This window comes from Mycoplasma zalophi (genome assembly GCF_018914005.1).
GTDB classification, from domain to species: Bacteria; Bacillota_I; Bacilli_A; order Mycoplasmatales; family Metamycoplasmataceae; genus Metamycoplasma; species Metamycoplasma zalophi_A.
The window spans coordinates 1-461,373 of record NZ_JAHMHI010000001.1 but is presented as its reverse complement, the minus strand read 5'-3'; the positions used below and the strand labels follow the sequence as shown (position 1 = coordinate 461,373).

At 24.6% G+C, this 461,373-nt stretch carries 362 protein-coding genes, 16 tRNA genes, 3 other RNA genes and 2 pseudogenes (1 of these 383 only partly in view); 205 read left to right on the top strand and 178 right to left on the bottom strand.

Annotation, left to right across the window (positions count from 1 at the left end; genetic code table 4):
- The 8 genes and pseudogenes from KQ877_RS03770 to KQ877_RS04175 form a co-directional block, all read left to right on the top strand.
- Positions 1-1,499 carry the 3' portion of a P68 family surface lipoprotein gene (locus tag KQ877_RS03770; RefSeq protein WP_216535874.1) on the top strand. 601 nt of this gene lie to the left of the window's left edge, so 1,499 of the gene's 2,100 nt are visible here — the last part of the coding sequence; the start codon falls outside the window, past its left edge; its stop codon occupies positions 1,497-1,499.
- A 4-nt stretch (positions 1,500-1,503) separates the two neighbouring features.
- Positions 1,504-2,403: a thermonuclease family protein gene (locus tag KQ877_RS01890; protein WP_216535873.1), complete on the top strand. Its 900-nt coding sequence runs from the start codon at positions 1,504-1,506 to the stop codon at positions 2,401-2,403.
- 10 nt (positions 2,404-2,413) lie between these two features.
- Positions 2,414-2,848 (top strand): annotated as a pseudogene (locus KQ877_RS04320) (ATP-binding cassette domain-containing protein); the annotation flags it as partial.
- Positions 2,849-2,920: 72 nt separating this feature from the next.
- Complete coding sequence (locus KQ877_RS04180) at positions 2,921-4,645, top strand: ABC transporter ATP-binding protein (protein ID WP_373422495.1); 1,725 nt, start codon at positions 2,921-2,923, stop codon at positions 4,643-4,645.
- The gene (locus KQ877_RS01880; protein WP_246529764.1) at positions 4,645-5,724 is read left to right on the top strand and encodes a carbohydrate ABC transporter permease; all 1,080 of its coding nucleotides are present in this window, start codon (positions 4,645-4,647) and stop codon (positions 5,722-5,724) included. Before KQ877_RS04180 ends, KQ877_RS01880 begins: the two co-directional genes overlap by 1 nt.
- Positions 5,666-6,652, top strand: coding sequence for a carbohydrate ABC transporter permease (locus tag KQ877_RS01875; RefSeq protein WP_216488484.1), 987 nt, complete (start codon positions 5,666-5,668; stop codon positions 6,650-6,652). Before KQ877_RS01880 ends, KQ877_RS01875 begins: the two co-directional genes overlap by 59 nt.
- 2 nt (positions 6,653-6,654) lie before the next feature.
- Positions 6,655-6,810, top strand: a complete 156-nt coding sequence (locus tag KQ877_RS01870; RefSeq protein ID WP_216488485.1) for a hypothetical protein — start codon at positions 6,655-6,657, stop codon at positions 6,808-6,810.
- Between the two features lie 724 nt (positions 6,811-7,534).
- Positions 7,535-10,480 carry a DUF885 family protein gene (locus KQ877_RS04175; protein WP_216535872.1) on the top strand — a complete coding sequence of 982 codons (2,946 nt, stop codon included), beginning with the start codon at positions 7,535-7,537 and terminating at the stop codon, positions 10,478-10,480.
- A gap of 261 nt (positions 10,481-10,741) precedes the next feature.
- Here KQ877_RS04175 and KQ877_RS01860 read toward each other — a convergent pair whose 3' ends face one another.
- On the bottom strand, positions 10,742-11,497 hold the full coding sequence (locus KQ877_RS01860) for a hypothetical protein (RefSeq protein ID WP_216535871.1): 756 nt from the start codon (positions 11,495-11,497) through the stop codon (positions 10,742-10,744).
- Between the two features lie 190 nt (positions 11,498-11,687).
- On the opposite strand from KQ877_RS01860, the gene KQ877_RS01855 reads away from it, so the two are divergent.
- Positions 11,688-12,548: an ABC transporter permease subunit gene (locus KQ877_RS01855; RefSeq protein WP_216535870.1), complete on the top strand. Its 861-nt coding sequence runs from the start codon at positions 11,688-11,690 to the stop codon at positions 12,546-12,548.
- Positions 12,535-13,707 (top strand): ABC transporter permease, encoded by a 1,173-nt coding sequence (locus KQ877_RS01850; protein ID WP_216488493.1) that lies wholly within the window; start codon positions 12,535-12,537, stop codon positions 13,705-13,707. Before KQ877_RS01855 ends, KQ877_RS01850 begins: the two co-directional genes overlap by 14 nt.
- Before the next feature lie 23 nt (positions 13,708-13,730).
- On the opposite strand, the gene KQ877_RS01845 is transcribed toward KQ877_RS01850, so the two are convergent.
- The 3 genes from KQ877_RS01845 to tuf form a co-directional block, all read right to left on the bottom strand.
- Entirely contained in the window at positions 13,731-15,719 is a 1,989-nt protein-coding gene (locus KQ877_RS01845; protein ID WP_216535869.1) for a hypothetical protein, read from the bottom strand.
- 95 nt (positions 15,720-15,814) lie between these two features.
- Positions 15,815-15,911: signal recognition particle sRNA small type (gene ffs / locus KQ877_RS01840), an RNA gene on the bottom strand.
- Between the two features lie 68 nt (positions 15,912-15,979).
- On the bottom strand, positions 15,980-17,167 hold the full coding sequence (gene tuf / locus KQ877_RS01835) for an elongation factor Tu (RefSeq protein ID WP_216488496.1): 1,188 nt from the start codon (positions 17,165-17,167) through the stop codon (positions 15,980-15,982).
- A gap of 236 nt (positions 17,168-17,403) precedes the next feature.
- Here tuf and KQ877_RS04170 point away from each other — a divergent pair, with 236 nt between their 5' ends.
- Together KQ877_RS04170 and KQ877_RS01825 are read left to right on the top strand one after the other, a co-directional pair.
- Entirely contained in the window at positions 17,404-18,369 is a 966-nt protein-coding gene (locus KQ877_RS04170; protein WP_216535868.1) for an ABC transporter ATP-binding protein, read from the top strand.
- Positions 18,369-19,229 carry an ABC transporter permease gene (locus KQ877_RS01825; RefSeq protein ID WP_216535867.1) on the top strand — a complete coding sequence of 287 codons (861 nt, stop codon included), beginning with the start codon at positions 18,369-18,371 and terminating at the stop codon, positions 19,227-19,229. The genes KQ877_RS04170 and KQ877_RS01825 overlap by 1 nt, the downstream gene beginning before the upstream one ends.
- 66 nt (positions 19,230-19,295) lie before the next feature.
- On the opposite strand, the gene KQ877_RS01820 is transcribed toward KQ877_RS01825, so the two are convergent.
- From KQ877_RS01820 to KQ877_RS04160, 10 genes are all read right to left on the bottom strand, one after another.
- Positions 19,296-23,591 carry a PolC-type DNA polymerase III gene (locus KQ877_RS01820; RefSeq protein ID WP_246777998.1) on the bottom strand — a complete coding sequence of 1,432 codons (4,296 nt, stop codon included), beginning with the start codon at positions 23,589-23,591 and terminating at the stop codon, positions 19,296-19,298.
- Positions 23,592-23,600: 9 nt separating this feature from the next.
- On the bottom strand, positions 23,601-24,527 hold the full coding sequence (locus tag KQ877_RS01815; RefSeq protein WP_216488502.1) for a phosphatidate cytidylyltransferase: 927 nt from the start codon (positions 24,525-24,527) through the stop codon (positions 23,601-23,603).
- A gap of 1 nt (position 24,528) precedes the next feature.
- The gene (gene frr, locus KQ877_RS01810; protein WP_216488504.1) at positions 24,529-25,080 is read right to left on the bottom strand and encodes a ribosome recycling factor; all 552 of its coding nucleotides are present in this window, start codon (positions 25,078-25,080) and stop codon (positions 24,529-24,531) included.
- Between the two features lie 7 nt (positions 25,081-25,087).
- On the bottom strand, positions 25,088-25,804 hold the full coding sequence (gene pyrH / locus KQ877_RS01805; RefSeq protein ID WP_246529767.1) for a UMP kinase: 717 nt from the start codon (positions 25,802-25,804) through the stop codon (positions 25,088-25,090).
- 72 nt (positions 25,805-25,876) lie between these two features.
- The gene (locus tag KQ877_RS01800; protein ID WP_216488506.1) at positions 25,877-26,104 is read right to left on the bottom strand and encodes a sigma factor-like helix-turn-helix DNA-binding protein; all 228 of its coding nucleotides are present in this window, start codon (positions 26,102-26,104) and stop codon (positions 25,877-25,879) included.
- Positions 26,094-27,101 carry a signal recognition particle-docking protein FtsY gene (gene ftsY, locus KQ877_RS01795; protein WP_216535866.1) on the bottom strand — a complete coding sequence of 336 codons (1,008 nt, stop codon included), beginning with the start codon at positions 27,099-27,101 and terminating at the stop codon, positions 26,094-26,096. The genes KQ877_RS01800 and ftsY overlap by 11 nt, the downstream gene beginning before the upstream one ends.
- A 115-nt stretch (positions 27,102-27,216) precedes the next feature.
- A complete protein-coding gene (locus KQ877_RS01790; RefSeq protein ID WP_216535865.1) occupies positions 27,217-28,776 on the bottom strand; it encodes a hypothetical protein in 1,560 nt (519 codons plus the stop codon).
- A gap of 8 nt (positions 28,777-28,784) precedes the next feature.
- Positions 28,785-30,605: an ABC transporter ATP-binding protein gene (locus tag KQ877_RS04165; RefSeq protein ID WP_216535864.1), complete on the bottom strand. Its 1,821-nt coding sequence runs from the start codon at positions 30,603-30,605 to the stop codon at positions 28,785-28,787.
- Entirely contained in the window at positions 30,605-32,428 is a 1,824-nt protein-coding gene (locus KQ877_RS01780) for an ABC transporter ATP-binding protein (protein ID WP_216535863.1), read from the bottom strand. The genes KQ877_RS04165 and KQ877_RS01780 overlap by 1 nt, the downstream gene beginning before the upstream one ends.
- Position 32,429: 1 nt before the next feature.
- Positions 32,430-35,240 (bottom strand): cation-translocating P-type ATPase, encoded by a 2,811-nt coding sequence (locus tag KQ877_RS04160; RefSeq protein ID WP_308699332.1) that lies wholly within the window; start codon positions 35,238-35,240, stop codon positions 32,430-32,432.
- Between the two features lie 139 nt (positions 35,241-35,379).
- Here KQ877_RS04160 and KQ877_RS01770 point away from each other — a divergent pair, with 139 nt between their 5' ends.
- From KQ877_RS01770 to pepF, 3 genes are all read left to right on the top strand, one after another.
- Positions 35,380-36,225 carry an HAD family hydrolase gene (locus KQ877_RS01770; RefSeq protein WP_216535861.1) on the top strand — a complete coding sequence of 282 codons (846 nt, stop codon included), beginning with the start codon at positions 35,380-35,382 and terminating at the stop codon, positions 36,223-36,225.
- A gap of 92 nt (positions 36,226-36,317) precedes the next feature.
- Positions 36,318-36,842, top strand: coding sequence for an adenine phosphoribosyltransferase (locus KQ877_RS01765; RefSeq protein WP_216535860.1), 525 nt, complete (start codon positions 36,318-36,320; stop codon positions 36,840-36,842).
- Positions 36,842-38,671 carry an oligoendopeptidase F gene (gene pepF, locus KQ877_RS04155; RefSeq protein WP_216535859.1) on the top strand — a complete coding sequence of 610 codons (1,830 nt, stop codon included), beginning with the start codon at positions 36,842-36,844 and terminating at the stop codon, positions 38,669-38,671. The genes KQ877_RS01765 and pepF overlap by 1 nt, the downstream gene beginning before the upstream one ends.
- 85 nt (positions 38,672-38,756) lie before the next feature.
- Here pepF and yidC read toward each other — a convergent pair whose 3' ends face one another.
- From yidC to rpmH, 3 genes are read right to left on the bottom strand one after another with little or no spacing between them, the layout of a single operon-like run.
- The gene (gene yidC / locus KQ877_RS04150) at positions 38,757-40,679 is read right to left on the bottom strand and encodes a membrane protein insertase YidC (RefSeq protein ID WP_216488517.1); all 1,923 of its coding nucleotides are present in this window, start codon (positions 40,677-40,679) and stop codon (positions 38,757-38,759) included.
- A complete protein-coding gene (rnpA, locus tag KQ877_RS01750; RefSeq protein WP_216535858.1) occupies positions 40,663-40,995 on the bottom strand; it encodes a ribonuclease P protein component in 333 nt (110 codons plus the stop codon). The genes yidC and rnpA overlap by 17 nt, the downstream gene beginning before the upstream one ends.
- A 2-nt stretch (positions 40,996-40,997) precedes the next feature.
- Positions 40,998-41,144: a 50S ribosomal protein L34 gene (gene rpmH, locus KQ877_RS01745; protein WP_171113203.1), complete on the bottom strand. Its 147-nt coding sequence runs from the start codon at positions 41,142-41,144 to the stop codon at positions 40,998-41,000.
- A 385-nt stretch (positions 41,145-41,529) separates the two neighbouring features.
- Here rpmH and dnaA point away from each other — a divergent pair, with 385 nt between their 5' ends.
- The 5 genes from dnaA to KQ877_RS04035 all read left to right on the top strand — a co-directional run bounded on the left by dnaA (position 41,530) and on the right by KQ877_RS04035 (position 48,561).
- Complete coding sequence (gene dnaA, locus KQ877_RS01740; protein ID WP_216535857.1) at positions 41,530-42,882, top strand: chromosomal replication initiator protein DnaA; 1,353 nt, start codon at positions 41,530-41,532, stop codon at positions 42,880-42,882.
- 14 nt (positions 42,883-42,896) lie between these two features.
- Positions 42,897-44,024 carry a DNA polymerase III subunit beta gene (gene dnaN / locus KQ877_RS01735; RefSeq protein ID WP_216488522.1) on the top strand — a complete coding sequence of 376 codons (1,128 nt, stop codon included), beginning with the start codon at positions 42,897-42,899 and terminating at the stop codon, positions 44,022-44,024.
- Complete coding sequence (locus tag KQ877_RS01730; protein ID WP_216488524.1) at positions 44,024-44,239, top strand: RNA-binding S4 domain-containing protein; 216 nt, start codon at positions 44,024-44,026, stop codon at positions 44,237-44,239. The genes dnaN and KQ877_RS01730 overlap by 1 nt, the downstream gene beginning before the upstream one ends.
- A gap of 143 nt (positions 44,240-44,382) precedes the next feature.
- On the top strand, positions 44,383-47,961 hold the full coding sequence (locus KQ877_RS01725; protein ID WP_216535856.1) for a hypothetical protein: 3,579 nt from the start codon (positions 44,383-44,385) through the stop codon (positions 47,959-47,961).
- Positions 47,962-48,429: 468 nt separating this feature from the next.
- Positions 48,430-48,561 carry a hypothetical protein gene (locus tag KQ877_RS04035; RefSeq protein WP_281492641.1) on the top strand — a complete coding sequence of 44 codons (132 nt, stop codon included), beginning with the start codon at positions 48,430-48,432 and terminating at the stop codon, positions 48,559-48,561.
- A 143-nt stretch (positions 48,562-48,704) separates the two neighbouring features.
- Here the strand turns inward: KQ877_RS04035 and KQ877_RS01720 are convergent.
- From KQ877_RS01720 to KQ877_RS01710, 3 genes and pseudogenes are all read right to left on the bottom strand, one after another.
- Positions 48,705-48,935 (bottom strand): annotated as a pseudogene (locus KQ877_RS01720) (biotin/lipoyl-containing protein); the annotation flags it as partial.
- Positions 48,936-48,937: 2 nt separating this feature from the next.
- Positions 48,938-49,639 (bottom strand): 2-oxo acid dehydrogenase subunit E2, encoded by a 702-nt coding sequence (locus KQ877_RS01715; RefSeq protein ID WP_216535855.1) that lies wholly within the window; start codon positions 49,637-49,639, stop codon positions 48,938-48,940.
- Positions 49,639-49,884, bottom strand: a complete 246-nt coding sequence (locus KQ877_RS01710; protein ID WP_216488530.1) for a hypothetical protein — start codon at positions 49,882-49,884, stop codon at positions 49,639-49,641. The genes KQ877_RS01715 and KQ877_RS01710 overlap by 1 nt, the downstream gene beginning before the upstream one ends.
- Before the next feature lie 293 nt (positions 49,885-50,177).
- On the opposite strand from KQ877_RS01710, the gene KQ877_RS01705 reads away from it, so the two are divergent.
- The 9 genes from KQ877_RS01705 to KQ877_RS01665 all read left to right on the top strand — a co-directional run bounded on the left by KQ877_RS01705 (position 50,178) and on the right by KQ877_RS01665 (position 58,014).
- On the top strand, positions 50,178-50,603 hold the full coding sequence (locus KQ877_RS01705; protein ID WP_216535854.1) for a hypothetical protein: 426 nt from the start codon (positions 50,178-50,180) through the stop codon (positions 50,601-50,603).
- Positions 50,604-50,615: 12 nt separating this feature from the next.
- Positions 50,616-52,166 carry a transcription termination factor NusA gene (gene nusA / locus KQ877_RS01700; RefSeq protein ID WP_216535853.1) on the top strand — a complete coding sequence of 517 codons (1,551 nt, stop codon included), beginning with the start codon at positions 50,616-50,618 and terminating at the stop codon, positions 52,164-52,166.
- A gap of 3 nt (positions 52,167-52,169) precedes the next feature.
- Complete coding sequence (locus KQ877_RS01695) at positions 52,170-52,457, top strand: YlxR family protein (RefSeq protein WP_216488536.1); 288 nt, start codon at positions 52,170-52,172, stop codon at positions 52,455-52,457.
- Complete coding sequence (infB, locus tag KQ877_RS01690) at positions 52,424-54,238, top strand: translation initiation factor IF-2 (protein ID WP_216535852.1); 1,815 nt, start codon at positions 52,424-52,426, stop codon at positions 54,236-54,238. Before KQ877_RS01695 ends, infB begins: the two co-directional genes overlap by 34 nt.
- Positions 54,231-54,566 (top strand): 30S ribosome-binding factor RbfA, encoded by a 336-nt coding sequence (rbfA, locus tag KQ877_RS01685; protein ID WP_216488540.1) that lies wholly within the window; start codon positions 54,231-54,233, stop codon positions 54,564-54,566. The genes infB and rbfA overlap by 8 nt, the downstream gene beginning before the upstream one ends.
- Positions 54,556-56,385, top strand: a complete 1,830-nt coding sequence (mnmG, locus tag KQ877_RS01680; RefSeq protein ID WP_216535851.1) for a tRNA uridine-5-carboxymethylaminomethyl(34) synthesis enzyme MnmG — start codon at positions 54,556-54,558, stop codon at positions 56,383-56,385. Before rbfA ends, mnmG begins: the two co-directional genes overlap by 11 nt.
- Positions 56,385-56,819 carry a 23S rRNA (pseudouridine(1915)-N(3))-methyltransferase RlmH gene (locus KQ877_RS01675; RefSeq protein ID WP_216488544.1) on the top strand — a complete coding sequence of 145 codons (435 nt, stop codon included), beginning with the start codon at positions 56,385-56,387 and terminating at the stop codon, positions 56,817-56,819. Before mnmG ends, KQ877_RS01675 begins: the two co-directional genes overlap by 1 nt.
- Positions 56,820-56,828: 9 nt before the next feature.
- Positions 56,829-57,926: a redox-regulated ATPase YchF gene (gene ychF / locus KQ877_RS01670; RefSeq protein ID WP_216535850.1), complete on the top strand. Its 1,098-nt coding sequence runs from the start codon at positions 56,829-56,831 to the stop codon at positions 57,924-57,926.
- A 14-nt stretch (positions 57,927-57,940) separates the two neighbouring features.
- Positions 57,941-58,014, top strand: a tRNA-Trp gene (locus KQ877_RS01665).
- 109 nt (positions 58,015-58,123) lie between these two features.
- On the opposite strand, the gene KQ877_RS01660 is transcribed toward KQ877_RS01665, so the two are convergent.
- The 4 genes from KQ877_RS01660 to KQ877_RS01645 all read right to left on the bottom strand — a co-directional run bounded on the left by KQ877_RS01660 (position 58,124) and on the right by KQ877_RS01645 (position 60,068).
- Positions 58,124-58,199: transfer RNA gene (locus tag KQ877_RS01660), tRNA-Lys, on the bottom strand.
- 6 nt (positions 58,200-58,205) lie between these two features.
- Positions 58,206-58,292, bottom strand: a tRNA-Leu gene (locus KQ877_RS01655).
- Positions 58,293-58,421: 129 nt separating this feature from the next.
- Complete coding sequence (locus KQ877_RS01650; RefSeq protein WP_216488555.1) at positions 58,422-59,843, bottom strand: PD-(D/E)XK nuclease family protein; 1,422 nt, start codon at positions 59,841-59,843, stop codon at positions 58,422-58,424.
- Positions 59,844-59,984: 141 nt separating this feature from the next.
- Positions 59,985-60,068, bottom strand: a tRNA-Leu gene (locus KQ877_RS01645).
- A 46-nt stretch (positions 60,069-60,114) separates the two neighbouring features.
- Between KQ877_RS01645 and KQ877_RS01640 the strand changes: the two genes are divergently transcribed.
- From KQ877_RS01640 to KQ877_RS01620, 5 genes are all read left to right on the top strand, one after another.
- Positions 60,115-60,597 carry a dUTP diphosphatase gene (locus KQ877_RS01640; protein WP_216488557.1) on the top strand — a complete coding sequence of 161 codons (483 nt, stop codon included), beginning with the start codon at positions 60,115-60,117 and terminating at the stop codon, positions 60,595-60,597.
- A gap of 142 nt (positions 60,598-60,739) precedes the next feature.
- Positions 60,740-61,177, top strand: coding sequence for a peptide-methionine (R)-S-oxide reductase MsrB (msrB, locus tag KQ877_RS01635; protein WP_216488559.1), 438 nt, complete (start codon positions 60,740-60,742; stop codon positions 61,175-61,177).
- Positions 61,178-61,179: 2 nt separating this feature from the next.
- On the top strand, positions 61,180-63,606 hold the full coding sequence (locus tag KQ877_RS01630; RefSeq protein WP_216535849.1) for a C1 family peptidase: 2,427 nt from the start codon (positions 61,180-61,182) through the stop codon (positions 63,604-63,606).
- A 156-nt stretch (positions 63,607-63,762) separates the two neighbouring features.
- On the top strand, positions 63,763-64,074 hold the full coding sequence (locus KQ877_RS01625; RefSeq protein WP_216535848.1) for a variable surface lipoprotein: 312 nt from the start codon (positions 63,763-63,765) through the stop codon (positions 64,072-64,074).
- Entirely contained in the window at positions 64,067-64,624 is a 558-nt protein-coding gene (locus tag KQ877_RS01620) for a hypothetical protein (protein ID WP_216535847.1), read from the top strand. The genes KQ877_RS01625 and KQ877_RS01620 overlap by 8 nt, the downstream gene beginning before the upstream one ends.
- Before the next feature lie 37 nt (positions 64,625-64,661).
- Here the strand turns inward: KQ877_RS01620 and lpdA are convergent, their stop codons facing one another.
- From lpdA to KQ877_RS01570, 10 genes are all read right to left on the bottom strand, one after another.
- The gene (lpdA, locus tag KQ877_RS01615; protein ID WP_216535846.1) at positions 64,662-66,083 is read right to left on the bottom strand and encodes a dihydrolipoyl dehydrogenase; all 1,422 of its coding nucleotides are present in this window, start codon (positions 66,081-66,083) and stop codon (positions 64,662-64,664) included.
- Between the two features lie 585 nt (positions 66,084-66,668).
- A complete protein-coding gene (locus tag KQ877_RS01610; protein WP_216488569.1) occupies positions 66,669-67,019 on the bottom strand; it encodes a FoF1 ATP synthase subunit delta/epsilon in 351 nt (116 codons plus the stop codon).
- Positions 67,019-68,428, bottom strand: coding sequence for a F0F1 ATP synthase subunit beta (gene atpD, locus KQ877_RS01605; protein WP_216488571.1), 1,410 nt, complete (start codon positions 68,426-68,428; stop codon positions 67,019-67,021). Before atpD ends, KQ877_RS01610 begins: the two co-directional genes overlap by 1 nt.
- 11 nt (positions 68,429-68,439) lie before the next feature.
- On the bottom strand, positions 68,440-69,291 hold the full coding sequence (gene atpG / locus KQ877_RS01600; RefSeq protein WP_216488573.1) for an ATP synthase F1 subunit gamma: 852 nt from the start codon (positions 69,289-69,291) through the stop codon (positions 68,440-68,442).
- Between the two features lie 2 nt (positions 69,292-69,293).
- Entirely contained in the window at positions 69,294-70,862 is a 1,569-nt protein-coding gene (atpA, locus tag KQ877_RS01595; RefSeq protein ID WP_216488575.1) for a F0F1 ATP synthase subunit alpha, read from the bottom strand.
- Between the two features lie 20 nt (positions 70,863-70,882).
- Positions 70,883-71,416 carry a F0F1 ATP synthase subunit delta gene (locus tag KQ877_RS01590; RefSeq protein WP_216535845.1) on the bottom strand — a complete coding sequence of 178 codons (534 nt, stop codon included), beginning with the start codon at positions 71,414-71,416 and terminating at the stop codon, positions 70,883-70,885.
- A 2-nt stretch (positions 71,417-71,418) separates the two neighbouring features.
- A complete protein-coding gene (gene atpF, locus KQ877_RS01585) occupies positions 71,419-71,967 on the bottom strand; it encodes a F0F1 ATP synthase subunit B (protein WP_216535844.1) in 549 nt (182 codons plus the stop codon).
- 4 nt (positions 71,968-71,971) lie between these two features.
- Positions 71,972-72,256: an ATP synthase F0 subunit C gene (atpE, locus tag KQ877_RS01580; protein WP_216488580.1), complete on the bottom strand. Its 285-nt coding sequence runs from the start codon at positions 72,254-72,256 to the stop codon at positions 71,972-71,974.
- A 10-nt stretch (positions 72,257-72,266) separates the two neighbouring features.
- A complete protein-coding gene (locus KQ877_RS01575; RefSeq protein ID WP_216535843.1) occupies positions 72,267-73,055 on the bottom strand; it encodes a F0F1 ATP synthase subunit A in 789 nt (262 codons plus the stop codon).
- Positions 73,048-73,491, bottom strand: a complete 444-nt coding sequence (locus tag KQ877_RS01570; protein ID WP_216488584.1) for a hypothetical protein — start codon at positions 73,489-73,491, stop codon at positions 73,048-73,050. Before KQ877_RS01570 ends, KQ877_RS01575 begins: the two co-directional genes overlap by 8 nt.
- A gap of 205 nt (positions 73,492-73,696) precedes the next feature.
- On the opposite strand from KQ877_RS01570, the gene KQ877_RS01565 reads away from it, so the two are divergent.
- Positions 73,697-75,847, top strand: a complete 2,151-nt coding sequence (locus tag KQ877_RS01565) for an ATP-dependent Clp protease ATP-binding subunit (RefSeq protein ID WP_216488586.1) — start codon at positions 73,697-73,699, stop codon at positions 75,845-75,847.
- A 58-nt stretch (positions 75,848-75,905) separates the two neighbouring features.
- On the opposite strand, the gene KQ877_RS01560 is transcribed toward KQ877_RS01565, so the two are convergent.
- Complete coding sequence (locus KQ877_RS01560) at positions 75,906-76,871, bottom strand: lactate/malate family dehydrogenase (protein ID WP_216488588.1); 966 nt, start codon at positions 76,869-76,871, stop codon at positions 75,906-75,908.
- Between the two features lie 95 nt (positions 76,872-76,966).
- Positions 76,967-78,958 carry an excinuclease ABC subunit UvrB gene (uvrB, locus tag KQ877_RS01555; protein WP_216488589.1) on the bottom strand — a complete coding sequence of 664 codons (1,992 nt, stop codon included), beginning with the start codon at positions 78,956-78,958 and terminating at the stop codon, positions 76,967-76,969.
- A gap of 104 nt (positions 78,959-79,062) precedes the next feature.
- On the opposite strand from uvrB, the gene KQ877_RS01550 reads away from it, so the two are divergent.
- Positions 79,063-79,869: a leucine-rich repeat domain-containing protein gene (locus KQ877_RS01550; RefSeq protein ID WP_216535842.1), complete on the top strand. Its 807-nt coding sequence runs from the start codon at positions 79,063-79,065 to the stop codon at positions 79,867-79,869.
- Positions 79,870-79,909: 40 nt separating this feature from the next.
- On the opposite strand, the gene KQ877_RS01545 is transcribed toward KQ877_RS01550, so the two are convergent.
- From KQ877_RS01545 to dcm_N, 3 genes are read right to left on the bottom strand one after another with little or no spacing between them, the layout of a single operon-like run.
- A complete protein-coding gene (locus KQ877_RS01545) occupies positions 79,910-81,073 on the bottom strand; it encodes an MAG4270 family putative restriction endonuclease (protein WP_216488593.1) in 1,164 nt (387 codons plus the stop codon).
- A gap of 5 nt (positions 81,074-81,078) precedes the next feature.
- Positions 81,079-81,852, bottom strand: a complete 774-nt coding sequence (dcm, locus tag KQ877_RS03705) for a DNA (cytosine-5-)-methyltransferase (RefSeq protein WP_308699335.1) — start codon at positions 81,850-81,852, stop codon at positions 81,079-81,081.
- A 32-nt stretch (positions 81,853-81,884) separates the two neighbouring features.
- Positions 81,885-82,262, bottom strand: a complete 378-nt coding sequence (gene dcm_N / locus KQ877_RS03700; protein WP_246777997.1) for a DNA (cytosine-5-)-methyltransferase N-terminal subunit — start codon at positions 82,260-82,262, stop codon at positions 81,885-81,887.
- 150 nt (positions 82,263-82,412) lie between these two features.
- On the opposite strand from dcm_N, the gene KQ877_RS01535 reads away from it, so the two are divergent.
- The gene (locus KQ877_RS01535; RefSeq protein WP_216535841.1) at positions 82,413-86,621 is read left to right on the top strand and encodes a hypothetical protein; all 4,209 of its coding nucleotides are present in this window, start codon (positions 82,413-82,415) and stop codon (positions 86,619-86,621) included.
- A gap of 237 nt (positions 86,622-86,858) precedes the next feature.
- Positions 86,859-94,373 carry a hypothetical protein gene (locus KQ877_RS01530; RefSeq protein ID WP_216535840.1) on the top strand — a complete coding sequence of 2,505 codons (7,515 nt, stop codon included), beginning with the start codon at positions 86,859-86,861 and terminating at the stop codon, positions 94,371-94,373.
- Between the two features lie 87 nt (positions 94,374-94,460).
- Here KQ877_RS01530 and KQ877_RS01525 read toward each other — a convergent pair whose 3' ends face one another.
- Positions 94,461-94,775 (bottom strand): virulence protein, encoded by a 315-nt coding sequence (locus tag KQ877_RS01525; RefSeq protein WP_216535839.1) that lies wholly within the window; start codon positions 94,773-94,775, stop codon positions 94,461-94,463.
- A gap of 78 nt (positions 94,776-94,853) precedes the next feature.
- Positions 94,854-96,344, bottom strand: a complete 1,491-nt coding sequence (locus tag KQ877_RS01520; RefSeq protein WP_216535838.1) for an MATE family efflux transporter — start codon at positions 96,342-96,344, stop codon at positions 94,854-94,856.
- 87 nt (positions 96,345-96,431) lie between these two features.
- On the opposite strand from KQ877_RS01520, the gene KQ877_RS01515 reads away from it, so the two are divergent.
- The 5 genes from KQ877_RS01515 (at position 96,432) to KQ877_RS01495 (ending at position 102,649) form a co-directional block, all read left to right on the top strand.
- The gene (locus tag KQ877_RS01515; protein WP_216535837.1) at positions 96,432-97,184 is read left to right on the top strand and encodes a DNA-processing protein DprA; all 753 of its coding nucleotides are present in this window, start codon (positions 96,432-96,434) and stop codon (positions 97,182-97,184) included.
- A gap of 69 nt (positions 97,185-97,253) precedes the next feature.
- Complete coding sequence (locus KQ877_RS01510) at positions 97,254-98,606, top strand: BMP family ABC transporter substrate-binding protein (RefSeq protein ID WP_216488605.1); 1,353 nt, start codon at positions 97,254-97,256, stop codon at positions 98,604-98,606.
- Positions 98,607-98,611: 5 nt separating this feature from the next.
- Positions 98,612-100,153: an ABC transporter ATP-binding protein gene (locus tag KQ877_RS01505; protein ID WP_216535836.1), complete on the top strand. Its 1,542-nt coding sequence runs from the start codon at positions 98,612-98,614 to the stop codon at positions 100,151-100,153.
- Positions 100,153-101,730, top strand: a complete 1,578-nt coding sequence (locus KQ877_RS04145) for an ABC transporter permease subunit (RefSeq protein WP_216535835.1) — start codon at positions 100,153-100,155, stop codon at positions 101,728-101,730. Before KQ877_RS01505 ends, KQ877_RS04145 begins: the two co-directional genes overlap by 1 nt.
- A gap of 1 nt (position 101,731) precedes the next feature.
- Positions 101,732-102,649 carry an ABC transporter permease gene (locus KQ877_RS01495; protein WP_216535834.1) on the top strand — a complete coding sequence of 306 codons (918 nt, stop codon included), beginning with the start codon at positions 101,732-101,734 and terminating at the stop codon, positions 102,647-102,649.
- Positions 102,650-102,669: 20 nt separating this feature from the next.
- Here the strand turns inward: KQ877_RS01495 and tsaD are convergent, their stop codons facing one another.
- The 10 genes from tsaD to KQ877_RS01445 all read right to left on the bottom strand — a co-directional run bounded on the left by tsaD (position 102,670) and on the right by KQ877_RS01445 (position 111,194).
- The gene (tsaD, locus tag KQ877_RS01490) at positions 102,670-103,629 is read right to left on the bottom strand and encodes a tRNA (adenosine(37)-N6)-threonylcarbamoyltransferase complex transferase subunit TsaD (protein ID WP_216535833.1); all 960 of its coding nucleotides are present in this window, start codon (positions 103,627-103,629) and stop codon (positions 102,670-102,672) included.
- Positions 103,629-104,174, bottom strand: coding sequence for a hypothetical protein (locus tag KQ877_RS01485; protein WP_216535832.1), 546 nt, complete (start codon positions 104,172-104,174; stop codon positions 103,629-103,631). The genes tsaD and KQ877_RS01485 overlap by 1 nt, the downstream gene beginning before the upstream one ends.
- Entirely contained in the window at positions 104,174-104,554 is a 381-nt protein-coding gene (locus tag KQ877_RS01480) for a tRNA (adenosine(37)-N6)-threonylcarbamoyltransferase complex ATPase subunit type 1 TsaE (RefSeq protein WP_216488618.1), read from the bottom strand. Before KQ877_RS01480 ends, KQ877_RS01485 begins: the two co-directional genes overlap by 1 nt.
- 1 nt (position 104,555) lies before the next feature.
- The gene (msrA, locus tag KQ877_RS04140) at positions 104,556-105,731 is read right to left on the bottom strand and encodes a peptide-methionine (S)-S-oxide reductase MsrA (protein ID WP_308699331.1); all 1,176 of its coding nucleotides are present in this window, start codon (positions 105,729-105,731) and stop codon (positions 104,556-104,558) included.
- A complete protein-coding gene (gene rsgA, locus KQ877_RS01470) occupies positions 105,724-106,575 on the bottom strand; it encodes a ribosome small subunit-dependent GTPase A (RefSeq protein ID WP_216535831.1) in 852 nt (283 codons plus the stop codon). The genes msrA and rsgA overlap by 8 nt, the downstream gene beginning before the upstream one ends.
- Positions 106,575-107,552 carry a serine/threonine-protein kinase gene (locus KQ877_RS01465; protein ID WP_216535830.1) on the bottom strand — a complete coding sequence of 326 codons (978 nt, stop codon included), beginning with the start codon at positions 107,550-107,552 and terminating at the stop codon, positions 106,575-106,577. The genes rsgA and KQ877_RS01465 overlap by 1 nt, the downstream gene beginning before the upstream one ends.
- A complete protein-coding gene (locus KQ877_RS01460; RefSeq protein ID WP_216535829.1) occupies positions 107,552-108,304 on the bottom strand; it encodes a protein phosphatase 2C domain-containing protein in 753 nt (250 codons plus the stop codon). The genes KQ877_RS01465 and KQ877_RS01460 overlap by 1 nt, the downstream gene beginning before the upstream one ends.
- Positions 108,304-108,888: a guanylate kinase gene (gene gmk / locus KQ877_RS01455; RefSeq protein ID WP_216535828.1), complete on the bottom strand. Its 585-nt coding sequence runs from the start codon at positions 108,886-108,888 to the stop codon at positions 108,304-108,306. Before gmk ends, KQ877_RS01460 begins: the two co-directional genes overlap by 1 nt.
- A 141-nt stretch (positions 108,889-109,029) precedes the next feature.
- Complete coding sequence (locus KQ877_RS01450) at positions 109,030-110,217, bottom strand: acetate/propionate family kinase (protein ID WP_216488628.1); 1,188 nt, start codon at positions 110,215-110,217, stop codon at positions 109,030-109,032.
- Positions 110,217-111,194 (bottom strand): phosphate acyltransferase, encoded by a 978-nt coding sequence (locus KQ877_RS01445; RefSeq protein ID WP_216488630.1) that lies wholly within the window; start codon positions 111,192-111,194, stop codon positions 110,217-110,219. The genes KQ877_RS01450 and KQ877_RS01445 overlap by 1 nt, the downstream gene beginning before the upstream one ends.
- 233 nt (positions 111,195-111,427) lie before the next feature.
- Between KQ877_RS01445 and KQ877_RS01440 the strand changes: the two genes are divergently transcribed.
- From KQ877_RS01440 to KQ877_RS01380, 13 genes are all read left to right on the top strand, one after another.
- Positions 111,428-112,519: a thiamine pyrophosphate-dependent enzyme gene (locus KQ877_RS01440; RefSeq protein WP_216535827.1), complete on the top strand. Its 1,092-nt coding sequence runs from the start codon at positions 111,428-111,430 to the stop codon at positions 112,517-112,519.
- Between the two features lie 24 nt (positions 112,520-112,543).
- On the top strand, positions 112,544-113,539 hold the full coding sequence (locus KQ877_RS01435; protein ID WP_216488634.1) for an alpha-ketoacid dehydrogenase subunit beta: 996 nt from the start codon (positions 112,544-112,546) through the stop codon (positions 113,537-113,539).
- A gap of 137 nt (positions 113,540-113,676) precedes the next feature.
- Entirely contained in the window at positions 113,677-115,869 is a 2,193-nt protein-coding gene (locus KQ877_RS04135; protein ID WP_216535826.1) for a P68 family surface lipoprotein, read from the top strand.
- Positions 115,870-116,013: 144 nt separating this feature from the next.
- Positions 116,014-117,669, top strand: coding sequence for a ribonuclease J (locus tag KQ877_RS01425; protein ID WP_216535825.1), 1,656 nt, complete (start codon positions 116,014-116,016; stop codon positions 117,667-117,669).
- Positions 117,659-118,753: a hypothetical protein gene (locus KQ877_RS01420; protein ID WP_216535824.1), complete on the top strand. Its 1,095-nt coding sequence runs from the start codon at positions 117,659-117,661 to the stop codon at positions 118,751-118,753. The genes KQ877_RS01425 and KQ877_RS01420 overlap by 11 nt, the downstream gene beginning before the upstream one ends.
- The gene (locus KQ877_RS01415; RefSeq protein ID WP_216535823.1) at positions 118,743-120,629 is read left to right on the top strand and encodes a hypothetical protein; all 1,887 of its coding nucleotides are present in this window, start codon (positions 118,743-118,745) and stop codon (positions 120,627-120,629) included. The genes KQ877_RS01420 and KQ877_RS01415 overlap by 11 nt, the downstream gene beginning before the upstream one ends.
- Before the next feature lie 32 nt (positions 120,630-120,661).
- Positions 120,662-121,324, top strand: coding sequence for a LemA family protein (locus tag KQ877_RS01410; protein ID WP_216488644.1), 663 nt, complete (start codon positions 120,662-120,664; stop codon positions 121,322-121,324).
- Positions 121,325-121,441: 117 nt separating this feature from the next.
- The gene (gene gyrB / locus KQ877_RS01405) at positions 121,442-123,397 is read left to right on the top strand and encodes a DNA topoisomerase (ATP-hydrolyzing) subunit B (RefSeq protein ID WP_216535822.1); all 1,956 of its coding nucleotides are present in this window, start codon (positions 121,442-121,444) and stop codon (positions 123,395-123,397) included.
- Between the two features lie 48 nt (positions 123,398-123,445).
- On the top strand, positions 123,446-124,189 hold the full coding sequence (locus KQ877_RS01400; protein ID WP_216488647.1) for a phosphotransferase: 744 nt from the start codon (positions 123,446-123,448) through the stop codon (positions 124,187-124,189).
- A gap of 8 nt (positions 124,190-124,197) precedes the next feature.
- Positions 124,198-125,640 carry a phosphotransferase family protein gene (locus tag KQ877_RS01395; RefSeq protein ID WP_216535821.1) on the top strand — a complete coding sequence of 481 codons (1,443 nt, stop codon included), beginning with the start codon at positions 124,198-124,200 and terminating at the stop codon, positions 125,638-125,640.
- A gap of 39 nt (positions 125,641-125,679) precedes the next feature.
- Positions 125,680-126,669 (top strand): hypothetical protein, encoded by a 990-nt coding sequence (locus KQ877_RS01390; protein WP_216535820.1) that lies wholly within the window; start codon positions 125,680-125,682, stop codon positions 126,667-126,669.
- Position 126,670: 1 nt separating this feature from the next.
- Positions 126,671-126,985 (top strand): hypothetical protein, encoded by a 315-nt coding sequence (locus tag KQ877_RS01385; RefSeq protein WP_216488653.1) that lies wholly within the window; start codon positions 126,671-126,673, stop codon positions 126,983-126,985.
- Between the two features lie 53 nt (positions 126,986-127,038).
- Entirely contained in the window at positions 127,039-127,614 is a 576-nt protein-coding gene (locus tag KQ877_RS01380) for a thymidine kinase (RefSeq protein WP_216535819.1), read from the top strand.
- 51 nt (positions 127,615-127,665) lie between these two features.
- On the opposite strand, the gene KQ877_RS01375 is transcribed toward KQ877_RS01380, so the two are convergent.
- The 4 genes from KQ877_RS01375 to KQ877_RS01360 form a co-directional block, all read right to left on the bottom strand.
- A complete protein-coding gene (locus tag KQ877_RS01375; RefSeq protein WP_216488657.1) occupies positions 127,666-128,862 on the bottom strand; it encodes an AEC family transporter in 1,197 nt (398 codons plus the stop codon).
- Between the two features lie 107 nt (positions 128,863-128,969).
- A complete protein-coding gene (locus tag KQ877_RS01370; protein WP_216535818.1) occupies positions 128,970-130,652 on the bottom strand; it encodes an ABC transporter permease subunit in 1,683 nt (560 codons plus the stop codon).
- Positions 130,652-131,797 carry an ABC transporter thiamine pyrophosphate-binding lipoprotein p37/Cypl gene (cypl, locus tag KQ877_RS01365; protein WP_216488661.1) on the bottom strand — a complete coding sequence of 382 codons (1,146 nt, stop codon included), beginning with the start codon at positions 131,795-131,797 and terminating at the stop codon, positions 130,652-130,654. The genes KQ877_RS01370 and cypl overlap by 1 nt, the downstream gene beginning before the upstream one ends.
- 65 nt (positions 131,798-131,862) lie before the next feature.
- Positions 131,863-132,123: a DUF4177 domain-containing protein gene (locus KQ877_RS01360; protein ID WP_216488663.1), complete on the bottom strand. Its 261-nt coding sequence runs from the start codon at positions 132,121-132,123 to the stop codon at positions 131,863-131,865.
- Between the two features lie 112 nt (positions 132,124-132,235).
- On the opposite strand from KQ877_RS01360, the gene KQ877_RS01355 reads away from it, so the two are divergent.
- Genes KQ877_RS01355 through KQ877_RS01345 form a run of 3 tightly spaced genes read left to right on the top strand, consistent with a single transcriptional unit; the run spans position 132,236 to position 134,551 of the window.
- Positions 132,236-132,574: a hypothetical protein gene (locus KQ877_RS01355; RefSeq protein WP_216488665.1), complete on the top strand. Its 339-nt coding sequence runs from the start codon at positions 132,236-132,238 to the stop codon at positions 132,572-132,574.
- Entirely contained in the window at positions 132,564-133,886 is a 1,323-nt protein-coding gene (locus KQ877_RS01350) for a hypothetical protein (RefSeq protein WP_216488667.1), read from the top strand. The genes KQ877_RS01355 and KQ877_RS01350 overlap by 11 nt, the downstream gene beginning before the upstream one ends.
- Entirely contained in the window at positions 133,886-134,551 is a 666-nt protein-coding gene (locus KQ877_RS01345) for a 5'-methylthioadenosine/S-adenosylhomocysteine nucleosidase family protein (RefSeq protein ID WP_216488669.1), read from the top strand. The genes KQ877_RS01350 and KQ877_RS01345 overlap by 1 nt, the downstream gene beginning before the upstream one ends.
- On the opposite strand, the gene rsmD is transcribed toward KQ877_RS01345, so the two are convergent.
- Positions 134,544-135,086, bottom strand: coding sequence for a 16S rRNA (guanine(966)-N(2))-methyltransferase RsmD (gene rsmD / locus KQ877_RS01340; protein WP_216535817.1), 543 nt, complete (start codon positions 135,084-135,086; stop codon positions 134,544-134,546). The two genes, KQ877_RS01345 and rsmD, sit on opposite strands and share 8 nt — an antisense overlap.
- A 64-nt stretch (positions 135,087-135,150) precedes the next feature.
- Between rsmD and def the strand changes: the two genes are divergently transcribed.
- The 10 genes from def (at position 135,151) to KQ877_RS01295 (ending at position 146,366) form a co-directional block, all read left to right on the top strand.
- Positions 135,151-135,702 carry a peptide deformylase gene (gene def / locus KQ877_RS01335; protein ID WP_216535816.1) on the top strand — a complete coding sequence of 184 codons (552 nt, stop codon included), beginning with the start codon at positions 135,151-135,153 and terminating at the stop codon, positions 135,700-135,702.
- Position 135,703: 1 nt separating this feature from the next.
- Positions 135,704-136,741, top strand: coding sequence for a hypothetical protein (locus tag KQ877_RS01330; RefSeq protein ID WP_216488675.1), 1,038 nt, complete (start codon positions 135,704-135,706; stop codon positions 136,739-136,741).
- Positions 136,742-136,904: 163 nt separating this feature from the next.
- Positions 136,905-139,553, top strand: coding sequence for a preprotein translocase subunit SecA (gene secA / locus KQ877_RS01325; protein ID WP_216488677.1), 2,649 nt, complete (start codon positions 136,905-136,907; stop codon positions 139,551-139,553).
- A gap of 807 nt (positions 139,554-140,360) precedes the next feature.
- Positions 140,361-140,591 (top strand): AAA family ATPase, encoded by a 231-nt coding sequence (locus KQ877_RS04315; protein ID WP_216488872.1) that lies wholly within the window; start codon positions 140,361-140,363, stop codon positions 140,589-140,591.
- Entirely contained in the window at positions 140,527-140,733 is a 207-nt protein-coding gene (locus tag KQ877_RS01315; protein ID WP_216535815.1) for a hypothetical protein, read from the top strand. The genes KQ877_RS04315 and KQ877_RS01315 overlap by 65 nt, the downstream gene beginning before the upstream one ends.
- Positions 140,734-140,811: 78 nt before the next feature.
- Positions 140,812-141,048: a hypothetical protein gene (locus tag KQ877_RS01310; protein WP_216488679.1), complete on the top strand. Its 237-nt coding sequence runs from the start codon at positions 140,812-140,814 to the stop codon at positions 141,046-141,048.
- A gap of 601 nt (positions 141,049-141,649) precedes the next feature.
- The gene (locus KQ877_RS01305; RefSeq protein WP_216488680.1) at positions 141,650-141,946 is read left to right on the top strand and encodes a hypothetical protein; all 297 of its coding nucleotides are present in this window, start codon (positions 141,650-141,652) and stop codon (positions 141,944-141,946) included.
- A gap of 227 nt (positions 141,947-142,173) precedes the next feature.
- Positions 142,174-142,296, top strand: a complete 123-nt coding sequence (locus tag KQ877_RS04030) for a hypothetical protein (RefSeq protein WP_281412482.1) — start codon at positions 142,174-142,176, stop codon at positions 142,294-142,296.
- 311 nt (positions 142,297-142,607) lie between these two features.
- Complete coding sequence (locus KQ877_RS01300) at positions 142,608-144,389, top strand: hypothetical protein (protein WP_216535814.1); 1,782 nt, start codon at positions 142,608-142,610, stop codon at positions 144,387-144,389.
- Positions 144,390-144,962: 573 nt separating this feature from the next.
- Positions 144,963-146,366, top strand: a complete 1,404-nt coding sequence (locus KQ877_RS01295) for a hypothetical protein (RefSeq protein WP_216535813.1) — start codon at positions 144,963-144,965, stop codon at positions 146,364-146,366.
- A 110-nt stretch (positions 146,367-146,476) separates the two neighbouring features.
- Here KQ877_RS01295 and KQ877_RS01290 read toward each other — a convergent pair whose 3' ends face one another.
- The 10 genes from KQ877_RS01290 to KQ877_RS01245 all read right to left on the bottom strand — a co-directional run bounded on the left by KQ877_RS01290 (position 146,477) and on the right by KQ877_RS01245 (position 158,499).
- Entirely contained in the window at positions 146,477-147,430 is a 954-nt protein-coding gene (locus KQ877_RS01290) for an aromatic motif membrane protein (RefSeq protein WP_216535812.1), read from the bottom strand.
- Positions 147,430-148,242, bottom strand: a complete 813-nt coding sequence (locus tag KQ877_RS01285) for an aromatic motif membrane protein (RefSeq protein WP_216535811.1) — start codon at positions 148,240-148,242, stop codon at positions 147,430-147,432. The genes KQ877_RS01290 and KQ877_RS01285 overlap by 1 nt, the downstream gene beginning before the upstream one ends.
- Positions 148,229-149,191 carry an aromatic motif membrane protein gene (locus KQ877_RS01280; protein ID WP_216535810.1) on the bottom strand — a complete coding sequence of 321 codons (963 nt, stop codon included), beginning with the start codon at positions 149,189-149,191 and terminating at the stop codon, positions 148,229-148,231. Before KQ877_RS01280 ends, KQ877_RS01285 begins: the two co-directional genes overlap by 14 nt.
- Positions 149,169-149,873, bottom strand: a complete 705-nt coding sequence (locus KQ877_RS01275) for an ABC transporter ATP-binding protein (RefSeq protein ID WP_216535809.1) — start codon at positions 149,871-149,873, stop codon at positions 149,169-149,171. Before KQ877_RS01275 ends, KQ877_RS01280 begins: the two co-directional genes overlap by 23 nt.
- Positions 149,874-149,875: 2 nt before the next feature.
- Positions 149,876-151,672, bottom strand: a complete 1,797-nt coding sequence (locus tag KQ877_RS01270; RefSeq protein ID WP_216488690.1) for an ABC transporter permease — start codon at positions 151,670-151,672, stop codon at positions 149,876-149,878.
- Between the two features lie 265 nt (positions 151,673-151,937).
- Positions 151,938-153,269, bottom strand: coding sequence for a C1 family peptidase (locus KQ877_RS01265; protein ID WP_216535808.1), 1,332 nt, complete (start codon positions 153,267-153,269; stop codon positions 151,938-151,940).
- Positions 153,269-154,588, bottom strand: a complete 1,320-nt coding sequence (locus tag KQ877_RS01260) for a C1 family peptidase (protein WP_216535807.1) — start codon at positions 154,586-154,588, stop codon at positions 153,269-153,271. The genes KQ877_RS01265 and KQ877_RS01260 overlap by 1 nt, the downstream gene beginning before the upstream one ends.
- A gap of 20 nt (positions 154,589-154,608) precedes the next feature.
- Entirely contained in the window at positions 154,609-155,739 is a 1,131-nt protein-coding gene (locus KQ877_RS01255) for a hypothetical protein (protein WP_216488696.1), read from the bottom strand.
- Positions 155,720-156,886: an SLAC1 family transporter gene (locus KQ877_RS01250; RefSeq protein ID WP_216535806.1), complete on the bottom strand. Its 1,167-nt coding sequence runs from the start codon at positions 156,884-156,886 to the stop codon at positions 155,720-155,722. Before KQ877_RS01250 ends, KQ877_RS01255 begins: the two co-directional genes overlap by 20 nt.
- Complete coding sequence (locus tag KQ877_RS01245) at positions 156,886-158,499, bottom strand: ABC-F family ATP-binding cassette domain-containing protein (RefSeq protein WP_216535805.1); 1,614 nt, start codon at positions 158,497-158,499, stop codon at positions 156,886-156,888. Before KQ877_RS01245 ends, KQ877_RS01250 begins: the two co-directional genes overlap by 1 nt.
- Positions 158,500-158,644: 145 nt before the next feature.
- Here KQ877_RS01245 and lysS point away from each other — a divergent pair, with 145 nt between their 5' ends.
- The 13 genes from lysS to KQ877_RS01180 all read left to right on the top strand — a co-directional run bounded on the left by lysS (position 158,645) and on the right by KQ877_RS01180 (position 185,689).
- Complete coding sequence (lysS, locus tag KQ877_RS01240) at positions 158,645-160,114, top strand: lysine--tRNA ligase (RefSeq protein ID WP_216488702.1); 1,470 nt, start codon at positions 158,645-158,647, stop codon at positions 160,112-160,114.
- 143 nt (positions 160,115-160,257) lie between these two features.
- Entirely contained in the window at positions 160,258-162,579 is a 2,322-nt protein-coding gene (locus KQ877_RS01235) for a putative immunoglobulin-blocking virulence protein (protein ID WP_216535804.1), read from the top strand.
- Between the two features lie 10 nt (positions 162,580-162,589).
- Positions 162,590-165,193 carry an Ig-specific serine endopeptidase MIP gene (gene mip / locus KQ877_RS04130; protein WP_216535803.1) on the top strand — a complete coding sequence of 868 codons (2,604 nt, stop codon included), beginning with the start codon at positions 162,590-162,592 and terminating at the stop codon, positions 165,191-165,193.
- Positions 165,194-165,198: 5 nt separating this feature from the next.
- Positions 165,199-166,683 (top strand): MSC_0624 family F1-like ATPase-associated membrane protein, encoded by a 1,485-nt coding sequence (locus KQ877_RS01225; RefSeq protein WP_216535802.1) that lies wholly within the window; start codon positions 165,199-165,201, stop codon positions 166,681-166,683.
- The gene (locus tag KQ877_RS01220) at positions 166,664-167,167 is read left to right on the top strand and encodes a DUF2714 domain-containing protein (RefSeq protein ID WP_216488710.1); all 504 of its coding nucleotides are present in this window, start codon (positions 166,664-166,666) and stop codon (positions 167,165-167,167) included. The genes KQ877_RS01225 and KQ877_RS01220 overlap by 20 nt, the downstream gene beginning before the upstream one ends.
- A 2-nt stretch (positions 167,168-167,169) precedes the next feature.
- Positions 167,170-168,072, top strand: coding sequence for an MSC_0622 family F1-like ATPase gamma subunit (locus KQ877_RS01215; protein ID WP_216488712.1), 903 nt, complete (start codon positions 167,170-167,172; stop codon positions 168,070-168,072).
- Positions 168,072-168,554, top strand: coding sequence for an MSC_0621 family F1-like ATPase epsilon subunit (locus KQ877_RS01210; protein WP_216488714.1), 483 nt, complete (start codon positions 168,072-168,074; stop codon positions 168,552-168,554). Before KQ877_RS01215 ends, KQ877_RS01210 begins: the two co-directional genes overlap by 1 nt.
- Complete coding sequence (locus tag KQ877_RS01205) at positions 168,547-170,646, top strand: MSC_0620 family F1-like ATPase-associated subunit (RefSeq protein ID WP_216535801.1); 2,100 nt, start codon at positions 168,547-168,549, stop codon at positions 170,644-170,646. Before KQ877_RS01210 ends, KQ877_RS01205 begins: the two co-directional genes overlap by 8 nt.
- Before the next feature lie 9 nt (positions 170,647-170,655).
- The gene (locus KQ877_RS01200; RefSeq protein WP_216488718.1) at positions 170,656-172,194 is read left to right on the top strand and encodes an MSC_0619 family F1-like ATPase alpha subunit; all 1,539 of its coding nucleotides are present in this window, start codon (positions 170,656-170,658) and stop codon (positions 172,192-172,194) included.
- A complete protein-coding gene (locus KQ877_RS01195; RefSeq protein ID WP_216488720.1) occupies positions 172,194-173,570 on the top strand; it encodes an MSC_0618 family F1-like ATPase beta subunit in 1,377 nt (458 codons plus the stop codon). The genes KQ877_RS01200 and KQ877_RS01195 overlap by 1 nt, the downstream gene beginning before the upstream one ends.
- Positions 173,571-173,601: 31 nt before the next feature.
- Positions 173,602-175,926 carry a putative immunoglobulin-blocking virulence protein gene (locus tag KQ877_RS01190; protein ID WP_216535800.1) on the top strand — a complete coding sequence of 775 codons (2,325 nt, stop codon included), beginning with the start codon at positions 173,602-173,604 and terminating at the stop codon, positions 175,924-175,926.
- Positions 175,927-175,935: 9 nt separating this feature from the next.
- Entirely contained in the window at positions 175,936-178,557 is a 2,622-nt protein-coding gene (mip, locus tag KQ877_RS04125) for an Ig-specific serine endopeptidase MIP (RefSeq protein WP_216535799.1), read from the top strand.
- A gap of 262 nt (positions 178,558-178,819) precedes the next feature.
- Entirely contained in the window at positions 178,820-185,689 is a 6,870-nt protein-coding gene (locus KQ877_RS01180) for a hypothetical protein (RefSeq protein WP_216535798.1), read from the top strand.
- Between the two features lie 250 nt (positions 185,690-185,939).
- Here KQ877_RS01180 and KQ877_RS01175 read toward each other — a convergent pair whose 3' ends face one another.
- The gene (locus tag KQ877_RS01175; RefSeq protein WP_216535797.1) at positions 185,940-187,121 is read right to left on the bottom strand and encodes a restriction endonuclease subunit S; all 1,182 of its coding nucleotides are present in this window, start codon (positions 187,119-187,121) and stop codon (positions 185,940-185,942) included.
- A gap of 11 nt (positions 187,122-187,132) precedes the next feature.
- A complete protein-coding gene (xerA, locus tag KQ877_RS01170) occupies positions 187,133-188,107 on the bottom strand; it encodes a site-specific tyrosine recombinase/integron integrase (RefSeq protein ID WP_216535796.1) in 975 nt (324 codons plus the stop codon).
- Between the two features lie 104 nt (positions 188,108-188,211).
- Here xerA and KQ877_RS01165 point away from each other — a divergent pair, with 104 nt between their 5' ends.
- Positions 188,212-188,772 (top strand): restriction endonuclease subunit S, encoded by a 561-nt coding sequence (locus KQ877_RS01165; protein WP_246777996.1) that lies wholly within the window; start codon positions 188,212-188,214, stop codon positions 188,770-188,772.
- Here the strand turns inward: KQ877_RS01165 and KQ877_RS01160 are convergent.
- The 4 genes from KQ877_RS01160 to KQ877_RS01145 all read right to left on the bottom strand — a co-directional run bounded on the left by KQ877_RS01160 (position 188,769) and on the right by KQ877_RS01145 (position 195,170).
- Positions 188,769-189,341: a restriction endonuclease subunit S gene (locus tag KQ877_RS01160; protein WP_216535795.1), complete on the bottom strand. Its 573-nt coding sequence runs from the start codon at positions 189,339-189,341 to the stop codon at positions 188,769-188,771. The genes KQ877_RS01165 and KQ877_RS01160 overlap by 4 nt on opposite strands.
- Positions 189,334-190,965 (bottom strand): HsdM family class I SAM-dependent methyltransferase, encoded by a 1,632-nt coding sequence (locus KQ877_RS01155; RefSeq protein ID WP_246777995.1) that lies wholly within the window; start codon positions 190,963-190,965, stop codon positions 189,334-189,336. The genes KQ877_RS01160 and KQ877_RS01155 overlap by 8 nt, the downstream gene beginning before the upstream one ends.
- Positions 190,966-190,986: 21 nt before the next feature.
- On the bottom strand, positions 190,987-194,163 hold the full coding sequence (locus KQ877_RS01150; RefSeq protein ID WP_216535794.1) for a type I restriction endonuclease subunit R: 3,177 nt from the start codon (positions 194,161-194,163) through the stop codon (positions 190,987-190,989).
- Positions 194,164-195,023: 860 nt separating this feature from the next.
- Positions 195,024-195,170, bottom strand: a complete 147-nt coding sequence (locus KQ877_RS01145) for a hypothetical protein (RefSeq protein ID WP_216535793.1) — start codon at positions 195,168-195,170, stop codon at positions 195,024-195,026.
- Positions 195,171-195,726: 556 nt separating this feature from the next.
- Between KQ877_RS01145 and KQ877_RS01140 the strand changes: the two genes are divergently transcribed.
- From KQ877_RS01140 to KQ877_RS01120, 5 genes are all read left to right on the top strand, one after another.
- Complete coding sequence (locus KQ877_RS01140) at positions 195,727-197,592, top strand: hypothetical protein (protein WP_216535792.1); 1,866 nt, start codon at positions 195,727-195,729, stop codon at positions 197,590-197,592.
- A 2-nt stretch (positions 197,593-197,594) separates the two neighbouring features.
- Positions 197,595-199,481 (top strand): AAA family ATPase, encoded by a 1,887-nt coding sequence (locus KQ877_RS01135; RefSeq protein ID WP_216535791.1) that lies wholly within the window; start codon positions 197,595-197,597, stop codon positions 199,479-199,481.
- 9 nt (positions 199,482-199,490) lie between these two features.
- Positions 199,491-201,689 (top strand): S16 family serine protease, encoded by a 2,199-nt coding sequence (locus KQ877_RS04120; RefSeq protein ID WP_216535790.1) that lies wholly within the window; start codon positions 199,491-199,493, stop codon positions 201,687-201,689.
- A gap of 581 nt (positions 201,690-202,270) precedes the next feature.
- Positions 202,271-203,014, top strand: a complete 744-nt coding sequence (locus KQ877_RS01125; RefSeq protein ID WP_216535789.1) for a glycerophosphodiester phosphodiesterase family protein — start codon at positions 202,271-202,273, stop codon at positions 203,012-203,014.
- Positions 203,014-203,859 carry a hypothetical protein gene (locus tag KQ877_RS01120; protein WP_216535788.1) on the top strand — a complete coding sequence of 282 codons (846 nt, stop codon included), beginning with the start codon at positions 203,014-203,016 and terminating at the stop codon, positions 203,857-203,859. Before KQ877_RS01125 ends, KQ877_RS01120 begins: the two co-directional genes overlap by 1 nt.
- 491 nt (positions 203,860-204,350) lie before the next feature.
- Here the strand turns inward: KQ877_RS01120 and KQ877_RS01115 are convergent, their stop codons facing one another.
- Positions 204,351-204,674, bottom strand: a complete 324-nt coding sequence (locus KQ877_RS01115) for a hypothetical protein (protein ID WP_216535787.1) — start codon at positions 204,672-204,674, stop codon at positions 204,351-204,353.
- A gap of 707 nt (positions 204,675-205,381) precedes the next feature.
- Between KQ877_RS01115 and KQ877_RS01110 the strand changes: the two genes are divergently transcribed.
- Positions 205,382-206,002, top strand: coding sequence for an IS3 family transposase (locus KQ877_RS01110; protein WP_216535786.1), 621 nt, complete (start codon positions 205,382-205,384; stop codon positions 206,000-206,002).
- Positions 206,003-206,018: 16 nt separating this feature from the next.
- Here the strand turns inward: KQ877_RS01110 and KQ877_RS01105 are convergent, their stop codons facing one another.
- From KQ877_RS01105 to KQ877_RS01075, 7 genes are all read right to left on the bottom strand, one after another.
- Entirely contained in the window at positions 206,019-206,279 is a 261-nt protein-coding gene (locus tag KQ877_RS01105; RefSeq protein WP_216535785.1) for a hypothetical protein, read from the bottom strand.
- A 145-nt stretch (positions 206,280-206,424) separates the two neighbouring features.
- Complete coding sequence (locus KQ877_RS01100; RefSeq protein ID WP_216535784.1) at positions 206,425-207,102, bottom strand: hypothetical protein; 678 nt, start codon at positions 207,100-207,102, stop codon at positions 206,425-206,427.
- 1,980 nt (positions 207,103-209,082) lie between these two features.
- On the bottom strand, positions 209,083-209,607 hold the full coding sequence (locus KQ877_RS01095; protein ID WP_216535783.1) for a hypothetical protein: 525 nt from the start codon (positions 209,605-209,607) through the stop codon (positions 209,083-209,085).
- 78 nt (positions 209,608-209,685) lie between these two features.
- Positions 209,686-210,126 (bottom strand): restriction endonuclease subunit S, encoded by a 441-nt coding sequence (locus tag KQ877_RS01090; RefSeq protein WP_216535782.1) that lies wholly within the window; start codon positions 210,124-210,126, stop codon positions 209,686-209,688.
- A 47-nt stretch (positions 210,127-210,173) separates the two neighbouring features.
- Positions 210,174-210,692 carry a restriction endonuclease subunit S gene (locus tag KQ877_RS01085; RefSeq protein ID WP_216535781.1) on the bottom strand — a complete coding sequence of 173 codons (519 nt, stop codon included), beginning with the start codon at positions 210,690-210,692 and terminating at the stop codon, positions 210,174-210,176.
- The gene (locus tag KQ877_RS04115; protein ID WP_216535780.1) at positions 210,685-212,424 is read right to left on the bottom strand and encodes an HsdM family class I SAM-dependent methyltransferase; all 1,740 of its coding nucleotides are present in this window, start codon (positions 212,422-212,424) and stop codon (positions 210,685-210,687) included. The genes KQ877_RS01085 and KQ877_RS04115 overlap by 8 nt, the downstream gene beginning before the upstream one ends.
- A 1-nt stretch (position 212,425) precedes the next feature.
- Positions 212,426-212,638 carry a hypothetical protein gene (locus KQ877_RS01075; RefSeq protein WP_216535779.1) on the bottom strand — a complete coding sequence of 71 codons (213 nt, stop codon included), beginning with the start codon at positions 212,636-212,638 and terminating at the stop codon, positions 212,426-212,428.
- A 160-nt stretch (positions 212,639-212,798) separates the two neighbouring features.
- On the opposite strand from KQ877_RS01075, the gene KQ877_RS01070 reads away from it, so the two are divergent.
- The 8 genes from KQ877_RS01070 to KQ877_RS01040 all read left to right on the top strand — a co-directional run bounded on the left by KQ877_RS01070 (position 212,799) and on the right by KQ877_RS01040 (position 226,807).
- A complete protein-coding gene (locus KQ877_RS01070; protein ID WP_216535778.1) occupies positions 212,799-214,142 on the top strand; it encodes a hypothetical protein in 1,344 nt (447 codons plus the stop codon).
- A gap of 301 nt (positions 214,143-214,443) precedes the next feature.
- Positions 214,444-219,201, top strand: a complete 4,758-nt coding sequence (locus tag KQ877_RS04110) for a leucine-rich repeat domain-containing protein (RefSeq protein ID WP_216535777.1) — start codon at positions 214,444-214,446, stop codon at positions 219,199-219,201.
- Positions 219,202-219,474: 273 nt separating this feature from the next.
- Positions 219,475-219,618 carry a hypothetical protein gene (locus KQ877_RS03600; protein WP_246777994.1) on the top strand — a complete coding sequence of 48 codons (144 nt, stop codon included), beginning with the start codon at positions 219,475-219,477 and terminating at the stop codon, positions 219,616-219,618.
- 357 nt (positions 219,619-219,975) lie between these two features.
- A complete protein-coding gene (locus KQ877_RS03595; protein WP_246777993.1) occupies positions 219,976-220,596 on the top strand; it encodes an IS3 family transposase in 621 nt (206 codons plus the stop codon).
- A 372-nt stretch (positions 220,597-220,968) separates the two neighbouring features.
- Positions 220,969-222,015: a hypothetical protein gene (locus tag KQ877_RS01055; RefSeq protein WP_216535776.1), complete on the top strand. Its 1,047-nt coding sequence runs from the start codon at positions 220,969-220,971 to the stop codon at positions 222,013-222,015.
- Positions 222,016-223,503 carry a hypothetical protein gene (locus KQ877_RS01050; protein ID WP_216535775.1) on the top strand — a complete coding sequence of 496 codons (1,488 nt, stop codon included), beginning with the start codon at positions 222,016-222,018 and terminating at the stop codon, positions 223,501-223,503.
- A 27-nt stretch (positions 223,504-223,530) separates the two neighbouring features.
- Complete coding sequence (locus tag KQ877_RS01045; protein WP_216535774.1) at positions 223,531-225,873, top strand: YobI family P-loop NTPase; 2,343 nt, start codon at positions 223,531-223,533, stop codon at positions 225,871-225,873.
- Positions 225,874-226,630: 757 nt separating this feature from the next.
- The gene (locus KQ877_RS01040) at positions 226,631-226,807 is read left to right on the top strand and encodes a hypothetical protein (RefSeq protein ID WP_216535773.1); all 177 of its coding nucleotides are present in this window, start codon (positions 226,631-226,633) and stop codon (positions 226,805-226,807) included.
- A 134-nt stretch (positions 226,808-226,941) separates the two neighbouring features.
- Here the strand turns inward: KQ877_RS01040 and KQ877_RS01035 are convergent, their stop codons facing one another.
- Entirely contained in the window at positions 226,942-227,682 is a 741-nt protein-coding gene (locus KQ877_RS01035; RefSeq protein WP_216488742.1) for a YebC/PmpR family DNA-binding transcriptional regulator, read from the bottom strand.
- 98 nt (positions 227,683-227,780) lie between these two features.
- Between KQ877_RS01035 and nadE the strand changes: the two genes are divergently transcribed.
- Positions 227,781-228,557: an NAD(+) synthase gene (nadE, locus tag KQ877_RS01030; RefSeq protein ID WP_216535772.1), complete on the top strand. Its 777-nt coding sequence runs from the start codon at positions 227,781-227,783 to the stop codon at positions 228,555-228,557.
- Positions 228,557-229,240, top strand: coding sequence for a pseudouridine synthase (locus KQ877_RS01025; protein WP_216535771.1), 684 nt, complete (start codon positions 228,557-228,559; stop codon positions 229,238-229,240). Before nadE ends, KQ877_RS01025 begins: the two co-directional genes overlap by 1 nt.
- 23 nt (positions 229,241-229,263) lie before the next feature.
- On the opposite strand, the gene KQ877_RS01020 is transcribed toward KQ877_RS01025, so the two are convergent.
- Entirely contained in the window at positions 229,264-229,638 is a 375-nt protein-coding gene (locus KQ877_RS01020) for a hypothetical protein (protein WP_216535770.1), read from the bottom strand.
- Positions 229,639-229,831: 193 nt separating this feature from the next.
- On the opposite strand from KQ877_RS01020, the gene rplU reads away from it, so the two are divergent.
- Together rplU and rpmA are read left to right on the top strand one after the other, a co-directional pair.
- On the top strand, positions 229,832-230,131 hold the full coding sequence (gene rplU / locus KQ877_RS01015; RefSeq protein WP_216488750.1) for a 50S ribosomal protein L21: 300 nt from the start codon (positions 229,832-229,834) through the stop codon (positions 230,129-230,131).
- A 3-nt stretch (positions 230,132-230,134) separates the two neighbouring features.
- Entirely contained in the window at positions 230,135-230,398 is a 264-nt protein-coding gene (gene rpmA, locus KQ877_RS01010) for a 50S ribosomal protein L27 (protein WP_216488752.1), read from the top strand.
- A 473-nt stretch (positions 230,399-230,871) separates the two neighbouring features.
- Here rpmA and KQ877_RS01005 read toward each other — a convergent pair whose 3' ends face one another.
- The 3 genes from KQ877_RS01005 to cdd form a co-directional block, all read right to left on the bottom strand.
- Positions 230,872-232,182 (bottom strand): MnuA family membrane nuclease, encoded by a 1,311-nt coding sequence (locus KQ877_RS01005; RefSeq protein WP_216535769.1) that lies wholly within the window; start codon positions 232,180-232,182, stop codon positions 230,872-230,874.
- Positions 232,183-232,431: 249 nt separating this feature from the next.
- Positions 232,432-233,532 carry a hypothetical protein gene (locus KQ877_RS01000; RefSeq protein ID WP_216535768.1) on the bottom strand — a complete coding sequence of 367 codons (1,101 nt, stop codon included), beginning with the start codon at positions 233,530-233,532 and terminating at the stop codon, positions 232,432-232,434.
- Positions 233,522-233,932, bottom strand: coding sequence for a cytidine deaminase (gene cdd, locus KQ877_RS00995; protein WP_373422488.1), 411 nt, complete (start codon positions 233,930-233,932; stop codon positions 233,522-233,524). The genes KQ877_RS01000 and cdd overlap by 11 nt, the downstream gene beginning before the upstream one ends.
- A gap of 106 nt (positions 233,933-234,038) precedes the next feature.
- Between cdd and KQ877_RS00990 the strand changes: the two genes are divergently transcribed.
- The 18 genes from KQ877_RS00990 to tsf all read left to right on the top strand — a co-directional run bounded on the left by KQ877_RS00990 (position 234,039) and on the right by tsf (position 253,773).
- On the top strand, positions 234,039-236,402 hold the full coding sequence (locus tag KQ877_RS00990) for a phosphoketolase family protein (RefSeq protein ID WP_216535767.1): 2,364 nt from the start codon (positions 234,039-234,041) through the stop codon (positions 236,400-236,402).
- Positions 236,403-236,537: 135 nt separating this feature from the next.
- Entirely contained in the window at positions 236,538-237,185 is a 648-nt protein-coding gene (ruvA, locus tag KQ877_RS00985; protein ID WP_216488772.1) for a Holliday junction branch migration protein RuvA, read from the top strand.
- On the top strand, positions 237,172-238,119 hold the full coding sequence (ruvB, locus tag KQ877_RS00980) for a Holliday junction branch migration DNA helicase RuvB (RefSeq protein ID WP_216488774.1): 948 nt from the start codon (positions 237,172-237,174) through the stop codon (positions 238,117-238,119). Before ruvA ends, ruvB begins: the two co-directional genes overlap by 14 nt.
- 46 nt (positions 238,120-238,165) lie before the next feature.
- Complete coding sequence (secDF, locus tag KQ877_RS00975; RefSeq protein ID WP_216535766.1) at positions 238,166-240,757, top strand: protein translocase subunit SecDF; 2,592 nt, start codon at positions 238,166-238,168, stop codon at positions 240,755-240,757.
- Between the two features lie 9 nt (positions 240,758-240,766).
- The gene (gene hisS, locus KQ877_RS00970) at positions 240,767-242,044 is read left to right on the top strand and encodes a histidine--tRNA ligase (RefSeq protein WP_216488778.1); all 1,278 of its coding nucleotides are present in this window, start codon (positions 240,767-240,769) and stop codon (positions 242,042-242,044) included.
- Positions 242,028-243,710 carry an aspartate--tRNA ligase gene (aspS, locus tag KQ877_RS00965; protein ID WP_216535765.1) on the top strand — a complete coding sequence of 561 codons (1,683 nt, stop codon included), beginning with the start codon at positions 242,028-242,030 and terminating at the stop codon, positions 243,708-243,710. The genes hisS and aspS overlap by 17 nt, the downstream gene beginning before the upstream one ends.
- Positions 243,711-243,720: 10 nt before the next feature.
- The gene (gene secG, locus KQ877_RS00960) at positions 243,721-243,957 is read left to right on the top strand and encodes a preprotein translocase subunit SecG (protein WP_216535764.1); all 237 of its coding nucleotides are present in this window, start codon (positions 243,721-243,723) and stop codon (positions 243,955-243,957) included.
- Between the two features lie 3 nt (positions 243,958-243,960).
- Positions 243,961-246,069, top strand: a complete 2,109-nt coding sequence (gene rnr, locus KQ877_RS00955; RefSeq protein ID WP_216535763.1) for a ribonuclease R — start codon at positions 243,961-243,963, stop codon at positions 246,067-246,069.
- Positions 246,070-246,076: 7 nt separating this feature from the next.
- Positions 246,077-246,514: an SsrA-binding protein gene (smpB, locus tag KQ877_RS00950; protein WP_216488782.1), complete on the top strand. Its 438-nt coding sequence runs from the start codon at positions 246,077-246,079 to the stop codon at positions 246,512-246,514.
- 21 nt (positions 246,515-246,535) lie between these two features.
- Positions 246,536-246,911, top strand: a transfer-messenger RNA (tmRNA) gene (ssrA, locus tag KQ877_RS00945).
- A gap of 79 nt (positions 246,912-246,990) precedes the next feature.
- Positions 246,991-247,677 carry a 16S rRNA (uracil(1498)-N(3))-methyltransferase gene (locus KQ877_RS00940; RefSeq protein WP_246529770.1) on the top strand — a complete coding sequence of 229 codons (687 nt, stop codon included), beginning with the start codon at positions 246,991-246,993 and terminating at the stop codon, positions 247,675-247,677.
- A gap of 81 nt (positions 247,678-247,758) precedes the next feature.
- Complete coding sequence (gene rplM, locus KQ877_RS00935) at positions 247,759-248,193, top strand: 50S ribosomal protein L13 (RefSeq protein ID WP_216488783.1); 435 nt, start codon at positions 247,759-247,761, stop codon at positions 248,191-248,193.
- On the top strand, positions 248,193-248,585 hold the full coding sequence (gene rpsI / locus KQ877_RS00930) for a 30S ribosomal protein S9 (RefSeq protein WP_216488785.1): 393 nt from the start codon (positions 248,193-248,195) through the stop codon (positions 248,583-248,585). Before rplM ends, rpsI begins: the two co-directional genes overlap by 1 nt.
- 35 nt (positions 248,586-248,620) lie before the next feature.
- Positions 248,621-248,697 (top strand) — tRNA-Ile (locus tag KQ877_RS00925).
- An 86-nt stretch (positions 248,698-248,783) separates the two neighbouring features.
- The gene (locus KQ877_RS00920) at positions 248,784-250,388 is read left to right on the top strand and encodes a tetratricopeptide repeat protein (protein ID WP_216535762.1); all 1,605 of its coding nucleotides are present in this window, start codon (positions 248,784-248,786) and stop codon (positions 250,386-250,388) included.
- A gap of 14 nt (positions 250,389-250,402) precedes the next feature.
- The gene (locus KQ877_RS00915; RefSeq protein WP_216535761.1) at positions 250,403-251,869 is read left to right on the top strand and encodes a hypothetical protein; all 1,467 of its coding nucleotides are present in this window, start codon (positions 250,403-250,405) and stop codon (positions 251,867-251,869) included.
- A gap of 141 nt (positions 251,870-252,010) precedes the next feature.
- On the top strand, positions 252,011-252,880 hold the full coding sequence (gene rpsB, locus KQ877_RS00910) for a 30S ribosomal protein S2 (protein WP_216535760.1): 870 nt from the start codon (positions 252,011-252,013) through the stop codon (positions 252,878-252,880).
- The gene (tsf, locus tag KQ877_RS00905; RefSeq protein WP_216535759.1) at positions 252,880-253,773 is read left to right on the top strand and encodes a translation elongation factor Ts; all 894 of its coding nucleotides are present in this window, start codon (positions 252,880-252,882) and stop codon (positions 253,771-253,773) included. Before rpsB ends, tsf begins: the two co-directional genes overlap by 1 nt.
- 32 nt (positions 253,774-253,805) lie before the next feature.
- On the opposite strand, the gene KQ877_RS00900 is transcribed toward tsf, so the two are convergent.
- The gene (locus KQ877_RS00900) at positions 253,806-255,512 is read right to left on the bottom strand and encodes an LppA-related lipoprotein (RefSeq protein WP_216535758.1); all 1,707 of its coding nucleotides are present in this window, start codon (positions 255,510-255,512) and stop codon (positions 253,806-253,808) included.
- Positions 255,513-255,705: 193 nt separating this feature from the next.
- Here KQ877_RS00900 and KQ877_RS00895 point away from each other — a divergent pair, with 193 nt between their 5' ends.
- The 10 genes from KQ877_RS00895 (at position 255,706) to KQ877_RS00850 (ending at position 267,094) form a co-directional block, all read left to right on the top strand.
- Positions 255,706-256,497 carry an alpha/beta fold hydrolase gene (locus KQ877_RS00895; protein ID WP_216535757.1) on the top strand — a complete coding sequence of 264 codons (792 nt, stop codon included), beginning with the start codon at positions 255,706-255,708 and terminating at the stop codon, positions 256,495-256,497.
- Positions 256,497-257,663 carry an ABC transporter ATP-binding protein gene (locus KQ877_RS04105; protein WP_216535756.1) on the top strand — a complete coding sequence of 389 codons (1,167 nt, stop codon included), beginning with the start codon at positions 256,497-256,499 and terminating at the stop codon, positions 257,661-257,663. Before KQ877_RS00895 ends, KQ877_RS04105 begins: the two co-directional genes overlap by 1 nt.
- The gene (locus KQ877_RS00885) at positions 257,656-258,633 is read left to right on the top strand and encodes a carbohydrate ABC transporter permease (protein WP_216535755.1); all 978 of its coding nucleotides are present in this window, start codon (positions 257,656-257,658) and stop codon (positions 258,631-258,633) included. Before KQ877_RS04105 ends, KQ877_RS00885 begins: the two co-directional genes overlap by 8 nt.
- The gene (locus KQ877_RS00880) at positions 258,614-259,429 is read left to right on the top strand and encodes a glycerol transporter subunit C (RefSeq protein ID WP_216535754.1); all 816 of its coding nucleotides are present in this window, start codon (positions 258,614-258,616) and stop codon (positions 259,427-259,429) included. The genes KQ877_RS00885 and KQ877_RS00880 overlap by 20 nt, the downstream gene beginning before the upstream one ends.
- Before the next feature lie 126 nt (positions 259,430-259,555).
- Positions 259,556-261,580, top strand: coding sequence for a P68 family surface lipoprotein (locus KQ877_RS00875; RefSeq protein WP_216535753.1), 2,025 nt, complete (start codon positions 259,556-259,558; stop codon positions 261,578-261,580).
- Between the two features lie 91 nt (positions 261,581-261,671).
- A complete protein-coding gene (locus KQ877_RS00870) occupies positions 261,672-262,454 on the top strand; it encodes a tRNA1(Val) (adenine(37)-N6)-methyltransferase (RefSeq protein WP_216535752.1) in 783 nt (260 codons plus the stop codon).
- 1 nt (position 262,455) lies between these two features.
- Complete coding sequence (gene metG, locus KQ877_RS00865; RefSeq protein ID WP_216535751.1) at positions 262,456-264,000, top strand: methionine--tRNA ligase; 1,545 nt, start codon at positions 262,456-262,458, stop codon at positions 263,998-264,000.
- A gap of 92 nt (positions 264,001-264,092) precedes the next feature.
- Entirely contained in the window at positions 264,093-266,021 is a 1,929-nt protein-coding gene (locus tag KQ877_RS00860; protein WP_216535750.1) for a hypothetical protein, read from the top strand.
- Positions 266,014-266,250, top strand: coding sequence for a hypothetical protein (locus KQ877_RS00855; RefSeq protein WP_216535749.1), 237 nt, complete (start codon positions 266,014-266,016; stop codon positions 266,248-266,250). The genes KQ877_RS00860 and KQ877_RS00855 overlap by 8 nt, the downstream gene beginning before the upstream one ends.
- Positions 266,225-267,094 carry an ArdC family protein gene (locus KQ877_RS00850; protein WP_216535748.1) on the top strand — a complete coding sequence of 290 codons (870 nt, stop codon included), beginning with the start codon at positions 266,225-266,227 and terminating at the stop codon, positions 267,092-267,094. Before KQ877_RS00855 ends, KQ877_RS00850 begins: the two co-directional genes overlap by 26 nt.
- 43 nt (positions 267,095-267,137) lie before the next feature.
- On the opposite strand, the gene KQ877_RS04100 is transcribed toward KQ877_RS00850, so the two are convergent.
- The 7 genes from KQ877_RS04100 to KQ877_RS00815 form a co-directional block, all read right to left on the bottom strand.
- On the bottom strand, positions 267,138-269,588 hold the full coding sequence (locus KQ877_RS04100; RefSeq protein WP_216535747.1) for an amino acid permease: 2,451 nt from the start codon (positions 269,586-269,588) through the stop codon (positions 267,138-267,140).
- Between the two features lie 152 nt (positions 269,589-269,740).
- On the bottom strand, positions 269,741-270,046 hold the full coding sequence (locus KQ877_RS00840; protein WP_216488809.1) for an MMB_0454 family protein: 306 nt from the start codon (positions 270,044-270,046) through the stop codon (positions 269,741-269,743).
- A 3-nt stretch (positions 270,047-270,049) separates the two neighbouring features.
- On the bottom strand, positions 270,050-270,613 hold the full coding sequence (gene efp, locus KQ877_RS00835; RefSeq protein WP_216488811.1) for an elongation factor P: 564 nt from the start codon (positions 270,611-270,613) through the stop codon (positions 270,050-270,052).
- Between the two features lie 51 nt (positions 270,614-270,664).
- On the bottom strand, positions 270,665-271,312 hold the full coding sequence (locus tag KQ877_RS00830; RefSeq protein ID WP_216535746.1) for a signal peptidase II: 648 nt from the start codon (positions 271,310-271,312) through the stop codon (positions 270,665-270,667).
- A complete protein-coding gene (ileS, locus tag KQ877_RS00825) occupies positions 271,299-273,959 on the bottom strand; it encodes an isoleucine--tRNA ligase (protein WP_216535745.1) in 2,661 nt (886 codons plus the stop codon). The genes KQ877_RS00830 and ileS overlap by 14 nt, the downstream gene beginning before the upstream one ends.
- Before the next feature lies 1 nt (position 273,960).
- Positions 273,961-275,568 (bottom strand): CTP synthase, encoded by a 1,608-nt coding sequence (locus tag KQ877_RS00820; protein ID WP_216535744.1) that lies wholly within the window; start codon positions 275,566-275,568, stop codon positions 273,961-273,963.
- 174 nt (positions 275,569-275,742) lie between these two features.
- Positions 275,743-276,426, bottom strand: a complete 684-nt coding sequence (locus KQ877_RS00815; protein WP_216488819.1) for a potassium channel family protein — start codon at positions 276,424-276,426, stop codon at positions 275,743-275,745.
- Positions 276,427-276,602: 176 nt separating this feature from the next.
- Between KQ877_RS00815 and KQ877_RS00810 the strand changes: the two genes are divergently transcribed.
- The 3 genes from KQ877_RS00810 (at position 276,603) to KQ877_RS00800 (ending at position 291,225) form a co-directional block, all read left to right on the top strand.
- Entirely contained in the window at positions 276,603-278,177 is a 1,575-nt protein-coding gene (locus tag KQ877_RS00810) for a potassium transporter TrkG (RefSeq protein WP_216488820.1), read from the top strand.
- 11 nt (positions 278,178-278,188) lie between these two features.
- Entirely contained in the window at positions 278,189-289,798 is an 11,610-nt protein-coding gene (locus tag KQ877_RS00805) for a GDSL-type esterase/lipase family protein (protein WP_216535743.1), read from the top strand.
- Positions 289,799-289,974: 176 nt separating this feature from the next.
- Positions 289,975-291,225, top strand: a complete 1,251-nt coding sequence (locus KQ877_RS00800; protein WP_216535742.1) for a hypothetical protein — start codon at positions 289,975-289,977, stop codon at positions 291,223-291,225.
- Positions 291,226-291,297: 72 nt separating this feature from the next.
- On the opposite strand, the gene KQ877_RS00795 is transcribed toward KQ877_RS00800, so the two are convergent.
- The 6 genes from KQ877_RS00795 to KQ877_RS00770 all read right to left on the bottom strand — a co-directional run bounded on the left by KQ877_RS00795 (position 291,298) and on the right by KQ877_RS00770 (position 297,720).
- Positions 291,298-293,469 (bottom strand): phenylalanine--tRNA ligase subunit beta, encoded by a 2,172-nt coding sequence (locus tag KQ877_RS00795; RefSeq protein WP_216535741.1) that lies wholly within the window; start codon positions 293,467-293,469, stop codon positions 291,298-291,300.
- 8 nt (positions 293,470-293,477) lie between these two features.
- Positions 293,478-294,422, bottom strand: coding sequence for a phenylalanine--tRNA ligase subunit alpha (pheS, locus tag KQ877_RS00790; protein ID WP_216535740.1), 945 nt, complete (start codon positions 294,420-294,422; stop codon positions 293,478-293,480).
- A 2-nt stretch (positions 294,423-294,424) separates the two neighbouring features.
- Positions 294,425-295,636, bottom strand: coding sequence for a replication-associated recombination protein A (locus KQ877_RS00785; RefSeq protein WP_216535739.1), 1,212 nt, complete (start codon positions 295,634-295,636; stop codon positions 294,425-294,427).
- A gap of 92 nt (positions 295,637-295,728) precedes the next feature.
- Entirely contained in the window at positions 295,729-296,226 is a 498-nt protein-coding gene (locus KQ877_RS00780) for a hypothetical protein (RefSeq protein WP_216488828.1), read from the bottom strand.
- Between the two features lie 112 nt (positions 296,227-296,338).
- Positions 296,339-297,010, bottom strand: a complete 672-nt coding sequence (locus tag KQ877_RS00775; protein WP_216535738.1) for a nuclease-related domain-containing protein — start codon at positions 297,008-297,010, stop codon at positions 296,339-296,341.
- Positions 296,995-297,720 (bottom strand): M48 family metallopeptidase, encoded by a 726-nt coding sequence (locus KQ877_RS00770; RefSeq protein WP_216535737.1) that lies wholly within the window; start codon positions 297,718-297,720, stop codon positions 296,995-296,997. The genes KQ877_RS00775 and KQ877_RS00770 overlap by 16 nt, the downstream gene beginning before the upstream one ends.
- A 211-nt stretch (positions 297,721-297,931) precedes the next feature.
- Here KQ877_RS00770 and rplJ point away from each other — a divergent pair, with 211 nt between their 5' ends.
- From rplJ to KQ877_RS00715, 11 genes are all read left to right on the top strand, one after another.
- On the top strand, positions 297,932-298,429 hold the full coding sequence (rplJ, locus tag KQ877_RS00765) for a 50S ribosomal protein L10 (protein ID WP_216488834.1): 498 nt from the start codon (positions 297,932-297,934) through the stop codon (positions 298,427-298,429).
- A gap of 25 nt (positions 298,430-298,454) precedes the next feature.
- Positions 298,455-298,826 carry a 50S ribosomal protein L7/L12 gene (rplL, locus tag KQ877_RS00760; protein WP_216535736.1) on the top strand — a complete coding sequence of 124 codons (372 nt, stop codon included), beginning with the start codon at positions 298,455-298,457 and terminating at the stop codon, positions 298,824-298,826.
- 136 nt (positions 298,827-298,962) lie between these two features.
- The gene (gene rpoB, locus KQ877_RS00755) at positions 298,963-302,550 is read left to right on the top strand and encodes a DNA-directed RNA polymerase subunit beta (protein WP_216488838.1); all 3,588 of its coding nucleotides are present in this window, start codon (positions 298,963-298,965) and stop codon (positions 302,548-302,550) included.
- A 1-nt stretch (position 302,551) separates the two neighbouring features.
- Complete coding sequence (gene rpoC / locus KQ877_RS00750) at positions 302,552-306,922, top strand: DNA-directed RNA polymerase subunit beta' (RefSeq protein WP_216535735.1); 4,371 nt, start codon at positions 302,552-302,554, stop codon at positions 306,920-306,922.
- Between the two features lie 160 nt (positions 306,923-307,082).
- Complete coding sequence (locus KQ877_RS00745) at positions 307,083-308,060, top strand: hypothetical protein (RefSeq protein WP_216535734.1); 978 nt, start codon at positions 307,083-307,085, stop codon at positions 308,058-308,060.
- A gap of 60 nt (positions 308,061-308,120) precedes the next feature.
- Entirely contained in the window at positions 308,121-310,652 is a 2,532-nt protein-coding gene (locus KQ877_RS04095) for a lipoprotein 17-related variable surface protein (RefSeq protein ID WP_216535733.1), read from the top strand.
- 170 nt (positions 310,653-310,822) lie between these two features.
- A complete protein-coding gene (gene parE / locus KQ877_RS00735; protein WP_216535732.1) occupies positions 310,823-312,733 on the top strand; it encodes a DNA topoisomerase IV subunit B in 1,911 nt (636 codons plus the stop codon).
- 8 nt (positions 312,734-312,741) lie between these two features.
- Positions 312,742-315,369 carry a DNA topoisomerase IV subunit A gene (parC, locus tag KQ877_RS00730; RefSeq protein ID WP_216535731.1) on the top strand — a complete coding sequence of 876 codons (2,628 nt, stop codon included), beginning with the start codon at positions 312,742-312,744 and terminating at the stop codon, positions 315,367-315,369.
- Positions 315,370-315,653: 284 nt separating this feature from the next.
- Positions 315,654-316,886: a tyrosine--tRNA ligase gene (gene tyrS, locus KQ877_RS00725; RefSeq protein ID WP_216535730.1), complete on the top strand. Its 1,233-nt coding sequence runs from the start codon at positions 315,654-315,656 to the stop codon at positions 316,884-316,886.
- Between the two features lie 444 nt (positions 316,887-317,330).
- Positions 317,331-317,609 (top strand): hypothetical protein, encoded by a 279-nt coding sequence (locus tag KQ877_RS00720; protein WP_216535729.1) that lies wholly within the window; start codon positions 317,331-317,333, stop codon positions 317,607-317,609.
- Between the two features lie 138 nt (positions 317,610-317,747).
- Positions 317,748-317,912, top strand: a complete 165-nt coding sequence (locus KQ877_RS00715) for a hypothetical protein (protein WP_216535728.1) — start codon at positions 317,748-317,750, stop codon at positions 317,910-317,912.
- Between the two features lie 234 nt (positions 317,913-318,146).
- Here the strand turns inward: KQ877_RS00715 and KQ877_RS00710 are convergent, their stop codons facing one another.
- On the bottom strand, positions 318,147-318,734 hold the full coding sequence (locus KQ877_RS00710; RefSeq protein WP_216535727.1) for an MAGa4850 family ICE element protein: 588 nt from the start codon (positions 318,732-318,734) through the stop codon (positions 318,147-318,149).
- A gap of 727 nt (positions 318,735-319,461) precedes the next feature.
- Here KQ877_RS00710 and KQ877_RS00705 point away from each other — a divergent pair.
- Together KQ877_RS00705 and KQ877_RS00700 are read left to right on the top strand one after the other, a co-directional pair.
- Positions 319,462-319,866, top strand: coding sequence for a hypothetical protein (locus KQ877_RS00705; RefSeq protein WP_216535726.1), 405 nt, complete (start codon positions 319,462-319,464; stop codon positions 319,864-319,866).
- Between the two features lie 125 nt (positions 319,867-319,991).
- A complete protein-coding gene (locus tag KQ877_RS00700) occupies positions 319,992-320,378 on the top strand; it encodes a hypothetical protein (protein WP_216535725.1) in 387 nt (128 codons plus the stop codon).
- A gap of 1,203 nt (positions 320,379-321,581) precedes the next feature.
- Here the strand turns inward: KQ877_RS00700 and KQ877_RS00695 are convergent.
- Positions 321,582-322,154 (bottom strand): hypothetical protein, encoded by a 573-nt coding sequence (locus KQ877_RS00695; protein WP_216535724.1) that lies wholly within the window; start codon positions 322,152-322,154, stop codon positions 321,582-321,584.
- A gap of 22 nt (positions 322,155-322,176) precedes the next feature.
- Between KQ877_RS00695 and KQ877_RS00690 the strand changes: the two genes are divergently transcribed.
- Positions 322,177-322,320, top strand: coding sequence for a hypothetical protein (locus tag KQ877_RS00690; protein WP_216535723.1), 144 nt, complete (start codon positions 322,177-322,179; stop codon positions 322,318-322,320).
- Positions 322,321-322,333: 13 nt separating this feature from the next.
- Here KQ877_RS00690 and KQ877_RS00685 read toward each other — a convergent pair whose 3' ends face one another.
- Positions 322,334-322,666 (bottom strand): hypothetical protein, encoded by a 333-nt coding sequence (locus tag KQ877_RS00685; RefSeq protein ID WP_216535722.1) that lies wholly within the window; start codon positions 322,664-322,666, stop codon positions 322,334-322,336.
- Between the two features lie 199 nt (positions 322,667-322,865).
- Here KQ877_RS00685 and KQ877_RS00680 point away from each other — a divergent pair, with 199 nt between their 5' ends.
- Positions 322,866-323,411: a hypothetical protein gene (locus KQ877_RS00680; RefSeq protein ID WP_216535721.1), complete on the top strand. Its 546-nt coding sequence runs from the start codon at positions 322,866-322,868 to the stop codon at positions 323,409-323,411.
- A gap of 1,366 nt (positions 323,412-324,777) precedes the next feature.
- Here the strand turns inward: KQ877_RS00680 and KQ877_RS00670 are convergent.
- Complete coding sequence (locus KQ877_RS00670) at positions 324,778-325,422, bottom strand: hypothetical protein (RefSeq protein ID WP_216535720.1); 645 nt, start codon at positions 325,420-325,422, stop codon at positions 324,778-324,780.
- Between the two features lie 950 nt (positions 325,423-326,372).
- Here KQ877_RS00670 and KQ877_RS00665 point away from each other — a divergent pair.
- Complete coding sequence (locus KQ877_RS00665) at positions 326,373-327,104, top strand: hypothetical protein (RefSeq protein ID WP_216535719.1); 732 nt, start codon at positions 326,373-326,375, stop codon at positions 327,102-327,104.
- A 459-nt stretch (positions 327,105-327,563) separates the two neighbouring features.
- Here KQ877_RS00665 and KQ877_RS00660 read toward each other — a convergent pair whose 3' ends face one another.
- Together KQ877_RS00660 and KQ877_RS00655 are read right to left on the bottom strand one after the other, a co-directional pair.
- The gene (locus KQ877_RS00660) at positions 327,564-328,160 is read right to left on the bottom strand and encodes a hypothetical protein (RefSeq protein ID WP_216535718.1); all 597 of its coding nucleotides are present in this window, start codon (positions 328,158-328,160) and stop codon (positions 327,564-327,566) included.
- 6 nt (positions 328,161-328,166) lie between these two features.
- Entirely contained in the window at positions 328,167-328,613 is a 447-nt protein-coding gene (locus tag KQ877_RS00655) for a hypothetical protein (protein ID WP_216535717.1), read from the bottom strand.
- A 470-nt stretch (positions 328,614-329,083) separates the two neighbouring features.
- Here KQ877_RS00655 and KQ877_RS00650 point away from each other — a divergent pair, with 470 nt between their 5' ends.
- Positions 329,084-329,599, top strand: coding sequence for a hypothetical protein (locus KQ877_RS00650; protein WP_216535716.1), 516 nt, complete (start codon positions 329,084-329,086; stop codon positions 329,597-329,599).
- 87 nt (positions 329,600-329,686) lie between these two features.
- The gene (locus KQ877_RS00645; RefSeq protein ID WP_216535715.1) at positions 329,687-329,857 is read left to right on the top strand and encodes a hypothetical protein; all 171 of its coding nucleotides are present in this window, start codon (positions 329,687-329,689) and stop codon (positions 329,855-329,857) included.
- An 802-nt stretch (positions 329,858-330,659) separates the two neighbouring features.
- On the opposite strand, the gene KQ877_RS00640 is transcribed toward KQ877_RS00645, so the two are convergent.
- A complete protein-coding gene (locus KQ877_RS00640) occupies positions 330,660-331,010 on the bottom strand; it encodes a transposase (protein WP_216535714.1) in 351 nt (116 codons plus the stop codon).
- Between KQ877_RS00640 and KQ877_RS03565 the strand changes: the two genes are divergently transcribed.
- Together KQ877_RS03565 and KQ877_RS04090 are read left to right on the top strand one after the other, a co-directional pair.
- Entirely contained in the window at positions 330,935-331,507 is a 573-nt protein-coding gene (locus KQ877_RS03565; protein ID WP_246777992.1) for an AlbA family DNA-binding domain-containing protein, read from the top strand. The genes KQ877_RS00640 and KQ877_RS03565 overlap by 76 nt on opposite strands.
- 152 nt (positions 331,508-331,659) lie before the next feature.
- Positions 331,660-332,355 carry an ATP-binding protein gene (locus KQ877_RS04090; protein WP_308699330.1) on the top strand — a complete coding sequence of 232 codons (696 nt, stop codon included), beginning with the start codon at positions 331,660-331,662 and terminating at the stop codon, positions 332,353-332,355.
- 1,885 nt (positions 332,356-334,240) lie between these two features.
- On the opposite strand, the gene KQ877_RS00630 is transcribed toward KQ877_RS04090, so the two are convergent.
- The 13 genes from KQ877_RS00630 to KQ877_RS00565 all read right to left on the bottom strand — a co-directional run bounded on the left by KQ877_RS00630 (position 334,241) and on the right by KQ877_RS00565 (position 351,676).
- Positions 334,241-335,293, bottom strand: a complete 1,053-nt coding sequence (locus KQ877_RS00630; RefSeq protein WP_216535713.1) for a leucine-rich repeat domain-containing protein — start codon at positions 335,291-335,293, stop codon at positions 334,241-334,243.
- Between the two features lie 44 nt (positions 335,294-335,337).
- Entirely contained in the window at positions 335,338-337,290 is a 1,953-nt protein-coding gene (locus KQ877_RS04085; protein ID WP_216535712.1) for a leucine-rich repeat domain-containing protein, read from the bottom strand.
- A gap of 604 nt (positions 337,291-337,894) precedes the next feature.
- Positions 337,895-340,774 (bottom strand): GmrSD restriction endonuclease domain-containing protein, encoded by a 2,880-nt coding sequence (locus KQ877_RS04080; RefSeq protein ID WP_216535711.1) that lies wholly within the window; start codon positions 340,772-340,774, stop codon positions 337,895-337,897.
- Between the two features lie 2 nt (positions 340,775-340,776).
- On the bottom strand, positions 340,777-341,994 hold the full coding sequence (gene dcm / locus KQ877_RS00615) for a DNA (cytosine-5-)-methyltransferase (RefSeq protein ID WP_216535710.1): 1,218 nt from the start codon (positions 341,992-341,994) through the stop codon (positions 340,777-340,779).
- Between the two features lie 856 nt (positions 341,995-342,850).
- Complete coding sequence (locus KQ877_RS04075; protein WP_308699329.1) at positions 342,851-343,729, bottom strand: BRO family protein; 879 nt, start codon at positions 343,727-343,729, stop codon at positions 342,851-342,853.
- Between the two features lie 278 nt (positions 343,730-344,007).
- The gene (locus KQ877_RS00600) at positions 344,008-345,195 is read right to left on the bottom strand and encodes an IS3 family transposase (RefSeq protein ID WP_216535708.1); all 1,188 of its coding nucleotides are present in this window, start codon (positions 345,193-345,195) and stop codon (positions 344,008-344,010) included.
- Positions 345,196-345,334: 139 nt separating this feature from the next.
- Positions 345,335-346,423, bottom strand: a complete 1,089-nt coding sequence (locus tag KQ877_RS00595) for a M42 family metallopeptidase (protein ID WP_216535707.1) — start codon at positions 346,421-346,423, stop codon at positions 345,335-345,337.
- A gap of 2 nt (positions 346,424-346,425) precedes the next feature.
- A complete protein-coding gene (locus tag KQ877_RS00590) occupies positions 346,426-346,977 on the bottom strand; it encodes an inorganic diphosphatase (protein WP_216535706.1) in 552 nt (183 codons plus the stop codon).
- A gap of 85 nt (positions 346,978-347,062) precedes the next feature.
- On the bottom strand, positions 347,063-347,329 hold the full coding sequence (gene rpsT / locus KQ877_RS00585; RefSeq protein ID WP_216488887.1) for a 30S ribosomal protein S20: 267 nt from the start codon (positions 347,327-347,329) through the stop codon (positions 347,063-347,065).
- A 102-nt stretch (positions 347,330-347,431) separates the two neighbouring features.
- A complete protein-coding gene (locus KQ877_RS00580; RefSeq protein ID WP_216535705.1) occupies positions 347,432-348,940 on the bottom strand; it encodes an alpha-amylase family glycosyl hydrolase in 1,509 nt (502 codons plus the stop codon).
- Between the two features lies 1 nt (position 348,941).
- On the bottom strand, positions 348,942-349,895 hold the full coding sequence (gene holA / locus KQ877_RS00575; RefSeq protein ID WP_216535704.1) for a DNA polymerase III subunit delta: 954 nt from the start codon (positions 349,893-349,895) through the stop codon (positions 348,942-348,944).
- A 48-nt stretch (positions 349,896-349,943) separates the two neighbouring features.
- The gene (locus KQ877_RS00570; RefSeq protein WP_216535703.1) at positions 349,944-351,032 is read right to left on the bottom strand and encodes an MAG0480 family ComEC-like protein; all 1,089 of its coding nucleotides are present in this window, start codon (positions 351,030-351,032) and stop codon (positions 349,944-349,946) included.
- Positions 351,033-351,187: 155 nt separating this feature from the next.
- On the bottom strand, positions 351,188-351,676 hold the full coding sequence (locus tag KQ877_RS00565) for an MAG0490 family ComEA-like DNA-binding protein (RefSeq protein ID WP_216535702.1): 489 nt from the start codon (positions 351,674-351,676) through the stop codon (positions 351,188-351,190).
- A gap of 55 nt (positions 351,677-351,731) precedes the next feature.
- Here KQ877_RS00565 and rnpB point away from each other — a divergent pair.
- The 3 genes from rnpB (at position 351,732) to pgsA (ending at position 353,295) form a co-directional block, all read left to right on the top strand.
- Positions 351,732-352,030: RNase P RNA component class B (gene rnpB / locus KQ877_RS00560), an RNA gene on the top strand.
- A gap of 79 nt (positions 352,031-352,109) precedes the next feature.
- Positions 352,110-352,676, top strand: a complete 567-nt coding sequence (locus KQ877_RS00555) for an MHJ_0274 family protein (RefSeq protein WP_216535701.1) — start codon at positions 352,110-352,112, stop codon at positions 352,674-352,676.
- Complete coding sequence (gene pgsA, locus KQ877_RS00550; RefSeq protein WP_216535700.1) at positions 352,666-353,295, top strand: CDP-diacylglycerol--glycerol-3-phosphate 3-phosphatidyltransferase; 630 nt, start codon at positions 352,666-352,668, stop codon at positions 353,293-353,295. Before KQ877_RS00555 ends, pgsA begins: the two co-directional genes overlap by 11 nt.
- A gap of 66 nt (positions 353,296-353,361) precedes the next feature.
- On the opposite strand, the gene ligA is transcribed toward pgsA, so the two are convergent.
- The 9 genes from ligA to rpsD all read right to left on the bottom strand — a co-directional run bounded on the left by ligA (position 353,362) and on the right by rpsD (position 365,849).
- A complete protein-coding gene (ligA, locus tag KQ877_RS00545; RefSeq protein ID WP_216535699.1) occupies positions 353,362-355,368 on the bottom strand; it encodes an NAD-dependent DNA ligase LigA in 2,007 nt (668 codons plus the stop codon).
- A gap of 1 nt (position 355,369) precedes the next feature.
- Complete coding sequence (locus tag KQ877_RS00540) at positions 355,370-356,299, bottom strand: energy-coupling factor transporter transmembrane component T family protein (protein ID WP_216535698.1); 930 nt, start codon at positions 356,297-356,299, stop codon at positions 355,370-355,372.
- 1 nt (position 356,300) lies between these two features.
- The gene (locus KQ877_RS00535) at positions 356,301-357,227 is read right to left on the bottom strand and encodes an energy-coupling factor transporter ATPase (protein ID WP_216488906.1); all 927 of its coding nucleotides are present in this window, start codon (positions 357,225-357,227) and stop codon (positions 356,301-356,303) included.
- Positions 357,218-358,015 carry an energy-coupling factor transporter ATPase gene (locus KQ877_RS00530; RefSeq protein ID WP_216488909.1) on the bottom strand — a complete coding sequence of 266 codons (798 nt, stop codon included), beginning with the start codon at positions 358,013-358,015 and terminating at the stop codon, positions 357,218-357,220. The genes KQ877_RS00535 and KQ877_RS00530 overlap by 10 nt, the downstream gene beginning before the upstream one ends.
- A 158-nt stretch (positions 358,016-358,173) precedes the next feature.
- Positions 358,174-359,613, bottom strand: a complete 1,440-nt coding sequence (locus tag KQ877_RS00525; protein ID WP_216535697.1) for a coiled-coil domain-containing protein — start codon at positions 359,611-359,613, stop codon at positions 358,174-358,176.
- Positions 359,614-360,737: 1,124 nt separating this feature from the next.
- Positions 360,738-360,998 carry a leucine-rich repeat protein gene (locus KQ877_RS00520; protein WP_216535696.1) on the bottom strand — a complete coding sequence of 87 codons (261 nt, stop codon included), beginning with the start codon at positions 360,996-360,998 and terminating at the stop codon, positions 360,738-360,740.
- Between the two features lie 302 nt (positions 360,999-361,300).
- Positions 361,301-362,764 carry a leucine-rich repeat protein gene (locus tag KQ877_RS00515; protein ID WP_216535695.1) on the bottom strand — a complete coding sequence of 488 codons (1,464 nt, stop codon included), beginning with the start codon at positions 362,762-362,764 and terminating at the stop codon, positions 361,301-361,303.
- Between the two features lie 141 nt (positions 362,765-362,905).
- A complete protein-coding gene (locus KQ877_RS04070) occupies positions 362,906-365,068 on the bottom strand; it encodes a leucine-rich repeat domain-containing protein (RefSeq protein WP_216535694.1) in 2,163 nt (720 codons plus the stop codon).
- Between the two features lie 181 nt (positions 365,069-365,249).
- Positions 365,250-365,849, bottom strand: a complete 600-nt coding sequence (gene rpsD / locus KQ877_RS00505; protein ID WP_216488916.1) for a 30S ribosomal protein S4 — start codon at positions 365,847-365,849, stop codon at positions 365,250-365,252.
- A gap of 390 nt (positions 365,850-366,239) precedes the next feature.
- On the opposite strand from rpsD, the gene KQ877_RS00500 reads away from it, so the two are divergent.
- The 20 genes from KQ877_RS00500 (at position 366,240) to lon (ending at position 387,713) form a co-directional block, all read left to right on the top strand.
- Positions 366,240-367,799, top strand: coding sequence for a septation ring formation regulator EzrA (locus tag KQ877_RS00500; protein WP_216535693.1), 1,560 nt, complete (start codon positions 366,240-366,242; stop codon positions 367,797-367,799).
- Complete coding sequence (thiI, locus tag KQ877_RS00495; protein ID WP_216535692.1) at positions 367,799-368,938, top strand: tRNA uracil 4-sulfurtransferase ThiI; 1,140 nt, start codon at positions 367,799-367,801, stop codon at positions 368,936-368,938. The genes KQ877_RS00500 and thiI overlap by 1 nt, the downstream gene beginning before the upstream one ends.
- An 11-nt stretch (positions 368,939-368,949) precedes the next feature.
- A complete protein-coding gene (gene dnaE / locus KQ877_RS03515) occupies positions 368,950-371,910 on the top strand; it encodes a DNA polymerase III subunit alpha (protein ID WP_216535691.1) in 2,961 nt (986 codons plus the stop codon).
- A complete protein-coding gene (locus KQ877_RS00485) occupies positions 371,910-372,788 on the top strand; it encodes a 5'-3' exonuclease (RefSeq protein ID WP_216488924.1) in 879 nt (292 codons plus the stop codon). Before dnaE ends, KQ877_RS00485 begins: the two co-directional genes overlap by 1 nt.
- Positions 372,789-373,340: a dephospho-CoA kinase gene (coaE, locus tag KQ877_RS00480; protein WP_216535690.1), complete on the top strand. Its 552-nt coding sequence runs from the start codon at positions 372,789-372,791 to the stop codon at positions 373,338-373,340.
- A gap of 57 nt (positions 373,341-373,397) precedes the next feature.
- Positions 373,398-374,249, top strand: a complete 852-nt coding sequence (locus KQ877_RS00475) for a DnaD domain protein (RefSeq protein WP_216488927.1) — start codon at positions 373,398-373,400, stop codon at positions 374,247-374,249.
- Between the two features lie 14 nt (positions 374,250-374,263).
- The gene (locus KQ877_RS00470) at positions 374,264-375,151 is read left to right on the top strand and encodes a hypothetical protein (protein WP_216535689.1); all 888 of its coding nucleotides are present in this window, start codon (positions 374,264-374,266) and stop codon (positions 375,149-375,151) included.
- A 57-nt stretch (positions 375,152-375,208) separates the two neighbouring features.
- Positions 375,209-376,216 carry a type I glyceraldehyde-3-phosphate dehydrogenase gene (gap, locus tag KQ877_RS00465; protein ID WP_216488931.1) on the top strand — a complete coding sequence of 336 codons (1,008 nt, stop codon included), beginning with the start codon at positions 375,209-375,211 and terminating at the stop codon, positions 376,214-376,216.
- Positions 376,217-376,296: 80 nt separating this feature from the next.
- Positions 376,297-378,477 carry a DNA polymerase III subunit gamma/tau gene (gene dnaX / locus KQ877_RS00460; RefSeq protein WP_216535688.1) on the top strand — a complete coding sequence of 727 codons (2,181 nt, stop codon included), beginning with the start codon at positions 376,297-376,299 and terminating at the stop codon, positions 378,475-378,477.
- 9 nt (positions 378,478-378,486) lie between these two features.
- Positions 378,487-378,780, top strand: a complete 294-nt coding sequence (locus KQ877_RS00455) for a YbaB/EbfC family nucleoid-associated protein (RefSeq protein ID WP_216488935.1) — start codon at positions 378,487-378,489, stop codon at positions 378,778-378,780.
- Positions 378,781-379,365 (top strand): toprim domain-containing protein, encoded by a 585-nt coding sequence (locus KQ877_RS00450; protein WP_216535687.1) that lies wholly within the window; start codon positions 378,781-378,783, stop codon positions 379,363-379,365.
- An 8-nt stretch (positions 379,366-379,373) separates the two neighbouring features.
- Positions 379,374-380,009, top strand: a complete 636-nt coding sequence (gene tmk, locus KQ877_RS00445; RefSeq protein ID WP_281412493.1) for a dTMP kinase — start codon at positions 379,374-379,376, stop codon at positions 380,007-380,009.
- A 2-nt stretch (positions 380,010-380,011) separates the two neighbouring features.
- The gene (locus KQ877_RS00440) at positions 380,012-380,896 is read left to right on the top strand and encodes a hypothetical protein (protein ID WP_216535686.1); all 885 of its coding nucleotides are present in this window, start codon (positions 380,012-380,014) and stop codon (positions 380,894-380,896) included.
- Positions 380,889-381,608 carry a 16S rRNA (cytidine(1402)-2'-O)-methyltransferase gene (rsmI, locus tag KQ877_RS00435; RefSeq protein WP_216535685.1) on the top strand — a complete coding sequence of 240 codons (720 nt, stop codon included), beginning with the start codon at positions 380,889-380,891 and terminating at the stop codon, positions 381,606-381,608. Before KQ877_RS00440 ends, rsmI begins: the two co-directional genes overlap by 8 nt.
- A 45-nt stretch (positions 381,609-381,653) precedes the next feature.
- Positions 381,654-381,729: transfer RNA gene (locus tag KQ877_RS00430), tRNA-His, on the top strand.
- A 112-nt stretch (positions 381,730-381,841) separates the two neighbouring features.
- Positions 381,842-382,555 carry a purine-nucleoside phosphorylase gene (deoD, locus tag KQ877_RS00425; RefSeq protein WP_216488943.1) on the top strand — a complete coding sequence of 238 codons (714 nt, stop codon included), beginning with the start codon at positions 381,842-381,844 and terminating at the stop codon, positions 382,553-382,555.
- Entirely contained in the window at positions 382,555-383,850 is a 1,296-nt protein-coding gene (locus KQ877_RS00420; protein ID WP_216535684.1) for a thymidine phosphorylase, read from the top strand. Before deoD ends, KQ877_RS00420 begins: the two co-directional genes overlap by 1 nt.
- 8 nt (positions 383,851-383,858) lie before the next feature.
- Positions 383,859-384,509, top strand: coding sequence for a deoxyribose-phosphate aldolase (gene deoC, locus KQ877_RS00415; protein ID WP_216535683.1), 651 nt, complete (start codon positions 383,859-383,861; stop codon positions 384,507-384,509).
- Between the two features lie 2 nt (positions 384,510-384,511).
- The gene (upp, locus tag KQ877_RS00410; RefSeq protein ID WP_216488949.1) at positions 384,512-385,135 is read left to right on the top strand and encodes a uracil phosphoribosyltransferase; all 624 of its coding nucleotides are present in this window, start codon (positions 384,512-384,514) and stop codon (positions 385,133-385,135) included.
- Positions 385,136-385,232: 97 nt separating this feature from the next.
- The gene (lon, locus tag KQ877_RS00405) at positions 385,233-387,713 is read left to right on the top strand and encodes an endopeptidase La (RefSeq protein ID WP_216535682.1); all 2,481 of its coding nucleotides are present in this window, start codon (positions 385,233-385,235) and stop codon (positions 387,711-387,713) included.
- Positions 387,714-387,729: 16 nt separating this feature from the next.
- On the opposite strand, the gene KQ877_RS00400 is transcribed toward lon, so the two are convergent.
- Positions 387,730-388,440, bottom strand: coding sequence for a pseudouridine synthase (locus tag KQ877_RS00400; protein ID WP_216488954.1), 711 nt, complete (start codon positions 388,438-388,440; stop codon positions 387,730-387,732).
- 67 nt (positions 388,441-388,507) lie between these two features.
- Between KQ877_RS00400 and KQ877_RS00395 the strand changes: the two genes are divergently transcribed.
- A tRNA-Thr gene (locus KQ877_RS00395) sits at positions 388,508-388,582 on the top strand.
- Positions 388,583-388,780: 198 nt separating this feature from the next.
- The gene (locus tag KQ877_RS00390) at positions 388,781-390,529 is read left to right on the top strand and encodes a hypothetical protein (RefSeq protein WP_216535681.1); all 1,749 of its coding nucleotides are present in this window, start codon (positions 388,781-388,783) and stop codon (positions 390,527-390,529) included.
- Positions 390,530-390,617: 88 nt separating this feature from the next.
- Here the strand turns inward: KQ877_RS00390 and KQ877_RS00385 are convergent.
- From KQ877_RS00385 to KQ877_RS00375, 3 genes are all read right to left on the bottom strand, one after another.
- Positions 390,618-390,692, bottom strand: a tRNA-Trp gene (locus tag KQ877_RS00385).
- A 33-nt stretch (positions 390,693-390,725) separates the two neighbouring features.
- The gene (locus KQ877_RS00380) at positions 390,726-390,947 is read right to left on the bottom strand and encodes an acyl carrier protein (protein ID WP_216488958.1); all 222 of its coding nucleotides are present in this window, start codon (positions 390,945-390,947) and stop codon (positions 390,726-390,728) included.
- 119 nt (positions 390,948-391,066) lie between these two features.
- The gene (locus tag KQ877_RS00375; protein ID WP_216535680.1) at positions 391,067-395,158 is read right to left on the bottom strand and encodes a hypothetical protein; all 4,092 of its coding nucleotides are present in this window, start codon (positions 395,156-395,158) and stop codon (positions 391,067-391,069) included.
- 252 nt (positions 395,159-395,410) lie between these two features.
- On the opposite strand from KQ877_RS00375, the gene KQ877_RS00370 reads away from it, so the two are divergent.
- The 18 genes from KQ877_RS00370 to KQ877_RS00285 all read left to right on the top strand — a co-directional run bounded on the left by KQ877_RS00370 (position 395,411) and on the right by KQ877_RS00285 (position 409,059).
- Positions 395,411-396,295: a bifunctional 5,10-methylenetetrahydrofolate dehydrogenase/5,10-methenyltetrahydrofolate cyclohydrolase gene (locus tag KQ877_RS00370; protein ID WP_216488962.1), complete on the top strand. Its 885-nt coding sequence runs from the start codon at positions 395,411-395,413 to the stop codon at positions 396,293-396,295.
- A gap of 44 nt (positions 396,296-396,339) precedes the next feature.
- On the top strand, positions 396,340-396,525 hold the full coding sequence (locus KQ877_RS00365) for a TM2 domain-containing protein (protein WP_216488964.1): 186 nt from the start codon (positions 396,340-396,342) through the stop codon (positions 396,523-396,525).
- A 155-nt stretch (positions 396,526-396,680) separates the two neighbouring features.
- Positions 396,681-397,313: a translation initiation factor IF-3 gene (gene infC, locus KQ877_RS00360; protein ID WP_373422491.1), complete on the top strand. Its 633-nt coding sequence runs from the start codon at positions 396,681-396,683 to the stop codon at positions 397,311-397,313.
- On the top strand, positions 397,306-397,494 hold the full coding sequence (gene rpmI / locus KQ877_RS00355; RefSeq protein ID WP_216488966.1) for a 50S ribosomal protein L35: 189 nt from the start codon (positions 397,306-397,308) through the stop codon (positions 397,492-397,494). The genes infC and rpmI overlap by 8 nt, the downstream gene beginning before the upstream one ends.
- Before the next feature lie 13 nt (positions 397,495-397,507).
- Entirely contained in the window at positions 397,508-397,861 is a 354-nt protein-coding gene (gene rplT / locus KQ877_RS00350; protein WP_216488969.1) for a 50S ribosomal protein L20, read from the top strand.
- Positions 397,862-397,959: 98 nt separating this feature from the next.
- On the top strand, positions 397,960-399,078 hold the full coding sequence (mnmA, locus tag KQ877_RS00345; protein WP_216535679.1) for a tRNA 2-thiouridine(34) synthase MnmA: 1,119 nt from the start codon (positions 397,960-397,962) through the stop codon (positions 399,076-399,078).
- 2 nt (positions 399,079-399,080) lie between these two features.
- Positions 399,081-401,756, top strand: a complete 2,676-nt coding sequence (alaS, locus tag KQ877_RS00340) for an alanine--tRNA ligase (protein WP_216535678.1) — start codon at positions 399,081-399,083, stop codon at positions 401,754-401,756.
- Positions 401,744-402,169 carry a Holliday junction resolvase RuvX gene (ruvX, locus tag KQ877_RS00335; RefSeq protein WP_216488975.1) on the top strand — a complete coding sequence of 142 codons (426 nt, stop codon included), beginning with the start codon at positions 401,744-401,746 and terminating at the stop codon, positions 402,167-402,169. The genes alaS and ruvX overlap by 13 nt, the downstream gene beginning before the upstream one ends.
- 2 nt (positions 402,170-402,171) lie before the next feature.
- A complete protein-coding gene (locus tag KQ877_RS00330; protein ID WP_216488977.1) occupies positions 402,172-402,429 on the top strand; it encodes a DUF1292 domain-containing protein in 258 nt (85 codons plus the stop codon).
- Positions 402,410-403,129, top strand: a complete 720-nt coding sequence (locus tag KQ877_RS00325; RefSeq protein WP_216535677.1) for a BC85_0335 family putative methyltransferase — start codon at positions 402,410-402,412, stop codon at positions 403,127-403,129. Before KQ877_RS00330 ends, KQ877_RS00325 begins: the two co-directional genes overlap by 20 nt.
- Complete coding sequence (greA, locus tag KQ877_RS00320) at positions 403,122-403,595, top strand: transcription elongation factor GreA (protein ID WP_216488981.1); 474 nt, start codon at positions 403,122-403,124, stop codon at positions 403,593-403,595. The genes KQ877_RS00325 and greA overlap by 8 nt, the downstream gene beginning before the upstream one ends.
- A 123-nt stretch (positions 403,596-403,718) precedes the next feature.
- Positions 403,719-404,375 carry a deoxynucleoside kinase gene (locus tag KQ877_RS00315; RefSeq protein ID WP_216535676.1) on the top strand — a complete coding sequence of 219 codons (657 nt, stop codon included), beginning with the start codon at positions 403,719-403,721 and terminating at the stop codon, positions 404,373-404,375.
- A 9-nt stretch (positions 404,376-404,384) separates the two neighbouring features.
- A complete protein-coding gene (gene hpt / locus KQ877_RS00310; protein ID WP_216535675.1) occupies positions 404,385-404,930 on the top strand; it encodes a hypoxanthine phosphoribosyltransferase in 546 nt (181 codons plus the stop codon).
- A 116-nt stretch (positions 404,931-405,046) separates the two neighbouring features.
- The gene (gene rpsP / locus KQ877_RS04010) at positions 405,047-405,307 is read left to right on the top strand and encodes a 30S ribosomal protein S16 (RefSeq protein WP_216488987.1); all 261 of its coding nucleotides are present in this window, start codon (positions 405,047-405,049) and stop codon (positions 405,305-405,307) included.
- Positions 405,308-405,309: 2 nt separating this feature from the next.
- A complete protein-coding gene (gene trmD / locus KQ877_RS00300) occupies positions 405,310-405,984 on the top strand; it encodes a tRNA (guanosine(37)-N1)-methyltransferase TrmD (protein WP_216535674.1) in 675 nt (224 codons plus the stop codon).
- Positions 405,974-406,330: a 50S ribosomal protein L19 gene (gene rplS, locus KQ877_RS00295; protein ID WP_216488991.1), complete on the top strand. Its 357-nt coding sequence runs from the start codon at positions 405,974-405,976 to the stop codon at positions 406,328-406,330. The genes trmD and rplS overlap by 11 nt, the downstream gene beginning before the upstream one ends.
- A 107-nt stretch (positions 406,331-406,437) precedes the next feature.
- Positions 406,438-408,264 carry a type I DNA topoisomerase gene (topA, locus tag KQ877_RS00290; protein WP_246529859.1) on the top strand — a complete coding sequence of 609 codons (1,827 nt, stop codon included), beginning with the start codon at positions 406,438-406,440 and terminating at the stop codon, positions 408,262-408,264.
- A 3-nt stretch (positions 408,265-408,267) separates the two neighbouring features.
- A complete protein-coding gene (locus KQ877_RS00285) occupies positions 408,268-409,059 on the top strand; it encodes a hypothetical protein (protein ID WP_216488993.1) in 792 nt (263 codons plus the stop codon).
- Positions 409,060-409,093: 34 nt separating this feature from the next.
- Here KQ877_RS00285 and trpB read toward each other — a convergent pair whose 3' ends face one another.
- Entirely contained in the window at positions 409,094-410,341 is a 1,248-nt protein-coding gene (gene trpB, locus KQ877_RS00280; RefSeq protein WP_216535673.1) for a tryptophan synthase subunit beta, read from the bottom strand.
- 197 nt (positions 410,342-410,538) lie between these two features.
- Here trpB and KQ877_RS00275 point away from each other — a divergent pair, with 197 nt between their 5' ends.
- The 4 genes from KQ877_RS00275 (at position 410,539) to KQ877_RS00260 (ending at position 417,385) form a co-directional block, all read left to right on the top strand.
- Positions 410,539-411,120 (top strand): FMN-dependent NADH-azoreductase, encoded by a 582-nt coding sequence (locus KQ877_RS00275; RefSeq protein WP_216535672.1) that lies wholly within the window; start codon positions 410,539-410,541, stop codon positions 411,118-411,120.
- A 242-nt stretch (positions 411,121-411,362) separates the two neighbouring features.
- Positions 411,363-413,306 (top strand): leucine-rich repeat protein, encoded by a 1,944-nt coding sequence (locus tag KQ877_RS04065; RefSeq protein WP_216535671.1) that lies wholly within the window; start codon positions 411,363-411,365, stop codon positions 413,304-413,306.
- Between the two features lie 881 nt (positions 413,307-414,187).
- Positions 414,188-415,363, top strand: coding sequence for a methionine adenosyltransferase (gene metK / locus KQ877_RS00265; RefSeq protein ID WP_216489001.1), 1,176 nt, complete (start codon positions 414,188-414,190; stop codon positions 415,361-415,363).
- Positions 415,364-415,516: 153 nt separating this feature from the next.
- A complete protein-coding gene (locus tag KQ877_RS00260) occupies positions 415,517-417,385 on the top strand; it encodes an MIP family Ig-specific serine endopeptidase (RefSeq protein ID WP_216535670.1) in 1,869 nt (622 codons plus the stop codon).
- A gap of 51 nt (positions 417,386-417,436) precedes the next feature.
- On the opposite strand, the gene KQ877_RS04060 is transcribed toward KQ877_RS00260, so the two are convergent.
- The 11 genes from KQ877_RS04060 to KQ877_RS00205 are packed head-to-tail and all read right to left on the bottom strand — an operon-like array spanning position 417,437 to position 430,774.
- Positions 417,437-422,254, bottom strand: a complete 4,818-nt coding sequence (locus KQ877_RS04060; protein WP_308699328.1) for a valine--tRNA ligase — start codon at positions 422,252-422,254, stop codon at positions 417,437-417,439.
- Positions 422,254-423,258 (bottom strand): ECF transporter S component, encoded by a 1,005-nt coding sequence (locus tag KQ877_RS00250; RefSeq protein ID WP_246777991.1) that lies wholly within the window; start codon positions 423,256-423,258, stop codon positions 422,254-422,256. Before KQ877_RS00250 ends, KQ877_RS04060 begins: the two co-directional genes overlap by 1 nt.
- 59 nt (positions 423,259-423,317) lie before the next feature.
- Positions 423,318-424,355 (bottom strand): YhjD/YihY/BrkB family envelope integrity protein, encoded by a 1,038-nt coding sequence (locus KQ877_RS00245; RefSeq protein WP_216535669.1) that lies wholly within the window; start codon positions 424,353-424,355, stop codon positions 423,318-423,320.
- Between the two features lies 1 nt (position 424,356).
- Positions 424,357-425,787 carry an Asp-tRNA(Asn)/Glu-tRNA(Gln) amidotransferase subunit GatB gene (gene gatB / locus KQ877_RS00240; RefSeq protein ID WP_216489007.1) on the bottom strand — a complete coding sequence of 477 codons (1,431 nt, stop codon included), beginning with the start codon at positions 425,785-425,787 and terminating at the stop codon, positions 424,357-424,359.
- Positions 425,787-427,103, bottom strand: coding sequence for an amidase family protein (locus KQ877_RS00235; RefSeq protein WP_216489009.1), 1,317 nt, complete (start codon positions 427,101-427,103; stop codon positions 425,787-425,789). The genes gatB and KQ877_RS00235 overlap by 1 nt, the downstream gene beginning before the upstream one ends.
- A complete protein-coding gene (locus KQ877_RS00230) occupies positions 427,096-427,389 on the bottom strand; it encodes an Asp-tRNA(Asn)/Glu-tRNA(Gln) amidotransferase subunit GatC (protein WP_216489011.1) in 294 nt (97 codons plus the stop codon). The genes KQ877_RS00235 and KQ877_RS00230 overlap by 8 nt, the downstream gene beginning before the upstream one ends.
- A gap of 9 nt (positions 427,390-427,398) precedes the next feature.
- On the bottom strand, positions 427,399-428,238 hold the full coding sequence (locus tag KQ877_RS04005; RefSeq protein ID WP_216535668.1) for an RluA family pseudouridine synthase: 840 nt from the start codon (positions 428,236-428,238) through the stop codon (positions 427,399-427,401).
- Entirely contained in the window at positions 428,225-428,860 is a 636-nt protein-coding gene (gene scpB, locus KQ877_RS00220; RefSeq protein WP_216489015.1) for an SMC-Scp complex subunit ScpB, read from the bottom strand. The genes KQ877_RS04005 and scpB overlap by 14 nt, the downstream gene beginning before the upstream one ends.
- Positions 428,853-429,602 (bottom strand): segregation/condensation protein A, encoded by a 750-nt coding sequence (locus KQ877_RS00215; protein WP_216535667.1) that lies wholly within the window; start codon positions 429,600-429,602, stop codon positions 428,853-428,855. The genes scpB and KQ877_RS00215 overlap by 8 nt, the downstream gene beginning before the upstream one ends.
- A 3-nt stretch (positions 429,603-429,605) precedes the next feature.
- A complete protein-coding gene (locus KQ877_RS00210) occupies positions 429,606-430,469 on the bottom strand; it encodes a lysophospholipid acyltransferase family protein (protein ID WP_216535666.1) in 864 nt (287 codons plus the stop codon).
- The gene (locus KQ877_RS00205) at positions 430,469-430,774 is read right to left on the bottom strand and encodes a 4'-phosphopantetheinyl transferase superfamily protein (RefSeq protein ID WP_216489021.1); all 306 of its coding nucleotides are present in this window, start codon (positions 430,772-430,774) and stop codon (positions 430,469-430,471) included. The genes KQ877_RS00210 and KQ877_RS00205 overlap by 1 nt, the downstream gene beginning before the upstream one ends.
- A gap of 100 nt (positions 430,775-430,874) precedes the next feature.
- Between KQ877_RS00205 and recU the strand changes: the two genes are divergently transcribed.
- Positions 430,875-431,366 (top strand): Holliday junction resolvase RecU, encoded by a 492-nt coding sequence (gene recU, locus KQ877_RS00200; RefSeq protein WP_216535665.1) that lies wholly within the window; start codon positions 430,875-430,877, stop codon positions 431,364-431,366.
- Here recU and KQ877_RS00195 read toward each other — a convergent pair.
- From KQ877_RS00195 to KQ877_RS00065, 27 genes are all read right to left on the bottom strand, one after another.
- Positions 431,359-431,631, bottom strand: coding sequence for an HU family DNA-binding protein (locus KQ877_RS00195; protein WP_216489026.1), 273 nt, complete (start codon positions 431,629-431,631; stop codon positions 431,359-431,361). The two genes, recU and KQ877_RS00195, sit on opposite strands and share 8 nt — an antisense overlap.
- Before the next feature lies 1 nt (position 431,632).
- The gene (locus tag KQ877_RS00190) at positions 431,633-432,640 is read right to left on the bottom strand and encodes an NAD(P)H-dependent glycerol-3-phosphate dehydrogenase (protein ID WP_216535664.1); all 1,008 of its coding nucleotides are present in this window, start codon (positions 432,638-432,640) and stop codon (positions 431,633-431,635) included.
- Positions 432,624-433,937 carry a ribosome biogenesis GTPase Der gene (der, locus tag KQ877_RS00185; RefSeq protein WP_216535663.1) on the bottom strand — a complete coding sequence of 438 codons (1,314 nt, stop codon included), beginning with the start codon at positions 433,935-433,937 and terminating at the stop codon, positions 432,624-432,626. The genes KQ877_RS00190 and der overlap by 17 nt, the downstream gene beginning before the upstream one ends.
- Positions 433,937-434,617 (bottom strand): (d)CMP kinase, encoded by a 681-nt coding sequence (cmk, locus tag KQ877_RS00180; RefSeq protein ID WP_216489033.1) that lies wholly within the window; start codon positions 434,615-434,617, stop codon positions 433,937-433,939. The genes der and cmk overlap by 1 nt, the downstream gene beginning before the upstream one ends.
- Positions 434,607-435,035: a hypothetical protein gene (locus KQ877_RS00175; RefSeq protein WP_216489035.1), complete on the bottom strand. Its 429-nt coding sequence runs from the start codon at positions 435,033-435,035 to the stop codon at positions 434,607-434,609. Before KQ877_RS00175 ends, cmk begins: the two co-directional genes overlap by 11 nt.
- 59 nt (positions 435,036-435,094) lie before the next feature.
- On the bottom strand, positions 435,095-436,207 hold the full coding sequence (gene dnaJ, locus KQ877_RS00170) for a molecular chaperone DnaJ (protein WP_216535662.1): 1,113 nt from the start codon (positions 436,205-436,207) through the stop codon (positions 435,095-435,097).
- A 40-nt stretch (positions 436,208-436,247) separates the two neighbouring features.
- Positions 436,248-436,940 (bottom strand): peptide chain release factor N(5)-glutamine methyltransferase, encoded by a 693-nt coding sequence (locus KQ877_RS00165; RefSeq protein ID WP_216489039.1) that lies wholly within the window; start codon positions 436,938-436,940, stop codon positions 436,248-436,250.
- Positions 436,930-438,027, bottom strand: a complete 1,098-nt coding sequence (gene prfA, locus KQ877_RS00160; RefSeq protein ID WP_216489041.1) for a peptide chain release factor 1 — start codon at positions 438,025-438,027, stop codon at positions 436,930-436,932. The genes KQ877_RS00165 and prfA overlap by 11 nt, the downstream gene beginning before the upstream one ends.
- A gap of 178 nt (positions 438,028-438,205) precedes the next feature.
- Complete coding sequence (locus KQ877_RS00155; protein ID WP_216535661.1) at positions 438,206-438,598, bottom strand: MHO_1590 family protein; 393 nt, start codon at positions 438,596-438,598, stop codon at positions 438,206-438,208.
- 67 nt (positions 438,599-438,665) lie between these two features.
- A complete protein-coding gene (locus KQ877_RS00150) occupies positions 438,666-439,826 on the bottom strand; it encodes an MHO_1580 family protein (RefSeq protein WP_216535660.1) in 1,161 nt (386 codons plus the stop codon).
- Positions 439,819-440,169: a hypothetical protein gene (locus KQ877_RS00145; RefSeq protein ID WP_216489047.1), complete on the bottom strand. Its 351-nt coding sequence runs from the start codon at positions 440,167-440,169 to the stop codon at positions 439,819-439,821. The genes KQ877_RS00150 and KQ877_RS00145 overlap by 8 nt, the downstream gene beginning before the upstream one ends.
- 198 nt (positions 440,170-440,367) lie before the next feature.
- A tRNA-Phe gene (locus tag KQ877_RS00140) sits at positions 440,368-440,443 on the bottom strand.
- 1 nt (position 440,444) lies between these two features.
- Positions 440,445-440,521, bottom strand: a tRNA-Asp gene (locus tag KQ877_RS00135).
- Between the two features lie 3 nt (positions 440,522-440,524).
- A tRNA-Met gene (locus KQ877_RS00130) sits at positions 440,525-440,600 on the bottom strand.
- A 43-nt stretch (positions 440,601-440,643) separates the two neighbouring features.
- Positions 440,644-440,734, bottom strand: a tRNA-Ser gene (locus KQ877_RS00125).
- 1 nt (position 440,735) lies between these two features.
- Positions 440,736-440,812 (bottom strand) — tRNA-Ile (locus KQ877_RS00120).
- A gap of 14 nt (positions 440,813-440,826) precedes the next feature.
- Positions 440,827-440,903: transfer RNA gene (locus tag KQ877_RS00115), tRNA-Met, on the bottom strand.
- A 1-nt stretch (position 440,904) separates the two neighbouring features.
- Positions 440,905-440,981: transfer RNA gene (locus KQ877_RS00110), tRNA-Ala, on the bottom strand.
- Positions 440,982-440,986: 5 nt separating this feature from the next.
- Positions 440,987-441,063, bottom strand: a tRNA-Pro gene (locus KQ877_RS00105).
- 63 nt (positions 441,064-441,126) lie between these two features.
- Complete coding sequence (gene obgE, locus KQ877_RS00100) at positions 441,127-442,392, bottom strand: GTPase ObgE (RefSeq protein WP_216489049.1); 1,266 nt, start codon at positions 442,390-442,392, stop codon at positions 441,127-441,129.
- Between the two features lie 70 nt (positions 442,393-442,462).
- Positions 442,463-443,503 carry an aminopeptidase P family protein gene (locus tag KQ877_RS00095; protein WP_216535659.1) on the bottom strand — a complete coding sequence of 347 codons (1,041 nt, stop codon included), beginning with the start codon at positions 443,501-443,503 and terminating at the stop codon, positions 442,463-442,465.
- Between the two features lie 12 nt (positions 443,504-443,515).
- Positions 443,516-443,668 (bottom strand): 50S ribosomal protein L33, encoded by a 153-nt coding sequence (rpmG, locus tag KQ877_RS00090; protein WP_216489053.1) that lies wholly within the window; start codon positions 443,666-443,668, stop codon positions 443,516-443,518.
- Between the two features lie 71 nt (positions 443,669-443,739).
- A complete protein-coding gene (locus KQ877_RS00085; RefSeq protein ID WP_216535658.1) occupies positions 443,740-444,567 on the bottom strand; it encodes a deoxyribonuclease IV in 828 nt (275 codons plus the stop codon).
- A 9-nt stretch (positions 444,568-444,576) separates the two neighbouring features.
- On the bottom strand, positions 444,577-445,350 hold the full coding sequence (locus KQ877_RS00080) for a Nif3-like dinuclear metal center hexameric protein (RefSeq protein ID WP_216535657.1): 774 nt from the start codon (positions 445,348-445,350) through the stop codon (positions 444,577-444,579).
- Position 445,351: 1 nt separating this feature from the next.
- On the bottom strand, positions 445,352-446,851 hold the full coding sequence (locus KQ877_RS00075; RefSeq protein ID WP_216489058.1) for an RNA polymerase sigma factor: 1,500 nt from the start codon (positions 446,849-446,851) through the stop codon (positions 445,352-445,354).
- 12 nt (positions 446,852-446,863) lie between these two features.
- Positions 446,864-448,666, bottom strand: a complete 1,803-nt coding sequence (dnaG, locus tag KQ877_RS04055) for a DNA primase (protein WP_216535656.1) — start codon at positions 448,664-448,666, stop codon at positions 446,864-446,866.
- The gene (locus KQ877_RS00065) at positions 448,656-450,032 is read right to left on the bottom strand and encodes a glycine--tRNA ligase (protein ID WP_216489063.1); all 1,377 of its coding nucleotides are present in this window, start codon (positions 450,030-450,032) and stop codon (positions 448,656-448,658) included. Before KQ877_RS00065 ends, dnaG begins: the two co-directional genes overlap by 11 nt.
- 181 nt (positions 450,033-450,213) lie before the next feature.
- Between KQ877_RS00065 and ffh the strand changes: the two genes are divergently transcribed.
- Positions 450,214-451,560, top strand: coding sequence for a signal recognition particle protein (ffh, locus tag KQ877_RS00060; protein ID WP_216535655.1), 1,347 nt, complete (start codon positions 450,214-450,216; stop codon positions 451,558-451,560).
- Between the two features lie 63 nt (positions 451,561-451,623).
- Positions 451,624-452,373, top strand: coding sequence for an MAGa3780 family membrane protein (locus KQ877_RS00055; RefSeq protein WP_216489067.1), 750 nt, complete (start codon positions 451,624-451,626; stop codon positions 452,371-452,373).
- A gap of 27 nt (positions 452,374-452,400) precedes the next feature.
- Here KQ877_RS00055 and KQ877_RS00050 read toward each other — a convergent pair whose 3' ends face one another.
- The 5 genes from KQ877_RS00050 to KQ877_RS00030 are packed head-to-tail and all read right to left on the bottom strand — an operon-like array spanning position 452,401 to position 457,273.
- Positions 452,401-453,546 carry a YbhB/YbcL family Raf kinase inhibitor-like protein gene (locus KQ877_RS00050; protein ID WP_216535654.1) on the bottom strand — a complete coding sequence of 382 codons (1,146 nt, stop codon included), beginning with the start codon at positions 453,544-453,546 and terminating at the stop codon, positions 452,401-452,403.
- Complete coding sequence (locus KQ877_RS00045; protein ID WP_216535653.1) at positions 453,546-455,741, bottom strand: SGNH/GDSL hydrolase family protein; 2,196 nt, start codon at positions 455,739-455,741, stop codon at positions 453,546-453,548. Before KQ877_RS00045 ends, KQ877_RS00050 begins: the two co-directional genes overlap by 1 nt.
- Positions 455,742-455,749: 8 nt before the next feature.
- A complete protein-coding gene (ylqF, locus tag KQ877_RS00040) occupies positions 455,750-456,583 on the bottom strand; it encodes a ribosome biogenesis GTPase YlqF (RefSeq protein ID WP_216535652.1) in 834 nt (277 codons plus the stop codon).
- A 10-nt stretch (positions 456,584-456,593) separates the two neighbouring features.
- A complete protein-coding gene (locus tag KQ877_RS03470) occupies positions 456,594-456,746 on the bottom strand; it encodes a DivIVA domain-containing protein (RefSeq protein WP_216489077.1) in 153 nt (50 codons plus the stop codon).
- On the bottom strand, positions 456,746-457,273 hold the full coding sequence (locus KQ877_RS00030) for a tRNA (cytidine(34)-2'-O)-methyltransferase (RefSeq protein ID WP_216535651.1): 528 nt from the start codon (positions 457,271-457,273) through the stop codon (positions 456,746-456,748). Before KQ877_RS00030 ends, KQ877_RS03470 begins: the two co-directional genes overlap by 1 nt.
- Positions 457,274-457,394: 121 nt before the next feature.
- Here KQ877_RS00030 and KQ877_RS00025 point away from each other — a divergent pair, with 121 nt between their 5' ends.
- Both KQ877_RS00025 and KQ877_RS00020 read left to right on the top strand, forming a co-directional pair.
- Positions 457,395-458,339: a Cof-type HAD-IIB family hydrolase gene (locus tag KQ877_RS00025; RefSeq protein WP_216489081.1), complete on the top strand. Its 945-nt coding sequence runs from the start codon at positions 457,395-457,397 to the stop codon at positions 458,337-458,339.
- Positions 458,329-458,985 carry a ribonuclease HIII gene (locus KQ877_RS00020; RefSeq protein WP_246777990.1) on the top strand — a complete coding sequence of 219 codons (657 nt, stop codon included), beginning with the start codon at positions 458,329-458,331 and terminating at the stop codon, positions 458,983-458,985. Before KQ877_RS00025 ends, KQ877_RS00020 begins: the two co-directional genes overlap by 11 nt.
- 122 nt (positions 458,986-459,107) lie before the next feature.
- Here the strand turns inward: KQ877_RS00020 and KQ877_RS00015 are convergent, their stop codons facing one another.
- Positions 459,108-459,914 carry an LEM-3-like GIY-YIG domain-containing protein gene (locus tag KQ877_RS00015; protein WP_216535650.1) on the bottom strand — a complete coding sequence of 269 codons (807 nt, stop codon included), beginning with the start codon at positions 459,912-459,914 and terminating at the stop codon, positions 459,108-459,110.
- Positions 459,915-460,371: 457 nt separating this feature from the next.
- Between KQ877_RS00015 and KQ877_RS00010 the strand changes: the two genes are divergently transcribed.
- The gene (locus KQ877_RS00010) at positions 460,372-461,112 is read left to right on the top strand and encodes a hypothetical protein (RefSeq protein WP_216535649.1); all 741 of its coding nucleotides are present in this window, start codon (positions 460,372-460,374) and stop codon (positions 461,110-461,112) included.
- A 74-nt stretch (positions 461,113-461,186) separates the two neighbouring features.
- On the opposite strand, the gene KQ877_RS00005 is transcribed toward KQ877_RS00010, so the two are convergent.
- Positions 461,187-461,373 (bottom strand): hypothetical protein (locus tag KQ877_RS00005; RefSeq protein ID WP_373422487.1); only part of this gene is annotated, 187 nt, incomplete at its 5' end.

Genomic DNA, 461,373 nt, shown 5'->3' with positions numbered 1-461,373 from the left:
AATTTATTGATCAATATACAAATGAAAAATTCCAAGCAGAACGTAAATATATTGACTCAGAATGAGAAGGAGGAAAAACAACCGGAAATGACTTAGAGACAGCTAAATCTGCAATAAAAGGTTATGTAATTTCAAAAACAATGCTTGATAACTATGTTGATTTATTAAAATTTGCAACATTAGCAAAAAGTTTATATGCAAATAATAATAACTATGTAGTAGGATTAGATTCATTCCCAAATGCAACATTTGTAATGGCGGCTTCATTAAACAACTCAGCTGACGGATCATTAGTTGTTAAAGATGATAACAATCAAAGAGATGGTGGATTTGACTTCAATGTTTTAACAACACCAGGAACAAAAGAATACCAAAGATTAGAAGAGATATACAATGCTATTAAACAAGCAATTGCTACAAAAGCATTATTTATCGGTGGATCAGGATCATTTGGATCATCAACATTAACAACACATAAAATGGCTATGAGTATCGGTTCAACAGCTGGATATGCATACAACTTCGTTAAAGGTGCAAAAGTAACATTTGATTTCAATAAAGATCTAGGAATTAAAGGTTCAATTCAATATGCTAACTTATTAGGACAAAAAAATGCATCTAAAGCAGATTCAATTTTTACACTTAAAGATGGTTCAGGACACATTAATAATTTATATGCTAGACCATTAACAGCTGCTGATGGTAAATATGATGTTGGAACTGAAGCAGGGGATACAGCAACAGTCGAAAAATTAAATACCTTAACAGAAAATTCAGTTGGTGGAGTTTTAACTTCAGATAATAAACTTAAAGAAGAAAATGGAAAAGTAGTATACAAAGTTTCAAAAGATGAATCAATTATTTTAGAAGGTGCAATCAAAATTGGAAAATTAGGACAAAACGGAAAAAAATTCTATGATTATTTCTTTTTACCAACTTCATTAGTAAATGTAGTTGATTTACCAAAGGAAAAAACATTACAAGAAAATGAAGCAGCATTCTTAAACGCTCCTTCAAAATTCAATAAAGATTCTACAACAAATCAATTTACATTACAAGGACCATCAATTATTGGAGTTCACGCTAATACAGATGAAGATAAAAGTACTACTCAATTTATTAAATGATTATTAACAAACAAAACAGAAACTATTGAAATTCCAGAAAGCAAAACTTCTACAAAAACTTATACAAATCAAACACCTATAGAAGTTTTAGCAGACTTTGGTTCATACATAGTTCCATCAAAAGACTTATTAGCAAAAGATCCGCAAACACTAAAACTAAACACTGCAAATACATTATTATTTAAAAATCTTCAAGCTATTTCTAATGAACCAACTGTAAACAAAATCGTTGAAGACGTTGCAGCTCCTAAATCACAAACATTAAGAAATGCACTTGAATCAGCATCTAGAGCAGCGTTTGATAAAGCTGTTCAAAATCAAGATTTCACCTTTGAACAATTTGTAAGCAAAATTAAAGAAACTTTAAAATAATAAAATGAAACTTAAAAAAATAAAAAATAAACTTATTTTATCAACATTAGCTATTTCAGCTTTTGTTTGTTTTTTAACAACCGCAGTTTCTTGCTCTTATGAAAGTAAAGATAAAGAATCAAGTGATCAGCAATTTAGAGAAGAAATAAAGTTAGATTTTGATGAAAATATTGGTAAAAAGCTAAATGAAACTATTACCGTTGAAGTGTGAGAAGATTTTTTTAAGACAAAAAAAGTAAAAAAACAATTAACATATTGAGAACAATTTAAACCAGTTGAAGGAACTGTTGTTCAAGTATATGATGGTGATACATATTTACTAGAATACAAAGATAAATCTGGTAATGTTGTTAGTCAAAAAATCCGTTCTTGAGGAATTGATACACCAGAAACCAAATCTATTCATACACCTAATGTATCTGATTTAGAACAAGAATATTCTGATAGAGATACCGAACATGCTAAAAGTTTAATTTTAGGAAAAACAGTAAGAACATACCTTTTCCCAAGTGGTTCTACTTATGATAGAAGAACTGGAATTACATTTTTTGGAGATAATTTTGAAAAATGTTTTGAATTCCAAATGTTAAAAGATGGGTTCACATTATCTAGAATGACTCTTGTAGATATCAATAGTTTTAAATCAGAATATTCAAAAAAACAAAAAGATTCAATCCCTGGATTATTTTTAAAAGATTTTGCATATGCTGCAAACCATGCAGTTTTAAATAACAAAGCATTTTATGAAAAATTCAAAACACCATTAGAACTTCAAGAAGCTGTCTATGGTTCTCATGGAGATGTTTTATCAAGGTTTATGTATTTACCCTCACTATTAAATAATAGAGAAGCAGTAAATGAAGAAAATAATCTATTTAAATTTTTAGAAAAGAATAATAAATAAAGGAGAAAAAATGGCTGATTTTATTGAAGAACATCAAGAAAAAATGTTTCAATATGCTCAAGAGCGTTTTGAAAATAAAAAATCAACCCCTGCAATTGAAATCAAAGATTTAGTTATTGATTTTGGTGATGCTATTGCTGTTGATAATGTTTCTTTTTCAATCAATAAAGGTGAATTAGTTACTTTACTAGGTCCTAGTGGTTCAGGTAAATCAACAACTTTAAATGCAATTAGTGGTCTATTAAAACCAACAAGCGGAAAGATTTTCTTTAGTGGAATTGATGTAACTAAATACTCACCACAACAAAGAGAATTAGGTTTAGTATTTCAAAATTATGCATTATATCCTCATATGACTGTTTATGACAATATTGCTTTTCCTCTTGCAAATGATGAACATTGAAAAGCAGAAACAATTGAAAATTCACGTCGTGCACAACACAAAATATATGAGTTAATTTTAAAACACTTTAATGTTTCAGAAGAACAATTATCAGAATTACAAAAACAATTCTTTATGACTATTGATAACCCTAAAGAAGGTTATAAATATTTATTAGAATTAAAAAGTCAAAAAAATGATATTACTGAACACTCAACAAATGAAATTTCAAGACTAGAAGCTAAAAAACTAGCTCAAGGTAATAAATTAACAAAAGAATTAATTCAAAATATAAGCACTTTAAAAACAAATTTAAAAGTTTCTAAGTCATTTATTGATTTTAAAACAGATAAAAGATATTTAAATATTGAAAAAAATATTAATACTTTATTAGCGGAATTTTCAAGTTACTCAGATACCTTTTTAAAAGAAGAAACAAAATTAAGAGACGTTGAATCTAAAGATTTTAAATTAAAATCAAACAAGGAAACTAAAGAACTGGTTCTTGAAAATAAACAAAATTACAATTTAACAAAAGAAACAAAGTGCATTTTAAAATGTTTAAATAAACGTTACTTAAATTACCAAAAATCATTAGTATATAGTGCAAATATAAATAAATTATTTGAAATACAAAATACAAGATTATCTGAATTAAAAACTAAGTTTAAAACATTAAAAGACAATATTGAACAACTATTAGTAAAAGCATTTGCAGATTTTGACAAAATTAATTCAAATGATATTCTAAGTTCTAGAATGTATGGTGTTTATCAAAATACTTTAGAAAATATTTATAAATTAGAATATAGAATAGTTTCACTAAGAAACAAATTAGACCTTAATGCAGCAAAAAAAATGTATCACGCTGACTCACTTTTATCACGTAAACATGAAATTAATTCAAAAATTAAAGAAACACAAAAACGTAATAATTTAATAAAAAAAGATATTAAACAAAAATACAAAACATCTATTATTAACTTATTTAACCCAATTTTTGAAAAAGAAAATATTAAAGCTTTAACATTTAGTTCAAAAATTACTGAATTGCAAACAAAATTGCCTTCTGATTTACAAGTAGAAATAAAAGAACTTGCAAAAGAAATAGTTACTATTCCTGAAGCAATTAACCGTGATGTTTTAGAAGTTGCACGTAGAGTTGATATAACTAAAAACTTAATTAAAAGACCAACACAATTAAGTGGTGGGCAACAACAACGTGTTGCTATAGCTAGAGCAATTGTTAAAAAACCAAAAATTTTACTTTTAGATGAACCCCTAAGTAACTTAGATGCAAAATTACGTATTTCAACAAGAAAATGAATACGCGATTTACAAAGAGAAAGTGGTATTACGACAGTATTTGTTACCCACGACCAAGAAGAAGCTATGTCAATTAGTGATAGAATAATCTGTATGTCAACCGCTTTAGTTCAACAATTAGGAACACCAATGGAATTATATGAAAAACCTAAAAATGAATTTGTTGCAAAATTCCTTGGTATGCCAGAAATGACAATTATTGAAGCTGAAGTAAAAGACAACTGAGTAATGATTAATAAAAACCCAATTTTAGAGCTTAAAAATTATAAAAATGACAAAATTAAAGTTGGATTTAGAGGGGAAACATTAGTTGAAGCTAAAAACGGAATCATTAATGGTACCCTAAAAACTGTAGAATATTTAGGAAAAGAAATTCAATCACAAATTTACTTAGATGATTTAAATGTATTAGCTAATGTTTACTTAACTAAAAAAGATCACTATGAAATTGGTGAAAAAATTTCACTAAACTTAAAAAATGTAGATAAAATACACTTATTCGATATAAAAACCACACAAAGAGTTGAACAATAATGCTTAGTTGAATTAAATTAAGATTTATTAAAAAATACCGTATTAAAAAACATTACAATGCGGCTAGCGTAATAAATCAAAAACAACCTTTTTACAAACCTTTTATATTGATTTTACCGTCATTATTGACAATATTATTATTTACATTAATACCTTTTATATTAGTTATTATGGATGCTTTCTTAATTCAAAGAAATAGCTTTAATGCTGGTAATTTAGAATTAAGTCATGGTAACTTTGTTAAACTATTTGGAGGAACATTTACTTCAGATGGTGTAACACAAACATATGAAGCAGATAAATGATTTGTAGCCGGTATAAGAAACTCAATCATTTATGCAATTGTTGCTTTACCTATATCATTAGTAATTTCACTACTAATATCTTCAGCAATTGCAAACGTTTTAAGAAAAAAATTAAGAGGATTTTTCCAAACCATATTCTTTATTCCTTATGTAACAAGTGGAATAGCAGTATCAGTTACTTTCTATTTCTTATTTGATACTCAAAATGGTTTTATAAATCAACTTATTGATAGAAAAATACCAATTCCATGATTAACCAGTGGAGAAACTTCATCATTTTATGCATTTGTTGTTATATTAATTAGAGGTGTATGAGGTAATTTAGCATTTCAAGTTCTTTTATTAACAACAGCTATGTTATCTGTTAACCCTAGTTTATATAAAGCAGCAAGTATTGATGGATCTCATAAATTACAACAATTTTTCTCAATTACTTTACCATCAATAAAAAGAACAGTATCGTTTTTAATAACGATTGGAATTATTGGTGGAATCAAGATATTCCCATTAGCCTTATTTAATAATAACGCTTTAGAAGGATTCCATAATGGAGGATCAAGTATTATGTTATACATCTTCTACTTTGTGCGTGAAGATGTACACCTAGCAGCAGCTGCGTCACTTGTTTTATTTGTTTTAGGAGTATTTATTTCATTTACACTAAGAAGATTAGTAACAATTACATACAATATCAGTATAAATTTAGGAGTTAAAAATGTTTCGAACAAAATTATGAATAAAAGAAAAGTATCTAAAAAAATCTTTAGCTTCTAAACAAGAAAAAATCTCAAAACAAGTTGAAACAGCAAATTTAATTGGAAACTTACTTGGATTCTTCTTTAAATTTTTTGTGTTCGTATTTTTTGGATTATTAATCCTATTCCCGTTCTATTTTATGATTTCTATGTCACTACTTGACACACAAGTTGTATTGATATCAGATAATTCTAACTTACCTATTTATCCTAAAAAATTTGAAGGAGATGGACTAAGTTTACACTTTGAAAACTTCCAACAAGCTTTTCAATCAGGATATTTTAAATCACTAGTTATGACAGCTGGTGTAACTGCAATAAGTGTTGTCGGAAAAATATTCTTCAGTATAACATTTGGTTATGCATTTAGTTTAAGAAAATGAAAATTTAAAAATGCTTCATGATTGTTATTTTTAAGTTTATTAGTATTACCAGAAGTAGCTTTATTATCTGGACAATATAAAATAGCAGTAACATTAGGATGACAATCTGGACCAATGCAATTAGTTTCACTATCTATGCCATTTGTTGCTTCAGTATTTTCTGGTTTTATGTATAGAAATGCATTTGAAGCAATTCCTGATTCAGTAAGAGAAAGTGCTATGATTGATGGTGCAAGTGAATTTAAATTCTTTGTTAAAGTAGCAATTCCTATGGTTAAAGCAACAACTTGAACAGTTGGAATTCTTACAGCATTTGCAGCATGAAATAGTTTTATTTGACCAAGTTTAATTTTAAGTGGATCAAATAATAATGGTTATAGTGTTTTAAACTTATGACTATTTACAACTGGAAAAAGTACAGAAACTGAAGTTTCACGTGTATTTATAAACATACGTATGGCAGCAGTAATTTTAGTAATTTTACCAATGTTCATAACTTATTTCTTCTTTAGAAAACGTATTATGAATGCTATCTCAAGACAAGGTCAAGCTACAAAAGGATAATTATGACATTTAAAACAAAAGAAAAAATAAAAAAAATAACAAGAACAATATGAAGTAAAAAACGTTTAGTTTTTAGCTTTATTGTAATAGTAGTTGGATTAGCTTTTGTTGTGCTTGCTTTTTATGGATTACTAGCATTACCTTTTAAATGAAACTAACAAGAAACAAAAATTACCCTTTTTAATTGGGTAATTTTTTTATAAAAAAACACAGGATAACAAAAGTTACCCCGCTTTATGCAAATTTAAGAAATAAGAATCACTTATCCCAACTTAACTATCAAATTGTTAAACATTCAGTCATCACCATCCGGTTAGCTATTTCGAATGTATTATGAGGTTTTACCCAAGAAACTTGCCTTTGATTATTGAAAAATCTAAGTTTTCTTTCAGTTTTTCGTTTCTACTTCTATACAGACTCTTTATACGCATATTACTATGTTTCAACTGAAATTACTGTTTGATATCAAGAGATTGCTTTCTCACATTCACAATGTCTTACAGCAACAGAGTTATAGAATACTTTTTAACAACCAACAGCTAATTTTTACTTTTTTCTCAATTGCTATACATTAGCTTCTCTTTTGGAAGGGAATTTCACCCCTGAGAAAAAATGCTTTAACCCCAAGTAAGGTTTATTCAGCCATTAAATTTGCTTGTATATAAATATATCACAAAAAAATTAAATAATTATTTTTTAATAAAAATTTATTTAAATATAAAAAATGTTAATTAATTATTATATATGTATTTTTTATTTTTTAAATGAACATTAGAAATTATTATTTTATTTTAATTGTCTTAGGCATTAAAAAGTAATAAAATTAATAATAGGTACATTTATTAAATGTACTTGTATTTTCAAAAAAAATAGGAGATTAAAATGAAATTCAAAAAACGTTCTTTATACCTATTTTTAGGTACTGCAGCAATGATAGCAACTATTTCACCAGCGGTTGCTGCTTCATGTACACCAAGTAAGGTAGTAGAAGACGAAAAAAATAAACAAGCTATTGAAACACAACTAGCTCGTATTCAAGATATTACAAGACGTGCAAATAATTTTATTAATGACAAGTTACAAGCAGAAGAATTTAAAGATTCAAAAATTCAATTATTAGGAATATTACAATCAATTAATGTTTTAAAAGACATTAAAGATGCTGAAGCTTTAAAGGCAGAAGTAGATAGTTATGAAACAAAATACTTAAGTTTTAAAGAAAATTTAAAGAATCTTGATGAAATACGTAAATCAACATCTAAATATGTAGATGAAATTACTAAAATGTATGAAACATTTTTAACTGAAAGAGAAAATTTACTTGGAGAAACCGCGGGAGCTTTAACAGATGAAACTAAAGAAGTTCTACTAACTTATGAAAAAGCTAAATTAGCAGAATTCCAAGCTTATCTAGCAAAACAAATTTCTACAAGTGAAAGAGTTTGAATAGGATCAATAATAACCAAAATTCAACAAGATATTGCGCTAATAGAATCAGATATTAGATATGTTGGTGGAGATGCATTAATTTTAGCTGATGACTCTATGCTTAAATTTTATTTTGACGGAATAAATGATCAACTATTTTCAATAAGAACTCATAAGTATGGAGAAGAATTAAGACAATTAAACGACAGTTGAACAATATCAATAGTAACATTGGATAGTAATAACGAAACAATTGAAAAATTAAAAGCAGAAAAAGCTAAAGCAAAGACTGATGAAGAAAGACTAGAAAAAGATAAAAAAATTAAAGAATTAGAGAAAGAAAACGAAGTACTTAATGAAAATATATCAAATATAAATCAAAAAATAAATGAAATTAATGATGCAGTTTTCCCTTTCATAGTTCCATATATTAATCAATTAATAGAAAATCTGAAATCAGGAGTTAAAAAAGATATAACAAATTCAAAAGTTTATGTAAAACAAGGTGTATCTTCATTGTTAGTTAACAATTTTGCTGATGCATTAGAAAGATTTTTTAATTCTACAAATGATAAAATAACATTACAAGAGTTTTTGAATAATAGTGAATTATTAGGTGAATTAACACCATTACAAAAGATAGTAAAAATGTTTTTAGAATATTATGGGGTTGAATATTTAACCAAAGCTCATGGTGAAGGTTTAAGTACAATTACATTATCTAAAACAAACTTTTCAGATGATAATAAAGCAGTAGAATTTGAAAAAGAAGACACATATGTTATACCTGATACATTTAACAAAATATATGGATTAGGATATACAAATGGTGATTTAGCAGCTAAAAATGTTGGATTAGGTGGAATGAAAAACAAAGAAGCCGCTAAAAAAATATATGAAGCTTTATTATTTAGTAATTTAACAATCAAAAAAACAGCTCAAGAAATTTATAATTGAGGAGTTGAAAGATCAAGAGGAGATTTAGCAGCATTTGAATTTGTTGCAAATAAAATAGCAACATTAGTTACAGGTTCAGAAACAGCTGATTGAACTCCAACAGTTAAATATAATGCGGTTAAATTAGATGCAACACCTTCAAACCCTGCATCTTCAACCGATGTTAAATTAAATATTCGTGTTGGTGGAAAATTAAACATTAAAGAATGATATAAATGATTAACTCAAGATGATATGTACTATGGTTTAGAAGCTACAATGACACCAGAAAAAGCTGATCAAATAATTAAAGATCCAGCATATGCTGACTATGTTGCATTAGCTGATTCTAGAGGATTTGAAAAATATAAAAATTCAGAAGAAAAATACGACTTCAACCAATCAATCACAAACAAACAAATGTATGCTTCAGGATTAGAAGCTCTAAAACAATATAATATTTGAAGAGAAAAAACACAAGATTTTGCATCTTCATACTTTAACAAAGGTATAGAAAATGTTAAAATTATTCCTGTTAAAGAATTTTCAACTGATTTAGGTTCATATAGTAACAGAGCAGGTGCATTCTTCTTTAACCTAAAACCATACATGGGATTACCAAAATGATCAACAACATCATTTGTTAACCATGAATCAAAAATGGGACACCACAACCAATTATGATACACAAAATCATATGGAGCAAAAGAAGGGGATAAAAAACTAGAAATTTTTGATTCTACTGCTTATGCCGAAGGTTGAGCACTATTTATGGAATGATTTGCTATTGAAACAGGATGATATGGAACACCAGATTATAGTGATGCAAATAACTATGATAAAATTCCTAGAGACTTCTATCATGCAATTGATGGATATTTACCAGCTTTAGCAAATGATGAAAAAGCATCGCCTGAAGAAATAGCATACTTAAAAGAAGTTGCTGGTGGAACATACTGAAATTTAGCGACATCAGTTCAAAAAAATCTAACAGATACTCAAGCAGCTAAACTAGCAATCCAAATTGGTAATTTAATGCAATACTATGGAGCAATTAACGAAGCTACTTTACGTGACAATCGTTTAGCTTTAGATACAGCATTACATGGTATTATCGACTCACCAGATGAATACATTGGATCAGGAATTAGTATAAATGACCAAAGAGAATTCATGAAAAAACACTTACAATTACCTTCAGATATCAATGCATATCCAAAACGTTACTTAGGTTACTTAGGACAAGCTACTTCTTACAACACAGGTAAAGAAGTTATGAAAGATATCTACAAAAAAGTTCAAAAAGCTTCAGGAAAAACAAGAAAAGAATTTGCAGAAGATAAAGAAACATTGAAAAAAATGTTCAACTTATATCTATCATACGGAAATATTCCATTAGAAGTTTTAGAGGAATTAGTTATTTCACAAATGATACCAAACGCAGATGAAAATAACAAATATTAATTTATTTCAATAAGAATTTAAATTTTTAAACAAAAAAATAATATTTTAATTTAAAAACACCACAACATGTTATTGTGGTGTTTTTAATATAGATTTTACTTATTTTTATTACCATTTATTTAAAAAAAGTTTATGGTTTTTGAATAATTTATGAAACAAGATTTTAAAAATTAATGATTTAGAAATTTATTAATAAATATGCAATTTTGTAACTATATTTATCAAATTTTAAGCATCTATTATTTTTTATTTATTTTATTATTAAAAATTTTTAATTTGTTTTCAAGGTATTTCTACAGTAAACAAAGGAGTTAAAGAAACAGTTGGATCATGTCTTTGTTTTCGTAATAGTTTTGTTGCTCTTCTTCTACGATCTAAGTGATTTTTTGCATCATGATAAATTTGAACTGATAATTTTATTAGATTGGGATCATTTGGAACAATGTCAAAAAAGAATCTAATATCAATATAACTTCTATAAAATTTATTTTTAATGGTTGTTAAAGGCGGGTTTAAAACAACAAAATATTTACTTATTTCTCTTGTTTTAAAAATACTAAAATAATCTATTTGATATTCTTTTCAATTATTTAATTTTACTAATTTTCTTTTGGTATTTTCAAATAATTCTACAAAACTTTTGGCACTTATGTCTAATTTATTTGCATTTTGTTTTAAATGAAGTTTTTCTAGAATTGGTTGCGTTTCTGATCTTTTGATGGCAAAATAATTATCTCAATTTCCAGTGGCCTTTATCACTTTATACCCAAATAAATATTTTATAGGTGCCATGGTTTCTTTTTTATTTATAATTGGTTTATTATTTGGAGAAAGTATAACATATGGATTATCACTGTTTGTAAAATCTAAAGAAAATGAGTTACCATTATTGTTGACATTTTCTCAATTTGGTCTATTTTTATCATAAGTTTTGCATGAAATAGCAAAAACAGCAGGAATAAAACTGCAAATTGCTAAAGTATATAAAGTTAAGTATTTTCACTTCTTTTTAGTCATATTATAATTATAAATTTATTTAAATTTAAATACATAAAATACACTAAAAAAAGAAACTTTATTACATAAAAAATGTATAATTTGTTAAAGGATTATAAGAATGAAAAAAAAAATAAGAAATAAATTTTTAATAAATATATTAATTTTTATTGTCAGTTTTACTGTGATTTTTTTTATTATAAATATTTTAATGCAATCAAAAATTAAACAAAATACAAACAATAATTTCGAAGTAAATATATTTTTAAACTTTATAAATTACATAAAAAATATATTTAATGGTTCATTTGGTCAAATTTATTCAGAAACCATTGCAAAAACAAATGTATCAATTCCTTATTTGTTTTTTAGTTATTTTGGACTAAGTTTAATTTTTTGTTTAATAACATTTTTATTTTCATTAATTATCGGTAATGCTTTAGGTATTATAAGTGCTAAATATATAAATAATGTTCCTGATAAATTATTTACAACAATAATTAACATTTTTACTTCAATACCTTTAATTATATTAATGATTATTTTATTAGTTTTTTCTAGTGCTTGAGGTTTTCCTTCTCAATACATAATTAACTCAAAATATACTGAATTTTCAATAATAGTCCCTATATTTATTTGTTTTATAGGTACAGTTAATTTTTTCTTTTTTAAATCAAGAAAAGCATATTTAGATTATGTAAATTCAGAACATTATACTTTTGCAAAAGCTTTGGGATTTAGCTATATAACAATTTTTAAAAAATTTATTTTAAAGCAATTAGTTATTAGCCAAGTTAAATATTTATTTCCTATTTATACAATGCTAATTACAATTTCATTAGTTGTTGAAAGAATATTTAATATTCCGGGTCAAAGTGTTTTAATAAGTTTTGCTTACAATAGAGCAGAGATTGATATATTAATGTTCTTTTTTACTTTTTCTTTAATAATTATGACGGTACTTCAAACATTGTTTGACATTTTAATAAATACTTTAAATCCTCAACAAACATTACAACAAAATACTTTATCAATTTTTTCAGTAAGAAGGTTTAAATATGCAGTCAAATAATTTTAAATTTATTGATAAGTTAACTGACAATAATGACAAAGTACCATTAAAACAAACAGAACAAAGACAATTTTGAAAAAGATTTTTTTCAAAAAAAATAAATTATTTTATTCTTGCACTTTTTATATTAAGTTGTGTATGTTTAATAAGTTTTAGGATTTTTATTCAATATAATCCAGAACAATCAGTCAGTGTTGAAAATGATTTAGTAAATAATTTAAATCCTGCATTAAATCCACTTATAAAAAGAAATTTTGAACGTGGTGATACACTAAATTTTGTTTATAAAATAAGAGATTTAGAAGAAATAAGAGCAAAAAATCTGCTAATTGATCCAGTATTTAAAATCTTATTTGATTCATCTTATTTAGCAGGTGGTGGAAATAAAACAATAAATACAGATATAGTTACTTTGATATATAATCCTTATGATTTATTAAAAGCAATTGAACTAAATGGTCTTTCAAATGAAATACATAATTATAATTTTATTTTAGGAACTAATGCAAATGGAATTGATATTTGATCAAGAGTTTGATATTCAATTTTCAATACAATTGCAATATTGGTAATTGTTACATTTTTAAATGCAATAATAGGGACATTTTTAGGTTCTTATGTTGCCTTAAATGAAAATAAATTTATTTCTAAAGTTGTTGTTATGATTTCTTATGTTATATCTTCTATTCCAGAAATTATTTGAATAATTTTATTGTGTGCTTTATATAACGGTTCACTTTTGAGTATTTTTGTAAGTTTTTTAGTAATTAGTTGAGTACCTTTTTATGAACTCACAAAGCAAGAAGTACAGAGATTAAGAAATCTAGATTTCATTTTAGCGTCTAAAGCTATAGGAAAAAATAATTTTCAAATTATTTTTACTGATATATTTAGCAATATTTTTTCAGTTGTTTCTATTTTCTTTGTTGAAAGAATAGCTTTAGGAATTTTAATTGTAAGTGCAATAAGTTTTTTAGATTTTATTAATAACTCATCATATGCAACAATAGGTGTGGTGTTAAAAGAATCAATTGAATCATTGTCACAAAATCCTTATTTCTTTATAACTATTATTAGCTCATTAACTATAATTATTTTTAGCTTTAAATTTTTTGCAAATTCCTTAGCATTTGCAAATGAAGTTAAAACAACAAAATAACAAGTTTTTTAAAATAAAAACCCCTAACGGGTTTTTTTATTTCTCTTGTGTTGTTTTCTTTTTAAAAAATAAGCTAATAAAACTAAACCAAATGATAATGAAGAAAAAACAGAAATAAAAATTACTAGTTTATTATTTGTGTTGTTTTTGCTTGATGAGTTTTTTATTTTTTCTTTTGTTTCTTTTTTATCATTTTCGGGTGATTTTTGAGTATTTTTTTCAGTGTTTTCTTTGGTTTTATTGGTTTCAGTACCTGTGTTTGTATTGCTCTTTTTATTATCCGATTCTGGAGCTTTAGTTTCTGCAACATTTTCTTTTTGATTATTTGAATTTGCTATATTATCTTCGTTTTTTACATTATCTGTGCTTGAGTTTTGATTATTATCATTCAAAATTTTATTATCATTTTGTACAGATTCTGTTTTTGAATTATCTATTTTTTCTGCAGGATTATTATCGTTTTCAACATCTTTATGTGTTTTTGTATCATCTGAAGTAAATGTGTTTTCTTTGTTGTCTTTTTCAATGTTTTCATTTTTATTTTCGACTTTAGATGGTTCAATATCTTCATTTTCTTTTTCAGTTTCAGTATCTAAATCAGTAACTTTGTAGTTATAAAAATTTAAATCAGGGTTGCTATTTAAATTTGGTTTTACAATTTTTCCAATTTCATTTATTACTTGTTGTAATTTGATTTTTATATTAAAAAATGCTATTTGTGGTAAAGCAACACTTATAGGAGTTGTACTATTTGTTGAATAAATTCCTATGGTATCAATTAATAATCTAAGTTCCTGCCTAGGTTCATTTAGTAGGTTTAAAATTCTTGTTTTATCTTGCTGGGTAATTTTATGTTTTGTAAATAAATTTTCTAACACATTAGATTTTATGTAATCAATTAAAGGAGTTGCTATGTATTTATAAATTAATGAAGCATTTTCATTTAATTTATTTGTAAAATTGATGTTATTATTTCAATTTATATCATTAATATTTAAATTTAAGTTAAATAGATCTTTTATATCTTCTAAATAAAAATTTTTAATCATATCTTTCACATTTTCTTTTGGAATATATTTTGAGTCTAAAATTTCTTCATTTGAAAAAATAATTGCAGGATTTATTCTTCATATTTCAAAAAATGTGTAGTTAATGTTTTTATGAAATCTATAAAATTCATCTTTAAAATATTTAGCATAATAACTTAAAAGATTTCTATATGTTTGTAGATTATTAAGATTTAAACTATTAATTAGTTTTTTAAGTTCTGCATTAGTTTTCATTTTCTTAGATTTTTGGTTATGTTTTAATTTTGGGTCATAATTTAATAAATATAATTTTGGTTTTATTACATGTTCAAAATAAATATTTTGTGATTCATCATCAGTTCTTTCTGTTTTATCGTTAACAAATCAAGAATTATTATTATCTAATTCACTAAAATAAAAACCACTAAAAATTTGTCTAGCTTGATTTGCTCAATATTCATATTTTTTCTTATTTTCTTGTTTTATTGTTCAGGGTGATTTGCTTAAATCTTTATTTAACTCCTCGTAGCTAAAACTATTTTTATTTTCATCAATTCATCTTTGCCCTAGATATTTAAATATATTTTGTATTGTTTTATTTACAATATCTGCATCTGTTAATTTTACTAAGTCGATTTGATTATTTAATTCTTGTTGAATTTGGTTGTTATTAAATGTATTATTATTTTGTTCAAATATTAAATTACCTACTATTGTTTTTAAAAAATCATTAACATATTTATTAATTTGATTATTGATTTGATTTTTAGGTTGTTGTTCGTTAATGTTTTTTATTTCATTTTGTATAGAAATTGAGTCATTTTTAAATGTATTTTCAAAAATATTTATTAACGATTCTTTTAATGTTTTAATTTCTTGTTCTGAATGGTTGGAATTATCATGTTTTAAGTTTTGACTTGTTACAGATATGGGTGCTGCTGTAACAATAGAAAGATTAAGTAATGTTAAAGTTAATGATTTCATAGCTATCCTTTTTGTGAGTTAAATAATAATATTATATACATTGTTTTTATTTTTAAACTAATAAAAAAATAAACTCAAAAAAAGAGTTTATTAAATTAATAAAAAAAACCATAAGACATAACACTTCTCGATATGGCTGCTATGTTTCCATCCTGACCAGGTTACAAGGTTATTATTCTTATGGCATACTTATTTTAACACAAAAATTCACTGAAAATATAAAAAAACAGAGCATTGCTGCTCTGCTTAAATATTTGAAATTATTTAACAATTTCTACAACTGTACCAGCACCAACTGTTCTTCCACCTTCACGGATTGAGAATTTGGTTCCGTTTTCAACAGCGATTGGTGAGATTAAGTCAACGATTAAGTCAACGTTTTCTCCTGGAACAACCATTTCACGTCCATCAGTGAATTTAATTCCACCTGTAACGTCTGTTGTTCTGAAGTAGAATTGTGGTTTATAGTGTGAGAAGAATGGTGTGTGACGTCCCCCTTCTTCTTTTTTAAGTGCATAGATTGTTGCTTTGAATTCTGTGTGAGGAATAATTGTTTTAGGTTTTGCTAAAACTTGTCCACGTTCAACTTCTGAACGGTCAACTCCACGTAGTAATAATCCAGCATTATCTCCAGCCATAGCTTCTTTTAAGTTTTTACGGAACATTTCAATTCCTGTAACAACTGTTTTTTTGGTTGGTTTTAGTCCAACAATTTCAACTTCTTCGTTAATTGTTAATTGTCCACGTTCAACTCTTCCTGTTGCAACTGTTCCACGTCCTGTAATTGTGAAAACATCTTCAACAGCCATTAAGAATGGTTTATCTGTTTCACGAGGAGGTTCATCTATTCATGCATCAACTGCATTCATTAATTCTTCTATTCCAGCTTCATATTTAGCATCACCTTGTAGTGCTTTTAAAGCTGATCCACGAATAATAGGTGTATTATCTCCATCAAATCCGTATGATGATAATAAGTCACGAATATCCATTTCAACTAGGTCGATAATTTCTTCTTCACCTTCTAGCATATCTACTTTATTTAGAAATACTACCATTTTGGGAACTCCAACTTGTTTTGAAAGTAGGATGTGTTCACGTGTTTGAGGCATAGCACCATCTGTTGCAGCTACTACTAGAATAGCTCCATCCATTTGTGCAGCTCCTGTAATCATGTTTTTAACATAGTCAGCGTGACCTGGACAGTCAACGTGTGCATAGTGACGAATTTGTGTATTGTATTCAATGTGAGCTGTATTAATTGTAATTCCACGTTCTTTTTCTTCTGGAGCGTTATCGATTGATGCATAGTCACGAGCTTCTGATAACCCTTTTTTAGCTAAAACTGTAGCAATAGCAGCAGTTAAAGTAGTTTTACCATGGTCAACGTGTCCTATGGTTCCAATGTTAACGTGAGCTTTTGAACGGTCAAAATCTTGTTTTGCCATATTAAATCCTTTCATTTTTATACTTTGTTTTTTAATTTAACGCGTTAAACCACCTAAGTATAGTCTTTCATCTATATCCTGTCCATTTCGCATTTATTCTTAATAATTGTACCAAAAAAAGAAAAATTTTCAATATTTGTAATTTTGGATGTTTATAAATTATACATTATAACCATACGTTATATACATATTAATTTATTAATTAATATTATAATTATAAATGTAGAAGGGTAATTATGAGTAAAGAAAAGAATAATGTAGCTAATACAAACGATGATAATTATGTAATTGTTATCGAAAATTTAAAAAAGAATTTTAAAAAATTTCAAGCTTTAAAAGGAATATCTTTTTCTGTTAAAAAAGGTGAATTATTTGGATTTTTAGGACTTAATGGAGCAGGAAAAACAACAACACTAAATATAATTTTAGGATTATTGAAAAAAGATGGGGGGAATATATATATAAATAATAAATCTATAGATGAAGATATTGTTTCCATTAGAAATGATATTGGTATTGTATTTCAAGAATCTATTTTAGATCCTGGATTAAGTGTTTATCAGAACTTATTAGTAAGAGCTAGTTTATACAAATCTTATTTTAAAGATAAAGATATAAAAGAAGTTGTTGATGAAGTAATTAAAGAGTTTCAATTAAAAGATTTTGTTCATAGAAATTATTCAAAACTAAGTGGAGGGCAAAAAAGAAGAGTTGACATTGCAAGAGCATTAGTTCATAAACCATCAATTTTATTTTTAGATGAACCAACAACTGGTCTTGATCCAAGTACAAGAAAATTAGTTTGAGAAATTCTTGCTAAGATTCAAAAATCAAGAGGATTAACAATACTTTTAACAACACATTATATGGAAGAAGCTGATAATTGTGATCATGCTATTATTATTCAAAAAGGTCAAAAATTAGTTGAAGGTACACCTGCTGAATTAAAAACAAAATACTCAAGTAGCACTGTAAAAATACACAAATGTTCACAAATCTTAAAAGAAAAATTAGATAGAAATTTAGATAATTATTTAAACTGTACAGTGGTAAATGGAAGTTATGTAATTAAATTTGAAAGTTTTGAAAAAGGTTCTCAATGAATTAAAGAAAATATAGAACAAATTTTAGATTATGAATTCTATAAAGGTACAATGGATGAAGTATTTTTAAATGTAACACAACTATTTGGAGGTTTATAATGACAAGTCAATTATGACATTTATACAAAAGGCATTTTTTAATTTTTATCAAAGATAAAAAAAGAATTTTCTTTACATTTATGAGTCCGATGATAGTGTTTTTATGTTTTATTCTGTTTGCTAGAGCAATATATAAGGCACAATTACCTGAAATGGTACCTGATAATATTAAAAATCAATATGCTGATATAAATTTAATGATTGGTCTTTTATCAGTTACTACATTTACTAGTGCAATTAGTTTATCATCGGTTATGATATCTGATGCTGAGAAAAAAATATTAAACGATTTGTATATGACACCAGTAAAAAGCAGTATAGTAAGAGTAAGTTACTTATTATTTAATATATTTTTAAATATAATCATTACCACATTAATGTATTTAGTAAGTATAATATGAATGTTAATAGATAAAACTTTTACAGTAAATGGTATAAAATCTATTGATGTTGAAAAAGGTTTTTATATTTTTATATTCATAATTGTTGGTTGTTTATTAAATAGTTCAATATTTGTGTTTTTATTAAGTTTTTTAAAAAGTAGTTCTGCTTTTAGTCCTATATCAGCTGCATTAAGTGCAATCGCAGGATTTTTAATTGGAGCATTTGTTCCACTACAAACCTTTCCTAGAGGAATAGCTGAAATATCAAGTTTAATACCATCTACTCAAATTAGCAATTTAATTAAGCATTTTGCATTAGAAGGATTAGGAATTTCTGGACAAACAAATACAACTAAAGAATTTATTATTTTATTTGGTCAAGATATTGAATGGTGAGGTTCATTTATTTATGTATCATCCTGAATAATTGTTATAAGTATGCTGAATTTGTTTGTACAAAATTCAAAGAGAAAATAGTTATTTTAAAAGGAAGCTAGGCTTTCTTTTTTAATATAAAAACTAGTGCTACAAAGCACTAGTTAATTAATCAAATAAGCTAATTCTATTATCTTCGGGTAAACCATCTAAAATTCCTAATTCTTGCATTGTTTTTTGAATTCTTGAATTAACTTTTGTTCTTGTCATTAGATCTTCAACACTTAAAATTGGATATTGATTTCTTGCATCTACAATTGTTTGAGCGACAGAGATACCCATTGAATCTATAGTTGTAAATGGTGGTATTAAAGCGTTTTGATCATAATCTATTATTCATTCACTGGTTTGTGATTTTTCAATAGAAACAGGTAATATCTTAAATCCTCTAGCATAAAGTTCTTGAGCTATTTCTAATTCTGGTAAAGCTGCTTGTTCCTTTGATGATAATTTATAAGAATTTTTATTCATTTCAACAATTCTTTTATCCACAACTTCTTTACCCTTGGTCATAGATTCAATTTCGAATGTGCTTGCTCTTGTTGTAAAGTAACTTGCATAATATTCTAATGGATAATATATTTTGTATCAGGCAATTCTTCAAGCCATAATTACATAAGCAGTAGCGTGAGCTTTAGGAAACATATACTCAATTTTTTTCATAGATTCAATATATCATGAAGGAACATTGTGTTCAAGGAGCATTTTTTCTTCTTCATCAGTTATTCCTTTTCCCTTACGGACTTTTTCCATAATTTTAAAACTTGAAAGAGGTTCAACTTTATTTCTTATTAAATAAGCCATAATATCATCACGACAACAAACCAACTGACTTAATTTTAAATGTCTTGTTTTTATTAATTCTTCGGCATTTCCAGTTCAAACGTTTGTTCCATGACTAAGTCCACTTAAACTGATTAAATCAGCAAATGATGTTGCTGTATAAGTTTTTAACATCCCACGAACAAAACGAGTACCAAATTCAGGAATACCTTTTACACCTGTTCTTTCATTTATTTGATCTGCTGTAATATTTAAAGCTTCTGTGGAATTAAATAAAGACAATACTTTGGGATCTGATTTAGGAATACTGTCATATTTAACGTTGGTTAAATTTTCAAGCATTTTTATTGTGGTTGGATCATCTTTTCCTAATAGGTCTAGTTTTAGAACGTTATCGTGTATAGATTTAAAATCAAAGTGGGTTGTTTTTCATTCATTTTGATCATCATTTGCAGGATAAACAACAGGTGTAAAATCTTCAACGTCAAACTCTTTAGGGATTATTATTATTCCCCCTGGGTGTTGTCCTGTAGTCCTTTTTACATTTGTACATTGATTTCCTAAAAAGTCTAAAAATTGATTTGAAAATCTTTCTTGACCTGCATTTACTAATTCATCATATTTTTTAGCAAATCCATATCCTGTTTTTTCCTTAACTTTTAAAACAGTTCCAGCTCTATATGTGTGTTTTTCTCCAAACATTTCCTTAACAGTATTGTGAATTATATTTTGATATTCTCCTGAAAAATTTAAATCAATATCAGGAACTTTATCAGCATTAAAGCCTAAAAATGTTTCAAATGGAATAGAGTGTCCATCTTTAATTAGAGCTTCATTACAGTTTGGACAGTGTTTATCAGGTAAATCTCATCCACATGATAATTCTGCTGTTGTTTCAAACATTTCTAAATATTTACATTTAGGGCATAAATAATGTGGTGGAAGCGGATTAACTTCAGTTATACCACTTAAATTTGCAACAATACTTGACCCAACAGAACCACGACTTCCAACTAATCACCCATCATCGCCAGCTTGTTTTATTAATTTATGGCTTATTCAGTAAATAACGCTGTATCCATATTCAATAATTGGGTTTAATTCTTTTTTAATTCGAGTTTCAATTAGTTCTGGTAAAGGGTTTCCATATCTTTCATAAGCTGTTTTGTAAACAATTTCTTTTAATTTTTCAGGGCTATTATCAAAATTAGGAACATATAATTTGTCTTTAATAACTTGAATTTTTTCAATTTGTGAAGCAATTAAATGTGTATTATTAATAACTAAATCTTCAATTGTTTGTTTATCTTCTAAAAATTTAAATTCATCAAGCATTTGATTTGTTGTCTTAAAATCCAAAGTAGGATAAAAGTTAATATCTTTAGTTTTATAGTTAAATAATCAATGTTTTTTAGCATTTACTTGATCTGCAAAAATATACACTTGATGTGCTAATTTTTGAATTTTATCAATATAACGACAATCACTAACTGCAACAGGAATTTTGTTATATTTTTTAGCTAATTCAATAACTCATTTGTAAGCATCTTTTAGTTGATTTTCTGAAATTTGCCCTTTTTTAATTTGATAATTATAAGTACTTATAGGTGCGAATTCAATGTAATCATATTTTTTTATTAATTCTTCAACATCTTTTGAAGTTCCTGTGAAAACTGTGTTTCAAAAATATGAGTTGTGCGTTGAAGTACCGATAAATAAATCATTTGAAAACTCTAAGTCTTCAATAAAGATTCTTGCCCCTGCGTTGTAATTATCAGTTGAAGCTTTAGAAAATATTTTAAATAACTGTTTTAATCCTGTTTGATTTTTTGCTAAAATACGCACTTCATAAGGTATTTTTTTTGAATAATAAAAACTATCTATACAATTTCTTAATTGACTTGAGTTAGTAATTTTTAAATCTCTTTCTAGTTTTATAATCATTTTTATTCAAACATCACTTAAAACCTTAGCATCTTGGTCTGCTCGGTGAGCTTTGTCATCATCATAAAAAACATCAAACTTTTTAGAAACAGAAGAAAGTCTAAAACGTGTATTTTGAGGAAATAATATTCTTGCTATATTTAATGTATCTAAAGCTAAAACATCTAATTCTTGTAAATTATGTTTCTTAAATAACTCTCTAACATGTCCAATGTCAAAAGAAGCATTATGGGCGACTGCAACACCACTTTGTAAAATACTATGAATTTTAATAGCACCTTCTAATTGACTTATTCCTAAGCTTTCTAGCATATCATTATCAATTTTAGTTAATTCAGTTGTAAATGCTGAAATAGGAGTTGTGGGTTTCATAAAAAATTGAATTTTTTCTAATATTTCTCCGTTTTGGATTATTACTGCTCCAAATTCAATAATTTCATCATAAATAGGACTTAAACCACTTGTTTCTAAGTCAAATACAATGTATTTTTGATTTTTTAAGTCGAAATCTTTTGTACCATAAACAATTTCATTAGATTTACTAATAAGATTTGAAGTTACTCCATAAATAGGTTTTATATTTGCATTTTTTGCTTCCTTTTCTAAATCTGGAAAAGATTGTACTGAATCTGTATCTGTAATAGCAATCGCTTCATGTCCTAATCGTTTTGCTAAATTAATATAATCTTGTGTAGAATTTAAACCATCCTGAGTTGATAAATTACCCCTTATTGCAAGTTCAATTCTTTTTTTAGTTGCAGGGTCTAAAAAATTATTTCATAATGGATTAATTTTTTGAATTGCATGAGCATTCATAAGTTTAATTTTTAAATAATTGTCATAATCCATTGTTCCTGAAACTTCAACGAAATCACCATTTTTTAGATCTTTAATTTCCGGATTTCTTTGTGTAACTATTTTAGCTTCTGTGAAATCACTTATTGTAAATTTTAAAATAGTAAAATTTTCCTTTATGTTTTTATATTCAACATTAAAAATTTGTCCTTTTATTTTTAAATTTACTATAAATTCAGCATCAAGTTCATCAATTTTTACTTCCTTATATTCCTTTTTATTTTTTTTATAAAAACTATTTTCAGGTTTTGAAAAGTTTTGAGATTGATCTTTTTTATTTTCTTCATTTTTTCAAAATTCTTCAATGCTTTTTTTGTAAATGTTGCTTGTGCTAGATTTATTTTGAACTTGATCAAATCTTTGTATCATTATTTTTATTTCAGGATAACCATATTTATGTAAAACGTTTTCAAATTCTTCTTTATATTTATTAAATCTATTTAAGAATGTTTCTGTCTGTCCTTTTATTATTAAAATATTTGGGTCTTTGTGTTCAATATTTATATGTGATAATTCTTTTGTAATCGAAGCTATGCTGGGATTTTCTTTTTCTAATCCAAACTGTAAATAATCAAGCATGGTTTTTGGGTCGTATTGTGGAACTTGAACAGAAATTTCTAAATCTAGTGGAATATTTAATTTCTTAGTAGCTTCTAAGAAACTTTTATATTTATGAATATCAATGTGATAATCAAAAACAATATGTAAATGTAATTTACCTTCTGATTCTGAGTATTCTACATTATCAACAAAGCATTTTTCAAAATCCTCATCAGGTTGAAAATTTATTTCATTACAAAATTTTAAAAGAGTTTTATCCATAATATTCTCCTAAACATAAATAAATAAAATTGTTCAAATAATTGTAACGAAACTCAATGAGTCTAGTCTATCCATAATTCCTCCATGACCAGGAATTAAATTACTATAATCTTTGATTCCGAAATATCTTTTTATTTTTGAAAATAGTCAATCACCAAAAATAGCAAAAGGACTCAATAATAACACAGCTAAAACTATTTGTGGAGTATTTGTAAACATGGTGGCAAAAGAATTGTGAGTTAGATATCCTAAGTAACCCGCTAAAAAAGTTACTATTAAACCAAAAAATAAAGAAAAGAAGGCTCCTTCATAAGTTTTATTAGGACTAGTTTTTGGCATTAAATTTTGTTTTATAAATTTATGACCCAAAAAATAACCTCCAAAATATCCAAAAGTATCTACTGCTGCAACAATAAGTTCTAAAGCAATTAAATAATAAAAATTAGCAATATTAATAACAAACAAAATTTTAAAAAATCATGATATAAAAATTGCAGAAAATGAAGCAATTAAAAAATCTTTTCAAGTAACTTTTCCAAAACTCATAAAGTAAGCAATCGTTAAAAATATAAATGCTAAAATAACATTAAAATACGCGAATTTACCAAAATCAATAGGATACATTACAAAATTCAAACTAATTTTTGTAAATTCAATAGGATAACCTGTTAAATCATTAAAAAATAAATCGCTTGTAAATAAATTAAGCGGAAAAACTCAAATACTTAAAGAAGCTAAAATAATAAAAATTTTTGATATTTCTTTAAAGTTAGTATGTTTTATAACTTCATATGTTGCTCATGTTGAAATAGATAAATAAAAAGAAAAGCCAATAATTTTACCAACAAACTGACCATAATAAGTTATAAAAATTAAAGGTATTAAAATCAGTAGTAATATTAAAACACTTTTCGATCTTTTTATTATATTTTTCATATTATATTGTTAATAAATCTTTTTCTTTTATAGAAGATAAATTGTTTATTTTATCGATATTTGAATCAACATTTTTTTGAATTACATCTAAATAATGTTTTTGAATATCTTCACTTAATTCTTTATCATTTTTAATTGATTTATTAATATCTTGACGAATTTGTCTAATTCCAACTCTTGCTTGTTCTGTTAATTGATTTAATTCTTTAACCATTTCTTTTCTTTTTTCAGTAGTCATTGAAGGGTAGGTTAATCTAATTTGGTTACCTTCATTTGCAATTTGAATTGGTAAATTGTAATCTTTAATTGCTTTTTCAATTTCTTTAGTTGAACCAACATCATAAGGTTTTACTAGTAATTGTAAAGGGGTTGCAATAGCAATAGAAGCCAATTCATCTAAAGTCATTTCTGAACCGTAATAATCTATTTTTATTTTGTTTACTAAATTAGGATTTGCTCTTCCTACGGCGATTTTTTGCATTTGGTTATCGAAATTGTCAATAACTTTTTTTGCTCTTTCTTCTAATTCCATTAAATATAAATCTATTTCCATGTTTCTCCTATTTGTGTACTCTTGTGTGTGTTATTGTTCCGTTTATTGCTTTTAGTAATGAATCTTCTTCATTTATATTGAAAATTAGTAATTCAATATTATTATCTTTAGCCATACTTACAGCAGTTAAATCCATTATTCTTAAATCTTTATCTAAAATTTCAGTGTATGAAATTTCGCTAAATCTTTTTGCATTAGGGTTTATTTTAGGGTCTGAATCATAAACACCTTCAACATTATTTTTACCCATTAATATCGCTTCTGCTTCTATTTCGCTTGCAAAAAGTGTTGACGCTGTATCAGTTGTGAAAAAAGGTCTTCCTGTTCCACCTGCAAATATTACCACTTCTTTATTTGATAAATATTTTTTTGCTTTTTCATTAATATAAACTTCACAAACTTTTGGATCCATTGTTAGTGATGATAATACACGGCACTCAAGCCCATGTTTTTCAAATCCAGATTGTAGTGCAAGTGCGTTCATTGTAGTTGCTAACATACCTATATAATCAGCTCTTACTCTGTTAATTCCATTTTTTTCAGCACTGGTTCCTCTTCAAAAGTTTCCACCACCTACAACTATTGCAACTTCGACACCACTATTTATAATTTTTTTAAGTTGTGATGCAAATTTTTGCACTAATTCATAATCTATTGCTAATGATTTTTGTTTATTTGCTAATCCTTCTCCTGATAATTTAATTAAAACCCGTTTATATTCCATAATCCCCTCTTTTATTTCTTTTATTTTACATTATTAATGCTTATTTTACTTTTAAAAAATGCAATTAAATAATTAATCAGAAATTTTTTTATCAAATTTAAGTAATTTTTGTTTTGCTTTTTTTACAGCATCAAAAGCTGCACTTCTGCTCGTTGCAAGTTCTTTTGCAATCTCACTATAACTTAAATCTTCAAATAAATGTAAATAAAGTGCTTGCTTTTGTGTTTGGGTTAGTAAATTTTGGTATTTTTCAAATGCAATAGAATAAAATTCTCTCTCTTCTATATCATTATTTGTCATTATCATCCTTCATTAAAGCAAAAATAAATGTTTCTAAGTCAAATTCCATTAAATCATCAACTTTTTCACCTAATCCAACAAATTTAACATTTATTCCTATTTCATCTCTAATAGTTAAAATAATTCCACCTTTAGATGTTCCATCCATTTTTGTTAAAATAATTCCTGATAAGTCAGTTATTTCATTAAATAATTTTGCTTGACTAATACCATTTTGTCCTGTTGTTGCATCAACAACTAATAAACTTTCATGTGGTGCATTTTCAACTTTTGAAGAAATAATTCTTTTAATTTTTGCAAGTTCGTTCATTAAATTTACTTTGTTTTGTAATCTACCTGCAGTATCAATTAATAAAACATCATATTTTTTTTCAATAGCTTCTTCACATGATCTAAACACAACAGCAGAAGGATCTTTTTCATTTTCAAGAGGTTTAAATAAATTAAATTTAACTTTATCTGCTCATTGTTCTAATTGTTCAACTGCCGCATCTCTGAATGTATCAGCAGCAACAACAAGAGTTTTTAGACCTTGTTTTTGAAAATTATTTGCTAATTTTGCAACAGAAGTTGTTTTTCCCGCTCCATTTACACCAACTACCAAAATTACATTTAATCTACCTTTTTGAATATCTAAAGCTGTATCTACGGTTGAATTTGCAACATAAAGTGTAAATAATTTATCAGCTATTATTTCTCTTATTAGTTTTGGATCTTCAATATTTTCTATTTTTACTTCTTTTTTTATTTCTTTAATAAGAACATCAACAAGTTTCATAGAAATATCACTCATTATTAATATTTCTTCTAAGTTTTCAAAATATTCTTCATCAATTTTATTGTGTTTATTTTCTATTTCTTTAATTAATTTAGTAAAAGAACTATTAGATTTGGTTAATCCAGAAACATAAGTATTTACTTTTTTAGTTTCTTTGTTTAAATCATCTGTTTTTGAATTATTGAAAATACGTTGTTTAAGTTTTGTTAAAAAACCCATAACTCTCCTTTTCACATTATTACTTTATATTTTAATATAAAATTGTTTGTTTTCCGTAAATAAGTAAAATAAAAAAATCAAACATAAAGAATGATTTTTTAAATTTTAATGTAAATTATTTATTTAAAATGTTTAAATTATCAATAAAGAATTTTTTTATTTCTTTAGGTTTAATTGAATTGTTTGTAAAGTAAAAATAAAACATTAATTTACTTTCTTTTTTATCTAATTTAATAGTTAGCCACTGCTTATTAGGAAAAAAGAATTGAAAAAGAAATAATTCTTTATTGTTATTTAAATGTGTTAAAAGTTTTTTATTTATTATATTTAAATTAGCTATTTCTCCAATTCCCGATAATCATTCAATAATGTTTTTAACAAAATCTTGTTCAATTGCAAGATCAAAATTAGTTACTTTGTGATTTTCTGAGAATTTTTTCAGACTATCTAATTTAGAATTTAAACCATTATTTTGAGTTAATTGATAATTTAATAATTCAGATAAAATTAAAAACAACATAATAGGGTTAAATTTAGTCATATGTTCAATATTGCTAAATAGTTTTGCATCTTCGTTTATGTAGATGTATTTTAAAGGAGATTTAAAATCACCATCATTAATTAATTGATCTATTTTTAGTGAATTTTCAAAGTATTTTTCACTGTATATTTTTAATTTATCAGATATAAAATCAGATAAAATAATTTGTTTTATAAAAACATCATCACTTTCTTTATTTTTATGTAAACCAATGTAATCCAAAATAAGCCCTATAACATCATCTTCTTCAATTTTTTTAAATTGATTCAGTATTTTATGTTTATAAATTGTTAATTTTTCACTATTTTCTGAAAAATCAACAATGTAAAAATTCTGCAATTCTTTTACATATTTAAAAATAAATAACGACTCATTTTTTATAATAAATTCTTTTTCTATAAATTTATATGAAAAATCTAATTGTCCTAAAACTTTAGTTAATATGCTTTTGTTAGAATTTGTAGGAATAATTCCAATTTTCAGCATTTTTTTATCATTAGGTCTTAATCTTAACTTTAAAATATTTTTTACATATTCCTGTAGTAATAATTCAGTATTTAAATATGTTGATTGAGAATCTAAATGTTTAATATTTGTTTTTTTAAATGTGTCAAATCTTATTTTTACATCATCAAAAAAACGATTAGGAATTTTTAATCCATCTCCTTGATAAAATGAAATTGATTTTGTTTGCTTATTTTTTGAATAAAGTCCAAAATGGATTAAAACTGTAAAACTTTTAGTTTGTTTTAATGTAAATAATGCAAAATCTTTTGTAATAGGTTGATTATTGAGTTGTAAGTATGTTTTTATTTTTTGTGATCCTAAAACATTTGCAAAAGATTGAGCACAAGAAGCTAAATTTTGATCAGAACCATCATGAGTTATTAATATTTTAAGTTTTGATAAATCTTGTAATGAATTTAAAACATCACAAAATGCATAAGCTCATTTTGTTGAAACTAATTCATTGATTTTTCATTCTCCTAAACCACAAGGTCCAATAATTTCTGAATCTTTAATAGTTATTTCGTTGAAAAAATTACTATTTGGATTAGCTAATTCTTTTTTTATTGTTGTAATTGATTTTTTATCTTTTTGATAATAATTTAATCAAATTTCTCATTGATCCATAAATAATCCTATTCGTTATCTTCAAAACCTGTATTATACATTTTTGTATAAAAACCATTTAATGCCATAAGTTCTTCATGAGAACCTTTTTCAATAATTTCACCATTATTAATTACTAAAATCGCTGTTGCAGATACTATTGTAGATAAACGGTGAGCTATAACAAAAGAAGTTTTTCCTTCCATTAAATGTAACATTGCTTTTTGAATTTTTTTCTCTGTTTGTGTATCAACATTTGAAGTGGCTTCATCTAAAACTAAAATATTTTTATTTGCTAAAATTGCTCTAGTTATTGCAATTAGTTGTCTTTCACCTTGACTTAGTATTGAACCTGTTTGGTCAATTATTGTGTTGTAATCATGATCTAATTTTAAAATAAAGTCTTCTGCAAATGACATTTTAGCTGCTTGCTTAATTTCTTCATCTGTTGCATTTAAGTTACCATATCTTAAATTTTCTAAAATAGTGCCTTTAAATAAATAAGTGTCTTGCAATACAATTGAGATTTGATCTCTTCATGATTGTTCACTAATTGAAAGAATATTTTTATCATCTAAAAGAATATCTCCTTTTAGTGGTAAGTAGAATTTAGAAAGTAAATTAACAATTGTAGTTTTTCCCGCTCCTGTTGGACCTACTATTGCAATTGTTTGTCCTTTTTTAGCTCAAAATGTTGCATTTTTTAGTTGCAATTTATCAGGGTTATTTGTATATGAAAAATCAACATTTTCGAATTTAACATCCCCTTTAAAATCACTAATATTTTTTAATTTAGTTTGATCTACTTCAGGTCTTAAACTTGCTAATTCTCTTATTCTTGAACTGGAAGCTACAGCAGCTTGTACTGAAGAAACTATATCAACTGATTCTAGTAATTGGTTTGTAAACATTTTTAAATACATTGTAATAACAATTAAATTTCCAAAAGTTAAAACACCATTACCACCATTTTTGTTATTTAATATTAATAATGTACCTACAATAGTAACAATTAATTGTAATAACATACTTGCAAAATTTGAATATGGATAGACAATTTGTGAGAAAATATTTGCTTTTAATGAAGGTTTTACTAATGAATTATTAAATTTATCAAATTCTCTATTTGCTAATTCAACTTTGTTAAATGATCTAATTAAATGTTGACCTTTTATAATCTCTTCAATATGCCCATTTAAATTACTTAATTTATCTTGTCTTGCTCTAAATTGAGGCATTGCTAATTTTAAAAATATAAAAGAAAATGAGTATAAAAATATTATTAATGCAATTGAAAGCAAGGCTAAATATGGACTTAAAATAAATATTAAAGAAATTGATAATATTGTAAAATTTATCAAAATCATAAATTTAGAAATTACCAATAATAGTCCCTGAGCAACCATATCTATATCATTTGTTAAAGTACTCATTAAACTACCTGAATTTTGTTTATCAAAATAGCTTATTGGCATTTTCATTAATCTATTATATGCTTTTAATCTTATTTGAGTTGCAGCTTTTTGGCTAGCTCTTACACTAAAAACATTTGTTGCTAACAACATTGAGTTACTTACAATGTAGCAAGCAGCAATAGCAACTAGAATTAAAATAAAATTATTTGCATCAAATCCGTTGTTTAAGGCATCTACAGAAAAATATTTATCAAATACTCAACCTATTAAGTAATTTGTTGCAATAATTGTTGCAGTTGCAATCAAAGTTACTAAATAAATTAAAAATATTACATATTTTGGAATGTCATATAAACTAATTAAATGTTTAAATTCTTTACGGTAATTTATTGGAATTTGTTGACCGTTAGGGTGTTTTGGTGGTCCAAATCTCATTATTTACCTCCTTGTGATTCAAAAATTTCTTGATATAGTTTATTTGTTTTTAATAAATTATCATGAGAATCAAAACCTGACATTTTACCATCTTCAAGTACAAGAATTTTATCTGCTTCACGAATTGAATTTAATTTTTGACTAATGATAATAGTTGTTAAATTTTTAAAATTCTCTTTTATGTTTTGACGAACTATTTTATCAGTTTTATTATCTAATGCACTGGTGGAGTCATCAAAAATTAAAATTTTTGGATTTTTTAAAAGCGCTTGTGCGATAAATAATCTTTGTCTTTGTCCACCACTTATATTTGTTGAACCTTGAGAAATATTATGATCTAAGTTATCTTCAAAATTGTAAACAAAATCATAGGCATCAGATATTTTTAAAGCTTTATCAATATCTTCTTTTGTTGCATTTTGATTTGCAAGGTGCATATTTTTTAAAATTGTTCCACTAAATAAAAATGGTTTTTGATATACGTATGAAATTTTTGAATTAATATTTTCTTGATTATATTCTTTTACATTTTGATTATCAATTAAAATTTCTCCATTTTCTACATCTCATTCATGAACAAGTAAATTTGCTAATGTAGTTTTTCCTGAACCTGTTGGACCAATTATTCCAATAGTTTGACCTGCTTCAATTTTAAAGTTTAAATTTTCTAATACTCTTTTTTCTGAGTCTTTGAAATATCTAAAGCATACATTTCTAAATTCAATAGTTCCAGAATCTATTTGTTTTGTGTTGTTTTTGTTTGTTATTAGATTATTTTTAATTTCGATAACTGAAAAATATCTTTTTGCAGAAACTTGACTTCTAAATAAGTAAACACTAACAAAAATACTAATTACAAGCCCATGAGTTACAACTTGTAAATAACCCATAAATGCATTAATTGAAACTATAAAGTTTTGATATTCATTTATAACATCTGGAGTAGCATTTTCTAAATTAGGTCTTGAAATTCCTGCAATTGCCAAAATAACTACTGTTGAAATGTTAATTAATATCATCGTGATGATAAATGCAAATATTTGAATTAAGTTACTTTTAATTGATACACCCAATCATAAATTACTAATTTTAGTAAATTTAGATTCTTGATTTTTTTCTAAGTTATATGATTTTATAACTTTTATACCATTAATACTTTCTCTACTTTCTAAATTAATTTGGTCAGTTATTTGTTGTTGTTTTTTAAATAATGGTAATCCTTTTCAAAAAATTATTCCTGTTAGTGTTAAAAGTAGTGGTATTAAAACAGCAAAAGAAATTGAAAGTTTTAAGTTTGTTAAGATAGCGAAAACAAATCCCCCAATAAAAAATATTGGCCCTAAAATACTTCTTCTTAAACTTGAAATTACCCCATCTTCAATTTTTGCAATATCATTTGTTAAATTAGTAATTAATTTTTCTTGTGAAAGTTCATTAATTTTTTCACTATTTAAAGATTGAATATGATAAAACAATTTTTGTCTTAGTGATTTTGAAACGTTAATACCTACGTAATTACTTAAAGCTGTAGCGGTCATTCCAAATGCCACACCTAAAATCATTGTTCCGATAAATAATATTGAAATATGAGTTATTGCTTCTGTTGGTGAATCATAAGGTCCTAAATTTACAATTCCAATAATTTTTATAATAATATTCGCATTTTCTTCATTCCTTGAAGTAAATGTTGCGACTTGACCAATTAATTGTGAAATTAAATTAGGAAATAACAAAAAAATTGAAATCTGTAAAACAGTAAATAAAATACTTAATCCAGCCACTAATTTATATTTAAGCGACATACTTTTTATTATTCTTCACATATTAGTCCTTTCTTTTAAATATTTTTTTGGGTTTTTTAATTATTTCAAAGTGGGTTATTTCATTAATTTTTAAATTTCTTTTTTCAATGAAATTTATTATTAGTTTATAAATTGTGTATACAGGAATAATAATTGCAACTAATCCAAAACTATAAAGTAATAAACTTGAATAAGCACCAAAATCAGTATAAATATTAAATACTTGAGCTATTGGTTTAACAAAAACAACAAGTAAAAGTCATGCAATACTAAAAATAATTGATATATAAACTTTTCAGTAATATAAAGGGTTAGAAACAAATATAGATTTTTTGGTCATTAAATTAAGAGAATTAAATGTTGCTCCAATACCTATTACAAGAAACGCAACAGTGCTTGCAACTTTAACAAAATCTTCATTGTTTATGCTCGGATTATTTAAAGCATAAATTGCCCCTAAATAATAACCGATTAAACTTAAAATACCAATAAATATTCCTTGTCAAAGTGTGTTTCATCCCATATTTCTTGCAAATATACTTTCGAATTTAGAATGAGGTCTAATTGTCATGTATGTTTCTTTGGAATTTTGAATCCCGAGAGCAATTGCAGGAAAACCATGAGTGAATAAATTAATTCACAATAATTGTGTTGCAGAAAGAATAAAGAACTGGAAATTTTCATTTTGAGTCATTATATTTTTTATTTCTTGTAAAAATATTGATCTAAATATTAAAAGACCAAAAAGAACTAAAACAATCTCTGCAATTGATGTAACTAATAAATTTTGAATTACATTTCTTATTCTTTCATATATTTTTCTACCGTTAGAAACTGCTTTTACAACGGTAGAAAAATTATCATCTACTAAAATTAAATCAGATGCTTGTTTAGATACTTCTGTTCCAGTTATACCCATAGCGCAGCCAATATCTGCTGCTTTTAGAGCGGGTGCATCATTTACCCCATCTCCTGTCATTGCAACTACTTGATCTAATTTTTGCCAAGTTTTTACTATTCTAATTTTATCTTTTGGAGCAACTCGAGCATACACAGCATATTTATGAATGTTTTTTTCAAATTCTTCATCACTTAATTTGTCTAATTCAGTACCGGTGATAACTAAATCTTCATTTCCAAGTATTCCTAATTCTTTTGCAATAGAACTAGCTGTTATTAGGTTATCACCGGTAATCATAATAGGCTTCATCCCTGCTTGTTTACATAAGTGAATAGATTCTTTTGAAGTTTCTCGCGGTGGATCGATCATTGCAATTAAACCCTCAAAATGTAAATTATTTTCAATTTCTTTTTCATTTACGTTTGATATATTTTCATTTACGTTGAGTTTTTTTGTTGCAATAGCTAAAACTCTAAAACCTCTTTGTGCTCATTGCTCACTTATATTTTGGTATTCTGAAATGTTTTCATTATTTTCTAAAAGATTAAAAATACTTTCGGGTGCACCTTTTGTAATTAATATATTTTTATTATCTAATTTATAAATAACACTCATTAATTTTCTCTCACTATCAAATGGAAAATTTCTTATTCTTGTATTATTTTGTTTTAAATCATTTACAGATAATTTTGTGTATTTTTCATAAGCATGTAATAGAGCGATTTCAGTTGGGTCTCCAACTTCTTCAATTTCATCATTTTTTTTGAAAATATTTGCTTCGGTACACAGACTAAATAATTTAAGTAATTTATGAAAATCTTTATTATTTTCTAAAAATTTATTATTTATTCAAGCATCTACAACTGTCATTTTATTTTGTGTTAATGTACCTGTTTTATCTGAACAAATAATTGCAGTTGATCCTAATGTTTCAACTGCCATTAAATTTTTTACAATAGCGTTTTCATTTGCCATTTGCTTTACACTAAGACTTAAAATGATAGTTGTAAATGCCACAAGTCCTTCGGGTATTGCAGCCACAGCAAGTGAAATTGAATTAACTAAACTAGAACTTCAAAAACCAGTACTTTTTAAATTTCCAGTATCTGTAACTTGGAAAATGATTTGTGCAATTAAAGAAAAAACAAACAAAATAATTCCTGAATATCCAAAAATCTTTCCTAATTTATTTATTTTTAGTTGTAGAGGTGTTAAATTTGTTTCTTGTTCATTTAATAAGTTAGAAATTTTACCTATTTCAGTATTTTTTCCAACTTCAGTAACAAGAACTAATCCTGTACCATTTGATACACTTGAAGAACTAAAAACCTTAAATTTTTGCTCCGCTATAGGTGAATTAAAATCATGAATTTCGTTTGCATTTTTTTCACTAGGAAGTGATTCTCCTGTTAAAGAACTTTCGATGCAATATAAATTATTACTTTCTACTAAAATACCATCAGCACCTACAACATCACCTGATTCGATAAATAAAATATCACCAACAACAATATCTTCACTTTTAATATTTTGTAATTTGCCATTTCTAATAACTTTAGACATCATTGGACTCATATTTTTTAAAGAATCTACTGCCTTTTGACTTTTTATTTCCTGAACAGTTCCAACTATTGCATTAGTTACAACAACAATTAAAATAATAAATGGTTCAATAAAAGATATGGTTAATTCTGAATTTCAACTTCAATTTTCATAAATACCTTGATAAATTGCTAATCCAAAAGAAATAACAGTTGCAATTAAAAGTAATACAACCATTAAATCTTTAAATTGTTCTAAAAAGAATAGAAAAATAGATTTCTTTTTTTTCTCTTCTAAAATATTTTTTCCATATTTATTTTGATTAATAATTATTTGGTCATCATTTAGACCTAACTTTGGGTTAGTATTTAAATCATTTACATCATTCATAATAACCATCCTCATCTGTTTTATAAGTTACTTAATTAATATTAAATTATATATTATATAAATTAATTTTATTTATCTAATAAAAAACTCTTTTTTATATTAATTATTATTTTTTTAGTTTATATATTACAATTAAAATATGAATTTAACAGAATTAAAAAATTTTATTTTTGATTTGGATGGAACATTATTAGATTCATCTAAAGAAATAAACAAAGATACTTTAGAAACAATAAAAAAATTAAAAAAATTAGGAAAAAGATTTTCAATAAATACAGGAAGAACACCTTTAATAAGTATGAAATTTATGGCACAAATTGAACCAGATTTTCCTTGTTCATTTTGTAATGGTGCTATTATTTATGACTGAAAAAATAAACAAATTATTTCAAAAAAAACTATTCCACATGATAATGCAAAACAAATTATTGATGTTTTATTTTCAGAACAAGCAACAACTTTAATTTATACAACTGAAGCAATTTATTATAAACATTTTGTAAAAGAAAGTGATTGAGTTTCAAAATTATTACATGTTAATAATAAATTAGAAGATGAATTTAAAGTAAATATTCAAGAAATGACAAATGATTTTGATGTAACAAAACATGAAATATTTAAAATAATTTGTATTACTAATGAAGTTAAAGGTAACATGAATCAAATAAGAGAAAAACTATCATCATTAGAAGATATTTATTCATTGCAATCAAATGGAGTTATTTTAGATATTATTCCTAAAGATTCAGATAAAGGAACAGGTCTAAATTATATCTTTGATAATGGTTTTGCAAAAATTGAAGATACATGTGTTTTTGGAGATGAAAAAAATGATTTACCTATGTTTAAAGTAGCTAAATATAGAGCAGTTTTAGGACAAGCAAGAGAAGAAATTAAAACAGAAGCTCAAACAATGGGTCAAACATGAATACTTGATTCTAATGACAACAACGGAATTGGTAAATTTTTAGAAAAAACAATTTAAAACCAGTAATAAATACTCATAAATAACACAATTATTTGATTGATTGTGTTTTTTATTTATACTTGGTAATTATTAATTATAATATTATAGTTATGAACAGACAAGATTTAAAAAAATTAATTAGAACAGTAAAAGATTTTCCAACAGAAGGGATTCTTTTTAAAGATATATCATATTTATTAGCTGATGGAGAGGCTTTAAATTATACAATAAATGAGATGGCAAAATTTACTGAAGATGCTGACATAATTGTAGGTCCTGATGCGCGTGGATTTTTATTTGGAACACCAGTTGCAGCCATAACTAAAAAACCATTTATTATGGTTAGAAAACAAGGAAAACTTCCTGGACCTGTTATTTCATGCGATTATGGTTTAGAATATGGAAGAAATGTTTTAGAAATTCAAGAAGGAATTACTAAAAAGGGTCAAAAAGCAGTTATTATCGATGACGTTTTAGCAACAGGTGGAACATTAGAAGCTATTATTAAACTTTTAAAAAGAGAAGGTGTTGAAGTTTTAAGAATAATAGTTTTAATGGAGCTTGATGGATTTGATAGTCATCAAAGATTAAACGTTCCTATTGAAAGTTTAATTACTATTAAACAAGGGGAATAATGAAAAAAATATACTCGTCTTATAATCAAGTACCAGAAGAATATAAGTGAGATTTAGAAAGTATTTTAAAGAATACAACATTTGAAGAATTAAAAAATCAATACTTTGATATTTTTAATCATATAATTGCAACAAAAGAATCAAAATACGATTCTAAGGAAAATTATCTAGATTATTTAAAAGTTCAAGAAAAATTTCTTGAACTTGAATTTAAAATTAATAATTATTTGCAAAATAAAAGTTCTATTAATGTTGTTGATCCTGAAATTAATAAAGAAATTGCAGATTTTGATAATAAAGTAGCAAATTACTTAAATAAATTAGGTTCTGAAATAAGCAGGATAAAAAAATACAAAGATAAATTATTACTTTGAAAAGATACAAAAGAATTTAGTCACGTCAAAAATAGCATTGAAAGCTCTATTGAATCATTAAAACACACTTTATCAGATGATGTAGAAAATTATTTACAACAATCTTCTAAAGGTGACACTAATTTAGAAGCAGTTTTTGATATTTTAGATAACTCTGAAGTAGATTTTGGATATGCAACATCATCAAAAAACAAAAAGTTTAAAATTACTAATGGAAGTAGAATAAATCTACTTAAAAATAATGACGAATTAATTAGAAAAACAACACACAAAAATTACTTAAAAGGTTATTACAAACATAGACAATCATTTGCACAGCTTTTAATTCAACATTTTAAACAAATTTCAGTAGAAGCTAAAATAAGAAACTACGATTCTGCCGTTGATAGTTTGATTTCATCTGATTATGTTCAAAAACAATTATTAGATGTAATTTATAAAAATGTTAAAGATAATATGTTTGTTTTTAAACAGTTTTATAAATACCAAAAGAAATTTTTTAAAAATAAGTTTAATAAAAAAATGCAACCTTGAGATTATCAATTAGATTTAATAAAAACAAAAACTAATTACACTATTGAAGATGCAAAAAACATTTTTAAAGAAATTATTTCTGTTATGCCAAATAGATATAAAGAAGTTGCAATAAATGCACTTGATAGCGGTTGAATCGACTTTGAAAGTGTTAAAAACAAAGAAGGTGGAGCATACTCAATTGGCCAAAGCTATGGAATTGATAAGAAATATATTTTAATGAATTTTGATAATTCGTTGAGTAGCGTAAATACTTTGTGTCATGAAATGGGACACTCAATGCATTCTTATTTTTCTGATAAAAATCAACACATTTTTAATTCACAATATCCAATCTTTTTAGCTGAAATTGCTTCAATATTTAATGAATTGCTTTTAACTGATTACTTAATTGAAAATGCAAAAAATGATGAGCAAAGATTTAATTATATTAATGAATCTATTCGTGATTTTATAGGAACAGTAATTCAACAAACGATATGAAGTAATTATGAATTTAATTTATATAATGCAATGGATAACGATGAACCTTATGCAAGTTATGAACAATTAGAACAACTTTATGTAGATACAAGAAATGAATATTTTAAAGATATTCACAAAGCAAAAATTTCAAATCATGAAAATATATATTCAGTTATAGTTCCTCATTATTATTATGAATTTTATGTTTATAAATATGCTTTAGGATACATAGTTGCTAATAGTTTTTATAAAAAATATAAAGCTGAAGGAAAACAAGTTCTAGATGATTACATCGATAAGTTTCTAAGCACAGGAAGTTCACAAAAGCCTGCTGATATATTAAAAAACGCCGGAATAGATATTTATGATGAAAATATGTATAAAATGGCGTTTGAAAATATACATGAAAAAATTAAGACATATATTAAATTGGGTAAAAAAATCTTTAATAAATAATGTAAAAAACCAAGTTTAAACTTGGTTTTTTGATTATTTTATAAAACAAGAACCACATAAAACATTATGTGGTTCTTTATTATTTTTATAATCTTGGAACAATTTTTGTTTTATAGAAATCAGTACGTTCAATTTTTCATACAACAAGTGTTTGCATAATTTGTCAAATTCCTGTAATAATTCAGTATATTTGTAACCCAGCTTGAAATATAACTCCAAAACCAACAAAGACCATTGTAATTATATTTTGCATTTTATTTGATTTACGTAAAGCTTCTCGCTCATATACATTAGTACGTAATTTATCTTTTTTACGGCTTAAAAATTTAGGTAACATTTGTGCAACTAATTGAACAAGCACACTAATTAAGATAATAGGTAAGTATTTATATTCACCTGCTAATAAGTTTTGATAACTTGTAGCTGACATTTGAATTCCATATCATACTGAGTGTTTAATCTCTGGTGAACCTTGTACAATCCTAAACATAACAATTAGAATAGGCATTGCAATCAATGAACTTATCATTGCAGTAAATGGATTTGCATGATTTTTTTTGTACATTTCATTAATTTCTTGTTTTTTCTTTTGCTCCATTTGCTTGTCACCTTTATAAGGTGCATATTTAGCTTCTATTTTTGCTTTTTTAGCATTTAATTCTTGCTGTTTTTGAGAAGCAAATATACTCTTATAACTAATTGCAACAACTATTAATTTTGTAACAATAACAGTAATTATTAATCCTATTATTACAGATCATCCACCTAAATAACTTATTCCATTGATTATTCCACCTAGTAGTTGATTAATAGGGTAAACAAATAATCCATAAAATGGCCCAAATTCTCAGTATTCGGCTCATGTTGCAATTGGACGGTGTGGTTCTCCAAATAATGAATTTAATAGAGTTGAGTTATTATTAATATAATTACCTTTATCACTTATATTTTTAAATGTGACAATGTTATAACCTTCATTATTTGTATTGTTTGAAACAAATGATAATCCAGTTAAGTTTCCATATTCAATTGTATTAGAGTGGATAAAACTTTCTACTTTTGTAATTACACTTATTTCACTATCTGTTAATGGTTGATCTTTTTTTTCTGCTAATTTTTTAATAAAACTATTAATTGTTTCTAATGCAGTTGCTGTGTTTGAAATATTAGCGTATTCTAAAATAACATCTCAATAACTTTTTGAATTTTCATCTTGAGAATTTAATTTTGCTTCAATCATTTCATTTTTAAATAATCTAGCAGATTCATCTATTAGTGCTTGGTATGTATCACGACTGAATTTTGATTCAAGTGAAGTATCAAGTATGTAATTTGGTAATACAGAAATTCTTATGTCTTTTATTCTGTCTTTAACCTCAATTTCAACTCCATTATTTTGAACTTTTTTTCTTGTTCATTCTAAATTTTGAATGTTATAAATATTGGTTCAGGTTGTTACATTGTCGTAATTTTTAACGGCTCCATTACCGCTTTCATCACCCTTTGCATAAATTATAAATTTTCCATTTTGGTTATATACATTTCCAGAAATATTTTTACCTTCAGAATTTTGAATTTGAATTCCCAGAGTTTGTGATTTGTATGTATCCATATTACCTTGGTTATTTTTAATTTGTTCTTTAACCAATTTTAATTCTTCAACAGAATCCGCTTTTAAATAAGGGTTATCTTGAATAATTTTTCCATTATTTGATCTGTTAAAGGTTAAGGTGTCTTTATTGTATGCAAAAACCTCAATATTTGGCGAAATATCTTCTTTTTTAAGATATGTTTCGAAACCTGTTCCAACTTTAACCGGAGAACGTAATCCAAATGATTGAGCACAGCCTACAAAACCTGTTCCGATAACAAAAACAATTAATAAAATTTTTATTCATTTTCAGATTTTTTTAATTAATACTTTTGTATCTTTTTTTATATTTTTATCATTTGAATTATGATTCGGATTAAAAAAGTCGTAATGTTTAGATCTAGTTCTTTTGGGCATTACGAATCCTTTCATAAAGTTTTTTAATTTCTTTTTCTTTACTTGAAAAATCAAGTGTAAAAAAAGGTTTTCTTATAATGATTACACTTTGAACTAATATATCTTCAAAGTTATTTTGGCGAATAATTTGCCTTATTTGATTTTTATATTTGTTACGCAAAACTGCGTTAGCAAATGTTTTGGGAATGGAAATACCAACTTTATAAATTTCACTTGGTTGATAATAAATAATCACGTATTTTGAAACAAATTGTTTTTTTTGGTTGATTATATTTCGAAATTCCCAGTTCTTTCTAACAACATTTAACTTAGTCATTTTTATTTTTTGTCTGAAACTGTTAGTTGTTTTCTTCCTTTTGCTCTTCTAGCCTTTAAAACTTTTCTTCCATTTTTAGTTTGCATGCGAGCAAAAAAACCATGAACTTTAATGTGTTTACGTTTTTTTGGTTGATATGTTCTTTTCATAAAAAGCTCCTTTATTTGTTTTTATTTGAAAATAATTTTCAAGCTGATGTTTAAAATTATGTATTATTATTTTATCAAACAAAACAATAATATTAATAATATTATCTTATTTAGTTATGGCTAGCTTCAAATTATTAACAATAAACAATTCTTATTTTAATTTATTTGCTTAAAAAATGCCCAAAAATTTTAAAAATTCTAAAATTTTTGACATCCGTTATTTATTTACATTTTAAAAATGTTATTAAATAAAAAAATATCTTGTATTAAGTATTTTTTTTATTAAAAAATGTAAATAAAAATGTCAATAAAATCAAAATTATTTGCTTTAATGAATAATTATTTACAAAAATAATAATATAAATTTATAATTTAATCTATGACTATGAATTCGACAAGAAAAATTAACCCAAATGCAGATTTAGAAATAAATAATACCTTGCTTCAACAAGAATTCGAATCTACATCAAATGATCCAATTTTATATGATTCATTTTTAACATTAGTTAAAATTATTAAACAAAAAGATAATAAAGTTTTTTTGCATGCGCCTGAAAAAATCAGAGTATTTTTAGAGGCAAATTATAAAGAATATATTTATCGTTGTGTTAATGAAATATATCAAGATGCAAAAGAAATCATTTTTAGTTCTGATAATCTTTTATATAACAATGAGCTCAAAAAAACACAAACAAAAATCAATGTTCAACCAGAATTAACTTTTGAAAATTATACAAAAGGTAAATTTAATGAACAAGCCTTATTAGGTGCTAGAACAGTGATTGAAAATCAACAAGGACAAATTGCATTTAATCCTTTATTTATATATGCATCAAGCGGTTTAGGTAAAACTCACTTATTACATGCAATTGGAAACGAATTAATAAAAAAAGGTAAATCGTGTTTATATATTCAACCTAATATTTTTATAAGACCTATAATTGAACATTTAAAAAATAAAAATCAAGAAGGTATTAACAAAATTATTGATGACTGTTTAAAATATGACTGTTTAATGTTTGATGATGTTCAGGAATTTGGTGGTAAAGAGAACACTTTAAATGTCTTGTTTGCAATTATAAATAATCATATTAGTGAAAATAAACAAATTATTATAAGTGCAGATAAAACACCAAAAGAATTAGGTGGTTTTGAAGAAAGATTTATTACAAGATTCTCAGGTGGAATAACATTTAAAATTAATAATCCAAGTGTAGAAGATATTATTAATATTTTCAAATTTAAAATTGATAAAGAATTAATTGATTCAAATAAATTTGATGATAAAACATATAAATTTTTAGCAAGAAATTTCTCAAACAGCATAAGAAATATTCAAGGAGCCGTTAATAAAATTAAAATTTTTTATATTAATGATAAGAATTTCAGATATGACAGTGAATATATAAAATCAATTTTTAAAGATGTTGGTACAGTAAGTGAATCAGTTACACCTGAAAAAATAGTTGATACAGTATGTAAATATTATGGAATAGAAAGAAAAAAGGTAATTGATAAAAATAGAAGTCAAAACATAGTTAAGGCAAGAAGAGTAAGTATGTGATTAATAAAAGATCTTTTTGATATTCCTTTTAGTGATATTGGAAAAATGTTTAGTGGACAAACCCATAGTTCAGTAATTGCGAGTGTAAATTATATTGATAAACACATAAAAAGTGATTCAACTTTGAGTTTAGCAATTAGTAAAATTAAAGATAATTTAAAGAAAATTTTATAAATTAAGGAGTTATTATGAAATTCAACATTTCTATTCAACAATTAGATAAAGCAATAGATCGTGTATCAAAAGCATTAGATTCTAATCCATATTTGCCTGCCTTAAAAGGCGTTTTAATTGAAGCAACCGATTCAGCTGTGACATTTATTGTGTCAAATACTCAAATCGCAGTAAAACATACAGTTTTAACAACAGGTGCAGATATTGAAACTTTCAATAAAGATGGTTGTGAAATAATTGAATCAGGTACAGCATTAGTTCCTTTAACATTATTTAAAAATATTGTCAAAAAAATTGATGGAATAGTTAAATTAGAAACTGAAAATTCAGTACTAAAAATTAAAACAAATGAAGATAATTTTGAAATAAACTTACTAGATAGTTTTGAGTATCCTGAAACTGAATTTGAACAATATGGAGAAAAAATTGTTTTACCATTTAACACGCTTAAAAGCATTGTAAAAAATGTTTCTTTTGCAGCGGCACAAAACGCAACAAGTGTGATTTTAAACTGTGTTAATATTTCTGCAAAAGATAATGTTTTAGTTGCAATCGCAACTGATGGTTTCCGTTTAGCACGTCAACAAACAGCAATTGAAAATACTGTAGATTTTAATTTTTCTATTCAGTCAAAAACCTTAAAAGATCTTTTAAATTTTGATTTTAAAGGCGACATTAGTATGTTTGTTAGTGAAAATAAAATTCACATTAATTTTGATGGAAGCATTATTCAAACTAAATTAGCAAATTTAGCGTATAAAGACACAGCAAACTCAATTCCAAGACAATTTGAACAAATTTTAACAATTGATAGAAAAAAATTAACAGAATTAATTCAAAAAGCATCACTTTTAAATTCAGATGCTAATTCTAAATTAAGGCTTTCAATTCATAATTCTGTTTTATATGTATCAACAAATCGTGATGAAATAGGAAAGGCAGAAGTTAAGACTACAGAATTTAGTTACAATGATGAATCATTAGATATTTCATTAGTAACTAAAAATTTAACTGAAGCAATTAACGTATTTGACGGTGAAATTAACTTAATGTTTGCAGAAAACAAGCAAAGAATTTTAATAGTTTCAAAAGAAAACAAAAACAACCAACAACTAATAACTCCACAAAGAGGATATTGATAATGATAATAGAAATAACAACAGAAACAATTAAACTTTCACAACTTCTTAAAAAAATAGGTTTAATTGAAACAGGTGGAAGGGCTAAATTTTTTATTGTAGATCATGAAATTATGATTAATGGAAAGCCGGCAGTTTCACGTAATCAACAAATAAATAATGGTGACATTATTTGAATCGATGATGAAGTTTATAAAATAAAAACAATTGCACATTAAAACTAATATTTTGAAACACTGTATTGTATATATGGTGTTTTTAAATTTTATTAGGTCATGATTTGTTAATTTTATGGTAAAATTTTTTTAGATATTTTATTAAATATCATTTTTATAATCGATTATAAAAAATGAGGAGACATATGAAAAAACAAAAGAAAAATCTTTTATTTGTTGGTTCAGCAGCAGCTATTACAGCTGTAGCTGCAACAGCAGCTGCAATTAGTGCATCATGTACTACAGCCGAAAACAACAATGAAGTAAAATTAAGTGTTTCACAAAAAACATTTATGAATTTAAATTCAAGAGTTAATGTTTTAAGAGATACTTTAGAAGATAAGGAAATGTATAAAACAACTTTCGATAATTTAAGAAGACTTATCTATGATGAAAACAAGGCTTACAATAAACTAGATGAAAATCAAACTGATGAAATAAATTCACTTACAGGAAACTATTCATTAAGTTATGATAAATTAGTTGAAGCATTTGCTAAAACATACGAAGAAGTGGAAGTTAAAGAGGCAGAAGAATTAGTAGCAGAATTATCTTCATTACAAAACCAAGAAGTGGCAAATGACTACAAACTAAAAATTCAACAAGCAAAAGAAGCTATTTTTACATATAAAGAATCTACAACAACATTAGATAATAAACCAGCAAGAGTTAGTGCTTTAGTTGAAACAGAAAAGGCTTTATGAAATGCAACAGTTGAAATTAAGAAATTATTAGCTCCTGAAACAGTAGATGCAAAAACAATGTATGAATTTGCACTTGCAACAGCAGAAGCATTAATGAACTACTCAGAAGATAAACAAGGATATGAATCAATTTTTGATGACCTATTCGTAAGAAACTTCTATGCACAAAAAATGGCTCAACCAGGACAAGATTCTGATTACGAAGCAGCATATAACTATTTATGACCTGAAACAAATAATGTACATGGTCCAAAATTCATTCAATTTTACGAAGAAGAAGTTGCTTTCGCAAGAGAACTATTGATTAGAATGAAAACTCCAGAAGATCTTGATGGACGGAAACTAAGAAATGGTTTAGAAATAGCAATTAGAAATTCATCTGATTTATTAGCTGGTGTTAATGTAACACTATTACAAAAAATTAATGGAAAAATTGAATTAGATGACATGTTAAAATATGCACAAGCCTATCAAGACGCAAAAGAAGCAAGAATTCGCGCAGAACTACTTAGAAAAGCAAAAGAAGCTTATGATGCTAAACTTGCTGAAGTTTCACAAATGGAAACTTTACTTGCAGATCCAAAATATGCAACAATTTTAAAAGAATTACAAGATTCAAAAACTGCTGAAACTACACCAGTTTCTGAAAAAGAAGCAAATAACACAATTGAACCAACTGATTACAACAACGCAGTTGCAAAATTAGAAGAAGCTCTTGCAAAAGCAAAACAAGATAAAAAAGCGCAAGATGCTTTAGAAGCAGCTAAAACCGCATATGAAACAAAATTAGCAGAAGTAAAAGATTACAGTACAAATACATTAACTGGAACAGATTATGAAGCTGTTAAAACAACACTTGATGATGAAACAAAAACAGTTGAAGATAGAGTTAATGCAGAAGAAACAAAAACAGTTGAACTATACAATACAGCTGTAACTGATTTAACTACAGCATTAGAAAAAGCAAAAGCTGAAAAAGCAAAAATTGATGCTAAAAAAGCTTATGAAACATTAAAAACTACTGCAAATGAATTACTTACAGAACTTAAAAAAGAACCTAAATATAAAGAAATTTCAGATGCTTTAGAAACAGCAATTGGAAATGCTAAAACAGAAGCAGATAAAAATACAACTGATGATTATGTAAATGCTAAAGACATATTAGATAAAGCAATTACAAAAGCAACAGAAGATAGAGATAATTATGAATTAAATCAAGCTAAAAAAGCTTATGAAGCAAAAGTTGCTGAAGCTAATGGAATTAATTTAGATGGTTATCCAAAAACAAAAGCTAACTTAACAGCTAAATTAGCAGAAATAGATAATGGTTTAGAAAATCCAAGAACTGTAGAATCATATAAGGCAGCAACTAAATTGGTTGAAGATGAAATTGCTAGCTTAGATTTAGCAAAAGCAAAAGAAGCTTATGAAACAAAATTAGCAGAAGTAAATGCATATAAAGAAACAATTACAGGTTCTGATGCTGCTACTCAATTAGAATCAGAAGTTACTACAATTGATAATGAAGTAAAAGCTGAAGATCCAGTTACTGCAGATACATACGATAACGGAAAAGCTAAATTAGAAACAGCGCTAGAAAAAGCAAAAGTACATCACGAATATACAACTACATTAGCAGCTGTTACAACAGATAAAAATACTTTTGAAGACGGTAAACCTAAAACCGATTATGAAAATGCTATTACAGAAAATACAATCGAAGATACAAGCGCTGCAACAACAGACAAATTTACAGACGCAGTAATAAAATTAAAAGATGCTCAATTAAAAGCACATGAAGCAAGATATGAAGCGGCTAAACAAGCATATGAAAATAAATACACAGATAAACAAGTTAATACCGAACAAAAATATGCAGATGCCAAGTCTAATGAACAAACAAAACAAGAGATCATTGGTAGAACAGAAGTTGACAAACGTACAGTAGAATTATATGATTCAGGAACAACAGATTTCAAAAATTTACTTGCATTATTGGATGCTCAATTATCATTCTTAGATAAATTAAACGGCGTAAAAGAAAAAGCCAACAGTGATATTAAAGATGAAGATATTAAACAAGTTGTATTAGCAGAATTTACAAAAATTCAAGAAGCTGCAAATGCAAATAAAACAGTTGATAACTTTAATACACAAGAACCAAAACTTGATGCAGCTTTATTAAAAGCATTTAAAGATGAATATAACAAAGTAAAAGAAGCTAACTCAACTAAAGCAGCAGAATTTACAGATTCTAAATATGCAAGTGCAATTTCACACAATACATCAGAAATTGCAAAACAAGACGCGATAGTAAACGCTGATGATGCAACAGTAGATCAAGTAAAAAATGCAACAGCTAAAGTTAAAGAATTAACAGAGTTATTATCTGAATACGCAAAATACTTAGATAAATTAGCAGAAGTAGGAGCAGATAAAGATACTTTTGAAGACGGTGATGTTAAGACAGAATACAATGCAGATATTGAAACTGCTAACACTAATGCAACTACCGATATAACAAAAGAAAAATTAACACAAGGAATTAAAGATTTAGAAGCAGCTATGTTAAAAGCAAATAAAGCAAGATATGAAAAATCAAAAGCCGATGCAACTACATATAAAACTGAACTTGAAGGTAAAACAGAAGAATACAAAACAATAAAAGACGAATTCAATAGTAATTTTACTAAAATTACAGGTGATACTGAAACAGAACCAACTACATCTGCTAAATATAAAGCAGGTTATAAAGCTCTTGATTCTTTAGTAACTATAACAAAAGAAAAAGTTGCTAAAAGAGAAAAAGAATTAAACTACATCAATTCATTACAAGAATTTATACGTGCACAAGAAAATTATCTAAATCAAATAAAAACACCTTTAGATGACGAAGAACAACAAAATGCTAAATTACAAGAATTATTGACAACAGCAAGAGAAAAATATGACAACTATGTAGAAGCTGCAAAAGCTTACGGTAAAGAACCAATTCAATGAACAATTGAAAACACAAATTAATTTAATATAAATATATTTAATACAAAATAACACCATTTAATAATTGGTGTTATTTTTTAATAACTACAGATTTGGTTATTTAAAAAAAGCTATGAAATAAAAAACAAAGTAAATTTAAATAAATATATAAGCAGATAAAAAATAAAATTGCAAACGTAAATTACATAAAATTGTATTTAAAATTAAGTTGTCTAGCTTTATGTAGACTCAATATAAATATGTACAAAATAAAATAAATAGTGTTCAAATATAAAAAATACCGATAAAATAACAACGTAAGATTAGATTTTAAAACGCAGATTTTAATTATTAATATTATTTTATTTATATATTTTTTTACTTTGAATAGCAAACTAAAATATTAGCAAATAATTAAGTTATTTTTAAAGAAAGTTAAAATTTATAATAAATATATAAATTACTAATATTAATTATATTAATGTACACAAAAAACTATGGAGATTATTTATGAAAGATAAAAGAATACTAGAAATGTTTTCTGAAAAAACATTTAAAAAACAATTAGCAAGAACAAGAAAATATGAACCAGAAAACGAAAAAGCTTTTGAAATAATTTTCAAAAGATTAGCTAAAATGTAATCCATATTTTGTAATAATTATTCATTACAAGAAATGTTAAACTTAATTTGATATTTTTAATGTTGATAGTATTTAATTAAAATATAAAATAAAAAACCAGGGATTAAACCCTGGTTTATATATTATTTTGGATAAGATTAAGCTTCTTCGATTTCAAAAATTTCATCACCAACTGTTAATTCTTTACCTGGTTCAATTAAAATTTTTGCGATTTTTCCTGTCACTGGTGAAGGGATATCTGTTGTCATTTTATCTGTTTCTACTGAGTATAGGTTATCTCCTTCTTTAACTTCTTGTCCTTCAGTTACATAAACTTCAGCAACTGTTCCTTCGTGTAATCCTTCTCCAACATCTGTAAATTGCATTTTAAACATAATTATAACTCTCCTAATTTTTCTGGGTTTTCAATTAATTCTTTAATACGTGCGTTAAAACGCCCTATATCTGCACCGTCTACTCAACGGTGGTCGGCTGCTACTGTTAAGTACATTGATTTTTTATCAACTATTTCACCATTTTCACGAACTAATTCGTTAAATATAGCTCCAGTTGCTAAAATTCCAATTTCTGGGTAGTTCATAATTGGGTTTCCAAATAAAACTCCAACACTTCCTACGTTTGTAATTGTAAAATCTGCACCTTGCATGTCAGCCATAGTAATTTTTCTTGTTCTTGCTAATTCTGCTAAACGAATAATTTCTTTTTGAATTTCTACTATTGAAAGTTTATCAGCATTTTTTATAACTGGAACAAGTAATCCATGTGGTGTATCAACTGCTATACTAATGTTGATTTGTCCTGGGAATTTAATAACTCCTGCTTCTTCATCAACTTTAGCAGCAAACATTGGGAATTCTGTTAAAGCTATAGTTGTTGCTTTAATAATTCATGATAAGAATGTTAATTTTACACCTTGTTCTTGTAAAACTTTATCTTTAACAGCTAATCTGTGGTTTCATAGTGCTGTAGCATCTGCTTTTTGAACTAATGATGTATAAGCAACACGATCCATTGCATTTTTTAAGTTTTTAGCAATGGCTTTACGGATTCCTGATAATTTAACTTCTTTTGCTTCCATTATTCATTTCCTCCATTAGCTTTTTCTGCTTCTTCTTTTCTTTTTCTTTCAAGAATAGCTTTTTGACGTGGTGTTAAATTACCTTCGTCTTCTGCTTTTGCTTCTTGTTTAGATTCAGTTTTTTTAGTTTTGCTAAAAGCTGAAAAATCTAATAAGTCATTTGAAACTTTTAATGTTCCAACAACGGCAGGAGCTCCTTCTTCTTCCGGAGCATTGGCGTTTTTTACATCTTTTGGATCTAGCATAAAATCCTCCTTTATGTTAATTTGTTTAATATTTCTATTTATCTATTTTATACTTTTATATAAAAAATTATAAACAAAAAGCAATTTTTTAATTTAAAAATACTAAAAAAATCGCTTTTTTGATTTTTATTTTTTCTTTTTTATTTTTATTAATTACTTAATTATAATTATATATTTTTTGACACACAAAATATATAAAATACTTTTATAATATACATTTTATTATGATATAATAAAGTTACCTATATCAAGAGGTTACCCCTTGTGGGTAGCCTTTTTCAATGGAGGTAATTATGAACATTATTGAAGAAATTTTAAATAAATTTACTAATCAAGTTAGTCAATGCAAATGACTAAATACTCCAGAGGGAAGATTTTTGAGTATAGAATTAAATACTCATGATCTTAATGAAGTAACTTTAATTACAAAAGAAATAAACAATTTTATTGATGAAATTGATACTGAATCAAACTATTATTTAGATATATTTTCAAAAGGTGTTGATTTGGAAATATCTTTAAATGAAATTAATGATTATGTTGATAAAAAAATTGAAATAACATTAAAAGAACCATATAAAGATAAAAAAGTAATTCAAATTATTTTTAAAGAAGAAAAAGACGATGAATTATTTGGAAGAATCAATAACAAAGGTCAATTTCAAAAAATATTTATAAAAAAAGAGAACATACATAAAATACAAAAAGTAATTTTTTAAATTAGGAGACTTATGTCAAACAAATTTTTTGAAGAAATTTTTAACTTATCACAATTAAAAAATATTCCATATGAAGAAGTTAAAAATATGTTTCAAGAGGCTATTACAAAAAACTTTGAAAAGCTTTATGATCAAGATGCTGAGTTAGAATTTATTTTTGATTCAGAAAACCAAATATTTGAATTAATTAACCATTCAAAAATGGTAGTTGAAGATCCCGAAAATGAAGAACAAAAAGATGATTTTATTCCTTGCATTCAAATTGCTTATTCAGATGCTATTAAAATAAATCCAGATGTAGAAATTGAAGATTTAATGAGTGAAAAAGTAGATTTCGAAAAATTCCCTAAAAAAGTATATTCACAAATTCTTTCAACTTTTAACCAATTAACAAGAGAATATGAAAAGAAAAGAACATTTGACAAATATTCACAACTTCAAGGGCAAATTTTACGTGCAAAATTAATTTCAAAAACTGATAAAGGCGCAGTTGTAAGCTTCGAAGATGAAATCGAAGCATTTATGCCACTTAAAAAAGCAAATCAAAAAATTCTTCCTGAAACAGGAACAATGATTGATGTTGTTGTTAAAGAAGTTTTTGAAGATACTAAATTTTATCAAGTTATTGTTTCAAGTTCAGAAACTATTTTATTAGAAAAACTTATTAAAAATGAAATACCTGAATTTGCAACAAATGATATAGAAATAGCAAAAATAGCAAGACTTATTGGAGATAGAGCAAAAATAGCTGTAAGAGCAAGCAATAATAGTTTAATTGATGCTGTTGGTTCAGTTATTGGCGCAAACGGAGAAAGAATAAAAGCAATAGAATCAAAATTACGTGGTGAAAAATTAGAAATTATTAACTATGACGATGATATCAAAAAATTTATTATAAACTCTCTTGCTCCCGCTAGAGTAATTGATGTAATTTTAAATACAAATTCTGAAGCTGCAAATTCATTTGATGTTATAGTTCCTGATCGTCAACATACACTAGCGATCGGTAAAAAAGGAAATAATGTAGTTTTAGCTGTTGAATTAACATCTGCAAAAATAAACGTTTTAAGTTATTCAGAAGCATTAGCCAAAAATATGGCATTTGGTTGAAATGGAAACATTACTCAACAAGAAGTTGAACTTTTAGAACAAGGTCAAAGATTAAAACATCAACAACCAAAAAAACCAAATCAACGCAAACAAAACAACAATTTTGATTTCAATTCTTTATTTGAACAAGACCTTCAAAAATTCAAATCAGAATTTGAAATAGAGGATGCTAAACTTTTTGAAAGCAGAGTTTTTGATTCACAAAATTCAAATTCTACTTTTAATATAGATAAAGAATTAGAAGAAGCTATTAAACAAACAAAATTTATGGATGAAGAAGCTATTGATGTTTTAGATGATAATGTTGATGCTGATGAACCTTATTCAAAATCATATAAAGAAGATTACGAACAAATAGCTAAAACAAAATTAAGTGATTTCCACGAAGATAAAGACTTAATAAAAGGAATTGAAGACTTAGATTTAGACGATATCAAGTGAGATGAAGAATAATCAATGTCAAAACCAATAAAATACAGAAAAAACTGCGTAAATGGATTAACTTATCATCAAGATAAAATGATTCGTTTTGCAAAAATAAATAAAAATATATATTTTGATCCACAACACAAATTAGGCGGACGTGGTAGCTGATGTCTCAACGATCAAAACAACATTGATATATTTTTTAAAAGACGACTTTTAAATAAAGCTTTTAAAATGAATATTGATGCTGAAACATATAAAAAATTAGAAGAAGAGGTGAGAATATGGCAAAAAAATCAAATAGAAAGTCAAATATAAATGATATTAAAACTCATTTAGAAAAATCAGAAGTTAAATTAGAAGATGGTATTTTCCATTTTACAGGACCTATGACCATTAATGAGTTCAGTAAAAGAATAACAAAAAGTTCAAATGAAGTAATTACATACTTTTTCAAAAAAGGAATTTTGAAAAATATTAATACAACATTAAATGAAGAAGAAATAGCTGAACTATGTTTAGAATTCGGATTAGATTTTGTAAAAAGTGATAACGTTAATGCTCAAAACGTTGTTGATAGTTTAATTATCGATACAGAAAATGAAAAATTAGAAGCAAGACCAGCGATAGTTACAATCATGGGTCATGTTGATCATGGTAAAACAACTTTAATTGACAAAATAAGAAAAAGTGACGTTATTTCAAGTGAATTTGGTGGTATTACTCAACATACAGGAGCTTATCAAGTTAAATATGATAATAAATCTATTACCTTTTTAGATACTCCTGGTCATGAAGCATTTACTGAAATGCGTTCAAGAGGTGCAAAAGTAACTGATATAGTTATTTTAGTTGTTGCAGCAGATGATGGTGTTAAACCACAAACAATTGAAGCAATTGATCATTCAAAGGCAGCTGGTGTACCTATTATTGTTTTTGTTAATAAAATGGACAAACCAAATACAGATGTAGAAAAATTAAAAAGCCAACTTTCTGAAGTTGATGTTATCAGTGAAGAATGAGGTGGGGACGTACAATTTGTTTATGGTTCTGCTTTAACTGGTGATGGTTTAGAACAATTATTTGAAGCTATTTTCTTACAAGCAGAAATGTTAGATTTAAAAGCTGTTTGAAACCGAGAAGCAATTGGTACAATCATTGAATCTAGACTAGATAAAGGAAAAGGTGTTGTAGCAACTTTAATAGTGGAAAATGGAACATTATTACCTCGTGATTTTATTGTTGCAGGTAGTCAATATGGAAAAATTAGAAGTTTAACTGATACTGAAGGTAACGATATTGAATTTGCAACTCCTGGAATGCCTTGTGTTATTACAGGTTTAAATTCAAACCCTCAATCTGGAGATAAATTTGTAGGAATAAGTGACGAAAAATTTGCAAAAAAATTAGCAGAAGAAAAGAAATTCCTTGACAAACAAAAAGAATTAAATGAAAAAAATATTCAATTAACAAATATAAATGAAGAAACCAAAGTTATAAATGTAATTATTAAAACAGACGTACAAGGTACAGCTGAAGCAATAAAAAATACATTGTTAAATTTAACAAATGATGAGGTTTCAATAAAAATTATTAGAGCAACTAATGGAGATGTTACAAAAGCTGACGTTGCTTTAGCAAGTACTTGTCAAGCACTTATTTATGGATTTAATGTTAATATAAATGAATCAGTTAAAAGTTATGCTGATTCAAAAAATATAATGTTCAAAAATTACAATGTTATTTATAAAATTGTTGAAGAATTAACCCAAAAAATGAAAGGGTTTAAAGAACCTGTATATGAAGAAGTTCAAATTGCTGAAGCAGTTGTTTTACAAATTTTCTTCTATTCAAAAGTAGGTCAAATAGCAGGAGCTAAAGTCGTTAGTGGTAAAGTTAAAGCTAATGCTAAAGTTGAAGTTATAAGAAGAAACAAAGTAGTTTATAAAGGTGTGATTGACTCTTTAAAAAGAGAAAAAAATGATGCAAAATCAGTAGATAATGGTTTTGAATTTGGTACACACATTAAAGATTTTGATAATATACAAGTTGATGATATTTTAAGATTTTATGAGGATGTATTAGTAGAAGATGAATAATATAAAACATGAACGTAAAGCAAGTTTATTTACACAATTATTATCAAATGCTTTATACGATTTAAAAGATTTTGATGTTACAAATGTAGCAATAAATGATATTGAATTATCAAATGATGATTCACACGCTAAAGTATATGTAACAATTTTCAAAGATAAGGAAAGATATTTTAATAAATTAGTAAATATGTCGCCTTTTTTAAGAAGTGTTATTTCTAAAAGTTGAAAATACCATAGATTACCTGAAATTCACTTTACAATTGATAAATTGGAAAATCAAGCCCAAAGAATCGAAAATATTCTTAAAAAAATAAAAGATGAAAACTAATGATAAATTTGATGCAATTGTAATTGGTGGTGGACATGCAGGTGTTGAAGCTGTTTATGCTTTAGCAAAAAGAAATTTAAAAGTAGCATTAGTTACTTTAGATAAAACCAAGTTAGCAATGATGCCATGTAATCCATCTATTGGTGGTAGTGCAAAAGGAATAATCACCCGCGAAATAGATGAATTAGGTGGTGTACAAGGATTATTTGCAGATAAAGCAATGATTCAAATAAAAGTTCTTAACACTTCAAAAGGACCAGCAGTTTGAAGTTTAAGAGCACAAATAGATAAAGATGAATATTGTCGATTAATTTTAGAAGATATAGTAAAACAAAAAGACATTACTTTAATTGAAGATCTTGTTTTAGATTTAATTGTAGAAGATAAAACCATAAAAGGTATAAAAACAGAAAACAATGGATTATTATATGCAAATGCTGTTGTAATGACAACTGGTGTATATATGAATTCAAGAATTTTACAAGGTGAAGATGTAAAACAATCAGGTCCTAACGGTCAAAGAACAGATGTAAATTTATCTAAAAATTTAGAAAAATATGGTTTTACATTACAAAGATTAAAAACAGGAACTCCTTGTCGTATTTATACTGATTCAATCGATTTTAGCCAAGTTGAACAAGAAACTTTAGATAAAAATTTACTTTCTTTTTCTTCAAGAAGTGGAATAGTTTTAGATGAACAAACATCTTGTTGATTAACACATACAACAGCTGAAACTAGAGAAATAGTTTTAAAAAATTTAAATCGTTCAAGTATGTATAGTGGACTTATTGTTGGTACAGGTCCAAGATATTGTCCATCTTTTGAAGATAAAATAGTACGTTTTAAAGAAAAAATTTCACACCACATATTTTTTGAACCTGAAACAAAAAAAGGTGATGTGATGTATATAAACGGTTTAAGTACTTCAATGCCTGTAGAGGTTCAAGATCAAATGATAAGAACTATTCCAGGTCTTCAAAATGCAAGAGTACAAAAATATGGTTATGCAATCGAATATGATGCAATAAACCCACTTGATTTAAAAAGAAACTTAGAAACTAAATGAATTAAAGGGTTCTTTAGTGCTGGGCAACCAAATGGTACAAGTGGATATGAAGAAGCTGCTGCACAAGGTATTGTAGCAGGAATTAACGCAGCAAACTACTTACAAAATAAAGAACCTCTATATTTAGATAGAAGTGATTCGTATATTGGTGTGTTAATTGATGATTTAGTTACAAAAGGAACTGCTGAACCTTATCGTATGCTAACAAGTAGAGCTGAATATCGTTTATTATTAAGAAATGATAATGTTGATCAAAGAATCTCAAAATATGCATATGATAATAATATGATTACAGAAGAAGAATATAATAAAATTCAAGAAAAATATAAACAAATTAATGACAAAATTGAAGAATTTAAAAACAAATTTGTTGGTTCAACTAGTGAGCTAGGTAAAAAATATAATGTTGAACACGGAATTAGTTATTTAAAATTATTAGCAAGACCAGATGTAAATCCACGTGATTTAGTTGATGAAGATTTTAAATATTTTGATGAATTAGCAATCAATGTTAGATTATATGGTTATATTGAAAAACAATTAAATCAAGCAGCTAAAATGAAAAGATTAGAAAGTCTAAATATTCCTGAAAACATTGATTATTTTGAAGTTGAAAATTTAGCATACGAAGCTAAAGAAAAATTATCAAAAATTAGACCAACTACAATTGGTCAAGCTTCAAGAATAAGTGGAATTAACCCAGCTGATATTCAAATGTTAATGTTTTATATGGATCAAAGAAAAAAATAATGAAATTAAATTTAATTGCAGTAGGAAGTCTAACAAGTGACTTTCAAAATCTCTTTGATTCTTATTTAAAAAAGTTAAAATTTTTAGCAGATGTTAATGTCATAGAAATAAAAGAAATTAATGAACAAAACATTGAATTAAAAAAACAAAAAGAAACAGAAAATATTTTAAAAAAAATTCCTAAAAATTCATTAGTTTATTATTTTGGATTAAATGGAAAAGAATATTCTTCAGAGCAATTTAGCGAATTAATAACTCACACAGATAACATTACTTTTATAATTGGTGGTTCAAATGGTGTTGTTGAAGAACATTTTAACAATCAAATTAGATTTTCCAAAATGACATTTCCGCATCAGTTATTTAGAGTGATGGCAATTGAACAAATTTACCGAGCACATGCTATAAAAAATAATATTAAGTATCACAAGTAAGGACAAATTATGAAAGCAGGAATTGTTGGATTACCGAATGTAGGAAAAAGTACATTATTTAATGCTTTAACTTTAAATGAAGTAGAAGCTAATAACTATGCATTTACTACAATTGAACCAAATATTGCAAACGTTAAGTTAAACGACATTAGATTAGAAAAATTAGCAAAACTAAATAATACAAAAAAAATAGTACATGCAACTTTTAATTTTGTTGACATTGCAGGACTTGTTAAAGGTGCTTCAAAAGGTGAAGGTTTAGGAAATAAATTTCTTGCAAACATTAGAGAAGTTGACAGTATAATTCATGTAATTAGATGTTTTGAAGATAATAACATTGTTCATGTTAATAATAAAATTGACCCACTTGATGATCTTCAAACTATTAATTTAGAACTAATATTAGCTGATTTACAAACAATCGAAAATGTTATTAATAGAATATCAAAACGCGCAAAAGCAACAAATGATAAAGAACTTTTAAAAGAATTAGAAATTGCAAACAAATTAAAAATAATTTTAGAAAATGAACGTTCAGCTCGAGAAGTAGAATTAAGTGACGAAGAAAAAGATATTGTAAAATCTTGACAATTACTTTCACTTAAACCAATTATTTATGTAGCAAATTTAAAACAAGATGATTTAGAAAATTTAGATAATAATGTTCATTTTCAAAATTTAAAAAATCATTTACAGCAAACAAATGATATTTTAATTCCTATTTGTATTTCTTTAGAATATGAATTATCAAAATTTGAAGCAGAAGAAAAACAAGAGTTTTTAAAAGAATATGGTTTAGAATATAGTGGTTTAGATACTTTAATTCGAAAAAGTTTTTATTTATTAGATCAAAAAACTTATTTTACAGCAGGTGAAATAGAAACCCGTGCATGAGTTTTTAAAAATGGTCAAACTGCTAGTCAATGTGCCGGGATAATTCATACTGATTTTGAAAAGAAATTTGTAAAAGCTGAAGTAATTAGTTACGAAGATTATATTAATTATGGAGGTGAAAAACAAGCTCATGAAGCTGGAAAAATGCGTCTTGAAGGTAAAAATTATATTATGCAAGACGGCGATGTGTGTTACTTTAAAATAGCAAAATAATTTGCTATTATTATAGGAGATTAGTTTAATGGCAAAACTAAGGACTCCAAACCCTTCGTTACAGGTTCGAATCCTGTATCTCCTGCCAAATCTACAATAGACCAAAAAACACCTAATACAGTTTATGTACTAGGTGTTTTTAATATTAAAAAAATAAATAAAAAAGAGCAATGCTCTTTTTTGGACACTAAATGAAATGGTACGCCCTAGAGGATTCGAACCTCTGACCCAATGGTTAAAAGCCATTTGCTCTACCTGCTGAGCTAAGGGCGCACATTATGGTGCCCGGAACTGGACTTGAACCAGCACGATGTTGCCACCGAGGGATTTTAAGTCCCTTGCGTCTACCATTTCCGCCATCCGGGCATTTTTTGTTTGCTTTAATATTATACATAAAAATATTAAAAAATATAAAAAAAAATAAAAAATATAAAATGTTTGTTTTGTTATACAAAAATCTATATTTTTTATGATGCTAAAATATGTAAATTTTTCTTATTTTGTGTTGTTTAAAAACATTCTAGCATATTGATCTTCTTTTGTTTCGTGAGTTAAGTTATTAAAAGCAATAATTATTTGTGGAATTAAATTGTAAAATTCATAAGTTTTATCTAATGTTTGGTTTTTATATTCATTTTCGATAAAATCTGCAATTTCTTTGTAAGAAATTATTTTATAAATATTTTTCATTTTAGGATCTAATTTTTCAATTTCATTTTTAATTTCTAAAATTCTAAAATTTGGTGCAATTATAAAAAATAATGGTTCATATTCGCTATCTACTTTATTTGCTCATTTGTAATAGGTGGATAATTGAGTTATTTTATCTTCAGAATTTATACCATTTAATCCACTACGTATTTTATTTTCAATAATTATATTTTGTTTAGAACCTCTTGCATAAATATCTAATCGTCCATTTTCTACTACATATTCTTTAAATACTTCATAGTCACTATTTTTATCAAATATTTTTTTATCTTGAAAAGTTATACAAAACTTTTTAATTAAATCTTTGAAACTTAAAATACTATAAAACATATTTGTAAAAGCTTGTTCGTTATCTTGAAAAGCAATTAAATCTAAAAATGTTGTTTGCTTTTTTAAGGACCTTATATTATCTTCTTTTACAGTTTTTGGATTAAATTCAATAAGTTTTTTATTTTCAATAGATGTTAAAATTAAGTTGTTTACAAACTCATAATCATTTTTATTTTTATCATCAAATAAATAACCTTTATTTCTTTGAAAATTATATATTAAATTTGAAACTGGAATTTCCTCATTTGCTTTATATATTTTTTTAGCTTTAAATGTAAGATATAAAGAATCATTATCCTTGTAAATTTCATATAAATATTTACCATTATAAACAATTTTTCTTTCTTGCATAAATTGTTTTAATGCTTTTTGAGCGCATTTAAAATTTTCATATCTATGATATTGTTCAGTATTATCGCTTGAGTTATTAGATTTTTTAGATACTGTGTGAAATCTGTGTATTTTTTCTTCTAGTTCAACTACATAAAGAATGTTAAAATTATTATTTTTAAGTCCGCTAGTTAAAACTAAATATTTAGCTAAGTATTTTTCCTTTTTTCATTGTCTTAAATTTTTTGTCCCTTCTACTCAAATGTCATCTGGACAAACACCTCAAGGATTGTTATATACATAATATTCATTATTATCTGTGAGCAAAAAGTCAATTATTTCATGTCCTATGTTTCCTTTTTGGTCTAATCAATCACCTAGAAATAGTTTATTTAGTAAAATAACATTCCCTTCTATTTTTGCATTATTATTTTTACCTTGTTTTAGTCATCCCCTTCGGTTTAAAAAACTCTCGCAATTTTTTTGCTGTTCTTCACTTATGTTTTCAAGTGTATTATTAGTGTTTATTTTACAAGATTTATTCATAAAATTCCTCTTTAAAATTATTATTTATAAATAATATTAAATCACTTTTTTTAAACTTAAATAGGTTTTTGTTGACTGACATTATAAAATTTAATAAAAAAATAAATAAAAAAAGGTAATACTGACGTATAACCTCAAAAATGGTGCCCGTGACTGGACTCGAACCAGCATGAATTTCTTCGGTTGATTTTGAGTCAACTGTGTCTGCCATTTCACCACACGGGCTTGTAAATAATTATAACAAAATATTTTTTTGTTTTATAATTAAGAAATGAATTTACAAAAAGTTTTTGATTTACAAAGAGATCTAGATGAAAGTTTTTCTAAGAACATTAGTCCTAATGAAACTAATCTACAATTAAAAGTTATTATTGCTTTAATAGTTGAAATTAGTGAATTTGCAAATGAAGTTCAAGAATTTAAATATTGAAAGGTACATAAAAACATTAATCAAGCAGCATTGTTAGAAGAGTATGCAGATGGAATTCACTTTTTAAGTAGCATGTGTGTTGCTCATAATGTCGATTCAAATATAGAACCTATAAAGTTATATGATAATTTTAGTCAACAATTAGCAGAAGTTTATAAAGCATCTACTATATTATTTTCTGAACTAAATGCAAAAAATTTAAAATATGCATATAGCTTATATTTAGGACTAGCACTTACCATTGGATTATCAGAAGATGAGATATTAGATAGTTTTTATAAAAAAAATGAAATTAACTTTCAAAGAGCAAAAAACAAATATTAATTTTATAACTCTGCAACTTGCAGAGTTTTTTAATAAATTTTTCAAAATACTCAAAACATACTGGAAAAATACACAATTTTTACTATTAAATTATTTTTTTTGTAAAATTATTAATAATAAAATTAAGTTTTACAGGAGAATTATGTTTGATAAGCAAAAAAGATTAAAAGAATTAACAGAATTGCAATACAAAGTTACTCAAGAATCTTATACGGAAAAACCTTTTGAAAATGAATATGATCATCATTTTGAAAAAGGTATTTATGTAGATATAGTTGATAAAACACCGTTATTCATTTCAACTGATAAGTATGATTCAGGTTGTGGATGACCTGCTTTTAGTAAACCAATTCAAAATGAATTATTAGTTGAATTAAAAGATACTTCACACAGCATGATAAGAACTGAAGTTAGATCAAAAAATGCCAACTCACATTTAGGTCATGTTTTTAATGACGGAATTAAAGAAAATGGAGGTCTAAGATATTGTATTAATTCGGCTGCATTAGATTTTATTCCTTATGATAAATTAGATGAACACGGTTTATCAGAATATAAAAAACTATTTGATAGGAAATAATTATGAAAAAAGCTATGAAAATTTTATTATTATGTGCTTTCATACCTACAACATTAATAAGTACTTTTAGTAGTTTAAGTTTAAGCACTGATCCTAAAACAAACAACAGTGTTGATTTAATTAAACAACAAAAATTTGATTGAAGACAGATAAATCAAGATATTTTGCCGCCGGTAAGATATCAGAGATTAGATATTTGTTGAGCCTATTCAGCAATTGGTGTTTCAGAAATAAATGTTTTAAAAAATGGATTATACGCATCACCTTCAACATTAGATTTATCGGAAAAAGGTATTGCTTTTTTAACAAGAAATCGTAACTTTAATTCTGATCCATTAGAAAATACAAAATTTGACACAATGGAAAATAAGACACATTGAGCTTCTGGTGGATATGCAATAAGTGCTGGTTACATGTTAATGCAATGAAATTCTTTAATGAATGAAACTTCAGACTTTAAAAAAAATAATTTTGATGTTCCATTTCGTCTAGAAGAATTAATAAAAATAAATAGCCATGATAGAGAAGCTATCAAAAAATACGTAGTAGAAAATGGAGCAGTGGGTTTTGGATTTTCAGCAGGGTATGCTGGAACTTATTATAATTCTAATACTTACCAAGGACCAAAATATGGTCATGCAGCAACGATTATAGGTTGAGATGACTCAATACCAAAAGAAAATTTTGGAGCAGGAACAACGCAAAATGGAGGGTGAATAGTTAAAAATAGTTGAGGGGATCATATTTTAGAAAAAGGTTATATGTATATTTCATATGATGCACCAATTGGGGATATATTTTCATTAAATTATGCAAGTAAAAATAAATATGATAATAATTATTATTATGATGGCTATCTTAGAGATAATATAAATTTAAAAGAAACTAAAGCTATATCTTCATTTGAAGCAAAAGCCGAAACATCAGATTATGAAGAATATTTAAAAGCAGTTAATGTTGGTTTTGAAGGTAAAAATGCTGACGTCACTGTAAATGTTTATTTAAATGATGATAAATCAGAAATTAATCCTCGAGAATATTCAAATAACAATGCACAATTAGTTTCTACTGCAACTAAACATTTTGAAGACGGTGGATTGAGGTTGATAGAGTTACCAGAACAAATTAGACTTAAAAAAGGTCAATATTTTTCAATTGAAGCCAGCGTTCAAAATGCAGATAATACCGCAAGATTAATTTTTTCTGATGAGGGAAAATCAACATTGGATTTATCATACGTTAGACAAAATTCAAAATGAGTAAGCAGTCAAAAGAAATTTGGTGGTGTTGCAAGAATTAAAGCTTTTACAAAACAAATTTATAATAATCAAAAAGAAAAAATAAAAGAAAATGATCTTTCTTTTGCAAATATTTCTCTTAATAATGGTATTCATAGATTAGGGACATACAATGACATAAAACCATCTGTATATATTAATGATAATTTATTAGAAGAATCAAAAGATTATGAATTAAAATACACTGAAATTTTAGATACAGATAAAAGATTTTATTCAGATGACGCTAATGTGGGATATGGAATAATAGAAATAAATGGTTTGGGTAAATATAAAAATACTAAAAATAAAGTTTTTTATACTACCATAGTTGGATTATATCCTCCAGTAAATAATCAAGTTTATACTCAACAAAATTATGATACTAAAAACTTTACAATTAAAGTTCGTAGAGATGTTAAGAATACAGATGAAGTTAATTTTGGTAAAGGTTGAGTTGTTAGTAGAAGTCACAATTTAGATAAAAATGAAACTATAGTTCAATTAAATTATCAAGGAGATGACTCAGATTATTATCGTAGAAGTTCAGCATATGTAAAAATTGTAAAAGATGATAATGTTCAACCAGAAGAAAATCAACATCAAAATTTAGAAATTAATACAAATACTAACACAACAGATGAAACAACTGAAGATAAAAGTTCTAATTCAAAAGATAATTTAGTAGATAATCAAAATAGTGGTTCAGAAAAAACTAACACTGAAAATACAAAAGATCAAGACAATATTTCTTTAAACACTGATAATGGAAATAAAAATGAATCTGAAGAAACTAAAAAAGATATTAATAGCTCACCTAGTCAAAGTCAAGATACTAACACAAACAAAAAGACAAAAAATACACAAGAAAACCCAAATGCTAACAGTAGTTCTTCTAATACTACTGAACCAAAAACACAACCAAATTCACCAAACAATATTTCTAAAGAATCACCAAAAAATACTGATACAAATACTAAATCAACAAAACCTATAAACAACAAAAACCAGTCAGTAAATAATAATACACAAAACATAAATACTATTAAAAAAACAAAAGCAAATATGTATTATCTTTTATTATTAATACCAGCAATTTCAGCAATTGCAACAACTGTAGCAATTTACTTTAGAAAAAAAGCTAAAAAATAATGTTTTAAAATGTGACGCTTTTTAGTCACATTTTTTATTTTTTTAACCTATAAGTTAATTTTTTTAAAATTTAATGAACTTTTTGACGCTTTTTACAAAAAAAAAAAAAAAGAATATCATTTTTGTGAAAAATTAATTTTTTCAAGGAGTTTTTAGATGAAATATAAAAAAATGTTAAGCTTTTCACTATTTGCTGTTACTTTAGCTTCAATTCCTTTTGTGGCTATATCATGCAGCACAACAACTTACAAAACCCAGGTAAAAGAAAGAATACAAAAACTTACTGATAAATATAAAGATGATAAATCAAAATCTTCAATATTAAATACTAGTGTAAGCCCTTTGCTTCAAAAAATAAATGAAATCTCAAAATTTAAAGACTTAACCTATGAATCATATAAAAATATAATAGCTATGTTAGATGCTTTGGAAAAAAGTATAGATAGTACCGAGGTTAAGAATGATTAAAGGGCAATTAAAATTCAATACATATATAACTTTATTTTCAATAAATATTGTAATATGCTTTATATTTATAATCATATCTTCAATTATTATAAATAATACAAAATCAATATTAGCACTTTTGGTATCAAGTGAATCATTTAAAGATTTTGTTTCATTTTTATCAGATGCAATGGGTTCAACAGGTAATACAATTAGGGAATTTCTTCTAGTAGTATCAAGTATATTTCTTGTTCTTTGATTATATGGTTTAATTGAATCAATTTATTGAATTGCAACATTATGCACAAATAATATTTTTATAAATATGCATCATGATCATATTGAATTTAAAAGAGGAATTTTTTCATCAATTAAAAATTACAAATTAGATGAAATACAATATATAAGACCACAAAACAGATTAAATCTTGGAATTACAAGCATAAAAATTAAAAACGTATTTTTACCCAAAAAGTTTTGAATTTCCAATTCAGATGAATTTAAACAACAATTCGATATCTTTAAATTAAATAAATATAACAGTGAAAACAATTTAAACAAACAAGATTAACAAAAAAAGTTGCTAACTAGCAACTTTTATTTTATAATTATTTTCCTAATTTGTGAACTGCTTGACGAGCTGTTTCTCAAATAATTTCATTAAATGTTGGGTGTGGGTGAATTGTATCAGCTAAGTCAAATATTGTTAATTCTTTATCCATTAATAAAGCAATTTCAGCAATCATATCTGTTGAGTTAGCACCAACAATTTCAGCACCTAAAATTTTTCCATTTTCTTTATTTATAACTAATTTAGCAAATCCATAGTCTTTATGTGCAGCAATAGCTTTTCCAACAAAACCATAGTTATATTTAGCTGTGATGTATGGTAATTGTAATTCTTTTGCTTTGTTTTCAGTCATTCCTACATTAGCTATTTCAGGGTCTGTATAAATACATGCTGGAACTGTAGTTGGATTATATGTTATAACTCTTTCTGTTTTGTTTTCTTTTCTTAAGATATCATATACAGCAACTATTGCATGTTTGTAAGCAACGTGAGCTAACATGTTTTGAGCTGTAATATCTCCGATTGCATAAACATTTTCAACGTTTGTTTGTAACATATCGTTAACAAGAATTTCACCTCTTGAACCTAGTTCAACTCCTGTTTCTGAAATAAATCCTGTGTTTGGAACACGGCCAACTGAAGCTAAAACAACGTCAGATTTAATTCTAAATTCTTGTCCATCTTTTTCGTAAACAACTTCATCATTTTCGAATGCTTTTATTGTTGTATTAAATACAAATTCAACACCTTTTGATTTTAAATGTTTTTGTAATTCATCTGTTACATCTTTATCTAATTGAGCAACAACACGATCTAAATTTTGTAGAATTGTAACTTTTGTTCCTGCATTTGCAAATACTTGTGCAAATTCAACTCCGATAACTCCACCGCCAATAATTGTTAATGTTTCTGGTTGTGTAGGATAATTAATTAAACTTGTTGATGTAACAACTTTCCCTAATTTATAAGCTTCTTCAAATCCTGGTAGTGTTAATCTTCTTGAGTGTCCACCCATAGCATAGATCATGTATTTTCCTCTATATACTTTATCATTTGCTTTTACAGTGTGGCTATCTAGGAATTCGGCTGTAGCTTGAATAGCTTCAACTTTTGCCCCTTTCATTAACATTTTTACACCGCTAGTTAATTTATTAACAGTTTTTGATTTTTGTTCATTTAATTTAGTTCAATCTAATTTTGCTGATTCTTTATCATAGCTAAATCCTAATGCTTCTAAACTTCCGTTAGCTACTTTATGAAATTCTTCTGATGCATGTAAAAGAGCTTTAGTTGGAATACATCCAACATTTAAACAAACTCCACCTCAGTATACTTTTTCAATAATTAAGCTTTTTAGTCCATGTTTTCCAGCTTCTTCAGCGGCTAAGTATCCACCGGGACCTGCACCTATTACGATTAAGTCATATTCAGCATCAATTGTTCCATTATATTTACTCATCTTTTCTCCTTAAATTTTCATAAATAATATATTATAAATTATAATATCAAATTAAAAATAAGACTAAAAAAACGGGAAATGATGATATTTACTCAAAAAATTCATTTTTTTATATTTTATTAAATGCAAAAAATAAATTAACTTAATATTTTAAAATTGCAAAGTTTTATATTTATTACTAAATTTAATATCACAATGAAATTTACAATTAAAACTAAAAGTAAAAAAATTAACTTCTAAAAAAATTAAAAAAGCTAAAAATAATATAAATAAAATTACATTTAAAATTAATATCAATAAACACTTAAAGTAATAAATTTTTTTGGAGTTGTAAGTATTAAAAGTATTTTTAAAAGACATTTTGCTAACTTAAATATAATAAAAACTAAAATAAGTAAAGTTAAAAAACTTAGAACAAATTTACAATGTGTTAATTTATCAAAAGCATAAAGCATGTTCATTTTCTACATTGTATTTATTTTTGTTGTTAGTGTTTATTTTTATTTTTTCATATAAATTAAAAAAAGCGAATAATAAAAAAATATATAAAAATCCAGAAATTCTGGATTTTTTACTTTAATTCTTCTAAGATTTTACACTTAGCTTTATTTTTAATTCTTCTACAAAGCTAAAGTTTGTAGAATCACTAGGTTTAAATTCAATTTCTTTTAGCGGTTGATCTGAAATATTATTTACTATAATATCAACTCTATTACCTTTTGAATGTACTATTCCGCGGTTAACATAATAAGTTTTTTGATTATTTTGCAAACTATTTACAAAAAGCTTACTTTCAACTATAGCGCCCATAAATTCAATGTGATTTGCTTGTAAACCTATATAACCTTCAGTGGTTTTTAAAGTAATTATATCTGTTTCTTGTTCTAAGAATTTACCATATGGTGTCGTAATTGTTAAAAATACTAAATTAGCCATTACTTATTAGTTTCTATTCTTGCTATAACATCATCAATTGTTCCTGCATATAAAAATGCTTCTTCAGGAACTTCATCATATTTTCCGGCAAGTATATCTTTAAATGAACGAATAGTATCACTTATTTTAATGTATTTACCAGGGTATCCTGAGAATTTTTCAGCAACTGAAAAAGGTTGTGATAAAAAGTTTCTTATTCTTCTTGCTCTAGCAACCACTTTTTTATCTTCTTCTGATAATTCGTCCATACCTAAAATAGCGATAATATCTTGTAATTCTTTAAATCTTTGTAAAATATTTTGTACACCACGAGCAACATTGTAATGTTCAACTCCGATTATTTTTGGATCAAGTAATCTTGAACCCGATGATAATGGGTCAATAGCTGGATAAATCCCTAATGCTGCAATGTTACGGTCTAAAACGGTTTTTGCATCAAGATGAGTAAAGGTTGTTGCAGGAGCTGGGTCGGTTAAGTCATCGGCCGGAATATAAACAGCTTGAACTGATGTAATAGAACCTCTTTTTGTAGATGTTATTCTCTCTTGTAGTATTCCCATTTCAGTTGCTAATGTAGGTTGATAACCAACAGCTGAAGGCATTCTACCTAAAAGAGCTGACACTTCTGAACCTGCTTGTGTAAATCTAAAAATATTGTCAATAAATAATAAAACGTCTTGATTTTCTTTATCTCTAAAATATTCAGCCATAGTTAAAGCAGTAAATGCAATTCTCATTCTAGCTCCAGGTGGCTCATTCATTTGCCCAAATACTAATGCAGTCTTATTTATAACACCACTTTCTTGCATTTCATGGTATAAGTCATTTCCTTCTCTTGTTCTCTCTCCAACTCCAGCAAAAACAGAAATTCCACCATGTTGTGTTGCAATGTTATTGATTAATTCTTGGATTAAAACTGTTTTTCCAACTCCAGCTCCTCCAAATAAACCAATTTTTCCACCTTTTGCATAAGGCATTAACAAGTCAATAACTTTTATACCTGTTTCAAGAATTTCAACTGATGTTTTTTGTTCTTCATAAGAAGGAGCAGGAGCATGAATAGGCATTAATGTTACACTGGTTTTGTCAAATGGTTTATCATCAATAGGATCACCTAAAACATTAAACATTCTAGATAAGATGTCTTTTCCTACTGGAACAACAATTTCTTTACCTGTATCAAGAACTTCCATCCCTCTTTTTAGACCAAAAGTAAGATCCATGCTAATTGCTCTAACAGTGTCATTTCCAATGTGTTGAGCAACTTCAAAAACATATTTTTTTCCTTCATGATACAATTCAAGAGCGTTATTTATAAGAGGTATTTCATTATTTTGGAATCTTATATCAACAACAGGTCCTAATATTTGAACTATTTTACCATAATGTTTTTTATTGTCATTTTCCATAATTATCCTTTCTATGAATTTGATCCACTAATAATTTCAGTAATTTCTTCAGTTATTTTAGCCTGTCTTGAACGATTATAATCTAATTCAAGGTTTCCAATTAATTCTTCTGCATTATTTGTTGCATTTTCCATCGCTGTTCTTCTTGAAGACATTTCAGATAATTTTGCATTAGCAAGTGCAAGATACATACTTGCTTCAAAATAGATAATAAAAGAAGATTCTAAAATTGTTCGAGCACTTGGTTCATAAATACTTAAATCTATTTTATTTGCTTGTTCAATTTCATCAGCTATAATTGGATATATTTGTTTTATTTTTGTTTCTGTTGAAATACTATTTATGTATTCTGTATAAATAATATTAACTTTATCAACATAAACATTTTGAATTGTTTCATAAATTTTTTTAGAAATAACTTGAGCAAGAGCATAATCTAATTCATCACCGATTTTTGCAAAAGAATGAATTATTTGATCTTCATATTTTTTTAAAGAGTTAATTATTTTTGTTCCAAGAGTGATTAAAAGTGAGTCTTTATCAATTATTTCTTTAACCTGTTTAACTAAAAAAGCATTATAAGCACCACATAAACCTAAATCTGAGCCAATAACGATATATAAAGTTTTGGGAATTTCATTAGTTTGTTTGTGTTTTTTATTAATAATATTTTCAATATCCTCAGAGTGTAAAAGTAAGTTATTAAAAACATTTTTTACACTTGAATAATAATTTATTATATTGTCATAGCTATTTTTAGTTCTACCCAACTTGGCAGTTGCAACAAGTTGCATTGCTTTGGTTATTTTTTTTGTTGTAGTAACTGAATTAATTCTTTGTTTAATTTTTAATAAATCAGCCATTACTATTCGTTTCCTTTAATAAAACCAGGATGTGCTTTAGGATCATAGTTTGGAATTTTCTTAATAAATGACATAATAAAGTCTTTTAATAAGATTATTAATTCTTTTTCTATTAATTTATCATATGCATTTTTTTCAGTTAACTTGATTAATAAGTTTATCGCTGTTTTATCTTGTTTGAAAAACGTTTCTAAATCGTCCTTAAAATCTTGAATATATTCTTTAGGTAATGGGTTTGTTAATTTGTGTTTAATACAAAATAACATAATTGATTGAAATATTTGTGAATATGGTGAGTATTGTGGTTGTTTTAAAAATTCATATACTTTTGCACCATGTTCTAAAATTCTCTGTGTGGTTTCATCAAGATCACTACCAAATTGAGCAAAAGCTAACATTTCATTATATTGTGCTAATTCAAGTTTTAATGAACTTGATACTTGTTTCATAGCCTTTATTTGTGCACTACCCCCAACACGACTAACACTAAATCCAACATCAACTGCTGGTCTTTGACCGCTATTAAATAGTGATTCTTTAGTAAAAATTTGTCCATCAGTAATTGAAATAACATTTGTAGGAATATATGCAGATATATCACCTGATTGAGTTTCAATTATTGGCAAGGCAGTAGATGAACCACCACCATATTCTTCATTTAATCTAGCTGAACGTTCTAAAAGTTGTGAGTGTAAGTAAAAAACATCTCCAGGGTATGCCTCACGTCCGGGAGGTCTTCTTAAAAGTAATGAAAGTGTTCTATAAGCAACTGCATGTTTTGATAAATCATCATAAATTATTAAAACATCTTTACCTTTAGACATTCATTCTTCAGCTATGGTAATTCCAGTATAAGGTGCTATATATTGAAGAGGTGCTTTTTCAGAAGCACTTGCATTAATGATTGTTGTATATTCTAATGCATCATTTTCTTTAAGATTTTCAACTATTTGTGAAACTGTTGAATTTTTTTGTCCTATAGCAACATAAATACAGTATATTCCTTTACCTTTTTGGTTTATTATTGTATCTATTGCTATTGCTGTTTTACCAGTTTGTCTATCACCTATAATAAGTTCACGTTGTCCTTTACCGATAGGAACCATTGCATCGATTGCTAAAATTCCTGTTTCAAGTGGCTGGTCAACAGATTTTCTTGTCATTATTCCGGGAGCTACTTTAAATATTTCTGAATATCTTTGTGCGTTAATTTCACCTTTTCCATCAATTGGATTAGCTAAAGCATCTACTACTCTTCCTAAAAGTTCATCTCCAACTGGAGTAGAAATAACATGATTTGTTGTTTTTACAATAGTACCTTCTGAAATGTACTTATCATCCCCCATAATAACAACACCAACTAATTCTTCTTCAAGATTTAAAACCATACCAAAAACATTGTGTCCAAAGTCCACTAATTCACCTAATTTTGCATTATCTAAACCACTAACTAATGCAATACCATCTCCAAGTGTTACCACTTCTCCGACTTCATCAGTTGTAATTTCTTTTGAAAAGTTTTTAATTTGTTTTTTAATGATTAAACTTAAATCGTTTGGTTTTAATGACATATTATTCTCCTTAATTTTTATTAATCATTTAAAATTGATTCTTTTAACTTTTCAATTTGATTTAAAATTGTGTTATCAATTACTATATCATCGATTACAATTTTAATTCCCCCTAAAAGCTTAGGATCAATTCTATTTTTAAGTTTTAAGTTAATTTGATATTTTTGTGAATAAGTTTCTTGTAGTTCATTGATTTGTTCTAAAGAAAGTGTTTCAGTTGAATATACGTACCCTTGTTTTATATTTTTTGAGTTGTAGTATAAAGTTTTATATATATTAATAATGTTTGTAATTTTACTTACAATATGATTTTTGGTAATTACTTTTAAAAAATTCACAATTGTTGGGCTAAAATCAGAAAATGTTTCATCAATTAATTGATATTTTTTTTCAATAGTTAATGAATATAAATTTAGAATTTTAATAAATTCTCGGTTTTCTTGCAAAGATTTGTCTATGTATTTTAATTGACTATAATAATTATCAATTTGATTTTCTTCTTTTGCTAGTTCAAAGATAGCTAATCCATAATTATAAATTAATTCATTATTCATAATTATTTTGCCTCTTCTAATAATTGCTCAATCATTTTTTTGTTTTCGGGATCTTTTATTTCTCTTCCAATGATTTTTTTTGCAATTTCAACTGCATTATCAACAATTATTTTCTTTTGTTGTTGTTCAAATTCTTTTCAACTTTTTGAAATGGAATTATTAGTTTGTTCAATCATTCCATGTGCTTTTTTATTTGCTGTTTTTGTAGCAGAATCAATGATTTTTTCACCATCTGTTTTGGCATCGTGAATCATTTGATCTGCTTTTTTATATGTTTCAACTAAAGCTTCGTTTGCTTTCACTTGTAATTCAAGCGCTTTTTCTTTTGCTTTAACTGAATCATCAATATTTTGTTGAATGTAATTTTGTCTATTATTCAACATTTTTTTAACTGGTTTATAAACTAAAAAAGTTAAAACCAATACTGTTATTAACAAAGAAACAATTGTGAAAATAAAGTAAGGTCACTGTCATGCAAAGTTATTAAAAACTTTATTTAATTCAGAAGTAACGCCTTCACTTTGTTCACTTGCTATAATGATTTTATTCATAAAATTAAACGAAAATAATTAAGAATGAAATAACTAGACAATAAATAGCACAAGTTTCGATAACAGAAAGACCAATAAACATTGTAGTTAATAGCCTTGATCTTACTTCGGGATTTCTTCCAATAGCTTCAACAGTTTTACCTACTGTTATACCTTGACCAATCCCAGCTCCACCAGCGCCAATCATTGCTAGACCAGCACCAACAAGAGCAAGACCATAAGCTAATCCTGTTGATTGATTTGTTACATTACTTGCATTATATGCACTTACAATAATATCTGTATTCATATTTTCTCCTTTAATTAGTAATGATATTTTTCATCTTATTTATTACAATTTCTTTTGATTTTTCTTTTTGTGTTACTTTTGCAGAAAGTGATCAATAACTTAATGATAATATTACAAAAACAAAAGCTTGTAATACACTATCAAAAATATCAAAGTATAAACTTAATCACGGTAATAATAAGATAGAAATAATGTTAATTTGAGCCATAGCTTCAGTTCCGTGAAAACCAAAAATAGCCCTTCATATATAATTTAATAAAGCTTCTAAAAGAATGATTAAAAGAGTTCCACCCGTAACATTTCCAAACATACGGAAACTCAAACTTAAAATGGGTGACAATTTCCCAATTCAGTCCATTGGATTTAATCATTCTTTAATATAACGTCATCTTTGAAATATTATTCCTACAAAAATCGTTCCAATTCAAGTTATTGCTGTTACACTAAAAACAAAAGTTAAACTATTTGCAATTGGTGCAAGACCAAAAATACTTAATGCATTTCCAAAACTTAAAAAAGTAAATAAGCTAAAGAAATAAGGAGCGGTTTTATCTAATTTTCCTTCTGATGAGGTATTTGTTAAATCGTCAATAAACATTATGTATTGCTCAACAACAATAACCACTTTTGGTGGCGCTATATGTGTTTTAGATCTTTTAATAACTATAAATAATGCAATTGCCATTAGAGTAATCATAATTGTTAAAAGAACTAAACTTACCAATGGGTTTTGTGAAAATTCACTATTTCCTCATGCAGATTTATCATTCAATGAAGAATGACCAAACAGTCTATCCATTTATCTCCTTTCTAATTTCTAATTTAGATTTTACTATTGAAGTTCATAATCTAGTAAATGTTGGTGGTATAAAAGCTACACAATAAGTAATTATATTTATTGGATACAATGAACCATCACTTCCTGGAATTTTATGTACTAGAAATAGCTTGTTAAAAAAGAATAAATAACATAAAAAAGCAGCAACTATTAACAATTTTGATAAATGCAATAAAATTATTTTTCCAGTTGATATTTTTTTTTGTGAAAAGATTAATTTTATAATTTTGTGTTGATATAAAGCAAGAATAATAAAATTAATCAATCCTACTAAATATCCCCAAAATAAAGCAATATTCACAATGCAAATTAGTCCAAAAATAATAAATAAAATAGCATGTATAAGTAGTGTTAATAATTTATAATTTGTAAAAATTTCTGCTCTGTTTTTTCTCATATTTATTAAGGTTTATAACCTTCTTATGATTATAGCACTATAAGAAAATTTATTAAATAATAACCTCAAAAACACATTAAATTGCATTTTTTCAAAATTCAAAATATTTTTAATTAGTAATCAAAATTCATAATATATTAAAAATTAGCACTCTTTTAGTTAGACTGCTAAAAAAGTGATACAATTATTATGAAAGGAAATGACTATGGACATAAATTGACAACCAAATGAAGATAATAAAAACCCATTAAAAGAATATGGAAGAAATTTAATTGAACTAGCAAAAGATAACAAATTAGAACCTGTTATAAACCGTGATGACGAAATCAGAAGATTAATAAGAATATTAAGTAGAAAAACAAAAAACAATCCAGTTTTAGTAGGAGAACCTGGAACCGGTAAAACCGCTATTGTAGAAGGATTAGCAAGAAAAATTGTTGAAAAACAAGTTCCAGATGAACTTCTTAACAAACAATTATGAGAAATTGATTTAGCCTCTATGATAGCCGGCGCTATGTATCAAGGTCAATTTGAACAAAGAATTAAAAAATTAATGAAAATTGTTGAAGAAAGTAATGGAAATATTATTTTATTTATAGATGAAATTCACATGTTGGTAGGAACAGGAAAAAATTCAAGTAATTCAACAATGGATGCTGCAAATATGTTTAAACCTTTAATGGCTCGCGGTGCACTTCATTTGATAGGTGCAACTACTTTAGATGAATATCGTCAATACATAGAATCAGATCCAGCCCTTGAAAGAAGAATGCAAAAAGTTAATGTTTTTGAGCCTAGTGTTGAAGATACAATTACTATCTTAAGGGGAATAAAAGAACGTTATGAAACTTTTCACGGCGTAAAAATTACTGATAGTGCTTTAGTATCTGCTGCAAATTTAAGTGCAAGATATATAAGTGATAGATTTTTACCCGATAAGGCAATTGATTTGATTGATGAAGCAGCTGCAACTATTAAAACAGAAATAAATTCACAACCAGAAGAACTTGATAAAATTATGCAAAAAATTGCAAGACTTGAAATGGAAAATGCTGCTTTACAAACAGAAAAACAAACGCAAATAATTCAAGAAAAAGTATTTGAAAATAAAAAGACATTAGAAGTGCTTAAATCAGAATCAGATATTTTAAAAAAACAATGACAAAAAGAAAAAACTTTAATCAATCAAATTTCAAATTATAAAGATCAAATCGATCAATTAAAAAATAAATTAACTATTTTACAAAACGAAGGCAATTATACTGAAGCAGCAAAAGTTTTATACTCAGATATTCCTAATTTAGAAAAAAAATTACAAGAAGCAGAACAAGAAATTAATAACTCAGAAAAACGATTAATTAAAGAAGATATCGATGAAGAAGAAATTGCAACAATTGTTTCAAAATGAACAAATATTCCTGTAAATAAGTTACTTCAAACTCAAAAAACTAAAATATTGAATCTTTCACAAAGCTTAAAAAATAGAATAAAAGGTCAAGAACAAGCAATCGAAGCAGTATCTAAAGTAATTTTACGTTCAAAAGCGGGTGTTTCTGATCCACGACATCCTATTGGAAGTTTTCTATTTTTAGGTTCAACTGGAACAGGAAAAACAGAATTAGCAAGGGCGCTTGCAAATGATTTGTTTGATAATGATGAACATTTAATAAGACTAGATATGTCAGAATTTATGGAAAAACATTCAGTATCAAAATTAATTGGTTCACCTCCAGGTTATGTAGGTTTTGAACAAGGGGGACAATTAACAGAAAAAATTCGCCAAAATCCTTATTCAATTATTTTGTTTGATGAAGCCGAAAAAGCACATCCCGATGTTTTAAATTTATTGTTGCAAATTTTAGATAATGGTAGTTTAACTGATAGCAGAGGAAGAAATATTAATTTCAAAAATACAATAATAATTATGACGACCAATATTGGTTCAAATTTAATAAATAAAGAAACTATAAATGACCAACAAATAAAAACAGAATTGCTAAAATTTTTCAAACCTGAATTTATCAATAGAATTGATGAAATAGTTGCATTTAACCAGTTATCTGAAGAAATTATTAAAGAAATTACAGAATTAGAACTTGAAAAACTACAAATAAGATTACAAAAACAATTAAATCTAAAAATAGATTTTACAAGTAATGTGGTTAATTTAGTATCATCACAAGCTTATAATTCTGAATATGGTGCAAGACCTATTAAAAGATACATACAAAATCAAATCGAAAACTTAATTGCATACGAAATAATGTCTAAAACTTTAGAAGAAGACCAATATATATTAATTGATGCAAATCAATATAAAGTTTTCTTGGAAGTAAAAAATAGTGAAATAAATTAATTATAAAAATAAGCAATATAAAAATTCAACATTGTGTTGAATTTTTATTTATTAACTATTATTCAAAATTTATTGGGTAACCAACTAATTCTAGTGATTCTTTTGTTGCTGTTGCTAGTGTATCTGATGAACTATTGAAAGCTGCTCATTCATCTTTGGTCATACTTAATTTACCTGGTAAGTATTCATAACCATTTTCTCCTACTATTACTGGAATTGATGAATAAATCCCTGATTTGTAGTATCCACGAGGTAATTTAACTCCAACTGTCATAACTTGACGTTTGTTATTTAAAACAGCGTCCATAATTTCATAAATAGCTGTTCCAATTCCAAATTGAGTATTTCCTTTACGGTTGTAAATGTATAGACCTTCAGCTAATGTTTTTTGAAGAATTTCAGACATCTCTTCAGCTGTGAATTTTTTAGCTTTTATTAAGTTTTTAAATGGAACATTTCCAACTTCAACGTTTGATCAAGCGATCATTGCTGTTTTTCCGTGTTCTGCTAATACATAACCATGAACTGAATCTGCTGATACGTTTAGTCTTTGTGCTAAGAATTTTCTGAATCTTCCTGAGTCTAAATATGTACCAGTTGAAATAATTTTTTTGTATGGTAATCCAGTTGTGTAGTGAATGCAAGCTGCCATAACATCACAAGGGTTAGCAGCAACAATAACTGTACCTTTAAAGTTAGCTTCTTTTAATCCTTCACCAAATGATTTCATTAATTTAGTATTTTCTTTTGCAAGTTCTAAACGGTCTACCATGTTTTTCATTGGTATTGATGCTGTAATAACCGCAATATCAGCACCTTTAGCATCTGCTAAAGTTCCACTTCTAAATGTTGAATTATTTCTTGGCATTAAAGAAACCATATCTTCAAAGTCGTGAGCATGTGCTTCTGTTATATCGTTGTTTTTATCAACAAAAACTCATTCTGCTTCTACTCCTCTTGCAATTGAAATATTAACAAATGTATAACCTACATTTCCTAATCCTACTACGATAATTTTTTTCATTATTCTTCCTTTTTCAAATTTTTATTTTTTATACTCAAATTATAACACTATAACAAATCACAAAAAAGCAAAAAAAAGTAAAAAATAAATTTTTGCTATTCTAGTGTGCCACCGAGTTCTAAAATCATATCCCTTAATTGAGCAGCTTTTTCAAAATCCATTTTTTGCGCAGCTTCTTTCATTTCTTTACGTAAAGCATCAAACATTTTCTTTTCTTTTGTTTTTTTAGACACTTTACTATTTTCTACAAAAGTATCTTCAATTTCTTCAAGCAGTTTTTCATTTTCAATTGCCTCTTTAATAGGTTTTATAATAGTTTTAGGAACTATATTATGTTTTTTGTTATATTCTTGTTGTATTTGTCTTTTGATTTTATTATCATCAATTGTTTCTTGCATACTTTTTGAGATTTTATCAGCAAAAAATATTACTCTACCATGGTCATTTCTTGCTGCACGGCCAACTATTTGTATTAAACTAGTTGTATTTCTCATTAATCCATCTTTATCAGCATCTAGTACACAAATTAAAGAAACTTCAGGTAAATCTATCCCTTCACGAATTAAATTAATACCAATTACAACATCATAAATACCTTTTCTTAATTTCCTTAAAATAGTATTTCTTTCAAAAGTATTAAATTCTGAGTGTATATATGCTGTTTTAATTTTTTTAGAAGTTAAATATTTTGAGAGTTCTTCTGCATTTCTTTTAGTGGTTGTAAGAATCAAAGTTCGATCATTTTTTTCTTTTTGTGATTTAAGTTCATCAAATATTTTTTCAATTTGGTTTTGGATTGGATGAATTTCAATAATGGGATCAAGTAAACCGGTTGGACGAATAAATTGTGTAATTAATTCACCATCTGCTTTTTTTATTTCATATTCACCAGGAGTTGCGGAAATAAAAATTTTCTGAAAATTATATTCTTCAAATTCATAAAATTTAAGTGGTCTATTATCTAATGCGCTAGGTAATCTAAATCCATATTCAACAAGTGTTTGTTTTCTTGATCTATCACCATTATACATTCCATTTAATTGTGGTATCATCATATGACTTTCGTCGATAAAAATTACAGCATCTTCAGGTAAATAATCAAGAAGAGTATAAGGTTTTTCTCCTTCCTGTCTATTATCTATATAACGTGAATAATTTTCAATTCCATTAACATAACCAAATTCAGAAAGTGAATCAATATCATTTGTTATTCTCTCTTTTAATCTTTGATATTCCAATAATTTATTTTCTTTTTCAAAAAATTCTAATTGTTTTTCTAATTCAATTTCAATTAAAGAAATAACTCTTTTATTAGTGTCGGGATTAGTTGCATAAGCGCTAGCTGGAAGAATGGTGTAAGTTTTAAAAGTTTGAATAATTTCTTTAGTTATTGGGTGTATTGTGGCTATTTTTTCAATATCTGAATCAAAAAAATCAATTCTAATATTAAAATCTTCAGTTCAAGAAGGTGCTATTTCAAAAATATCGCCTCTTGTCAAAAAATCCCCTCTATCTAAAGACAGTTGATTTCTTTTATAACCAATTTGTATAAGTTTAATCATAAAATCACGACGGTCAAAATTCATATTTAATTCAATTGGTAAAAATGAATCACGATATTCTTGGGGATTAAATGCACCATAAATACTAGCAACAGAACCAACAACAACTGTATCTCTTCTTAAACTTAATGCATTAATGGTTCTTTGACGCATTGCTTCTAATTCTTTGTTGTTTTTAGATGTTTTATCAATAAAAACATCTTTAGCAGGTAAATATGCTTCTGGCCGATAATAATCAAAATAAGAAACAAAATATTCAACTCTATTCTCAGGAAAAAAAGCTTTTAATTCTTGATAGAGTTGGCTTGCTAATGTTTTATTATGACTTAAAACTAGTGAAGGTCTATTTATTTTTGCAATAACATTGGCAATAGTAAATGTTTTTCCACTTCCTGTAACTCCTAAAAGAACTTGCTCTTTTTTGTTGTTATTTAAACCTTGAACAAGTTTTTCTATTGCTTGTGGTTGATCGCCAGTTGGTTTGAATTCACTGTGTAAAATAAATTTTTTTGTTTGAAAATCCATATATAACATTATATTAAATTGCAAAAATATAATTGTGTATTTACAAAATATTGTAGTAGCTTTAATAAAATTAATATATTTTGTTTTATGGTAAAATTTTAAGTATGAATACAAAAAGAACAAAATTATTATTTTCACTTGGTTTATTATCAACTATAACATTACCTATTGCAGTTGTTTCATGTGGTCAACAAACTGAAGCTTCTAATAACGTAGCAAGTATTTATTTTCAAACAAATAAAGACAAACAAAATATTTTTTATAATCCACAAACAAAAGTTTTAGATCTTTCGAGTACAAAATTAAAGGAAATAAAAGCTGCAAGCTTTAGTAGACAAGCATTGAAAAATATTTTTATAAGCGATGAAGAATTTAGACAACAAGTTTTTAACAATGAAGAAAAAAGAATTTTAATTAATAAAATTATTTTTCCTGAAACACTTGAAAAAATTGAAAAAGGAGCATTTTTTGACTTAGGTCTTGAATCTGTAGATTTTTCAAAAGCAACTAAATTACACACCATTGAAGAAAATGCATTTAGAGATAATAAAATACAGGAATTATCATTACCACAATCTGTTACAATTTTAGGTAAAAATGCGTTTTCAAACAACAAAATTTCAAATGTAGCATTACCGGAAAATTTAAAAGCATTAAACAGTTTCGTGTTTTATAATAATAAATTAACAACAATAGATTTATCACATGTAATAACAGTTAATGAATTTGCATTAGGAGCAAACAATATTTCTGAATTAACTTTACCTGAAACATTAACAAGATTTGCGCTAGATGCTTTAGATTATAAAGAAAAGACACAAACTAATAAAACAATATTGGATGTAAAAAACACTGAATTAAGAAATGTTCTTATTACAAATGATGAACACCATTACAGAATAAAACAATAATATAAAAAAACACAGACAGCTTAAAGGTTCTTTGTGTTTTTTATATTTGTAATTCTTTATTTCTTAATTTAAGAAATTTTTTTCTTTGACTATTTAAATGTTGTGAAGGTATTTGCTGTATTTTTTTAAATATCATTTCATATTTTTGAATTTCTTGTTCCATAATTTCGTTATTTACCAATATCATGGTACCTCTGTTTTCATCATATGAAAAGTAGTTTTTATCAAAAAAAGCATGTCATGTTGGGTCTAAATTTAGATAATTATCTTTATCAGATATATTTTTTGAAATTTTTATAATTTCTTTCATTCTTGTTTCATTATCCTTATATCTATTTTCAATTGATTTTTGAATCATCTTATTACGTATAGCATAAACAGGAAAAATGTGACATTTATTACTAGTGGATGAGTTAGAAAATACATCAAACACCTTAATGTTTTCTACCTTTTGTATGTATTGTCGCCTTTCATACAAAACCAGTTTATTGATTTGATCTATATTTACAAACTCTCTTATTTTTTTTACTATTTTTTTACCAAACTCTTTTTCTTTTGTTTTTCCTAACTGAAAGATAAAATTATTTAATTCCTGAAAATCTTCATTATTTAATATTTTTAAAAAGTAATTCTCTTTTGTTATTAATTCTTTAGTAATTAAAGTTTTAAAGTTTATTACATCTCTTTGTTTAAAAGTCTTTTTTAAACAGTAATTTTCAAAGAAAATAGCAAAATTTTTGTTAAAGTTTTTTTCTGGATTACTTAATACAATAGGGGCTGATGCAGGATTTGAAACCTCACCAGTAGGATTATTTCCAGAAAATAATGATTTTAAACCTTTTATAGTAATATTGTGTATATTTTTATCAATAAAATCATTAATTATTTTAATTTCATTTGGGTTGTTTTTTTCTGTAAAACAAACTAGAGAGTGTTGTGAGGAGAGTTCTCTTACATTTTGTTTTATTTTTAGTAAATTAAATAAATTTTGTCTTTTTAAGAAAGTTGAATTTTTTGAAAATCAACTTTTAGTAGTTAAAGTATCGATACAAACAGATTTTATCTTAAAAAAATAATAATAAATTACAAGTGTATTTTTATCAAAAATTATTGTCATTTCTGCAAAAAAATGTGATGATTTTGTGTTTTTTTTGTAATTGCTAGTTTCAATTTCAAATGTTCAATAACTTAGGTTATTTGTCATTTAACTTAAATAATTTTTACAATTTCAGTAAAAATACTTTTTAAAACTTCAATTGAAATTGAATTTCCAGCTAAAAAAATCATTTTACTTTTATTTATTAAATTTGTATTTTTTATTTTGAGAGCATCTTTTTCTGAAAAACCCATATATAGAAATGATTCAATGTCTGTGATTGCTCTTATTTTGTTTTCTTTTTCAAAATAAAATTTTAATCTACTATTAGCACCTGATGCTGTTAAAGTAGCCCCATACCCTTTTGGTAAATATAAATAATTTTCCGAATTAAATTTGGTGTAATTTTTAATTATGCTTTTATTTATTTTGGAATTAGTTTCTTTAAAATTTGTTCTTTCTTTTGTTAGTAAAAAGTCAAATTTTGAAAATTCATCATAACTATGAAATTTAATAATATTATCTAATGTATTTTTATGATTGATTTTCTTAGGTCATTGAAATTCTTTTTTTGAATTTAATATAGAAACCATAAAAACACGTTCTCTATTTTGTGTAGAACCATAATCAACTGAATTTAATATTTTTCATGATGATGTGTATCCTAGAGATTCTAAAAATAATATTCATTTTTCAAAAGCATCTTTAAATTTTTTACTTGCAAGAGCTTTTACATTTTCCATTAATAAAATTTTTGGTAGTCTATTTTTATTATTTTCTAATATCCTCTGTACTTCCAAAAGTAAACCACTTCTTGTACCTTGTAAAATTCCTTTTTGCTTACCTTGTTGTGATAAATCTTGACATGGGAATGAGTAAGTGAATATATCAATATCTTTTGGAATTTCTTTAACTTTGGTTATATCACTTGAAAATTGTTGGGAATCATCCCCCCCCTTATAAACTCATTATTTAATAAACAAGTAAGATAAGGAAAAATATTTCTTAATTTTTCTTCTGATAAATTTTTAAAAAAATTTTTTGTCACAGGCTTTTTGCTATCTGAACTTAATCCTAGTGAAGATAATTTATTTACAATATCTTCTTTTTTTATGTTTTTATCTTTTTGTAAAATTTTTGAATTATTAATAATTTGATAAGCAATTATAGCATCTATATATCATTCTATAAAACCAAGTGATTTAACTTTGAAGTTATTCTCTTTGGAAATTAAATTCAAAGCTTTTATTTGAGAACCTATCCCTGAAAAAACTTCAAATATTTTTATTTCCTTCATAAAATCACCTCCTATAAATTTATAAAAATATTATAGCGAAGTTTTTTTGTTAAAAGGTAACAAAATATGTTTCAACCATCATTAATTTATTTTTATTTATATATAATGTATATTTATAGAATAAACCTTGCTATATAAAAAGGAGAGAATATGAAAAAAACTACTAAAAAATTTTTATTTTTGACAACTACTTTTGCAATAACTTCTTCAATTGGAGTAATTGCTATTTCTTGTCAACAAAATTTAAGTACTTCAGATATTAATAAAAATAATAAAAATAATCAAAATGATTTAAACACATATATACCTAAAAAGCCTGAAAACAATCCAAAAAACACAAACGAAAACACCAGTAATCAAAACACAGACTCAAAAGAAAATACTGATAACAAAAATTCAAATTCAAATGAAAAAATAGAAGATCAAAATAATTCAACAATTCTAATTCCTGAATCCAATAAACCAAATAAAACTGAAGATGAAAACAAAAATAAGTCTACAATTAATTCACAACCAGAAAATCCAAAAAATCCAGAATCAGCTAATGAAAATAATAATCACAATTCACACAATAATGAACCAAAGCAAGATTCTGAAAATAAACAAGATAATGAATCAGAAAATCCAAAAAATCCAGAATCAACTAATGAAAATAATAATAACAACTTAGATAATAATGAACACAAACAAGATTCTAAAAATAAACAAGATAATGAACCAGAAAATCCTAAACAAGATTCTGATACACCTAAAAATAACCCAGACACAAACCCAAGACGTGATGATAATTTAGAATATGGTGAAAATCATAATATTTCGCCAATATGACACTTAGAAACTGAAAGAAATATAAGTGAAATTAACACACTAAATACAAACAAAAATGTTTTTGAATTATATAACAAAGCCTTATCTAAAAGACAATTAACTAGTACAAATGTTACTTTTGATAATAAAAAATATGTAAATTATAGATTGTTAAAATCAATTTTTAATAATAAAAATGTAATAGTTGAAATTGCTTCTAATGCTGAAATAAATAACACTGATACTTATAAATTAAAATATTTAAATGGAGAAAATTCTACTGAACAAGAAATAAGTTTAACTCCATCTTCTACTAATAAATATGTATTAGTTGCGAATATAAATACCGTAACTGATAATTACAAAATCAAGATGTTAAAAGTTATAAGAAATAATTCAGAAGAAGTTCGATTTATGTCTGAGGGTGAATATTTGCTAGGTAAAGAAATATGAAAAGATTCTTCAAAATTTAAAGTAACAAATGAATTCAAATGATCAACTTGAAATTCAGGAAATAATATTCACTCATTCGCAGTTATAATGCAACCTGTTGCTAATAATTATACATTCCCCTCAAAGGCAAGATTGGTATGATTAACCAAAAATAATGAATTACAATCTGGAGAAATGTCAATTGAAAAGAAACTTAGACAATATCCTTATACAGCTAAACTAGATATTACTTTTAATGTTTCTAATATTAAAAAAATAATGGGAATTGAAGTCTTGGGATGAAATGAACATGAATGAAAATGATTGGGCAATATTTCAAATAAAATAACAATAGCCGATCAACCATCAGAGTCTGAAAGTGTACAAAACCTACCATCAATATATCAAGTTGAAAAACAAGATAGTAATTTAAATATTTTAGTATCTAATCCTGGTGATTTTAAAAACGTAAAATTCGAAATAAAATCAATGAATCCATTTATTAACTATAGCAACATTTTTGAAGCAACTAAGAGTGGTAGTTCATACAACGTAAATTTAAGTTCGTTACCAAAAAATGTTGAAGAATTTATTATAACAAGAGGAGTTTTTGATAATGAAATAAAAACATATCCATTTGTTTCTTATGTTACATTTAAAAATTATCAAAATCAAAATAAAAACTACAAAATAACTGAGTTTAATATATATAAAGATGAAACAAATAAAAATCTTTATGGTTCAATTGCCTTTGATTTTGATAGCGAAGATTTTAAACGTTTTGATAATAAATCTGTTGAGTTAGTTTTTACAAGAACACCTCAAGAATTTGAAAAAATTGATACATATTATTGAAATTTATTTTTAAAAGAACAAAAAGTAATTGTTCCTTTTAATAAATGAAATAAATTTAATTTAAATGGATTTTATGAAAAACAGCTTTATACATTAAAAAGTGTAAGAATAGTGGAATCTATAAATCTAAATGAAGTAATTTCACAAGATAAATTTGCAGATAGTATTAACTCATTAAGTAATAAAGAATTTTCTTATACATTTGATTATGGTAAAGCAAAAGATGATTATTTAGCAGGTGAAACACAAGGAGAAACTAAAGATTCATTATTAATAAAAGATAAAAATAACGAACAAAAAACAATAGAATATTCACTTCAAAATCATTATGCAGCAATAAATTATGAAAGAGAGAATTGATACAAAGCTAAAGTTATTGAAAATGACAATAGAGAAAAAAGTCAAAAATTAGCAGAAAATAAATTTACATTAATACATAATGGAAAACAAATTAACACTCATTTTATTTCACCAAGAGAATTAATTAATAATTTAAAATGAAATTTTAATGATAATTTTACAGAAACCACAATTACAAAAGATATTTCTGCATTTAAAAATTTAAATTCACATGAAAATGATGCAATTATAACGTTAGGATTTGAATTTGATCCTAAGCAAAGAGAGATAACTGATTTAGTTGAAGTCGAACCTTTTGTAAGATTTGAAGAGGGGATTCGTTCTGCATATTGACCTGTTAGAAATGTATCTAAATCTTTTGTTTATTTATCAGTTCCTTATAAAAAAATAAAAGATTCTCAAATATTAAATGACTTAAATTTTGAGTATTTAGCAATAAGACACACAGCAAATCAACAACAAAATTTGAAAAATTTAATTACTTCTCGTTACAGATTTTCAGCAGAATTAAAAGGAAATTCACTAACTTTTAAAATTCAATCTAAATCAAACGATACAAAAATTTTTGAACGGATTGGTGATCATTATCTATCATTAAATAATTCAGCATTTTTAGGTAGTTCATCTCTATTTATTTATTATTCAGATATTAATAGCAACACTCCTATTACATATGAAGCAATCAAACCACAAAACATAAAAACAATTGGATTAGATCACTTAAATTTTGAAGATAGTTATAAACATAAAATTCCTAAATTAGATGGCTCTTCTACAAGATTATATAAAGAAGATAAAGAAAAAAATGTTGAAAATGCAAGACAAAGAACATTTAATTTTGATAAAGAAAAAGCAGGTGAAGGAACTTGAGCAATTATTGGTAAAGTAAATCCTGATAATCCTAATGACTATAAGTTTTTTGTTTCAACAAATCAGCATGTTTGAGGAAGATTTAATCCTGTCGAATCAAAAATTTTTGATAATCCAAGATTTGATACTGCCTTGCCCATCAATAGTCCAGAGGGTGGTTGAAGCATCCATAAAGCTGATACAAGAGAAAGATTCTATCCAGGTATTGAATGAAATGATGTAAAAGTAAAAGTCGATTTAATTAATGCATTTGATAATGATTCAAGATTCCCAGATGCTAAAAGAGAATTTAAAAATAATTATGGTGATATTAATTTTGATGAAAAATGAGGAACTTATTCAGCACACACAAACAATTCCCTTTCACATGCAGATATGGTTATAGGAATTGCTGATTTTAAAGATATTTTTAATGTTTTTGAAACAAGAAATGGTGTTGTGTATTATCACAATAAATCAATTGATAATATCTCCGATGATAAAGATAAGAGTATTAGAAGAGTATACGATTTTTTCATGACTGTAAAAAATCTTCAAACATTAAAACCAAGTATTCACAATTTACATCTCTCTTCATTATCTAATTTAACATGAACATTGGCGTCATTTCCTGTTGAGGCACAATATGCTAACCATGATACAAATAATGGAAAACGCTATAGGGAATATTTAATAGGAAATTTAACTACACCTTTATCAAGGTTACAATATGGTGGGGTATCTACTTCGCTTCCTGCAATTCATGTTGATTCTAAGTTGCTAGATTTAAATGGTGGTTCATCAGGAACAATGCTTTTTGATTCTGAAGGAAATGCAACATCTTTATATACAGAAACAGCTACAACATATGGAGCGGCAATGGTAATAGATACTCAAGCAGGAGCGTTTTTAGGTGATGGAAAAACAACACAAAACCCAGGTTCATTCTATGAAAAAATGAGGATATTAAGTCATTTATATCCTGATTTATACGATCATAAACAGTTTAGCGAATTACCAAATTGAGTAAACCAAGAAAATAAAGAACAAAATTAACTAAAACGCGCGTAATTTATAACTATAACAAATTGTTAAATATGCGCATAAAAAATGTAAAAATATCAAAAAGTATTACTATTTTTCATATTTTCTTATTTTTTAGAATTATAATTAAATGCTTATCATTTTTAAAATGTGTTAAGTATTTTTGAATATGTCTTTATAATTATTAAGATAGATTGAAAATTATGTATCCATGAAAACTATTTGTTTTTGGAAAGATAAGGAGACGATATGAAAAGAAGTAAAAAACACCGTTTAGCTACTGCATTTGCGCTTTCTATAAGTGCTGTAACAGTTGCAACAACAAGCTTTATTTTAGAAGAAACAAGATTAAATAATTTAAGAAAAAAACAAGATGAATTGTGAAAAAAACTTAAATCTTTTAAAGATGAAAATTTAAGCAATAATTTGTTTTTAAATACAGTTGTTCAGAATATTTTAGATGATAATCCTGTTTTAAGTCTTTTTGATGATACTTTTTCAAAAGTTCAAACTAAAATTGATAATCTGAAATTTACTTTACAAAAATTTGGTGATATTGTAAATAATCAAAATAAATTAAATTTTGATGAATACAATAGATTGAGTAAAGAAGTTTTAGATTATGTTAATAATAATCTTAAATTTGATGAATATTATGACATAAGAAAAAAACTTGAAGATGTAAAATTTGAAACTGATAAACATGTAAATTTAGAATCAAGTCAAGATGAAATAAACAACCAAGTAAAAATACTTCAAGAAGCTTTTGAAAAAGCGAAAAGAGATAAAGCAATTAAAGATAATGATATTAGACAAATTGCTTTTGCTGATTATGAAAAAGAATTGAGAAAATTAAATGATTTTATTACAAGTCATCTTTTTGCACATAATTTTTATGATTCACTGCATAAAGAAGAAAAACAAAATCGTGATGACATTATTAAAAATATTAATATAGAAACATCTACTGTTGGGGACATTTTGGAAGCAAAACACAAATTAATTCAAGAGCTTCAAGATGCAACTAAAAAAGCTCATAAAATATCTTGACAAGAACTTCAAAAAGTTTACGATGAAGCAATAAAATATGCAAATGAAACATTAACTACTCCAGATGATATAAAAACTAAAGATTTATTATTAGAACATTCAAAGCAACAATATGATGTTGGGATAAATAATGAAGATTTTGAAGTAGTATATGCAAGTATAAATAATATTTTAGATTATGTAAATGCAGCAAAAATTCAAAAACATGTAAATGATGCTTTTAGAAACAATGCAATTAATTATCTTGAATTAGCTAAACAGTTAGCAAATGATTTTATAGATAGTTTTAACGACGGAAAATATTCAGATATTAAAAAATATGTATCTGATATTTTAGCAACTGAAAGTCAAGATACTAAATCAAAAACATTTGATAAAATATACGAATCAGCAAATAAAATAATTGAAGCTTTAGAAGCTAAAAAAGCTGAAGCACAGGCTGGTTATGATGCTCAAAAAGCAAAATTAAACAAAATAAAAGATAAATTAACAGATTCTAAATATGAATCAATTAAACAAGAAATCACTGAATTAATTACCAAAGAAGATAAAGTAAGAAATAATCCAAACTCAACTACCAGACAAATTTTAGATGCAACAGAAGCTTTAAAAAATTACGAAGCCAAAATTGAAAACAAAAAACAAGCAAAAGATGATATTAATGCTTTGTTTAAAGATATAGAAGATTATATCAATGAACATAAACACCCAGAAGATGCAGAGTCAATTCAAAAATTACAAAAAGCTTTAAATGAAACAAAAGAAGCTGTAGCAAATTCAAACGATTCTTCAAACATTCAAGATCAAAAAAATAAATTAGAAAAAGTTTTTGAAGAAGTTAAAAAAGAAGTAAATGCAACTTTTGAAAAACGTGAAGAACAAAAAACTGAATATGATGAAGTTGTTGAAGATGTTAACGATTTACTTAAATTAATTAATGCAAACAGTTCAAAATATCCAGGTTTAGCCAATGAATTAACAACAACAAAAGCAGACACTGATGAAGTTGTTGCTAAAAAAGATACTGAATCAACAAGTGATCAAATAAAAGAAGCAAAAGAAAAATTAAAAGCAAAATTAAATTCAGTGGAAAATCAAAAAGATAAAATTGATTTTGATTGAGAAACAGAAGTATATAAAAGAAAATTAGAAGCTGTTGATGCTTATAAAACAAATGTTTTAACTGATAAATATCCTGTAATTACACAAAAATTAGACAGTGCAATATCTGAGATTGAAGAAGATCTTAAAAAAATTCTTGATGATGATAACAAATCATTAAAAGAGAAAATTGAAGCTACAAAAAAAGCAGCTTCAGGTGTTCAAGAAGCACTTGATAAAACAAAAGAAGAAAAAGAAGAAACAGATAAAAACCGTAAATTTAGAGAATTTGAAACTCTTAAAAATAAAGTTAATGATTATATAGATCAAAATTTAGCAAATAATAACGATTTTGATTTTATTAAAGATCCTTTAAAAAAATCAGTTACAGATGAATCTAATTTAGTTGAAAAAGACCCTAATGCTACTTTACTTGAACCAAAAGACGAAATTGAAGTTGAAGGTATTCAAAAATCAATTGATAGATTAACTGAAATTTTCAACACATCAAAAGCTTTAAAAGAATCAAAAGATAATTATGACAAGCAAGTAAAAGCAGCAAAAGATAAATTAAGTGAAATTCAAAAGCCAGTTTTAAATAAGGATGATGAAGAACTTTATAATACTTTAAAAGATGTATTAAACCAAAGTGAAAAATTTTTTAAAAATAACGATAATAAAACAAAAGACAATTTTGTTGATAAAGCACAAAAATTATCAGATGCAATAACTAAAGCTAATGCAGAATATACTACAAACAAAGAAAAAAGAGCAAAAGCAAGAACCGATTTACAAGCAAAAATTGATTCAATTACAAAATATGTTAAAAATAATTTACAAGAAGAAAAAGATGAAAATTTTGTTACAAAACCTGAACATGAACATACTGTTAATAAGATTTTAAAAGAATTAGCAACAGCACAAGGTATTAATGACAATGCTTCTTCAACAGAACAAAATTTAATTGATGCATTAGATAAATTAAATTTAGATGAAAAAGTTTTAAAAGCATCAGAAATTTTTGATAAAAAAGCTTTAGAAGCTGAAAAATTTGCAACTTCTCTTGAAACAGATAAAGAACTATTATCAAATGATTCACAAAAAGAATTAATTGATATAGCAAAAGAAAATTTAGATTCTGCTATTGAATTACAAAAATCAAATAAAACAAATTCAAAAGCGACTGAAGAATCAATAAATCAGGCAACAAAAGATTTAAATCAAGCATTAGAAGAAGCTAAACAACAACAATTAGACATTTTCCAAAATGCTTATGATAATTTATCTCAAAAAGCAAAATCATTATTAGCTGAATTAAATGAAACTAATGTAGAAGCTGCAAACAAACACCCCGAATATCAAGGAATTTATGACACACTAAAAGCAGTTATAGATTCAGAAGATCCAAAAGCACTTTCAACATCTACACCTAAACCAACAATCGAGATTTTAAAAGAATCACTTCCAAAATTACAAAAAGCATATGATGATGCTGTTTTAGCTAAATCAAAATCAGATTTTGATAAAGTTTATGGCGATATTTTAGATAAATTTAAAGATGATACAAGTCCTGATAAATATTCAGAAATAAAATCTGCTATTATAAATAAATTACAACCACAAAAAGATGTAAGAATTAATGATAAATCAGTAGCATCTGAAATTGATGAAGCTACTGAATTATTAAAAGCAGAAATTCCACAAATTGATTTAATAAAACAAAAATTCGATGAATATTTAATTAAATACAGTGATGTATCGAAATATAATGATGGCTTAGATGAAGATCAAACAGAAGCTAAAAAAATATTAACTGATGCTTTAGATACTTATAAAAAAAGTAATATAGGTGCTGATAATGTTTTAAACCCTAAAAAATATCGAGAATTTAAAGAAGCTTTAGATACAGCTTTTGAACAAGCAAAAGCAGTAGAAACTTCTAAAAAGAATTTCAAAACTGAAAAAGATAACATTGTAGCAGATTCAGAATTTGAAAACTATCCAAAATCATTAGAAAAATATAAAGCTGCAATAGATAAAATAATAGGTAAAGATGGTTCACTTAAAAAAGATTTAACTGCTGCAACAACTCCACAAGAAATTAAAAAAGCATATGAAGATGCAAGAGAAGCATTAAAACAAGCTAAAGCTGATATTGCTTTAAATAAAGCTCAAGAAGATTATGAAAAAGCAGTTAAAAATATAGAAGATTTTATTGCTGATGATTTAGATAAAAATGTTCAAGAAGAACAAGCTATTATAGATGAATTAAAACAAGTAAAAGAATCAACTAGTGATTTCATAGAACCTAAAGAAAATGACTCAACTGTTACTGTGAAAGAATATAACGAAAAACAAAAAGAATTAGAAGTAGCATTAGCAAAAGCAAAATATGAAAAAGCAAAACTAGATGCTCAAAATACTTCTAAAAATGATTTAAAAGATAAATATCCTGAAACTAAAAAATACTACAATGATAAATTAGCAGAAATTCAAAGCGAATTAGATAAAAAACTTCAAGAAGCAGGAGAAGATAAACAAAAACAAAAAGAAGCATATGATGCAGCTAAACAAGCAATTGATGATTTAAATAACACTTTAAATGATAAAAAAGAAAAAGAACTTAAAAAAAATAAAGAAGCATATGAAAAATCATTAGAAAAAGCTAATGAAATAAAAGATGAAATTGAAAATATTCAAGATGAAGCATTTAAAGCAGAATTAAGAAAAATAATGGAAGATGCGCAAGCTGAAGCAAATAATGCACTTACCGATCCTTTAGACGCTACAAAATATCAAAAAGCAAAAGATATCTTAGATAAAGCAAATAGTTTAGTAAAAGCAAAAGAATACGAAAAATTAAGCGATGATGCACAAAAATTTATTGATTCTGTTTCAAAAGATTCAAATTATTCTGATGTAACTTCTAACTTAGAACAAGTAAAATCAGATGAAGATAAAAAATCACTACCAACCGTAACACCACTTCCATCTTCAGATGATATCCAAAAATCAATTGAGGCATTACAAGATGCTTTAGATGAAGCAAAACATAAAAAAGAACAAAAAGATTTTGAAAAGAAAATTAATGAAGATAAAGAAAACTTTATTAATTTAATAAAAGATGTTTATATTGCAAACTCTAACAAAGAATCAATTGAACTTCTTAGTCCAGAAAATATCACTAAACTTGAAGAAAAAATGGCTTCATATATTAATGATGCAAAAAATATTGATAAAAACAATAAAGAAAAATTAAATAAACTTATTGAAGAATATAATACACTAAAAGAAAAATATCAACAAGGTTATGTTGATGCTGTAAATTACAGAGCTGATAAAGCAATAAATGATAAAGCAAAAGAAAATTTTGGTGAAGGTGTAGAAATGACTAGTTTCTATAAGCCACTTGTTGATTTTGTTGAAGGGTTAGATGATTCCTCACACGAAAAATTAGCATCTATAGTTAGAGCTAAACAAGCAGATATGTATGAACAAGAAGATGCACTTAAAACAGAAATTAATAATTTAAAATCACAATTTACAGGAGAAGAATTACAAAATAATCCTTTAACATTGGAACAATTAAATAATAAATTAGCTGTTTTAAATCAAAGTGATAGTGCAATATCAAATACATTTTCAAATATAAAATCAAAATTTGAAGAACTTAAAACTCAATTTATTGCGTCATATAAAAATTTTGTTTCAAATTATTATGACATTGAAAATAGTGATGTATTTACATTTGCAGATTTCGTAGATTCTATTGAAAAAGGTAAAAATAAAACTCAAGAATCTACTAATATAAAAGAAATTTATGATTCATGAATGACAAGTATTAGTAATGAAAATAGCGAAGAAACTTTATTACAGCTATATACAAAAGCAACTCAAACTGTAAAAAATCAAAAACTATTTTTTGATAATTATGTTTCATATGCAAAAGATTATTACTTAAATCAAGTTCAAAATAATAATGAATTGCAAAAAAAATTAGTTGAAAGTTTTAGTCATAATGTATTTTCATATGCTCTTACAATGCACGATAATGTTGGAAATAAAGGAATTACAACATTTGGTACTCGTTACGAAACTGAAAGCGGATATGATCCGAAATTTGAAGAAAGTATTTATTGAGTACCAGCTGAAGAATATTATGACAATACAATAATTGAATTTTTAGTTCAAAAAGCTGAAACAAAATTTTTAATTTCATGACTTGAAAAAAATAAAACTAAATTCTCTGAAACAGAAGAATTCATTTCTGAATTACAAAAAATAACAACAAAAGCAAACACTGAATTTGAAAAATATAGTATACATTCAATAGAAACTGAAACAAAATCACTTAAAAATTCAAATAAAGAATATGTAAATAAGATTACAAATAAAATTGACAAGAAAAAAGCTCGAGCATTATTTAGGAGAGAAATTTCAAAGGAAATAGAAAAACAAAGAAAAGAGATAAAAGATAATTATAATCGAGAAGATTATGTTAAAGATAAAAATATGTTAGCATCTAATGATAAATTTTATTCAGGGCGTCCAAGATATTATGCTGGAGATAATTTTAAATGATCATCGAACTCAGTGCAAAATATGAACGATATTTCCCGCTTAATCAATGGTGTCAATAACCTAGATAAAGTAGAAGCTAAACCTTTAGAATTTGCATATGCATTATATTTATTTGCAAACAATGAACATGGTAATGAAAACACTATCATGCCAACAGATACTAATTACAAAAAATTATTGTCTTCAGATTACTGAATGTATCCAGCAAATACACAAGGAAATGTAAATAGTTATTGAGTTTTAGATTTACTAGGATTTTATAATAAAGAAGAAGGGCGTAGTTCACAAGGCAAATATCTAAAAAATTATGGTTATTATGAAATAGTTACATATTTATTACAAGGTTTAATAAAACATTACGAAGAAGAATATAAAAAGAAAAATAATGTTGATGCTGATGGTTCATATTTAAATGCTGATAATACATTTAAAGACATCACAGGTCAAACTTTATCTGCTCTTCAATTAGCAAAACAAACATTAGATATTTTTGGTATAAATACATTTAAGCGTTGAAATGGATATAAAGGATTTAATTCAGATACGCAAGTTTTTGAATACACAATTAATACTGGTGGGTTCTCAAACAATAATCATGTTCTTCAAAGTGAAATAACTATAAATAAAACAAAACCAAATGATCAATATGTCTCAGAAACTCAAACAAGCACACCATTAGGTGTTGATATTCCAGACTTCACTATTTATGAATATGAAGGTGGTGGAAAAATATCTGAAAACAGTATTGTTCATAAAACTAATAGAACAATTGAAGCAGGTGAAGGAAAACAAGTTAATGCAAAACAATGACTTATAAATTCTGCATTCAATATATTTGATGCTTATAATAAATTATTAGAAGAATTGTATAATTTAAATAAAACTGATACAAATACAAAAACTATCGCAGTTTCAAACAGACAAATTTTTGATGATTCTATCAATGAAGAACATGAAGTTGATATGACAAAATGAGCTGCATATACAGATCCTTCAGTTGAAGATGAATTTATAATTCTTAAGAAAAAATAAAACTATAAACTAAAACAAGAAGACACAAAATCTTCTTGTTTTTTATTGTTTAGTATTTAAAAAAATCAAGCAAATTAATTTGCTTGATTATGACATTAACGGATTTGATGGTGTTCAATCATCTTTAATTAGTTGTGTAAAATCACTCATATCTTGCATTTTAAAAACATTGAAACTAACAAGTGATTTTTTAAATCATTCTTTGGTTTTTAAAATTCTGATCACCCTATAAATATTTGCTAAATTATTGATATTACGTGAATAATAAAAACTGTTTGATAATCAGTGGAAGCCATAATGTCTTAGAATAGCGCGTATTTCTTCATATGCTGCGTGATAATCTTCATTACCGTATGTTTCTTTTAATAAATCTTTTTTTAAATAAAAAACAATTCCATACATAATTTACTTCCTTCATATAAAAGAAGCCCATGTGGGCTACCATTTTTCATATTTCTAACAAAATAATTATATCATGCTTTAAAACTTTTTAGCATACTTATGTCAGGTTTTCTTTATTCATCTTCTTATATAAATTATTGATCTTAAACCTGGATCAACTACTAAAGATAAAAATACAATAGAGAATGCAAAAGATGCAGTTAAAGTAGATTCTCCTTTTTTATATCAAACATCTAAAATAATATGAACAAGTGAAACTTGCACAGCCATCATTGTTATTAGACTAATTAAAATAGGAATTCAAATATCATTTGCACTTCATAAAGCTCTTAATATTGTTAAATTAGCAGTATCAACTATAATTTTTAAAACACTAAAAAACATAATTCAATAACCAATTTTATTAATAGTTAATGTATCAATTTGATATAACTTAAGTAATGGATAAGTTAAAGAAATTAATATAATTCCACTTAAAAGTGAAAAATATAAACCAGTTACAAATAACTGTCATGCTAAATTATAAGCTCTTTTTTTGTCTTCTTTTCCTATCTCAATACCTATTAAAACATTAGTAACAGCACCTAATGCTGTATTAAATGCAGTAGTAATTCCCGTTATCATAATTATTGCACGGTACATTCCAATATATTGATCACCCAATCCTCCTGTGCTTATTGCACTACTAATTAAAAATTGACTAATTGTTCAAACACCATATTCAAGTGAAATTGGTGTACCTAAAACAAGTGTCTTTTTTGCATAATCTCATTTAAATGTATCTTTAATTCTGGTTTTATATTTTTTAAAAATTAAGAAATGACAAAAAATAAAATTTATTAATAATTGAATTAAAGCACCTAAAGTATAATCAAAAGCTGTTAAGTAAATTGGATTGTATTTAGAAAAACCATATAATAAAATATACATTCAAGCAACAGCAAAAAAATTACCAATAATTGCACCTATTACTGCAATATTATTTTTTTTAATTGCTTGTAAACCAGCTGCAAAAACTTGTGCTATTGAATAGAAAAATAATCAAAATAGCATATATCTTAAATATTTAGTAGTAAATATTAATTCATTATCATGCAAAATATTGTGATTTTGATCATATATTTTTATTGTGCTTTTTGAACCCATTGCTTCAAGTAAAAAAGGTGAAGCAAATCACATGGAAATAAAAAATACAAATGCAATAAATAAATTAACATACACTCCAGTTAAAATAATTTTAGGGAGTTCACTGTGACGATTTTGTCCTATTAAATTACTACAAATAATTAAAACACCACTAGATACTAGTGTAGGTATAAAAGATATTAAGTTATAGACTAAAATAACTTTAGCTAGTGCATAAAAATAAGTTCCAACTACCTGTCCTGTTTCATGAGTTACTTTTAAATATCAATTAACACTTAATGAACCTACTATTGTTGCAATTACATTAATTAAAATTTGTAAAAATATAGGAAAAGTTAATTTTAAAATCATTTTTATGTCTTTTGGCATTCAAAAGTCTTTTCAAGAATTTATTTCCAGTTTTTGTTTAAGTTTCAAATTCATAATTATATATTTTATTCTATTGTAAAAAAAATCTAAAAATATTTTTAGTTTGCTATATTTTTTTTACTTATAAAAGTAGGAGAGATAATGAACATATTTTTATTATATTTAACTTTCAAAAATAGAGGCAACTGAAATAAAATTTTAGAAGATTTAAATAATCAAACTAAAATCACTCAAGACAATTTACAAAAAATACAAACTAAAGTACAAGAAACTGAATTTCAAAATTACATAACAATTTTAGATAAAAATTATCCTAACGATTTTAAAAATATTTACAAACCACCTTTTTGTATTTTTTATAGTGGTAATTTAGAACTTTTAGATCATAAAAATAAAATTTGCTTATCTGGTAATTATTTAACAACAAATATTGAAGATTTAATTGAATTCACGACTAAAAAATTATTTGAAAAAAATCCAGATACTGTATTAGTTACTACTGCTAAAAATATTTTGGAAATGAAAATAGTACTGTATTTTTTAAAGAATAACCAAAAAATAATTTTCATTAGTCCTTTTAACATCCAAAGTATTTTTAGTTCATTTCCAGAATTAAGAAATTTTGAAAATAATTTTTTAATTATAAGTGAATATTATGATTCAAAAATGAATCTGTTAAATAAACAAATATCTTCATATAGATTATTAGCAGCAGTGAGTGAAAAATTAATTTTGTATTCTTTATATAAAAGCAAAACATTTTCGAACATAATTGACTTATTTTTGGAACAAGGAAAGGAAATTTTTGCATTTCCTAATGTTGATAATGACCAAAATAATGTTATAAATAACTTAATAGATGAAGGTGCTAAAATAGTGACGTCATTAATTTAAACAATAAACATTAAATTTTTACTATATAATATAGATAACAAATGATAAAACGATAAATAAAGGAAAAATATGAAAAAATCTAAAAAATTACTATTTAGTTTTGCAGCACTTGGTGTTGTGACAACCATGATTGCAGTACCAGCATTAGCTGCTTCATGTACATCAGGAAATACAAATGCAAAAACAACAGACGAAACAAAAAAACAAATAACAATATCTAACATTAAACACTCAACAAATGTTAATATATCAGATGAAGCTAAAGCTAATAAAGCAATAGTTATTACAGATGCAGGACACATTGATGACTTGTCATTTAACCAATCAGCATACGAAGGAATAAAAGCCATTATTGAAGATTTAGGACTTTCAAATGATACTCCTTCAATCGAACCTAATTCAGAAAGTCAATATGAACAAATTTATACAAACATATTAAATACAGGATTTAAATATTGAATTACTGTAGGATTTAAACATGACACAGCAATTAAAAAATTCTATAATGAACATAAAGAAGAAATGCAAAAGAAAGGTATTGTAATAATCGCAGTTGATTATGATGCATCAGCACCAATTATAAACTTTGAAACAGGTGACAAAGTTTATGATGGAATTCCAACAGGATATTCAATTTCATTGCAATACAACACAAAAGAAAGTGGATGAGTAGCTGGATATGCCTCTGCTAAATTCTTATCAACACTTCCAGAAGAAAAAAGATGAGTTGCATCATTTGGTGGAGGAAACTTCCCTGGTGTTACAGATTTTAATGAAGGATTCTTAAAAGGTATTAAAGCTTGAAATGTTGAAAATCCAACTGCTAAAGTAAAACACCAAGAAGATTCACAAGAAAATAAAGTTAATTTAAATACAGGATTTGTTGTCGGAAATAAAATGAATCCAATTGTTCAAAATATTCTAAATGGTGGATCATCTAAAAGGGTTCCAACAATTATCTTACCAGTTGCAGGACCTGCTACAACAGTTGTTGTTGATAACTTAAAAGACGACCAATATGTAATTGGGGTTGACGTTGATCAAACAAACGTTGTTTCAACCAGAAAAGATCATTTCTTTACCTCAATTACTAAAGGAATTGGACAATCAGTATACGATGTTTTAGAAGGATTATACTCAAATAATTCAGCAAAATTACACGGTTTTGTTTTAGGACAATCAAATGGTCATAACGTTGGAAATATTGCACAAAACTGAACTGGTGTTTCAAAAGCTAATCTAGAAACAACTGAAAAAACAACAAAAGCACAAGCTGATTTAGATGCTGCAATGGCAAAATTCCAAGGTTTATCAGAAACTGAAAAAGCTTATGTTAATTCATTAAAAGCTGAAGAAAATGGTGCAGAAATCAATAACGGACAGGAAAGATTAAATAAACTAGTTGAAATAGTTAATGCATAATAAAAATGTACGCTATTGAATTTGAAAATATAACTAAAGAATTTCCAGGTATAATAGCGAATAAAGACATAAGTTTTAGAGTTAAAAAAGGTACTATTCACGCCTTAATAGGTGAAAATGGTGCTGGTAAATCTACACTTATGTCTATTTTATTCGGATTGTATGAACCAACAAAAGGATTAATTAAAATTAACGAAGAATATGTTAATATTAAAAATCCTAATATGGCTAATAATCTTGGGATAGGAATGGTGCACCAACATTTTAAGTTGGTTAAAATCTATTCAAATTTAGAAAATATAATATTAGGCGCTGAATTTCAAAAAGCAGGTGGTTTTATAGATAAAAATAAATCACGTGAAAAAATTGAAATCATCCAGAAAAAATTTAATTTACATTTCAAACTAGATGCCTTAAGTGGTAAATCTTCAATTCCAGTTCAGCAAAAAGTTGAAATCATGAAAATGTTATACCGTGATAATGATATTTTAATCTTCGACGAACCTACAGCTGTTTTAACAGATGATGAAATCGCGGGATTATTGCAAACAATGAAACTTTTTAGAGAACAAGGAAAAACTATAATATTTATTTCACACAAATTAAAAGAAGTTAAAGAAATAGCAGATACTGCAACTGTTATTAGACATGGTCAAGTTGTTTTAAATTGTGATGTAAAAGAAACATCAATTGAACAACTTGCACAAGCTATGGTTGGTGGTAACTTAGAAGAAGTTACAAATACAAATAATGATTTTGACCAAGAAAATACTGTTTTAGAAGTAACAAATGTTAATACAAAAGGTCAAAAACCTCTTAATAACATAAATTTAAAAGTTCACAGAGGAGAAATTCTAGCTATTGCCGGAATTGAAGGTAATGGACAAACACAAATTGAACAATTAATTAGTGGGGCTTTAAAACCTACAACTGGATCTATTAAATTAATTTCTCCTAAAACTAATGAACTAATTGATATTACACATTTAAACACACTAAAAAGGTCAAAATTAAATCTTTCTTATGTTCCTACTGATAGACATGCTCATGGTCTTGTTTTAGATTACAATATTAAAATGAATTTAGTCTTGAGAAGATTATGAGATAAAACATATCAAAAATTTGGTATTTTTAAAAGTAAAAATATTTCAAAAATAACTAATGACATTATTGAAAAATATGATGTACGTGGTACTAGAAATGGTATAAGTCAAGCACGTAGTTTATCTGGTGGTAATCAACAAAAATTTATTGTTGGAAGAGAAATGTCACATGATCATGATTTTATAATTGTTATGCAACCTACTCGTGGACTTGATGTTGGTGCTATTAAAAATATTCATGAAAGACTTTTAAAAGAAAAAGTTGCTGGAAAAGGAATTTTATTAATAAGTTATGAATTAGATGAAATTTTAGCTTTAGCAGATACAATCGCAATTGTAAACAAAGGTTCAATTGTTAAACAAAGCTTAGCAAAAGACATAACAAGACAAGAAATTGGATTATATATGTCAGATTCATTTGAAAAAGAGAGTGAGGTGAATTAATGAAAAATTTTACAAGTAAATTACAAAATTTAGTTCACAATGCTTCTGTTTATATTAGAATGGATCAACAAAAATCATCTTTAAGAAAAATTGCAAGTAGTTTATGAGCAATTATTATGGGAATTTTATTAAGTATGATTTTTATTTCAATGATCGGAAAAAATCCATTACAATTCTTTAATTTAATTTTTACTAATGCCTTTAAATCATGAAATAAAGAATACTTAATGGGATATTTATCAATATTTCTATTAGGTAGTTTAGGAGTTGGTTTAGGGTTTAAATCTGGATATTTTAACATCGGTGTTTCAGGGCAAATGATGTTTGGATCATTGATCAGTTTTTTAATCATATTTAAATTACTAGATCCTTCAAAAACTATTTCAGCTGGATATTTGGTTTTATTAATGTTTATAAGTATAATGACTGGTGCGCTTTTAGCGATGATTGCTGGTTTATTAAAAGCATTTTTCAATGTCCATGAAGTTATTTCAACAATTTTATTAAATTGAATAGTTGTATATCTTTGTATTTATTTTTTCAACTGAACAAATGGAGCAATTTGATCAGATGGAACAATTGCAAAACAGTTTTTATTAGATACTGGAGATGGTACTAGACAATTAAAAATTTTAGCATCTGATAAAAAAGCATTTATTTCTGCTGCACTAGGTTTTGGTGTTATTATTTCTCTTGTTCTGTGATTTGTATTTTCAAAAACCACAGTTGGATATAAAGTAAAAATGGTAGGACTTTCAAAAACTAATGCAAAATATTCAGGAACTAATGAAAAAATTATTGTTGTATCAGTTTTATCAATTTCAGGTGCATTAAGTGGATTTGCTGGATTCATTTATTATGTAATACTTCAAGGTCAAATGGTTGATTTAACAACACCATTGGGACTTGGTTTTGATACCATTGCAATTAGCTTACTAGCATTAAATGCTCCTGTAGGAATCATATTTACTTCACTATTTTATGCATTATTAAAAACCGGTGAACCTAGTTTATTTTTAATGAATTTAAATGGTGAAAGTATGTTTATGGTTACTGGACTAATTATTTTTATGGCAGCATTAAGCATTATGTTTAGTTATTTCAAACCTATTTATTGAATGAAGAAATTTATTTTACTTTACACAAATAAAGAATGGCTAGAACTTAAAAAAGAACATACCAAAAAACTTGCTTCATTGACTAAACAACATAAATTAAGTATAAAAGAAGCAAAAAACGAACACAAAGCGAAAAAACCTCAATTTAAAGAGGTTAAATCATCAACCAATAAAGAAATTCATAAACTTTTATTGCAAAAGACAGATCAGTATACTGAAGAGCAAAAATTAGAGTACTTTAACAAGTTATCATCTTTTAAAATTAATTTACAAAAAACATTAGACGATTTAGGATTTAATAATCTTAAAAACAAAATTAATTTATACAAGAGTTTAAAAACTGCTCAAAAATTAGAATTTAAAAAATCAACAGAAAATATTTACCAAGATCTTTCTAAACAACTTAATAAAAAAATAATTACAAAGTGTCACCTAATAAAAGCTAAAGGAGAAAAATAGTATGCAAATATTTATATATATGTTTGTTTTAACATTTTGTATTTTATCTCTTGCTAGTTTAGGTGGAATGTTTAGTGAAAGAACTGGTACAATTAATATCGGAATCAATGGGATGATGATTATAGGAGCAATATCTTATTTAGTATTTGGATATTATCTAGGAGAAAATGCTTCAATGTGAGATCAATTATTTTTAATACCATTATCAGGTATTTTGGGTGCATTATTTGCTTCTCTTCATGGATTTGCTTCCATAAAACTAAAAGCGGATCAAACCATTAGTGGATTTGCTATAAATATGTTAGCATTTGGTCTTGCTATTATATTATTATATACATATGGTGGTGGTTCAAAATCTGTTCCATTCTTTGTAAAAGAACTAGCATTGAGTTCTGATACTAGTTCATATAAAAATCTTTTATCATTTAGATTAGTTTTAACAATTGTAATTTTAGTAGGATCATTTGTACTTGTTAAATTTACTCCTTGAGGATTAAAATTAAGAAGTATAGGAGAAAATCCACAAGCAGCAGACGTTGCTGGTGTAAATGTTATTTCATACAAATGACAAGGTGTTTTAATTAGTGGATTTTTATCAGGGATTGCAGGAGCATTTTTTGCTCAGTCAGGACCTACACAATTTAAAGGTGAAGTTGATGGATTAGGATATTTAGCCCTTGCAATTATGATTATGGGCCAATGACGTATTCCTTGAATTTCACTTAGTGTTTTAGTATTTAGTTTACTTAGATCACTTAGTGTTACATTACCATTAATGCAACCAGATACATTAGGAAAATACAGTGATTTATTATCTTTAATTCCATTTGTATTAACTTTAATAATAATGGTCGCCACATCTAAAAGATCTGCAGCTCCTGCTGCTTCTGGTATTCCATATGATAAAAGTACAAGATAATAAAATAAAAAATACAGAAATTAATTGTTTTCTGTATTTTTTTTATTTATAGTTTCATGATAAAAAATTTTAGCGGTTTGGGCAATCATAGCAGCATTATCTGTTGCATATTTTAAATCAGGGATTATAGCATTTTCATGTAGAGTTAAAAACATTTTTCTAATTGAAAAATTAGCGCTTACTCCACCTGCTAGAATTATTGATTTTGGTTTATATTCTTCAATTGCTGCTTGCATTTTTGACTTTAAATATTCCACCATTAAATTTTGAAAGTCACATGCGATTTCATTAACTGGTATTTCTTGGTTTCTGTTAATAAAATTATTAATATAGTTAATAAATTGTGTTTTTATACCGCTTAAAGAAAAATCATATTTATTTTCTGTTATAGGTAAATGAAATTTAGAATTTAATTGTTTGGTGTTATTATAAGCTATTTGATCAATTTTAGGACCCGCTGGAAATTCAAGACCCATTTTTCTTCCAACTTTATCATAGGTTTCACCAACTGCATCATCTAAAGTTTGACCAATTATGTTTAAATCAAGGTGATTTTTTGCATATATTATTTGTGTATGTCCACCACTTACTAATAAACAAAGTGCAGGATAAGTAATTTTGTTGTTAATTGAACCACTAAAAAAATGTCCATCTAAGTGATTTATAGGAACAATTGGTTTATTTAAGGCTAAACTTAATCCATGTGCTGCTAAAAAACCTATTTGTAATGCCCCTATTAATCCTGGTGTTGCTGTATAAGCTATTAAATCGACTTTATTTAAATCATAATCTTTTTTGATTTCTTCAATTGCTTTATAAATATTTTCAACGTGTAACCTAGAAGCAATTTCAGGAACAGTTCCACCGTATTGTTTATGTATTTGAGTTTGAGTAAGAGTAACTAATTTAACTACTTTAGAATTTTCTAAAATTGAAATAGAAGTATCATCATGTGAAGTTTCGATTCCTAAAATTGTCATTATTTAGCATCTCCTATTTGTGGTTCATGAAAATAAATAACTTTTAAATCTTCTAAATTTTCGACTTTGTTAAATATGTCTAAATATTTTTTAAAGTTATAAATTAAATCATTATAATTAATTTCATTTACCTCGTGATTTTTTATTAATGTTGTTGAAATAACATTCTTATTTTCATCTAAAACAATTTCATAAGAAGAATATTTTGAACTTTTTAAATGGATTACATTATTTTTTGTTTGTTTATTAATAATTAAATAACTTGTTGTAGTGTAGATATCTGTATTTAAAATTTGTGAAATAGTTCTTAAATAAGTTATAGCAATTCTTGAACCCGTAAAGCTACCAGGACCCGCATTTAAATAAAAACCTTTTATATCTTTAATATTTAAATTATTTTCTTTTAATATATCTTGTGTTAATTTAGGGATAACATCAACTTTTTTATTTAATTTATCTATTTTTTTATAAGAAATTAAATTAAAATGTTGGTCAAATAAAATCACAACTAAATCATCAAGACAAGTATCGTAAAATAAATTCATTATTTTTCCTCCACTATTTCAAATACATGTAAGTCATTTTCTAAATAAACATTAATTTTTGCATAGTGATTAAATGGATGTTCAATATTATTAGATCATTCAATAATAACTAAATTATTTTCAAAATAATCTTCATAAGCTTCTAAATTACCTCTTAATTTATAAGCATCAATATGAACTAAACCATCGTAGACAAAAATGGTATTAAATGTAGGACTGATAATTTTTTGACTAATATTTAATTTTGATGCTATTTGCGCAGTTAAATATGTTTTCCCTGCTCCTAATTCACCATTTAATAAAATAGCTTCAAATTTTTTAGACAATAAATATTGTACTAAATCATCAAGTTGTTCATTTTCTTTATATTTAAAAATCATTTTATAGTTTTATATGGCAATAAGCCCCTGGATTTTTATCTAAATAATCTTGATGATATTCTTCTGCTAAGTAAAAATTCTCTAAGTTTAAAACTTCAGTAACAATTGGTTTTTGGTAGTTTTCTTGTGCTTTTTTAATAGTATTTAAAATTTCTTGTTCAATTAATGTATTTTCTTGTTCTGAAAAATTTTTTTGATTTCAGTAAATTCCATTTCTATATTGAAGACCTATATCATTTGCTTGAAAGTTAAGTGAAGTAGGATCTATTGTTAATAAAAAATTGTATAAAATTTTATCAAGTGAGGTTATTGATGAATCATAAATAAATTCCACAGTTTCTACTGCTTTTGATTTTTTATTAATTAAATCTTGATAAGAAGGTTTTAATGTATCTGAATTTGCATAACCTACTCAAGTTTTAATTGCTCCTCGTTGAAGTTTTAGTCATGCTTGCATACCTCAAAAACATCCACCAGCTAAATAAATTTGTTTTCATTTTAAAGCTTGTGAATTCAATTCCTTTAAGGTTTTTTCATCATCATTTTTTAAAATATATGAACCCATTACAGCAAAATCTACACCAGATAAAAATACTTTGTCAAGCAATTCTTTTTTAATTCCACCATCAACCATTATTTTTGTATCAAGTGAATTTTGTAAAATATATTCTTTAATTTGAGAAATTTTATTTAATATTTCAGGTTGAAAAGCTTGTCCACCTGCTCCTGCTTCAACTGACATAACCAAAATTAATTTAAAGTGACTAATTAAATCTTTAATTTCTTCAAATGAAGTAGAGGGGTTAATAGCTAGTCCTAATTTTAAATCTTTAGTTTGATATTTTTTTACTAATTCAAGAGCTTTTTTAGCTCCTACTGCTTCATAATGAAATGAAATATAATCAACAAAACTGAGTTCTTTTATTCAATTTTCTGGATCTTTAACCATTAAATGAACATCCATTGTATGTATATTAGCATTTTTATAAGCTAATTTTATTTGTTCAAGAGTAAAACTTTTTGAGTTTGTTGCAAACTGCTGATCCATAACATCATAATGAATATTTTTTATACCGTGTTTTATTAGTTTATTAATGAAAATGTGTGCATTTTCTTTGTCTTCAAAATCTAAAAGTGATGAATTTATAAATTTTATTTGTCCATAATTTTTATTCATATTGTTCCTTTTCTATAATTTGTTTTAAGAATGTTAAATAGTTTTTGTATCTAATTTCAGGTATTTGATTATTTTGTACTTGTCTTTTTACTTCACAATTTTCAAGTGTTTCTAGGTTGTGTTTACAGTTTCTGAATTTGCATTGTTTAGAAGCTTCTGAAAATTTTAAAAATGCAGTAGCAACTTGATCAAGTGTAATATCAAAATCAATTGAACTAAAGCCGGGAGTATCTATAATTTCACCACCATTAAATTCTATTAAGGATACTTCTCTTGTTGTGTGTTTACCACGATTTAAAGCTTTGGAAATTTCTTGAGTTTCAAAATTAGTTTTAGCAAGAAAATTAATTAAAGTAGTTTTTCCTACACCAGTTTGTCCTACAAAAAAACTAGTTTTATTTGTAAAGATATCATGCAAATTGTCAAAACCAGTGCTGTTTTTGTAATTTATTTCAAAAACATCATAATTTTGTTGTTTAAAATAATTTAATTTTGAATCTGTTGTTAGATCACTTTTAGTTAATACAATAACTGGTTTAACTCTCTTGTTTTCAATTATCATTAAAAATTTATCAATTAATTCATATGAAAAATCAGGTTCTACTAAGCTCATAACAATAATTGCTTGATCTATATTAACGATTTTAGGTCTAATAAATGTATTTTTTCGATCGTGGATTTTTTGAATCATATTATCTTTACTAAAATCAACATAATCTCCAACAGTAGGTTTAATATCTAGTAATCTTAATTTTCCGCTTCCTCTAGTTCTTACTATTTCTTTGTTTTGAGTTTTTACATCATAAAAACCTGCAATAGAACGTATTATTTTACCTGTTTTCATTAAATTATTCCTTTTGTGAGCAATATTAAACATATAAGAGTAATTAAAAGCAAAATGCTACCAATGATAAGTAATGTTAAGGTAAAATTTTTATTTTCAAACATTTCTACAAGACTTTTTCTTTGCTTTTTGTTAGGATTTATTTTTTTTTCAATCATTTTATCTTGGTCAAGAGCGTGTCTTAAATCATCTAATACATACATCATATTTTGATATCGATTACCAGGACTTTTAGCACAACATTTATTAATTATATTTTGCACTGATTGTGGAATCATAGTATTTAGTCTTGTTAAATTTGGTATTTTACTATTTATGTGGGCGACTAATTTTTCATGTCCTGTAAATGGTACAGTACCTTCTAACATTTCAAAAAGTAAAATTCCAAAACTATACATATCGCTTTGAAATGAAGCGGGTTCTATATTTTGGATTAATTCAGGTGCTAAGTATTCAGCTGTTCCAATTACATTATTTTCTTTTGTTAATCTTTCACTTTCACTACTTAAACTTATTCCAAAATCAATAATTTTTGCATCTCCATTATTAGCAATTATAATATTTGAACTTTTTAAATCTCGATGAATTAAATTCATATTGTGAATATCTGCAAGTGCTTGAGCTATCATCTTAGCATAATCTAAAGCGGTTTCTAAGTCTAGATATTTTTGTTTTAAAATACATTGTTTTAAACTTTCACCTTCGACGTATTCCATGCTTATTCATTGTTCATCTTCGCTAAAATTAGAATCATAGTATTTAACAACATATTTACTATTTATGTTTTTTAAATTCAGTATTTCATTTTGAAAACGATTTTTTTCTACTAAAGTATATTCACTTTTTAAAATTTTAATTGCTGCTTTTTCTTTGGTGATTTTATTTTCACAAAGTCAAACATAACCCATACCACCCTTACCTAAATTTTTATTTATAATATTGTAAAGTGATGTTAATTTGTGCATTTTATGTTCCATTATTTAATCTCCATAATTAAACAAGTAAGGTTATCATTTGATTTTAGTTCAATTGCATTTTTAATTAATTTATCCGCTTTTTTATCGATAGAGGAATTATCATTTAAAATAGTTTCAAATAAAATCTTAGAAACGAAACTATGAATACCATCTGAAGTTAAAATAATATATTTAGGATTGGAATTTTTATGAACAGAAAAAGTGTCCGCCATTCCATTTTTTTTAGGTCCTAAAGCACTTACTAAACGATCTCATCCTTTAATGTTTTTTGCCTTTTCAGGAGCAAGATCTTCTTTTTCAATTAAGTAATTCATAATATTTTGATCTTTTGTAATTTGATGTAAAAAACCGTTGTATAAATATGCTCTAGAATCTCCTAAATTAAAAATATATAATTCTTTTTCTTTTTCAAAAAACAAACAAAGAACTAATGTTGTTCCCATATCTAGATATTGAATATCCATATTTGCTAGTGATTTCATTTTTTTGGTCACTTTTTCTAAACCATCTTGAAATCATTTTTGAATATTTTTAGAATCAAATGCATCAATTTTTTCTATTTGTGAATTTGAAAAAAAATCTATAAATTCTTTAACTGCAATTTTAGAAGCAACAGATCCGTTTTTGTGTCCACCCATTCCGTCACATAAAATCCCCATATAAACATTATTTTTGTTTATAAAACCTGCAAAATCTTGGTTTTCTTTTCTAATAGGTCCTGTTTCTGATTTTATGACAAATTTAATTGGCATTATAAATTAAATTCTTTCTCAATTATATTTTTAATTTCTAAATAAGTGCCTTCAACTGTGTCATTTACAACTGTATGTTTAAATAAATTTGAGTATTTAACTTCATCAAAAGCTTTTTCCATTCGTTTTTTAATTGTTTCAGGTGTTTCTGAGCCTCTTTCAGTAATTCTTCTTTCCAATTCTTTAAATGAAGGTGGCATAACAAAAATTGAAATAATTTTATCTTCAATTTTTTGTTTTTTGTATTTATTTAAGATTTGAATAGCACCATTTGTTTCAATTTCCAAAAATGGAATAAAACCCTCATTACTTATTTTTTGCAAATTGCTATATAAAGTCCCATAATAATTATCGAAATGTTGAGATCATTCTATTAAATCATTATTTTTTATATGCTCTTCAAATTTTTCTTTTGAAATGAAATAATAATGTATCCCTTCAATTTCACCTTTTCTAGGTGCTCGGGTTGTAGCTGAAACAGAAAGTTTTAATTTTAGGGCAATATCATCAAATAATCTTGCTTCAATAGTGCCTTTTCCCACACCACTAGGTCCACAAAATATAATAATCTTCTTATTGAACATAATTCTCCTAACTAAAAATTGTTAATTTTATTTATAAAATTATAAGTTATATTTAACCTTAAAAATAGAAAATTACATAAATTTATTTGAATTTTGGTTCAAATTAAAAAAATACAACAGCATTAGCTGTGTATTAAAATATTATTTACTTAATTCTTTTACGTAACGCGCAATAACTATTTCTTCATTTGTTCTTACTTTGTATACTGGTATTTTAGAAGTTTTTGAAGAAATTAATTTATAGTCATCATATGATTCTAAATTTGCTTTTTGAGATAATTTTACACCAAATGCAACTTGTAATTGGCTTGTAACTTTTTCTCTTATAATTTCATCATTTTCACCAATACCTGCTGTAAATACAATGGCATCAATCGGTTTTTGAATTTTATTAATGTAACTTGCCATGTAATCAACTACTTTTGAAGCAAATAAATCAATTGCAAAAGCTGCATCTTCATTTCCGTTAGCTGCTGCTTCATGTAAATCTCTGATGTCATTTGATAATCCACTTACACCTAATAAACCTGATTTTTTTACCATCATTTCAAATACATCTTGAGGATCGCAACCTTCAACTCTAATTAAGTAATCAGGAATACCTGGATCAATATTTCCAGAACGAGTTCCCATAATTAGTCCATCTAAACTACTGAATCCAACTGAAACATCAATAGATTTTGAGTCCCTAACTGCACAAACACTTGAACCTGACCCTAGGTGAGCAATGACAATATTAACTTTTTGTTTACCTAAAATGTTTTTCATTTTTGAGGTAATATAATCATGACTTAGTCCATGGTAACCAAATTTGAAAATATCATATTTTTTAGCTCATTCTTGGTTAATTGCAAATGTGCTATTAATTTTTGGCATTGTAACATGAAAAGCTGTATCTTGGGCAATTATTTTTGTTATGTTAGGAATATTTTGTTCAAACGCATCAACAGTTGTTAAAGTTGCAGGTGCATGAAGTGGTACAAATTTTGTAGTACGTTCAATTGCTTTTTTAACATCTTCACTATAAACAACTGGACTTAAATATTTTTTACTTGAAAATGGTGTTCTAAATCCGATTGCAACTAGTTCACTTAAATCGTGAATGATGTTATATTTTTTTCATAATTCAATTAATTCATGTACTGCAGTTGTATGATTTGGTAAATTTAAATCATCAATATATTTTTGTCCATTGAATTTGGTAATTATTCTACCATCTAAATTAATTCTTTCACAAAGTCCTGTTGCTATTAAATCTAATTTATCTTTTGAATATAAAGATCATTTTAACGATGAAGAACCGGGATTAACTACTAATATTTTTTTCATTATTTTAAAAAGTCATATCCTTTTAAGATTGTAATTGAAGTAACATCGATAACATCTTGCACTGTTGCTCCACGGCTAAAATCATTAATAGCTGCATTAACACCTTGGATTATTGCTCCAACCGCACCATAGTTTCCTAATCTTTGAGCCATTTTAGCTCCTATATTACAACTTTCTAAGTTAGGGAAAACATAAATACCTAATTCTTCTTGTGGTGCTGAAGGGAACTTGTGTTTTCTTACATCTAAATTGTAAGCAGCATCAAATTGCATTTCACCTTTAATAATATTTAAAGAAGTATCTTCACTTGCTAGTGCAACTGCCTTTCTTACTAAATCGGGATTTTCTCCTTTACCTGAACCATTTGTTGAGTATGTTAAAAATCCTGTTAAATCGTTCATTTTCATTGTTCTTGCAAATTCTGTTGCGTTTTTTGCAATGTCAACTAATTGTTCAGCTGTAGGTTTTTCTACTGTTGAAGGGTCACTAATGATAACTTTTTCATCACCTTTGTGCATTACCATTAAAGATGATATTGTTTTAATACCTGGTTTTGGCCCAATTGATTTAAATGCAGCTCTTAAAATATCTGCTGTTGAATAAATTAATCCACCAACTGCTGAGTCTATATCTTTATTTCTTAACATCATTGCACCAAAGTATGGACGAGTGTCAAGATATTTTCTTACTGTATCGTAATCTTCTTTTCCTTTTCTAATTTCTGCTAATTTTATAGCATATGCATCTTTTTGTGCACTCAATTCTTCCATTATTAGATTTTCAAGACCGTCGTCTACAATTTGATTTTTTGTTTCTAATAACATAATAGGTTTTGCTAAATTATTGTCTTTTAAATATTTAGCTGCTTCACGAGCTCTTTTATCATCTCCATCTATAAATAAAACGCTTAAAATTTTTTCAGATGCTTTTTCTTTAAGCAAATCATTTATATATTTTGAATATTTAGATAATTCCATTTAAATAATCTCCTTCTTTATTTATAATATATTTTGTTTTTCTCGTAATAATTTTAATTTATAAACGATAATAAAAACAAAAAAATTTCAAAAAAACAAAAAATTGTTATTTTTAACATTATTTTTTTGCTTTTCAATATTTTTTTACTTGATTTCTAAAAATTTTTTCGAAAATATAATTTATAATATATATGCATAAAAAATTGCAAAGAAAACGAAAGGAAATATTTTAAATGGATTTCAAATATATTAAACCTGGCCTAGTAATGTCAGATAAAGATGAAATGATTCGTTTAGTAGATGTTAATGGAGATTTAATCGACAAAAACTACAAAACAACAGCTACAGATGAAGAATTATTACAAATGTACAAATATATGATAATGTCACGTCAATGAGACATGTATGCATTACAATTACAAAAAACAGGTCGTTTAGGAACATTTGCACCTAACTTAGGGGAAGAAGCATTTTTAAGTGCTTTAGGTGCAATTTTAAATAAAAAAGATTGATTAGTACCTCACTACCGTGCTTTAGCTACAATGCTTGCACATGGTGTAACAATGAAAAATATGTTTAACTACTGAAGAGGTTCAGAACAAGGTGCACATTTTGCTGCTGATGTTAATTCAACACCTATGCAAGTTGTTATTGGTTCACAATTATCACATGCAGCTGGAGTAGCATATGCATTAAAACAACAAAAAGTTGAAAAACCATTAGTATTAACATTAGTTGGAAATGGTGGAACAAATGAAGGTGAATTCCATGAATCACTAAACATAGCAGCGGTTCGTCACTTACCAGTATTTTATGTTGTTGCTAATAACCAATGAGCTATTTCAGTACCAGAACACAATAGTTATGCAGTTCCAACATTATCACAAAGAGCTATGTCATATAATATTCCAGGACTACGTGTTGATGGAAATGACTTATTAGCTTCATATGAAGTAGCAAAAGAAGTTGCTGAATATATTCGTCAAGGAAATCGACCAGTTCTAGTTGAATTTGTTACATGACGTCAAGGACAACACACCACTTCAGATAACCCTCGTGTATATCGTTCACGTGAATTAGAAGAAGAAAAAGAAAAATGAGAACCAATGCACCGTATTGAAAAATTCTTATTTGAAAAAGGTATTTTAACAGAAGAACTTAAAACTCAAATTTGAGATGAACAATTTGAAGCAGCTAAAGAAGCTTATGCACAATCAACAGAAGATTTAGCAAAAGAAGGATATGAAGACATCTTTAAATATACATATAAAGAACTTACACCTGAATTAAAAGAACAATTTGAAGAAGGGAAAAAATACTTATAACAAAGTATTTTAAGGAAATAAATTATGTCAGATAAAAAAATTACCGTAAATAATATAGGTGCTTTAAACCAAGCTTTAAAATTAATGTTCGCTAAAGATGAAAGATACGTTCTATATGGTGAAGATGCAGGATTTGAAGGTGGAGTTTTCCGTGCAACAGAAGGATTACAACAAGAATTTGGATCAGATAGAGTTTGAGATTCTCCAATTTCAGAATCAGCTATTGCAGGAACAGCAATCGGAGCTGCAGTTGCAGGATTAAGACCAGTTGTTGAATTCCAATTCTCAGGATTCTCATGATACGCATTAGCACAAATTTGTACAAATGCAGCTCGTATGCGTAACCGTACACGTGGAAAATACAGTGTTCCAGCAGTATTTAGAATGCCAGCAGGTGGAGGAGTTAAAGCTTTAGAACACCATTCAGAATCAATTGAAACAATTTATTCACACATTCCAGGACTAACAGTAGTTATGCCTTCAACACCTTACAACACAAAAGGATTAATGATTGCAGCTATGGAAAGTGAAGATCCAGTTATCTTCTTAGAGCACAAACGTGACTACCGTGCTTTCAAACAAGAAATTCCTGAAGGATACTACAAAGTTGAATTAGGTAAAGCCAATGTTATTGTTGAAGGGTCAGACTTAACAGTTGTAACATATGGACACATGGTTCACGAAACATTAGCAGCTCTAAAACAATTAAATGAAGAAGGATTTGAGGGATCAGTTGAAGTTATTGATTTACAAACATTAAAACCAATGGATACAGAAACAATTGTTAACTCAGTTAAAAAAACAGGAAAAGTTATCGCTGTTACTGAAGCTGTTTCAACATTATCAATTGCTTCAGAAATTATTACACGTGTTAATGAACACTGCTTTGATGATTTAAAAGCTGCTCCAGTTCGTTTAGCTGGACCAGACGTAACAATTCCTTTACCAGCATTAGAACCTCTATTCATGGTTGATGCTAAAAAAATTGCTCACGAAATCAAAGAATTATACAAAAAATAATTATTTATATTTTTAATACCGAGATTATTCTTGGTATTTTTTATTTACTTTTTATAAAGTTTTAAATAAAAAAACAAAAAAATAACATTTTTTTCTTGTGTTTTTAAGTTTTTATATATTTCATATATAATTTAGTTATGTTTAAATTTAAAAATATTTTGAAATTATTAGGAGTTTTTACTTTAGTTATTCCCTTCGCAGTAATGGGAGCAAGCTGTCAAAGAGTAACTAAATATGATCAAGATGCATATTTTACAGAAGATAAAAAAAATGGCAAAACTGTAGAAAAAATTAGAATTATTTCTCATTTTGGACCAACAACTGATGCTAAAAGACATGATGCATTGGAAACTATTATCTCAGAATATAACAAATATTTAGATGATAACGAAAATAATCAAGAATTAAAAGATGCATTAAAAGTGGAATCTAATTATAATTTTGGTTTCAGTTATAACGATGTATATAATAATTTGAAGCAAAAAATAGTTGCCAAAGACAAAAAAACCTTAGGTAATTTAGTTTTAAATTATCCTTCTACAGCAGTATTTTTAGGATCACACGATATGATTTTGGATCTCGATGATGTTAATACTGATTTAGTAAACAAATCTACGATTGAATCATATAGAATATTAGGATTAGATAGTTCAAAGAAATGAATTTTACCTTTTGGACAATCTTCTGAAATACTAAGTGTTAATAAATTATTACTAGGATACATTTTAAATGTTTTAAATACTAAATACTCAGAAACACATTCAGATGCATTGATATCTAATGAAAATAATTCAATTTTAAATGAATCCTTAGATTTATTTAAACAACAAAGTCAGGCTTCAAAGGATTATTTAGAAAATTTATGAAAATTAAATGAAGCAAGTCAAATAGATTTTAGTCAATATGAAATTAATAAGTTAGATGATTCTATTATTTCCACATATGATGGAATGTTAAAATTTAGCTATTTTATAGCAAAAATATTAAATAGTATTGGTAATACGAATAAATTATTTACTTTAGGTATGGACAATCCTGTCAATGAATTATTTATGCAAATGTATAATAAAGCAAATAATAACTTTGATAATTACTATTTAAAGCCTTTAAAATCAAAACAATATATTTTAAATTATTATGAAACTATTACCCAAAAAGAAAACAATGAATTCACTTCTTTATTAAGACAGTATGTAGATTTAGCTAATACTGGAAGATTTTATACACAATTTAATACTGCAACTGATTTTAATTCAACAACTTTACAAACTCAACATGTAATGCTATATAGTGTATCTTCATCATTAGCATATAATTACGTAAAATATGTACCCCAATCATATTCATATAAAAATGAAACAATATCATATTTAGGAATAGGTGATTGAGTAAATGGAACAGCAGGAGTTGGTGCAGATACATTTTTATACAATTTAGAACCAGATAATACTCAACAATATACAGAATGAAAAAACAAAAAACCTGCAAAAAGTTCTGCATTTATAACAAATCAAAATATAAATGAAATAAAAGAATTTTCAAATGGTTTATCAGAATTAAAAATTCTTCACAACTCAAGCCCTTCTAAAGATTTATTTTTAAAAAACAAAGAAGATTTTCAAAAAATTTACTTTACAAAAAAAACACCAAGTGAAAACGAAATAAAATTAGTTAATAGAATTTTAACAGAAATTAAGTCAGCAAAAACCGTTGAAGAAATCAATAAACTAGAAAAACAATTGCCAAAAAATTATTATGCATATTGATTATTAAAAAATTTCAATAAAATTGATAATAATTCTAAGCCATCAATGTTAAAAAATGAAGCGCTTATAACCTCTGTTCCTTTAAAAAACAATTCAAATGATAAAAATCGAGGAACATTTATTGTTCAAGGTCCATCAATTATCGGACTTCATGCAAGTGAAAAGGCTGATAAAGCAACAAAAATATTTTTAAAATGACTATATTCAGATTATAAAATACAAATTCCAGTTAATAAGAGTTTAACATTATCATTGACCCCAGTAGAAACATTTGCATTTAAAAGCGGGTACCTATTTCCATCAGATAATTTTGTAAAAGAATATAGAAAAACAGCTCCTAATCCATTCTTAAATACATTTTTAGATAATATAGAAAAATCAGAAAATGAAAATGGTCCTGTTCCTTATCAAGATATTGCAGATTTAAATAGTAATAGTTTTAGAGATGCTGTTAATTCAGCAATTAATCAAGCAATAAAATTAGGACAAACAACTCAAAAAATAACTTTTGATAAAGTTTTAGAAGCTATACTTAATGCTATTCATTCATTTGATAGAGAATAAATACACAATAAAAAATGCAGCCGCATTTTTTATTTATTTAAAAAGACTTAATTTGCATGTTTTAGTTTAAAATATTTAATAATATATATTAAATAATAAATTACTATTATTTTTAATATTTCACATAATAATGAAAGGAATAAAATGGAAAAAGTTAACTTCTTCGCCTTAGGTGGACAAGATGAAAATGGAAAAAACTGTTACATTTTAGAAATAGAATCAAAAATTTATATTATAAATTCGGGAACAAAAGTTCCGATTAATAGTCATAATGGAATAGATACTTTAATCTCTGATTTTGATTACTTAGAAAAACATGAAAAAAATATTGCGGGTGTTTTTATAACTGATATACACAACGAAAGTTTCAGTGCTTTACCTTGATTGTTAATGAGAATTAGAGGTTTAAAAATCTATACATCTAGTTTTAATAAATTTATTATTTTAGAAAGAATTTCGAAATACAATATTGAACATAACGATTTTGAAGTTATTACATTTAATCAAAAAATGAAATTAAATAATGTAGAAATAACCCCAATACCATTAGCAGGTGCTTTACCAGGAATTCAGGGATTAAATTTTAATTACAAAAATGGAAATATTTTATTTTTAACTAATTTTGTGGTTGGTAATTTGGGGCCTTATGGAAATACAGATTTACAAAGAATTAAAAAACAAATTCCAGATGATCCTTTAAAAATTTTAATTATGGATTCTGGACATTCCAATTCACCAGGTAGAACAATTGATAAATTATGAATTACTGGTCAAGTTGAGTATAAATTCATAGAAACTAAAACAAATAATAGAATAATTGTTGGTTTATACGATGAAGATATGATTACAGCACATGAAATTTTATTATTAGCTAAAAAATATAATAGACCAGTTATAACATATGGATTAAACTATTCTAAATTAATATCTTTAGTTAAAAAGATGTCACCTAATTTACAACTCCCTGAATTTCTTGATTATAAAATTGCAAATGAAGTAGATAATGCTGTTATTTTAGTTACTGGAGCAATTGAGAGATTATATACAAGATTTTTAAGAATTGCTTCTTCAAATGATGTTTATTTAAAATTTAAGGAAACTGATGCTGTTATATTTATAGCTCCTCCTGTTAATGGTTTAGAAGTTAAATATGCTTTAACGCTTGATGAAATTGCAAGAACTACATCTAATTTAATAGAATTATCAAGTTTTGAATATTATTCATGTAACCCTGCTAAACAAGATATTGTTGATGTAATAAAAACACTTAAACCAGAATATTTTATTCCTATTCAAGGTTTATACCGTTATTTAACAGTTGCAGTAAACGATGCTGTTTCTGAAGCAAAAATGAACTTAAATAACTGTATTATTTTAAATAATGGAAAAGTAGCGGAATTTGAAAAATACAAATTAATATCTCAAAAACACTCAATAAGACACGTTGGTGATGTTATTATTGATGGATTTGGAGTTGGTGATATTTCATATGAAGTAATTAAAGAAAGAGAAACATTGGCTCGTGATGGTATGATTGGTGTTTCTTGCTTAATAGATTATAAAACTAAACAGCCATTGGGTGAAATTAATGTTATAGGTTATGGAATCATAAGTAAAGAAAACAAAGAACAAATAAATGAAATTGTTTCAAAATGTTTTAATAAAGAATTTGAAGAATTAGATCCAAAAACAGTAAATTTACGTGATATTCAGGAAAAATTAAGAAAAGTTATTAGAAAAAAAATATTTAAAGTTCTTTTTAAAGAACCACTTGTGGTGGTGAATTTATATGAAATTTAATAATATATTTAAAAGAAAGAATACAATAAAAATTAAAAAAATTAAATTTTGAAAAACTCCTACTTTTGTTTTTACAATCGTAGCTTTTATTGTATTTTTCTTTTGAATAATTTCATTTTTTGATATTGTAGTATTAACAACCATTCACTCTTACACTTTAGGTGCTTTATTTGGATTTAACTCATCACTTTTTTATTTTGCTATTATTTTATTTTCGATTATGAAAATTTTTGATTGAGAAGGAAAAATTACTTTAAAACACTTTTTCTTTTCTTTTACAAGATATTTAGTTTTTAGTTTTGTAGTTACAATTTTTGCTGGAATGATTTACAATGTATCTAGTTATGAAAAAATGTCACATGTAGGGAATAACATTCCTAAAGTTTTTAATAGTTGATTTAAAGATTATTCAAATGCAACTTCTTCTGCACTACCCAATAAGTTCACATCAGGAATATTTTCTAGTTTTATATTTGCTATTTTTAGTAGCATAGGTAGCCAATTTTTAGCAATAGTACTTTCAATAATTTTATTTATTTTGTCTATAATCATATTTTTTATACCAACACATAAATTTTATTTATTTTCATTTTCAAGAGCAAAAAGAATGTCTGCAAAACGCAAAAATGATAGTTACAATAAAACAAATTATAAAAATAATGCTATAAAAACAACCAAAAAATATGAAAATATAGAGTCATGAACTGCAAATATTAATTTAGAAGATGATAATTTATTTAATAAATTAGAATCAATAGATGAAAAAACAGCGTCTGATGAAGTAAAACTTGATTATTTAGATGATAATCCTTTTGACACAACAGAATTTGAAATTATTGACTTTGATAAAAAAAATAATAATTCAACTTTTAATGATGTTACTAAAGAACAATCATTTATTGAACAAAACATTATATCAACTCAAGAAAATGAAAATAATAGTACTTTTATAACTGCAAGTGATTTTGAAAATTATACGTTAAATAAATCAGAAAATGAATTTAAAAAACAAAAAAGATTTTCACTTATAAAAGATGAAGAAGATTTAAACTTAGATTCACAGGATGGAAGATATGGAAAATAAAGATACTGATATATCTTATGAAAATATTCATATAAATCCCATTACAAATTTTTATGAAAAAAATGTTCATGAAATAGAAGCTTATATTAATAAATTTATAGATTTAAGATACAAACAAATTAATAATAATGTTGAAGCAAATGTAAATCTTAAACTTAAACAAATTAAAATGCATCGTGAAGATATAGAAAAAAAAGCAAAAAGTTTATCAGTAAAACTTAAAAAGTTTATTAACTTTATAATTTTTGCTTTATTTTTTGTGTTAATTGGGTTTGCATTTTGAAAAATTTTTAAGAAAAATAAAAATGTTATTAATGAATTTAATAATTTCAGAACCAATAAAAACAAAGTTATTGCACAAATTACAAATGAGAAACAAAAACTTTTATATCAAATTTTTAACTCATTTTCATTAAATGATGTAAAGAAATTTATACTAAGTCAAATGGGGATTTTTAAAGTAAATAACAATAATTTTCATGAAGTTTTAGAGAATATTAATGTTACAAATCCAAAGGTACCAATATTTTTTAGAAGTATTGAAAAATATGATATTAGAAATAATTTTTTCTACGACCTAGATTTTTATAATTTAACATATTCAAATATATTATATACTGGTTCAAGATTGGTAAGATACGTAAAAGATGGCAAAACATATACAAAAACAGTTGTTGCTAATTATCAACACCCTGCACCGTTTTTAAATCAAATACATACAACTTTATATTTAACAAATTATTTACCTAATTTAAGGTTTATTTCTACTCAACCTTTAACAGCACAACAAGTTAAGAAAATGACTAAAAGAAATGAACTTATTTTAGAAAATAAAGAAATTTATTCAAGATATAATTTTAAATATAATGATGAGTTAAGTTTTGTAAACTTTTTTCAATTAATAACTCAAGAAAAATATATTGATTGATATGATTATGCAACAAAAAACAATATATTTAATGCTGATTTTGAAAAAACTTCAAATGGATTTATAGTTTACAACAAAAAACATGAAGTCTATAATAAAATTTTGAAAAATAATTCCGATTGATTTTTAAAAATAACTCACACTAAAAATTCTGAGACATTATCGATTGAAGATATAAAATTAGAAGTTAAAAGTTACATAAAAGAATATATAAAAGATATTCTTGCTTCATTGACTTTAATTTTTTCAAATAAATATTTAGCAAGTGAAACATATAATGAAAATAAACAATTTTCATTTGAATATGTAGATAAACAAAACATTCAGAATCACGACACACAAACATACAATAATTTATTTTTTATCAATAAGTTGAATAACAACAAATATTTTTCATTAAAGACTAAAAAACCTGCTAGAGATTTTATTTATGAAAAGTTTCAAAGATCAGTTTTAGGAAATAATGTTCACTTTATTAATTTAGATCAATGAAGTTGATATATTGAAAAGAAAATTAAATATGTTACAGTAAGTGATTTTAATGTTGGTGCTGTTTCTGTTCGTGTAGATTATGATGATTATATTAAATTTTCAGAAAATAAAACAATTATTTTTAGTTCTAACTATAAATTAAAAAATAACCAATTTATAAATTCATTTGTAAATAAAACGGATGATTCAATTTCTGTTTATGATACAGAGGATAAAAGTTTACTTTATACTATTTTAACACACAAATTGTACTGAAATTTTCAGTTAAATATTGATAAAGAACTATTGAATGATTCAATAGAAATTATTAAAAATTTTAATAATCTATTTAAAACATATCGTAATTTCTATTCTTTAGAAATTGATTCAGAAGGAATATATGTATTTATAAACGAACCGAATGAAATACCTAAAAATATAACAATGGAAATGGTATCTTTTATAAATAATATATAATATAAGTATATTTAATTTTAAGGAGTAATTTTATGTTATTTGATTCAAGAAACGAACAACAAAATGTAACAATAAATGTTGATAACACCATTCAACATGCAAAAGCCTCAACTTTACAAAAAGTAATGTTTTATTTACTACTAGTAATTGCTTCGCCTTTTACATTATTTTTTATTTGAATACTGCCAGTAAAATATAAAAATAAATTTAATCAAAAACAAGTGGTAGCCCAAGAAGCTTCTTCTACAATACAAGCTGCGCAAGCTAAACGTCGTGCAACATTAATTAAAATGATGGACTCTGTTAAAGGTTATAAAACTCATGAAAAAGAATTATTGGAACAAATTACTAAATATCGTTCACAGATTCAAGATACTAATTTTAATGATTTAAACAATTTACAAGAAACACAAAATCTTTTAAGTAGTGTAACAAATGGTCTAAAAATTACATTTGAAAAATATCCTGATTTAAAAGCAAGTTCACTATATCAACAATTTTCAAATGAAGTAGTTATGCAAGAAGATGAAATTTATTCAGCAAGAAGAATCTACAATGCAAGAGTTACTGACTTTAATTCTATGCTTTATAAATTCCCTGCAATAGTTGTTGCAAATAATATGAAATTACATAATTTACCTTTCTTTACAGCTACAGAGCTAGAAAGACAAGATGTTGATACGTCATCTTTATAAAAAAATAATTTAAAAAACACTGGTGTGTTTTTTTATTTTTATTTAGTTCTTTTTTAATAAATATATTTATTAAAAAAACAACCTTTTAGAGTAAAATTTATATATAAGTGAGGTTTTATGGAAACAAAAAACAACAATAATACAACAAAAGACCAATATACAGCAAGTAATATTCAAGTTCTTGAAGGACTAGAAGCAGTTAGAACAAGACCGGGTATGTACATTGGTAGTATTGGATTTAAAGGATTACACCATTTAATTTGAGAAATTGTAGATAACTCAGTCGATGAAGCTATGGCTGGTTTTTGTGATCAAATAACAATTAATTTACACCCTAACAATGTTATTGAAGTAATTGACAATGGTCGGGGAATACCTGTAGATAAGCATCCTAAAACAGGAATAAGTACAGTTGAAACTGTGTTTACTGTTTTACATGCAGGGGGAAAATTTGATTCTGAAAGTTATAAAGTTTCTGGTGGATTGCATGGAGTTGGTGCAAGTGTTGTTAATGCTCTAAGTGATGATTTTCAAGTTTGAGTAAAAAAACATGGAAACGTTTATTATCAACACTATTCAAATGGTGGAAAACCAAGTGATGAATTAAAAATAATTGATGAATACAAAGATGAAGAAACAGGAACTAGAGTTATGTTTCACCCAGATTTTAAAATTATGGAAAAAAATAATTTTGATTTTGGATTAATTGCAGATAGGGCAAAACAAACTGCTTATTTAAATAAAGGTTTAAGAATAAATGTCAATGATTTAACTAAACAAGTATTTAAATCATTTTACTTTGAAGGTGGAATAGTTGATTATGTTTCAGAACTTTCTAAAGGTAAAAAACCTATCAACCCAGATATTATTTATGCTGAAGGATCATTTTTAGATTCTCGTATTCAAAATGCAAGTGATGTACTTGTTGAAGTAGCAATGCAATATAATGAAACTTATTCAACTAATGTTGTTTCATATGCAAATAATATATCAACAAATGAAGGTGGAACACATGAACAAGGATTTAATGATGCGCTTGTAAGAATATTTAATAAATGAGCTGAAGAAAATAAATTAATCAAGCAAGACAAAGAAAGACTAACAAAAGATGATGTTAAGGATGGGCTTGTAGCTATTATTTCTATTAAACACACAAATCCAATTTTTGAAGGTCAAACAAAAGGAAAACTTGAAAATAAAGATGCTCGTAGTGCAACAAATAAAGTTTTAAGTGAAACTCTTGAAAGATATTTATTAGAAAATCCACAAATAGCAAAATCTATAATTGAAAAATGTCTTAAAGCTCAACATGCTAGATTAGCTGCAAAAGCAGCATCTGAGGCATCAAGAAAAAGAGATGGTTTAGATTTTGGTAATTTACCAGGTAAGCTAGCTGACTCATCACTTAAGAATGCTGAATTAACTGAATTATTTATAGTCGAAGGTAATTCTGCTGGTGGTAGTGCAAAAATGGGTCGTGATAGATCTATTCAAGCTATATTGCCATTACGTGGAAAAGTCATTAACTCAGAAAAAAACAGTATTCAATCAGTTTTAGAAAACAAAGAAATTGGTACATTAATCCATGCTTTAGGAACTGGTATACGGGATGAATTTAACATTAATAAATTAAGATACCACAAAATAATTATTATGACAGATGCCGATGTTGATGGTGCACACATCACTACACTACTTTTAACATTTTTCTACCGTTATATGCGGCCTCTTATCGAATATGGTTTTGTTTATTTAGCTCAACCTCCATTATATAAAATAACTTATGGAAAAACAGTTAAATATGCTTATAAAGATGAACAAAAAGACGAAATTTTAGCATCAATTGATAAAACAAAAGTAAATATCCAAAGATATAAAGGACTAGGTGAAATGGATCCTGAACAGCTTTGAGAAACAACTATGAATCCTGAAAATAGAAAAATGTTGCAAGTCCAAATTCAAGATCTTGCAGCTGCTGATACTATTTTTACAACATTGATGGGTGAAGAAGTTGAACCTCGTCGTGAATTTGTTCAAGAAAATGCAAGATATGCCTCAAATATTGATTTTTAATAGCAAAATTCACAAATTATTTTGTGAATTTTTATAAGAAAGGAAAATATGAAAAAATATGAAAAGCAAGGATTTACTAATGAAGTGTTTTATGATTCACAAAATAATTATTTTGTAAAGAAAAAAACTTATGAAGGTTTTAATCATGCAGTAAATTATAAAGATTTAAATGTATTTGATTTTTATCCTGGCGCTATTGAAGATAATAAAGATTATTTAATAACTAATTTCATAGATGGTAAAACACCAGAATTAGATGATGAATTTTTAAAAGAAGCTGGTAAATTATTAATTACTTTACATAATTCAAAAATGAAATTACCAGCTAATAATTTAGCAAGAAGATTTAAGGTTTATAGAAAAATAATTCACGATAAAGGTATAAAAATTCCAGTTTTAGATAAATATTACAAAAAAATTAATTTATTTTTAAAAAATGTTGATACATCAGCGCCTTGTCACAATGATGTTATTTTAGCAAATTTTATAAAACAAAATAAAACCAATAAAATTTATTTACTTGATTGAGAATATGCTACTATGGGTGATATTCATTTTGATTTAGCTTACTTTATTGAATCACAAAATTTAAATGATCAACAAGTTGAGGTGTTTTTAGAGGGTTATGGAGATGATTTTAGTCCATATATTTTACAAATACATCGAATTTTGGTAAATTACCTAGTGGTTTTATGAGTTAATAAACAAGATAAAAAACCATTTGATGAAACACATTGCATAAATAAAATTGAACCTTATTTTGAAAAACTTAGTATTATGAAACGAGATTAATTATGCAAATGGAAAAACTATCAAAATTAGAACTTACTAAATTTTTAGATGAAATTACATTAGTATTTGGACCAATAATAACTTCTAAAGTATCTGATGTATATTTTATTTATGAATCTTTTAAAAATAAAACTTATCAAGCTAAATACAAAAATATTATTGTGCAAATAAGAATCCCTAAATTAGAAAATATAAGTGCCACTCAAGAAGAAATTATTGCTAATTCTTTTGATGATTACTTATTTTATAAAGACGGGTACTTAATTAAAAAATGATTTTTTGGAAATGATCTTACATATGTTCATATTGATAAAACAATTACAAAAAATATAATTAAAGAAATTAAAGAATTACAAAAATTAGATATTCAATTAAGTGAATTTAATTGATATTTAAATAAAATAGATGATCCTCAATATGATGAAATTATTAAAAAACATCTAAACGAAGATCTAGTTTTTTGTCACAACAACATAAATAGATCAAATATTTTAGTAAATAAGTCAGGAAAAGTAAAAATTATTGATTTTGGTAATTGTTCATTAAATTCCAAATACGTTGACCCTGTTATGGCGCATATTAATTTAGGGATAGATAGAAATATTTTGATAAGCGAATTTAATTTAGATGATAAAAAATTTGATGAATATATTTATATTGTTAAACAATATTTAAAAACAGGATTTGAACAATTTTATATACATCAAGAAATTCCTATCCCTAAACTTTCAAGAGCATTAGAACCATTTCAAACAAAAAAATATAACTATAACTCTTATTTTATTATTCAAAAAAATAAAAGTAGCTTCAAAAGAAATTTAAATATAAAAGAATTAGATAATTTTTATTTTGTTCCTCCTTATATTTATGAAGATGAAAAAATTATTATTTGAAAATGAATGGAAAGAAATCATATATTAACTTTTAATAATATGAGAATACGAGCATTAGCAAGAGCTATGAAAATATTGCATAGTTCTAAAGTTGATTTTCCTAAATATAATATAGAAGATAGATTAAAAGCATTAATATGCTCAGTGGGTGAGCAAAATATTCGCCAAGATTTTAATTCTAATATGTTAAATAAAATTTATAAATGAATTTTAAGGTTAAAACCAACAAGTAATTGTCATAATAATTTATCAATTAATACAATTTTCTTTTCGAAGAAACAAAGTGTGTTTTTAATAGGTTGGGAAAATGCTTCTAAAAATGATCCTTTTATCGATATTGCCATTTTATTTGAACATATGCAATGAAATAATGACCAAGAAAAATTATTTTGAAAAACTTATCAAATCAAAAAACCTGATAACTTTATTAAGTATAGAATTATAGTCAACTTTGTTGCTTATTTAATTAATAAAGGAAAATTAGATGATGAGTTTTTATCACGAATTAATAAAAAAAGAATTTATGACTTATTTTATATTTTAGACTCAAAAATTTAAAATAATTTTTTTATTTTATAAATATATTATAATAATTTTATGAAAAAAAGAATAGCTTCAAATAAGTCAAAAAAAACTCGATTATTTAAATTTTCTTATTTAATGTTAAGTGGACTATTAAGTTGTTTTATTGGTATTATTTTAGTTCCTATAATTTTAACTAGTACAAAAAAAGATACCCCTTTTAAACCAATAAAAGATGGCGCAATTGATGTGTGTAATTTAGAAAATTTAAAAATAGAATCAGAAATTAAAAATAATATAATAGAGTTTAAATCTCAACCAATTGATTTAATTAACAGTTTTAAAATTTCTAAAGTTAAATCAAGCACAGCAAAAGATTTTGATAATATTTTCAAATACAAATTAACCCCTTATTTTAAAGGTTCAAATATTAATCAAGAATTTAAAAATACAATGTTTAATGAACCAAAAAATAAAATTGAATTTATTCAAAAACTTTTAAAAATTAAATCAATAAATGATAGTCAGTTAAATGAAGAAGTTAATAAAATAGTTTCATCTTTAGAGACTACTAAAAAAAGATATGAAGACTACGACACTAATATTAAAAAATTAGATCAAATTATAAAAAATAACCCAGATAAAGATTTTAAAAATGTAAATGTTTCAGAAAATATTTTAAATCCATTTAAAGGCGTTTATACTAACGTAAATGTTAAAAGTACTCAACAATTTGAAATAGATATAACTGACTTTATATTAAATTATAAAAATGATAATTTAACTAATTTAGAAAAATTTTTAGAATTAATCGACCATTTTACATTTGATGCAATTTATGCTAATATTGACAATAATAATCAGTTAGAATATTATAAATTTGATAACTTAATTCTTAAAAGTTATTTTGATAAAGTTAATCAACTTATATCAATAACACCAAATTTAAATAAATTAAAAATCAAACAATTTAAATTTTTGATTTCAATAGATGTTAAAAATAACATAATACAAAATTTACTTTTTAACCCCAAATTAATTACAGAAAAATATAATGGTGATTAAAATGAATATACCTAAAGAACAAGCAATAAATATTTGAAATAAGTATTTTAGTAATGAAGAACAAACACAACAAGATTTTGCAGGCAGAAACATGCATTTTCATTCATATAATGACAATACATCAAAATATGGATGAACAATTGATTGTTTAGTTAAGGAATCAGAAACTACTTTTATTCCAGTAAATATTTTAACTTTAAATGAACGTTCAGGTGATTATACATTTTGAGCAAATAAAAAACTATTTCAGGTAAAAATAAAAAAAGAGAATCAAAATATCAATTATGAAATAATTTGTGTTATTGATGAAGATTAAACTTAAAAACAACTATTGAGTTGTTTTTATTTAAATAATTAAAGGAGCAAACTATGTACAATAAATTTTCCAATGGAATGATAGAAGTAATAACAGGACCAATGTTTAGCGGTAAAAGTGAAGAGCTTTTAAGACGTATTAGAATTTTAGAATATGCAAAATATAATATATTAGTTATAAAACCCTCATTCGATACCAGATTTAGTATCTCCAAAATAGTATCAAGAGCAGGAACAGAACATAAAACGTTTGTATTAGATGATATTAAAAAAGTTTATGAATTAATAAACGAAGATACAAATGCCATTGTAATTGACGAAGCTCATTTCTTTGGAGATGATATTGTTCAAGTTGTTAATGAACTTGCAAATAAGGGTTTTTTAGTGATTGTAAGTGGATTAGATCAAGATTTTTTAAGAAGACCTTTTTATAATATGTCACAAATATTGTCTTTGGCAGAAAGAGTAACAAAACTTCAAGCTGTTTGCGTCGTGTGTCATAATCTAGCAAGTTGTTCATATAGAAAATCAAATGATGCAGATGTATTGCTTTTAGATAACACATCAAATTATGAGGCTCGCTGTAGAAAATGCCATAACGATGGAATTAAAAATAAAGATAAAAAATAAAAACATAAGGAAAAAACACAGCAACTGCTGTGTTTTTTGTATATATTAATATTAGTTGAATGTTACATAAGCAATAATGATTCATATTGGCATTGCTACTAGACATAGTAATGTTGACAATGATGAAACTTCTGCTGTATATACTGATTTTGAGTGACCTGCGGCAACTGAGAATATAATACATACTGCTGCTGGTGGAGTAGCTCCTAATAGTGTTAATAGAACTCCTGTTGATGCTGAAATTGCACCTGATTTTACTAATACTAATCCAATTAAGAACATAATTAATGGCATTAATATTAATTTTAGTAATGTAGTTACTCAAACACTTTTATCTGCTGCTGCTTTTTTAAGATTTGAAGAAGCTAATGTTCCTCCAATAATCATTCATGCTAATGGTGAAATAATTGCAACTCCTGAATCTAATATTTTACCTAATGCAGGTAAGTTTGCTTTGAATCCAGCTCAGAATTGAGCTCCTTTTTCAACTTTTTGATATGGAATACTGTTTACAATTGCATATTTTGATGGTGCTGCAAATTGTAGAGCTCATAATATTAGTGATAAGTATAAAGCACACATCATTGGGCTAAATACTGCTTTTAAAATAGGTTTAATATTCTTTTTAGAGAATTTTTCTCCTGAGTATGAAAGCATTACATATGAGAATGCTCCAATCATATATGGAATACATCATATTTGTGCTAATGCTAGAGCTGAACCGTTAAATATTGTTCCACTCATTGCAATAACTAATGGGTAAGCAAAGAATTGTAATGAACCATAAGATAGCATTAATACTGTTGTTAGTAATTTTGCTTGGATATCTTTAATAGCTTCATCTTTATATGCTACTGCATCCCCAGTTTGTTTTTCTGCAAAAATTTGTTCTGCTTTTTTAGTAACTAATTTTGGTACTAAGTTTGCTCCAAATTTTACAACTAATGTTGAAATAACTGCTGCTATAACATAAAATGCTATTGAAACACCTATTACAACACCAATTTCTTTTCCTAATGATGCATTAGCTGGTTGCATAAATGCAATAATACATAGGAATGGTAACGCAAAACTAATTAAAAATTTAGATAACTTTCCATTAATTTCTTTTGTAAAGATACCTTTACGTGTTACAACATATCCAATGATAATAAAAGCAAATGTAGCTAAAACACCACCTCACATACCTTGTGCTTGTAATATTTTAACAAGGTTGTCAGTTCAGTGAACTGTTGTTGTTGTTGGCATATTTTTCCTTTATAAAATAAATATATTTACATAATTCTATTATGTTGGTGAAAACACCTAATTTAATTTTATCAAAAAAATGTATAAAAAAAAGTAAATAAGGCTCATTAAATTTGTGAAAATTTTATTTTTTTGTGTTTTAAGTTAATTTTTTTGTTCTTTAAATAATTAAAATAAATATTAGTTATCATTATTAAAAATACAGAAATTCATACATATGGTGTGATATCTCTATATGAAGATCTTTGACTGTATACCATAGCTAAACCGAAATTACTTGCTCCAAATAAACCATAGTTTATAAAATTTCGAATATTTTTTTCTACTTCTAGAATTAAAAAAGTGGATGAATTATTTTTTATATAAGGTAAAATATATGATCTAAAAATTCTTCCTTGTGATCATCCTTGTCTTATTAAATTATTAATATTTTTATCTTCTATTTTAGAAATTGATTCGTTTAATTGTTTTGAAATAACTGTTGATGAGTGGATGGCAAAAGAAATAACAAAAGCAGCCGCTGGTCTTTTGAAAATAATTCCAATAGTAAAGAAAATTACAATCGTAGGAACGATTCTAATAAATGTACTTATGAATCTAAAAATATGCATAGAAAATAAATTATTTGTTTTTTGATTTGTAAGTCTTAGATTAATATAAGTAAGAATAATTACTAGAACAATTGTGATATATATTTCTAAAAATAAGTCTAAAATAATTAAAAATATATTGTCATTTTGAGTTACTATATTCCAATTTGGATTAATTAAATCATTAAAAATACTTTTTAGTGCATTTGGATAAAAATGTATGTTTTTAATGCTAAAAAGCATAAAAATTGTTGAAATAATTAATACAACAAGTATAAATATAATTCCTATAGTTTTATTTTTTTTATTTTTATTAATTTTAAAGAAATTTTCTTGTGTGACTTTTTTGGATTTTGCAATCAATAAATAGTTGTTTGTAATATAACTAAATCATTCTAATATACTAATAAAAATAACAAAAACAAGTAAGGGAATTAATAATTCATGCATTTTATAAATGCTTTCATTTGCATAATTTAAAAGTTGTCCAATACCAACTACTCCTAAGGTACTAAATACAGAAGTTCATCTTAAATTTGATTCAAATGAATATAAGCTAAAAATTATTATCTTATTTTTAATTGAAGGATAAATATATCTAAATAAAATATGGGTTTTTGAATAACCTAATTTAATTAGTCTTTTATAAATGTTAGAAGGCACATTTTCAATAGCTTCTGAAATAAATTTATGTAGTCATATTCAACTAAATCAACTTATTAATAAAACAGATGATATTTCGCCACTTAAACTAGTTGTAAAAAAGTATAAGTATATTAATTCGGGAAAACTTCTAAAAAATAAAATAATAAATCTAATTACATATGATTGAATTTTATTGTTAGTTTTTATATTTCCGATTAATGCAGTAAATAAAGCAAAAACAGTACCTAAAACAGTACCTAAAAATGTAACTTTAAAACTTAATCATAAAAATTTTAAACTTAAAACTCATAAGTTTTTTTCTTGTAAATATGTAGATGTTTGAAACGGTTTAAAAATATTTTTCAGACTTTCAAAAAATAGATTAAAACCACCAGAACTAGCCAAAAAATTAGTTCTTCAAATAGCAACTGAAGCAATTGCTATTAAAAACATAGCAATTAAAATTTTTGTTTGAGGTTTTAATTTATTTTTAATTAATTTGTTGTTTTTATATAGAGAATAAGTAAAAATATTGCGCCTAATCTCTGTGTTCATTATTTTCTAGCCCTATCATAAAAATTTTTAATATATTCTCTATTTGCGTTTTCTTTTGTATATCCACTAATACCTATTCTATAACTGAAATCATCTTTATTTTCTTGTGATGTTTCTAAAATTGCTTGTTGTAAAAAAATAATCTCTTTTTCACTTAATTTATTTGATGCAATAACTACAAAAAATAAAAAAGGATCAGTTAAGGTTAAAATTTCAATTTTTTCGCCCTCTGGTCTTGAAAAGTAATTTTTGTCAGGGTCATTATGGTGAAATGCATATTCATTTTCTTCACCTAAAAAAATATGAAAATCTTTAAAAATACTTTGACCCATATGTGTTGCTGAATTATGAATTGGATAATTGATGTAATTATTTGGATTTGCATTTTCATCATTATTAAATCCAGTAAATTGTTTGTTATATTTGTTGAAGTGTTTTTTAAATAAAAACTCAGGATAAACAAATCTAGTTGCAGAACTTGTGTCTTGATTTTTTACAATTCCAAAACTACTGAATGTTTTTCAATCGCGATTTTTTCAAGCTTCTTTTATTTTTTTTAAGACTTCGTCAGTTCCTGTGATAAAAATTGCTCCTCTTTGGTAATTTATACTTTTATTAATGGGTTCATAAAAGTGTTGATAAATACCATAATTAAAACCATATTCTTTATCATCTCATTGACTATATGGTTTTTTTGAAAAATCATTGTTTTGTTTTTTTACAATTTCATTCATTTTTTCATTGTTATTTGCATCATAAAAAACCATATCTTCATCATATTTAGGAATAAATGTTTTTGCAAGTAGAATAGGATGAACAAGATCAATGTATTTTTGGGTTTCATTAAATTGATTGTTTAAAAAAACACTATTAACAATTGCTATTTGACTTTTATTGGTAATTACAGATTCAACTAACGCTCTGTCATTGCTTAATAAATCAGGATTTAAAGTGATATTTTCAGTATTTTTTGTGTTAATGTCTTGATTTTTTAGTTTATTATACTTTGATTCAATTGATTTAAAAAAATTAATATTTTTAATTTTAAAATCTTTTGCTCATGGTGTTAATGTACTCATTTGCATGGTGGTTTGGTTAGCACAAGAAACAAAAAAATAAGGAATAAAAAGGCAACTTGTGACCATAAATATACTAAATATTTTTTTTAAATATTTTTTAAGCATTTTTTATCCCCCTTATTTTAAACATTTTAATTTTTAATTTTTTCAAAAACTAATATTGCTTGCATTCTATTGACACCAAGTAATCCTGCACTGTGTATTGATGATGTAGTATTTAAGGTGTGCAATCTATATCCTTTTGCTGTTTGTTGATTAATAATATATTCTAAATCAGTTAAATTTTTACTTCCTTTTTCTAATCATTTTTCTTTTAAAATAACTTGTAAAACAACATAATTTGAGTCTTTTTGCTCACTAGCTATTGAAGATACACTCTTTTCTCTAAACATATTACTCCTTAAAATATAATTATTATAATTATAATCTAGTATTTTTAGTTTATATGTTTTTTGATATCTTATAAATTGAATCGATTAATAAAAGTAATATATAATTAAAAATATGAATATAGATATTGTAAATAAGGTAGTTCAAGTAAAAGTAACAAAAATATACAGAAGTTTTGTGCTTTTAGAAAATCAAAACAAACAAACATTTAGATTAAATTTAAAAGATGTAAGTGATTATTATATTGGGGATCTTGAAGATATTTTTAGAATCGGTGAAGAAATTTGTGTGTTTGTAAAAGAATATAACGAAGCTAAAAATAATTACATAATTTCTTTTAAAAACATTCATCCTAAATTTTTACGTAACCCTTTTGAATTTGAATTTAATCGCAAGAGTAGTTTTGAGAAACTCTTAAAATTTACAAAAAGAAAGATAAAAAATGATTGGTAAAATTTCTTTAAAACTAGCAAATGAATTAAATTCAAAATTTACAGAAAAATATCAAAAAATTATTTACGGATTAGCTAATAATATTGCATCAAGAAATATAGATGGACACGAGTTTTTGGATTTTTTAGATTTAGCAAACCCTAAAAATTTAGAAGTTAAAGAAATCAGTGATTTGTCCTTTAAATGAAAAACCGAAGTTAATGTGTTGTTGGTTATTAGTGCTTATTCATTAAGTTTGCATTCAAAATCAGTAATTGATTATATTGGTAACAATCATTTTATAAACCATCGAAATTTATCTAAAAATAAAAAGAATATGGAAATAATTTATTTGGACCATATTTTAAATAGCAAGGAATTAAAAAATCTAGAAAATTATTTAGACGATAAACCTTTTGCAATTCACGTTATTTCTAAAAGTGGAAATGATATTGATGTTTTGGCAAATTTTCAATTTTTTTCCGAAATAATGGAAAGAAAATTAGGACTTAAAAATTCTTCACAATATATTTGTATAACCACAAATCCAAATACTGGAAATTTAAATAAAATTGCTTATTATAAACAATATAAAATTTTTACTTTTTTAGACAAAATACCTGAAGTTTACAGTATTTTTACCAGTGTTGGATTGCTTCCTATGGCTTGTGCTGGAATTGATATTTCAAGAATTTTAAGTGGTGCTGCAAAAGCAAAAATGGACTTTAGTTCAACTAATTTATCACAAAATATTGCGTATCAGTATGCTTTTGCTAGACTTTATCTTAAAAATATGGGATTAGATCATGAAATTTTTGTAAATTTTGACAATGATTTAGCAACGTTTTCAAAATATTGACAATATTTATTTTCACAAACAAATTCAAAAGAAAATAAATCACTTTATTTAGACATTGCTAATTTTAGTAAAGAAATTTCAACAAGATCACAATTTTTTCAGCAAGGTTACAAAAAAACACAGCAAATAGATTCCTTATTTTTAACAATTCTTTCAACTCAGAGATTGTTTGATGAAAAGCATATTGGTAATTACGAAAGAAATAAACCTTATTTTGAATTGCCTTCAACAACTCCCAACCAGTTACTTTTATATTCACAAAATGCATATAATGATCTTTTTCAAAAAGTAGGTCATTATCAAAATATTCAAATCACTTTAGAAGATAATTCAGAAGATACAATAGGACAATTAATCGTCTTTTTACAAAATTCAAGCTTGATGAGTGCTTATTTATTGGGTGTTAATCCTTTTGATGGAAGAAGTTACGATATTTATAATAGATTTTTAAAGGATATTTTAGAAAAAATATAATGAAATTAATAATAGCAGCAGAATTACAAGAGGTAGAATCATTTTTTAAAATTTTGTCAAAAAAAATGATTTTTGAAACAAAAAACATTCAAATTTATGAATGTATTTTTAATAATCAACAATTTATTTTAACAATTAGTGGTGTAGGAAAAGTTAATGCATCAGTAGCATTAAATACGACATTAAATAAGTACAAAAATATTTCAAAAATAGTAAATATAGGTACAGCGGGTTCACTCGATAATGACATTGAAATTGCAAAAGCGTTTTTAATAAATACTTCACAATATTGAGATGTAGATTTAACGGCATTACCAAATTATAAAATTGGCCAATTACCCAATATGCCTCAATTATACTCATCAAGTACTGGATTAAACACTGAATTGTTGCAAAAAATAAATTTAGAATTTGCAAATTCAATTAGTGGAGATAGTTTTATTTCTAAAGAAAATATAAAAAATTATGATTTAAAATCATTTTCATTAGTAGATATGGAATCTACTTCTTTATTACAAAATTGTTATTTATTAAATAAAGATATAAGTTTAATAAAAGTTGTATCTGATCATATTTTTAAAGATAATAATTCAAGTGATTATCAAGAAAATATAAAAAAATGTTCACAAGTTATTTGTAACATTTTAATAAAAATATTTAGCTAGTAATTTTTCAGTAGCTAACAAAAGAAATACCATATTTTTTTTGTTTTATTAATTCAAATTTATCTAAATTTTTAATTTCGAAATTAGACTCTAAAATAATTATGCTATTTTCATTAATAAAGCTATTATTTAGTAAATTTTGAGTGCACAAATCATAATATTCTTTTTTAGTATAAGGTGGATCTATAAAAACAAAATTCCAAATTTTATTTGATTTTTTTTCTAAAAATTTTATTGTATCAACATTAAGAACATTAATTTTTTCGCTTTGAAATTTTTGTTTATTTTGTTTAATAATATTAAAAGCATGTGAATTTTTTTCAAGTATTAATACTTCTAAACAACCTCTACTTATTGCTTCGAATCCAAAAGCTCCACTACCACCAAAACAGTCTAAAAAAGTTTTATTTTCTAAGTCAAATTGAATACTAGAAAAAATAGCTTCTCTTAGTTTTTCACTACTAGCTCTAGTTATTTTTTTATCAGGTTGTTCAATTTTTAAATTTTTATATTTTCCACTTACAATTCTTAGCATAGAATAATTATAAAAAAAATCTTATCATTTCAACTTTTTTATTAGTATTTGATATAATCAAATTATGTTTAAAGTAAAGTTAACAAAATTACCTGCAAAGGTATTAAGACAAAAATCAAAAGATGTTCCTATCCCCTTGACAGAAGAAGATGAATTATTGATTAAAAAAATGATTTATCACATCGATGACTCACAAACTGAAGGAACAAAATTCAGACCAGGTGTTGGAGTTGCTGCTGTTCAATATGGAATATTAAAAAACATATTTTATATTTTTGTGCAAGATGATAACGGAAATGTAATTTTTAAAGATGCATTAATAAATCCAGTTATGAAAGGTCATTCTGAAGCATTACAAGCACTTGCACAAGGCGAAGGGTGTTTAAGTGTTTCTGATGCATGGCCAAACCAAGAAGGTTATGTAAAAAGATACAATCGTGTTATTATTGATGCTTACTCATACAATGAAAGAAAAATGAAACGTTATGACACAACAGGTTATTTAGCAATTGTTATGCAGCATGAATATGATCACCTTCAAGGAAAATTGTTTTTAGATCACATTGATCAAAAAAATCCTTGACAAGCAACAAAAGATTTAAAATTGGTAGGTTAATATGAAAACAATAGAATCATTTTTAAATATTTCTCAACATCAAGGTTTAACCTATATTCCTATTATTGCTTTTTTTGCTTTATTATTAATCGGGTTTGTGTTGGGATTAATGAAAAAAGTTACCGCTTCTACTGTAACTTTTGTAACAGCAATTGTTTCAATATTAATTTCAATATTTACATTTGATATTGCATTTAAACAATTTAATGAAACATTTAAAGAATATACACAAAATAGTGGTTTAAAAGAAGAAGATTTTAAACCATTGTTATATACAATATATGCAATTTCAGTATTTGTATTACTTGAAATAGTTACAGGGTTTGTGTATTTTATAGTGTGATTATTTTTCTTAAGAAAAGTATTTAGAAGACAAAAAGCAACACAATCATTTAAAAAATCATTAGCATTAAGATTAAGTGGTTCACTAATAAGTACGATTGCTATATTCCCACTAGCATTATTTGTTTCAAATGCAACGACATTATTTGTGAATAAAGAAGATAATTTTAATAAAAAATTCTTATCTCCTTCAATAAAAGTTTTATCTAAAAATCAAGCAATAACCTACGCAGGTAAATTAAAATCATTTAATTATTTATTAAGTTTAACCAAATCTAATGGAATTCAAAAAGTTTTTTCAAGTATTGCAATAAACAAAAGCTTTATAGATGGAGAAAAAATTTCTGATGAAGATAAAGCGAAATTCGAATATATTTTAAATGATGATTTTACAAGTAATTTACTTGTTCCAGTATTTGCAAAAGCTGCAGGTGATAATAAACTAGATAGAAACACAATTGAACTTAATGACAGAAATAGAGCTATTATTGAAGAAAATATAAAAAGTAAGAATTTAGTAATGAAACAATTAAATGAAACCGGGAAAAAATCTCTAAAGAATTTTTTAGTAAAATCTTTTATAAATGATGATTTAAAAGAAAAATACGAAAACAAAGATCCAGAAGTAGTTAAATTAGTAGATAATTATGCCAACTTTTTAATTACAGCATTAACTAACAGTTCAAAAGAAAACTAAAATATATAAAAAACTTGTGTATGGCAAGTTTTTTATATATCTTTTTGGAAGTGTTAAATTTTAAAAAAGTTTAGTTTAAAAATAGTAATTACTATAATTTATTAATAAACCATAATAAAATTTAATTTATATAAAATTAATTTTATATAGTAAAATTATATACATGAAAAAACTTGACAAAAAACAAAATAATAATAATGTTTTTAATTCAAAAAATCATTACGATGAAAAAGGTAAATGAATAATTCCAAAAAGAAATGGCAAAAAAGAAAAATGATATAAAATAAATTTTAAAAGTGCTGAAATGCGTATTGCTTACAACACTTTATATGAAATTAATATTCTAGAAGATTATGTTTCAAAATTGACAGATGATGAATTAAAAGCCAAAACTATTGAATTTAAAGAAAGATTAATTAAAGGTGAAACAACTGAAGATATTAGAGTAGAAGCTTTTGCAGTTAGTAGAGAAGCTACTAAACGTGTTCTAGGAAAAAGACCTTTTGATGTGCAAATGTTAGGTGGTGTTATTTTAGATTTAGGTTCTGTAGCCGAAATGAAAACTGGTGAAGGGAAAACAATAACATCAATAGCTCCTGTATATTTAAATGCTTTAACAGGTGAAAATGTTATAGTTTCAACAGTTAATGAGTATTTAGCAGAGCGTGATGCAACAGAAATGGGAGAAGTTTTTAATTGATTAGGTTTAAGTGTTGGTATTAACAAAGCACAAATGTCTACAGAATTAAAACGTCAAGCATACAATTGTGATATTACATACTCAATTCACTCAGAACTTGGATTTGACTATTTAAGAGATAATATGGTTTTATCAAAAGAAGAAAAAGTTCAAAGAGGATTGAACTATATTCTTTTAGATGAAGTAGATAGTATTTTAATTGATGAAGCAAAAACTCCTTTAATTATTAGTGGTGGAGATAATGAAGAAAGTACCTTATACACTGTGGCTGATTTATTTGTACGTACATTATCAGAAGAAGATTATTACATAGATGAAGAAACTAAAAGTGTATATTTAACAGATGAAGGTATCTCAAAAGCTAATACATATTTTAATTTCAGCAACTTATATAACATTGAAAATTCAGAACTAGTTCATAGGATTCAAAATGCTTTAAGAGCACATAAAATTATGAAATTAGATGTTGAATATATTGTAAGAGATGATAAAATCGAATTAGTCGACTCATTTACTGGTCGTATCATGGAAGGTCGTGCTTATTCAGAAGGTCTTCAACAAGCAATTCAAGCAAAAGAAAGAATTGAAATTGAAGCAGAAAATAAAACACAAGCCACAATTACTTACCAAAACTTTTTTAGATTGTTTAAAAAATTGTCAGGAATGACAGGGACTGCAAAAACAGAAGAAAAAGAATTCATTGATATTTATAATATGCGTGTAAATGTAATTCCTACAAATAAACCAATGGTAAGATATGATGATGAAGATGTAATTTATGTTGATATGCATTCAAAATATATGGCTATTGTTGAAGAAGTTAAAAAAGTTTATGAGCGCAAACAGCCAATACTAATAGGAACAGCGCAAGTAGAAGATTCAGAAAGATTACATGAATATTTAGTTAAAGCAAATATTCCTCACACTGTTTTAAATGCAAAACAAAATGCTGAAGAAGCTGCTATTATTTCAGCGGCTGGTCAATTAGGTGCAGTAACTATTGCAACAAATATGGCAGGACGTGGAACCGATATAAAACCTTCACAAGAAGCCCGCGAAGCTGGTGGATTATATGTTTTAGGTACCGATAAAGCAGAAAGTAGAAGAATAGATAACCAATTAAAAGGTCGTTCAGGACGTCAAGGTGATGTTGGGTATACTAAATTTTTCTTAAGTCTTGATGATCAACTTATTTTACGTTTTGGTTTACAAGATAAATGAAAAGAAATGTTTAAAGAATATAAGGATCAACCAATTGAAGGTAAAGCAATTCAAAAAGCATTTCTAAGAGCACAAAAGAAAATCGAAGGATTTAACTACGATAACCGTAAAAGTGTTTTAAATTATGATGATGTTATCAGACAACAACGTGATTTAATTTATCAACAACGTGATTGAATTTTAGAACGTGATGATATGGGGGAAATAATTAATAAAATGATTATTTCTTCAGCAAAACAAATTGTTGATAATGATTATTTTGTTTTAAAAAACAATAGTTTTGATTACCAAAAATTTGCAGAATATCTAAACAAAAATTGAATGAGATATTCTGAATATAAATTTGAAAAATCTGAAATTTCAAAATATGATAAAGTTGATTTATCTGAATTTGTTGCAAAAATATTTATTCAAGAATATGAAAAACTAAGAGAAAACTTTATTGATAAATATGGTATTTCATCTCTTGTGATTTCTGAAAGACAAATAATTTTACGTGTATTTGATAATGCATGACAAAATCATATTAACGTTATGGATAAACTAAGACAATCATCTAATTTAGTTCAATATTCTCAAAAAAATCCTTATCAAATTTATACCGAAGAAGGTTCAAAACGTTTCAACGAATTAACAGATAGAATTGCATTAGAATCAGTGGTTAATTTAATGAACAACCCAGAAGTTGCTAAATCTAATAATTATTCATCAAATGAAGAAACTTTTGAAAACGAATTAAGAGCAAAATTAGAAATGATTGATTCGATTTTAAGACAACATTATCAAGTTTTAAAAAGTCAAAATATCGCTAATGAAGAAATAGAAAATTATATTGAAAATCTAAAACAAACATTAATTAGGGATTTTGGTTTAATAGAAGCCAAGAAATAATAATTTAAAATGACACAATGCAATTTGCATGTGTTATTTTTAAATAAAATAAATATTGATTTATAACAATATTATAGTTAATATATAAATATATATAGTAAAAGTGGTGTAATTTGAAGTGAAATATAGATTTTCATCTACATTAAACAAATTCCAATGATCAGGAAGTAATATAATTAAATTAACTAATGAACAAATGTTAAAAATTCTTCAAGTTAAGCATGTACATATTGCTTCTTTGCAGACCATGGTGATTTATTTTTGGAAAGTTATTATAAAAGACAAAAAATCATTATAAAAAATAAATTAAATATTACATTATTTCCAGGTTGTGAATTAAATTTATCTTCCCAAGAAAATAAAAAAGTCAAATCATTATAGTTTTTGATCCTGAAGAAAATCTAGAAGAGATAAGAAAAATTATTAATAAATGTTATTCAAGAGAAAATATTAATTGATTAAGTTATGGTCAGACGCTTGAAGTATTTAAAAAATATCGATTTATGATTTTTTATTACATTGGAAAAGGCAAGATATTATGAAATTAGAGGATATAGAAAATTATTAAGCGGATGGTTTTGATTCAACTAATCCAAATAATTCAAATTTAAAAAAGTTTTAAAGCATTTTCCCAATGCACCAATTGTTTATTTTAGCGATATTCATGATTGAAAAAAATATCCATTTGGTAATACACGTTACAAAACGAAAATTGAATGCGAAATAAATTTTAATTCCATAAAAACAGTATTAAAAGACAATAAAATTGAGAAAATAGATTATTAGTTAGGAGTAATATGATAAAAAATAACTTTTATAAATGATTTAGGACAAACTATTGAAATTCCTTTTTCAAATGTTAATGTAATTTTCGGAGAAAAAGGATCAGGTAAAAGTACATTGTTAAGAATCATTGCAGAAATTATTGCAAGAAAATTTATTTTTAAAAGTAACGACGATTATTTTGTTATTAGTGAATATAAGCTTAAATTTAAAAAAAGTTTTAGTCGATGTAAAAAACATATACGAAGCAAGTAATTTTTTATCATGATCAGTAAGTTCAAAAACCAAATACAAGAAGCAATTATCTTTATTAAAAAACCAATTTGCAACTTATATTATTCAAAATGATGAAAGAAAAACATCATTGGATCGAGAGAAAATATGTTTGAGATATTAAAACCACTGAAAAAATAAAAATAATAAACGAAATTCTTAAAATTATTTATTATCTAGTGTATTTAATACATTTGATGATTTGAACAAAATAGTTTCTGAAATACAAATTCAAAATAATTCTATTACAAATTATGACCTTATTTTTGATGATTATTTTAGTTTTAATAACACTTTAACTTCGAATATGTGAAACATTAAACTTGACTTTTCAAAAGAATTTCAGGAAATGAAAAGAATTATAGAAAATCATGGTGATTTAATTTTTGAAAAAGAAAAAATGATTCAAAAAATAAATTTAATTTATAGTAGAGATTAAGAAATAGCACAGCAAAATAAATTATTCAATCATTTTTTTAGTGATCAGCAAACAAAAATAACATTAAATAAAGATAAATTAATTGAAAAATTAGAAAAAATATAAAAATAGTTATTCACAAACAAAGCAAAGGGTGAACAAATGTTTACAATTTATAATTATTTTTCTAATGCTCATAAAAAAACAAGAGATTATCAAACTTCCAAATTAAAAAAACAGATCAATTAAAACAATCATATGATAGCTTGTTACATCATTTTAAAACAATTGAACCTTTACTTAAAAATTAAGAGATAGTAAATATAGAATAACTCAAGAACTAAAAGAAAATGAAATTAATTTACGAGTTAAATTAAAACGTGAAGGTGATCGTAATATCATTTACCAAATCTCGAAATTTAAGCTAGAAATCCAAGATGTTGAATTTATTACTAAAATAGCTTTAGGCTCAAAAAATAAAGCAAATCGTGATAATATAGTAGATTTTCTTGTTGATGATTCGTCTAATAAACTTTTTTCTGGACAAACAAAAGAAAAAATAATCAGAAAACTTATTGAAAATAGAATTAAAATATTCGTAAATGATATTCCATATGAAAGTATGTCAAATAGGCAAAGAACTTTATTGGGAGTTAAAAAAACTACTGAAAGTTCTGACATTATAGAATTTGACAATTATCTTTTATTAAACCAAATTGAAGATGATTTAGATAAATTTACAATTTATAATGAAATATTACCTTTGCTAGAAAAAACAAAAAATGATGGAAAACAAATTTTTGTTGTAACACATATTACAAATATTGGAACGTTACTTGAGGGAAATCCGATAGCGATTGAATTAAGAAATGATGAGTTAAAAATAAAATCATATGTTCTAAAAATTACAAGAGAATAGAAAGTGTAGAAAGTCACTATCTTTAAGGTGGCATAAAAACACTTGAAAAAAGATATCAAATAAATATCCAAAAAATGGAGAAGAATAACGCAAGAATTTAATAATACAAATTCAATAATTTGAATAGCATATAAAGGTGAGGATAACAGTGCAGAACCGGGGGACAAATTGTTATTTTAAATAAAAGATTATCGTTATCAAAAAATAATGCAATAATTATTATTTCATTGAATAGACCGGAAGAAACTTGAACAAATAATAATATAAATAAATTTTTAGCAAATTTGTTTCAAGAAGAAGGTGGGTTTGAAGAGTCTTTAAACAATTTATCAATTTATGTTGATAAATAAACACAAGAAAAAACTAAAAATCTACAAGCACTTAAATGTTTAATTATGTTATTTAACGAATTTGTAAATTCTTTTAAAAAATAAAATTTTCATATTAGTAAAAAGAAAATTCTGCTTTTTTATTTTTTTGCATTTTTTAGAAAAAAACTAATGTCATTAAAATTTTTAAAAAAACAAGATTTTAATGGTTGTTTGTGTATTTTTTGTGTATAAAATGAGTAAAAGTTGTATAATAATGTCGTTTATAAAAATTTAAGTAAATTTAGATAAACAGTAAAAATACTATAATTATTTATTAGAAAGCAAAAAATATGAACAAAAATAAAAAAATTTTATTTACTATATTATCATTGGGTTCAATGGTAATTATTCCCTCAATGTTAGCTGTTTCTTGTTATAAAGAGGAATCCAAAAAAATAGATTTTGACAAGTTAAATAAAACTATTCAAATTTCATATAAAGATGCAAAAACAACAAAATTTTCTGAAGTTCCTAGTGTTTTAACAAAAGAACATTTTGGATTTTTGGGGATGGAATTAGGAACTACTGCTAACTTTAAGGAAGCTAAAAAACAAGAAAATGATATTTTGGTTAAATACACTTTATCAAAAGACAAAATGGAATCAAAGATATTTGAAAAAACAATAAATAAAGATCAATTTAAAGTTGAGAATTCTACATCTAAAAATGATTCAAATACTAAACCAACACCAACACCTCCTACAACAGAAAGTGAAAATGGTAAAACTGAAAAACAAAATCAGGAAAATACAAAACCAAAAACTGACTTTAATACTGTTTCAGTTATTATGGTTTATAATAATCCAAAAACAAAAAGATTTAGCAAATTGCAAGCTTCAGATTTAACAGAAAATAATTTTACTGTAACCGTTGCAAAAGAATACACATTTAATTTTGATAAGGCGGTAACTACAGAAACAGGAGTTAAAGTAACATATAAACTTTTAAAAGTTGATACATCAGAAAAATCAGAATTATTATCTAAAGAAATTTCAAAAGATCAATTTGAATCAGAACAAGAATTTTTAGATAAAGAGGCTACAAAAGTAACAGCAACATATGCTGACGCTAGTGAAGTAACATTTTGAGAAGCTACTAAAAATGGTATTGATAATTCTAAAATAGTTCTTTCTTTAGGTAGCGAGGAACAAGAGTATTTACCAAAATTTGAATCTGCTATGAAAACAGATTTAGGGATTAATGTTAATTTCAAATTCAAAAAACAAGATTCAAATAGTGAATCTAAGTCATACACTGTAAGCATTAATAAATCTTCATTTAAACAAAAAGATGATGCAATAGTAGAAGGTGAAGCAGCTGCGATCGATGCTGATATAACGGCGACTCTAGACAAAGCAAAAGTGTCTAGATGAAATCAAATAGATAAAATATCAGCAGAAAATGTAAAATTAGAAGCTGGAAATAGTAAAAACAAAATTATTAGATTATCCTTTGTTAATAAAGAAGAGATAAATGGACAAATATTTGTAAATTATTCATTTGAATACGAAAATAAAACATTTTATAATAAAGTGCTTTTAGCAGTAAAAAATGACTTTAAAAAATATTCTGATAAATTAAAAATAACTGAAATTAAAAATAAAAACAATTATTGGGGAGCTTTACAGTTTGTTGCTGAAATTATTGATGACAATTTAAATTTTGATAGTATAAAATCTACTAAAAAAGTTGAAAGACTTTTTAATACTGAAAAATTACGTGCTAAATTTTATAATGAAGACAATAAATTATCTACTTTAATTTCTGTAAAAGTATACGTGGAAAAAATTAATGAAAATGATAATAAACATTTTTATATTTTTATTCCTACTAATGGTTCACCTAAAGGTCTTCCTTTTATTGAGTTTAGAGGAGAAAAAGAAACATCATTTGCTTTAGATGGAATTTCTGGTGCTCAAGAAGGTAGAGAAGTTAAATATGATGTTGAAAATATTTATGAAATAGATAAAAAAACAGGAAAATATAAATTATTAATTCAAAACAATGATTCAATTACACCTATCGAAAAAAACAAAGCTATTAACTTTGGATCATATGCAATACTGAAATAATATTTATTTTTTATAAATATATTTGTTTTAAAAACTTACCGCAAAAAGCGGTAAGTTTTTAAATTTAAATTTTTATTTAATTCCAGTTATAAAACTAACTTATTGTTTAAATAAAAAAGTCACTATATTTATCATCCTATATATTACTAATGTTTTTTGCAAATGTAATAGAATATGATTCTTTATTTAAAAGTTATTAGAACTATATTTGAAATAATAAAAAATAATTTTTGTGTAAATAAACCATTTCTTTTTTTATTTATTTCATTTGTAATTTTTAAAAAAGCAATATTTATATTAAAATCCATCACTTTTTTCGTTTTTTTATTTTTGCTATAAAAAATAGTTTTTTTATAAATCCATCTTTTCAAAAAAATAAAAATTTTCAGTGTAATTTCAGGAAAAAATGTGTATAATTTTCTCTAAATTACAATTTTAAAGTCACAAAAGGATATTTTAATATGAATAAAAAATATAAAAAATTAGTCGCAATATTATCTCTTAGTTCGATAGTATTACTGCCTTCATTTATAACGATTTCATGTTATAAACAAAATACTAAAACAACTAGTTTTGAAGAATAAAACTGTAGAAGTATCATATGAAAATTCTAAAGCAATAAAATTTTCAGAAATACCCGCTGTAATACATGTAGATAAAATTAGAATTTTAGTTTCTTCTTCTATTTCTTATAAATTTATAAGTGCAAGTAAAACAGAAAGCGGTATTTTAGTAAAATATAAATTATTTATAAATAATGAAACTTCAAAAGTTTTTGAAAAAGTTATAAATAAAGATCAATTCAAAACAGAAGATGTTATTTTGCAACCGAAAAACATAGATAAGAATACTGATTCTACACAACCTAAATTAAATGAAGGTATTACAAAACAGCAAGAAAATAACTCTAAATCTCAAGGGGATAATTCAACTCCTAATAACACAAATCCTAAAACAAATCAAAATAAATCAATATATAAAGAATTTACTGACAACCTTGAGCACGAAATACAACAATCAAATAATTTTACTAATGAGGATAAAAAACAATTAAATGTATTCATAAATGAATTTAAGCAAAACGAAGATTTAACAACAAAACAAATTTTAGAAGAAAAAATAGTGAATTTCATTTTACAAAAATTCAACGAAACTAGACAAATGTTTTTATTAACAAGAATCGCAGTAAATTTTGTAAAAATCACTAATGACCCAGAATTTACAAAACAATTAAAACAAGTAACAAAAAGTCTTAATTCAATACAAGACATAATTTCAATTGTAAAAAATCCTAGAATAACTATAGACCAAGAAAATATAAAAATATTAAATGGATTATATAAAACCATTTTAGACAAAATAAAACTAAATAAATATACATTTGACCAAATTAAAATTAATCAATTAGTATTTAAAAATGATTCTGTTTTTCCGTTGTTTACATTAACAGACCAAGAAATAAAAGATATGCAAGATAGTTTAGTATTTAAATTAGTGGGTAATGAATTAGAGTTAGAAACACATAATATTTCTACACAAAATGATAATACAGCAAAAAATAAAGTTGCATTAAGCATTAATTTAATAGAAGATTTAAAAGCTTCACAAACAATAGAAAACATTTCGCTATATTCTAAATTTGAAAAAGTGAGTGAAAATAGTGGCACAGAAAAAGATCAAAAATGACTTTCTAATGTTTATAATGAAGAATTTTTTAAAATCAAAAAATTAATATATTTAAACATAGATCCAAATATATTAATTTTAGATGGTGAATTAGTTGCAATATATCAAATACCATTTTCTATTAAAGATAATAAAGTAGTTAAAGAAAATAGATATATTTTCAAAAAAAATACAAAAACAGAATTAGATGCAGTAGAATTTCCTCAGTTATTGAGATTATTAAAAGGGATTTACATAGAAATTTCTAAAGAAATAGATACAAGTTCAATAATTCAGGAAAATACAAACTAGTAATAATTATTTCTTAAATACTAAGCTATTCAAAATGTTGAATTTGTAAAAAATAAAAATATCGAGCGTAGGTATTAACTCGATATTTTTATATTAAGATTTTATTTATTTTATTTGTTATTTAAATAAACAAGCGTAAATCTTTTTGGCTTACCTCCATATTTATCATCAAAAAGCATTTTTACTCATCTTGATGATTCACCAATATTTTTAGATAATATTTGTGCACGAACATAAGTTGGCCAATCAAAATTATTAATCGCAGATTTGCTTTGTAATAGTGGTGGATAAATTTCTATAAATGGTGATGCTTCAATTTCAATTATTTCTTCATCGTCTTCATTTGTTATCTGAATTTCAATACTTAAAATAACACCTTGCTTGGTTAATAGATACATTGTGCTTTTTTGTATACTTTCATCAGTGTTATGTTTAAATACTGAAAATCGAGTAACTTCATTTGTATTTAAAGTAATAAATGGAGTATGTTCTAAACTGTCTTGTTGTATATTTGTTTTAATTGAATCAGTACCACCATCAAAGAAGTTAGTATCATCATTATATGCAAAAGTAAATTTATTTAAATTAAAAAGAAATCACAATCAATTTTCTTTATAGAGTTTATCTAATTCTTCTTTATATTCAGAATCTGCCATTACTTTTTTAGTTTTTTTGTTATTGTTACCAAATAATCCTCCACCAAATAAACCACCGCTAAAACCACCTGAAATTGAGTTAGGATGATATTCGATAACTATGTTATTACTATAAAATAAATAATCTTTAATTGAAATTAAATAATCATCAGATATATTTCTTTGACTTTCAATGAATTTTTGTTTATCTTCTTCATTTTTAAAAGCTAAATTCAATAAGGTGTCTACATATTCATATTTTAAAAATACATCTCAATCTTGTTCTTTTATACTCTTTTCACTAACAAAACTTACTTCTTTAGATTCATTTGAAATAGTTTCTACATTTTTACATGATATTGCTGCAACAGGTAATAAAGAAGTTGCTAGTAATGAAGAAAATATTAATATTTTGTTACTTTTTTTCATTATTGTTCGTCGTCCTTTAATAATAATAATCCGATTGCTCCATTACCAAATAATTTTTTTGCAGCTTCTTCAAATGAATTAAATCCATCTTGTTGTTTATGAATTAATGCATTGTGAACTGCATCAGATATTATTTGAATTGAAATATTTTTTGTTTTAGAATTTGGAAATAGAATTATGTGGTTAAAATTTACTGTTTTATCTTCATTTCGTGAAATATAAATTCTTATTATGAAATTATCTTTTTTTAGATAGAAAATATCATCGCTTGATTCAAAAGACTCATCACCTTCTTTAAGTTGATCTCAATTGTTATCATTAAATTTAAAATCATCTGGCTTAGGTAAAGTACTTAAATTGTTTAAAAATTCTTCTGAGTGTTTTGCGTTTTCAAAGTCAGGGAATCTTCATCATTCCGTAAATGTTCACTGTAATTTATTAATATTTTTAATTGTAAATAATCAATTTCTACTATAAAATTGATTTAACTTATTAGCATTTTGTGATGTTTTAAATTCTTGACTTAATTCTTTTAATTCATTAAATAATTTTGTTTCTCGTTCTTGAGATTTTAAAAATTCTGTTTTTTTATAACCATCATCACCAAAAATTTTAACCACAAGATTGTCAATTAATTTATGGGTTTGTACTTCTTTGGGGTTTTCTATATTTGGATAATAATTTAAGCCAATTGGAATATTATTTTTTAATTTTGTACTATCTTCAATAGTAACACATGAAACAAGCGATAAACCACTCAAAATAGCAGTAAATACTGAAGTTGTTAAAAATAATTTACTAATTTTTTTCATCGATATCCCTCATTGTAAATCTAAATATTTTTATTCCATCTTTATTGATTTCATTTAAAGCATTTACAAAATCATTGTTAAATTGGTTTACTGCTTGAAATTCTAAATATTTTTTATCATTTCTTTTCATTAAAAATTCATTTTCATCTTCATCTGAATAATATTTTTTGTAATTATCATAATCTGTTTCAAATTCATTTAAGTGTTGATTGTAAATTTGATCTTCTAATTCTTGTAATTGTTGTTCAATATTATTTGTATCTTTAAACACTAACAGATCAGAAGTAATTCTTAATTTTGGTTGTCCATCTTCTTTATATTTTCAAACCTTTATTGCTTTGTTGTTATCAAAAATTAAATATCATGATTCTTTTTCTAAGTAAGCACTATGTTCTTTTAGTTCTGGTATTTCTTTATAAGGTAATGCTATTAATTTATTAGGTTTAGAATTATTTATTTTTAATGAAACTGAACCTAAAAAGTTTTTTGTTTCATTAAATAACTCTTTTTCATTATCTAGTGGTGTATATTTATCGCCATAAGGGCTAAAAATATAGTGGAAATTTTCTATATTAAAAAGAGTTCAATATCAATCATTTTCTAAAGTATTGCTAATAATTTTTATTGAAGTATTTCTTAAATCTTCAACTTTAGTTTTAACTACTCCACCATCAAAAATAAAAACAGGATCATATACAAATGCAAATTTTAGTTCTGTATTTTTTGAAGTAGATTTATTTATTTGTTGTGATACATAAATTTTCTTTTTATTTTCATCATTATTTGAAAAAAAGTCAAGAAGTTTATTTATACTTTGATTTTTGTCAAAATCACTTTGTTGTTTTTTAGGAAACTCAAAGTTGTCATTAGTTTCTTGAACTACACCACAACTAACCACACTTAATGGTAATAGTACAGGACTTAAACTAATTAGAAATAACTTTTTCATAGAATAATTTTTCTAATGATTCTTGTTTTGAACCAGAATATAAAATTTGACCATTATGAATAAGTGTGATAGTATTTACGTATTTATCAATTTCAGATAAAACGTGAGAACTAATTAAAATAGTAATTTTTTGTTTTTCATTTATTTCTTTTAGTAATGAAAATAATTCAAATCTAGCTGTTGGATCTAAATTGGCAGCTGGTTCATCTAAAATAAGTAATTTAGGGTTATGAAGTAAAGCTTGAATTAATAAAACTTTTTTCTTTTGACCTGTTGAAAAAGTGTGTGGTTTTTCATTTTTTAAATTTTCAATATTAAATAGTTTTAAATATTTATCTATTCTTTCATTGGCTTCTTTTTTGTCTACATTTGACAAAATAAGTAGATTATATAAATAATTAAAAACTGTTAATTCTTTTGGGAAAATTGCAACTTCCGGAACATAACCTATAATGCTTTTTGCTTCTGCTTTTTTTATGTTAATATTGTTTATTAAAATTTCACCTTCATAATTTACAAAAGCACCAATAATAGTTTTTATAGTAGTGGTTTTACCAGCACCATTTTCACCAATAAAAGCGTGAAAATCACCTGATTCAACAGAAAAACTGATATTTTTAATCCCTCTATTTGTTTTTGGAAATACTTTATTTAAATTATTTATTTCTAAAATCTTTTCCATAACTATTTATAATCCTTTCTTCTGTAAATTGTAAATGATGTTCCATATAAAATAACAATTAATATTATTCATAGTGCATAATAAACGTTTTTATTTACTATTTGTTTTTCTCTATTTATTGCAAAAAGTTGATCTTGTGATTGGAATAAGTAATTAGTATCACTTGGTGTTAATTTGTATCTAATAATAACATCTTTATCTTTTTCTACTAAAATAAATCTTGTTTCAAATTTATCATATCCACCTATTAAATATTTAAATCCAGCAACTTGTAATTCAAATTGACTATTTCCAAAAGTATTGTCATTATTTGGATTTTTTATCATTGCTTGATATAGTGTAGTATCTTGGTAATTAAAGTAAATAAAGTTTAATAAAGCAGTTGCAAAATAAATTTTTCTTTCTATTTCAGATTGTAATCTTTTTTCTTGAACTGAATGTTCATTAAATAATACTAAATTAGGGTTTGAGTATGTGTTTATATCTGATTGTTCATCATTGATGAATTTTGAAATTTCTTCTAATAATTCAGTGTGTAATTGACGTAAATCAGTAGATTTTTTATTTTTATTAAATTCTTCTATAAATTTTTTAGCAATAAGATTAAAAGCTTTATCTTCTAAAATTTCGTAAACAAAATTTCAATTTAATTTTCCTACTATATTGTTTTCTGCTGCAAATTGTGAACTATCTTCAGGGAATTTTGCATTTACATCTTCTGCTCCCTCTCTTGCATAAATTATTCCAGTGTTTATACTATTTGGAATTACTGAATTTGATTTTAATAAACCAGGAACTATGTATTTTTTTTCAGTGTTTGAAACAGAATATTTTGTTAAATTAGGGTTTTTATCTAATTTATATTTAAATAAAATACTATCTTGATTATTGTAATAAATATAACCATCTAAATTTGAAAAATTATTTTTAGTAATTGAATCAAAAATATTTTGATTTTTGAAATTAAAAATATCAAGTAATTGATAAGGTACTGATAATCATGAATATACCTGTCATTCTTTTGATGAATTATTTGCTATATTCATAACTTCTTGTAAGTAATTTGTTTGTTTTTGTGTGAATTGTTTATTTTCTAATCCGTTAGGTAATAGTAGTAATTCATCTTTATTATTATTTATAAAAAATGGTTCTACATTTGCTTCATTACCTGAAAAATGATATGGATATTTTTTGTTAACGTAATATGCTGCATTATTTATATTTGTAGTTGCATTTGCAGATAGTAATGAACCCCCAAGAGCAAGTGGTATAAAAAATACTAGTGGTAATGTAATAGATAATTTTTGACTTAATTTATAACTTATTAAAGAAGTTAATAAACTTGCAAGTAAATATGTTACAAAACCAACAAAAAATATCAATAATGAGTATGTAAATAGATTTATGTTGTTATATATTGGATAAGATGATAAAAGCGCAGAAATAAATAGCACAACTGATCATATTAATCCAAAGAAAGTTAAAGTAAATAATTTACCTATAACTATATTGTTTCTTGAAATAGGTTTAGCTAAACTAACTAATTCTATTCCTTCTTGTTCAAAGTCTTTAAAAATATTTAATGATTTTATCGATGCAAATAATACTGTTATTATCAGAATTGCTAATATATAAAGATATGATGACAGTGTTAAATATCTTTCGCTGATTGCGAATTTAAAAATTAAACCCAAAGTTAATGAAAGAATCAAAACTAACACGGGTAATACTATTGAACTCTTCTTTTTAAATACAGTATTAAAAGCAAATTTTGAATACTTAAAAGCTGATGTTTTCATTTTATAACCTTTCTTAAATTTAATAAAATTATTATACAATAAATAAATTAAAATGGAATTTTTTTTGTATTGTATTTTTATTTTTTTTGTACCTTTTAACAAAAAAATGTAAAAAAAAGTAAGGTATAGAGGTATAAAAAAAGTGGAATTATAAAAAGTAATTTATTAAATAACTATTAAAATAGAAGTTATTTTAATTTGTAATTAAATATTTTTTGAAAAAATAAAACCACATTTTACTGTGGTTTAATTAATGATTTGTTTATTAGTGTAAATATGCTAATGGGTCTGTGTAATCTAAAGTAATATATTCTTCATCTAATCCTTTTAGATATTTTTCATCGACATATTTTTTATCAACTACACATTGGTAATTATATTCTTTAAATCATTCATTTGACATACTGAAGATACCTTTAAAAGCAATATCTTCTCCTCATGAATTTTCAACTTTTCACTTAATAACTTCACCATTTTCATCAATATCAACACCAACTATGTTCATTAAGTGAGTAGGCATTGATTGGTGTAAATTTAATCTTTGTTCTCTGTTTAAATCTAAATTTACTAATGTGTTATTGTAATCGTATATGTTTAAGTCCATAATTCCTAATTTTCTATCATGGAATTTAGAAACATCACAAGCAAATGGAACTGATACTCCGTCTATTATTGATTTTTTACTTGCTTCAATTAATTCTTCCATTGGGACATTTAATTGTAAATTATTTGGACTTTCATAAACACTATTAAAGTATTTACTGCTTAAAACCTTTCCATAAGGGTGGTTTTTACGTGGGTCAGAAACTAAATTAACTTTATCATTTAATATATTTTTTATGTATTGTTTATAGAATTCAAGTGGTGTAATGTTTGTAATTTTTTGAATGTTTTTATCTTTATCACGATATTGAAAATCAAATGTTTCTGGTGGTGTACCTAAAGTTTTTGCTACTATATTATAAATTTCTTCAAGTGCATTAACTTTGATTGCTTGTAATTTTTGTTCTGAAGCATTATTTTTGGCTTCTTTGATTATTTTATATGCATATTCTTTTGCTTTTACATTCAAAATTTCAATAAATTCATTTGAAGATTTTGCATCAAAAGTATCTTGCATTAAATATTTAGGTAGAATTCCGTATTTATTAATTAAACCTAAAAATCATTCTCAGAATCCACCATCATCAGCAGGACCATCCATGAAATATTTAAATAATGGATCATTAAAATCTAAATTAGTTCCGTGTTCGATAACATTTTGTAAAAAAGTATTAACTTTTTCAAGTTTATCAAAGAAATATAAATATGATTGACTTAATTCAAGGTCTTCTATGTTTAGGTTTTTCATTGCTTCTAATCTTGCCATATTTAAAGAAGCAAAAATTCAGCATCTTCCTGATGATTGTTGGTTTGTAATTGAACCTTGTTTGATTTCGTGACTAAAAACATTGTTGTGGATTTTTAAAATATCATTGTTAAAAGAAGCGTTTTTTATACCATTTTTTGCAATAGCATTTGCTATTACTTTATTAGATTTATCTTTATTAAAACTTTCTTTTAGTTGTTTTAATAAATTATTATCAATATTTTTCATTATGCTAATGGATCTCAAGCTTCTAATAATATAGATTCTTCTTCTAGCCCTTTTAGATATTTTTCATCAACATATTTTTTATCCACAACACATTCAAAGTTAAAGTCTTCAAATCATTTATCTGACATGCTATAAATTCCTTTTTTTCCAGTTTTATCCCCTCAAGAGTTTTCAACTTTTCATTTAATAGGATTTCCATTATTGTCAAGATCAACACCGATGAAATTCATGGCGTGGTTAGGGACTACAATTCCTAATTGTAATTTTTCTGCTTTTGTTAAAGTATCTTCTGAACCTAAAATATTATTTAAATCATATAATTCAGAATCTAAAATTCCTGTTTGTCTATCAATAAATTGTGAAACATCACAAGCAAATCAAACACTTTTGTTATCTAAAATACTTCTTATTGTTGCTCTTTTTAATTCTTCCATTGGAACATTTAATGTATAGTTTGTTTTACCCTCTATTGAAGTTTTGAAGTATTTTGATTCAATAACCTTACCATAAGGATAAATTTCACGTGGGTCTGTTACTAAAGTTATTTTTTGATCTAATTCATCACCTACAAATTTATTATAGAATTCAATAGGTGTCATGTTGGTTTCACGGTGGAAATTATCATCTTTATCTCTGTATTCAAAATCAAAAGTTCTTGGCGGCATACCTAAAGCTTTTACACAAATATTATAAATGTCATAAAGAGCTTCTTTTTTTAAATCTTGTAAGATATTGTCTTTATTTTGTCTGTGGGCATTTATTATTTTTAATGCATGTTTTTTTGCCACTAAATTTAAACTTTGTTCAAAAATAGCAGTATTTTCTGAGTGAAATGTTTCATTCATTACAGATTTAGGTACTATTCCATATTTTTTATTTAAAGAAATATATCATTCTCAATATCCCCCATCAGATATTGGATTACTCAAGAAAATTTGCATTAATCTATCGTTAAAATCTAAATCTAAACCAAATTGAATAATATTTTCAAAAAATGTATTAGCTTTTTCAATTTTTTCAAAGAAATAAAAATAATTTTCAGAAAATTCCAAGTCTTTTACTTGCATTTTTTCCATTGCGCTAATTCTTGCCATATTTAAAGATGCAAAAATTCAGCAACGACCAGAAGATTTTTGATTAGTAATTTCTCCGGTTTTTATTTCGTTTGAAAATTCTTGATTATGTCTTGATAAAATATCATTATTAAAAGATGAAGCATAAATACCGTTTTTAGCTATTGTATTTTTTATTATATTTGCTTCTTTGTCAGATTTGAAACGTTTTTCAAATTCTTCAAGCATAATATTATCTATTATCATAATTCTCCTTTTTTTAATATTTAAATTATAGCATTTTTTATTATTCGCATATTTGTTATATTTAATCTAATTGTGTCTATAAAAGTAAGTACATACGTAATAAACATTAATCCAGTAATTAAAAAATAAATGAAGTTATTTATATACATTCAATCATTAAATCTTAAGATAAATGCTGATGTAATTGAACCTGGCAAAGTTAGTCAAATATATTTTTTATCTTGTTTATTTTTTAGTAAATATTTTCATTTTAATCCAAAACAACAAGCATATGTAAAAAACGATAAGCTAACTAAAATTCAGATTAGTGTTGAATATAAAATAAAATTATTAAGTAAAGTTAATTTTAAAGATAAATTTTCAATAATAAATAAATTACTATTTATATTATCGATAAAAAATAATCTATTTGGATTAAAACTAATTACAAATCCTAAAAACAATAAATTTATTGGTCGTGTGAAAACTGCGATTGGAACAATATTTTTTTTATTTTTATAATTTAAAAAAATAAATTTATATACCTTAGATAAATACAAATATATTGTTAAAACAAAAGAAATTATCCATATTATTTGAAAAAATCATAATGAAATAAAATCACCTAAGTTAATTGAATATGTAGAACAAAGACTCAAACTACTAAAAATAACAATTAATTCTGAAAAACCATTTTGTTTGTTGTTACTTTTTTGTTTGATTGAAAACATTAAAAAATATTTAAATGAAAATACAGATTGCAAGGCAAATATAAAAATAACAATCATTGATAAAATATTTAAAATTATTTTCTGATTGTTTATAAAGAAATGATTGGTTATTCAAGCAAAAGCATTTATTTGCATAGTAAGTAACAAAAAAAGCATGTAAATTGAAATTGAGTTTTCTTTATTTGTGAAATCAGTTTTTAAAATGTTTATTTTTTTATATTTTAGTAATACTAAACATTCATAAAATAATCCCAAAATTATTGCAAAACTAAATACAATGAGATTAAAATACAATAAAATACGCTTTGTCATTTCAGAAGAATTTAAACTAAATTTTTCAATTATTAATACTAAAAAAGTTATGATACTCATAAATCTTAAAGCTAAATTTAAAGAAGATTTTGGTATATTTTCAAAAAAACTACTTGGTCTTTTTTGCATATGTCTCCATCTTTATTTTCTTCATTAATTTATTTAGTAATAAAATATGTTTTACATTAACTAAAAGTGTTATTAATGATGCAGTTGTAAATATAATAAGCATAAGAATTGTCAACACTATATAAGTATATGAATTTTCAATAAAATAATAATTATTAATCTTAAAAATAGCACTAGCCACAACAATTCCCGGAAATGTTAATGGCGCTCAAAACTGACTATATTTTGTAAGAGTTATAACTTTTAAACCAATTATAAAATATAATATATAACTAAAAGCAGCCATTATTATTAAAAATGGTGAAACAGTATTAAAGAATGATTCGTTATTTAGTGGAGTAACGGTTAAATTTAAAGTATCATAAAACATTAATTTTTCACTTATATTGTGAATTATTGAATTTCTTTTTGGATCAAATGAAGTAAAAAATCCGACAATAAGAATATTCGCAGGACCAGCAATAATCGTCATTGAAGGTATGTCTTGAGCATCCTTATGTCCTAAAAATAAAAACTTATATAGCACTCAGGGAAATACAAAAATAAAAAAAACAAAACTCATCAATCATAATATTTGAAAGAAATATAAGCTAATATGGTCGCCAAAATTATTAGAATAACCAGAACTAATTGTTAAACCAATTAAAACAACAAATCAACTTCCATACGCTTCCTTATATATTGTCTCTTTTTTGAAAATAATATGTTTTAAAAATATAAATACAAAAATAATTTGTAAACAAACAACAATAAGCAATAAAATTGAAGGAAAAATTAGTAAATTAGACCTTAAAGAATAATCGCTTACATAATGATTAATAATTCAAGCTATGGCATTTAAAATTATGCAAATAGATAAAAAAATTATTGCAACAGAACCTGATGTTTTTGGATTTTTAATATCTTTTATAAATTGTTTTTTGTCAATGATGTATTTAGTAATTAATAAAAAGCAGTATAAACTTGCGATAATTATGCATGATGCAACTATAAATAAATTGAAGTGTAGTAAAAAAAACGCAATATTTTGTGTACTTTTTATTGCATAATGTTCAATAAATGAAACTATAAACATCGCAAAACCCATTGTTCCTGCGATTACACCCGATAAAGAAAGTGGGACATTTTTTAAAAATGATTTAATCATTAGTATCCCATTTCTTCTTCGTATTCATCTAATGTTCCATAGTATAGGAAACTTTCATTAGATTTAATTTCTAAAATAACATTAGCTGCAGCTTTAACAAGTCCTCTATTATATGTTGTAAAAATGATACCTGATTGATATTTTTCAAGTGCTTCAATCAATGAATCAATACTTTCTGAGTCAAGGTGATCAGTTGGTTGATCAAATACTAAAAAATTAGATTCTTCTAGCATTAATTTACTAAACATTAATCTTGCTTTTTCTCCACCACTTGTGACTTTTACTTTTTTAAATACAGAATCATTACTAAATAACATTCTTCCTAAGTAAGATCTCATTCTGTGGTCTGAGTTATCTTTTGTTTCTTGTGTAGAATTTTCAAGTGGTCATTGACTAATTCATTCCATGATATTTAAATCATTTTGGAAATATTTTGCGTTGTTATTAGGGAAATAATTTGGTTTTATTGTAATTCCTCAATTAACCTCACCTGAAGTTGGTTTTTCAATACCCATTAAAATTTCTAAAAATTTGGTTTTAGCAATATCATCATCACCAATTAAAGCCATTTTTTCGCCATTTTTTAAGACAAATGAAACATTTTTAAATAAAGTTTCACCCTTATCATTTACATAAGTTAAATTATTAACTTCTAAAATTTGTTTTCCAGGTGCTCTGTTTAGATCAAAGTGAATAAAAGGATATTTTCTACTTGAAGGTTTAATTTCATCAATTACAATTTTTTCTAAAGCCTTTTTTCTACTTGTTGCTTGTTTTGATTTTGAAGCGTTAGCACTGAAACGAGCAATAAATTCTTTTAATTTAGCAGCTTGTTCTTCTTTTTTTAAGTTAGTTTGTTTTTGCATTTCTAAAATTAATTGGCTTGATTGTTTTCAGAAACTATAATTACCTGTAAATAATCTAGCTTCATTGAAGTCAATGTCTACTGTATGAGTACAAATTGAGTCTAAAAAATCACTATCATGGCTAACTACTATAACTATATATTGATATTCAATTAAAAAGTTTTCAAGTCATTTAATTGATTTTAAATCAAGGTGGTTTGTAGGCTCATCCATTATTAAAATATCTGGATTTCCAAATAATGCCTTAGCAATTAATACTTTAACTTTTTCAATAGCTTTTAATTTTGACATTGGAAGATTTCATTTTGATTCATCTATTCCTAAACCTGATAAAAGTATTTGTGCATCATTTTCAGCAGTTCATCCACCCATTTCTCCAAATTTTTCTTCTAAATGACTTGCTCTTTCATAGTCTTCTATACTTGATTCAGGGTTTTCATAAATAGCATTTTTTTCTACTTGTATTTTATATAATTCATCATTACCCATAATAACTACGTCAGTTACGTTAAATTCATCAAAAGCATTTTGATCTTGACTTAGTACTGAAATTCTTGAGCCTTTTGTTTTGATTATTTCCCCGCTACTTGCTTCTTCTTGTCCGCTTATTATTCTTAAAAATGTTGATTTTCCAACCCCATTTGCCCCGATTATTCCGTATGTATTACCCTCTAAAAACTTTAAATTTACATTTTGAAATAACTTTTTATCACTAAAAACTTTACTTAAATTTTGTACTTCTAGCATCGTTTTCTCCTTTTTTAGTCAATATTAATTATTATTTTACATTATTGTAAAATTTTATTACCTATTTTCGGAAAATAATGTTAAATTTTGTGCATTTTGTATTAAAATTAATTTAATTATTTTATTAGTATATATAAGGAGAATCATGACTAGAAAATTATCTGAACAAGAGATTATAAGACGTGAAAAAATACAAAATTTTGAAAAAATTAACAAAAGAGCTTTTGAATTATCAATTCCCGCTACGCATACAACAAATCAAGTTGTTTCAGAATTTAATAATTTTTCGCGCGAAGAATTGGAAAATCAAAATAAAATAATTTCAATAAATGGAAGAATAATAGCAAAAAGAGGACCTTTTCTTGTTCTTCAAGACCGTGATAATACTATACAAATTTATGTTGACAAAAAATCACTTGATGAATTACAACAAGAAGTGCTTAAAAATTTAGATTTAGGAGATATTATTTTCACAGAGGGCGTTGTTTCAAAAACTCACACTGAACAGTTAATGATAAAAGCACAAAAAATTGAATTATTAACCAAATCACTAAAAGTTTTACCTGATAAATTTCATGGATTAGTTGACCAAGAGGAACGTTATAGACATAGATATGTTGACTTAATTGTGAACAAAGAAACAAGAAATACATTTATTTTACGTTCTAAAATTATTTCAGCAGTAAGAAAATTTTTTGATAGTATTGGATATTTAGATGTTGATACACCAGTTTTACAACCTATTTTAGGAGGAGCGGCTGCTAAACCTTTTATTACTCATTATAACGCATTACAAAGTGATTTTTATTTACGTATTGCAACTGAATTACCACTTAAAAAATTATTAGTAGGTGGATTAGAAAGAGTTTATGAAATAGGACGTATTTTTAGAAATGAAGGTGTTGATACAACACATAACCCTGAATTTACATCAATAGAATTTTATGAAGCTTATTCTAATATGGAAGGTATGATGCTTCGTTGTGAACAACTATTTGAATACTTATGTAATGAATTAAATATTGAAAAAGTAACATTTGGTGGAAAAGAAATTTCACTTAAAGGACCATTTAAAAGAATTAATATGGTTGATGCTGTTAGTGAAAAAATAGGTCAAGATTTAAGACAATTAAATGACACTCAAGCACTTGAATTAGCTAAACAACATGGCATTAAAGTTGAAAAATATTTTAAATTAGGACATGTTATTAATGAATTATTTGAACTATATGTAGAAAAAGATTTAATTGAACCTACATTTGTATGAGGTCACCCAATCGAAATCTCACCGTTAGCAACAAAGTTACCAGAAGATCCTCGCTTTACTCTAAGAGCCGAATTATTTATTAACACAAAAGAATTTGCAAATATGTTTACTGAACTAACTGATCCAATAGATCAATTAGAACGTTTTGAAAATCAATTGTCAGAAAAAGAGTCAGGAAATGAAGAAGCAAACGAAATTGACTGAGATTTTGTTGAAGCATTAGAATATGGAATGCCCCCAGCTGGTGGATGTGGTATTGGAATCGATAGATTAGTTATGCTATTAACTGAAAATGATTCAATTAGAGAAGTACTATTATTCCCACAATTAAAAAATTTACAAAAATAAATACTAAAAAACAACATTTTGTGTTGTTTTTTGTTTAAAAACCCCTAAAATTAGCTACTTTTTAGTAAAAAAATTAATTTTATTCAAAAAAAAAAAAAAAAACAGTCTATAATTTTTCAAAATTAATAATTGTGAGGTTAAATATGAAGTTTTTTAAGACAAAAAAACAAAAAATTTTGTTTGTGACTACAGGGTCTGTTTTTATAGCATCAATTGTTGCTTCTTTTTCTATATATTTAACAAATAAAACCCATAAACAAGTATTGTTTTATAACTCTCAAGGTAAAGCAAAAATTAATTTTGTAGATGGAAATAATGTAGACTTAGCAAATACAGTTCCTTCAAATTCAGATTCTAATTTAAAGAAAATTGTTGAAGAAACTCCACCACCAAAACCTGAAATTCCTCCGGTTATTGAAAAAATTCCAGAACCTGAACCAGAGCCAGAGAAACCAAAGCCCATACCAAAACCTGAAGAGCCAAAACCGAAACCCGAACCAATTCCTGAGCCCCCTAAGCCAGAACCACAGCCAGTTCCCGAAGCTCCAAAACCAAAACCCATCCCCAAACCAGAACCACCTAAACCAAAACCTGAAACAAAACCCAAAAAATCACAATCAAATAGTAAAATTGTTGTTGCAGGTGTTGAAGTTGATGCAGATATAACTTTTAAACCTCCAAGAAAACAACAATCATATGATGTGGACAATAACATAGTTAATAGGGTTCCTTATGTTAATGACAGTACAGATAAATTAAATAGTATAACGGTTACTAAGGAATTGCGAACAGCGGCAATAAATAAAGCTATTGGAGTGGGCACAAAAGAAGGTCTTGCATCATTTTGATTTAAAAATATAGTGGCTGATGCTTTAGAGGCATATAATCAAAAACCAGAAGAATTTGATTTATATATTAATAATCATAGAAATGTGTACAGTAAAGCATTTGAAAAATGATCAAGATTATTTGATTCTGATAATGTTGTTAATTTCTTAAAAGAAGAAGTAAAACCTCAATATCAAAGCATGCATTTTAAATCAAAAGATCACAGATATATTTGATTGTATTCAAATTTAGATTGAACTAAATTTACTAAATTATCTTCAAATGCAGAAGCACAGCTTAAAAAAGGTTATGTATTAGATCCAGATAATGCTTACATAAGAGAAGATGGAAGTTTAGATTCATATTCATATGGTCAACCTGATAGATTTAATTCTGTAACTAGTCGTATGTCAAGAGATAATTCAACAAAGAGAGTATTTAGTTACAATTCATACTGATGAAGAAGTCCATATGATGTAGAAAATGGAAATTATCCAGGATGAACAAAAAAAGATGCAAATAATGATCCTATTTTTGAAGGATTAATTCGATCTGGTGATGGAATAAAAACTTTACATATGACAAGAGATGTAAAAACAAATGACCCTGACCAAATAAATGATGGATATGTTGTTGAAATTGATGCTGCAAATGAAGCGGGATATAGCAAAACTCTTGAATTAATTAACAAATTAAAGGCAAAAAATGCAAATATTGTTTCTTATAGAATTAAAAACATGGGTAAAAACTCATCAGCTCAAGCATTTAAACCAATTTTAAGAGCGCTACCTGATAATATTCTTCAAGTTGAACTATTTTTCTCAGCTCAAGCAACAAATACAAGTTCATTAATTGCACTTGAAGATAAACATATCAAAGAATTATCATTATATACATTAGGAAATTCACTTCAAGATGAGTGATCAATTAACCCATTTGCTTTAAGAAATACAGCGTGAGTAAATACAAATGATTACAATGTAAGTTTTGATTATGCTCGTAATAAAGATATTGCAACAAGAATAACATTTAATACCTTAGCATTTGATAAGGAAGATTATTTAGAAAATGATCATGATCATCTAAAACGTATTAATTTAGGTTTAAGAATGGCATATTACACAAGAAATAATGAACCCATTTTCCAAGGTTCATTTGGACCAGGTTTAAACCCTGATAATAATGAAGGAAATAACTCATATGCTACAATGTTAGATTTTAGTAGAGTTCAACAAATAAAAAGTTTAAGTGGTCTTGTGTTTAGAGATGTGTATAAACCATCAAATAAACCAAGAAAAATTACTAAAGTTAGATTCTTTAATGATAAAGATTCATATGAAATTTCAGAAAAAGATCTTTTTGAAGCTGGACTTGAAAATATGATTACACCATCTCGAGCTGGTGTACCAAAAATAGCATTTAGCAATGGATCATTAACTACAAAATTCAAAATAAAAGAAAACGACTTAACTCCACAAGCAATTAGTAATTTAGTTAAATTTAAAAAATATGTTCAAAATGAAAATCCATTATTTTCAGAAATTGTAGTAATAAACCCTGGAAATGAAGCATTAAAATCAAAATTAGAATCAGTTGGATTTGAAGTTGAATTTGAACATGACTATGAAATTTCATAAGGAGGAAAATATGAAAAAAACAAAATTTAAATATTTATTATCAATAATCGCAACTCTATCAACAATAACACCACTTATTGCTATAAGTTGTGCAGAACCAGTTAAAAAAGATAATACTAATTCAAATACATCAGATAAAAACAAAAATAACCCTACAACTGAAAATAACAATTCTGATACAAATAATTCAAACGGAACAAATTCTCAACAAACAGAAGTTCCTCAAGAATTAAAAACAATAGCTAATAAATCATTTGATGAATTATTTACTTTAAATTTTTTAAATAATCGTCAAAAAACTGATATAACACCTGAAACTGCAAGAAATAGAACTCAAGAAGTTTTAGAAATTAAACTTAAACCTGCTTTTGAATCTCAAATTTCTATTAGATTATTAGATGTAGCTTTAGAAAAAGATGCTAATGCAACTGGTAGATTAAGTTTTGTAATAGAAATTCAATCAAAATCTTCAAATAAAAAAACTATCAAAACATATCCACTTACAGGATTTAAAACAACTCCTATGGGTACTTCTGATGATGGAACAATTCAATATAAACCTTCAATTCAAAGTCCAGACGAAATACAAAAATATAATTCACTAAATCAAAAAGAAAGATTTGCAAAAGATAATGAAAAATACATGGAAGGTCTAAAAAGACAATATCAAAATCAAGGTGTTTCAGAGGTTAGAAAAGATTTAAAATATAATGCAGAACAAGCTAAAAAATTCAATGAAATTGCAAAAACAATTGGTTTAGATACATATGAAAACAACGCCTACAAAGGTTTAACATTACCAGTTTATAATGATAATGGAACAGTTGAAGGACTTTCATTTACTGGAAAATCTAATCCAGAAGTATTTTCTGATATTGATTTTTTAGGAAGAAATCCATATCAATCAATTGGATTAGCTAGAATGCTACCAAATGAAACATATAAAGATATTGCTCTACAAACATTTATAGGAACATTTTCATATAAAGATGATTTCAAAGAAGATATTGATAAAGTCGAACGTTCTAAAAAAGAAGTTGAATCTTGAACAGATAATGATCCTAAGTTACAAAATTATAAACAACAATTAATAGATATAGTTGAACAAAATAGAACAATATATAAATATGACTATGAATCAAGAAAAGAAAAAACAACTGAAAAACACGATCTTGAATCACTAGAAGCTGAATATGTAAAAAGAAATAAAGAATTTGATGATGAAATTGCTAAAATAAATGCTTATACAAAACAAACAATTATAAAACAACATGATGATCAAATTGAAAAATATAAGGCAGACGCTAAATTAGACACAAAATTCCGTGGTGGATCAGGAACTTTATCAATACTTGACTATGAAATTCCAGAAAAAGGTAAATATCCAACTAAATGATTTTTTGCAACTAATTCACACGTTGCAAAATTAATGTCAAGTCCAACATTCCAAGGATTTTCACTAACTAGATTAGATTCAAATGTAGGAATTAATACTAAGTTAAAAATATCAGGATTTGAACCACTTCTTAAAACATTTCAATTTAATGGTCAAAATATATCACAGCACGTAACAAAAGTATATGATGCACTTGATTATTTAAATTCTTCACCAAGCGACTTTTTAATAAATGAATTAAAAACTAAATATAACGGTGTTGAAGAAATGGCAGATTTCGCTGTTATTGAAGTTGATTTTAAAACTCTTGTTGAAGATCAAACAATAAGCCAATCAATTTACAAAACTGCTGAGTTTGGTAAAAACATGTCAGAAAATAGAAATGCAAATGAATTAGCAAAAGAAGTAACTAATGATTACTTTAATTTACCAAACGAGAAAAAAACAAGTTTCTTATCTACTTCATACTTAAAAGACTATTCAAAAATTGATTTTCCAATTTTAAAAGATCCAAGTAAAAAAGTAGATGAATTATTTGCATTAGGTTATCCTTCATCTAAAGAAGATTTCTTCTTAAGAAAATATGAAGATTATAAACAATATGAATCAAGAGAATCATATAACAGTTTATGAACAAACTCTGATTATCGTTTCTATTATGCACAAACTAATGGGGAAGATGGACCTTCAAATATTGATGAAGAAAGACTTAAAAAAGGAAACTGATTATCATATCAAATAGGGTTACGTACTTTTACTGATAAACCGGGATTAAATGATGCATTCTTAATTTCACCAATTAGAGGAAATGAATTATACTCAACATATGATGAAAATAAACAATTAAAACAATACATAAATACAGGTCTTCAATATATGTTAAGACATTATGTACCAATTGGTGGGTCATCAGGTTCAAGTGTTAGAAATCAAGATTATAAAATAGTAGGATATCACTCAACAATTATCCCCGTTGCAAAAACTGATTTTGTTGTTGCTCTTAGATCTGAAGGATATGATTATAAAACAGCATTTGGAACTTATAATTTACCACAATACGATTTAATTTATGGTGGTGGAAAAGATCAAAAAACATCATATAGACAAGCATTAGAAAAATTATCTAAACAAAATAAGCTATCTAATACTTGAATATTTAAACATGGTTTTGCTGAAAATAATATCCCAGAAGAATTTCAATTTAAGGACAAACAATAGATATTATGAAACAAAAAAAAATGACATATACAGAAGATAATATTAAAATCAAAAAATCTCTAAAAATGTTAAGTTTTACATTTCAAAAAAATAAAATCTTAAAAAGATTTGTAGAACTTTTTCTATTTGTAGGTGCACTTTTAATATTTATTTATGCAGAAAAAACTATTTTTGCATCTAAAATACTACCTAATAATTCAATTGCTTTCTTTTTTGATTTTAAACACGAATTATTAGCACAAAGCAACTTACTTGTTTTAATTAGATTTTTATTTTTAGCAATATTATTCTTTTATCCACTTATAAAAACCTACTTAGATCTTTCGTTTAATAAACAAAAAATAAAAAAATATTTACCTTGATTTATTTTATATATTTCAGCGTCAATAGCTTCATTTGTATTATTTTTTGTGTTTGAAAAATATACTTTAAACATTCTATATTTAAGTTTTAGTTTAATTGCTCTTTATTTAGTTGACGGAAGTTACGCAATCTATGTTCATTTTGTAAACAAAAAACTTAACCCAGAACAGAATAAAAATATCCGTTGAACTTTAATAAGTTTAATATCTAGATTTCTTTTAGTCGCTTTTGTAATTGTTTCAATGTTGGCATGAAGATTTAGTGCGAATAGTAAACAAACATTCTATCTACTTATAGAAAATAATAGCTTTTATAGTTTTATAACAGATGCATTTACAATAAGAAGTATTCAAAACTTATTTATCGTGGTTGCATTTATATTATTTATTTCATTCTCTTTACTATTTAGTTTTATAAATGTTTTTTGAACATTATTTAATTCAAAACAAGCATACATTGTTTTAAAAAATAATTTAACATTAATTTTTTGATTATTTGTTGCTTTAAATTTCTGAATAATAACAACTTTTTCAAAAATAAAAACACCATCAAGTTATGTTGATTCAAGTGCAATCACACCAAATTATTTATATTTATTACTATTAATAATTCCAGCTGCATTATTCATTTTTTACTTAGTTATTACATTTACCAAAAAAATGAATACAAATAGTAATTTAATAAATTCAGTATATTTTTGAGTATTACAAATTAGTTTTTGAGCAATTTATTGATTAGAAACATTCTTAATTGAAAATAAATTAATTACTAACATTATTCTATTTGCAACTTTAATATTATTAATTATTACTTTTGCAATTAATCACTTTAAAAACTCTCATAATTCAACTAAAAACAACTTAATTATCAATTATGGTTATTTTGTTTTAATTAATATCATAATTTTTATAAATGTAATCAATGTAATTATGCAAAGTTACAATAATAATAATTTTAATTACATTTCAGCTAATATGGCACTAGATGAAATATTTACACTTATTTTACTTGCATTTAGTATTTTAGTTTTAATCTTAAAATCAATTAAATTCTGAATTGAATTCGGAAAAATAGCTAAATATTCACCAAAAAATATGGAGGTATCTCATGAAATTAAAAATAAATAAAAAAGAACCAGTTCAAAATAAAAAAAATATTGACTTATTCAGAGATTATAAAGAAATAATTAAAAGCCAAGAATTTATTTCTTTTGAACAATTATCTGCTGAAATTTTAATAAAAATGGGTTTAGGTTTTGAATCAAATACATATAAAGAATTTGTTCAAAAATACAAAACTGCATTAGAAAATAAATGAGATATGTTATTTAAAAACTTTATTATTTCATTTAATATAAACTTAAAATTTAGCAGTGATGTTTTAAGTCCTTTATTAATTAACGAAGAACAATCAGCACACAGAACAATTAATTTCATGAGTGCTGAAGATGATACATTAAATAATTTCTTAACTTTATTTAATGATGAATTAACAAAATTAATTGAAAAGAATTTTATTGTTGAAATATTTCCAGAATTAGCAATTTTTAAATCAAAAGAAACAAGCAATTTAAAACTTTTATTTAGTGAAAAAGTTGTTGAAAGACTTTAAAAATGTATTTAGAAAAAGAAAAACAACGTAAAAAAAATCTCGAAAGAATTTATAAAGACGTTAACAACAAAAAAAATATTTTGCTAATTGATATTTTAAAATTAAATAAAAAAATGCAATTTTATGTAAGTAAAGCTTTATTTAATAAAGATACATTAATGGCTCTTAAAAATGAATATAATATAAAAAATTCATTTATAACTTCAAAACCATTAATCTTTGCAAATAAAAATAATAAATTGTCAAAAATCTTTAACAAAGAAAAAAAATTATGAATCTATTTAACTGAACCTCAAAAACATGAAACAGATTCATATACAAGATACGAAAAATTAATTTTAAGTAAAATAAAAAATTCTCAAAATGATTTTATTGTAATAGGTGAAAGAGCTAATGAATTTGCCCATGATAATAAATTAAATGTAATAAAAAGTTTTTCTGAAGAAGATAAAAATGATAAATTAGCATTTAAATTAAGTTACATTGTAAAACATTTATATTTAGATAATAAATATTCTTCAGTACAAGTGGTAATAAATACCAATAAAAACAAAAAACAGGAATTTACATTACTTCCTCTTGAAAAATTTGATATTAATAAACTTATAAATAAAGAAAGCATGTTTTTAGAAAGTGATATTAAGAAATTTAAAATTTATCCTGATTTAACAGTTTTTGTTGAAAATGAAGTAAATATCTTTTTAGAAAATGCATTGCAATCACTTATTATTGAATCTAACTTTTTCAATGCTAAAAATAATTTAATTACATCAAATCAAATCATTAATCAACTAGATGAAGAAATTGACAAGATGAATAAACACATAATTAAGGCAAAAAGAGAAAAAGAAATTGAAGATATTGTTATGTATTTTACAAAATCTAAAGAAAGAAGTGATAAATAATGAAAGAAAACATTAAACCATTTGAAATCTCTATTTCTTCACTTTCTACAAACACAATTAATTTTAAAAAAGCAACCTTATTTATAAATTTAAATCAAGAAGATCAATGAAGTTCTCTTGATAATGATGTTCTAGCTAGTTATAAAGATATTTTAATCAAGATTCAAAATCACTTTAACAACAAAATATTTTATGTATTTTTAACAAACAGTGATTTCATTATAAGAAATAATAAAATTGAAATAAGTACATTATCAAACATTAATATTCTAGTTTCTGATAAAAATAACTTTAATTTAAAAGAAAACAAAGCTAATTTAAAAGAACTTTCTCACCAAATAAAATATTATGAAGCTTATAAAAATTTAGGACTAGAGCTTGAAGAATTAATAAAACTAAATTCACTAGAATCAAAACAATATCAATTAAAACTAAAACAACTTTTATATTTAGTAAATTATGAAGGAGATATAAATGAATAAGAAATTAAAATTTTTATTATCATTATCAACTCTTTCTGTAGTAGCGTTACCATTTAGTGCAATTTCTGCAGCAGGGGATTCTAGCACTTCTTCAGATTCTACAAGTAATTCTGATTCACCTAACACACCAGCAGAAACAGAAAAACCTAAAAAAATTAGTGATAATTTTTCAACATTTAAAAAGATGTGAGAAGATGTTCAAACACAAATGTTAGATCAAGCAATTAAAATTGTTCAAGGATTTTTAAAAGACGAACTTTTAAAACTAGAAAGTGATACAGAAACTGAATATAAACAAAAATTATCTAAACAAATTTATTTTGCTAAATTAAATGATTTTTTTGAAAAACATAAAGATGATATTATGACTAATCCAGATAAATATGGATTTTATATCACTTTTCCTCATGTTCTTTCAAGAGAAAAAAATCATGCAGTAGGTTCTGTAACATTAAATGATAAAAAATTCAATAACATTGTATTTGGTTTTGGAGGAGATGAACAAACTAAATATGATCGTGCTTTAGGTAAAGAAGCTTCTGTAAAAGAATCTGAAGAATTAAACTATGTTGAAGATAAAGAATACGAAGAAACAATAAACGGGTATAGCAAAGACTTATTAGAACAAATTAAAGCAATAGTATTTAACAGTGATGATGTTTTATACTTAGATGATAAAATTGCTTTAGAAAATAAGGATATTCAAGCAAATAATGCAACAGTTAATGGTTTCTTTGTTACAAACCCAAAAGATTATGATAGTTGAGATAATTACTTTATTGACAAAATAAAACCAAGATTCTTAGAGTATGATTTACAAAAAAACCAACAATTTAGAGAACAACAAGAACAACAGCAACAACAAAATAAACCGCCTGAATTGCCTACGCCACTAATTCCAGGTGATCCTGTTGAACCTGAATCTGTTGATACTATAATTGAAGCAATCCCTGCATTAAATCCACAAATAAAAGCAGAATTTACAAATCTATCATTTGCACAACTTCAAGCAAAATTACAAGAAAATACTGAAGAAATATTCTTCTTTAATAACCCAATTAATATTCGTTATGAGTATAAAGTAAATTCTATTGCACAAAATAATAATAAAAACATTGCAACAATTTCAATTAAAGATGTAAATAATCCTAGTGTAGAAAGAGTTTATAAACAAACCTTTACGATTGATAATTCACAAACATACAAAAATCACCAAAAATTGTATTTTAATCAAATTGATTCAGTTCAAAAATTAATGACTAAATTTTATAAAGCACTTGATTTAGATAATAAATTACAATATGAAAATTTAGGACAAGAAAACTTAATTTCAAATGTATTTTCTTTAGTTGATGCCTTTACTAAGTTAATACATTCTAATAACTACGTTAACGAACAAGAACATTTTATACAAAATGTAGTAAATAATAATAATTTTGAAAATAATGAATCATCTATTTTAAGTAATTCATCTACATACATTGATTCATTATTTTTAGATATAACATCTGCAATGAAATTTAGTGGGTTTAACCCTTGATATACAATTGCAAAAACCTATGAAAGAGTTTTAGATATTTACCAAACAGAATTTTTTAGATTTAATAAAGAAATTATTTTAAAAAATTATCAAACAGCAAATCAAGACTTTCATATAATCGATAAAATAATGAAAGTGCTTGAAAAAGATATTTTTAGATTAGTAGGTATTTCAAATTCAAAAACAATAAATAAAATTAGTTGATTTGATAATTACACAAATTTAATTGCAAAAATAAATGGTAATTTTAAAAAATTACGTGACATTGTTACAATCAACGAAGTAACAGAAGAAAATAAACAAAAATTTATTGAAGCAATTGAAGTGGCAAAAAATGTAGTACTTGAACAAGAAACAAATTTAGCAACTAAAAAAACAATGATATCAAGCATTATTCTTGCAATTAGTTTTATGGTATTTATAACAAACGCTACATTGATGACAATTTTCAGAAAAACACTTAAAAATAAAAAGATTTTATTAACAAATATTTTATTCTTTGCATTTACAACTATTTTAATTATTACATCTATAGTATTACTAATAATATAAGGAAAAATTATGAAAAACACAGATCAAAACCCAAAAATAACTGCCATTTTTGATTATATAGTTGAAGTATCAGGTGAATTTGAATACAAACAAAAACAAATGTTTAAAGCTACAAATCACCCTGATGTAAATTTAATCTTAATAAATGGTTCTAAAAACAAAGCTCTATTATTGTCAAGTGACAAATCTTCAAGTTTAAAAATTGGTGATGAAATTGAATTAATTGACACAAATTTCAATGTTTATACTGATAAAAATTACTTTGGTAAAATCATTGATATAGCTGGAAACATTATTAATCCAGAATTTAAAATTAAACCAAATTTTGATGAAAAACAAAAATCAAGCCCAATTTTTAAATTAGCACATGACTTAATGAGTGTTAAAACATTAAATGAACAATTATATACAGGAATTAACGTAATTGACTTATTAATTCCGATTGGTAAAGGTCAAAGACAATTAATTATCGGAGATCGTCAAACAGGAAAAACTCACATTGCTTTAAGTGCAATTATTAACCAAGCTAATAAAAACGTTAAATGTATTTATGTTGCAATAGGACAAAAACGTGATAACATTTCAACCGTTTATTCAATTCTAAAACAACACAATGCATTAAAAAATACAATAATAATTGAAGCTGATTCATCTTCAGTATATGACCAATATTTAGCACCATATGTTGGAATGGCTCATGCTGAAAACTTATCAGCTGATAATGATGTTTTAATTGTTTTTGATGATTTAACAAAACATGCAAATATCTTTAGAGAAATTGCTCTACTTTCAGAAAGTCCAGTTGGAAAAGAAGCAATGCCAGGAGATATCTTCTTTGCTCACTCACAACTTTTAGAAAGAGCAGGGAATTTCAATAATTCAAAAACTATTACAGCATTACCTATTTTACAAACAATCGACGGAGATATTACTTCATTAATTTCTTCAAACGTAATATCAATTACAGATGGTCAAATTGTTACAAGTACTGATATGTTTAATGCAGGAAAATTACCAGCAATTAATATAGATTTATCAGTATCAAGAACTGGTTCAAGTGTTCAAAATATTAAAATAACAAAAGTTGCATCTGAAATTAATAAACTATATCGTAAATATCGTCGTCAATTAAAATTAGCATCATTAGATTATGATTTTACTCAAGAAACCTCACAACTTATTTACAGAGGAAAAATGATTGAAAAAATGTTTTTCCAAAGAGGATTTAGTGTTTATTCTGAAAAATTAATTTTATTGACTTCAAAAATTATTACTTGAGGACTATTTAGTGAAATTAAAGATGATGTTAAAGCAATGAAATTCATTGATATATTAATAGAAACCGATGAAGAAGCTAAAAGACTATACAATGCTATTTTAAATAATGAAAAATATGATGATAAATTAACAAAAAATTACTTTGCTTTTGCTCTAAAACAATATTCTGAATTTCTATCATTAGGTTGAAATGTCAAAATTGATAACAAATTTATTGAATTTGATAAAGATTATTTAGAACAAATTGCATCAATATTAGGAGATAAATAATGAATGGACAAATCGTTAAATTTAATTCAGATGTACTAGAAATTAAATTTTCATCTGATAATTTACCAAAAATTAATAATATTTTGACACTTCATGATGGAAAAACTTATTTACTTGTTAAAAGAATTTTAGACTTTGAAACAGTTAGAGCAATTGTAATTTACTCATTTAAACCAATTTCAATTAATGATGAAGTATTTAATACTCAAAAAAGCTTTATGGTTCCAGTTGGTAATAATTCAAAAAATAATATTTATACTTTTGAAGGAAAACCTTTACTAGAAACAAAAAAATCAATTGATTATGTTGAAATGGATTCAACTATTAACCACGAAAAAACTTTAGATAATAAAAAAGAAATCGTTGAAACTGGAATTAAAGCAATTGATTTCTTTATTCCAATTATAAAAGGTTACAAAATTGGAATTTTTGGTGGAGCTGGAGTTGGAAAAACAGTTTTAATGAAAGAATTAATTTTCAACGTTAACTCACAACAAACAAAAACTTCTAATATTTTTATAGGTTCTGGTGAACGTTCAAGAGAAGGAATTGAATTATACCAAGAACTAAAAGAATCAAATTTATTAAAAGATTCAATTATGTTTATTTCAAAAATGAATGAATCTCCTGGAGCTAGAATGTCAATTGTTCCAATTGGAATAACAGCAGCTGAATACCTAAGAGATACACAAAAAGAAAATGTTTTATTGTTTATTGATAATATTTATCGTTTTATACAAGCTGAAAACGAAGTATCTTCAACACTAGGAAAAAAACCATCAGTTGGAGGTTACCAATCTACACTTGAAAGTGATATAGCAAATATTGAAAACAGAATGTATAAAAATGCAAATGGTTCAATAACATCATTCCAAACAATGTTCTTACCAATGGATGATTTAAATGACCCATCAGCAGTTGCTGTGTTTAACCATCTTGACGCTACATTAGTTTTATCAAGAGCACAAACAGCAAAAAATATTTTCCCTGCTTTTGATCCACTAAAAAGTTATTCAAATTCAGTAAATGAAGATATTATTGGTAAAAGACATTTAGAAGCAATTTTAGAAACCAAAAAAATCCTAAAAGCTTATAAAGACCTTGAAGATGTTATTTTAATTTTAGGATTTGATGAATTAGATGAAGAAAACAAAATTATTGTTAAAAAAGCAATGCAACTTGAAAACTTTTTCACACAATACTTTTTCATGACAGAACATTTCACTAAACAACCAGGACAATTTGTAAAAATACAAGATACAGTGGAAAGTGTTTGAAAAATTTTAAATGGTGAATATATAAAACAAAGTCCAGAAATTTTTGCATACATTGGAAGTGCATTAGAAATTCCAACAGATAAAGAACTTGGGTTATAATAAAATAAAGTAATTAACAAAGGAGGTGGCTATGAGATTTTTAAAAACTAAAAAACAAAAAATACTGTTAGTCACTATAAGTTCAATTTTTGCAGCTTCAATGGCTGCTTCTTCTGCAATTTATTTTACAAATAAAAGTCATAAACAAACTTTGTATTATAACGCTCATAATAATGCAAAAAATAATTTTGTTGAAGGAAATAATGTTGATCTTAATAACACAGTTCCTTCTAACTCTGATTCTAATTTAAAGAAAATTCCTGACCCAACACCACCACCAGCACCTGAAATTCCACCTGTTGTAGAAAAAGTTCCTGAGCCCCCTAAACCTGAACCAGAAAAACCTAAGCCAGAAGAACCCAAACCTGAGCCAATTCCTGAACCTAAACCAGAGGAACCTAAGCCCGAACCGGTTCCTCAACCTGAACCCCCTAAACCAGATCCTATTCCTGAACCACCAAAACCGGAACCCAAACCCCAACCTAAGCCAGAAGAGCCTAAACCTGAATTAACAGATAAAGCTATTGTATCTGGTGTAGAGGTGTCTGCTACTATCGAAAGAGCAAAACCAAGAAATATTGCAACATATGATAGAGATAACCAAATTACAAATAGAGTTCCTTATACAAATGACAGTACTGACAAATTAAAAAGTATAGTTGTTACTCAAGAACTAAGGGATAAAGTTGTTAAAGATGTTATAGGTCAAGGTGAAACACTTGGATTAGCTTCAAAATGATATCAAGATATGACTGGTATGGCAAATCAGGTTTTAGCTCAACAACCTGATAAATTAGATTCTTGATTAAACCAAAATAGAGATTTCTGAGTCCGTACTTTTTATAAATTTGAAAGATTATTTGATTCACCAAATGTATCAAATTTCTTAAAAGAAGATGCAAAAGCTAAGTATCCAGATATGAAATTTAATTCAAGAGATCATAGATATATTTGATTATATACAAACTTAGATTGATCTAAATTTACTAAACTATCTTCAAATGCTGAAAAACAACTAAAAGAAGGATATGTTTTAGATCCTCGTAACGCATATATAAATGCAGATGGTAGTTTAGATTCACATTCATATGGTCAACCTGACAGATTTAATTCGGTAACAAGTCGTTTAACAAGGGATAATTCAACTAGAAGAGTATTTAGTTATGATTCTTACTACACAAGAAGCCCTGACGCTATAGCTAATGGAGAATATCCTGGTTGAAAAAAACGTGATGCAAATAACGATGAAATTTTCAATGGATTAATTCAATCTGATGATGGAATTAAAGCATTGCATATGCAAAGAGAAAAACCAACCAATGAACCAGGTCAAATTAATGAAGGTTATGTTATTGAAATTGATGCAGCAAACGAAGCAGGATATAACAAAACAATTCAGTTAATTAAAACATTAAAAACTAAAAAAGCAAATGTAGTTTCTTATAGAATTAAAAATATGGGAAAAAACTCATCAGCTCAAGCATTTAAACCAATTTTAAGAGAACTTCCTGACGACATTTTACAATTAGAATTATTTTTCTCAGCTCAAGCAACAAATACAAGTTCATTAATTGAATTGGAAAACAAACGTATAAAAGAGTTATCTCTATATACTCTTGGAAACTCACTTCAAGATGAATGATCAATTAACCCATTTTCTTTAAGAAATACAGCATGAGTAAATACAAATGACTATAACGTAAGTGCTGATTATGGACGCAATCAAGATATTGCTACAAGAATAACATTTAATACCTTAGCATTTGATCAATCAGATTATTTAGAAAATGATCAAGATCACTGAAAACGTATTAATTTAGGTCTAAGGATGGCATATTTTGCAAGAAATAATGAACCTATTTTCCAAGGTTCATTGGGTCCTGGATTAAGTCCTGACCACAATGAAGGTAATAACTCTTATCCTACTTTATTAGACTTTAGTAGAATTCCAAAAATAAAAACTTTAAAAGGTCTAGAATTTAGAGATATTATAAAACCATCAAATAGACCAAGAAAAGTAAAACAAGTTACTTTCTATAATAATAAACCTGAATTTGAAATTTCTAATTATGACTTAATTGGAGCAGGATTAGAAAATATAGATACAGGTTCACCAATGGAAAAACCAAAAATACTATTTAGTAATGGAAGAACTACAACCAAATTTAGAATAAAAGATAATTATTTAAGTCCAGAAGCAATTAGTAATTTAGTTACATTTAAAAGATATGCTCACAATGGTAATTCTTCGTTTTCAGGAACAGTAGTTTTAGATCCTGGAAATGATGCGCTTAAATCAAAATTACAGTCAGCTGGATTTGATGTTGAATTTGATAATGGTTATGAAATTTCATAGGATGTTAGTATGAAAAAAAATAATTTAAAACATTTTTTAACTATTTTTGCAACTTTAGGACTTTTAAGTCCTCTAGTTGCAATTAGTTGTGCAAACCCACAACAAACTCAGACACAACAAAATCCAAAAGAAACTAATAAAAATAATAAAGATAATAATAACAAACAAGCAGATAAAAATAATCAAAATGAAAATTCAACAAATACAAACACCAGTACAACAAATAACACTATATCAGTTCCACAAGAATTAAGAAAAATAGCCGCTAAATCATTTGATGAACTATTTACTCTTAACTTTACAAGAGGTACAAAAAAAGATTATACCCCCGAAACAATTAGTAGTCAAAAAGATGATCTTTTAAACATTCAATTAAAACCAAATTTTAGTTCAGAAATAGAAACAAAATTATTAGATGTTAAATTAGAAGATAACGCTAATGCTACAGGTAATTTAACATTTGTATTTGAAATTAAATCAAAACAAACTTCAAATATTATTCATAAGAAATACCCATTAACAGGATTTAAAACCACTCAATTTGGAGTTTCTGATGATGGTACTTTACATACAAATATCAAAATAGAGAAAAACGAAATTGAAAAATATCATGCCTTAAATCAAAAAGAAAGATTTGAAAAAGATAATACAGAATATATGAAAGGTCTAAAAGGTCAATTTCAAAATAGTGGTGTTGATGTTGTAAGAAGTGATTTAAAATATAACCAAAATCACGCTAAACAATTTAATGATATAGCAGCTAAAATTGGTTTAGATACATATGAAAACAGTGCATACAAAGGTTTTACCTTACCAGTTTATGATGCTAATGGTAAAGTAGATGGACTTTCATTTGGTCCATCATTATCTCCTGAATTATTTTCAAAAATTGATTTTCTTGAAGATAGAGATCCAAATCGAGCAGTTGGACTTGCAAGGATGTTAACAAATGAAACTTATCGTGATATCGCATTACAAACATTTATAGGTAGTTTTTCATATAAAGAAGAATTTCAAGAACAAATAGCCGCTTATGAACGGGGAATTGAAGAAGTTAAGACTTGAGATCAACATCCAGAAAAATTACAAAATTATAAAGATAACATTATTAAAGATATTAATTTTGAAAAAGAATCAGCAAAATTAGAATATGAATCAACTAAAAAACAAACAAAAGAATCTCATGATTTAGAATCATTAGAAAATCAATATAAAGCTAAAATTGCTAAATTAGATGAAGAAATTCAAAAAGTACAAAGTTATACTCCTGAATTTATTATTTCTGAATATCAAAAGAAAATTGAGCAATTTAAAAAAGATGCTCAAGCAGGAAGAAATTTCCAAAGTGCTACTGGTACTTTATGAATAATTGACTACGAAATTCCAGAAGATAAGTCTTATCCTACAAAATGATTTTTTGCAACTAATTCACACGTTGCAAAATTAATGTCAAGTCCTACATTTCAAGGTTTTGCTTTAACAAGATTAAATAAAGATGTTGGACTTAACTCAAAATTAAGAATTACAGGTTTTGATACCCATTATAAATCATTTTTATTCTCAGGTGAAAACATTAAAAATAATGTAGTTAAAGTTTATGATGCACTTGATTATCTAAAATCTTCTCCTAAAGAATTTTTAGCAAAAGATTTAAAATCTAGATATGACAATGTTGAAGAAATGGCTGATTTTGCTGTTATTGAAGTAGATTTTGAAGGTTTAATAAAAGATAGTAATGTTCAGGGAGTTTATCAAACTGTTAACTTTAAACCAGTAGTATGAACAAATGAAGCACAAGCATTAGCAAGAGATGTTACAAATGATTATTATCATTTAGATGAGAAGAAAAAGTCACACTTTATTTCTGAATCATATTTAAAAAATTACGATAAAATTGACTATCCACTAATAAAATATAAAAATGAATCCCCTAAACAAGTTGATGAATTATTTGCACTAGGGTACCCTGTTTCAAATGAAGATTTTTTCTTAAGAAGATATGAAGATTATCAAGAATTTGAAGCTAAACAATCTTATCATAGTTTATGAACTAATTCAGATTATCGCTTCTATTATGCACAAACCAATGGAGAAGATGCACCTTCAAATATCGAAGAGAACAAATTAAAAAGGGGAAACTGATTATCTTATCAAATAGGACTTCGTTCATTTGCTAATAAACCGGGAATAAATGATGCATTTATTGTTTCACCTATAAGAGGTGGTAAATTATATGAAACATATGATAATGGTCAGTTAAAACAATACTTAAATACAGGTCTTCAATATATGTTAAGGCATTATGTAGCAGCAGGTGGATCATCTGGTTCAAGCGTTAGAAATCAAGATTATAAAATAGTTGGATTACACTCAACTATTATCCCTGCAGCTAAAACAGATTTTGTACTTGCATTAAGATCTGAAGGATTTAATTACCAAGGAGCTTTTGGTGATTATAACCTACCACAATACGATTTAATTTATGGTGGAGGAAAAGATCAAAAAACATCATATCGTCAAGCTTTAAAAGATCTTCATGATGCTAAGAAATTAAATAAAACTTGACTATTTAAGCAAGGATTTGAAGAAAATAATATTCCACAGGAATTTAAATTTATAAACACAAAATAAATTAATGAAAATGGAAAAATTCCATTTTCATTTTTTATTTCTTAAAATTCATATTTTTTACAAAAAAATTAAAAAAAAGTTAAATAAAAGCAAAACAATGTTATTTTTTACAAATTTTTATATTTTTTTAAAATAATATAATAAAAAAGAGTGTATAATTATTAGTCATAAGTATGCAAATTTTATATATATATATATATATATATTCTATGCCATATTTAATATAAAAATGTAATTTATACAAGTAATATTTAGGAGAAATATGAATAGAAAACACAAGCAATTAATGCTTGCATTTTTAGCAGTAGCTACCACAACCTTAGCAGCTACATCTAGTACTTTTATTATTCAAGAACAAAAATTAAGTAATTTAATAAAAGAACAAGATAAATTATGAAAAGAATTAAATGATTTTAAGGTAAATAATTTAAGTCATGATGAATTTTTAACAAGAATCGTTCAAAATATTTTAGACAACAACCCAGTTTTAAATCTTTTTGAAGATAATTTTTCAAAAGTTCAAACAAAAATTAATAATCTTAAATTTGCATTAAACAAATTTAAAGAAATGATAAATAAGCAAAAACAATTAAATTTTGAAAAATATAAAACTTTAAGTCAGGAAGTTGAAACATATATAAGTAAAAATTTAAAATATAAAGAATATGAAGATTTAAAAAAATCACTTGAAAATATAAAATTAAATACTGATAGACATGTTAACTATGAATCAACTCAACAAGAGATTGATGAGCAAGTAAAAATACTTAAAGAAGCTTTTGAAAAGACTAAAAAAGACAAAGCAATTAAAGATAATGATATTAGACAAATTGCTTATGCAGATTACGAAATGGAATTAAGAAAATTAAATGATTTTATTAAAAATCCTCTTGCACAACATGAATTTTATAAAGAATTATATGATAGCGAAATAATTAATCGCGATCAAATTACAAAAGATATTGATTTAAATACTTCTTCTGTAGGTGATATTTTAGAAGCTAAATATAAATTAATTAAAGAACTTGAAGATGCAACTAAAAAAGCACATAAAGTTTCAAAACAAGAGCTTCAAATAACTTATGATAAAGCAATAAAATATGCAAATGGAACATTAATCACTCCTGACGATGAAAATACCAAAAACTTATTATTAAATAACGCAAAAGAAAAATATGATTCAGGAATGGAAACTGATGATTTTAATATTATCTATGAAAATATAAATAGTATTTTAAATTACATAGAAGCTGCAAAAATTGAGAAACAAGTAAATGATACATTTAGAAATAATGCAACTAATTCACTTGAAACAGCAATAAAATTAGCAGAAGATTTTATAGAAAGTTTTAGTGATGGAAAATATCCAGAAATTCAAAAATATGTATTAGATATTTTAGAAACTGAAGCTAAAGATATTAATCCAAAAACATTTGATCAAATATATGAATCAGGAAATAAAATAGTCGATGCTTTAGAAGCTAAAAAAACAGAAGCAATCGCTTCTTATGATGCACAAGTTAAAAAAATAAATGAAATAAAAAACGAGTTAAGTATTCGTAATTATTATTCTATAAGAAATGAAATTTCTCAATTAATTAATGACCAAAAAACGATAAGAAATGATAAAAATTCTACTACAAGACAAATTTTAGATTTAACAGAAGCTTTAAAAAATTACGAAGCAAAAATTAAAAATAAAAAAGAAGCTAAATTAGGTATAGATAAAATTTTAGAAGAAATTGAAGAATATATTAAACAAAATAATCATCCAGAGGACAAGAGTTCAATCGCTAAATTACAAACAAAATTGAATGAAACCAAAAGTGCAATTGAAAATCTAACAAAAGCTTCAGAATTACAAAAATTCTCAAACGAATTGAACACTAAATTTGAAGAAATAAAACAAAAAATAGAACAAACAAAAGAAAAACGTGAGTCAGAAAATAATTCTTACAATCAAGTTGTAAATTTAGTGAATAATTTATTAAAAAAATTAGATAGTAAAAATAATTATTTAGATCTAAAACAACAATTATCAACAACAAAAACAGAAACTGATGGAGTTGTTGCTAAAAAAGACGCAATATCAACAAGTGATCAAATAAAAGAAGCAAAAGATAAATTAGAAACAAAACTAAATGAAATTGATTCCAAAAAAGATCAAATAGACTTAGATGAAGCAACTAAAGAGTACAACAAAAGGGTTGCAGAAACAGAAACATATAAAAATTCTTTAGATGATAAACATTCTGTGATTAAACAAAATTTAGAATCAAAAATTAATAAAATAAAAGCAGATCTTCAAACAATTATTGATAATAACAAAGAAACTAAAAAAGAAAAAATAAAAGCAACACAACAAGCATCTTCTGACATCCAAGAAGCGCTTAATAAAGCAAAAGAAGAAAAAGAAAAAACAAATAAAAACCGTAAATTTAGAGAATTTGAAACTCTTAAAAATGCAATTAATGATTATATTGATATAAATTTAGCAAATAATAACGATTTTGATTTTATTAAAGATCCTTTAACAAAATCAGTTAAAGATGAGTCTAAGTTAGTTGAAAAAGATCCTAATGCTGATTTACTTCAGTTGAAAGACAAAATTGAGGTTGAAGATATTCAAAAATCAATTAACAAATTAAATGAAATTTTCAATACATCAAAAGATTTAAAAAATTCAAAAGACAATTATGACAATCAAGTTAAATCTGCAGAAGATAAATTAAGTGAAATTCAAAAACCTATTTTAAATAAAGATGATAAAGAACTTTATAATACTTTAAAAAATAAAGTAACAGAATTACAAAAGTTTTTTAAAGATGATAATAACAAAACAAAAGAAAATTTTGATTCAAAAGCACAAGAATTGTCAAAAGCAATAACTAAGACTACTGAAGAATATAGCACAAACAAAGCAAAAAGAGATCAAGCAAAAGTTAAGTTAGAAGATAAAATTAAAGAAATTGAAGATTACGTTAAAAATAATTTACAAGAAAATAAAAATGGAACTTTTGTTACAAAACCTGAGCATGAAGATTCAGTTTCTAGAATTTTATTAAAATTACAAATAGCAAAAGGTGTAAAAGAAAGTAGCAGTTCAACTGAACAACAATTAAAAGATGCATTAAATGAATTAATTAAAGAACAAGAAATTTTAAATGAATCAGTTAAATTTGACAATACAGCAAAACAAGCTACTGAATTTTTAATCACTCTTGATAAAGATTTAAATGCTAATATAACTAACTTACAAAGATCATTGATAAGTGATTTAAAAGTAAATTTAGATTCTGCTATTGAATTACAAAAATCAAATAAAACAAAACAAGATGTAACTCAAAAATCAATAAATCAAGCAAAAGAAGATTTAACAAATGCATTAAATGATGCAAAAAATAAAGAATTCAACATTTTCCAAAATGCTTATGATAATTTATCTAAAAAAGCAAGTGAATTATTAAATAAATTAGATGAAACTAATGTAGAAGATATAAACAAACACACTCAATACCCAGAAATTGCAAAAGTATTAAAAGAAATAAAAGATCAAGAAGATGCAAAACCACTTTCAAACTCAAAACCAACAATTGAAATTATAAAAGAATCACTTCCAAAACTACAACAAGCATATGATGCTGCAATTTTAGCTAAATCAAAATCTGATTTTGATAAAGTATATGAAGATATTTTAAATAAATTTATAGATAATAAAAATACTTCAAAATACGAAAAAGTTAAAGAATCAGTAATAAGCAAATTAAAAGCACAAAAAGATATAAGAGATAAAGAAAATCCTGTTTCTACATCTCAAGAAATTGATAATGCAACTGAAATAATAAAATCACAAATCCCACAATTAAATTCAATAAAAGATAAATTTGATGAATATATAAATAAATATAATAAAGTATCAGATTATAAAAAGAAATTATCAGATGATCAAGAGGAAGCTAAAAAAATATTAGCTGATGCTTTAGAAACTTATAAACAAAGCAATATTTCAAATGATGATATTTTAAATCCAGAAAAATATAAAGAATTTAAAGATAAACTTCAAGAAGCAATTAATAATGCTAAAATAGTAGAAACTTCTAAAAATAATTACAAAACTGAAAAAGATAGTATTGTAGCAGATTCAGAATTTAATAATTATCCAAAATCATTACAAAAATACAAAGATGCAATAGATAAAATTACTGATGAAAATGGTTCACTTAAACAAGCTTTAGCTACTGCAAAAACTCCTCAAGAAATTAAACAAGCATATGAAGATGCAAAAGAAGCATTAAAACAAGCTAAAGCTGATATTGATTTAAATAAAGCTGAAGAAAATTATTTAAATATTGTTGATAAAATAGATGAATTTAAAAAACAATTAAATAGCAAAGATACAAATGAAAAAGCAATCATTGATGTATTAGATAAAGCTAAAGAAGTTGCAAAAGATGCTATAAATGCAAAAACAAATACCAACCCATCTTCTATAACAATTGAAGATTACAACACTCAAAAACAACACTTAGAAGGTGTGTTATTAAAAGCACAATTAGATAAATCAAAAAATGATTTTGAAAAAACAAGACAACAAGCACAAGCAACTTCTAATGAACTTGAAGGTAACTATCCTGAAACAAAAGCATACTATGACAATAAACTATCAGAAATTGATAGAGAATTAGCAACTAGTCTTCAAGGAGCGGGAGAAGACAAACAAAAACAAAAAGAAGCATATGATGCAGCTAAAAAAGCAATTGATGCTTTAAATAAAACTTTAAATGATAAAAAACAAGAAGAACTTGATAAAAATAAAGCAGAGTATGAAAAATCATTAACTAAATTTAATGAAATTAATGAGCAAATCAATGATATTAAAGATGATGATTTAAAACAAAAATATACTAAAGAATTTAAAGAAGCTAAATCAGAAGCTGATAAAACATTAGTTGATCCTAAAACACCTGAAAAATATGCAAAAGCTAAAGAAATATTAGATGCTGCTAATGAGTCAATAAAAGAATATAACAAGTATGAAAAACTAAGTAAAGAAGTTGGAGATTATGTTAATCAAACATTAAATAATCCTAATTACAAAGATTTAAATTTAGAATTAGCTATTGCAAAAAACACTCAGGATAATGTGGCATTACCAGAACATAATCCAACAATAAATCAAGTTGAATCTTCATTTGATACTTTAAATGAAAAATATAATGAAGTAAAAACTTCTATACTTAGAAGAAATGTTGTTATTCATCAATTAACAACTGCTAAAACTGTTTTTAATTCAACAAAAACAGAAATAACAAAAATATTTGGTGATCTAAAAACAATTAATAAAGTAATTGAATTTATGGACAGTAATTCACTTACTATTGATAATAAATTATCTGAAGCAATGCAAAATCATTCACATACTAATAAAACCTTAAACGATCAAACATTTATAGAAGCTAGAAATTCTTATAGTAAATTACAAAAAGATTCATATAATGAGTTAAGAAAACAAATAATAGCTGTTATTGATGAAATTCTTAATGAACCTGAAAATGAAAGAATTGATGAAAGTAAAGAAGAATATAAAAATTTAGATTATCTAAAAACAAAAATATCTGCAGTTGATTATGAAAAATCAAATTATCAAACAAATATAAAATCTATTTATAATGATGTACAGCAAAATCTCCAAAAAATTAATGATAATAAAAAAGAATATGAAAAAGAACATGCTTTAGCTTTAGAAAATTTAAATAAACAAAATGAATATAAAAATTCCCTTGTAAATGCAAAAAATACATTAATCGATGCACCAGATACATGAGGTAGAAGTCTAAAATACGTAAATTCTAAAGTAAATAACACTCAGTCAGATAAGTATTTATTAAAAAAAGATAAACAACAATTCGAAGGAAAAATAACTGCAGTAAATAATAAAATCAATTTCTTACAAACACTAATAAACAAAAAATCAATAAAATCTAATCAAACTGCAAAAAATTATTCTTCAAAATCAAATTTAAATCTTGAAGAAAATTTAAATAGTTTAGTAGAAGACGTTAAAAAATTTATTGAAATAACAGAAATGAATAATAATGAAAATGGATATAAAAACAGAACTGATAATCATATTCAAATAAAAGATGTACAAAGAATAGATGAAACAAAAAATCTTTATAATGATTTAGAAGAAAAATTTATTGCAAAATATGAAAAGCAAGATAAACAATCATTAACTGCTTCTGATTATGTAAATTATCGAAACCTATTTTTTAATTCGGTTAAATATTATGAACAAGAAATGGATTTATTAAAAAACAAATTGAAATTATATGTTGGATATAATGAACAAAATAAACCTGGTCTTTATGTTCAAAAATTCAGAAAATTATATGGATATTTACCATTATTAGCATCATATAAAGTTTGAAGTAAAAGATTAGATGGATTTTATTCTCATTTATATAAAGCAGTAAATGCATATATGAATTTTGATGATTTTTCTGTTCCTAAACCTAAAAACGAGCATGAAAATCTTACATTTAGCTATCTTAAAAAATTAATTTGAGATCTTCAAAAATCAGATGATGATTCTTCTTATATAGAACCTTGAGAAAACATCGAACAATTTATAAAAGAAATCAAATCTAAAGCAGGTAATTTAATTTCAAATCAATATAATGGTTGAGATATTGGACATTTTGCACAATATTACTGAAAAAATTATAGATGAAATTACTTAAAATTAAAAGGTACTGGTGATTACTATGTGTTTAATGAATATGTAAGAAAAATGATATTTTCACTTTTTGAAAAATTACCTGAAGACGTTAAAAAAACTTCATTATATAAACAATTAGAAAGTCAAACAAATAATTTGGAACGAGAATATAATCAAATAGCTGATAACGGAAAATACGATGATTTTTGAAGACATCAAAATAAAATTAATAAAGCAATTGAAACTTATTTTGAAGTAATTGACAAATATTATGTATCCTCAAATAATAAAGAATATAAACAATTGTTGCTATGAGATGCAAAAGGAAGTGAAGCTAAAAATACTAATATTGCAACAACTGTAGATTATTATGCAGGTTATAATGATGATACATATGGTTTTAGATTATAAATATAAAAAATATTTTTCAAAAAATAAACAAAAAAGAAAAAACAACAATATTTTTGTTGTTTTTTTATTTCTTAATAACGAAAAGATTTTTAAGTAAATTATTTGTATTTAAATTAATGTGTAAATACGAATTTACCGCATGAATTTGCGAATAATAATATAAGTGTAATAGCAATAGCTTACACTTTTAATAATTTTAAATTTGGTTTTTGTTATTAATGTTTTGTTATATAAACGATAATTTAGCTACTTACTCTATTGTTACTTGACTATTCATAAGTAGTGGTAATAAAAAGTCTCTAATTTCTTGCAGTTTCCTATTTGAGCAAATATTTTCAGTAATTTGTTTATAAATTGGGTTTGCTATTCTATGAAATTTTAGTAAAGTTTCTTTATCCGGAATTAGAATGTTAATAGAATTTAAATCATCATTATTAACAGCTTCTTGTGTAGCTCCATGAGATAAAATATCTTTTCTGATTTCAAAATATGGGCTTGATATGAAAGATGCAATATATTCAAAAGCTAATTCATTACAGTCTAAACCACAAAAACCTGTAGATAAAATACCATCCTTAATCATAAAATTCATATTATCTGTAATAAACAGGTGTTTAACACTATTTTTCATTTTAGCAAACCATACAGAATTTTTAATAGGCTGCATATTAGCTCTGCTTTCTCGATTATCATACGATATCTTGCTTCCTACAGATATATCTTTGTTATTTATATCAGCAGTAGCATAGTAAGTTTTATGGTCAAATTTATCGATACCAGGTTTTATTATCGATGAAATAGAATTATTAGCCAATGTTTCGATAGTCCAATTTTCAGGGATTTCTTTATTTAGAGCTTCACTATAAACAAATTTTTCCGAATTCGTATTGTAAGGCTTTAGGTTATTATCTGGAAATTCAAATTGAATAAACCAATAATTGTATAATGTACTTAATTGATTGAATAAATTATCGTTTATCTGATTGTTAAGCATTATTTTTTTGTCCAACGCACATAGTATTTTTGTTTTTTCTATTTGCTTATTAAATGGTAAATCTTCTATCAAGAATGAATTTAAAATATTCATTGTTAAAAATTTTGTTTGCGAACCTTGAGATAATCTCTTAAAATTACTTAAGTTTATTTTTAAATTATAGAAAATATAATCAATATCATATCCAATTTTAGCAGTTATGATGTATGTCCTTTGGTAAGCATTAAATTTACCTTTATATCTCTGACAGTGAAAATTTCCTTGTGCATTATTCCCAGCAAGCAATATAGCATCCATATCATATGCAAATTCATCAATTCTTAGTGGTTCTGCACCACAAGTGAAATATGGGTATATTCCTTTATCATTAGCAGCATTTGAATCTAATTTCCCGGTAATAATTTCTGCCACTTCAGTTAATTTCTTATATTTTTTCACATTATCACCTCTTATCCTATATATTTTTGATGTGCTATTTTTACATTACTTTGTTTTACCATAGCATATTTAAGTGTTGTATCCACTTTTTCATGTCCTAATAATCTTTGGACTTGTTCTATTGGCATACCTTTATCTATTGCCATAGTAGCAAGAGTTCTTCTAAATTTATGAGGGTGAACTCTTTTTATATTTAACTTTTCTCCGATTTTTTTGAGTCTGCACTCTATACCATTAATACTCATTCTATTATATGGATATTTAAGTGAAATAAAAAGAGCATTGTTGTTATCATTTCTTGAATTAAGATAATTTTTTAAATGTATTTTTGTTCTTGCATCGAAATACACAATTCTTTCTTTATTTCCCTTTCCTAATACTAAACACTCTCTTTCATTAAAATCAACATCTTCAATATTTAATTTTACTAATTCTCCAACTCTCATTCCCGTTGAAGCTAAAATGTCTATTAATGCTAAATCCCTATAATTATTTACATTATCTCTCATAATTTCTAGTTCTTCATCTGAGTAAGTTTCTTTTATTTTTATAGGTGATTTAACTTTTTTTATTCGTCTTACTGGGCTTTTAATAATGTAATTTTCATCTTCTAGTCATGAAAAGAAACTGGATAAAATTCTACGAATATTATCTATTGTTATTTTACTAGAGTTATTTTGTTTTTGATAATTAGATAAATAATTTCTTAAATCATTAGTATCTATTTCGTTTATGTATTTATTAACAAATTTTAACATTAAATTTATAGTTGATATATAGTATTTTATTGTGTTATCTGAACAACCTTCTAATTTTTTAGAATCTATAAATAAGTCTATTAATTCTTTATTTGATTTATCACCCTTATTTTCTTCGAATATTTCTTTAAATTCATAATTTAATGTTTGTTTTAACTGATTCATTTGTTTGTTATTTAAAATGTTTTGCATCTTTTGCATAATATTTTTTATAATTTTTTCTTTCATATGTCGTCCTCCTAAAAAAGAACGACGCTAAGTGCTGTTCTTCAATCTACTTCAGTTTTTGATTGAATATAAATACTCAGATAAACGATAATTTATATGCACAGATGAAGATTATTTATGAAAATATGATGTTTAATATATCTAAAAATAAAATTAAATATAAAAAATCTAATGTAAAATCTATAGCGCATGTAAAAACAGGGAAAAAAGATGCAAATTTTTCAACTAATAATGGAAAATATAAATTTTTTACGTGTTCTAATTCAACACTATTATGTAACGAATTTTCATTTGATAATTCTTCAATTCTTATAGCTGGTAATGGAGATTTTAATGTAAAACACTATACCGGAAAATTTAATGCATATCAAAGAACATATGTGTTAACACCAAAATATAAATATTATACTTTATTATATTTATCTTGTGTTTATAGAATGAATTCATTTAAGTATTCATCAACGGGTTCAATTGTAAAATTTATATCAAAAAACGATATTGATAATATACCTGTTTTTATACCTGAAGATGAAAATATTTTAAATACATTAAACTCTTTTATAAAAGTTATAGAAAAAAACAATATTGAAAATGATGAATTTATAAAACTAAAAGATTTTCTTCTACCGCTTTTAATAAATGGTCAAGTAACTATTGAAGATTAGATAAATAAATTATCGTTTATCTTGTTATTTATTTCTATTTTTTTATCTAAAGTCTTTAAAATATTAACTATTTTATTTTGCTCGTTCATTATCCTTTTTATAATTAATGTGTTTCTTATACTTTGCATTGTTATGTTTTGCTGCATAGAGCCTTGCTTTTCTCTTAAAAGAAATAATTGACCAAGAGGACTTTGAAGATAATATTTTACATATTCAAGGTTGTATGTATCATCTTTTAGTTCTAATTTTGCAACATTACTTCCAAGGTGACAAGTTTCATAATTATCAAAAATACCAACTTCTCCTATACTTCCAACATAAGGAATTAAAATTGCTTTTTTATTAAGGGTGCTTCTTTTTAATGAATCGGAAATATCTTTTCTAATGTATCAGTCATATTCTTTTATAAACAAACCATTTTTTATATTCTTTCCCTGAATTAAAGGTATATCATCTGCATTTTGCTTTTTATTAGTTGTGTAGGGTTGAATATATTTTGAATATTCAAAACCTGCCAATTTAGTAACAAAAAAATGCTTGTCTAATTTTTCAAAATCAAAATTACTCATATTTAATTTTCCTTAATTGCTCCATAATTTCATCATTAAGTTTATCTCCTTCATCAAATAGTTCTTGTAATTCTTTTTTATAATGATTCATTTTTGAAGAAAATTCTTCAGGACTTAATTCAACAAATTCGATTTTAATATCAAAATATTGACCTGCTGCTAATGAATAATTTTTAGCTTTTATTTCATCGTAAGAAACTGCAACTGAAAAAGAATCAACAGCTTCTTTTTTATTGAATGTATTAACAATTAAATCAATGTCAGAGTTTGTTAATCTTTTCTTTTTGTTCTTTCCATCTTGATAATCTTCACCAAGTTTAGAAGCATCTATTAATATAACTTTATCATGGTTTTTAGCATTATCAAAAAATAGAACTGATACATTAGTTCCTGTGTTTGCAAACACATTTGATGGCATACTTACACACCCATATACAAGTTTATCATCTACTATTTTTTTTAAAATTTTATTTTCTATTCCTGATTTAGAAGTAATAAATCCTGTAGGAATAACAATTGCTCCTTTTCCGATTTCAGATTTTAAAGAATTAATTACATGTTGAATAAATAGAGTATAAATTGCCATGCTTTCTTTTTTCTTTGCAGGAATATTTGGAACACCAGCTCAAAATCTCGACGGCATAGCAGCTAATTTTTCTCTTGTTTCTGAAAAATCCATTTTAAAAGGTGGATTTGATACAACAAAATCAAAAGTTTTTAAATCTTTTCCATCATCGCTTTTGTGATATGGTGCAACTAATGTATCACCTTGAATAGCATTATCTAAAGAAGAAACTAATCCATTTAAAATAAGATTCAGTTTAAGCATTTTATTACTGCGTTGAGAGATATCTTGAGCAAATATTGTACAGTTATTTTCTCCGATTTGATGAGATAATGCCATAACAAGAGTTCCTGTTCCAGCTGAAGGGTCATAAATTTCAATACTTTGATAATTTTTATTTTCTCCCACTAATAATCTAGCCATAATTTTTGCAATTGATTGTGGTGTGTAATATTCTGCATATTTACCACCTCCATTTGTATTGTAATCTTTAATTAAATATTCAAATATATTTGCAAAAAAATCATAATGTCCATCAAATACCTCTTCAAATGAAAAGTTTGCTAATTTATCAATTAATGCTCTTGCAAAATTAGAACGTTCATTTTCATCTGTTACATAAATTGTTATTTTCTCAAAAATAGGAATTTTAGTGTTTTGGACAGTTTGAGTAGAAAAAATATCCTCATTTTTGTTAGAAATTTCAACCATTATCTGGTCAAAAATAAGAGCAAAATCATCTCTTTTTTGTTGATTTCATAAGTTATAAATTAAATGTTGAGGATCTAACAATGGTACATCGGCTGATAATTCATCAAGTAAATTAAGTCTTTCTTCTTCGCTCATATTTGCATATGATTCTTCTCAATGTTTAGCAGAGTTTAACTCCTTACTTATTTTTTTTATTTCATAACCGAATTTATCATTAATAAATTTGTATAAAAAAACTTGCGTAATAATTTTGTATTCATTTCCATCATTACCCATTCCATAGACTTGACATGTTGATTTTAATTCATCAATTAATTTGATAGTCTTTTCTTTTACTTGTAAATTCAAAACAATTTCCTTTCTTCATTTTTAATCTTTATATATTTCATTATATTGATTTAAATATTCTGTTTTAATTTTTTCTAAAATAAAAAATTTGTCTTCTCTATTTATATCAATATTTTTTATTTTAAGTGTTGAGGTTATTTTACTCATAATAGTTTGATTAAAGTAAGCTTCTTTTTTTATAATGTGTTTATTATCAAAAACCATTTTATCTATTTCTTTTTTCAGGTTTAAAAATACTTCCATTATTTCAGTATCTTTATCTGAAATAATATAATTAAGAGATTTTTCCTTTCTTTTTATATTTTCTTCGTTAGTTCTTTTATGTAATCTAACAAACTTAACATCTCCATTATATTTTTTACATAAATTATCATTATTTCTTTGTAATTTATCGATTTTTTGTGCGCTTTCATTAAGGTGTTTTGAGATGTCTTCATATTCTTGCATTGTTGATATAGAAAATCCTTTTTCTTTAAATCTTATTCTGAATGCATCATATATTTTTATAAATTCAGGATCGTCTGGATCAATATTTTTTTCTAGTTTTAAAAATATCATCTTTAATTTTTCATTTAATTCATTTAAATCATATTCTGAAGTTATTTTTAATTCCTCTTCTAAATTTTTAGAGAAGTTAAACTCAATTTGTAGTAAAAAATCATTGAATAATAATTTCAAGCCATTATCATTATTAAAAAAACTTTTTTGATTAATAATGCCAATTTTATTAGTAACTATTGATATCATCTGTGGCAAACTATTAATTTGCATTTTGCTAAATTTCAATTTTAATTCATCATCTCCAAATGTTTTTACTCTATTAAAACAATCTCTTGCATCTTTGAGAGCATTTTTTAATTCTAATAACTCTTTTTTATCTTCGGTATTAGTAATTTCTTTTGAAAAATCCTCCAAATTGTCTGTTGTGTAATTAAATAGCAATTCATTAACTTTTTTTACTTTTGCAATTAATTTATCTTCGTTTTCTAAAACTTCATCATATGCATTTGTTTTTGTTATTTCGTTATTATCATTAAATTTTCCTAATTCCTCTAGATAGGCTGCATTAGTTTCTTCAAAATTTTTCTTAATATCTGCAAAATCTATAATAAAACCATATTTACAATCTTTGTATGGTCTGTTTACACGTGTAATAGCTTGCAATAAGTTATGGTCTTTTAGTTTTCGACCAAAATATAATCTTTTTAATCTTGGAGCATCAAATCCAGTAAGAAGCATGTTATAAACAATTAAAATATCTATAGTCATATTTTTTTTGAAATCATTTATAATTTGTTTTCTTGTTTCTTTATCATCAGTATCATGAAGAATTAATCCAGCTTTCAAATTAGTGTCATTTTTATTTATATTTGAAGAACTTTCATTCATTTCTGTTTGTATTTTATCAAACATTTCAAACATTTTTTTAGCTTGTGTGCTCGTTTCACAAATAACCATTCCACCCAATGTTTTATCATCATGAAGAATTCTAAAGTTTTTCATATCATTTATAATATATTTTGTTAATTCTTTAACATATAAATCGTGTTCAACTATGTAAGATTTTTTTACGTCTTTTTTTTGGACTAAAACGTCAAGATTGTCGTAAATTTCTGTCAATTTATCTTTGTATGATGTTTCTATATCTTCTCTTATAATCTTTAATGTATATCCATCTTGTATAGATTTATCATAGTAATATGTATGAATATACTCACCAAATATTTTTCAAGAAGCTTTTTCTTCATTTAATAAAGGTGTTCCTGTTAATGCAATTTTTATTGAATCAGTGTCAGCATTAAATAAATTACTTAAAAAACTACCTTCTGGTTTATAACCTCTATGAGCTTCATCTATAATAAAAATTCTTTGTAATTTGGTTGCGTATTTTGGTAATTCAATTTTTCTTTTATCTTCATAAAAACGTTGTATATTTACAACAGTAATTTCTAATTGACCACTAGTTCCTTGTAATGATTGAGTTGTTCTAAATTGTTCCATTAATTCTTGTTTACTGTTTGCTGTTTTAACAGATAATCCTCTATCTTCGAATTCCTGTTTTGATTGTTCTAACAAATCTAATCTATCTACAATAAAATAAAATTTAGCAACATAATTTTTGCTTGCAAAATAGTCTGTTAGGTATTTTGTAATGTAGTAAGACAACGCTGTTTTTCCACTACCTTGTGTATGTCATATAACACCGGATTTTTTACCTTCTTCAAGTTTTTGTTTAATAGCAAGGCTCGCAAACATTTGTTGATATCTCATTATATGTTTCTGGTTTATAGTAACTATATTCCCATCTTTTTCTCGAGTGGAATTTATATATGCAATTCCATATTTGATTAAAAATAACAGTCTTTCAAAACTACACATTGATGTAATAATTCTATTAGTTGGAGTTGTCTTACTTAAGTTATCTTTATATTCTGGTGTATTGTGTAACTCAGGACAGTTAAAGTCATTGAGAATTTTATTTTCTGTATTGGGATCTATATTTAAATACGGGAAGTTTTCATAGAAATAGTATTTATTATTGTTTACCGGATCTTCTCGAAAATGATTAAAAAAAGATTTATTTTTTGATGTTGTACAATAAAAAGAACCTTCTATTGAATTATTATCATCATCATTTGTAGAATAATCCATATTGTTAGAAAATATCATTAATTGAGTTATGTTCATAAATCTTCTAAACTTTTTATTAGGAAATCTTAAATTGTTCATTCTTTCGCTTTCAGCGATTATGCCACCTTTATTATTCGGTTTTTTAACTTCAATGAAAACAAGCGGTAAACCATTGATAAATAATGTTATATCGGGTCTAAATTCTTCATTACCATTTTTATATGTAAATTCGGCAGTAAAATGAAAAACATTATTATTTATATCATTAAAGTCGATTAATTTTTTTTCTACTGACAGCAACTTTTTATAAAAACTTTGTCCCAAGTCATCATTATTTAATTCTTGTTTAAGTTCTAATAAAATTTGTTTTGGATCACCCTTAAATTGAGGATTTAATTTCTTAAATTGTTTTTCAAAAATTTCAATTAGTATGTTAGTGTCGGGATCGTATAAAATATTAGCATCTGATTCAGAAATTTTGCCAAAATATTTATATCCTAATCTTGTAAGATGAACCAAAGCTGGTATTTGGACTCTTGTATTTTCATTAAATTTAGATTTTCCCATAATATTCACTCTCCATATTTTGCTTATTAAGCGCAACAATATCAAAACATAAATTATAAAATTGGCTATTTTCTACAATAATCGAGATTAGGTGATTAGATTTATCAATTTTGTAAATATTAGATGTTTTGGTGAGTTTGTGTAATCAATTATTTTTTACAGTATTAACAAAATAATATGTAAATTATTAAATCACATAAATTTTGTCATACTCACTATATTAATTTATAAGCATATTTTATCATTTTTTTCATATATTTTATTTATTATAAATAAATTAAATATAGATAATCTTTATATTAGCAATTATTAAATGGTTTCTTGTATATTACATTATTAAAAAAACACCTGCTTTAAAGGGTGTTGTTGTTTACGTATCCTAATAGATATAATTCACCATATAAAAAATTTAAAGAAAAAGTCGATAAGTTAACTAAAGATGATTAATTTTGAGCAAATAATCATTATCATACAGATTATAAACAACATCAAAGCAAAATAAATGACTTAATAAAAGATTATTTTGAAATTATAGATTTATATATCCAAACTAATGAAAATGAATATAAATAGCAATAATGTTAGATGCAAAATGTGGTAATACTAACAACACAAAGTAAATTAAAATCTAGATTATTATAAAAGCTAAGGTTTTAAATTTTAAGCAAAACTTTAACTATAATTAAAAACACCGCAAAAAACGCGGTGTTTTTGTTTTATATTCTATTTAAAATTATTGTATAAATACGCATTTTTATTAAATCTAATTTATAAATCTGTGAAATAAAAAACAAAAGTTCCACTTTTTTTGAACTCAATAAATGAGAACTTTTGTTTTTTATTTTGTGATCTCTCCAAGTTTAAATAAACACCTTTTTTTGCACAAAAGCAATATTTTTATCGAGCTCTGTTGAAATTTTATTGATAAACATTATGGTTTTTGATTCATCTTTTTTAGATAAATTTGCTAAATTTTTGTGTGCTTCTTTTCTATCATTTTTACTCATGCCATATGTCTAACATCCGCGTGTTTTTAGATTTTTGATCATACTAACATAGGTCATATTTTTCTTTGATCTTCAGGTATTTCATACTGATAAAAATATCTACAGTTTAAGTAAAACTAAACATTTATCCTTATATTTCAGTTAAATATAGAGTAATAGTGTTTAATTATTCAATTAATTTGACTAACGCTAATTTTTCTTGAATGCTGATTTTTTAAATTCTTATGCGTAATTATTATTTGACTTTTATTTGTCAGTTGTTTTCTAAGTTTATAAATCGTTTTTGTTGAAATGTTATGCCAGCAACAATGTTCTAGTTGTTGCTTTTGGATTATTTTTTATATATTCCAATTGATATCTTTTGTTAATTTCGTAATTACTTTTTATCATTACGTTAATACTTTATTACAAATTGGAACTTTTGTTTTTTATTTACCCTAGGAACTTTTGTTTTTTATTTCATATACGTTACGTGATAATTATTTTTCATTTAAATGCATAGTAAAAAAAGTATATAATTTTTATAAATTAAAATTTTAAAATTTTAGGAATGCTGATGATAGATAAAAAATTTGAATATGACAGTGAAAAATTTGATAAATATGGATGAATATTTTATTATTCTTTATTGTATGAGTTATGTAGTTTGATAAAAGAAAAACGATGATCAAAATTCATACGAGTTAATAATGATGATATTTTTGCAAACTCCGGAGAACATAAATTATCATATGATGATACAGAATTTTTATATATTCGTGACACACCTCAAATTCTACAAAGTCTTCGACCTTATTGAAATGAATCATTTGTTGATATAAGCGAATCAGAAAATAATAAATTACACAAACTTATTAAAAATCTTAAGTTAAATAAAAAGATTATCATAATTTATGATAGAGGTTATGATATTGAAAATTTTTTGAAAGTTTTAGCTTTAAAGTTAGCTAAAGAAAACTATTTCACTTTTTTATTTAATGGATTCTTTTCAATTTATACATCAGGTATATCGTTAGATTCATGATACGGAGAATTTGAAACTCTTCTAAAAAACACAAATAAGTTTGTGTTACTAGATATTTATAATGAATCATTATATACATTTGGAGATAGCTCTTCTTCAACCATAACCTATGGTAATAAGTTGTTTGAATATAGCAAAGAAAATTACATTATTAGTATTGTTCAAAAACCGTTTGCACAACAATTTACTAGCTACTTTGATTCATATAAAGAAGATTCTTTATATTTTATTTTAAACTTAAATATTTATGAAACACAAGAATATAACACATTATCATTTAAAAAATATTCACGAAATAATAACTATAATTTATCTAACGATAACATAATTAATTTTCAAAAATCATTTATCGCAAATAGAACATTCGAAAATTTAAACAAAACATTTTCTCAATATATAAATTATTTAAAACACAAAAATATAGCAAATTCAAAAATTAGCAACGAACATTTATATAATTTTTGAAATTATTTAAATAATCAAACAGATAAATTTACCACTTACAATGCTTTAAAAAAACAAGTAATATTGCGCTTTGAAAATTATTATAAGAATATCTCATTTATTCCTTTTGAACTAAAAGAACAAATAAAGAAAATAATTTTACAAAAAATTTCCTCAGATCAAATAACAAAAACAAAACCGATTTCTGTTTTATTAGTAAATTCTAATAATTACATAAATGATGTTATTTATGATTGAATTAATTATGCTTTACAAGGTGAAAAATCAAAAAGAATATCCATTAATTTTAGTCAAACAACAACCGTAAATGAAATAGATTTTTTAATAAATAGAAATATTGTAGATAATAAGCACTCATTGTTTTCATTAATATTAACAAATTTTAATAAACCTATTTTAATTAAAAGTATTAATAATTACATTTCTAAGAAATTTTTAAGAATAATAGATGAAGGTATAATTGAAAACAACAAAAAACAATCTATTCATTGTTCATCAAATTTATTACTATTTACAATAAACAACAAAAATTTAGAAAAAATACTAGACTTAAATTCAAATCAAAACACTAATTTAAATGTTTTGCTTTCAAATAATTTTTTACCACCAGAATTTATAACAAGACTAACTGAAATAATAAATTTAACAGTGATGAAAAAAAATATCGATAAATTATCAATTATTCGCTATATCATTTTCAAATACAAAAAACAACTACATAATTCACTACATGTAGATGTGAATTTAGATATTTCTATTGAAAATTATTTACTAACTATTGTGGATAATTTTGATGACTTACAGAATTTTGAAAAATTTGTATTTAGAAAATTTAACAAATCACTTGGTAATTTTATTTTAAATAATCAACTTAAACAAACAATATATTTTGTTTTAATGGATAGAGAAATAATAGTAATTGACAAAGGTTAGAAATGAAAAAAGCAACAAAAACACAAAATAATATAGATAATGATCTTGATTTCTTTATAAATGATGATTTTTCAACTGATTTTGATGAAGAAAGTTTATTTAATACTATTTCCATAAGACCAAAAGAAGAAAAAAAACCACACTGAAGTGATAAAATATCAGGCTTATCCATTAACGAAAGTGATGATATAACAAAACATGATCTTTATAAACAATTCATTAATTTAAAAAGTGTAAAACTACTAGAATATAACAAAAATGAAAATAAAAGCGGGTTATTTGATGACTTGATTAAAAAAATAAAAAATGAAATTTATGATAACAATAATGTGTTGTTTATTAGCGAAAGTAAAGAATCTTTTAATGATATATTAGATGATGTTTTAAAAGCTTCGTTTGAAAAAAAATACAGTGTTATAAGGTTAAATCTTGCAAATGAATTAAGTTGAGGGTCAAATAAATGAGGATATTATAGTATTGCTATGCAGAATCTAAATAATTTTTTTACTTCTGCTTCAATCTGCGCTCCTAATATTAAAGTTATTTTAGTTATAAATGATTTTATAACAAATCTATCCAATATAAATAACCATAACAAAAATTTGTTAAATGATACAGCATTTTTACTGCGTGAAATAGCAAAAAAAGAAAATGTTCAAATAATTAGTTACACTGATGAATTTACTTTGAAGTCATATGGTCATAATTTTTTTATTGATGAAATATTTAAATCAATAATAAATACAAAAAACATAAAAAATTATGAACTAGACTTGATAAATAATGCAATTATAAAAATATGTAATATAAAAAGCAATGTAACTAAAAAAGAAATAATAAATTTTGTTTATGATCATCCAATAAAAGTACAAGATTTTTTAAAAAAAGAGTTTTTATTTAAACAACTTTTACATTCAAATAAGCGAAATTCAAATTCTAAAAGCACCGAAAATATAAAAAATATTTATTCAGATCTTTTTTTACTACCAGCACAACCAACATTAAGTAAAGATGATTTTATTCAAAAGAAAAATAATATTAAAAAAACTTTAATTGGTTTGGATGATAAAGTTGAATTAATATGTAGTTACATCTACCCTTATTTTGCTAATTTTTCTTCAAATGATAAAGTTATTGCCAATTTTTTATTAATAGGATCATCAGGTGTAGGAAAAACAGAAATAGTAAAGCAAGTAGCAAAAGAGTTTTTTGGTGATAAATTAATTACAATAAATATTTCCGGTATTGATTTAAGCAATAAAATGAATGAACTAAGGTTTTTAACCGGAATTGGTCCAGAATTTAGTGATTCTATGGCTCAAAAAATAGTGGAGCTCGATGAAGGTGTTATTTTGTTTGATGAAATTGAAAAAAATCCTGATTTTACTAAACATCCTTTATTTACTGAAATAATTAGTTCTGGAAAACTTACAACAAGTAATAACACAATTATTAATTTAGATAAATTTGTAATTTTTGCAACTTCTAATAAATTTAATGATTTAATTTCAAATAATTCATTTTCTGAAAAACAAACCAGTAAATTATTTGAAAATTTCATAGGTAAAGAAAATTTATACTTTTATGACAAAATACTTGTATTTAGACCATATGATATTCAAAGTGTTGAAAAAATTATTAATTTATTAATAGATAATAAACTTTTAAATTGCAAAAAGAAAATTTATTTTGAAGAAAATAATAAGCAAAAATACATATATTTTCTAATTAAACATTACATGGAAAATAAAGCTGGAATAAGAGGAATAAAAAATTTAATTGAAAAAAAATTAGATTTAGTTATTGAGAAAATAGAAAAAACCAAAGAATTAAATAAAACATTTATAATCTTTTTTGAAGGTGAGAATATATTTTACATAACAAAATAAAGGATAATTATGAAAAAAATAGATTGAAATATTGATTATGACGTATTTGTATTTTCAAAAAACAATATTTTTATTTTTGATAAAAGTAAAAATATTGTTAAAACTTCTTTTTTAGTAAATATAAAAGAAAAATATAATTTGCAAGTAGAACTTGTTAATGTGGAAAACTATAATACATTAAACAAAATAGAGTTAAAGGTTTTAAATTGAGATGAATGAAAACCAGATCTATTAATATGAAATAAAAATATTGCCAAAAACTCATTGAATATCTATAGATCATTTCAAGAAATTGATCAAATTATAAAAATTAACAAACCATTTTTATATGAATCTTCTTTATTTAAAAAAAACAAAGAAGAAATCTTATCTTATGATGTTAACAATGATATAGTTAATGAAATTTTAGCTTGGCATTCAATAATTTTAAAAACAATAACCTCATTTTTAGGTTCTAATATTGAAGATTATTATACAAATTATTTAAAATCTCACAATCTAGAAAAAATGACAGATTATGTTTTTAATAAATTATCTGATATATTAAGTCAATTAAATACAGAAAATAAAGAAAACTACATTCCACAACATATTTTAAATAGATATAAAAACAAATTAATTGATATTATTACCACAGAAGAAAAAGAAGGTAAATCGCCTTCTTTGATAATTGAAAAAGAAAAAAATGAATATCTTTTAAAATTACCTTGAAAAAAAGTTACAAACGATAGACTAAAATCTATTTCTATTCCTGAAAACTTTAAAAATAGTCCATTTGAAAAAATTGTTTCAGCTTATGAAAAGTTTATTTTGTCTTCAAATAATGTTACTCGCGATTTATCAAAAAATTTTATTTTTGAAAACAACGGAAAAATAGTTGTAGAAAAAAATATGTTTAATGAAAAAGAAGAAGAAAATAAAAGATTAGAGGTTACAATTTTTGCTTTAGATGGTCCACCAGGTATAGGAAAAACATATTTTTGTGAGCAAATAGCAAAAGTAATAAATAGAAAATTTGCAAAAATTTCACTAGGAAATGTAAGTAATTATAATTATTTTGATTCATCTGCTAATTCTAATAGTCCGGGAATAATTTTGAAGACTTTAATTGATTTAGGAGTATCTAATCCCTTAATTTTGCTTGATGAAATTGATAAACTACATACAAAAGGTCAAAATGAATTACTAGATATATTGGATCAAAAGCAAAATGATAGATTTTTAGATAAATATTTAGATGTTGAATATGATTTATCTAAAATTATCTTTATTACTTCAAGTAATGATATAAATAATGTTCCTGACTATATAAGAAGTAGACTTAATGTAATATATTTAGGTCCACTTACCTTAGATCAAAAAATTTCAGCATCAAAACAAATAATTAAAGAATTTAATGATATTTATGCAAATAATACTGATCAAAGACTTGTTTTTGAAGATAATGCAATTAAAACTTTAATTGAAAAAATTTCTTTTTTTGAAGATGGTGTTAGATCTTTAAAAGAAAATATTAGAATAGTATTTCAAGATTTATTTACAGATAATAAAAACAAATTAGTAACAGAAGAAATTATCAAAAAGATATTTGCAAATGAAATTGGCAAATATGAACAATATAAAGAAATGACTAACGAAAAATACAAGACGTGATCAGTCGGTAATGTTAATGGTTTAGCTGTTTCTAATTCAATAAATTCAGGAGTGCAAAGAATATACTCTGTAAAACAATATTTTAACATTCCCCCTACCCAACACATTCATTTTCTTTCTAATGTAACTGATACAGTAAAATTTTCTTCTAATCAAGCTTACCATTTTATAAGATCAAAAGTAAAAGAATATGACTTAGAAGATGCTAACATAGATAATTTACAGTTTGTTTTCTCTTTTTCTCATGTCTATATTCCATCAGATGGAGATAGTGCAGGTTTAGCTTTTATAACCTCTTTATTGAGTACAATAAAAAACAAACCTATCTCAAATCAATGAGCTATAACTGGTTCAATTGATCTAAATGGTAATTCCCAAGCTGTTGGTGGTATCAAAGAGAAAATAGAAGGTGCTTATAAAAATCAAGGAATTAAAAAATTTATTATTCCTATTTCCAATAAAAAAGATATAGAAACTATTGATTCAAAAATTGTAGAAGACATAGAAATAGTTTTAGTTTCTCATTATGATGAAGTCTATAAAATTTTATTTTAAAATAGCATCAAAATTTTAGTGTATTTCTAAATTCAAATACCAAGCAAACACTTACTTGCTTGGTATTTTTTTTATAAGTAAGCGGTTTTTTATATTGTTTAAAATGATATTTATGAAAAACTTATTTTATGAAATTTTATAGCATAAATTATTATTATTGTTTTTTACTTTTTATTTAGACTAATTACTATTTAATTGCGTAAATTGGTATATTCTTATATATTTGGTTACTTTTTCTGTTTTATTAAATCATTTTATTGATTACATCAAAATACATTTTAATTAATTGGTCGTTTTTAGTAGATTTAATCTTTTTAACAAGAACTCATTCATTTGTTTTTATTTTAATTTCAAAAGTTTTAATGAATTTAACTAAAAATTTGTATATTTTTGTAATTTGTTATAAGTTGCTTTAACGTAATAAAATTTTTAAACAAATTTATTGTAATTAAATTACAGTCCAAATTATAACTTCAGTATATTTTGTGGTGCTATGTAGTATATTTTTTTGCTTATTAAAATCTTGATATTATAATTAATATAAGTAATATAAATATAAATTTATTAAATTAAGGATGTATATGAAATCAAGAATAACTAGCAATCATTGAGTAATGACTTATAATATTTCACATCGAGGTTTTCATAATGAAAAATATCCAGAAAATTCAATTTCAGCATTTGAAAATGCTATGAAAAATAACTTTGCAATTGAATTAGATATTCACATATTAAAAGATAAAAATATTGTAGTTTTCCACGATGATTCTCTAAAAAGAATGACTTCTTTAGAAAAAAACATAGAAGACTGCACATATGAAGAATTAAATTTGTTAAATTTAAACAATACAACAGAAAAAATACCTTTATTTAAAGATGTATTAAACAAAGTTAATGGTTCTGTTCCATTAATGATTGAATATAAAAAAAGAGATTTAAAAAATTACGATTTAGAAAAAGAAAGTTGAGAGTTACTGAAAAACTATCAAGGGGAGTTTGTAATCCAATCATTTAATCCCTACGTTTTACTATGATTTAAAAATAACCACCCTGAAGTAATAAGGGGTCAATTATCAGGTGGTTTTGTAAACGAAAAGATGAATTTTATAAAAAAATCTTTTTTAAAAAATATGAAAATGAATAAAAAAACTGAACCTGATTTTATAAATTATCAAAAAGAATTTTTAGATTCAAAAGTAATTAAAAAATTACAATCAAAATTACCAATTTTAACCTGGACTATAAGAAATAAAAAAGAGTACCAAGAATTTAAAAACAAATCTTCAAATACAATTTTTGAAAATTTTGACCCCAGAGATTTATAATGAACCCAATTTTATCATTTTTTTTAGAAAATATTATTCCATATTTTATTAGTGTTGTATTTGGATTTTTAATTGGTAATTATGAGGATGCTAGAAATTTTTTTATGCGAATATTTTATTTTATAAAATATATAAACTATAAAAAAATAGTTTTAGTTTGAATGGATGATTCACAAGCAAAATCCAAAATAACAAAAAGACTTTCTGAACAAAACCCAAACATAAAATTTATTTCACTAAACAAAGTTAAAGATTTTTTAAAATTCCCTTTATTAAAAATATTTGGAATTATATTTTTCATTAGTGATGTAACAAAACTAAGTGCTAATGAAAAAAATAATACGAAATACCAAACTAAAATACTTAAATATGTAGAAAAAGGTCGTTTTTTTATTGGTACACATGATATTTTATATAGAAGAACAAATGCAAAAGAAATTAGTGCAAAATTTGATTATGAAGTTAATGAATTTGAAATTATTGACAAAGATGTTAATTATATATTAAATGAAGAATATAAAAATTTAAATTTAGTAAAAAAAATAAAAGAAAATAAACTAGATCATTTTGCATTAAGAGATAATGAAATTGTTTGAGGTGAATTCAATGAAGAAAATAACAACTTTGAAGTTCTTTATTGATCTGATAGACAACAATTAAAAAATAACGTTCAAGTTCCCTTATTAATTCATCAAAAAACCAATAATCAAGGTGATATGTATTGAATAAATAGTGCAGATAAGAGAAGTGAAGGTAAGAAAAATTGTTTAGAAAAAGCAGATTCTAAAATTATTAGATTGATTTCTTTATTAATAAATGATATTGCAGATACAAAAAATAAATAAAATAACATCAAAATTTTAATGTATTTCTAAATTCAAATACCAAGCAAATAGTTACTTGCTTGGTATTTTTATTTTTTATATTGTTTAAAAAGTTTTCTTGAAATTTTATTTTATCTAAATTATGTAAATAGATACACTATTAAATTCAATGTCTAACAATGTCTAATCATTTAGTTAAAATTCATTTTTTATTGAATTTTATACATTAGAAACAGAAATATATGTAAATAAATTACCAAAAATAAACTACATAAATTAATTAAAAAAGATAATAAATAATTTATAGAAAATTATAAAGTAGTGAATTTATAAAAATAAAGTATGAATAGAAATAAAAGAATTGTGCTAAATTAAATATATATTTAATTAAAATTGAACTTTAAATAACTTAAAAATGTTTTTTGGAGTTCAAGGTTTTAAAAAATAAAAAAATGGGTATTTATCCTAATTTTATGAATCTTGTTTTTACTATATATCTTATTTATTTATTATTAAAACTCAAAAATATGTTTATAAAGTATTTCATCATATTCAGTTAAATTTATATTCATAAATTTTTCTTTTGAAGCCTCAAAAGGACATAACTTATTATTTGTAGTGCAAAGATCAATTTCTTTGTGTGAATTTAATAAAAATTGGTAAAAATATTCTTGATCTTGACTGTTAAAATTTCTTATTAAAATGTCATTTCTGTTTACAATTTCAAATTTATTATTATCAATATTATTAACTAAATATAACTTTACATATTTATGCATAGCTTTTTCTCTGTCATTAGAATTTTCTAAATATTCTTTATGTTTATATACTGACATAATTGTCCTTACATGTATATTTTTAATGAAGTTTTAAATAATTTTCATATTAAAAATATTAATATGTTAGTTTTATTATTTTTATTACATTATAGCATTTACTAGTTAATTATTTATTTCAATACTTCAAAATATTATATTTTAAAAATTTATTAAGATACAAAAAAAGACAAAGCATTTAAAAGATTTTTTCATATTATAAAAAGATTATGATAAAAATTTTAAATAGAATTATTAATAAAAAAATCTATTGTAAATATCTTAATTAAAAAAATACAAACCATACTAAAGATGGACAAAAAAATTAACACTTCATGAATGTTAATTTTTTTAAAATGGTTAAAACCTGTATTCTCAAAGGTATGTATAGTAAGGAGAAGAAATGTCAAGACATTTAAATATCGATGAATGGGATTTAGTATTTGATGCTTATCAGTAAAATGGAATGATTGGAGCATTAAGAAAAATGCAAGCAATTTCACCAAAAACTAAATTTACGAAAAGAAAAAAGAAGTTGCAAATCTAAAGATTAAATCAGTTAAATTAGCATTATTTTTTAATCTCAGTAGACAAACTATTTCAAAGAGCAAAATTTCACAAAAAAAGAAAAAGTTATTCCTTATTCTAAAATTATAATTGAAGCATTTAAGGCAAATAAGTCTAGATTTGGAAGAAAAAAACTTAGTATATATATAAATGATCGTACATTGGGAAGATATTTAAAGTATTTAAAACTTCAATGTAAAGTAAGACAAAAGCGAAAGAAACCAGAAAATAAAGATACAAAATGCGCAATCAGTAATATCGTTCAAAGAGATTACAATGACAAATACAGTAGGAATATTTATGCAACTGATGTTTCATACATAAATGCACCCAAAGATGTAAATAGTAGTCATGTTTATATATCAGCAATAATTAGTCATAAAAGCAAAAAAATTATAGGATATAGACTAAATAAATTAAATGATTTAAATTTAGTTTTAGAAAATATTAAAGACATTGAAAAAGACAATTGTAACAATTTTATAATTCATTCAGATCACGGTTTTCAATATACAAATTATGAATATATTTCTGAAATCATTAGACTCAATGGGAAAATATCATTATCAAGAATTGGAAATTCATTAGACAATAGAGAAATAGAATATTGATTTGGAATAATTAAAATTGAATTATTAAACGATTTAGATTATACAAAAATCACGTTTAATGAATTAAATCAAAAAATTAATGATTATGTTTTTTGATACAACAATGATCGAATACAATCAAATTTAGGTTGAAAAACACCACAGCAATATGCTACGGTGTTATCTAATTAAAAAATGTTAATATTTATTATTCATGTTTAATTTTACTTACATATTTTTTATTAAGGTTGATAAGTTCTTCTTCGTCAATTTTAACACGTTTTTTACCTTTGACTAACTCTTTTATTTTTTTAAATAGGTCATCAGATATATTCTCTCGTATATTGGTTTTTGACAATTCACTATAATTTATTGAATCTGTGTAAAAAACTTTATCACAATCTATAATTGTTGAACTTTTAAAAGGATTGCGCTTTGGGTTTGGTTTTTCAATAATATAATCGTTCATTAATCTATCTTGCGATTTAGTTATCTTATAACTTTGACACTTAACAAACTCGTGTTGAATGTTATTTTTTATACAAATATACATATGACTTTCTTTTTTTAACCCTTGACTATAAGGTATTTTCAACCTTATCACATCTTTTATATTAATCAATTACCAAGTCTCCATCTTCATCGATTTCTACATAAACAGGATTATATAATTCAGGGTCTTTAGAAACAGAAGTTAATATATCCCAATGTTCTGGTTTGATCGCTTTTGCGTCTTTATTACTAAAAACAAAATACTTTTCACCTATTTCATAAATAGTTGAATTGTTAATTGTTTCTATAGAAGTTATGGAATTTAGTTTTTCAATTAATTTAAAATCATCATCATTTAAATCTTTTTCATCCAAATCTACATGTTTTCCACCACTCATAATCAACTCTTTTTTAGTTGACCACAAATTCATTTGGTGTGTTAAATCAGACAATTCTTCTTGAGTTAGTGTGGCAACTAAAAAATTTGCTTTTTTTGCTCTTTCTAAATTGACTAAAAAATAATTTTCTTTGAATGATTTTGTAATCTTTTTATTGAAATCTTCTTTGTTGTGAGTGTAATAACCCCACACGTTACTAAAAACAGGCCCATTTTTATATCCTTTTAGATTACTAAAATCGCTTTTATCTCCATCTATTTTTGAAAACAATTCATAAAAAAACAGAAATTTTTGAAATTTTAATGGTGTTTTATATGTATCATAATAGTTTTCTTTTAATCAACCACTTAATGCTAATTTTCTTTTATTTAAAAGTATTTCACTTTGATTTTTTACTCTCATAACTACTCCTTAAAATATTTTTACATCTTATTATAAACATATAATAGCGTCGCAATACATCTTTAATTATAATATCATATATTTTCTTAAAAACATTTTAAGTCTCTAAAAATAAAAAAATGATGGGTTATATAGCTGATAACAACCGCATCCTATATAGTTATTTAGCAACCTTATTTTATTAACGTGCAGCTATGCTAGCAAGTCGGTTATTCCACTTATTACACACATATAAGTATGATATCATATTTTTGAGATTTAAAAAAATTTAAATATATGAAATAAAAAATATGAAATAAAAAACAAAAGATCCAATTTCTAATAAAGTATTAATGTAATGAAAAAATAATTATGAAATTACAAAATATATCAATTGAATATTAGTAAGAGTTAAATTAAAATATGCATCAATAATATTGTTTTAGCACTTGACTTTTAAAAGATAATAAGTTAAATTATTCTCAAAAGATTTGTCTATAAACAAAATATATCAACATAAATATTTTCAAAACCTTTGTATAAATTCATAAAAATAGTAGAATATTTGTATGAATCTCTACAAAGTAGTACATATTATAAGAGAAAATTATGATTAAATACACAAATGTATGAAAATATTGACAGTTATAAGGAAATACGAAAATTTTGAAGAAATAAAAAGATTACTTCGGTTAGCTAACCATCCTTAATTGTTTTTTTGCAATAATGGGTTGGTTTAAAAGAAATTAACCTTGTGAATAATCTCAAATATATAGTGTCAAATAAAAAACAAAAATTCTCATTTATCAAACTTAAAAAAGTGGAACTTTTGTTTTTTATTTCACGTAGTTTTACAAAAAAATAAAAAAGCAACACAGTAAAGTGCGTCTGAAAAATATTTTTTTCTCTGTTTGCTTACTCACCATATAATCCACTTTCAAGTATCAACTGCGGCGATTCAAATATATATTGATAACACTTTATGCATTAAATATTTAGTTTTATAAATAAATTTACTTGAATATTAAAATTCAAAAATAAAAAAATAAAAAAATGATATTATATAGTTACAAGTCGCAAAGACACTGTTACTATATTGGTAGAACAACCATTTAAACGCTATGTGTTAGCGTCAACAATATAGGGGGACTGCTAAGTGCAGTCTTTTATTTTTTCTTTAAAAAGTTTTATAATATAAAAAGGTATATTTATGAACTTAAAAATTTTTTCTGATGAATCTGGGATTTTTGATCTTAAAAATAATAGATATTATATATTATCTGGAATATTAACTTTTAATAAAAAAAGATTTTATGAATGCTATATTAAAATATAGAGATGTGTAAATGGATATTAAAAAAGAATTGAAAATGAACGAGGAAATTGAATTAAAAGCATTTCGCACTCCAATAAAATATAAAAGAAGAATGTTAAATGTAATGAAAAATATTACAAATTTGCAATTATAATAGATTTAGAAAAATATATCCTAACATTATGAGTGATAAACTTCATAAACAAGCTTTTCAAGACTATGCATACTCTTGTAGTGTTAAAATGTTTTTATTTCTTTGGAAAGTAAAAAAAATCATTTCGTTAAAAGACATATAATCTATTAATTTTTATTTAGTTTTATTTCGATGAAAGACCTATTTCATCATCTGGTTGATACGATTTGTAAAAATCATTAACAAAAGAAATAAAGGTCGGAAAATATGATGAATCTTTTTCAAAACTACATCCAGGAATAATACCAGAAGAAAAAAATTTAAAATATGAAAATTCAAAAAAACAATTATCTAATTAGGCAAGTGATTTCTTGCCTAATTATTTATTTTATTTGTGAAATAATAAAGAATCTAATGATGTGAAAAAAATTTTGAAGAAAAAAGATAAGTTATTCACAATAGAATTACCATAAAAAAAATTAAACAAAAAAATCATTATACGATGATTTTTTTGTTTTTAATTTATAACTTATTGAGTAGTTATATTATTTTGTTAATTTTCAATATTTGTAGTTGTAATTATTTTTATATTTTGTTCTTTAAATTTAATATAATATTTCTCTTCGATTTTTCTGTTTATTTGTTTAAGTATTTCTGAGTCATGTGATTTATATTTATTTTCATAAATATAATTTGGTATACTAATCTGAAGAGTGTTTTTTTTCTTTTTTAAACCCACGTATAAGTTCCATCATACAAAGAAACGAGGTGCTGATACTATAAATTTGACTAAAATAGAATGAAATATCCCTATTAAAGATAAAAATATTGAAATAATTAAACCTCAGTTATTTTTAATACCATTATTTGCATTGTATTGAGTATGACCAAATAAATAAATAAGGGGTATCATAAGAAATATTGTCTGTGTTGTAGCTAAAATAATTCCACTTCATCTTGTAACTGAAAAACATCTGTCTTCTATTTTTTTAAAGATAACATCTATAATATTTAGATTATCAAATTCAGAAATAGTTATTTGTGTTTTTCATTTATTATTTTTACTTTTTGGTTTCATATTTGCTCCTATCTTATTTTATTGTTGCAATATGTAATAATCATATTGTATTTATATTTTAATGAATAAAAATTTTTTTTAAATAAATTTTGAATAAGGAAGTGACTTAATATATTCTTCCATAAATTTTCAGTCAGGCTTCCCTACTTTATCTATAGGGAGTTTAATTTTAGTTAATCCTACTAAACCATTTTTAGGTTTTCTCATATAAGCATATCTATAATTCTCTAAATTTAAAATTGAAACTATAAACATAGCAGAATATTTATTCATCTGTCTTGAATAGATTATTTCAGAATCAGTGCTATAACATGCATAATTACTTTGATATTTAGCTGTAAAAGCATTTACACCATTAGTTGTTATAGAAATAACACCCTTTATATTTGTTGGTGTTTCGTCAACGTATTTGACAATTGAATTATTTTCGATAGTAGAAGAAACAAATGGAATATTCCCTTCATTTTCAGGAATTGAACTGTATTTTTTAATTTTTGGAATATCAAAAATATCTTTCACAATAAACCATTTTCACTTACTGATATCAAGCTCAAACTTGTTGTTGATTAATGATTCAGTAAGTTCAGAACTCTCTCTCTCTCTCTCTCTCTTAACTCTTTAATATAATTAGTCATATAATCTCAATCTATACTTCCATCGGCTTTAGCCGGAAGTTTGATTTCAGATTCAGCAAGTTTTGGTGATCTACCTCTCCCGAAAGATCATTTTGGTTTTTCTAAATCTGCAACTGCTACTATAAACAAACCATTATGCTCGTTAAGATTTTTGTTATATCCTAATGTATTTGATGTAGATTGAATTGTTTCAATATCAAAATAATTACAATATCCATTGCTACCTGCACCCTGACATATAAAACAGATACAATTAGCTTCTGATACTAAATCACGTTCATATTCACATCATTGTATCACTCCATTTTCTGTTTTTTTAGCCCCAATATATGGAACATCTTTTCCTTTGGTTAAATCTGGAGCATTTGAACATTTTCCTTTTACTAATTTAGGAAAAATTTCTTTAATTTTGAAAAATTTTCAATTAGTAGTATCGAGTTTATTATTCATTAATATCCCCTCCTTTGACTTTGAAAGCAATAAAATCTCTAATTGACTGAATGAAATTTTCTTCAGTTAATATAGAATAATCAGTTTTCATATAAGCTTCAGCTAATCACTCATCTTCAGCTGTTATACATTTTAATACTGAATAACCAGCTTCTTCTTTCTTATAATCATAAAGTTCTAATCATTTCTTCTTTGTTGAATTTCAATCTCTTTTTTCAATTCTTCCTTTGTTTTTACGTTTGATAAAGCCATCATCTTTGAAATAACCAAAGAAAGTTGGTTTAGTTGAATCATGTGAAATACCTAATTCAAATAACATAATACAAGCATTGACTGAAGCTCCAGGATGAAAAATCTCGTCATTCATACTGAAGACAGCTTTTAATGTGTGGTTCTTCAACATTTTCTTTTTATATGCAGCAACAGCTTTGTCTGTTCCAATAGCACATTGTAAAGGAAGAATTGTTGCTAATTTTCCTTTTCCAACAACCGAAGCGACATATTCGACAAAATAAAAGCCTTTAGTTGCATCCATATCTTTTTTAGAATTAACAGGACAATCTTTAGGCATTTTTTGTCCATTAAATGGAGGGTTCATTAATACAACATTAATATCTTTTGATTTAATTCATTCTCTTCTATCAAAACAAGAATCTCAAACAACATTAGTTTTACCATCTTGATGGATTAACATATTAGTGGTTGCTAAACCAAAAGCTTTTTCTTCTTTTTCAATTCCAAATATTTGATTTTTCTTAATATTAATTTTTGCTTCTTCGTCCCTACCGGCTTTTGCAAGCATTTTAGACATTGCTTGAACTAAAAAAGCACCTGAGCCACAAGTCGGATCTAAAACTCTTGAAGCTTTATTAACTTCAGCAATCTCACACATAAAATCAGTAATATGTGTCGGTGTAAAAGCTTGATTCTTATCTGCTTTACCAACATATTTATTGAATGTAGTAAAGAATAAATTTAGTAAATCTTCTCCTTGTGATGTTGTGCAATCAATATAAGGAATCAAATTTCTATTGATTTTATCAACCAAATGAATCATATCATTTGGTTTCATTTCTCTTATTTCTTGTTGCTTAAGAATATTAATTAATAAGTCAGTTTTGACTTTCTTATTTTCATCATTATCAATTTTAGATTCTAAAATCTCAACGATTCTTGCAATAATTTCTTTAGTTTTAAGTCCATGACTATATTCAAGTCCATTATTTAAAGCTACAAGTAATGAACCTACAAATTGACTTCTAATCTTTTCGGGAATTCCATATTTATGCAAATTATTATTTAATGAGTTTGTAGTTTCGATAACATTATTCTTATCATTTTTACGATTTTCAAATAGATCTACATAATATTGCATTGAATTAATAGTTGTTTCATCTTCTAATTCAATTTCATTTTTTCAAACTTTAATTTTTTCACTATTTGTATCATAAAGAATAGCAATAATATTATTCTTCGGCTTATATTCACGTTCTCATCTAACATAAGATAATAATTGATCTATTTCATTTTGTGAAAAATTTTTCTTTTTTGTTTTTTTAGTTTCAATCAGCAAAGATACATTAGATTTTTCAAATCTTATATCTAACTTTCAATGTGCTTCGTCTTGTTTAGGAGGCCTCTTTAAAGCCTGAACATAGCTAAATTCATCAGTTTCAAGATTAGCAGTCAAAAAATCACTACCTACTTTGTTTATTATGTTGTTTCTTGTCATATTATCTGACCTCCATTTCATAATAATCAGCAATGATGGTATCTACCACTTTAGGAGCTAAGAGATTATACTCTTTAGAATCATTGTTTTTCTTAAATTTTATTAATGTTCTATTGATAACACCATCTGTGTTTAAATGATAACTTGGTGTTATACCTAGTTCTTGATAGAAATCAAAAATTCCTTCAATTTTGCTAATATATTGTTTTTTCATATTAATATCCTTGTTTTTTATTAAATATAATAAGTATAATTATACCAATATCTAAAATATTTTTTTAAATTATATAATATTAAAAATTTATATAATAAATTTTTTCTTTTTATGATATAATGATATTAACTAGATTATCTTACTCATTTGGAGATAAATTATGAAACACGCTAAAAAATATTTATGATTTATACCTACTTTATCATTACTTTCAATTGCTTCTATTTCAGCAAGTTGTGCACCACAAATAGTTAAAAAAGATAAAAAACCTAAAAAATCATTTTTTGAAAGATATAATGTTACCGAAGCTGAAATGAATTTACTATTAAAAAGACATGCAGATTATGTAAATATATACGATGTAGATGATGAATTTTTAAAAAAAGAAATAGATTTATATCGAGAAATTGCTAAAAAAGTAGAAATCTCTAAACAACAAACTGCAGAATTAATAGACGAAATAAATAATTTCTATGAAGATAACTATGCAAAATTAATAAACGAAGATTTAAGAAATTATTATTTATTGTATAAAAATAAAATTATTAAATCTATAAACATAGAGCTTCAAGAATACATAGAAAAACAAAATTCCAAATGAATTAATAATGATTATGCACATATAAGAAGTAGTTTTTCGTCTTTTATTAAGAGTTTTAAAAATGACAAGTGACTTGTATTTTCTCAAAATGATAGTGTTGATGTTTCATCATGAGTTTTAGATGAGGACATAAAAACTTGATATACTGATAGCATAATTAATGATTATAATGTAATAATTGAAACAAAAAAAGTACTATTTGCTGAAAAAGATGCAAAAAGATTTAGTTATGGAGAAGCTACTAACGCTTTGTGACCATATAAAACAGATGGAATTGATGAAGAAATTTTAGAGTTTCGCAAAAAAGTAAAAGATATAGCTAATAAAGAATTTCAAAAAATAATAGCTACAATTAAAAACATAATTCCTACAATAATTTCAAAAAACTGAGATTTAGAACATCAAATTTTAGCATTAGCAAAATATCTAGTGGTTAAAGTTGATTATGTTAAAGGATACGATAATAAATATTTAGATGAATATAAAAGATTCATTCCTATTTATTCTCAACAACACATATTATCCTTAAATAATAAAATAGCTCAATTTAATTGTATGGGATATACTAGTTTTATACAACTAGGTCTTAATGCTTTAGGACATAATAAAGATATTGATATTCGTGCTCAATCCACTTATTATCGTAATTATAGATATAGAAGTACAAGATTACCTCACGTTAATATTGGTATAACATATAAAAATCAAGATTATGTTATTGATGCAACATTTGCAGATGGTTGACATACATCAGATAAAGATAATATTTGAAAATTTTATAATCTTACCCGTAGAATAAAAGAAAATATATTAATACCACTAAAAAAATATTTAAAAGATAACAATTTACATTTAAAAATATATAACAAAGATCACCAAGTGATTGATACTATAAATTATTAAATAATTAAACTAACTAAATGATAGTTTTATATAAAAAAACTATAATATTAACTAATTAAAAATACTTTTTATTATACATGTTTGAATAATGTGGATATGCAAATTAACAAACCTAATGAAATATAATATTATAAAATAACATAACAAAAGATATCAAGCGTGAAAAAAGTGTTTGATGTCTTTTTTGTTAATGCACATTACATTATTATTTAATAAATGCAAATAAAGTATTATTAATATTAAATATTAATATTTTGTAAAATATAATATATAGTCAAATAATAATTTATGGGAATAAACAATGGAAATAGAAAAAGATGAATATAAGAATGGTTATATTGAAGAACTAAAAGAATCAGAAGAATATAGTTTTAATGAAAAAATAATAAAAGTATGACTAGATAATGAAAAAACCATTAATGAATGGACTTTTGCACATTGCCAAAATATCGAAACAGCAACGCTTGAAAATGTAGAAGAAATAAAGCAATATGCTTTTTTTGGTAATAAAAAATTAAAATGAGTTAGAATGCCAAAAGTAAAAAAAATAAAAAATAATGCATTTGAAAATTGTGTTTCTTTAGAGAAAATTTCTCCTGATAATAAATTGGAACATTTAGATGAGTTAGGTGAATGCGCATTTTACAATACTAAAAAATTAAAATCTGTAAATTTTCCTAAATTAAAAAAAATAGGTAAAGAAGCGTTTAAAAAGTGTGAAATTAGCGATGAATTAACTTTTGATGAAGTTGAAAGCATAGCAGAATCTGCGTTTGAAGACGCTAAAATATCAAAATTAATTTTTAAACAAATAAATAATAATTGTATAAAAATTGAAAAAAATGCATTCAAAAATTCGCATATTAAATCTTTAGAAGTAAATGGACAAAATAATAAAATTGAAATTAAAGTAGAAGAAATAGGTGAATCTGCATTTGAAAATACATCTTTAATTTATGAAAATGAAAATAGTGAAGTGAAAATAAGTGAATTAAAAGTTATACCAGAAAATTGTTTTAAGGGAGCTAAGATATATCATCTAAATGCAATTAATGTAACCGAAGTAAAAGAAAATGCATTTGAAAATTGTGAAATAGATAAATTAGATTTGGTAGAAGTAGAAGAAATAGGAAACTATGCATTTAAGGATTCAAAAATAAAAAATTTAAATATAAAAAGAAGTGGAAAGGGATTAAAAAAAATATACCCCCATTCTTTTGATGGTTTGAATTCTGAAATTAAAAAAAGTATTACATTAAACATAGATATAGTCGAAGATATTGATGAATTTTTCAAAAATCCCGAAAATCAAGAATTAATTATTAAAAAACAATTAAAAAATTATAAAGATGTCGAAATGATATTACAAGAAGGTCGTCAAAATGAATCTAATTTAATTAAATTAATAAGTAATGAAAAAACAAAAGACCCTATTATTATAGATAGCATAGATATGGAAGAAACCGAAGAAAATAAAATACTTATTTTGGGTGAATTATTTTGACATAATTGAACTGATGAAGACAAACAAAAGATAAGAATTCAAAAATTAGTAAGTAAAAATATAAAAGAAATTTCTAAAGAAGCATTTAAAGATAATTTCGATATTGAAGAAATTGACTTATCAAGTGTTCAAAAAATAGGTGAAAAAGCTTTTTTAGGTGCTAAATATTTAGAAAAAGTACATTTACCAGAAGTTACTGAAATAGGTGCTGAAGCATTTAAAGATGCTAAATTATTAAAAGAATTTACAGCTGAAAAAGTAAATAAAATTGGACTTGATGCTTTTGAAAATACAGAATATTTAGAATCTATAGAAAAAGAAAATGGTCAAAAGCTTAAAGATGGCATTCTATTTGAATACGACAAAGACGAATTAGTTATTTCAGAAGATATAAAATGTATAAGCCAAAGTGTTCTTGATAAATTAAAAAAAATAACTATACAAAACGAAAATGCAAATCTATATTTTACAAAAGATAGCAAAATAGAAGATATTACTATTGATGTCAATAATTTTACATTATTAAATATTGATTTAACAAATATAGAAATAGAAAAGGATATAGCATTAACATTTTTAAAAAAATATGGTGTTTTAGACGGTATTGATTTATCAAAGTTAAAGAAAAAAATAATTTTAAATAATGTAAAAAAAGTTTTAGGACCTATTAAAGATGAAAGTGGCATAAATAAAGAAATAACTTTACCAGAAGTTACTGAGATAGGTGAAAATGCATTTAAGGAAGTAAAAACACTAAAATCATTAATAGCACCTAAATTAAAAACCATTGAACATAGTGCTTTTGCATTTACATCAATTGAGCAACTAAATTTACCAGAAGTTACTAAAATAGATTCATGAGCATTTAATGAAGTAAAAACACTAAAATCATTAAAAGCAGATAAATTAGAAACAATCGGTAGAGAAGCATTTGTGCATACATCAATTGAGCAACTAAATTTACCAGAAGTTACTAAAATAGAATGATTAGCATTTGGTGAAGTAAAAACACTAAAATCATTAAAAGTAGATAAATTAAAAACCATTGAATTTTTAACATTTTTTAAAACATCAATTGAGCAACTAAATTTACCAGAAGTTACTAAAATAGATCTATGAGCATTTAATGAAGTAAAAACACTAAAATCATTAATAGCACCTAAATTAGAAACCATTGAAGATAGGGCTTTTGAATTTACATCAATTGAGCAACTAAATTTACCAGAAGTTACTAAAATAGATTCATGAGCATTTAATGAAGTAAAAACACTAAAATCATTAACAGTAGATAAATTAAAAACCATTGGTGCTGGTGCTTTTGCATTTACATCAATTGAGCAACTAAATTTACCAGAAGTTACTAAAATAGATTCACAAGCATTTAAGGAAGTAAAAACACTAAAATCTTTAAATAAAGTAGATAAATTAGAAACAATCGGTAGCGAAGCATTTTTACATACATCAATTGAGCAACTAAATTTACCAGTAGTTGATGAGATAGGCGATTGAGCATTTAATGAAGTAAAAACACTAAAATCATTAAAAGCAGATAAATTAACAACCATTGGTGCTGGTGCTTTTGCATTTACATCAATTGAGCAACTAAATTTACCAGAAGTTACTAAAATAGGCGATTGAGCATTCTTATATACATCAATTGAGCAACTAAATTTACCAGTAGTTGATGAGATAGGCGATTGAGCATTTAATGAAGTAAAAACACTAAAATCATTAAAAGCAGATAAATTAAAAACCATTGGTGCTGGTGCTTTTGCATTTACATCAATTGAGCAACTAAATTTACCAGAAGTTACTAAAATAGATTCATGAGCATTTAATGAAGTAAAAACACTAAAATCATTAACGGCAGATAAATTAGAAACAATCGGTAGCGAAGCATTTTTAGGTACATCAATTGAGCAACTAAATTTACCAGAAGTTATTGAAATAAGTTATTGAGCATTTAATGAAGTAAAAACACTAAAATCATTAACAGTAGATAAATTAAAAACCATTGGTGCTGGTGCTTTTGCATTTACATCAATTGAGCAACTAAATTTACCAGAAGTTACTAAAATAGATTCACAAGCATTTAAGGAAGTAAAAACACTAAAATCTTTAAATAAAGTAGATAAATTAGAAACAATCGGTAGCGAAGCATTTTTAGGCACATCAATTGAGCAACTAAATTTACCAGAAGTTACTAAAATAGATCCACAAGCATTTAAGGAAGTAAAAACACTAAAATCTTTAAATAAAGTAGATAAATTAGAAACAATCGGTAGCGAAGCATTTTTACATACATCAATTGAGCAACTAAATTTACCAGTAGTTGATGAGATAGGCGATTGAGCATTTAATGAAGTAAAAACACTAAAATCATTAACGGCAGATAAATTAAAAACCATTGGTGCTGGTGCTTTTGCATTTACATCAATTGAGCAACTAAATTTACCAGAAGTTACTAAAATAGATTCACAAGCATTTAAGGAAGTAAAAACACTAAAATCTTTAAATAAAGTAGATAAATTAGAAACAATCGGTAGCGAAGCATTTTTACATACATCAATTGAGCAACTAAATTTACCAGTAGTTGATGAGATAGGTGATTGAGCATTTAATGAAGTAAAAACACTAAAATCATTAACAGTAGATAAATTAACAACCATTGGTGCTGGTGCTTTTGCATTTACATCAATTGAGCAACTAAATTTACCAGAAGTTACTAAAATAGGCGATTGAGCATTCTTATATACATCAATTGAGCAACTAAATTTACCAGTAGTTGATGAGATAGGCGATTGAGCATTTAATGAAGTAAAAACATTAAAATCATTAACGGCAGATAAATTAAAAACCATTGGTGCTGGTGCTTTTGCATTTACATCAATTGAGCAACTAAATTTACCAGAAGTTACTAAAATAGATTCATGAGCATTTAATGAAGTAAAAACACTAAAATCATTAACGACAGATAAATTAGAAACAATCGGTAGCGAAGCATTTTTAGGTACATCAATTGAGCAACTAAATTTACCAGAAGTTACTAAAATAGATTCACAAGCATTTAAGGAAGTAAAAACACTAAAATCATTAACGACAGATAAATTAGACACAATCGGTAGCGAAGCATTTTTAGGTACATCAATTGAGCAACTAAATTTACCAGAAGTTACTAAAATATATTCACAAGCATTTAAGGAAGTAAAAACACTAAAATCTTTAAATAAAGTAGATAAATTAGAAACAATCGGTAGCGAAGCATTTTTTAAAACATCAATTGAGCAACTAAATTTACCAGAAGTTATTGAGATAGGTGATGGAGCATTTTATCGAGTGAAAACACTAAAATCATTAATAGCAGATAAATTAAAAACCATTGGTGCTAGTGCTTTTGCATTTACATCAATTGAACAATTATATTTACCTAAAATTGAAAAAATTAGAAAATTTGCATTTCAAAATTGTACTAATCTCAAAAAAGTAAGTCTAAAAAAAGGCGCAATCATAGATAAACATGCATTTGATAATGGTGTTACTATAGAATATATTTAACAAGCAAAAGAATCTTAATTTATTATTAAAGTTCTAATCATTTTTAATTTGCTACTTAACAGTGGTGAATTATCTTAATAAAAAAATTTTCAATTAAAATTAACATTTATAATAAAGATGGACAAAAAAATTAACATTTCGCGAATGTTAATTTTTTTACAAACTGTTTAAAATCTGTATTCTCAAAGGTGTGTATAGTAAGGAGACGAAATATCAAGACATTTAAATATTGATGAATGGGATTTATTATTTGATGCTTATCAACAAAATGGAATGATTGGAGCATTAAGAAAAATGCATGTAATTTCACCAAAAACTAAATTTGCGAAAAGAAAAAATTTATCAGCAAGAATTAAAAAAGCAATTAAATATTATAATTTAGGAATGAAAGAAAAATTGTTAACAAAAAAGGTGTAGATAGAAAACCTGGTTCTGGAAGACCAAAAAAGAACCTGATTTTGATTGAGAAATTTTTGATAGAAATGATTGAATTGAAATAGCAAAAAGATATTATGAAATAACAAATCAAAAACCTAAAAAAGACAAGAAAAAAGAAGCTGCAAATCTAAAGATTAAATCAGTTAAATTAGCATTATTTTTTAATCTTAGTGGACAAACTATTTCAAAGAGCAAAAATTTCACAAAAAAAGAAAAAGTTATTCCTTATTCTAAAATTATAATTGAAGCATTTAAGGTAAATAAGGCTAGATTTGGAAGAAAAAACTTAGTATATATATTTATATTAAATATAAAGTATATATAAATGATCGTACATTGGGAAGATATTTAAAGTATTTAAAACTTCAATGTAAAGTAAGACAAAAGCGAAAGAGACCAGAAATTAAAGATACAAAATGTGTAATTGATAATATCGTTCAAAGGGATTACAATTACAAATATAACAGGAATATTTATGCAACTGATGTTTCATACATAAATGCACCCAAAGATGTAAATAGTAGTCATGTTTATCTATCAGCAATAATTAGTCATAAAAGCAAAAAAATTATAGGATATATACTAAATAAATCAAATGATTTAAATTTAGTTTTAGAAAATATTAAAGACATTGGAAAAGACAATTGTAACAATTTTATAATTCATTCAGATCACGGTTTCCAATATACAAATTATGAATATATTTCTGAAATCATTAGACTCGGTGGGAAAATACCGCTATCAAGAATTGGAAATTCATTAGACAATAGAGAAATAGAATATTGATTTGGAATAATAAAAACTGAATTATTAAACGATTTAGATTATACAAAAATCACGTTTAATGAATTAAATCAAAAAATTAATGATTATGTTTTTTGATACAACAATGATCGAATACAATCAAATTTAGGTTGAAAAACACCACAACAATATGCTGTGGTGTTAGTTAATTAAAAATGTTAATATTTATTGTCCGTGTTTATAAAAATGTTATTTTTTTGTATAACAACATAGTTATAGTGACTTATTAAAAAAGTAAAAAAATAATTTAAACAAATAATTAATATTAAAATATACTTAGAAATTAAAGATAAAAAATACAAAAACTAACACTATTAAAGATATTAATAAAAATCTATATATTAAATTTAAACATTGTTTTAAATAAACAAAATTCATTAGATATTAATAAAGATTAAAATCTTAGTTTAAGATAATAATATTAAATTTTGATATGATATACCTTCTATAAAAAACCACATTTTAAAATTTATATATTTACTTATATATTATAATAATATTAATTAATAAAATAAAGTGGTGGTTATGGGTATTGAAACAAATGAAAATCCTTTTTCAGATTATTTAAAAATTCTCAACATTATTTTGGTTTTTTGTAAAATTCATGAGGAAGAAAAAACTAACAATGTATTAAAAAATAATGATGAAGAAAAGTGAAAAACATTTTTTACAAATAACTTTTCATTTACAATATTTGCTAATAATTTTCAAAATGTAAAAGATTTTTTCAATGATGCATATTTTTATAAAAATAATGACAAAAAAATTATTATTTCTCGTCAGTTGTTAGAAAAATTATTTCAAAAAATTTTAGGTTATAAGAAACAAAAAGAAACTAAAAATAATAATTTTTATTCAGTAAATTTTTCATTACAAGAAAAAGACAAATATTACGAAACTTTTGAAAACTTTATAAAATATATATTTTTACCTTTTTATAATTATGAAAAAAAGGAAAATAATGATGAAAATATAATTCAAATTGAAAAAATTGAAACCAAAGAGTTTTTATATATTTTATATAAATTTTTTTCGATAATAAACAAGAAAAATACTAAAATAAATTATCAAAATAATGAATACAATGAAATTTATTTTAATTTTTTAAATGAATTTCAAGATAATTTGTCAAAAGAAAAAATAGATGATAGTCATAAATTAATTTGAACAATTAAACAGGACAACAACCTAGCATCAAATATAGATAATTACTATAATATTTCATTTATTTTGACAATAGATACTAACATTAAATATTTATTTTGATTAGAACCATCAAAACATAATAATTCTGATTTTAATATTAATATTAAAAAAGAGAATTCAGATAGCGAAATAAGTTTAGAAATTTCAGAAATAAGTGATGACTATAAACAAGATTCAAAAACAGGCGATAATAAAGAGAAACATTTGATATTTAGCATAACTCATAAAAAATTTAAAAAAGATACACCAAAACAGTTATTCTCATTTACTTTCAATGAAAATGATGATGAAAATATTTATAAGTTTATAAGATTACTTTTAAATACTTTAGAAAAAGATAATAAAGAAAATAAGGAAAATGAATAAATGGAAAATGAAAATACAATGGAATTTTGCTATAAAAATGTTATATACACTATTAATGTCAATGAAATAATTAATATTCTTTTTGTTATAGCAAACAAACGAAGCAAGGACTTGGTGCTTGATGAAGAAAAATTCAAACAATATTTCAATTTTGACACATATTTTAAAAAAAGGAATAATAATGAAGATAAAGATGAAGATGGTACTGATGTCTTAGAAAAGTATCATTTTACAGCAAATGTATTCTATAAATATAAAGAAGATAAGTCATCAATCCCTGAAGCTAGTTTAATGTTTTTAGTGAATAAAGATGGTAAACAACATAAAGTTACAATTACCTACAGAAAAGAAAATCAGCAACAAAATAGTTTTGTAAAACCTAATAACTGCATTTATAATATTGATGTAGTAGTTATCAATAAACTTGATACAAATAACGATAATATCGATAAAATAAAGTTATCATTGGAACATTTTTTTATAGATAAAAATAATTTTTATTTATTTTCTGTTTTTCCTTCAAATGATTATAATTGACTTAAATTTTATATTAATAAACAAAAATTTAAAAATAATGAAATTGAAATAATAGAATATATTGCTGAAAATTTAAATATTGAATCATTTGAAGGTGAAATCTATATTTTATTTGGAACAAATAAAGATCAAAAAGGTTTTTGTTATTTTAAAGTAATAAACTCTAGTATTGAACAAATAAATTCATGAAAAAATAATAAAATTACATTTATGTATGTTGATTACAACAAACATGAAAATACTGATATAGATTATATTGCAAAGCAAATATTTGAATTTAAAAATAGTAGCAAAAATGATGACTTAGATTTTAAAAAAATACATAATAATAGTTCTTTACAAATAGAAAAATTTCATAATATCATTGAACATAATTTATTAACCGAAAAAGAAAAAGATTATTTTATGTACTTATTTTTCTGAGTTATCATAAAACATTTTAAGGAAGAAAAAAATAATGATAGCATAAACAAGTTTAATGCTTTTCTTATGAAAATTCAAAAAGAAAATCTTGATAAAAACATTTTAGAACTAGATGTTTCTAAAATTTTGAAAGCTAAAGAGTGAAAAACAACTAGAGATGAATTTAAACAATTTTTACTTTTTTTAAAGAAAATAGTAGAAGGTGATGCTTATAACAAAAATAAATTTAATATAAAATTTGAAATTAGAGATGAAATCAACAAAAATGTTTTAAATGATTTTTTGTGTTTGCTATACATGTATTTACCTAAAAATTATTCTATCCTTATAAAATTAATAGACTATAATACTAGTGACAAAAACGAAAATGATAGTCAAAACTACAATTATGATTTAGAAACATTATTTGATATCGCAAGTGAAAACAATCTTGAAGAATTTAAATTCGAAATTAAGAAAGGTGATAATGATCCAGAAGAAAAAATAATAAGATTAAATATATTTTGAGATATAGATTCTCTATTTTAAAAATAATATTCTTAACGGTGGAGAAGTATGGAAAATAAAAAAGAAATATTTGCATTAGATCCTAAACATAGTTTAAAAAATTTACTAGAAGCTTACAAAATATATAAAGATTCAAAAACAGATGATGCAAAAATTAAAAATGACGCGATCAATTATATTAAAGATAATCCTTCAATAACTAATATATTAGTTCAAGGTAATTACGGAACAGGAAAAACAACATTTTTAAAAGCTAACTTATATATATCATATTTACAAAAAAATAAAAAAGATCTTTTTGACAAACTAGAATTTATATATATTTTATTTGAAAAATGAAAAGAAGAAATTAAAAATATAGAAGAGGAAATAGAAGCAATTGATGATTTTATTTTAGATATAAAAAAAAGTGAATATAAAAAATATCAGTACTTAGAATCTGCTTATTATCCTTCTATATTATTTAATTTAATACCAAAAGACATTAGGAGTATTATTGAACAAAAAGATTGGAAGAATACACTTGAGCAGGAGGAAATTGATTGGGATACAATTGGTGAAATTTTCAAAGAAATTAAAAACTATAAAAAACAAATACAAAATATAATAAAGACCAAAAAATTTAATAAAAAAATCGAGTCAGATCAACTATTTATATCTTTATTAGAATTTAACAAAAATGATATATTTGTAAGTGAAAATAACGAAAAAACCACCATAGATGAAGAAAATAATAAAGAAAATCAAGAAGAAAATAATAAACTTTATAAACTTGAAGATGCTATTATTCAAAAACTTGTAATAAATTCAAAAGATAGATACACACAAAAGAGATTTGTTTCTTTTCGTCATAATGAATTAAAATTAATTGTAGCTGCTATATCTTTTGCAATTTTATTTGCCACTTCATTGTGATTTTTTTTCAAACCTATAAGTATTGAAGGTGTTTTATCAAAAACAGCTACACAGTTAATACAAATAAGTTTAATGGTATCATCTGTAATAGTTTTATCATGATATACATATTTAATAGTGAGGTACAAAAAATATAAAAATTTTAAATTTAAAAAAATATTTAAAGTTGAATTTGAAGAAAATTCTCCATTTGATAATAGGATTTCAGAACTTTTGGATATTTTTAAAAAATCAGGATATAAACATTTTGTTTTTGAAGACATTGATAGACAATCAGAATATAGAATTGTTCAAAAATTGGTGGATTTAAATAAAAAAATAAATGATTTTTATGCAAATAAAAAAATAAATGATTTTTTTGCAAATATAAAAAAATTGCTTTTTTTTGTAAATAAAAAAAAATATAATCCCGAAAATGATAAAATTCACTTTTATTTCACATTAAAATATGATTTATTTAATAAAGAAAATACAACTAAATTCTTTGATTATATTTTACGTATTCCATTTAACCCAATGGAAGATACTGATAAAATTATTAGCCGCATAAATAACATAATGAAGCGTGAAGAAAAAGATGAAATTTTTAATCTTTATGAAAAATGAACAGAAAACCTTTTAGATAAAACAAAACTAGTATTAAGAGATATGGGTTATACGACTTTAGGTTTTAATTTTAAATTAAAAAATATAATTGAGTTAATCGAAAATAAACGTGTTTTAAATGATTTTGTAAACTATTTAAGTGAATTGCTATCAAAAAAAGAACACAAAGAGTATGATGAAGCTCAAAAATTAAATTTTTTATTTTTAGCTATTTTATATACTATGTATCCTGATGTTTACTCTAATTTATATCTAAAAAAAGGTTTTATATACAATATATTAGTTAACATTGAAAACACCAAAACAAATATAAAAAGATCTTTATATAAAATATATAAAAAAATAGATGAATCAAATGGTGAAAAAATAATAGAAGATTTTGTTGACAACCATCCCTTGAATTATATATATGCATATTTTTCTCAAATACTAAATAAAAGTTTAGAGAAAACTAAACAAAAAAATAGTAGACAATCAACATCACAACCTAATACTCAAGTTGGATTAAAAAATCAGCAAGATACAACTATAGATGAAAATAAATTAGATATTTTATATTTCAAAACAGTAAAATCTTCAATCTTTAAAATTATATTATTGGGAATTTTAGATGAAGATTATTTAAAAAATGTGCAAATTTTTCTTAAAAAAACTAATATACATAATTTTCATTTTAACTATGATTTAAATAATATAAAATCTGATGATCCAAACATAAATTACTGTAATTTTAGTCACAATTGTCAGAAAATTTTTATAAATTTATTAGGTAAAGAATTTCAAAGTATAGTAGTAGAAATCACTGAACAAATAAAAGAAACATATGGTGAAATTATAGAACAAATGAACGAGCTAACAGATATTAGTTAATACGCGAATAAACATAACATTACCATAGCTACTTGCTGTGGTTTTTTATTGAAATTAACTATATGCTATTGTTTTATCCCAAAACTATCTATTAGCTTTATGGAGTAATCATTTGTTAATTAAATCATTTAAAATTGAATTTTTAACTATTGTAAATCAATATTATATTTCTCTATCATCTAATGAATTTTTCATTTAATAGTGATATTTTATTCTAAATTTAGTGTTTTTTAATATATTAGGTATTTATATATTAAAATTCCAATCCAACTGAATTATAAAATTATTGCTTAAATCAAATTGAAGTCATTTAATAATATGAAATAAAAAACAAAAGTCCCTTCTAATAAAGTATTAACGAAATGAAAAAAAGTAATTATGGAATCAATAAAAGATATCAATTGTAATATATAAAAAATAATCCAAAAGCAACAGTCAGAACATTGTCGCTGGCATTAAATATTTCAACAAAAACAATTTATAAACTTAGAAAACAACAGATAAATGAAAGTCAAATAATAATTACGCATAAGAATTTAAAAAATCAGTATTCAAGAAAAATTAGCGTTAGTCAAATTGATTGAATAATTAAACACTATTACTCTATATTTAACTGAAATATACAAGGATAAATATTTAGATTTTTATTTAAACTTAAGATATTTTTATCAGCATGAAATACCTGAAGATCTTAAGAAAATATAACCTATGCTAGTAGATTAAAAGCCTAAAAGCGTGCGGATTTTACGCATATGGTATGAGTAAAAATGAAAGAAAAGAAGCACGCAAAAATTTAGCAAATTTATCTAAAAAAGATCAATCAAAAACAATCGTGTTTATCAATAAAATTTCAAAAAAACTCGATAAAAATATCGCTTTTGTTTCAAGAAAAAATAAAAGTGCTTATTTAAGCTTTGAAGAGATTTTGAAATAAAAAACAATTCCACTTTTTTTGAATTTAATAAATGAGAACTTTTGTTTTTTATTTCACAAAATTAGCGCGCGTAGAATTAAAAATATAAAAAAGCAGCTTTAAATACTGCTTTTTTACTCAAAATTAATAAAAATTTATTCTTCATCAAAAACTGCATTGTGATAAACTTCTTGAATATCATCATCATCTTCTAAAAGATCTAAGAAGTTTTCAAATTTTTCAATTTTATCACCTGAAATTACAACTTCTGTATTTGGTATATAAGAAATTTCAGCAATTGAAAAATTTTCTATATTAGCTTCAGTTTCAAGTGCTTTTTTTAGTTCAGTAAAGCTTGATGGTTCTGAATAAATTGTGTATTCTTCTTCATCTTCTTTAAAATCAACAGCACCGTTATCCATAGCAATCATTAATACATCATCTCAATCATTTTTTAGATCTTCTTTTTTAATTGCTAATACTCCACGTTCATCAAATGTATATGGAATAGTTCCTTTACCCATTTGACCATTAACTTTATTGAAGTAATATTGAATATTTGAAGCTAAACGATTAAAGTTATCAGTTAAACATGTAACAATAAAATTAGTACCCCCAAAAGCTGTTGCTGTATATAAATATGATTTAAAGTCTGCTCCTTCTTTAGAGGTTCCTGAACCTTTTTGTACAGCTTTTTCAATATTTGCTTTTGGCATAGAACGAGCTTTTGCTTTTGCTATTGCTAGTCTAAGAGCGGGGTTAGCGTCTGGATCAGGTCCACCTAAAGATGCAGCAACCATAATTTCTTTTGAAAATTTTTGAAAAATTTTACTTCTAGCTGCATCCATTGCTGCTTTATGATGTTTTGTTGTCGCTCATTTTGAATGTCCTGACATATTTTCTCCTTAAAATGTTTCAAACTTAATATATAAATTATAATAAAATAACAGTTTTTTGTATGCATTTTTTCAGTATTTATTAAAATTATTAAGATATGAAAATACAAACAAAGAATTTAGAAGAAATAAAAAAAGAATATGATCTTGAAAAATATTACAAATTAATTGAAAATATTCAAAATTGATTACTAAATAAAGTTAAAAAAGCAAAAGCTTCTGGACTTGTTTTAGGAGTAAGTGGCGGAATTGATTCAGCTACATTAGCTTTTATTGCTCATGGTGTATTTAAAGATAATTTACACCTTTATTCAATTTCTATTCAAGATGATGTAAATGATTTAAAGATAAATAAATACGCTCAAGAAGTTTTTGAAAAACTAAATGTAGAATTTAATAATACAAATTTATCTACAACTTTTTTAGAATATAAAAAAGCAACAAATATTTCTAAAACATTTGTTCTTGCAAATTTAAAAGCAAGAATGCGAATGGCTTTTTTATATGCAAGAGCACACGAAACAAACAGTTTAGTTTTAGGTACTGATAATTTAAATGAATTTTATTTAGGTTATTTTACAAAATTTGGTGATGGTGGATGTGATTTATTACCTTTTGCCAATATAAAAAAATCTGATATTTATATTATGGCAAAAATATTAAAAGTGCCTGAATCAATTATCTTAAAAAAACCAAGTGCAGATTTATGAGATAATCAAAGTGATGAAGATGAGTTGGGTTTTAGTTATGATGATTTTGAGTTATATTATGAAGATAAAAGCAGTGTTTCTAAACAAACAAGACAAAAAATTCAGCACCAACATAACAAAAATATTCATAAATTAGTATCAATTCCTAAAGGACCTAAAATTTAATGAGAATAGAAAAATTCATTGCAGATTCTTTAAATATTTCAAGAACAGAAATAAAAAAATTAATTAATCAAAAACGCATTAAAGTAAATAATGAAATAATAAAAAAATCAATTCAAGTTACTGAAAATGACCTCGTTTTTATTGATGATAAACAAATAATTTATGAACAATATTCTTATTATATGTTACATAAACCACAAGGATATGTTTGTGCAAATTATGATAATGAACATAAAACTATTTTTGATTTAATGAATTTAAATAGGGATAAGTTTTTTAGTTATGGTAGGTTAGATAAAGATACTGAAGGTTTATTAATTATTTCAAATGATGGAAATTTATCACATAAACTCCTTAGTTTAAAAAATCATGTACCTAAAAAGTATTTTTTAAAAACAAATATAAAAATACCTGATTTAGTTTTTGAATATAATAAACCAATTATATTAAACGAAAAAGATATTATAAAAGAATATAAATTTATAAAAATAGATGAATATAGTTGTTATTTAACAATTTATAATGGTTTATTTCATCAAGTCAAACGAATGATGAAGTTTTTTGATCTTGAAGTAATATATTTAAAAAGAATTGAATTTGGTTTTTTAAAATTAGACCCTTTATTAGAAATAGGAAAATCAAGAAAATTAACAGATAAGGAAATAAAATTATTAAAGCAATAAAAAAATTGAACACTTGTTCAATTTTAATTTGTAAAAACATTATCTGTTAACAATTTTTTAATTTTTAGATGATAAATAGGACTTACAAATTTTAGTCGTGAAGAATGATATTTAATCGCTTTAACCTCTAGTTTTGTAATGGTATTTTTTCTTGCTGATTTTCTAATTGTTTGCATTGGTGAAATGTAAAATAATAAAATAAAAATCAGTAATGCTAGCGAAGCAATAGCGAATAATAAAAATTCTCATCAAGGTTGTAAAATATTTGTTTCTTTAGTTAAAAGAATAACAATAACAGCAACAAAAGAAACAAGCATTAGAGCTGATAAAACTGCAATAGTTGATGAAATAACTACTGATATAGTTGATCATTTTTTAATTTCTTTTCAATTTTTCATACCTAAATTATAAAATATAATAATTAATTTAAAAAATATTGACAAATTTGAATATTTTTTATTTTTTAAATATCAATTAATTCTTGAAAAAAAGTATTTTTTTTGTATAATAGTAATGTTACTTGTTGTAACCATTCCAAAAAGGTTTTTAAGCATAGCACCTTAAGGGTGAGCCACTAAATAAGGAGGACATATGTTCGCAATTATTGAAACTGGTGGAAAACAACTACTTGTTAAAGCAGGCGACACAATTTTTATTGAAAAAATTGATGGTGAAGCTGGACAAGAAATAACTTTTGATAAAATCGTTGTTTTAGATTCAAAAATAGGAACACCATACGTAAATGGTGCTACTGTAACAGGAGTTATCGAAAAACAAGGTAAAGCAAAAAAAATCGTTGTTTACCGTCATAATCCAAAATCAACACACAAACGTAAATTAGGTCACCGTCAACCTTATACAAGAGTATTAATTAAAGAAATTAAGGGGTAAGAAATGGCACATACGAAAGCTGGGGGTAGTACCCATAACGGACGTGATTCCGCTGGTAGAAGATTAGGTGCTAAATTAGCAGACGGACAATTTACATTAGCTGGAGGAATTATTTATCGTCAAAGAGGAACAAAAATTTTTCCAGGAAAAAATGTTGGTAAAGGATCAGATGATACACTATATGCTTTAGTAGATGGTATCGTTAAATTTGAAAAAAGACGTAATAGAAAATACGCTTCAGTTTACGAAATAAAAGACGAAGAGTAATTTCATAACAAGCATTGCAGCTAACAACTATGCAATGCTTTTTTTATACTGAACCAAAATTTTAAAGAATTCAAATAGAAATATCAAACACAATTAAAAATTAATATTTTTTGGTGGACTAAATAAAGGCTGTATTCTACACGCTATTCTAATAATATAATCATTATTTATAAAATTTAAAGACAAATTTTTGTATAAATTAAAAATTTGGTAATTTAATTTTTAGATTTTTGCTATTTAATAATATCTTTTGTTATTTTGAAACTTTTAATTTATTTTTTATTATTTTTAAATTTTATAAATATCTAAAAATTAATTAAGTAAAACATCAAAACATCAATTGCATTTTACCTAAAATGAAATATTAAACCAATATATGTTGCTTAATATTTAAATAAACAAGTGAAATTATCACAATTGTGACTTTAAAATTGAATAAAAAAAATAATAAAAAACAAGGAAAAAGTCCTTGTTTAATTAAGATGATAATCAACTCATACTAAGGTATGATCTGAGATTTTTTTTGCATATTTTACGTTATTTAAATTAGTGATTTTATCTTTATCGTTAGGATATGATTGTTTATATAATTTAAGATGTTTATTTGCATCTAAATAATTTTCTTTAAAAGCATTAATTAAATCAAATTTTCAGTTAGATCCCGCATAAGTTTTGTCTAAATGTTTAGTTTTTTCTTGATAATCAACAATATTAATATTATCAGCCTCTCTAAACAAAATTTTGTCATAACTATTAACATATTCATTAGAATTACCTAAAGATGTTTCAAAATACTCATATTTAAAATTATCTTTAACCCCTGATTGACCTTGTGGTTTAAAATAGAAATTTTTATATCTATTTTCTAATTCTTTATCAAAAAATAAACCCATATTTTTAGTTTTAATATTGGTGTCAGCTCCAAAAATTAAAGTAGTAGGTTCTGAAACTAAAGATTGAAAATAATCAAATGCTTTATCAATATTTAATGCTTCAAAAACTTCCTGAGTTCCTTGGCCTGAAAATTTAGATCTAGATTCATAATTTTTATTTACATCAGGTGAATCAAAATGTCCAGCAGAAACTATTAATTTTTTATGATTTTTAATATCTTCTAAATAAAGTGCATAAACTGGTCTTTTATAGGTTCTTTTCATTCCATTTTCATCTACTAAATCATTTTGTTTAGCACCAAAACTTGCTCCTATTACTCCATTTTTAAAAACAATAGGTTTGTATTTTAAAGTATTATAAATTACAGCAACTTGTTCTTTTGTGTTTTCTGATGATTTAGGGTTTGCATCATCTTCTGATTGATATGCAAAGTTAAATAAATTTGGTTTTTTATATAAATCATTTAATACTTCAACAATTCTTTTAACCTTATCTGCTTGGTGAAAATTAATCTCAGTTAATGCTACAACATCAATTTTAGTTTGAAATAAAATATCTGCAATACCTTGAACTTTAAAAGATAATTTATTACTATCTTTTGAACCATAGTTTTTAATATTTCAAAAACCTATTCTTGAATAGTTGGTGGGTTTATATCAATTTTCATTAACATTTTCATTTTTGTTTTCGTTAACAGTTGGCTTATCAATAGAACTATTTGAGTCACTAGAATTATTTAGTTTAGAGTTATCATTTGCTTTATTTTGGGATTTAGTATTGTTAATAGTAGTTACTTTATTTACTATAAAATAAGCAGATACACCTATAATAGATAATGATAAGATAGATATAAAACTAAGTAGTTTTTTATGTTTAATTTTCTTTTTCATATTTTTTAATTCTCCTATTTAAATATTGTAATTTTAATGTTTTATCACAAAAATTGACAAAAACGAAGAGAGCTACCAGTGCTCTTATTTTATAAGTTTCATATTTTTGTTTACTAATTTTAAAAATTTTATAAAAAGAAATACTTATTTCATAATTATTTATCTACTTTTATCTATAGATAAATATACAATTAAAAAATGTATTATTTAAGATATTTTGGTAAATTTAAAATAAAAATCTAAATTTTTTTATTCAAATAATAAATCTTTGTTGATGTTTTTAGGAAATTCTAAATAAATTCCTTTTAATGCTCTTAATACTTTATCAAAATTAATTTTTTGAAGGTCTTTTAAATTAAATGAGCTGAAAATATATCTAGCTTTTTTAATAATATGATTGTTTTCAATAGAAAATGGTACTTTATATACTGCAATTAATTGCTCTGAAGTAGTTAATATTGTAGGTTCAATGCTTAAATATACTAAAAATTTATTTGCAAAAAATTCTTTATTGTAAAAATGAGATAGTTGAATATTTTCATTTTTGTTTTCAATAAATTCATCATCTATTGTTTTAAATTCAGAATAAACTAAAATATTATCTTTTATTTTTGAAATTTCTAAGTCACGTTCTAGATTAATGTCTAGTGAAAGTTGATTTTTTATTGTATTATCGCTTTTTGCAACAATTTGTTGTGGTGATACTTCAAAACTTAAATTATTGTTTTCTAAATTAAATATCGCACTTTCTTGTATCTCTTTTATTTCTTTTTCTGTTAAAGCAAATAATGAAAAATTAGGATTTTGTTTAAATACCAATTGACTTATGGTTGAATCATCTAAAATATATTCATTTATTTGGACTTCTTCTAAAACAGTTTTATATAAGTTGTTAAATATTTTTACATCTTCTTTACTAATTTCTAACTTAGGTTGTTTAATGATTGAAATTATACTTTGTAATGAATTAAATTTTTTTGTAACATTTTGAAGACGAACAAAAAATTCTGGATCTTTTTTTATGCTTGCAAATCTTACTAAGATACTTGTAAGTAAAAAGATTTGTCTAGTTTGACTAAAGTTTTGCAAAATAAAGTTAATTGTTTTTTGTTCTAATAATTGTTTTGCATTTTCATCTGGATTGTTTTTATATTCATTTAAAAATTTATTTAATTCTTCTTTTTGTTCTGAAGAAAATTCATTGGAATTTTTAATTGCTGATTCAATTTGTTCAATAAATTCTTTAATTTCTTTTGTGTTGGTCGTATTTGTTGAACATGATATTGTAAGTATTGCTGAAGGTATTAAAATTCCACTTATTAAAAGTGTTTTTAAAAACTTACTTTTCATTTATTTCCAATGTATTTGGTCAAACACCAAATGGATTTAGTTGTTCTAAACTTATTTCTAAGTTCAAATTACCTTCATTATCATAGCAATAAACCATTGACTCAGGTTCCATAAATTCTAGCATAACTTGTCTGCAACCTGAACATGGAAAAATAGTATCTTTACCACTACTTATAATATGTATTTCTTTAAATGTTCCTACTTTTGCACCATGCACAACACTTGAAAATAAAGCTGATCTTTCGGCACATAAACCACTTGGAAAAGCAATATTTTCACAATTTACACCATAGTATTTATTATTATTTTCATCAACTGCTAAAGCTGCAACTTTAAAATTTGAATATGGACTGTATGAATATTTAAGTTTATCTTTTAAATCTTGTATGTTTATTTTCATAAAAATATTTTAACAAATAAAAAAAATAAAAAAATAAACTTATAAATTTAGCTTTTTCATATAAAATTAAAATACAAAATAACAACATAAAAAATAAAGGAGAAATATGAGCAAAGATAACTTTTCAACAAAAGAGTATTTTTTAAAAATGGATGCTTGATTTAGAGCAGCTAATTATTTATCAGTTGGTCAAATTTATTTAAGAAACAATCCATTACTTTTAAAACCATTAACATCAGAAGATATTAAGGTATATCCAATCGGACACTGGGGAACAATACCAGGACAAAATTTTATTTATGCACATTTAAACAGAGTTATTAATAAATATGATTTAGATATGTTTTACATTGAAGGACCAGGACATGGTGGACAAGTAATGATTTCTAATTCATATTTAGATGGATCATATTCAGAAATATACAAAAACGCATCACAAGACATTGAAGGGTTAAAATATTTATTTAAAAACTTTTCATTCCCAGGTGGAACAGCAAGTCACGCAGCACCTGAAACACCAGGATCAATTCATGAAGGTGGAGAACTAGGTTATGCACTAGCACATGCAACAGGAGCAATTTTAGATAATCCTAATTTAATTGCTGCAACAGTTATAGGAGATGGTGAAGCAGAAACAGGACCGTTAGCAGCATCTTGATTTTCTAATTCATTTATAAATCCAGTAAATGATGGGGCAGTTTTACCTATTTTATATTTAAATGGAGGTAAAATTTCTAACCCAACAATTTTAGCTCGTAAAACAGATAAAGAACTAAAAATGTATTTTGAAGGATTAGGTTGAGATCCAATCTTTGTCGAAGGAAATGACTCACTAAAATTACATCCAATTATGGCTAAAAAAATGGATGAAGCAATCGAAAAGATTTTATCAATTCAAAAAGAAGCTCGTAAATATCCAGCTGAACAAGCAAAAAGACCTAAATGACCAGTTTTAATTGCTAGATTACCAAAAGGATGAACAGGTCCTAAAACATATAATAATGAAACATTAGAAGGAAGCTTTAGAAGTCACCAAGTTCCTATTCCTGTTAATGCAAATAATTTAGAAAAATTAGCAGATTTAGAAAAATGATTAAAATCATACAAACCAGAAGAATTATTTACTCAAGACGGAAAATTTAAAGAAGAATTTAAAATTCTTTCACCTGCAAAAGATAAAAAAATGAGTACCCATAAAGTTACAAATGGTGGAATTAATCCTAGATTATTAAACTTACCTGATTGAACAAAATATGCTTTAAATATTGAAAAACCATCAGAATTACAAGCACAAGATATGATTGAATTAGGTAAATATTTTGCAGAAATTATTAAATTAAATCCTGATAATTTCAGAATTTTTGGACCAGATGAAACAAAATCAAACAGATTATGAAAAACTTTTGAAGTAACAAGTCGTCAATGACTTGAAAGAATAGATAAAGATCTTGATGAATTTATGTCACCAGCAGGAAGAATTATTGACAGTCAATTATCAGAACACCAAGCTGAAGGATTTTTAGAGTCTTATGTTTTAACTGGAAGACACGGAATATTTGCAAGCTATGAATCATTTTTAAGAGTCGTTGATTCAATGTTAACACAACATCAAAAATGAATTAAACAAGCTAATAAATTAGAATGAAGAAATGATTATCCTTCTTTAAATGTTATGGCAACTAGTACAGCATTTCAACAAGATCACAATGGATATACTCACCAAGATCCAGGAATATTAGGTCACTTAGCAGATAAAGATGCTCGTTACATAAGAGAATATTTACCAGCTGATACTAACTCATTATTAGCAGTAATGGATAAATCATTTAAAGAAAGAAATGTAATTAACTTAATTGTTGCATCTAAACAACCAAGACAACAATTCTTTAATGTAGAAGAAGCAAAAGAATTAGTAGAAAAAGGTTTAAAAGTTATTGACTGAGCTTCAACTTCAAAAGATAATGATGTAGATTTAGTAATGGTATCAAGTGGAACTGAACCAACAATTGAAGCACTTGCATCAATTACATACTTAAATAAACAATATCCTAACTTAAAAATAAGATACGTAAATGTTGTTGATTTATTAAAATTAAGACATCCAAGCATCGACCCAAGAGGATTAAGTGATGAAGAATTTGATCAAATTTTTACTAAAGACAAACCAGTTGTATTTGCTTTCCATGGTTATGAAGGATTATTAAGAGATATTTTCTTCAGTCGTCACAATCATAATTTATTTGCTCATGGGTATCGTGAAAATGGAGATATAACAACTAGTTTTGATATTAGAGTAATGAGTCAAATGGATAGATTTAATATTTCAAAAACCGCAGCAGCTGCAGTATATGGTAAAAAAGCTGATGATTTTATTGAAGAAATGAACAAAAAATTATCTGAACATAAAGAATTTATCCGTGAAAATGGAACAGATATGGATGAAGTTAAAAACTGAAAATTCCAATTATAATCAATTTTAAGTAGCTTTGGCTACTTTTTTTTGCACTTTTGTTTAATTTTGAAAAAAATTCCTAAAATTGTATTAATTTTTTCCTATTGTTTTCAAAAAGCTCTAAAATGCTTATTTAATATAGGTGGAGGGAATATGAAAATATACATTTATGGAAAAATTGTTCACATTAATAAAAATTATTTAATTTTAGAAAATAACGGTGTAGGTGAAATTATTTATATGCCTAACGTAGAAAAATTTAAAAAAGATGAATTTGCAAAAATTTTTATTCATGAATATAGTTCTGAATATTTTAAAACAACATATGGTTTTGGAAATTTTAGAGAATTAATTGTTTTTGAGGATTTATTATCAGTTCAAGGTATAGGACCAAAAACAGCAATTAATATATTGTCAGTTGGTTGAAGAAATATTATGATTTACATATCAACTGCAAATATTGAAAAATTGTCAGAGATACCTTATTTAAGTACAAAAACAGCAAGACAACTAGTTTTCGAATTTCAATTAAAATATGAAGGAATTTTACAAAAACTAGAAAAAAATACTCAAAATTCAGAAGAAAATACTCAGAATAATGAATTTAATTTCAATAAACATGAAACACCTATTGTTTCAGAAAATCTAAAAAATTTAGAAAAGAGTTTGAAAGTTTTAGGTTTTAAACAAAAGCAAATTAAGTACGCTATTGATAAAATAAATCCTGTTAATGACTTAGAAAAATCAGTTGAAGAAGCAATTAAAATAATTTCACAAGCAAGTCACGATGCAGTCATTTAATATTGAAACTTTTGATGATTTTATTGGACAAAATCATATAAAAAAGACAATAATGGTTATGATAGATGCTGCAAGTAAACAAAAAAGAATTATAGATCACCTTCTTTTTTATGGTCCACCTGGATTAGGTAAAACTTCACTTGCAAAAATAATCGCTAATACCACAAATCAAAAAATAGTTTATGCTCAAGGTCCACTTTTAGAAAAAAAGTCTGATTTAATTACTTTATTTTCTAGTATAGAAGATAATAATATTATTTTTATAGATGAAATACACAGTATTAATAAAAATTTGTTTGAATTGTTATATTCCGCTATGGAAAACCAAAGTATTGACATTGTTTTAGGTGTTGATGGTGACAAAAAAATCATGAGATTAAAATTACCTAAATTTACTTTAATTTCTGCAACAACTAATTTTGACATGCTCTCACAACCACTAAAAGATAGATTTGGTTTTATTGGTAGACTGAATATGTATAAAATTGAAGAAATTGAACAAATTTTGACTAATAATGCTAAAAAATACACAATAAAAATCGATAATATTTCAATTAAAAAAATTGCAAAAAATGCAAGACAAACACCAAGAATTGCAAATAACTTATTAAAAAGAGTTCATGATTTTTGTTTATATGAAAATAAAGAAAAAATTAATTTAGAAATAGTTAATCAAGCTTTTAAATATTTGGGGGTTTACAATTTAGGTTTAAATGATTTACAAATTAATTATTTAAAGATTTTAGCAGATATTTTTGAACAAAAAGCAGTGTCTTTAGACAGTATTTCTAATATTTTAAAAGAAAATAGACAAACAATTATAAACGATGTTGAACCTTATTTGCTTCTTCATAAATTTGTAATAAAAACAGCAAGAGGAAGATTAATTACTGAAAAAGGTGTTAATTATTTAAATGAATACTATTTGAAATAATAAATATTATATATTTAAATCTTGCTTATATTGTATAATTTAAAACATGAAAACAAGCAACAATAAAAAACAACATAATAAATTAAGATGATTCGCTACATTTTTTTCAATGTTTAGCGTTTTCATTTTATTAATCGTCGGTATATTTGTTGGTTTAAAAAATCCAGCTCATTATTCAAATCAATTCGATAACGGAGCAAAAGTTGTTTTAAAAATAGATAATCCTCAAAATAAAAATGGGGAAAATATTTCAACTAAACAAGTCATAAAAAAAACTGAGGATTTTTTGACTTTCTCACGTTCATTACATAACTACGATATTAATTACACACAAAACTTAATATCTGTAACTGATAATAATGTAAAAACTGATGATGAAAAAAATCAATTAATTAATACATTAACAAAAAAACAATTTATAACTTTTACTGATAAAAACGGAGCACCATTATTTTACAAAGGTAAATTTGTTATACCTGGTTCTGATAATAGTGTGAGTTTAGGACAATTATTATCTGATGGTTCATCAGAAAATTTTTCACCTTCTTTTATCACTAATCCTGCGAATTGAAATACAGGATCTGGATCTGGTAGAGTGAGTTTAGAATTTTCTGAACAAGGTAATAAAGAATGAAAAAATTTATTAGATTATTATCTTTATAATTACAATGAAAAAGTTTACATTTGAATTAATTTAGAGGAATTTGTAGACATAGCAAAAACAAAATTTAAAGATGATTGAAATAAAGCAAATCAAAACCCTGTAAATTTTGCATATATAGGAAACTCAGCAAATCCTTCACCAAATGCAAACAATCAAACTCCTGCAGCTGAACCTGTGTTGAAGTTAAATCAAATAAATGCATCTAAGTATTTATTAACTTCAATTACTCCTTTTGCATTATCAAATCCAAAAGCAGGTTCAAAACAAATTTATTTAATAAATAACCATTTAGCATATACTGATAAACAATTAAGTTCTAAAATAAATTTTGCTTATAATCCATTTACTTTAACTTTAGTAAATAGTTATTACGTAAAATCAACAGTTAGTGATTATGTACCTAATGAAGTATCATCAAAAGGAAACTTTATTTTAGCAACTGTTATTGCAGTTACTTTAGCTTTAATTGGTGCATTTTTATCAATTAAATATCGTTTATTAGGTGCAATAATTTTTGTGCTTATTAGTTTATTAACGATTTTATTAATATCAATAATTTTTGCATTTTCAGCTGTTTTAACACCTTCAATAGTGTTTGGAATAGTGCTTTCAATAATTATTTCATTTGTTTTAATCAATTGTACATTATCAAAAATCAAAAGAGAAATAAATAAAGGTTCAACCGTTGTAAAAGCTGCTTCTAAAGGACAAAAAACCACATTTTTAAGTAATTTAGATACTGTTGCAACTTTAGTTGTTTTATCAATATTCTCAATTTATTTAAGTGTTTTACCTGTTATAACATTTTCAAGTATTTTATTTTTAGTTATGGTTCTTACAACTGTAATTACAATTTTATTAGGTAATTTATTTATCTATTTAATAACTAGAATTGAAACATTTGATAAATATAAATGATTAATTTCAGGAAAATCAAAAAATATTTTATTTAAAAATAATAATTCAGATATTTTTAAACATTGAAAATGAAGAATTGTGATGTTTACAGTAGTTTTAGTTGTATTTATTGTTATATTATTTATCCCAAATAGAGATATTTTAAATAATATTAAATTATCAGATTCAATTTCTGATAAAGCAACATATATATTAACAACTAACAATAATTTAGGATTTGATCTTAACACAGCAACACTTATTAATGAAAAATTACAAAATAGTAATTTAAATATTCAATCAACTATTTTAGAAACTCAAAAATTAAATAATTTATTTTTAGTTTCATTTACTACTGATTTTAATTTCACAATAAAACAAATTCTTGATACTTTAGCAACAATTAATGATTTTGATGCTAATTCAGTGTCTGTTGTTTCATATCAATGATCATCATGAGGATTTTTAAATTCATTAGGTTGAAGTTTTATTCCAATTGTTTCATCATTTATATTAATTGCAATTTACTTAACAATAAGACACGATCTAATCAGTGCTTTTATACTATTTATAAAAGAAATTTTTATGTTAGTATTTACAACGTTAGCTTTATTTGCGTTACGTGTTCAAATCGATGAGTATTTAGTGGTGGTGTATTTCATAGTAACAATAATTACAATTATTTCACACTTAAACACTTCATCTGAAATTAATTTATATACTCACAAAGATGCACAATTAAGAAATTACATTTTTTCAAATGAAGAAATAATAAAAATGTTTAACAAAATTTTTACAAAAAGAATTAATGAATTTTATGTAATTATTTTTATTTCAACATTAGCCTCAATTCCATCATTAATTTTATTTGGAGAAAGCAATTTATTAATTCCAGCGGGATTCTTAATTGGTCTTATTGGTTTATTTATTATAGATGTTACATTTACTTCAGTAATTTGAAAATCATTAATTCAAAGAAAATATCATAATAAAGATAGAAGAATAAAAGAATTTTATTGAAATGATTCAAAAATTGAAGAACAAGAATTCTTATCAATTAATGATTTTAATAAGTAAGGAATGCATATGTATCAAAGATTAAAAGGAACAAAAGACATATTTTTAAAAGAGGCTAAAGCTTATGAGTTTATTAAAAATACTTTTTTTGATATAGTAAAAAAATATAATTACAAATATTTAGAAACACCAATAATTGAAGCTACTGATCTTTTTGTTAGAACTAGCGGAGAATTTAGTGATATTGTTAACAAAGAAATGTATGTTTTTAATTCAAAAAGTGGTAAATCAATTGCATTAAGACCTGAAGCAACAGCACCTGCAATAAGAGCTATTATTGAAAATAAATTAACTCAAAACGATGTACACAAAGTATTTTATTATGGAAATATTTATCGTTATGAAAGACCACAAAAAGGTCGTTATCGCGAATTTAGACAAGGTGGGATTGAAAACTTGCTACCAAAAACGCCAGAACTAAACTTTGAAATACTGTTTTTAGCTAATTCATTTTTACAAAAACTACAAATTAAAGATTATATTTTACAAATAAATAATTTAGGAAGTGATTTAACTAGAAAAAAATACAATGAAGAACTAGTTAAGTATTTTAAAAAACACGAAGACAAATTAAGTGAAATAAATAAAAATAGACTACAAAATAATGTTTTACGTATTTTAGATGATAAAGAACAAGCAAATGAAAAATTTATTATTGAAGCACCACAAATAATTGATTTTTTATCAGAACAAGAACAAGCGGATTTTCAAAAATTACAAAATTTATTAAAACAACATAATATTAATTTTGAAATAAACACTTCGCTTGTAAGAGGCCTTGATTATTATAATGATGTTGTTTTTGAATTTGTTTCTACTTCTGAAGCTTTAGGTTCAAAAAGCACCATTTTAGCTGGTGGAAGATATGATGGAATGGTAAAACAATTTTCAGGACCAGATTTAAGCAGTATTGGATTTGCTTTTGGTGTTGAAAGATTAGTTGAAATTATTTTATTTAATCAAGAAAAATATAACTTAGATGATGAATTAGATATCCTTATTTGTTATTTAAATGAAAATGAAAAAGATGAAATTATTAACATTGCACTGGAATTGAGAAAAGAATATTCAGTTGAACTTCACTATGAAAATTTAAATCTTAAAAAAATGTTTAAAAAGTCAGATAGATTAAAACCTAAAATGTTAATATTCAAAGAATTAGGTTCTCAATTTAATGAAATAAAAATTAAATTTTTAACTTTAAATAAAGAATTAGAATTATCATTTACAAATATTGAAAGTTTTAAAACAAAAATAAATGAGGTAATCAATGAAAACAATTTTTAATAATCAAGTTACTTCTCAAATGGAAGGTTCTGAAGTTACACTATATGGATGAATAGCAACAAAAAGAAAATTTAAATCACAATTATTTGTTGATTTACGTGATAGATCTGGAATTATTCAAATCATTTTCCAAAATGTTTCAGATCCTAAATTAACAAAAGAATCAGTGCTAAAAATAACTGGTAAAGTACAAAAAAGACTAGAAGCAAATTTAGAAATTGAAAATGGGAATATTGAAGTTTTAGTTTCTGAATATGAAATTTTAAATTCTTCTGAACAAATTCCATTTGAAGTAACAAAAGAAGAATCTGCTAATGAAGATTTAAGATTACAATATAGATTTTTAGATTTACGAAGTACAAAAATGCAAAAAAATATTGCATTAAGACATAAAATAACCATGGAAACTCGTAAATTTTTTGATCAAGAAGGTTTTTTAGAAATTGAAACACCTATTTTGTCTAAATCTACACCAGAAGGAGCAAGAGATTACCTTGTTCCAACAAGAAAAAAAGGTAAATTTTTTGCTTTACCACAATCACCTCAGCTATATAAACAACTTTTAATGGCTTCTGGTTTTGAAAAATACTTTCAAATAGCAAGAGTATTTAGAGATGAAGATTTAAGAAAAGACAGACAACCCGAATTTACACAAATTGACTTTGAAATGTCATTTGTTGAAAAAGAAGATTTATTTAAACTAGTTGAAAATTACTATAAACATATTTTTAACTCAATTGGTCTTGAATTAAAAATTCCTTTTGAAAGAATGGATTATTTTGAGAGTTTAGATAAATATGGAAATGATAAACCAGATACAAGATATCAATATCTTTTAGAAGATATAAGTGATAATTTTGATGATCAAAATACTTATAAAGCAATTTATTTTGATAAAAAACCTGAATTAAATATAAATAAAGTTTTTGAATTAGCCAAAAAAAATCAAGCAAAAGATTTTATTGTTGTTGAAATTGAAAATACACAAATTAAAACAATTACTAATTTAAATAATTCATTAGCTGATGATAAAATCAATGATATTTTTTCTAAAAATAATTTTGAAAACGGATATTTATTTATTGGTTTTGGAAAATACAATGATGTAGTTAAATCATTAGGTGCAATAAGAACATATTTAAATGATGAATTTAAATTAGCTGATGATAATCAATTTAATTTCCTTTGAATCGTAAATTGACCAATGTTTGAATTTAATGAAGATTTAAACGAATATGAACCAGCACATCATGCATTTACAATGATTGATAAAACAACTTATTCACATTTAGAAAATAAAGAATATGATAAAGTAAGAGCACAAAGTTACGACCTTGTTTTAAATGGTTTTGAATTAGGTTCAGGTAGTGTAAGAATTCATGATTATGAATTACAAAAACTAATGTTTGAACATTTAAAATTAAGTCCAAAAGAAACAGAATCTAAATTTGGATTTTTCTTAAAATCATTTAAATATGGGTTACCTCCACATTGTGGAATGGCTTTTGGACTAGAAAGAATTTTAATGATTCTTACCAAGAGTGAATCAATTAGAGATGTAATAGCATTTCCAAAAAATGCAAAAGGTCTTGATTTACTATCAAATTCACCTTCTGAAGTTACTGATTTTCAGTTAAGTGAATATAGTTTAAAAATAAATAAATAAGGAGAGTGTTATGACTACAGCATTATTAGTTGTTTTAATAATAATTAGTATTTTAATAATAATTGTTTCATTTCTTATGTCACCAGATTCTAATGCATTTAGTGGGGCATTAGTAGGAAGTGGTGATTTAGATTTATTTAAAGTTTCAAAAGAACAAGGGTTTAAAAAGTTTTTAAAATATTTTATGTTAACCCTAGGGAGTTTATTATTAATTTTATCAATTGTATTAAGAGTGGTCTTACCTTAATCAATGTTAACTAAAGTAGAAAACATAAAAGAAAATATTTTAAAATTATTAAAAAACTCATCTAAACCATTAAATTTTATTGAAATTGCCAAAGCTCTTAATATTTCCAAAAAAGATAACAAAGATTTATCAAAAATTATTTTTGAACTAACTGATTTACATAAAATAGAAAAAACCAAAGAAGGTTTTTATTTCTTTTTAGATTTCATTAAAAAAGATATATATAATATTTCAATTTCATCTAAAAGATTAGGTTTTGTTGATTTTGAAGAAGATAAATCTGCATTATTATTACCTTTTCAACTAAATGCAGTTTTAGATGGTGATTTAGTTGAAGTGGAAATATATAGTTATACACAAGAAGAAAAAATATTGTATAGAGCTTATATTGTAAATATTATTGAGCATAAAAAACAAGTTATTGTGGGTAATTTTATTAAAAATCAAAATGATCAAATATTTTTTGATGCAGCTGATGAAAAAGATAATGCAAATTTCTTTATAAATGTACCAACAAAATTTTATTATGACTTAAAACAATTTGTAAAAGTAAAAGTACTACAGCCAAGAAAAAACGCAAGAAAAGTAGATCTTGAATTTTTAGAGTACATTGGAAAAACAGATGATAAAAGAATAATTGAAAAAAAAATTATTGCACAAAACAATGTTGATATTAGTTTTGAACAAGAAGTATTAAATGAATCAAAAAACCTTCCTAAAGAAATAACAATTGAAGATTATAAAGGTAGAAAAAATCTAGAAAATCTTTTTACTGTTACAATTGATGGAAATGATACAAAAGATTTTGATGATGCAATTAGTTGTATAAAAACAAATTCAGGATATAAATTGTGAGTGCATATAGCTGATGTAAGTCATTATGTATGTGAAGATAGTTTTATTGATAAAGAAGCTTTAAAAAGAGGAACAAGTATTTATTTACCTGATAAAGTAATTCCTATGTTACCTTTTGAATTATCTAATGGAATTTGTAGTTTAAATCCTCATGAACTAAGAGCGGCTTTAACTTTAGAAATGGATTTAGATAAAAATGGATTAAATAAAACTTTTGAAATATATCCTTCAATAATCAAATCAGATCATCGACTTACTTACGAAAAAGTAAATGAATTTTATGAAAACAAACATAGTTTTGATAATGAAACTAATGAAATGTTAAACGTTGCAAAAGAAATTTCTCTATTAATAAGAAAACAAAAAATTAGTGAAGGTTATGTGGATTTTGAAATTATTGAACCAAAAATTATTTTAAATAATGAAGGTGATGTAATTGATATTAAATTAAAAGAATCAGGGTTTAGTGAAACAATGATTGAAGATTTCATGGTAAGAGCTAATGAAACCGTTGCTAAAATGATGTTTGATAAAAAAATTCCTTCAATTTATCGAATCCACGATCTTCCATCTGATGAAAAACTTTATAATTTACAACAAGTTTTAAACTTTTTAAATATCGATATTAAAGTACCTTTTTCAGGTGATAGTAAAGAATTTGCAAAAATGGTTTTTAACCTAAAACAAATAAAATTCGATGATTTTATAAAAATGTATTTACTTAGAACTTTACAAAAAGCAAAATATTCTGAACAAAATATTGGGCATTTTGGTTTAGCAAGTAAATTTTACTCACATTTTACAAGTCCAATAAGAAGATATCCTGATTTACTTTTACATAGACTTATTCGTAATTATATTTTTACAAATAAAGAACTACAAGCAGAAGATAAAGACATACTAAGTCAAAAAATCCACCTTATTTCTGAATTAAATAGTGAATCAGAAAATGTTGCTTTAAATGTGGAGAGAAGCGTTGTTGATTTAAAAAAATCAGAATTTTTTGAAAAATTTGTAAACAAAACAATTGAAGCAACGGTTGTTTCAATTGAAAAATTTGGAATATTTTTTGAAAGTCAAGAATACAAAACATCAATTTTAGTTCGTTTTGAAGATATGCAAAATGAAGAAATGGTACAAGTAACTAATTTAGAGGCTAAATCTAAAACAAGAAAAATATTAGCAGGAAATAACTATTTAATTAAAATTACTGAAACAGATCCATTAAAAGGTAATATAAGTGCAATACTAGTTTAGGTGTGTTATGAAAATAATTGCAAAAAATAAGTTTCAAAAATCTGAATATAATGTTTTAGATACGTATGAATGTGGGATTAGCTTAGAAGGTTGAGAAGTAAAAAGCATAAGACAAGGTAATGTGAATTTAAAAAATGCTTTTTGTAGTATTAAAAATTCAGAAATGTGAATTAATAATATGCATATTTCACAATATATGTTAGTTAAAGGTGACTCAGAAAGACCGAGAAAATTACTTTTACATAAAAATGAAATTTATCGCATTATGTCTAAAAAAGATCAACTTTCATTACAAATTATCCCTTCAATGATATATTGAAAAGAAAATCATATTAAAGTTGAAATTTTATTAGTTAAACATTTAAAAATTCATGATAAAAGACAAAAAATAATTAAAAAAGAACAAGAAATGAAAATGAAAAAAATTCTTAACAGTTATAAATAATGTTATAATTATTTTGCTTTTGGGGGTGTAATGGTTTCGACAGATATAGGCTCCTTTAAAATGCAGTGGTTTGGCAGACCATAATGCTTCTAGGCTTTCAATAAACGGAAAGAACGAAAACAAAAACATAGAAGTTTCATCTTTTATGTTAAACAAATCACAAAATCTACTATTTGCTTAATAAATACTAGTCGCTTTACTAATTCTCAGTAGTAAATGTCGTTATATGAGATTAGATTATGCTTTTGTAATAGCGGCATAATTGAAAATAATATTACTTCTAATAAAAAATTTTGTTCTATTTTATATTTATTAGAATATTAAAAATAGACTAAACTGTAGATTTTTAAAGTAAGTTTATGTGTGGACCGGGGTTCAACTCCCCGCATCTCCACCATTTTTTTATTTTTGGTAATTAATTTATGACTTTAAATTATTAATAATAAACACCAAAAAACCTGATAAATAATAGATTTTTGTATAATCTTATTATCATGATGAGATTTATAGTTGATAAAAAATATGATGATAAAAATTTTATATTATCAGATGAAACATTAAACCATATAAAAGTTGCAAGACAAATTAATAAACAATTTATTTGTGTATATGAAGAAAAATTTTATGTTTGTATTTTAGAAAATAAAATGGCTAAAATCATAGATGCACTTGATTTAGATCATGAATTTAAAAATCAAGTAGCGTTAGCAATTCCATTAATAGTCCCAAAAAATTTTGAACTAGTTTTACAAAAAGCAACTGAATTAGGAGTTACTGATATTTATCCATTTGCAAGTGAATTTAGTCAATATAAAATTGAAGATTTTAATAAAAAAAGAGAAAGATATGAGAAGATAATTTTTGAAGCTGCACAACAAAGTTTTAGAAATAAACAACCTTTTTTGCATAATTGCGAAAAATTTGGTAAAATAATATCACTAGAATATAAAAATAAATTTCTAGCTCACGAAAAATCTAGCGCTGCAAGTTTAATATCATATCCGAGTGATAGTTTATTTGTAATTGGTCCCGAAGGTGGCTTTAGTGATTCTGAAGTTAACCTTGCGCTGCAAAACAACTTTAAAATTATAAAACTCACAAAAACAATATTAAGAGCTGAAACAGCTTGTATATATATTTTGAGTAGAGTAAATGAAAATTAAAAAAATTATTAACATATTAAAAAAAATTTGTTATAATAAATAAGCATTATTTTATTATAAAGATATTAAAAGGAAAAGCACATGCGTCAAACTACAATTATAAAACACTTAGAAGTAGAAAAAAAATGATACGTAATTGATGCTAAAGACCAAGTTTTAGGACGTTTAAGCGCAATGGTTGCATCAATTCTAAGAGGTAAAAATAAACCTACATTTACTCCAAATGTTGATATGGGAGATAATGTTATCATTATAAATGCTAAAGAAGTTGTTCTTACAGCAAATAAAGAACAAGATAAAATTTACTACTCACACTCAGGATATCCTGGTGGATTGAAAAAAATCAACGCTAAAGATTTAAGAACAAAAAAACCAGAAGCTTTAATTGAAAATGCAGTTAGAGGAATGTTACCACACACAAAATTAGGAAGAAAACAATTTAAAAATTTATATGTATATACTGGAAGTGAACACAAACACGAGGCACAACAACCAGTTCAAATCGAGGTTAAATAATGGCAGATGTTAGATACTATGGATTAGGTCGTCGTAAAAGTTCAGTAGCTAGAGTATACATTAAACCTGGTACAGGAAAATTCCTAATTAATAAAAAAGAAGCAAATTTATATTTAAATAGCGATATTTTATTAAAAGATGCTAAACAACCATTTGGATTAACTGATACAGTTGACCAATACGATATTGAAGCAAATGTTAATGGTGGTGGTTTAACAGGTCAAGCAGGAGCAATTAGATTAGGTATTGCAAGAGCTTTATTAGAAGTAAATGCAGAATATCGTTCAAATCTTAAAAAAGCTGGAATGTTAACACGTGACGCAAGAGTTAAAGAACGTAAAAAATACGGATTACGTAAAGCGCGTCGTGCAAGACAATTCTCAAAACGTTAATTATTATAATAAGTGGATTATATCCACTTTCACATGCGAGCGTAGCTCAGCTGGTTAGAGCACACGACTGATAATCGTGAGGTCGATGGTTCAAGTCCATTCGTTCGCACCATTTCACAAAAGTGACCAAAAAGCCATTTATAAGTTGGCTTTTTTATTTTTTTTAACTTATAATTTTAATTATTACGAGGTATTAGTATGAATCAACAATTTGATAAAAATAATTTAGAACAAATAAAAAAAACAATTCAGGAATATGAAACAAAAAAACAATTTGACAGACTATTTGCATATTTTGAAACTTTAGAAAAAGAATACAAACACAACTTACAGTTAGTTGTTTTAATGGTTAGAATATGTTTAAACAACAATTATCCAGAAAGAGCAAGAAAATATTCAGAACCACTTGTTAATTTAGTTCCTGAAAACAACAGATCATATAATGAATTAATGTGTGCTGTATACGATAGAAATTATGAATTTTATAATGCTAAATATTTTTTATTACGTTTATTAAAAGATTATCCAGATGATAAATTTTATTTAACACAATTAAGTTTATATAATTCTTTTACAAGTTATTTCAACGTTAGACATAGTTTTATAACTTATATTTATGAAATATCAAAAATTTTATTAAATGAAATAAAAATTTATAAAAAAGAACTTGAAAATAAAAATACCAACCAAAAATATAAACATTTAAATTTTACAATCAATACAATCCCCGACTTAGAGGTTTTACTAATAAACGATAATAATCAAATAATACCTAAAATAACTTTTAATTTTGAAATTGGTGAACTTATTTTGCTTACTTATTTAGCAAAAAGTTTTTTAAGAAATCATCACATTGATATGATAATTTCTACAAATCCTTATGCAATACCAACTATTGTTAATAAACAAACAACCGATGAAATATTAAAAAAAATATTAATTAATATTGACAAAAAAGATTACATAAATGGACATAAGATAATAATTTATCACAGTTTAAATAATGAAGATGAATTAGCATATTTAGAAACTATTTCACTATATTTAAAACTATGTGGAAATTATCAAAGTATTATAAAAATTTATGACGAAAATCTTAAAAAAACTGATAAATTACTAAGTTTACAAAACTTTTTAATTTGAAGTTTTAACGATTCAAAAAACAACCAAATAATTCACGACTGAAAAGATATTTCAATTGAAATTTTAGATTTTAACTACACAAAAAAACACATTTTTTCTAATTTTATAAAAACTTATAAAACAAGTGATCAATATTTTTATTTTGATTTATTGTATAGAAATGGTTTGATTGTTTTAAATTTAGATTTTGAAACAAATGATGTAGAAAAAACTAAAAATAATTTCATAAAATGGGTAAATGAATATTCAAAAGAAACTTACCAAATTTTAGATATCAAAACAGATAAAAATCACCTAAACGCTGAAGTTTTAATGTTTGATGCAAGAAATGATTCATTATCTATGTTAAATAATAGTTTTTGTGCTCAAAATGATGAAATAAATACATTAAAAGTTAATTTATATAATAATTCTTCAAATAAAGAAATTATTTATTCAAAACAATCAGAATTTAAAGATTTAAGCATTTTATTTGATTATCCATTACCTGAAATATGTAACAATCAAACAATTAATACATTTAAAGCAATAGCAGAAGAAAAAGCTAAATATTTAAAAAATAACGTTGATACAAAACTAGCTGATTATTATTTAAAATATAGAATGATGAAGATAGATAGTTGAATTGAATTAAATAAAGATGAAACAGAAGAAAATTAATAAAAAGGAAAACTATGAATCAAAAGAGATATACTCAATTAGATGAACAAACCATTGCAAATATTAAAAAATTAATGAAATCTAAAAACTACGCAGAAGTAGAAGTGATTTTAGATAATATTGAAGAAGAACTTTTAGGAATTTATTTTATTGCTTCTTTTGTGTTTAATATTTATGAAATCATGGAAAAAGATGAAAAAATGTTAAAAGTAATTAACACTTTTGAAAAATACAATAAAAGAAATTTTGAATATTACCATTTATTAACAAAATATAATTTACATTTACATAAATATTATCAAGCTCATAAAAGTTCAAAGTTAATTTTTGAAAATTCAGATAAAAAACCAATTCATTTTTTACCAATGGTAGAAACCATTGCAAAATTTTCATCAGCTCCTGATTTTACTAATTTTAATGAAAATATTAACAATGAATTTTATGACAATGTAATAGAAAAATATGAAAAAGAATTTGACTTAAAACAAGATTTTGTTTTTGAAAATCCTTTTAGTTGAAGCGATAATTTTAAATGAAAAGCAGTATTTAAAACAAAAAATAACTGAGAATTATTAGTTGAATACAATTTTAACATTTATGATTCACTTTTATTAATGCATATAAAATTAGGAATTGAAAATAGTTACAAAAATCTTAAAGTTCATTTAATACCAAGAAAAAATTATCTTCCTAATTATTCTTCTATTGAAGCTAATAAACTTATTGAAGGTTTAAAATTTGATTTAAAATTAAACAAAACAACTAAAAAATATGATCTTAAAGCTTATGTTATTGATAACACAATGGAAACACTTAATTATGCAAATAGTTTAAAAACATTTTTTAAATTGCTTGCTCCATTTGGAAAATACCAAGTTTCATTTAATGATTATCCTGCAGAAGATTTATATAATTTTGAAAATGTAGTTGAATTTTTATCTGAAAATTCTAAACACTATACTTGACCAAAAAAATATGACTATCTAAAAAAAATAAGATTTTCTTATATTGCAATGGAAGATAATTATTTTCTATTTGAATTACAAAATTGATTAAAAAAAGACAACTATGAATACATGGGTTATTTACACGAACAGGGAATTTATTTTCTTGATCTTGAAATAACAACAGAAGATATTCATGCTACCATTAAAAATTATTTATTAAATTTTTATGAAAATAATTTAGATCATATGATTATTTTCAATTTTTCAGCTCAATATAAAACAATTACACTTACTTTGATGATTCTTAATTCATCTTCATCATTTATAGAAAATATTTATAAAGAAATTTCAATAGATAATAATGTTTCATCTATTGTATTACAACCATTGCAAAACCAAACTGACAAAAAATTTACTCTGTATTCAAAAACAAGAATCAACAATGAAAATAATGTAAAAAAATACAATTATAATTTTTTCTATAACAAAAACTTAGCTAATATACTTATAAAAAAACTTAAAGAAAAAAAATAATATGCTAAAATTAAAGAGTACTTATTTATAAGTACTTTTTATATATTAATGAAATTAAACACTGTTGCGGATTTTATTGGGTGTGTCGTATATGATGCCAATATTTAGAAACAGCAGGACGATAAAACAAAGGAAAAAAACATGGAACAAACAACACAAAAACCTGTTGAAAAAACAGAAGTAAAACAACAAGCACAAGACATTATTTCGCGTGCTAAATTATTAGAAGCTGGAACATACTTCGGACGTCGTCCAAGTGTATGAAATCCTAAAATGAAACCATATATTTATGGAAAAAGAAACGGAAATCACATTATTGATGTTTCTAAAACACAAAAATCATTAGAATATGCATTCAAAATGATTCAAAAAGCTTCTTCAAAAGGAGCAAGATTTATTTTTGTAGGAACAAAAAAACAAGCTAAAAACATTATTGAAGAACAAGCTAAAAGAACTAATTCTCCATACGTAAGTGAACGTTGATTAGGTGGAACTTTAACAAACCAACAAACAATTTTCAGAAGCGTTAGAAAATTAGAAGAATTAGAACAAAGACAAGCACAAGGATACCCAGGATGAACCAAAAAAGAAGGTTTAGAAGCTGATAAAAAAATCGCTAAATTACAAAAAAACCTAAACGGTATTCGTTATATGCACCAAACTCCACAAATTATGATAGTAGCAAGTCCATTAGTAGATGATATCGCTATTAAAGAAGCAAGAAAAAAAGGTGTTAAAGTATTTGGAATTTTAAATACAAACGGAAACCCAGATGATGTTGATTTTGGAATCCCTTCAAATGATGCTTCAGTAAAATCATTAACATTAATTTTAACAGTTTTAGCAGATGCTATTGCTTCAGGTAGAGGCGAAAAACAATTATTTGCATACCAATTAGATGAAAATATAGTTTTACCTGAAGATCCTAAAAAAGAAAATTCAGACGAACCAAAAAGATTCGTAAGAAAACCAAGAACTGAAGAAGTTAAAGAAGAAAAAGAGGAAAAATAATGGCAGCAGATTTAAAATTAATTAAAGAATTACGTGAAAGAACAAACTCAGGATTCTTAGACGTTAAAAAAGCTTTAGAAGAAACAAATAATGATATTGAAGCTGCAATTAAATGACTACAAGAACACGGAGTAGCAAAAGCAGCTAAAAAAGCTTCAAGAATTGCTGCAGAAGGTATCGTAAAAGCTTCCCACAACGATAAATATGCAGTTGTATTTGAATTAAATTCAGAAACTGATTTCGTTGCTAAAAATGATTTATTTAAAGAATTAGTAGTTACAATTGAAAAATTACTATTAGAAAATGAATTTACAACTTTAGAAGATGTTTTAAAATTAAAAGTTGATGGTGTAGAATTACAAGAAATGATCACCAATGCAACCGCTAAAATTGGTGAAAAAATTACTTTAAGAAGAGTTGAAAAAGTAACTCCAAATGAAGGTGAAGTTATAGCAACTTATACACACGCAAATGAAAGAATTGCTACAATTATTTTAGCTAAAGGTTCAAACCAAGAATCATTAAGAAATGTTGCAATGCACGTTGCTGCCTTGAATCCTTCTTATGATTTTGAAACACAATTACCAGAAGAATTAGCAACAAAAATTAAAGAAACTGCATTAGCAGAAGTAAAAGAAAATCCTAAATTCGATAAATTACCTGAAAAAGTACAAAATGATATGTTACAAGGTAAATTACGTAAAGCATACAACGAAAATAATGTTTTAGTTTTCCAACCATTTGTAATGGAAGATTCAAAAACAGTTGCTCAATATATGCATGATAATAACTTAGAATTAATTTCATCACTACGTTTTGAAGTTGGTGAAGGTATTGAAGTTAAACATGTTAATTTTGCAGATGAAGTTGCTGAACAAATGGGAAAAAAATAGATATCAAAAAAGTGGCTTAGGCCACTTTTATTTTATAAATTTACATAATTTTCATTTGTTCAAGTAATTTCGTTATTGTTTGTTCCTTGTTCAATTAAATCGTTATATTCATTTGAAACATAACCAAACACTGATAATGTTATATTAATTTTTAATTCAACTAAATTATTTGAATTTTTAACTAAATTAAATTGAATGTCTTTAATGATGTTATTTGAAATTGTTAAATAAAGAGGATAAATTGATGAGTTGTTGTTTTTAAAATTAAAGTTTTTTAAATAATTATCAGTTACAGTTAATTGATAAATTTTTAATGGATCTAAAATACTCAATTTAAGTTTATTGAAAATTGCATTTTTAACAGCTTGTAATTGAATATTTTCTATTTGATTAGTCATATCTAATTGATTTGAAGTGTTTAATTTATCTTTATTTTTATTTGCCAAGTCGATAATGTTGTATTTATTTAAAATAGTTTTTAAATCATCTTGTTGGATATAAAAATCAAATACTTCAGGTTTATTGTTTTTTAATTGTAGTGATCTTAATCCTTTAAATTCAAAAAATTCATATTGAATTTTGTTGTAATCAGTACTATGCTCATCAATATTTGTAATTTTTAATTCAATTCCTAATGTTCCGTTTTGATCATTAGCTTTTACTTTTTCAACTTTAAAATCATATTTTTCTTTGTTTTGATTATTTACTTCAAAAAAATCATTTTTTAGTATTGCAAAATTCAAATTCAAATTATTTTTAAATAAACCTTGTCCTTTTTCACTTGCAAAATATTCTCAATTAAATAAATTACTATTTTGTCTTTCTTGAGTTAATAAAGTTGCACTATTATCATTAAAAACTAACATTGAACCAATAAATGAAGGATATAGTGCTTTTATTTCATCTTTTAGTTCTAATTTTGTAATTAAGTTTGTTTGTGCTTGTTTTTTAGCTGTTTTAAAACCATTAACAGTTATTGTTTTTTTGGTTTGATTTTCTTGTTTTGTAAATATTAAAGAAATATTTTCAATATATCCTTGTTCGTTGCTTGCTTTGGCATTTTTAAAATCAGCTTGGATTTGGTATTTATCAAAAAGTTTAGCACCAATGTTTATATAAGAAAATAAATTTGAAGGATTTTCTTTAAATTTATTAAAAGCAGTTAGTGCATCTTCAGTGTTTTTAGTATCTTTTACTGTAAAAGAACTTGCAAAATTATTTAAATCTTCAAAATTATATTTGGTATGTTGTTTAAATGAAGATTTTAAAAATTCTTTTGTAAATGTTTTTGAAGTTTGATTATTTTTTGTTAATGTTAAGTTTATTATCAATGAATCTTCTGTTTTTGTTCAGCTTGTAATATTTAATTTAACATTTTTGATTTCATTAAATAATAAACTATTTATATCTAGTTTATTAGATACATTTTCAAAGAAAATATCTTGTGCATTTTTGTAACTTAAATTTAGTTCTTGGAAAATGTCTTCAAAATTTATCTTTTCTTGGTTTTGTTGAGGATTTTTGTTTTCAATTTGATTATTTTGCTTATTGCTTTCATTATTTTTTTGTTTTGAGTCAGTGTTTTTTTCTTTGTTATTGCTATCTGTATCTTTTTTTATTTGTAAATCATTTTTAGGTTTATTTGTTTGCTCATTTTTACAAGATGTTAAGATTAATGGGATTGCACTTAAAGTTAAAAAACTCGTGGTAAGTATTAATAATTTTGTTGTTTTTTTCATCTTTTCTCCAATTAATTAAAAAATTATAACAATTTATTTTCGTAATTTTTAAAAAAGTTATAGATTTTTATGTTATAAAAAAGCAAAAAAATGAAAACGTAATTTTTAGCTATTTTTAAGGCATTTTTTTACTTTTTTTAAAAAAAATAATATCATTTTAATATGTAAAATTAAAATAATTGAAAGGAGAAATATGATAAATTATAAATATCCTTATGTGTTTATAGACAATAAAAAACCAGAACAACCCATTATTTTTGTTCATGGTTTTAATTCAAGTTGTGAAAGATTTAATATTTTTGCACAAAATTGAAAAGAAAATGATTATTATGCGATTTCTTTTCCTGGAAATAATAATTTAAAACCTCTTGACAATGATGAAGTAAGTGTTGAATCATTTAGTGATATTTTAATTAAATTCATTGATGATAATAATTTAAAAAATGTTATTCTAGTTGGTCACAGCATGGGTGGAGCAACAATTTCTTTAGCGTATAAAAAACGCCCAGAATTGTTTTCAAAAATGCTTTATATAGCACCTATGAATAAAACATCACTTGCAAAGCAAAAAGATTACTTAGAAAGTTATTTCCCAAAGACATTTGAACAGTATTTAGACTTTTTACAAGCATTATATTATGATATTAGCAAATTTACAAATAATGAAGAATGAATGAACCAAAACAAAAAATGTTTTGACCCCAATGATTTTAATAACGAAATCATTGTTAAATTAGGTTATAGTTTGCCAAATATGCAAATAATGAATAAAATTGAAGCAGGATTAAACGCAATTAATGTACCTACTTTACTTGTTTTAGGCGAAAAAGATGGAGTTATTGATCGTGATACTTGCTTAAAATACTTCCAAGACAATGTAAAAAACATAAAAACAACATATATCCCTAAAACAGGACATATGATGTATGAAGAAAATTTTGAAGAATTTATGAAGATAGTTGCACCATTTCTAAGAGAAAAATAATGAAAAACGAAAATTTAATTGAAATAAAAAACTTAGAATTTAAATATGATAAAAAGTCAATTTTAAATATTGATGAGCTTGAAATTTTAAAAGATAAAATTACAGTATTATTAGGCCCAAGTGGTAGTGGTAAAACTACATTATTGAATTTAATTAGTGGTTATTTAAAACCCACTAAAGGAACAATTGATGTACTAAATAACCCTAAAATATATGAAATTGGATATATCATGCAAGAACAAAATGTATACCCAAACATTTCAGTGTTTTTAAATGTCTATCTTAGTGCAAAAAATACACCAAATTGAGTAAAACAAAAAAGACTTCAAGCTTGCGAAGAAATATTAACTTTTTTAGATCAAAAAAAACAAATTAAATTTAAAAAACTAATAAATTTATTTAATAATTCACAACAAATATTTTCTAAATACATATTTTTTGTGTTGAGATTGTATGCTTTTTGTTTAAATTTTAAACAAATAAAAACATTTTTTAAAATTTTATCTTTAAAAGAAATGTTTAAAAAACAATGAAAAGAAGTAGGTACAAAATTAGAAATATTTGAATATGAAAAGAAAAAAACAGCACAATTAAGTGGTGGACAAAAACAAAGAGTTGCATTTGCAAAAGCAATTATTAAAAATTGCAAAATTATTATTTTAGATGAACCTTTTAGTGCATTAGATGCAAAAATAAAAGAAAACACCATTAAATGAATTTCTTCATTACAAAAAGAATTTAATCTCTCAATGATTATGGTAACTCATGATCAACAAGATGCTATGAAACTAGGGGATAAAATTATTTTAATGAACGAAGGTAAAATAGCACAAAATTCTTCTCCTGAAGATTTATACAACAATCCACAAAATATTTTTGTTGCTAAATTTATAGGTTATCCAGAAATTAATTTAATAAAATCTGATGAAAATTATGATTATTATATTCGCCACAACAAAATTACAATGTCTTTTGATAAAGAAACTAATGCTACAATAATTTCTGCAAAACATTTAGGAGATTCAATAAATTACACTGTTAATTTCAATAATTATGAAATCAATGTTTTATCAAAAAATACAGATTTTAAAATAAATGATCAAATAAAAATTAGCTTTTTAGAAGATGATGTATTTCGCTTTTCAAAAGAAGGTAATCGTGTTTAGTAAAACCAAATCGTGATTAAAAAATCCAGAAAATTGAGTCGGTTGATTTTATTTGATTCCTCTTTTTGTTTTGATTATTATCTTTACCATTTTACCAATTATTCAATCAATGCAAGGTGCTTTTGAAACTCATCCTTATAGAAATAAACTAACAATTACCAAAATAGGTTTAGATAATTTTAAATGAATCTGAAAAGACAACAATTTTTGAGTAGCAATAAAAAATTCAACAATTATTTTATTTGTAGCAACCTTTATTAGCTTTATCATTTCATTTTTTGTAGCTTTTATAATTGAATCTTTTATTTTAAAAGTAGCTCGTTCAGCATTTTTAACAGTATTTTATTCACAGTTTTTTCTATCTAGTTTTGCAGTTGGTATTGCTTTTATTCTTTTATTTGGAGAAAAAAATGTCTTTTTTAAATTATTTGCACAAAATAAATTCAGTTTTATTTCAGGAAAAACTCATATAGTTTGATACTTTATTTTGTTTCAAGTTTGAAGAAGTTTACCTTTTAATATTATTTTATTTGTTGCTGCAATTAATAAAGCTAATTTAAAATATAAAAAATTAATGCAAACAGATAATTTAAAGACTTGATCAAAAATTAAATATGTTTATTTTCAAGAACTAAAAGTGACAATATTTGCAATTACTATTACTAATTTTATATTTGCCTTTTTATTGTATCCTAATGCAATTTTAGAATCTACTTTTAATTACGAAAAACACCAAGCTTTTACTGTAAGTAGTTATATTTTAAGATTTTTAGGAATAGGTGATGGTGAAGGGTTTTATTATAATATTTCAAGAGCTTATGCTTCTAGTATGTTAATATTTGCTTATGCTATTTTATTAATGCTTTTTGTATATTTATTTAGAATTAAAAACCTTAAAAGAATTTATAAATTTTTAAGATATTTTAAAAACAAATTAGTAAGGAAAAAATATGTGAAAATTAATAACTAAAGAAGTAATTAAAGTTTTTATTTTAATATTTTTTGGAATTATCATATTATTTCCACTTTATTATTTATTATTAATGGCTCTTAAAAGTGATATTGATATCCAAAATGATGTTGTTTCTATTACAATTAAAAACCCTACACTAAATAGTTTTCAAAGTGTCTGAAATAAAGAGTTACTAAAAGCATTTACGATAACGATTTCAGCGATTTTTTGTTTATTAATAATAAGAATTGTTGTTTATTCACTTGCAATAGCAGGGCTAATAAAATTAAAGAAAAAATCAATTCAAAACTTTGTTATTTATTTTTTAATTATTGTTAGTGTTATTCCTGAATTTGTTTTATATTCAGCACTTAAATATAATTTAAACACTTGAAAATTAACTGATAAGTATTGGTTAAGTTTAATAAGTAATGGTATATTTAGTTTCTTTATTTTTTCATATACATTTAAAGTGGCTTTAAATGTTAGTCAAACAAAAGGAAGATTAGCAATAAATGATAATTTAAGATGATATGAAAAAATATTTTATATTTATTTTTCTGATTTAAAATTATCATATTTACTTTTAATTATTTTTACAATAATCCAAGTTTGAAATGATTATTTATGACCTATGTATTTATTTAGAAACACAGATAATAAAAACATATCTCAATGATTTTTATCACCAGTTACAACTGAATATAAAAACATATATAATAATATAATTGCAGCTGGTAGTTTTATTGCTTCTGCAATTCCTCTGAGTATTTATTTTATATTTTCTAAATGAATTAATAAATCAACAAGATAATTTAGAAAAATGAAAAAAATGGCTAAAAAATAAGCCATTTTTTAATTTTTAAATTTTAATTAGTATTATAATTTTAAATGTAATTAAAAAATCAACAAACGATTATGAAAATTTTAAGGGAGAAAAATGACAAAATCAAAGAAAATTCTTTTTCTTTTTGCTAGTTTAGGGGCATCTATTTCTTTAATTTCAGTCCCTACTCTTGCTGCTGCGTGTCAAGCAAATAATAACGACACAACAAAAAAAGAAGAAATCAAAAAAAACGATACTAAAAAAGAATCTGAAAATAATTCAAATTCTAAAGAAAATTCAACTAATACTTCAAAAACAAATGAAGATAAAAAATCAGAATCTAAAGATAATAACCAAGCTAAAAAATCAGTAATTTTTTCAGCAGCACAAGGAAAATATTGACCATTAATGACTGCTATTGCGCCAATTATAAATTACTACAATGAATCTAAAAAAAATGAACCAGGATTCTTACCAGTAGTTTTACAAACAGAAAAACAAGTTGGAACAACTTCAGAAACAACATTAGTTCAAAACACAGTTAAAGCTTTTAATGAAAATGATCCAAAAATTAGTAATATTTTATTAGGTAATCAAATAGGTGCATATATTCTAAAATCAAATGACAAACTTTTAGAATTACCAAGTGAATTCAATGTTGAATTTAATGAAAAAATTAAAAATATTCACAGCACTCTTCCAGGTGAAGATGTAAATGATAAATCAAAAATTTATAGCATTCCTTTTGATTTATCAGATACAGATGCTTTAGAATTTAACTTAGACATTATGCATAAATTATTCGAAATAATAATAGGTGCTGGTGGAACAGTTTCAGGTTCAATTTATGATGCTTCAGTTAAAGCTTCAAAAGAAGGAAATTCAATTCCTCAAAGAAGTCCATTTTATGCAATTAAAGCTAAAGAAAATAATTCATTAAAAGACATGAATGTTACAGATGAAACATTTAAAACATTTACTGGTGTAAGAGAATTTATAAACAAAATTTATGAAAATACTGAATTTGATCAAACAAAAATGGCGAATGTTACAAAAAATGCAAGATTATTATCAATTGACTATCAAGGTGATGTATTCTTAAAAGAATTAGTTTCAAAAACTCAAAGTAATGACAAATTATGAAATTTAAAATCTAAAGATGATCCTGTTGAAAAATCAGCAATTAATTATGAAAACTTATTAAATAATAATTCAGAACAAGCCAAAAATTTTGTTTTATTATGAGATGAATATAAAAATTCAATAAAACACAAAGAAATTAAAGAAAAACCAACAGAAACAGGAAGTCCAATTAATTTCCAAACAGTCCAATTTAAAATAAATGATGCTGTTGATTGAGGTGGATTTGATTTAATGCGTTATGAAGCTGCAATGACTTATGGGGCAGCTGTAGGGGATGCAAGAAATAAACAATCTATGATGTCAGTTTTATATTATTTGTCAACAAGTCAAGATGGCAATCCTGCAAAATCAGTTCAAACAGAATATAAATTATGAACAAAAGATGAAGATATGTTATATTTACCTTCTATAGATAAATATTCAACCAATTCAAAACCAGTATTTTGAGAAGGTGGATCAAGTTTATTGGTAGTTAAAACAAATGATCAAGAAACAAATAATGCTGCAATTAAATTTTTAAATTTCTTATTTAATGGAGAATCACCATCAGCAGATGGTACAATGGTTCCAAACTGAATATTTATTGCTGAAAATTCAGGATATATTATTCCAACAAAAGCTATTTTAACTGAAGAAAAATTAGCAGAACTAAAAGAACATCAAAAACAATTAAGAACAAAATTTGAACAAAGAGCTAAAGAATTAGGTGAAAATGGCAAAAACTTCTTAGTAAGAGATGCACAAAGAGATAAATTATCTACAGCTGTATATAATTTAAATCCAGCAATATTATCTCTTGAATCACTTCTAAAATTTGTAACAGACAAAACACATGACACAAACTATGTTGGAGATTCAAAATCTGTTAAATTAATTGCAGAAATATCAAAACAATTATTAGAATTATCACAACTAGATAATAAAAATAATCCATTATCTACTGAAGATGGAGCAACAATTCTTAAAAAACTTCAAGATTTAGAAAATAAAGAATAAAATATTTACCATTAACAATTGTTAATGGTTTTTTATTATTTATTGAGTTTTTAAACCTTTAAAAACCGTTAATTTTTGTTATAATTTACTCATGAAATCTAGTTGAGTTAAAAATAATTTAGGCTATCAAGATGGTTTAGAAATTTATCAAGATAAAGAAATGTTTAGTTATTCAGTTGACACTATTTTACTTGGTAATTTTTGTAGTTTAAATCGTAAAATAAATCATATTTTAGAAGTTGGTACTAATAATGCTGCTTTGAGTATTTTTATTGCTCAAAGAGCAACAAAAATTCACATTGATGCAGTAGAAATTCAAAAAGAAGCATGCGAACTTGCTAATTTCAATGTAAAAATGAATAACCTTGAAGATAAAATTAATATAATTCATGCTGATTTTAATGATTATGCAAAAAACATTTGTCAAAAAATAGGTAATGGAAGTTTTAAAAAATATCAACTCATCGTTGCAAATCCACCTTATTACAATCAATTAAATAACATTAAAAGAAAAAATACAAACAATTTTAAAGAAATTGCAACTCATGAAATCACTTTAAATTTAGAGAAATTAATCAGTGCAAGCAGCAAAATAATAGAACAAAAAGGATATTTGGCTTTAGTGTTACCTATTAGTAGATATGTAGACTGTATAACATTGATGCGAAAATATAATTTTGAACCTAAAAGAATCCAATTAGTATATCCAAGAACTAATGACATTGCAAAATTTTGTTTAGTAGAAGCTAGATTTAACACTGGTTGAGGTACTCATTTTTTAGAAAATATTTATTTACACCCTCAAAATAAAAATAATCACACATACACTCAAAAAGTCAAAAAATTATATAAACCAATTAAGATAAAGGAATAGTATGGCAAAGAAAACATTTTATATTTCAACACCTATATATTATCCAAATGGTAAATTACATATAGGACATTTTTATACAACAACAATTGCAAATACCTTATACAATTTTAAAAAATTAAATAATTATGATTGTTACTTAGTCACAGGTATTGATGAACATGGACAAAAAATTCAAAAAGCAGCAAATTCACAAAATATTGAACCTCAAAAATTTGTTGACTTAGCTACTGAGCAATTTAAAGATCTTTGAAAAAAAGCAGATTTACACTATGATTTTTTCAGTAGAACCACTTCATCAAATCATGTTGTAACTATTCAAAAAATATTTGACAAAATGATTGAAAAAGGTTTTATTTATTTAGGAGAATACTCAGGTTTATACTCAATAAGTGATGAAGAATACTTAACTAAGACACAAGCAATTGAAAAAGATAATAAATACTATCACCCAACAAGTGGACACGAATTGGTTGAAATATCTGAAGAAACTTACTTTTTTAACATGCAAAAATTCAATAAATGAATAAAAGAATTTTATGAAAATAATGATAATTTTATTAGTTCTTCAAAAGTAAAAAATGAACTTTTAAATAATTTTATAAATAAAGGACTTGAAGATTTAAGTATAACAAGAATAAGTTTTGATTGAGGTATTCAAGTTGCTTTTGAATCTAAATTTAAACACGTAATTTATGTATGATTAGATGCTTTATTTAATTATTTAACTGCTTTAAATTATTTACAAGAAGATGATAGTTTATATCAAAAATTTTGAATAAATGGAACTGAAAGAGTTCATGTTGTCGGAAAAGAAATCACTAGATTCCACTGTATTTATTGACCTATTTTTCTAAAAAGTTTAGACATTAATTTACCTACTAAAATATTAAGTCATGGTTGAATTATTACAAATGAAGGTAAAATGTCAAAATCAAAAGGAAATGTAATTGATCCTTATAAATTAATTGATACATACGGAGCTGAACAAACTAAATACTTTTTTATGTCACAACTTTCAATTCATAATGATGGTATTTATGATGAACTTGCTTTTAAAAATTGTTTAAATGCTGATTTAGCAAATAATTTTGGTAATTTAGTTAACAGAACTTCAGCAATGATTAATCAAAGTTTTGATAACGGAACTTTTTATGATCAAAATAATTTAGAAGAAGTTGATTTAGAAGTTTATAAAGATATTGACAAACACTTTCAAAATTATAAAAACTATTTTGATAACTTTGAAATAGATAAAGCTTTAAAAGAAGCAATTAATTTATCAAAATCTCTAAATTTATACATAGATAAAACAACTCCCTGAAAATTAAAAGATAATTTACCAAGACTAAATGTGGTTTTAAATACATTATTAAACGGAATTTATGCCACAACTGTTATGTTGAGCGTTGTATTACCAAATAATATGCAAAAAATTGCTGAGTTTTTAAGTATAAATGAATTAAATTTTGAATTAATAAATATAAAAACAAAGTTTGATAAAAAACCAATTGATGTAAAAGAGATATTATTTAATAGAATAAAATAAAAGATGTAAACAAACAAAATTTATTTTTGTTTAAAAAACATCTTTTTTTATTTTTTTGCAATCTTTTTTACTTTTAATAGTGAAAGGAGAAAATGCAAAATACAAAAGATAAACATTTTGACTTTATCAAAGTTAAAAAAAATAAAAGCAATAGAAATAATAAAAAATTCCTAATACTAGGTTTAATTTTATTAACCTCTGCTGCTATAACTATTCCAAGTTTGATATTAACAAAAATGAATTATGTGAAATCAAACAATATAAAAGACAAAAATTTAATCATTAAAACAAAAATTGATGAAAATAAATTACTTGTAATTGATAATTTAAAAATAAAAGATCAAAATAAAAAATTATTAATTTCTAACAACGCTTATAAAACTGAAAATTTATCACTTAAAAACGATGTAAATTCCAAAATACAAGAAAACATTTATTTAAAGACACAAAACTCTAAAATGACTGATGCCAATACTTTATTAAAAACTGAAATTGATAATAAAAATAAAGCTAATGGTGTGTTAACACTAAAAAATAATGAATTATCAAGTGAAAATGAAAAAATTAATTACGAAAAACAAGCATTGGAATTAAAAAATATTGAATTAAATAAAATCAAAAATAGTTTTATTGATGTTGCTAATAATTATCAAATAAGTATAGATAATTTAAAAGATTTTTATTTAAAAAATGCAAATTATTTAGTAAATGATTCTTTAATGGAATTTAATTATAAAAACGATTCTAGGTATCTTGAATTAAAAGATGCATATACTAATTTTTTAAATTTTATTGATGAAAGTGATAGTTTTGAAAATTTATTAGAAAATGGAAATGTAATAGCAACATTTCATAATGATGTATTAAATTATATTTACAATTTAAATGATCATTTTGAAAATATTTTGACTAAATATTCTGAATTAAATAATGCTAATATAAATAAATTAAATGAATTAAATGTAACTGTTTTAAATTTAAGAAATGAAATGGAATCACTAAAAAAACAAATAGAAATAAATAACACAATTTTAGAAAAAAATCGTGAACAAATTGCGTTACTTGAACAAAATATACAAAATTTAAATGAAATAAATGAAAATTTAAAAAATAATATAAAAGAATTGAAATTAGAATTAGAAAATAAAAATAATGATTATCAAAATCTATTAGTTTTAATAGAAAATAAAAATTCTGATATCTTAAATTTAGAAAATTTAGTTAAAGAATATCAAGAAAATATTAAAGAGCTTGAGTTAGATAAAATTGCAAATATTTCGCAAATTGAAAAATTAAATAGCGAAATTGAAATAAAAAATAATGAAATAAATAAATTAAAATCTGATATTTTGAGTCTAAATGCTCAAAAAATGAATTTAGAAGAAAATATAAATAATTTAAATAATCAAAGAACTTCATTTATTGCAGAAATAGAAAAAAATAAGCAAAATATAACATTTTTAACAAGTAGAGTTTCTTCATTAGAAAAAGAAAATGAAAATCTAGGTGAACAAGTAAAAAAACTAAGCCAAGAAAACGATCTTATTAACAATTTATATTTAAATTCAAAACATTCTTATGCAAAAGAAATAGTAAATGAAAAAATAAAAATAATTCAATTAATTATTGAAAATATTAATCATTTTTCAGATATTTGAAACGATAAAGGGCTATTTTTTACAAATGAAGAAGCTAAATATTTATTTAAAAGCGTATATAACAATATAAATATAAACAACTTATTAAGTAAAACAGATGAAGATTTTGATAATGAAATTCACAACCAAACAGGTTTAGAAAAAGAAAAGCTAAACAATATGTATGAAATATTAAAAAATGTTTATATAACTATAAAAGATTCACCGAATATAAATAGAGGAAAATATTTTAAAGATAAATTAAATGAACACATAAAAGCATACAACATCATTATTCAAGATGCTAATAACAATCTATTCAAACCATTAAAAGAATTTGAAGATACAACTCTTAAGAAAAGACTAGATAGAACAAATGGATAATTTTAAAGAAATGGAATATGATAAAGCAATTGAATTAGAAGGTGGAAGTTTTATTGGTTTTTTAAGTACTATATTGCCACTTGCATTTGGGGCAATCGGAAACATAATAGGAACGGTTAAAGTAGCTTCTTCAAATAATGGTGAACTAAAAACAAAAGACGGTAACACATATAAATGAAATAACGAAACAAAGGAGAGTAATCTTGTACCAGTATATTACTATTTCTAATCTTGAAAATATGAAATTAAATGCAAATTTATTAGAAAGATTAGAATATATAAAAAAACAAAACAATAATTTTTTTGCTTCAACTGAAAATGTCATTGCAAATTTAAAATTACTTAGTAAATTTCTTCCTTATGATGTAGCAAATCAATGACTTTTATTTAAACAAAACAAAGAAGCTAATAAATTTTTAACTTTTAATCAATGAAAAAAACGCGGTGTTCAAATAAAAAAAGGCGAAAAAGCTGCATATATAATAGGATACAAAGAAAAAACTTTTATTGTAAAAGACAATGAAAATCAGCCACTTGAATGAGAAAATGCAGATGATGAAACAAAAGATCAAATTAGAAACGGTATAGGTTCAACTTTTAAAAAGAAAATAGTATCATTGATTCCTGTTTTTGGTGATAATCAATTAACAGAAATTAAAAGAAAAACTCATAAACAATATTCTTATGATAGTTTAGAAAAAACTTTAATAAAATACTTAGAAAAACTTAAATTCAATGTTCAAATAACAAAATCTGATACAAATAATGAAAAAATTAATTATGAAACAAAAGAAATTTTTATAAATTATTATGACAATCTATTATCTCTTAGTTTATTGAAAATATTAATTAGAATTATTCTAAGATATGATGGGTACAAAAAAGTTTTAGAAAATACAACTTTAGAAGAAAATATGATTTCATTTTTAATTTTAGAATCTATTGAATTAAATAATTTTGAATATGATTTTCACTTTGTTCAAAGCATTTTAAAGAAATTAAGTGATTCTGAAAAAGAGTTATTTTTAAAGAATGTTGTTTTAATTGCAAAACAAATTAAAGAAAAATTATAAAAAAACACAGAAATATCTGTGTAATCCTTAGGATTGAACATAACTATCCAATAGTTATGTTTTTGTTTATTTTTGTAAATTTTTCTTTTGTTATGATTGCATCATAAAATTTTAAATTTTCTATAATTTTTAGTAATTTATTAATTTCTTTTTCTATTTCAACAATTATTTCGTTTTCTAATATAAATGCAGCTGATATATTACCATTTTCTTTGTAATCTTTTATTTTTTGTTTGTATAAGTTTTTTGTCTTTAAATAAGAGATAAATTTATTAACAATAGTTTTTTCGTCTAAAATAGTATTTTTAAATTCATTAATTTTTTGTTCAGTATTTTCAATTTGTTTATCTATATCATTAACCTCTTTAGAATTATTTGTATTTTGTAATTTAATTTTTTGATTTTGTAATTTATTTTTTTCTTTATTTAGTGAGTCTATATGTACAGATAATTGATTATTTTGAGTTTGTATATATGCTGCTACTGTATCAATTTGATTTAAAATATCACTAATATACATTCCATCTTTTATCATTTTTATTAATAATTTTTCTGCTTCTTTATCCATTATTAAATTATGTTGTAAAAGAATTTTATTTTTTGCATGTAATGTAATTGCTATTTTTTGATCATTAGTTAAATCATTAATAGAAACTGTGTGAAATATTTTTTGGTATTTTGAATCAAGTATTTCATTTTGAGAAGTTGCAATAATTTTTATATTGGTATGATTTTTTACTCTTTCTAAAATATCTAAAACATCTTGATTTAATAAATTTATATTTTCTATAAATAAAATAAAGTTAGAATTTTTATTTTGATAACTAAAAAACATTTTATAGAAAATATTCATAATTTTTTTATCTTTTGTAAATGCTAATTTTTCTGTATTTAGTTTATAAACAGTATGTAAAGGTAATTCATTTTTTTTGTTATTGAAATTTAAAACAGAAGCAAGTGAACGAATTATTAAATCTCTAAAAGATTCGCTTTGATTAGTTAATAATATAAATCTATTTTGTGTTTTAAATGTATTTATAAACAAGGTTTCAACAACTTTTTTTATTCCGCTTTTTTCTAATTCTTCTAATGAAGTCTTTTTATTTTGTGTGAGTTTTGTATAGTTAGTTGTGTATCTATGTATTGGATTTATTTTTTTAATAAGTACATATACAAATCAAGTTACAAATCCTAAAACCATAAGTGAAATATAACTTAATATCACTAATAATTGTGAAGGTTGGTATGATTCATTAACAATAGGAGGGAAAAGTGTAATTAAAATAATCGCTATTATTAGTGAAGTAGTTATCATGTAAATTATCTTTTCTCAAATAGGTATTTTAAATTCTTTTCTTTTAAATGAAATATGTAAAATAGATACTAAAGTTATTAAGTAAATAACAAAAAATACTAAATTACCAGATAATAAAATAGTTGTAAAAGAATCACTTATATTTAATAATTTAGGTAATATTGTGAAAATTATCATTGCTAAAATACTTATAAGAGTTACAAACTTAATTGCATTTTTATGTTGACCGTTTTTTGCTACTTTTGCAAGTGAAGCTGGTAAAAATCCATCTAATGCTAAAGGAACTACTGTTTTTGCATAATAAACCATAGAAAATATAGATGATGTCATTTGTCTAAATAAAAGACCAATTGCAAAAAGTATTAAACCAGTTGTTCCCAATACATTTTTCATTATTGTTGCAACATAATCACCTTGTCATGTTTGAAATGATGGAATAAATGAAAATAATAAAAAGAAAACTAAGTAAATAAATATCACAAAACCAAAAAGATAAAATAATATCTTTTTAAAATTTTTAGTTTTTACACTTGTTGATAGTCCTGCTAAACCTTCTATTCCACCATAAGCATAAATAAAACTTAGAATAGAGTTAACAATAATAAATGGGGTTATTTTTTGAATTGAACTATTTTTAACAAAAAGATGAGGGGTAGGCTGTGTTGATACTAAATAAATTATTACCCCTAAAATAAGTCCAAAAATAATTCATTTAATAATTGCACTTCCTAAAATAAATTTTTTAGAAACATGCAAACTAAATGATGAAATGATAGTTAATGTAATAAAAAATACTAAAGAAACTATCAATAATAAAAACTGATATTGTTCATTTTCGACAAATAAACTTGCTATTGATGAAAAAAACAAGGGTGAAGTTGCAGAAAATAAAGGTGCTTGCATAAATTGATTTCAACCATTTAAAAATCAAAACCATTTACTTTTAGTAAAAGCTTCTTTTGCATATGCATAAGAACCACCTACTTGATTTCCAAAATATTGAGTTCCACGCGCAAAAGCTAACATAATACCGGCTGCAATAAAAGATGTTATTGCGAAAATTAATAAGCTATAATTACCGGTTTTGATAACACTTTGAATAGTTGCAATAAAACCAAAACCAACAATAAAATTAATTCCATAAAAAACAAAACTTTTTTCGCTAAATTTTTTTGTCATTTCCTCTCCTTTTTTAATTTAATTAATATTTGTATATTTATTTTATAAACTTTTGTAACAAAATAATGAAAAAAACGTTTTTTTCATTATTTTTTTAGTATTTTTTTATTTTTTCAATTTTTTGTATAAAAAAAGCATAGATGTAATCTATGCTAGAACTCTCCACAAAATTTTAATGTAATATTTGTGGGTTTTGTGTTTAATAAACTAAAAATTTTTTGTTCAATTAGAAATAATAAGTTTTTTGTTTCGAAAACAAAATCACTATTTTTTCTTATTTTATATTTTATTAAATAAGAAATGTTATTTTTTGGTTTTTCAATTTGTAAATTAACATCATCAACTAATTGAGTATTTTCTAAAAACAAAAATATTTTTTTTATTGTGTCAACTAAAACATCTTGGTGTATATAGTAAGACATATTCATTTTTGAATTTACTTTGATAAAATTATTCATTTATTATTTATTAGCTCTTCCTACGTATTTACCTGTTTCGGTTGAAACTAAAATAACTTCACCTTCTTTTATAAACATAGGTGTTTCTAAAACAAATCCTGTTTCAGTTGTAACTTTTTTTTGTGGATTATTGGTTGTGTTTCCTTTAACTGCTTCTGGAGCTTCAATAACTTTTAATTCAACGTTTGGAGCAAGTTCAATATCTAAAATTTCTTGTTCATATTTTCTTACTAAAACGTTTGTAGATGGCACTAAAAAGTTCATTTCTCATTCAATTTTATTAATAGCAATTTCAACTTGTTCAAAAGTGTTTTGATCCATTAAAATGATATTTTCTCCATCTGAGTATAAAAAGTTCATTGAAGTTTTTTCAATTCTTGCAGGTTTAACTTTATCTCCACCTGTTCAAGATTTAATTGTTGTTGAACCTGAACGTAAATCTTTAACTTTAGCTTTAACTGTTGCTTGTCCACGCCCTTGTTTTGAGTGTTGTGATTCTAAAACAACATAAATATTTCCATCCATTTCAAAAGTTATACCAGGTTTAAATTCATTAACATTTATCATATATATTCTCCTTAATTAAAATTATCAAAGTTATAATTAAATTTTATATTATTATTCCTTATTTTCTTGATTAAAATCAATATTTTCCTTATTATTTTCAATGCTTGTGATATTTTGTTGTTTTTTGTCATTATAAAAAGTAATTATTGTCATTATTATAATATAAACAATTGTAAATATTGCTCCAAGAGTGATTTGTACATCGGCAAAATTAAATATTCCACCAGGAAGTCAATTTCGACCTCAAGGAATAAAAATTATATCTCTTACACCTAGAAATACCATTCTATCAATCATATTCCCAAAAGTTCCAGCGCTAACAGCCGCTAATGCAAAAACTATTGGAAAATGTTTTTTGTTTTTTATAAATAGACATCCACTAATACTTAAAATAAAAACAACAAAACTAAAAATATGTAAGACTGGATTTGGTAATTTTTGTCCAAATAATGTTGTTCCTTCATGTAAATATGATCCGAAAGCAATAATTTTTCAGTCCACAACTCGTTTATCGCCGTAATTAATATTTTCACCATGAATATAAAATACTTGTTTAATAATTAAATCAAGAGCTAGTAAAATAGCAAAAAATATTACAAAAGTTATGATATTAATAATAATTTTCTTTTTATTTTGTTTAAAATGTGTTTTTATTTTATTTTTAATTTCTTCTTTGTTAATGTTTTTAATTCATTTCATCTAAAACTGCTTTACATCTTAAACAAACATCTTCAAACATTTGCGATTTTTCAAAATGGTTTCAGCATCTTAGACATTTTTGTGAGTCTTGTAATTTCATTACTTTTGTTTTAGGACCAAAATCTATTTTTGCTACCATTAATAACTTTACTAAATCAAGTGATTTTATAAATTCAGAATCAGAATTTATTGTCACAAAAGTTTCATTTTGTCTTTTAATTTCTTGATTTTGAATAGATAATTCAATTTGTTTGTAAACTAAATCTTTTAATTCAAAAAATTCTTTTCAGTTATTTTCTATTGTTTCATCAAAATTTGCTTCTTTGAAAAACTCTTCTAAATGCACTGATTGTTTTTTATTTTTTAATGGGAAGAATTTATAAATCTCTTCACTTGTTGTTGGTAAAATAGGCGCAAGTGCAATCATTAATGTATGTGTTATTTCATATAAGTTAAATTGGATTTGTTTTCTTTCTTTGCTATCTTTTGCATCAGCATATAAAGAGTCTTTTGAAATTGAAATGTAGTAACTACTTAAATCAATTACAAAATTATTTATATCTTTTATTACGTTTATAAAACGATAATTGTTGTAATCTTCAATAATTTTATTTTTTAATTTTGCTAATCTATTAGCTATTAAAAGATGAATTCCTTCTAATTCTACTTTTTCGTATTCAAAATCACTAATAGCACCTAACATAAACTTAAATGTATTTCTTAATTTACGATAAATTTCAATGTTTTGTTGCATGATTTTATCATCAATTGTAACGTCACTTGTGTATTCACTGTTTGCAACTCATAATCTTAAAATATCTGCTCCATATTTTGAAACAATATCTAATGGTTTAACAACATTACCTTTTGATTTCGACATTTTTTGTCCTTTACCATCAAGAACAAAACCGTGACTTAATAAGCTTTTGTATGGACTTGTATTTCTTCAAGCAACTGAATTAATCATTGAAGAATTAAATCATCCTCTGTATTGGTCACTTCCTTCTAAGTATAAATCAAATGGAGCTTCAATTCCACCTGGTTTAAGACCAATTGAAGTTGAACCTGAGTCAAATCAAACGTCCATAATGTCATTTTCTTTTGCATAACCTAAATTACGATATTTTTCAGGTAATAGTTGATCTACTTCAGATTTATATCAAATATCTGTCCCATGTTTTTCAACTAAATCAATTACATAATCTAAAATTTCATCATTTATTACAGGTTCTTTATTTTTATCATAAAAAATTGTAATAGGTACACCTCATGATCTTTGTCTACTAATTGTTCAACTTTGACGTGCTTCAAGCATTAAATGTAATCTTTTCTTAGATCATTCATTAAAAGTTTTTACTTCATCAATAGCTTTTAAAATATCTTCTTTAATAGGTTTTAAACTAACAAATCATTGTGGGGTTGCACGATAAATTATTGGTAAGTGTGTTCTTCAGTCGTGTGGGTATGAGTGTTTTATTTTTTTGAATGCAAGTTGTAGATTTTGTGAAACTAAATATTGTCCAACATGAATATTTGCATCTTCATAAAATAAGTTTTCATATTCACCTGCAAAATGATTTAATTTTCCGTCATCTTCAACGTGCATAATCATTTCTAAATTGTGTTTTTTACCAATTAAAAAGTCATCTTCACCAAATAATGGTGCCATATGAACTAAACCAGTTCCACTTTCTAAAGCAACATGGTGTCCTTCTACTACTGGGGCAATTAATTTATTTATTGGTGATTCATATTGAATATTAATTAATTTTTCACCTTTAAATGTGTTTAATATTTTGTAATCTTCTCATTTAAATAATGTAACAAGATCTTCTAATAATTCTTTTGCAACTACGTAATTTTTGTTGTTATTTGCAACTAACACATAATCGAATTCTGCATTTATTGCAACTCCACTATTTGCAATTAGAGTTCAAGGAGTTGTTGTTCATATTACAATATAATCATCTTTTTTAACAAATTCATTACCATTTACAACTTTAAAAGCAACATACATTGAAGGTGAAATATGATCTGCATATTCTACTTCTGCTTCTGCAAGTGCTGATTGTGATGATGGTGATCAGTAAATTGGTTTAAAGTCTTTGTAAATTAAACCTTTTTTTATCATCTCTTTTAAAAGTCTTAGTTGGTTAGCTTCCATTTTTTTATCTAATGTCACATAGATGTCACTAAAATCTGTTAAAAGTGATAATTTTTTAAATTCTTCTTTTTGTAATTCAACTTGACTTAATGCATAATTAGCACAAGCCTCTCTTAATTCAACAACTTTAAAATCATGTTGGTTTTTCTTTGCGATTTGTAACATTTTGTGTTCAATTGGTAAACCGTGAGTATCTCAACCAGCAACAAACGGAGTATAAAAACCAAGCATTGATTTTTGTCTTATAATGATATCTTTTAAAATTTTGTTTAAAGCATGACCAACATGAATACTTCCGTTTGCATATGGGGGTCCATCATGCAATATAAAACTTTGATTATTTTCATTGTTTTTTAAGATTTGTTTATATAGGTTAATTTCTTGTCAATTTTTGTGATATTCAATTTCTTTATTTGCTAAATCAGCTTTCATTGAAAAGTCAGTATTTGGCATTAATAATGTATTTTTATAATCTATTGTCATTTTATTTTTCCTTTTTAATTGCTTCTATAAAACTGCTAAATAATGGATGTGGATTTAATGGTCTTGCATTAAACTCAGGGTGGTATTGAGTACCGATGTAAAATGGATGAGATTTTAATTCACAAATTTCAGCTAAATGAGTATTAGGTTCTTCACCTGAAAAAATAAAATCTCCATCTTCTAATATGTTGCGATAATCTTCAACTATTTCATAACGATGCCTATGTCTTTCACTAACAATTTCTTTTTGGTAAATACTAAATGCTAATGTGTCTTTTTTAATTTTTGTATCACTAGCACCTAATCTTAAAGTACCACCAATTGCATCGCTTGAATCTTTTCCTCTTATGTAATCTAAAACATAAACTTCATCTTTATTATCTGTTTTAAATTCATAACTTGTTGCATTTTTTATGCCTTTTAATCTTGCTTGATTAATTGACATAATTTGCATACCAAGACAAATCCCTAATGTTGGAATTAAATTTTGTCTTGTATAGTTTGCGATTTTAATTTTTCCTTCAATACCTCTTGAACCAAATCCAGGTAAAATAATTACACCATCAATATTTTCAAGACTTTGTTTTGCATCTTCATCATCTTTAATTTTTTCAGATTCAATTCATTTAAGTGCAATATTTACATTTGAATAAGCACTTGATATTTTTAAAGCTTCAATAATTGATTTGTATGCATCTTCAAATGTTGTGTATTTTCCCACCATTGCTATATTTAATTTTGTTTCATATTTTTTGTCAATCAATGAAACAAAATGTTTTCAATTTTTAAGATCTGGTTTTTTGTTTTTAATATTGAAATACTTTAAAATTATTTGGCTTACCTTGTGTTTTTCTAAATATAAAGGCATTTTATAAACTTGTTTAAAATCAGGAACTGGAATGATGTTCTCTTCATTTAAAAAAGTATATTTTGCAACTTTTTGTACAACATAATCACTTGGAGTTTTGTGGCTTCTTAAAAACACAAGATTAGGATTTATCCCTAATTCTCTTAATAAACTAATTGAATGCTGAGTAGGTTTTGATTTAAAATCTCCACTTGCTTCTAAAAACGGAACATATGATGTATGAACAAAAAATACTCTATCACGCATTTTATATCTTATTTGTGCAAGTGCATAGAAAAATGAATTACTTTCTAAATCACCAACAGTTCCACCAATTTCTATAATTGCAAAGTCAGGATTTTTATTTTTTTCAATATCCAAAATTATTTTTTCAATTTCATCTGTAAAATGAGGTACTATTTGAACTGTTTTTCCTTCAAATTTTCCATCACGTTCTTTGTGAAGTAATTTTTGGAATATTTTTCCACTTGTAACTGATGATAATTTACTTAAATTTTCACCAATAAATCTTTCATAATGTCCTAAATCTAAGTCAGTTTCTCCACCATCTTCAGTTACATAAACTTCTCCATGTTCAAATGGACTTAAAACACCAGGATCAACATTTAAGTATGGGTCTAACTTCATTGAAAATACATTAAATCCACGTGCCTTCAACAATCTTCCTATACTTGCTGCATTTATTCCTTTTCCAATACCACTGATTACACCACCAGTTACAAAAATATAATTTGTTTTCATTTTTCCCCCAACCATCTAATTTAAAATATTAAATTATATTTAATAATTTTATAACAAAACAACACTTAAAATTTAAAAAAATAATTGCTGAATAATTTTTAAATTTTTAAAATGCTTTTAAATACAAAAAATACCCTATTTTGTAAGGATATTTTAATTATTATACAAAAACAATTATTCGTATTCTGAAAATCAGTCAAAAACGCTATTTAAATCTTCAACTTTAGCAATAGCAGTAATTAAATCATCTTTTTGAATTCTAAAATTACCATCTGGTAAAAAACTTGTGTTTTGTCTTTGAATTAAAACGATGTTGGCGTTTCTTTTTCTTAAATCTAAATCTTTAATTTGCTTATCAAAAATTTCTTCGTTTTTAATATAACATGTCCCAATTACAAAATCTTCTCCAATATCTTCTAGATCTTGAGAGTATCTTAAAAAAGATTGATTTGCAACGATTATTGCTGTCTTAATCCCTGCTTCTTGTTCAGGACTAATAATTTGATTTACTCCTATTTGTCTTAAAACTCTAGCATGTCTTTCGCTGTTTGCTCTTCCTATGATATTTTTTACACCAATTTCTTGCAATGAAGCAACTATTTCTACATTATCTCCAGTTGCAACAACAATTGCGTCACTGTCTATTATTCCTAATGATTTAAGAACTTTAGGATCCGCACCATCAGCAACATAAATTTTTGAAACTTCATTTTTATAACTTGCTAGATTTTTTTCATCTTTATCTATTAAAGTTAAACTGATGTCAGCTGATTTTTTTAGCAAATTATTAACAACACTTTGACCGTATCTTCCCATTCCTATGATACAAATTTCAGAAACTTTCTTTTGTTTTTTCATTTTAATTACCTCTTAAAAAACTGTAATATATTAGTATTTTACTATCTTTTTTGCAATAAAGTCGATTAAAAATAATAATTTTAGTGTTTATTTGGCTTGGTTTTAAAAAATGTATAAATTATAAATTTATAAATAAATATCGCAAAAAATTTTATTATTAATGTAAAATTAACACTATGAAAAATACAAGACGCCGTCTAAGAAAATGAAATATAAACGGCAAAAATATATTTTATTATTTTAAACAAACAGGAAAGATAAAATATATCTTCTTAGTTTATTTAATTATTACAATTATTTTATCTTTATTTTTATATTGACCTATTAGCCACAAAAACATGCTTATTGAAAAGCCTGATTTTAATTATGGTGATGCCTTATTTATTGCTGCTAGTGCTTTTAGTGATACAGGATTAAGTAATATAAATATAAGTGAAGGATTCAATGAATTTGGTCAAGCTGTTATTGCAATAGGAATTTTAATTGGGGGTTTTGGTTTTTTTACACTAAAACTTTACATTTTTAGAATATTATTTGGCTGGATGTTTAAAACTAAAACAAGTCATTTTAAGCGTGATTTAATTCAAGTTGAACGCGGCTCTACTGTTGTGGGTGATACACAAAAAGTTATTAAAGTATCTTTAACTACATTATTTGTTGTTTTATTTAGTAGTATTGTTTTTATGACATTTTATTTTTATTTTAGTAATGATGGTTTTTTTGATAATAGCAAAGCAAATATCGGAGATGTAGAAATTTTTAATCCTTACATAAAAGAAAAATATAATCCTCATCATAACATTTTACTTTCATTAAGATATGCTACTTTTGAAAGTATTAGTGCTATTAATAATGCTGGTTTTGATATTATTGGACCAAATTCAATTAGTGCTTATAATCATGCTTATATATTACAAGTTTGAATTATTATTTTAATAATTGTAGGTGGTGTAGGATACCCTACTATATATGATTTTTATAAAAAAATTCAAGCGAGAATAAAAAAACAACGCTACGAATTTACGTTATTTACAAAATTAAATTTAACAACCTATTTTTTAGTTACAACAATTGGAATTTTATTAACTTTTTTATTTGAAATAATTAATAAAAATCCAACAGGATTTTGAAAACAGGCTGAGTATGGAAGCAATTTTAATAAGAGTTTTGCAATTATTTTTAATACCATAAGTACAAGAAGTGCTGGATTTTCTACAATTGATTACTATCATTTTTCAACACAAACAACACTTTTACATGCAATTTTAATGTTTATTGGTTTTGCACCTGTTTCAACAGCGGGAGGGATTAGAAATATTACTGTTGCAATCATTTTCTTAAGTGTTTTTAATACAATTAGAGGTAGAAATACAATTAATAGTTTTCATAGACAAATAGGTAAAGAAACGTTGATTAAAGCTATTAATATTTTAACTATAGGACTTGTTTTAGTTTTAATTGGTACTTTTATTGTTTCATTTAATTTATCAGACATAACACAATTTGCAAGTTTAAATAATCAGAAACAATACACAATAGTTTCAGTGTTTTTTGAAGTCTGTTCTGCTTTCGGTAGTGCTGGATTAAGTACTGGGATAACTGAAAAACTTAATTTAACATCAAAATTATTTTTAATTGTTTATATGTTTATAGGACAATTAGGTATAACCTCAACAATTTTGGTTTGAGGAAATCAAAAATCTTATGTATCTAATTATCACTATATTTATGAAGATGTTCCATTAGGATAAAAGAGGTAATTATGAAAAAATCTGCAAAAATAACATTAGCATTTTTATCAATTGTAGCAGCAACTTCAATTGTTACTCCGTTGTCAATAATTTTAACTAAACCCACACAACAACAAATAAATCCTAAAGTAGAAAAAAATCAAAAAAGTGATGTTTCTACTTTGGAAGGTGATATTCATTATGTTGCTATCGGGGATAGTATAGCAGCTGGATTTAATGCTAAGTTTGGATACGATCAAGGTGGTTACTTAAATGTAGAAACTAATAAAATTGAAGGATTAAGTTATCCATCATATCTTGCTAATGCAATTAAAATGACAAATGACAGAAATACAAAATTAGCAAGTTATACAAATTTTGGTTTAACAGGAACAACTGTTGATGATTGATTATATTTACTTGACCCTTTATCTTATGATAAAAATTCAAGTGATTTTCATGTAATTCAAAATCGTTTAGCATTTGATTTATCAATTGATAAATCACCTAAAAATCCAATTAAGATGTATGCTGAAAACAGATTAGAATATTTATTTAATGATTTTCAAGTTACAAATAATGAAGTTGGTAAATTAGCATCTGAAATAAAAAATGCTAATCTTTTAACTATAAGTCTTGGTGCTAATGATTATCTTTCATATGTTGATTTATTTGATTTAATAAGTGTTTTAAGTATGAATGATTCTGAAATAAGTGATGCAGATATTCAAAATAAATATGATAAATTTATCAAAGAATCTGCAAAATTTAAAGAAGATATTACCAAAAAATATTCAAAACTTCTAACAAAACTTCGTGAAATTAACCCTGAATTAAATATAAATATAATTTCATATCCAATGCCTTTTGTTAGAATCGCAAACATGATTGACAAAAAATACGCAAAAGTTCAAGAGAATTTTTCTGATTTTGTAATAAATTCACTAAATAATGTTTTAAAAGATATTGCTTTAGAAAATAATATAAATTACATAAATTCATTTAATAAAGAATTATGAAAAGCAGAATCAAAAGAATTAGCAAGTAATATTTTTGATATTCATCCTGATATTTTAGGTTATAAGAAAATGGCTCAAGATATCTTTTTAAAAATGTCTTATAATCCAAACCGTGAAAATAACGAACAAAAAGAAATAACTGAATTTGAAAAAAGTGATCAAGATGCACATAAACAAGTTATTAATTTCAAAGATTACACAAACAACGAAATTAAACTTTTAATTTATGGGGTATATGCATTAAATAATAATACTTTTGACGTTTCATATGATTTTGAAAATAATACTATAAATCAAAACATAATGAAATTCATTGCATTAAATCCTAACATTGATATTGAAACCATATTAGAAAATTATTTAGCAAAAGATGATTTAATTTTTAACTCAGATCAAGTTAAAACATATATTAAAAATGCTTTAAGTAATATTGGATTTAAGTTAGAAAATTTCCCTAATTTTGAAAAAATGATTGACAATATCATAAAACAGAATGCAGAAGATGGATTTTTAAAACATGTTGTTATTGAATTTATAAACACAGGAATTTTTGGAAAAATATTTAACCAAATTAAACGTAAAGTAGAAGCTTTAATTGATTCAAAACCATCAGAATATATTGAATCAAGTGAAATAGAAAAAATTATTACTGATACGGTTTTTGACCAGAAAATTATTTATGATTCACTTAGAAAATTTGTTTTAAGTGATTTCTTTAAACAAAATGATAAAAATCAAACCTTAAAACAAATTATTTTGTCATTACTAACTGATTTTGTTAATGAAAAAAACTTTATACCAGCTTTAGGTCAATCTTCTAAAGCTTTTGCAAAAATAATATATAGTAATCAAAATATTGTTTCTGATATAGTTGATAAATTAAAAGAAATTGTTTCAGAAATAGTTGATAATTATCCAAGATATTTTGAAGATTCACCAAATTTAGTTGATTTTTTAGCTAAAGTTTATGAATCAAATAGTCTTAAAATAAATGAAATAGTAAATATAATTATTAACTCAATTACAAACAACACTGAATCAATTAATTTAATTACAAATATATTATTAGATAAAATTGAAGATAGAACCACAAAAAAATTAAGTGATATCGATAGACAAAAAGTTCAATATTTCTTAGAAAAACTAATTAATAATTTCAAAAACAAACCATTTTTTGAAAATGTAATTAGTAAATTTGTTGATTTAGTATTTAAAAATATTAATAAACCAAATATAAATATTGATTCAATTATCACCTTATCTTTAACTTCTACTATTTTAGATTCATATCCAGGAAATGAAAACGGGGAAATTGTAATTTCCTTACTTTCAGATAATTTAGATGATGAAAAATATGTTGAAGGAATGAGAGTTTTAATTCAATCTGTAGCAGATAAAAATTATTTAGAAAATATTAATATTAGTGATTTTGTACAAAGTAATTCAACATTTAACTTTGAAAAATTAAAAACAATATTTTTAAATGTCATAAACAATGACAATATTAATAACAACCAAAAAGTAAAAGATAACTTAAAATTATTTGTTAAATACTTATTAGAATCAAATATACTAAATAATAATTTAATAAATCAATTTATTGCAATTTATTCAGAAGGAAACATAATAAATAGACTTTATGAACAAATTGATTTTTTAAATATAACTGAAAAATTAAATATTGATTTATCAGCTGAAAATGGACTTAAAAATGCTTTAACATTATGATTTAAAAGTTTAGTTAATGATCTTTTTGCTGATGATGAATTAAAAACACAAATTATTTCATCATTTAGTAACATAATAGATAATTTAGATAAATTAAAAGGCAAAGATTTAAATGAAATTTTAATAAATACTATTAAAAATATTAAAATTTTAGAACCTAAAAAATTAGTTAATAAATTTATAAAAGTAATTGTAAAAAACGGTAATTCAAAAGATCTTGCAATTAAAATTCTTACAAGTATTTTAAAAGAATACTCTCAATTACAAATTTCAAATGAACAATTAACTTTATTAAATGAAAATATTTCAAAAGTTTTAGAAAATATTAGTGATTCTAAATTACTAAGTGACCTACTTGATTTATTTGAAAATATAGATTTTTCTAGTGCAAATACTTTTGAATCAATTTACAGTATTTTAGTTGAACAATTAAAAAATTATTTTGATGTTTCACAAATAAATATAATTAATAATATTCTTTCAGTAATAGTTGCAAAAGATTCAAATAATGTAGTTCATGTAGGAATTGATAAATGACTTATTGCGCTAAAACCAATTTTTACAAATGATAATTTCATTAATTTTGTTTTTGAAAAAATAGATTTAAATAAAACCGTTGATCAATTATTTAAAAAGATTGATATTTCTGATAAAAACTGAGATCAAAATACAGTTGATAATTTCAATAATTTCATTTCACAATCAAAAGATATTATTTTAGCAAACTTATCAAATTGATCAAAAACAACTGTTAAATCTATATTTGACACAATTTTTAGTGATCAATCTATTGAAACTTCAAAAAATAGTCCTTCAGAATGATTTAAAGAATATGTAATTAAAAATTTAGTAAGTAAGGTATCTAATTTATCAAAAGTTATTTTAAATGAAATATTTACTAATCAAGAATACAAACATTCTGCTTTAGTTGTTGTTAGTCAAATTATTAAAGAATATTTAAAACCATACATACAAATAACTGATACACAAGCTCAAACATTAACAAACACATTAGAAAAAATATTAAATAATTTAAATAACGAAAAATTTATAAATACAATATCAGAAGAATTAACTAATGCAGTTGCTAAAATTGTTGTTTTATCAGATGATGTTGTTTTAAACATTAACTTTAAAGGCGATTTACAAATTGATAAAATATTTGAATTATTAAAAGAAATAAATATTGAACAATTCGTTGATTTATTAGATGAAGAAGATATAAAGAATTTATTGGAAATAATAAATAATAACAAACAACAAATTTTTGATAAACTAGACAAACAAACCACATCAAATAATCCTCAAGAAAATACAGAAAACACTGAAAATAATACTCAAACTAATACAAATAATTTAAAAGGTATTGATAAAATTATTTACAGAATAGTTCCTAAACTTGTTAAAAAAATTAACAATTCTTCATCAGCTCAAGAAATTTCAAAAAATATTAAAGAAATTCTTGTTTTCATATTAGAAAATAAAAAATCACACAACTTTTTAAAAACAACTTTAAAAAATATTTATCCTGAAACAAAAAATACTTTAAATATATCACAAGATTCATGAAATTCATTTGTTGATTATTTTGTAGATGAGTTATTACAAAATTCAAAAACAACAGAATTTATAAAATCATTAATTGATAGTATTTTTGTTAATAATAAACAAGAAATTTCTGAAGTTAAAAATATTTTTGAACTGTTTAAACAAGTTATTAAACTAAATAAAAATACAGTTTCAGAATACATAAAATGATTATCAAAAGAAGAAAAATTACAAGAATTTTTAGCAGATATTGTATTTATGCAACTTAACAAAATTGATAATTTTACTTCAATTGAAAATAACTTCAAATCTATATTTAAAAATATTATTTCTAACGTAGAAAATTCAGAATTAATTGATGTTGTTTTAAATAAATTTATTGATACACTAAATGCAATTACACTAGATGATCCAACTGATCTATCTTCATTATTTGATAATAATTTCTTAGCTAAATTCAATATAAATGAAATAATTACAACTAAAAATGCAAAATGAATTTTAACTAATATATTTAGTGAACAAAATAAAGAAAATCTTAAAGTAGTTGTTGAAGCATTATTAGATGGAATCTTGAAAAAATCAACTTCAAGCACTGAAAATTCTGAAAATAATGAATCTACTGAAAATAATTCAAAAAATAATAAATTTGATATTTGAACATTTATCAATAAATTTACAAACACATTATCAAAAACAAATGATAGTCAAGTAATTGATAATATTGTTTCAACAATTCAAACGATAGCAAGCAAATTTATTAACAATAAGTTAAATTTAGATAATATTTCATTTTTAAGTGATCAAAACAAATCATTTATCAACCAAATTATTAATAGTTCATTAAAAGATGAAAATGTTACTGAAATTTTAAAAACAATTGCCGAAGAATTTTTAACAACAAATACATATCAAAACACTGAAAATATAGAAACATTTATAAATAATGTTGCAAAAAATAATTTCGACAAAATAGCAAACAATATTAAAAAATTAATAATTAAAGTATTAAAAGAAAATCAAAATCAAAATGATTTATTTGAAATTTTAATAAATCTTTTAAATAGCAAATTAGAAACTAAAGTAGATCAAACAACTAAAACTAATTTAAAAGAAATTTATGTTGCGATATTAAATAATATTGATAACATGCCTATTTTAGATGAATTGATTAAAGAATTAAAATCAATAATTTCTGAAAACGATGTTCTAAAATCAGGACTAATTTTCAATGATAAAATAGTTGAAATTTTAAAATCAACATTTACAAATAAAGATAAACTTATTAGTTTTGCAAATAAACAAAATATCAAACCAATTCTAGTTGCAATTTTTAATGAAGATAGAAGCGATAAAATAGTTGAAATTATAGACTTTTTCATCAAAGCAAAATGAATAAAATCTCAAGACAAAGAAACAAATTCAGTAACTGAAACCAATGAAACAAAATCACCAACAATACCTGATTATGTTTTAGACATTCTAAAAGCATTTAGTAATGTTTTAGATAATCCAGCTGATTCTAACGTTGTTGAAAATATTACAAAAGTTGCAGTTAAATTTGTACAAAGATATCTAAAACAAAGTGTTGATATATCTAAGTTGACAGATATTTTAACAAAACAAAATCAAGATAATGTTAAAGATATTTTAGTTTCAATTTCAAATGATGAAGAATTTTCTAAATTATTAAAAAACATTTTAACTGATTACATGACAACAAATAAATACACAAATGTTTCAAACATTAGTGAATTTATTAATCATATAGTTAAAAACAATGCAGAAACTTCAATTGAAAACATTAATAAAATAATTAAAAATGTATTAACAAATACTGAAAATTCTAACAAATTAACTTCAATTTTAATAAATGTTATTGAAGCAAAATCAAATAATACTCTTGATGACGATGTAAAAGAATCAGCTAAAAAAGTATTTAATAAACTATATGCTTTTGTTTCAAAAGATGAAGTTTTAAATGCACTTAAAACAACAATTTTATCATTTGTTCAAAATAATGACTTATTAGATAAAAATGTTAAATTAAATTCAAATTTAGTCAATGAATTAATTAAATTATTAACCAAACAAGAAACTATAAATAATCTTTTATCAAAAGAAAATATAAAACAATTTTTAGAAACCTTCTTTGATGAAAATATCAATCAAGATATATTAAAAGTTGTTAATTTCTTTGTTTCATTATCACAAAAAGAAACTACTGATTCTTCTTCAAATACAAACGAAGAAAATACAGATAATCAGACTGAAAAAATTAACTTTGAACAATTATTATTAAAAGTTCTACAAAATGCTTCAAACATTTATACTCAAGATAATAAAAAAGATAATGTTATAAATAATGTTTCTGAATTAATAACTTTAATTGCAAAAGATTTAGTAGATAGTAAATTAAATTTAGATAAAATCAAAATTTTAAATGATCAATCAAAACAAAAAACAAAAGAAATTGTTGCAAAAGTTCTAAAATTAAAAGAAACCAAAGATTTACTTGCTAAATTGTTTGAAAATTACTTTACAAACAATCAATATGAAAGTTTAGATTCTATTCCAAAAATAGTTAATGCTCTTGTTAAAAATAATTTACAAACATTTAAAGACGAATTAATAAAAATTTCTAAAGCAGCATTAAAAGATGAAAATATTAAAGCAAATTTAAAAGAAATTGCAATTCAAATTATCGAAAAATCTTTAAATATTGATTTTGATACTCAAACAGAAAATAATTTAAAAGAAATAATTAACTCTATCATTTCATTTGCTACAGAAAGTGATGTTTTAGATAAAGCATTTTCTAACATAAAAGATACTTTAGAAAATAAAGACATTTTATTAGAAGATAAAACCTTAAATCCTGACATAATCAATTCTCTAAAAGAACTATTTACTTCTGAAACAATAATTCAAAAACTATTAACAAAAAATTCATTTAAAGCATTTATTTCAAAACTATTCACAGATGAAAATAAAGAAAAAATAATAAATGTATTGCAAGCAATTATTAATTCAAAATGAACAACAAATTCAAGTGAAACAACAAGTGATACTAACTCAGAAACAACTAATGAAACCAAGGAAAATAATCAAACAAAAATTATTAGTTGAGTATTTAACGTTGCAAAACTTGCTTCTGGTTCTTTAGATCAAACTAATAATCAAAACATAAATAATATAAATGAAGTTGTGTTATTTATTGCTAAAGAATATGTTAAAAAACAATTAAACTTATCAAATATTGATATTTTAAGCAGTAATTCACAAGACATTTTAAAAACTATTATTTTATCTACCTTAAACTTAAATGAATTTAAACAACTTACAAATAAAGTTTTAAGTAATTTCTTCACATCACAAGAATATAATGACTCACAAGATATTTATAAATTAGTTAATAAGTTAGTAAAAAATAATATAAATAATATTTCAGGTGATGCAGAAAAAACAATTTATGAAATTATTAAATTAAATCAACAAGATCATAATTTAAGTGCATTAATTATTAATATTATTGAAACTAAATTAGAAAAAGAAATTCCACAAGAAATTAAATTAGCTTTACAAAATATTATTGAACTTGCTACAAAAGAAATTAATAGAACTACATTTGTAAATAAATTATTTAATATCTTAAAAGAAGTTTTAAGTTCAAATGATATATTTGATACAAATAATCAATTTAATAAAGAAATTTTAAATTCTATTTCTACTAAGTTACAAGATGAAACTAATTTAAAATCTCTATTTTCAAACACAAATATTCAACATATTTTAAATAATTTATTAACTCAAGATAACTTAGATAAAAACATTAAAGAAATTATTAAAGTTTATAAATGATTTAGATTTAATGATTTTTCAAAATTAACTAAGGAAAATTCAGAAGAAAGTACTGAAAGTGACTCAACAAGTACACAAAATTCAGTCAACTTTGATTTAATTACAAAAATTTTAAAATCTGCAAATGGTATTTTAGAGGGAAATAATAATGAAACTCTAAAACAAAATATCAAGAAATTATTAAAAGAAATAGCAAAAGTAGAAATAACTGAAGCAGATTTTTCTAAAGTTGTTAATGGTGATGAAAATGCTGAAAAATTAAAGAATTTATTAACAAAAGTCGTTGATTATACTTCTTTAGATACAATGCTAGATACTATATTAATTAAGTATTTAGATAAAACATATGATTTAAGTTCTGCAAATGATATAAACGAGATAATAAAACAATATCTATCTAATGCTAAAAATGGTATTTTAGATAATATAAAAGAATTTATTAATGAATTAATTAATACTGATAAAGATTTATTAGATGAATTTATAATAAATGCAATAGACAAACAATTAATTAAAAAATTAGCTTCAAAAAACAAACAAACAATAAAAAATATCTCTACAAGAATATTTAAATTTATAAAAGAAAATGAGTCATATAAAGACATTCTAGGTCATTTAATTGATGCTTTAAAAGAAATTAACTTCATTAAAGATGGTCAAATTGATTCAGAATTAATTAAAGATACAATTGCTAAGAAATTTAATTTTGAAACCATTCTTTCTTTAGTAACAAAAGAAAATGCAGCTTCATTATTAAATAATTTATTTAATGAAAATTCTGCTGTAAATGATTTTGTTGAGTTATATAAAGTATTAAGATCAAATATTAATTTCCCTTCAAAAACAACAGATACTGAAGCAAATACTTCAGAAAATTCAAGTAATGAAGAGAATTCTCAACAAACTAGTGAAAATTCATTATTTGATTTTATTACCAAGATTTTAAAAACTTTAAATGGTTCATTAGATAATGAAGATGTTTCTTCAAGAGTTTCACAAACTATTTCAAAAATACTAAAATATGAATTAACAAAATTTGATGCTCAAGAATTTAACATTAATGGAATATTTAAAATTGAAACAATTAATAATGTACTTCATTCAATTGGAAATAGCACTCAATTAGAAGATGCTGTTTCAAAAATAGTTAAACATTATTTACATGTAAGCGATTCAAATATCCAAAATGCGAATAATTTAAATGATGTTATAAAAGCAATTATTAAATCTAATTTAAATGAATTAAAAGCATCATTAATTGAGATATTATCATTTGGAGTTTCTGAAAATAATAACGAAAACTTTATTGCAAAAGATATATTTAATTACTTAAATAAAACATATAACCTTGAATATACTGAAACTAGCGAAGAAGCAATTTCATTTATTTCAGTTGTATCAAAAGCAATTGATACATTAACAAATAAAGATTACTTTAAAACTTTATTTAATAGTATTTTAGATCAAGTAGTTGATTTAGACTTCCTTGTAAATAATAAGTTTAATGCTAATTTACTTCCATCATTATTAGAAAAAATATTAAAGAATACACATTGAAATACTATATTAACAAAAGAATTTGGTAGAGATTTTATTAATATATTAATTGAAGATAAAGATTTGATTTCTGATACTAATGAAATAAACCAACAACAATCTGAAAAAATATTTAACTTATATAAATTTATTAAGAAATTAATTTTAAATATCCAAAACAAAACATCATCAGAAAATTCAAATAATACAGATTCTAGTTCAACAAATACTCCTTCAGATTCACAAAATAATCAAAAATACAGAAATATTGAAGATTTAATTCTAAAAATATTTATGTCATTTAATAATTCATTAGACGGTGCAAAACACGGTGAGCAAAAATTAAAAATTATTCAAAAAGCTGTTCATAAAATAATTAAAGATGTTGTAGTTAATATTGATTTAAGTTCAATTATTACTTCTAATCCAAACATAAATAAAGAAGAAATTCAAAAATTACTTCGTGAATTAGTATCATATAAATCTATTGAAACATTTACAAATAAAATAGCAAATGATGTTCTAAAAACTGATGTAAAAAAATGAAAAGAATACAATGATGGTAAAGATTCAACACTACCTAATTTAATATCATTAATAATTGAACATGAAAAAGATGCAATTATAAAACTTCTAAAAGACACTTTAACTGAATTCTTTAATAAAAAAGAAAATGCTGATAATGTAACTAAATTAATATTTAAGTTCATGAAAGTAGAAAATACAAATGATCAAGATGTCAAACTTTTAAGCGATGTATTGCAAAAATTAGTACCTAAATTATTAAATAACGATTGATTTAATAAAAAAATATTACTTCGTTCATTCTGATGACTATCTAAAAAAGCTTTAGAGTTTAAAATAGAGCAACCAACTAAATGAATTTCAGATGCTTTTGCAAAAGTAATGAGTGCAATTGGAGAAGGTGATATTGGTGTTATTTTAGATTTTGTTGGTGATGATGCTCAACATGCAATTACTTCATTAGAATTTACAAAACTAATTAATTTATTCTTTGAAAAATCTAATTTTGAAAATTCATTACTATACAACGGATTAAGAAATCTAAATACAGATCCAGATAAATCTAAACGAACAAATAAAAAGAATCTTGACGATATGGTCGGAAATTCTGTTTGAGAAGCCATCGGAAAATTAACTGCAATTAAACCAAAAGCTGCTCCAGCACCTTCAGATGAAAATCCTGATTATATGGTTTCATCTAATAAAACAGCATTAGATATTTTAGATAAAGTTTATAAAACAATTTCTAAAGTTTATTGACAACAAAAACTTCCAGAAAATGCAGCAGGTTACAGTAAAAGAAGACAAAACTTTGCATATAAAGCTTTATATAGAGTTTATACAACAGTAAACTATGCTGTGTTCCAAATGTATTTTAGAGAAACAACTGATAGTGAAAGAGAACAAAAATTCATTAGATGATGATTTGGTTCAACAGGTAATCCACCAATTTTATGAATTCTGTTAGAAGATAATGTTTTAGGTCTAAAACGTTTAAACAAAACTTTAAAAGCAAGTTTTGAAAGTCCACGTGATATTTGACCTATACGTAATGAGTTAAATGTTTATGCTCATTATCTAAAAGCAAATGCGTTTGAAAAAGATTATTATGCAAACGAGCAAAATTATAGACCTGATGACATTATTTATATTTTAACTACATCTGAATTCCCTGATAATGATCCAAATAAAAAGAAATATAGCCCTTATGTAAAATTTGGAACAAAAATTAATAATGGTAAGAACTTAACCAAAAAAGAATATGTTCTATGAACTATTCGTGAAGGTAGTTGAGGAAAATTCATGAACGCAGCAGGTGAAACTTCACTAAATGTAATCAGTGGTTTTGCAGAATGAAAAAATAATGGTTCATGATGAAGTCCTAATTGACAAATCGTTCCAAAAATTAAAAAAGGTAAATATTAAAAGAAAGTGCCACTTGGCACTTTTTGTTATAAAAAAATGAAATTATCGCAAAAATACGTATTTTTTACCCTAAAAATTATCTTTATTTAAAAAAAACATGATTTTATAGTATTATTTATAATATTATTATAAAAATTCATTATTTAATTATATTTTGAATATCCTAAGGAAACAATATGAAAACAAAAAAATCTAAAAAAATATTTTTATCATTAGTAACAGTTTTAGCTGCTGCATCATTAGTATCAATACCAGCTATATCAGCATCATGTTCATATAAACAAAATAACCTTAATAAATACAAAGAAACATTTGATGAAGCTGTGGAGTATTCAAATACTTTAAAAGAACCAAATCAACAACAAGCTAAAGAAAAATTAAGAAAAGTATTAGAAGAAGCATCAAGATTAGCTTTAAATGAAACATCAACACAAACTGATGTTGAAAAAGCAATCGAAATGATTTTAAATGGTTTAAAAGAAGCTAAAGATTCATTGAAAGTTAATTCAGATAATTCAAATACTAACGATAATAACAACTCTAATCCAGCAAATCCAATGCATAAAGAAAAAACGTCTGAACAAAAACAAAAAGCGTTAGATGAATTTGTTAATTCAATAAAAGGAAGCATTAAAACAAAAATAGATGCTGCAAGTAAAAGAAATATCAAAGAAGCTATTGATTCAAATAAAAATATTTCATTTGATAAAACAAGTAAAACATTATTAACAGATAATGCAAACCATTCAAATGATATTGAGTTAAACAATGTTAATTGACCAGAAAATATTGAATTAATTTCAACAACCACTGAAGATAACTCTTTATCATTACAAAAAACTGCTGAAGGAAAAGTTGTTTTATCATTTAGATTATTAAAAGCAGGAGAAGATAAAGTTATTTCAATTAATATTTACATAATTGAGTTAGGTAATTACAATGATTTAACAACTACACCTACTACTCCAGAAGTTACTAAAACAAACAAAAAGGGAATTTATTTTAAAAACAAAGCTATTAGTTCAGATAAATTACAATTAACTTATTTAATAAAAGAAGTACAAACACTAGAAAATAATGCTTTACAATTAACACTTGAAGAAAGTTCAATCGTTAAACATATGACAAAAGATGAAGCAAATGCAAAAAATAACACTGATTTATATTCTGCAAATAATGAATCAAAATTATTATTTGAAGCAAATGTAGTAAATGATAAAGATAATTTAAAATCTAACTTCGTTTCTGCTGATGCTCATTTAAAATATGATGCAACAACAAAAAAAGTCTACTGAAATGATAAAGAACTAACAGGTGCAAAATATATAGGTGAATTTACAACAAAGAATAATTTAGGATCTGTAAAATATTACATTATACCTAAAGATTTAATTGAAGTTGTAACAAGCACAGAATCAAATAACTAATATTAATAGTCAAACTTCAGTCTAAACACTGAAGTTTTTGTATATAAAAAAAGTGTTTTTGTAAACACTTTTTTATACATTTATTTGTTTAATTGTTTGTTCAAGTTTTTTAATAGCTCAATCCTCTACTAAAATACTTAGTGTTATGTTTGTTGTGTTTTGGTCTTTTTTAAATGAATCAACCACTTTTATTTCATAAATTCCTTTTAGATTTTTTAATTTATCTAAAATAAATTCAATATCTTGTTGAGGTTTTAAACTAAATGTAAAATCTCTTTGTTTTAGTGGGTCATTTTTGTATTTTTTAAATACTTTACTTGTATCGATATCTTCATTTAATAAAATTTCCACATAATAAGCATCGGAATTTAATGTTGATGGATGTGTTTTTGCTATGTAACCTATTTTTTTATCTTTATGATATATTCAAGCACTTAAATTAGGATGAAATAGTGAATAATCAGATCTTTTGTATGTTAGTTCAATATCTAATAATTCAGTTATATCTTGTTTTATAGCATTAAAATCTTTTATATTTGAAGCAAGTGCCAAAACATTATTTGTTTTATTTATCATTCCAATTTCAAAAATTGAAAGTTTATTGATGTTTCTTTTTGCATTGTAATTTAAAACGTCATATAGTGAGTAAATAAATGAATTTCTAACTTCACTATGATCTAATGATGCAAAAGTTTGTAGTTTAATTACATTATTAAATTCAAAAGGATCAAAAATATTTTTTTCTTTGTTTGTTAGGGTAAATGTTCTAACGTTTTGATATCCCATTTTTGCTAGAATTGTTTCATAATCTTTAAAAATGTTGTTTTTTGTTTTAATTATTGTTGGTTCAATCATTTTAAAGTTTTCATAACCATAAAATCTAAATACTTCTTCACTAAAATCTTGTATAGTTTCAACATCAAAACGATAATCAGGAACAAAAACCGTATTATCTTTAATTTCAAAACCAAGAATTTCTAATTGTTTTAATACTTCTTGATATTTTGAGGTTTTTGTTAATTCAAAGCCAGCAAAGTTATTTAAAAAAGTTTCATCTAATTTAAAATGTGTAGTTTCTATTTTTTCTAAATTAACAATTTGACTAGCTTCATTTAAATGTGTTGCAGCAAAATCATGAGCAAGATGAATTAATCCATTATTTATTTTTTTAGATGCTCTATTAGCTGAAAGGGTTTCTAATTTTACTTGTTTTTTTGAATGTCTAATTTCTTTTGTGCTAAAACTTGCAATTTCAAATAAAACATTTTTTGTTTTATTATCACAACTTGTATTTTCAAGACCGATTGTAGCAGCTACTGAAATTGGTTTATTTTGATCTTTAACAACTAATACATTTTCTAATTCAATTTTGTTTTTCCCTAAAACTTCAACTTCACCTGTGTATTTTTGTACACTAATTGATTTACTTTCAAGTTTATTTAAATCATATGAGTGACTAGGAACTCCTGTGTATAAAAGAATTAAATTACTTAAATTTACAGCATTTGAAAATATTTTTATACCGTGTTTTAATAAAAATACTTCGTCTTGTAATGTTATTTTAATGTTATCTTGAGTTGTTTCAAATAAAGTAAAGTGATCAGTTTCTTGTAAGTTTTCAACTTTAAATTCAGTTTTATAACGTTTTATATCGTTTTTTGGGAAATTAATATTTGTTTTAAAATAAGCCGCTAATTCCCGAGCCATTACATAATAACTGTTTGCATCTGCTCTGTTTGAAAGAATGCTTATATCTATAATGTAATCTTGTAGTTCAAAATAACTAATTGGATCTAAACTTAAATCTACTTTTTCTTGGAAAGTAAAAATTCCATCGTTTCATTTAGCAGGCAAAACATCAATATCAAAACCTATTTCTTCTAATCCAGCTAGCATCCCTTCAGAAACTATACCCTTCATTTCACGCGGTGCAAAAGTTATTTTTTTTGATCTTGAACCTGGTACAAATGCCATTAAATAGTCATTTTCTTTTACGTTTTGGGCATTAGTTTGAATAATTCTTATTTTATCTTCAAAGTCTATTTCACAAACAGTTAATAAATCTGCATTAGGATTTTTGTAGGTTTTTAAAACATGACCAAATTTTAAACCCTCTAAGTCTGTAAAAGGTTTATATTCTTCAACTTCAAAACCAATTGAATTAATTGCACCAACAACTTCTTCAACGGAAATATCATCTGATAAATTAGCTAATTTTTTTAATTTTGTGTATGAAAATAACATTTTTCCTCCTACTTAAATTGTTTTAAAAATCTATTGTCATTTATATATAGTTCTCGTATATCAGTGATTTGATATTTAATCATAGTAATTCTTTCAATTCCTAATCCTGCTGCAAAACCATTCATATCATTTGTATATCCTGCTAATTTTAAAACTTTGTTATGTAGCATTCCTGCTCCAAGAATTTCAATTCAATTACCCTTATAAAAGACATCAACTTCAACACTTGGTTCAGTAAATGGGAAATATGATGGTCTTAGTCTAATTTCTACTTCTTCTTCTAAAACATAACTTAATAAACTTTTTAAAGTTCACATTAAATTACCGAAATTTGTATAACCTACTGAAACAAAATCAAGTTGAGTGAATTGATGACTGTGAGTCATATCTTCTTCATCATTACGATAAACTTTTCCAATTGCATATTGACTAAATGCTTGATTTTTATTTTTTTCTAATGCTCTTGCACTAATTCCTGTGTTATGAGTTCTCATTAGCGTTTCTTCATCGATATATAAAGAATCTTGCATGTCACGAGCAGGGTGGTTCTTTGGAATATTTAGACGTTCAAAATTGTATTCATCATTTTCTATTTCTGTTTCTTTAATTTCAAAATATCCATTTAAATTAAATCAATCTTTCATTCTTTGAATCACTAAATTAGTAGGATGAATTCCACCTTGCTTGTATGTAGGTTCTGAAATATCTACTCATTCATTTTCAAGTGATTTTTGAATTTCTAAATTTTCAATTTTTTGTTTTGCTAATTCAAAAAAATCATTTGCTTGTTCACGAAGTTTTTGAATTTTTTTACCAATTTCTGCTTTTTGTTCACTTGGTACTTCTTTAATTTGTTTTGTTAGTGTCGCTAGTTCGCCATTAGGTGAATTAAATTCTGCTTTAATTTTTTTAAGATCTTCTAGTGTTTGAATTTTTTCTAAATCAAAAATCATTTTTACTCCTTATTTTTTATATGTTGTCAATAAATTTTAATTTTTTCTTCATATCCTTGATTTTTAGGACTATAAAATTTTGTATTGGTAATTTCTTGTGGTAAATATGAAATATCATAATAACTATTTTTAAAATCATGTGGGTATTTATAATCAACACCTCGATTGAGTTTTTTAGCTGATTTATAGTGTGCATCTTTTAAGAAAACAGGGACATCATAAACATTACCATTTTCAATAAAATTTTTAACGTTGTTAAAAGCTAAATAAGTACTATTTGATTTGGGACTTAAAGCAATATTTAAAATCGCAAATGCAATTGGTAAATATCCTTCAGCAAAACCTAATCGTTCAAAACTTTCTATTGCATTAAGTGTTTGAGTTGCAACAATAGGATTTGCTAATCCGATGTCTTCATATGAAGCACACAACATTCTTCTAAAAAGTGCATCATACTGTTGTGCTCTAAACAATAAATAACCATAATATAATGCGGCATCGGCATCACTTCCTCTTAATGATTTATGAAAAGCACTAAGTAAATTATAATGTTCATCACCATCTTTATCAATAATTAAATTTACACTTGGTAGTATTTTTTTAATTTTTTCTAAGTCTATATCTTGATCCGAATACAATTTATTTAACAAATCTAAATTATTTATTGCAATTCGGAAATCAGCAGCTGATGATGCGGCTAAAAAATCATATATTTTTTTATCTTTAATATTTATTAATTTAAATTTATTATTTAGATATTCCAAATAGTTTGACATATTTTCAATTGTTGGTTTTTTGAGTTCAAAAATATTTGTTCTACTTCTGAGTGCGGGATTAATTTTAAAAAATGGATTTTCAGTTGTTGTTGCATAAATTGTAATTAAACCATTTTCAACATAAGGAAGTAAAATATCTTGTTTATCTTTATTTAATCTGTGAATTTCATCGATGATAATGATTTTATTTTTTTCAATTAATTCAATTAACTTATTTTTATTGTCAGTTGCTGCATTAAAATAATCAAAATTACTATTTAAACTTAATTCATTTGCCAAAATAAAAGCTAGTGTAGTTTTTCCAGTACCAGGTGAACCGTAAAAAATCAATGATCTAAAGTCTTTATATTCAATGATTTTATTAAATAATTCTTTAAATTCTTTATCTAATAAGAGATCATCAATTTTTTTTGGTCTAAGTAAAGTTGCTAAATTCATTTATTTCCTTTAAATTTAATAATTAAATTATACTAATTTAATTAAAAAAGGTAAATAAAAAATTAAAACAACCAGTTTTAATTTTTATGTTTTTAGTTGTATAGTTTGTAAATTCCAAATGATGTCAATCCAATGCATACTAGAATTAAAACAACTAATATTCAAATTAATACTCAGAATCATTTTGATCCCTTTTCTTCCACTGATGTAATAATTGTTGGATATGTTTTGGTTTCATTTGTAATTTCTTGTGTATCTTGTTGTTCTGTTTTTTCTTCTTTTTTCGTTGAAGATGATTCAATTAAACTTTTTGAAACTAGATAGTCTGTTGCGCTTTCTGATTCAATTTTTTCTTCGTTTAATAATTCAAGCGCTGTGTGAGCTTTTTCAAAACTCATACTTCCTCTAAATGCTCCATTTTGGTGGAATCAAACTCTTGATGATTCGTCATCTTTAGCTAAATCCATAAATTTTTCTAAACTTTCGTTAAATGAATAAAAAGTTAAGTATTCGTCAATTTTAGCTTCTTTTAATTGTCATATTTTTTTATTTTCATCATCTGTTTTTTCTATTATGTAAAATTTTCTCATATTTCTCCTTAGTTTTCTAATGTCAAATTCCAATCATATGTAATTACTATATCACAATTTTCTTCAAACACATTGCATTTATTGAAAAAATACACAAATTCACACTCAAAATCTAAAATTTATAGCGATAAGATTTAAATTTTACCTTGTCTTTTGTTGAATTTGTTCTAAGTGAAGACAGTGTGTTGTAAACAGTGTTTACTGTGTGTTGGTTGAGTGTCGAATCAGTATTTTGTATAAATTTCATTAAATCACTAGTAAAAATTGTATCTTTTGTAATTAAATTTCACTCAGGATTATTAATAATTTTTATAGTTTTATTAAAATCTTCAAATACTAATATTGAATATAAATTAATTTCTAAATTACTAAAAATTTCTTCAATATGTTTGATATGTCTAACATTTTGAGAAATTACATTCGGAATTTCGTATTTTGTGTTTTTAAATACTTTGTATCATGTTTTATCATTGTAATCTCCTTCAATATTTCCTGTTATACTTTTAGTTTCGATTACAAAAATTCCTTTTTCATTTACTATTATTCCATCTACTTCAAACAGTTTATTGTTGTTTTTATATAAAGAAGGTTCAATGTAAAAGAAATTGTTTTCTTGTGCTCATTTGGCAATATCTAAAGAAAATTCTTGTTCAAATTTTTTACCTCTACCTTTTTTATTTTTTACATTTATTTTATAAACAATCACCTTATAAATGACCGCAACTAAAATAATTAATAATAAAACCATTGAAATTATTAAACCTGTTTTTATTGTTTTTTCCATATTTTTTTTACTCTTTTCTGCTCTAAATATTTTTGACTATTTTTGTAATTTGGATAGATTTTGTTAACTAAATTATAAAATTTTTCTGAATGATTAAAATGTATTAAATGACTTAATTCATGAACAATGACACCTTCAATTGTTTCAAAAGGAAAACAAATTAAATAAAGATTGTAAGTTAAATTACCATCAAATTTGCACTTTCCTCAGTATGAAGTTACTTTTTTAATTGTAAATCCTTTGTATTTATCTTGAACATTAACTAAATCTAAATAATTTTTGTGTAGCATACGAATTGTTTTTGATAATTGCAATTCAAAAAAATTTTCGATAATTTGTTTTATTTCTGCTTTTGTATTTTGTATTAAATCATATTGAAATGTTTCGAATAGTGAATAAATTGTTAACTTATTTTTTTCAACTAAAAACTTTCTTTTAAAACCATAAAGATAAAAAGTACCATTTTCAAAATCGATTTTTGTTCTTTCATACAATAAGTTTGTACTTATATGTCTTAAAATATTTCTTAGACCTTTTTTAATAAAAGTTTCAAGATCTACTATATTATCATCTTTAGCAAGTGATAAAATAATTTCATCATCTTTAATTTTTAAATTACTAAATTTTCCTCTAGCTTTTTTTAATGTTATTAAATATGTAGAATCATCTAAAATTACTTGAATTTTGTCTTTTGAAATATCTTTTTTCATAAATTAATTTTAAATAAAAAAATAAATTTAAATAGATTTTTGTGCTATAAAAAATTTGAGTTTAAAAATAATAATCATTTTCTACATAAAATCACTAAATTTGTGGTAGAATATAAAAGCAATATATGAAGACAGTAACTGCTAAAAGCTTAATTTGTTACCAAGTATAAATCTAAATGTATTGTGTCCAATAAAAATAAAAGGAGAAATAATGAGCGATTTAAGACAAGCTAAAGTTTTAGTAGTTGATGAAATTACTAGAGCAATTGAACAATCTAAATCACTTGTAGTAGCTAAATATCAAGGTTTAACCGTCGAAAACCTACAAGAACTTAGAAAAGAAGCAAAAGCTCATGGTGTAAGTTTAAAAGTTTACAAAAATAGACTTGTTAAACAAGCAACTAGTAAATTAAATTACGAAGCTCTAAACGATTATTTAGTTGGTGCAAATATCTACGTGTTTGGAAATGATGATGATATTAGTGCTGCTAAAGTTATTGCAAATTTTGCTAAAAAATTCCAAGCATTAGAAATTGTTGCTGGAATTTATGAAAATCGTGTTATTGATGCTCAAGAAGTAGCTGTTGTAGCAACACTTCCATCATACGAAGAAGCATTAATGATATTAGGAAACTCATTACTAACACCAATAAGACAATTAGGTCTAGGAATGAAAATGTTAGTTGATGAAAATAAAATTCAAGAATAAAATACAAAATTATAAGGAAATTATTATGGCTAAATTAACAAAAGAAGAATTTGTTTCTGCATTAAAAGAAATGAATATTAAAGAAGTTATGGAACTTGTTGAAGGATTAAAAGAAGAATTTGGAATCGATCCATCAGCAGTTGCAGTTGCAGCAGCACCAGCAGCTGGAGCAGCAGCAGAAGAAAAAACAGAATTTAACGTAACATTAAAATCAGCAGGAGATCAAAAAGTTAACGTTATTAAAGCTGTTAAAGAATTAACAGGTTTAGGACTAATGGATGCTAAAAAACTTGTTGAAAGCGCACCAGCAGTTATTAAAGAAAACGTTAAAAAAGACGAAGCTGAAGACATTAAAGCTAAATTATCTGCTGTTGGAGCAGAAGTTGTTATTGACTAATAACAAATAAATAAGAAATGGCAATTTTGCCATTTTTGTTATTTATATGACAATTAGAATATATTAATATATTCTAATCTTAAAACTGAATATTTTACACACAAAATATTAAATAAAATGCAAAAAAGGGTGACATATGGAACAACTAAAACAAAAATATACTGAACGTTACTTCGGACCAATCACACAAAGACGTGATTATTCTAAATCACCAAAAGTTTTTGAAACACCTGATTTTCTAGATATGCAAAGAAAATCAATTCATGAATTTTTTACAAAAACAATTGAAGAAGAATTACAATCAATTTACCCAATTGAAGCACCTTCAAAAGTCAGAATAGAATACATACCAAATTCAGTTACATTTGAACAACCAAGTAGAACAGAATTTGAAAGTATAAAAATTGCTAAACAAAAAGGATCAAGTTACACAGGTAAATTAAAAGCTAAATTAAGACAGCATAACATTAACACAGGGGAAATTAAAGACTACGAAGTTGTTTTTGGTGAAATTCCTATTATGACAAATGGAGGTACATTTGTTATAAACGGTTCTGAAAAAGTTATTGTTAGTCAATTAATTCGTTCAACTGGGGCATATTATGGATTGGGAGTTAGAAATAAACAAGCTAATGACCTATTCAACAAATTAGAAATTATTCCTCAAATCGGTTCATGAATTGAAATAAGTCATAAAGTAACAGGAACAAGTGTTGATAGTGTAAAAATAAAAATCGATAAAAATAAAGGTGTTTATTTAAGTACATTTTTAAAAGCTTTAGGTATTAGCGAAGAAACTGCAATAGAACTTTTTGGAAACAGTGATGTTTTATTAGAAACTTTCCGTCGCGATAAAGTTAAAGATCCTGATATGGAAATTAATCAAAGACTTGCACGTGAATTAATTTATCGTTTAATTCGTCGTGGGGATCGTTTAACTGAAGAAAGTTGTAGAAACTTACTTCCTAATATACTATTTAATGAAAAACGTTATGATTTAACAAGAACTGGACGTTTTACTTTAAATCGTAAGTTAAATGTTATTGATCGTATTTCAAATACATATTTAGCAGAGGATATTCATTCTGCAGCTAATGAAGATGGAGAAATCGAAGTTCTTTATAAAGCGGGAACATTTATAACTCCACAAATGGCTCTTGATATAAATGAACAATTTAAAAACGGAGAAATTAGTTTAACAAGAATTCCAAATGTTTCTGAATTAGTTTATGCAAATCAATTAGAACTTTCAGGAGCTATGGAATTGGCACAAAGAATGAATGTTGCAATGGTTAGAATTTGACCAACATTAAAAGAAATGGAAAATGGACAAGAACCACTATTAGTAATTGGAAATGATCCAAATGCGACTCAAAAACACTTAATTATTCCAGATTTAGTTGCAGCTGTAAATTACTACTTTAATTTATTACATGGAATTGGAAATGATGATGATCCAGATTCACTAATTAACAAACGTATTGTTACAATAGGTGAATTATTACAAAATCAATTAAGAATTGGTTTATTAAAATTAGAAAAAAATACTAAAGAGAAAATTGCTGGTAAAGATTTAGAAAAAATTACAGCACGTAATGTAACTAATAATAAACCAATTTATAATCAAATGAAAACATTTTTCAATTCATCAAAATTATCACAATTTATGGATCAAGTAAATCCGCTAGGAGAAATTTCAAACAAAAGACGTGTAACAAGTTTAGGACCTAGAGGACTTAACCGTGATACTGCTCAATTCGAAGTTCGTGACGTTCACTCAACTCATTATGGACGTATATGTCCAATTGAAACACCCGAAGGACCAAACATTGGACTTATTTTAAATATGGCATCATATGCCAAAATAGATGATTATGGATTTATCCAAACTCCATATTTCAAAGTAAATGATGGAGTAGTTGATTTTAATGATATTAGATATTTAACAGCTATAGAAGAAATCAATTTTACTTTTGCTCAATCATCAATAAACATTGATGAAGAAACAGGTGAAATATTAGATGAAAGAGTAATGAGTAGAAAAAATAATGAATATATTGAATTAGATAAAAAAGAAATTGATTATATTGGGGTCACAAGTAGACAAATGACATCAATTTCAGCATCTGCAATTCCATTTTTAGAAAACGATGACGCTAACCGTGCTCTTATGGGTTCAAACATGCAACGTCAAGCAGTTCCTTTAATTAAACCAGAAGCACCATTAGTTGCGACTGGAGTTGAAGCTGACATTGCAAGATTTAGTGCTTCAAACGTTAGAGCAACAAAAGATGGAATCGTAACTTATGTAGATGCAAATGAAATTAGAATTCAAAGCGACGACGAAAAGAAACCTTCAATTTATTTCTTAAGAACTTTTGAACGTTCAAATCAAGGAACAGTTATTCATCAAAAACCACTTGTAAAAGTTGGACAAGAAATTAAAGCAGGAGATTTATTAACCGATGGACCAAGTATGGAAAATGGTGAGCTTGCTTTAGGTAAAAACGTATTAGTTGGATTTAGTACATGATTTGGATACAACTATGAAGATGCTGTTATCTTAAATGAAAAACTAGTTAAAGAAGATGTTTATACATCAATTCATATTGAAGAACAAACTATTCAATTCCGTCGTTCAAAAGCAGGAGATGATATTTTAACAAGTGATATCCCTAATGCTTCAAATCGTTCAAAACGTTTCCTTGGTGAAGATGGAATAGTTATTATTGGTTCAGAAGTAGGACCTGGTGATATTTTAGTTGGAAGAATTAGTCCAAAAGCTGAAGAAAACCCATCACCTGAAGAAAAATTAATGGCTGCTATTTTCGGTCAAAAAACTTCAACTCATAAAGATACTTCTTTAAAAGTTAAACATGGGCACGGAGGAACTGTTGTTGCTGTTGACGTTTTAAGAAGAGATACAGATGATACTAATTTAGAAGATGGAATTGAAATGATTGTTAAAGTTTCAATTGCTCAAAAACGTAAAATCAAAGTTGGGGATAAAATGGCTGGGCGTCATGGTAACAAAGGGGTTGTTTCAATCATTTTACCTGAAGAAGATATGCCATATTTAGCAGATGGAACACCATTAGATATTTTATTAAATCCACAAGGGGTACCATCTCGTATGAACATAGGTCAAGTGCTTGAATTGCACCTAGGACTTGCTGCTAGAAAATTAAATTGTAAATTTGTTTCTCCAGTATTTGATGGAATTAGTTATAAACAAATTCAAGAAATTCAAAAAGAAGCAGGAATTGATCCATCAGGAAAAATGACAGTATATAGTGGAAAAACAGGTGAACCATTTGACAATCCAATTTCAGTGGGAGTTATGTATTATCTAAAACTTTACCACATGGTTGATGACAAAATGCATGCACGTAGTGTCGGACCTTATTCACTAATTACTCAACAACCTCTAGGAGGAAAAAGTCAAAACGGGGGACAAAGATTTGGGGAAATGGAAACATGAGCTATTGAATCTTATGGTGCAACAAATGTCCTTCAAGAATTATTAACATATAAATCCGATAATATAATTGGACGTAATATGTTATATAACGCGCTAGCAACTGGAACAAAAATTCCTACACCTGGAATGCCTGAATCATTTAGCGTTCTTGCTTATGAATTAAGAGGATTAGGAATAAAACTAGAAGTTCACGAAAGAACTGAAAAAACACAAAACAATCAAGAAGCAAAAGGAGATAATTAATATGTCTAATACACCTAAAAGCCGTAAATATGCAAATTTAGATGAAAATAAAATTGAAAAAATATCTCTAGCGCTTGCAACTTCAGAAGATATAAGAACTTGAAGTCACGGGGAAGTTACAAAACCTGAAACAATTAACTATAAATCATATAAACCAGAACGTCATGGGTTATTTGATGAGTTAATTTTTGGACCAATGATTGACTATCGTTGTCCAATTTGTGGTCATAAATATAAAAAAGTTAATGAAGTTAATGTTTGTGTTAGAACTGAACTTTGTAGAATTGAAAGACCAGAAATTTTACCTAAAATAGCTCGTCGTAATCACATGGGACATATTCATTTAAATAGCCCTGTTGTTCACTTTTGATACTTTAAAGTTGATCACTCAATTTTAGCTAAATTATTAGGATTAAAAGTTGAAGGAACACAAGAATACGTTAAACGTTCAAATCTTGAAAACTTAATCTATTACAAAAGTCATATTGTTTTAGAAAGTGGTGGATTATCAAGTTTACCTAAAAATAAAATCATTGATATAAATAACGCTGGTCCAATTTATCATGAAGCTCTTAATGAAATTGCCTTAAATTATGAAGAAGGTAGTGAAGAAAGAGAAGAAATTGATGAAGCAATAGCATCTGTTATTGAAAAATCAGAATCAAAAATTGGTCAAGACCATGGAATTGACTTTTATGAATTCAATGATATTATTGAAGAATATTCAGATGCAAAAATTGGAACTGGATCAGAAGCAATTGAATATTTACTTAAAAAAATAGACTTGCACAAGGAACAAAAAGAAGTTTCTGACGCAATTCAAAAAATTAATCAAGAAGAATATGCAAATGGACAAATAACTTCTACCCTTAAAACAAGTCGTGAAAAATTATATAAACGTTTACAAGTTATTAATTCATTTATAGAAAGTGGTCAAGAACCAACTTCTATGTTGATTTATGATTTACCAGTTATACCTGCTGACTTACGTCCACTAATTCAATTAGATGGAGGGCGTCACTCTACATCTGATATTAATGAATTATACCGTCGTGTAATTATTAGAAATAATCGTTTAAAACAATGACAAGAAAAACAAGCTCCAGTTTTATTAATTCAAAACGAATTAAGAATGATTCAAGAAGCTGTTGATGCTTTAATCGATAATGCTCGTCGTAGTCCAAGTCCTGTTTTAAGTAAAGATAACCGTCCATTTAAGAGTATTTCAGATGCACTTACTGGTAAAAAAGGTCGTTTTAGACAAAACTTACTAGGAAAACGTGTTGACTATTCAGGGCGTAGTGTTATAGTTGTTGGCCCAAATTTAAAAATGCACCAATGTGGAATACCACGTGAAATGGCTGCAAAATTATTTGAACCATGAATTATTAACCGTTTAATTGAAAAAGAAGTTGTAAGTACAATTAAGCAAGCTAAAAAATTAATAGAAGATGAAAATTCAATTATTTGACCTCACGTAGCTGAAGCTATTAAGGGAAGATTAGTTTTACTTAATCGTGCTCCAACGCTTCACCGTTTAAGTATTCAAGCTTTTGAACCTGTTTTAGTTAGAGGAAAAGCTATGCGTCTACACCCATTAGTTTGTGCCGCATTTAACGCCGATTTCGATGGGGATCAAATGGCAGTTCACGTACCAGTTTCTGAAGCAGCTCTTTTAGAAGCAAGGGAATTAATGTTAGCAAATAAAAATATTTTAGGACCTAAAGATGGAGAACCTATTATTAACCCATCACAAGATATGATTTTAGGACTATATTATCTAACATTAGAAAAACGTGAAGCAAAAGGTGAAGGAAGATTCTTTAGTAATTTTGAACACATGATGAGAGCATATGAAGAGAAAAAAGTTGATCTTCACGCTCGTGTTGCATTACCAATTGATGCTATTAAAGAAAAATTAGACTTTTATAATCCAGATGATAAATATATAGTAAGTAGTGTTGGTAAATTTATTTTCAATAGCGTTTTCCCTAAATCATTCCCTTTTATTCATAGTGGGGACTTTTCAGACGATCTTGAAGAAATTAAACGTTATTCACGTCAATTTATTTTAAAACCACGTCAAAACATTTATGAATTTATTAAAATGGAAAGCCCTATCCAAAAAGCTTTCACAAAGAAAAATATTGCTAAAATCGTTCGTTTAGCATTTAATCAATATGTAAGTTCAATTACAATCGAAGATATTGCAAAAGTTATTAATAATATAACTGCAGATAATTATCACGAAGTAATGACAGAATTTATTAAAATCGATAATTATCGTGGTGAAAAATTATCATCAATTCATGCTAAATTATTAGCAAGATTCACAAAAGAAGAATTTGAGTTAAATTACAATGCAAATAAAATTGTAAAAGAGGGAGAAAACCCTGTTGTAGTTAATGCAAAAGAAAAAGCTAAAATTTTAGATGGTGTTTGATTTAAATATACAAATATAGTTGCATCTATTCTTGATAGAATTAAGGAACTAGGATTCAAATATTCAACAATTAGTGGAATAAGTATTTCAATTAATGATATTATTGAAACCGATAAAAAACAAGAATATATTCAAGAAGGTGATGAATATATTGAAAAATTAAAAGAATTCTATCAAAGTGGAGAATTAACTGACGATGATAGATATAACTTAACAATCAAAAAATGAACAGAAGTTAAAGAAAATATCCAACAAGAATTAAAACAAGTTATAAAAGATAATGTTGAAAACCCAGTTATCATGATGATTGATTCAGGTGCTAGGGGAACAATTAATAACTATGTTCAATTAGCTGGTATGCGTGGACTTATGGCCAATAATACCAAAACCCTAAAAGCCGATGCTAAAAATGACCGTGTTGTTAGATCTACAGTTGAAGTTCCTGTTAAAAGTTCATTCCTTGAAGGATTAACAGCTTATGAGTTCTATTCATCAACCCATGGGGCTCGTAAAGGTCTAACAGATACCGCGCTTAATACTGCAAAAAGTGGTTACTTAACACGTCGTTTAGTAGATGTTGCTCAAAATATAGTTGTAAAAGAAGAAAATTGTGGTAGTGATTATGGATTCATTATAAGAGATATAATTGATACCAAAACACAACAAACAATTGTTTCATTAGTAGATAGAATTGAAGGTCGTTTTACAAATAAAGATATTTATGATAAACACGGAAATTTAATTATTGCTAAAGATAAATTAATTAGTCAAGAAATTGCTAAGAGAATTAAAAATGAAGGAATAAAAGAAGTTGAAATTCGTTCAATTTTTGGATGTAATACACGTAATGGTGTATGTAAACACTGTTTTGGTAAAGATTTAGCAACAAATAGATTAGTAAATATCGGAGAAGCTGTAGGAATTATTGCAGCTCAAAGTATCGGGGAACCTGGAACACAACTTACAATGCGTACATTCCACTCAGGTGGGGTTGCTGGTGTTGAAGATATTACCGGTGGGTTTACTCGTTTAATCGAATTAATAGATGCTTATGAACAACCATGAGGAACGCCTGCAGTAATTAGTCCTGTAAATGGAAAAGTTATTGAAATTGCTCAAGGTTCAGATGATAGTCATTTTGTAATTAAAATTGAATATCAAAATTCACAAAAACAAACAGCAATTAAAAATGAAGCTGTTTATACTAAGAAAAAACTAAGAGTAGCAGTAGGGGATCAAGTAAGAATAGGACAAAAACTTTCAGAAGGTCCAATTATTTTAAAAGATCTATTACAAATTGCAGATGCTCATGCAGTACAAAATTATTTATTAAAAGAAATTCAAAAAATCTATCGTTCTCAAGGTATAGCTATTAGTGATAAATATATTGAAATAATTGTTCGTCAAATGATGTCAAAAGTTGTTATTTATGATGCGGGAGATAGTAAATTCTTTGCTGGGGCTATTGTTGATATTTTTGATTATCAAGATGAAGCTGGGAAATTACTTTCAGAAGGTAAAAAACCTCCATATGGTAATGTAATCATTAAAGGAGCAAAACAAACCCCATTACTTTCTGATTCATTCTTAGCAGCTGCTTCATATCAAGAAACAACTAAAATATTAGTTCATGCAGCCATTTCTAATCAAGTAGATCCATTAGAAGGTCTAAAAGAAAATATTATAGTCGGTAAAAAAATTCCAGCAGGAACAAACTTTGCACAAGCTGCAAATACAGTAAAATACAATATAAAACCATCAATAAGTTACTTTACGACAAATGAAACTGAAGAAAATCTAAATTTAGATTTCATTAATGAAGCTTCATATCAATTCCAAAATGATTTAGATGAAATTAAAAATCAAATTGAATCTGAAAGCGAAGCAGAAGAAGAAATTTTTGATGAAGAAACTTCCGAAGAAGAATAATTAATAAGAAAATGAAATTTGTTTAAATAACAGATTTCATTTTATTTTTGGGAATTATTTTATGCAAAAATCAATAATATGCGAATATATTAAATCTTTTTATTAAAAAGTAATATAATTTTTCCATTATTTACAAGAATAAAACATTATGGAGAAAAAAATGAAATCAAAAAATAAACCACTAGCAAATATTATTGGAGTTGCAATTAGTCTAGGATTAATTATTGCACCTATTGCTATAACTACTTCACTTATTTCATCTAAAAAAGATGAACCTGAACAAAAAATTACACCTAAAAAAGAAATTAATATTGAATTAAATATTACTAAAAAAACATTACCAGAAGTTAAAGCAGAATTTAATAATAATATTAAAAATGAATGAAAACAATTAAAATCACTAAATGACACAACAAAAAACACAGCTATTAAAAGCAAAGTTGAAACATTATCAAATTCAATTTTGGATAATTTAAACAAAAATATTGAAAAAGTTCAAACTACACTTAAAGATGTAGTTTCTGAAGAACAATTAATCCAAATTACAAATATGTATTCACAAGCTTCAAGTATTTTGAATAAAAAATTAAAAGATATTTTAGATTCACTAATTGTTGCAGTAAATAACGATCAAGAAATTAATGATGGTCTTGCATTTGTTAAAGGAAAATTAAATGTTGAAACACTAAATAATTTAAAATTTTCACTAGTAACAGTATTAGATGGAAACTTAAATAACATAAAGGGAATAGAAAAATCAGTATTTAATTCACTAAAAGAAAATGAAAGTACAAAAAATATTGCTGTACTTGATACTTTTATAGAAAAAATGAACGAATTTTATAACACTGAAATTAAAACATTAATAACAGAAATTCAAAACATAAGTTTTGATAATTTAGCATCTGAAGGAATTGAAGCACAAGTTGCTAAATTTAAAACTGTTTTAGATAAATTTAAAGAAGATTCAAGAGTTAAAGCTCACGAATTACTAACAAACGAAGAAGATTACAACACAATTAAAGGTATTCTTTACCCTAAATTTGAAACATTATTTAATATTGCATTACAAAGTGAAACATTATTAAAAGAGAAAACAAAAGAATTAGTAGAAATTATTAACACTATTATTAAATAATTGTAGATATTAGGAGCAATACCTATATAAGGTTGCTTCTAATTTTTTTAAAGGAAAACTATGAAAAAGAAAAAAATTATTTTATGCACTGCTACAATGAGTATTTTAACTCTTAGTCCGATTGCATTATACTCATGCGCTCAACCAAATATTGTTAATCCAAATGCCCTAAAAGAAAATGAACAAGAAAAGAAAGAATCACCTTTAGATACTTATTTAAAAAGCAAAGATATTTCTTTAAATATTAATAACATAAATGATGTTTTTGCATCTGATATAAACTATACTAACATTACTTTAAAAAACAAAGATAATAATCAAATTATTTTTCAAATTCAAAATATGATTTCAAATGATGAAAATGGTTCATTAACTATTAAATATTATGTAAGACAAAAAGATAATCAAAACATTTGACAAAATTCAAATGTTATAACAAAAACTATTACAGGTTTTAAAACTATATCAAAAGATATTAATCAAGAAATAAATAATCTTTCAATTGATGTAGCAGAAGAATTAAAACAATTTTTACCTTCACAAATTACTACTAATACAACAAATTTTCAAATAAAAAACTACAATAGCGAAAATTATTTACTGGATTTTGTCAATATAGAAGCTAAAGATAATGAAGGCAATATTGATATAACTTTAAAATTAAAAAGTAAATTTAAAGATTCTATTGTTTCAAATGAAAGAAAAGTTACTCTTAATAACTTTTTAACAACGGATAAATATATTCTAAATAACTTAAATTCTGAATTTAGTAAAATTAACAAGTTAGAATTAAAAGATGATATTAATAAACAAGAAACAAAGCCATCAAAAATAAATAAAGAATCAGATTTTAAAGTTATAGATAATGAAAAATATAACGTTATTATCAACTCATTAACAACAAACGATGAAACTGGTGAATTAACTATTAATTTTAAAATTCAATCTAAAGAAAATTCAAATATTCAAACAGAACCCAAAGAACTTATTATCAATAACTTTTTAACAAATAATGAAGATGAAAGACAACAAACATTAAAATATTTAAATTCATTAGGTAAATTGCACACATTAAAAGATGCACAAAATAAAGAAAATACACTTCCAAGTGATGTAAATGATGATCAAATATTAGTTAATAATCTTGCGGAAAATGTAGAAATTATTGCTAAACAAATTACTAAAAATAATGACTTAGGAACAATAAATATTGAATACAAACTACAAAAATTCAATGAGTCATTAAAAGAAAATATTATAACAAAACCTATTACTGAAATTATTTCAGGTTTTTTAACAACACGTCAAAAAGAAATAAATGAAGAAAAACAAAGATTAACTTCAATTTCAGAAGATAAAAATAATTATTTCAAAAATGATGGAACACCACTATCTAAAACATATATAGAAGAATTAAATATAGATGATTTAAAAACTACATATGAAGCAATCAATTTTAAATTAGATAATATAAAAACAGATGAAAATTGAAAAAATGTAGATGCTGGAACAATAACATTTAATGCTGATATTATTAGTTTAAAACCCCAATTTAGTGATTTAGTATTTAATCAAACTATTACCATATCAGGATTACAAAATAAAAATTCATTAAATAATGACAAAAAAGAAATAAAGGCAAAATTTGACAAAGAATTTGAAGAATTTTTTGAAAATAGTAAAGAAGAAATTATAAATACTTTTGATGTAAATCATACAGATACTACTAAAAAAGCAAAATTACAAAAAGCTAAAGAAAAAGTAGAAGCTGGGTTACATAAAGAGTTAGCTTATGAATTGTACAATAAAATGGATGAAATGGCAAGTTCAATTTTACAAGAATATAATAAAATTTATGGATACAACAATGAACTAAAAACTCTATACAATGATTTATTAACATCATTGAAAATTTCAACAAAAACCTATGAAAATGTATTTTTAACTGCAACAAGAAAAAATATAGTTAATCCCGAAGGTGGATTCTTTAAAACATTGTATTCAATATTAAGTCATGATAATTTAAGTAATTTTGGTAAGTTAACAGTGGATTATTTTGAACACATAGGTGAAATATTTACCAAATTAAGAACTGAAAATAAACTTGCTTTAGACGCTTTAAAAAACGATCAAAAGTTTGAATTAGTTAAAAATTTAGATGAAATAATTGAAAAGATTTTGAGTGCAATTGATGATCAAGCAAATAAAGTGATTGATGATTTAAAATATGATGCAACAGATTGAAAAATTATATTTTTTGGTAAAAAACAAAATTTTTCTCTTTTCCAAAATTCTCATTTATCAAAAAATGGAACTAATATAGAAAATAGTGATTTAGGTAGAAGATGATTGCTTTTACGAGGTGGATGAAATATATTATTTTCAACATCAAGACATGAAAAAAACTTAGAATCCAATATTGATGACATATTGAATAACACTAATTTAAATTTAGAACAAAAAAATCAATTAAAAGAATTAACAAAAAATATTTTTAAATTTTATACAGGAATTATAGAAAAAAGTCAAAAATCTATATGATCTATATCTTCTGGTACTCTTGTTGGTTCAGCAAGTGATGCATCTAATTAATATTTATTTACGATATTAATTTAAAAATAATTAACTAAAAAACAAATCTACTCTTATTTATAATTATGGGTGGATTTTTTATTTATTTTGATTTTATAGTCAAATATGTAAAAAATCATCAATAATTGTAAGCTATTTTGATAATTTTAAAATTGCTATATAATTAAAACATGTCAAATTATAATTCAAATGATTTAAAAGTTTTAAAAGGTTTAGAAGCCGTTAGAAAAAGACCTGGAATGTATATTGGTTCAACTGATATAAATGGATTACATCACCTAGTTTGAGAAATTTTAGATAATGCTTTTGATGAAGCATTAGCAGGTTATGCAAAAAATATTAGTATTACATTAGAAAAAGATAATTCTGTTATTATTGAAGACGATGGGCGTGGTATACCTGTTGATATACATCCTGAAACAAAAAAAACTGGTGTTGAGTTAGTTTTTACCGAACTTCATGCAGGTGGAAAATTTGATGGCAATGCATATAAAGTATCTGGTGGTTTACACGGTGTTGGAAGTAGTGTTGTAAATGCTTTAAGTACAAAATTAGTGGCTACTGTTTATAAAAATAATTATGAATATGTTACAGAGTTTTCTCAAGAAACTATTACAAAACACACAACAAAAGTACAAAAAACAACAAAACATGGAACAAAAATACAATTTTGAGCTGATCCATTAATTTTTAAAAAAATAAAATTTTCAAAAGATACAATAATAGAAAAATTGCGTGAAACTAGTTTTTTAATTCCTGAAATAAAAATTCATTTTATTGATAAAATTAGCAATTTTGAAAATACTTATCAAACTCAAAATGGAATAAAAGAATATATTAGTTTTATTAACGAAAATAAAGATATTATTAGTGATGTAATTTCATTTCAAGGTACTTATCAGGGTATTGAAATTGATGTTGCTTTTCAGTACTCTGATACATATTCAGAGTTAATTTTATCATTTGTGAATAACGTTAAAACACATGATGGTGGTACTCATGAAACCGGATTTAAATCAGCATTAACAAAATTAATAAATGAATACGCAAATGAAAAAGGATTTATGAAAAATAAATCTTTTGATGGATCTGATATAAGAGAAGGTTTAAGTGCTATTATTAGTCTTAAAGTGCCTGAAAAAATTCTGGAATTTGTAGGACAAACTAAAGATAAATTAGGTACACCTCAGGCACGTGAAGCATTAGAAGAATTATTATCTAATAAATTTAGACATTTTTTAATTGAAAACAAAAACGAAGCACAAAAAATTTTAAACAAAATTAAAAAATCATATGATGCACGAAACGCAGCAAAAAATGCAAGAAATGAAATAAGAAAAGTTAAAAGTAAATTAGATAATAAAAAATTAATAAGTTCTAAATTAACACCAGCTCAATCTAAAAATGCAAAAGAAAGAGAATTGTTTTTAGTCGAAGGTGATTCAGCGGGTGGTTCAGCAAAACAAGGTCGTAATTCCAAAACTCAAGCAATTTTACCACTTAAAGGTAAAGTTGTTAATGCCGAAAAAGAAAAATTATTAGATATTTTAAAAAATGAAGAATTAGCAACTATTATAAATATTTTAGGTACTGGTTTAGCAGATGATTTTAATATAAAAAATCTTCAATACGACAAAATCATAATTATGACAGATGCTGATACAGATGGAGCTCATATTCAAATTCTTTTATTAACATTTTTCTTTAGATACATGAAACAATTAATTGAAAATGGAAACATTTATATTGCTTTACCTCCCTTATTTAAAGTTTCTGGAACTAAAGCAAGACAAACAAATACAATTGAATACGTTTGATTAGAAGAAGATTTAAAACCTACAGTTGAACAATTTAGTTCATATAATATACAAAGATATAAAGGTTTAGGGGAAATGAATGCGGATCAATTATGAGAAACAACAATGAATCCTCAAACAAGAACATTAATTAAAGTAACAGTTGATGATGCAATAAAAGCAGAAAAAAGAGTTTCAATTTTTATGGGAAAAAATTCAGAACCAAGAAAACAATGAATTGAAAGCAATATTGACTTCAGTATTGAAGATGATTTTAAAATTTAAGGAATAACATGGCTAAAATTAAAAATAATGAAATTATTGAAAAAATAATAAATCAATCCCTAGATACAATTATGTCACAAGGTTTTAGCAGATATTCAAAATATATCATCCAACAAAGAGCAATTCCTGATGCTCGTGATGGTTTAAAACCTGTTCAAAGAAGAATTTTATTTAGTATGTTCCAAATGAATTTAACTCATGATAAACCTTTTAAAAAATCTGCAAGAGTTGTCGGGGAAGTAATTGGTAAGTATCATCCCCATGGTGATAGTAGTATTTATGAAGCACTAATAAGAATGTCACAGGAATGAAAAATGGCTCTTCCTGTTGTTGAAATGCATGGAAACAAAGGATCTATTGACGATGATCCAGCTGCAGCTATGCGTTATACTGAAACAAGATTAGAAAAAATTTCTAGTTTACTTTTAGGAAATATCGATAAAAAAATTGTTTCTTTTGTTCCAAATTTTGATGATTCTGAGTATGAACCCACTGTATTACCTGCATTATTTCCTAATCTGCTTGCAAATGGTGCAAAAGGTATTGCAGAAGGTTATGCAACTGATATTCCACCACATAATTTAAATGAGCTTTTAGATGCAAGTATTGAAATTATTAAAAACCCAGAAATTACCTTACAAAAATTACAAAAAATTATTAAAGGTCCTGATTTTCCTACTGGTGCTACAATAAGTGACATTGATGGTTTTAAAGAAGCTTTTGAAACTGGAAAAGGTAAAATTTCAATTTATTCAAAAATAAATTTTGATACTAATAAAAATAATGGAATAATCGGCCTTGAAGTTAAAGAAATTCCTTATGGTGTTATAAAAATCGAACTAGTTAAACAAATTCAAAATTTAATTATTAATAAAACTATTAATGGTATTAAAGAAGTAAGAGATCAATCTAATCGTGAAGGTATTTGTATTTATATTGAACTAGAAAAAGACACAAATGCAAAAGCTATTTTAGATTTTTTATACCAAAAAACAGATTTAAAAGTTTATTATAACTACAATATGGTTGCTATTTCAGATAATGCACCTAAATTATTAGGAATTAAAGAACTTTTAGAAATTTATATCGAACATTTAAAAAATTGTGAACAATTAAGTCTTCAATATGATTTTGAAAAATTATCAAAAAGATTAGAAATTATTTTGGGATTTATTAAAGTATCTGAAATATCTGATCAAGTTATTGAAGTAATTAAAAATTCAGATAATTCTAAAAAAGGTGTTATTGAAAATTTAATCAAAATTTTTGATTTTACAGAAATTCAAGCGACTGCAATTGCTGAATTACGTTTATATAGATTATCAAAAATGGATCAACAACAATATTTAGAAGAAAAAATTAGATTAGAATCAGAAATTTCTAGAATTTCTAATTTATTAAACAATGAAGAAGACTTTAAAAAATATTTAATTGATCTTTTAGTTAATATAAAACAAACATATGGAATCAAAAGACGCAGTGAAATTTCTGCTGAAAATATTGAAATTAATATAAATGAAAAAGATTTAGTAAAAAGTGAAGATTTTTGATGTTATGTAACAGTTGATGGATACATTAAAAAAATTTCACAGAAAATATATTCAGCTAACGAAATTAGCACATTTGGTATTAAAGAAAATGATGTAATTCAGTATATTTCAAACATTAATTCGCACTCAAAATTACTGTGTTTTACATCACAAGGTAATTATTTTATTTTAGATGCATTTACATTAAAAGATTCAGGTTGAAAAGATTTAGGTTATCATATAAGTGATTATGTAAAATTATCTGATAATGAAAAAATTATAAGTGTATTTAACATTGAAGATTTATCACTTAATTTATTATTTTTAGCAGTTTCTAAACGAGGTGCCGCTAAAAAAGTTAAGTTAGCAGAATTTTCGCAAACAACTGCACGAAAATTCAATTGCATGAAAATAAAATCAAATGATGAAATTATTGATGTTAAAATATCAACAAATGATAAAAAAGTTATTTTTATTTTGAATGATGGTTTATATCATTTTTTTGATGAAACTCAAATACCAATTTATTCTTTAAAAGCAAGCGGAATTACTGCTGTGAAATTATTTGAAAATTCAGTTAACAAAATTGAATTATTAAGTGATGAAGATGAATTAATTCTTGCAAATAATCGTGGACAATTTAAAAGAATTGCTGCTAAAAACATTAAAGAAGTAAAAAGACAAAATGTCGCAAAAGTGTTGTATTGACCTTTAAAAACAGTACCATTTTCAGTAATAGATGCTTTAAAATTCCAAAAAAACTTAGAATTTTATTACTTAGATAATGAAAATAAAATTAATGTTTATAATACAAATAATATTTCAACTTCTAATGTACAAGAAAACTTTAGCAATCCAAAAATAAGTATCAATAATTTAGGTAGATTTATTTATAATAAAAACATAGATTCTAATTCAAAAGATTTTTTATATAATGACACCGAAAATATTCAATTAGAAAAACCAAAAAAAGAAATACCAAAAGAAATAGAAAAACCTGTTCTTTTAGAACAAAAACCAAAACAAAATAGCGAAGAAACAATCAAAAGAGCTGAATGATTAGATGTAGATGAATTAATCAATTCTGCTCTTAAAAAAGCAAAATAATTGCTTTATCATTTATAATATTATTTATAACATTTTAGGAGGCTTAATATGCGTAAAGAAATTAGACTAAGAAATAAAGTTCGTGCAGAAAAAAGAGCTAAAAAATTAGCAAAAGAACAAGCACGTGACTTAAGAAGAGCACAAAAATTAGCATCTTCTAACTAAGATAATTAAACATTTATTAAATAATTTAATATTAACCTTAGAGTTAATATTTTTTTATTTATATTATCTAAATAAAAATGTATAAATTTAATATAAAATTATTATATTAAAGGAGTTTTATGAAAAAAGTTATTGATGATTTAATTGAAAGAAAAATACTAAAAGATATTTCAAATACTGAGAAATTAAACAAAATCAACACAAATCATGCAATTTATACTGGTTTTGATCCTACTGCTAAAAGCTTACATTTAGGTAATTTTATTCATATCATTAATTTAATGAGATTTAAAAAGCAAGGTTATAGAGCAATTGCTTTAGTTGGTGGAATTACTGGAATGATTGGTGATCCAAGTTTTAGAGATAGTGAAAGAAAATTTTTAGATGCCAAGACACTTTTAGATAACAAAAATCATATAATTAAACAACTTGAAAGTTTTGGGCTTGAAGTTATTGATAATTTAGAGTTTTATAAAAATATGCACATAGCTGACTTTTTAAAACTTGTTGGAACAAAAATTAATATAAATTATATGTTAGCAAAAGATTCTGTTAAGCAAAGATTAGCACATGGTATGACATTTACTGAATTTTCCTATCAATTAATTCAAGGTTGAGATTTTAAATATTTATATGAAAATGAAAATGTTTGCATACAAATGGGTGGAAGTGACCAATGAGGAAATATAACAACAGGATTAGAATTTATTAAAAATTTTCATGGAGATGATCATTTAGCATTGGCAATTACTAGTAATCTTTTAACAGATGCTAATGGTAATAAAATAGGAAAAAGTTCTGGTGGTGGTAGTTTATGATTAGATAAAGAATTAACCAGCCCTTATAATGTTTATCAATATTTATTAAATCAAAGTGATAATGATGTTGAAAAATTATTGAATTGACTTACTTTTTTAGAAACTTCTGAAATAAAAAACATCATATATGAACATACTAAAAATCCCAAGTTAAGATTAGCTCAAAAAACTCTTGCTTTTGAAACTACAGCTATTATTCACGGAAAAGAAACAGCTCAAAAATGTGTTGAAATTTCTGATAAATTATTTAAAAATAATATTTTAGATTTAACATTAGAAGATATTAACTTATTACAAGGTTTTTTAAGAACATTTGAATATAAAAATGAATCTATTATTGATTTTATAGTTGAAAATAAAATATTAAGCAGTAGAAGAGAATTTAGAGAATTTTTAAATAATAAAGCTCTAAGCATTGATTCAAACCAAATAGAAGATGAGAATCAAAAAATTACATTTAATAATTTTGATAATAAATATGCTATTTTAAAAAAGGGTAAAAAAGAATTTATTATTATTAAAAATAATATTTAAAATGCACAAGTAAGTTAGGTAAAAAAATTGACACTTCAAAATAAAGAAGTATTATTTTTGTGTCAAAACATTTTACATTTGAACAACAAAAAGTTAAATATTGCAAAATTATTGATCGAACGGATTTTAAAACAGCATTAATACAGTTTTTAATATACAATGAAGAAAAAATAAATATTATTGTTGAGATCTAGATAAAAAACAAAAGAGAAATATAAATCAAATCGTTATGGTAGTATATCACTTTAAAAGTAATATAAACTTTATAATTTAATGAGGTGTAAAATATGAATAGAACTTTTGAAAGTTTTTATTATAGTGGTGATGGTATGATTTATAATTTGTTTGTTATTGAAAATGAATGTAAACACTCGAACAATATTATAAAATATTATGATAAAATTTTTTGCCCCGAATGTAAAGAGGTTAAATTAAGATTTACTCATGAAACTAAAAAAAAGATGAGCTTTTTTATCAAAATATCCACCATCAATTCATGTATATAGTTGCACATTTTTATATAATTATGAATCTCAAAATACAAAAAAATATATTCAAAAATTATTCACAAAAGACCAAATAAGCGATAGACTTCAATCAGTATTAAATTTATTATCAAAACCTATAAAAAAAGAAGAATTGAATGAAATAACAATTACTCATAATAACAATTATACAAATACAAAAAAAATATATACAAACAATTTTGGAACATTATTTTAAAGAAGGTCTATAAATAATCCCCTGAACAAATCAGATGAAAATGAATTATTTATTTTTTACAGAAAAGTAAAATTAAAAAACAAAGAAATCCAAACTCAAAATGGAATTTGTTTTAGTTTACTTATAAAAGTAAAAGCAGTGAATCAATGAAAGGAACAAACAAGTATTTTCAGATATAAAAATAAAGATAAAATTTATGACTTTGTAGTATTAGGTTACATTGAATCTTATAAAAATGTTTTACGAATAAGAACCAATGATTTTTCTTTAGTTGTGTTTAGAGAGGCCACAACAGAAGAATAATACATCTTGCAAAAAATTCATGATTTTTTCAAAAATTCCAAAGTTAAAAGCACCACTAAAGCAAGTAGTTTTTCATTTTTTTTAAAAATATTTAACATTGTTTTTAATTAGAATCATGTTTATACCTTTATATAATTGGAGGACTTATCTGGATTTGAACCAGAATTGCGTTGTAAACAAAGCACGTTTTGCATTAAACTACATGTCCATATACATGACTCATTTTTTACCTAATTAAAATTTCAGAATTAAATATCTTTCACTTTTAAAATTATTCTGTAAAACTATTTTTTGACTTAATTTATGTGAAGAGAATTTTTTACCAAAAAGAGCTTTAGATTTAAATTTTTCAATCGTAAATCATCATGCAGATTTTAATCCTAATAAAAGTAAAATTTTCATTGCATTACCACCCTTGATAACTACATAAATTTCACCCTTTTTTCTAAGATTAATTTTTTTCAATTTTAGAAGATTTTTTTCTTTTAAAAATGCTTCATCTAAGATATTTAAATCTACCATTTTTTTAATCGCTAAATTAACAGTAGATTTCTTAAATCCAAGTTCGCTAATTAAATCATTTTTAGAAAGATTAATATTTGAATTTCTGTAGATTCTAATTGTTATAAAAATTTTTAATAAAACAAGATCTCCAGATAATTTATTTTTTCAACTTTCAGAAATAACAAGTTTTCCACTTTTTATGAATTTTCTAATGTGATCTAAATTTTGCTTGTCATATTTTTTCTGGTTGTATTTATTTTCAAAATTTAAATTGTTATAAAAATCTTTGATGCTCTTATAGTCGCATTCATTCTCCATTATCTTTAATTCACTTCATACACTCATAAATAACCTACATTCAATTTAAAAATCTTTTTTATTTTGTGATCTCTCCAAGTTTAAATAAACACCTTTTTTTTGACACAAAAGCAATATTTTTATCGAGCTCTGTTGAAATTTTATTGATAAACATTATGGTTTTTGATTTATCTTTTTAGATAAATTTGTTAAATTTTTGTGTGCTTCTTTTCTACCATTTTTAACTCATACCATATGTCTAAAATCCGCGTGTTTTTAGGTTTTTGATCATACTAGCATGGGTCATATTTTTTTGATCTTCAGGTATTTCATACTGATAAAAATATCTTCAGTTTAGGCAAAATTAAACATTTATCCTTATATTTCAGCTAAATATAGAGTAATAGTGTTTAATTATTCAATCAATTTGACTAATGCTAATTTTTCTTGAATGCTGATTTTTTAAATTCTTATGCATAATTATTATTTGACTTTCATTTGTCAGTTGTTTTCTAAGTTTATAAATCGTTTTTGTTGAAATATTTAATGCTAGCGACAATGTTCTGGTTGTTGCTTTTCGATTATTTTTTATATATTCCAATTGATATCTTTTGTTGATTTCGTAATTGCTTTTTTCATAACGTTAATGCTTTATTAGAAATTGGAACTTTTGTTTTTTATTTCATAAAAATATTTTTATAAATTATTTGTTATAATTAAGGTAATTAAATATCATTAAGGAGATATTATGTGATTCAAATATTTATTCTGACATTTATTATCATATTTATTCCCACATCTAACTACTTTAGAAAAAATAGTACTTCTAAGTCCAATTATTATCCCTTTATTAATTGCTTTATTGATGATTCTTAAAATGTTTGTTGGTTTTGTTATTGATATCATTAAGGAAAAAAATGATGATTGAAATGATATAACCAAGAATTTGAATAATGAAAAAGAAGTTATATCAAATCAAATTTCAAAAAAATCAATAATTGAATCTAATTTTGAATCTTTAAAAGAAATCGAAAAAAATAGATGATTAAAAAAACACCAAGATTTTAAAAATTATAGAGTTTCTGAACAATATCTTAAAGATATGATTTTAACTAATTATTATTACAATGATATAAGTTTAAATGGTAAATAATTAAATAATAATATATTATGATATTATTCATGTATAAAGTATAAAAATATACAAAAAGTTTATAAATAAAAAGAAGTTATACATTATAAAAAAACTAAAAAATATTTTTATTAACTTCTTTATTAATGGTAAGTTGAGTAAGTATTTTATCATCTGTATCTTGTGCTAAAATTGAAGTTAAAGATGATAATATTAAAACTGAAACAGATAAAACTAAACAAAATGATAATAAAGAAGAAACAAAAAAAGATACAATTAAAAAAGAAAATACAAATCAAAGTTCTGATAATGCAGAATCTAAACCAAAAGTAATTGAAGCTCTTGATTTAGAAAAAGCATCTGTAAAAATAGGGTTTAAATTGCCAGAAGATTTAACTTTTAGTAATTTTGGTAATATTAAATTAGCAGATATTAAAATATTTAATGAAAATGCTAATTTAGAAGTTAATTTATTAAATAAACAAATTATAAGTAAAGAAAATGAAAGTTCAGTATATATGCTAAAACATTAGTTTTAGATTATGAAATTATTCAAAAGATAAAAAAGAAAATAAAATATCTAAACAAATTAATCTAAAAAACCATTTACTAAAAAACAACAAGATTTTTTATTAAAAAGTATTGATCTTTATAATTTTAGTAGAATTTACAAAACTTATAATGATCCAAATGCTATAGAACTAGTTAAATTAAATAATTATCTTTATATTTCACCATATAATTTTGTAAATTATTTAAAACAAAATCCAGTTTTTTTAAAAGATTTATTTAGTTTATTTGATCTTAAATTTACATCTTTAAATGAATCTAAATTTGAAGAACATCAATTAATAAAGAAGATTATAGATATTTAACTATAAAATCAGGAATAATTAATGAATATTTTGATTTAGATGTTGAATGTGCAGTTGTTATTGAAAGTGATGAAGCTGTTCCAAATAGATATAAACAAACAAAATCAACTGCTAAATTATATTTTGATATTTACAATAAATTAACAAAACAAAAATTACATGAAGATGTGTTTTGAAACTCAGAAAATGAAGTTAAAGTAACACTTTTCATAAATTAAAACCAAAATTTTTAAAACTCAATATAATTCAGAATTAAGTCAAAATTCTGCTATAGTTAGAGAAACTGAAAAACCAATTAAAATGGTATTACAAGAAACAATAAGTTGAATTTTAAATAATAACTATTAAATACTTAATTATATTTTTTTCAATTAAGATGTATTGTAATAATATTAGTAACTTTTTTAGGGTTTTTGTTTATTTACAATCCTATTACATATCACTATATTAGTTTTAATTTAAAAAGTAAAGTAATTTATTGAACTTTATTTGGTTTTGATTTACTTTAAATTTTTAGTAATTATTTATAAAATTGGATTCACCAAAAAATTAAAAAACTAACTGAAATTGAACTTAAAAATTCAGAATTAAATGAATAAATCTATGTTAAATATTATTAGTTATAATAACTTAATCTTAATTAAATCTTAGAATCTAAATCTCTAAAAGCACCATATTATTATTTAGATAATAATTTAAATTACTTAGAAAAATCCTTTGAAAATAATAAAACTGTAATGGTTTTGGTAAATTTAAATAATATAAAGAATATTCTTTAATAATTAAATTTTGAGATTTAAATAAAGATAATTTATCATTTGCTATATATTTTATTAAAATCAAAGTCTTCTTAAAGATTTTTTAGTGGATTTTGGATATTTCATCATAATTTAGTTGCTTTTCAATTAAATCTTTTAATAAATTTAAATCTAAAATATAACAGTCAATTTTTTTATCAATATAGAAGTGATCTTTAGGGTGTTTTATATCAAAAACTAGGGTATTAATAGTATTTTTAAAGAGTTTAGGTTGTTTTTTTAATTCAGCTGATGAATTAAATAATGAAATATTAAAAACTAAATCTAAAGTAGGGTGAAGATAATAACTAATTAATTTCAAACAAATTCTAATCAAGTTTTTTTTAGTTATTTCATCTATTTTTTTTAATTGATTGTTGGAATTTATTTTATATCGTTTAATGCTTTTAATTAATCATTTTACTCTTGATTTTTTATATGCATTTTTTAATAGATTTTTATAAAAATCTAAGGTAATATTTTTTTTAATAACTTGTTTTCTGTAAATTGAATCTTCAAAGTGTTTGTCTTTAATGATAATAAAATCAAAATAATTTCTTTTTAACTCCCTAATTCAATTAGAACCGCCACCTTTAAACTGAAAATACATAATTTCATCTTTAGGCTGAAAATACATAATTGCATTTTTTAGTTTAGAAATGATAATATCTTCAATGATTTTTTTTGCATCTGGGAATTTAAAATATATTCTAAAAGGTCTATATAATAAATATCAATTAATTAATTTAGTTATTAAAGTATCTAAAAAAGTTTCAGAATCAATAAATTCTTCAAAATGATAATTTAAACTAAGTTCTAAAAAATATTTTCAATTAAAATAGGTCTTTTTTTAAAAAAATCATAAATATCATTAATTTGATATTGCATATTATCAATATGAGCAATTTCTAAATATTTAAAAATATGTTCTCAAATTACTTCAGAATCATATTTTTTTAATAATTCATTTACTCAAAAAAAGTTATTTTTAATTTCTTCTTGAGTTTCTAATCTAAAAACACTATATTTATTTTGCATATAAATATCAATAGAAGGTATTTTTGCTGAATGTAAATCTAAATGATTTGCTTTTAAAGATGCTATATCATATTTATTTATTAATTTTAATAAGTCATAATCAGTTTTCATAATTTTTCTTTTATTCAATTATACCAATTTTAAAATATCTTTATAAAAAATACCCATTTTTAAGGTTTAATTATACCTTATAATATATTAATTATTAATCAATGGAAACACCAAAAAACTCATGTAGTAATAAAAACTATTAAATTATTTAGAAAATATTTATACTATAAATCACAAAATTAATATTTCAAAACTATTAATGAAAATTAATAATGATGATCTATTATTAAAAGAAATAGGATATGAAAACAAAAAACTTTATTATAAAACTTTATGAAAATATGTTGATTTCATTAAACAAAAACATCTCAAATCAGTATCAAAAACAAATGATGAAGAAATTTTAATTAATATTAATTTCATAAAACAAGAGAGCGCAAAAATTAATTTAGAATTTAGAAACAAACAATTTAAATTTAATTCTTTAGATGATATTATCAAACAATATTTAAAAATAACTTTTAAAAATACAAATATAGAACAAATCAAAGAAAATTATTTTAATAATTTAATTAGTATTAAAATGCTTGATTATTTACTTAAAATGATTTTAGTAGAACTTGAAATAAATACTTGAAATAATTTAAAATTATGAAAACAAAAATTATTAAATTTAGCAAATTGAAAAATATATTTAATTTTAAAACTATGACTATTTATTATTTGTTATTTAAATTCTCAACCACATTATTGAATTGAAATGATAGATTATTTATTGAAATTAACTGATAGTTTTGTAAATTAAATTACAAATTACAAACTAAAATAAAAAACCACTATGTAAACATGGACAATAAATATTAACATTTTTAATTAGCTAACACCACAGCATATTGCTGTGGTGTTTTTCAACCTAAATTTGATTGTATTCAATCATTGTTGTATCAAAAAAACATAATCATTAATTTTTTGATTTAATTCATTAAACGTGATTTTTTTATAATCTAAATCGTTTAATAATTCAGTTTTTATTATTCCAAATCAATATTCTATTTCTCTATTGTCTAATGAATTTCCAATTCTTGATAGTGATACTTTCCCACCAAGTCTAATGATTTCAGAAATATATTCATAATTTGTATATTGAAAACCGTGATCTGAATGAATTATAAAATTGTTACAATTGTCTTTTCCAATGTCTTTAATATTTTCTAAAACTAAGTTAAATCATTTGATTTATTTAGTCTATATCCTATAATTTTTTTGCTTTTATGACTAATTATTGCTGATAGATAAACATGACTACCATTTACATCTTTGGGTGCATTTATGTATGAAACATCAGTTGCATAAATATTCTGCTATATTTGTCATTGTAATCCCCTTGAACGATATTATCAATTACACATTTTGTATCTTTAATTTCTGGTTTTCTTCGCTTTTGTCTTACTTTACATTGAAGTTTTAAATACTTTAAATATCTTCCCAATGTACGATCATTTATATATATTTTATATTTAATATAAATATATATACTAAGTTTTTTTCTTCCAAATCTAGCCTTGTTTGCCTTAAATGCTTCAATTATAATTTTAGAATAAGGAATAACTTTTTCTTTTTTTGTGAAATTTTGCTCTTTGAAATAGTTTGTCTACTGAGATTAAAAAATAATGCTAATTTAACTGATTTAATCTTAAGATTTGCAGCTTCTTTTTTCTTGTCTTTTTTAGGTTTTTGATTTGTTATTTCATAATATCTTTTTGCTATTTCAATTAAATCATTTCTATCAAAAATTTCTTAATCAAAATCAGGTTCTTTTTTTGCTCTTCCAGAACCAGGTTTTCTATCTTCACCTTTTTTGTTAACATTTTTTCTTTCAATTCTAAATTATAATATTTAATTGTTTTTTTTAATTCTTGATGATAAATTTTTTCTTTTCGTAAATTTAGTTTTGGGTTAAATTGCTTGCATTTTTCTTAATTCTCCAATCACTCCATTTTGCCAATAAGCATCAAATACTAAATCCCATTCATCAATATTTAAATTTCTTGACATTTCGCCTCCTTACTATACATACCTTTGAGAATACAGATTTTAAACAGTTTGTAAAAAAATTAACATTTCGCGAATGTTAATTTTTTTGTCCATCTTTAATTTGTTGTGGTTTTTTATTATTCAAAACCAGTATTATTTTCTAGATTATAATTTCTAGTAAATTCAGCAACTTTTGCTTCAAGATCTTTTTTGGAAATATCTGGGTGTTTTAAAGATAAATTTTCAATAAATCTAGTTAATTTATCTTTATAAACAAAACCATTTAATATAGAATCAACTTCATGAAGTTGATATGTGGAATTATGTTTGTTTTCTTTGTTAATTTGTTTAGGGGTTAGTTTTAAACTATCATCTTGAGATATTTTAGCTAAAATTAAATCTTTATTTTGATGGATATATTCTTTTTTATATTTTAAGACATAAACAAGTCCTAATATTGCAATTACAAAAAATACTAACCCTAAACCTAAAAACAGTTTTAAAGTTTGTTTTTGATATTTTTTTAATTTAGAATTATTTATTTTAAATAAAGATAAAATTTGTAAAATATATGCACTAATATATAAAATAGATGAAATTGTTAAAATTGTTATTGAAGCAGGATTTTTAAAGTTATATCCTACAAAAATACAACTTGCAAATAATATTAAAAATATTAAAAATAAAATATATAAAATTAATGATCAGAAACTAAATTTATATAATTTAGTTGATACTTTATATTCTTGATATTGATATATAATGTGGTTTTTTATAGTCATAAGTAGATTCCTTTTTAAATTATTATATCATTAAACTAAAAATACACTTTAGAATAAACATAGACAATAAATATTATATGAAATAAAAAACAAAAGTTCCTAGGGTAAATAAAAAACACAAGTTCTAATTTCTAACAAAGTATTAACATAATGAAAAAAAGTAATTACGAAATCAACAAAAAATATCAATTGGAATATATAAAAAATAATCCAAAAGCAACAGTCAGAACATTGTCGCTGACATAACATTTCAACAAAAACGATTTATAAACTTAGAAAACAACTGACAAATAAAAGTCAAATAATAATTACGCATAAGAATTTAAAAAATCAGCATTCAAGAAAAATTAGCATTAGTCAAATTGATTGAATAATTGAACACTATTACTCTATATTAACTGAAATATACAAGGATAAATATTTAGATTTTTATTTAAACTTAAGATATTTTTATCAGTATGAAATACCTGAAGATCAAAAAAATATGGCTTATGCTAGTGTGATCAAAAACCTAAAAGCACGCGGATTATGAATAAAAATGGAAGAAAAGAAGCGCGCAAAAATTTAGCAAATTTATTCAAAAAAGATGAATCAAAAACCACCATGTCATTAATAAAATTTCAAAGGAACTCGATAAAAATATTGCTTTTGTTTCAAAAAAAAGTGTTTATTTAAACTTGGAGAGATTACAAAATAAAAAACAAAAGTTCTCATTTATTGAATTCAAAAAAGTGGAACTTTTGTTTTTTATTTCATATTAAAATTATTTTAAGATGATAAATTTTTTAAAAATATCAAAAATATGATATCATACTTATATGTGTGATATATTTAGGTGGAACAACCGACCTGCGAGCATTGCCACACACTAATAAAATAAGGTTGCTAAATTTGTTATAGGATGGGGGCTGTTGTTAGCTATATAACCCATCATTTTTTTATAGGATTTTATGAACATCAATAACGAAAAACTTAAATGCATTTTTTTAAATTTGAAAAATATATTAGATAAAATTTTTTATCAGCAAAACAAAGAAAACAAAGAAATTCATTTTGAAAATAAATTAAATATTTTTATGGAAAATATTAAAAATTCAGAAGGCAGAGACTATTTAATACAAATAAAAAATAAAAATATAAAACATATTTTAGGACTTCACTATTGACAAAAGCTAGAAAAAAAGACTAAAACCAATGATTATAAATACATAAAAACCTTTATAAATAAAATAATAAATAATAATGATCCTTTATCTTATTTAGAAAGATTACTAATTAATAATTGAAAAATAATTTCAGAGAAAACTATTAATTCAGAAAAAAAATTAGGAGAAAAAGTTAAACTTAAAGATAAATATTCTCCTAATAATTTTTTTACCTTTTTAATTTCTAGAATTGAGTTTTTTGTTCAATTTATTGAATTAATTTATAATGAAAGTGATAGTTTTTATTTTTGAAGTAATAAAACTAACAATAATAATCAAAAAACATTTTCGTTATCTTGAGAAAACAATACAAATGGTTTTATTCCGATAATGGTATTAAGAGATATAACTTCTGATAATTATCAGTATAATACATATATACCAACTTCAATAATAATTAAATCAAAAAACAATATCAAAGAATATACTATACTCAAAATTAGGAATGTAAAGCCGGTATTAAAAACTTTGTATTAAAAATTAAATAAAAAATACTATTTCATTTTTTAAATTACAAAAACAAACACAAAATTTAAACAGGAGAAAAATTTTGTTCAGACACACTTTGTTATGTCGCTTTTTTATTTTGTTTGTAAAAATTAAGACTTGGGTGTATAATGATGTTGCAGTGATATATTTGTAACGCTAAGGGGATTTTCCGTTTAGATACTTAGAAGTGGAATATATTGAGGACGAAATAATACGTGAAAAAATATGCTTTTCAGACATAACATCATTGTTATGTTGTTTTTTATTTGGTTAATATATTTGATATGATTAATTGGGTTGACTCCTTTTAATTCAGCCCATTATTACAAAAACAATTAAGAATGGTAATTAAATGAAACCATTCTTTTTATTTCTTCGAAAATTTTTTGCATTTCCTTATAAATTTCAATGCTCACTTCGTAAGTGTGTTGCATTAGCGGATTCAAATTATATTTTTTCTTCTAATTTATGTATAACGTTATATAGATTATTTGCAAATATTCTGCTGTTTTTAAAAAGTTTATACATAGGTTTGGAAAAGATCTCAGTTGATGATATTTTGTATTGCAAACAAAATTTTTGAAAATCATTTAATTCATCACCTTTTAGAATTAAAGTACTAAAGATAATGTTGTTGATACTTATTTTGATTTCGCCTTTACTATCTATCATTATTCGTGCATCATCATCAGGTCAGATCTTTAATTTTTGTCCTTTTTCGTTCACTGCAACATAATACTGGTTTTGATACTGAAATGTTGAAGCATAAGCTTTTCTTTTAATTTCCAGATAAACCTTATGTTCATTTTTGGAAGTGTCACATGTTCTGAAAATGTTTTGCTTATGGGCATAAAATTTATTGTTTCATTGATGAAAGTCATTGATTAAAACTTCTTTATTTTTGTTAAAATCTGCCGCTGTTTTAATACCTAAATTTTTAAAATGAATAGGGAAAAATCGTTGAATTGAGTCATTGGTTCTTTCAACTAGAGGTTTAAATATAGCAACACTTGAAGATTCCACTTTTATCTTCTTTTTACTCATGTTCTTCTACAAAGGTGTGTTTTTTGCTTCATTTCCATAAAAAGTTCTTCTTTTATTAGTTCTTATTAAGACTGGAAAACCTCATTTTGAAAATAAATCTTCAAGCAAAATCATGTACCCTTGATTTGTTTCTTCTTTTTCTGCATGTAAAGCTAATATAATTCCTGTCGCTCGGTCAACAGCAACATATATATTAAACTTACTATTGCAATTTCATCAATGTTCGGTTGCATCAATTTCAACTATCTCTCCAAAATTTAAATAAGAACCTTTATTTTTTCTTGAAACAAAAGCAATATTTTTATCGAGTTCTTTTGAAATTTTATTGATAAACATGATTGTTTTTGATTCATCTTTTTTAGATAAATTTGCTAAATTTTTGCGTGCTTCTTTTCTTCCGTTTTTACTCATACCATATGTGTAAAATCCGCGCGCTTTTAGGTTTTTGATCATACTAGCATAAGTCATATTTTTCTTAAGATCTTCAGGTATTTCGTACTGATAAAAATATCTTAAGTTTAAATAAAAATCTAAATATTTATCCTTGTATATTTCAGTTAATATAGAGTAATAGTGTTCAATTATTCAATCAATTTGACTAATGCTAATTTTTTTGAATGCTGATTTTTTAAATTCTTATGCGTAATTATTATTTGACTTTCATTTGTTAATTGTTTTCTAAGTTTATAAATTGTTTTTGTTGAAATGTTATGTCAGCAACAATGTTCTGGCTGTTACTTTTGGATTATTTTTTATATATTCCAATTGATATTTTTTGTTGATTTCGTAATTACTTTTTTTCATTACGTTAATACTTTATTAGAAATTGGAATTTTTGTTTTTTTATTTACCTTAGGAACTTTTGTTTTTTAATTGTTTTTAAAAAAATTTTGTTATATAATGTAGTTTAAAGGATGGTAGATGTGTTTGAAAATAAGAATTTAACTTACCAAGAGTTTGTAAATAAAACTTCTAAAGAATTCATTTTAGAACAATTAAATGAATTGTTTTTAGCATTTAAAACTAATAAAATTAAATGTTCAAAACAATTTAAAGAAGATATTTTTAAAATCATTAATAATTTTTATTTAAAAGATGAAGTTAATTATTTTTATATTAGTTATTTTGATGAAGAATTAATTAACTGAAAAAATGATTTAATTTTTCAATCTAAAAAATTTTTTAAATTAAAAGAGATTGATTTTAAAATTTTAGAAATCAATAATTTACTTAAAAATGATTATTATGATACTTCTTGAAATAAAAATCTTAAAATTAAAATCATAAATAATACTAAATCTAATTTTAAAGCAGAAATTTTAGGGATTTTATTTACAACAATGTCAAGTTTTAAAAAAATGCTAGAAATTTTAAAATACTATCCAATTTCAGAAATAGATGAAACTTTAATTAAAATTTATCAAAATAATTTAATCTAAAACGAAAATACTTTATGCAAATGGAATACAAAATTATTACAAGACTCTAAAGCAAGTATTAAAATTGCTAAAAATGATGAATCAGAAGTGATTTTTAATGACAAAATTGTTTATGAATTAGCAATTAAAATCTTAGAACATGTAATTAAATTTAATCAAATTAATACTTTATTTATAAATGATTTCAAAAATTTAAATACTTATTGAGAAATACATCCATTATTTGAAAATTTTAAAACAAATATTTTAAATAATTAAAAAAAACACTCTTTAATTAACTAACACCATAGCATATTGCCGTGGTGTTTTTCAACCTAAATTTGATTATATTTAATCATTGTTGTATCAAAAAACATAATCATTATTTTTTTTAATTTAATTCATTAAACGTGATTTTTGTATAATATAAATTGTTTAATAGTTCAGTTTTAATTATTCTAAACCAATATTCTATTTATCTATTCTCTAATGAATTTTTTATTCTTGACAGTGATACTTTCCCACTAATCTAATGATTTCAGCAATATATTCATAATTTGTTATCAAAAACCACGATCAGAATGAATTATAAAATTGTTGCAATTGTCTTTTCCAATGTCTTTAATATTTTCTAAAACAAAATTTAATCATTTAATTTATTTAATCTATATCCTATATTTTTTTGCTTTTACGACTAATTATTGTTAATAGATAAGCATTACTATTATTTACACCTAAAACATTAGTTGAATAAATATTTCTGCTATATTTATCATTGTAATCGTTTTGAACGATATTAATTGATTACACATTTTGTATATTAATTTCTGGTTTTTCTCTTTGTCTTACTTTACACTGAAGTTTTAAATACTTTAAATATCTTCCCAGTGTACAATCATTTATGTATCTAATATTTTATATAAATGTATATACTAAGTTTTTTATAAGTCTAGCCTTATTTGCTTTAAACTATTCAATTATAATTTTAAAATTATGAATAACTTTTTCCTATTTATTTTTGCTTTTTGAAATAGTTTGATGCTAGTGCTAAAAAATAATGCTAATTTAACTGATTTAATATTTAGATTTTAGTTTTTTTCTTTTCGGGTTTTTGATTTGTTATTTCATAATATCTTTTTGCTATTTCAATTAAATCATTTCTATCAAAAATTTCTCAATCAAAATCAGGTTCTTTTTTTGGTCTTCCAGAACTAGGTTTTCTATCTACACCTTTTTTTGTTAACAATTTTTCTTTCATTCCTAAATTATAATATTTAATTGCTTTTTTAATTCTTTCTGATAAATTTTCTCTTTTCGCAAATTTAGTTTTTGGTGAAATTACATGCATTTTTCTTAATGCTCCAATCATTCCGTTTTGCTGATAAGCATCAAATACTAAATCCCATTCATCAATATTTAAATGTCTTGACATTTCATCTCCTTACTATACATACCTTTGAGAATACAGATTTTAAACAGTTTATAAAAAAATTAACATTTTCGCAAAATGTTAATTTTTTTTGTCCATCTTTAGAAATAGTATCTTTTTTAAATACAAAAGGTGGAGAAATTCATTTAGGTGTTAATGATGAGGGTATAATTGACAGCAACCTGATACAGAGTAAAAAGCGAGAATGAGAACAAATTTTATCTAATTGGGTAGTGAATGCTTTTAGTGGTGATGTGACAAATCTAATTCATATTTTTCCAAATGAAGAACCTTTTAAAATAAAAATATTAGAAGGAAAAAACAAACCATATTATTATAAAGATGGAGAAGGATTCAACTCTAAAGGTGTTTTCATTAGAGTTGGAAGCACAAAAAGAGTCGCTAGTGATGATGAATTTCAAAGAATGATAAGACAACATAGTTCAAATGATTTTGAATCTATCAAAATTGAAAGAGATGATTTAACTTTGAGTACTTAGAAAAGAGGTTCAGAGATAAAAAAGTTAAATTTGATAAATATGCTTTATCTTTATTAGACAAAGATGGAAAATATAATAATGCAGCTTTACTACTGAGTGATCAAAATCCAACAATTAGTAAATTTGCAGTATTTCAAGGAGTGAATGTTAGCGTGTTTCTTGATAAAAAAGAATTTACAGGCTCAATACTGAAACAATTAGATGAAGTACTGTATTTTTCTAGTTTATCCAATAGAAAAAGAATTACCATTTCAGGAATACCTGAACGAGATGAATTTTTAGATATACCTAAGAGAGCATTAAGAGAAGCTATCGTAAATTGTTATTGTCATCGAGATTATACATTAAGTGGTGATGTAAAAATTGAATTTTATGATGACAAAGTTCAAATTTTCTCCCCAGGTAGTTTGCCAGATGGTTTAACACTTGAAAATATTAAAGTGGGTATGGTGGCTAAAAGGAATAAGATAATTGTTAATACATTAGATAAAATCGATGTTATTGAAAACTATGCGTCAGGTGTAAGAAGAATATTTGAAGACTATACTGATTTTTCAAAACAACCCGAATATTATATTTCTAACAACGGTGTTATTGTAACTCTATTTAATAGAAACTATGAAGCCCAAAATGAAGCCCAAAGTTTGAAATTGAATAATCAAAAACGAATAGAGAAAATTTTAGAACTAATCAAAGAAAATAAAAACATAACAAGAAGTGACCTTCAAGATATTCTGCGTGTATCAAAATCAACAATTGAAAGAGATATTTTAAAGCTAAAAGAAGAAGATAAATTAGAATATATAGGAAGTTCAAAGAATGGTTACTGAAAAATAAAAAATAATTAAACAACTCAAAGACAAATTAACTATATGATTAATAATAATGCGTTAATAATAATGCTACTTTAAACACACAGAACAAATATTAACATCTTTTAATTCGTTAACACCATAGCATATTGCTGTGGTGTTTTTCACTCTAAATTTGTGTCTATTGTAATTCAAATTGTTTCTAATATATTCTCATTCAATTTGTCCTGTAAAATTCAATATTGTAAAGGACAAAAATGAGTACTATTTATCTAAAAAATAAAGATTCAACTTTATATAAAACAAAAAAGTTTTCTAATAATTACATTAATAACAATTTTAAATAAATTAAAAACCATTTAGCAAATAAATTAGAATGTTCAATAGGAACAATAAAAAAAATACGACAAAAAATCATAATTCTTAGTTTAGGAAATGATTTAAAATACAAAATAGATCATAGAAATAAATATAACAAAAATGTACAAAAATATAATGATTAAGATTTTATTGACATTAACAAAGAGTTAATGAAATTTTGAAAACAACAATTCACAAAAAATTATCACTAAAACTCTTTAAAATGAAGATAATACAGATTCGGAAATTTATTTATATTATGCAGTTCAGGCAAGCACCGGTAAATTACTTGCATTATATGTTTCAAAAAAACAAACAAATTTAGGTTACCAAAAATTAAGGGAATTATATTTAAAAATATTGCTTACCTGAAAATATTTATTCAGATAAAAAAAACAACAATACACAATGGATACGGATATGAAACTAGATTTGCAAAAGCTTTATTTGAAAAAAAGATATTAATTTAGCTTGTTCTTTAAATCCAACTCTTAAACCACAGTAAAAGATCTTTTTTAATTGTACAAATAAATTTTCCGCTTTTTTTCTTTAACAATAACATTAAATAAATTGAGGTTATATAAACAATAATATTGATAAAATTACTGAATTTTATAACAATAAATTCAATAAAACTGAAAATAAAAAACTTAATGTATTTAGAAAATATGATGAAACTAAATTAAAAAATAAAATGATTTTAAAAATCAAAAGAAAAATAATAAAAGGTGTTGTTAAGTATCAAAACCAGTTTCTAGCACCATTTGATGAAAAAGGAAACAGAGTTTATGTGCATGATAAATGATAAATAGAACTAGCAGAAGATTCTGATGGAAAACTTTGTTTTGTAACAAACAATAAAATTTATGAAGCAAGAACACCAGTAGGTGAACAATTAACTTCGATTTAAATATGATTAATTATAAAAGGATTTGATCAAACTGATATTAATATACGACATTTAGCATATTTATATTATATAAATGCAAAATTCACTAGTGACAATATTATAAAAATTCAAAAACTTCTAAATAATGAATATAAAAATCCAGCAGAAGTAATTCCGCTAATAGAAAGCATTTTTAGTGAACTTTTACAAATTCACAAGTTATTTTTGCAATTAAATAAGTTTCTTCTAGGAAACAAATTTTAGATTTAAAAATAAGTTCAATAAATGAAAACTTAATACTAAAATGTTGCGTTTATGAATATAAACGTTTTTTATTATGATTTTTTGTCTTGTTAATAAATAATTAATGTATTTTAAAATTAAATTATAAATTAGAAAATAAGGACATTTTGTATGAGAGGTTACAAAAACACTTATTAATATTATATATATAATTTATACCATATTACTTACCATATGGGTATTAAATTTATCGATTTTTCAATTCCAGGTAAATATAATTGTTTTAATGAATGTTGTAGTTCTTATTGTTTTTAATTTATCTACTTTTAATGATGCTAGTGTTTTTACTCAACTAGATACTCCGTTACCTTTTCAGTAACATTTGATAAATTTAGTTTCTTAATTGAAATTAATTTATAACTTCCTGAGCTAAATATATTCTATTGCAACATCTTTATCAAATGCATCTTTTTCTATGATTGCACCTTTTTTTAGACTTACTTTTTTTAGATTACAACAGTTTTTAAATGCAGCTTTACCAATTTTTTCAATTCCAGGTAAATATAATTGTTTAATAGATGTTTTAAAAAATGCTCCTATACCAATGGTTTTTAATTTATCTGCTTTTAATGAAGTTAGTGTTTTTAACCCTTCAAATGCTCAACTACCTATTTCAGTAACTTCTGGTAAATCTAATTTTTCAATTGATGTTCTAGTAAATGCTCATCAATCAATAATTTTTAATTTATCTGCTTTTAATGATTTTAGTGTTTTTACTCAACTAAATGCTCCGAGACCTATTTTAGTAACTTCTGGTAAGTGTAGTTCGTTAATTGATGTGTTAGCAAATGCATCGTTACCAATAATTTCCAACTTATCTGCCTTTAATGATGTTAGTGTTTCTACTTCATAAAATGCTACTTCACCTATTTTAGTAACTTCTGGTAAATTTAAATTCTGAATTGAGGTTCCTTTAAATGCTAGAGCGTCAATGGTTTGTAATTTATCTGCTTTTAATGAAGTTAGTGTTTTTACCCCATTAAATGCTCCGAGACCTATTTTAGTAACTTCTGGTAAAGTTAGTTCCTTAATTGATGTTTCTTCAAACGCAAATCCTTCAATGGTTTTTAATTTATCTGCTTTTAATGAAGTTAGTGTTTTTGCATTACAAAATGCTTCTTTACCTACCCCAGTAACTTTTGGTAAAACTAGTACACTAGGTGTTATTTTTTCTTTGAACATATAAGGTTCAATTTTAGTAATTTTTGTAAAATCTACTTCTTCAAATGACTTGATTTTATTATGTTCTTCGCCATAATCATTATCTTGTGATAATTTGTTTTGAATTTCATTTGTTTTATTTTTAATGTCTAAGCTTTTAGATTTATTGTCACCTTGCTGATCATAGTTTTTATTATCTATGCTTTCAAAATCAATATTATCTTCCTTGATACTTTTATTTATTTTTTCAAATATGTCCATAAATTTCCTCTATTCCTAGATTTTTATATTAATTTATAACTTAATTAAATATATTCCATAGTAACATCTTCATCAAATGCATCTTTATCTATCTTTGCACCTTTTTTTACTTTTGCTATCTTTAGATTAGGACAATTTTTAAATGCATATTTACCAATTTTTTCAATTTCAGGTAAATATAATTGTTTAATAGATGTTTTATAAAACGCCCCATTACCAATGGTTTTTAATTTATCTGCTTTTAATGATTTTAGTGTTTTTACAGCACTAAATGCTCCGTTACCTATCTTAGTAACTTCTGGTAAATTTAAATTCTGAATTGAGGTTCCTTGAAAAGCTCCACTACCAATGTTTTTTAATTTATCTGTTTTTAATGAAGTTAGTGTTTTTACTTCATAAAATGCTCAATTACCTATTTCAGTAACTTCTGGTAAATTTAAATTATGAATTGAGGTTCATTTAAATGCTCCAGCACCAATGGTTTTTAATTTATCTGCTTTTAATGAAGTTAGTGTTTTTACTTCATAAAATGCTCAATCATCCATTTCAGTAACTTCTGGTAAATTTAAATTCTGAATTGAGGTTCATTTAAATGCGCCAGCACCAATGGTTTTTAATTTATCTGCTTTTAATGAAGTTAGTGTTTCTACTTCATCAAACGCTTCAATATCTATCTTAGTAACTTCTGGTAAATTTAAATTCTGAATTGAGGTTCTTTCAAATGCTCATCAATTAATAATTTTTAATTTATCTGCTTTTAATGATTTTAGTGTTTTTACTTCATAAAATGCTCAATTACCTATTTCAGTAACTTCTGGTAAATTTAATTTTTCAATTGATGTTTCTTGAAATGCTCATTCATCAATAATTTTTAATTTATCTGCTTTTAATGATTTTAGTGTTTTTACCCCTTTAAATGCTCAACTACCTATTTCAGTAACTTCTGGTAAATCTAATTTTTCAATTGATGTTTCTTGAAATGCTCATTCATCAATAATTTTTAATTTATCTGCTTTTAGTGATAATAGTGTTTTTACAGCTCTAAATGCTCCATCATATATTTTAGTAACTGCTGGTAAATCTAATTTTTCAATTGATGTTTGATAAAATGCTGCTTTACCAATGGTTTTTAATTTATCTGCTTTTAATGATTTTAGTGTTTTTACTTCATAAAATGCTAAATCACCTATTTCAGTAACTTCTGGTAAATTTAGTTTTTTAATTAATGTATCTGAAAATGCTCCACCACCTATTTTAGTAACTTTTGGTAAATTTAGTTCATTAATTGATGTTTCATCAAATGCTCCATCATATATTTCAGTAACTTCTGGTAAAGTTAATTTCTTAATTGATGTTTCTTTAAATGCCCGTTGACCAATAATTTTTAATTTATCTGCTTTTAATGAAGTTAGTGTTTTTACTTTACAAAATGCTTTAAATCCTATTTCTGTAACTTCTGGTAAATCTAATTTTTCAATCGATGTTGAATAAAATGCCTCAGCATTAATGCTTTTTAATTTATCTGCTTTCAATGATGTTAGTGTTTTTACATTATAAAATGCTTTTTGATCTATTGAAACAACTTTTGGTAAATCCAGTTTCTCAATTGATGTGTACGCAAACGCTTCTTGACCAATAGTTTTTAATTTATCTGCTTTTAATGAAGTTAGTGTTTTTACTTTATTAAATGCTTTTTCATCTATTTCAGTAACTTTTGGTAAAACTAGCGTACTAGGAATTGCTTTTGCTTTAAACATATAAGAGTTAATTTTAGTAATTTTTGTAAAATCTACTTTTTCAAATGACTTGATTTTATTGTGTTTTTTACCATAATCATTGTCTTGTAATAATTTGTTTTGAATTTCATTTGTTTTATTTTTAATGCCTAAACTTTTAGATTTATTTTCACCTTCTTGATCATAGTTTTTATTATCTATGCTTTCAAAATCAATATTATCTTCCTTGATACTTTTATTTAATTTTTCAAATATGTCCATAAATTTCCTCTATTCCTAGATTTTTACATTAATTTATAACTTGCTAAGCCTAAATACATTCTATAGTAACATCTTTATCTATCTTCACAGCATTTTTTACTTTTGCTATCTTTAGATTAAGACAATTTTTAAATGCAGATTTACCATTTTTTTAATTTCAGGTAGATATAATTGTTCAATAGATGTTTTAAAAAATGCTAATCATCCAATAATTTTTAATTCACTCATATTTAAACTATAAAGTTTTTATCACTTTTTAAGTACTATATTTCCACAACGATTTGGTCTTCTATTTCTCTTTTGTTTTTATATAGGTTTCAATAATATTTATATCTTTTTTCATTGTCTATTAAAACTGATTAATGCTATTTTAAAATTAGTTTGAGCCATTATTTTGCAATATTTAACTTTTGGTTAATGTAATTTATAAAAATAACAACCGTTTATTTTACCTAATTTACACAAGTTTTGATGCTTGTGTATTTTAATTAATACTTTATTGATAAACTATTGCTAAATATTTATTTTAATATACTATTTAGTTAATGAAAGTTTATTTTATCAAACAAAAATAGTTTTATATTTTTATTTATTTGTCTATTAATTATTTTGAAGTTTTTATTTCATCAAATATTATATATACATAAGCATCTAATATTTGTTCAGTTCTAACATTAATTTTATTTTTTATATCATCGATATGTTTTTGTATTTCATCATTATCATCGTTAGGAAGTATTTTAATTTCCCAATTAGCTTGGTCAATTTCTAGTGTTTGTTCATCAACTGTAGTCATTGAAATATAGCGACTTGTTTTATTTTCTATACCATTTATCTTATATTCCTTTTTTTCCTTATTTCCCAACACTTTATTATCGTTTAAATTCAATAAAATTCCATTACCAATTTTGTGAACATAAGTTAAATAATTATTTTTATTGTCTTTTCATTCAAAAATTTCTTTTATTTCCTCTTTTGGATTTTTAGGAAGTACATGTTCATATGAATAATTAACAAAATCAATTTCTAGTTCTTTTTGTTCCTGAGAAGCTGGTTTTTCATAGTAAAATGGTTGCTTGGTATTGTTTAGTCCCAAATATACTCTTCCTATTATCAATTTGTATAATTTGTTGTTAATTTCTTTTATTTTTATTCCTTGTTCTCAATCCTTATTAAATACTTGATCAAGTTGTTCGCGATATTGCTCTTTTAAAACATTAGAACAATTTTTTATTTTATCTATTCTTTCATATGAGAATAGAGAAATTAATTTTTCATAAATCATTTCTGAAATATTTTCATTTAATTTATCAACTTTATATAAAGTGCTTTTAACAATATTAATAATTTGCTTACTAAATGATTGACCTTCAAAATAAATATCTCAAATAATTGAAAATTTTTCAATTTTATGTAAAACTTTACTCAATATTTCTAATCTAGTGTCAATATTTTTATCTTCATTTAGTAATTCGCTAATTTCAATTAATTTTCAAATTAATGGAATATAAACAGTTTTACTTCCTCCGTTTGTTATATGAAAGATTTGAAAATTAATAAATGGCAATTTTGTGTGTTTTTTAAATTCGCTAGCATTGTATACTAAATTTTTATATATATCATTTTTTTCGTTATTTTCATAAGCTTTTTCTAGTATTGCTTCAATTTTATTTATAGAACCAGTTTTTGCATATTCGTAGAAAAAAATCTGATTTATTATTTTATAGACTAGTTCTTCTTTTTTTGACTCCGTATCCTGGTTTTTACTTATTATAGAAAGTAAAAAATTAAATTTTTCATAGGTTTTTGTAGTGTCATCATAATATTCACTACTTATTTTATCTAATTCTTCATTTTTTTCTTCTTTAACAAATCAAGAATCAATAAATAATATTAATTCTTTTAAATCTTCGTCATTCTTTTTTGACTTTCTAAAATATTCAAATACTGTGTCATTGAAAAGTTTTACAACAAACTCTTCATCAGTTTCTATTTCATAAATCTTGTTTCTGATTAAATCTAAAACACCTAATCTTTTGCTGTATCTATTTAAATTTTGAAAAATTTTTGTATTTGCATCTGTTCTTTTATCGTTTAATATATTTATGTTTAAAAATACTGATTCAAGGAAGTATTTTACAAAATTATCAATATTAGAAACATTAAAATATTCATCTACTTTTTGAACAATTTCATTATAATTTTTGTAAAATTGCTTACTTAATCCTTTATTTTCAATGCTATATTGTTTTTCATTAAAAAATAAATTATATAAATCACCATAATATTCATTATTACTTTTTTTGAAATCGTCTAAAAAATCTTTTATGGATCAGTTGTATCCATTTAAATTTTTTATCATTTCTAATGAAGCGGTTGCATTAATATATTTTGCTTTTCGTGATAGCGCTAAAAGAATTAATAGCATAGAAATGATTCTTTGTTGTCCATCTACTATATTGAACATATTTCCTTGTTGTATAATTACTAAACTATTTAAAAAAGAAAATTTATTAGTGTTATCAGTATTTTCTGAATCTATTATCATATTATTTAGCAATCCTATTATCATATAAGGATCTCAAGTATAAAATCTTTGGAAAATAGGAATTGTATAGCGAATATCATGTGAAAGTTGAATAAATTGTTTGAAATTTACAATTTCAGTTAATATTTTTATATTTGCTTTACCTAATTTGTTTACAATTTCAAAATCTGCTTTTGAATGTTGATTTTCATTTCTATTCATTAAATCTTGTATATCAAGGAATTTTCATGCAACATTCTTAATACCTAATAAATCACAGATTTTTTTTGTTACGTCAATAAAAATATTTTTTGTTTCAGTGTCATTTGATAAAATTTTTTCAGTTACTTCTAAAAATCACTCATCCGGTTGTTTTTTATTAAGTTCCTTAATAATATAACTATTATTTTCAAGGGAATCGAAATTTAATAAAATAGTAAATCAAAATCTTGTTGATTGATTATAAAAATTTTTTTCCTCTTCAAATGAATTACTATTTGATAAAAATTCTTCTATCGGTTTTAATAAAAATTTATTAAAAAGACTTGTTATTTTTTTTCTTATATAACCATAAACAATAGTTTCATCATCATTGTTTTTTTGTTCTAAAACATGCTTTATAAATTCTTGTGAAACACTATAATAATCGTCTTCATATTCTAAAATACCAAAACTAATAAAGGTGACTACACATTGATTGTATGTTGCAAGTGATAAACCTGCTTTTTTTGTTGAGCTACGATATAAATTAATTGCATTATTGTTTTTATCAAAAACACAGTACTCATCAACACCTAATTTACCTACCAATATTTTGTCATTAGGTGATGCATTTTTAATTATATAAAGTCATTCACAAACACCATTTTTGATGTAAGAAGTGATGTTTGTTCCTATTTTTCATTCTTTTAATCAATTAGAGCTATTTATTAATTCTTTTAATTTTATTTTGTCCATAATTAATCCTTCATTTTTTCAATACTTTCTACAACATTAAAAATTGATGTTATTGCCTCTACCACAATAGAATTACCCGCTTGTCTATATAATGATTCTTTAGTTAAAATTTTTTGCTCATAAAAAGGCAATAATTTATTAAAATCTTCTCTTTCGAACCCCATCAACATAAATGCTTCTCTTGGTGTAATAAATCGATAATTTAATTTGTTTTTATTATTATTTTTAAATTCTATAATTCCAGTGCAAGGTATTCTATCTTGCTTTGTCGTTAATGTATTTATAATAAAGTTATTTGATTTATTTATTATTTTTTGAGAATTTACTAATTTTATTCTTGATGGAGTATTATTTATTAATGCTTCAATATTTTCCTCTGAGTGATTATAAAAATCAAAAATATTGTTAAATTGTGTTTCTCTTTCATGTAATTTTAATTTTTTTCCGTTATTGATTTTTTTTATGTATTCACTAAATTCTAAATCATTGTTAAAAGGCGTTTTTACATTTTTTAATACACTTAAAGCAAAAACACGCTCTCTTTTTTGTATAGACCCAGCATCAAGACCATTTATTATAGTAGTAAATGTCTTATAACCCATGTTATCCAAAACATCTTTTCATTTTTCATACTCTGGTTTAAATTTTTTAGAAAGTAAATTTTTTACATTTTCCATCATTAGATATTTAGGTTTTTTACTTGAATTATTTAAAATTCTATAAATTTGTCATATTAAACTCGAAGTTGACAGTTCATCATTAATACCTTTTGCTTTCCCCATACTAGCAACAGAAAGACCTTGACAAGGGAATGAATAAGTGATTAAATCAATATTTTGATCTTTAATAAGATTAGGGTTTAATTTTGTTATATCAACAGCATTGTTACTTAAAATAACAGAAGCTGCTAAGTATTTTTTAAACACAAGGTCTTTAGATGTTATTCTTGATAAAGTTTTAGAGTTTAATGAAAAATTATATTTTTTTAAAAAATTATCGATTTCTTTTTCAGTTGTTAAATTGTTTTCTTTTAAAACAATTTCTCAATTTTTAATCAAGTTGTGATGAATTGCAGAATAAGAAATATTAGCCCTGGCATCTCAATCAGCGGTTGCTACGATTTCAAAAATTTTTTTGTTTCTTTTATTATTTATATTTGTAACAGCTTTATTTTGAGCTCCAATACCTGAAAATGTTTCTAATATTCTAATTGTTCCCATAATATACATCATTATATATATATATATATATATGAAGTCAAGTAAATGGTGAAAATTGTAGTAATAAATAATGTGGTTTTTATTGAATTTAATGAAGGGTAAAAAAACAATATGTTATAAGTTGGGTTTGTAAACATTCATTTTTGATAATTGAATTATATAAGGATTTTTTAAAAGTCTTAATTAATACTTTTTTATTCTTATGCAAAAAATATTCTCTTTAACAAATGTGAATATTGTCTAGTGTTTTAAATATTTTTGATATTTTTAATTGTTCATCTTTTTTCAGAAATATAATATTCATCGACTTTATTATTGGTAATATTATAGAGTTTATAGTATTTTTAGCAGACGATTGCATTATCCATGAATAGAATCTTTTTTGTTTATAATTTTTGTCTTTTCACTAAGTAATTTAATGTGTTTAAAATTAATTAAAAATTAGAAAATAAGGACATTTTAAGTGAAAAGTTACACAACCCAAATAATTTTTATTTCCTGGATCTTTATTAAAATTACCATTAATTAAATATCCTTGCTTTTCTAGTTTTGCAAATGTTACTTTTACTATTTCAAAACTCATATAATTAAAGTCATTTTCTCTCCAACTTCTAATTGAATTATATGTCTAATATCTTCTCTCAAAAAATTCTTACTAATTTGTTTATTTCTATCTAATAATTTATTTGTTGCAATATTAATAGTCAATTTAAGAAAATCTCTCTAGCAAGTGTTTTAATTACAATTATTGGATGCTCATCAAATAAATATATATTCATTGTTTATCTCCTCTTTACAAAAAAAAGACAAGCAGTTTTTCTTTACTTGTCTTTTGTAATTTATATTTTGTTTTTAATTAATATTTTTTATCTTCATCCGCTAGTTCATCTGTGGACTTAGATACATCTGATATTAATTTTCCTAAATCAATTGCATTTTTAGATGTAATTACAGGTTGATCTGTTTCTTGTTCGATTTCTTTTCTAGCATTCCCTGCAATTGAACCGCCACGCTTTGCAACCTCTTTATTTTCTTCTAATCCTTGAGGGTGAGTGGCATTAGCTATATCCTTTGTTGCAGTTTCTGCAAGCATATTTAAAATAAGCTCTGTTGTAGTCATATTATCTCTTAGATTTTGTTTCTTTAAACCTTTATGATTTTTATATTGTTTTGTTGTCATACCAGATCAAGCTTTCGTAATTTCATTCGTTAGAATGGCGTACTCTTTTCCTTCTTTTACCCCGTGGTCTTGCCAAGTATCTGTTAGTTCTTTTCTAACTTGAATCGCTTGTAATCTTTGGTTAATTCATTCTCTGGTATAACCTTTTTTATGATAAGTTTCTAGAGCTCTATCTATTGTTAGTTCTGGATCAATTATTTCATCTATTCTTTCTTTTCCTACTTCTGCTAGCCACGCCTTAAATGGTTCAGCTTTTGGTGATGGTACGGATTGAATGATACGGAATATACCTTGCATATTAGCAACATCTGTTAGGCGCATTTTTCCATCTGCAGCTTTCATTTTCAAAGCGTTACAATTTGTAACGGTTTCGTTTCCTTCCTCTTTTAATCTCTTTTTTAATACTCTCCAGTATACTTGAGGATTTTCACTTTCTGTAAGTACTCTTACTATATCAACCACCGAAAAATACCATTCTTCTTTTTCATTATCCCAAGCAGAACGTATCTGACTACCTTCAAATAATTTAATCTCGTTATCCACGTATTTCTCCATTCTCATTCTATGTGCTGTTTATAATCATCTAATTATTAGATAATTCTAAACAACACTAGATTTTCATTTTAAGAGTTTTATTTTTTGTAGAAGTCACAATCCTAGGTTTTATTAGACTTTTTACCACGACATAATTATGACATAAAACCCTGCAAAAAAGTCAATAACATGGGTGTTTTTATTAATTATAATGTTTAAAATATTTTAATAATTCAATCGGTTTAAGGTAGTTAAATAATTTTAATAAGCTAAACATCGACAATAAATATTAATATTTTTTAATTAGTCAACATCATAGCATATTGCTGTGGTGTTTTTCAACCTAAATTTGATTGTATTCGATCATTGTTGTATCAAAAAACATAATCATTAATTTTTTGATTTAATTCATTAAATGTGATTTTTGTATAATCTAAATCGTTTAATAATTCAGTTTTTATTATTCCAAATCAATATTCTATTTCTCTATTGTCTAATGAATTTCCAATTCTTGATAGCGATACTTTCCCACCGAGTCTAATAATTTCAGAAATATATTCATAATTTGTATATTGAAAACCATGATCTGAATGAATTATAAAATTGTTACAATTGTCTTTTTCAATGTCTTTAATATTTTCTAAAACTAAATTTAAATCATTTGATTTATTTAGTCTATATCCTATAATTTTTTTGCTTTTATGACTAATTATTGCTGATAGATAAACATGACTACTATTTACATCTTTAGGTGCATTTATGTATGAAACATCAGTTGCATAAATATTCCTGCTATATTTGTCATTGTAATCTCTTTGAATGATATTACTGATTGCGCATTTTGTATCTTTAATTTCTGGTTTCTTTTGCTTTTGTCTTACTTTACATTGAAGTTTTAAATACTTTAAATATCTTCCCAATGTACGATCATTTATATATATTTTATATTTAATATAAATATATATACTAAGTTTTTTTCTTCCAAATCTAGCCTTGTTTGCCTTAAATGCTTCAATTATAATTTTAGAATAAGGAATAACTTTTTCTTTTTTTTGTGAAATTTTGCTCTTTGAAATAGTTTGTCTACTGAGATTAAAAAATAAGGCTAATTTAACTGATTTAATCTTTAGATTTGCAGCTTCTTTTTTCTTGTCTTTTTTAGGTTTTTGATTTGTTATTTCATAATATCTTTTTGCTATTTCAATTAAATCATTTCTATCAAAAATTTCTCAATCAAAATCAGGTTCTTTTTTTGGTCTTCCAGAACCAGGTTTTCTATCTACACCTTTTTTTGTTAACAATTTTTCTTTCATTCCTAAATTATAATATTTAATTGCTTTTTTAATTCTTGCTGATAAATTTTCTCTTTTCGCAAATTTAGTTTTTGGTGAAATTACATGCATTTTTCTTAATGCTCCAATCATTCCGTTTTGCTGATAAGCATCAAATACTAAATCCCATTCATCAATATTTAAATGTCTTGACATTTCATCTCCTTACTATACATACCTTTGAGAATACAGATTTTAAACAGTTTATAAAAAAATTAACATTTTCGCAAAATGTTAATTTTTTTTGTCCATCTTTAAAATTAGTTAATTTTGTTCATGTTTTTTAAATGAATTTTTATTTATGTTTTATATGTTCTTGGTATGTTTTTGGTGAAAGTTCTTTTAAAAATTCAACAATTAAGTTACCACTTGACATCATGTCATGAATAGAAGAAACACCAATTGGTGAGTGTAAATATCTTTGTGGAATACTTATTGTTAGTGTAGATACCCCACCTTTTCCATATTGTAATTCGCCTGCATCGGTTCCACCACCAACTGCAACATATTTATAAAAATCTATGTTGTTTTTAGTTCCTATTTTTGCAATAAAATCAATTAGTTTAGGATCCATCATTGTATCTCTATCAAATATTCTTAGTGCTGCTCCAGCTTTTAATTTAGTATTTCCTGCGACAATACCATAAGTATCATGACTTGTTGTTGTATCTAAAGCAATAGCTATATCGGGTTCTATTATACTTACAGATGTTTTAGCACCTCTAGTTCCTACTTCTTCTTGAACGGTTCCCACTAAATAAACATCGCAAGCTAAGTCTAAATCTTTAATTTGGTTAGCTACATAATCTAGTGTTGTAACTCCTGCTCTATTATCCATTGCTTTTCCACCAACTAAATCTTCATCAGCAAATAAAATAGTTTCACCAGACATATAAACTCTATCTCCAACTTCAACACCGTTTTCGATTGCATCTTTGTCACTTGTAAATCCAAAATCTGCAAATAATTCATTATTTTTTAGAGCATTATTTACTTGAGTTTGTGTCATTACGTGAATTGATGTATGGCCAAATACCCCTATAAATCTTTTGCTATCTTTGTTAGTTACTAAAGTTGCTTTAGTTCCTATTGCAACAGACGCTCATATTCCACCAATTGGCATAAGAAGTAATTGTCCGGTTTTATCAATCATTCTTACAATATAACCAACTTCATCCATGTGTGCAGAAATTTGAACTTTTGGTGCATTTTCTACTTTAGATTTTTTAAAAATAATTAATGATCCAAAGTTATCGTAACTATGACTGAAATTTACAGAACTCGTTGAATATTTAAGTTCATGAGCAACAGGTTCTTCGTAACGGCTCATCGCCTCTAATTCCATGTATTTAATTAGTTTTTCTTTAAATTCTTGTTTGTTCATAATTAAAATTCGTATTTTTCAGGGTGTTCTTTTTTCATTTTTTCTATAAATTTATCTTTATCCATTGAACCATATTTTTCCATTAGTTCAACACATTCTAAATATTCTTTTTCAGCTCAAACTTCATCTTCAAAGCCTTTAACTGATGTAACACCTTTACCTTTGAAATTTTTGTATGTTGTAAAGAAATTTTCAACACTTTGTAATCACATTTGATCTAAATCAGCAAGTTTTGTGATGTGGTCTAAACGATAATCATCAGCATGAACTGCAATTAATTTAGTATCTGTTTCTCCCCCATCAATCATTTTCATTGCTCCGATGACTCTAGCTTCTAAACTAACACCTGGCATAAATGTTTCTTGTGAATAAACTAAAACGTCTAATTCATCTCCATCTCAGTCTAATGCTTCTGTAATATATCCATAATTTGCAGGATATGCAAAGTCTCCTCTTAATATTCTATCTACCGCTATTTTTTGTGTTTTACGGTTGTATTCATATTTAATTTTACTTCCCTTAGGAATTTCTATATTAACTGTTATATTTTTCATATTTATATTTTACTATTAAAATATATATTTAAAAAAAATAAATAAAAACTCTACATAGAGTAGAGTTATAACAATTATTACACTTTTATTTTGTAGTAGACTTTGCAACAAAAGCATCTAAACGAGCAGCTTTACGTGCACCGTTGTTTTTGTGTAGTACACCTTTTGAAACAGCTTTATCAATTTCGTGGTGAGCTTTGCTTACTAAAGTTGCGATATTTTCTTCACCTTTTGTAGCACCAAGTTTAGCTTTTTTAATAGCTGTTTTTACACTTGATTTAATAGCTGCATTTCTCACTCTTGCTTTTTCGTTTGATTTGATTGCTTTCATTTTTGATTTAATATTTGCCATTTTTTCTCCTCGTATAATAATGTTTTGAGCGTATGTTATTAATTATACAAAAAAAATAATATTTTTTGTGTTTTTTGTTATATTTGTTTTTTATGTCTTATTTTACTTTTTTAATAGTATTAAACTTTCAAAAGGATCAAGTGAATTTGGAATATTTAAATATTTTTTATCATGATATGTTGATTTAATTATTTCATATTTTTTTGATAAGTGAATTTTTCTTGATTTTTTTGAAATATTTATGACAAAAAGCAATTTTTTATTTTGTAATTTATATTTAATTTTAATAATACCCTTTTTAAATACATCTTTAGAAAAAGATATTTTACCATTGTTTAAAATTTCTTCAAAATCTTTATTTTTTATAAATTCAATTAAATATTTATAAAAATTAAGTGATGAAGTTGGATCATTAAATTCACTTACAACATTATTTTGTTTAGAATTTTCTGCAAAAATAAATTTTTTATTTTTTATTTTTGAAAAACCAAAGTTAGGTTCTAAATTTCAAGGCATTATATTATTTACTGAAATAGAATGTTGATATAAATATGAATTATAAAAAATATCAGTACTAATGTTTTTAGTTTCTAAATATCTTTTGGTTTCGTTGTAATTAAATTCATTAAAATCTCGATAATCTTCAATTTTTGCTTTTAATAAACCAAGTTCATCTCCGTAATAAATGTTTGCTGAATTTCTTGCTGCAAGCAACAATAAAGCAAATGATTTAGAAGCTTCTTTATTAAATGCTAATTCATCACCTCAACGGCTATTTATTCTACCTATATGTTCTGAAGCTAATGATATAATTACATCTTGATAACTTAAATAATTTCTTAATTCTTTTAGCAATTGTCAAGGTTTAAATTTTATCATTAATTTATTTTTGTATGTTTTATCGCTACCGATTTCAGAAAATTTATCAATAAATAAAAAGTCATAAAATTTTTCTTTTTGAGATGTTTGAATTTTATGTAATTCGTGATTTTTTGTTTTTATAAAAATCTCAAAAGATTCGTTTTTTTGTTTAGAGATTTTGTATATATTTTTAATTAAATCTATTTCTTTTTCATTTATGTTATTATTTTTTGAATTTTCATTATTTATGTTTATAACAAAAAAAATGCAACCTAAATTTAAATAGAAATCAAATATTTTGTTATAAAAATCAAGAAATTCTGTTTGATTTAAAAAGATATCATTTTCTTTATTATTTTTATCGATGTATTTTTCAAATGTATTTTTTTGTGTTTGATTTGGTGTGAAATTTTTATTTTCATGAAGTATTTTTGCTTGTTTTCAATTGTTAAAAGTATCTCTTAAATTATTAAAATCTAAATTTATACCCATTTTTATGTTGTTAGAAGTATAAATATTTATCATTTTTTTAAATTCCAAAATAGACCCATATTTTGATTCAATTTCAGCTAATGATTTAGCATTTTTATAATAATCTAAAATATTATTTAAAATAATTCCGTCAATCTGTAAGAATTGAAAGTATTTTATTTGTAATAAAAGTCCTTTATAATCACCATAACCTGTTTCATTTGAGTCTTTAAATTTATCAATTTTAAGTTGATATAAAATCATTTTTTTATTTGCCATTTTACTTTTCCACCGTTCTAAATAAATTTAAAATTAAGTAATCAAGAGCTATATTTTCATCTATATAACCTTGTTTTATGTCAACATCTAGTTGTGATAAAAATATTATTTGTTTTTTAATAAAATCAATGTCATGTGTATTTAAATAATTAAAAATTAATTTTAAGCGATATTCATGAATATTTAAAAGCACACTAATTTCTTTTAATGTATTTTGTTTTTTGAGAATATAAATATCCATTGCCGTGGTAAAAATATTCATAATTTGCACAATTATATTTCTAATGCTTATACCGAAATTTAATTGATATAAAATTTTTAAATAAAAATCTTTTAAATTTTGACTTTTTAATAAAGAATCACTTACAATTCACTCAGGATTTTCATAGAAAATTTCATTTTGTTGCTGAATATTTTCTATTTTTATTATTTTATTACTTTGAATATATTTATCTAAAATAGAAGTTATTAAAAATAAATTATTAGGAAATGTTTCAATTATTTTTGCAACAGCTAGTTCTTCAATGTCTGCATTGTTTATTTTTACGTATTTTTTTATAAATTTTGCTAAATCTTTATCATTAACTTTTGTAAATTTTTGTACTTCTGCTTCTTTTTCTAAATATAAAAACAAATTAGAAGGTTTAAATTGTTTTAATTTTGGAACATGTAAAGAAAAAATTATTTCAATATCATTTGGCAAATCTTTTAAAACTTTTATAAAAGTTTCAACAATATCATTGTATTTTTTATTAGAAGACAATAAAACATTATTTTTTATAATAACAAGTCTTTTTTCATTAAAAATGTTCATACTTGTTATAGTGTTAAAAATATCTTCAATGTCTGCACCTTCATCAAAAACATATTTATTATTTAAGTCTTTGAAATCATTTTGTGTTTTTTGAATATAATGATTTATAAAAAATTCTTCTTCTCCATATATAAACTTCATAATTAAAATTATATTATATATAAAACTAAAATTATGGCATTTAAAAAATTAGTTATTTTGTTTTATTTTTTTATATGTTAATCAAAAATTAATTGATATCCAAAATATCAATGCATATGCTAAATTTAGCTTTAAAAAATCAAAATAAATACTTATTTGATTTGCTTTTTCAATTAACTGAAATAAAAAATCATAGACTATATTATTTAAATAGAAAAATCAAAAAAATAAAAGTGAGTAAATATAATAAAATATCACTATAAAGTTGAAAATATACTGAAATATAAACCCAAAAACATTGAATTTATTATTGATTTGACTCATTACACAAATTGAAAATAAATAACAAATTAAACTAAATTTTAGTGTTTTATATTTAGTATTTAACATTTGCATTTTTAAACCTATATAACTAAGACCAAAACTTAAAATAAAAGAAAGAGAAGATATTGAATTAGGTTTAAAAGAAAAATTTAATAAAGCAGAAATTACAAATATTTGTAAATTGCTAAATTTACATTTAAGAATTTTAATTAATATTAATTTAAAAAGAAAATATGTATAAACTCTAACTGAAGGTAAATTAAAATTCAGTAAATAAATATAAAAACTAAGTATTAAAATTATGATAAAATCATCTATTTTATTTAAAAGTTTTACTTTAGAAAAAACTTTTTTAAAGATAAAATAAATTATAAAAAAATGATATCCACTAACTACAAATAAATGAACAATATTTAAATTCTTAATTTTTTGATAAATATTTTCAACATTTAACTTTTTAGCAAAAAGAAAATAATTAAGAAATTCTTGTGAAATATCTGTGTTTTTTTGAATAATAACTTTAAAAAAATTAAAAATTGATGTATTTTCATTTTCTTTTATATCTATGATTTTTAAAATAAAATCAATTTGCATATTTTTTAAGAATAAAAAATCTTTATTTGTTTTATTTATTTTTTCAATTACTGAATTTAAATAAACAAAATCAACATTATTATTTATTTTGTAATAAGCGAAAAATTTTTTATTTGCAACATTAATTGCAAACCCATTTTTAAAAACATGTTCAACCCTAAAATTTCCATTTAATATTTTGATGTTGTTTCATATAATAAAACTTATTACAAAAAACAATAAAAAAATAATTAAAAATAAGATAAATACTTTTCAAAATTTTTTGTTTTTAAAATTTCAAAAAAAGAGAAATATTACTCCAAATACTCAATAAATACTCAAAAATATTGATAAATATAAAAATAAAACTGATAAAAAACTTGATTGAAAAGTAACTAAATTAAAATATGTTCTTGTAAATTCTTTAAAGCTACTTTGCCAATTCCATATATATTTTCTATTTCATCTCATGTTGGATTTTTTGCATTCTGAAAGTATTTAAATAGTATATCAGCTTGCTTTTTTCTTATTTTTATTTGTATAAAAAAATCAGGAGATTTTATATATTTATAGGAAATTTTTTTAGATGTATCAAAAGGAATGTATAAAGTTGATAATTTAAAAATTTGCATATTGTAATCAATATTTTTAAAATCAGCAATATGTAAAACTTTTGCTCTGAATAAAAGATGTTTTAGATCTTCTTTCTCAGTTATTACATATAAGCCAGGAACTTCAATAGCACCTGATAAATTTATGACTTTTCTTTTTATTGTTAAAGTTATTTGTTGTTTATTTATTTTTAGACTATTGGTAACAAAAACCCCTCCAATAATGCAAATAATTACAAAAATTAATAATATATTTTTTCTATTTATCTTCACATTATTAAAAGTAAAAAATCTAAAAAAAAATAAAAAATTATAATATAATTTTATTAAGCTTGGCCAATTGCTGCAGCAATGTAGAGGAAAATCCCCACTGGCACTTTCTGCGATGAAAGTAGTGTTCATGCTGAGTCTAATAAATTCAGGTAGTATTTATACTAACAACTAGTGACACAGAAACAAGGTCTGCTATTTATAGTAAGAGTGAAAAGGTTAAACTTCATGAGTCAGAAACAAAAATTATGGTATTGGAGCCTGAAAAAGGGAAATGAACTAATTTCGGGAGAATATTTTTATTCTAGATAAATAATTGGCGCCTTAAATTTAAGGTACAAAAAGGGGTTTATAGAGCTAATACACTATTTTAATAGTGTATTTTTTTATTTTTGATAAAAATAAAATATAATTTAAAAAGAATCATGGAGGAAAGATGACAAATTTATATGTATCACGTGAAGAATCAGCACAAGATGGTGGTTTACTTAGTGCAAATAGTTGATTAATGTATCTTATTTTAGCACTTATTTTAGCTTTAATTGTTTCATATATTTTATATAAAATAATTAAACAAATAGTTACAAAAAGAAAAGAAATCAAAAAATTAAAAGAAAAATCAACAATAAATAAAGAAATTTATCGTGAATATGTTATTTCAATTACTGAAATAATTAAATATACAAACAATCAAGTTAAAAATTTTGTTCCAAGTATTGGAAAATACAAAATGCAAGAAATTAAAGACGGTGCTAAAAATCTTTTAAGTACTCTTTATAACCGCGAAGATTTTAATGACTTTAAAGAATCTGAAAAATACCAAGATTTTATAAAAAATATTAAAACTTTAATTAATACAAATGCAAGTACCTGATATAAATCTTGTGTTAAAGAGATTGAATATTTTAACAATCTTTATGAACAATTAGAAAAAGATGATTTATTTTTAAATTATGAAAAAAATGTAAAAGAAAGCATTGAAAGAAAATTCTATGAAAAATAAAAAAAATATTCCTAATATTTTAACAATTTCAAGATTAGCTTCAGTAATTATTTTTGTTATTTTATTAATTATTCATGCAATCGTTATTCAAAATATAAGTTATTATAGCTTGCTGCCTTCATCACTAGTTATTCCATATTTATTATTAGTTGTTTTTATTTTTGCAATGATAACTGATTATTTAGATGGTTACTTAGCAAGAAAATGAAATGTAGTTAGTACTTTTGGTAAAATATTTGATCCTATTGCTGATAAATTAATTACAACTAGTATGTTAATTAGTTTAATCTTACAAATTAATACTGTTTATTTTATAGTTATTGTTATTTTATTAGTTTTAAGAGATATCGTTGTTGATGGAATAAGAATATATGCTGCATCATTAAATATTTCGGTACAAGCTAATATATGAGGAAAAATTAAAACTATTATGATGAGCGTATCACTTGTAATAATTGGTTTATTTGCACCAATTATTTGACGCAATGCACTACAAAATATTAATTTATACTTATTTTTAATAACTTTACCGTTAATTGCTACTTTAATAGTTAGTTACATAAGCGGTTATATCTATATTTCTTCTTATTTAAAAGATCCTCACTTTAAAATTAAGTAGTTTAAAGTTAGTTATTATGTTGAATTTTATTAAAAAAGTTAACTTTGCAGTTAACTTTATTTTTTATTAATTTTCTTGTAATATTTCTTCAAAAAGTTGTTGTTCAGTAATTATTTTTACATTAAGAGCTTTTGCTTTAGCGAGTTTTGAGCCTGGTTTTTCACCAATTAATAAATATGAAGTATTTTTAGTTACAGAACTTGAAACTTTTGCACCTTTTGAAATAAGAATCTTTTCAATTGAAGGCCTAGGTTGTGATAATGTACCTGTAATTACAAATGATTGGTTCATTAAACTAAAAGAATTTATTTGATTTTTGTGTTTTAGGTTTAAGCCTAAATCAACTAATTCTTGAATCATTTGTCTGTTTTTTGAATTTGCAGTAAATTCTTTTAAACTATGAATAATTTTTTCTCCTATTTCGTGATAAGTTATTAAAGAATCAAAATCAAAATCTAAAAGATTTTTAAATTCTTGGATTTTTGATGCTAAAAAATAAGAAACTTTTTCACCCACTAATTTTATAGAAATTGCATGAATTAAACTGCTTAAATCTTGATTTTTAGAATCTTCAATGCTTTGAAGCATTTTTTCAACTGATTTTGTTCCAAATCTCTCAATTTTAATTAATTCATCATATTTATCTTTTAATTTATAAATATCACTAAAAGAATTGACTAAACCTAAATTATAAAGAATTTCAATATTTCTTTCTCCTAGTGTCAAAATATCCATTGCGGTTTTTGAAGTAAAATGAATCATTTTTTTTAATTTTACTTCTTTACAATCTTCATTTACACAAAACTGGTCAATACCTGTATCACTTTCTTCTAATAAACTATTACAAAATGGACAGTGTAAAATTTTTTGAAAATTAGTTTGAGATTTTGAATGAACTGTTGAAATTACTTTAGGAATAATTTCTCCTGCTTTTTTTATATAAACTAAATCGCCTATATCTATTTTTAATTTCTTTATATAATCATAATTATGAAGGGTTGCTGCTTGAATGTTTGAACCACCTAAAAAAACATTTTCTAAAGTAGCGTTATAAGTTACCATTCCAGTTCTTCCTATTGTAATAAAAATATCTTTTAAAACAGTTGTAGCTGTATTTGGTTCATATTTATATGCTATTGCATAACGTGGAAATTTTTGTGTAGTTCCTAACAAATTGTAATATTTAATTTCATTTAATTTAATTACTATTCCATCAGTTTCGTAATCTAAAAGTGTTTTTTTGAATTTAAAATCATTAATTCATTTTAACATTTCATTTATATTAAATACAACCTTACCTTCATCTGTTACTGGAAAATTATGATTTTTTAGTCATTTTCTTGTTTCATCTACACTATAAATTTCGTGTTCATGTGGTTCTTGAATATTGTATAAATATATTGATAAATTTCTTGTTTTTGTTATTTCTGGATTAAGTTGTCTAAGTGAACCACTTGCTGCATTTCTTGGGTTTGCAAGCTGCTGTTTATTTTCTTTTTTTAATTCAAGATTTAATTTTTCAAATTCAGAAAGTTTTAAATAAACTTCACCACGAATTTCAATTTCTTTTAAATAATCAATTTGTTTAGGAAGTTCTTTAATAGTTAAAATATTATGTGTTACATCTTCCCCAATATAACCATCACCTCTTGTAACGGCTTGAATCAATTTTCCATTTTTATATTTTAAAGAAATACTTAAACCATCTATTTTTGGTTCAATAAAATAACTAACATCAAATGAAACTTTATTAATGTTTTCAATTCAGTGTTGTAATTCTTCTTTTTCGTATGATTTTTGTAATGAAAGCATTGGAAAATCATGAGTTACTTTTTGAAAAGCATTTGATACTGAAGAACCTATTATATGTGTTGGGCTTTGTGCTAATTCATCTTCAGTAAATAAAAAACTATATTCTTGTTCTAAGTTTTTTAGTTTAATGATTTCTTTATCATAAATTGCATCTTCAACAACTGGATCATCTAAATCAAAATAAGCGTGATTTCACGCTTGAATTTTTTCTTGAAGTAAAATAATTTCTTCTTTGATTTTTTTATTTGTGTTATTTTCCATATTAAACCTTTACAAAAGTATTTGCAAATCATTCAGGAACAGGAACTGCAGAAATTTGAAACACAATTACCATTGTTGTAATTAACATTAATATAATTGTTGCAACAATGTCAAATCATTTAGCTTCTAAAATTCTATATTGAGTTCTTTTTGAATATGGTTCATATCCTCTAACAACCATAGCATCACTTAAATCATTAGCTTTTGAAAATGATGAAACAAACAATGGAACAATTAAAGTTAAAAAAGCTTTTACTTTATCTTTTCCATGTCCATTTTTAAAATCAACTCCACGTGATGATTGAGCTTTCATAATTCTATTTGCTTCATCTAAAAGTGTAGGAATAAATCTCAGTGCTATGTTAATTATCATCGTAATAATTTCGCTTGGAAATTTAATTAATTTTAAAGGTTTTAATAAATCATTGATTGCTTTTGTTAAAAGCACGCTTTTTGTTGTAAAAGTTAAAATAGTTGTAATTAAAATAACCCCATAAATTCTTAATGTAATACTTGCTGATCTAATTAAAGAAAATTTAGTTATTTGAAAAATATTATCATTTCCAAATGGAGCTCAGTAAATGTCATTTATAATCATATAATTTCTATAAATAACAAAATCATCAACTCCACCATCATTTGCAATCGGAATATAATTTTCAGCAACACCCTTGATTGTAAAAACATTTATGGCTAATAAAAATAATCCGATATAAATTGGTAATTTAAATTTTCTTATTAAAGTTCTAAATGATCTTGTTGCAATTAAATAAAAAATCATAACACAAATAAGCAGTGCGCTTAAAATAACAAAAGTATCAGCTAAGAAAAATAAAACAATAAATAAAATATTAGCTATAAATTTTAATCTAGGATCCATTTTGTGAATTATGGTGTCAATATTAACAAATTTACCTATAATTGCGTTCATTTTACTCCTTATTGTTTTTTAATTTTTTATTTATTGCATCTGCCAATTCATTTATGTTTGTTATTTTTCCTAAATTAATTCCGCGAGCTTTTAATTTGTTTACAAAAGTAAGAAGTTGAGTGGCTTTTAGGTTATTTTCAATTAAAAATTTTTCATCATTTAAAACTTTATATGTTTCATCGTCTTTAATGATTTCGCCATTTTTAAACATAATGCAACGTTTTGTTCATCTTAGAGCATTATCTAGATCATGAGTTACAATAATTACTGCTTTGTTTTCTTTTTTGTTTAAATCACTAAATAATTGTAACATTGATTCAACACCAACAGGATCTAAACCAGCTGTTGGTTCATCTAAAATTAAAAATTTAGGTTCCATTGCCAAAATACCCGCTAGTGCAACTCTTCTTTTTTGCCCCCCACTTAAATTGAAAGGGCTTTTATCAAGATAAGATTCAGGCAAACCGACCATTTCTAAATATTTTCTAGCAAGTTGCTTTGCTTTTTCAACAGGAACACCCATTGAAACGGGACCAAAGATAATATCTTTTTCAATTGTATTTTCAAATAATTGATATTCAGCAAATTGAAAAACAACACCTACTTCTTTTCTTACACTTTTAATATTTTTAATTTTTCTTTTTGTATTTACTATTTCTATATCTGTTTCAACCAATTGAATTTCTTGTTTTTTGCTAAAAAGTTTTTTGTGTGGTACATTTATGTTTTTGAATTTTATCATACCTGAATCAGGTAATAATAATGCATTTAAATGTTCAATAAAGGTTGTTTTACCACTTCCTGTATGTCCTATTATTGAAATCATTTCACCTTCATCAAAATTTATATTTATATCTTTTAATACTTTGATATGAGTTGGTAATTTTTTATCAAATTCTTTTGAAATATTATTTACTTCTATTTGCATATTTCCTCAATTAAAACTTTTTCATCATAGGTTGGTTCAATTCCATCAATCATTTCAGATAATTTATAAATAAAAGGTGAGTCAATTTTAGCAAGTTCAACTATTTCTTTATTTTTTAAAATTTCTTTCGGAGAACCACTTGCAACTAATTTTCCACCACTAAATACTAAAAGTTCATCAGCTAAAACAGCTTCATCCATATCATGTGTGATTGAAATTAATATTTTGTTTGTATTTCTGTGTAAGTTATGAATAATTTCAAGGATATCTTCTTTTCCTTTTGGATCTAACATACTAGTAACTTCATCGAAAATAATAATATCAGGATCAAGAGCTAATGTAGATGCTATAGCTACTCTTTGTTTTTGTCCACCACTTAAGTTAGATGGTTCACGATCTAAAGAATCATCCATTGAAACTAATTTTGCATATTTATGAATTAATTCTTTCATTTGTTCTCTTGGAACATGTTTATTTTCTAAACCAAAAGCAATATCATCTTCAACAGTTGCGCCAACAAATTGGTTATCAGGGTTTTGAAAAATAATCCCGATTTTTTGTCTTATTTTTTTTAAATTTTCTTTTGAATATATAATGTCATCAATTCAAATTTCACCTTCAGTAGCTTTGTAAATTGCACTAATTAATTTTGAAAGTGTGCTTTTTCCACTACCGTTATGACCTAAAATAGCCACATAGTGACCTGTTTGAATTTCTAAATTTACACCTTGTAAAGCAAATGATTGACTTTCTGGGTATTTGTAATATAAATCTTTAATTTTTATCATATTGTAAATTATATATTAATATATATTAATATAATAAAATCACTTAATAAAATTATTAAAAAATATTAGTTTTTATTTAATATCAAAATATTAATTTACTAGCTAAGGCATTAAAAAAACATTCAATAAAAAATGAATGTTTTTATATAAGAAAAATATTATTTGTCTGCAAAATTTATTCTAAATACATTGACGAAAAAACTGTATTTGTCATATTCAAATGGTTGACTGTTGGTTGTATTATCATCAGTGATAATAGAAGATATATTATATTGATTATCATCATCAAGTATATATTTTCATGATATTAATAGTTTTTTGTTTGAATTGTCTATTTTTTGATAAAAATCTTTTTTAGATAATTCAGCAAATAATATATCTTTTATTTGTTTTTCTATTGGAATGTTCTTTTTAATATTTTCTATTATTTCTAATTGTTTTTTGCGTGATAAATGTAATATTACATCTAGGTATGCAGGCATATCATTTTCAGAGTTTTTAGGTTGATAATCTTTTCAATATAGTTTTACATCATCTGTTAAAGATACATCTTTATCATCGTTGTAATTGGATATATTTCAATCGTTATTTATAGTATATTTATATTGTTTTGGATTATTTCACTCTGCATAAATTGAATAATCAGAATAATTTTCAACTGTATTTATGAACGGTTTAATTTCAACAACAAATCTATAGTATTCTTTATTACTATAAATAAAATCAAAGTCAATGATTTCATTACTATTTTCGTCATTATTATTATTTCTGGTATTAATTGTAATTTCTTTTGAATGTACTTTTAAGTTTTTATCTAAATATGAAATTTTTAAAATTGAATTTTCTAAAGAAAAAGGAAATATTCTGTTTAAATTATTGTTAATTAAATTATGTTCTACTATAACCATAATTAATAATGCTGATCATTTTAAATAGGTTTTATTATTTTCTTCTTTTATATACATTTTGTAGGAATCATTATTTAAAAAATTTTTTATATAACCCTCATTAAATTCTAATAATAGTTCTTTTTTATTAATATTACTACTTGAAGTATTTTTTTTCAATGTAAGTCTTGATGAAAAGTTTTTATCATTAATTTCTTCAAGTGGATCTGTATTTATCTGTGATTTATATATAGTTGACAAAGTCATACCAAAATTGTTATTTGAAAAGTTTTTAACATCAACGTCTTCTCGCTTTCCATAATTTGCATCTACTAATTTAGTTTTTAAATCTTGTATTTCGTTATTTTTTTCTTCTATTGATGGCTCTAAAATCATAATTTTGTTGTTGAGATTACTTACTTCTGAATTTAAATTATTGATTTGAGATTTTAAATTACTATTTTGCTCTTTTGTTATATCACTATCTTTTAACTTTACTTTTAAATCTTCTATTTTTTTATTTTTATCTTCTATTTTCGTTTCAAGTGCTTTTAAAGAATTTTTATTTTCAATATCCTCTTTTTTATAATTATTAGCATTTTTAATATGGGTGCTAGTTGAAATTGATATTGTTGCAATTAACATAGAAGTGAGAATGATTAATAAAATAACCATTATATTTTTCTTGCGTTTGTCATTTTTATTTGTCATTATGTTATCCTTAAATTTATTAAAATATAATTTATTGGTTAATTTTTAAATAGTTTTATCTTTGCTCGTGACTATAGTTACAATAATTATTTTAGCATATTATAGAGTGTTGTAAAAATATTAAGTGTTCAATATTAATGCTATTAAATATCATTAATTATTTGCATACAAGTTGAGTAAATATTTTAATATGTTTAATATGGCAATTTAATGTATAATGCAATAAATTTACTTTTTTAGTTTATATGTAAATATGGTTTTAGTAATTTTTTATCGGAAATTAGTATATGACAAAAACATTTCAAAATTTAATAACATATTAAGTATATCAATAGATATCATTTTTACTTTTTTAATACTTAAATAAAAAATATCTCAGCAATAGTTGAGAGTTTATAGCCATTAAATTGTGTAGTAAAAAACATCATTATTAATTTTGAAGTGCAAAGTTTTATGTGAATTACATTTTGATTTTTTAGCATTTATAGACTTTTACATTATTTTTTACTTTATCTTAAATTTTTCTGGTTTTTTATTTTTATAACTTAAATAAAAAATAAATATTTTTTGTAGTTACATTTTGTTAATTTATATTTATTTTTTTTAAATGTTAAAATAAATTTATTCATGCTTGAAATTTTATATTTGTTTAAATAAATAAAAAACCGCAAAGTTATAGTTGCAGATTTCAAATTTTATTTTATGAATTGAATATTTTTTAGAATAAAAAAAGGTAATAAATTAGTTATTAGCTTCTCAGTATTCTTGATTTTTTAATTTTTCTAAAACACTTTTAGTTATTTCAATAGATAGCGAAGAATCTTCGAGTGAAATTGATGTTATAGTATAATGTATACTTATTTATTACTTAAATTTTAGGCATATTTAAGATTTCTAGTGAACTAATATCATCAAAAGTACTTTCACCTAATTCAGTTACATTGTTTGCATTTACGCGTTCTAAAGAATTAGCACCAAAAAAGCATATCTATCTATTAAAGTAACGTTAGATATGTTTAATTGTGTTAATGAACTAGCATTTTCAAAAGCTCTATTTTTAATTTCTATTATGTTGGGAATATTTATAAATCATAATGAACTCGTATCATTAAAACTTTCTTCACCTATTTTTTTGTATTAGGTAAATTAATGCTTGTTGGTGATTTTATGTGTGAAAAAGTTCGGTCATCTATTAAAATAGTGCTAGATAAATTAACACTTTTTAAAGAATTATCACCTAAAAAAGCTTGGTAACCAATTTCTATGACATTTGACATATTAACACTTATTAGTTTAATTGCATTTTCGAAGGTGCCATTACTTATTATTCTTACATAATCTGAAATATTTTTACCACTAGCATTTTTCACTTTAAATAGCGACATAATGACTGCTTGATTTATAAATTTACATCTTGTAAGGCAAATGATTATTTTTCGGGTATTTGCAATATAAAGTTTTAATTTTTAACATGTTGTATAATGTGTATTAATATCATAAAATCAATTGAAGAAATATGGTATATCTTTTAAAAATTTATTCTAATTAACATGATATTAAAATTAAAAAATATAACTTGTTGTAAAGTTATTTAATTGCATATTAATTGAATAAATAATTATTTTATTTGTTAAACATTTATGTATAAAAAAGCTCAAGATTTTTTTCTTGAACTTACATTTATAAATTATTCTGTGGAGTTTTTTGTTTTATTTACTTTTCATGCTGAACCTTCTTTAATGGCATTAAAGATATTTTTTGTTATTTCTTTTGTTAAAGTGGAATTTTCGAATGTTATTCCAGAATTTCTAATTGAATTTGTTTCAAATGCTTCGACATTAGGGGCGTATATTCCTGTTAATAATTCATTTAAACTTAATGCACCACTTTTTATTATTCTTAATTTTGGAGCGTTAAATTTTATTAAATTTATGTTATTTATGAATGCCAAATTTTCAACGTCAACAACATTTTGTAAATCAATACTGATTAATTGTTTGTTACTTATAAAAGCTTTGGTTGAAATTGTAGTAATATTATCTGGTACTACAATATTTCCCTTTGCTCTAGTTCCATCAATGATTACATCATTAAAAATTGCTAATTTATTTTTATCTGACTCTATTAGCACATCTAAAAAAATCTCGCCAAAAGTTGTCTTATCTACTCATTTTAATTTTGGTGCTTTTACACTCACTAGTGGAATTCTCCTATGAAACGAATCGTTACTTACCATTATTACATTTGGTAAATCCAATGTCAACAATTCACTAGCGTTAGAAAAACTCGATTCATTTATTTTTTTAACATTTTGTAATTTTAAATGTTTAAGTGTTATTTTAGTTTTAGAAAATTCATTAATTTCAAAATCATTTTCTAAAGTTCAGTTAATAGCATCTACATTAGGTATGTTCTTAGTAAATACAAATTTTAATTCATTCATTTCATACTTTTGTAAATCTTTGTAAGTATATAAGTATTTTTTATAATCAGTTGTTGAATTACTATCCTTTGGTCTTGCGAAAATAAATCCTTCATCGATATATTTTTTCAAATTACTTTGATTTATTTCTAAATAATTATATTCGTTATCTTTGGTTGCTATGCCATGTAATTTTGCCTTGTCTAAAGCATTTTGCAAAATACTCGTTTGTGCTATTGTTTTATTTTCTGTGGGTTCTGTGTGTATAATTTCACTAGTTCTTTTTTCTGTTTCTTCAAGCGCTTGCTTTACTTTTTGAAACCGTTCTTCACTTAAATTTTTATTTATATATGATTTCACTTCTTCGGAAACCTTATTATATTTGATAAAATCTTGTTCCATGTTTTCTGTTTGTATTTTATTACTAATTTCATAGTATTTTCTTAATTCAGTATCAAGGTTATTAATTTTTCTTTTAACATCTTGAAAATTTTCCTTAAAAGCATTTAAAACAATATTTTTATCTAAAATGTTTTGAATTTTTGAATTTCAAAAATAATCTTGTTTGAAGATGTTATTTTGTAGTTTTTCTAAATTGCTTCACAATGCACTTTGTTTTTTTATTAAATTATTTAGTTGTATCTCTTTTACAACAAAAGTTGTGGTAGTCATTGTTAAAACACTTAATAAACTAGCTATAATAATTCAAATTTTACGTTTTCCTCTCATACTATTTCCTTTTTTATTTAATTTTATTATACTTTACTTTTTAAAAGTAATAACAATTCATTTTAAATATTGTAAGAATTTTTTAATATTTTTTAAAATTTCTTTAATACAAAAAAATACGACAATACTTATTTGTTGTATCTAGCTGTTTGTTTCTCAGTATTCTCCAGTTTTTAGTTTTTCTAAAACGCTTTCTGTTATTTCAGTAGGTAGTGAAGAATCTTCAAGAGAAATTGATGTATAGTATAATGCATACTCATTTATTACTGAAATTTTAGGTATATTTAAGATTTCCAGTGAACCGATATCATCAAAAGCACTTTCACCTAATTCAGTTACATTGCTTGCATTTACGCGTTCTAAAGAATTAGCGCCAAAAAAGGCATATCTATCTATTAAAGTAACATTAGGTATATTTAATTCAGTTAATGAACTAGCATTTTCAAAAGCACTTTGCCCTATTTCTGTTGCATTTTCAATGTTAATGTTTTCTAATGATCTAGCGTCTTTAAATGCTCTAGTGGGAATTTCACTTACATTTGGCATATTTAATGTTTGTAATGAAGTGACATTTTCAAAAGCACTTTGCCCTATTTTTGTTACGTTAGGCGCGTCAATTTTTATTAACGAATTTGCATTTTTAAATGCATTTCTTTTAATTTCTTGAGCACTTAAAATATTTATATTTTTTAAAGATTGAGCATTTTCAAAAGCACTTTGACCAATTGTTATAACTTTAGGGGCATTTAGTTTTGATAATTCTGTTGCATTATAAAATGCATTATCGGAAATTTCTAATATATTAGGTAATTCTAATGTTGTTAATGAAGTAGCATTTTTAAATGCATCTTTATTAATTTTTTCAACACCTAAAATATTTAAATTTTTTAATGATTTAGCATTTTCAAAAGCACTTTGCCCAATTTCAATTACATTATCTGCATTTACACTAACCAATGAATTAGCATTTCAAAAAGCATTTTCTCCAATTTCTTTTACTTTTGGAGCATTTAAAGTAACTAAAGAACTTGCGCCATAAAAAGCCATGTCATCAATTTTTAAAGTGTTGGGTATATCAACTTCAGTTAATGAATTAACATTTTCAAATGCTCTTTTTGCGATTAAAATGACATTAGGTATTTTAATATTTTTTAATGAACTAGCATTTTTAAAAGCATGCTCATTAATTTGAGTTACATTAGGTATGTTTAAATTTTCAAGTGATTTAGCATTGTAAAATGCACTTTGTCCAATTTCAGTTACATTAGGGATATTTATTTCAATTAATGAACTAGCATTTTCAAAAGCGCTGTCACCTAATTTAGTTATATTGGGTGAATTTATTATCTTTAATGAAATAGCGTTTTCAAAACCACGATTTTTAATTTCTGTTACTTTTGGAATATTTATAAATCATAGTGAACTTGCATCCTTAAAGCTTCCTTCACCTATTTCTGTTGCATTAGGTAAACTAATACTTGTTAGTGATTTTGCGTGTGCAAAAGCTCAATCACCAATTGAAACAGCATTGGGTAAATTAATACTTTTTAAAGAATTAGCATTTCAAAAAGCACGATAACCAACCTGTACAATTCCTTGCATGTTAGCGCTTATTAATTCGGCTGCATTTTCAAAGGCTCCATCACTTATAATTGTTACATTGCTAGGAATATTGATTTTACCACTAGCTTTTTGACCATTTATTAAAACATTGTTTACAATTGCTAATTTTTGTGGGTTTTTATTAATTAGATTTTCTAAAAATTTAGTGTTATAAAAAGCGTTTTGCGCAATTTTATTAGCATTAGGGATATTAATTAATTCAAGTAAATTACTATTTTCAATGGCTCCATAACCTATTTCAATTACGTTAGGGGCATTAATTTCTTTTAGATTTTTAAGGTTTGAAAAACTATTATCTGCAATTTGTGTTGCATTAGATAATTCGATGTATTCAATATTAAATTTAGTTTTCTGGTTTAAAAAATCAACAAAAGGATTTCCTATGCCAAATTTATATGGCAATGTTCATTTTACTGAATTTTGTTCAATTGGTTTAACTAAATAAAATATTGTATTTTCTTGATCAAAGTTATTTAAATCAATATCAGGTAATTTATTGAAATTATTTACTGCTAATATAATTCCCTTATTAATGTAATCTTTTAAATTATTTTCTTCAACTATTAAGGTTTGTTTAGTATTTTCATTATCATTAGGTTTGATGCATGATAATGAAAACAATGGACTTAGCAGTGAAACAACACCCATAGATATTAAAATTAAAGCTTTTTTTGATTTCATAAGCCTCCTATAAAAACTGTTTTAATTTTATCATTTTTAACTTTTGACAAAAGAAATTTATTTATTAACTTAGCAAAATTTACAAAATATTTTCTTTAATTACTATTAATTTTCATATTATTAAATTAGTATTTTTTATTTTTTAAATAAAAAAAACATCCGAAGATGTTTTTTGGTAATTCTAGTGGTTGTAGAACTCAACAATTAATGATTCATTGATTTCAGGATTTAATTCTTTTCTTTCAGGTAGACGTAATAATGTTGCTTTAAATTCTTCACGTTTAATTCATTCAGCAACTTGTCTTTCAGTCATAGCTTGTGTAATTTCTGAATTTTGACGTGATCCTTCTTTTAATTCAATAACTGAATCGATTGCAACTTGCATTGAAGGTATATTAGCTTTTTTACCATTTAAAGTAAAGTGACCATGATTTACTAATTGACGGGCTTGTCTTCTTGTTTTTGCAAAACCAGCACGATAAACAACATTATCTAATCTGGTTTCTAACATTTGTAAGAAGTTTGTACCGGTAATACCTTGTTTTTTTGAAGCTTTTTTAAATGTGTTTTCAAATTGTCTTTCATTTATTCCATAAATAAAACGAACTTTTTGTTTTTCATATAAGTGAAGTCCATAGTCAGTTAATTTTGCACGTTTTTGTCCGTGTTGTCCTGGAGCGTATTTACGTTGTTTACCTTTTGCGAATTCTTTTCCTGTTTCTAATAATGAAATCCCATAACGACGAGATTTTTTAAATATTGATCCTCTAAAACGAGACATATTGTTTCCTTTCTGCAAGGACTTTTTTGCACTCTAGTTGTAATATTAAGTTTTTAATGATTTCAGTATAACAGCTAACTTACTCTCAAATCTTAAGAATTCAAAAATTTTACACTATGTACAATTGCTGTGTCAATGCTTTTAAATTTTACTATAAATTGTGTTATTTTTTAGCAAAAAAACTATTTTCCAAATTTAATTTGTTTTTTTATGTTTATTTGTTTAATTTATATAAAATTAATATATATGAAAATAAGTTTGTTTTTAGCTATTTTAATCTTAATTTTTTTAACATTTACTGTTTTGTTTTTATGATATATTTGGATTTTTAATTATTATAAAAAATATGGAATAGAAAAAATTATTTTAAAAACTAAAAAAAATGACAAAGTGCTAAAAAATTTTACTCAAACATTAACTCAATTTGAAATGTTTTCAAAAAATGATATTGAATTTAATAAAATATACAACCAATATGCGCAAATGTATACAAAATTTAAGGCAAAACATTCTGGTTTGGTATTTTATTCAACAACTCTTAAAAATACAATTCATTTTACTTTTGACAAAAAACTAGTAGTTATTTTAAAAGAAATAAAAAACATAGATAAGGGTTTAAGAAAATGTAAAAAAGACATTAAAGTAATTTCACAACTTGAAAAAAACATTAATTCTTTTGTTAAAAAACACACAAAAAATACTGAATTAATTATTCATCACGCTCGTTTGTTATTTTCATTTTTTAGAAAACTTAGCAGTTATGTTAAGATTAATGAACAAAAATACGTTTTTTTTAACTCAGAAATTCAGATAATTGAAAATCAATGGAGTGAAAACTATAATTTTTTTAAAAATAATGAATTTATAAAAAATAATAGCAATATAAACTTTACTAATTTAAAAAACTTGAATTTAATTTTGTTAAATTATTCAAAAATATTAAATGAAGCTTATGGTTTAAAAATGTTTTTGGATACCAAAATAAATGATTTTTTTAAAATAAAAACTAAATTACAACAAAATTGTTTTACAAATTTCATAGTTAAATTCAACATTACAAAAAGATTATCTGAAATAGAAAAATGAATCAAAAGTCTTCAAGAATTATTTGAACAAAAAAATTATTTAAAAAATTCTAAAAAAATTAATGAATTGTTTGCAAACCTTTTACAAGAAATAAATAAAATAATACATGAATTTAAGATAGAAGAGAATGCATATAAATACTTAAAAGAGACTACCTATAATAAAGAAAATGTTGAAACTTTACTAAAAAATTTAGAAGAAAAAAAACAAGAATTGAAAAAAGATTATCTATTTTTTAAAAAAAATAATCAACTAACATACGCAATGGAAGAAAACATTTTAAAATACAAAAATTTATGAAAAAATGATTTTAGAGATGATTTTTTTACTTTAATAAGTGGAACAAAATTTACAAATCAGCAAGCGTTATTGCAATTATTAACTATAATAAAAGAAATAAATAACCAGCTTATTGTTATTCAGGATTTAAAAAAGCAATTTTCACCATTAAATGAAGTAATTTCAAAAATGAAAAAATATGAATTTAAATTTTTAGCTATGCAAGCTGAATTAAAAACTTTAAATTTAGAACTAACAGATATTGAATGAAAAAATATTGAAAATATTAAAGAATTTAACAAAAAAATTCGGATTAAAAACCAAAACAATAGTTATATTTTTGAGGCTTTTAATGATGATGTCGAAAATTTTGTATTAAAAGTAAAAGCAATGGAAGCATCAATTGGTATAAAAATAAAAGCATATAAATTGTTTCAAATTTCAATTACTTTTTTTAATAGATATAGAAGTAGTATTCCAGATATTAATAATTTATGCTTGGAAATTGAAAAAAGTATTGAATCTAAAAAATATATAGAAGCAGTTGATAAAATTTATAAACACATAGAAAAAGGAAGTAACTAATGAAAAAAATCTTATTAAGATATGGGGAATTAACTTTAAAGGGTAAAAATAGAATTAATTTTATAAAAGTTTTAGAGAATAATTTAAAGAAAAAAATGGAAGGTGAAGTAGTTGTAACTTTTGATCGTGCTTTTATTAGCTATTCTGAAAATAACGTAAATCAATTACAATATATTTTTGGATTATCAAGTTATAGCATTGTTGAAGAAATAGATACAACTTGAGATAATATTGTTAACTGTGTATTAGAAGAAGCAAAACAATTTAAATTTAATTCTTTTAGAATTCAGACAAAAAGATCAGATAAAAACTTTATGTTTTCTAGTCAAGAAACTAATGAAAAATTAGGGGGAATAATTTTAAAAAATTTTGAAAACTCATATGTACAATTAAAAGATTCTGACTTAACAATATATGTTGAAATAAAAGCTAAAAAATCATTTGTGTTTTCAAATTATAATTATACAAGAGGTGGAATGCCTGTTGGAATAAGCGGCAAAACACTGCATTTAATGAGTGGTGGAATTGATAGTCCTGTTGCTGCTAATTTAATGCAAAAAAGGGGATTAATAGTTGATTTTATTAACTTTATAACTCCGCCACACACTGATTTTTTCACAACTCAAAAAGTAGAAGAATTAATTACACAAATTACAAAATATCAATTAAAATCAACATTATTTCAGATAAATTACACAAAAATAATGAATTATTTAGCACTTGTTTCTAATCAAAAATACAAAATTACTTTAATGAGAAGAAGTTTTTACCGTATTGCTGATGCAATTGCAAAAAAATTTCATTATACTGCATTATCTAATGGTGAAAATTTAGCACAAGTAGCTAGTCAAACGTTAGAAAGCATTAATGTTATTCAAGAAGTGACAAATTTACCAATTTTTAGACCTTTGGTAAGTTTTGATAAAAATGATACCATAAAAATAGCAGAGCAAATTAACACTTATGAAATAAGTATAAGAAGAGCTTGTGAAACATGTGAATTATTTGCTCCTAAAGAACCAGTTACAAAACCTAATTTGCAAGAAGCGCTAAAATTAGAAGAAGAATTGCCAAGACTAAAGGAATTAGAGACAGAAGCAATTGAAAATGTGACCATATATCATTTTACAAACAAATAGAGAGGCTAAAAATGAAACTAATTAATTTACATGTAAACACAGTATTTTCTTTACTTGAATCAACTATTGAACTTGATTCTCTTATAAAATGAGCAAAAGATAATGAACTTGAGTATCTTGCAATAACAGAGAACAAAAATATGTTTTCATTTGCTCAATTTTGTATAAAAGCTAAAGAAAATAATATTAAAACTATTTACGGAATCCAAATAAAAACTACTCAAGAAGCAACGGAATCTGAACTAATAGTTATTGCTAAAAATTTATCAGGATTAAAAGAATTATTTGAGCTAAATTTTTATCAATCACAAAATGAATTAGTTTCACAAACATATTTAAGACAATTTCAAAATTTAATTTTTATCGATCATCCTACATTGGGTTTATTTGCACAAACTAAGTGTAAATATACTGAAATAGACACATATATTGCAATAAACTTACAAATTATTGAAAAATTAAAAATCGATTTAAATACAATAAATGATCAAAAGTTTCTTTATGTTAATGAAGGAAGAATTTTTGATCATTTTGATAATCAAACACTTGAAACACTGGAATGAATAAAAACACAAAACAAAACAAAACGTTTTATTGATATTTTAGTTGCTAACATAGAAACCGATGATTTAAGAATTCAAAAACTTATTGAATTTACAAATAATTTAGCTAAATCTCTTGCAATTGAAGTACCTATTTCTAAATTTAAAATGCCGGTTTATAAAAATTCAGAAAATATTTCAAGTTTTGAATTTTTAAAAAAATTAGTAATTGAAAGTGCAAAAAACAAAATAAAAAAAATTAACTTAGATGAATATAAGCAAAGATTAACATACGAATTAAAAATTATTAAACAATTAGGTTTTGAAGATTATTTTTTAATTATTTGAGATTTTATTAAATGAGCTAAGGCAAATCATATTTCAATAGGGCCGGGTCGTGGATCAGCGGCGGGATCTTTAATTAGTTATTTATTAGGTATTACCCAAATCGATCCAATTGAATACAATTTATTATTTGAAAGATTTTTAAATCCTAAAAGAATTAGTTTACCAGATATAGATATTGATGTTCAAGACGACAGAAGGCAAGATTTAATAAATTATTTAATTTCAAAATACGGAAAAGAAAATGTATCATCAATTATTACTTTTTCAACATTAGGTTCAAAATCATCTATGCGTGATAGTGCACGAAGTTTCAATGTTCCTATTCCAGTAATTGATCATTTAGCAAAAAAAATTCCTAACAATTTAAGATTAGAAGAAATTTACGAACAAGAATATGCATTTCGTGATGAATTAAATAAATATAAAAATCCAGAAACAGGTGAAAATGATTTAAAAAACGCTTTTAATGAAGCATGTAAAATTCAAGGTTTTTATCGTCAAACTGGAACTCATGCAGCTGGAATTGTTATTTCTGATCAAAAAATTATTAAAAAATCGCCAATTATGTTTGCAAACGATTACTTGCAAACCGAAATAACCATGGATTATTTAGAGACTTTTGGACTTTTAAAAATCGATATTTTAGGACTTAAAACACTTTCTATTATTAATGATATTTTATTAGAAATTAAAAAACAAAATCCCAATTTTGATATTGACGATATACCTTTAAATGACAAAGCAACTTTTACGTTACTTTCAGGTGGTAAAACTGCGGGTATTTTTCAACTAGAAAGTCCAGGAATGCGTAATACATTAATGAAAGTAAAAGTAACAGATTTTAATGATATTGCAGCGATTATTAGTTTGTTTAGACCAGGTCCTATGCAACATATTAAATCATATGCAAATAGAAAAAATCAAAAAGAAGAAATTCCAAAAGTAGAAAAAATTTTTGATAAGGTTTTAGAAAAAACGTATGGAATAATGATTTACCAAGAACAAGTTTTAGAAATTGTTCAAAAAATAAGTAATATGGATTATGCTGAAGCTGATTTATTAAGAAGAGCAATTAGTAAGAAAAAAGTTGAAGAATTTTTAAGTTTTAAAGATATTTTTATTAAAAAAGCCGTTGAAAATAATTATGATAGACAATTAGCTGAAAATATTTTTGATAATATCGAAAGTTTTGCTGCTTATGGTTTTAATAAATCTCATGCAGTTAGTTATTCACTAATTACATATCGTATGGCTTATTTAAAAACCCATTTTCCACTAGAATTTTATAATGCAATTATCTCTTCTTCTATTAATAGTTATGAAGATTTAAATAAATATATTTTCGAAGCACAAGAATTAGGCATTTCTGTAGTAAGTCCAACAATTAATGATTCAGAATTAAAATCTATTATAAAAAATAAAAAAATTTATTTACCTTTAACAATGATCAAAGGTTTTGGTAAAGTTGGGGCAGAAAATATTGTAAGCGAAAGAAATAAAAATGGTGTTTTTAAAAACATTTTAGAAACATTTTTAAGATTAAGAGCTGCTTCAATTGGAGAAAGCACTCTTAAAACATTAACAAAAGCTAGCATATTTAGGGAATTTGAAAATCAAGTTTCAATATTAAATAGTTTAGAAAATTCTACCGCATTTAAATTAGAATTATTTAATGGATATAATACAAAAACAAAGATGATTAATTGAGAACAAATTAACTGAAATGTTAAACCAATTCACTATAATTATGATTATGAATTTGAATCAAAAAATGAAATATTATATTTAGGTAATGTTTATAATTCTTCTCTTACAAAGCAATTTGAATCAGATATAAGATTAATTGATATTCACCCTGGTACCCAACATAAAATTGCAGTTTATATAAAAGATGCAATTGTAAAAACCACTAAAAATAATAAGCCTTTTACCATTGTAAATTTATTTGATAGTAGCGCCTCAATTCAAGTGTTTATTTGAAATAATTCACCAATTAAAGAGCACGTCGGTAAAATTATTTATGTTGATATTCTTAAAAAACAAGATTTAAGTTGACAAATTAAAGGTTGAAAGGAAATGTAATGAAAAAAAGAGTAATTATTATTGATGGAACATATTTAGTATTTAAAAGTTATTATGGAACATTATATTCAAAATTAAAGTTAGAAACAACAACAGGTATTAAAACAAATGCTATTGTTGGTTTTTTTAATACAGTTTTTAAATTATTAAAAGAATATTCACCAGATCAAGTTTTCTTTTGCTTTGATGCAAGAGCAAAAACCTTCAGACACGAAGAATACCCAGAATATAAACAACAAAGACAAAAAGCACCTGAAGATTTTTATACTCAACTTTTGATTATAAAGGATCTTTTACCAGAACTTAATTTCAAGAGTTTTGAACAAAACGGATTTGAAGCTGATGACATAGTTGCAACAATAACTTCTCAATTAAAAGAAAATACAGAAATATTAATCTATTCAGCCGACCAAGATTTAAATCAACTAATTGATATCAATGTAAAAATTTTAAAACCCAAAAATAGGGAGTTAATTGAAATAACAAATGATAACTTTTTTGAAATTTATAATTTTTATCCTTGACAAGTTGTAGACTATAAATCAATAGTTGGTGATAGTTCTGATAATTTTAAAGGTGTAAAAGGAATTGGACCAAAAACTGCAATTAAATTATTAGACAAATATCATAATGTAGAAAATATTTATGTAAATATACAGTCACTAGATAAAAATATTCAAAAAAAATTTTTAGAATATCAAAATGATCTAAAAAGAGATAAATATTTAGCACAACTGAGATATGATGTACCTTTTGAAGATAAAAACATTTTAAACTCATTTTTAAATGTAAAAATATCAGAAAATGCTCAAAATAGATTGCAAGAATTAGAACTTGTTAAAATAACTCAAAATTTAAAAAAATTAGAGGTAATTTAAATGATAGCGATAATTGGAAAAAGTGGTGTAGGTAAATCAACATTTTTAAATTTTTTACAGCATCAAGGCTATCATGTTTTAATTGTTGATAATCTAGTAAAAAAACTCTATCAAAATGGAAGTGAAGGTTATAAATTAATAAAAAATAATCTTGGTGAAAATTTTGTAAATGATGTTGAAGTTGATAAAAAAGCACTTGTGGATAGACTTTTTTTACAACCTGAGTTTATTAACGAAATTGAATCATTAATTTTTCCCTTAATTGAAAATCATTTGGAAAATAATTTTTATGATTTCGTAGAAATCCCAATTTTATACAAAAAAAATGCTAATTTCAGCCGTTTTTTTTCAAAAGTTATTCGCATTGAGATTCCGGAAAAAAGAAGAGTAAAAAACTTACAAAAACGAAATGTAAATAACAAGAATAAAATTGTAATTGATACTATAAATAAGCACTTTTTTGATCCTAAAATTGTAAATATTTATTGTTATAAAGTTCTATCTAGAAATTTTTTTAAAAAATTCTTCAAAATTTATTTTTCAAGCATTTAAAATTAGATTATCAAGAACGAAAAATTCGAAATTAATAATTTAGATTTGAGGTGTTGTATGCAGTACAATAATTTTTATATTGAAAAAAATCAATACATTAGTCAAACAGACTTAGAAAATATTCGTATTTTATACACACCTATTATAGGTATGGAATCAGTTGCGCTTTATCATTATTTATTAGATGAATTTAATTTAACTCAAAATCCTAGATATGAGTTTTCATTGGATGAAGTTTTAAATTATTTAAATTGTAATATAGAAATCCTAACTGATGCAAAAGATAAATTAGAAGCCGTGGGTTTAATAAGATGTTTTGAATCTCCCTTATTTCAAAACATGATCATTTCTTTAAATAAACCACTAACAATTGAACAATATCAAAAATCAGTTTTAGCTAAACAACTTTTTAAATTAATTGGTGAAAAAAAATATGAAAAAATATTTTTTGCACAACAGTTATTTACTTTAAATAAAGACGAATATATTAACACTTCAAAAAAATATACTGATTTATTTGAATTAAAGGATAATATAAATTTAAACTTCGATAAATTACATACTGAAATAGAAAAATCTAAAAATATTAATGCAAATACAAATTTTGGTAATATTTTAACTCCTGAACAATTTATAAAACAAAAAACAAATCAAGAGCCAACTATATACCATAAAAAGATGATTGAAAACTTAGTTAATTTAGGTTTTTTAGATGAACAAATTAACTTATTTATTGATTTTTCATTGAAAGTTAACAATCAAATTGTTGTAAATTATGTTGAAACTATTGCTCGTGACTACGCAACAAAAAACATTATGTTAACAAATGATATTAAAAAGGAATTAGAAATCACTTTAGAAATAAAAAACTATTCAAAAAATAAACAAAATATCAATAATTTATATTAATGAACGGAATTCAAATGAGTAATGTATCAATAAAAGAAATTAAAATAAATTTAAATACTCCTAAAGTAAAATTAAGCAAAATACAAGAAGAAATGCTTAATAATGATGAAATCAAAGAAATTATCGCTAAACTTAATCTTAATGATGAACAAGTTAAAGAAGGAATGAATTTATTATATAAATATTATAGTTATTTAAAAAAATATCAAAAAAAACCTGATTGAGAATTAGTGGTAAATAGTTATGGATTTTTAGATTTAGATTTTAGTAATCAACCATGATTTAAAAAACAAAAAATTTTAGACAATTTTTGATTTTCAAACATAACAAACATTGAAAAAGATATTGATAATTTTTGAAATAGCAAAACTAAAAAAACAGAAGCGCTTAAAAAAACAATAGAAACATTTAAAGAATATGGAGATATAAAAAAATTAATAAATGATCATTTAAAACTTAAGGCTACTAAAAGTTTATTTATTGTAAATGATGATTTAATTAATGTGAATTATTCATTAAAATATTTAGCTTTTTTAATAGCATCACAAAATAAAACTGTTGCTTTTTTAGATTTAAATGATTTGTATAATTTTTTAAGCATTCAAGGATACAAGATCAAAGATTCTATTCTTCCACTTTTAAAAGATGTAGATTATCTATTTTATACAGGTTTAGGCTTGATTAATAAACCTCTTTGGTTTTTTCAAGAATATATTATGAATATTTTAATGTCTAGAACTCAAATGCAAAAAATGACATATATTTTTAGTTTTGTTGATATAGAAAAAAAATCAACACAGTTAATTAGTAATACAAATAATTTTGACGAAAAAACTTTTAAAAATTTAAAAAATATTTTAGTAAAATTAATAAACGAAAATTTTGATACATTAAAAAAATAATTTTTGAAATTTTTAAATTAAAATCATTATAGTGATAGTTTGTAAGAAAGGACAAATATGCAAAAAACAAAAAAAATAGCAATTAATGGTTTCGGAAGAATCGGAAGATTAGTATTTAGAGATATTTTTGAAGAAAAAGATATAGAAATAGTAGCCATTAATGACTTGACAAATTCTCAAACATTAGCTCACTTATTAAAATACGACACTGCACATAGAAAATTTAATCACGATGTAACTTTTAGTGAAAATAATATTATAGTTGATGAAAAAATAATTCCTATATTTAGTGAAAAGGATCCAAAAAATCTCCCATGAAAATCACTAGATGTTGACGTGGTTGTTGAAGCGACAGGACGCTTTACAACCGAAGAAGGTGCTTCATTACATATTGAAGCAGGAGCAAAAAAAGTAATTATTACAGCTCCTTCAAAAGGTTCAAATAACGTTAAAACAATAGTATATTCAGTTAATGAAAATATACTAACAAATGAAGATAAAATTATCAGTACTGCCTCATGTACAACAAACTGTTTAGCTCCTATTGCAAATATTTTAAATAAAGAATATAAAATTAAAAAAGGTTTTATGACAACAGTTCATGCATATACAGCTGATCAAAATCTTCAAGATGGACCTCATAGAGATTTACGTAGAGCAAGAGCAGCTGCTATGAATATAGTTCCTACAACAACAGGAGCAGCAAAAGCTATAGGATTGGTAATTCCTGAATTAGCAGGAGTTATGGACGGAATTGCTTTAAGAGTTCCAACTGTTACTGGTTCAATTGTTGATTTAACTTTAGAACTTGAAAAAGAACCTACTGTTAAAGAGATTAATGAATTAATGAAACAAAACGCTTCAGAATCACTTATTTTTACTGATGAACCTATAGTATCTAGCGATATTATCGGTTCACATGGTGCATGATTTGATTCGCTTTTAACAAGTGTTATTGAAGTTGATGGCAAAAAATTATATAAAGTTTTTGGTTGATACGACAATGAACAAAGTTTTGTAAGCCAATATGTAAGAGTTTTAAAACACGTTTTAGAATTAAAATAAATATATTTTAAAGAGATATTTATATCTCTTTTTTATATTTTTTATGTGGTAAAATTAAAATAAGTTATTAAGGAGTAAAATTGACTAATAATACTTATAAAGCTTTATATAGACAATATAGACCAAGAAATTTTAATGAAGTAAAAGGTCAAGAACATATTGTAAAAACATTAAAAAATATTATTTTAAATAACAAAGTATCTCATGCTTATTTATTTAGTGGGCCAAGAGGGACGGGTAAAACATCAATAGCTAAAATTTTTGCCTCTACTTTAAATTGTTCACATAATGAAGAAAATTCATTTGAAGCGTGTGAAAAGTGTATAAAAAATGTTGATAATAGTTTAGATATAATTGAAATTGATGCAGCTTCAAACACTGGTATAGATGATATTAGAAACTTAAAAGAAAAAATTAAAAATCTTCCTACTAGTTCAAAATATAAAATTTATATTATTGATGAAGTACATATGCTATCAAAATCAGCATGAAATGCACTTTTAAAAACTATTGAAGAACCACCACTACATGTTATTTTCATATTAGCAACCACCGATCCTCAAAAAATCCCGATGACTGTTTTAAGTCGTGTTCAAAGATTTAATTTCAGAAAAATTGAAAATAAATTTATTATTGAACAACTTAAGTATGTTTATGAAAAAGAAAATATTGAATTCGAAGAAGATGCTCTTAAATTACTAGCTACACTAAGTAATGGAGCGATGAGAGATGCATTAACTATGGCAGATCAAGTATCTATTTTTAGTGGTGAAAAAAAAGTGACAAAAAAAGATGTTGAAATAATTTTTAGCTTGACATCAAATGAAACGATAATTGAATTGCTAAATTTAATTTCTTTTAATTCATTAAATGAAACACTAAAATATAATGAAAATATTTTTGACAATGGAATAGATACTGAACGTTTAATTATTCACTTATTAGATATATTAAAAGATTTTATTATATACAAACAAACAAATGATCCAGAATTATTAATTAATTCTCAGGAACTAGAAATTAAAAATTTAAAATTAAATTTATCAAACTCTTATTTAATTTTAGATCACTTCATTCAACTTCTTAAAGATATAAAATATTCTGATACACCAAAACAACAGTTTGAAATATCATTAATTAAACTTTATGGAGATATTCATAAAAACACCAATATTGAAACCACTGATTTTCAAAATCAAATTACTACTGAAATTAAAGAAAATCAAATGTCAATTAATGATGATTTTCAAGAATTTTCAGCACCCAAAGATTCAAATGAAGATTTATTAGAAATTGAAAATAATCAACAAAGCATAGAAGAGGACTGAACTGGTTTAGAAGATAATTCATTAAACGATCAGCAAAATTTTGAAAATAATAATGAAAATATTTACAAAACAGTAGAAAAAGATAATGAAATTAATGACTTAAATTCAAATACCGCATATGCAGATAACATTAAACAAAATAACCAAAATTCTCGAAATTCATATGCAAAAGACATTAATAAATTTTTACCTATTGATGACATAGTAAATGATACCATTATTGAAAAACAATCAACTAATCAAAAAATTAATTCAATTTTACATAATACCCAAGAATTTGCAGTTATTCAAAATGATTTAACAAGCGAACAAGAAATAGTTCAAGATAGTATTTTAAATCAAGAAGAAGATGAAGAAGAAATTGTCGCATCTGATATTTTTGATTCAAATGATGATTATGAAAACAATTCTAACTTCATTCAAACAACAAAAAAACCAAAAGAAATAGAAGTTGATGACATTATTAATATGATGTTAATAAGTCAAAAAGAAAAACATGAATCAAATCCAACAAATTGATCTGTTATTTATAAAAGTAATATTTTAAAAAGTCTAGATACTGATAAAAATCCTGCATATGATAACTATAAAAAATTATTTTCAAACATAAAATTAATACTTGCTGCAGAAAAATTCATTATTTTCTTAGCAGATTATCAAAGTATCATTAATGCATACTTACAATATTTAGAAGAATTTCAATTCCATGAATATATAAAATCAGTTTTTTCTAAAGAAATTTGTATTTTTGTAGTTAATAGAAATAAATTAGAAAAAGCCAGTCAGTATTGAAGAGAAAATAGAGTGGAAATTTCACAAAGAAAAATAGTGCCTATGACATGCAATATGAAAAATCCAACAAATTTCCAATCAAAACAAAGTATAGATAAATTAAAAGAAACATTTGGAGATAAATTAAAAATAACAAAATAGGAGAAAACAATGAATATACAAGAAATGTTAAAACAAGCAAAAAAAATGCAAAGCGAAATGGAACTAAAAGAAAAAGAAATTGCAAAAAAAGAATTTGTAGTTGAAAAAATGGGAATAACATTAACAATTTTAGGATCAAGAAAATTAAAATCTGTAAAAATAAATGAAGCATTAATTGATCCAGATGATCCTGAAACATTAGAAGATTTAATAGTAGTTGCATTTAATGATGCGATGGAAACTATTGATAAAGCTTACGAAGAATTGAGTCAATCATTACCACAAGGAAATCTGCCTTTTTAAATGAAAGACGAATCATATAAAGAACTTTTAAAACTTTTAAAACAAATACCAGGAATAACCGCAAAACAAGCAGAAAAAATTATTTATTTTATTTTATTTTCTGATCAAACATACATTGATGATTTAACAAATATCTTAAAAACTTTTAAACAAACACACAAAAAGTGCATTATTTGTAATAATTTTGATAAAAAAGATATTTGTACTATCTGTTTACAAAGAAAAAACGCAAATAAATTGTTAGTTGTTCTAAAGGCAGAAGATATTCAAAAATTTGAAGATCTTGATTTTTTTAATGGAAAATACTTTGTTATTGAAAAATTAATTAATCCCGTTAAAAAAATTTCTATTGATCAAAAAAATATTGAATTATTTTTAGCGTCAACTGAAAGCGCGAATGAAATTATATTGGCATTACCTAGTAATTTAGAAGGGCAAATGACAATGCAATATTTAAAAACGCTAGTAAAAGATAAAACAAAAAAAATATATCAATTAAGTACAGGTATTCCTGTTGGAGCTAGTGTTGATTATATTGACCCAATTACTTTAATTCAATCACTTAAAAACAAAACAGAAGTTTAGGAGATATTATGAAAAGAGCAAGATTTATAACTTTTGAAGGTATGGATGGTAGTGGTAAAACTACAATAATAAGTAAATTAAAACAAAAATTTGTTGAGGAAAACATAATAAATAATTTTGTTTTTACTCGTGAACCAGGAAGTTCAAAAAGTGATGAAGCTGAAAAAATAAGAAATTTTATTTTGGATAACAATAATACATTCAGTTCAGCTGTCGAAGCTCTTTTATTTGCAGCAAGCAGAAGAATCAATTTAGAAAAAGCGATTTGACCTGCATTAGAAAATAATAAAATCGTAATTAGTGACAGATATTATCACTCTTCTTTAATTTACCAAGGCGTTTTAGGAAATGTTGGTATTGAACAAGTTCGTGAAATTAATATGATTGCCACTGATTACACAAAACCAGATTTAATTATTTTCTTTGACTTAAAACCAGAAATTTCCTTACAACGAATTACACAGAACCGTCTTGTTTTAGATCGCATGGAAACAAGTGATTTAGAATATTATAAAAAATTACATGACGGTTATAAAAGGTTAATCGATTATGAACCAGAAATTTTTGAAATTGTGGATGCTTCAAAACCAATTGAAGAAGTTTTAAATGATGTCTTAGAAATTTTTAAAAAGAAAGTTTTATAAATATGAAAGATAATAACTATGTTTATAAATTAATAGATAATTCAATAAAACAAAATAAACCATTTCAATCAGTTATTTTTTCATCATCTAAAAACTTTAAAATCGATAAATATATTTTGTATTACATAAATAAGTTACAAAATTCACAATTTAGTGATTTTGAACAATTACAAAAACAAATTAATATTCAAATTCTAGGTGATATTCATTCATTAAATAAAGATGAAATTTTAAATTCCATTAACGAAACTTTTTTTACAATGAATAAAGCCATTAAAAATATATTAATTATAAAAAGCATTGAAAACGGATCAACACAGGCAATTAATGCATTATTAAAATATCTAGAAACTTTATCTAGTAATATTTTTGTTTTAATTACAACAAATAATAAAGGTGCTGTTTTAAAAACAATACTTTCAAGAAGCACAGTTATTGATTTAATTGATGAAAATACACAAGAATTGGAAAATTATTTAAAAAATTTAAACACTCCTTTTGTTAATTTTTATCAAATTCTTACAAATGATATTGATATTTTTAGTACATTTTATTCATTAGAAAATGACAACATTTTACAAGACATTTTAAAAGCAATTAATCAAGAAAACTTGAATTTTTTTGATATCTTAATCACTAAAATGAATTTTGAAAACAGTTTTTTAATTTTAAACTTTTTAAGCTATGTTTTTAAAAATATTTATTTTTTACAAAACAACATTAACCTAAATAAAATTGATAAATTAATAATTAATAAAACAACAAAAAATACTGAAAAAATTTTGAATTTAATAAATAAATATCAAAATGTAATTACCAATAGTACTTATAATTTTAAAATTCAAAAATCAGCTTTTATTTTAGAATTAAGGAGTTTATATGAATAAATTTTACATTGTAGGAACACCGATTGGTAATTTAAAAGATATTACATATAGAGCAATTGAAACATTAAAAAATGTTGATATTATTTTGTGTGAAGATACTAGAAATTCAAAAATATTACTTGATTTTTATGAAATCAAAAAACCGCTTATGTCATATCATAATTTCAATGAAGAAATCATGGCAAAAAAAACAATTAATTTAATTAAAAATGAAAATAAATCAATTGCTTTGATTTCGGATGCTGGAATGCCTGTTATAAGTGATCCTGGTTTTGAAATTATTAAACACTGTTATGAAAATGATATAGATGTTGAAGTAATAAGTGGTCCAACTGCGCTTATTCACGCAGTAATAAAAGCAAATTTTTCTAGTCAATTTAGTTTTTTAGGTTTTTTAAAAGATAAAAGTGAACAAAGAATCAATCAATTAAAAAAATTAGGCTATGGCGTTTATGTCGCTTACATTTCACCACATAAATTACTTAGATCTTTAGAAGATTTTGATAAAGTTTTTAAAGATCAAGAATGTAAAATATTTTTAATTAAAGAAATGACAAAAAAATTTGAAACTTTTTATTCAGGGACTGCAAAAGAAGTAATAAATCAAATAAATAACAATACAAAAGGTGAATTTGTCATTGTTTTTAATATTCAAAAACCCAAACATTTAAAAGTAAATAAATATGAAAAATTTTCGAAAATAAATAAATAATTTATAACATTTAAAAAATATATGCTATAATATAAAAACTACTTGGCGGAGGTGGCGAAGTGGTTAACGCTCTGGGTTGTGGCTCCAGCATACGCGGGTTCGATTCCCGTCCTCCGCCCCATTTTTTTTATAAATTTTTTATTTTTTTATTTTTCTTAGCTGTTTTTAATTTATTAAAAACAATATGTGTTGTGGTAAAATTTAAACATATTAATAAAACTAAAGGAGTAAAAATGACACCACATATAAATGCAAAAGATAATGAAATAGCAAAATATGTTCTTATGCCAGGAGATCCATTAAGAGCAAAATATATTGCTGAAAATTACTTAACAAATGTAAAATTAGTTTCAAATGTAAGAAACGTATTTATGTACACAGGAGATTACAAAGGTAACAAAGTAAGTGTGTGTGCATCAGGAATGGGAATTCCTTCAATTGGAATTTATGCTTATGAATTATATAATTTCTATGGAGTGGAAGCTATTGTTAGAGTCGGTTCTGCTGGATCATATGAAAAGGATTTAGCGCTTTATGATTTAGTATTAGCTTCTAGCTGTTATGGAGAAAATATAAGTTTTAGAAAAGCTTTTAGTCTTCCAGAAGAACATACGGCTTTTCCTAATGAAATACTAAATTCACAAATTGAAAATAGTTCAAAAGAATTAAACATTGATTTAAAAACTTTACATATTCATTCAGAAGATGCTTTTTATACCGACGAAAATGTTGAAACAAGAAAATCAAGAAGTAATAATGCTGCTTGTGTTGAAATGGAAAGTTATGGATTATTCACAATAGCACAAAAACTAAATAAAAAAGCTGCATGTCTTTTAACCATTTCTGATAATTTAGTAACAAATGAATACACCACAAGTGATGAAAGAGAAAAATCATTTAATAAAATGATGGAATTAGCTTTATCAGTCGCTAAGGATTATCAATAATGAGAATGATAGATTTAATTGATTTAAAAGCTAACGGAAAAGAATTAAATCAAGAACAAATAAATTTTATTATTACAAATTATGTAAATAAAAATATTCCTGATTATCAAATGGCTAGTTTATTAATGGCCATTAGACTAAAATCAATGACTGATAAAGAAATTTCTTATTTAACAGAAGCTATGATGAATAGTGGGAAAGTTCTAAATTGAGATTTTTTAAATACCATAGTAGTTGATAAGCATTCAACTGGTGGTGTTGGAGATAAAACTAGTATAGTTTTAGCTCCGTTACTCGCTTCTTTAGGTTTAACAATGGCAAAAATGTCAGGACGTGGATTAGGTCACACCGGTGGTACTATTGATAAATTAGAAACAATTAGTGGTTTTAAAATTTCATTAACAGATGAAGAATTTAAACAAACAGTTAAAGAACATGGTTTAGCTTTAGTAGGACAAGATAAAGAATTAGTACCTGCTGATAAATTAATTTATGCATTAAGAGATGTAACTGCAACAGTTCAATCAATCCCTTTAATAGCTTCAAGTATTATGTCTAAAAAACTTGCAACTGGTTCTAATGTGATTTTATTAGATGTTAAATGTGGTTCAGGTGCTTTTATGAAAAATATAGAAGAAGCTACTGAACTAGCAAACCAAATGGTTAATATTGGAAAAAACCTAGGTAGAAAAGTTTTAGTTGAAATTACAAATATGCAACAACCACTAGGAAGAGCTATTGGTAATAAAAATGAAATTTTAGAAGCTGTTGATACTTTAAAAGGAAATGGACCTGAGCAATTTAAGGAATTAATTTATTCATCTGCAACAAGTTTATTATTAGAAACAAATAAAGCAAAAACTTTAGCAGAAGCAAAAAAATTAATTGATGAAGTTATTGAAAATGGTAAAGCTTTTGAAAAATTCAAAGATTGAATTAAATCACAAGGTGGAAATATTGATGAAATCTTTGATAAAAATTGATACGCACCAAAATACAAAAAAGAAATTATTGCTCATAAATCAGGTTATTTAGAAATTTTAAGTTCACTTGAATTTGGAATCGCTGCTATGAAATTAGGTGCAGGAAGAAAAACCAAAGAAGATAAAATTGATAATGAAGCTGGAATTTATTTAAATAAACTAACAAATGAAAAAGTTATTGATGGAGAAGTTTTATTCACTTTATATTCATCAAATCCGATTCCGCAAGATATAATTGATGACTTAAAAGATTTTTGACAAATAAATGACAATCAAATTGAAAGTCCAATTATACTTAAAAAAATTCAGTAGGAGAAAATATGGAATATAACAGAATGGTAGATCATACTTTATTAAAACCAGAAGCAACACAAAAAGAGATTGACAAATTAATAGATGAAGCTAAAAAATATAATTTTTGAAGCATTTGTATAAATCCAAGTTGAATTAAATATGCATTTGAAAAATTAAAAGATTCAAATACACTAATTTGTACAGTAGTTGGATTTCCATTAGGGGCTATGAGTACACAAGCAAAAGTTTTTGAAACAAAACTAGCTTTGAATCATGGAGCAAAAGAAATTGATATGGTAATTAACATTGGTCGTTTTAAAGATGGTCAATATGATTATGTTTTAAATGAAATTAAAGCAATTAAAGAAGCGTGTGGAAATAATGTCTTAAAAGTTATTGTTGAAACTGCATTATTAACAAATTGAGAGATTGAAAAAGCTACAGAAATAGTATTACAATCAGGTGCTGATTTCATTAAAACATCAACAGGTTTTAGTTATCGTGGTGCCAACTTTGAAGATATCCAGATCATGAAAAAAATTGCCCAAGACAAGCTTTTAATAAAAGCTGCCGGAGGAATTAAATCATACGAAGATATGCAAAAAATGGCAGAACTTGGCGCAAATAGATTTGGAATGAGTAAATCAGTTGCAATTTTTGAAGAAAAGAGAAACTAACCATGGTAGAAATATTTAATCACCCACTTATAAAAACAAAATTAACAACAATGAGAAATAAAGATACTTCTCACGATGTATTTAGAAAAAATTTAAATGAAATAGCATCATTAATGGTTTTTGAGGTTTTAAGAGATTATAAACCTCGACAAGCAACAATAAAAACACCAATAGGTGAAGAAACAACAGGATATTTTTTAGATAAAGAAATTGTTATTGTCCCTATTTTAAGAGCAGGTCTAGGTATGGTTCAGGGAATTTTAGATTTAGTTCCCCAGGCAAGAGTTGGACATATAGGAATTTACCGTGATGAAAAAACTTTTGAAGCAATTGATTACTTTTATAAAGTTCCAAATGTTTCAAAAGATTCATACGTTTTAGTAGTTGATCCTATGTTGGCAACAGGCGTTAGTGCATACGATGCTATAAACAGGTTAAAACAAGAAGGATTTACTAATATAAAATTAGTGTGTTTAGTAGGTGTGGATAAGGGAGTTGAAAGAATTCAACAAGCTTTTCCAGATGTTGATATTTATTTAGCAACAAAGGATGATTATTTAAATGAAAATAATTACATTGTCCCAGGATTAGGTGATGCTGGTGATAGATTATTTGGTACAAAATAAAGAGAGTTAATCACTCTTTTTTATTTTTTAGCACTTTTTTAGTTAGAGTGCTAAAAATTTGCTATAATTTGTAATAATGAAAATGAAAGGAAATAACATGAAACATCCTATAATCGGTATCAAAGATAAAGTTTTAATGGTAGATGATTTATTAGAAATCACCATTGGAAAAATAGATAGTTTAAAAATATTAGATTATGCTATAAAAAATAATGAAAAAATTGTTATTACGACATTAAAAAAACACACACCAACAACAAAAACTTTAGAAAATTTTTATGAATATGGAGTTATTGCTGAAATAGTAGAAGTAAAAGCACAAAATAAAACGAATTCAAATAATAAAATTGTTGTTTTCAAAGGTTTAAAGAAAGTTTTATTAAAAAATATATTGCCTTTAAATGTTTCAGAAACTGAAGAAGATATAATCGAAGATGGAAATGTAGAAGTTGAAGAAGTTAATGAATATGTTTCTAATTTAGATATGCTTAAAGAAATGCTAAATAAAATTGCTGATGTATTTTCAAAAGGAGCATATTCAACAAATGATTATTCTTCATCAAGACAAATTGATATTAATGAAATCGCAAAGCAATTAACAAGCACAGTACAAACTTTAGACGAAGCAGGAGCTAAATCAATTTTATTAACAATAATCCAAGCGCAAAAATTAAAAACTACTGAAAAATACAAAGTATTTCAAGAAAATGATTTTGTTTTAAAATCCGAAAAACTTCTTGAATATATTTTGATTCAATTTAAATTACAATTAATTGATAATGAAATTGATAGCACATTAAGAGGTGAATTAGAAGAACAACAAAAAGAATTTCTATTGCGTGAAAGATTAAGAATTATTCAAAAATCATTAGGAGATGAAGAAACTGAAACAAATTATGAAGAATCAGTTTCTAATGCAGAACTAAAACAACAATTTCCAGAAGTAGTTATAAAAGCAATTGAAAAAGAAAAATCAAAAACAAAAAATATGATGCCTGCAAGTCCTGAAGCTAATATTTCAAAAAATTATGTTGATTTATTACAAGTTTTACCTTGAAGAAAAGTGGCTTCAGAAAACTTAGATTTAGTAAATGCAAAAAAAATTCTAGATGAACATCATTATGGTTTAAAAGACCCAAAAGAAAGAATTTTAGAATTTATTGCTGTTTTAACACACAATAAATTACAAAAATCTCATAAAAATGATTTAATTAAATTACCTGATACTGATAAATTTTTTATTGATAAAACACTATTTGTAAGTAAGGAAGGAAGTTTAGTTAATGAATCAACTCAACCTATGCCAATTTTAACATTAATAGGGCCTCCAGGTGTTGGAAAAACAACATTAGTTCGTTCAATAGCTAAAGCGCTTGAAAGACCTTATATTAAGGTATCTTTAGGTGGAGTTAAAGATGAAAGTGAAATTAGAGGACATCGTCGTACCTATGTAGGTGCTATGCCTGGAAAAATTATTAATGCTATTAAAAAAGCAGGTGTTTCAAATCCGGTTGTTCTATTAGATGAAATAGATAAAATGTCAGCTGATTATCGTGGTGATCCTACTTCTGCTTTATTAGAAGTTTTAGATCCCGAACAAAACGTTAATTTCCAAGATCATTATTTAGAAATAGAATATGACTTATCAAAAGTATTATTTATAGCAACTGCAAACTATTTTGAAAATATCCCTGAAGCCCTTGTTGATAGGGTTGAAATGATTGAATTAAGTTCATATACTTCAATTGAAAAATTACAAATTGCAAAAAAACACTTAATCCCTAAAGTATTAGAATTTAATTCACTAACCAAAAATCAATTTAAAATTACAGATGATATTTTAAATTACATTATAAAATATTACACACGTGAATCAGGAGTTCGTGAATTAAGTAGAATTTTAGATAAAATCGCAAGAAAAATAGTTGTTAAACTATTAAGTAAAGAAGTTGAAGATGAATTTAATATTACCCTAGAGGAAGTAACTAATTTCCTAGGACCTATAAAATTTGAAGATGCAGAAAATGAAAAAGAAGATCAAATAGGTTCAGTAAATGGATTAGCTTGAACAAGTTATGGTGGTTCTACACTTGCAATTGAAGTAAGTACTTTCGCAGGAAAAGAAGGATTAAAATTAACAGGTTCTTTAAAAGAAGTTATGCAAGAATCAGCACAAATTGCCTTAAATTATGTAAGATCTCATGCAGAGGAATTTGATATTGATTTTGATTTTGAAAATAATACAATTCATATTCACGTTCCAGAAGGAGCAGTTCCAAAAGATGGTCCAAGTGCTGGAGTAACATTTACAACAGCAATAATTAGTGCTCTTTCTAAAAAACCAGTTTCACCAACTGTTGCAATGACAGGAGAAATTACTTTAAGAGGTAAAGTTCTACCAATCGGTGGTTTAAAAGAAAAATCACTAGCAGCTTCTAAGTTTGGAATAAAAACAATATTTATTCCTAAAAACAATGAAAAGAATTTAGTAGATGTTCCTGAAGAAGTTAAAAGACAAATTGAATTTGTACCAGTTTCAGAATATACACAAATCTATAATCGTTTATTTAAAAAATAATATAAAAAATACCAAACTATAATGCTTGGTATTTTTTTAAACTTTCAATTTCTTTAGCTGTTAATTCTCTTGATTGTCCTCTTCGCAAATTAGAATCTTCAATAGATGCAAATGATTTTCTATGAAGGTTTATAACAAGATTTCCAACTTCTTTAAATAAATTTTTTACGTGATGGTATCTTCCCTCTTGCAAAGTAACTTCATAATTTAACTCATCTAAATATACAACTTTTTGTAAAGATCTTTTACCTTCAATAAAAACATTATTAGAATTTAAAAAATCAAGTTCTTTACCGCTTAATTTTTTTTGCAATGTTGCTATATATACTCTTGGTATATTATTTCGAGGATGAAGTAATTTATTCGTTAATTCCCCATCATTTGTAATTAATAAAATACCTGTTGTATCAAAATCTAATCTTCCTACTGGATAAACATACTCAGAAGTTTTTAAAAAGTTTTTAATTGTTTTTCTTCCTTGAGGATCACTTAAAGTCGATACAACATATTTAGGTTTATTTAAAACTATATAAATTTGCGAATTATTATTTATAACAAGTTTATTTTTATAATAGATTTTATCTGTTTTTGATACTCTATCACCTAAATTTGCTATTTTATTATTAATTTTAAAGTAACCTTTTGTTATTTCTTCTTCTGCTTTTCTTCTACTCATTAGTCCAGAAGAAGAAACAAATTTTTGTAATTTTTCTGTTTCTTGGTTCATAATATTGTTTAAATTATACAGTTTTTAATACTAATTTAAAAAAATAAAGTATAATAATAAAGCATTTGCCGTCATAGCTCAGGGGCAGAGCACTTCCATGGTAAGGAAGGGGTCGCTGGTTCAATTCCAGTTGACGGCACCATATCATTTTTGACCGAATTAGCTATTTGCTAATTTTTTATATTCTAAAAATCGTATTTTTAGGCAAAAAAATAGTGAAATGTTGCATTTTTGTCAATTTTTTATAAATAAACTTTTTAAAAGTTAAAAAAATATTTTTTTATTTTAAAGATTATTAATATATAATTAAGTAATAAATAGAATATTTAGAAAGGGAAATATGAAAAAGTCAAAGAAAATTTTACTTACTAGCTTGTTAGCAATATCATCAGTTTCTGCTATTTCTGCTGCTTTTGCTTTAAATGCAAATCAAAACAATAAACAAAATGATATCATTGCAAGTTTTGAAGTATCAACAGCTGGTAAAGAAGAACACCAAGCAGAACCATTTGATGGACAGGAAGAAGGACAATTCAAAGTTGATACAGCCAATGAAGCAAAAGATTACTATACTGCTTTATATGATAAAATACTTGAAATCGTAAATGATCAATTAACAAGCACAGATTCTTCTGAAGAATGATCTGTAAAACCTGAAACCAAAGAAAACATAATTAATCAAAAAACTGTTTATTTAAGAGCAATTGATCAATTTAAACCATATTGAGATCAGGCTAAGAATCAAATAGTTCCAGCAATTGATAAAAGTTTAAAAGTTGTTATCAATGCTATATTTAAAAAAGAAACTAAATTAGTTGAAGCTTCATTAGATTATCCTGATAAAAAAACAACTATGTTCAATGATGCTACTCCAACAAAATTTATCAAAAATTACACTTTTAACTTAAAAGATGAAAAATATAGAATTTCAAAACAAACAGAAAATAATGAAGTTACAAAAAATGATAAATATGCGAGTTGAACATTTAGAAACCAACTTTCATTAATAGAAAAGAAAGATGATCTTAATTCGAAAGTATTTAATGACTTTGTTATTAAACAAAAAGTAAATGTTGTTACTGAAAATGACGGTGGAATTTTTACATATACAGAAGAAAAATTATCAATCGATGAATTCAAGGATTTAGAAGTTGAAACTAAAATCTACGAAGATCTATTAACAGAAATTGAAGGAATACTTCAAGGAACTAATGATGAAAAATTTGCAGAACCAAAAGCTAAATTACAAGAAACATTAGATAACGTAAAAGAAGAATATGCAAATATGGAATTTAGTTTTGATAATCCAAAAACATTCCAAACTAAAGCATTAAGTGCTAAACTTCAAGAAGCTAAAGAAGAATTTAAAACATCTAACTTATACTTAAATTACTACTACAAATTACAAGAATTCAAAGATTTAAATAAAGAAAATCCAGTTGATGCATGAATTTTTGATGAAGTTCAAACTGTTGCTAACTTAAATTTAAATGAACAATCAGAAAATCAACAATTAATTGATGCATACAATACATTAAATGAAATATCTAAAAAATATGTTCCAGTTAAAACATTTAATGATACAGTTAATACAAATACAAGTAATAACAAAATTAAAGAATTAACTTTAAAAGAATTGGCAAGTTACTTAGCAAATCCATCTGCTGAAAAATTACAAGAAATTAAAGACCAATATTTAGCTTGAGAAGTTCAATGAGTTGATACATTTGAAACTATGAGTAAAATTGTTGCAAATGATAACATTTCAGAAGATCAAATTAAACAAATTAAAAATGTTTTAGTAAATGAATTACCAAACATAAAATTAACAAAAGAAATTCAACAATTAACAGAACAAGTTGCAGATCTAAAAACTGGAAAATCTACATATGATTTAAAACAACTTGAATTTACAAAATCATCAGAAAATAATCGTGATATGTTAGACAATCTTCTACAAAACGATGAAAATACTTATAAAAATTCATTCTGATTATTAATGATATTAGTTGTTCCAGTTCTAATTATTCCAGCAATGATTTTCTTCTTTGTAAACAAAAGAAATAAAAAAGATAAAGAAGAAAAATAAAAAATAAAATTTGGCATAATAGCCAAATTTTTTAGTATTTTTTGTAAAGAAAAAGTTGCCAAAGCAACTTTATTAGAAATATCAATAATGGCAGGGGTAGCAAGACTCGAACTCACAACACACAGGGTTGAAGCCTGTTGTTCTACCATTGAACTATACCCCTAAGTGATATTTGCTCTATTATTATACAATAAAACTAATATTTTTTAATAATTTCAATAATATCAATCACTTTAGAGATATTTAACAATTCTTCATCAGAAACAGAAATATTAAATATAGATTCTAATTCTACAACAATTTGTACTAAATCAAGCGAATCTATATTTAGTTCTTTAATCTCTGAATTTAAATTTATTTTTGTTTTTGTGTAATTTTGTAGTGTTTCAAACACTTTTTGTTGAATATCATTTTTCATAATAATATTATTATACAAAATAAAAGAAAAAAGCAAATTTATTGCTTGTTTTTATGTTTTAATAACTTATTTATAAAGATTTATAAATATAAAAACACCAAAAAAAGGTGTTTGGTGTTTTAAATATTTTTACCAGTTTTTGTTTCTCAATTAGGTAAATTATTAAATTGTTCGGAGTCATATTTTTCTGGGTATAAATAACTTAGTAGTCTCATTCTTTCATAAAATGATCCTGGGTTTTGTGTTGTACTACCATTCCCAAAAAATGAATTAGCATTTGTATCTACTATCATAACATTTGAACGATAATAAGAAGATTCAGTTACTAGTCCAGTTATATTTCCTTCTGAATCAAAAGCCATACTTCCTGATGCTCCACTTTGTAAATCAAATATTTTTGAACTTAAAGGAACTGTTGGCATTTTTGACATCGCACCTGGATATAAAAGACCTTCTATCCCTCTTTCATCCATACTCCCAATTATATATTCACGGTATCTTTTTGCATCTAAGCTATCTGGATTAGCAGCTTGTTTTCCAATTGGAAAAGAAGCTAGTGATCAATTTAAATTAACTAATTGTGATAAATGTAAGTTATGTTTACTTGGTTTAAGATTTTTTAATTCTTTTAATGTTTTAAAGAATTTATATGTTTTATAAATATTTGGATCATTTTGATCAACAACTACGCCATCATAGTAAACTTTATTATCTTTTTCTTCAAATATTGAATAAAAGTCTTTAAAATCAGCAATAGCAACAATTAAATCAGCACTAGAAAGTGAATGAGTATTTCTTCCATATTGTCCTTCACCATAAATATTTCATGTACTATTGTAATTTATATCACCGAAATTATTTTTGAAATCTTTATAACTTGTAGGAAAAGCTTTATCATTATGAAAGTTTGTAATAATTTTTACACCAACTGTAGGTTTAGCTCATTTTCTTGATTCAAACACCAATCCTCTTTTATCGCTTTTATTAATGTTTCAACCACCTTGCGGTTCAGGAAGATCTATAGGAAGATTAAAATAATTATTAGAAAATTCTCTTATTTCTTTTTCACCTCAAACATGTTGATTAGTAGTAATAAAAAACTTAAAGTCATTAGGATCATTAGGTTTTACTTTACCAATTACATTTCAAGTACCTTGTCCACGCATTTGCCGAGAAGCGAAATTAAATACTCTTTGTCTTGCGTTAAGTACATTTTTTTCATTATTATTGAAATAAACACGTTTAGATGAACCTTCTAGTGTTGTTTTTAAATGCTCATAATTATCTTTAAAATTTAATTGTTCAAGACCTATTGATAATATTTCTTTATTATAAATGGGTTTATATTCTATAGGATTTAATTGCCCATTTAAATCAGCTCAATGAACAAAAAATAAAGAACTACCTAAAAAAGCTGAATTATTTAAAGATAAATAATGATCACCTAATGTATCAAAAATTTTTATATCATCATTTCTTGAATTAATTGAAAATGTCAATTTTTTTGTTGTGTTATCGTATTTAATGCTAAAACTATATCTAAAATCAATTAGTTTTTTTAAGTTTAATTCATCTTCTTTTGAATTCCGTATTGCTAAATATTCAAAACCTAAGTTATTGATAGTTTGTTCTTCTAATATTCTTTTGTAAGGGATAGTTAAATAAACAAATGATTTAGACATATTTTTTACAGAAGAATTAATTCGATAACCAGTTTTGTTGTATCTAAAAAATGGTTCAGGTTCTATTATATCAATAACTTGTCTTTGCTTAGGGTCAAATTCAAAACCAAGTACAAAGAATGCATCATCTAAATGTTTATCTAAATTACTAAAAGAAGATAAATCTTTTGTTATAGAAGCTTCTGTAAAATCTTTGTTAATATTTCAACTTAAGTTATTAATTATTTCTCTTGGTGAAATAAAATGAGTATTAACTTTTTTATTATTTTTTATTAAATTAAATTTATCTAAATTAGTATTTAAATACTCATTTTTAGATTTTATTTTGTTATTTATTTTATCTTCAAATAAAGTTGCTTGATATTTATATCAATTTTCTCGTTTGTAATTGACAATAGCATAATGATTTTGGAGTGTGTATTCAATGTTTGATTCTTGATCTTTTTTATTTATTAAATCATTTTTTGTACAGCCTGTATTTTCTTTATAAATAAAATTATTATCTTTTTGGTCGTCATTTATGAAATTGTATAATAATTTTTTGTTATTTAATTTTTCTAAACTTTTTGAAAATTTAGCTTCATTTACAAATTCATTAAGTGAAAAACTATCAACAATTCTTATTTTTTGTAGTTCATATTCAATATTTTCATAAAAACCATTTAAATTAAATTTTTGTAACTTATTAAATGGAATGAGTACTTTTTGTTCTGAAAGAAATAAATTATTATAAATGCTTTCATATTGTGTTTCACCAACAAACGGACTTAAACGTTTAAATGTTAATTCTAATTTTTTATTTTGAAAAATTTCAAGATCATCATTATTAAAATCAATAGCAACTGAACCTAGTATTTGTCTATTTTTATTATCAAGATAAAAATTTAATTTGTTAATTTGAAATTCTTTGAAAGTATTAGCGCTATTAAATATAGTTTCTTGATCATTAATATCATATTCAAATAATTCTTTATCTATTTTTATTTTAGTTACTATTAATTTTGAAATATCCTTAGGAAAATCAATATTTTCATAAATAAATGAGTTTTGAGAATTCTTTTTTAATTTATAAAGATTAGAAAAAGGATTAAATGGATCTAAGCTTTTTATTTCTAATTCAATTTCTTTATTTACAAAATCTTGAGAATTTTGAAAATTAACCACTAAATTATTATTTTCAACTGAAATTTTAGTTAATTTTGGCCCCTTTTTAAATAATGATAAAAATTCATTTCCATTATCTTGGTTTTTTATTTCGATATTAGGTATATTTTCAAGTCATTTTCATTCTTCGTTATTTTTCTTAACTTGTATTCCTAAAATTTTATCAACTTCTGAAATTTCAAATGATTCGGCTGTGGCAATTAATTTTGAAAAATTATCTGTTTCTACTACTTGGTTATATTGATTACCTTTTTTATAGTTAAATTTCACATTTATTATTTGTTTATTTTTCTTTAATAATACAAGTTGCATTTCATTAGGAAAATTTGTTAAATTATTAAAATTTTTATCATAAAATTGCAAACTAAAAGTATGTATATTTTGAGTTTCATCTCAAGTTTTTCAATCGGTAATGCTTTTTATTACAACATTATCTTCAAGTTTAAAAGAATCTAAAAGAGGTAATAAATAATTGTTTGATTTTAATTGGTATATAATATCATTTTTTTGAACATTTAAAAGAGAAATTTTATCAGTTTTATTAATGTTTTGAATTTGTGCTACAAACATTTTATTTGATTTATTATTATCGCTATAAACGAGATCAACTAAATGATTCTGATTTTTATTTGTATATTGTAATTTGTAATTATTTAAATCATCTAAAGAAAGTTTTGAACTAATATATAAAGTTAATGTATTATTTTTTAAATAAGAATGACTTAATTCAAAAGCATTAAATTTTGAAATATCAAAATGTTTATTTTGTTGATTTTTTGCATTATTCTTGGTTTTCAATCATGTATTATAAATTCTAAAATCAGAATCATCTAAATTAAATTCACTAATATCATTTACATTAATTGAAGGTCTTTTTGTGTAATTATCAATTAAATTAAAATTAGGATTATAAAAGCTTTTACTTGGAGTGTTTTCTATATCTAATTCTTGTTCTTGATTTGGTGTATTTTGAATATTTTGATTTTCTTTTTGTGGTGAACCAGATTTGATGTCTTCTTTAGTTTCAGAATTATTTTTATCTTCATTTTCATTTTTTGGCCCTAATTCAGATTGAATATCTTTTTTAGGTTTATTATTAGTTTCACCTTTAGTGTTTAAATCATTTTTATTTGTTGTGTTGGAATTATCTTTATTTTCATTTTTTCGTACTTTGTTTGTTGTGTTATTATTTGTGCTTTCTTGTTTATTTTGGTTTTTATTAGTGATATTTTTTGAGTTATTTTTTTCAGTTTCACTTTTTTTATCAATATTTTCTGGTGTCTTATAGCAAGAAACTACAGCCGGAACAATAGCTGATATTGATAATGGAAGAGTCAATAAAAGTAGGTAATTTGTTTTTTTCATAAATAGTCCTTAAATTTAAAGATAATTATATAGATTTATTGCTTTTTAAAGTGATTTTTCTGTTTATTTCCAAAAAAATTGAGCAAAAAGTCAAAAAAATACTCAAAAAATCATTTATTTTAGTCTAAAATTTATCACAAAACATAAAAATATACTTTTTGAGTATTTTTTGTTTGTTTTTCTGTGTTAATTGGCAAAATAATGCTTGTTAAAGTATAATATAATATAAATCATATAAAATGGGGGATGAATATGCAAATACTTTTAGATGGGAAAAAACTAGCTAATTTGCTCGAGCAAAAAATTTCAAATATTTTAAAAAAACTTAATTTAAATCCACTTCCTAAATTAGGAATTATTCAAGTTGGTGATTTAGAAGAATCAAATATTTATATTAGACACAAATTAGATACTGCAAAAAGATTAGGTTTTGAAGCTTTATTATTTAAATATCCTGAAAATATTTCAAATGAAACCCTTTTAAATGAAATTAAAAATATTCAACAAAAAGTGAATGGATTGATAGTACAACTACCACTTCCATCACATTTAAATAAAAGCCAAATTTTAAATAATATTAACGAAGAAAAAGACATTGATGGTTTAAATGAAATTAATGCTTATAAATTAAAAAATCAACAAAATGGTTTTTTACCAGCAACTGCTTTAGGTATTATTATTCTTGCAAATTATTATAAAATTAATTTAACTACTACTAGCATTGGCGTTGTAGGTGAAAGTCAAATAGTTGGTCTACCTGTTAAATATGCTTTATTATACAAAAACAAAAATGTAACCAGTTATAACAAAGAATCAAATATTGACTATTTAAATAAACATGATGTTTTAATAGTTGCAACCGGCGTAAAACATCTTATTACAAAAAAATACGTAAAACATGATGCAAGTGTTTTTGACGTAGGAATTCACAGAGATAAAAACAATAAAATTACAGGCGATTGTGATTTTGAAGATATTAAAGATATGTGTTATGCAATTACACCAGTCCCTGGTGGTGTAGGTCCTATGACTGTAATTTCTCTAATAATTAATTTACTAATTTCATATACAAAAACACACACACAATACAAAGAATATTTTAAAGATATCTTAGATTTAGCTAATTTTTCAAAGTAAATTAGTAAATATGTTATATTTTAATTAATAAAGGAGTTATATTTATGAGTAGATTAGTATTTTTACTTGTTTCATTTTTTCTAGGTGGGCTAGGTATTGATAGATTTATGAAAGGTCAAATAGGATTAGGTGTATTAAAACTAATAACAGGTGGGGGATTTGGAATATGATGATTAATTGATTTGATATTAATCGCAACTGGCTCAATCAATCCACCTCAAAATTTCTAAAAATCAAAAATTTTGATCATTAAAATAAAAATATGTTAAAATATAGAAGCATTAAAAGCAAAAAGAAGATTCATTTCTCACCTTGGTCTATTTAAAGATCGGGTTGCTACTATGTTTTTACATATTGTAGTGAGAAGTGGATAAAACCACTTTTTTTATTTATTAAGGAGATACTTATTCAATCAAATCAAAAACAATTTCAAAAAGATAAAAGACCAAAAAGCGAACACGTTTTAAATAACGATATTCCATACAAAAAAGTATTTGTACTAGATTCAAATGGAGAAAAAATTGGTGTTTTAGATAAAAAAGAAGCAATTGAAATGGCTAAAGCTGACAAAATGGATTTAGTTTTAATTTCAATCGCTAACAATAAACCAATAACTAAAATATTAGATTATGGTAAATTTAAATACGAAAGAAAGAAAAAAGCCAAAGAAACAAAAGAAAAACAAGCTGTAACAATAAATCGTGAAGTTCGTCTAACAGTTAATATCGGAGATCATGATTTACAAACTAAAGCAAGAAAAGCCAAAGAATTTTTATTAAATGGTGATAGAGTTAAAGTAAGTTTAAAATTTAGAGGAAGGGAAATGATTCGCCCTGAAATTGGTCAAGAAGTTATCAATAAATTTTATTCTTATGTAGAAGATGTTGCAAAAATTTCAAAAGAAGCAACACTAGTAAACGACCGTTTCTTGGATATGTATTTAGAAAAAGATAAAAAGAAAGTGCTACAACTAGAAAAAAATAAAGAAACAAATGAAGAAGGAGATACAAATGCCTAAAATGAAAACTAAAAGTGCTTTAAAAAAACGTATTAAAGTCACTGCATCAGGAAAAATTAAACGTGGAAAAGCATATCGTTCACACCTTGCTCAAAACAAAACAACAAAACAAAAAAGACAATCACGTAAATCAGGTTTAATGGCTAAATCAGATTACAAAAGATTAAAAGAATTAATATAGGAAAGGATTTAATATGCGTGTAAAAGGCGGAACAGTTACAAGAGCAAGACGTAACAAATGACTAAAATTAGCTAAAGGATACTGAGGACACAAATCAATCGGTTATAAAGTAGCTAAACAAGCAGTAGTTAAATCATGAACTTATGCATTTAGAGATAGAAAACAAGTAAAACGTGATTTTAGAAAATTATGAATAGCTCGTATTAATGCAGCAGCAAGACCATTGGGAATTTCTTATTCACGTCTAATTGATGGATTAAAAAAATCAAATATTCAAGTTAATAGAAAAATGCTAAGTGAATTAGCAATCAATTATCCAAAAACATTTGAAGAATTAGTAAATCAAGCTAAAAAAGCTTTAAACTAATTAATTCTTAATAGATAGTTTAACTATCTATTTTTTTATTTATATGTTATTTTGAAGTAAAATATAAAAGAATATATGCATTATAGGAGGTAAAAAACATGGCAAGAGTTGTAATAGGTCTTAGTGGTGGTGTAGATAGTTCAGTAGCTGCTTACTTACTAAAAGAACAAGGTCATGAAGTAATCGGACTTTTTATGCGTAATTGAGATAGTTTCACAAATAATGATTTCAAAGGTAATGAAACTTTAAATCAAAATATATGTACTCAAGAGCAAGATTATTTAGATGCGCAAGCGGTTGCAAATAAATTAAATATCCCCTTACATCGTGTAGATTTTATTAAAGAATATTGAGATAATGTTTTTTCTTATTTAATTGATGAATATAAAATAGGAAGAACTCCTAATCCAGATATTTTTTGTAATAAATTTATAAAATTTGATGCTTTTTTAAATTACGCAGTCAATATTCTAAAAGCTGATTATATCGCAATGGGACACTATGCAAAAAGCATAAATGATGAATTGTTTAGAGCAGAAGATGAAAACAAAGATCAGACATACTTTTTAGCACAACTTTCAAATTCACAAATCGCAAAAGCAATTTTTCCATTAGAAAATTTAACTAAACCAGAAATTAGAAAAATAGCACAAGATTTAGACTTAATAACAGCAAATAAAAAAGATTCTACCGGAATTTGTTTTATTGGAGAAAGAAGATTTAGTGATTTTCTTGAAAATTACATTCCCGCACAACCTGGAAATATTGTTGATATTGCTACTAAAGAAATTGTAGGAACTCATAAAGGGGCGATGTATTATACAATTGGACAAAGAAAAGGCCTAAATTTAGGTGGATTTGAAAAACCATATTTTGTAGTGGGCCACAACATCAAAAAGAAAATAATTTATGTTGCTAATAGTGATGCTGATCATTATCTAAAATCAAATAAAATGATCGCAATTAATTTTAATAAAATTGCACATGATTTTAATTATGATAATTTAACTGCAAAATTTAGATATCGTCAAAGCGATATTAAAGTAAATGTTAAATTTATAGATGAAAATACTCTAGAAATTACTTACCCTTTAACTGAAGCAGTGACTCCTGGACAAGAAGTTGTAATATACGACGGAAATAAGGTTGTTGGTGGAGCAATTATTGATAAAATATTTTTAAATAACCAAGAAAAAACATTTTTATATGAGGAATAATAATGAAAAAATTAACTTCTAAACAAATAAGACAACTATGACTTGATTTTTTTAAATCAAAAGATCATTTGGTATTAGAATCAAAAAGCTTAATCCCTATAAATGATCCTTCACTATTATGAATTAATAGTGGTGTTGCTACATTAAAAGATTATTTTAGCGGAAAAAAAATACCTCCATATCCAAGAATAACTAACTCACAAAAATCAATTCGTACAAATGATATAGAAAACGTTGGAATAACAACTAGACACCATACTTTCTTTGAAATGTTGGGAAATTTTAGTATTGGAAATTACTTTAAAAAAGAAGCAATTGAATTTGCATATGAATTTATTTTCAAAGAACTTGAATTTGCAAAAGATGATATTTATATAACATATTATTCAGAAGATACTGATACGCTTAAATATTGACTAGAATTAGGTATTTCAAAAGATCATATGATTGAAGGAACAAGAGATACAAACTTCTGAGATGTAGGACAAGGACCTTGCGGGCCTGATACAGAAATATTTTTTGACCGTGGTCCGAAATATGACAAAAGAAGTATTGAATTAATTAAAGAAGACATTGAAAACGATCGTTTTATTGAAATTTGAAATATAGTGTTTAGCCAATTTAACAATGACGGTGAAAATAATTACACAGAACTCGCGCACAAAAACATTGATACAGGAGCTGGTTTAGAAAGAATTTCAAGCATTTTACAAGATGTTCCTACTAACTTTGATACTGATTTATTTCAAATAATTATTAAAGAGATTGAAAAATATACAGATTATAAATATGATATTAATAATTACTTTACAAAAGAACCAAATCAAACTAAAATAAATACTCAATTCAAAATAATCGCTGACCACATTAGAGCTTGTGTAAATGCAATAAATGATGGTGTTAAACCTTCAAATGTAGGTCGTGGATATATTATTAGAAGATTGATTCGTCGCTCATATCGTTCAATGCTTAAATTAGGTATTAAAGAAACTGCATTTTTATATAAATTAGTTGATGTTACAAAACAATCTTTAATTTATGATATTGATGTAAATTTAGTTTCAGAAATTATTAAAGAAGAAGAATTATTATTCTCAAAAACAATTAACCAAGGTGAAAAATTACTTGAACGTGAAATTGAAAAAAATGGAAATATTTCAACTGAAATTGCTTTTAAAATGTTTGACACTTATGGATTCCCTATTGAATTAACAAATGAAATACTTGCTGAAAAAAATCTTCACATTGATCAAAATGAATTTAATAAATATTTAGAAATCCATAAACAAAAATCACGTGGTAATGTTGGAAATGCTATGGACAAGGTAATTAGTAGTTTAGATATAATCACAAAACAAATTAGTGAATTTACAGGTTATGAAGAAACAACTCATCAAAATGCAAAAATTCTTTATCTACTAAATGATTTTGAAGAAATTGAACAAACAAACAACGATGATGATATTTCTTATGTTGTTTTAAATAAAACACCATTTTATGCAACAAGCGGTGGACAATTCCATGACTTTGGGATAATTAAACAAGGTGATAATGATATTGAAATTTTAGATGTATTTAAAGATAAATACTGAAATCATATTCATAAAGTTAAAGGTAAAATCCAAGCTAATATGCCAGTAGATTGTTTTGTAGATGAAAAAGCAAGACAAGGTTACATGCGTAACCATAGCTCAACTCATATTATGTTTAGTGCATTAAGAAAAACCTATCAAGATGAAAAAATCGAACAATTAGGTTCAAGTATTATGCCTGAATACTTTACATTTGATTTCCCACATGATAAAAAACCAACTCCAGAAGAAATAAAAAATATCGAAAATATAATGCATCAATATATTAAAGATAACGTCCAAAGACAATACAAAATTATGACAATTAAAGAAGCCGAAGAAATTGGTGCATTCATGACAATTGAAGAAAATGAATACCACGATCAATCAGCGGTTAGAGTTGTTATTTTCGATCCAATAACAAAAGATTTATGTGGTGGTACTCACTCACCAAATACTGCATTTATTGAAGATTTTAAAATTACAGGTGTAGAAAATAAAGGTACAGGAATTTATCGTTTAAGAGTTGTAACTTCAAATATATTAGTTCGTAATTATTTATTAAAAGAAATTGAAAAATATCAAGAAATAGTTAATTCAGTTATTTTAAAAAACAAGGAACTTGACAAAAACTATTCATTTGAGTTACCAAACATTAATTTAAATCAATCTAATCGTGATTTAGAAAAAGAAATTGACAATTTAAAAGATTTAGAAAATAAAGTAAGAGAAGAATTTAAAATTTTATTTAAACAATCTCAAAATACAAATTTAGATTTAGAGGATATTAGTCCACAAACAATAAACAACAAACCAACTATTTTATTGCAAATAAATAACATGCAAGATACTAAAAAAGCAGCAATAGAGCTAAGAGAAAAATTCACTGATGCTCTTGTGATTACAGCAACATTAGATAATAATAAATGTTTTGTTGTTGTTGCTTCAAAAATTTATAATTCAAATGATTTATTGAAACAAATACTGACAAAATATCAAGGTAAAGGTGGGGGGAACGCAATTGTAAGTCAAGGAAGTTTTACAACTGATTATACAATTGAAGATATATTTAAAGATATTAAGGAAAATATTTTATGCGAAAACTAGCACTTGATCTAGGAACTAGAACTTGTGGTTTTGCAATTACTGATGATAATAATATCATCGTAACGGGGCTAGAAAATTTTCGTTTTGAAGAAAATAATTTTCAAGCAGTAATTGAAAAAATAAATGATTATATTAAACAATATAAAACTATTGATACATTAGTTTTGGGTCATCCCTTAAGAAGTAATGGAACCAAGTCAGAACGTACAGAAATGGTTGAAAATTTTAAAAAAATACTAGAAGATCAATTTAATTTAAATGTTGTTTTAGTTAATGAACATGGATCTACAATAGCGGCTGAAAGTATTTTAATAGAAGCGGGTTTTAAAAGAAAAAAAAGAAAAGGAGTTAAGGATAAATTGGCAGCTCAATTAATTTTAGAAGATTATTTAAACTACCACTTTAAAAAATAACTATGAAAATAAATTTAAATGATATAACAAGAAAAATTACAATAGAAGATGATAATGGTCAAGAAACAGAAATTACCATTTTATTTGATTTCGAAGAAAATGGTGATACATACTTACTTGGTGTTTTAAATGATCAAGAAACTGTTGTTGGACTAAAAAAACAAAACGATATCTATGTTGAAATTCCTGAAGATGAATGAGATATTGTTGAAGAAATATTTGATGATTTTTTAGAAAATAATGAAATTGATGCTTGATAATACAATGTTTTTTGAAATAAACCAACAAATAGAAAACACATCTTGACCAACTTGAAAAATTATTTTACTTATTTCAGTTTTTATTGTGTTTTTTATTGGAGTATTTTCTTATATATACTTGCACAAAAAAGTAAAAAGAATTAAAGAAAAATACTTACTTGAACAAGAAAATGAAATTTTATTAAAAGCTTCTGAAAATAACGAAAATTTTGGAACTATTGTCACCAAATTAGAAAAAAGTACCAAAAATCCGCTAGCAAATCCAATTTTAACTGCTTTTTTATTAAATACTTTTATTGTAAATAAATATCAAAGTGTATTTATTGATGATTTATATGATAATTACTTTGCAAAAACATTTTCATTAAGTACAAATGATAAAAAAATTACAACAAGTAACAATAATCTAAGTCAAGAAGATAAATTTATTTATAATTCTGAAATCAAAAATTTAAATGATATGATTATTTTACTTAAACAAAAATCCGATCCAATTAATTACCTAGAAAATAATTTAAATTTTTTAAATAAAAACGGAATGTGTATTTTCTTATATAATAAGTACAATAAAAAAGAAATAAATGATATTTTTAATTATCTTTATGACAAGAAAATATATAAATTCGAAAAATATAAAATAAAATCATTTAATTTGATTTTAATTACAAATTACATAGCAAAAGGAACAAACAATGAATAATACAGAAAAAATTTATTTAACTCAACAATCACTAGAAGAGTATAAAAAAGAATTAGAATACCTACAAAACGTTGTTAGACCACAAGTTATTGAAGAAATTCGTGATGCTCGTAGCCAAGGTGATCTTTCGGAAAATGCTGAATATGATGCAGCAAGAGAAAAACAAGGACAAATTGAAGCAAGAATTACTGAAATTCAACATATTTTAGATAACTATGAAATTATTGATGAGAGTTCAGTAAAATCAGTAGTACAAATAGGATCAACTGTAACTTTTCAAATGAAAAATGACAAATCAATCGAAAAAACCTTGCAAATTGTAGGTTCATTAGAAGCAAATCCTTTTGAACAAAAAATTTCAAACAACAGTCCGTTAGCAAAAGCTCTTTTAGGTCATAAAGTAGGCGATGACGTTGAAGTTGATGTTGATAAAAAATATGAAATTATAATCAAAGAAATTAAATAATTTACAAAACTCCTGAACGGAGTTTTTTTAAACTAATTATTTAATTTATGAAAATTATTTTTTTTGTTGGAAATGAATTGATTTTTTAGTAAAATAAAGACAATAATAAAAAGGGGTAAGTAAATGATTATAGGTATAAGTGGAATGATTGCTAGTGGAAAAACTAGCTTATCAGAAAAATTACACAAACATTATAAGACATCAAAAATGTTGCATGAATTTGAAGAGGACGATGAAGTATTTAATACTTTTTTAAAATGATTATATGAAAAAAAACCTAATCTTACTATAGGTTTTCAATCATACATAGTTGAAAATCACTCTGCTAAATTTGCAGAAATTTTAGAAGAATATAAAAGAGAAAATCTAGAAACTTCAAAGGATCATATTTTCTTAGATAGATTTAGTATTGAACATTACATTTTTGCAAAAATTATTTTGAAAGAAAAGCAAGGCAAATATTTAGAAGCATATGATGCTTTATTTCAAAAATTAATAACAAAAGAAGAATTACCTGATCTTGCTATATTTTTAGATATAAATTTTGATACATTTAAAAAACGCATCTTTAAAAGAGGAAGAGAAACAGAAGTTGACAACTGAGATAAAAATATTGAATATTTTAAAAAACTTCACACCCATTACTATGAAATTTTTTCAGAATTAGCTAAGAAATTTAATTTAAATCATGTTGTGATTGATGCAAATGATTTAAATGAAAAAGAATTAAGTGAAAAAGTAATTGAAATAATTGATCAACAAGCAAAAAAAATTAAATAAGGATATATTATGGAAATAGATAGTAGAATGGATAAAATTTTATTTTCCCAAGAACAATTAGAAACAAGAATAAAAGAATTAAGTGATTGAGTTAATGAAACATATAAAGATTCTAAAGATCTTATTATAGTTGGTATTTTAAAAGGTTGTATTCCATTTCTTGCACAATTAATTAAAACTATTAATGTTGATTTTGTTTTGGATTTTATGACTATTAGTTCATATAACGGTGGTACAAAATCTTCTGGTTCAGTTAAAGTTGTTTTAGATTTAGCAAATGAAATAGAAAATAAAGATGTATTAGTAATTGAAGATATAGTAGATACAGGTCGAACAATTTCTAAAACAATTGACATTTTAAAAAACAGAAATCCTAAATCATTAAAAGTCCTTACATTATTAGATAAACCAGCCGGTAGAACAAATGATTTTAAAGTAGATAATTGTGGATTTGTTGTACCTAATGTATTTATTGTTGGTTTCGGTTTTGACTGAAACGAAAAAATGAGAAACATTCCATACATTGGAACTTTAAAACCAGAATTAATAAAATAGTCATCACTGACTTTTTTTATTAATTTAAAAAGTGTCAAGCATTTTTGCTTGACATTTAAAATTTTGTGGTAAAATAATAATTACTATTTAAAGACATTCAAAAGAAAGGACCAAATATGGTTAAATTAAGATTAAAAAGAAATGGTAAAAAATTTAACGCCATTTACAAAATAATTGTAGCTGATTCACGTTCACCTCGTGATGGACGTTTTATAGAAGAAGTAGGATTTTATAACCCACACAGCAAAGAAATTAAATTAAACGAAGAATTAATAACAAAATGATTAGATCAAGGTGCTCAAGTTAGCGATACAGTTAGAACACTTTTAAAAACAAATAATTTCTATCAAAATTACACAAAAAATCGTAGTAAATAAGTATGAAATTTAATATTTTGACTTTATTTCCAGAATATTTTGAAGGTTTCAAGCAAATTTCTATTATAAAAAGAGCAATAGAATTAGGCCATATTGAAATAAATATCGTTAATTGAAGAAATTTTTCAACTGAAAAACATCAAAAAGTCGATGATAAAGTATATGGTGGAGGTCAGGGAATGCTTTTACAAGTTCAACCAATAGACTTAGCATTGCAAACGGTTGAAGGTAAAAAAATTCTACTAAGTCCTCAAGGAAAAACATTTACTCAAAAAATGGCACGAGAATTTGCAAAACAAGATGAAATTACATTAGTAGCAGGACATTACGAAGGTTTTGATGAAAGAATTTTAAATTTTGTTGATGAGGAAATTAGCATCGGTGACTATGTTTTAACAGGTGGAGAAATCCCTGCTATGTTAATAGTTGATGCAATTGCTAGGTTAAGTCCTGGTGTAATACGTGAAAGTTCACATCTTGAAGAAAGTTTTGAAGGTGATGGATTACTTGATTTTCCTCAATACACAAGGCCTAGTGAATACAAAGGTTTTAAAGTGCCAGAGGTGTTATTAAATGGAGATCATGCAAAGATTAAAGCATGAAGAGATGAAGCAAAATATCAAAAGACTTTAAAAAATAGACCAGATCTTATTGAAAGGATTAAAAATGAGAAATAAATTAATTGAACTAGCAGAACAAAAGCAAATTAGAAATGATCTACCAGAATTAAAAGTTGGATACAACGTTAGAGTTCACGTAAGAATTAAAGAAGGTGACAAAGAACGTATCCAAGTATTTGAAGGTTTAATTATTGCACTAAGTGGAGAAGGAACTGCTAAAAACTTCACAGTTCGTAAAAATAGTTACGGAATTGGTGTTGAACGTGTATTTAAATATAATTCACCATTAATTTCACACGTTGAAATTACACGTAAAAATAAAGTTCGTAGAGCTAAATTATTCTACATGAGAGATCTTAAAGGTAAAGCTGCAAGACTTAAAGAAATTAAAAACACAAAATAATATTTATTGTATGTTTTTAGATATAACGAAAATAGCTATTTGTTAAAAGCTATTTTTATTTTGTCTTTTTTTGCAAAAAATGCTATAAATATAATAATATTTATATTATGTATAAATTAGTAATAGTCGAATCACCAAATAAAGAAAAAACAATTCAAAAATATTTAGGATCTGAATACAAGGTATTGGCCTCAAAAGGTCATATATTAAAATTATCTACCAAAGGAAAAGAACAATTTGGTATTGATTTTGATACATGAGAACCTAAATATGAAATTGAAAGCAATAAAAAAACTATCATAAAAAATTTAAAAGAAGCAGCATTAGAAGCTTCTGATGTTTTAATTGCAACTGACCCTGATCGTGAAGGCGAAGCAATTGCACAAAATTTAATAGATTGTTTGGATATAGAAAATAAATATCACAGAATTACATATAATGAAATTACCAAACAAGCAATTTTAGATGCAATAAATAATCCACATCAGGTAGATAAAAATTTAGTAGAAGCACAAAAAGCAAGAAGAATGCTAGATAGAATTATTGGTTTTAAATTATCTAAGCTTATGGTTAAAACAACAAAAAATAGACCAACTAATCCGAGTGCCGGACGTGTACAATCAATAGCACTAAAACTAGTTTGTGATCGTGAAAAAGAAATTGAATATTTTATACCCACAAAATATGAAACTATAACAGCACAAATTTCAGAAAATGTTAGTGCGGAACTTTATTTAAAACCTGCTATTTTAGCAAAAAATACATGATTAACACCTGAAATTGCAGAACAAGCAATCAAATCACAGAGTCATTTTTTAGAAGTTGTAAATTATAAAGTATCTACTAGAAAAGATGCAACAATTACTCCTTTTAAACAATCTGCTCTTTATCGTGAAGCTAAATATTCTTCAAAAATTGTACAAGATGCAGCACAAAAACTTTTTGAATATGGGCTTATTTCATATCCAAGAACAGATTCAACAAGAATGAATGATAAATTTGTATCTTCTTCTAAAGAATTTATTGAAAAAAAATATGGAAAAGAATTTGTTGCACAAGAAATTAAAGGATTCTCAGGTTCTCAAGATGCCCATGAAGCTATAAGACCAACTGATTTAGAATTAACTCCTGAAGAAGCAAAAGTTAAATATGAGCTAAATACTTATTTAGCATATATTTATGAATTAATTTATAAAAAAACAATTATGTCACTTATGAATGCACCTGTAAGAGAAATTTATTCATATGATCTTTTAGATAATGATTTTAGCTACAAAATGTCATTTACAAAAATGATTTTTAAAGGTTATAGTATTATAAAAGAAACTGAAGAAGACTCAAAAAGCATTCCAGTTTATGAAGTGGGTTCAAAAATACCAGTTCAAAAATACATTCATGAAAAAAAACAAACTCAACCACCCGCAAGATATAGTGAAGGTCAACTTATCGAAACATTAGATGATATAAAAGTTGGTCGTCCTTCTACTTTTGCTACAACTATTAATGTTATTAAAAAACGTTTATTTGTTGAAAGTACTAAAAATATCTTAAAACCTACTGAATTTGGAAAAGTTATTAATCAAAAACTAGTAACTAATTTCAAGAAAATAATTAATGAAGAATATACAAGTCAAGTTGAAAAACAATTAGATGAAATAGCAGAGGGTAGACAACATAAAAATGACCTTATGGTAAGTTTTTGAGAAAGTTTTACAAAAACTTTTGATGAAGCATCTAAAAATATGGAAATAAGCACTTTAGATATTCAATACACAGGTGAAATTTGCCCATTGTGTGGTAATAAATTGTTATTTAGATATAAAAAATCAAACCAACAAAGATTTATAGGTTGTGAAAACTTCCCTAAATGTAAATTCACAAAATCAGATGAAACAGCACCTCAAAAAAGAAGATTTTATAAAAAGAAATCATAGTATATGAAAAAAATACTTAATAAAAAATATTTAATAATAAGCTTAATTTCTCTTCTTTCTCTTGCTGCTGTTTCTGGTGTTGTTTATTATGTATATTACAATGCGAAAATAACTCACGTAAAAAAATATTCAAAAAAGGAATATGAAAAAGATCAAAATGAAATAAAATTAAGTCCATCATCTTATGCAAATACTCAATCTGCACAACAAATTTTTAATAATTTTAATAATTGAAAACAAAAAAATCCCAAAGGTGCTATAAATAATTTTGTATCACAATATGTCAATATTAATTTAACACCAAGACAAGTGCAAAATATTGATATCTTATTTACCGATTTAAAATTTAATGAAAATGATTCACAACATATCATGGTAAATTATAGTGTTCAAGATAAAAAGCATAAATTCAAAAAAATAGAAGTAACTGATATTAAAATACCAATTTGAAATAACTCATTTAATTATGAAAATGACCAAAAACTAAAAGAAGCATTTGAAAAATATAAACCAGAGTTACAAGAAATAATTTCAAGCCCTAAATCTAGTGAAAATAATTATTTTAGTTCAGAAGAATTTAAAAACAATGTTTTTGAGTGATTTAAAAAAATTGCAAATGAAAATAGACCAAATCTTTTCCCTGAAAAAGATTATGACATTACAAAAACAGATAATGAAGATTATGTAAAATACACAGTAAAAAATGAACGTAATTTGTTAGTTATTGATTTTAATTTTGTTTCAAAAGATAAAAAAACTTTAACACAACAAAGAATCCAATATTATGTAAATTAAAATAAAAAATCCGCTCACACGGATTTTTTAATACTTATTTTAAATTGTTTTTAATTCTAAATTCTTCAATTTCTTTTTTGTAATTTGCTAAAACATATGATAAATCTTTATCACCACGTCCTGATAAATTTATAACAATATCAATATTTTTATCACTATTTTCTTTTGCAATTTTTATTGCTTGTGCAATAGCATGAGATGATTCTAGTGCAGGAATTATCCCTTCAGTTGAAGACATGACTAAAAATGCCTCCAATGCTTCATTATCATCTATTGAAACATATTCAACTAATCCTTGTTGTTTTAAATGAGCATGTTCAGGTCCTACACCTGGATAGTCCAATCCTGAAGCAATTGAATAAACTTCATCTGGTTCACCTTGTTCATCTGAAAGAATAAGTGATTTAAATCCGTGTAATATCCCTGATTTTCCAAAACATAATGTTGAAGCATGTTGACCTTTTTTTGGTCCGTGTCCTAGTGGTTCTACACCCATTAATTTAGTTTCTGAAAATAAAAATTCTGTAAATGCTCCAATTGCATTAGAACCACCACCAACACAAGCCACTAAATAATCAGGGTCTTTATTATATTCTTCATTAAATTGTTTTTTAATTTCTTCACCGATAATTTTTTGAAAATTTCTAACTATCATAGGAAAAGGATGGGGTCCTACTACACTTCCTATTGCATAAATTGCAGTGTCTGATTGTTTTTTGTAAGATTCAAATGCGGAATCAACCGCTTCTTTTAGAGTTTGTGCACCATGAGTTGCAGCAATAACTTGAGCACCTAAAATTTTCATTTTCTCAACGTTTGGTTGTTGTTTTTCAATATCAACAGCACCCATATGAATTTCACATTCTAAACCAAAATGAGCTGCAGCAAGGGCAATCGCAGCACCGTGACTACCGGCACCTGTTTCTGCAATTAATTTTTTCTTGCCCATCATTTTTGCAAATAAAGCTTCTGCCAAGCAATGGTTTGTTTTATGACTTCCGCCTTCATTTAAATCTTCTCTTTTTACAAAAATACGTGCTTTACCATATTTTTTTGATAAATTTTCACAATAATATATTGGAGTTGGACGTCCCTGGAAGTATTTTCGTAATTTTTTTAATTCAGTTTTAAATTCTTCTGTTTGTGAAATTTCATAATATTTATTTGCAATATCATTAAATAATATTTGCAAATCATCTGGAAGATAAGATCCTCCATACTCACCAAAAAATCCTTCTTTAGTTGGTGTTTTTTCTAAATATTCTTTTAATTTTTCATTCATTATATATCCTTAATCTATCTTTAATAATTATATTATTTTTAAACTAATAAAAGTTATTTTGCAAAGTGTTTTTTTATTATTTAATCTTAATTTAAATATTTATCAAAATTGAAATTTAAAAGGAATTTTATTTGAAACAAAAATTGATAATATTATATAATATAAAATAATAATTTACAAAGAAGAAAGGAATAAAAATGAAAAAAGCATTATTTGTAGATGGGTCATTTTTTACTAATGAAAACTCATATACAACAGCATTAATGAATGAGTTCCATGAAATTATGGGAAAACCCGAAAGAATTAATCTTTCTGATTCAGTATTTAATAAAACTCATTTATCACAAACAAATATTTCAACATATTGAAATGAAGTTGGGGCAGTTGAATTAATCAATAAATTAAAAGAAATAGATGTTTTAGTATTATCATCAACAGTAGTTAACTATACAACTCCTACATTAGTTAAAAACTTTATTGATGCTATTGCAGTAGCAGATTTAACATTTTCATACAAACAATCAAAAGATGGAAATCCAGTTGGATTATTAAATAACTTAAATGTTGTTTTAGTTACATCACAAGGAAGCCCACAAGCTGAAAATACAGAATCATTACAAGTTCAATGATTACGTTCAGTATTTAAATTCGTAGGAGCTAAATCAATTAACTTTATTCAAGTTAATGGAACAAAAGTGCCTCCTTTAGCAAATGGAGATACAAAAGCTTATGCTAAAACACGTGCTGATGAATTTAAAAAATTAATTGAATCATTTTAAATTAATATAAACTTTACTAAAAGCAGCGATATTTGTATTGTTGCTTTTAATTTATTTTAGTATTTACATTTTGTCAAAAAATAACTAATTAAATATATAACTATAACAAAAATAATAAACTTAAAAGTAAATATAGTTTGAAAAACAAAAATTATTTACTTGTTTTGATTCAAAAAAAAAAAAAAAAAGAATACATTTTCTTATATATATATTAACGATTTTATTTTTAAAAAGGAAATAGTATGAAATTAAAGAAATTTATTATTTTGATTACAATGGGAATTTTACCTGCGACTATTCCGTTTATAGCGCTATCTTGTTCAAATGAAAATGACAATCAAAATAAAACAAATAAAGATGTAGCAGATAAAACTAAAGAAACTAAAAAAGATACACCAAACGAAAATGCAAATAATAAAGATAATGGTGTAGATAATACAAATGTGCACAATAATAACCAAGAAAATGGTAATAATAGTGATACAAATACATCTACTAAAGATAACAAACAAAAAGATGGTGTAAATGATAACACAAACAATTCAACCGAAAACAAAACAGATAATGGTACTACTGCAAACAACACAAACAATTCAACCGAAAACAAACCAGATAATGGTACTGACTCAACCAACACAAACAAATCAACTGAAAACACCACAAATGATGGTACTGGTGTAAATGATACAAATTCACACAATAATAACCAAGAAAATGATAATAATACAGATACAAATACATCAACCGAAAACACCAAAGATGAAGGTAATAATGCGACTGATGATAATACAAACACAAAAAATGAAAAAGAAAATAATGTAAAGCAAATTCTGATAACAAAGGATTTTATTGAACAAATTGAAAATAGTAACTCTTATGAGTTTCCTGATGAAGAATTTAGTATTAAATTTGATGATGATATAAAAAAATTTAATCCTAGAAGAAACATAAATTGAAAAAAATTAATACACATAGATTTTAATAATGTTACTGAAATTGGTGGATCTGCTTTTGATGGTGCTAGTTCGTTAACTAGTGTCAATATGCCAAATGTAACTAAAATTGATGCTTGTGCTTTTTGGAGTGCTAGTTCGTTAACTAGTGTCAATATGCCAAATGTTACTGAAATTGGTGAAAGTGCTTTTTGGAGTGCTAGTTCGTTAACTAATGTAAATATGCCAAATGTTACTCAAATTGGTTATGATGCTTTTAAAAATACTGCATATTTAAAAAAATTAATTGAAAATAACCCACAAAAACTTGCAATTGTAAACAATATATTAATTGATGGAAAGCAAGCAACTGGAAAAATTGATATTCCTGACAATGTTATTAAAATTGGTGCTCATGCTTTTTGGAGTGCTAGTTCGTTAACTAGTGTCAATATGCCAAATGTTACTGAAATTGGTGATTGATCTTTTATGTATGCTAGTTCATTAACTAGTGTTAATATGCCAAATGTTACTGAAATTGGTGGATCTGCTTTTTGGAGTGCTAGTTCGTTAACTAATGTAAATATGCCAAATGTTACTGAAATTGGTGAGGGTGCTTTTGAGTTTGCTAGTTCGTTAACTAGTGTTGATATTCCAAAAGTAACCAAAATTAGTAAACATGCTTTTAGGGGTGCTAGTTCGTTAACCAGTGTTAATATGCAAAAAGTTACTGAAATTGGTAATAGTGCTTTTATGGATGCTAGTTCGTTAACTAGTGTTAATATGCCAAATGTTACTGAAATTGGTGCGAGTGCTTTTGGGGGTACTAGTTCGTTAACTAGTGTTGATATACCAAATGTTACTAAAATTGATAATTATACTTTTTATGGTGCTAGTTCGTTAACCAGTGTTAATATGCAAAAAGTTACTGAAATTGGTGAGGGTGCTTTTGAGTTTGCTAGTTCGTTAACTAGTGTTAATATACCAAATGTTACTAAAATTGGTGCTTATGCTTTTATGGATGCTAGTTCGTTAACTAATGTAAATATGCCAAATGTTACTGAAATTGGTGAAAGAGCTTTTGAGGAAGTTAGATCATTAACTAGTGTTGATATGCCAAGTGTTACTGAAATTGGTAATAGAGCTTTTAAAAATACTCCAATTTCTTTTGAAAACTCAAAATTACCAAGTGAAATTACAAAAGAAATCTTTGATAATATTAAAAACGGTCAACCTTGAAGTGCTAAAAACTAAAATATAATATCTAAAATAAAGTCCAAATTGTATAATTGGACTTTTTTTATTTAATTAACTATTTATTAATGTATTAATAAGTCATATAAATCAATAGTTTTAAATAATAGATAACTGGAAATATATTAAAAGTTTATTTTTAAAATAATTAATTAAAAAGTAAGTATTGTCCAAAATAAAAATTATTTGATAGTTTAATTAAAAATAATACCTTGATTGTTGGGAAATTATGTTTATTACTATTTAATTATGATTGTTTGCAGTTTAAATTAAACAAATAAAAAACAAAAATAAAATAATATACTCAAAATTAGTTTTGGCAATTAAAAAGCTAGAAATATAATATTATCAATGTAAATACATTAACTAAATGTGTGATATGTTTTTTAGTTATATATCTTCATCGCTAGTGTTAATTTGCTAAATGTAATTTCAATTTATCAAAACACTTTTGACTTTATGCAAATAAATTTGAACACAGAAATCATTAAAACACTACACAATAAATTTTCATTACATTCAAATTAACAAATGTTGAAATATTTAATCAAAGAAACAATATATCTCACTTAACTTTATACAAAATAAAGCTTAATATTTACATACTTTATATTTTTTAAGCCAACAAATGCTAATTATTATAATTTAATATTAGCATAACAAACACTTATGAAAATAAGATAGAAAAAAATTCAAGTATATAAATAATTTATTATTTTAAATTTAGTGTATAATATTACAAAATAACATATCGAGTTGCTTAGCTTGACAGCATTGAGGCATGCCAACCCCATTTTATTGGAAGGTGGAAAGTCAGGGGAATTTTTCCAACATGTTTGACTTCTTTTAAACTCCTTATGTTATTCATAAGGAGTTTTTATATGCAAAAAAATAAAGAAAATAAAATTTTATTTACATCAGAAAGTGTAGGACAAGGTCACCCAGATAAAGTTTGTGACCAAATATCAGATCGTATTTTAGATGCTTATTTAGCACAAGATCCAAACTCAAGAACTGCAATTGAAACAATGGCTTCTGGAAATATAGTGCTAATTGCAGGTGAAGTTTCATCAAATGCTAATGTAGATGTTATACAAATTGCAAAAGAAGTATTTCAAAAATTAGATTATCCAATTGATAATGTTAAATTTATAACGGACATAAAACAACAAAGTCCCGATATTAGTCAAGGAGTTATTTTAGCAGATCAAGAAATTGGTGCCGGTGATCAAGGTATTATGTTTGGATATGCAAGCAATGAAACAAAAAACTTTATGCCATTAGGTATAACACTTGCACATGAATTAGTAAAATATGCTGATAAATTACGTCAAAATGGTGAATTTAAATGAGCTAAAGCAGATATGAAAAGTCAAGTAACAATTGAATATGATGAAAATGATCTAACACATTTAAAAGTAGACACAATTTTAATGTCGATACAACATGATGAAAATTATGATGATTTTGAATTTAAAGAATTTATAAAAACAAAAATTATAAAATATGTTTTAAGTAAATTTAATTTAGAAACGCCTAATAAAATTTTAATAAATCCGACAGGACGTTTTGTAATTGGTGGACCAATAGGTGATACTGGTTTAACAGGCAGAAAAATTATCGTTGATACATATGGTGGATACGGTCGCCATGGTGGTGGAGCATTTAGTGGTAAAGATGCAACTAAAGTTGATCGTTCAGCAGCTTATGCTTGCCGTTGAATTGCAAAAAACATCATCGCAGTAAAAGGATTGTGTAATTGAATTGAAATTCAAGTTTCATATGCAATTGGAGTTGCTAAACCTGTTTCAATAAATGTTAAAACAGATAATAATAGAAATGTATCTTTAATAAAAGAAATCATTGAAAATATTTTTGATTTAAGGCCACAAGCAATAATAAAAGAACTAGATCTTAAAAAACCTATTTTTGGTGATACTAGCTATTTTGGTCATTTTGGTAGAGATGATTTAAATTTACCTTGAGAAAGAACTAATAAAGTAACTGAAATTGAAAATTACTTAAAAACCCATAAAAAAAATATAACTCTTGAATAATCAAACAGTAAATTCCTGTTTGATATTTTTTATAAAATGTAGTAAAAACACAACAAAATATCAATAAATTCAGCAAAAAATATAAAATTACTTGCAAAGTGAAATTTTGATATAAAATTAATAAAATAAATTGACAAAATCATAAGGAGAAAGATGATGAAATATAAAAAAATATTACCATTTTTACTTACTGCAACAATTCCCGCAATAACTGCTGTATCTTGCTCATATAATAAAAACAGCGATTTAAATAATAAAAAAGATTCAGATACTAACACAACCCATAAACAAAACACAAACAAAAATACTGAAAAAAATACTCAAGAAAACAAAAATGATACACCTGATACAAATTCACACCAAAACAATAATTCTACAAATAGTAATGAAAATAACACTGGAAATGAAAATATTGTAAAAGATACTAAAGAAGAAAATAAAAAAATTGAAACTGAAGATAAAAAGCAAGAAGATAACAAAAACGATCAAAATTTCAATCCAAATTTTCCTTCATTTTCACCTGATTTTTTTAATAATTTAAACAAATCAAATCATCAATATTCTCATGATGTATCTGCATATCAAAAATTAGAAGCACAAGATATTTATAAAGAAATTTATAATAGAACTTTTGCAATTAAATTTGGTGTAAATTTAGATGAAAATCAAGATGATTCATTCTTAGCAACTTCTGCAGGAACAAGTTGATTGCTAGATTACCACAAAGAAAATGATAATAAATACAAATTATTTTTTGCAACTAATTTACACGTAGCAGGTTTATTATCAAATACTCTTGATCCTAAAATTGCAAAAAACTTAAATTACGAAGATGAAAGAAAATATAAAGCAAATTCTATTTCAATAGGTAAAACACAAACTAAAATAAGTGATTTCAACGCTAAAGAAAATAAATATCCTTACGAAAATAATTCAGATTACACAGTAAAATGAATTGCTAATAATGAATATTTTAATATCTTGCATAAAAGTGATGAAGATGCAACAAGAACAGAATTAATAAAAGAAGCAATTTCAGCTCCAAAATTAATTTTTGCTGGTTATGATTTCATTGACCGTCAATACATAGATAAATTCCAAGATGAAGCAAAACAAAAAGCTCAAGAACAACTAAATAGATTACAACAAGAAGAAAATGCATCTGAAAATTTAAAAGACAAAAGTAGTAGCATTTGAATATTAAAAAATACACTAGATAAAAAAGAATACATACCATTTTATACAGACTTTGCAGTTTTTGAAATTGATGTTGATTTTTCTAAATTAGAAAATCAAGAATATATAAACTGATTTAAAGATGCAATTACTAGTTTAGATAATTATATTAAAAGAAATAAAGAAGCAAAAACACCAAATCAAGATAAAGCTATTTCTTCTTACACTTTAACAACTGATTATGTGAGTGCAGAAAAAGATGCTTCAAATAATTTAACAAATTCTCAAAACGTATATATTGGTGGTTATCCTGCTTATGAATCACATTTTTCTACTTGAAGTCAAAATAACCCAATTGAAAGAAATGGTGAAGAAAAATGAAATTCAAGAGCACCAAAAAATAAAGATGCTTTTGGACTTCCTGCAAGAAGTTATGAAGAAAAAGTGACAAATAATAATTTCCAACCTTATACAACTGTATTTGGTAAAACACTTGCAGATTTTTATGGATTTATACATACTATAAACTTTTCATCTTTATATTATGGAGCATCAGGTTCAGTGGTTTATAATGATTTTGGACAAATCATTGGTATTTATAGTGGAGTAAGTAGTAATGTTAAATATGGTGATTTAAGTTATAGCTCTTCATTTACTCCATTACTTCTTTCACAAGATTATACTTTAGCAGATAACACAATTAAAGCTTATAATTTAATCGATGGTACTAATAAAGACAAATACCCAGCACAAATTGCTTCATATCGTCAAAACTTAAAGAAAATATATCCACAAGGATTTAGTGATAAAAAAACTAATACGGCAATATTTGAAAACGGTTTTTAGGATTTATAGATAATAAAAAAGTTCAAGGTTAAATCTTGAACTTTTTATATTTTAGTTTTGTAATTTTTTAATTTCTTCAGTATATGAAGCATGTTTAGCTTCAAAAATTGCTAATTTTTCTTTAATTTCTTGTACTTTTTCAGGTTTTGCTTTTTCAATGAATTTTGGATTATTTAACATTTTTGATGCGAATTCAATATCTATGTTATTTTGTTTAATTAAATCATTTAATCTATTAATTTCTAAGTCTTTTGTTTCTTGATCTAATAAAATGTTAATTGTAAAATCTGAAGCTTGAATTAAAGTATCTGAATTTTCTTTGTATTGGAAATTAGCTAGTTTTTCAATAATTAATTTATCATTTTTTGTTAATTTAGAATAAGGAGTTGCATAAAATAAAACTTTTGCTTTAGAAATATTTTTTGTTTCACGATATTTTCTAAGTTCAGTAATTATTTCAATAATTTTTTCTGCCTTTGTATTTTTTGTACTTGGATATTTAATTTTTGGATTTTGAATTTCTAAAATATTTTCATTGTACATTATTTCATATAAATAATCAGTTGTAAAAGGTAAAAATGGATGCATTAAAATTAATATTTTTTTGAAAATTGTGTGTATTAATTGAGTATTTTGTTTAAATTTAGCAAATTCTAAGTATCAACCACTAAATTCATTTACTAAGAATTTTTGAATAAATTTATAACTTACACTAAAGTCATATTTATTCATGCTGTTTGTTAGATTTTGTTCAAATTCTTTTAATCTTTCTAAAATTCAATTATCATAAGCATCATTTTTTGTTTCTTGATCATTTTCGATTGATAATCCTTTAACATATCTTGCTATGTTTCAGAATTTATTTACAAAAAGTTTAGATGATTCTAATTTTTGATCTGAGTAATGAATATCTTGACCAGCGGTTAAATTAAATAATAAAGAAATTCTTAATACGTCACTTCCATATTCATCAATAACTTTAATTGGATCAATTCCATTACCTAAGCTTTTTGATAATTTTCTTCCTTGAGCATCACGCACTAATCCATGTAATAAAACTTGTTTAAATGGTATTTGTTTATTAAATTCTAAACTCATAAAATACATTCTAGCAACTCAGAAGAAAATAATATCATATCCAGTTACTAAAAGTTGAGTTGGGAAATAATGTTTAAAATCTTCTGTTTCATTCGGTCATCCTAAAAATACAAAAGGACTTAAACCACTACTAAATCAAGTATCTAAAACGTCAGGATCTTGAACTCAATCATCACCAGGATTTTCTAATGAAACGATAATTTGATTACCTTTATAATATGCGGGAATTCTATGTCCTCATCATAATTGTCTTGAAATTGTTCAATCATATGTTTTTTCCATTCATGATTTAATTACTTCTTTAAATCTTGAAGGGATAAATTCAACTGCATTTTCAGATTCAAGATTTTCTAATAACATTTTAGACATTTCATCCATTTTTAAAAATCATTGTGATCTAACTAAAATTTCAACTACAGCACCGCTTCTTTCGCTAATACCAACATTTGAAACAGTGTCTTCAACTTTGATTAAATAACCTTCTTCTTCTAATTTTTTAGCTATTTTTTCACGCGCAGCAATTCTTTCTAACCCTTTAAATTCATTGGCTAAATCATTTAATAATCCATCATCATTAATACATTCATTAATTTGTAAATTATTTTTTTCAATAATGTTAATATCTTCAACTGCGTGAGCAGATACTTTCATAAGCCCACTACCAAATGATATATCAATATATTCATCACTTATTATCGGAATTTCTTTTTTTGTTAATGGATGGATAAGGATTTTATTTAAATATTTTATATATCTTGAATCATCAGGATTAAATGCAACAGCAACATCACTAAATAATGTTTCAATTCTTGTTGTAGCTATTTCTAAATACTCATTTTCATTGTCTTTGAATGGATATTTAATATAATACATTTTTTGATTAGTTGCTTCATTTATAACTTCAATATTACTTAATGCTGTTTTTTGAATTGGATCTCAATAAATTGGTTTTGTTCCTCTGTATATTAAACCTTTATTATATAAAGTAACAAAAACTTTTAATACTGCCTTATTCGCTTCTTCATCTAATGTAAAACGCTCTTTTGAATAATCTAAAGCTAATCCTAGTGTTTTTCACTGTTCATCAATTAAATGTGAATGTTTATTTTTTCATTTTCATACTTCTTCTATAAATTTCTCTCTACCTAAAGTATGTTTTGAAATTCCTTGTTCATGTAATAATTTTTCCACTTTTGATTGTGTTGCAATTCCAGCGTGGTCTTTTGCTGGTAAAAATAATGTATCATAACCTTGCATTTTTTTAAATCTTATTACAGTATCTTGTATATAAGTGTCAAGTGCATGTCCAACATGTAAAACACCTGTAACATTAGGAGGTGGCAAAATGATTGTAAATGGTCGCTTGGTTTGATCATGAGTTTCAAATACTTTTGATTCAACTCATTTTTCATATCTATTTTTTTCTACTAACTTATGATTAAATATTTTTTCCATAGTTTTTTGCTTCTCCTCATGTTCTTTGGTGCTGAAATTAGCAATTATAGTTTCTGGTAGTTCATAACTATCCTTAAATTCAGCATTTTTTTGTGTTTTTTTTTCGACATTAAATAAAAGATTATATATTTTTTTATCTTTTATTTGTTGTTGTGTTGATCAAGAAATTAAATTGTTTCAATTACAAAATATTTCATGTCCTTTGTCGATTTTAAAAAATTGTTTTGATAAAAATTTGCTTGAGTTTAAAAAATAACTATTCAAAATTTCTTGATTTATGTTATTTTTTAAAATATATTTTGTAAATGGATGAATTGGACTTTTTATAATTGAAGAAATTTTCCCTTTTTCAATAATTTGTTCATTATCAAAAATAATTGTATCCATTGAATATTTAGCTGCTAAGTTAATATCATCTAAAAAATATATTGCAGATATTTTATTATCTAAAATGTATTTATTTGTAGTTGTTAAAACGTATTCTTTTTCGGATTGCTTTAATTCATTAATTAAATTTCCAATTAATATTATTTTTGGTTTTAAGTAAAATAATTCAAATAATTCTAAATTTATTAATACTTCGTTATTTATATTAGGAATTCTTTTTTCTAAAATATTTTTAGGTAGTTTATATTTATCTAAAAAGTCGTAAATAAATTGTTTTAATAAAAACGCTATTTCGGAATCATTTGATGATTTTTTGTTATTTATAACATCAAATATTTTATAAAGATTTTCGCGATAATAAGTTAAATGTTCTTTTTGTTTTTTTAGATATAAATATTTTTTTTGTAAATTTTTTATCAGAAGTTCCTCAGTTTTTAAATCTTTATTTTTTAGTAATCAATTATTAAATTTAACTTCAAATTTTTGAACTATTTTCTGAATATTTTCATAATTTTTATTAAATAAATTAGATTCTTTTCTTAATTGAAATTCTATTTTGTTCTTAAATTCACCATGTTTTATTTTAAATTGTTCTTTATTTCATTCAAAATCTAACTCCAATTCTCTTAATTGTAATTGTTGTTTATAAAGTTCGACATTATTTTTTAAATTTCAAACATTATCTACTTTTTTGAAAATCTTTTTAAATCCTCTTCAATGAGGTTTTAAAAACATATCCTTTCTTGAATTAAAATAATCTTTTTTATTTTTTTGTACTATTTTGTTATATTCATCAAAAATAGTGATTATCTGATTTTTCATTGAAAAAATTAATTGCTTTTGAATTTTTTTACTGCGTTTTTGTTTTTTATCAAAAAATGATAAAGTTTCAAAATCATTTATGAATTTTTTTAATTCTTCTAAAAATTGTCTAATTTGTTCTGATTCCAATCAACGAAATTTAAAAATATTTCTTATTAAGAATTTTCATAACAATTTCAATGATATGTATCTTTTTTGATAATATTCTTTTTCATCAATTTGACTTGCAATCTTAAATTTATGTAAGTAAATTAATTTTTTTATTAAGATATCATCAACTATCTTAAATAAAACTTTCATTTTTTTGTAATTATTTACATTTGCTTGTTTTCTAAATGTAAAATAATTTTTTCATTTAAATATAAATTTATGTTTATGAATTTTATTTTTTGAAATTTGGTTTTTTAATTTCAAAATTTCTTGACGATTAAAAAGTAAAATATTTTCATTTAATAAATTACGATAATTTTTGTAATTTGTAATTAAATTTTGTTCTATATCTTGGATATTATTAATAGACTTTGTGATTAAAATATTCATAATATTTAATCATTCATCAAAATTTTTAGAATTTAAAGTAAATTCAAATTTATTATATTTATAAAAGAAGTCACTAATATATTTATTTTCATTTTTAAAAAAAGTAGTTAATGAATTTAAGTAAATTAATTCAAGATCGTCATGATATTCATTAATAATTTCTATGTGTTTTTTATTAAATTCTGTTTGCAAGTTAGGTTTATTTTTGATGAGTAAATCAAATCTTTTTTCAATATATTCTCTTAACCTTCTGTTGTAATAATTATTTTCAATAATATCAAAGTGAAATCCATAACTTATATCATTTAAAAATTTCTTAATATTTTGTTTATTGGTGTTTAAAACATTATTATCATAAATTAAAAAACCTTGGTAATTTTGAAAATTATTTTCAAATGTCAAGGCTTCGAAAATTCTATTTTGAATATGGTTATTTTTATTTACTAAAGATAAAATACTATTTTGTCTTAATTGAAAATCAAGATCATCAAAATATATTTGATGATTTTTTTTATTAAAATTAGCTAAACTTATCGATTCTAGAATAATTTTTTTATCTAGATTCATTAATAACCTGTAACTGTTTTTGTATTTATTAATGGTGCAATGATTCGATAAGCTGTAAAAATAACAATTAGGTTAAACCAGACTTTAACGGGACTTAATAATGTGTGTGAAGTTAAATTAATTCAAAAATCAGTTTTTAGAGATTGATAATCTCCCCATGATAATAAAATAACATTAGTAAATTCTAAAATTCCACAAAATGTTACAATTGCCATCATATCCATAAATCTTTGGTATTTTCTTCTTAAAAAGAATCTATAAATACTTACCCCTAAAATCATAGAAGCAAAACCACTTGTTGTTAAAATAATATAAAATCATTTATTTTTTACGAATCTATTGTTTTGAAATACACTATCAGAAATATTTAATAAAGTAATAACAATTATTAAAACTTGAATACAAAGAATAATTACTGTTGAAATATAAGAAAAATTAATTAAACTTGTTGGTTTAGATTTTGATTCAATTAAAATTAATTTAACTTCATAAAAAGCAACCTTTTCTGAATATGTTTGAGCTTCATTAAAATCACCCGAATTAAGTGCATCATTATGTTTTTTATTATAAAAAGAAATAATTTGTTTGTATTTATATATTTTGTAACGATAGTTAAATAACAATCCCCCTAAATTAAAGAAATATCACACAACTAAACCAGGAATAATCCCTGCAATAGCAACTGCTAGTGTATATAAAACATTATAATAAGTAGGTACCAAAGCAAAACTGATTAAATCAGCTAAAACACCTGTAATAGCACCTATAAAAGGTCCAAATAAAAATCCAGTGATTTTTACAGGTAATCCTATAAAAGAAAATTTAAAGCTGGGTAAAGCACTTATCGGAACAATACGCACACTAATGATAAAAAAAACAACACTAATTGCAATCAAAACACCAACAAAAGCAATCTTTTTTGAATTTCATTTACTGAAATTAATGTGTGTTTGACTTTTTAATCAACTAATATAGTGCTTTACTCCACCAGGAATTTTATCCATGATTACTCCTTAAATTTAATATATTAAAATTATATAAAATTTATATATAAATTAACACATTAACTATGTTTTTTCATTTTGTCTAATTTTTTATCAATTGTTTGTGTAGAAATAAATGTTTTATAAAATGTAGCATTAATTAACACCCCTGTATAAGTAAAATAACTCATTGTTATTAAAAATAATTCAATATACATAAACGAAGATATTAGTCCGAATTTTTTGTAATTAAAAAGCGAAGTTAAAAAACCAAAAATAATTACAAATATACTGGTAGGTATTGTACTAATTCACACACCCGGCATAACATATGCATATTTTAATCTAAATAAAGGTGCATAATGATAAAGTAAAATGTACACAACAAAAAAGAAACTAAAAATTAAAAAAGGTAAAATTAAATAAAATGTTAAACTAAATTGTCAATCTGAAAATGTATAACCTGCACTTTTTTTAAGAAAAGCTAAAAATGATACAAACATTAAAAATACTAAAAAAAGCAATATTGTCATACATATAACAATTCATAAACCTTTCAACCTGTTTCGAGCTCAATTTCCAAGATTTTTATGTTCATATAAAATACTGTTTGATTGAACGAATTTAGAATATCCAGCACTTGAAATTCAAAATGCAGAAATGATAAAAATAACCCCAACGAAAACATCAGTTTTAGAAAGTGCACCCCCTTTTCCAAAAAAGTTAGGAATAATATTTTCAATTCCAGGAATTATTTTCCCTAAAACAAAATGAATTGTGTCATTATATTCTTGATTTATGTATCCTATTGAAGAAATAATTGAAAGAATGGGAATAAAACTCATAAATAAATATAATGAAAACCCGGAAGGAATAAATGCAAATTCATGACTATGTAATTTTTTGTGTGTTTCTAAAACAATTGAATGTGTTTTTTCATTTTCATTTTTTAAGTATTTTTTAAGCGAAATTTTTAAAATAAAATATATGACAAATCGTATAGTTTTTTCTACGAAATTAGCAGAAGAATTAAATTTTAGTAAATTGATATTGTGTTTAAATTTTTGAAATTTGTTTTTTTTGCGCTTACTTCAGCCTGTTTTTGGTTTTTTTAACATACTATTTATTTAATTTTTTTTCAATAATTTCTTTGCTTGCTACTGGATTTGCTTGTCCTTTAAAGTTTTTCATTATTTGACCAATTAAAAACTTAGTAACTTTATCAGGATTTTGATTGTATTCATCAAAAATTTCTGGTTTTTGTGAAATTAATTGATCAACATATATTTCAATTTCATCACTTAAATCTTTTAATTTCAGATTATTTGTTTCAATTATAGTTTCAATATCCAATGAAGGATTATTTTGAATTTTATCTAAAATAATAGTAAGTGAATTTTTTTGAATTTTTGAACCATCAATAAGGTCAATAGAAGTAGATAAATTATCTAGTGATATTTTTAAATCACCAATATTTAGATTTTGATTATTTAAAAAACTTACAACATCACTAAAAAATAAATTTGTGATTTTTTTAAAATGTGCGCGTGATTTTGCTGCTAATTTGTCTAAAAAATCAGCATAATCTAAGTTTTTTAATAATTGGTCATATTGAACTTTATTTAAACCATTTTCAATATATCTAGATTTTTTTTGTCATGGTAATTCTTCTAATTTTACTGAATCAATAATTTCATCTGTTAGTTGAATAGCAGGAATGTTTGGTTCAGGGAAGTATTTATAGTCAATTGCAGAAGATTTTGAACGCATTTTTTTATTTGTTTGTGTAGCTTCATCAAAACGTTTTGTTTGTTGCTCAAAAGCTTCATTATTCTCTAATTTTTCTACTTGTCATTTAAATTCATATTCAATTGCTTTTTCAACATTTGAAATAGAATTTAAATTTTTTATTTCCACTCTTGTATTAAATTTTTCATCAGTTTTTTTTCTAACTGAAATATTTACATCAGCTCTTAAAGAACCTTCATTCATTTTAGCATCACTAATTCCTAAACTAAGTGCAACTAATCTAATTGTATTTACATACTCAGCAGCTTCTTTTGCACTACGCATTACTGGAAAAGAAACAATTTCAATTAAAGGAACACCGGCACGATTATAGTTTAAAAATGTTTTATCCCCTTCATGAATTTGTTTTGCGGTGTCTTCTTCTAAGTGAATTCTTTCAATTGCAATATTTTTTATGTTATCGTCTATTTCAATTGGAAGAGTTCCATTTTTTCCAATTGGTCTAAATTGTTGTGTGATTTGATACCCCTTAGGAAGATCGGGATAAAAATAATTTTTTCTATCAAAATGTAGCTCATGGTCAATTTCCATATTTAAAGCTTTTGCTAATTTAATTCCATAAATAACTGCTTGTTTATTTAAAAGTGGTAAAGTACCAGGATAAGCAAGATCAATAACGCTAGCAGATGTATTTGCTGCTAAATTAAAATTGTTCTCAGCATAAGAAAACATTTTAGTTTTTGTTGAAAGTTCAAGGTGAATTTCAATTCCAATAACTGGTTCATAATCTGAATAATTCATTAGTTATCTCCGATCATTTTTTCAATATATAAGGCATGTTGTAGCATTTTTACATCATCAAATTTTTTTGCATCTATTGAAATTGAAAAAGGAAGATTATTTTCTTCTTTTCCTAATGGAATTGTAATTGATGGATTACCTGTTAAATTAGCATTTGTTAAAATATCATCCATAAAGCTAATCTCTAATTTTTGATCAAAAGCAGGTGCTGCTGATTTTGTTGCTGGATAGATAAAAATATCACAGTTATTATGAATGTTTGTAAAATAATTTACAATATAACGGCGCATTTTTTGAGCTTTTTTTAAATATTTATCTTGATTTTCTTTTTCTAAGTAATAACTTCCCAATAATATTCTTCTTTGTACCATTAACCCAAGTCCTGTTTGGCGGGTTTTTATGTATGTTTGTTCTCAATTATCATCTGAAATTTGTTTTCCAAAATGAATTCCGCTTAAATTAGCTAAATTTGAAGAGGCTTCTGTAAAGGCAATAATTTGATAAACGACAGAAATTGAATTAAGAAGATCTTTGTCAACTGCAATAGGTTGTAATTTAATATTATCTGCTTTTAATTTTTCTAACAATTTTTTGTAACCATCAGCAATTTCATTGTTTAGAAAATCAAAACAATCTAAATAAGAAACAACAGTAGGTTTTTTTTCAATAATTTCGCTTGATGAAAATTCTAAATTTTTTGATGTATTATCATTTTTGAAATCTTGTTTAAAAAGTACATTAGCAATTTCAAATGAATCATTTACATTGTGAGTCATTCACCCAACTGTATCCAACGAAGATGCGAATGCAAATAACCCATATCTACTCACCGTACCATAAGATGGTTTAAATCCAACTTTCCCTACATAACTTGCTGGTTTTCTAACACTGTCGCCAGTATCTGAACCAATTGCAAATGAAAGATTATCATTTAAAGTAGCAGCTGACCCAGAACTTGAACCACCAACGTAGTGATCTTTATTTAATGGATTTTTAATAAGTCCATAATGAGAAAAAGTACCTGTCCCACCTAGTCCAAATTCATCTAAATGAGTTTTAAAAGCACAAGTTGCACCAGCTTCTTTTAGTAGTGAAACAATAGTTGCGTCGTAATTGGGATAAAAATTTTCTAAAAAAGAACTTGATGCATGTGATACAGAATCTTTTGTTGCATAGTTATTTTTTAAACTAAAAACGGTGTTAGCAAGCACACCATTATTATTTAATTTAGCGTTTTCATAGATATAAGCAATAGCATTATTATTATCATTTTTTGCATCTAAAATAGCTTTATCTAAGTTTCCTTTTTTAATCATTAATAACCTTTCTTATAATCACAAAATTTTCATCATGTATTTTAGCATTTGCAAGTAATTTTTCTTTGTCTAAAGCTTTTGAAGGAATATCATCTCTTAAAAAATCAAAACTAACTAATTCTTCATTAATGTGTGTCATAGGTTTAATATTTGTTAGGTCAAACTTATCAAGTAATGCTAATTGTTTTTTAATTTCTTCGTGTTCTTGACTCATGAATTGAAAAAGTTCTTCTTTAGGTTCAAAAAGAAGATTACGTGCTAAGCTAATCATTTTTTCTTTTTCCATTATTTTCTCCTATCATTTTGGATAACTTATAAATTGTTGATCATTTAAATGATCTCATTTTTTGTCTAGATTTCTGATAGTAATGCTATATGCATGTAAAAAAACACGATGTGATTTTTTTGCTCCATATTTTGTATCCCCTAAAATTGGAAAGCCTAAATGTTCAAGTGTTGCTCTGATTTGATGCTTTTTGCCAGTCTTAATTTCTGCATATTTTTTGTTATTTTCAACAAAAAATCTTGTTACTGCTTTGACACCTTTTTTGTCTTCTGTTACTTTCATTTTTTGTTTTTCTATGTCCTTTACAAGTTTAACTGTTACCAGTTTATCTTCATTTATATCACTTACAAATTGATATATTTTTATAAAGTTTTCTTGTTTTTCTTTAAATTCAACCAGTGTTTGATAATTTTTAGCATAAATAACTAATCCGCTTGTGACTTTATCTAATCTTCCGATTGAATCTGGTACAAAACTGTCAGTTTTTTTAAATTTTAAATATGTTAAAACTTGATCATTTAATGAATTTTCTTCATTAACCATAGCTATTCCTGCTTTTTTATCAACAATTAAAATATCATCATCTTCATATATTTTTTTGAAAGTTATATTAGCTTTTTTATATGTTGATTCACTATCTTTTGTAGTATCTTCAATACCATAAACAGTAACAACATCATTTTCTTTGATTTTGTATTGTTTATCATTTATCCTAATATTATTGACTTTTATATCTTTTTTACGAAATACTTTTTCGATTTTAGAAATAGGCACATTATCTGCTCTTTTTACAATAAATTTAAATAATGTACGACCTTCGTCATTTGCTGTTGCTTTAAATTGTTTCATGTTCTTCCATTTCTTGTGATAGTTGTTCAACACCCGTATTTTCCATTTGTCTTTGACTGTTAAATAAATCAAATTCTTCTTCATTTAAATTACCTTCACTTGAATAATTATTAAATTCAGGAAAAGGAGGTAACTCTGCTAAACTTTTAATTTTGAAATAATCATAAAATTTATCTGTAATTCCATATAAAATAGGTTGTCCAGGAGTTTGTGCTACTCCAACTTCTTCAATTATTCCCTTAGTTAAAAGCGTAACTACAATATGATCACTAGCAACACCTCTTATGTTGTTTATCATTGATCTTGTAATTGGTTGTTTGTATGCTATTATTCCCGCAGTTTCAATTGCTGCTTGTGAAAGATTTTGTCTTCTTGCAACTGTTACTAATTCACTAATAACATCTTTTGCTTCATCTGTTGTTAAAAATTTAAATATATCATTAAATTCGTGAACTTTAATTCCTCTGTTTTGGTTATTAAATTCATCTGCAAATTTCTTTAATAGTGTTCTTGCTGAAGTAATTGAATCTAGTTTAAGTGATTCTTTTAATTGTTTACTACTTAATCCTTCATCACCTTGAACATATATTAATGCTTCAATTATTTTTGTGTAATTATTCATATTTTATACCTTTTGAAATTGTAATAATCTCTGATTCATTATTTGCTTCAATGACAACTTTTTGTTGTCTTGATAAATCAAGTAAAGCTAATAAACTAATCACAAAGTGACCCATACTTGGCACACTAAACACTTCTTCAAAACTTAAAATATTTTTATCTTTAAATAAATCAAGTATAACTTTTTTCATTTCTTCAGGACTAATATTTTTTGTTTGAAGAGAAATATTTTTTAAAGCTTCTGCATATGTTCTTTCAAACATTTTTCTTAAAATAATTGTTAATCTAGTAGAAGAAGAATGACCATCTAAAACGCTTTCATCTATTTTTTTTACAAAAGAAGTTAAATCGCTAGGAGCTTTTTGAAATAATTGTTTTCTTTGTTGTTCTTGTTCTCTTAATGTTGCTGATATTTCTTTAAATTTTTGATATTCAGCAATTTGACTTAAAAGTCTTACTTTTTCTTTTTTAATTTCCTCTTCTTCTTGAGGATTTTGTAAAATTATTCTCGCTTTTAAGTGAATTAAATTAGCTGCCATAACTAAATATTCACTAGCTAAATCAAAATCAATTTTGTTTAAATTTTCAATGATTTTTAAATATTGACTTGCAAGTTCAGATAAATCTATATCAAAAATATCAACATTTTTTTCTTTTATTAAAGTAACCAATAAATCAAGTGGGCCGTTAAAATTTTTTAAATTAAATGTAATTTCAGAATTTTGATTGGGCAATTCTTGCATATCCTAAAAGTCCTTATATTTGTTTGCTTTAGCTTCTAATTTTGCTTGTTTTTTAGCTCTTTTTTCAGCATAAGTTAATTTGTTTGAAACTTTTTTAGGTTCTAAAGATTTTTTAGAAACATAAACTTCTTGATTTTTGTATTTTGATTCAATTGTATTTTTTACAATATGTGCAATTTGATGTGTTTCTAAATTTTGTATTCTAAATGGATCAATTGGATCATGGAAAATTACTTCAACTGTTAATTTTTTAGATCTTTTTGGATTTAATGCTTGACCTGCATTATTAATTGTTACTGGTACAATAGAAACGAATTTAGATTTAGGTATTTTAAATGCTCCAGGTTTAAAATCTAAAAGTTTATCATTATGAGATCTTGTACCTTCAGGGAAAATAACACCTAATGATTTATTTTCTTTTATAAATGTTCCAAATGAATCTAAGGTTTTTAATCCTTCTCTTGGATTTTGTCTATTTAAATAAAATGTATCAATGAAATTTGAAGGTATTCTTGTTCTTCAATCATTTTCTAATTCTTGTTTTGCTAAAAAGTTAACAATTTTATTTTTAATTGACTTATCTTTGTTTTGTTTTTCTAGTGCTGCTAAAATGATTAATGGATCTAAATTAGATACGTGATTTGGATATAAAATCGCTGTTTGTGGTAATTTATCAAATCCTTTAATATCTAATTTAATATTTAAAGTTTTAACTAATTTCTTAGCTCTTTTTAATATATAATCATGTCTTTCTTGTGCACCATATAATGTTGGGTTACGACGATAAGTATTTGATCTTGAAACTATTCTAAAAAATCTTCATAATCAAAGTGGACTAAACAAAATCATTTTTAATTTTATATTCATTATTTCTCCTTAAATTTAATTGCCATTGCAATTACTAAATCACCTTCACTACTTGTTGAAATATCAAAATTCTTGAAGTGATATTTGTGATCTTTTTTTATATTTATGTTGGAAAAAGTATTAAATGTATTATCTGCTTTAAAAATTGCTTCTTTAATAGCTCATCTTGTAGCTAAATATTTACTTTTATTATTTATGGTTTGATATTCTTTAAATTCTTCACTAGATAAAATTCTCTTTGCAAATTCATCATTTTTGTTTAAAAATCTGCTAATTGAAGTGATATCTATTCCAACTTTATTCATAATATTTTAATTATAAATTATTTTTAATTTTTGAGGTTACTTTAATAAAATATTTATATTTTATTCTATTTTTTTACTTTTAATAATAAAGGAGTTAAAAATGCAAAAAAATCGTGGAATGTTACTTGAAAGTATAATCAATAAAACAAATGAAAGATACTATTTAAATCAAGTTGCTTTTTGTCAAAAAAAGGAACTAAATATAAAATTCAAAAGAGTTATAAATAAAGATGAAAAACTACAACTTAAAGACGCAAAAATCTTTTCAAAAAGTACAGTGGATTATTATGGAGTATATAAAGGAAAATTTATTGCTTTTGAAGCGAAAGAAACAGACTCGAAATCATTTTCACTAAACAACATAAAAAAACACCAACACAAATATCTTTTAGATATTACAAAATTTGGTGGAATTGGCTTTTATATTGTGTTTTTTAAACAATTTGATTGTTTTTTGTATATAAATTGTTTAGAAATTGACAAAATTTGAAAAAATAAAAAATCGCTTTCTTATGAAGAAGCGATAAAAATTTCCAAAAAAATAAATTTAATATTTCCTGGAGTTTTAGATTATATAAATTGTATTAATTAATTTTTTGTTTAACTACTTTTGAAAATTTAAATTTTGGTTCATATTTTGCTTGGACAGTTAATGGTTTTTGTGAAAATTTATTAATTGTTTCTTTTTGGTCTTTAAATTGAGTGGTGAATGTGCCAAAGCCACTAATTGAAATCTTTTCATGTTTTTTAAGACCTTCTAAAATAATTTCTTCAATAGCATCATAAATATTCACTACTTCTTGATAATTTAAATTCAACCTTTTTGAGGTTTCTTGTAATAGTTGTTTTTTATTCATGCTATTCGTCTTTTAAATCTCTTGTGATTAATTTATTTAGCATTTCATTTATATCATGATCGTTAAAAATTACTTGATATAAACTATTTGTAATAGGTAGTTCCATTACATTTGTTTTAATTAAATTATCATAAATTGCTTTAAGAGCTGTAAGACCTTCAACTGTTTTTTGAGTATTTAGTGCTTCTTTTCCTACTTCACCATATAATTTTCCAAAACTAAAATTACGAGAAAATTCACTAAATGCAGTAACAATTAAATCCCCTATACCCGTTAATCCAAATAAAGTTTCTAATTTACCGCCGTTATATAATGCGTATTTTTTCATTTCCACAAGTCCTCTTGTAATAAGGGCTGCTCTTGTGTTAATTCCATAGTTTTTTGCATATAAAATTCCACTAGCAATTGCTAAAACATTTTTAAAAATACTTCCAATTTCAGCACCAATTACATCAGTTTGAGTATAAACTCTAAAATAATTATTTGAAAATAGTTTTTGAACTTTTTTTGCTATTTCTAAATTTTCATCCACAGCATCAACAACAGTAATTGAATCTTTAACAATTTCTTCGGCATGACTAGGTCCAATTAGCGAAACGACACCTAAAACGTCTTCATTATCTTTTGTTAAATTTTTAAATTGTGTGTGTAATGGAGTTATTGTTTGAGGATAAAAACCCTTTGCAACATTAATAAGTGTGACTTTTGAACTAAGATTTTCCATAGTTTTTTTAAACACATTATCCATAAATTTTGAAGGTACTGCAAAGACAACATAATTTGTATTTTTTAGAGCTTCATGTAAATTATTTGTGGTTTTAAAGCAAGGTAAATATGTTGTTTCTGGGAAGTATTTTGTGTTTTTTCCTGTTGTTAATTCAGCTAATTCTTGAGAATCTATTCCATAAATAATTACGTTGTGTCCGTTATTAAATAAGACTTTTGCAAGAGCAGTTCCCATTGAACCTGAACCAATAATTGTAATATTTTCACTAGTATTTTGTTTCATTTTTATTCCTTAATAATAAATTTATAGGTGTTCCTTCAAAATTAAAATATGTTCTAATTTGATTTTCTATGTATCTTAAGTAACTAAAATGCGCATATTCTCGATTATTTACATACATTACAAATGTAGGTATCTTAGCTTCGACTTGCTGAATAAATGAAATACTTAATCTTTTACCTTTAAAAGAAGGAGCGGGTTTTAACATCTGAATATCAACTAAAAAACTATTTAATTTATTTGTTGGTATTTTTCTTGAAATATTTTCTTTAACTTCAACAATTTTTTGTTTTAGTTTCTCTAATCTTTGTGTAGTTTTTGCACTTATAAACACAATTGGAGCTCAATCAACAAATTTAAATTTTTCATATAAATTCTTTTTAAATTGCACCATTGTATTAGTATCTTTTTCAATTAAATCTCATTTATTAACAACAATAATTAATGGTTTTCTTTGTTCATATGCAAAACCTGTGATTCTTAAATGAAAATGGTGAATATCTTCAGTTGCATCTAACATCAAAATAGCTAAATCACTATCTTCTAAGCTTTGCATTGCACGCATAAGAGCATAATGTTCAACACTTTCTACTAATTTAGATTTTCTTTTGATACCTGCTGTATCTATTATTTCAAATTGTTCATCATTTATATTAATTAATTCACTAATACTATCGCGAGTTGTTCCGCTCACATCTGAAACTATTGAACGATATTTACCACTTAGAGCATTTAGAAGTGAACTTTTTCCTACATTTGGTTTTCCAATAATAGAAAGTTTAAAAGTATTTGAATCATTATTATTAGAATTATCAATTAAGGAAGTGACTTTATCAAGCATTTCTCCAATTCCTTCACCATGAATACTACTAATAGGGAATATATCATCAAAACCTAAACTATAGAAAATAGGATCAAATTCACCTCTTTGTCCTTCTAATTTATTTAAAGCAACGATAATTTTTTTTGAACTTTTTCTAAGTAAATCAGCAACATAATAATCTTCTTTAGTCAAATCATGAGTAGCATCTAAAATAAAAATAATAATATTTGCTTCTTCGATTGCAATTTGTGCCTGAACAGTTATTTGTGATTGCATATTATCATCATCACTAACGGTAATTCCACCAGTATCTACTATTCTAAATGTTGTTCCAGTTCAGTATGCTTCATCATAAATTCTATCTCTAGTAACTCCGGGAGCATCATCAACAATTGATTTTCGTTTATTAATTAATTTATTAAATAAGGTTGATTTTCCTACATTTGGTTTTCCTACTATTGCGACAAGATCTTTCATTATTTAACCTCATTTATTTTATTAATTGCGAGTTCATATATTTTTTCATATACTTCCAAAATACTCATGTTTGTTGAATCAATTTCAATTGAACCTTCTGAAACTTTTAATGGATCTTCTTTTCGTGTAGAATCTTGATAATCTCTTGCTTTTATTTGTGCTAAAACTTCTTCATAATTTGATAAATGACCAAGTTCTAAATTTTGTAACATTCTACGCTGTGCTCTAATTTCCGCTTTTGCTCATAAAAATATTTTAAGTTCAGCATTTGGCAAAATTCGATAGGTTGCATCACGCCCATCAATAATTACACCTTTAAACGACTCAGAATATCATTGTAAAAATTTTACTATTTTTTCTCTTACACTAGGAAATACTGCAATATTGCTAGCCACCGTTGAAACTTCATCATCCCGTAAATTTATCGTAACATTTCTTTCTTTGTAGAATCAATTTTCTGATGAATCAACTCTAACATCTTCAAAATTTCATAATGAAACGATTTTTTCAGCATCATTAACATCAATATTATTCTCAATTGCAAGCAATGCCGATAATCGATACAATGATCCACTACTTATAAAAAAGAATCCCAATTGTTTTGCAAGCAATTTAGCTACTGAACTTTTTCCAACTCCCGACGGCCCATCTATTGCTATATTAATTCGTTTATTCATCATTTTTCATCCCTCTTTTTATGTTTTCTAATTCTTGTTTTAAATCATTTTGAATCACTAAAATTTCATTATCTAAAATCAATTTTTTAACCCTATTTATAAGTTCTTTTTTGTTTAGTGGATCATTAACAATTTTATTAATTTGAGTTTCAATCTCCTTAATTTTTTCAATTGAAGAAGCTATTTTAATGTCATCTGAAAAATTTCACTCTTGATTTAAACTATGATTATTTGGAAAAAAATTTAAATTTAATTCATTATTTAATTCTTCTAACATTTTTTCATAATCAGGAATGTTATTTACAATTTGTTGAACCTTCTTATTAAAATTTTTATTTTCTTTTTTTATTGCATTTTGAATAGAAGATGTTGAACTTAATTCATCTCTATATTCCTGTCAATATTTTTTCCTGCTAATCATAATATCTTATTATAAGATATTTTGTATAAAATAAAAACAGAAATACTCTGTTTTTAAGATTAACCTTTAATCACATCATCTACTCATTTTGAGTATTGTTTATCTTTATTGTTTTCTAAAGCTTCTAAAATAGAATGCTTTTCTTGTTTAGAAAGTTTAGGTATATACGTCTTAACAATAACTATCATTTTACCAATCATATTACGGTTTAGATACTTAATGCCTGCATCTTTGATTATCAATTTGTCACCGTCTTTTGTGTCTGAGTGAATTTTTAGTGGTTTTTTTCCATACGGTGTTGGAATTTCAATTGTTTCTTCTGCAATAACTGATTTAATAGAAACTGGAACTTCCATAATAATATCGTTTTCAACTCTTCTGTAAAATGGGTGTTTTTTAACATTTATAACTAAATGTAAATCACCTTTTGGTCCATTATTTTTAGAAGGTGCACCATATCCTGAAATAACGATGGTTTGTCCGCTAAAAATTCCCGCTGGAATGTTAATTTCTTTTGTTTCATATTCTTTTGTAATTCTTTGTCCTTTACAAACAGAACATACTTTTTTAACCATTTTACCTGAACCTGAACATTTATCACATGTAGTAACTGTTTGAAAAAATCCTAACATAGAAGCACTTACTTGTCCTGAACCAGAACATTTATCACAAGTTACAAGATCCTCAGGAGTATCCGCTCCAGTCCCTTTACATTTGTAACATGTTTCAATTTTTGGTAATTTTACATCAATTTTTTTACCATAAACACTATCTAAAAATTCAATGGTAATTTGATTTTCAATATCACTTCCTTTTTGTGGTCCTGCATTTCTTGAAGAACCAAAAATATCACCAAAGTCAAATGATTCACCAAAACTTTTACCAAACCCACCAAAGAAGCTTCTAAATATATCAGAAGCATCACCAAATCCTCCTGCACCACCTTGTTCAAATGCTGCATGACCAAATTTATCATATTTAGCTCTTTTATCTACATCACTTAAAACTTCATAAGCTTCAGAAACTTCTTTAAATTTTTCTTCTGCATCAGCTTCTTTGTTTCGATCTGGGTGATACTTCATAGCTAATTTACGATAAGCACTTTTTATATCTTTTTCAGTTGCATTTTTAGAAATACCTAAAATTTCATAATAATCTCGTTTTTTACTCATAGTCTTAATTTTAGCACAAAAATGTTTAGAGTGCTAAAAATTATCTTATTACAATAATTCTTTTTTTATTATTAATATCTTTAATAATTTCTTGATCTGGATAATATTTTTCAAAATATTGAGCAACAAAATCATCAATTTCAAAAATTAAAATTCCGTTAGGTTTTAAGAATTTTTTATAATCTTTTAAAATTTTTATGTAGTCTTTTAAACCATTATTTTTGGCATATAAGGCATAAGAAGGATCAAACTTTGGTCTGTCTTGTTTTTTTAGTTTTGATTTATCTAAATATGGAGGATTTGCAACAATTAAATCATATTTTTTATACACATTAGAAAATCAATTACTTTTAAAAATTTCTACATCTAAATTATTAAATTCAGCATTTTTTTTAGCCATTTTTAGTGCTTTTTTGTTTTTATCGATTAAAGTTACCTTACAATTGATATTTTTTTTGATTGCTAAACCAATAAAACCTGTACCAGTTCCCAAATCTAAAACTTCTGAATCTTTATTTAAAAATTCATAACATTTTAAAATAACTTCTTCTGTTTCATATCTGGGAATTAAAGTAGATTTATTCAAAAAAACACGGATAGATTGCATTTCACAATATCCGATAATTCTTTGTACTGGAAAATCTTTTTTTAGTAATTTTAATTCACGTTTTGAAATTTCAAGAGGTAAGTTATATCTTAATTTTTCTCTTAATAAAATTTCCTTATTGATCATTTGCTTGCTTTTCACCAATCATTTTAATTTTTTGAGCTTTTTCTTCACTTAATAAAGCATCGATAATTAAATCTAATTTACCATCGGCAACACTTTTTAAAGAAGCATTGAATGAAATTCTATGATCAGTAACACGGTCTTGTGGATAATTATATGTTCTTATTTTTTCACTTCTATCACCGCTACCAGTTAATTTTCGCAATGCACTTTCTTCAGCTTCTCTTTTTGATACTTCTAATTGATAAATTTTTGCTTTTAATAAATTCATTGCTTGTTGACGGTTAGCTATTTGTGAACGTTCATCTTGCGAAGTTACAATAATTCCGGTTGGAATATGGGTGATTCTTACAGCACTATCTGTGGTATTAACACTTTGACCACCAGCCCCCGAAGATCTAAATGTATCGATTTTTAAATCTTGAGTTCTAATTTCTACTTCAACATCGTCATCAACAGCTGGTAAAACAGTTACTGTAACTGTTGAGGTATGGACTCTACCTTGGGTTTCTGTAGCGGGTATTCTTTGTACTCTGTGTACTCCACGTTCAAATTTTAGTTTAGAAAAAACTTTTTCTCCGCTCACACTAAAAACTAATTGACTAAACCCACCAGCAGCTCCAAAAGTTGAATCAATTACTTTTATTTTCATATTTTCAGAATCACAATATTTTTGATAAATTTTAAATAAATCACCAGCAAAAATATTAGCTTCATCTCCACCAGCAGCTCCTCTTATTTCCATGATTACATCACGTTCATCATTTTCGTCTTTTGGAAGTAAAAGGATTTTTAATTCTTCTTCTAATTCTGTCATTTTTTCTTGTGTTTCATCAATTTCTATTTTTGCTAATTCTAACAATTCATGGTCTTTTTCAACTTTTAAAACTTCTTTTGCTTGAGTATAACTCATTTCTAATTCTAAATAATTTGAAAATTGTTTATAAATATCTTTAATTGAATTTTGTTGTTTTAGCAATGAATTATATTTTTTTATATCCTCATATATTTCTGGTTTCTGTAATGAGTTTTGAATATCTTCATATTTAGATTTAATAGCTATTAAGCTTTGATACATTGTTTTTTCCATAATTTTATTATTATATAATAATTTACTAAATTTACAAAAGGAAAATAATGAAAATTTTAAAATAATTTTACACAAATTAAAAAATAATTGCACAAAACATTGAAAAATACTGACAATTTTACTGAAAAAAATTAAAAACTATGAATTTTTGATAAATTCATAGTTTAATTAATTTGTGTTATTTTTTTAAGTTTTCATCATATAAATTAAAAAAATAATTTTTATAAATAATTTGATTTTCTGATTTTCATGCGAATTTTAATTGAAGTTGATTTTTTTTAGGTTGAAAATAACCAACATCAATTTTTCCATAATTTACAGCCACTTTTTTTATAATATCCTGAATAATATATGCCACCATATCCTGGTCAATGATAGGCTCAGAATTAATAATTTTTATTTTAGAATAATAATCAGTAAAATTTACTGAAGGAAAAATATTTTCGGATGTGAGATTTATTTCTTGTTTGTTTTTTGTGTTATTTATTGAATTTGTGTTTTCTTCTTCATTTGTTGTGTTTGTGGAATTATTAATATGTGTTATATTAGAAATTTGTATGTTTTTTCTCATGTAAATTACACTTAAGGTGATTATACCAGTTAATGATAATACAACAATAATCAAAAAAAATATTTTCTTATATGATTTCGTTATCTTCTTCAATTTTATTAAGAGATTCTCGTGAAAGTGCAATTAATTGATCTAAACTATATTGATTTTCAATAATGTTTAAAATTGCAATATTATCGAACGTCATTCAATTTAACCTATTTTTTATATTGGTATCCTCTAAGATTTGTAATTTAATATTGCCATCTTGTTGATTTAAAAGAGGATGTTTTATACTATGTATTTTAGATAAAACTATGTTTTTATACTTATTATTTATTGAAATTATTAATATAGGGCTAAACATACCCTTAAAATTGTAAGGCATAATATAACCATCTTTAGAATATAAGCTAAATCCTTGAACTGTTTTATTTAAATTAAAATCGAAATAAGTGTGAGTATTTAATGTCAACTTTCCAATAATATCATAGCCTTGAAATTTAGTAGCAGTTGCTTCTAAGTTAAAATTGCAATCGACTGCATCATTTATGTCTGGAAGAGCCATTACTTTTGCTTTTATATTCGATAAATTTGCTACTGGAATTTTTGATATATTATTATTTTTATCAACTATATTAGCAGCAAGATAATAAATATTTTTTAAATGTTTATAGGGATTGGGTTTTTCATTTATTAAAATTAATCTTGCATACTTAATGTTTTTTATAATTTTTTCATCATTTACACGTTCATAATTTCCGCTATATAATTCAAATTCTAATTCCAAAGGAATATCAAAAGCCTGATGAAAATTATTTATATTAAATGTTTTTATTATATCACTATGTCTAATTTCAATATGACTATGTAAATATTCATTCATTTTATTATTATTTATCTTATATACAGTAATTGCTACGTGGTTAATTTCTTCAAAATCAAATTTTGGAATTTTATTTATTCCTGTTATTAGTGAAAAATTAATTTCATTATTAAACACACGAGAAATAGGTAAAGGTTTATTGTTTATAAATATGCCAATAACCAATTTTTGGTTTGTTGTGTGTTTGTAATTTATTTCTAAAACAGAAGTGTCATTATGAATATGTCTTTTTATTTTTAATTTCAATAAATTATTGGGATTTAAAGAATCATCTAAAATTTTTGTTTCAGTTTTTAAATAAAGATTTTCACGATAATTTTTAATGATTTCTTGCTGATTTAAATTATATGTGTAATTAATCATTTAAAAAAATACACAAACTATCTAATACACTGTGTAAATATTTATAATATGTCGTTTTTGAAAAATATTCTTCATATCATTTTTTATTTGGATTAACATTTCATATTTCATTAAAAAATATTAGTCTTTCTTCGAAAGTTAAGCCTTCGTTAAAATAATCCATGATAGGAAGATATGTTTTAAATTTACTTTCTTCTTTTGAGTCTTGACTTTTTAATTTGTTATTTGTTATTTCTTGGTGAAATAGTTTTTTGGATAATGCACATTGTTGTCTATATATCATTATCCTAGAATATAAAGTCTGTGTTAGACTATCTATAAGTCTATTTTCCGATATTTTCATATTACCTCTAACGTAAAATAGTCAATTGGGATTATATCTAATCCCCGCTTTTATTATAAAAATAAAAAATGATTTTTTTGTTTATTTAGATACAAAAATAGGAAAAAACTAGGAAAAAAAGTCAAATTAAGATAAAAATGATTAATTTTTTTATAAAAGATAATAAAAAAACCCCATCTGGGGTCGATCAGCTTGATATGGTGGCTCCGGCAGGAATCGAACCAGCGACACACGGAGCTTCAGTCCGTTGCTCTACCAACTGAGCTACAGAGCCATGGCGGTCCAGACGGGAATTGAACCCGCGATCTTCTCCGTGACAGGGAGACGTATTAAACCACTTTACCACTGGACCATTTGGTTGCGGAGACAGGACTTGAACCTGTGACCTTTGGGTTATGAGCCCAACGAGCTGCCGACTGCTCCACTCCGCTATGTTAGGTATTTATAAAGTAGTGGTATAACTTTATAAATATATGGCGGGCAATGAGGGATTTGAACCCCCGCGGGCCGTGAAGCCCCTGGCAGTTTTCAAGACTGCTCCCTTCAGCCTCTTGGGTAATTGCCCATGGTGGACCCAACAGGACTCGAACCTGTGACCGACCGGTTATGAGCCGGTTGCTCTAACCAACTGAGCTATAGGTCCTAATCTATTCTAATTGGTGGCTCCGAAGAGAGTCGAACTCTTGACCTTCCGGGTATGAACCGGACGCTCTAACCAACTGAGCTACAGAGCCATGGTGGAGAGGATGGGACTCGAACCCACTACCTCCTGCGTGCAAGGCAGGCGCTCTGGCCAGGTGAGCTACCCCCCCATAAATGGTGAAGAAGACAGGATTCGAACCTGCGACCGCTTGAGCCCAAGTCAAGTGCTCTACCAAGCTGAGCTACTTCTCCACTTCTCATTTATTTAAGTTGCTTTATAATTATACACAATTTTTTTAAGTTTTGCAAAAAAAATTAATTTTCGTTATCTCATGTAAATTCATAGTTTTCTATACGAACTGTATCACCCGCTACAATTCCTTTTTTTAACAATTCTTCTCATACTCCTAAGTGTTTTAATTTATTATTAAAACGCATTAAGTTATCATAACTTATTAAAGGAATACGATTATATAATTCTTTAATCTTTTTACCTTTTATTTCATAAGTATCAAAAGAAACCCTAATAATTTCAAAGTCATCTTCCTCTAGTGTAATTGTAACTTCATTTTTGCTTACTTCATTTATTAAAATATTTTCAGCTTCTTTTAAAGTTTCATAAATTTCTTTTTTAATTGAATTTATTGTATTTTCTGAAGTTTCTAAACTATGATCAATTAATTTTATATTAGGATATTTTTCTTTAAATAATTGTTTATGGTCATTAAATGCTTTTAAATCAGATTTATTAGCAATTATTACTTGAGGTCTGTTTTCAAGTTTTATATTATATTTAATTAATTCATTATTAATATCTTCGAAGTCTTGAATAGGATTTTTTTCTTCAGAACCAAAATCAATCACGTGACATAATATTTTACATCTTTCAATGTGTTTTAAAAATTGAATCCCCAATCCTTTTCCTTCACTTGCTCCATTAATTAAACCCGGTAAGTCAGTTATTACAAAACTATCATCATAATATTTAACAAGACCTAATTGTGGAACTAGTGTTGTAAATTCATATTCAGCAATTTTAGGTTTAGCATTTGAAATTTGTGATAATAGTGTGCTTTTACCTGCACTCGGTTTTCCAATTAAACCTACATCTGCTAAAACTTTTAAACTTAATTTAATATCTAGATTTTCACCCAATTCACCATTTTCAGATAATCTAGGTGCGGTATTACGAGAAGTTTTGAATTTAACATTCCCTCTACCACCTCTACCACCTTTAGCAATTAAATATGGTTTTGAATCAATTATATCGGCGATTAAATTATCATAGTTATATACTAACGTTCCTAAGGGAACTTTTATGTAAGTATCTTGACCATTTGCACCGTAAGCATTTTTTCTTTTACCGTTTTCGCCATCTTGTGCTGTAATTTTATTTTTGTAATGAAAATTTAAAAGTGTATTTATTCCGCTATCTCCAACAAAATAAATGTCACCACCTTTTCCGCCATCTCCACCATCTGGTCCACCACGGTCAACATGTGCTTCACGCCTAAAACTAATAAGGCCATTGCCACCATTTCCTGCTTTTACTGTTATTTTTACTTCGTCTATAAATTTCATATGAAAATTTTACCATTTTTAATGGCTTTTTTGTTGTTATTTTTGTAAAATAAAAAGTGCTTTGAGCACTTTAATTATTTTCTTCAGGGCGACTTAAAACTTTAGCTCCAGTTTCAGTTACTAAAACTGTATCTTCAATTCTTGCTCCACCTAAACCAGGGATATAGATTCCAGGTTCAACAGTTATTACCATACCTGGTTCTAAAACTGTTGATTTTACAGAATTTACATATGGTAATTCATGAACATTAATCCCCACTCCATGCCCAGTTGAGTGAGTGAAATATTCACCATATCCTTTTTCAACGATGTAGTCGCGACAAATTTTATCAATTTCTGTAGTTGTGATTCCTGGTTTAACAGCTTCACGTCCTAAACGTTGGGCTTCTTTTACAATTTCTAAAATATCTACTAATTTTTTATCTTTTGGTGTTCCAAAGAAAAATGTTCTAGTAATATCACTTGCTCATCCCAAATACTGAGCACCAAAGTCAATTTTTACAATATCTCCATCGGCTAATTGAGTATTTGTGGGGTGGTGATGAGGTTCAGCTGCATTAGTTCCAAAAGCTACAATTGAATCAAAAGATTCTTTTTCTGCACCAAAAAGTCTCATTAAATACCCTAATTTATGACTAACTTCTTTTTCAGTCATACCAACTTTTAAGTATTTTTTAACTTCATTAAATGCATCTAAAGAAATTTTACATGCTTCTTCAATAATTGAAGCTTCACGTAAATCTTTTTTAATACGAAATTGTTGACCTAGAACAGAAATAAATTCTGCTTCTGGTAATATTTTTTTAAAATTTTCTAAAGTTTCAACTTTTAAATAATCTTTTTCTATTCCTACTTTTTTGTAATTTTTTTCTTTTAAAAATTCACTAAGTGAGTTAGCTTTTAATAATTTAACTTCAACATTTTTAGCATTTTTTGTTACGTATTCAATGTATCTTCCATCAACAAATATATAAGCTGTTTCTTTTTCAATTACTAAATATCCATCAGTTGTTGAAACTTCAGCCATTCATAATCTTGTTTCTGGGGCTTCTGAAATAATTACATCAACATTATATTCATCAAAAGACTTTAATAATTCTTGTTTTAACATTTTATTTCCTTATTATTTTTTTTCTTTGTGATTTGTATGGTCATTACATTTATGGCAATATTTTTTAGTTTCCATTTTTTCAGGGTGTAATTTTTTATTTTTCTTTGTAATGTAATTTTCCATTTTACATTGTTCACATCTTAAAATTAATCCTTCTCTTGGCATATTTCCTCCTATTAATTTTTTTAGTAAATATCTTTTATATTATAAATTAAAAAAAATATTTTCAATTGATTTTATTGTTTTAATAACATAGCAATTTCAATATCATAAATTGAACCTTGTTCAGGGATAGGTGTTTCTAAAATAATGGGAACATTATCAAAATCATTATCAAATACAAATTTTTGTAATGTTTTTAATCCTATATAACCTTGATCAATATTTGCATGTCTGTCTTTGTGTGAATTTAAATCATTTAATGAGTCATTTAAATGAATAACTTTTATGTACTTTAATAAATCAAAATCTCTTAATTGTTGTTTAAAATCATCGTATTTTTTTATGTCATAACCCGCATCTCAAATGTGACATGTATCAAGACACATTTGTACTCTATCGCTATTTAAAGTTTCTAAAACATACTTCATATCTTTAAAATTAGTAAAAACTTCAGTACCTTTTCCACTCATTGTTTCAAGACAAATTACAACATCTTTTGTTAAAGAAATTATTTGTTTTAAAGAATTTATTAAAGTTTCTAAACTTTCTTGTAAAGAAAATTTTGTGTATGCTCCTGGGTGTAAAACTAAGTATTTTGCTCCGATATAGTTCATTCTGTTAATTTCTTCAATTAAAAAATTAATAGCAAATAAAGATTTTTCAGGATTTGATGGATTTACTATGTATGGAGCGTGAACTACGATATCTTCAGATTTTATTACATCATGATATTTTTTAGTATATTCAGACAAATTATATAATTCTTTTGCAACTCTTTTTGATGTTTGCGGTGCACCTAAATAAATCATCATGCAATTTGCATTGTTTTTTATAGATTCTTCAACTGCAGAAACTAAATAATTAGGTGATTTAAATGAAATATGACTTCCTAATTTAATCATAAATACTCCTTAAATATTATAAAATTTGTCTTCTTCAAAAATACTAAAAATTTGACTTGGATCAAGATATTTTTTTAGTAAATCAACCATTATATAAATAAACCCTTTTTCTAAATTGTGAGAAACATTAATAATATTTATATTCATTTCATCATAATTTATAAAATCACTTCATTTTGCATCACTTGTGATTATTAAATCTGTTTCATCTTTAAATTTATTTATATCTCCCACAAAACCAGAACCTGGAAATAGCATAAAACTGTTTATTTTTGTTTCTAGAACTTTTTGTTTAATATTTGTTTGTATGTTTTTTACACTAGCTCTATTTTTTAATAATTTTATAAGTTCTAAGGGTGTTTTATCTCAGTTTATTTTCAATGCAAATTCACTATTTACTTGCCTAAAACTGTTATCATCTAAATTAAGAAGTTTTAATATTCCTTTCACTGTTAAAAAATCACTTTTATCAAAAGCAGTATGAAAACTATAAGTATTAATTTTATGTGCTTTTAATGTTTTATATAGATTTTTTTTATAAGGATATATTTCAAAATCTTTTGCTTTTTCATAAAAAATGAATGGATGGTGAGAAATTATTAAGTTACAATCATTTTTAATTGCTTCTTGAATAACTTTTGAAGTTACATCATGGCAAACTAAAACATTTTTTAAATTCTTTTTTCCCGCTAGCGGGATAGAAAATCCAATAGGATCTCAAGGTTCTTTGAGATTTAAATTAATATCTTTTGATAAATTATCGATTAAGTGTTTTGTTCTCATTTTAACTTGTAAAGAAATCTTTTAGTTTTTTACGTTTTTGAGGATGTTTTAGTTTTCTTAAAATTTTTGTTTCAATTTGTCTTACTCTTTCTTTTGAAATTCCTTTTTCACGAGCAAGCTCATCTAAAGTATATGCTCTATATGGTATACCGTTTTCATCTTTTCCAACACCAAAACGTTTTCTTATTAGGACTCTATCTTCTTCATCTAAATAATTTTCAAGCATATCATCAATAATTACAGATAGTTCTTCTTGTGAAGAAAAATCAACTGGATTAATTACACTTTCATCTTTTACAAAATCACTGAAATTTGAATTTTCTTCTTTTCCTATTGATTTATCTAAAGAAATGGGGTCGATATTTATTTTTCTTATATATCTTACTTTTTCAGCATCCATATCACCACCATAACGCATAGCAATTTCTTCGTCTGTTGGTGTGTTTCCATTTTCTTGTTGTAATTCACGTTCAATTTTAATGATTTTGTTAATTGTTTCCACCATGTGTACTGGAACTCTTATTGTTCTTGCTTGATCTGCTACCGCACGAGTAATAGCTTGACGAATTCATCATGTAGCATATGTTGAAAATTTAAATCCTTTATGATAATCATATTTATCAACCGCTTTTAAAATTCCCGCATTACCTTCACTAATTAAGTCAATAAAACTTAATCCTCTATTTTTATAACGTTTAGCGTTATTAATTACTAAACGCAAATTACGGTTAATTAAAGTGCTACGCGCTTTTTTATATTTTCTATCATTTCCTTCTTCAAGAGCTTTTTCCATTTTGATAGCTAAATCTTTTTCTTCTTTTGGTGTTAGTAATTTTCCATATTTACCAATTCAGCGCATGTATCATTTAACAATATCATTTGTTTCAGAAAGATTATTAGAAAGTGAATCATCTTCAATTGAGTCTTTATCATAATAATCATCATCTTCGTCATAATCTTTTAGTAGGTTAACAACATCTTCATCATCTTCGTCATAATCATCGCCTGGTTCTTCAAATTCAACATATTTTTCAGTATCATCATAAAAATCTGCGTCTAATGAATCATCGTCATCATCTTTTTTTACTGTTGAATCATCATGAAATTCATCAATATTAAGTTCTGAATCATCCTCTAAGTCTTCGGAATCTTCAAATTCAGAAGGTTCTTCATCATCTAAATCATCACTATTTTCTAGTTCTAATTTATTTTTTATAGGATCTTTACGGAATGCATCTTCTAAATCGCTTTCTGTAATTTCTTCTTCATCGTCTTCTAAAAGATTATCTTCTAATAAGTTTTCTTGAATTAAAAGATCAAAAATCTCCACACTCTCATCAGCATCTAAAAATAATTTATTATCATCTAAAAATTTATAGATATCTTCATGTGTTAAGGTTTTTTTAGTTTTATCAGTTTTTTGTTTTTGTGCTAATAATTTTTTAAATGCTTTTATTAAATCTTTAACTGATTTTTGTTCATCTTCTTTTATTGTGCTCATTTTTGCTCCTTTTTATTCTTGTGTTTTTTCTATTATTTTTATAAGTCTGTCAAATGATAATTGTTCATCATCAGCTTGGTTAATTTTTATATTTTCCTCGTTATTTTCATCTAAATTACTATAAAAATTTTTAAATTTAAACAAATTGTTTTGTAAATCGTTTTCGTCTATTATTTCATTGGGATCTAATAATCTAATAAAAATTTTTAAATCATTAGTAAATTTATCTGAATTAGTTTTGGCTTGCTTTATTGTTGTTATTCGTGATTTTTTATTTATTTTAGTATCATCGAAATTTAAAATCATTTTCTTTCATTTGCTATTTGAATTTCGAATAACTTCACGCATATTGTATCAATAAGTAATGTTTTTTAATATTTGGATCGCAACATGATTTGCTAGTTTGTAAAAATCTGATCGTGGTGTATCTTTTGTTACTATAACACGATTAAATTTTTTTGTATGTTGAGCATATGCGCTGTTTTTATATGTATTATTTTCAAATATATTATTTCGGTAATTTTTCATTGAAAATGATTGAAGATTTTTAAAATAATCACTGTCTAATTTATTTTGTAAAATAGCTTTTTGTTTTAAAATTTCTTGATCATACTGACTTAAAATTTTTCAAAATTCATTAAATTCTCTTAGCAACAATTGTTTTTGTTCTAATGATTGATCATAATTGGGGTTTTCAAAAATCAAATTGTAAATATAATCTAAATAACCAATCTTTTTTGTTGCTGTTTCTTTCAATGTTGAACCATCTGATGATAAAAAATAAATCTCATCTGGGTCATTTTTTGTGTTATTCTGAATTATTTTTACATTTAATTCGTATTTTTTTAAATTGTTTAATATTATTTTCAAATTTTTTATTGTTGCATTTGTTCCAGGTAAATCACCATCAAAAAATAAATTTATTGTACATTTTTTTAATAATGATAAATGGTTTTCAGTTAATGTTGTTCCCATGACTGCCAAAGCATTATTAATGCCAATGCGATAAAGTGCAACAACATCAAATTGTCCTTCAACTAAATAAATTTCTCTATTAATTGCGATACTTTCTTTTACATTATTTCAGTTAAAGAACAATGAATTTTTTTTAAATATTTCGTTTTCAGAAGTATTTAAATATTTTACATCATCTCCATCAACTGTTCTTGCGCTAAAACCAACACAATTTAATTTTGAATCGTAAATAGGAAAAATTAATCTATTGTTAAAAAAATTGATATCTTTATTGTTTGAACTTGAAATAGAAATTTTTGATAAAACCGCTTCATCAAAACCTTTGTCTTGTAAATATTGAAAAGAATTTATCTCATTTGAACTAAACCCTAATTTAAAGTGATTTTGTATTTCAGCGGTAATTTTTCTTTTCAAAATGACATTTTGTAAATCATTATTTTGATTTTTGAATTTGTGAAATTCATATTGAAACAAATTGTTTGCGGCTTCTGTTGCTTCAAAAAGTTCTGTTTGTTCTTGTGTTGTGTTAGGGGAAAATCTATTTAACTTAGAAATATCAAAATTAATTTTAGTAGCAATTTTCTTTAAAGCTTCAATAGGTGTTAGATTTAATCTATATTCTAGAAACTTAATTGCATTACCTGTTTTATGACAACCAAAACAGGTAAATATCTGCTTTTCAGGACTAACAATGAATGAAGAAGTCTTTTCATTGTGAAACGGGCAATTTGTTTTATAATTTTTTCCCGATTTAGTTAAATTACAATATTCAGAGATAATATCAACTATATTTACTTGATTTAATACACTTTTTCAAATATTTTGATTATTATCTGTCATTGTAACTTTCTAAATATTTTTCAATGTCATCTATACTAATTCTTTCTTGTTGCATTGTATCTCTATGTCTAATTGTTACTTTGTTATCTTCTAGTGAATCATAGTCAAATGTAATTGAAAAATATGTTCCAATTGCATCTTGTCTTCTGTAACGTTTTCCAATAGAACCTGATTCTTCATATGAAACACGAATACCTTTTGATTTTAAATTTTTAAATATTTTTTTACTTTCATCTGTAAGTTTTTTAACAAGCGGCATAACACACACTTGGTAAGGACTTACTTTATATTTTGTTCTTAAAACTGTTCTTGATTCATTATTTTCTAATGTTTCTACTTCATAAGCATCAACTAAAATAGCAAATAATAAGCGATCAAGACCCATTGAAGGTTCAATTACATAAGGAATAACTTTTTCACCTTCATCAGTTAAATAATATAAATTTTCATTTGAGAATTTAATATGTTGGCTTAAATCGTAATTACCACGATTTGCAATCCCCATTAATTCTCCTCATCCAAATGGGAATAAAAATTCAATATCACTTGTACCTTTTGAGTAGTGACTCAATTCTTCTTTTTCATGAGCTCTAATTCTTATTGAATCTTGTTTTAGACCATTTTTTAAACAAAAGTCATAACATTTTTGAATGTAATAGTTATAAAAATGTTCATCTTGATTTTCATAACAGAAAAATTCTAATTCCATTTGTTCAAATTCTCTTGTTCTAAAAATAAAATCTCTTGGAGTTATTTCATTACGAAAACTTTTTCCTATTTGTCCTATTCCAAAAGGTAATTTAGGTCTCATAGTTCTTAAAACATTTTTAAAGTTAACAAAAATACCTTGTGCAGTTTCTGGCCTTAAAAATGTTGTACTTGCAGTATTATCTATTGCTCCTGCTTGTGTTTTGAACATTAAATTAAACGGTCTAATTTCTGTTCAGTCGCATTTAACTCCATCATATTCTAAAACTTCATTTTTAATTTTTTGTTCCATTTCATCATGAGTCATTTTTTCAACATCTAAATCTTTGAAAAGATCTTTTAAAATATGATCTGCACGATATCTTTTTTGATTAACTTTATTTTCAATTAAAAAATCACTAAAATTTTCTAAATGTCCGCTAGCTTTTCAAACCATTGGATTCATAATAATTTTTGAATCAATTTGATAGTTGTTTTCTTCTTCGAAAATAAAACTTTGAATTCATTGATTTTTTAACGCGTTTAACATATTTGTAGCAAGTGGACCATAATCTCATGTATTAATTACTCCACCGTAAATTTCAGAATCTTGGTAAACAAATCCTGACACCTTTAAATGATTGATTATTTCTTGAATATTTTTATCTTTATTTAACATAGTACCTCATTAGCAAAATAATTTTATATTATATCATAAGATATAAGTTTTTGAAAACAATAAGTTTTTCTTTTTGAAATAGTGCTATTTTTAATATTTTTTAGTGCTAAATTGAAAGAAAAAATACAAACTTTTGGAATTTGAAAAGGATTTTTTTATTTTTATATAATATAATTAAAATATGTTTGACTTTATAGGTAATAAAATACAAAAATCAATTGAAAAAATGAATAAAAAAACCATAATAACTGAAGACGATATAACAGAAATTATCAGAGAAATTAAGTTATCACTACTTGAGGCTGACGTTAATCTAGAAGTAGTAAAAGCATTTACAAAAGAAGTAAAAAGAAAAATTCTTGAAAGCGGTAAAATCGGTAATTTAAATGCTCAACAGACAGTTATTAAAATATTTAACGAAGAGTTAATTAATATCTTAGGTAAAAAAACCTTTTCAATTGAAGTAACAAAAAAACCACTAACAATTTTAATGATTGGATTACAAGGTAGCGGTAAAACAACAACATCTGCAAAATTAGCAGCATATTTAAGAAAGAAAAAAATTATAGAAAATCCGCTTTTAGTTGGTGCTGATATTTATCGTCCGGCAGCAAGGGATCAATTAGAAAGTTTATCAAAACAAATAAGTGTTGATTTTTATACTGAAAAAATTGACGATGCAGTTGAAATTGCCCAAAATGCACTAACAATAGCAAAAGAAAACAAAAATGATGCAGTAATACTAGATACAGCTGGGCGTTTAGCGATAGATGACACTTTAATGGATGAATTAGTCAAAATAAAAAGGAGAACAAATCCAGATTACATATTTTTAGTAATTGATGCCATGAGCGGACAAGATGTAATTAATGTTGCAAAAATCTTTAATGAAAATTTAAAAATAAATGGAACGATAATTACTAAACTAGATTCTGATGCTCGTGGTGGAGCTGCTTTAAGTATTACTCATTTGCTAAATATTCCAATTTTATTCATTGGAACAAGTGAAAAAATTTCTGGTTTAGAAATTTTTCATCCCGACAGAATGGCAAATCGTATTTTGGGAATGGGTGATGTTTTAAGTTTAATTGAACAAGCTGAAAATAACATAGATGAAGCAAAAGCAAAAAAAATATCACAAAGATTTTTATCAGGACAATTTACTTTAGATGATTTAATGGAAACTATGGCACAAATTAAAAAACTAGGTAAAATGACCAAAATAATAAAAATGATTCCCGGACTCTCAAATAAAATCAATGAAGAACAAATAGACAAAGCAGAACAAAAATTTACAACATATCAAATTTTAATTAATTCAATGACTAAACAGGAAAGAAAAAATCCCAAATTACTAAAAATAGCAGAAAGAAAGCAAAGAATTTTAAAAGGTTCAGGAAGATCTGCTCGTGAATATAATTTACTTTTAACAGATTATGAAAGAATGGCAAAACAAATGAAAGAAATGTCAAGTGGCCGCGGTGGATTTAATTTAGGTAATTTGGGTGGATTAGGTGGTCTTTTTTAATAAATTTGCATTTACAATCTTTTTTAGATTGTAAATTTTTATTATTTAGTATAATTTAGCATCATGATCACAAAAAACACTTCTTTTTTAAACAAACTTAAACAAAATCGAAAACCAATAACAATTATTGTTGCTGCGTTTTTATTAGTCTTTACGATTATAATAATTGCAACTTATATTGGTTTAATCGATGAAACAAAAATAAATAACAAAGCAAGATTCCAAGGGTTAGAAAATATTTTTTTAAGATATGCAAACTTATTTTATTTCACAAATTTAACTAATTTATTTTCGCTAATAACTTTGCTTATATTAGCAATAAAGCCAAACAATAAAATTAAACGTTTATTTTTACACTCTACTGTCTTGATAACTATTACATTTTTAATTTATTGATCACTTATTTCTTGACAATCTAATTGAAAAAATGTTTTTGAATCATATAAATCTTTACATACACATTTAATTAACCCGCTTGTGTGCTTTATATTCGCTTTTTTATGAAAAGATCAACTTTTATTTAATAAAAAAGATAAATATTATGTAGTTATATATGTAATGATTTATTTGATTTTTGCTTTAATTTTATATTTAACAACCTACTATTTAAAATATAACCAAAAAAATGCTGTAGTTATTTATGGATTTTTAGATTTTATAAATCCTTTTTTCTATCACGGTAAACAATTAGGTTTACAAATAGTTTTAAATATTTTATTTATCGTTGTAGGATTTACATTACCTTTTTTAATTTGTTTATTTTGAACAAAAGTATTGAAATTAAAAGCTAATGTAACTAAAACTAGCTATTAGTAAATAAAAAAGATGCCTAGGCATCTTTTATTTCAATTTAAATTTAATAATTTTTTCAGCAATTACTTTATTTTTTATATGACGATAAGCATCTGCTACATTGTTAATTTTTTCTTTATCGATAATTTTTTGATCTAAAGCATAAATTTCCATTCAGTGGAATTTTTCAGATGAAGCGTTTTTTTTAGATTTAAATAATGATCATTGATACTTTTTAGATTGAATTAGTTTTTTAGTTTTTTCTGGAATTTTTGAGTTATTTCAGTATGAATTGTTAATAAAAATCTTGTTTTTGTCAGATTTTATTAAATCATCTTTGTTTAAAAGTGTTCAGTCACTATTTTGTGCCTTTATTCCTAAACAACTAAATTCATTTGCAACCATTCCTCACTCATCAAATGAATTAGAATCATAAATAAAAATCGCATATTCTTTAACATTTTTAGGATTTTTGATTTTTATTTGTGGTGTTGAAATTTTAAAATTTATTTTTTGAATAGTTTCATCATCATAATAATATGGTTTTGGTAAATAATAAATATTTTCATCAAGTATCATGTCTTTTATATTTACTTTTAATGTTGAGATTTCATCATGTTCATTATATACATAAAATAAACCATGTGTTGTTGGTTCTTTTTGGTAATTTCTACCATCTTCAACGTATGCTTGAGGACTTGAAAAAGTTAAAACTCCTTGATCAATTGTATGATCATTTACAATTTCTAAAAAATCGCTTATATACATTGGTTTCGTTGTATCTCATAGTTTTTTAACATCTTCAAAATCAAGTGCATAAACACGACAAATATAGACATGATCTTGATCAGGCGGAAAAGGTCCGGTGTATAAATTCGCATTTTCAGATAAAAAATCGCGATCTAAAATAGGATTTTTGGGGTGTTGTGATAATGAGTTTTCAATTTGAAAATAATTTTCATTATCAAAAATTGAACTATTTTCTAAAATAAAGTTTTCTTTTATGTTGAAAATACCTCAGTGAACAAAACTAAGACCAACAACTCCTATTGCTTCATGATCAAACATTAATATAGCATAGCTTTTGGCGTTTTTTACTTCATCTCAACCAATATGTGGAGAATAAGTTGAAATTAATGAATGATTTGGATTTAAAACATTATAAATATTAATAGATTTTGAATACACTTTCATTATTTATTCTCACTTTGCTCTTTTTGTTGCTTTTTTAAGTTTTTTATTTCCATTTTTAAACTAAATATTGCTAATATAAATTTTCTTAACACGTTTACATATCTTATTTTTTTAAATAATTTTAATTTAAATTCTTTTTTAGTTTGTTCTTTAGCATTTGAAAATATATAATCATAAATACTAAATGTTTGGAATTCTTTTAAAAGAATTTTTAAATATTTATTTAATATTTCTTTGTGTTCATTTGTTAATCAAATAATATTATCAATTTTGGATTCTATTTTTCTTGTATCTAAATTATTATTTTCTGGAATTTTATAAACTAGTAATATACTTAATTTAATAAATTCTATTGTTTGTTTTTGATTTTCTTGTCTACTTACTTCGCTTATAATTTTGTCAAAATAATAAATTATTTTATAATGATTTAAAATTAATCATTTTTCTCACGCTTCATCAAAAATATTAAGCTCAGAATAATTTTTTAAATTTATTGAAAAATTCATGAATAAAAAGTCTGCAAATTCTTTGAAAATTTCTAATTTTGATAAATAGTTTCTTAAATATTTATATCTTTCATCTAATTTATGATTTACTAATGTTTCTAGTAGTGAAGTAGTTAAAAGTTCAGTAAGAAAAGTGTAATTTATTTGTTTTAATTCAATTTTTGATTCCAAAATAAAAGAAGCACTGAATAAGTTTTTTATAATTGCATAAATTAGCTTTTGATTTTTAATTGCATTGTGTTTTGCATTTTGAAAATCTTCAATTGAAAAATAACTACTGAATTTTCTTGAAGTATTTAAATTATTTTGTAATGCATTTAAAAAATTATTAACTGCTTGACCTGCTAAAATATGTAAAATTATTTGCTGAGCTCATTTTTTTTCTTGTAAATAATCTAATAATAAATCTTTTGTTTTGTAATTTTCATTTGGTGAGGAAAATTTAGTTTCTATAAATTTAATAATTAATTGTTTAATATTTAAATTTAAGTCACTTTCCAAGTGGCTTATGTATCAAGATATTTGGTTTTTGTCTTTTAATATATCTGAAACTTCAGTTTCATAATAATCATCTAAAAATAAATGATCAGTACGATTTATTCCTAATGTCATCACCAAAACTGACATATCATCACCTAAATTTAATATTTTTCGGTGTGACAAATAATCTTTTTTGTACTGATTTATATTTCTTAGGTAATGTAAGACTTTTTCTTTATTATTTTTATATGAATCTATAACAAATTTATTTTCTAATCCTAATTTTACGATCATATTTTGCGCAATAAATTTATACATTTTTTCAGTAGGGTGGATATCAAAATATGATTCATATAAAAATTCTTTGTGTTTTGATAAAAAATCTGATTCATCATTATCAAGATACATACAAGCACTTTGATTTGCTGCTGATTTTAATGCAAAATTTAAATGGTGCATAAAAATATCAATAATAGAAATATCTTGAATTTTATTTTTTAAAAATATTTCATTTATTAAGTGTTCAAAATGAATAAGTGGTTTAGAATATCCCATAACAATAATATTTGTTTGCGGATTATATGATTTAATTACTTGAATTAAGTTTTGCATATATTTTGTTATTTTTGAAGATCTTAAAGCTAATGAATTGTTGAGTTGCTCCAATAGTTTTTCAATATTTTCTTTTGATTTTTGATTTTGGATTTCTTTTAAGTCTTGAAGCGGAAAAAAATTAATTAAATCATGCATTCCCAAATTAATTGTAATTAGATTTGCTCGTTTAATTTTTGTTTGAATATTAGTTAAGTTTGTTAAATAATCATCATATTGATTTTTAAAAGGATTGGTTTTTTCATTGTTAAAAATATTTGCAAAATTTAAAATTTTTTGAGTATCTTGACCTAAATTAATATTTTCTATTAATTCAATATATTGTTTAATTTTTATATTAGGTAAACTAAAATTATCAAATTCTTTTAAATAACCAGGATTTAAATTATTAATTATTCTAGCAAAAAATGCTGGATAACTCAATCCTATAATTTTATTTTCTTGTTTATTAAATTTTCCCAAACTCAAAAAACCAAATTTTGAATTAAATCCACCGGAAAATTCATCACCTATAGCAAGGTAATTTAGATTATTGTTAATTTGAAAATAATCAAATTTTAATTCATTTTTGTCTTCTAATTCATTTTGTAAATTCATAGAAACTCCTAATCATATATAACATTATTTAAATTTTTAAAATAATTTACCAAAAACACATACACCTGATTAAATTGTACTTGTTTATCATTATTAATATATTTTTTCATTCTTGCTAAAGTAATGATATTTTCATAAATTTTTTCTTCATCTTCAGAAGCTTCTAAATTTAAAAAATTAAGTGCCTCAGGTTTATATTTACTTACTAATTTATATGCTTCATAAACAAATTCTTTTAAATCGATACTATCTTTTTTAATTGAACCAATAATAGCAAGTTTTATAGCTATATCTTGATTTTCAAATTTTGGTCAAAGTAAACCAGGAGTATCTAAAACAAAGAATTGATCTTTACAATTTACTCATTGTTCGCTTCTTGTAATACCAGCTTCATTTCCTACTTTTGCTACTTTTTGTTGTGCTAAAATATTGATTAATGTACTTTTTCCACTATTAGGAACACCTAAAACTCCTATCTTTGGTGGTGGGGTGTTATAGCCTTTTTTTAAGTTCTTTTTTGCAATATTCATAGTAACTTTTTTGATTGCTTTTGTAATCAACTGATATGATTTACTCGCATTTTTTAAATTTACGCTAACTAAAATATCATTTTCATTATTATAAAGTTTTTTAAGTTCATTAAAACGATTTAAATTTGTTAAATCTGTTTTTGTAAAAACAAAAATACGCGGTTTTTGCGGCGCTATTTTATCAAATTCGTGATTATATGATGAAATTGGAATTCTACTATCTAAAACAATTAAAAACATATCAAACAAAGATTGTTTTTGTTTGATAATGTCAAAAGCTTTTTTCATATGTCCAGGAAATCAATTAATCATGTTTACCTACTTATTTTCCTTGCAACTTAGCAATAATTTCTTGATATTCTTTTATATCTTCAATCAATTCATCAATAAAAATATCTACTTCTTCTGGATTATATCCATTTAAAGTAGCATTGAATTTATGTTTTTGAATTTGTTCTATTGAATATTTAGCCACTAATCCTCTTTTAATAAATAATCTTTTGTTTTTTGTACTTCAAATTTTGATAAATGCGCAAAATCAAGTTGTCTTAAAACTTCATATAAAACAACTATAACACTATTTGCTAAATTAATACTTCTAGCAGCTGGTGTCATTGGGATTCTTAAACAATTTTGTACATTTTTTTGCAATATTTTTTTGGGTATACCTGTACTTTCAGTTCCAAACATTAATCATATTTCTTCATTTGAATTAAATTCATTTTTAAAATTAACATCACTATAAGTTTCTAATCCATATCTTGTAATGTAATAAATGTTTTTATTACCATACTTATTTTCAAAATCTGCATACGAAGCATGTATTTCATGTTGTATATCGCTTAAAAAACGGCCTGCAGCTGCTCTTTTCATTCAATGTGGGTGTAAATCAAAAGCAATAGGTCTTATAATGTGTAATTTTGCATTTGTACTAAAACATGTTCTTATGATGTTTGCTGTGTTGGGACTTATTTCAGGTTCATATAAAACTATATTAATCATATTTAAAATTATAAATTAATTAAATATTTTTTAAAGTAGAAACCTTATTTTATATTTTTATAAAATAAGTTGCATTTTTTCAACTTTCCTTTATAATTTAATAAATAATTAAGGAGTTAATATGGATAGAGATTCAAAACAAAGAAGATTTTTATTTGCAATAGATTTGGATGGAACATTACTTGCAAACAGTGCGAATGGATCAATTCACCCAAAAACAGAAGAACAAATTAAAAGAGCTGTAAAAGAAGGTCATATTGTATCAATTATTACTGGTAGACCTTGAAGATCAACAAAACCTATTTATGAAAAACTTGGTTTAAATTCAATTGTTGGTAATTATAATGGAGCACACATCCACTCACCAGATGATCCATTCTTCATTCCTACTATTAGTTATTTAGATTTAAATGAAGTTTTATATATTCTAGGTGATCCTAAAGTAGAAAAAGAGATTTCAAACTATGCAATTGAAGGACCTGATTGAGTTCAATTAAAATATCGTGATGAAGCATTAGAAAAAGTATTTAATTTCAACAGTGCAACAAAATTTAGAGAAAGTATTGAATTAACAAAACTTCCTCTAAAACCAACAGGAATAGTATTTGATGTTAAACCAGAAACAAATGTAACTGAATTATTAATTTATCTAAAACGTCGCTATGGAGATTTAGGTGAATTTTCAAGTTGATCAAAAGGTGAAGGACTAACCCCTGTATTTGATATTACAAGTATAGGAGTTACAAAAGGAAATGTTATTTCATTAATGATGCGTTATTACAATATTGATATTGATGATACAGTTGCTATGGGTGATAGTTTTAATGATGCAAGTATGTTTAGTATTGCAAATGTTGGAATGGCGCCTGCAAATGCTGAAGATTACATCAAAGCACTCGCGAGTGATTTATCTAAAAAAACAAACAAAGATGGAGCTGTAGGTTATTTTATGGAAAAATTCTTAAATAACCCTGATAAATTCATTAAAAAAGCTAAAAAATTCCATAATGAACTAGACAAAGAAAGACTACAAATTGTAGGAGCTGATCATTTTAATGAAGAATAGCGATTATATAGGTTGTGATGAAACTGGAGTTGGTGACTTTTTTACACCAATAGTTTTTGTTGCCGCTTACATTGAAGAAAGTAATTATTTAAAAATAATAAATTTAGGAGTTAAAGACTCAAAAAAAATCACTGATAAAAAAATTTTAGAAATTGCACCGCAAATTCAAAAATTAACCAAATATTCTAAAATGATTTTAACTCAACAAGGAAACAATAATCTTTCAAAATTTTTAAATGCTAATGAAATTAAATTATTGTTTCACTACAAAAACATTAATAAATTACAAGAACAAATTGATAAACAAGCTTTTATTGATCAATTTTCAACTATTAACTCAATTAAAAAATACGAACAAAAATTACTAAACACATCTTTGGGATTTAATCTACCAAAACATGAAATAATTTATGAAACAAAAGCTGAAGATAAAGTATTAAGCATAGCTTGTGCAAGTATTTTAGCTAGATACTTTTTATTATTAGAAATGCAAAAACAAAATCAAAAATATAATTTAACTTTTCCATTAGGGGTAAGCTCAAAAATTATTGAATTTGGAAAAGAATTTGTAAAATTATACGGAAAAGAAGAGATTTTTAAAGTTGCAAAAACAAATTTTAAAACAATAAAGCAAATATTAGATTAAAACAATATAATAAGTTCTTAATACACAAAAAAAGCACAACATTTGTGATTTTTTATTGTTTACAAAATAATTGAGTTTTTATTTTTTATTTCCCTTATTTTTTTATATTTTTAAATAAACGCTTAGTCAGTTTTACAAACTGGGTTTAAATAAGTAATAGGATTCTGAGCTTTATTATTTAGTTTTAAATCTTCAATTGATTTTCCAATATAAAACTTTTCATTTTCATCATATGAAAGTTGTTGTTCATATCTTTCATCTACAAAAAACAGTCTATTTTCAATTTTTGGTGTCAAGACAATATCTTGTCGTGGTAGCTTATCCTTTGCATTTTTACAAACATATCATTTTGAAGGTTTATACACCGCAACAATCAAACTATTATAAACACCAAATACATACTCAATTGAATTAACTTTGTCTTTAGATATTCTTCAAATTCCACGAACAACATCGTATAAAACTCTTTCGCTCATAAACCTTTTATATAGTTTATTTATTTTAATGACTAGAATCTTATGATGGATATCTTCTTTTTTTAGTTTTATTGCTCCATTTATTTTTTCAAATTCAGCAACTGACAAAACACCATTTGAATGGTGTCCTTGGACAATGTTGGTGAGTTTATTTGCATTTGTATAATTAAATGCATTGATTAAAGATGCTTCAGCTGCAAACGCCTCTTCTTCTGTTAAATTATAATTAATAATGATTTTTTTAACTTTAAGTCCAGAATTTTTAATTTCAGATATAGTCTTCAGCTTTAATTTCTCAACATTGGAATTATTATTTTTTTCATTTTCATGTTCAAAAATTCTATTTTCTGATCCCTTTCCAATATAAAATATTTGATTAGTTCTTGGATCAATTAATCCATAAACATAGTAACCACCAAGTGCAATAAGACTTTTTTCTGAAAATTTTTCCATAAAATTAACCTTGCTTTTAGATATTATTAAATTAAATTTTTACTTTAATTTGAATTTATAGATATTATAAATTAAAAAATTACAATAAATTTAAAACATTTTTTTAAACTTAATTACAAAAAGTTCAGTGATTATAAATAATATAATGAACAAAATGGAATAAATTTTATCTTATAAATCTTTCGTTTGGTTTCAAGACAAGGTAGAAAATGTCATAATTTCCCGATCTACACATAAATTTAAGGCACTAAATGTAACTGGTTACTTATACCCTGTTATTCAACAAGGCGATAATCCAATTTTAGGGTATTCAAATGAATCAAATATTATAATAAATTACAAAAATTTCATTCTGTTTGGTGATCATACTTTTTCGCTATATAGACCTAATTCTCCTTTTTTAATCGCAACAGATGGCATAAAACTTATTGAAATATTAGAAGTTGACAGAGATTTTTTGTATCATTGTTTAACTAAAATAGATGTAGGTTTATTAGGGTATAAAAGACATTTTAGTCAATTAAAAGAAACTATTATTTATCTAACAAATAATAAAAAAGAACAAATGAAAATTGCATCTATTTTAAATGTAATAAATGCCAACATATCTTTGTTAAAGCGTTTGTGATTTTGCTCAAAAAATCAACTTTTTCATGTCGAAAAAAATGCATTTTTACTAAAAAACACTTTCGTTTGGTTTCAAGAAAAGGTGGAAAATCTATTTAAATGATATTCTATAAGAAATAATAGTTCTGATTATGTGGATAGTTACACAGTGAGTAATACGCTAGGTTTTATTAACCAAAAGGAATATTTTTCTAATGGTGGAAAAGCAATTAATGCAAATAAAAAAGCATCAAAAATTATATTTCCTAATTCCTTTGCATTTAATCCTTCTAGAATAAATGTTGGTTCACTTGCTTATTATTCAAACCCTAAAAAAGGGTTAATAAGCAATATTTATGAGGTTTTTTGCACACAAAATATAGTCAATGATAATTTTATAAAATTCTATTTTAGAACAAATTTTTTCAATAATTTAATTTCATCTAATAAAAATACTGGTGTTAGAGATACATTTAGTTTAGCAAAAATTCCTGATGTAATTTTTTTAATAACTAACAAAAAAGAACAAGAAATTATTTCTCGTCTTTTACATAAATTAGATATGAACATATCTTTGTTAAAACGTAAGTAAAATAATAAAAAAATACACATTTTAGCACATTTTTCAGTACTTTTTTGTGTATTTTTCGGTATTTTTTTATTAATTTACTGAACAAACATTTTATTTAATAGTGTTTGCTTTATGTTTTCCATTTTTTCTATCTTACGCTTTAACAAAGATATGCTGTCGTTAAATAATTCAATAAACTTAGATATTTTTTGCATTTCCAAAGAATCTGTAGATAAATAAAAATTAATATTTGCCATAACGTTATTCATTAATTTTGGTATG